Annotated in this window: 423 protein-coding genes and 34 pseudogenes (1 of these 457 running past the window's edge); 231 read left to right on the top strand and 226 right to left on the bottom strand. The window is 62.3% G+C overall.

Features of this window, described 5'->3' with window-relative positions; genetic code table 11:
• The 3 genes in view from rbsC to rbsD are tightly spaced (each overlapping or abutting the next) and all read right to left on the bottom strand, a layout consistent with a single transcriptional unit that may run on beyond the window.
• Positions 1–501, bottom strand: the 5' portion of a protein-coding gene (gene rbsC, locus CU110_RS07665; protein WP_084208619.1) for a ribose ABC transporter permease. 477 nt of this gene lie to the left of the window's left edge; only the first 501 of its 978 coding nucleotides appear in the window; its start codon is at positions 499–501; its stop codon lies beyond the left edge, outside the window.
• The gene (locus tag CU110_RS07670; protein WP_127735301.1) at positions 501–2,075 is read right to left on the bottom strand and encodes a sugar ABC transporter ATP-binding protein; all 1,575 of its coding nucleotides are present in this window, start codon (positions 2,073–2,075) and stop codon (positions 501–503) included. Before CU110_RS07670 ends, rbsC begins: the two co-directional genes overlap by 1 nt.
• Entirely contained in the window at positions 2,075–2,494 is a 420-nt protein-coding gene (gene rbsD, locus CU110_RS07675; protein WP_084208620.1) for a D-ribose pyranase, read from the bottom strand. The genes CU110_RS07670 and rbsD overlap by 1 nt, the downstream gene beginning before the upstream one ends.
• 153 nt (positions 2,495–2,647) lie before the next feature.
• Here rbsD and fliD point away from each other — a divergent pair, with 153 nt between their 5' ends.
• From fliD to flhA, 14 genes and pseudogenes are all read left to right on the top strand, one after another.
• Positions 2,648–4,060, top strand: a complete 1,413-nt coding sequence (gene fliD, locus CU110_RS07680; protein WP_276317919.1) for a flagellar filament capping protein FliD — start codon at positions 2,648–2,650, stop codon at positions 4,058–4,060.
• A gap of 32 nt (positions 4,061–4,092) precedes the next feature.
• Entirely contained in the window at positions 4,093–4,494 is a 402-nt protein-coding gene (fliS, locus tag CU110_RS07685; RefSeq protein WP_077376165.1) for a flagellar export chaperone FliS, read from the top strand.
• Positions 4,491–4,868 (top strand): flagellar protein FliT, encoded by a 378-nt coding sequence (locus CU110_RS07690; RefSeq protein ID WP_127735308.1) that lies wholly within the window; start codon positions 4,491–4,493, stop codon positions 4,866–4,868. Before fliS ends, CU110_RS07690 begins: the two co-directional genes overlap by 4 nt.
• A 46-nt stretch (positions 4,869–4,914) precedes the next feature.
• Entirely contained in the window at positions 4,915–5,490 is a 576-nt protein-coding gene (gene flhC, locus CU110_RS07695) for a flagellar transcriptional regulator FlhC (protein ID WP_127735311.1), read from the top strand.
• Between the two features lie 27 nt (positions 5,491–5,517).
• The gene (gene motA / locus CU110_RS07700) at positions 5,518–6,387 is read left to right on the top strand and encodes a flagellar motor stator protein MotA (protein WP_077376180.1); all 870 of its coding nucleotides are present in this window, start codon (positions 5,518–5,520) and stop codon (positions 6,385–6,387) included.
• A 1-nt stretch (position 6,388) separates the two neighbouring features.
• Positions 6,389–7,306: a flagellar motor protein MotB gene (motB, locus tag CU110_RS07705; protein ID WP_164850311.1), complete on the top strand. Its 918-nt coding sequence runs from the start codon at positions 6,389–6,391 to the stop codon at positions 7,304–7,306.
• Positions 7,293–8,951, top strand: a complete 1,659-nt coding sequence (locus CU110_RS07710; RefSeq protein ID WP_127735317.1) for a chemotaxis protein CheW — start codon at positions 7,293–7,295, stop codon at positions 8,949–8,951. The genes motB and CU110_RS07710 overlap by 14 nt, the downstream gene beginning before the upstream one ends.
• Entirely contained in the window at positions 8,884–9,444 is a 561-nt protein-coding gene (locus tag CU110_RS07715; protein ID WP_127735319.1) for a chemotaxis protein CheW, read from the top strand. The genes CU110_RS07710 and CU110_RS07715 overlap by 68 nt, the downstream gene beginning before the upstream one ends.
• Positions 9,423–10,988, top strand: a complete 1,566-nt coding sequence (locus CU110_RS07720; RefSeq protein WP_127735322.1) for a PAS domain-containing methyl-accepting chemotaxis protein — start codon at positions 9,423–9,425, stop codon at positions 10,986–10,988. The genes CU110_RS07715 and CU110_RS07720 overlap by 22 nt, the downstream gene beginning before the upstream one ends.
• Positions 10,985–11,725: pseudogene (locus tag CU110_RS16830) on the top strand (CheR family methyltransferase); the annotation flags it as partial. The gene CU110_RS07720 and the pseudogene CU110_RS16830, both read left to right, overlap by 4 nt.
• 114 nt (positions 11,726–11,839) lie before the next feature.
• A pseudogene (locus tag CU110_RS16120) lies at positions 11,840–12,807 on the top strand (chemotaxis response regulator protein-glutamate methylesterase).
• A 20-nt stretch (positions 12,808–12,827) separates the two neighbouring features.
• Positions 12,828–13,217 carry a chemotaxis response regulator CheY gene (cheY, locus tag CU110_RS07730; protein WP_077376199.1) on the top strand — a complete coding sequence of 130 codons (390 nt, stop codon included), beginning with the start codon at positions 12,828–12,830 and terminating at the stop codon, positions 13,215–13,217.
• A 14-nt stretch (positions 13,218–13,231) separates the two neighbouring features.
• Positions 13,232–14,878 (top strand): flagellar biosynthesis protein FlhB, encoded by a 1,647-nt coding sequence (flhB, locus tag CU110_RS07735; RefSeq protein WP_127735325.1) that lies wholly within the window; start codon positions 13,232–13,234, stop codon positions 14,876–14,878.
• The gene (gene flhA / locus CU110_RS07740; protein ID WP_077376204.1) at positions 14,875–16,971 is read left to right on the top strand and encodes a flagellar biosynthesis protein FlhA; all 2,097 of its coding nucleotides are present in this window, start codon (positions 14,875–14,877) and stop codon (positions 16,969–16,971) included. The genes flhB and flhA overlap by 4 nt, the downstream gene beginning before the upstream one ends.
• Here flhA and CU110_RS07745 read toward each other — a convergent pair whose 3' ends face one another.
• From CU110_RS07745 to flgA, 3 genes are read right to left on the bottom strand one after another with little or no spacing between them, the layout of a single operon-like run.
• A complete protein-coding gene (locus tag CU110_RS07745) occupies positions 16,972–17,445 on the bottom strand; it encodes a flagellar protein FlgN (RefSeq protein ID WP_084208630.1) in 474 nt (157 codons plus the stop codon).
• Positions 17,442–17,624 (bottom strand): flagellar biosynthesis anti-sigma factor FlgM, encoded by a 183-nt coding sequence (gene flgM, locus CU110_RS07750; protein ID WP_164850312.1) that lies wholly within the window; start codon positions 17,622–17,624, stop codon positions 17,442–17,444. Before flgM ends, CU110_RS07745 begins: the two co-directional genes overlap by 4 nt.
• Entirely contained in the window at positions 17,621–18,160 is a 540-nt protein-coding gene (flgA, locus tag CU110_RS07755; protein ID WP_164850313.1) for a flagellar basal body P-ring formation chaperone FlgA, read from the bottom strand. The genes flgM and flgA overlap by 4 nt, the downstream gene beginning before the upstream one ends.
• 150 nt (positions 18,161–18,310) lie before the next feature.
• On the opposite strand from flgA, the gene flgB reads away from it, so the two are divergent.
• From flgB to flgL, 13 genes are all read left to right on the top strand, one after another.
• The gene (gene flgB / locus CU110_RS07760; protein WP_346427115.1) at positions 18,311–18,709 is read left to right on the top strand and encodes a flagellar basal body rod protein FlgB; all 399 of its coding nucleotides are present in this window, start codon (positions 18,311–18,313) and stop codon (positions 18,707–18,709) included.
• Complete coding sequence (locus CU110_RS16840) at positions 18,709–18,927, top strand: flagellar basal body protein (RefSeq protein ID WP_240665313.1); 219 nt, start codon at positions 18,709–18,711, stop codon at positions 18,925–18,927. The genes flgB and CU110_RS16840 overlap by 1 nt, the downstream gene beginning before the upstream one ends.
• Positions 18,894–19,124 carry a flagellar basal body rod C-terminal domain-containing protein gene (locus CU110_RS16845; protein ID WP_240665314.1) on the top strand — a complete coding sequence of 77 codons (231 nt, stop codon included), beginning with the start codon at positions 18,894–18,896 and terminating at the stop codon, positions 19,122–19,124. The genes CU110_RS16840 and CU110_RS16845 overlap by 34 nt, the downstream gene beginning before the upstream one ends.
• The gene (locus CU110_RS07770) at positions 19,121–19,774 is read left to right on the top strand and encodes a flagellar hook assembly protein FlgD (protein ID WP_127735334.1); all 654 of its coding nucleotides are present in this window, start codon (positions 19,121–19,123) and stop codon (positions 19,772–19,774) included. Before CU110_RS16845 ends, CU110_RS07770 begins: the two co-directional genes overlap by 4 nt.
• A 129-nt stretch (positions 19,775–19,903) precedes the next feature.
• Positions 19,904–20,713 (top strand): flagellar hook-basal body complex protein, encoded by an 810-nt coding sequence (locus CU110_RS07775; protein ID WP_276317848.1) that lies wholly within the window; start codon positions 19,904–19,906, stop codon positions 20,711–20,713.
• Positions 20,634–21,107, top strand: a complete 474-nt coding sequence (locus CU110_RS17615) for a flagellar hook-basal body complex protein (protein ID WP_276317849.1) — start codon at positions 20,634–20,636, stop codon at positions 21,105–21,107. Before CU110_RS07775 ends, CU110_RS17615 begins: the two co-directional genes overlap by 80 nt.
• Positions 21,108–21,123: 16 nt before the next feature.
• The gene (locus CU110_RS07780; protein ID WP_346427116.1) at positions 21,124–21,936 is read left to right on the top strand and encodes a flagellar basal body rod protein FlgF; all 813 of its coding nucleotides are present in this window, start codon (positions 21,124–21,126) and stop codon (positions 21,934–21,936) included.
• Between the two features lie 29 nt (positions 21,937–21,965).
• Complete coding sequence (gene flgG / locus CU110_RS07785; protein WP_077376232.1) at positions 21,966–22,748, top strand: flagellar basal-body rod protein FlgG; 783 nt, start codon at positions 21,966–21,968, stop codon at positions 22,746–22,748.
• Positions 22,749–22,789: 41 nt separating this feature from the next.
• The gene (locus CU110_RS07790) at positions 22,790–23,428 is read left to right on the top strand and encodes a flagellar basal body L-ring protein FlgH (RefSeq protein ID WP_127736814.1); all 639 of its coding nucleotides are present in this window, start codon (positions 22,790–22,792) and stop codon (positions 23,426–23,428) included.
• Positions 23,428–24,513: a flagellar basal body P-ring protein FlgI gene (locus CU110_RS07795; protein ID WP_127735337.1), complete on the top strand. Its 1,086-nt coding sequence runs from the start codon at positions 23,428–23,430 to the stop codon at positions 24,511–24,513. Before CU110_RS07790 ends, CU110_RS07795 begins: the two co-directional genes overlap by 1 nt.
• A complete protein-coding gene (flgJ, locus tag CU110_RS07800; RefSeq protein WP_127735340.1) occupies positions 24,513–25,550 on the top strand; it encodes a flagellar assembly peptidoglycan hydrolase FlgJ in 1,038 nt (345 codons plus the stop codon). The genes CU110_RS07795 and flgJ overlap by 1 nt, the downstream gene beginning before the upstream one ends.
• Entirely contained in the window at positions 25,444–27,087 is a 1,644-nt protein-coding gene (flgK, locus tag CU110_RS07805) for a flagellar hook-associated protein FlgK (RefSeq protein ID WP_084208638.1), read from the top strand. The genes flgJ and flgK overlap by 107 nt, the downstream gene beginning before the upstream one ends.
• A 10-nt stretch (positions 27,088–27,097) precedes the next feature.
• Positions 27,098–28,438 carry a flagellar hook-associated protein FlgL gene (flgL, locus tag CU110_RS07810; protein WP_127735344.1) on the top strand — a complete coding sequence of 447 codons (1,341 nt, stop codon included), beginning with the start codon at positions 27,098–27,100 and terminating at the stop codon, positions 28,436–28,438.
• Here flgL and fliR read toward each other — a convergent pair.
• The 11 genes and pseudogenes from fliR to fliF all read right to left on the bottom strand — a co-directional run.
• Positions 28,398–29,021, bottom strand: a pseudogene (gene fliR, locus CU110_RS16850) (flagellar biosynthetic protein FliR); the annotation flags it as partial. The gene flgL and the pseudogene fliR sit on opposite strands and share 41 nt — an antisense overlap.
• Positions 29,022–29,036: 15 nt before the next feature.
• Entirely contained in the window at positions 29,037–29,306 is a 270-nt protein-coding gene (gene fliQ, locus CU110_RS07820) for a flagellar biosynthesis protein FliQ (protein ID WP_077376253.1), read from the bottom strand.
• Positions 29,307–29,308: 2 nt separating this feature from the next.
• The gene (gene fliP, locus CU110_RS07825) at positions 29,309–30,046 is read right to left on the bottom strand and encodes a flagellar type III secretion system pore protein FliP (RefSeq protein ID WP_127735350.1); all 738 of its coding nucleotides are present in this window, start codon (positions 30,044–30,046) and stop codon (positions 29,309–29,311) included.
• Positions 30,018–30,278 (bottom strand): annotated as a pseudogene (fliN, locus tag CU110_RS07830) (flagellar motor switch protein FliN); the annotation flags it as partial. The gene fliP and the pseudogene fliN, both read right to left, overlap by 29 nt.
• Positions 30,279–30,352: 74 nt before the next feature.
• A complete protein-coding gene (gene fliM / locus CU110_RS07835) occupies positions 30,353–31,363 on the bottom strand; it encodes a flagellar motor switch protein FliM (RefSeq protein WP_084208644.1) in 1,011 nt (336 codons plus the stop codon).
• 6 nt (positions 31,364–31,369) lie between these two features.
• A complete protein-coding gene (locus CU110_RS07840; protein WP_127735353.1) occupies positions 31,370–31,777 on the bottom strand; it encodes a flagellar hook-length control protein FliK in 408 nt (135 codons plus the stop codon).
• A 56-nt stretch (positions 31,778–31,833) separates the two neighbouring features.
• Positions 31,834–32,283, bottom strand: a complete 450-nt coding sequence (gene fliJ, locus CU110_RS07845; protein WP_127735356.1) for a flagellar export protein FliJ — start codon at positions 32,281–32,283, stop codon at positions 31,834–31,836.
• A 3-nt stretch (positions 32,284–32,286) separates the two neighbouring features.
• Positions 32,287–33,645: a flagellar protein export ATPase FliI gene (gene fliI, locus CU110_RS07850; RefSeq protein ID WP_084208648.1), complete on the bottom strand. Its 1,359-nt coding sequence runs from the start codon at positions 33,643–33,645 to the stop codon at positions 32,287–32,289.
• Positions 33,642–34,043: a FliH/SctL family protein gene (locus tag CU110_RS07855; protein WP_127735359.1), complete on the bottom strand. Its 402-nt coding sequence runs from the start codon at positions 34,041–34,043 to the stop codon at positions 33,642–33,644. The genes fliI and CU110_RS07855 overlap by 4 nt, the downstream gene beginning before the upstream one ends.
• A 135-nt stretch (positions 34,044–34,178) precedes the next feature.
• A complete protein-coding gene (fliG, locus tag CU110_RS07860) occupies positions 34,179–35,177 on the bottom strand; it encodes a flagellar motor switch protein FliG (protein ID WP_084208650.1) in 999 nt (332 codons plus the stop codon).
• Between the two features lie 242 nt (positions 35,178–35,419).
• A pseudogene (fliF, locus tag CU110_RS07865) lies at positions 35,420–36,646 on the bottom strand (flagellar basal-body MS-ring/collar protein FliF); the annotation flags it as partial.
• A 239-nt stretch (positions 36,647–36,885) separates the two neighbouring features.
• On the opposite strand from fliF, the gene fliE reads away from it, so the two are divergent.
• Positions 36,886–37,092 (top strand): flagellar hook-basal body complex protein FliE, encoded by a 207-nt coding sequence (fliE, locus tag CU110_RS07870; protein WP_127735365.1) that lies wholly within the window; start codon positions 36,886–36,888, stop codon positions 37,090–37,092.
• Between the two features lie 156 nt (positions 37,093–37,248).
• Here the strand turns inward: fliE and CU110_RS07875 are convergent.
• A pseudogene (locus tag CU110_RS07875) lies at positions 37,249–37,996 on the bottom strand (flagellin).
• Between the two features lie 379 nt (positions 37,997–38,375).
• Between CU110_RS07875 and CU110_RS07880 the strand changes: the two are divergent.
• On the top strand, positions 38,376–39,125 hold the full coding sequence (locus tag CU110_RS07880) for an RNA polymerase sigma factor FliA (RefSeq protein WP_127735368.1): 750 nt from the start codon (positions 38,376–38,378) through the stop codon (positions 39,123–39,125).
• 83 nt (positions 39,126–39,208) lie between these two features.
• On the opposite strand, the gene CU110_RS07885 is transcribed toward CU110_RS07880, so the two are convergent.
• On the bottom strand, positions 39,209–40,810 hold the full coding sequence (locus CU110_RS07885) for an MFS transporter (protein ID WP_084208655.1): 1,602 nt from the start codon (positions 40,808–40,810) through the stop codon (positions 39,209–39,211).
• Between the two features lie 674 nt (positions 40,811–41,484).
• On the opposite strand from CU110_RS07885, the gene CU110_RS07890 reads away from it, so the two are divergent.
• The 6 genes and pseudogenes from CU110_RS07890 to CU110_RS17625 all read left to right on the top strand — a co-directional run bounded on the left by CU110_RS07890 (position 41,485) and on the right by CU110_RS17625 (position 47,423).
• Positions 41,485–42,474 carry a DctP family TRAP transporter solute-binding subunit gene (locus tag CU110_RS07890; protein ID WP_127735371.1) on the top strand — a complete coding sequence of 330 codons (990 nt, stop codon included), beginning with the start codon at positions 41,485–41,487 and terminating at the stop codon, positions 42,472–42,474.
• 224 nt (positions 42,475–42,698) lie between these two features.
• Complete coding sequence (locus CU110_RS07895) at positions 42,699–43,199, top strand: TRAP transporter small permease (protein ID WP_240499516.1); 501 nt, start codon at positions 42,699–42,701, stop codon at positions 43,197–43,199.
• Positions 43,189–44,484 (top strand): TRAP transporter large permease, encoded by a 1,296-nt coding sequence (locus tag CU110_RS07900; protein WP_084208657.1) that lies wholly within the window; start codon positions 43,189–43,191, stop codon positions 44,482–44,484. Before CU110_RS07895 ends, CU110_RS07900 begins: the two co-directional genes overlap by 11 nt.
• Before the next feature lie 20 nt (positions 44,485–44,504).
• Complete coding sequence (locus tag CU110_RS07905; RefSeq protein WP_103751440.1) at positions 44,505–44,690, top strand: DUF1656 domain-containing protein; 186 nt, start codon at positions 44,505–44,507, stop codon at positions 44,688–44,690.
• A gap of 119 nt (positions 44,691–44,809) precedes the next feature.
• Positions 44,810–46,366 (top strand): annotated as a pseudogene (locus tag CU110_RS17620) (efflux RND transporter periplasmic adaptor subunit); the annotation flags it as partial.
• 97 nt (positions 46,367–46,463) lie between these two features.
• Positions 46,464–47,423, top strand: coding sequence for an FUSC family protein (locus tag CU110_RS17625; RefSeq protein ID WP_164850315.1), 960 nt, complete (start codon positions 46,464–46,466; stop codon positions 47,421–47,423).
• Here CU110_RS17625 and CU110_RS07920 read toward each other — a convergent pair.
• The 10 genes from CU110_RS07920 to CU110_RS07960 all read right to left on the bottom strand — a co-directional run bounded on the left by CU110_RS07920 (position 47,383) and on the right by CU110_RS07960 (position 58,794).
• A complete protein-coding gene (locus CU110_RS07920; RefSeq protein ID WP_084208659.1) occupies positions 47,383–48,768 on the bottom strand; it encodes a GntP family permease in 1,386 nt (461 codons plus the stop codon). The genes CU110_RS17625 and CU110_RS07920 overlap by 41 nt on opposite strands.
• A 30-nt stretch (positions 48,769–48,798) precedes the next feature.
• Positions 48,799–49,494, bottom strand: coding sequence for a beta-galactosidase trimerization domain-containing protein (locus CU110_RS16855; RefSeq protein WP_240665552.1), 696 nt, complete (start codon positions 49,492–49,494; stop codon positions 48,799–48,801).
• Positions 49,388–50,716, bottom strand: coding sequence for a beta-galactosidase (locus CU110_RS07925; protein ID WP_205694013.1), 1,329 nt, complete (start codon positions 50,714–50,716; stop codon positions 49,388–49,390). Before CU110_RS07925 ends, CU110_RS16855 begins: the two co-directional genes overlap by 107 nt.
• Positions 50,717–50,721: 5 nt before the next feature.
• Positions 50,722–52,959: an alpha-galactosidase gene (locus CU110_RS07930; protein ID WP_127735380.1), complete on the bottom strand. Its 2,238-nt coding sequence runs from the start codon at positions 52,957–52,959 to the stop codon at positions 50,722–50,724.
• Between the two features lie 44 nt (positions 52,960–53,003).
• Entirely contained in the window at positions 53,004–53,960 is a 957-nt protein-coding gene (locus CU110_RS07935; protein ID WP_084208662.1) for an SMP-30/gluconolactonase/LRE family protein, read from the bottom strand.
• A 40-nt stretch (positions 53,961–54,000) separates the two neighbouring features.
• On the bottom strand, positions 54,001–54,615 hold the full coding sequence (locus tag CU110_RS07940; protein ID WP_084208663.1) for a 2-dehydro-3-deoxy-6-phosphogalactonate aldolase: 615 nt from the start codon (positions 54,613–54,615) through the stop codon (positions 54,001–54,003).
• Complete coding sequence (locus CU110_RS07945; protein WP_164850316.1) at positions 54,612–55,442, bottom strand: 2-dehydro-3-deoxygalactonokinase; 831 nt, start codon at positions 55,440–55,442, stop codon at positions 54,612–54,614. Before CU110_RS07945 ends, CU110_RS07940 begins: the two co-directional genes overlap by 4 nt.
• On the bottom strand, positions 55,439–56,236 hold the full coding sequence (locus CU110_RS07950; protein ID WP_084208665.1) for an SDR family oxidoreductase: 798 nt from the start codon (positions 56,234–56,236) through the stop codon (positions 55,439–55,441). Before CU110_RS07950 ends, CU110_RS07945 begins: the two co-directional genes overlap by 4 nt.
• A 96-nt stretch (positions 56,237–56,332) precedes the next feature.
• Positions 56,333–57,481, bottom strand: a complete 1,149-nt coding sequence (gene dgoD / locus CU110_RS07955; RefSeq protein WP_077376333.1) for a galactonate dehydratase — start codon at positions 57,479–57,481, stop codon at positions 56,333–56,335.
• Positions 57,478–58,794, bottom strand: a complete 1,317-nt coding sequence (locus tag CU110_RS07960; protein ID WP_164850317.1) for an FCD domain-containing protein — start codon at positions 58,792–58,794, stop codon at positions 57,478–57,480. The genes dgoD and CU110_RS07960 overlap by 4 nt, the downstream gene beginning before the upstream one ends.
• Before the next feature lie 45 nt (positions 58,795–58,839).
• Here CU110_RS07960 and CU110_RS07965 point away from each other — a divergent pair, with 45 nt between their 5' ends.
• Positions 58,840–59,013, top strand: coding sequence for a DUF2970 domain-containing protein (locus CU110_RS07965; protein ID WP_077376348.1), 174 nt, complete (start codon positions 58,840–58,842; stop codon positions 59,011–59,013).
• A 3-nt stretch (positions 59,014–59,016) separates the two neighbouring features.
• Here CU110_RS07965 and CU110_RS07970 read toward each other — a convergent pair whose 3' ends face one another.
• The 6 genes and pseudogenes from CU110_RS07970 to metH form a co-directional block, all read right to left on the bottom strand.
• A complete protein-coding gene (locus CU110_RS07970; RefSeq protein ID WP_084208669.1) occupies positions 59,017–59,571 on the bottom strand; it encodes a DUF934 domain-containing protein in 555 nt (184 codons plus the stop codon).
• Positions 59,564–61,216: a nitrite/sulfite reductase gene (locus CU110_RS07975; RefSeq protein ID WP_077376353.1), complete on the bottom strand. Its 1,653-nt coding sequence runs from the start codon at positions 61,214–61,216 to the stop codon at positions 59,564–59,566. The genes CU110_RS07970 and CU110_RS07975 overlap by 8 nt, the downstream gene beginning before the upstream one ends.
• Positions 61,217–61,372: 156 nt before the next feature.
• On the bottom strand, positions 61,373–63,481 hold the full coding sequence (locus CU110_RS07980) for a GGDEF domain-containing phosphodiesterase (protein ID WP_127735393.1): 2,109 nt from the start codon (positions 63,479–63,481) through the stop codon (positions 61,373–61,375).
• Entirely contained in the window at positions 63,409–64,626 is a 1,218-nt protein-coding gene (locus tag CU110_RS07985) for an ABC transporter substrate-binding protein (protein ID WP_127735396.1), read from the bottom strand. Before CU110_RS07985 ends, CU110_RS07980 begins: the two co-directional genes overlap by 73 nt.
• Positions 64,520–65,848, bottom strand: a complete 1,329-nt coding sequence (locus tag CU110_RS16125) for an MATE family efflux transporter (RefSeq protein WP_084209709.1) — start codon at positions 65,846–65,848, stop codon at positions 64,520–64,522. The genes CU110_RS07985 and CU110_RS16125 overlap by 107 nt, the downstream gene beginning before the upstream one ends.
• 18 nt (positions 65,849–65,866) lie before the next feature.
• A pseudogene (gene metH, locus CU110_RS07990) lies at positions 65,867–69,580 on the bottom strand (methionine synthase); the annotation flags it as partial.
• Between the two features lie 378 nt (positions 69,581–69,958).
• On the opposite strand from metH, the gene nfuA reads away from it, so the two are divergent.
• The 6 genes and pseudogenes from nfuA to CU110_RS08015 all read left to right on the top strand — a co-directional run bounded on the left by nfuA (position 69,959) and on the right by CU110_RS08015 (position 74,927).
• The gene (nfuA, locus tag CU110_RS07995; protein ID WP_077376371.1) at positions 69,959–70,549 is read left to right on the top strand and encodes a Fe-S biogenesis protein NfuA; all 591 of its coding nucleotides are present in this window, start codon (positions 69,959–69,961) and stop codon (positions 70,547–70,549) included.
• 23 nt (positions 70,550–70,572) lie between these two features.
• On the top strand, positions 70,573–71,952 hold the full coding sequence (locus tag CU110_RS08000; protein WP_127735401.1) for a diguanylate cyclase: 1,380 nt from the start codon (positions 70,573–70,575) through the stop codon (positions 71,950–71,952).
• Positions 71,953–72,013: 61 nt separating this feature from the next.
• On the top strand, positions 72,014–72,571 hold the full coding sequence (gene ectA / locus CU110_RS08005) for a diaminobutyrate acetyltransferase (protein WP_077376377.1): 558 nt from the start codon (positions 72,014–72,016) through the stop codon (positions 72,569–72,571).
• Between the two features lie 77 nt (positions 72,572–72,648).
• Positions 72,649–73,905 (top strand): annotated as a pseudogene (gene ectB, locus CU110_RS08010) (diaminobutyrate--2-oxoglutarate transaminase); the annotation flags it as partial.
• A complete protein-coding gene (locus CU110_RS16860; RefSeq protein ID WP_065392486.1) occupies positions 73,906–74,298 on the top strand; it encodes an ectoine synthase in 393 nt (130 codons plus the stop codon). It begins immediately after the preceding pseudogene.
• 41 nt (positions 74,299–74,339) lie between these two features.
• Positions 74,340–74,927 (top strand): GAF domain-containing protein, encoded by a 588-nt coding sequence (locus CU110_RS08015; RefSeq protein WP_127735408.1) that lies wholly within the window; start codon positions 74,340–74,342, stop codon positions 74,925–74,927.
• On the opposite strand, the gene CU110_RS08020 is transcribed toward CU110_RS08015, so the two are convergent.
• Positions 74,906–75,382, bottom strand: coding sequence for a DUF3833 domain-containing protein (locus CU110_RS08020; RefSeq protein WP_127735411.1), 477 nt, complete (start codon positions 75,380–75,382; stop codon positions 74,906–74,908). The two genes, CU110_RS08015 and CU110_RS08020, sit on opposite strands and share 22 nt — an antisense overlap.
• Here CU110_RS08020 and CU110_RS08025 point away from each other — a divergent pair.
• Together CU110_RS08025 and CU110_RS08030 are read left to right on the top strand one after the other, a co-directional pair.
• Positions 75,381–76,943: an inactive transglutaminase family protein gene (locus tag CU110_RS08025; RefSeq protein WP_077376389.1), complete on the top strand. Its 1,563-nt coding sequence runs from the start codon at positions 75,381–75,383 to the stop codon at positions 76,941–76,943. The genes CU110_RS08020 and CU110_RS08025 overlap by 2 nt on opposite strands.
• 1 nt (position 76,944) lies before the next feature.
• Positions 76,945–77,961, top strand: coding sequence for an alpha-L-glutamate ligase-like protein (locus CU110_RS08030; protein WP_240499519.1), 1,017 nt, complete (start codon positions 76,945–76,947; stop codon positions 77,959–77,961).
• Between the two features lie 3 nt (positions 77,962–77,964).
• Here CU110_RS08030 and CU110_RS08035 read toward each other — a convergent pair whose 3' ends face one another.
• Positions 77,965–78,561 (bottom strand): DUF1826 domain-containing protein, encoded by a 597-nt coding sequence (locus tag CU110_RS08035; protein WP_127735414.1) that lies wholly within the window; start codon positions 78,559–78,561, stop codon positions 77,965–77,967.
• A gap of 52 nt (positions 78,562–78,613) precedes the next feature.
• Between CU110_RS08035 and CU110_RS08040 the strand changes: the two genes are divergently transcribed.
• From CU110_RS08040 to CU110_RS08085, 10 genes are all read left to right on the top strand, one after another.
• Complete coding sequence (locus CU110_RS08040; protein ID WP_084208678.1) at positions 78,614–79,081, top strand: Fur family transcriptional regulator; 468 nt, start codon at positions 78,614–78,616, stop codon at positions 79,079–79,081.
• Positions 79,082–79,140: 59 nt separating this feature from the next.
• Positions 79,141–80,478: a dihydroorotase gene (locus tag CU110_RS08045; RefSeq protein ID WP_077376398.1), complete on the top strand. Its 1,338-nt coding sequence runs from the start codon at positions 79,141–79,143 to the stop codon at positions 80,476–80,478.
• A 77-nt stretch (positions 80,479–80,555) separates the two neighbouring features.
• Positions 80,556–81,032: a zinc ABC transporter substrate-binding protein gene (locus CU110_RS17630; RefSeq protein ID WP_127735417.1), complete on the top strand. Its 477-nt coding sequence runs from the start codon at positions 80,556–80,558 to the stop codon at positions 81,030–81,032.
• The gene (locus tag CU110_RS08055) at positions 81,019–81,552 is read left to right on the top strand and encodes a zinc ABC transporter substrate-binding protein (protein ID WP_164850319.1); all 534 of its coding nucleotides are present in this window, start codon (positions 81,019–81,021) and stop codon (positions 81,550–81,552) included. Before CU110_RS17630 ends, CU110_RS08055 begins: the two co-directional genes overlap by 14 nt.
• Positions 81,553–81,665: 113 nt before the next feature.
• Positions 81,666–82,496 carry a metal ABC transporter ATP-binding protein gene (locus CU110_RS08060; protein WP_077376403.1) on the top strand — a complete coding sequence of 277 codons (831 nt, stop codon included), beginning with the start codon at positions 81,666–81,668 and terminating at the stop codon, positions 82,494–82,496.
• A gap of 78 nt (positions 82,497–82,574) precedes the next feature.
• Positions 82,575–83,399, top strand: a complete 825-nt coding sequence (locus tag CU110_RS08065; protein WP_077376406.1) for a metal ABC transporter permease — start codon at positions 82,575–82,577, stop codon at positions 83,397–83,399.
• A 44-nt stretch (positions 83,400–83,443) separates the two neighbouring features.
• Complete coding sequence (hisI, locus tag CU110_RS08070) at positions 83,444–83,899, top strand: phosphoribosyl-AMP cyclohydrolase (RefSeq protein ID WP_084208680.1); 456 nt, start codon at positions 83,444–83,446, stop codon at positions 83,897–83,899.
• A 34-nt stretch (positions 83,900–83,933) separates the two neighbouring features.
• Positions 83,934–84,167: a membrane protein insertion efficiency factor YidD gene (gene yidD / locus CU110_RS08075; RefSeq protein WP_205694014.1), complete on the top strand. Its 234-nt coding sequence runs from the start codon at positions 83,934–83,936 to the stop codon at positions 84,165–84,167.
• An 86-nt stretch (positions 84,168–84,253) separates the two neighbouring features.
• Entirely contained in the window at positions 84,254–84,655 is a 402-nt protein-coding gene (locus CU110_RS08080; RefSeq protein WP_084209711.1) for an MbcA/ParS/Xre antitoxin family protein, read from the top strand.
• Entirely contained in the window at positions 84,652–85,392 is a 741-nt protein-coding gene (locus CU110_RS08085) for an RES family NAD+ phosphorylase (protein ID WP_240665316.1), read from the top strand. Before CU110_RS08080 ends, CU110_RS08085 begins: the two co-directional genes overlap by 4 nt.
• On the opposite strand, the gene CU110_RS08090 is transcribed toward CU110_RS08085, so the two are convergent.
• Positions 85,359–85,727 carry a SufE family protein gene (locus CU110_RS08090; protein ID WP_240665317.1) on the bottom strand — a complete coding sequence of 123 codons (369 nt, stop codon included), beginning with the start codon at positions 85,725–85,727 and terminating at the stop codon, positions 85,359–85,361. The genes CU110_RS08085 and CU110_RS08090 overlap by 34 nt on opposite strands.
• Entirely contained in the window at positions 85,654–87,006 is a 1,353-nt protein-coding gene (locus CU110_RS08095; protein ID WP_240665318.1) for a site-specific integrase, read from the bottom strand. Before CU110_RS08095 ends, CU110_RS08090 begins: the two co-directional genes overlap by 74 nt.
• Here CU110_RS08095 and CU110_RS08100 point away from each other — a divergent pair.
• The gene (locus CU110_RS08100; RefSeq protein ID WP_084208682.1) at positions 87,005–87,970 is read left to right on the top strand and encodes a DNA-binding protein; all 966 of its coding nucleotides are present in this window, start codon (positions 87,005–87,007) and stop codon (positions 87,968–87,970) included. The genes CU110_RS08095 and CU110_RS08100 overlap by 2 nt on opposite strands.
• An 11-nt stretch (positions 87,971–87,981) precedes the next feature.
• On the opposite strand, the gene CU110_RS08105 is transcribed toward CU110_RS08100, so the two are convergent.
• The 4 genes from CU110_RS08105 to gorA form a co-directional block, all read right to left on the bottom strand.
• The gene (locus tag CU110_RS08105) at positions 87,982–89,382 is read right to left on the bottom strand and encodes a PhoH family protein (protein WP_127735426.1); all 1,401 of its coding nucleotides are present in this window, start codon (positions 89,380–89,382) and stop codon (positions 87,982–87,984) included.
• Between the two features lie 77 nt (positions 89,383–89,459).
• The gene (locus CU110_RS08110) at positions 89,460–91,967 is read right to left on the bottom strand and encodes a TRAP transporter permease (RefSeq protein WP_240665319.1); all 2,508 of its coding nucleotides are present in this window, start codon (positions 91,965–91,967) and stop codon (positions 89,460–89,462) included.
• A 193-nt stretch (positions 91,968–92,160) separates the two neighbouring features.
• Positions 92,161–93,150, bottom strand: coding sequence for a TAXI family TRAP transporter solute-binding subunit (locus CU110_RS08115; RefSeq protein WP_103751429.1), 990 nt, complete (start codon positions 93,148–93,150; stop codon positions 92,161–92,163).
• Positions 93,151–93,208: 58 nt separating this feature from the next.
• Complete coding sequence (gorA, locus tag CU110_RS08120; RefSeq protein ID WP_240499522.1) at positions 93,209–94,597, bottom strand: glutathione-disulfide reductase; 1,389 nt, start codon at positions 94,595–94,597, stop codon at positions 93,209–93,211.
• An 87-nt stretch (positions 94,598–94,684) separates the two neighbouring features.
• Here gorA and can point away from each other — a divergent pair.
• The 10 genes and pseudogenes from can to CU110_RS08170 all read left to right on the top strand — a co-directional run.
• Positions 94,685–95,314: pseudogene (gene can / locus CU110_RS08125) on the top strand (carbonate dehydratase); the annotation flags it as partial.
• 124 nt (positions 95,315–95,438) lie between these two features.
• On the top strand, positions 95,439–96,956 hold the full coding sequence (locus CU110_RS08130) for an ABC transporter substrate-binding protein (protein ID WP_240665320.1): 1,518 nt from the start codon (positions 95,439–95,441) through the stop codon (positions 96,954–96,956).
• Positions 96,957–97,280: 324 nt separating this feature from the next.
• Positions 97,281–98,327, top strand: a complete 1,047-nt coding sequence (locus CU110_RS08135; protein WP_077376432.1) for an ABC transporter permease — start codon at positions 97,281–97,283, stop codon at positions 98,325–98,327.
• A complete protein-coding gene (locus tag CU110_RS08140) occupies positions 98,324–99,304 on the top strand; it encodes an ABC transporter permease (RefSeq protein ID WP_077376435.1) in 981 nt (326 codons plus the stop codon). The genes CU110_RS08135 and CU110_RS08140 overlap by 4 nt, the downstream gene beginning before the upstream one ends.
• A 20-nt stretch (positions 99,305–99,324) precedes the next feature.
• Entirely contained in the window at positions 99,325–100,404 is a 1,080-nt protein-coding gene (locus CU110_RS08145) for an ABC transporter ATP-binding protein (protein WP_127735432.1), read from the top strand.
• Positions 100,319–101,356, top strand: coding sequence for an oligopeptide/dipeptide ABC transporter ATP-binding protein (locus CU110_RS08150; RefSeq protein ID WP_127735434.1), 1,038 nt, complete (start codon positions 100,319–100,321; stop codon positions 101,354–101,356). Before CU110_RS08145 ends, CU110_RS08150 begins: the two co-directional genes overlap by 86 nt.
• A gap of 108 nt (positions 101,357–101,464) precedes the next feature.
• On the top strand, positions 101,465–102,355 hold the full coding sequence (locus CU110_RS08155; protein WP_127735437.1) for a LysR family transcriptional regulator: 891 nt from the start codon (positions 101,465–101,467) through the stop codon (positions 102,353–102,355).
• Positions 102,333–103,697, top strand: a complete 1,365-nt coding sequence (gene pepQ / locus CU110_RS08160; RefSeq protein ID WP_084208687.1) for a Xaa-Pro dipeptidase — start codon at positions 102,333–102,335, stop codon at positions 103,695–103,697. The genes CU110_RS08155 and pepQ overlap by 23 nt, the downstream gene beginning before the upstream one ends.
• 5 nt (positions 103,698–103,702) lie before the next feature.
• Positions 103,703–104,686, top strand: a pseudogene (locus tag CU110_RS08165) (hydrolase); the annotation flags it as partial.
• A 25-nt stretch (positions 104,687–104,711) separates the two neighbouring features.
• A complete protein-coding gene (locus CU110_RS08170) occupies positions 104,712–105,878 on the top strand; it encodes a dicarboxylate/amino acid:cation symporter (protein WP_084208688.1) in 1,167 nt (388 codons plus the stop codon).
• Positions 105,879–105,920: 42 nt separating this feature from the next.
• On the opposite strand, the gene msrA is transcribed toward CU110_RS08170, so the two are convergent.
• On the bottom strand, positions 105,921–106,559 hold the full coding sequence (gene msrA / locus CU110_RS08175; protein ID WP_084208689.1) for a peptide-methionine (S)-S-oxide reductase MsrA: 639 nt from the start codon (positions 106,557–106,559) through the stop codon (positions 105,921–105,923).
• 49 nt (positions 106,560–106,608) lie between these two features.
• On the opposite strand from msrA, the gene CU110_RS08180 reads away from it, so the two are divergent.
• On the top strand, positions 106,609–107,085 hold the full coding sequence (locus tag CU110_RS08180) for a YchJ family metal-binding protein (RefSeq protein ID WP_084209716.1): 477 nt from the start codon (positions 106,609–106,611) through the stop codon (positions 107,083–107,085).
• Positions 107,086–107,152: 67 nt separating this feature from the next.
• Here CU110_RS08180 and CU110_RS08185 read toward each other — a convergent pair whose 3' ends face one another.
• Genes CU110_RS08185 through CU110_RS16870 form a run of 3 tightly spaced genes read right to left on the bottom strand, consistent with a single transcriptional unit; the run spans position 107,153 to position 113,227 of the window.
• Positions 107,153–111,322, bottom strand: coding sequence for a translocation/assembly module TamB domain-containing protein (locus CU110_RS08185; protein WP_164850320.1), 4,170 nt, complete (start codon positions 111,320–111,322; stop codon positions 107,153–107,155).
• A 17-nt stretch (positions 111,323–111,339) separates the two neighbouring features.
• Positions 111,340–112,296: an autotransporter assembly complex family protein gene (locus tag CU110_RS16865; RefSeq protein WP_240665554.1), complete on the bottom strand. Its 957-nt coding sequence runs from the start codon at positions 112,294–112,296 to the stop codon at positions 111,340–111,342.
• Positions 112,178–113,227: a POTRA domain-containing protein gene (locus CU110_RS16870; protein ID WP_240665321.1), complete on the bottom strand. Its 1,050-nt coding sequence runs from the start codon at positions 113,225–113,227 to the stop codon at positions 112,178–112,180. The genes CU110_RS16865 and CU110_RS16870 overlap by 119 nt, the downstream gene beginning before the upstream one ends.
• A gap of 89 nt (positions 113,228–113,316) precedes the next feature.
• Between CU110_RS16870 and CU110_RS08195 the strand changes: the two genes are divergently transcribed.
• Both CU110_RS08195 and CU110_RS08200 read left to right on the top strand, forming a co-directional pair.
• The gene (locus CU110_RS08195) at positions 113,317–113,886 is read left to right on the top strand and encodes a Fe-Mn family superoxide dismutase (RefSeq protein ID WP_127735446.1); all 570 of its coding nucleotides are present in this window, start codon (positions 113,317–113,319) and stop codon (positions 113,884–113,886) included.
• A complete protein-coding gene (locus CU110_RS08200; protein ID WP_084209718.1) occupies positions 113,849–114,937 on the top strand; it encodes an alcohol dehydrogenase family protein in 1,089 nt (362 codons plus the stop codon). Before CU110_RS08195 ends, CU110_RS08200 begins: the two co-directional genes overlap by 38 nt.
• A 3-nt stretch (positions 114,938–114,940) precedes the next feature.
• Here CU110_RS08200 and CU110_RS08205 read toward each other — a convergent pair whose 3' ends face one another.
• Genes CU110_RS08205 through mtnA form a run of 3 tightly spaced genes read right to left on the bottom strand, consistent with a single transcriptional unit; the run spans position 114,941 to position 118,186 of the window.
• The gene (locus CU110_RS08205) at positions 114,941–116,227 is read right to left on the bottom strand and encodes a nucleotide sugar dehydrogenase (RefSeq protein ID WP_084208692.1); all 1,287 of its coding nucleotides are present in this window, start codon (positions 116,225–116,227) and stop codon (positions 114,941–114,943) included.
• Between the two features lie 3 nt (positions 116,228–116,230).
• On the bottom strand, positions 116,231–117,115 hold the full coding sequence (gene galU, locus CU110_RS08210) for a UTP--glucose-1-phosphate uridylyltransferase GalU (RefSeq protein ID WP_077376470.1): 885 nt from the start codon (positions 117,113–117,115) through the stop codon (positions 116,231–116,233).
• 42 nt (positions 117,116–117,157) lie between these two features.
• Positions 117,158–118,186 (bottom strand): S-methyl-5-thioribose-1-phosphate isomerase, encoded by a 1,029-nt coding sequence (gene mtnA, locus CU110_RS08215; protein ID WP_127735449.1) that lies wholly within the window; start codon positions 118,184–118,186, stop codon positions 117,158–117,160.
• A 179-nt stretch (positions 118,187–118,365) separates the two neighbouring features.
• On the opposite strand from mtnA, the gene ubiG reads away from it, so the two are divergent.
• Complete coding sequence (ubiG, locus tag CU110_RS08220; RefSeq protein WP_103751442.1) at positions 118,366–119,082, top strand: bifunctional 2-polyprenyl-6-hydroxyphenol methylase/3-demethylubiquinol 3-O-methyltransferase UbiG; 717 nt, start codon at positions 118,366–118,368, stop codon at positions 119,080–119,082.
• Positions 119,079–119,765 carry an HAD-IA family hydrolase gene (locus CU110_RS08225; RefSeq protein WP_084208694.1) on the top strand — a complete coding sequence of 229 codons (687 nt, stop codon included), beginning with the start codon at positions 119,079–119,081 and terminating at the stop codon, positions 119,763–119,765. The genes ubiG and CU110_RS08225 overlap by 4 nt, the downstream gene beginning before the upstream one ends.
• Positions 119,766–119,773: 8 nt before the next feature.
• Here CU110_RS08225 and CU110_RS08230 read toward each other — a convergent pair whose 3' ends face one another.
• The 15 genes and pseudogenes from CU110_RS08230 to CU110_RS08295 all read right to left on the bottom strand — a co-directional run bounded on the left by CU110_RS08230 (position 119,774) and on the right by CU110_RS08295 (position 130,946).
• Positions 119,774–120,538, bottom strand: a complete 765-nt coding sequence (locus CU110_RS08230; RefSeq protein WP_077376482.1) for a YciK family oxidoreductase — start codon at positions 120,536–120,538, stop codon at positions 119,774–119,776.
• 24 nt (positions 120,539–120,562) lie between these two features.
• Entirely contained in the window at positions 120,563–121,021 is a 459-nt protein-coding gene (gene ybgF / locus CU110_RS16875) for a tol-pal system protein YbgF (RefSeq protein ID WP_240665322.1), read from the bottom strand.
• Positions 120,969–121,346 (bottom strand): YbgF trimerization domain-containing protein, encoded by a 378-nt coding sequence (locus CU110_RS16880; RefSeq protein ID WP_240665323.1) that lies wholly within the window; start codon positions 121,344–121,346, stop codon positions 120,969–120,971. Before CU110_RS16880 ends, ybgF begins: the two co-directional genes overlap by 53 nt.
• Positions 121,347–121,484: 138 nt before the next feature.
• Entirely contained in the window at positions 121,485–121,994 is a 510-nt protein-coding gene (gene pal, locus CU110_RS08240) for a peptidoglycan-associated lipoprotein Pal (RefSeq protein WP_065392600.1), read from the bottom strand.
• A 70-nt stretch (positions 121,995–122,064) separates the two neighbouring features.
• Complete coding sequence (gene tolB, locus CU110_RS08245; protein WP_077376488.1) at positions 122,065–123,357, bottom strand: Tol-Pal system beta propeller repeat protein TolB; 1,293 nt, start codon at positions 123,355–123,357, stop codon at positions 122,065–122,067.
• A pseudogene (tolA, locus tag CU110_RS16885) lies at positions 123,354–123,929 on the bottom strand (cell envelope integrity protein TolA); the annotation flags it as partial. The pseudogene tolA (CU110_RS16885) and the gene tolB, both read right to left, overlap by 4 nt.
• Positions 123,892–124,560, bottom strand: a complete 669-nt coding sequence (gene tolA, locus CU110_RS16890; RefSeq protein ID WP_127735456.1) for a cell envelope integrity protein TolA — start codon at positions 124,558–124,560, stop codon at positions 123,892–123,894. The gene tolA (CU110_RS16890) and the pseudogene tolA (CU110_RS16885), both read right to left, overlap by 38 nt.
• A 3-nt stretch (positions 124,561–124,563) precedes the next feature.
• Entirely contained in the window at positions 124,564–125,010 is a 447-nt protein-coding gene (gene tolR, locus CU110_RS08260) for a protein TolR (RefSeq protein ID WP_077376494.1), read from the bottom strand.
• A gap of 14 nt (positions 125,011–125,024) precedes the next feature.
• The gene (gene tolQ / locus CU110_RS08265) at positions 125,025–125,702 is read right to left on the bottom strand and encodes a protein TolQ (RefSeq protein ID WP_077377369.1); all 678 of its coding nucleotides are present in this window, start codon (positions 125,700–125,702) and stop codon (positions 125,025–125,027) included.
• A gap of 27 nt (positions 125,703–125,729) precedes the next feature.
• The gene (ybgC, locus tag CU110_RS08270) at positions 125,730–126,179 is read right to left on the bottom strand and encodes a tol-pal system-associated acyl-CoA thioesterase (protein WP_240499523.1); all 450 of its coding nucleotides are present in this window, start codon (positions 126,177–126,179) and stop codon (positions 125,730–125,732) included.
• On the bottom strand, positions 126,176–127,219 hold the full coding sequence (gene ruvB, locus CU110_RS08275) for a Holliday junction branch migration DNA helicase RuvB (RefSeq protein ID WP_077376500.1): 1,044 nt from the start codon (positions 127,217–127,219) through the stop codon (positions 126,176–126,178). Before ruvB ends, ybgC begins: the two co-directional genes overlap by 4 nt.
• 184 nt (positions 127,220–127,403) lie before the next feature.
• Positions 127,404–128,045 (bottom strand): Holliday junction branch migration protein RuvA, encoded by a 642-nt coding sequence (gene ruvA, locus CU110_RS08280; protein ID WP_127735459.1) that lies wholly within the window; start codon positions 128,043–128,045, stop codon positions 127,404–127,406.
• Positions 128,046–128,155: 110 nt separating this feature from the next.
• On the bottom strand, positions 128,156–128,734 hold the full coding sequence (ruvC, locus tag CU110_RS08285; RefSeq protein WP_084208696.1) for a crossover junction endodeoxyribonuclease RuvC: 579 nt from the start codon (positions 128,732–128,734) through the stop codon (positions 128,156–128,158).
• A gap of 122 nt (positions 128,735–128,856) precedes the next feature.
• A complete protein-coding gene (gene aspS, locus CU110_RS08290; protein WP_084208697.1) occupies positions 128,857–130,644 on the bottom strand; it encodes an aspartate--tRNA ligase in 1,788 nt (595 codons plus the stop codon).
• A gap of 77 nt (positions 130,645–130,721) precedes the next feature.
• The gene (locus tag CU110_RS08295; RefSeq protein ID WP_084208698.1) at positions 130,722–130,946 is read right to left on the bottom strand and encodes a zinc ribbon domain-containing protein; all 225 of its coding nucleotides are present in this window, start codon (positions 130,944–130,946) and stop codon (positions 130,722–130,724) included.
• A gap of 176 nt (positions 130,947–131,122) precedes the next feature.
• Between CU110_RS08295 and CU110_RS17945 the strand changes: the two genes are divergently transcribed.
• Positions 131,123–132,787: an NAD(P)-dependent oxidoreductase gene (locus CU110_RS17945; protein WP_346427190.1), complete on the top strand. Its 1,665-nt coding sequence runs from the start codon at positions 131,123–131,125 to the stop codon at positions 132,785–132,787.
• Positions 132,788–133,250: 463 nt separating this feature from the next.
• Here the strand turns inward: CU110_RS17945 and CU110_RS08305 are convergent, their stop codons facing one another.
• A complete protein-coding gene (locus CU110_RS08305) occupies positions 133,251–133,574 on the bottom strand; it encodes a hypothetical protein (RefSeq protein WP_127735465.1) in 324 nt (107 codons plus the stop codon).
• Positions 133,575–133,744: 170 nt separating this feature from the next.
• Here CU110_RS08305 and CU110_RS08310 point away from each other — a divergent pair, with 170 nt between their 5' ends.
• The 3 genes and pseudogenes from CU110_RS08310 to CU110_RS08320 form a co-directional block, all read left to right on the top strand.
• Complete coding sequence (locus CU110_RS08310) at positions 133,745–134,665, top strand: ribokinase (protein WP_084208701.1); 921 nt, start codon at positions 133,745–133,747, stop codon at positions 134,663–134,665.
• A gap of 12 nt (positions 134,666–134,677) precedes the next feature.
• Entirely contained in the window at positions 134,678–135,631 is a 954-nt protein-coding gene (locus CU110_RS08315; RefSeq protein ID WP_084208702.1) for a nucleoside hydrolase, read from the top strand.
• A 6-nt stretch (positions 135,632–135,637) separates the two neighbouring features.
• Positions 135,638–136,711 (top strand): annotated as a pseudogene (locus CU110_RS08320) (bifunctional nicotinamide-nucleotide adenylyltransferase/Nudix hydroxylase); the annotation flags it as partial.
• Between the two features lie 8 nt (positions 136,712–136,719).
• Here the strand turns inward: CU110_RS08320 and CU110_RS08325 are convergent.
• Positions 136,720–137,652, bottom strand: a complete 933-nt coding sequence (locus tag CU110_RS08325) for a LysR substrate-binding domain-containing protein (RefSeq protein WP_077377372.1) — start codon at positions 137,650–137,652, stop codon at positions 136,720–136,722.
• 206 nt (positions 137,653–137,858) lie between these two features.
• Here CU110_RS08325 and CU110_RS08330 point away from each other — a divergent pair, with 206 nt between their 5' ends.
• Positions 137,859–139,313, top strand: coding sequence for an aspartate ammonia-lyase (locus CU110_RS08330; RefSeq protein ID WP_077377375.1), 1,455 nt, complete (start codon positions 137,859–137,861; stop codon positions 139,311–139,313).
• Between the two features lie 7 nt (positions 139,314–139,320).
• Here the strand turns inward: CU110_RS08330 and CU110_RS08335 are convergent.
• The 4 genes and pseudogenes from CU110_RS08335 to CU110_RS08350 all read right to left on the bottom strand — a co-directional run.
• Positions 139,321–141,150 (bottom strand): annotated as a pseudogene (locus CU110_RS08335) (phosphotransferase); the annotation flags it as partial.
• A gap of 28 nt (positions 141,151–141,178) precedes the next feature.
• Positions 141,179–142,458 (bottom strand): annotated as a pseudogene (locus CU110_RS08340) (2-oxo acid dehydrogenase subunit E2).
• A gap of 18 nt (positions 142,459–142,476) precedes the next feature.
• A complete protein-coding gene (locus CU110_RS08345) occupies positions 142,477–143,445 on the bottom strand; it encodes an alpha-ketoacid dehydrogenase subunit beta (protein WP_084209720.1) in 969 nt (322 codons plus the stop codon).
• Complete coding sequence (locus tag CU110_RS08350; RefSeq protein WP_127736823.1) at positions 143,442–144,545, bottom strand: thiamine pyrophosphate-dependent dehydrogenase E1 component subunit alpha; 1,104 nt, start codon at positions 144,543–144,545, stop codon at positions 143,442–143,444. Before CU110_RS08350 ends, CU110_RS08345 begins: the two co-directional genes overlap by 4 nt.
• 48 nt (positions 144,546–144,593) lie before the next feature.
• Between CU110_RS08350 and CU110_RS08355 the strand changes: the two genes are divergently transcribed.
• Positions 144,594–145,901 (top strand): dicarboxylate/amino acid:cation symporter, encoded by a 1,308-nt coding sequence (locus CU110_RS08355; protein WP_127735471.1) that lies wholly within the window; start codon positions 144,594–144,596, stop codon positions 145,899–145,901.
• Here CU110_RS08355 and CU110_RS08360 read toward each other — a convergent pair.
• The 3 genes and pseudogenes from CU110_RS08360 to betT form a co-directional block, all read right to left on the bottom strand.
• Positions 145,825–147,477 (bottom strand): annotated as a pseudogene (locus tag CU110_RS08360) (AMP-binding protein); the annotation flags it as partial. The gene CU110_RS08355 and the pseudogene CU110_RS08360 overlap by 77 nt on opposite strands.
• A 484-nt stretch (positions 147,478–147,961) precedes the next feature.
• Positions 147,962–149,695: a BCCT family transporter gene (locus tag CU110_RS08365; protein WP_084208709.1), complete on the bottom strand. Its 1,734-nt coding sequence runs from the start codon at positions 149,693–149,695 to the stop codon at positions 147,962–147,964.
• Positions 149,696–150,103: 408 nt separating this feature from the next.
• Positions 150,104–152,089, bottom strand: coding sequence for a choline BCCT transporter BetT (gene betT / locus CU110_RS08370; RefSeq protein ID WP_127735474.1), 1,986 nt, complete (start codon positions 152,087–152,089; stop codon positions 150,104–150,106).
• A 112-nt stretch (positions 152,090–152,201) separates the two neighbouring features.
• Here betT and CU110_RS08375 point away from each other — a divergent pair, with 112 nt between their 5' ends.
• Positions 152,202–152,633, top strand: coding sequence for a hypothetical protein (locus CU110_RS08375; protein WP_205694015.1), 432 nt, complete (start codon positions 152,202–152,204; stop codon positions 152,631–152,633).
• A gap of 1 nt (position 152,634) precedes the next feature.
• Here CU110_RS08375 and smrA read toward each other — a convergent pair whose 3' ends face one another.
• From smrA to CU110_RS08405, 6 genes are all read right to left on the bottom strand, one after another.
• Entirely contained in the window at positions 152,635–153,276 is a 642-nt protein-coding gene (smrA, locus tag CU110_RS08380; protein WP_308483181.1) for a DNA endonuclease SmrA, read from the bottom strand.
• Positions 153,277–153,412: 136 nt separating this feature from the next.
• On the bottom strand, positions 153,413–154,489 hold the full coding sequence (locus tag CU110_RS08385) for an extracellular solute-binding protein (protein WP_205632690.1): 1,077 nt from the start codon (positions 154,487–154,489) through the stop codon (positions 153,413–153,415).
• Position 154,490: 1 nt separating this feature from the next.
• Positions 154,491–155,273, bottom strand: a complete 783-nt coding sequence (gene potC / locus CU110_RS08390; RefSeq protein WP_077376552.1) for a spermidine/putrescine ABC transporter permease PotC — start codon at positions 155,271–155,273, stop codon at positions 154,491–154,493.
• Complete coding sequence (potB, locus tag CU110_RS08395; RefSeq protein ID WP_084208711.1) at positions 155,270–156,151, bottom strand: spermidine/putrescine ABC transporter permease PotB; 882 nt, start codon at positions 156,149–156,151, stop codon at positions 155,270–155,272. Before potB ends, potC begins: the two co-directional genes overlap by 4 nt.
• Positions 156,148–157,275: a spermidine/putrescine ABC transporter ATP-binding protein PotA gene (potA, locus tag CU110_RS08400; protein ID WP_084208712.1), complete on the bottom strand. Its 1,128-nt coding sequence runs from the start codon at positions 157,273–157,275 to the stop codon at positions 156,148–156,150. The genes potB and potA overlap by 4 nt, the downstream gene beginning before the upstream one ends.
• A 10-nt stretch (positions 157,276–157,285) precedes the next feature.
• Positions 157,286–158,590, bottom strand: coding sequence for a YihY family inner membrane protein (locus CU110_RS08405; protein WP_205694016.1), 1,305 nt, complete (start codon positions 158,588–158,590; stop codon positions 157,286–157,288).
• 56 nt (positions 158,591–158,646) lie between these two features.
• Between CU110_RS08405 and wrbA the strand changes: the two genes are divergently transcribed.
• From wrbA to CU110_RS08440, 7 genes and pseudogenes are all read left to right on the top strand, one after another.
• Entirely contained in the window at positions 158,647–159,246 is a 600-nt protein-coding gene (wrbA, locus tag CU110_RS08410) for an NAD(P)H:quinone oxidoreductase (protein ID WP_240665325.1), read from the top strand.
• 21 nt (positions 159,247–159,267) lie between these two features.
• Entirely contained in the window at positions 159,268–159,654 is a 387-nt protein-coding gene (locus CU110_RS08415; RefSeq protein WP_240665326.1) for a DUF2069 domain-containing protein, read from the top strand.
• A gap of 43 nt (positions 159,655–159,697) precedes the next feature.
• Positions 159,698–160,117: pseudogene (locus tag CU110_RS16895) on the top strand (AzlC family ABC transporter permease); the annotation flags it as partial.
• A gap of 169 nt (positions 160,118–160,286) precedes the next feature.
• Positions 160,287–160,652: an AzlD domain-containing protein gene (locus CU110_RS08425; protein ID WP_127735477.1), complete on the top strand. Its 366-nt coding sequence runs from the start codon at positions 160,287–160,289 to the stop codon at positions 160,650–160,652.
• A 72-nt stretch (positions 160,653–160,724) separates the two neighbouring features.
• On the top strand, positions 160,725–161,375 hold the full coding sequence (gene pdxH / locus CU110_RS08430) for a pyridoxamine 5'-phosphate oxidase (protein WP_084208715.1): 651 nt from the start codon (positions 160,725–160,727) through the stop codon (positions 161,373–161,375).
• 9 nt (positions 161,376–161,384) lie between these two features.
• Positions 161,385–161,966 (top strand): hypothetical protein, encoded by a 582-nt coding sequence (locus CU110_RS08435; protein WP_127735480.1) that lies wholly within the window; start codon positions 161,385–161,387, stop codon positions 161,964–161,966.
• Positions 161,923–162,594, top strand: coding sequence for a pseudouridine synthase (locus tag CU110_RS08440; RefSeq protein ID WP_084208716.1), 672 nt, complete (start codon positions 161,923–161,925; stop codon positions 162,592–162,594). Before CU110_RS08435 ends, CU110_RS08440 begins: the two co-directional genes overlap by 44 nt.
• A gap of 2 nt (positions 162,595–162,596) precedes the next feature.
• On the opposite strand, the gene CU110_RS08445 is transcribed toward CU110_RS08440, so the two are convergent.
• The 6 genes and pseudogenes from CU110_RS08445 to CU110_RS16910 form a co-directional block, all read right to left on the bottom strand.
• Positions 162,597–163,430 carry a glycine betaine ABC transporter substrate-binding protein gene (locus CU110_RS08445; RefSeq protein ID WP_127736831.1) on the bottom strand — a complete coding sequence of 278 codons (834 nt, stop codon included), beginning with the start codon at positions 163,428–163,430 and terminating at the stop codon, positions 162,597–162,599.
• 132 nt (positions 163,431–163,562) lie between these two features.
• Positions 163,563–164,420, bottom strand: coding sequence for a proline/glycine betaine ABC transporter permease (locus CU110_RS08450; RefSeq protein WP_084208717.1), 858 nt, complete (start codon positions 164,418–164,420; stop codon positions 163,563–163,565).
• Positions 164,417–165,452, bottom strand: a pseudogene (locus CU110_RS08455) (ATP-binding cassette domain-containing protein). The gene CU110_RS08450 and the pseudogene CU110_RS08455 overlap by 4 nt, the downstream one beginning before the upstream one ends.
• A gap of 34 nt (positions 165,453–165,486) precedes the next feature.
• Complete coding sequence (locus tag CU110_RS16900; protein ID WP_240665327.1) at positions 165,487–166,551, bottom strand: GNAT family N-acetyltransferase; 1,065 nt, start codon at positions 166,549–166,551, stop codon at positions 165,487–165,489.
• A complete protein-coding gene (locus CU110_RS16905) occupies positions 166,527–167,837 on the bottom strand; it encodes a hypothetical protein (RefSeq protein ID WP_240665328.1) in 1,311 nt (436 codons plus the stop codon). The genes CU110_RS16900 and CU110_RS16905 overlap by 25 nt, the downstream gene beginning before the upstream one ends.
• The gene (locus CU110_RS16910) at positions 167,819–168,292 is read right to left on the bottom strand and encodes a CoA-binding protein (RefSeq protein ID WP_240665329.1); all 474 of its coding nucleotides are present in this window, start codon (positions 168,290–168,292) and stop codon (positions 167,819–167,821) included. Before CU110_RS16910 ends, CU110_RS16905 begins: the two co-directional genes overlap by 19 nt.
• An 85-nt stretch (positions 168,293–168,377) precedes the next feature.
• Here CU110_RS16910 and CU110_RS16135 point away from each other — a divergent pair.
• Positions 168,378–169,298: pseudogene (locus CU110_RS16135) on the top strand (histone deacetylase family protein); the annotation flags it as partial.
• Between the two features lie 3 nt (positions 169,299–169,301).
• Positions 169,302–169,967 carry an XRE family transcriptional regulator gene (locus CU110_RS16140; protein ID WP_205694101.1) on the top strand — a complete coding sequence of 222 codons (666 nt, stop codon included), beginning with the start codon at positions 169,302–169,304 and terminating at the stop codon, positions 169,965–169,967.
• Here CU110_RS16140 and CU110_RS08470 read toward each other — a convergent pair.
• Both CU110_RS08470 and CU110_RS08475 read right to left on the bottom strand, forming a co-directional pair.
• Positions 169,933–170,799, bottom strand: a complete 867-nt coding sequence (locus tag CU110_RS08470; RefSeq protein WP_240665330.1) for a helix-turn-helix transcriptional regulator — start codon at positions 170,797–170,799, stop codon at positions 169,933–169,935. The genes CU110_RS16140 and CU110_RS08470 overlap by 35 nt on opposite strands.
• A 23-nt stretch (positions 170,800–170,822) precedes the next feature.
• Entirely contained in the window at positions 170,823–171,683 is an 861-nt protein-coding gene (locus CU110_RS08475; RefSeq protein ID WP_127735487.1) for a formate dehydrogenase accessory sulfurtransferase FdhD, read from the bottom strand.
• Between the two features lie 126 nt (positions 171,684–171,809).
• Between CU110_RS08475 and CU110_RS16145 the strand changes: the two genes are divergently transcribed.
• The 16 genes and pseudogenes from CU110_RS16145 (at position 171,810) to CU110_RS08555 (ending at position 184,398) form a co-directional block, all read left to right on the top strand.
• Positions 171,810–172,307, top strand: coding sequence for a 4Fe-4S dicluster domain-containing protein (locus tag CU110_RS16145; protein WP_276317921.1), 498 nt, complete (start codon positions 171,810–171,812; stop codon positions 172,305–172,307).
• Positions 172,304–172,954 (top strand): 4Fe-4S dicluster domain-containing protein, encoded by a 651-nt coding sequence (locus CU110_RS08485; RefSeq protein ID WP_127735493.1) that lies wholly within the window; start codon positions 172,304–172,306, stop codon positions 172,952–172,954. The genes CU110_RS16145 and CU110_RS08485 overlap by 4 nt, the downstream gene beginning before the upstream one ends.
• Before the next feature lie 4 nt (positions 172,955–172,958).
• Positions 172,959–173,570: a molecular chaperone TorD family protein gene (locus CU110_RS08490; RefSeq protein WP_127735496.1), complete on the top strand. Its 612-nt coding sequence runs from the start codon at positions 172,959–172,961 to the stop codon at positions 173,568–173,570.
• A complete protein-coding gene (locus CU110_RS08495; protein ID WP_084208726.1) occupies positions 173,561–176,407 on the top strand; it encodes a molybdopterin-dependent oxidoreductase in 2,847 nt (948 codons plus the stop codon). Before CU110_RS08490 ends, CU110_RS08495 begins: the two co-directional genes overlap by 10 nt.
• An 88-nt stretch (positions 176,408–176,495) precedes the next feature.
• On the top strand, positions 176,496–177,155 hold the full coding sequence (gene fdh3B / locus CU110_RS08500) for a formate dehydrogenase FDH3 subunit beta (RefSeq protein WP_084208727.1): 660 nt from the start codon (positions 176,496–176,498) through the stop codon (positions 177,153–177,155).
• Between the two features lie 51 nt (positions 177,156–177,206).
• Positions 177,207–178,211, top strand: a complete 1,005-nt coding sequence (locus CU110_RS08505; RefSeq protein WP_240499745.1) for a formate dehydrogenase subunit gamma — start codon at positions 177,207–177,209, stop codon at positions 178,209–178,211.
• 79 nt (positions 178,212–178,290) lie between these two features.
• Positions 178,291–178,635, top strand: coding sequence for a DUF1244 domain-containing protein (locus CU110_RS08510; protein ID WP_084208728.1), 345 nt, complete (start codon positions 178,291–178,293; stop codon positions 178,633–178,635).
• Between the two features lie 2 nt (positions 178,636–178,637).
• A complete protein-coding gene (gene moaB / locus CU110_RS08515) occupies positions 178,638–179,168 on the top strand; it encodes a molybdenum cofactor biosynthesis protein B (protein WP_084208729.1) in 531 nt (176 codons plus the stop codon).
• A complete protein-coding gene (gene glp / locus CU110_RS08520; RefSeq protein ID WP_127735499.1) occupies positions 179,158–180,432 on the top strand; it encodes a gephyrin-like molybdotransferase Glp in 1,275 nt (424 codons plus the stop codon). The genes moaB and glp overlap by 11 nt, the downstream gene beginning before the upstream one ends.
• A 134-nt stretch (positions 180,433–180,566) precedes the next feature.
• Positions 180,567–181,175, top strand: a pseudogene (locus tag CU110_RS08525) (carbonic anhydrase family protein); the annotation flags it as partial.
• Positions 181,176–181,263: 88 nt separating this feature from the next.
• Entirely contained in the window at positions 181,264–181,671 is a 408-nt protein-coding gene (locus tag CU110_RS15770; protein ID WP_164850322.1) for a hypothetical protein, read from the top strand.
• A gap of 59 nt (positions 181,672–181,730) precedes the next feature.
• Positions 181,731–182,120, top strand: coding sequence for an Ig-like domain-containing protein (locus CU110_RS08535; protein ID WP_127735505.1), 390 nt, complete (start codon positions 181,731–181,733; stop codon positions 182,118–182,120).
• Entirely contained in the window at positions 182,117–182,353 is a 237-nt protein-coding gene (locus CU110_RS08540; RefSeq protein ID WP_127735508.1) for an Ig-like domain-containing protein, read from the top strand. Before CU110_RS08535 ends, CU110_RS08540 begins: the two co-directional genes overlap by 4 nt.
• A gap of 362 nt (positions 182,354–182,715) precedes the next feature.
• Complete coding sequence (locus CU110_RS16915; protein WP_127735511.1) at positions 182,716–183,438, top strand: Ig-like domain-containing protein; 723 nt, start codon at positions 182,716–182,718, stop codon at positions 183,436–183,438.
• Positions 183,371–183,727: an Ig-like domain-containing protein gene (locus tag CU110_RS08550; protein WP_127735514.1), complete on the top strand. Its 357-nt coding sequence runs from the start codon at positions 183,371–183,373 to the stop codon at positions 183,725–183,727. Before CU110_RS16915 ends, CU110_RS08550 begins: the two co-directional genes overlap by 68 nt.
• Positions 183,724–184,398 carry an Ig-like domain-containing protein gene (locus CU110_RS08555; protein ID WP_164850325.1) on the top strand — a complete coding sequence of 225 codons (675 nt, stop codon included), beginning with the start codon at positions 183,724–183,726 and terminating at the stop codon, positions 184,396–184,398. The genes CU110_RS08550 and CU110_RS08555 overlap by 4 nt, the downstream gene beginning before the upstream one ends.
• A gap of 276 nt (positions 184,399–184,674) precedes the next feature.
• Here CU110_RS08555 and CU110_RS16920 read toward each other — a convergent pair whose 3' ends face one another.
• Positions 184,675–184,947 carry a hypothetical protein gene (locus tag CU110_RS16920; protein ID WP_127735520.1) on the bottom strand — a complete coding sequence of 91 codons (273 nt, stop codon included), beginning with the start codon at positions 184,945–184,947 and terminating at the stop codon, positions 184,675–184,677.
• Between the two features lie 11 nt (positions 184,948–184,958).
• Complete coding sequence (locus tag CU110_RS16925; protein ID WP_127735523.1) at positions 184,959–185,150, bottom strand: hypothetical protein; 192 nt, start codon at positions 185,148–185,150, stop codon at positions 184,959–184,961.
• Between CU110_RS16925 and CU110_RS16930 the strand changes: the two genes are divergently transcribed.
• The 9 genes from CU110_RS16930 (at position 185,137) to CU110_RS08605 (ending at position 193,223) form a co-directional block, all read left to right on the top strand.
• A complete protein-coding gene (locus CU110_RS16930) occupies positions 185,137–185,427 on the top strand; it encodes a hypothetical protein (RefSeq protein WP_127735526.1) in 291 nt (96 codons plus the stop codon). The genes CU110_RS16925 and CU110_RS16930 overlap by 14 nt on opposite strands.
• Positions 185,428–185,892: 465 nt before the next feature.
• A complete protein-coding gene (locus tag CU110_RS15785) occupies positions 185,893–186,051 on the top strand; it encodes a hypothetical protein (protein WP_164850327.1) in 159 nt (52 codons plus the stop codon).
• 38 nt (positions 186,052–186,089) lie between these two features.
• Positions 186,090–186,566 (top strand): hypothetical protein, encoded by a 477-nt coding sequence (locus CU110_RS08575; protein ID WP_127735529.1) that lies wholly within the window; start codon positions 186,090–186,092, stop codon positions 186,564–186,566.
• 334 nt (positions 186,567–186,900) lie between these two features.
• A complete protein-coding gene (locus CU110_RS08580) occupies positions 186,901–187,524 on the top strand; it encodes a hypothetical protein (protein WP_127735532.1) in 624 nt (207 codons plus the stop codon).
• A complete protein-coding gene (locus CU110_RS17635) occupies positions 187,481–188,356 on the top strand; it encodes a calcium-binding protein (RefSeq protein WP_127735535.1) in 876 nt (291 codons plus the stop codon). The genes CU110_RS08580 and CU110_RS17635 overlap by 44 nt, the downstream gene beginning before the upstream one ends.
• Before the next feature lie 41 nt (positions 188,357–188,397).
• A complete protein-coding gene (locus CU110_RS08590) occupies positions 188,398–189,798 on the top strand; it encodes a TolC family protein (protein WP_164850328.1) in 1,401 nt (466 codons plus the stop codon).
• Entirely contained in the window at positions 189,795–190,148 is a 354-nt protein-coding gene (locus CU110_RS08595) for a hypothetical protein (protein WP_127735538.1), read from the top strand. Before CU110_RS08590 ends, CU110_RS08595 begins: the two co-directional genes overlap by 4 nt.
• Positions 190,090–192,039, top strand: coding sequence for a type I secretion system permease/ATPase (locus tag CU110_RS08600; RefSeq protein WP_127735541.1), 1,950 nt, complete (start codon positions 190,090–190,092; stop codon positions 192,037–192,039). Before CU110_RS08595 ends, CU110_RS08600 begins: the two co-directional genes overlap by 59 nt.
• Entirely contained in the window at positions 192,036–193,223 is a 1,188-nt protein-coding gene (locus CU110_RS08605) for an HlyD family efflux transporter periplasmic adaptor subunit (RefSeq protein ID WP_084208736.1), read from the top strand. The genes CU110_RS08600 and CU110_RS08605 overlap by 4 nt, the downstream gene beginning before the upstream one ends.
• 15 nt (positions 193,224–193,238) lie before the next feature.
• Here the strand turns inward: CU110_RS08605 and CU110_RS08610 are convergent, their stop codons facing one another.
• A complete protein-coding gene (locus CU110_RS08610; RefSeq protein ID WP_127735543.1) occupies positions 193,239–193,886 on the bottom strand; it encodes an ACP phosphodiesterase in 648 nt (215 codons plus the stop codon).
• A 70-nt stretch (positions 193,887–193,956) separates the two neighbouring features.
• Between CU110_RS08610 and selD the strand changes: the two genes are divergently transcribed.
• The gene (gene selD / locus CU110_RS08615; RefSeq protein WP_205632691.1) at positions 193,957–196,356 is read left to right on the top strand and encodes a selenide, water dikinase SelD; all 2,400 of its coding nucleotides are present in this window, start codon (positions 193,957–193,959) and stop codon (positions 196,354–196,356) included.
• Positions 196,357–196,376: 20 nt separating this feature from the next.
• Here the strand turns inward: selD and CU110_RS08620 are convergent, their stop codons facing one another.
• Positions 196,377–197,099 carry a DUF3581 family protein gene (locus CU110_RS08620; RefSeq protein ID WP_084208738.1) on the bottom strand — a complete coding sequence of 241 codons (723 nt, stop codon included), beginning with the start codon at positions 197,097–197,099 and terminating at the stop codon, positions 196,377–196,379.
• 291 nt (positions 197,100–197,390) lie between these two features.
• On the opposite strand from CU110_RS08620, the gene CU110_RS08625 reads away from it, so the two are divergent.
• Genes CU110_RS08625 through puuE form a run of 5 tightly spaced genes read left to right on the top strand, consistent with a single transcriptional unit; the run spans position 197,391 to position 202,864 of the window.
• The gene (locus CU110_RS08625; protein WP_240665331.1) at positions 197,391–199,142 is read left to right on the top strand and encodes a VRR-NUC domain-containing protein; all 1,752 of its coding nucleotides are present in this window, start codon (positions 197,391–197,393) and stop codon (positions 199,140–199,142) included.
• Positions 199,139–200,590 (top strand): DEAD/DEAH box helicase, encoded by a 1,452-nt coding sequence (locus CU110_RS08630; RefSeq protein WP_127735549.1) that lies wholly within the window; start codon positions 199,139–199,141, stop codon positions 200,588–200,590. The genes CU110_RS08625 and CU110_RS08630 overlap by 4 nt, the downstream gene beginning before the upstream one ends.
• On the top strand, positions 200,520–201,704 hold the full coding sequence (locus CU110_RS17640; RefSeq protein WP_276317853.1) for a helicase C-terminal domain-containing protein: 1,185 nt from the start codon (positions 200,520–200,522) through the stop codon (positions 201,702–201,704). Before CU110_RS08630 ends, CU110_RS17640 begins: the two co-directional genes overlap by 71 nt.
• A gap of 37 nt (positions 201,705–201,741) precedes the next feature.
• Positions 201,742–201,867, top strand: coding sequence for a helicase C-terminal domain-containing protein (locus CU110_RS17645; RefSeq protein ID WP_164850329.1), 126 nt, complete (start codon positions 201,742–201,744; stop codon positions 201,865–201,867).
• A 43-nt stretch (positions 201,868–201,910) separates the two neighbouring features.
• Positions 201,911–202,864 (top strand): allantoinase PuuE, encoded by a 954-nt coding sequence (gene puuE / locus CU110_RS08645; protein ID WP_084208740.1) that lies wholly within the window; start codon positions 201,911–201,913, stop codon positions 202,862–202,864.
• Positions 202,865–202,870: 6 nt separating this feature from the next.
• Here puuE and CU110_RS08650 read toward each other — a convergent pair whose 3' ends face one another.
• The 7 genes from CU110_RS08650 to CU110_RS08680 form a co-directional block, all read right to left on the bottom strand.
• Positions 202,871–204,121, bottom strand: coding sequence for an amidase family protein (locus tag CU110_RS08650; RefSeq protein ID WP_276317854.1), 1,251 nt, complete (start codon positions 204,119–204,121; stop codon positions 202,871–202,873).
• Complete coding sequence (locus tag CU110_RS08655) at positions 204,118–204,846, bottom strand: amino acid ABC transporter ATP-binding protein (RefSeq protein WP_084209726.1); 729 nt, start codon at positions 204,844–204,846, stop codon at positions 204,118–204,120. Before CU110_RS08655 ends, CU110_RS08650 begins: the two co-directional genes overlap by 4 nt.
• 101 nt (positions 204,847–204,947) lie before the next feature.
• The gene (locus CU110_RS08660) at positions 204,948–205,601 is read right to left on the bottom strand and encodes an amino acid ABC transporter permease (protein WP_077376658.1); all 654 of its coding nucleotides are present in this window, start codon (positions 205,599–205,601) and stop codon (positions 204,948–204,950) included.
• Complete coding sequence (locus CU110_RS08665; RefSeq protein ID WP_084208742.1) at positions 205,598–206,323, bottom strand: amino acid ABC transporter permease; 726 nt, start codon at positions 206,321–206,323, stop codon at positions 205,598–205,600. The genes CU110_RS08660 and CU110_RS08665 overlap by 4 nt, the downstream gene beginning before the upstream one ends.
• Before the next feature lie 47 nt (positions 206,324–206,370).
• Positions 206,371–207,225: a transporter substrate-binding domain-containing protein gene (locus tag CU110_RS08670; protein WP_077376664.1), complete on the bottom strand. Its 855-nt coding sequence runs from the start codon at positions 207,223–207,225 to the stop codon at positions 206,371–206,373.
• An 81-nt stretch (positions 207,226–207,306) separates the two neighbouring features.
• A complete protein-coding gene (locus tag CU110_RS08675; protein WP_205694017.1) occupies positions 207,307–208,404 on the bottom strand; it encodes a MurR/RpiR family transcriptional regulator in 1,098 nt (365 codons plus the stop codon).
• 68 nt (positions 208,405–208,472) lie between these two features.
• Positions 208,473–209,219 carry a TetR family transcriptional regulator C-terminal domain-containing protein gene (locus CU110_RS08680; protein ID WP_127735560.1) on the bottom strand — a complete coding sequence of 249 codons (747 nt, stop codon included), beginning with the start codon at positions 209,217–209,219 and terminating at the stop codon, positions 208,473–208,475.
• 143 nt (positions 209,220–209,362) lie between these two features.
• Here CU110_RS08680 and CU110_RS16950 point away from each other — a divergent pair, with 143 nt between their 5' ends.
• From CU110_RS16950 to CU110_RS08725, 10 genes are all read left to right on the top strand, one after another.
• Positions 209,363–209,986: a 2Fe-2S iron-sulfur cluster-binding protein gene (locus tag CU110_RS16950; protein ID WP_240665332.1), complete on the top strand. Its 624-nt coding sequence runs from the start codon at positions 209,363–209,365 to the stop codon at positions 209,984–209,986.
• On the top strand, positions 209,956–210,849 hold the full coding sequence (locus CU110_RS16955) for an FAD binding domain-containing protein (RefSeq protein WP_240665555.1): 894 nt from the start codon (positions 209,956–209,958) through the stop codon (positions 210,847–210,849). Before CU110_RS16950 ends, CU110_RS16955 begins: the two co-directional genes overlap by 31 nt.
• Positions 210,827–213,241 carry a xanthine dehydrogenase molybdopterin binding subunit gene (gene xdhB, locus CU110_RS08690; RefSeq protein ID WP_084208746.1) on the top strand — a complete coding sequence of 805 codons (2,415 nt, stop codon included), beginning with the start codon at positions 210,827–210,829 and terminating at the stop codon, positions 213,239–213,241. Before CU110_RS16955 ends, xdhB begins: the two co-directional genes overlap by 23 nt.
• A gap of 24 nt (positions 213,242–213,265) precedes the next feature.
• Positions 213,266–214,150: a xanthine dehydrogenase accessory protein XdhC gene (xdhC, locus tag CU110_RS08695; RefSeq protein ID WP_164850331.1), complete on the top strand. Its 885-nt coding sequence runs from the start codon at positions 213,266–213,268 to the stop codon at positions 214,148–214,150.
• A 36-nt stretch (positions 214,151–214,186) separates the two neighbouring features.
• Positions 214,187–215,704: a guanine deaminase gene (guaD, locus tag CU110_RS08700; RefSeq protein ID WP_240665333.1), complete on the top strand. Its 1,518-nt coding sequence runs from the start codon at positions 214,187–214,189 to the stop codon at positions 215,702–215,704.
• Entirely contained in the window at positions 215,701–216,360 is a 660-nt protein-coding gene (gene nfsB, locus CU110_RS08705) for an oxygen-insensitive NAD(P)H nitroreductase (RefSeq protein ID WP_084208748.1), read from the top strand. The genes guaD and nfsB overlap by 4 nt, the downstream gene beginning before the upstream one ends.
• Before the next feature lie 26 nt (positions 216,361–216,386).
• Positions 216,387–216,695, top strand: a complete 309-nt coding sequence (locus CU110_RS08710) for a putative quinol monooxygenase (protein WP_084208749.1) — start codon at positions 216,387–216,389, stop codon at positions 216,693–216,695.
• A 14-nt stretch (positions 216,696–216,709) separates the two neighbouring features.
• A complete protein-coding gene (locus CU110_RS08715; RefSeq protein WP_077376686.1) occupies positions 216,710–218,140 on the top strand; it encodes a solute carrier family 23 protein in 1,431 nt (476 codons plus the stop codon).
• Positions 218,141–218,348: 208 nt separating this feature from the next.
• Positions 218,349–220,025, top strand: a complete 1,677-nt coding sequence (gene ushA / locus CU110_RS08720) for a bifunctional UDP-sugar hydrolase/5'-nucleotidase UshA (protein ID WP_240665334.1) — start codon at positions 218,349–218,351, stop codon at positions 220,023–220,025.
• A 1-nt stretch (position 220,026) separates the two neighbouring features.
• A complete protein-coding gene (locus CU110_RS08725; RefSeq protein ID WP_084208752.1) occupies positions 220,027–220,479 on the top strand; it encodes an Lrp/AsnC family transcriptional regulator in 453 nt (150 codons plus the stop codon).
• A gap of 20 nt (positions 220,480–220,499) precedes the next feature.
• Here CU110_RS08725 and CU110_RS08730 read toward each other — a convergent pair whose 3' ends face one another.
• Positions 220,500–221,402 carry a hypothetical protein gene (locus tag CU110_RS08730; RefSeq protein WP_127735567.1) on the bottom strand — a complete coding sequence of 301 codons (903 nt, stop codon included), beginning with the start codon at positions 221,400–221,402 and terminating at the stop codon, positions 220,500–220,502.
• A 563-nt stretch (positions 221,403–221,965) separates the two neighbouring features.
• Between CU110_RS08730 and dctP (CU110_RS08735) the strand changes: the two genes are divergently transcribed.
• The 4 genes from dctP (CU110_RS08735) (at position 221,966) to CU110_RS08750 (ending at position 227,704) form a co-directional block, all read left to right on the top strand.
• On the top strand, positions 221,966–223,057 hold the full coding sequence (gene dctP, locus CU110_RS08735) for a TRAP transporter substrate-binding protein DctP (RefSeq protein WP_077376697.1): 1,092 nt from the start codon (positions 221,966–221,968) through the stop codon (positions 223,055–223,057).
• A gap of 71 nt (positions 223,058–223,128) precedes the next feature.
• A complete protein-coding gene (locus tag CU110_RS08740) occupies positions 223,129–224,946 on the top strand; it encodes a TRAP transporter large permease subunit (RefSeq protein ID WP_127735572.1) in 1,818 nt (605 codons plus the stop codon).
• 132 nt (positions 224,947–225,078) lie between these two features.
• Positions 225,079–225,918 (top strand): sulfite exporter TauE/SafE family protein, encoded by an 840-nt coding sequence (locus CU110_RS08745; protein ID WP_054556070.1) that lies wholly within the window; start codon positions 225,079–225,081, stop codon positions 225,916–225,918.
• Between the two features lie 79 nt (positions 225,919–225,997).
• Positions 225,998–227,704 (top strand): gamma-glutamyltransferase family protein, encoded by a 1,707-nt coding sequence (locus CU110_RS08750; RefSeq protein WP_127735575.1) that lies wholly within the window; start codon positions 225,998–226,000, stop codon positions 227,702–227,704.
• A gap of 208 nt (positions 227,705–227,912) precedes the next feature.
• Here CU110_RS08750 and CU110_RS08755 read toward each other — a convergent pair.
• Positions 227,913–228,332 (bottom strand): annotated as a pseudogene (locus CU110_RS08755) (NAD(P)H-dependent oxidoreductase); the annotation flags it as partial.
• 91 nt (positions 228,333–228,423) lie between these two features.
• Between CU110_RS08755 and CU110_RS08760 the strand changes: the two are divergent.
• The 4 genes from CU110_RS08760 to CU110_RS08775 are packed head-to-tail and all read left to right on the top strand — an operon-like array spanning position 228,424 to position 230,622.
• A complete protein-coding gene (locus CU110_RS08760; protein WP_127735578.1) occupies positions 228,424–229,527 on the top strand; it encodes a tetratricopeptide repeat protein in 1,104 nt (367 codons plus the stop codon).
• A gap of 25 nt (positions 229,528–229,552) precedes the next feature.
• Entirely contained in the window at positions 229,553–229,795 is a 243-nt protein-coding gene (locus CU110_RS08765; RefSeq protein WP_127735580.1) for a hypothetical protein, read from the top strand.
• Entirely contained in the window at positions 229,767–230,267 is a 501-nt protein-coding gene (gene sodN / locus CU110_RS08770) for a superoxide dismutase, Ni (protein WP_084208759.1), read from the top strand. Before CU110_RS08765 ends, sodN begins: the two co-directional genes overlap by 29 nt.
• A gap of 28 nt (positions 230,268–230,295) precedes the next feature.
• The gene (locus CU110_RS08775) at positions 230,296–230,622 is read left to right on the top strand and encodes a S24/S26 family peptidase (RefSeq protein WP_084208760.1); all 327 of its coding nucleotides are present in this window, start codon (positions 230,296–230,298) and stop codon (positions 230,620–230,622) included.
• A 13-nt stretch (positions 230,623–230,635) separates the two neighbouring features.
• Here the strand turns inward: CU110_RS08775 and CU110_RS08780 are convergent, their stop codons facing one another.
• Positions 230,636–232,732 (bottom strand): NADH:flavin oxidoreductase, encoded by a 2,097-nt coding sequence (locus CU110_RS08780; protein WP_084208761.1) that lies wholly within the window; start codon positions 232,730–232,732, stop codon positions 230,636–230,638.
• 47 nt (positions 232,733–232,779) lie between these two features.
• Between CU110_RS08780 and CU110_RS08785 the strand changes: the two genes are divergently transcribed.
• Complete coding sequence (locus CU110_RS08785) at positions 232,780–233,424, top strand: TetR/AcrR family transcriptional regulator (protein ID WP_084208762.1); 645 nt, start codon at positions 232,780–232,782, stop codon at positions 233,422–233,424.
• Here CU110_RS08785 and CU110_RS08790 read toward each other — a convergent pair.
• Genes CU110_RS08790 through uraH form a run of 3 tightly spaced genes read right to left on the bottom strand, consistent with a single transcriptional unit; the run spans position 233,412 to position 237,016 of the window.
• Positions 233,412–235,379 carry a Cache 3/Cache 2 fusion domain-containing protein gene (locus CU110_RS08790; RefSeq protein WP_127735583.1) on the bottom strand — a complete coding sequence of 656 codons (1,968 nt, stop codon included), beginning with the start codon at positions 235,377–235,379 and terminating at the stop codon, positions 233,412–233,414. The two genes, CU110_RS08785 and CU110_RS08790, sit on opposite strands and share 13 nt — an antisense overlap.
• A gap of 23 nt (positions 235,380–235,402) precedes the next feature.
• The gene (locus CU110_RS08795) at positions 235,403–236,650 is read right to left on the bottom strand and encodes a urate hydroxylase PuuD (protein WP_084208764.1); all 1,248 of its coding nucleotides are present in this window, start codon (positions 236,648–236,650) and stop codon (positions 235,403–235,405) included.
• Between the two features lie 9 nt (positions 236,651–236,659).
• Positions 236,660–237,016 carry a hydroxyisourate hydrolase gene (gene uraH, locus CU110_RS08800; RefSeq protein ID WP_077377409.1) on the bottom strand — a complete coding sequence of 119 codons (357 nt, stop codon included), beginning with the start codon at positions 237,014–237,016 and terminating at the stop codon, positions 236,660–236,662.
• A gap of 37 nt (positions 237,017–237,053) precedes the next feature.
• On the opposite strand from uraH, the gene uraD reads away from it, so the two are divergent.
• The gene (gene uraD / locus CU110_RS08805) at positions 237,054–237,587 is read left to right on the top strand and encodes a 2-oxo-4-hydroxy-4-carboxy-5-ureidoimidazoline decarboxylase (RefSeq protein WP_205632695.1); all 534 of its coding nucleotides are present in this window, start codon (positions 237,054–237,056) and stop codon (positions 237,585–237,587) included.
• Positions 237,588–237,612: 25 nt separating this feature from the next.
• Here the strand turns inward: uraD and CU110_RS08810 are convergent, their stop codons facing one another.
• Complete coding sequence (locus tag CU110_RS08810; RefSeq protein WP_127735586.1) at positions 237,613–239,937, bottom strand: hydantoinase/carbamoylase family amidase; 2,325 nt, start codon at positions 239,935–239,937, stop codon at positions 237,613–237,615.
• Between the two features lie 276 nt (positions 239,938–240,213).
• On the opposite strand from CU110_RS08810, the pseudogene CU110_RS08815 reads away from it, so the two are divergent.
• Positions 240,214–240,858: pseudogene (locus CU110_RS08815) on the top strand (inositol monophosphatase family protein); the annotation flags it as partial.
• A gap of 45 nt (positions 240,859–240,903) precedes the next feature.
• On the opposite strand, the gene CU110_RS08820 reads toward CU110_RS08815, so the two are convergent.
• The 3 genes from CU110_RS08820 to CU110_RS08830 are packed head-to-tail and all read right to left on the bottom strand — an operon-like array spanning position 240,904 to position 243,893.
• Positions 240,904–241,725 (bottom strand): ParA family protein, encoded by an 822-nt coding sequence (locus CU110_RS08820; RefSeq protein WP_127735589.1) that lies wholly within the window; start codon positions 241,723–241,725, stop codon positions 240,904–240,906.
• 3 nt (positions 241,726–241,728) lie between these two features.
• A complete protein-coding gene (locus CU110_RS08825; RefSeq protein ID WP_077376751.1) occupies positions 241,729–242,394 on the bottom strand; it encodes a 7-cyano-7-deazaguanine/7-aminomethyl-7-deazaguanine transporter in 666 nt (221 codons plus the stop codon).
• A 47-nt stretch (positions 242,395–242,441) separates the two neighbouring features.
• Positions 242,442–243,893 (bottom strand): sodium:alanine symporter family protein, encoded by a 1,452-nt coding sequence (locus CU110_RS08830; RefSeq protein WP_077376754.1) that lies wholly within the window; start codon positions 243,891–243,893, stop codon positions 242,442–242,444.
• A 414-nt stretch (positions 243,894–244,307) separates the two neighbouring features.
• On the opposite strand from CU110_RS08830, the gene CU110_RS08835 reads away from it, so the two are divergent.
• The gene (locus CU110_RS08835) at positions 244,308–245,909 is read left to right on the top strand and encodes a Na+/H+ antiporter NhaC family protein (RefSeq protein WP_084208769.1); all 1,602 of its coding nucleotides are present in this window, start codon (positions 244,308–244,310) and stop codon (positions 245,907–245,909) included.
• 13 nt (positions 245,910–245,922) lie between these two features.
• Here the strand turns inward: CU110_RS08835 and CU110_RS08840 are convergent, their stop codons facing one another.
• Positions 245,923–247,893: an AMP-binding protein gene (locus CU110_RS08840; protein ID WP_084208770.1), complete on the bottom strand. Its 1,971-nt coding sequence runs from the start codon at positions 247,891–247,893 to the stop codon at positions 245,923–245,925.
• Between the two features lie 138 nt (positions 247,894–248,031).
• Between CU110_RS08840 and CU110_RS08845 the strand changes: the two genes are divergently transcribed.
• Positions 248,032–248,346: a metalloregulator ArsR/SmtB family transcription factor gene (locus CU110_RS08845; protein WP_077376763.1), complete on the top strand. Its 315-nt coding sequence runs from the start codon at positions 248,032–248,034 to the stop codon at positions 248,344–248,346.
• A gap of 46 nt (positions 248,347–248,392) precedes the next feature.
• Here CU110_RS08845 and sohB read toward each other — a convergent pair whose 3' ends face one another.
• Both sohB and CU110_RS17950 read right to left on the bottom strand, forming a co-directional pair.
• Positions 248,393–249,142 carry a protease SohB gene (gene sohB, locus CU110_RS08850; RefSeq protein ID WP_346427117.1) on the bottom strand — a complete coding sequence of 250 codons (750 nt, stop codon included), beginning with the start codon at positions 249,140–249,142 and terminating at the stop codon, positions 248,393–248,395.
• Complete coding sequence (locus CU110_RS17950) at positions 249,061–249,450, bottom strand: hypothetical protein (protein WP_127735595.1); 390 nt, start codon at positions 249,448–249,450, stop codon at positions 249,061–249,063. Before CU110_RS17950 ends, sohB begins: the two co-directional genes overlap by 82 nt.
• 51 nt (positions 249,451–249,501) lie before the next feature.
• On the opposite strand from CU110_RS17950, the gene CU110_RS08860 reads away from it, so the two are divergent.
• Positions 249,502–249,819: an SCP2 sterol-binding domain-containing protein gene (locus CU110_RS08860; protein WP_077376768.1), complete on the top strand. Its 318-nt coding sequence runs from the start codon at positions 249,502–249,504 to the stop codon at positions 249,817–249,819.
• Here the strand turns inward: CU110_RS08860 and nudC are convergent, their stop codons facing one another.
• The 4 genes and pseudogenes from nudC to CU110_RS17650 form a co-directional block, all read right to left on the bottom strand.
• Positions 249,820–250,593: an NAD(+) diphosphatase gene (nudC, locus tag CU110_RS08865; RefSeq protein WP_077376771.1), complete on the bottom strand. Its 774-nt coding sequence runs from the start codon at positions 250,591–250,593 to the stop codon at positions 249,820–249,822.
• Positions 250,593–251,330 carry a DNA polymerase III subunit epsilon gene (gene dnaQ / locus CU110_RS08870; protein ID WP_127735598.1) on the bottom strand — a complete coding sequence of 246 codons (738 nt, stop codon included), beginning with the start codon at positions 251,328–251,330 and terminating at the stop codon, positions 250,593–250,595. The genes nudC and dnaQ overlap by 1 nt, the downstream gene beginning before the upstream one ends.
• 25 nt (positions 251,331–251,355) lie before the next feature.
• Complete coding sequence (rnhA, locus tag CU110_RS08875) at positions 251,356–251,799, bottom strand: ribonuclease HI (protein WP_127735601.1); 444 nt, start codon at positions 251,797–251,799, stop codon at positions 251,356–251,358.
• Positions 251,800–252,169: 370 nt separating this feature from the next.
• Positions 252,170–252,505: pseudogene (locus CU110_RS17650) on the bottom strand (methyltransferase domain-containing protein); the annotation flags it as partial.
• 184 nt (positions 252,506–252,689) lie between these two features.
• Between CU110_RS17650 and gloB the strand changes: the two are divergent.
• The 8 genes and pseudogenes from gloB (at position 252,690) to CU110_RS08915 (ending at position 264,631) form a co-directional block, all read left to right on the top strand.
• A complete protein-coding gene (gloB, locus tag CU110_RS08885) occupies positions 252,690–253,478 on the top strand; it encodes a hydroxyacylglutathione hydrolase (protein ID WP_084208773.1) in 789 nt (262 codons plus the stop codon).
• 180 nt (positions 253,479–253,658) lie between these two features.
• Positions 253,659–255,725, top strand: a pseudogene (locus CU110_RS16155) (ABC transporter substrate-binding protein); the annotation flags it as partial.
• A 297-nt stretch (positions 255,726–256,022) separates the two neighbouring features.
• Complete coding sequence (locus CU110_RS16160) at positions 256,023–257,111, top strand: microcin C ABC transporter permease YejB (RefSeq protein WP_084208776.1); 1,089 nt, start codon at positions 256,023–256,025, stop codon at positions 257,109–257,111.
• A 1-nt stretch (position 257,112) separates the two neighbouring features.
• Entirely contained in the window at positions 257,113–258,243 is a 1,131-nt protein-coding gene (locus CU110_RS08895; protein WP_127735610.1) for an ABC transporter permease, read from the top strand.
• A gap of 6 nt (positions 258,244–258,249) precedes the next feature.
• Positions 258,250–259,839 (top strand): dipeptide ABC transporter ATP-binding protein, encoded by a 1,590-nt coding sequence (locus tag CU110_RS08900; protein WP_127735613.1) that lies wholly within the window; start codon positions 258,250–258,252, stop codon positions 259,837–259,839.
• 35 nt (positions 259,840–259,874) lie between these two features.
• Positions 259,875–261,086 carry an imelysin family protein gene (locus CU110_RS08905; protein ID WP_127735616.1) on the top strand — a complete coding sequence of 404 codons (1,212 nt, stop codon included), beginning with the start codon at positions 259,875–259,877 and terminating at the stop codon, positions 261,084–261,086.
• Positions 261,087–261,138: 52 nt separating this feature from the next.
• Positions 261,139–263,427: a di-heme oxidoredictase family protein gene (locus tag CU110_RS16970; RefSeq protein ID WP_240665335.1), complete on the top strand. Its 2,289-nt coding sequence runs from the start codon at positions 261,139–261,141 to the stop codon at positions 263,425–263,427.
• Between the two features lie 16 nt (positions 263,428–263,443).
• On the top strand, positions 263,444–264,631 hold the full coding sequence (locus tag CU110_RS08915) for a DUF1513 domain-containing protein (protein WP_164850333.1): 1,188 nt from the start codon (positions 263,444–263,446) through the stop codon (positions 264,629–264,631).
• A gap of 4 nt (positions 264,632–264,635) precedes the next feature.
• Here the strand turns inward: CU110_RS08915 and CU110_RS08920 are convergent, their stop codons facing one another.
• Positions 264,636–267,038 (bottom strand): DNA polymerase II, encoded by a 2,403-nt coding sequence (locus tag CU110_RS08920; RefSeq protein ID WP_127735619.1) that lies wholly within the window; start codon positions 267,036–267,038, stop codon positions 264,636–264,638.
• 200 nt (positions 267,039–267,238) lie between these two features.
• On the opposite strand from CU110_RS08920, the gene CU110_RS08925 reads away from it, so the two are divergent.
• The 5 genes from CU110_RS08925 (at position 267,239) to copD (ending at position 273,295) form a co-directional block, all read left to right on the top strand.
• Positions 267,239–268,630, top strand: coding sequence for a diguanylate cyclase (locus CU110_RS08925; RefSeq protein ID WP_084208784.1), 1,392 nt, complete (start codon positions 267,239–267,241; stop codon positions 268,628–268,630).
• Positions 268,631–268,633: 3 nt separating this feature from the next.
• Positions 268,634–269,749 carry a GlxA family transcriptional regulator gene (locus CU110_RS08930; RefSeq protein WP_240665336.1) on the top strand — a complete coding sequence of 372 codons (1,116 nt, stop codon included), beginning with the start codon at positions 268,634–268,636 and terminating at the stop codon, positions 269,747–269,749.
• A 17-nt stretch (positions 269,750–269,766) separates the two neighbouring features.
• Positions 269,767–271,881, top strand: coding sequence for a TSUP family transporter (locus CU110_RS17955; protein WP_346427118.1), 2,115 nt, complete (start codon positions 269,767–269,769; stop codon positions 271,879–271,881).
• Positions 271,882–272,048: 167 nt separating this feature from the next.
• Positions 272,049–272,414 carry a copper homeostasis periplasmic binding protein CopC gene (gene copC / locus CU110_RS08945; protein WP_084208789.1) on the top strand — a complete coding sequence of 122 codons (366 nt, stop codon included), beginning with the start codon at positions 272,049–272,051 and terminating at the stop codon, positions 272,412–272,414.
• Positions 272,348–273,295: a copper homeostasis membrane protein CopD gene (copD, locus tag CU110_RS08950; protein WP_084208790.1), complete on the top strand. Its 948-nt coding sequence runs from the start codon at positions 272,348–272,350 to the stop codon at positions 273,293–273,295. Before copC ends, copD begins: the two co-directional genes overlap by 67 nt.
• Before the next feature lie 179 nt (positions 273,296–273,474).
• Here copD and CU110_RS08955 read toward each other — a convergent pair whose 3' ends face one another.
• Entirely contained in the window at positions 273,475–274,941 is a 1,467-nt protein-coding gene (locus CU110_RS08955; protein WP_084208791.1) for an aldehyde dehydrogenase family protein, read from the bottom strand.
• A 136-nt stretch (positions 274,942–275,077) separates the two neighbouring features.
• On the opposite strand from CU110_RS08955, the gene CU110_RS08960 reads away from it, so the two are divergent.
• Positions 275,078–275,290 (top strand): DUF3820 family protein, encoded by a 213-nt coding sequence (locus CU110_RS08960; protein ID WP_052384432.1) that lies wholly within the window; start codon positions 275,078–275,080, stop codon positions 275,288–275,290.
• Here the strand turns inward: CU110_RS08960 and CU110_RS08965 are convergent.
• Together CU110_RS08965 and CU110_RS08970 are read right to left on the bottom strand one after the other, a co-directional pair.
• Entirely contained in the window at positions 275,245–276,348 is a 1,104-nt protein-coding gene (locus tag CU110_RS08965; protein WP_127735625.1) for an NAD-dependent epimerase/dehydratase family protein, read from the bottom strand. The two genes, CU110_RS08960 and CU110_RS08965, sit on opposite strands and share 46 nt — an antisense overlap.
• Positions 276,349–276,364: 16 nt before the next feature.
• A complete protein-coding gene (locus CU110_RS08970; RefSeq protein WP_077376856.1) occupies positions 276,365–276,748 on the bottom strand; it encodes a hypothetical protein in 384 nt (127 codons plus the stop codon).
• A 145-nt stretch (positions 276,749–276,893) separates the two neighbouring features.
• On the opposite strand from CU110_RS08970, the gene CU110_RS08975 reads away from it, so the two are divergent.
• The 6 genes from CU110_RS08975 to CU110_RS16165 all read left to right on the top strand — a co-directional run bounded on the left by CU110_RS08975 (position 276,894) and on the right by CU110_RS16165 (position 281,576).
• A complete protein-coding gene (locus CU110_RS08975; protein ID WP_084208793.1) occupies positions 276,894–277,298 on the top strand; it encodes a helix-turn-helix transcriptional regulator in 405 nt (134 codons plus the stop codon).
• Entirely contained in the window at positions 277,291–277,722 is a 432-nt protein-coding gene (arsC, locus tag CU110_RS08980) for an arsenate reductase (glutaredoxin) (protein WP_084208794.1), read from the top strand. The genes CU110_RS08975 and arsC overlap by 8 nt, the downstream gene beginning before the upstream one ends.
• Before the next feature lie 74 nt (positions 277,723–277,796).
• Positions 277,797–278,531, top strand: coding sequence for an arsenical resistance protein ArsH (arsH, locus tag CU110_RS08985; RefSeq protein ID WP_127735627.1), 735 nt, complete (start codon positions 277,797–277,799; stop codon positions 278,529–278,531).
• 61 nt (positions 278,532–278,592) lie between these two features.
• Positions 278,593–279,906, top strand: coding sequence for an arsenic transporter (locus CU110_RS08990; RefSeq protein WP_084208795.1), 1,314 nt, complete (start codon positions 278,593–278,595; stop codon positions 279,904–279,906).
• An 11-nt stretch (positions 279,907–279,917) separates the two neighbouring features.
• Positions 279,918–280,787 carry a DUF1989 domain-containing protein gene (locus CU110_RS08995; protein WP_084208796.1) on the top strand — a complete coding sequence of 290 codons (870 nt, stop codon included), beginning with the start codon at positions 279,918–279,920 and terminating at the stop codon, positions 280,785–280,787.
• Positions 280,788–281,273: 486 nt separating this feature from the next.
• Positions 281,274–281,576, top strand: coding sequence for a hypothetical protein (locus CU110_RS16165; protein WP_205694018.1), 303 nt, complete (start codon positions 281,274–281,276; stop codon positions 281,574–281,576).
• Positions 281,577–281,690: 114 nt separating this feature from the next.
• Here CU110_RS16165 and CU110_RS09005 read toward each other — a convergent pair whose 3' ends face one another.
• A complete protein-coding gene (locus CU110_RS09005; RefSeq protein WP_084209735.1) occupies positions 281,691–283,769 on the bottom strand; it encodes a TonB-dependent siderophore receptor in 2,079 nt (692 codons plus the stop codon).
• Positions 283,770–283,902: 133 nt separating this feature from the next.
• Here CU110_RS09005 and CU110_RS09010 point away from each other — a divergent pair, with 133 nt between their 5' ends.
• Complete coding sequence (locus tag CU110_RS09010; RefSeq protein WP_084208799.1) at positions 283,903–284,424, top strand: TetR/AcrR family transcriptional regulator; 522 nt, start codon at positions 283,903–283,905, stop codon at positions 284,422–284,424.
• Positions 284,425–284,498: 74 nt separating this feature from the next.
• Positions 284,499–285,485: an alcohol dehydrogenase family protein gene (locus CU110_RS09015; RefSeq protein WP_240499533.1), complete on the top strand. Its 987-nt coding sequence runs from the start codon at positions 284,499–284,501 to the stop codon at positions 285,483–285,485.
• Between the two features lie 75 nt (positions 285,486–285,560).
• Here the strand turns inward: CU110_RS09015 and yghU are convergent, their stop codons facing one another.
• A complete protein-coding gene (yghU, locus tag CU110_RS09020) occupies positions 285,561–286,424 on the bottom strand; it encodes a glutathione-dependent disulfide-bond oxidoreductase (protein ID WP_084208800.1) in 864 nt (287 codons plus the stop codon).
• 385 nt (positions 286,425–286,809) lie between these two features.
• On the opposite strand from yghU, the gene CU110_RS09025 reads away from it, so the two are divergent.
• The 3 genes from CU110_RS09025 to CU110_RS09035 all read left to right on the top strand — a co-directional run bounded on the left by CU110_RS09025 (position 286,810) and on the right by CU110_RS09035 (position 288,600).
• Entirely contained in the window at positions 286,810–287,379 is a 570-nt protein-coding gene (locus CU110_RS09025) for a manganese efflux pump MntP family protein (protein ID WP_084208801.1), read from the top strand.
• Positions 287,380–287,395: 16 nt separating this feature from the next.
• Complete coding sequence (locus CU110_RS09030; RefSeq protein ID WP_077376894.1) at positions 287,396–287,935, top strand: redoxin domain-containing protein; 540 nt, start codon at positions 287,396–287,398, stop codon at positions 287,933–287,935.
• 215 nt (positions 287,936–288,150) lie between these two features.
• Positions 288,151–288,600, top strand: coding sequence for a DUF3455 domain-containing protein (locus CU110_RS09035; RefSeq protein WP_240499534.1), 450 nt, complete (start codon positions 288,151–288,153; stop codon positions 288,598–288,600).
• A 203-nt stretch (positions 288,601–288,803) separates the two neighbouring features.
• Here the strand turns inward: CU110_RS09035 and CU110_RS16975 are convergent, their stop codons facing one another.
• Positions 288,804–290,471, bottom strand: a complete 1,668-nt coding sequence (locus tag CU110_RS16975; protein WP_240665337.1) for an XRE family transcriptional regulator — start codon at positions 290,469–290,471, stop codon at positions 288,804–288,806.
• A gap of 145 nt (positions 290,472–290,616) precedes the next feature.
• Here CU110_RS16975 and rhtA point away from each other — a divergent pair, with 145 nt between their 5' ends.
• Positions 290,617–291,564 carry a threonine/homoserine exporter RhtA gene (rhtA, locus tag CU110_RS09050; RefSeq protein ID WP_127735630.1) on the top strand — a complete coding sequence of 316 codons (948 nt, stop codon included), beginning with the start codon at positions 290,617–290,619 and terminating at the stop codon, positions 291,562–291,564.
• Positions 291,561–292,100, top strand: a complete 540-nt coding sequence (locus CU110_RS09055) for a TspO/MBR family protein (RefSeq protein ID WP_077376912.1) — start codon at positions 291,561–291,563, stop codon at positions 292,098–292,100. Before rhtA ends, CU110_RS09055 begins: the two co-directional genes overlap by 4 nt.
• Before the next feature lie 17 nt (positions 292,101–292,117).
• Here CU110_RS09055 and CU110_RS09060 read toward each other — a convergent pair whose 3' ends face one another.
• From CU110_RS09060 to CU110_RS09075, 4 genes are read right to left on the bottom strand one after another with little or no spacing between them, the layout of a single operon-like run.
• On the bottom strand, positions 292,118–293,635 hold the full coding sequence (locus tag CU110_RS09060; RefSeq protein ID WP_240499535.1) for an ATP-binding cassette domain-containing protein: 1,518 nt from the start codon (positions 293,633–293,635) through the stop codon (positions 292,118–292,120).
• Positions 293,632–294,549 carry an ABC transporter permease subunit gene (locus tag CU110_RS09065; protein ID WP_084208805.1) on the bottom strand — a complete coding sequence of 306 codons (918 nt, stop codon included), beginning with the start codon at positions 294,547–294,549 and terminating at the stop codon, positions 293,632–293,634. Before CU110_RS09065 ends, CU110_RS09060 begins: the two co-directional genes overlap by 4 nt.
• Positions 294,546–295,472 (bottom strand): ABC transporter permease, encoded by a 927-nt coding sequence (locus CU110_RS09070; protein ID WP_084208806.1) that lies wholly within the window; start codon positions 295,470–295,472, stop codon positions 294,546–294,548. Before CU110_RS09070 ends, CU110_RS09065 begins: the two co-directional genes overlap by 4 nt.
• Positions 295,469–296,860: an ABC transporter substrate-binding protein gene (locus CU110_RS09075; RefSeq protein ID WP_164850335.1), complete on the bottom strand. Its 1,392-nt coding sequence runs from the start codon at positions 296,858–296,860 to the stop codon at positions 295,469–295,471. Before CU110_RS09075 ends, CU110_RS09070 begins: the two co-directional genes overlap by 4 nt.
• A gap of 93 nt (positions 296,861–296,953) precedes the next feature.
• Between CU110_RS09075 and CU110_RS09080 the strand changes: the two genes are divergently transcribed.
• Entirely contained in the window at positions 296,954–297,289 is a 336-nt protein-coding gene (locus tag CU110_RS09080; protein WP_127735636.1) for a GNAT family N-acetyltransferase, read from the top strand.
• Here CU110_RS09080 and CU110_RS09085 read toward each other — a convergent pair.
• Positions 297,262–298,104 (bottom strand): alpha/beta hydrolase, encoded by an 843-nt coding sequence (locus tag CU110_RS09085; RefSeq protein ID WP_240499536.1) that lies wholly within the window; start codon positions 298,102–298,104, stop codon positions 297,262–297,264. The genes CU110_RS09080 and CU110_RS09085 overlap by 28 nt on opposite strands.
• A 177-nt stretch (positions 298,105–298,281) precedes the next feature.
• On the opposite strand from CU110_RS09085, the gene CU110_RS09090 reads away from it, so the two are divergent.
• Entirely contained in the window at positions 298,282–298,587 is a 306-nt protein-coding gene (locus tag CU110_RS09090; protein WP_084208808.1) for a hypothetical protein, read from the top strand.
• 75 nt (positions 298,588–298,662) lie between these two features.
• Here the strand turns inward: CU110_RS09090 and CU110_RS09095 are convergent, their stop codons facing one another.
• Together CU110_RS09095 and CU110_RS16980 are read right to left on the bottom strand one after the other, a co-directional pair.
• The gene (locus tag CU110_RS09095) at positions 298,663–300,627 is read right to left on the bottom strand and encodes a bifunctional 2',3'-cyclic-nucleotide 2'-phosphodiesterase/3'-nucleotidase (RefSeq protein ID WP_084208809.1); all 1,965 of its coding nucleotides are present in this window, start codon (positions 300,625–300,627) and stop codon (positions 298,663–298,665) included.
• Positions 300,628–300,768: 141 nt separating this feature from the next.
• Positions 300,769–301,365, bottom strand: coding sequence for an MFS transporter (locus tag CU110_RS16980; RefSeq protein WP_240665338.1), 597 nt, complete (start codon positions 301,363–301,365; stop codon positions 300,769–300,771).
• A gap of 822 nt (positions 301,366–302,187) precedes the next feature.
• On the opposite strand from CU110_RS16980, the gene CU110_RS17960 reads away from it, so the two are divergent.
• Positions 302,188–303,207: a TIGR02450 family Trp-rich protein gene (locus tag CU110_RS17960; RefSeq protein WP_164850336.1), complete on the top strand. Its 1,020-nt coding sequence runs from the start codon at positions 302,188–302,190 to the stop codon at positions 303,205–303,207.
• A gap of 61 nt (positions 303,208–303,268) precedes the next feature.
• Here CU110_RS17960 and CU110_RS09110 read toward each other — a convergent pair whose 3' ends face one another.
• The 6 genes from CU110_RS09110 to bla form a co-directional block, all read right to left on the bottom strand.
• Complete coding sequence (locus CU110_RS09110; protein WP_084208811.1) at positions 303,269–304,453, bottom strand: pyridoxal phosphate-dependent aminotransferase; 1,185 nt, start codon at positions 304,451–304,453, stop codon at positions 303,269–303,271.
• 2 nt (positions 304,454–304,455) lie between these two features.
• Positions 304,456–305,130, bottom strand: coding sequence for a TetR family transcriptional regulator C-terminal domain-containing protein (locus tag CU110_RS09115; protein ID WP_084208812.1), 675 nt, complete (start codon positions 305,128–305,130; stop codon positions 304,456–304,458).
• Positions 305,131–305,147: 17 nt separating this feature from the next.
• Entirely contained in the window at positions 305,148–305,897 is a 750-nt protein-coding gene (locus tag CU110_RS09120; RefSeq protein WP_205632697.1) for a class II aldolase/adducin family protein, read from the bottom strand.
• Between the two features lie 109 nt (positions 305,898–306,006).
• Positions 306,007–306,963, bottom strand: a complete 957-nt coding sequence (locus CU110_RS09125) for an NAD(P)-dependent oxidoreductase (protein WP_084208813.1) — start codon at positions 306,961–306,963, stop codon at positions 306,007–306,009.
• 202 nt (positions 306,964–307,165) lie between these two features.
• A complete protein-coding gene (locus CU110_RS09130; protein WP_084208814.1) occupies positions 307,166–308,272 on the bottom strand; it encodes an NADH:flavin oxidoreductase/NADH oxidase in 1,107 nt (368 codons plus the stop codon).
• On the bottom strand, positions 308,157–309,098 hold the full coding sequence (gene bla, locus CU110_RS09135; RefSeq protein WP_240665339.1) for a class A beta-lactamase: 942 nt from the start codon (positions 309,096–309,098) through the stop codon (positions 308,157–308,159). Before bla ends, CU110_RS09130 begins: the two co-directional genes overlap by 116 nt.
• Here bla and CU110_RS09140 point away from each other — a divergent pair.
• Positions 309,097–310,335: an alpha-hydroxy acid oxidase gene (locus tag CU110_RS09140; protein WP_127735642.1), complete on the top strand. Its 1,239-nt coding sequence runs from the start codon at positions 309,097–309,099 to the stop codon at positions 310,333–310,335. The two genes, bla and CU110_RS09140, sit on opposite strands and share 2 nt — an antisense overlap.
• Here the strand turns inward: CU110_RS09140 and CU110_RS09145 are convergent.
• A complete protein-coding gene (locus CU110_RS09145) occupies positions 310,242–311,666 on the bottom strand; it encodes an FAD-dependent oxidoreductase (protein WP_127735645.1) in 1,425 nt (474 codons plus the stop codon). The genes CU110_RS09140 and CU110_RS09145 overlap by 94 nt on opposite strands.
• 230 nt (positions 311,667–311,896) lie before the next feature.
• Here CU110_RS09145 and CU110_RS09150 point away from each other — a divergent pair, with 230 nt between their 5' ends.
• Genes CU110_RS09150 through CU110_RS17970 form a run of 3 tightly spaced genes read left to right on the top strand, consistent with a single transcriptional unit; the run spans position 311,897 to position 313,817 of the window.
• Positions 311,897–312,712, top strand: coding sequence for an FCD domain-containing protein (locus CU110_RS09150; protein WP_127735648.1), 816 nt, complete (start codon positions 311,897–311,899; stop codon positions 312,710–312,712).
• Positions 312,685–313,266, top strand: a complete 582-nt coding sequence (locus CU110_RS17965) for a M20/M25/M40 family metallo-hydrolase (RefSeq protein WP_346427119.1) — start codon at positions 312,685–312,687, stop codon at positions 313,264–313,266. The genes CU110_RS09150 and CU110_RS17965 overlap by 28 nt, the downstream gene beginning before the upstream one ends.
• The gene (locus CU110_RS17970; RefSeq protein ID WP_346427120.1) at positions 313,185–313,817 is read left to right on the top strand and encodes a M20/M25/M40 family metallo-hydrolase; all 633 of its coding nucleotides are present in this window, start codon (positions 313,185–313,187) and stop codon (positions 313,815–313,817) included. Before CU110_RS17965 ends, CU110_RS17970 begins: the two co-directional genes overlap by 82 nt.
• Here CU110_RS17970 and CU110_RS09160 read toward each other — a convergent pair.
• The 7 genes from CU110_RS09160 to CU110_RS09190 all read right to left on the bottom strand — a co-directional run bounded on the left by CU110_RS09160 (position 313,783) and on the right by CU110_RS09190 (position 319,953).
• Positions 313,783–314,547, bottom strand: a complete 765-nt coding sequence (locus CU110_RS09160; RefSeq protein ID WP_240665340.1) for a M15 family metallopeptidase — start codon at positions 314,545–314,547, stop codon at positions 313,783–313,785. The genes CU110_RS17970 and CU110_RS09160 overlap by 35 nt on opposite strands.
• A 72-nt stretch (positions 314,548–314,619) precedes the next feature.
• A complete protein-coding gene (locus tag CU110_RS09165; protein WP_084208820.1) occupies positions 314,620–315,897 on the bottom strand; it encodes a TRAP transporter large permease in 1,278 nt (425 codons plus the stop codon).
• Complete coding sequence (locus CU110_RS09170; protein WP_240499539.1) at positions 315,894–316,469, bottom strand: TRAP transporter small permease; 576 nt, start codon at positions 316,467–316,469, stop codon at positions 315,894–315,896. The genes CU110_RS09165 and CU110_RS09170 overlap by 4 nt, the downstream gene beginning before the upstream one ends.
• A gap of 54 nt (positions 316,470–316,523) precedes the next feature.
• Entirely contained in the window at positions 316,524–317,552 is a 1,029-nt protein-coding gene (gene dctP, locus CU110_RS09175) for a TRAP transporter substrate-binding protein DctP (protein WP_077377013.1), read from the bottom strand.
• Between the two features lie 166 nt (positions 317,553–317,718).
• Positions 317,719–318,594 (bottom strand): MBL fold metallo-hydrolase, encoded by an 876-nt coding sequence (locus tag CU110_RS09180; protein WP_084208822.1) that lies wholly within the window; start codon positions 318,592–318,594, stop codon positions 317,719–317,721.
• Positions 318,595–318,683: 89 nt separating this feature from the next.
• On the bottom strand, positions 318,684–319,613 hold the full coding sequence (locus tag CU110_RS09185) for a LysR family transcriptional regulator (protein ID WP_084208823.1): 930 nt from the start codon (positions 319,611–319,613) through the stop codon (positions 318,684–318,686).
• Between the two features lie 154 nt (positions 319,614–319,767).
• Positions 319,768–319,953 (bottom strand): hypothetical protein, encoded by a 186-nt coding sequence (locus tag CU110_RS09190; RefSeq protein WP_084208824.1) that lies wholly within the window; start codon positions 319,951–319,953, stop codon positions 319,768–319,770.
• A gap of 138 nt (positions 319,954–320,091) precedes the next feature.
• Here CU110_RS09190 and CU110_RS09195 point away from each other — a divergent pair, with 138 nt between their 5' ends.
• The 7 genes from CU110_RS09195 to CU110_RS09225 all read left to right on the top strand — a co-directional run bounded on the left by CU110_RS09195 (position 320,092) and on the right by CU110_RS09225 (position 327,249).
• On the top strand, positions 320,092–320,994 hold the full coding sequence (locus CU110_RS09195) for a LysR family transcriptional regulator (RefSeq protein ID WP_084208825.1): 903 nt from the start codon (positions 320,092–320,094) through the stop codon (positions 320,992–320,994).
• A gap of 132 nt (positions 320,995–321,126) precedes the next feature.
• Positions 321,127–321,927, top strand: coding sequence for a putative hydro-lyase (locus tag CU110_RS09200; protein ID WP_084208826.1), 801 nt, complete (start codon positions 321,127–321,129; stop codon positions 321,925–321,927).
• A 61-nt stretch (positions 321,928–321,988) separates the two neighbouring features.
• Positions 321,989–323,035 (top strand): TRAP transporter substrate-binding protein, encoded by a 1,047-nt coding sequence (locus tag CU110_RS09205; protein ID WP_127735654.1) that lies wholly within the window; start codon positions 321,989–321,991, stop codon positions 323,033–323,035.
• Positions 323,036–323,240: 205 nt separating this feature from the next.
• A complete protein-coding gene (locus tag CU110_RS09210) occupies positions 323,241–323,846 on the top strand; it encodes a TRAP transporter small permease (protein ID WP_054555982.1) in 606 nt (201 codons plus the stop codon).
• A complete protein-coding gene (locus CU110_RS09215; protein ID WP_077377031.1) occupies positions 323,846–325,126 on the top strand; it encodes a TRAP transporter large permease in 1,281 nt (426 codons plus the stop codon). Before CU110_RS09210 ends, CU110_RS09215 begins: the two co-directional genes overlap by 1 nt.
• Positions 325,127–325,202: 76 nt before the next feature.
• Positions 325,203–325,886 (top strand): DUF2848 domain-containing protein, encoded by a 684-nt coding sequence (locus CU110_RS09220; RefSeq protein ID WP_127735657.1) that lies wholly within the window; start codon positions 325,203–325,205, stop codon positions 325,884–325,886.
• 40 nt (positions 325,887–325,926) lie between these two features.
• Complete coding sequence (locus CU110_RS09225; RefSeq protein ID WP_127735660.1) at positions 325,927–327,249, top strand: amidase; 1,323 nt, start codon at positions 325,927–325,929, stop codon at positions 327,247–327,249.
• Between the two features lie 82 nt (positions 327,250–327,331).
• On the opposite strand, the gene CU110_RS09230 is transcribed toward CU110_RS09225, so the two are convergent.
• From CU110_RS09230 to CU110_RS09245, 3 genes are all read right to left on the bottom strand, one after another.
• Entirely contained in the window at positions 327,332–328,345 is a 1,014-nt protein-coding gene (locus tag CU110_RS09230; RefSeq protein ID WP_084208831.1) for a zinc-binding alcohol dehydrogenase family protein, read from the bottom strand.
• Positions 328,346–328,553: 208 nt separating this feature from the next.
• Positions 328,554–329,744 carry an L-dopachrome tautomerase-related protein gene (locus CU110_RS09235; RefSeq protein WP_084208832.1) on the bottom strand — a complete coding sequence of 397 codons (1,191 nt, stop codon included), beginning with the start codon at positions 329,742–329,744 and terminating at the stop codon, positions 328,554–328,556.
• Between the two features lie 256 nt (positions 329,745–330,000).
• Entirely contained in the window at positions 330,001–330,291 is a 291-nt protein-coding gene (locus CU110_RS09245) for a putative quinol monooxygenase (protein ID WP_024952318.1), read from the bottom strand.
• Between the two features lie 122 nt (positions 330,292–330,413).
• Between CU110_RS09245 and CU110_RS09250 the strand changes: the two genes are divergently transcribed.
• The 8 genes from CU110_RS09250 to CU110_RS09285 all read left to right on the top strand — a co-directional run bounded on the left by CU110_RS09250 (position 330,414) and on the right by CU110_RS09285 (position 340,173).
• Positions 330,414–331,478: a LysR family transcriptional regulator gene (locus CU110_RS09250; RefSeq protein ID WP_127735667.1), complete on the top strand. Its 1,065-nt coding sequence runs from the start codon at positions 330,414–330,416 to the stop codon at positions 331,476–331,478.
• Between the two features lie 368 nt (positions 331,479–331,846).
• Positions 331,847–332,725 (top strand): formyltetrahydrofolate deformylase, encoded by an 879-nt coding sequence (gene purU / locus CU110_RS09255; protein ID WP_077377058.1) that lies wholly within the window; start codon positions 331,847–331,849, stop codon positions 332,723–332,725.
• A 119-nt stretch (positions 332,726–332,844) separates the two neighbouring features.
• A complete protein-coding gene (gene folD / locus CU110_RS09260) occupies positions 332,845–333,792 on the top strand; it encodes a bifunctional methylenetetrahydrofolate dehydrogenase/methenyltetrahydrofolate cyclohydrolase FolD (RefSeq protein WP_084208836.1) in 948 nt (315 codons plus the stop codon).
• A 38-nt stretch (positions 333,793–333,830) separates the two neighbouring features.
• On the top strand, positions 333,831–335,072 hold the full coding sequence (locus tag CU110_RS09265) for an FAD-dependent oxidoreductase (protein WP_084208837.1): 1,242 nt from the start codon (positions 333,831–333,833) through the stop codon (positions 335,070–335,072).
• A gap of 103 nt (positions 335,073–335,175) precedes the next feature.
• On the top strand, positions 335,176–335,487 hold the full coding sequence (locus CU110_RS09270; RefSeq protein ID WP_054555966.1) for a sarcosine oxidase subunit delta: 312 nt from the start codon (positions 335,176–335,178) through the stop codon (positions 335,485–335,487).
• Positions 335,484–338,492: a 2Fe-2S iron-sulfur cluster-binding protein gene (locus CU110_RS09275; RefSeq protein WP_240499540.1), complete on the top strand. Its 3,009-nt coding sequence runs from the start codon at positions 335,484–335,486 to the stop codon at positions 338,490–338,492. Before CU110_RS09270 ends, CU110_RS09275 begins: the two co-directional genes overlap by 4 nt.
• Position 338,493: 1 nt before the next feature.
• Positions 338,494–339,189 (top strand): sarcosine oxidase, encoded by a 696-nt coding sequence (locus tag CU110_RS09280; RefSeq protein ID WP_205632698.1) that lies wholly within the window; start codon positions 338,494–338,496, stop codon positions 339,187–339,189.
• Positions 339,190–339,330: 141 nt separating this feature from the next.
• Positions 339,331–340,173, top strand: coding sequence for an IclR family transcriptional regulator (locus tag CU110_RS09285; RefSeq protein ID WP_084208839.1), 843 nt, complete (start codon positions 339,331–339,333; stop codon positions 340,171–340,173).
• 147 nt (positions 340,174–340,320) lie between these two features.
• Here the strand turns inward: CU110_RS09285 and amt are convergent, their stop codons facing one another.
• From amt to glnT, 8 genes are all read right to left on the bottom strand, one after another.
• On the bottom strand, positions 340,321–341,667 hold the full coding sequence (gene amt, locus CU110_RS09290; RefSeq protein ID WP_205632699.1) for an ammonium transporter: 1,347 nt from the start codon (positions 341,665–341,667) through the stop codon (positions 340,321–340,323).
• A 38-nt stretch (positions 341,668–341,705) separates the two neighbouring features.
• Positions 341,706–342,800, bottom strand: coding sequence for a DUF3445 domain-containing protein (locus tag CU110_RS09295; RefSeq protein WP_127735670.1), 1,095 nt, complete (start codon positions 342,798–342,800; stop codon positions 341,706–341,708).
• Between the two features lie 39 nt (positions 342,801–342,839).
• The gene (locus CU110_RS09300; RefSeq protein ID WP_084208842.1) at positions 342,840–343,784 is read right to left on the bottom strand and encodes a PDR/VanB family oxidoreductase; all 945 of its coding nucleotides are present in this window, start codon (positions 343,782–343,784) and stop codon (positions 342,840–342,842) included.
• Positions 343,769–344,455, bottom strand: a complete 687-nt coding sequence (locus CU110_RS09305) for a dimethylamine monooxygenase subunit DmmA family protein (protein WP_084208843.1) — start codon at positions 344,453–344,455, stop codon at positions 343,769–343,771. The genes CU110_RS09300 and CU110_RS09305 overlap by 16 nt, the downstream gene beginning before the upstream one ends.
• A gap of 601 nt (positions 344,456–345,056) precedes the next feature.
• Entirely contained in the window at positions 345,057–346,397 is a 1,341-nt protein-coding gene (locus CU110_RS09310) for an FMN-binding glutamate synthase family protein (protein WP_084208844.1), read from the bottom strand.
• 14 nt (positions 346,398–346,411) lie between these two features.
• Positions 346,412–347,098 carry a protein glxC gene (locus tag CU110_RS09315; RefSeq protein WP_240499541.1) on the bottom strand — a complete coding sequence of 229 codons (687 nt, stop codon included), beginning with the start codon at positions 347,096–347,098 and terminating at the stop codon, positions 346,412–346,414.
• Positions 347,098–348,015: a glutamine amidotransferase family protein gene (locus CU110_RS09320; protein WP_084208845.1), complete on the bottom strand. Its 918-nt coding sequence runs from the start codon at positions 348,013–348,015 to the stop codon at positions 347,098–347,100. Before CU110_RS09320 ends, CU110_RS09315 begins: the two co-directional genes overlap by 1 nt.
• 117 nt (positions 348,016–348,132) lie before the next feature.
• Positions 348,133–349,467, bottom strand: coding sequence for a type III glutamate--ammonia ligase (gene glnT, locus CU110_RS09325; RefSeq protein ID WP_084208846.1), 1,335 nt, complete (start codon positions 349,465–349,467; stop codon positions 348,133–348,135).
• Between the two features lie 686 nt (positions 349,468–350,153).
• Here glnT and CU110_RS09330 point away from each other — a divergent pair.
• Complete coding sequence (locus CU110_RS09330; RefSeq protein ID WP_084208848.1) at positions 350,154–351,299, top strand: aminomethyltransferase family protein; 1,146 nt, start codon at positions 350,154–350,156, stop codon at positions 351,297–351,299.
• A 320-nt stretch (positions 351,300–351,619) separates the two neighbouring features.
• Positions 351,620–352,267: pseudogene (locus CU110_RS09335) on the top strand (XRE family transcriptional regulator); the annotation flags it as partial.
• Here CU110_RS09335 and CU110_RS09340 read toward each other — a convergent pair.
• Entirely contained in the window at positions 352,196–353,296 is a 1,101-nt protein-coding gene (locus tag CU110_RS09340; protein ID WP_346427121.1) for a LysR family transcriptional regulator, read from the bottom strand. The pseudogene CU110_RS09335 and the gene CU110_RS09340 sit on opposite strands and share 72 nt — an antisense overlap.
• Positions 353,297–353,446: 150 nt before the next feature.
• On the opposite strand from CU110_RS09340, the gene CU110_RS09345 reads away from it, so the two are divergent.
• The 4 genes and pseudogenes from CU110_RS09345 to CU110_RS09360 all read left to right on the top strand — a co-directional run bounded on the left by CU110_RS09345 (position 353,447) and on the right by CU110_RS09360 (position 358,602).
• Positions 353,447–354,796 carry an aspartate aminotransferase family protein gene (locus tag CU110_RS09345; protein WP_084208851.1) on the top strand — a complete coding sequence of 450 codons (1,350 nt, stop codon included), beginning with the start codon at positions 353,447–353,449 and terminating at the stop codon, positions 354,794–354,796.
• Positions 354,797–354,915: 119 nt separating this feature from the next.
• Positions 354,916–356,363: pseudogene (locus CU110_RS09350) on the top strand (CoA-acylating methylmalonate-semialdehyde dehydrogenase).
• Positions 356,364–356,589: 226 nt separating this feature from the next.
• Entirely contained in the window at positions 356,590–356,901 is a 312-nt protein-coding gene (locus CU110_RS09355; protein ID WP_164850337.1) for a putative quinol monooxygenase, read from the top strand.
• A gap of 30 nt (positions 356,902–356,931) precedes the next feature.
• A complete protein-coding gene (locus tag CU110_RS09360; RefSeq protein ID WP_127735673.1) occupies positions 356,932–358,602 on the top strand; it encodes a sodium:solute symporter family protein in 1,671 nt (556 codons plus the stop codon).
• On the opposite strand, the gene CU110_RS09365 is transcribed toward CU110_RS09360, so the two are convergent.
• Positions 358,554–359,363 carry an SDR family NAD(P)-dependent oxidoreductase gene (locus CU110_RS09365; protein ID WP_127735676.1) on the bottom strand — a complete coding sequence of 270 codons (810 nt, stop codon included), beginning with the start codon at positions 359,361–359,363 and terminating at the stop codon, positions 358,554–358,556. The genes CU110_RS09360 and CU110_RS09365 overlap by 49 nt on opposite strands.
• Positions 359,364–359,497: 134 nt before the next feature.
• Positions 359,498–360,484 carry a zinc-dependent alcohol dehydrogenase family protein gene (locus CU110_RS09370; protein WP_084208855.1) on the bottom strand — a complete coding sequence of 329 codons (987 nt, stop codon included), beginning with the start codon at positions 360,482–360,484 and terminating at the stop codon, positions 359,498–359,500.
• A gap of 25 nt (positions 360,485–360,509) precedes the next feature.
• Here CU110_RS09370 and CU110_RS09375 point away from each other — a divergent pair, with 25 nt between their 5' ends.
• Positions 360,510–361,412: a LysR family transcriptional regulator gene (locus CU110_RS09375; protein WP_084208856.1), complete on the top strand. Its 903-nt coding sequence runs from the start codon at positions 360,510–360,512 to the stop codon at positions 361,410–361,412.
• On the opposite strand, the gene CU110_RS09380 is transcribed toward CU110_RS09375, so the two are convergent.
• Positions 361,388–361,486: a LysR family transcriptional regulator gene (locus tag CU110_RS09380; protein WP_127735679.1), complete on the bottom strand. Its 99-nt coding sequence runs from the start codon at positions 361,484–361,486 to the stop codon at positions 361,388–361,390. The genes CU110_RS09375 and CU110_RS09380 overlap by 25 nt on opposite strands.
• A gap of 38 nt (positions 361,487–361,524) precedes the next feature.
• Here CU110_RS09380 and CU110_RS09385 point away from each other — a divergent pair, with 38 nt between their 5' ends.
• Together CU110_RS09385 and CU110_RS09390 are read left to right on the top strand one after the other, a co-directional pair.
• Positions 361,525–362,025 (top strand): YeeE/YedE family protein, encoded by a 501-nt coding sequence (locus CU110_RS09385; RefSeq protein WP_333781921.1) that lies wholly within the window; start codon positions 361,525–361,527, stop codon positions 362,023–362,025.
• Positions 362,022–362,435: a DUF6691 family protein gene (locus CU110_RS09390; RefSeq protein ID WP_084208857.1), complete on the top strand. Its 414-nt coding sequence runs from the start codon at positions 362,022–362,024 to the stop codon at positions 362,433–362,435. Before CU110_RS09385 ends, CU110_RS09390 begins: the two co-directional genes overlap by 4 nt.
• Positions 362,436–362,730: 295 nt before the next feature.
• Here CU110_RS09390 and CU110_RS09395 read toward each other — a convergent pair whose 3' ends face one another.
• Positions 362,731–363,078 (bottom strand): hypothetical protein, encoded by a 348-nt coding sequence (locus CU110_RS09395; RefSeq protein WP_077377123.1) that lies wholly within the window; start codon positions 363,076–363,078, stop codon positions 362,731–362,733.
• A 77-nt stretch (positions 363,079–363,155) separates the two neighbouring features.
• Positions 363,156–363,317 (bottom strand): hypothetical protein, encoded by a 162-nt coding sequence (locus tag CU110_RS15795; protein WP_164850338.1) that lies wholly within the window; start codon positions 363,315–363,317, stop codon positions 363,156–363,158.
• Positions 363,318–363,369: 52 nt separating this feature from the next.
• On the opposite strand from CU110_RS15795, the gene CU110_RS09400 reads away from it, so the two are divergent.
• A complete protein-coding gene (locus CU110_RS09400; RefSeq protein ID WP_127735682.1) occupies positions 363,370–363,558 on the top strand; it encodes a hypothetical protein in 189 nt (62 codons plus the stop codon).
• Positions 363,559–363,674: 116 nt separating this feature from the next.
• Here the strand turns inward: CU110_RS09400 and CU110_RS09405 are convergent, their stop codons facing one another.
• The 8 genes and pseudogenes from CU110_RS09405 to CU110_RS09440 all read right to left on the bottom strand — a co-directional run.
• The gene (locus CU110_RS09405; protein WP_127735685.1) at positions 363,675–363,905 is read right to left on the bottom strand and encodes a hypothetical protein; all 231 of its coding nucleotides are present in this window, start codon (positions 363,903–363,905) and stop codon (positions 363,675–363,677) included.
• 10 nt (positions 363,906–363,915) lie between these two features.
• On the bottom strand, positions 363,916–364,164 hold the full coding sequence (locus CU110_RS09410) for a hypothetical protein (RefSeq protein ID WP_127735688.1): 249 nt from the start codon (positions 364,162–364,164) through the stop codon (positions 363,916–363,918).
• A gap of 17 nt (positions 364,165–364,181) precedes the next feature.
• Positions 364,182–364,676, bottom strand: coding sequence for a hypothetical protein (locus CU110_RS09415; RefSeq protein WP_127735691.1), 495 nt, complete (start codon positions 364,674–364,676; stop codon positions 364,182–364,184).
• A 572-nt stretch (positions 364,677–365,248) separates the two neighbouring features.
• Positions 365,249–366,343, bottom strand: coding sequence for an ADP-ribosylglycohydrolase family protein (locus tag CU110_RS09420; protein WP_084208861.1), 1,095 nt, complete (start codon positions 366,341–366,343; stop codon positions 365,249–365,251).
• Positions 366,344–366,533: 190 nt separating this feature from the next.
• Positions 366,534–367,574 carry an Ldh family oxidoreductase gene (locus CU110_RS09425; protein WP_240499542.1) on the bottom strand — a complete coding sequence of 347 codons (1,041 nt, stop codon included), beginning with the start codon at positions 367,572–367,574 and terminating at the stop codon, positions 366,534–366,536.
• Positions 367,575–367,605: 31 nt separating this feature from the next.
• Positions 367,606–368,934 carry a TRAP transporter large permease subunit gene (locus tag CU110_RS09430; RefSeq protein ID WP_084208862.1) on the bottom strand — a complete coding sequence of 443 codons (1,329 nt, stop codon included), beginning with the start codon at positions 368,932–368,934 and terminating at the stop codon, positions 367,606–367,608.
• On the bottom strand, positions 368,931–369,446 hold the full coding sequence (locus CU110_RS09435; RefSeq protein ID WP_084208863.1) for a TRAP transporter small permease subunit: 516 nt from the start codon (positions 369,444–369,446) through the stop codon (positions 368,931–368,933). The genes CU110_RS09430 and CU110_RS09435 overlap by 4 nt, the downstream gene beginning before the upstream one ends.
• A 15-nt stretch (positions 369,447–369,461) precedes the next feature.
• Positions 369,462–370,379 (bottom strand): annotated as a pseudogene (locus tag CU110_RS09440) (C4-dicarboxylate ABC transporter substrate-binding protein); the annotation flags it as partial.
• 62 nt (positions 370,380–370,441) lie between these two features.
• Here CU110_RS09440 and CU110_RS09445 point away from each other — a divergent pair.
• Positions 370,442–371,050, top strand: coding sequence for an XRE family transcriptional regulator (locus CU110_RS09445; RefSeq protein ID WP_164850339.1), 609 nt, complete (start codon positions 370,442–370,444; stop codon positions 371,048–371,050).
• An 11-nt stretch (positions 371,051–371,061) separates the two neighbouring features.
• On the opposite strand, the gene CU110_RS09450 is transcribed toward CU110_RS09445, so the two are convergent.
• Complete coding sequence (locus CU110_RS09450; RefSeq protein WP_127735699.1) at positions 371,062–371,439, bottom strand: RcnB family protein; 378 nt, start codon at positions 371,437–371,439, stop codon at positions 371,062–371,064.
• Positions 371,440–372,039: 600 nt separating this feature from the next.
• On the opposite strand from CU110_RS09450, the gene CU110_RS09455 reads away from it, so the two are divergent.
• Both CU110_RS09455 and CU110_RS09460 read left to right on the top strand, forming a co-directional pair.
• Entirely contained in the window at positions 372,040–373,758 is a 1,719-nt protein-coding gene (locus CU110_RS09455; RefSeq protein WP_240665342.1) for a hypothetical protein, read from the top strand.
• A gap of 147 nt (positions 373,759–373,905) precedes the next feature.
• The gene (locus CU110_RS09460) at positions 373,906–375,387 is read left to right on the top strand and encodes a mannitol dehydrogenase family protein (RefSeq protein ID WP_084208868.1); all 1,482 of its coding nucleotides are present in this window, start codon (positions 373,906–373,908) and stop codon (positions 375,385–375,387) included.
• A gap of 67 nt (positions 375,388–375,454) precedes the next feature.
• Here CU110_RS09460 and CU110_RS09465 read toward each other — a convergent pair whose 3' ends face one another.
• The 30 genes and pseudogenes from CU110_RS09465 to CU110_RS17975 form a co-directional block, all read right to left on the bottom strand.
• Positions 375,455–376,351: a drug/metabolite transporter gene (locus CU110_RS09465; RefSeq protein WP_084208869.1), complete on the bottom strand. Its 897-nt coding sequence runs from the start codon at positions 376,349–376,351 to the stop codon at positions 375,455–375,457.
• Between the two features lie 37 nt (positions 376,352–376,388).
• Complete coding sequence (locus tag CU110_RS09470) at positions 376,389–376,667, bottom strand: PAAR domain-containing protein (protein ID WP_077377206.1); 279 nt, start codon at positions 376,665–376,667, stop codon at positions 376,389–376,391.
• Positions 376,627–376,842, bottom strand: a complete 216-nt coding sequence (locus CU110_RS17660) for a DUF2345 domain-containing protein (protein WP_346427191.1) — start codon at positions 376,840–376,842, stop codon at positions 376,627–376,629. The genes CU110_RS09470 and CU110_RS17660 overlap by 41 nt, the downstream gene beginning before the upstream one ends.
• Before the next feature lie 65 nt (positions 376,843–376,907).
• Positions 376,908–377,198 carry a DUF2345 domain-containing protein gene (locus tag CU110_RS17665; RefSeq protein ID WP_276317856.1) on the bottom strand — a complete coding sequence of 97 codons (291 nt, stop codon included), beginning with the start codon at positions 377,196–377,198 and terminating at the stop codon, positions 376,908–376,910.
• Positions 377,155–377,280 (bottom strand): hypothetical protein, encoded by a 126-nt coding sequence (locus tag CU110_RS17670; protein ID WP_276317857.1) that lies wholly within the window; start codon positions 377,278–377,280, stop codon positions 377,155–377,157. Before CU110_RS17670 ends, CU110_RS17665 begins: the two co-directional genes overlap by 44 nt.
• Complete coding sequence (tssI, locus tag CU110_RS17675) at positions 377,277–378,545, bottom strand: type VI secretion system tip protein TssI/VgrG (protein ID WP_276317858.1); 1,269 nt, start codon at positions 378,543–378,545, stop codon at positions 377,277–377,279. The genes CU110_RS17670 and tssI (CU110_RS17675) overlap by 4 nt, the downstream gene beginning before the upstream one ends.
• Complete coding sequence (locus tag CU110_RS17680) at positions 378,536–379,210, bottom strand: phage late control D family protein (RefSeq protein WP_276317859.1); 675 nt, start codon at positions 379,208–379,210, stop codon at positions 378,536–378,538. The genes tssI (CU110_RS17675) and CU110_RS17680 overlap by 10 nt, the downstream gene beginning before the upstream one ends.
• 194 nt (positions 379,211–379,404) lie before the next feature.
• The gene (locus CU110_RS09480) at positions 379,405–380,562 is read right to left on the bottom strand and encodes a hypothetical protein (RefSeq protein ID WP_084208876.1); all 1,158 of its coding nucleotides are present in this window, start codon (positions 380,560–380,562) and stop codon (positions 379,405–379,407) included.
• On the bottom strand, positions 380,562–381,674 hold the full coding sequence (gene tssA / locus CU110_RS09485; RefSeq protein ID WP_084208877.1) for a type VI secretion system protein TssA: 1,113 nt from the start codon (positions 381,672–381,674) through the stop codon (positions 380,562–380,564). Before tssA ends, CU110_RS09480 begins: the two co-directional genes overlap by 1 nt.
• Positions 381,675–382,048: 374 nt before the next feature.
• The gene (locus CU110_RS09490) at positions 382,049–382,594 is read right to left on the bottom strand and encodes a type VI secretion system tube protein Hcp (RefSeq protein WP_084208878.1); all 546 of its coding nucleotides are present in this window, start codon (positions 382,592–382,594) and stop codon (positions 382,049–382,051) included.
• 229 nt (positions 382,595–382,823) lie between these two features.
• Positions 382,824–385,316: a type VI secretion system membrane subunit TssM gene (gene tssM / locus CU110_RS09495; RefSeq protein ID WP_084208879.1), complete on the bottom strand. Its 2,493-nt coding sequence runs from the start codon at positions 385,314–385,316 to the stop codon at positions 382,824–382,826.
• Between the two features lie 523 nt (positions 385,317–385,839).
• Positions 385,840–386,226 (bottom strand): annotated as a pseudogene (gene tagF, locus CU110_RS17015) (type VI secretion system-associated protein TagF); the annotation flags it as partial.
• 4 nt (positions 386,227–386,230) lie between these two features.
• Positions 386,231–390,265 carry a type VI secretion protein IcmF/TssM N-terminal domain-containing protein gene (locus CU110_RS09505; RefSeq protein WP_164850340.1) on the bottom strand — a complete coding sequence of 1,345 codons (4,035 nt, stop codon included), beginning with the start codon at positions 390,263–390,265 and terminating at the stop codon, positions 386,231–386,233.
• Between the two features lie 11 nt (positions 390,266–390,276).
• A complete protein-coding gene (icmH, locus tag CU110_RS09510; protein WP_127735705.1) occupies positions 390,277–391,005 on the bottom strand; it encodes a type IVB secretion system protein IcmH/DotU in 729 nt (242 codons plus the stop codon).
• Positions 391,002–392,345, bottom strand: a complete 1,344-nt coding sequence (gene tssK, locus CU110_RS09515; RefSeq protein WP_084208883.1) for a type VI secretion system baseplate subunit TssK — start codon at positions 392,343–392,345, stop codon at positions 391,002–391,004. Before tssK ends, icmH begins: the two co-directional genes overlap by 4 nt.
• Before the next feature lie 72 nt (positions 392,346–392,417).
• Positions 392,418–393,026, bottom strand: a complete 609-nt coding sequence (tssJ, locus tag CU110_RS09520; protein ID WP_164850341.1) for a type VI secretion system lipoprotein TssJ — start codon at positions 393,024–393,026, stop codon at positions 392,418–392,420.
• 10 nt (positions 393,027–393,036) lie between these two features.
• Positions 393,037–395,700, bottom strand: coding sequence for a type VI secretion system ATPase TssH (gene tssH, locus CU110_RS09525; RefSeq protein WP_127735708.1), 2,664 nt, complete (start codon positions 395,698–395,700; stop codon positions 393,037–393,039).
• Positions 395,697–396,134 (bottom strand): type VI secretion system baseplate subunit TssG, encoded by a 438-nt coding sequence (gene tssG / locus CU110_RS17685; RefSeq protein ID WP_205694116.1) that lies wholly within the window; start codon positions 396,132–396,134, stop codon positions 395,697–395,699. The genes tssH and tssG (CU110_RS17685) overlap by 4 nt, the downstream gene beginning before the upstream one ends.
• Positions 396,103–396,786: a type VI secretion system baseplate subunit TssG gene (gene tssG, locus CU110_RS17690; protein WP_205694019.1), complete on the bottom strand. Its 684-nt coding sequence runs from the start codon at positions 396,784–396,786 to the stop codon at positions 396,103–396,105. The genes tssG (CU110_RS17685) and tssG (CU110_RS17690) overlap by 32 nt, the downstream gene beginning before the upstream one ends.
• Positions 396,750–398,585 carry a type VI secretion system baseplate subunit TssF gene (tssF, locus tag CU110_RS09535; protein ID WP_084208887.1) on the bottom strand — a complete coding sequence of 612 codons (1,836 nt, stop codon included), beginning with the start codon at positions 398,583–398,585 and terminating at the stop codon, positions 396,750–396,752. The genes tssG (CU110_RS17690) and tssF overlap by 37 nt, the downstream gene beginning before the upstream one ends.
• The gene (gene tssE / locus CU110_RS09540; RefSeq protein ID WP_233593521.1) at positions 398,585–399,073 is read right to left on the bottom strand and encodes a type VI secretion system baseplate subunit TssE; all 489 of its coding nucleotides are present in this window, start codon (positions 399,071–399,073) and stop codon (positions 398,585–398,587) included. The genes tssF and tssE overlap by 1 nt, the downstream gene beginning before the upstream one ends.
• Positions 399,074–399,189: 116 nt before the next feature.
• Complete coding sequence (gene tssC / locus CU110_RS09545; protein ID WP_077377255.1) at positions 399,190–400,689, bottom strand: type VI secretion system contractile sheath large subunit; 1,500 nt, start codon at positions 400,687–400,689, stop codon at positions 399,190–399,192.
• 15 nt (positions 400,690–400,704) lie between these two features.
• On the bottom strand, positions 400,705–401,232 hold the full coding sequence (tssB, locus tag CU110_RS09550) for a type VI secretion system contractile sheath small subunit (RefSeq protein WP_077377258.1): 528 nt from the start codon (positions 401,230–401,232) through the stop codon (positions 400,705–400,707).
• Positions 401,233–401,290: 58 nt separating this feature from the next.
• Positions 401,291–402,040, bottom strand: coding sequence for a hypothetical protein (locus tag CU110_RS09555; RefSeq protein WP_084208888.1), 750 nt, complete (start codon positions 402,038–402,040; stop codon positions 401,291–401,293).
• 46 nt (positions 402,041–402,086) lie between these two features.
• Positions 402,087–402,521: a copper resistance protein NlpE N-terminal domain-containing protein gene (locus tag CU110_RS09560; protein ID WP_127735711.1), complete on the bottom strand. Its 435-nt coding sequence runs from the start codon at positions 402,519–402,521 to the stop codon at positions 402,087–402,089.
• 237 nt (positions 402,522–402,758) lie between these two features.
• On the bottom strand, positions 402,759–402,914 hold the full coding sequence (locus tag CU110_RS17025; protein WP_127735714.1) for a DUF2345 domain-containing protein: 156 nt from the start codon (positions 402,912–402,914) through the stop codon (positions 402,759–402,761).
• 374 nt (positions 402,915–403,288) lie between these two features.
• Complete coding sequence (locus tag CU110_RS17035; protein ID WP_164850343.1) at positions 403,289–403,489, bottom strand: hypothetical protein; 201 nt, start codon at positions 403,487–403,489, stop codon at positions 403,289–403,291.
• The gene (gene tssI / locus CU110_RS17040) at positions 403,479–404,618 is read right to left on the bottom strand and encodes a type VI secretion system tip protein TssI/VgrG (protein WP_127735720.1); all 1,140 of its coding nucleotides are present in this window, start codon (positions 404,616–404,618) and stop codon (positions 403,479–403,481) included. Before tssI (CU110_RS17040) ends, CU110_RS17035 begins: the two co-directional genes overlap by 11 nt.
• 28 nt (positions 404,619–404,646) lie before the next feature.
• Positions 404,647–404,700, bottom strand: a pseudogene (locus tag CU110_RS17045) (hypothetical protein); the annotation flags it as partial.
• Between the two features lie 115 nt (positions 404,701–404,815).
• Positions 404,816–405,130, bottom strand: a pseudogene (locus tag CU110_RS17975) (contractile injection system protein, VgrG/Pvc8 family); the annotation flags it as partial.
• A gap of 273 nt (positions 405,131–405,403) precedes the next feature.
• Between CU110_RS17975 and aldA the strand changes: the two are divergent.
• The 4 genes from aldA to CU110_RS09605 all read left to right on the top strand — a co-directional run bounded on the left by aldA (position 405,404) and on the right by CU110_RS09605 (position 410,809).
• Positions 405,404–406,828 carry an aldehyde dehydrogenase gene (gene aldA / locus CU110_RS09590; RefSeq protein ID WP_084208894.1) on the top strand — a complete coding sequence of 475 codons (1,425 nt, stop codon included), beginning with the start codon at positions 405,404–405,406 and terminating at the stop codon, positions 406,826–406,828.
• Positions 406,829–407,000: 172 nt separating this feature from the next.
• On the top strand, positions 407,001–408,236 hold the full coding sequence (locus tag CU110_RS09595; RefSeq protein WP_084208895.1) for a mandelate racemase/muconate lactonizing enzyme family protein: 1,236 nt from the start codon (positions 407,001–407,003) through the stop codon (positions 408,234–408,236).
• Between the two features lie 5 nt (positions 408,237–408,241).
• Complete coding sequence (locus CU110_RS09600) at positions 408,242–409,870, top strand: GMC family oxidoreductase N-terminal domain-containing protein (RefSeq protein WP_084208896.1); 1,629 nt, start codon at positions 408,242–408,244, stop codon at positions 409,868–409,870.
• Positions 409,871–410,050: 180 nt separating this feature from the next.
• Positions 410,051–410,809, top strand: a complete 759-nt coding sequence (locus CU110_RS09605) for an IclR family transcriptional regulator (protein ID WP_054555863.1) — start codon at positions 410,051–410,053, stop codon at positions 410,807–410,809.
• Between the two features lie 307 nt (positions 410,810–411,116).
• Here the strand turns inward: CU110_RS09605 and CU110_RS09610 are convergent, their stop codons facing one another.
• The 4 genes and pseudogenes from CU110_RS09610 to CU110_RS09625 form a co-directional block, all read right to left on the bottom strand.
• Entirely contained in the window at positions 411,117–412,550 is a 1,434-nt protein-coding gene (locus tag CU110_RS09610) for an aldehyde dehydrogenase family protein (protein ID WP_084208897.1), read from the bottom strand.
• A 108-nt stretch (positions 412,551–412,658) separates the two neighbouring features.
• On the bottom strand, positions 412,659–413,618 hold the full coding sequence (locus tag CU110_RS09615; RefSeq protein WP_084208898.1) for an NAD(P)-dependent oxidoreductase: 960 nt from the start codon (positions 413,616–413,618) through the stop codon (positions 412,659–412,661).
• 266 nt (positions 413,619–413,884) lie between these two features.
• The gene (locus CU110_RS09620) at positions 413,885–414,763 is read right to left on the bottom strand and encodes a LysR substrate-binding domain-containing protein (protein ID WP_240665343.1); all 879 of its coding nucleotides are present in this window, start codon (positions 414,761–414,763) and stop codon (positions 413,885–413,887) included.
• Positions 414,764–414,824: 61 nt separating this feature from the next.
• Positions 414,825–415,034 (bottom strand): annotated as a pseudogene (locus CU110_RS09625) (hypothetical protein); the annotation flags it as partial.
• A 19-nt stretch (positions 415,035–415,053) separates the two neighbouring features.
• Here CU110_RS09625 and CU110_RS09630 point away from each other — a divergent pair.
• The 6 genes from CU110_RS09630 (at position 415,054) to CU110_RS17715 (ending at position 418,473) form a co-directional block, all read left to right on the top strand.
• Positions 415,054–415,446, top strand: a complete 393-nt coding sequence (locus tag CU110_RS09630; RefSeq protein ID WP_127735726.1) for a BCCT family transporter — start codon at positions 415,054–415,056, stop codon at positions 415,444–415,446.
• Positions 415,416–415,913: a BCCT family transporter gene (locus CU110_RS17980; RefSeq protein WP_127735729.1), complete on the top strand. Its 498-nt coding sequence runs from the start codon at positions 415,416–415,418 to the stop codon at positions 415,911–415,913. Before CU110_RS09630 ends, CU110_RS17980 begins: the two co-directional genes overlap by 31 nt.
• Before the next feature lie 22 nt (positions 415,914–415,935).
• Complete coding sequence (locus tag CU110_RS09640) at positions 415,936–416,604, top strand: BCCT family transporter (RefSeq protein ID WP_240665557.1); 669 nt, start codon at positions 415,936–415,938, stop codon at positions 416,602–416,604.
• 233 nt (positions 416,605–416,837) lie between these two features.
• Complete coding sequence (locus tag CU110_RS17705) at positions 416,838–417,092, top strand: BCCT family transporter (protein WP_205694020.1); 255 nt, start codon at positions 416,838–416,840, stop codon at positions 417,090–417,092.
• Positions 417,093–417,145: 53 nt separating this feature from the next.
• Complete coding sequence (locus tag CU110_RS17710) at positions 417,146–417,886, top strand: BCCT family transporter (protein WP_276317860.1); 741 nt, start codon at positions 417,146–417,148, stop codon at positions 417,884–417,886.
• Positions 417,790–418,473 (top strand): BCCT family transporter, encoded by a 684-nt coding sequence (locus CU110_RS17715; protein WP_276317924.1) that lies wholly within the window; start codon positions 417,790–417,792, stop codon positions 418,471–418,473. Before CU110_RS17710 ends, CU110_RS17715 begins: the two co-directional genes overlap by 97 nt.
• Before the next feature lie 4 nt (positions 418,474–418,477).
• On the opposite strand, the gene iolG is transcribed toward CU110_RS17715, so the two are convergent.
• From iolG to CU110_RS09715, 17 genes are all read right to left on the bottom strand, one after another.
• Entirely contained in the window at positions 418,478–419,473 is a 996-nt protein-coding gene (iolG, locus tag CU110_RS09650; RefSeq protein WP_084208912.1) for an inositol 2-dehydrogenase, read from the bottom strand.
• Positions 419,412–419,867: a VOC family protein gene (locus CU110_RS09655; protein ID WP_205694023.1), complete on the bottom strand. Its 456-nt coding sequence runs from the start codon at positions 419,865–419,867 to the stop codon at positions 419,412–419,414. Before CU110_RS09655 ends, iolG begins: the two co-directional genes overlap by 62 nt.
• A 183-nt stretch (positions 419,868–420,050) precedes the next feature.
• Positions 420,051–420,341 (bottom strand): MFS transporter, encoded by a 291-nt coding sequence (locus CU110_RS16205; protein ID WP_240665344.1) that lies wholly within the window; start codon positions 420,339–420,341, stop codon positions 420,051–420,053.
• An 81-nt stretch (positions 420,342–420,422) separates the two neighbouring features.
• Positions 420,423–420,959 carry an MFS transporter gene (locus CU110_RS16215; RefSeq protein ID WP_205694026.1) on the bottom strand — a complete coding sequence of 179 codons (537 nt, stop codon included), beginning with the start codon at positions 420,957–420,959 and terminating at the stop codon, positions 420,423–420,425.
• Positions 420,859–421,089: a hypothetical protein gene (locus tag CU110_RS16220; RefSeq protein ID WP_205694117.1), complete on the bottom strand. Its 231-nt coding sequence runs from the start codon at positions 421,087–421,089 to the stop codon at positions 420,859–420,861. The genes CU110_RS16215 and CU110_RS16220 overlap by 101 nt, the downstream gene beginning before the upstream one ends.
• Before the next feature lie 145 nt (positions 421,090–421,234).
• Positions 421,235–421,450: an MFS transporter gene (locus CU110_RS16225; RefSeq protein WP_205694027.1), complete on the bottom strand. Its 216-nt coding sequence runs from the start codon at positions 421,448–421,450 to the stop codon at positions 421,235–421,237.
• A gap of 286 nt (positions 421,451–421,736) precedes the next feature.
• Positions 421,737–422,645 (bottom strand): TIM barrel protein, encoded by a 909-nt coding sequence (locus tag CU110_RS09665; protein WP_084208922.1) that lies wholly within the window; start codon positions 422,643–422,645, stop codon positions 421,737–421,739.
• 26 nt (positions 422,646–422,671) lie between these two features.
• The gene (locus tag CU110_RS09670) at positions 422,672–423,874 is read right to left on the bottom strand and encodes a Gfo/Idh/MocA family oxidoreductase (RefSeq protein ID WP_084208923.1); all 1,203 of its coding nucleotides are present in this window, start codon (positions 423,872–423,874) and stop codon (positions 422,672–422,674) included.
• A 99-nt stretch (positions 423,875–423,973) separates the two neighbouring features.
• A complete protein-coding gene (iolD, locus tag CU110_RS09675) occupies positions 423,974–425,824 on the bottom strand; it encodes a 3D-(3,5/4)-trihydroxycyclohexane-1,2-dione acylhydrolase (decyclizing) (protein ID WP_084208924.1) in 1,851 nt (616 codons plus the stop codon).
• 234 nt (positions 425,825–426,058) lie between these two features.
• On the bottom strand, positions 426,059–426,823 hold the full coding sequence (locus tag CU110_RS09680; protein WP_084208925.1) for an SDR family oxidoreductase: 765 nt from the start codon (positions 426,821–426,823) through the stop codon (positions 426,059–426,061).
• A gap of 22 nt (positions 426,824–426,845) precedes the next feature.
• Entirely contained in the window at positions 426,846–427,628 is a 783-nt protein-coding gene (locus tag CU110_RS09685) for an aldolase/citrate lyase family protein (RefSeq protein ID WP_084208926.1), read from the bottom strand.
• Between the two features lie 53 nt (positions 427,629–427,681).
• Positions 427,682–428,638: an SMP-30/gluconolactonase/LRE family protein gene (locus CU110_RS09690; RefSeq protein ID WP_164850344.1), complete on the bottom strand. Its 957-nt coding sequence runs from the start codon at positions 428,636–428,638 to the stop codon at positions 427,682–427,684.
• 119 nt (positions 428,639–428,757) lie between these two features.
• Positions 428,758–430,485 (bottom strand): L-arabinonate dehydratase, encoded by a 1,728-nt coding sequence (gene araD / locus CU110_RS09695; RefSeq protein WP_084208928.1) that lies wholly within the window; start codon positions 430,483–430,485, stop codon positions 428,758–428,760.
• A 130-nt stretch (positions 430,486–430,615) separates the two neighbouring features.
• Entirely contained in the window at positions 430,616–431,770 is a 1,155-nt protein-coding gene (locus CU110_RS09700) for a Gfo/Idh/MocA family oxidoreductase (protein WP_240665345.1), read from the bottom strand.
• Positions 431,771–431,894: 124 nt separating this feature from the next.
• On the bottom strand, positions 431,895–432,926 hold the full coding sequence (locus CU110_RS09705) for a LacI family DNA-binding transcriptional regulator (protein WP_084208930.1): 1,032 nt from the start codon (positions 432,924–432,926) through the stop codon (positions 431,895–431,897).
• Positions 432,927–433,602: 676 nt separating this feature from the next.
• On the bottom strand, positions 433,603–433,797 hold the full coding sequence (locus CU110_RS09710) for a CsbD family protein (protein ID WP_054555838.1): 195 nt from the start codon (positions 433,795–433,797) through the stop codon (positions 433,603–433,605).
• Between the two features lie 582 nt (positions 433,798–434,379).
• The gene (locus tag CU110_RS09715) at positions 434,380–435,921 is read right to left on the bottom strand and encodes a carbohydrate porin (protein WP_084208931.1); all 1,542 of its coding nucleotides are present in this window, start codon (positions 435,919–435,921) and stop codon (positions 434,380–434,382) included.
• Positions 435,922–436,294: 373 nt separating this feature from the next.
• Here CU110_RS09715 and CU110_RS09720 point away from each other — a divergent pair, with 373 nt between their 5' ends.
• The 13 genes and pseudogenes from CU110_RS09720 to CU110_RS09765 all read left to right on the top strand — a co-directional run bounded on the left by CU110_RS09720 (position 436,295) and on the right by CU110_RS09765 (position 450,062).
• Entirely contained in the window at positions 436,295–437,563 is a 1,269-nt protein-coding gene (locus CU110_RS09720) for an ABC transporter substrate-binding protein (RefSeq protein WP_084208932.1), read from the top strand.
• Between the two features lie 15 nt (positions 437,564–437,578).
• Complete coding sequence (locus CU110_RS09725) at positions 437,579–438,553, top strand: sugar ABC transporter permease (protein ID WP_084208933.1); 975 nt, start codon at positions 437,579–437,581, stop codon at positions 438,551–438,553.
• 11 nt (positions 438,554–438,564) lie between these two features.
• Positions 438,565–439,407, top strand: coding sequence for a carbohydrate ABC transporter permease (locus CU110_RS09730; protein WP_084208934.1), 843 nt, complete (start codon positions 438,565–438,567; stop codon positions 439,405–439,407).
• A gap of 26 nt (positions 439,408–439,433) precedes the next feature.
• A pseudogene (locus tag CU110_RS17720) lies at positions 439,434–439,715 on the top strand (alpha-amylase family glycosyl hydrolase); the annotation flags it as partial.
• Positions 439,716–439,800: 85 nt separating this feature from the next.
• Positions 439,801–441,081: an alpha-amylase family glycosyl hydrolase gene (locus CU110_RS17725; RefSeq protein ID WP_276317861.1), complete on the top strand. Its 1,281-nt coding sequence runs from the start codon at positions 439,801–439,803 to the stop codon at positions 441,079–441,081.
• A 45-nt stretch (positions 441,082–441,126) separates the two neighbouring features.
• On the top strand, positions 441,127–442,233 hold the full coding sequence (ugpC, locus tag CU110_RS09740; RefSeq protein WP_084208935.1) for a sn-glycerol-3-phosphate ABC transporter ATP-binding protein UgpC: 1,107 nt from the start codon (positions 441,127–441,129) through the stop codon (positions 442,231–442,233).
• A 151-nt stretch (positions 442,234–442,384) separates the two neighbouring features.
• Positions 442,385–442,693, top strand: a pseudogene (locus CU110_RS17730) (alpha-amylase family glycosyl hydrolase); the annotation flags it as partial.
• Between the two features lie 76 nt (positions 442,694–442,769).
• Positions 442,770–443,486, top strand: a pseudogene (locus CU110_RS09745) (alpha-amylase family glycosyl hydrolase); the annotation flags it as partial.
• 141 nt (positions 443,487–443,627) lie between these two features.
• A complete protein-coding gene (locus tag CU110_RS17065) occupies positions 443,628–444,044 on the top strand; it encodes a DUF3459 domain-containing protein (protein ID WP_240665559.1) in 417 nt (138 codons plus the stop codon).
• 41 nt (positions 444,045–444,085) lie between these two features.
• Complete coding sequence (locus CU110_RS09750) at positions 444,086–445,756, top strand: alpha-amylase family glycosyl hydrolase (protein WP_084208937.1); 1,671 nt, start codon at positions 444,086–444,088, stop codon at positions 445,754–445,756.
• Between the two features lie 92 nt (positions 445,757–445,848).
• On the top strand, positions 445,849–447,153 hold the full coding sequence (locus CU110_RS09755; RefSeq protein WP_240499546.1) for an ABC transporter substrate-binding protein: 1,305 nt from the start codon (positions 445,849–445,851) through the stop codon (positions 447,151–447,153).
• 39 nt (positions 447,154–447,192) lie between these two features.
• Positions 447,193–449,043: an alpha-amylase family glycosyl hydrolase gene (locus CU110_RS09760; RefSeq protein WP_127735737.1), complete on the top strand. Its 1,851-nt coding sequence runs from the start codon at positions 447,193–447,195 to the stop codon at positions 449,041–449,043.
• The gene (locus CU110_RS09765; RefSeq protein WP_205632702.1) at positions 449,007–450,062 is read left to right on the top strand and encodes a LacI family DNA-binding transcriptional regulator; all 1,056 of its coding nucleotides are present in this window, start codon (positions 449,007–449,009) and stop codon (positions 450,060–450,062) included. Before CU110_RS09760 ends, CU110_RS09765 begins: the two co-directional genes overlap by 37 nt.
• 65 nt (positions 450,063–450,127) lie before the next feature.
• On the opposite strand, the gene CU110_RS09770 is transcribed toward CU110_RS09765, so the two are convergent.
• Entirely contained in the window at positions 450,128–451,021 is an 894-nt protein-coding gene (locus CU110_RS09770; protein WP_200906743.1) for a LysR substrate-binding domain-containing protein, read from the bottom strand.
• A gap of 170 nt (positions 451,022–451,191) precedes the next feature.
• Here CU110_RS09770 and CU110_RS09775 point away from each other — a divergent pair, with 170 nt between their 5' ends.
• From CU110_RS09775 to CU110_RS09785, 3 genes are all read left to right on the top strand, one after another.
• Positions 451,192–451,932 carry a class II aldolase/adducin family protein gene (locus tag CU110_RS09775; RefSeq protein WP_084208940.1) on the top strand — a complete coding sequence of 247 codons (741 nt, stop codon included), beginning with the start codon at positions 451,192–451,194 and terminating at the stop codon, positions 451,930–451,932.
• A gap of 159 nt (positions 451,933–452,091) precedes the next feature.
• A complete protein-coding gene (locus tag CU110_RS09780; RefSeq protein ID WP_084208941.1) occupies positions 452,092–453,471 on the top strand; it encodes a YjiH family protein in 1,380 nt (459 codons plus the stop codon).
• Positions 453,472–453,561: 90 nt separating this feature from the next.
• Positions 453,562–455,307, top strand: coding sequence for an amidohydrolase (locus CU110_RS09785; RefSeq protein WP_205632703.1), 1,746 nt, complete (start codon positions 453,562–453,564; stop codon positions 455,305–455,307).
• Between the two features lie 210 nt (positions 455,308–455,517).
• On the opposite strand, the gene CU110_RS17070 is transcribed toward CU110_RS09785, so the two are convergent.
• Positions 455,518–455,871, bottom strand: coding sequence for a hypothetical protein (locus tag CU110_RS17070; RefSeq protein WP_240665346.1), 354 nt, complete (start codon positions 455,869–455,871; stop codon positions 455,518–455,520).
• Between the two features lie 590 nt (positions 455,872–456,461).
• Between CU110_RS17070 and CU110_RS17075 the strand changes: the two genes are divergently transcribed.
• A complete protein-coding gene (locus tag CU110_RS17075; RefSeq protein WP_084208943.1) occupies positions 456,462–457,454 on the top strand; it encodes a nucleoid-associated protein in 993 nt (330 codons plus the stop codon).
• Position 457,455: 1 nt separating this feature from the next.
• Here CU110_RS17075 and CU110_RS17080 read toward each other — a convergent pair whose 3' ends face one another.
• The 3 genes from CU110_RS17080 to CU110_RS09810 are packed head-to-tail and all read right to left on the bottom strand — an operon-like array spanning position 457,456 to position 460,772.
• Positions 457,456–458,121 carry an NERD domain-containing protein gene (locus tag CU110_RS17080; RefSeq protein WP_127735740.1) on the bottom strand — a complete coding sequence of 222 codons (666 nt, stop codon included), beginning with the start codon at positions 458,119–458,121 and terminating at the stop codon, positions 457,456–457,458.
• A complete protein-coding gene (gene egtB, locus CU110_RS09805) occupies positions 458,090–459,763 on the bottom strand; it encodes an ergothioneine biosynthesis protein EgtB (RefSeq protein WP_127735742.1) in 1,674 nt (557 codons plus the stop codon). The genes CU110_RS17080 and egtB overlap by 32 nt, the downstream gene beginning before the upstream one ends.
• Positions 459,764–459,776: 13 nt before the next feature.
• The gene (locus CU110_RS09810) at positions 459,777–460,772 is read right to left on the bottom strand and encodes an ion transporter (RefSeq protein ID WP_084208954.1); all 996 of its coding nucleotides are present in this window, start codon (positions 460,770–460,772) and stop codon (positions 459,777–459,779) included.
• Positions 460,773–460,814: 42 nt separating this feature from the next.
• Here CU110_RS09810 and CU110_RS09815 point away from each other — a divergent pair, with 42 nt between their 5' ends.
• Complete coding sequence (locus CU110_RS09815; RefSeq protein WP_240499549.1) at positions 460,815–461,288, top strand: META domain-containing protein; 474 nt, start codon at positions 460,815–460,817, stop codon at positions 461,286–461,288.
• Positions 461,289–461,373 lie beyond the last annotated feature (85 nt).

Here is a 461,373-nt window from a genome sequence, read left to right on the forward strand (position 1 = left end):
CAGGTTCCAGAAGCTGTCGGCGGCTTCACTGACGCCGATGGAGACCGGGCGACCATCGGTGTAGACCAGCGTCGCGCCGCGCAGCACCGTCATCGCCACCAGGGTGACGATGAAGGCCTGGATGCGTCCGAAGGCGACGAACAGACCCGAGACTGCGCCCAGTGCGGCACCGGCGATGATGGTGCCGGGCACGCTCAGCCACGGTGACAGGCCGGCGGCGGTCATCGAGGCGGCGAAGGCGCCGGTCAGTGCCAGTACCGCACCCACTGACAGGTCGATACCGGCGGTGAGAATGACGAAGGTCACGCCCATGGCGATGATGGCGTTGATGCTGGTCTGGCGCAGCACGTTGAGCAGGTTGTCGGCAGACAGGAAGTTGTCGGACAGGCCGGCGCTGACGGCGATCAACAGTGCCAGCGCGATCAGTGCCTTGTTGTCGACCAGCAGGCGCATGATGTCGAGTCGACGGTCGCCGGCGGCGGAGGAAGTGGGAGTGGACATCAGTTCGGCATCTCGTGGCGGGAATCAGAAGACGTGTGTGGAGGGGTCGCTCGGGTGGCGCCAGTGCTGGCACTCAGCGGGCTCTCGAGACCGGAGGCGGCTGTCATGATCGCTTCCTGGGTGGCGTTCTCGCGGCTGAATTCACCGGAAATCCGGCCATCGGCCACCACGAGAATGCGATCCGCCAGACCCAGCAGCTCGGGCATCTCGGAGGAGATCAGCAGGATGCACTTGCCCTGACGCTTGAGCTCGTTGATCAGCAGGTAGATCTCGCGCTTGGCGCCGACATCGACGCCGCGGGTCGGCTCATCGAGAATCACCAGCTCCGGTGCCGGCATTAGTGCCTTGGCCAGCGACACCTTCTGCTGATTGCCACCGGACAGCGTATCGACCGCCTGGGCGGTATCGCTGATCTTGATCTGCATGCTCTTGACGAACTGCTCGACCGCGGCGGCTTCCTCGCCGTGACGAATGCGCCCCAGCGCACCACAGAAGTTCGGCAGGGCACTGAGAGACATGTTGCTGGCCACCGAGTGCGCCAGAATAAGTCCTGACTGCTTGCGATCTTCCGGCACATAGACCAGGCCTGCCGCCAGTGCCGCGGCCGGCGAGGGGAACTGCCCGGACTGTCCGTTGAAGGTCACGCTTCCCGCCGCGATGCGGGTATCACCGCACAGCGCGCGCGCAAGCTCGGTGCGTCCTGCGCCCATCAGGCCGCCGAAGCCGAGCACCTCACCGCGCCGCGCCGAGAAGCTGATGCCATTGACGCCCGGCGCGTGAAGCTCCTTCACCTCCAGCATCACCTCGCCATCGGGGCTGGCGGGCGTATAGGGATAGCGCTCGGCCAGTTCACGGCCGACCATCAGGCGAATCAAGCCATCCTCGTCCAGTTCCGCCGTCGGCCCCTGATGGATCATCTGACCATCACGCAGCACGGCGACTTCATCGCACATGCTGAAGATCTCGTTGAGACGATGGGTGATCAGCACCAGTGAGCGTCCCTCACCGCGCAGCTCCGCGACCACCTCGGCCAGGATGTCCGTCTCGATGTCCGTCAGGGCATCGGTGGGCTCATCCATGATGATGATCTCGGCGTCAAGCGACAGGGCGCGCGCGATCTCCACCATCTGCTGCTGACCGATGCTCAGTTCACTGACGGCGGTGCGTGAATCCAGTGTCTGGCGCAGGCGATCCAGCAGTTGGCGGGCATCGGCATGCAGGCGCTTCCAGTCGACGGTGCCAAGCGCAGTGCGTGGTTCACGCCCGAGGAATATGTTCTCGCCGGCGGACAGGCCCGGCACCAGATTGAGTTCCTGGTGAATGATGGCGATGCGACTGTCCATGGCCTGGCGTGGGGTGGTGAAGATGACTTCCTCATCGCGAAGCCACAGGGTGCCGGCGTCATAGCGATACACGCCGGAGAGAATCTTCATCAGCGTCGACTTGCCTGCGCCGTTCTCGCCAGCCAGCGCATGCACGCGGCCGGCGCGCAGCGTCAGGTCGACGCCCTTGAGCACGCTGACCCCGGAAAAGCCCTTGTCGATGCCGCGCAATGCCATCAGCACGCGCGGCATCAAAAGGGAACTCCGCAATGCAGGATCAGATTGGCGTAGGGCGTGCACTCACCGGTGCGCACGATCACGCTGGCCCTGGGGAGTTCGGCCTTGAAGGCCTCGTGCTCGATCACATGGCGCTCAAGCGGCTTGGCGTCACGCTGCTCCAGTGAGGCCAGGCGGGTCGAGAGCGCGTCGTGAAGCTCCGGGCTCTTGAGAGCCAGCTCGCTGGCATGGGTCACGGCTTCGATGCACAGCTCTGCAAGCAGGGCGTCGAGCACCGGCAGCATGGCCGGCAGCCCGGGAATGACCGCCAGATCCACACAGGGGATATCGGCGGGAATCGGCAGGCCGGCATCGGCGATCACCAGGGTCTGGGTATGGCCGAGGCGAGCGATGTGCCCGCTGAGCGGCGCGTTGAGTAGGCCTTGTCGTTTCACGTCTCAGTCCTTGAATGAGGCAGGGGCGAGTCGATCCAGTCATTTACCTGACGGGTTCACCATGGGCGACAGTATGACGCGCAAACGTTTGCGGCGCGGTAGGCGAAACGTCGTAGCCTCTGTAGAGCGACTACTTTTTTGTAGTCGCTGGGGATAGGGTCGGGGCTTGACCTCAATGGCCTGCTGAGTGACCTGGAGAGCGCCGAGCGCCAGAAGCTCACGCCGATTGCCAACAAGCAGGCCAGCTACGAGGCGGAGCTGTCGGCCTGGGGGACGATCCAGAGTCGTCTGGAGTCGCTGGACACGGCGGCAGCGTCCCTGGCTGATCCCGATATCTATGCCGGCATGACGACCACCGCCAGTGGCAGTGGCGTCAGTGCCAGCGCCACCAATATCGCGGAGCCGGGCAGCTATTCGGTCTCGGTCTCCCAGCTGGCGCAGGCGCAGAGCCTGGCGACCGGGGGTCAGACCCATCGCGATGAGGCCATCGGGAGCGGGACGGCCACCACGCTGACGCTCTCGCTTGGAAGTCTCGGCAGTGACGATGGCTATGTGGCGGACGCCGAGCGCACCGCCGAGATCGTGATCGACTCCAGCAACAACAGTCTGGAAGGCATCCGAGATGCCATCAATGCGGCAGGGCTTGAGGTCAGCGCCTCCATCGTCAACGACGGCTCTGACTCGCCGTATCGTCTGGTGCTGACCTCCCGGGAGACCGGCAAGGACTCCGTCATCAGCCTGTCGACCAGCGGTGAAGAGCCGGCGCTGGAGGACCTGCTTGGCTTCGACCCCGCCGCGCCATCCGCGAGTCAGGTCGAGCAGGTGGTGGAGCCGCTGGATGCCAGCTTCAGTGTCAATGGCATCGCCATGCACAGCACCTCCAATGAGATCGACGATGCCGTGGATGGCCTCAGCCTCGTCTTGAGCGACGTGACCACGACACCGAGCACGGTGACGGTGGCCGAGAACCCGGAAAAGGCGAGTTCGGCATTGCAGGCCTTCGTCACCGCTTACAACGAATTGCAGAAGACCATCGACAACTACACCGCCTTCAATGCCGATGAAGGCACGGCGGGCGAGTTGCTGGGCGATTCGACGCTGCGAACCATCGAGAGCCGGCTCACCTCGGCGCTGAATTTCACCAGTGAGGGGGACTTCTATGCGCTGTCCTCGCTGGGAGTCACTCGCACGGACGATGGCAAGCTTGAGTTCGACAGCGCCATGATCGATGAGGCGGATGCCACGCAGCTGGCCGCCATGTCCGGCTTCTTCATCTCGGACAGCGAAGCGGGAAGCGTGGGCTTCGCAAGTCAGATGGCTGGCCTGCTGGATCAGGTGGTCGGCGATGACGGTACCCTCGAGAACACGACCGAAAGCATCGAAAGCTCGCTGGAAAGTCTCGAGAGTCAGTACGAGCAGACCGAGACCACCATTGACGCCACCATCGAGCGCTACCGGGAACAGTTCACGGCACTGGACATTCTGGTCGCCAATCTGACCTCGACCAGCGATTACCTGACGGGACAGCTGGAAACTCTGGAAAACAGCTGGAACCTGACCGACTAGCCGGACGCTATGAACAAAGGAAGACAAACGTCATGAGTCGCTATCGTGGGGCCAATGCCTACGCCCGTGTCGGCGTGGAATCCGGAGTCCTGTCTGCCAGTCCCCACCAGCTGATCGTGATGCTGTTCGAGGGAGCTGATCGCACCTTGGCCGCGGCCCGTCTGCAGATGGAGGCAGGCGATATCGTGGCCAAGGGACAATCTCTGACCAAGGCCATCAACATCATCACCGATGGGTTGCGTGCCTGTCTGGATCACGAGCAGGGAGCCGACGTCGCCGCCAACCTGGATCGTATGTATGACTACATTGCCCGCTTGCTGCTCCAGGCCAATCTGTCCAACAGTGTGGAGAAGCTGGATGAAGCGCGCCGCCTGCTCAGCGAGCTGGGCGAGGCCTGGCGTCAGATCGCGGCTCACGACAAGGGACAGTCATGATCATGGAAATCGATGCGCCATCAGTGGATGAAGCGTCCGCTCTATGCGATGCGCTCTTCACTCAGATGTCCAACATGCTGGTGGCAGCGCGCGCAGGAGACTGGCCGGGTGTCATACAGGGTCAGACGCGCTATATCGAGCAGATGCAATCGCTGCGCATGCCGGATTCCGGCAGCGCGGAGGCTCGTGAGTATCTTGAGCGTCAGCTGAAGGGGCTGACGAGCATGGAGGCGGAGCTGACGACGCTGCTCAATGCGCGCAAGGCGCAGTTGCAGGAAGTGCTTGGCGATGTGGGGACTCGGCGCAAGCTGGCGCGCAGTTACGGACAGGGCGCGACCAGGATTTCGGTGCCATGCACACGGCCATGTTGTTGAATGCACGTCAGGCGGGCTCGGTCACCCGCCTGGGCGGTGCTGGACAATGAGTCAGAAGAGTCTGGTGGATGAATTGCAGCAGCTGCAGCTGGCGGTCGAATTGATCGAGCTGGGGGCTCGTCTGCAGGTGCTCGAGACAGAGACGGAAATCAGTCGTGCGCGTCTGGTGAAGCTGTACAAGGAGGTGCGCGGCGTCTCCCCGCCCAAGGGCATGCTGCCGTTTTCCACGGATTGGTTCATGACCTGGCAGCCCAACCTGCACGCGTCCCTCTTCCATGGCTTCTATCGTCGCCTGCGCTCCCAGGGTGTGCCGCGCATGGATGCCTTCGTCAAGGCGTATCGCTTCTACCTCGAGCACGTGGGGGAGGAGGAGCCGGTACTGGCGCTGACCCGCGCCTGGACACTGGTGCGCTTCTTCGAGAGTGAACTGCTGGACCTGGCGACCTGCCAGACCTGTACCGGCCACTTCGTGATTCATGCCCATACCCCCTCGCATGATTACGTGTGCGGTATCTGCCAGCCGCCTTCCCGTGCCGGGAAGACAGCGGCGCGTCGCAAGGCTCGGGATTCCCACATGACCCTCAAGACCTCCCACGTGCGGCCGATAACCGTTGAGACGTGAGGTCGATCGCATGCCAAGGGGGTGGTTGTGTTGCTTTTCATAGGTTATCTGGTGGTGATCGGGTCGACCCTAGGTGGGTATCTGATGGTGGGGGGGCATCTGGCGGTGCTGATGCAGCCCGCTGAGCTGTTGATCATCTTCGGCTCGGCGGTAGGTGCCTTCCTGGCGGGCAACAATGGCAAGGCCATCAAGGCGACCGGCAAGGCGTTCTCCAGACTCAAGCGAACGCGCGGTTACAACAAGTCGTTGTACATGGAAGTCATCAGCCTGCTGTATCTGCTGCTTTCCAAGTCGCGCCAGCAGGGCATGCTGGCCATCGAGCAGGATATCGACAATCCCCAGGAGAGTGCGCTGTTCGCGGAGTATCCGCGCGTGCTGTCGGACCCGATTCTGATGAACTTCATCACGGATTATCTGCGCTTGATGGTCAGCGGCAACATGGACCCCTTCGAGTTGGAATCCCTGATGGAGCATGAGATCGAGACCTTCAAGCACGAGACCGAGATCCCGGTCCATTCGTTGTCTGCGGTGGCGGACGGACTGCCTGCCTTCGGGATCGTGGCTGCCGTCATGGGGGTCGTGCATGCGCTGGCCTCCGCGGATCAGGGCGCTGCTCAGCTTGGCGTCCTGATCGCCAATGCCATGGTCGGCACCTTCCTGGGGATTCTGCTGGCCTATGGGTTCGTGACGCCGGTGGCCAACAAGATCCAGCACGAAGTGCATGAGGCCGTGAAGATGATGCAGTGCATCCGCGTCATCCTGATGGCCTCGCTCAATGGCTATGCGCCGCAGATTTCCGTCGAGTTTGGCCGCAAGGCGCTGTTCACCGCCGAACGCCCCAGCTTCAATGAGCTGGAAGAACATGTTCGCGACATCAAGAACAAGGGAGCCGGCTGACATGCGCAGACCGATCGTCATCAAGCGACCCAAGATCGTGAAGGGCCATCACGGCGGCGGCTGGAAGATTGCCTACGCCGACTTCATGACGGCGATGATGGCCTTCTTCCTGGTGATGTGGGTGATCTCGAATGCCTCTGATGAAGACCTCAGGGAAATCTCCGACTACTTCGGTGCGCCGCTGGAAATCTCGCTGCTGGGCGGTGATCGCAACTCCGCCTCCAGCAGTGCCATTCCCGGTGGGGGATTCATGGCCGAGGAAGTCCAGGGGGAGAAGGGCGCGGATGTCTCGCGCATGCAGCGTCAGGCACTGGCGGAAGAGGCGCGTTTCGCGGATATCCGTGACGAGATCGACAGCATCATGTCGCAGCAGATGCGTGAAGACCCATCGCTTGCTGAGCTGCGCGAGCAGCTGCAGATCGAGCTGACCGCGGAAGGCCTGCGTATCCAGATCACGGACAGTGATCAGCATCCGATGTTTGCCCTCGGCAGCAAGCAGCCCTCGGCACAGCTTTCCCAACTGCTGTCCCTGCTGGCGCCGATTCTGGCGCGCCTGCCCAATCACCTGAGCATCACCGGACACACCGACAATCGTCCCTTTGTCGGTGAGGGAGGCTATGGCAACTGGGAGCTGTCCACTGATCGTGCCAATGTCGCGCGCCGAGTGCTGGTCGCGCATGGGCTGGCGGTCGATCGCATCGTGCGTGTCGTCGGAATGGGGTCACGCATCAGTCTGGACAGCCAGGACCCGCAGGCCGCCGTGAACCGACGCATCAGCCTGATGGTGCTCAGTCACACCGCCTATCGCGAAATCACTGACAGCAACGGGGTCAATCCGCGCCCGGCAGAGAACATCGATAGCCTCAGGGCGCGCCTCGAACAGCTGGCAAGTCCCGAGAGCGCACATGGACATCAGTGAATTTTACGACACCTTCTTCGAGGAGGCGCGGGAGCTGCTGGCGGAGATGGAAAAGCAGCTGCTGGCGCTGGATGTCGAGACCCCGGATGCCGAGCAGCTCAATGCGATCTTTCGTGCTGCCCACTCCATCAAGGGCGGCGCTGCGACCTTCGGTTTCAGCGTATTGCAAGAGACGACCCATCATCTCGAGAACCTGCTTGACCATGCGCGCCGTGGAGAACTTGTGCTGCGGGCAGCGCATATCGATCGCTTCCTGGAGACCAAGGACATGCTGGAAGATCAACTGGAAGCGTATCGCAATGCGCAGACGCCAGATCCGGAGGCCTATGCGCACATCGTCAGTGTGCTCAAGCAACTGGCCGAGGAGGGACGGCGTGCCACGGATGTCCCGCAGGAGCACGGGTCGATTCGGGTGGGGGTCGACAAGGTGGATACCATCATCAATCTGGTGGGCGAGCTGATCATCACGCAGTCGATGCTCGAACAGACAGCCTGCGCCAGCTCGCCACTGGATCACGCGGCGCTGGTCAGTGGCATCAGCCAGCTGCAACGCAATGCGCGTGATCTGCAGGAGGCGGTCATGTCCGTGCGCATGATGCCGATGGATTATGTCTTCTCGCGTTTCCCGCGGCTGATCCGTGACCTTGCCGGACGACTCGGCAAGCAGGTCGAGCTGGTCAGTCATGGCCATGACACCGAGCTGGACAAGAGTCTGATCGAGCGGATCATCGACCCGCTGACCCATCTGGTGCGCAACAGTCTCGATCATGGCATTGAATTGCCTGACGTTCGCCAGGCTCAGGGCAAGTCCGCCCAAGGTACCCTGACGCTATCGGCGCGCCACCAGGGCGGCAACATCGTCATCGAGGTCATGGACGATGGCGCCGGGCTGGATCGCGCGCGCATTCTGGCCAAGGCACGCAGCCACGGGATGGCGGTGGATGACGGCTTGAGCGATGACGAGGTCTGGCAGCTGATCTTCGCGCCGGGCTTCTCCACCGCACAGCAGGTCAGTGATGTCTCCGGGCGGGGCGTGGGGATGGATGTGGTCAAGCGCAACATCCAGGCGATGGGTGGGCATGTCGAGCTTGCGTCGCGCAAGGGCAGCGGCACCACGACGCGGATCGTGCTCCCGCTGACGTTGGCGATTCTGGAAGGCATGGCCATTCGCGCCGGCGAGGAGATCTATATTCTGCCGCTGTCCGCGGTGGTGGAATCCCTGCAGCCGACGAGTGACATGCTGTTCAGCATGGTGGGAAGTGACCGGCTGCTCAAGGTGCGCGAAGAGTATCTCGGCCTGGTGGCCTTGTATGAGGTTTTCGACGTGCCGGGTGCCAGAACACGGCCTGAAGAGGGCATCGTGGTCGTGGTGCAAGGCAAGGGTCGCCAATATGCCTTGCTGGTCGATGAGCTGATCGGGCAGCAACAGGTCGTGGTCAAGAATCTGGAGAAGAACTATCGCAAGGTGCCTGGCGTGTCCTCGGCGACCATTCTGGGAGATGGGCGTGTGTCCCTGATCCTGGATGTCCATGACCTGCATCGGCTCGTGACGCCATCGTCACTGACAGGATATCAGCATGACGAGCACACGGTTTTCGAGCACCCAGCACTCAGATGTCGGTCTGGCGCAGGATCACGCCAGTAGCGCCAGTGACGGCGGCCAGTATCTGGTGTTCAGCCTTGGCGAGGAGCATTACGCCGTCGATATCCTCAAGGTCCAGGAGATCCGCGGTTACGAGAATGTCACGCGTATCGCCAATGCGCCGGCCTTCATCAAGGGCGTGACCAATCTGCGTGGTGTCATCGTACCGATCGTCGATCTGCGTCTGAAATTCAATCTCGGGGCAGCCGAGTACACCGCACAGACTGTCGTGATCGTGATCAACCTCGGGGCGCGTGTGGTGGGCATCGTCGTGGATGGTGTCTCGGACGTGATCAGCCTCGCGGCAGACCAGCTGCTGCCGCCGCCTGAATTCGGAGCACGCCTGAAAAGTGACTTCCTTGCAGGGCTGGCGACGGTCAATGAACACATGCTGTTGATCATGGACATCGAACGCATGATGACCAGCGAGGAAATGGCCTTGATGGACCCTGAGGCCGAGGGCAATGAAGGGACATGCGAAACAATCAGCCGGTGACTGCCAGGGAATATCCCATTGGCGAGCATGATTATCTGATTTCCAGAACGGATCTTCAGGGGCGAATTACCTACGCCAACTCGGTGTTCATCGAGGTCAGTGGTTTCACGCGCGATGAGTTGATCGGCGCGCCGCACAATCTGGTGCGGCACCCGCAAATGCCCGAGGCGGCCTTCGAGAATCTCTGGTCCACCCTGAAGAGTGGCAAGAACTGGCAGGGGCTGGTCAAGAACCGACGCAAGGATGGCGACTTCTATTGGGTGGATGCCTGCGTCACGCCGTTGATGGAAAACGGCGAGGTGATGGGGTTTGCCTCGGTACGGGTCAAGGCCAGCCGTGAGCAGATCGAGCGTGCCGAGCGTGTCTATCGGGCCATGGAGGCGGGTGAGGGTGGCTATCGCCTGTTGCGCGGACAGATCATCAGCACCGGTGTGTCGGGCATCTTCCGGCGATTTGCACGGTGGCGACTGGCACGCCGTATCGCGTCACTGGTGTTGCTGCCGGTCGGGGCGAGCCTCGTGTTGGGCATTTCAGCGCTGGAACTGCTGGAATCGAGTCAGCTGGGGGTTCATACCTATCAGCGCCTGGTACGCCCTCTGAGACGCACGCTGGATTTCGCACGCCAGGTGGCGGCCGGCAACCTATCCCAATCGATGGTGCTGGAGGGCAGTGATGAGGTGGCACGGCTGGTCCAGTCACTGGACAGCATGCGCAAGTCGCTGGTGGGGATCGTCAGTGAGGTCAATGCCGGGATCAGTATCGTGCGACCGGCCGCGACGGATATCAGCCACGGCAATCAGGATTTCTCGTCCCGCGTCGAACAGCAGGCCGCTTCGCTTGAGGAAACGGCTGCCAGCATGGAGCAGATGACCGGCACGGTCCGCCAGAACGCCGACAATGCCAGCCAGGCATCGCGTCTGGCCGACCAGACCACCCGTGCCTCCCGCGAGGGGGACGAGGCGATGCAGGCCGTGGTCGAACGCATGCAAGGCATCACCGCCACTTCGCGGCAGATGGCTGACATCATCAAGGTCATCGATTCGATCGCCTTCCAGACCAACCTGCTGGCACTCAATGCCTCGGTGGAAGCGGCGAGAGCCGGAGAACATGGGCGCGGATTCGCCGTCGTGGCCGGTGAGGTGCGCAACCTTGCCTCACGCAGTGCCGAGGCGGCTCGTCAGATCAAGTCGCTGATCGACACGACTCAACGCGAGATTCATGCAGGCGGCACCCGTGTCGATGAGGCACGTGCCACCATGGTGGACATCGTGGCGGGCATTTCGCGCGTCAATGATCTGATCGCCGAAATCTCCGCGGCCTCGCGGGAACAATCCGGCGGGATCGAGCAGATCAACATGGCCATCAACGAGATGGAGCAGGCGACACAGCAGAACGCCCAGCGCGTTCAGAGCAGCGCCCATCTCGCGCAGGACCTGGAGGGCTCGGTGGCCGGGCTGTCGCATGCCGTCAACGTGTTTCGCTTCGGTGGCGAAGGGCCTGAGCGCGTGCCAGCGCGCTCGCCCTTGCGCGTGATCTGGAGATGACGGAAGACGATTTTGCCCGGATCGCGCGTCTGATCTATCAGCGAGCGGGCATCGTGCTGGCGCGTCACAAGCGCGAGATGGTCTACAGCCGGCTGTCTCGCCGTCTGCGGCTGCATGGGCTCACCCGTTTCAGCGATTATCTGGCGATGCTGGAAGGCGGTCGCGCGTCCGGAGCCAAGGATGAATGGCCAGCCTTCATCAACGCGCTGACGACCAATCTCACCGCCTTTTTCCGCGAGCCTCATCACTTCACCCTGCTGAGTCATTTCCTCGAGCAACGCCTGCAGGCGCGAGGGGGCAAGTTGCGCATCTGGTGTGCGGCGGCCTCCACGGGCGAAGAGCCCTATTCGATCGCGATGGTACTGCGTGAGGTGCTCGGCGCTGCGGCGGACCAGGTGGAGCTGATCGCCACGGATATCGACACCGATGCCCTCAACGAGGCCGAAGCCGGGGTCTATCCCCTCGAGCGCATCGCCAAGCTGGGGGATGAGCGCTGCAAGCGCTTCTTGCTGCGCGGCAGCGGTCGCCGAGAGGGGCTGGTCCGAGTCAAACCCGAGATTCGACGTCTGGTGCGTTATCGCCAGCTGAATCTGCTTGATGCTCAGTGGGGGCTGGGCAATGGATTTGACGCGATCTTCTGTCGCAACGTCATGATCTATTTCGACAAGGCGACGCAATCGCGCCTGCTGGATCGCTTTGCCTTGATGCTCAAGCCGGATGGACTGCTGTTCGCCGGCCATTCCGAGAACTTCTCCTGGCTCAATGACGCCTTCACGCTGCGCGGCCAGACCGTCTATACCCTGTCGATTCGTGTGCTGTGTGTCGACGATTCCGCACTGATCCGCGAGCTGATGAGCGAGATCATCAATGCGCAGCCAGACATGGAGGTGATCGCCAGTGCGCCGGACCCGCTGGTGGCCAGAGACCTGATCAAGCGTCACGACCCGGATGTCCTGACCCTGGATGTGGAAATGCCGCGCATGGACGGTCTCGAGTTTCTGGAGCGCCTGATGCGCCTGCGGCCGATGCCGGTCGTGATGGTCTCGTCGCTGACCGAACGCGGTGGCGAAATCACCCTGCGTGCCCTGGAGCTCGGAGCCGTGGATTTCGTGTCCAAGCCGCGCCTGGGGATTCGGGGTGGCATGCTGGAATATGCCGATGTGATCGCCGACAAGATTCGTGCCGCAGCCCAGGCTCGGGTCCGCCCCATGGTCGTCCGCTGCTTTCAAGCGAGAAGCTGATCGTGCTGGGTGCCTCGACGGGCGGCACCGAGGCCATCCGTGCCGTGCTGGAACCGCTGCCCGCCGATGCACCGGCGGTTCTGATCACTCAGCACATGCCGCCGGGGTTCACGCGTTCCTTTGCCCAGCGCCTCGATGGCCTCTGCCGCATTGCCGTCAAGGAGGCGGAGCACGGAGAGCGCGTGCTGCCCGGGCATGCCTACATCGCCCCCGGTGATTCCCATATGACGCTCGCGCGCAGTGGCGCCAACTATGTGATCGCGCTGGATCAGCGTCCGCCGGTCAATCGTCATCGTCCTTCGGTGGACGTGCTGTTCGAGTCGGTGGCACGGGTAGCCGGACGCAATGCGCAGGGCGTGATACTCACGGGCATGGGCCGTGATGGCGCTCAAGGACTGCTGCTGATGCGTCAGGCAGGGGCACATACCCTCGCGCAGGATGAGCAGAGTTGCGTGGTCTACGGCATGCCTCGTGAGGCAGATGCGCTGGGTGCGGCGGAGGTGGTGCTGCCTCTGACGCGAATCAGTGCCCACCTCCTGGCCCAGACCCAGCTTTCGGGGCGCTCGCAGCGTGTCTGAGCCAGAGAGTCTGACCACTGATGGCTGACACATCCCTGCGTATTCTCGTCGTCGACGATTTTCCCACCATGCGTCGCATCGTGCGCAATCTGCTCAAGGAGCTGGGGTTCACCAATGTAGAGGAAGCCGAAGATGGTCAGCAGGCGCTGGAAGCCTTGCGCCAGGGAAGCTATGGGCTGGTGATCTCGGATTGGAACATGCCGAATCTGGATGGCCTGCAGATGCTCAGGCAGATCCGCGCCAGTGAGGCATTGGCCAGCTTGCCCGTGCTGATGGTGACGGCAGAAGCCAAGAAGGAAAACATCATCGCTGCCGCCCAGGCGGGGGCCAGTGGTTATGTGGTCAAGCCGTTCACGGCAGCGGTGCTGGAAGAGAAACTGGCCAAGGTCTTCGAGAAGCACGGCCTCTAGACGACTGTGCCCGCATGTTGCGTGACAACATGCGGGAATTGGGTCTGGACCGTGAGATAGAACGTGCGGCGGAGGCCATCCCCGATGCACGGGATCGCCTCAATTACGTGGCCAGCACCACGGAAAAGGCCGCGGATCGTGCGCTGAACGCCTGCGAACGTGCCCAGCCACTGCAGGATGCCCTGGCGAGTCATGCCCAGGGGCTGAGCTCTCGCTGGGATGCCTGGTATGCGCAACCCGTGGCGCTGGATCAAGCGCGCGAGCTGGTGGTGGATACCCGCGCCTATCTGTCTGCGGTCCCCGAGCAGGCTGCGGCCACCAATGCGCAATTGCTCGAGATCATGATGGCTCAGGACTTTCAGGATCTGACCGGGCAGGTGATCAAGCGCATGATGGACGTGATTCAACAGATCGAACAGCAGCTGCTGCAGCTGTTGATCGACAACTCTCCCGAGGCGCATGCCCGTACGGCAGTGGAGCGGCAGGTGTCCGACGAGCAGAGCAGTGACGACAAGACGGAAGAGGCGACACCTCACCGTCTGCAGAAGGCCCGCGAGGAAGGGCAGGTGCCACGCTCGCGCGAGCTGGCGACCTTCCTGTTGCTGGGCGGTGGCGCCGGCGCGTTGTGGCTGTATGCCGGTGTGCTGGGCGATACCCTGGAGCGCATCCTGGGCCAGGCTTTCGGTTTCGATCGCACGCTGGCACTGGATAGTCGCGTCATGCTCGCCAATGCCTTGATGCTGGGGCAGGAGGCCTTGATCGCCCTGTTGCCGTTGTTTGCGTTGCTGGTCATGCTGGCGCTTGTCGGGCCTATTCTGCTGGGTGGCTGGATGTTCTCCACCAAGTCGCTGGCTCCCTCGCTTGGCAAACTCAATCCGATCAAGGGCATCGGGCGGATGTTCTCGAGTCAGGCCCTGGCCGAACTGGCCAAGACGATTGCCAAGTCGCTGCTGGTCGGTGGGGTGGTGGTGCTGTATCTGCATGCGCAGCGCCAGGAGTTGATGGCCTTGATGCTGATGCCGCTGGACAACGCGTTGGCGGATGCCTTGACGCTCGTGGCGCGATGCACGGCGCTGGCGGTCGTGATGCTGATCGTGCCGACCCTGATGGACGTCCCCTATCAGCTATGGAGTCATGCCAAGAAGCTGCGCATGAGTCTCGAAGAGATCAAGCGTGAGCACAAGGAGACGGATGGCGACCCTCAGGTCAAGGCGCGCATTCGTCAGCAGCAGCAGGCAATGGCGCGGGCACGCATGATGACGGAGGTGCCGCGAGCGGACGTCATCGTCACCAATCCGACCCATTTCGCGGTGGCGTTGGTCTATCGCGAGTCGGACATGCGCGCGCCACGCGTGGTGGCCAAGGGACGTGATCAGGTAGCGCTGCGCATTCGCGAGCTCGGGGAGGCGCATGCCGTGCCGGTCCTGAATGCTCCGCCATTGGCGCGTGCCCTGCATGTCCACGTCGAGCTCGAGCAGGAAATCCCCCTTGCCCTCTATCAGGTGATCGCCGAGGTGCTCGCCTGGGCCATGCGCTTGAAGCGCGCCCGAGACCACGGGGGGCTTCGGCCGCGTGATCCCGAGGGCCTCGAGGTGCCGCAGGACCTGCAGGTCCCGCCAGAGGCGCAAGCGTCTTCACCGCCAGACGAGCCGTTTGCATGAATGCTCTCTTGTCATTGCTGGATCGCATGGGTCTCGGCACGCCAGGTCAGATGAAGGTGCTGGCGGGGCCCATGCTGATCATGATGATCCTCTCGATGATGGTGCTGCCGCTGGCGCCCTTCATTCTGGATCTGCTGTTCACCTTCAACATCGCGCTGTCGATCATGATCCTGATGGTCAGCATGTTCGCTCAGAAGCCGCTGGATTTCTCGGCATTTCCCGCCGTGCTGCTGTTCTCGACCCTGTTGCGGCTCTCGCTCAACGTGGCCTCGACACGCGTCGTGCTGCTTGAGGGACACAACGGCGGAGACGCTGCCGGCAAGGTCATCGAAGCCTTCGGACAGTTCCTGGTCGGCGGCAACTTTGCCGTGGGGCTGGTGGTGTTCTCGATTCTGGTGATCATCAACTTCATGGTCATCACCAAGGGCGCGGGGCGTATCGCCGAGGTCGGCGCGCGCTTCACGCTGGATGCGATGCCCGGCAAGCAGATGGCGATCGATGCCGATCTCAATGCCGGCCTCATCGGTGAGGACCAGGCGCGTGAGCGGCGTCGCGAAGTGGCCGAGGAATCCGACTTCTTCGGTTCGATGGACGGCGCGAGCAAGTTCGTGCGCGGTGATGCCGTGGCGGGGCTCGTGATCATGGTGGTCAACATCATCGGTGGCTTGATCATCGGTGTCGGCCAGCATGGGCTGAGCATGGATGAGGCAGCCCGCACTTACACGCTGCTGACCATCGGTGATGGTCTGGTGGCCCAGATTCCCTCGCTGGTGATCTCCACCGCGGCCGGGGTCATGGTCTCGCGGGTCAACACCAATGAGGATGTTGGCCAGCAGATGATCGGCCAGCTGTTCATGAGTTCTCAGGTACTGTGGCTGGCAGCCGGTGTGATGGGGCTGTTGGGGCTGGTTCCCGGCATGCCCAATCTGGTGTTCATCTTCTTCACCGTGATGCTGGGAGCGCTGGCCTGGTGGGCTGGGCGACGTGAACGCCAGGAAGGCGAGGCATCAGCGCAGGAGCAGGCGCCTGCGCCAGCCGCGGCGGTTCAGGAGGTCAGTGAGGCCAGCTGGGATGATGTGCGGCTGGTGGAGCCGCTGGCGATGGAAGTCGGCCATCGGCTGATCGCCATGGTGGATGTGCGCCAGGGCGGTGAGCTGCTGTCGCGCATCAAGGGAGTGCGTCGCAAGTACGCCCAGGATATCGGTTTCCTGCCGCCGGTGGTGCATATCCGCGACAACCTCGAACTTGGGCCGAATCACTATGTCATCAGCCTCAAGGGCGCCGAGGTCGGCCGGGGCGAGGCGTATCCGGGGCGTTGGCTGGCGATCAATCCCGGCAAGGTCTCGGGCAAGTTGCCGGGCGTGGCCACCACCGAGCCGGCCTTCGGGTTGGCTGCGGTCTGGATCGAGCCGGACACCCGAGAGCAGGCCCAGGTCTACGGCTATACCGTGGTGGATACCGCCACGGTGATCACCACGCACCTCAATCATCTGATGTCACGCCATGCCTCGCAGCTGCTGGGCCGCAGTGAAGTCAGCAAGTTGCTGGAAAAGCTCGGGCCGCAGGACGGGGGGCTGGTGGAGGAAGTCGTGCCGGCGCTGGTCAGCCAGGGCACCTTGCAGCGCATTCTGCACACCCTGCTCGATGAGGAGGTGTCCATTCGCGATCTGCGCAGCATTCTGGAGGCACTGGCCGAGCACGCACCCCGCACCCAGGACCCGGCAGAGCTGACGGCCATGGTGCGGGTGGCGCTGGGACGTGCGATTACCCAGTACTGGTTCGGCGCGGAACGTGTGCTGCGGGTGATCGGTCTCGAGGCTCAGCTGGAACAGGTGTTGATGCAGGCGCTGGGCAACGGCAACGCCCTGGAGCCCGGACTTGCCGATACGCTGATGCAACATGCCGAGAGTGCCGTGACGGCTCAGGATGCGCAGGGAGATCCCTGCGTGCTGGTGGTGGGGCATTCCCTGCGCCCGCTGCTCTCGCGGTTCCTGCGTCGACGTTTCAAGCATCTGGCAGTGCTGTCTCAGGCGGAAATCCCCGACGACAGAGAGTTGCGCGTCACGCGGATGATCGGCGGGCGTGCCGCCTGATCACGCCGAGACGTTCAGCCGTGCAGGCGCAGCGCCGGGGCGGCCATCGGCACCATAGTGACCGGGTGCCCGCTCATGCAGGCTGTCGAGAATCCGACTGTGCAGCGCCATGCGCTGGCGGATCAGATCCCCGCTCAGGCGATTGCGCGCCTGGGCGCGGCGAGTGAGGGTGACCAGTTGCCACCACGTTTGCGCCAGCAGCGGCTGTCCGGCCAGTGCCGTCTGCAGTTCCAGCGGGTCATTGGAGAGACCTGACTGCGCAAGCCAGTCACGTCGGCGAGTTTCCAGCGCCTCAAGTCGGCCGGCGTTGGCCAGCTTGGCCTGGCGTATCTCATCCAGTGCGCTGGTCTGGGGCTGGCGTTGTCCCAACAGTCGCTGTTCCTGCTCCAGCAGGGCGATGAAGTGCTTCAGCTCATGCTCGAGGCCATGAAAGATCGCCTCGAGCTCAAGGGGGGAAGCGGTCGTGAGGGTCATGCGTCACCCTCGAAGGCGTCGATCAGACCCTGAGCGATGCGATCGACATCGATCTTGATGCTGCCATCGGCGATGGCCTGCTTGAGGCTGTCCACGCGTGCCTGGTCGATATCCTGTCCGGCATCGATGCTGCTGCTCGACAACTCGACCTGGGTGGAGTCGCCGGGGGGTGACGTCAAGGGGCGACCAGACGCTGACCGATCACTCGAGCGCGCACCCAGTGGCCGGGCGAAAGCTCGATGCGGATGCGGTCATCCAGCGCACCGGACTCCAGAGCCCGCGCACTGCGCTGCATGCTGAAGCCCTTGCCATCCACCTGATAGGTCAGCGTATCCCCGAAGTTCACCAGCGGGATGGCTTGCACACTACTGTCGCGGATGACGTCCCCCGCTCGCAAGCGGCGGCGTGTGGAAAATCCTGCCAGTTGCCCGGCTTGCGCGAAACCCTCGCCGCGCAGCTTGCCAAGTGCCGTCAGCCGCGGGCGCAGCATCTGTGCGGTCAGGGGGGTTCCGCTTGCCAGTGCTCGGGCGGCGCTCATGCGCCAGTCAAAGCGTTCCAGGCGCAGACTCAGCAGGTGTTGTTGGCCATCGGGACATGCCAGTTGCAGGCGCTTGAGGCCCGGTGACAGGCGGTCATGGCCATCTGGATAGGCGCTGAGCGTCGCCGGCATGCAGTCAGCCAGGCGTGCCGGAAGACGTCGAACTTCCAGTTGCACGCCCGGCTTGTCGGGCGGGCGATTGTATGACGCCCACCGATCGGGCATTACCAGAAATAGCCCCGATAAAGGGGCTTGTTCCTACCTTCATCCTCGCGCCGGCTGACTATTCTCATTCCTGCTTCCATGTTTGATCGACTTGATGCCCTCATGAGTTTTCATCAGCAGGCGCTGGGCCTGCGCGCCGAGCGTCAGCAGGTGCTGGCGAGCAATATCGCCAATGCCGATACCCCGGGCTATCAGGCGCGGGATTTTGACTTTTCCTCGGCGCTCGCCAAGGCGACGTCCGCCAGCGCGGGCGCGCCTGCGGCCCTTTCCCTGGCTACGCCGCGGGCCGGGCATCAGGCGGCGCAGGGAGCCGCAACGCTGGCCGGCGTCGAGCTCATGTACCGGGTGCCCACCCAGCCGAGTCTGGATGGCAATACCGTGGACATGGACGTCGAGCGCGTCAGTTTCGCCGACAACAGCCTGCATTACGAAGCCAGTCTTGAGCTGCTGACCGGCAAGATCCAGGGCCTGCGTCTGGCCATGCAATCGGAGAACAGCTGATGCCTGATTTCAGTCTCTTCCATGTCGCTGGTTCCGCGATGGCGGCGCAATCCCAGCGACTCAATGCCATCGCCAGCAACATGGCGAATGCCGACAGCGTCGCCGGGCCCGACGGCAAGCCCTATCAGGCCCGCCAGGTGGTCTTTGAATATGCACCGCTTGCCCGTCAGGCCAATGCGCCGGCATGGGCGGTGTTCAGGTCAGCTCGGTGGCGTTGAGTGATGCGCCGGCACGCAAGGAATATCGTCCTGATCACCCGCTGGCGGACGAGCAGGGCTACGTCAGTTTCTCCAACGTGGACCCGATCGCCGAGATGGTCGACATGATCGCCGCCTCCAAATCCTATGAAGCCAACGTCGAGGTCTTCAATACCTCCAAGTCGTTGCTGCGCAAGACACTGACGCTGGGTGAGTGAGCCCCACCACCCCCTCGAGCGCGGCTGCCAGCGCCGTGTCTGCCAGCGGCACCGAGGAGCTCAATGATCAGTTCATGACGTTGCTGGTGGCACAGATGCAGAACCAGGACCCGATGGACCCGGTCTCGAATTCCGATCTCACGGCACAGTTGGCTCAGATCAGCACGGTCAGCGGGATCGAGGAGCTCAACACGACCCTGGAGAGCATCACCACCCAGATTTCCAGCAGCGAGGCCCTGCAGGCCGCCAGCCTGATCGACAAGGGCGTGCTGGTCGCTGGCGATGCCGTGCTGGTGGGCAATGCCACCTCCACGCCCTTCGGGATCGAGCTTGAAGGAGCGGTGGATGATGCCAGGGTCGAGGTGCTCGCCGCGGATGGCAGCGTGGTCAAGACCTTCGAACTCGGGGCGCTGGACGCCGGCATCCATGGCTTCGTCTGGGATGGTCTGCTGGAGGATGGCAGTCAGGCCGGGGATGGCGCCTACCAGCTGGCGGTGAGTGCCGAGCGTGGCGGTGAGCCCTACAGCGACTTGCAGACACTGAGTTATGGCGTGGTCAGTGGCGTCAATCAATCCGAGAGCGGGGCTCAGCTGGACCTTGGTCCGCAGCTTGGGGTGGTGGAACTTGCGGCCGTGCGTCAGGTGCTCTGAGCTCATGCGCCGGCGCGGGAGGCGAGTCGTTGAGCCCTCGACACGCGCCGCTGGAAAGAGGCTGCGGCCACCCCGAGTATCACGATGCTGCTCGGGATCTCATTCACATAGCGAGACAAGGGACAGATCATGGCGTTTTCACAGGCATTGAGCGGCTTGAGTGCTGCCGCGACCAATCTGGATGTGATCGGCAACAACATCGCCAACTCGGAAACGGTGGGCTTCAAGTCATCCGAGACCCAGTTCGCGGACCTCTACGCCAGCTCTCAGGCGGCGGGTATCGGGGTGCAGGTCGCCACCATTTCCCAGGATTTCTCGACAGGGTCCCTGGAAACCACCGGGCGTGATCTGGACCTGGCGATCTCCGGAGAAGGCTTTTTGCGCTTTGCCGACAGTACCGGTCAGGTCGTCTATTCGCGCAATGGCCAGCTCAACATCGATGCCGACGGTTTCATCGTCAATGCACAGGGCGCTCAGTTGACGGGCTATGCGGGCGAGCGAGTCACCGGGGAGCCGGTCGTGCTGCAGGTGCCGACGGCGCCGCTGGCCGCCAGCGCCACCCAGGACAATCTGGCCAACAGCATCTTCGGCGCGCAGGTTTCCATCAATCTGGACGCCGAGGCCGAGGCCGCCTCCACCACCTTCGATCCCATGGACCCCGCCAGTTATGACTACGCCTCGGCGATGACGGTGTATGACAGCCTGGGCGGCGAGCATGTGGTGACCTCCTTCTATACCAAGACCGGCAACAACACCTGGGATGTCCAGCATGTGATGGATTTCGCGGGCAAGTCGGCCGACTACCAGTCACAGGTGAATGCCGGCAGCACGGCGCCGACGGGATTACACCCCCACGGCCATGACCTATGCCCTCTCCAATGGGGCGCAGGATCTGAACTTCAGCATCGATCTCTCCGGCAGCACCCAGTACGCCAATGACTATGAAGTCACCTCGCTGTCCCAGAATGGCTATACCTCGGGCAGCCTGGTGGGGGTGTCCTTCGAGGATGATGGCCGGGTCATCGGCAGCTATTCCAACGAGCTCAAGCAGACGCTGGGTACCATCGCGCTGGCCAATTTCGCCAATGATCAGGGGCTGAGGCCCAATGGCGACAATGGTTGGCTGGCGACGGCGGAATCCGGTGAGCCGCTGGTGGGCGTGCCGGGGGAGGGTGTCTTCGGCGATGTCGTGTCCGGCGCGGTGGAAGCCTCCAATGTCGATCTGACCACGGAGCTGGTGGATCTGATCGTCGCTCAGCGCAATTACCAGTCCAATGCCCAGACCATCCAGGTCCAGGATGAAGTCCAGCAGACCGTGATCAACCTGCGTTGATCCGCGCTGAAGGGTGATGTGTCGCGACACGGTGTGGTGGCGGCACCTGGCCACTGACCTGATGGACAGGATGCTCTACACCGCCATGAGCGGTGCCCAGCGAAGTCTGGCGGCGCAGGATGTCGCCGGGCATAACCTGGCCAATGTCTCCACCACGGGCTTTCGCGAGATGCTGACCCTGTCACGCGCCGTGGATGTCCAGGGCGAGGGCCTGCCGACGCGGGTGTCCAGCCAGCTGACCACCTCTGGGGCCTCCATGGCACAGGGCACGATCCAGTCCACCGGACGTGCGCTGGATGTCGCCCTCGACGGCCCGGGGATGCTGGTCGTGCAGGGCGCGGATGGCGAGGAACGCTACACCCGCAACGGCGCCCTGCAGATCGACGCCGACGGCATGCTGACATCGGGTGGCTTGCCGGTGATGGGCGATGGCGGGCCGATCGCGCTGCCGCTCAATGCCATCGTTCACATCGCCGCGGATGGTGGCGTGAGCGCTCGTTCGGCGGCGGATGCACCGGACACCATGGTGCTGCAGGCACAGCTCAAGCTGGTCAACCCCGAGAGCGTGCCCGGTGGGCTGCCGCTGGAGCGTGGGGCGGACGGCTATTTTCGCCAGCCGCTGACCGCCGAGGGGGTGCCGGCCGCGCCATTGGTGGCGGACCCCGAGGTGCGTGTCGTCTCGGGAGCGCTGGAAGGCAGCAATGTCTCGGCGACCGACGCCATGGTCGCCATGATCAACAATGCCCGCGGTTTCGAGATGCAGATGAAAGGCATCGAGACCGCGGAGCGCATGGCCGAGCGGGGCAATAGCCTGCTCGGTCTCGACTGACACCGAAGCCTGATTGCGGAGCCCATCAGATGATTCGTGCCCTATGGACGGCCAAGAGCGGCCTTGAAGCTCAGCAGATGCAGATGGACGTGACCGCCAACAATCTGGCCAACGTCTCGACCAATGGTTTCAAGCGTTCGCGCGCGGTATTTGAAGACCTGCTCTATCAGAATCTTCGCCAACCGGGCGCGGCTTCATCCGCCACCACGGAGCTGCCCTCGGGCCTGCAGGTGGGGACAGGGGTGCGAACCGTGGCCACCGAGCGCCTGCATATCCAGGGCAATCTGGAACAGACGGAAAATTCCAAGGACGTCGCCATCAACGGGCAGGGCTTCTTTGCGGTGATGCTGCCGGATGGTACCAGCGCCTATACCCGCGATGGGTCCTTCCAGCTCGACAGTACTGGCCAGCTGGTGACGGCCAGTGGCTATCCGCTGGACCCGGCGATCGTCATCCCGGCCAATGCGCTGAGCGTGGATATCGCCTCGGATGGCGTGGTCAGTGTCACCCAGCCGGGCGCGACCAACAGTACCGAAGTCGGGCAGCTGCAGCTTTCCACCTTCATCAATCCTGCTGGCCTCTTCAGTCGTGGGGAGAATCTCTATTCCGAGACGGACGCCTCTGGGCCGCGCAGCGACAGCGTGCCCGGCTTCAATGGGGCTGGCACGCTCTATCAAGGCTTCGTCGAGACCTCCAACGTCAACGTGGTGGAAGAGATGGTGGGCATGATCCAGAACCAGCGTGCCTACGAGATCAACTCCAAGGCCGTGACCACCACCGATCAGATGCTCGAGCGTCTGGTCCAGATGTAAGGGTCCTGGCATGTCGCTTTCGCGTGATCTTGCTGGGCGCGATGCTGCTGGGGGCTGGCTGCGCCTATGTCCCAAGCGAGCCGCTGGTGGACACCACGCCGCTGGAATCCACGCTGCAGCCGCGTCCCCAGCCAATGGCCAATGGCGCCATCTTCCAGCCGCTTTATGGCAATCAGCCGCTGTTCGAGGACCGACGCCCGCGTGCCATCGGCGACATCATCACCATTCTGCTGGATGAGAACGTCAGTGCCAGCAAGAGCTCGGCCAGCAACGCGAGTCGCGATGGCAGCGTCGGCTTCTCGCTGAGCGCCATTCCCGACTTCATGACTGGCTTGCTGGATGGTACCGATGCCGATATCGAGGGCGACAACGACTTCACCGGCAGCGGTGGCTCGAATGCCAACAACAGTTTCACCGGCACCATCACCGTGACGGTCAGTCAGGTGCAGCCCAACGGCAATCTCGAGGTGCGTGGCGAGAAGCGCATCGCGATCAATCAGGGCACCGAGTCGATCCGCTTTTCAGGGGTCGTGAACCCGCGCACGATTTCCTCGGCCAATACCGTGCAGTCCACCCAGGTGGCCAGCGCACGCATCGAATACGTGGGCGACGGCTATATCAATGAGGCCCAGAACATGGGCTGGATGCAGCGCTTCTTCCTGAATCTGGCACCGTTCTGATGCTGCTGACCGGCCTGCTGTTCTCCCTGGAGTCGGTGCAGGCCGACCGCATCAAGGATCTCGCGCAGGTACGTGGCGTTCGCGACAACCCGTTGGTCGGCTATGGCCTGGTCGTGGGACTCGATGGCAGTGGTGACCAGACCACCCAGGCCCCCTTCACCGGGCAGAGTCTGACCAACATGCTCTCCCAGCTGGGGGTGACGGTTCCGTCGGGCACCAACATGCAGCTCAAGAACGTGGCTGCGGTGATGGTGACCGCCAGCCTGCCGGCCTTCGCCAGTTCCGGTCAGCCCATCGATGTCGTGGTGTCCTCGCTTGGCAATGCCAAGAGCCTGCGTGGCGGCACCTTGCTGCTGACGCCGCTCAAGGGGGTGGACGGCCAGGTCTACGCGCTGGCGCAGGGCAATCTGATCATCGGGGGCGCCGGGGCCCAGGCGGGTGGCTCAAGCGTTCAGGTCAATCAGCTCACGGCAGGGCGCATTCCTGGCGGGGCGACGGTGGAGCGCGGTGTGCCCACCCGACTCGGCGATGAGAATGGCGTGATTCATCTGGATCTGTTCGAGGGCGATTTCAATCATGCCCAGAACGTCGCCACTGCGATCAATCGACACTTCGGTGGCTCGCTGGCCTCGCCGTTGAGCAATCGGGACATCGTGATTCAGGCGCCACGCGACATCAGCCAGCGGGTCGGTTTCATCGCCGGGCTGGAAAATATCGAGGTGTCACTGGGCGTGCCGCGTGCACGTGTGGTGGTCAATGCCCGTACCGGCTCGGTGGTGATGAATTCCGAGGTGCGCCTGGCGCGTGCCGCCGTCACCCACGGCAACCTCTCGGTGGTGATCGATGCCAATCCCGTCATCAGCCAGCCCAATCCGTTGGCGGGTGGGCAGACGGCCGTGGTCAACGACCCCGATATCAGCGTGAACCAGCAGGGCGGTGCGCTGCGCATGGTCGAGGGGACGGCCAGCCTTGCCGAGGTGGTCGACGCTCTCAATGCCCTGGGGGCCACCCCGCAGGATCTGGTCTCGATTCTCGAGGCGCTCAAGGCAGCCGGCGCGCTGCGTGCTGATCTCGAGGTGATCTGATGGGGCTGTCCACGAGCAATGCCGGCGTGGATGCCGGGCGTCTGGCCTTCGATACCCAGGGACTTGCGAGTCTCAAGGGGGCGGCCACGAGTGGCGGAGAGCGGCAACAGCAGGCTCTTGAGGAGAGCGCCCGTCAATTTGAAGCCTTGATGCTCAACATGATGCTCAAGCAGATGCGCTCGGCGACCGAAAGCTCAGCGCTGACCGGCTCCCAGCAGCAGGAGATGATGACCGCGATGCTGGATCAGCAGCTCTCACAGCAGCTGGCCAGTGTCGGGGAGGGGGTGGGGCTTTCGCGGATCCTGATTCAGCAACTGTCCTCCCGGGCAGGCACGGCTGATGTGTCGATGCTCAACGCGCACCAGCGTCAGCAACCCGACAACGTCCAGCGGTTCGTGGCGGAGTTTGCGCCAGCGGCGCGCGCAGCCAGTCGTGAAAGCGGCTTGCCGGCTGAGTTGATCCTGGCGCAGGCCGCACTCGAGACCGGCTGGGGCGAGCGACGCATCCACACCGAGGACGGCCAGGACAGCCACAACCTGTTCGGGATCAAGGCCGGCAGTGGCTGGCAGGGGGACAGCACCACGGTACTGACCACGGAATATCGTGAGGGACGTCGGCTGCAGCTGGAAGACAGCTTCCGGGTCTATCCGGATCAGGCCAGTGCGCTGCGTGACCACGCCGCGTTGCTGAGCGGGGCCGAGCGCTATGCCCATGTCACCCGGTCACCGGATGCGCAAAGCGCCGCGCGTGCCCTGCAGTCGGCAGGCTATGCCACCGACCCTCACTATGCCGACAAGCTGATCTCGATCATGCAACGTGTCGGCCCGCTGGATGCCAGCGGTGATCGCGAGCTTTCATCGCCTCGCCTGGCGTCACGTGACGTGCTGCCCATCTTCCTACTGTCTTCTTCATTCGCTTCAGGTAAACGTCATGGCCAGCAGCATGTTGAGTATCGGTGTCAGTGGTCTGCAGGCCGCCCAGACCGCGCTTGCCACCAACAGCAACAACATCGCCAACGTCTATACGCCGGGTTATAGCCGCGAGACGGTGGAACTGAGTGGCGGGCCGGGGGCCAGCCCGGTCTCTGGCGTCAGCGTGTCTTCCATCAGTCGCCAGACGGATGCGTATCTCTCGGCGCAGCTGGATTCGGCGCTGAGCGCCAGCGCGGCGCTGGAAACCCGTGAGGCCAATCTCAGCCAGATCGACAATCTGCTGGCGGATGAAGAGGCTGGCTTGGCGCCTCTGATGCAGCAGTTCTTCGCTGCCATCGAGGGTGTCGCCAGCCAGCCGGGCGACCCTGCCGCCCGCGAGAGCATGTTGGGCACGGCGGAGAGCCTGGCCGGGCAACTCAATGCCTTCGCGGGGTATCTCGATGAGATGGATGCCGGTGTCAATGCGCGAATCGGCGATGTGGTCGGCGACATCAACAACGCCACCACCCAGATCGCCTCGCTGAACGAGCAGATTTCCATGACGCGTGCGCGCACCGGAGAAGAGCCGCTGGGGCTGCTGGATCAGCGTGATCAGGCGGTCACCGAGTTGCAATCGCTGGTGGGTGTCGACGTGCAGGAGCAGGGCGGGCGCTTGAGCATCAGCCTTGGCAACGGTCAGCTGCTGGTCAATGGCAGCGACAGCCATGATCTTGTCGCGGTGGTGGACCCTCAGGATGCCAGTCGGGTGGTGGTCAATTACAGCGCGGCCCCGGGAATGCCGATGAGTCTCGAAGAGGGCCAGCTTGAGGGCGGCACGCTGGGCGGGTTGCTGGGATTTCGTGAGGAGAGTCTGGCGCCGGCCCAGAATCAGTTGGGGCAACTGGCGGCGGGTCTGGCATTGGCCTTCAATGCCCAGCATGGCGACGGGATCGATGCCAATGGTGACGCCGGCGGCGACTTCTTCACGCTCGGCACGCCGGAGGTCCTGCCCGCCAGCGGCAACACCCTCGATGCAGCACTTGAGGTCGAGTTCGCCCCTGCGACCCTGAAGGAGGGTGAGGACTTCTACAGTGTCGCCCTGACCGGTGATGACTATCGCCTGAGCCTGGAGGGCGGGGAATACCGGCTCGAGAATCTGGGCAATGGCACAGTGGAGAGTCTGAGTCCGGACAGCGAAGGCCTGATGCAACATGAGGGTCTGATCCTCTCGGCCACCAACATGGCGGACGGTGACAGCTTCACCATCCAGCCGACACGCCAGATTGCGCCGACGTTTGGGGTCGCGATCAATGACGGCGCTGACATCGCGGCGGGCGAGAGCAGCGGCAGCCTCGACAACCGCAATATCCTGGCGTTGCAGCAGTTGCAGAGCAGCGACGCGCTGGGCAGTGCCGGCAGCTTCAATGACCAATACGCCTCGCTGGTCAGCCAGGTCGGTAATCAGACTCGGCTGGTGCAGGTCAATCTGGAGGCGCAACAGAGCCTGACCGAGCAGCTGACGGCCGCCGAGCAGTCGGTGTCAGGGGTCAACCTCGATGAGGAAGCCGCGGACCTGATTCGCTATCAGCAGTTCTACCAGGCCAACGCTCAGGTCATCCAGACCGCGGCGACGGTGCTGGATACCCTCCTGAACATCCGCTAACGAGGTCGTGATGCGCATCAGTACCCAAACCCTCTATGCCCAGGGCGTCAATTCGATGCTGGAGCAGCAGGCCGCGTTCTCGAAGGTGTCCGAGCAGCTCGCCAGCGGCAAGCGCGTGGTCAATCCCTCGGATGACCCCAGTGCCGCCAGTCAGGCAGTGACGATCTCGCAGGCACAGGCCGTCAATGAGCAGTTCGCGGACAGTCGGACCACGGCGCGCAACACCTTGTCCCTCGAGGAAAGTACGCTCAATCAGGTCACCGATACCATCACGCGTGTCCAGAGCCTGATCGTCCAGGCAGGCAATGGCACCCTCAGTGACAGCGATCGCGACGCGCTGGCCACCGAGATCGAAGGCAGCCGTGACGTGCTGCTGGGGCTGGCCAACAGCACCGATGGCAATGGCAACTATCTGTTCGGTGGCCTGCAGGGGGATACGGCGCCCTTCGCTGAGGACGGCACCTATCGCGGAGATGACCAGCAGCGCCAGCAGCGCGTCGACAGCTCGCGCCTGATGGAGGTCAATCACACCGGCAGCCAGATCTTCGCTGGCGTGGCATCCGGCAGCCAGTCGTTGGCGATCCAGACCAGCAGCCGCGAGTCGTCATTGCCGATCACCTTCAAGGGGCCGGAGCTGATCGATTCGAGCGCGCGTGTCGATGGCGCTTCCTACACCATCGACATCGATGCGACTGGCGTCACGATCACCGATGCCGACGGTGCGGATGTCACGATGCTGGATGGTGATGGCGACCCGCTGGCATCACCGGTGGCGTTCCGCGATGGCATGACGCTTGCGTTCAATGGCCTTTCGATGACGCTGTCCGGTGATGAGCAACAGGTGCTTGAGGCTCAGGCGTCCGGCAAGGCAACGCAGCTGGTGGTCGAGGAGGGAGAGGCCAGCGCCGAGGTCTTCGCCAATCTGGACAGCCTCATCACGGCACTGGCGACGCCCATCGAGACCGACGAGGATCAAGCCGCGTTCGACAATGCCATCGCGAGCGCCAGTCGCCAGTTCCGCAACAGTCTCGACAACGTGCTGACCGTACGCGCCGATGTCGGCACCAAGCTCAATGAACTGGACGCTCTCGATCTCATCGGTGATGACCGCGAAATCAATTATGCCGCCACACGCTCTGACCTGATCGACCTGGATTACAATGCCGCGATCTCTGATTATTCACTGGCTCAGGTCGGGCTGCAGGCCTCCCAGCAGGCCTTTTCCGAGATCTCCCCAGCCCTGCATGTACGGCCTGCAGGGCGCTCAACGCCTGACGGAACAGCAGCGACAGCCAATCCGTCATGCCGGGCATCATCAGCCACAGCATGGCGATGCCCAGCAGCAGGGTGAGCGGAAAGCCGATGGAGAAGACGGATAGCTGCGGCGCCGAGCGGTTCAGTACGCCCATGGCCAGATTGATGGCCAGCAGCGATGCCACCAGTGGCAATGCCAGCAGCAGGCCTGCGCTGAACAGGCTGGCGCTCCAGAGCAGCAGGTTTTCCAGTCCCGGTGACCCCAGCCTAGCGAGATCCAGCGGGATGTCATGAAAATGTCCCACTAGAATTTCCAGCACCAGCAGATGGCCGTTGAAGGCCAGAAACAGCAGCATCGCGAGCATGCCCAGCAGACGCGACAGCACCTGGGTGTTGGTGCCGGTGTCCTCGGAGAAGAAGCTGGCGAAGGCCAGCCCCATCTGCAGACCGATGAATTCCCCCGCCGCCTCGACGATGGCGAAGGTGATGCGCATCACCAGACCCAGTGCCATGCCGACCGCCATCTGCAGTGCCAGTTGCCACACGGCCACCAGCCCCAGCATGTCCGGTGCCGGTGGGCTGTCGATCAATGGCGCGATGATCACGGCCAGGCCGAACGCCATCAGCAGTCGCACCGGGGTCGGCAGACTCCGGTGCCCGAAGATCGGCGCGATCAGCATGAAGCCTGACAGGGCCTAGCCGATCAACTGCGGAAAGCCCGTGAAGACGCTGCGCGTGAAGTCGAGCAGCGTCTCCAGAAGCCAGGGGCCCGCCGCGACCAGCACCGCGAAGACGCCGAGAATCTTGGGGATGAAGGACAGTGTCATCTCGTTGATCTGCGTGGCGGCCTGGAACAGGCTGACCACGAGCCCGATCACCAGCGCGCTGGCCAGCAGCGGGCTTGCCACCAGTAGCGTGATGTACATGGCATGTGAGGCCAGACTGGTGATGACGTCAGGTGTCATGCTCAGTAGAAACTGTCGGCCAGTGACCCCAGCAAAAGCTGCCAGCCATCGACCAGCACGAACAGCATCAGCTTGAAGGGCAGCGAGATGGTGGCAGGCGGTACCATCATCATCCCCAGCGCCATCAGGACGCTGGCCACCACCAGGTCGATGATCAGGAAGGGCACGAACAGCGTGAAGCCGATCTGGAAGGCCGTCTTCAGTTCGCTGGTCACGAAGGCCGGCAACAGGACACGCCAAGGCACCTCCTGTGGTCCCTGTATCTCATCGAGTTCTGCCAGGCGCGCGAACAGCGCGATGTCAGGCTCACGCACCTGGCCGAGCATGAACTCCCGCAGCGGCACGCCGCCGCGTTCGATGGCTTCCTGAAGGCCGATCTGCTGGCTGTCGTAAGGCTGCCAGGCCTCGTCATGGATGCGCTCGATGACGGGCGACATGATGAAGAAGGTCAGAAACAGCGCGATGCCGACCAGAACCTGATTGGGGGGAGCCGACTGGGTACCGATGGCCGTGCGCAGCAGCCCCAGCACGATGATGATGCGAGTGAAGGCGCTCATCATCAGCAGTGCCGCCGGCAACATCGCCAGCCCGCTCAACAGGATCAATGTCTGGACATTGAGCGACCACTGCTCGCCACCGTTGGGCAATGGCTGGCTGGTCAGCCCCGTCAGGACATCGGCGTGGGTCGGCAGACTGGTCACAGAGACAGCCTCAGCGGTTGAGCTTCTGTACCCGCTCATTGGGAGTGATGATTTCCGTGATGCGGATACCGTACTTGTCCTCGACCACGACGACCTCGCCCTGGGCGATCAGATAACCATTGATCAGGATGTCCATCGGCTCACCGGCCAGGCCATCCAGCTCGATCACCGAGCCCTGGGAAAGCTCCAGCAGCTGCTTGATGGTCAATCGGGTGCGTCCGAGCTCCACGGTCATCTTGACCGGGATGTCCATGATCATGTCCAGCTCACGCGGCCTCGTCTCCCCTCCAGAGCCATCCAGCGGCTGGAAGATGTCGCGACGGGTGCTCTTCGGGCGAATTGGGCTCACTCATCGCCGGTGTCCTCGTATGCGGAATTGATCGGGTGATTGATGATGCGGCTCACGCGCAGGGCACGATGCCCGTTGGCGCTGCCAAAACCGGCTTCCAGGACTGGCACGCCATTGACGTAGGCATTGACGGTGCCCGGGCGTTCGATGGGCAGGACGTCACCAACCGCCAGTTCCGCCAGTGCCCCGAGCGTCGTTTCCAGCGTGCAGAAATCGGCATGCAGCTCGACATCGGTGGCGCGGACTTCCTGCCGCAGTCGCTCGCTCCACTGGCTGTCGCCCTCGGCGGTCGTCTCCTGCAGCGGGCTGGATAGCAGCTCACGATGGGGTTCGATCATCGAGTAGGGCAGGCAGATCTGGAAGTCACTGCTGTGATTGCCCACCTCGAGATGGAAGCCGGTGCAGACCACGATCTCGTTGGGGGAGCTGGTGATATTGGCGAACTTGACCTGCATCTCGCTGCGCAGGTACTCAAGCTCTGCCGGAAACACTCCCGACCAGGCGTCCTGATAGGCAGTGAGGGCCAATCTCATCAGGCGCTGGATGACACGTTGTTCCGTGCGGGTGAATTCACGGCCTTCGGACTTGGTCACGAAGCGGCCATCACCACCGAACAGGCTGTCGACCACCATGAAGACGAGACTGGGCGGGAAGACCAGCATCGAGGTGCCGCGCAGGGGCTTCATGGTGAACAGATTGATGTTGGTGGGCACCGGCACGTTGCGCGAGAACTCGTTGTAGCTGAGAAACTGCACCGGCCCTGGCGTGATGTCGGCTCCGCGCCGAATCAGATTGAACAGTCCCATGCGGAACTGGCGGCTGAAGCGTGAATTGATGATGTCCAGCGCATGCAGACGGTCCCGGATCACGCGGTGCTGGCGTGCGGGGTCAAAAGGGCGGATACGCTCCTTCTCGGGGGCCTTGGCAGCCTCCGAGCCGTGCTCTCCATTGACACCGGAGAGCAGCGCGTCGATTTCATCCTGGGATAGCAGGTCGTCTTGAGCCATGGAGGATTACTGCACGATGAAGTCGTTGTAGAGCACGCCGGTGATGGCCAGTGGCTGGCCCCCTTCGCTGTAGGGACGAGACAGCTCGTCACGCAGCGTGGTCTGGAGCGCCAGCTTGCCGGACTGGCTGGTCAGCTCTTGCGGGTTCTGGCCTGACAGCAACAGCAACATCCGGCTCTTGAGCTCAGGCTCGTCCTCGCCACTGATGGTGACCTCTGACAGCGCATGACCCTGCGCATCCAGCGCCTGACGCAGGTCCGCCAGGGACGCTTCCACCGCGGCACGCACCTGCTGATGCGCGGCGACGAAGTGCGCGCTGGTCGTCTGCTCGCCAAGGCTCAGGTGAATGCTGAGCCTGCCGAGATCCGCCGGGTTGAGCGTCAGCTCCGCCTGGGGCGTTCGGCTCAGTTGCATGCGCACCACCTGGTCGCTCAGGGACTGCTGCCAGGCTTGGCTGCCGACACTGGGGGTCAGAGGCTGGCGTGGCGCCGCCAGGCCTGCATGGCCATCTCGTCACTGCGACGTTGCTCGCTTGCCCGAACTTCGCGACTGGTCTCCAGGGCGGCGCGTTCCGCCAAGCCCTGCCAGGCCGCGTGGGTGCGCTGCTCGCTGACCAGCCGTTGATGCCGGGCGGTCGTCTGCGACGTCTCCATCGCGACGCGCTGGCGGCACTGCGCAATGGCATTGTCCAGCGAGGCGATGAAGGTCTGGAAATTCTGCCAGCTGGCCGGGTCCAGACCCTGGGCCAGGCGCTGCTGCATCTGCTGGCGATAATCGAGTCGATACTGTTCCAGCGTCGCCAGCTGGCTGGCGGCGGAGTCCTGGCGCTGACGCTGCTGATTCAGCTGGCGTGCGGCACCATCACGGCGGCGTTCGCTCAACCGGGTCAAGGTGTCAAAGCGTGAAGTGGATAGGGTCATGCGTCACTGCTGGGCCAGCAGCTGTTCCAGCATGTCAGTACTATCGGCAAGGCTGGCGCGTTGTGAAGTGGCCTGTTGCAGGAAATGCCCCATGGGCTCATGCAGGCGCACTGCGTTGTCCAGGGTCTTGTCGCTGCCCGGCTGGTAGGCCCCGATGGCGATGAGGTCCTGATTGCGCTGATAACTCGAGTACAGCTGCTTGAAGCGGCGGGCTCTGGTCAGCTGGCGCTCCGGCGCCACCGCGGACATCGCGCGGCTGATGGAGGCCTCGATATCGATGGCCGGGTAGTGCCCGCTCTCCGCGATGCGCCGCGACAGCACGATATGACCATCGAGAATCGCGCGGGCACTGTCCGCGATCGGGTCCTGCTGATCATCGCCTTCGGTGAGAACGGTATAGAAGGCGGTGATGGACCCGCCGCCACGCCGGCCGTTGCCCGTGCGTTCCACCAGTGCCGGCAGCTTGGCGAACACGGAAGGGGGATAGCCCTTGGTGGCCGGTGGCTCACCGATGGCCAGGGCAATCTCGCGCTGCGCCATGGCGTAACGGGTCAGCGAATCCATGATCAGCAGCACGTCCCGGCCTTGATCGCGCAGGGATTCGGCGATGCGTGTCGCGTAGCTGGCTCCCTTTAGTCGATGCAGGGGGGTCATGTCAGCAGGGGTCGCGACCACCACCGCACGCTTGAGACCTTCTTCGCCGAGCGTGTGCTCGATGAATTCCTGCACCTCGCGACCGCGCTCACCGATCAGGCCGACCACGATGACATCGGCATTGGTGAAGCGGGCCATCATCCCCAGCAGTACGCTCTTGCCGACCCCTGAGCCGGCAAACAGCCCCATACGCTGCCCGCGGCCAACGCTGAGCAGGGCATTGATGGCGCGAATCCCCACGTCCAGCGGCGTGTCGATGGGGGCGCGTTCGAGGGGATTGAGCGGCTGTCCCTCCAGGGGCGCATGACTGACGTCTTCCAGCGGCCCCAATCCATCCAGCGGTCGGCCGACGCCGTCCACGACACGCCCCAGCAGAGCGTCACCGACCGGATAGCGACGTTCGCCGACATTGCCATGCCCCAGGGGAATGACCTTGGCACCCGGCGCCACGCCACTGAGCGGGTCGATGGGCATCAGGTAGAGGGTCTGGTCGGCGAAGCCCACCACCTCGGCTTCTGCCGGCGCCATGCCCGGCCCCAGTTCGATCAGGCAGCTGGCACCTACCGGCAGCCGCAGGCCGACGGCTTCGAGTACCAGACCGGTGGCACGCACCAGTCGCCCGGTGGTGAGCTGGGGTTCCAGCGTCTCGACGCGCTGACGGATGGCCTGCATGGCGCTGCGCCATTGCTGAGAGGCAGAATCGCTCATGCGCGTTGGCGCAGCTGGCGTGACAGCAGTGCCAGTCGGCTTTCCAGACTGGCATCGTGACAGCCGCTGTCCGCCTCGGCACGACAGCCACCGACGCTGAGGCTGGTATCCGACAGACATTGCCAGCCCAGGCGGGCAAGTTCGGCGCCTATCGCCTGCTCGACCCGCGGCAGATCCGCCGGATTCAGATAGAGGCGAGGGCGCCCGAGCAGCGGTGGATCCGCGGCCAGCAGGCTGCGGACGCTCTCGACGACATGCTCGGGGTGCGCGCGGAACGCCTCTCTGGCCAGATGCCGACCGACACTGACGGCGAGGGCCGCCAGCTCATCGCCGATCTGCTCCTCGAGGCAGGTCAATGACTGTTGCAGGTGATGGACAAGCGGCGTGACCTGAGCCATCTGCTCGGCCAGCGCCTGTCGAGCGGTTTTGTCCTGCTGCTCGGCCTTCTCCTGCGCTTGCTGGCGTGCGCGCTCCAGCCCGGCTTGATAGCCGGCCGCTTCACCGGCGGCGTAGCCTGCTTCATGGGCGGCCTGTTAGACATAGGCGTCGCCACTCGAATTGATCACGATCTCGCCGCTGTCTGCCAGGCGACGGACGGTCTGCAGGATGCTCTTCTGCTCGCCCTCGACCTGGGTGACACGCACCGGGCCCCGCGCTTCCATGTCGTCCTTGAGCATCTCCGCGGCACGCTGCGACATGTTCTGCAGGAATTTCTGCAGTACCGCGTCGCCAGAGCCCTTGAGAGCGATCACCAGGGTGTCGTTGTCCACTTCCTTGAGCAGCAGCTGAATGGAGCGGTCCTCGAGATCGACCAGATTCTCGAACACGAACATCTCATCCACGATCTTCTGCGCCAGGGCTTCATCGTGGTGGCGTACCGCTTCCAGAGCCTGCTCTTCATGCTGGCCGGGCATCAGGTTGAGAATCTCCGCCGCCGTACGGATACCGCCCATCTTGCTGCGCTTGAGGTTCTGGCCATCGAGCATGTTGGCCAGTACTTCGGTCAATTCCTGCAGGGCTGCCGGCTGGACGCCATTGAAGGTGGCAATCCTGAGCAGCACGTCGTTGCGCAGGGCTTCCGCGAACTGTTCGAGAATCTGTGAGGCCTGATGGCGCTCCAGATGCACCATGATGGTGGCGATGATCTGCGGATGCTCATCGCGGATCATCTCGGCGGCCAATGCCGGCTCCAGCAGATTGAGCGACTCGATGCCGTTGCTCTTGCCGGAACTTTCCAGAATGTCCTCGAGCAGGGAGCTGGCGCGATCCTGACCCAGCGCCTTGACCAGCACCGCGCGGATATGGTCGCTGGAGAGCATGTTGACCGCGCTGAACTGCTCACTGTCAGCATGGAAATCCTCGAGGGTCTTGGCCATCTGCTGATGGGACACCTGAGGCATGTGGGTCATGGTGGTGCTCAGTTTCTGGATCTCCTCGGTGGAGAGAAACTTGAAGACCTCGGCCGCGCTGTCTTCATCGAGGCTCATCAGCAGCGCGGCGCTGCGTTCCAGGTTGGACAGGGACTTACTCATGGTGACTCATCCAGTTCTTGAGAATCATGGCGACCAGGCGAGGGTCCTCACGGGCCATGTCACGGGCATCCTTGAGATTCTGCTGGTAAGTGCTGGGCCCCGCCGGTTGCCCGATGGTCTGGTAGTCACTCTGCGGGCGTAGCAGAGGTGTCAGCAGCGGCCGCAGCAGCTTGCGATACAGAACCCAGGCGACGATCAGGATGATCAGGTAGCGGCCAAGTTCGATGGCCAGCGCCTGGAGTTCAGGGTTCTGCCACCATTGCCATCACGAAGGGCGCATTGATCACGCTGAGGCTGTCGCCGCGCTGCTCGCTGTAGCCCATGGCCTGACGTACCAATGCCTTGATCTGCTCAAGCGCTTCGCTATCCAGCGGGCGGGAGGTGACATTGCCGTTGGCATCCGTCACGCCTCGGTGATTGACGACCACCGCCACCGACAGCTTTTCCAGTCGCCCCAGTCGCTCACGGGTATGACGCACGACCTTGTCCAGCTCGTAGTTGGTGATCGAGCTGTGCTGATAGTTGCCATCCGCGGTATTGATGGGCGAGGCGGCGGTACCCGGCGGCGTATTGGACAGCGCCCCGGGAATGCCGCCGATCATCGCCATGTCACCCGCGCCGGCATTGTTGAGCTGTGCACTGCGCACGGCGGCAGTGCCGGGGGTCTGATTGGGGCTGTAGTGTTCTTCCGTCTGCTCGGAATGCGAGAAGTCCAGCTGGGCGCTGACTTCGGCACGGAAGTTGTCGCGTCCCAGAATCGGGGTCAGCAATACGTTGATGCGCGACTGGTAGCGTTGCTCCAGCGCCTGGGCATATTCCAGGGCGCTGCCATCGAGATTGAGCGTATCGCCGGCCGGGCGCGACAGCGGCTCGCCATTCTGGTCCACGACGGTGATGTCCTCGCTCACCAGGCCCTGCACGCTGCCTGCCACCAGATGCTGGATGGCCTGGATCTGGCGATCCTTGAGCTGTTGACCCCGATGCAGCTCGACCACCACGGAGGCTGTCGCCGGGCGTCGCTCACGCACGAAGACGGATTCCTCGGGCAGGGCGAGATGCACGCGCGCGCTGGCGACGGGTTCGAGACTTGCGATGGTGCGTGACAGCTCCCCCGACAGGGCGCGCTGATAATTGACGTGCTCGGTGAACTGGCTGATGCCGAAGGCCTGGGTGTCCATCAGCTCGAATCCGGTGCCGCCCTGACTCGGAAGGCCTTGCTGTGCCATGGACAGGCGCAGGCGATAGACCTGGTCTGCCGGCACTTCCAGGGTCGCGCCCTGATCACTGAGACGATAGGGCACGCCGGCCTGCTCGAGCTGCGTGACGATCTCGCCACCTTCATCGGCAGGCAGATCGCGGTACAGCACGCTCCACTGTGGTTGGGTACCCCATAGCAGCAGCGCCACGATGACGGCCACGCAGAACGCCGCCGCCATGATCAAGGGCAGGCGTGGCAGTGACGCCAGACGGGTCTTGAGGTCATTGACCCTCTTGTCGCACGGTGCCCATTATCGAAGCTGTCGGGGTAACCAATCAGACGAATAGCGTGTCAAAAAGCGGGTATTAGCGACTTTCAGCTCTGCGTTTGGCTGATAGGCTGAGCTCCACTGAAAGCGGCAGACGAATGGCGCGCGTTGAGACAGGAGAGGCGGGATGGCAATCGAATCAGTTGGCGCGAGCGTGACGTCCGCGCTGGGGTTTTGCCGGCATGCTCAAGGACTCGCTGTCGCGCGTCAGCCAGTCTCAGCAGGTCGCGGCGGGGCAGGCCAAGGCCTTCGAGCTGGGCAGTCCTGATGTCAGCCTCGATCAGGTCATGGTGGCAGGTCAGAAGGCCTCACTGGAATTCGAGATGACCGTGCAGGTACGCAACAAGTTGCTGAGTGCCTACAAGGAAATCATGAATATGGCGGTGTGATTCCTGTCCGCATTCCAATGAAAAAGGGCAGACGCGATGCGTCTGCCCTTTTTTGTTGAAATGCAAGAGCACTATCAAAATGATCAATATTATCCGCCAGCAACCGGCCTGCCACTCTTGCTGAGTGACAGGCCTCTGCAGCACGCAAGCCATAAATCAGCCAAGCAGTGACAGCACGTTCTGCGGCACCTGGTTGGCCTGGGTCAGCATGGAAGTCCCCGCCTGCTGCAGAATCTGTGCAGTGGTCATGCTGGAGACTTCTTCCGCGTAATCGGCATCCTGAATACGTGACTGGGCAGAGGCCAGGTTGGTTTCAGTCGTCGCCAGGTTGGTGATGGCAGAATCGAAACGGTTCTGCACGGCACCGAGGTCGGAACGCTGGCTGTCGATTTGCTTGAGAGCAGCATCGATTTTCTGTTTGTTTCAGATCAATTGTAATTTTTTCGCCGTCATTGGCACCTACCTGAATTTCAAGACCTTGGTCTGCGGCAAGTACGTCAATACCATTGAAGCTTGTCTGCTCGGAGATACGATCAATCTCCTCAAGGCGCATGGTGATTTCATCTTGGATGGAGCTCAGGTCATCGGCATTGTTGGTGCCGTTCTGTGCCTGGACAGTCAGCTCACGGACTCGCTGCAGGTTATCGTTGACCTGATTCAAAGCACCTTCAGCGGTCTGGGCGACAGAGATGCCGTCGTTGGCGTTACGCTGTGCCTGGGACAGGCCGGTGATCTGGGAGTCCATGCGGTTGGCGATGGCCTGGCCGGCGGCGTCATCCTTGGCGCTGTTGATGCGCAGGCCGGAAGACAGACGTTCCATGGAGGTGTTCAGGGCGTTCTGGGACTGATTCAGGTTCTGCTGAGTCACCATGGAGAGGGTGTTGGTATTGATCACTGAAGCCATGTGTCACTTCCTGTCGTAATGGGGAGATAGATGGCGTGTCGCCAGTAACGACTCCTGTGCCGTTGCTTCAGTTATCGTCGCGGCGCGACAGAACTTTAGAAATTTTTTGCGGCCTTTTGATGTTGCTCGATCCGGCTGAGTTTCTGGCTCTGCCCGCGTGTCTCGTCTTCCCTTTCTGTCTCTTCCTGTCTGCCTTGGTTTCCGCCTCCCCGAGACGGACTTGCGACGTAAGGCAGGAAAGCCGTCGCTGAGGGTAGCTATTCGAGCGAATGGTTTGTGGCAGGGGCGCGACAATACGCTGGGAACAGGAGTCCCGAGGATGGGGGCATGACCCTGAGTCAAACCACCCCGAGGGATGCAAGCGAGGACCAGGACGCCGATGTATACCGCCAATGGGCGCATGGCCCAGCAGGATATCTACACCGAATATCAGCCGCTGGTGCGCCGCATCGCGCTGCAGTTGCAGGTGCGCTTGCCAGCGAGTGTCGATCTCGAGGATCTGATTCAGGCTGGCATGTTGGGGCTGTGTGAATGCGTGGGCCGCTATGAGCAGGGCCACGGCGCCAGCTTTGCCACCTATGCCAGTCAGCGCATCCGGGGTGCGATGCTCGATGAGCTGCGCTCGCGAGACTGGTTGCCACGCAGTGTGCGTCGGGCCGGGCGCGAGCTTGAGAGCGTGATCCAGCAGCTGGAGCAGAGCCTGGGTTATCCGCCCGAGGAGACCCAGATCGCCTCTGCCATGGGGCTTGAGCTAGAAGATTACCGACGCCTGCTGCTGGATACCAACAACGGCATGGTGATGTCGCTGGACGAGATGCTGGATGAGGATGGCGCCGCACCGGGCGGAATCTCCACTCCCTACGTGCCCTCGCCCTTCGCATTGCCCCACGAGGCGCTGGAGGAGGCCGATACTCGCCGAGCACTCACCGAGGCCATCGGACGGCTTCCGGAGCGCGAGAAGCTGTTGATGGCGCTTTATTATCAGGAGAATCTCAATCTCAAGGAGATTGGCGCGGTGCTCGATGTCACCGAGTCGCGGGTTTCCCAGTTGCACTCCCAGGCCGTGCGCCGTCTGCAGGGTGTGTTGGCGCCGCATCTGGTGGCGCGGGCGGGCAAGCGTCGTCGCTGAGCCTTTATCGTTATGAGCCTTCTTCGTTTCCCTGGTCTTTATCCCCCCTCCTATTTTCAATTTCGGCATGCCGTCAGGCGTGATCAGTAGCTCTCGCGCTCCGGCTCCGACCTGACGCGGCGCTCCTCTTCGCTGAGGTGCTGGGCCTGCTCATCGATATGGCCATCCAGATGCCAGTCGTCTTCCATGCCGGTGACGCGGTCGTTCATCACGCCTTCCTCGTTGTCGACCTGCTGCACGACGCCTCCTTCTGTTTCAGAGGCCGCTTCCTGTTGCTGGGCAGCGAGTTCTTCCTCGCTAGGCTCCGGCTCAGGTTCGGCATCGAAGTCGAATTCCAGCTGACCGGTCTCGGGCTCGGTGATGGCTTCCTCGACCCAGGCGGCACTCAGCGGACTGGTGGTGGAGGGCGCCACCACATAGTGACCGGGGTGATCGCCATCCTCGGCATCCAGCACCTGACGCGGCTTGCTGGTGACACTGGCGGCGAGAATCACGATCAGCACGTGGATGGCGGTCAGGGTATAGAGGAAGCCGACGGCCCCGAAGCGCTCCATCAGCAGGCCCGCGGTGAGCGGGCCAAGAATCGCGCCCGCGCCATGCATCAGTACCAGCGTGCCGCTGGCGGAGATGATCTGTGGCGTGGTCAGCAGGTTGTTGGCCGCCGCCAGGAACAGCGAGTACTGGGTCAGGATCAGCCCGCCGAGCCCCGCCCCCAGCAGCGCCATGGTCAGCATGCTGCCACCACTGAACGGCACGCCGCCGATGGACAGCGCGATCGCCCCGACACTACAGCCCAGAATCACCTTCTTGGCCGAGAGCTTGTCGGAGAGCTTGCCCAGCGGCCATTGCAGCAGGGCGGCCCCCAGAATGAAGGCGCCCATGAACCAGGAGACTTCCTGCACCGGCAGGCCGGCGCGGTCGGCATACACCGCGCCCATGCCGAAGACGGTGCCGTTGGCGATGCCGGTGGCGAAGCCGCCCAGGGTGCCCAGCGGTGCCAGACGCAGCAGACGAACGATCCCCATGGCCTCCGGCTGCGCGCCTTCCGGTTGCGGTGAGGCGGACAGCAGCATCGGCACCAGCGCCAAGGACATGATCACCGAGACCAGGATGAACAGCAGATAGGTATTCGGGTTGGCGACGTTGAGCAGCAGCTGGCCACCGCCCATGCCCAGATAGGTGATCACCATGTAGATGGCCAGCAGCCGGCCACGCATCTGGTTGGTCGCCTGGCTGTTGAGCCAGCTCTCCGCCACCACGTAGAGACCGGCGAAAGCGAAACCGGTGATGAAGCGCATCGCGATCCACACCTCGGGCACCACATAGAGCGCATGGATCAGGATACACACCGAGGTGATGGAGGCCAGCGCCGCGAAGGTACGCACATGGCCGACCCGACGCAGCTTGCGCGGCGCAAGCGTCGAGCCCAGCAGGAAGCCGGCGAAGTAGGCCGACATGATGATGCCCGTCATGGTGTTGCTGAAGCCTTCCGAGGAGGCACGAATCCCCAACAGACTGCCCTGCAGTCCGTTGGCCAGCATCAGCATCCCCATTCCCAGCAGCAGCGACCACAGAACGACCGCCGCGCCCAGACTGCTGGTCGGCTGCAGTCGCTTGGGCGGCGTGTCGAGCGGCTCGGTCTCGAAGGTGGGAGTGGGTATGGCTTCCTGCTGGGGGTGCGGCATGGAAGGGGCCTCATCGGTCAAGGTCGGTACCGTTTGAGCGGTGCCGACGAGATGTCAGGTACGACACTTGCGTGCGTGGTGATGGTCAGTCGTGGTTGGTCCTTGCGGGAACGGCGCTCAGTCTACCGACCGAATCCGCAGTCTGCGACCCGTGGCGCGCCATTGCGTGGATGAAAGGCGACAGATCTGGAAATTTGTCGCAATGATGTAATGGGCTGGATAAGTATACAGTGCTCCGTGAAATCCTGACCTCGAAGGGGCTGGGGACACGCTGGCGTTGTAAAAGGCACGGCATCAAGCAAAGTGAAATATCCTGAAACTCCCTGTTGGCGGGGCCTGCACCCAGGTTGGCCCTCTTGAATCGCTGGATACACTCCTTGGCAACACACGTTGATGACACCACATGGTCGAGCGTTTCGTACGCAAAAAGTCTCGGAAAACCCGAGGGGTGGATGCATATACAGTGATGGGGAATGGAGCGAGATAGCATGTGAGCGTCGAAAAAGCACCGATCTGTCGCATGGTCGAATGGTCAGCGACCAAAGTAGATGCGAATCTGCCCGAGGACACACTCAACAACATCATAATCAAGAGGTTATTCATGACCCTGACCGCCGCACTCGCCAACGCTGATTCCGCCTCCGCGTGTTGCCGCCCCGAGTCGCGCTGCCCTGATGGCTGGCGTGCTTGGCCTGGCTCTGCTGTCACCGCTGATGGCGAGTGATGCCGAGGCGCGCGAGCTGTCCGTCTCCACCGTGCTGTCGGATGCCTTCCCTTGGGGGCAGGCGGCCGAGAAGTGGTCGGAACTGGTAGAGGAGCGCTCCGGTGGCGAGCTTACCCTGCGTGTCTATCCGAATGCCCAGCTGGTGGCGGGAGACCAGACCAAGGAATTCTCGGCCATGCGTCAGGGGCTGATCGATCTCGCGGTGGGCTCGACCATCAACTGGTCGCCCCAGGTGCCGGAGCTCAACCTGTTCTCGCTGCCGTTCCTGATGCCGGACCACGCCGCCATCGATGCGCTGACTCAGGGTGAGTCGGGCAAGCAGGTCTTCGCCGCCATCGAGTCCAAGGGCATCATGCCGCTGGCGTGGGGCGAGAATGGCTTCCGTGAGGTGTCCAATTCCTCGAAATCAATCACCACGCCGGACGACTTGAAGGGCCTGAAGATTCGTGTGGTGGGCTCGCCGCTGTTTCAGGACACCTTCACCGCGCTGGGCGCCAACCCGACCCAGATGAGCTGGGCGGATGCCAAGCCGGCGCTGACCACCGGTGCGGTGGATGGTCAGGAGAACCCGCTGTCGGTGTTCGATGTGGCACGGATCGATCAGGTCGGCCAGACCCATCTGACCCTCTGGCACTATATGGCGGACCCGTTGATCTTCGCCGCCAACCAGCGTGTCTGGAAGTCGCTCAGCGAACAGGAGCGCACTCTGCTGACCGAGACCGCCAGGGAAGCGGGTGCCTGGGAGATCGCCATGAGTCGTGAAGGCAATGCCCAGCGGCTGGCGGATATCGAGGCGCGCGGCGTGAATGTCGTCAAGCTCGATGACGATGCGATGCAGGCCTTCCGCGATGCTACCCAGTCGGTCTACGAAAGCTGGACACCGAAGATCGGTGAGGCGCTGGTCGAGACGGCACGTGCCGAGGTCGAGGCCTCGCGCTGAGTCTGGTCATGATCGCCGCTGCTCACGGAGCAGATGACATCGGGAATAATGCGGTCTGTGCGCGTTATTGAGTGAAGAACCACGCCGGGGCCTGACAGCCTCGGCGTTCGTGTGGATCGCGTGTCATGTCGCAAAAGTCGCAACAACCGTCTCAACAAGCCTCACATCAAACCCAAACCGGCACCAGCGGAGCGCCTGCTCCCACGGACAGGCCACCGCCACGCGTGCGGCCGGAATCCTGGCTGGCGGCGTTGGCGCTGGGCCTGATCGGCATCATCAGTCTGGCCAACGTGGTGGTGCGTTACGCCACCGATGCCTCCTTTGCCTTCACCGAGGAATTCTCGGTCTTCCTGCTGGTGTTGCTGACGCTGGCGGGCGCCTCGGTGGCGATTCGCCGTCAGGCACATATTCGTATCGCGCTGCTGGAAGACGTGCTGCCGTTGCCGCTGTGGCGACTGGTGGTGGTATTGCAGACCTTGGCGGTGCTGGTCGTGCTTGGACTGGTGGTGTGGTTTGGCGGCACCTTCGCGCTGGAGGAGTATCAGTGGGAATCGCTGTCACCGGGACTGGGCCTGCCCAACTGGTGGTATGTAATCTGGCTGCCGCTACTGGGTGTGGCGATGGCCTGGCGCCAGCTGCAGCAGTGTGTTGATCGCTTGAAGCAAGGACCTGATTCGCGGCAAGTGGATCGCGACCAGCGCAAGGAGTCAGATCATGAGTCCTGATCTCTGGTTGCTCGCAAGCTTTGCCGCGCTGTTGATACTCGGCGTGCCGGTGGCCTTCGCGCTGGGGCTGTCGGGTGCGGTGGGAATCGTCGCGGGGCTGCCGGTGAGCATGCTGGCCACCTTGGGGACCAATACCTACAACAGCATTGCCAAGTATCCGCTGATCGCCATTCCATTGTTCATCCTGACGGGGCTGGTGTTCGAGCGTGCCGGAGTGGCGGCGCGGCTGGTGCGCTTTGCCCAGGCGTTGATCGGGCCGCGTCACGGTGGCCTCGCGCTGGTGGCAGTGCTGGTGTGTCTGATCATGGGCGGCATGAGTGGTTCCGGCCCGGCAGATGCCGCCGCGGTGGCGATGGTGATGATTCCCAGCATGACACGGGCGGGCTACCCCAAGGCGTTCTCGGCGACGCTGATTGCGGCCTCGGCCTCCACGGCGATCCTGATCCCGCCCTCCATCGCGTTGATCCTCTATTCCATCGTGGTGCCGGGGGTGGATCTGCGCGCGCTGTTTGCCGCAGGGCTGATTCCGGGCTTGCTGGTGGGTGTGGCCTTGCTGGTACCGGCCTGGGTGCTGTCGCGGCGCTATCGCTGGGAAGATCCGACTCAGGTGGAACGTATCGCGCTGGGTCCGGCGTTCCGCTCAGCGATTCCGGCGCTGCTGGCACCGGTGATCATCCTCGGCGGGCTGCGCTCAGGCCTCTTCACGCCCACGGAAGCGGCGGTGGTGGCGGCTGCCTACGGGCTGTGTGTCGGGCTCTTCATCACCCGTGAGCTCAAGCTCTCCCAGGTGTGGGAACTGCTCAGGGAAGCAGCGGTGATCTCGGGGGTGGTGATGCTGATCATCGCGCTGGCGGGCATATTCGCCTGGGCCGGCACCATGCTGGGTACCTTCCGCCATCTCGCCGAGTGGTTGATCACGCTGTCCGATAGCGGCACGGTGCTGCTGATTCTGGTGATGGTGGCGGTACTGATCGCCGGGATGCTGCTGGATGCGGTCTCCATCTACCTGATCCTGATGCCGGTGCTGATTCCGGTGATGCAGCACTTCGGGTGGCATCCGGTATGGTTCGGGATTCTGCTGGCCATGAACATCGCGATCGGCCAGTTCACGCCGCCGGTGGCCGTCAATCTGATGGTGACCAGCAGCGTGGCCGGTGTCCGACTCGAGAAGACCGTCGGATGGGCGATGGTCTTTGTCGTGGCGATGCTCGCGGCCCTGGCAGTGGTGATGCTGTTCCCGGAACTGGCGCTATGGCTGCCGCGCATCCTCGGTTATGCCGTGTAGGTTTCAATGCACTGCACGAGATGGTGGTGGGAGAATTCCTGATCAGCCCCATGCTGGTCTATGCGCTGGCGGCGCTGGTGATCGCCGGGTTGATTCGCTCGTTGCTGCACCGGGTGCTTGCCAATCATGAGCTATGGTTCGAGGCCTGGTTCGACATCTCGCTCTTCATCATCTGTCTGACGGGAATCGTCGCACTGGTGACCTGACGTCAACTCTTCAAGGAAACTGCATGAGCAAGTCTCGACAGAAAGTCGTGAAATGGGTCATTACCCTGTGTCTGGTGGCCGTGGCGGTCTGGTGTGCCATCTGGCTGTGGAAGACCTACATGTACAGTCCCTGGACGCGGGATGCTCGCGTGCGTGCCGAGGTGATCACGCTGAGCCCTGACGTGTCCGGCTGGGTGAGTGAGCTCAACGTGGCGGACACCACTCGCGTCAAGCAGGGCGACGTGATTCTGCAGATCGACCAGGCCCGCTATGCGGCGGCGCTGGCTCAGGCCAAGGCGAGTCTGGCCAGTGCCAAGGCCACCTTGCGGCTCAAGGAGCATGAAGCCAATCGACGCAGTCGCCTGACCAACCGGGCGATCAGTGAAGAGGAGCGTGACAGTGCTCGCCTCGAGGCCGAGGTGGCTCGCGCCGATGTGCAACAGGCCGAGGCGGCGCTTCAATCCGCGCAACTGGATCTTGACCGTACCCAGCTGACCGCTCCGGCGGATGGCAGCATCCTCAACATGCACCTGACACAGGGCAACTATGTGACGGCGGGTACTTCGGTCATGGCGTTGATCAAGGATGACTCCTTCTATCTCAGCGCCTATTTCCAGGAGACCAAGCTGCAGCATGTGCGCAAGGGAGATCCGGTTCAGATCACGCTGATGAGCGGCAACAAGGACTTCAAGGGCCGTGTCGTGGGAATCGGTGAGGGGATCGCCGATGACAATACCGCGACCAATGCCCAGCAGCTGCCGCAGGTGAGTGCGACCTTCAGCTGGGTACGCCTGGCACAGCGCATTCCGGTGAGAGTGGAGTTCGATGATATCGAGGCGGTACGGGCGTCCGGGGTCAATCTGGCGGCAGGCATGACGGCGAGTGTCCGGCTGCTCAGTGTGTCTCCGGCACTCGCGGCGTTTCTCAGACCCTCTTCCTTTGCCCTGAAGTTCGCCTTCAAGGGTGTCCTTGCCATGTCACTGGCACTCTATGCGGCCTTCTATTTTGATCTGGATCGCCCGTACTGGGCGCTGATCTCGGCGGCCTTTCTGCAGATACGCCCGATGTCGGGGATGGTGGTCGAGAAGGGCATCTGCCAGATCGCCGGCACCGTGGCGGGTGTCGGTGTCGCCGTCGTGATCATGGGGCTGTTTGCCCAGGCGCCGGAACTGGCACTGGGCAGTGTCACCTTGTGGATCGGCCTGTGCATCTACGGGGCTTCGCTCACCCACAACAACCTCTCCTATGGCTGCGTGATGGGGGCGGTGGCCTGCATGATCATCGTGGTGCTGACGTCCTCGGCGCCCGGCAACTTCTTCTCGGTGGCGCTGGCTCGCCTCAGTGAGTTGAGTCTCGGTGCACTGTGCGCCGTGCTGGTCAGTGCGCTGGTCTGGCCGATACGTGTGCGAGACCATCTGGGGCAGCTGGCGGATACCGCCGTCAACGCCACCTTCCGTTATATGGCGCTGGCCTTCTCGGACCCCTCCCAGGATGACCTGAGCGCCGAGCAACGGCATGCCGAGGAGAATCGCGAACGTCAGGCGATGCTCGAACAGATGATGACCGGCCTTGGGGCGCTCAACAATCTCGAGATCGATGCCCACTCCGCGCGGTATGAGGGGCCTCAGGGCAAGGGGCGTATCCGCGGTGTCCATCTGCTGACTCGGCGGAGCATGCGCCTCTATGCCACCCTCAAGGCACTGCATCAGCTGCGTCACCCGGAATTCTTCCTGCCAGCAACCGGAGCGCTTCAGTCAACCGACACAGGACCTGATGCAGCGACTCGGCAGCGCCTTCCAGAGCATGGCCGACAACCAGGGGATCGGGCAGGCACGCGCCACCTTGAAGGAGCTGCGCGGAGAATGTCTGAGAATCTCACGCGGTCAGCGCAATCTGTCTGCCCTCGAGGCACGGCTGCTCTATAGTCTGCGGGAAGTGCTGGGCCATGCGCTGGTGATGCTTCAGGCGCGTGAGGTCATCAATCATCCCGGTCGTCATCAATTGCGCCAGCCCAGTCTGAGCTGGCATCGCGATCACGGACGAGCGGCGACCAATGCGCTGCGTGCCATGCTGATCTTCGGGACTACCTCCATCTTCTGGCTGGCGACGGCCTGGGACAATGGGGCGGTGGCCATGCTGCTGGGCACGTTGTTCTCCGGTATCTTCGCCAGTCGCGATGACCCCGCCCCCATCATTCCCATGGTGCTCAAAGGCCTGCTGTTCGCCGTTCCCAGTGTGCTGTTGTTCGGCAATGTCCTGTTGAGTCAGGCCCAGCATTTCGTGCCGTTCATTCTGATCTTCAGTGTTCCGTTGTTCATCGGCCTGATGGGGTCCGTGGTGCCGGTGCTGGCGGGGATCTGTCTGCCGTTCGTGGTGTTCAATATCCTGCTGGTGATGCCCGACAACGGCATGACCTTCGATGTGGCCTATACCCTCAACCGGAGTCTGGCGGCCGGGATCGGCCTGATCGTGACCATTCTCGGGTTTCGCCTGATCCCGGTACCCGGGGCCGGCTGGGACAAACGCCAGCTGATCCAGACAACGGCAAGTGATATCCGGGAGCTGGCCGAACGCCCCGCTCAGCAGGTGGACAGCTGGTTCGGGGGACGCATGGGGGATCGCCTGCTGCGTCTTGCCCGCCATGAGCAAAGCCGTCAACAGGAACAGCAGTCACGTCAGGGCGGTGTCGTGGTCAGAAGCTGCCGAACAGGCTGCCCAGCGTCACGACACTGATCAGAGCCAGCATCGGGAACGCCACGGTCATCATGAACATCTGTCCGTAGGACTGGCGGTGAGTCAGCTTGCAGATGGCCAGCAGCGTGATGACTGCACCTGAGTGCGGTAGCGTATCCATGCTGCCAGCCGCCAGTGCCGCCACACGGTGCATCAATTCAGGGTCTATCCCGGCATTGACGGCCATCTCCATGTAGGTCGAGCCCAGTGTCGAGAGCGCGATGCTCATGCCGCCCGAGGAGGAGCCGGTAATCCCTGCCAGCACGTTGACCGCCACGGCCTCGGAGATCAGCGGATTGCCGGGGTAGAGCCCCAGTACTGCCTCCTTGACCAGTGCAAAGCCGGCCAGGCTTGCGATCACGGCGCCATAACCGACCTCCGAGGCGGTGTTGAAGACGGGCAGCATGGCACCGAAACAGCCATTGTTGACCGTCGTCTTCAAGTCAGCCCACTGCTTCCAGCGAGTCACCACCAGCCAGAGTGACGCACAGCTCAGCGCGATCAATATCGACCACATGCCGGTGGCGCCGGCAGGGTCCAGCTCCGGGAAGGCATCATTGAGATAGGAGAAGTCGATGCGCGGGAAGACAAGGTAGGTGAGCAGGGCATTGAGTCCGATCACCAGTATCAGCGGGATCACCGCTGACAGCATGCTCATGCGTGCCACCGGTGTATCGTCATTCAATGCCTCATTGTCATGCTTGCCGTAGCCTTCGCCCTGCGCCTGAGCTTTCGTGGCTCTGCCCTTCAGCCACCAGGTGCCCAGCCCCAGCATGATCAGACCGGCGATGATGCCAAGTCCGGGAGCCGCGAAGCTGTTGGTCTGGAAATAGGGAATCGGAATCGCGTTCTGGATCGCCGGGGTACCGGGCAGGGCGGTCATCGTGAAGGTGAAGGAGCCCAGCGCCAGTGCCGCGGGCAGCAGTCGCTTGGGTGTCGAGGTACGCCGGAAGAGCTGGGCCCCGATGGGATAGACGGCGAAAGCCACCACGAACAGCGAGACGCCACCGTAGGTCAGCAGGGCGCAGGCCAACACGACGGTGAGGATCACATGGCGGGTTCCGAGGCGCTTTACCAGCCCCTCGGAAATCGCGTGGGCTGCCCCGGAATCCGCCATCAACTGGCCAAACAGGGCACCGAGAATGAACAGCGGAAAGAACTTGGCCAGGTAGCCGCCCAGCTGGCTCATGAAGGTGACGGTATAGCTGGGCAGCAGGGCGCCTGCATCACCTGAAAGCACGACGGCAAGAGCCGCCATCACAGGTGCCAGCAACAGAACGGTGATACCGCGGTAGGCCAGGAACATCAACAGTCCCAGCGATATCAGAATGGCAAGAATGCTCATGAAGGGGACATCTCGTGGTTGGCGTTGTAGTCATGGTGTGCCGTCTGCCAATGACGCACGGTAGAGTTTGTCTGACAAGAGGACAATGCGGCTTAAGTGGCAGCGCGAATAATTGAAGGCAAACACCAGATTGCCTCTGCAGCGCAGGCGCACACCCTCCGGCAGGGCGGTGGTAAGGATGGCTGCCTTGCGACATTCCTCGACCAGCACGGCCATGAGGGTATCTTCTTCAAGCCAGGCGGTCAGATAGCTGACCCCTGCGCGCTCCGTGAGAGCCGCTTCTCCATCATCGAAACGAGTCACGACCCTTGCCGTGGTACGCGTGCTGTCGAGCAGGTCTCGCCAGCGCAACGCGTGGCCATGATGACCATTGGCCGTGGTGACGCCTGGGCAGGCACCGGGGCGCAGACCATCGACCCGATCGACCGTGACGCCGGCCAGCTCGCCGAGGGCGCCCGGTGCCAGTTGATCGGGTATCTGGAAGTCTGGCGTGCGTGAGCCGGAGCGTGCGCCGATCACGATACGGCTGCCGCTGTCACGTGCAGCGCTCAGGCGTGCCGCAAGCGCATCGTCGGCAATCACCTGACAGGGCAGCACGACGAGAGGATAGCCACTGACATCATCTCGAGAGGAGACGATGTCGATGTCCAGACCCAGCCGGCGAAGGGCGCTGTACCAGCTCAGATGCAGTTCCAGCGCATCGAAGTCCTCGGCATGCGGTTGAATCTGGCAGGCCCAGATCGAGGCATAGTCGAACATCAAGGCCACGGGGGCCTGTTCGGGCCAGTTCATCGCGGACCTGCAACAGCTCCGGCCAGGCCGAGGCCGGTGAACCATCCGGACGCAACAGACCCGCATGCATCTGTTCCTGCGCGAAGGGGGCCTGACGCCAACGGAAATAGGAGACGACTTCCGCGCCGTGGGCAAAGGCCTCATGGCTCCAGAGGCGAACCATGCCGGGCAGTGGGGCGGCATTGCTGATGGCCCAGTTGACCGGACCCGGCTGTTGCTCCATGACCCACCAGCGCCCCTTGCACATGGCGCGATAGAGGTCGTGGTGGAAACCGGCGAAATCAGGGTGGCCCTGTTGGCGATAGAACGCCTTGGTGGCTTCGGGATGGGCACCACGCTCCAGAAAGCCCAACGGGTAGCTATCCCAGCTGGCGATGTCCAGGTCTTGGGCGACGTCAAAGTGGTCAAACTCCGTGAACAGGCCCATGAAGTTGTGCACGATATCGACGTTCACGCCGCTGTCTCGCAGCGTCTGGACCTGAAGCCGGTTGTACTCGACCACCATGTCGGAGCAGAAGCGACGATAATCCAGCACGATCGCCGGGTGTGGCTCGGTGACGGTGCCGACCGGCGCCTCGACCTGCGAGAAGGTGGTCACTTCCAGGCTCCAGAACACCGCGCCCCATGCCTCATTGAGCGCTTCGACACTGCCGTAGCGTTGTTCCAGCCACTCAGGGAAGCCTGCGCGCGCCGCCCGGGAGTAGCTGAGGATGGTGTCGTGACAGCCGTATTCGTTGTCGGTCTGCCACGCCATGATCGCCGGATGAGTGGCGTAGCGCTCCGCCATCAGGCGCACGATACGCTCGCTCTGCGTGCGATAGACGGGCGAGGAGAAGCAGTAATGACGACGTGAGCCATATCCCCGCACCTGGCCATGCTCATCGACGGCCAGTATCTCGGGATGGGCATCCACCAGCCATTTCGGGGGCGTGGCCGTCGGGGTTCCCATCACGATCTTGAGACCGGCGCGGGCAAGCACCTCAACGGCCTCGTCGAGCCACTCGACACGAAGCTCTCCGGAGCGCGGCTCCAGCCGACTCCAGGCGAACTCGCCTATGCGCACCACGCGAATGCCGGCCTCGAACATGTCACGGGCATCCTGCGCCCAGCGCTCACGCGGCCAGTGTTCCGGGTAATAACAGACGCCGAGTTGCATACAGGTCATCCTTGAATCGGTGAAGTGATAGCCGGAGTCAGGTGGATCAGGATCGCCTGTTCCGGGTCGAGCACCGGCAGGGCAAGCCCGGTACGCATCAGCATCTCGCCACTGGCGACGACGGGCTCCCCCGAGAGCTGGGCCTGCACCCAGGCCGGCAGCTGCTTCATGCGGCGTTCGGGATGTTCCGGCAGTTCCAGCAGCTCGAGTCGATAATGCTGCTCGGCGATGAGCCCTGCCAGCGGCTGTGGCGCAGGTACGGCGTGTCGTGGCATGGCCAGCTGGCTGATGCAGTAAATCGCCTCTTCACCGTCCTGGCTGACCACGCCATGTGCATGCTGGCCGTCATCCAGGCAGTCCAGACGCCAGCTCACGCCGCCATGCAACAGACCGCGCAATGCCTTGTAGCGCTCGATCCAGACGCGCAGCTCCCCACGCTCGCGTGGCGCGAGCTGGCTGACGTCCAGTTCAAGGCCCAGGTGACCGAACAGGGCCGTGGAGGCACGGAAGGCAAGGGAAGTACGCCGCGACGTGGTGTGTGCATGCTCCGGCCCGATATGGGCCCCGAGCAGCTCCGGCGGCAGGAAGCGACTGGCACCGCGCTGGATGTGCGTTCGCTCATGCGGGTCGTTGCAGTCCGAGGTCCAGACGCGATGGGTGTGGCGCAGAATGCCGTGGTCGGTACGGGCGCCCCCCGAGGCGCAGCTCTCGATTTCCACCTCAGGGTGCGCCTGGCGCAGACGTGCGAGCAGCGCATAGAGCGCTTGTACCTGAGCATGCGCTGCAGGCATGCCGCGTCGCTCGCCGGACTGGGTCGCGGCGTGGGTGAGGTCGCGATTCATGTCCCACTTGAGATAGCGGATCGGGTAGTCGCTGAGCAGGGCATCCAGTCGCGCAAACAGATAGTCAGTGACGTCAGGGCGTGTGAGATCCAGCACGCATTGATACCGCCCCAGTGGCTGCTCACGGCCTTCCAGCGCCAGTATCCAGTCGGGATGCGTGCGAAAGAGCGCGCTGTCAGGATTGACCATCTCGGGTTCCACCCACAGACCGAATTCCATGCCCTGGGCATGGACGGACGCGATCAATGGCCCCAGTCCCTCGGGGTATTTGCCCTGATCCAGGTACCAATCGCCCAGCGCTGCTCGCTCACCATCGCGGCCCACGAACCAGCCATCGTCGAGCACGAAGCGTTCCGCGCCGACGTCGCCGGCAGCGGTGACCAGCTCCTCCAGACGCTCGGCGTCGTGATCGAAATAGAGGGCCTCCCAGGTGTTGACGTGGACCGGGCGAGGCTTGTTCGGCGTCGGCCAGTCAAGTCGTGCGCGCAAGGTACGATGCATGCGCTGACTGGCGCCATTGATGCCCGTATCCGACCACGCCATGACGACTTCCGGCGTGGTGACGCTGGCACCGGCGGCCAGTACCTGCTCACCGGGCAACAGCAGTGCGCCCAGCTGCAGTTGCGTGCTGCCATCGAACTGGCGCTCCACCAGCAGTCGATGGTTGCCGCTCCAGGCCAGGTGCGCGCTGATGACCTCCCCGGACTGCTCACTGAAGCCCTCGGTGCCCACGATGAGGGAGGGCACGCGCTGGTGAGAGCTGCGCCCGCGCCGATTCTCGAGCGTGAAGGTGCCTTCACTCAGGGCGTGGCGTGTCTCGGTGAACTCCTGGACCCAACGGCCACCGAAGCTCAGGCACTGTTCGAAGCGGTTCGGCAGTGGCAGGCAGCATGCCGCCAGCCACTCGAGACGATAGTCGGCCGTACCAGGATTGCGCAGGGTGGTGGACTGACGCAGCACCCCCTCGATGGTGAGCGTGAGTGACAGCAGAACTTCCAGCTCGCTCGTGGCATCCGCCAGTGTCAGCTGGGCATGCGCGCCCAGTGAATCGGTCGAGCACGCCACCTCACTCAGTCGCATGTCGGTGAGCCAGTCACGTCCATCACGGTCACCGATCAAGGCCGGATAGCCCGCAAAGCCAAGCCCGGCATCATTGAACAAGGTATTGGGCGGCAGCTGATCGAGGCTTGCCTGGGGCGTGGCAGCAGCGCTCATCAGGCGGTGCTGGGCTGGCGTGACCGGGGCGATGCGCCCCAGGTGGGCCAGCCTGATCAGGCCATCGGCGAGATCCAGCTGTAGCTGGATGCCGTCGGCGCTCAGGCTCAGCCATTGCTGTTGGGGGGACCAGGTCGCGTCGGGCGCTGCCGAAGGTCGGGTGGATGGGGCGTCTGCGGTCATCATGAGAGGTCCAGAAATAAAGAAGAATCAGAGACGGAATGGCAGTGTCAGCTCAGCACCAGCGGCGCTTCTGCCAGTCCCTTGAAGCCGTGTGCTGACAGGTCCAGCGCGAAGAGATCACCATCACCCGCCGCATGATCCGGCGTGGCCATGCCCTCATGCGCCGTGGTGATATACAGCGTGCTCAGCCCCTCACCACCGAACAGCGGGCACGAGGGCTGGCTGACCGGCAGGGCCACATGGGCGATTTCCTTGCCGTCATGATCCAGCCTTGCCACGCGGCCGGCCCCCCAGAGCGCAATCCACATATGGCCGTCGGCGTCGATCACGGCGCCATCCGGGCCACCGCCACAATCGCGCAGGTCGGCCCAGACTTCGGGGGCGTCGTATTCACCTGCCGACCCTTCACGTGCTGACCCTTCACCTGCTGATTTGAGTGGCCAGCCATCGGCGTCCAGCGGCCAGCGCATCACCTGACCGGTAACGGTGTCGGTGAAATAGGCGAAGCGGCCATCCGGCGAGAAACACAGCGCATTGGGAATGGTCAGCCCATCCATGAGCTTGCAAAGCTTGCCGCGGTGCAGGCGGTAGAGACTGCCAGCTCCGGTCTCGGCGTTGCAGCCCATGCTCGAGAGCCACAGACTGCCGTGGGTATCCACTCGAGTATCATTGCTGCGTGTCGCGGGCATGGCGTCCGCCTCGAAGGACATGACATCCTCCACGGCGCCTGTCTCGGGGTTCCAGCGTGACAGCATGCCTTCCCCGACCAGCAGGTAGTCGCCTTCAAGGGTGACCGCCGCATAGGAGGTGCGGCGCGCAAGCTGAGTGATGACGTGATCACTGCCATCCGCGGCCGCGTGATGCAGCTCGCCGGCGAGGATGTTCAGCCAGCGCACCCGCGCAGGCAGGGTGGTTGTCGCGGGTGTCCAGCCGGGGCCTTCTCCCAGCTCGCAGTGGCTGGCCACGAGGCGCTCAGCCGTGCCCAGGCAGGTCGATCGTGTCATCCGTTACTCCTCGTGAATCCTGTGGGAGAGCCACCGGGGCTCAGTCGGCGGCGGTCCAGGCGGAGACCAGCTTGCGTGCTCGTTCACCGACGTCAAAAGCCGTCAGACCCGGCGTGTAGATGGCCGTTCCCAGACCTGCACCATGGACACCCGCCGCACGCCATTGCGCGAAGTTGTCACTGCCGATGCCCCCGACGGCATACAGCTCGGTGCCTTTGGGCAGCACGGCCAGCATCGCTTTCATGTTGACGATACCGACCTGGGTCGCCGGAAAGAGCTTGAGACCTGAGGCGCCGGCGGCGAGGGCCGCGAAGGCCTCCGTCGGCGTGACGATGCCTGGCATGGACACCATCTCGAGGCGGCGGCTCTCGCGAATGACCTCGACATCGGCATTGGGCGACACGATCAGCCGACCACCGACGCCGTGCACGTCCCGCACCTGCTCCGGCGTCAGGACGGTGCCGGCACCGATGAGGATCTGGCCGTCATGGGCCGTCGCACAGTGCTTGACCAGCGCCGCGATGCTGACCAGCGGCTGGGGCGAATTGAGCGGAACCTCGATACGGGTGATGCCCGCCGCGATGATCTCGTCGGCAATCGCGATGATTTCCTGCGGCGTGACGCCGCGCAGAATGGCAACCAGGGGAAGGCTCATGGAAGTCTCCAGGTGGCACCGGCCAGCTCAAGGCCCAGCACCAGACCGGAAAGCCGCGCACCCAGCAAGGCTGCGCGCGAGGCCTCATCATCGAGGCGTTCATCGAGCAAATCCCGCGCACGGATGCCGAACAGCGCCGCCGTCATGCGCGCCGGTTCCGCCATGGCCGCATCGATGCCTGCCAGAAATGCCTGACGCTGTGGCTCATCGGCAAGATCCCCTCCCGCCACGGAGTGCTTGAGGACCGAATCCTGACTGAGCAGCTTGTAGAGTTCACCGCTCATGAAGGTGGTGAAGCCCGTGATCGACCCGTTCTCGAGCTGTGCCCACTTCGCGTGGGTGCCGGGCAGGCAGACGGCTCCGCTATAGCCCGGCTGAGCGGCGACCAGACCCGCCAGCTGTGTCTCCTCGCCGCGCATGACATCAAAGGCCGGCTGGTGCTGACACAGCCCCGGCACGATGGTGACGGCGATACGTCTGTCGCGCGTTGCCACATGGGTCAGCTGCTCTGCCAGGCCAGACAGGACATCGATGGCAGGGGCTTGCTCACCCGGGACCGGAAGGTAGGCCGCTTCCACCCAGCCCTGGCGTGCGCCCGCCATGCCGCAGATCAACACCGGCATGCTTGAGTTGGAGTCCTCGGGCAGCCAGTCATTGATCACCACCCGCAGGACATCCTCGAATTCATCGCTCGCCAGACCCAGCATGCCGCGGGCACTGCTTGCCTGGGCGATGATCCGATCCTGATCATCCAGCGCCCAGGCACGCAGATTGCTGGAGCCCCAATCCACGGCGATCCAGGCGGGGAGGGCATGGACGGCGCTCACACTCGACCTCCATCCACGACCATCGGTTGGCCGGTCATCATGCGTGAGGCGGTGGAGGCCAGGAACAGACAAGGATTGATCATGTCCTCGACCGGAATCGCTTCCTTGAGGCACTGCTGGTCGATGCACTCGTTCAAGTCCTTGTCATTGACCCACAGCTCGCGCTGACGCTCCGTCATTACCCAGCCCGGAATCAGACAGTTGACGCGAATGGCGTCTGGCCCCAGTTCACGCGCCAGGGCCTTGGTAAGCCCCATGATGCCGGCCTTGGCGGTGACGTAGGTGGGATAGCCCCCCAGCCCCAGCATGTAGCTGTTGGAAGACAGGTTGATGATGGCGCCGCCTCCCAGTGCCCGCATGTCAGCCGCGACCGCCTGAGCGGTGAAGAACTGGGGACGCAGGTTGGTGGCGATGGATTCATCCCACTGCTCCACCGTCCATTCCTCCAGCGTATGGCGAGTGTCACGGGCCGCATTGTTGACCAGAACGCCTATCGGCCCATGGACCTCGCGCGCCTGTGCAACAGCCGCCTGCAATGCCTCGATATCCTGGATGTCGCAGCGGATGAACAGGGGGCGATTGGCGTATCGGGCCTCCATGGCGTCACAGAATTCGCTGGCATCGGACAACCCGACGAAGGCGACCTTGGCACCCTGCGCCAGGAAGCCTTCGGTCAATGCGGCACCGATACCCGAGCCTCCGCCGGTGATGAAGACACTGGCACCCGCCAGGTCCGGGTAGCGAAAGTCCGCGAAGGCGGGGAGTTCAGTATGGAGTGATGTGGTACGGGTCATGATGAGTCCCTTCTGCAGCGTGACAGACTCTCGACAGAGAGCCTGTCCTGGCATGGCGTCTGTGTTGTCAGTGTGTACGTTGCGGCTTGCTCGGCATTACCACTCAGCGACGGAGCCGTCTTCGTGGGTCCAGACCGGGTTGCGCCAGCGATGCCCGACCTTGGCACGTTCCTCGACGAAGGCTTCGTCGATCTCGACCCCGAGCCCCGGGCCCTGGGGAATGGCGCAGAATCCGTCCTTGATCGCCAGCGCGTCCTTGTCGACCAGGTAATCCAGGACGTCGTTGTCCTTGTTGTAGTGGATGCCCATGCTCTGTTCCTGGATGAAGGCGTTGTGACACACCGCATCCAGCTGCAGGGAAGCCGCCAGCGTCAGCGGGCCCAGCGGACAGTGCGGTGCCAGGGCCACGTCATAGGCCGAGGCCAGCGTCGCGATCTTGAAGCCTTCACTGATGCCGCCGCAGTGGGAGAGATCCGGCTGGATGATGTCGACCATGCCGTCCGCCAGCAGGTCACGGAACTGGAAGCGGGTGTGCAGGCGCTCGCCGGTGGCGATGGGCGTCGCGATGCCCTCGGCGATATGCTTGAGCGCGGGCAGGTGCTCAGGTGCCACCGGCTCCTCGATGAACATCGGGTGGAACTGCTCCAGTTCCCGCAGCAGCGCCTTGGCCATCGGGCGGTGCACGCGGCCATGGAAGTCGATGCCGATCCCCACGTCCGGGCCGACCGCATCACGCGCTTCGGCGACACGCGCCACGGCGTCATCGATCTTCTTGTGGGAATCGACGATCTGCATCTCCGGCGTGCCGTTCATCTTGAAGGCCGTGAAGCCCTGGTCGACCAGCGCCTTGGCACCTGCGCCGACCTCTGACGGGCGATCGCCGCCCGTCCAGGCGTACATCCGCATCTTGTCGCGCACCGGGCCGCCGAGCAGCTGATGCACGGGCACTCCCAGATCACGGCCCTTCAGGTCCCACAGGGCCTGGTCGATGCCGGCGATCGCGGACATCAGGATAGGGCCGCCGCGATAGAACCCTGCGCGGTACATGACGTTCCACAGGTGCTCGATGTTGCGCGGGTCCTGGCCGACCAGATAATCCGACAGCTCGTGGACCGCGGCTTCCACCGTGGCGGCGCGCCCTTCGATGACCGGTTCCCCCCAGCCATAGCAGCCCTCATCGGTCTCGATCTTGAGGAACAACCAGCGTGGCGGAACTTGCCAGGTCTTGAGTCGAGTGATTTTCATGTCGAGAAGCGCGGCGTCTCGAGGCGCGGGTGATCAAGGCCGAATCCGAGATCGCGCGCAGCCGTTTCCAGCACGCGCTCGGCACAGGTACGCGCCATGTCCGGTTGACGCAGGCGGATGGCTTCCATCACGGCGCGATGTCGCTCGAGACTGGCACGGTGATGGGCCTGGTCGTGCTGTTGTGCCGCCTGCTGGGAGGACTCGATCAACTGGCTGATGGAAGGGCGCAGCAAGCTACCCAGCTGGGCCCACACCAGGTTGTGGGTGGCGCGGTAGATGGCCTCGTGGAACGCCACGTCAAATTCGCTGTGAGCTGCCTGCTGCTCGTCATTGGCGGTCGCGACCATTCCCTCGAAGGCGCGCTCCAGCCTTGCGAGGTCCTGGGCGTTGGCCTTGGTCGCCGCCAGGGCGCTGACATAGGGCTCGACGGACAGCCGGAAGGCGTAGATCTCACGCATCAGGGCAGGGTTGATGCCTTCCAGTCCGCTGATCCAGTCGCTCATCAGTGGATCCAGCAGTTGCCATTCGCTCATCGGCCGCACCAGGGTGCCACGGCCGGCAGTGCGCTCCAGCAACCCGGCCCCCACCAGTTGGGCCAGTGCATTGCGCAGCCGGTTACGGCTGGCATCGAAGCGCTTGCAGAGGTCCATTTCACGCGGGAAGTTGTCGTCTGGCTCGAACTTGCCGGCCAGAATTTCACGCGCCAGGCAGGCAGCGATGGCTTCCATGCTGAGCCTGTCCTCACCGCGCTGCTCAAGCTCGTTTTCCAGACGCCCCATGCGTTGGCGCATCTGACGCTGACGGGTGCGGGATTGCCGGAAGAGGGCATGACCGATGGCCAGGAACAGCAGCAGGCAGGCACCGAGGGTCAGCAGGAGATGCCAGCGCTCCAGACGACTTTTCTCCTGCATGATGTCCGCGTGGGCTGTCAGGGCCGCATTGTTGATGTCGCCCATGTAGACCCCACTGGCCACGATCCATTGGAAGGGTGGATACAGCGCGGCATAGGTCGTCTTGTCTTCTTCAGGCCCCCCACGGGAGCGGGGGAAGCGGTAATCGAAGAAGATGCCACTTCCCTGCAGGACACCCTCGAGTTCGGTCTTGTAAGGCTGGCGTCCACTGCTGTCCCGATGCTCGGTGGAGAGCAGCGTGCCTTCGGTGCCGGGCAAGAGCGGGTGAATCAGGCGACGGGCGTAGCCGGGGCCGCCCGTCGGATCCAGAATTTCATTGATCCAGACATAGCGACTCTCTCCCTTGTCCAGGCTGGCATGCAGGGATTGACGAAGCTCGTTGGCGACCAGGAATGCCACCATCTGCGGGTCGATATGAATCAGGGTCCAGATGGCTGGGAGGTGCTCATGATCAACGAAGTCAAATCCGTGCTTGCTGCATTCATCGGCGTTCAGAAGGAAGCCAACCGCAAACGTGACTTCGAGCATGGTCATGCGCTGGACTTTCTGGTGGTAGGACTGGTGATGGCTGCTCTGTTGGTCGGGGGCATGGCATTGCTGGCCACGGTGATGGCGGCGTGAGGGTTACCAGCGACGAGAGAACAGCGGACTCGTCTGATCGATACCTGTCTGGTAACTCACGCTGAAGATGGACAGCGCGTACAAGGCATCTTCCACATACTGGTCCGAGCGCAGCTGGAAGGCGTCGATGCCACAGCGGCTCATGTAATGCAGCTGATCGACCAGCACATCGCCAATGGCGCGAATTTCGCCCTGGAAGCCATACCGCTCTCGCATCAGGCGGGCGAGGGTATAGCCACGCCCATCATTGAAGTTGGGGAAATCGACTGCCAGCAGCGGTGCAGTGGCAAGTGCTTCTCCCAGCTCCGGTGTCAGCTCGGTATCGCTGGCAAGCCAGGGGCCAAGCTGGTCAGACCCTTCACCTGCGTCAACCAGCGCCTGCCAGTGTGCCAGAGGCAGCAGGGCAGGTTGCTGGTAGCTTGGCAGGTTACCGTCTTCATCAAGGCGCACGACCTGCCAGGCGTCCTCGGGGACCAGCTGGTTCTGACGGATGACTCCGCCTTGACGCTGATCAGTCAATTCACGTGCTGACGTCATTTCCGCTGTCACCTCAGGCATAGACCCGCTCCTTGAACGGCTTCATGCCGATGCGGTGGTAAGTATCGACGAAGACCTCATCTTCCAGTCGCTGCTCGACATATACCTGCAACACCTTGTCGATGACGTTCGGCATGTCCTCGGCATTGAACGACGGGCCGAGAATCTTGCCGATGGTCGCGTTGTCATCACTGCGGCCGCCAAGCGAGACCTGATAGAACTCCTGGCCTTTCTTGTCGACACCGAGAATGCCGATGTTGCCGACGTGGTGGTGGCCGCAGGCGTTCATGCAACCGGAGATGTTCAGATCCAGCGGGCCGAGGTCATACAGGAAATCGAGGTCTTCAAAGCGATCCTGCAGTGCCTGGGCGATCGGGATCGACTTGGCATTGGCCAGTGAGCAGAAGTCACCGCCAGGGCAGCAGATCATGTCGGCCAGGGTGCCAACGGTCGGATTGGCCATGCCCAGCGCGTCCAGCGCCTTCCAGAGATTCTCGAGCTGATCGACCGGCACATCTGACAGCACCAGGTTCTGCTCGTGCGTCACACGCAGTTCACCGAAACCGTACTCTTCCGCGAGGTCGGCCACGGCGTCCATCTGATCAGCGGTGACATCGCCCGGCGCGAGTTCACGGCGCTTGAGCGACAAGGTGACGGCCTTGTAACCCGGGACCTTGTGGCCGACGACATTGTTGGTCACGAAACGGGCAAAGGCCCGATTCTCGCTACGCAGTGTCTCGTAGGCCGCAATCGCGTCCTCGCCGACGGCACGACGCGCCGGTTCCGGGAAGTACTCGGTCGCCTTGGCAACCGCCGAGTCTGTCAGTGTCTCGGGGCCATCCTTCAAGTGTGCCCATTCTTCCTCGACACGACGGCGGAACTCCTCGATGCCCAATGCCTTGACCAGGATCTTGATGCGCGCCTTGTACTTGTTGTCACGACGGCCCCACTGGTTGTAGACGCGGACGATGGCGTCAAGATAGGTCAGCAGGTGCTGCCAATCGAGATCTTCCCGCACGACATCGCCGACCATCGGGGTACGACCGAGGCCGCCACCTGCCAGCACGGTCGCCTTGACGCGACCATCCTCGCCACGTGTCAGGCGCAGGCCGATATCGTGGACCTGGATCGCGGCACGGTCCGCGCTGGCGCCGGTGACGGCAATCTTGAACTTGCGCGGCAGATAGGCGAACTCCGGGTGCAGGGTGGACCACTGACGAATCAGCTCACACCAGGGACGCGGATCCACCGTCTCGTCTTGCGCGATACCGGCGAACTGATCCGTGGTGGTATTGCGGATGCAGTTGCCGCTGGTCTGGATCGCATGCATCTCGACCTGGGCCAGCTCGGCGAGGATCGCCGGGACATCTTCAAGCTTCGGCCAGTTGAGCTGCAGATTCTGACGCGTGGTGAAGTGACCATAGGCACGGTCATAGCGACGGCTGATGGCAGCCAGTGAGCGCAACTGTGCAGCGCTCAGCATGCCGTAGGGAATGGCGATACGCAGCATCGGTGCGTGACGCTGAATGTAGAGGCCGTTCTGCAGGCGCAGGGGACGAAATTCTTCCTCACCCAGGCGGCCGGCCAGATAGCGGTCCATCTGGTCCTTGAACTGAGCTACCCGCTCGTCGACCAGGGTCTGGTCGTAAGTGTCATACCGATACATGTCAGGGGTGTCCTGCGGTCGGGCATCAGGTGGGCGACCACTGATGCGAGTCTTGTTGATGCTGCGGTCACCTTACTCCCTATCTTTTATTCTTTAAAAGAATAAATAATCATACTTTTCGATGATAGGGTTATGAAGAAGATGCCATGAGTGTGCCTACGGCAAGAACGAAAGAAAAGGCCAGAGGCTGCAATATGCGCGTCTGGCCCTGCGGGCATTGAAGGCCTGCAGGGGCATCGGACGCGCGAAGTGATACCCCTGGAAGGCGCGCACTCCCATGGCCCTGAAGATCTCTGCCTGACCCCGTGCCTCGATTCCCTCCACGACGACCTGCATGCCAAGCGAATGCCCCATGTCGACGATGATGCGTGCAAGCTCCCTGTCTCGCCGGCTTGTCTGTACGTTCATCACGAACGAGCGGTCGATCTTCAAGGTGCCGAAGGGCAGGTTGTGAAGATAGGAAAGGCATGAAAAGCCAGTACCGAAGTCATCCAATGACAGATTCACGCCCAGCTTACGAATCGCCTCCAGCTGAAAGCGCAGGCTGTCCTCATTGTCGAGCATCAGATTTTCGGTCACTTCGATGATCAGCTGCCGAGGACGTATCGGATGGCGTTCGATCAATGATTCGAGCTTGTGCAGCAGGCCCTGATCCCTGAACTGCATGACAGAGGCATTGACGGACAGGTAACGAGTCTCGATACCTTGCTTTTGCCATTCACTCAAGATGACGGCCGCTTCTTCCAGTACCCAGTTTCCGATATCGATGATCTGCCCCGTCTTCTCCGCTGCCGCAATGAATTCATTGGGCGCAATCAAGCCAAGGTCTGGGTGATGGATACGCACCAGTGCCTCCGCCCCCAGCAATGATGGTGCATCGAGATCAGGACTTTGCGCCTGGAAGATGGGCTGCAGGTAAAGGCAGAGCCAACCTCTGGTCAGGGCCTCGCGAATCAGACGCTCCTTGAGGAACAATGGCTCACCGTCCTCCAGAGCGCTGTCGCGTACACAGAGTCGGTACTGGTTGCCTCCCTTGTGCTTGATATCCATGACAGTGCGCTCGAGCAGGCGCATCAGACGACTGGGCGTCTCATCATCCTGGCGAACTTCAAGCCCTGCCTTGCTCAGGCTGAGATTGATGGGCTCCCCCGCCTTGAGAAGCGGCGTCGAGAAGGCCAGTTCAATCCGACGCGCCAGGGCGCGCAATTCGCTTGTGTCACAGGTCATGACGAATTCATCTCCGCCGGAGCGACCCATCCAGGCTGGAGTGCAACTCTTCAGACGTTCTCCTGCTTCCTTGAGCAGGATGTCGCCGTCGACAGGGCCGAGGTGGTGATTGATGCTGTGAAAACGATCGATGTTGACCAGCAGCAGTCCGAAGGGAGCCCCGCCATTGATGAGTGTCTGAAGGTGTGAGTTCAGGGCCAGACGATTCGGCAGCTGTGTCAGCGGGTCGATCAGCTCATGCTCCAGCAATCGCTTCTGGGTCCGCTTCAATTCGGTAACGTCCGACAACAGCATCATGGTGCCGCGTTCGCTGTCATTGGTGGCCGACGGGATGACCACCTGTACCTGCCGGTCCTCTTCGTAGAGGCATTTGAGGGTCATCACCTGGTTCTCGCACGCGTCCCCCTTGCGAAGCGCCGAGCTGATGCGATCGATACAATGAGTATTCTGGCCGATGATCAAGGTATCGAAGGGCGATCCCACCAGTTGCTCTCGCTTCCACCCCGTTACCTCGAGCATCCTCTGGCTGACATCCAGCACCGTACCGTGAGCATCAATCACCAGGAGCAGTGCAGGGGTGTCGCGATAGAAATGCTGATAGCGCTCTTCGTTGTCACGCAGCGCCTCCATCATGATGAAGATGCGCTCGCCCAGGCTATTCAGCTGTGCAATGACCTTGTTGATCTCTCTTGAGCGCGTGAGCGGGATCCTGCGAAATGCCGTCTGCGGATTCTCCAGCTGACGCATGCTGGCGATCGCCCGGTTGAGAGGGTTCATCACGTAGCGTTTCAATTGCCAGGAAACGATCAGCAGAACGCAGATGATGATCGAGAGTGCGATAACGAACAGCAGCGCTCCTCCCTGGTATTGCTTGGCAAGCAAGGGAGCATTGGTGCTTTCCATCTCCAGTCGCCCCACGACCTGCGTCACGAGAGAATTGCGATAGACCAGCTCCTGGGAATGTATCATCGGGTCCAGGGCGTCGCCCGGCTTGGTGATCTCCTCGACGAGAGTGCCCTCATGGTTGTAGTAGCGCACTGCATCATCTGCTCCAACACTGCCATCGGATCAAACGCGTAGTCGTCTTCCATTGTCTGCAATCTGAAGCGCGTGAAGTCCACCGTTTCCCAGTCCGGCTGGATCAGCAACGGGCCGTAGATATCGACATTTCCCTGATGGATGGGGCTCATCGGGAAGTGCACGGTTCTGGGGGCCCAGTGGGTGTCATCAGCGTGGTCTCTCAACATCACCATCGCCCAGGCTCCCGCCATGAAATGCCCGCCATCTGACATCACCATGCGCTTGTCCATCACCATGGCGATGCCCTCGGGCGACCAGTTGAGACCCGCGATCAGCACATCCTTGCCCGGCTGCATGCCACTGGCTTCAACCGCTCGGACGGCACCTTCCGCCATGGCGTCGTTTGCCGCCCAGATGAGGGTATTGTGCAATCCCGAGCGTTCGGCCCATTGGAGATAGTGATGCGTGAGCCGCTCAGCATCCGGAAGGTTCCAGCGTGCCTCGAGAATGCGCGTCATCTTGACGACATCATGCTCAGCAAAGCCATTCAACATCCCGGCATTGCGAGCGATGGAGGCTGGCGTTCTGGTATCGCCGATCAAGGCGAGCCCGTGGCGCGTTTCACCGGGCGGATAGATACGCGCTGCGTCAATCAATTCGCTGGCCATCCTTCTCCCGGCGCCATGGTTGTCGGGAATGACGCTGGCGATCCAGGAGGGGTGGACACTGCCCGGGACGCCATGAGTTGTCTGCTCCTCCGGGGTCAAGCCGTTCAACAGCATCACGATATGTGATGAGCCGCCATCTGCCAGAGGCAGGAGGTCGGAAGCGGCCTGCTCCTCATTGACCAGCACGAGATAGTCCGGGGATGTTGCACGCGCCAGGGCCGCGCTTGCCAATCGTTTCATGAGGATGGGATTTCGCTCGGCATATACGACTTCCAGCGAGACATTCAGGTCTCGAGCTGCTGCCTGCATCGTCGCCGTGACCATGTTCCAGAATCGTTCCCCAGGCAGCCCCGGATTGACGAAGACGGCGGTCAGATTTCGCCCGGGCTCAGAGCCGCAGCAACTGCCACTCTCTGCGTTGCCAGATGGCACTGAAGACAAGAGAGTTGAAGATTCGATACCCGAGCTGAGTGCACCAGATGGCCAGCAATCCACCCTCCAGATGCACCCCGAACCACCAGGCAAGCGGGAGGAAGAGCAGCCATTGGATGGCCAGGGTGGCGGTCATGACCGTGCGATTGGCACCAGCCCCGAGCAACGCCTGAGCCAGCACGATGGCCGCGCAGTCCATGATGATCATCACGGCGGTCAGCTGTAACGGGAGCTTGCCCAGCGCGATCAACTCCGGGCGATGCAGGAAGAGGCCCAGCACGCTTTCCGGTGCCGCCCAGAGCGGCAATCCCAGCAGCATGAGGCAAGGCAGGGCGATGCGCACCGTATCCCATCCCCAACGATGGGCATCTTCATGGTGATCGCGCCCCAACGCCTGACCCACCAGACTCATGGCCGCCAGCCCCAGACCGACTCCTGGCAGAATGAGCAGCAGGGAGAGATTGACCAGCACATGACCCACCGCCACGCTGGCCGCGTCGATCCTACCCAGAATCCAGAACAACACGGCATAGCCCGCCGCAAACCACAGCTGTTGGAAGGAATGGGGCACCGCCAGCTTGAGCAGCGTCAGGTAGTGTCTCAGTGGCGGCCAGGCATGCAGTACGCCATGTTGTCTGCGCTCTCCCAGGGTCGCCTGCACCCACAGGCCCAATGCCACGAAGAGGGACAGTGTCGTACCGGCACCTGCACCATCGGCCCCCATCCTGGGGGCGCCATAGAGTCCATGGATCAAGATGATGCTCAACACCACATTGATTAGCTGGGTGATCAACATGATACGCAGATAGATACCGGTGCGCTGAAGTCCATTCCAGAATCCGCGGAAGCAGAATGCCATGGCGACGGGCACGATGCCGGCGACGCGCCATTGGAAGTAAGAGGTGGCCGTTGCGTGGACCTCAGGCTGGTCATTGATCAGACGAAGCAAGGTGTCTGCCCAGTGATGGCAGGCCAACATCACGGGAATGCCCACCGACAATGCCAATATCAGTCCGGCATTCAGCCCTTCGCCGCAACGTTCGGGGGCAGATTCTCCCAGCCGTCGAGAGGTCTGGGCCTGCACGGCGGATGACAGCCCGAAGATCAAGGCCGTGACCATGAACATGGCATAGCCCCCGACCCCGACTCCGGCCAGCGCCGTCTCACCAAGCTGTCCTACCAGGGCGGCATCGATCAGATTGAGAAGGCTCTGCGAGAGCATGCCACCGATGATGGGCAGTGCCAGCTTCAGAATTCTCAGGCTGCGTTGGCGTTCAGGCAACATCACGCACGCCCCGTTGTCCGGATCGTAGCTCAGTACCGGTGACAACCAGCGCTCCATTTCGGCGAGTGGCATGCGCTTGCGCTCCGCCAATGACAGCACCTGGTCCCGGGTGATCTTGCCGGTGGAGAAGTACTTCGACTCAGGATGGGCGAAGTACCAGCCGGAAACGGCGGCGGCAGGCCACATGGCGAAGCTCTCGGTCAGCACCATGCCGGCATGCGTCTCCGGTTCGAGCATGCGGAACAGCGTGGCCTTCTCGGTGTGGTCCGGACAGGCCGGGTAGCCGGGCGCCGGGCGTATGCCCCGATACCGCTCGGCGATCAGTGCCTCGTTGTCGAGCACTTCTTCGGCGTCATATCCCCAGAACTCCTTGCGGACACGTTCGTGCAGGCGCTCGGCAAAGGCTTCGGCGAGACGATCCGCCAACGCCTTGACCATGATGGCGTTGTAGTCATCGCCAGCCTCCTCGTACTGTCTGGCCAATTCATCCGCCCCATGCCCGGTGGTGACGGCGAAGCCACCGATCCAGTCCGGCTTGCCACTGTCTCGGGGAGCGATGAAATCGGCGAGGCTGTGACAGACGCCGTCGCGGTTCTTGGTCATCTGCTGACGGATGTGGTGGAGATGCTCGATGACCTGAGTACGCGACTCATCGGCATAGACCTCCAGGGTATCGTCGTCGACACAGTTGGCTGGCCAGAAACCGATGACCCCACGTGCGGTCAGCACCTTCTCATCGATCAACTTGCGCAGCATTTCTCTGGCATCGGCGAACAGGGCACGCGCGGCGTCTCCGACCACCTCATCCTGCAGGATCTTCGGATACTTGCCTGACAGCTGCCAGCTCATGAAGAAGGGCGTCCAGTCGATACGCTCGACCAGTTCGTTGAGATCATACCCATCGAAGACCTTGAGGCCCGTGAAACTTGGCGCCGGCGGCGTGTAATTCTCCCAGTCAGGCTGGAAGCGGCGCTTGCGCGCCTGGGCATAGTCAAGGTCCGCAGCCTTCGGGCGTCGTTTGGCATTGCGTTCACGCACCACGGCATACTCGCTGCGCACCTGATCGACGAAGTCGGGCTTGAGCTCGGGTGACAGCAGACGAGACGCCACGCCCACGGCGCGCGACGCATCGGTGACATAGATGACCGGATGCTCGTACTGTGGCTCGATCTTGACCGCCGTGTGCGCCTTGGAGGTGGTGGCGCCCCCGATCAGCAACGGCAACTGCATGCCCCGACGCTGCATTTCCCTGGCGACGCTGACCATCTCGTCCAGTGATGGCGTGATCAGGCCCGAAAGCCCGATGATATCGGCCTTCTCGTCGATGGCGGTCTGCAGGATCTTTTCGGCGGGTACCATCACGCCAAGATCGATCACCTCATAGTTGTTGCACTGAAGCACCACGCCGACGATGTTCTTGCCGATGTCGTGGACATCGCCCTTGACGGTGGCCATGACGATCTTGCCCTTGGCCTGGGTGTCTCCGGACTTTTCTGCCTCGATGAAGGGGATCAGGTGGGCAACCGCCTGTTTCATGACCCGTGCGGACTTCACCACCTGGGGCAGGAACATCTTGCCGGCACCGAACAGGTCACCGACGACATTCATGCCATCCATCAAGGGGCCTTCAATGACCTCGATGGGGCGCGCCGCCTGGACCCGCGCCTCTTCGGTATCTTCCTCGATATGCGTGGTGATGCCCTTGACCAGCGCGTGCTCGATACGCTTGTTGATTGGCCAGCTGCGCCACTCGAGATCTTCCTTCTTCTCGCCAGTACTGCCATCACCCTTGTACTTGTCGGCAATGTCGAGCAGACGCTCGGTACTGTCATCACGACGATTGAGCACCACATCCTCGACGGCCTCACGCAACTCATCGGGTAGATCATCGTAGAGCGCCAACTGGCCGGCGTTGACGATGCCCATGCTCAAACCCGCCTGGATGGCGTGATAGAGGAATACCGAGTGGATCGCTTCACGCACCGGGTTGTTGCCGCGAAACGAGAAGGACACGTTGGAGACACCACCGGAGATCATCGCATGCGGCAAGTTGGCATGGATCCAGCGCGTGGCCTCGATGAAATCGACACCGTAGTTATTGTGCTCCTCGATGCCGGTGGCGATGGCGAAGATGTTGGGGTCAAAGATGATGTCCTCGGCCGGGAAGCCGATATCTTCGACCAGCAATCGGTAGGCGCGCTCGCAGATCTCGATCTTGCGCTCATAGGTGTCGGCCTGTCCGACATCATCGAATGCCATGACCACCACGGCCGCGCCATGGCGTCGACAGATCTGCGCCTGGTGACGGAAGCTTTCCTCGCCTTCCTTGAGCGAGATGGAATTGACCACCGCCTTGCCCTGGATGCACTTGAGCCCCGCCTCGATGATGTCCCACTTGGAGGAGTCGACCATGATCGGCACCCGCGAGATATCCGGCTCCGAGGCGATCAGGTTCAGAAAGCGCACCATGGCCTCCTGTGACTCCAGCATGCCTTCATCCATGTTGACGTCGATGACCTGCGCGCCGCTCTCGACCTGCTCGAGGGCGACTTCCAGCGCGGTGGTGTAATCCTCTTCCTTGATCAGGCGACGGAAGCGCGCGGAGCCGGTGACGTTGGTACGCTCACCGACATTGACGAACAACGAGTCCGGCTGGATGTTGAAGGGCTCAAGCCCCGACAGGCGGCAAGCTCTGGCGATCTCGGGCACCTTGCGGGGCGCGCATTGATCCACCACACCCTTGATCGCGCGGATATGTTCCGGCGTGGAGCCACAGCAGCCACCGATGATGTTGAGCAGACCCTCCGAGGCGAAGGTTCGGATGATCTCGGCCATCTCGTCCGGGGTCTGGTCGTACTCGCCGAATTCATTGGGCAGGCCCGCGTTGGGATGCGCAGACACGAAGGTATCGGCCTTCTCGGACAGCTCACGCAGATAGGGGCGCAGCTCCTCGGCGCCGAGAGCACAGTTGAGGCCGATGCTCAGCGGGCGAGCGTGGCGTACCGAGTTCCAGAAGGCTTCGGTGGTCTGGCCGGACAGCGTGCGTCCCGAGGCATCGGTGATGGTACCGGAGATCATCACCGGCAGGCGCGGGTGACCCTCGTCGAACAGCTCCTCCAGGGCGTAGATCGCCGCCTTGGCATTGAGCGTGTCGAAGATGGTCTCGATCAGGATCAGGTCCGCGCCGCCCTCGAAGAGCGCCAGCGCAGCTTCGCGATAGTTGTCGCGCAGGATATCGAAGGTGACGTTGCGCTTGGCGGGGTCGTTAACGTCGGGGGAGATGGAGCAGGTGCGGCTGGTCGGGCCGAGCACCCCGGCGACGAAGCGCGGGATGCCGGTCTCGGCGGCCACGTCATCGGCTGCCTTGCGCGCCAGTCGCGCCGATTCGAGATTGATCTCGTACACCAACGCCTGCATGCCGTAATCGGACTGCGACAACTGGGTCGCATTGAAGGTGTTGGTCTCGACGATATCGGCGCCGGCCTCGAAATAGGCGCGGTGGATCGCTTCGACGATATCCGGGCGTGTCAGGGCCAGCAGGTCGTTGTTGCCCTTGATGTCACTGGGCCAGTCGGCGAAGCGTTCACCGCGGAAGTCTTCCTCTTCCAGCCCATAGCTCTGCAACATGGTGCCCATGCCACCATCGAGGATCAGGATACGCTCCTGCAGCGCCTGTCTCAGCGCGTCAGACAGGGGCAGGGAATAGGGAACAGGGGGGTGGGCTTGCGCCATGACGGACTCCAGCGTACGTGACTTGTCGCGTTGTTTCCCGGACGTGTGACTCTGTTTGCCAAGCAAGGACTTTGCCAGGCAAGAGGACTTTGCCAGGCAAGCCACACGCCACAGGCGCGAACTCATTGCTATTGGGAAGCTCTGGTGAAGGAGCCGCTCGCGGCATCCTCGCCTTGCCAGATGTGGCTATCGTATCAGACCTCAGAATCGTCACGATGAGCATGATTCATGCGCAACATGAGTGCTTTAGGAAAGCCCACCCGGGAGTGGCCGCGCCCATGGCGCCAAACCCGAGTGATTTGCTCAGGATTGCGAGTGCAGCAGGATTTCCTTAACATGGAGCCATTAGTCACCTGACATCAAGAGAGTCTCTGCGCCATGAGTGAGAGCATCCAGATTACCGATAGCGCCCAGGAGTATCTTGCCGAGCTGCTCGAGAAGCAGAACGTGGAAGGCATCGGCGTGCGCATCTTCATCACCCAGCCGGGCACTCCGTATGCCGAGACGTGTCTTGCCTACTGCCGCCCGGGAGAAGAAGAGCCGACGGACGAGATTCTGGATCTTCCGAAGCTGAAGGTCTATCTCGACACCCACAGCGTTCCGTTCCTGGAAGAGGCGACGGTCGACTTCAATGCGGATCGCATGGGCGGCCAGCTCACCATCAAGGCACCGAATGCCAAGATGCCCAAGGTCAATGCAGACAGCCCGCTGGAAGATCGCATCAATTACATCCTCTACAGCGAGATCAATCCGGGCCTGGCGGCACACGGTGGTGAGATCAAGCTGATGCAGCTGACCGACGACCAGGTTGCCGTGCTTCAGTTCGGCGGCGGGTGCCAAGGGTGCTCGGCCGTTGACCTGACGCTCAAGGATGGCGTGGAGAAGACGCTTCTGGAACGCATCCCCGAGCTCGCCGGCATTCGTGACGTGACCGATCACACCGATACGACCAATGCCTATTACAACTGATCGAGATCGACCGACAGGTCGTCGTGGATGACTATCTGGCCGTGTCCGGGCTGGACACCCTGCGCAGCGTCGCCATACGTGAATCCCGTGACAATGCCAATCCGCTGGAAGATGGCATGGGCAAGGCGCGCCTGGTCGCCAACCTGCGTCGGGACATGGGGTACGGCGAGATGATCCACCACTTCAAGAACTATGTTCTGCGCGGGGACGCCATCTATGGACAGCAAGCCGCCCAGGACATCCAGTCGCTGCGTGAGACGCTTGCGGCCTACCGCGAGATGGGCATGAACGTGGCAGAGCAGCGTGCGATCCGCGATATCGCCAGTGTCATTCAGGCTTACAGCGAGCGCCTGCTGACGATCAGTCATCTACATGATGAGCAGCCCGGCATGTCAGCCAGTGAGCTTGACGCCCGCGTCAAGGTCGACGACGCCCCAGCGATCGAGGGCCTTGCGGTCCTGGATCATCAAAGCGATCAACGCGTCGCCGCCACTTCGGCGGCGGTCGGCAAGACGCTCAAGCTGCTGGCGACGCTGGCCCCTATCGTCAATGGCCTGGCGCTGATCATGATCGCCGTGCTGATCGGGCTTTCCATGTGGCTGTTCGCTCGCTATGTGCTCAAGCCGATTCGCCGCCTCACGCAGACGATGAACACTCTGGCCAATGATGATGTCAGCGTGGTGATCGACAGTACTCAGCACACCAATGAAGTCGGCCAGATGGCGCGTGCGTTGCAGAAGTTCAAGTACAACATCATCGAGAGCAACAACTACAAGAAACGCATCACTCAGCTGGCAATGCATGATTCCCTGACAGGCCTGCCCAATCGTCAGCATTTCTATGAGAGAAGCGAGCAGTGGCTGGCTGATGTCAATGAAGAGGGCGGTCAGATGGCCTGTCTGATGCTGGACATCGACAAGTTCAAGCCCATCAATGACACTTATGGTCACGCGGCTGGTGACGTCGCTCTCAAGGTGATCGCGGAAAGGCTCAACCAGGTGGTGCGCAAGGACGACTTCGTCGCACGTCTGGGCGGCGATGAATTCGTGGTACTGGTCCACAATGCCGATATCCAGGCAAATCTGGGGCGCCATGGTGAACTTGCCCAGCTGGCACAGCGCATCATCGATTCATTGGGCAAGCCTTTCCTCTATGAAGACCACAAGCTGGAAGTGGGGTGCAGCATCGGTATCGCGATCGCGCCGCAACACGGCAATCAACGTGAAGCGCTGACTCACAATGCCGATATGGCGCTATATGCTGCCAAGAATGAAGGCCGCAACTGCGCCATCCAGTTCAGTCGCCACGATGAACTCGGGCAGATCGTGGCGTCCTCCTCCAGGGATAATTTCCCGTTATGTATGAGCGCTTCGCAAATAAACTATGGTTTGCAAGACTCATAACGGTTTGTTATGGTTTATAGCGAATTCGCCAACTGCGAAATAATCTATGAAAACCATGACAATGACTTCCACGATTCAGGGCCTTGCCCACCACACCCATGATGCCGTGATCAACCGCGCCACGACGCCGCTGTTCATCCGTCAGCCGACCACTGATGACGGCTGGGGCATCTATGAGCTGGTCAAGGCATGCCCGCCGCTGGACCTCAATTCAGGGTATTCGTACGTTCTGCTGGCAACCCAGTTCCGTGACAGCTGCGCCGTGGCGACGGATGAAGAGGGTGAGGTGGTCGGCTTCGTCTCGGGCTACACCCGCAATGATGCCCCGCAGACCTTCTTCCTGTGGCAGATCGCCGTCGGTGAGAAAGCCCGCGGGACTGGCCTGGCACGTCGTCTGATCGAAGCCGTGATGAAGCGCCCGGAGATGGCCCATGTGCGCCACCTCGAAACCACCATCACACCTGACAACGAAGCGTCCTGGGCACTCTTCACGCGTCTGTCCGAGCGCTGGCAGGTCCCCCTGCATTCGCGTGAGTATTTCTCCTCGGATCAGTTGGGCGGCGTGCACCTCGCGGAGAACCTGGTACGTATCGGTCCGTTCCTGCCGAGCGATATCTGAGGGGTCAGTGTCATTCGTTGAATCGTCTTTACATTCTGGTATGGCCCATGGCCATCCATCACCAGGGAGGTGACAGCATGAATACGCAGATACTCGAACAGATGGAATCCGAGGTACGCACTTATTCTCGTTCTTTCCCGACCGTCTTCACCAAGGCGCAGAATGCCCACCTGTTCACCGAGGATGGCAAGCGCTACATCGATTTCCTGGCCGGCGCGGGCGTGCTCAACTACGGGCACAACCACCCGGTGCTCAAGAAGGCATTGATCGATTACATCAGCAGCGATGGCATCATCCACGGTCTCGACATGTGGACTTCCGCCAAGCGCGACTTCCTGGAAGCTCTGGAAGAAGTGATCCTCAAGCCGCGTGGTCTGGACTACAAGGTCCACTTCCCGGGGCCGACCGGTACCAATGCCGTCGAAGCCGCCATCCGTCTGGCGCGCAAGGTCTCGGGCCGTCATAACATCGTGTCGTTCACCAACGGCTTCCATGGCGTCACCATGGGTGCTCTGGCCACGACAGGCAACGCCAAGTTCCGTGATGCAGCGGGTCTGCCAGCCCAGGGCGCACAGTTCGTGCCCTATGATGGTTACATGGGCGAGGGTGTCGACACTGTCGCGTATCTCGACAAGCTGCTGAAGGACTCCTCCAGTGGTCTTGACCGCCCGGCAGCCGTACTGGTCGAGACCGTACAAGGCGAGGGTGGCATCAACCCGGCCTCCATCGAATGGCTGCAGCGTCTGGATGCCCTGTGCAAGGAGCACAAGATCCTGCTGATCATCGACGATATCCAGGCGGGTTGTGGTCGTACCGGCAAGTTCTTCAGTTTCGAGCATGCCGACATCGTTCCGGACATCGTCTGCAACTCCAAGTCACTGTCGGCCTCTGGCGTGCCGTTCGCGATGGTGATGATGCGTCCGGAGCTGGATGAGTGGAAGCCGAGTCAGTACAACGGCACCTTCCGTGGCCATGCACTGGCCTTCGTGACCGGCGCCGCCGCACTGCGCCACTTCTGGAGCGACAACAAGTTCGAGCGCGACATCCAGCGCAAGGGCCGTATCGTCGAGGAGCGCTTCCAGAAGATTGCCGCCAAGGCGCGTGAAAACGGCTTCGCGGCGCACGAGAAAGGTCGTGGCTTGATGCGCGGTATCGATGTGGCGTCAGGTGAACTGGCAGATGCCATCACCTCACGTTGTTTCGAGCAGGGCCTGATCATCGAGACCAGCGGTCACTCCGGGCAGGTCGTCAAATGCCTGTGTCCGCTGACCATCCGTGATGAAGACCTGCTGGAAGCCCTCGACATCATCGAGGAAAATGCGGCAGCCGTCCTGATGATCGTTCGCAATCTCGAGGAAGCCCGCAAGACGGATCGTCTGGTCAAGGCCGAGAACGGCAACTGGGACAGCACTCGTCTGCTGCTCGACGAAGATGGTGGCAAGTGCTCCTTCCATATCACCCGTATCTTCGAAGGTACCGAGACCCATATCCACTACAAGCACCACTATGAAGTCGTGTATTGCATGGAAGGTGAGGGCGAGGTGGAGACACTGGCGGATGGCAAGGTCTGGCCGATCAAGCCGGGTGACGTCTATATCCTCAATGAACATGACGACCACCTGCTGCGTGCTACCAAGACCATGCATCTGGCATGTGTCTTCACGCCGGGTCTGACCGGCAAGGAAGTCCACCGTGAAGATGGCTCCTACGCACCTGCCGAAGCCTGAATCCGCGTCACGCCATTGCGGCAGGTGGGCGTCCCGGGTTCATGCCAGCAGCCCCTCATCCTCGCGAACAGGAGCGAATCGATAGCCTGCACGCGCTTCACGTACTGGATAGTGAGCATGAAAAGCGTTATGACGACCTGACGCGCCTGGTCGCGGATATCTTCGATGTCCCCATCTGTCTCGTGTCACTGGTGGACGAGAATCGCCAATGGTTCAAGGCCCACTGCGGTATCGATGCACGTGAAACGGGGCGTGACCTGGCCTTCTGCGCCCACGCTCTCCATGAAGAGCGCTACCTCGTCGTTAACGACGCGAGCAAGGATGAACGCTTTCATGACAATCCCCTGGTCACCGGCCCGCCATATCTCCGATTCTATGCCGGCGCCTTGCTGCGAGACAGTTCAGGATTGCCATTGGGCACCTTGTGCCTCATCGATCACACACCACGTGAGCTGAGTGCGCCTCAACTCGAAAGGCTGGGACGCTGTGCCATGCTGGTCGAAAACGAGCTGATCCAGCGCGACAGCCTCCTGACGGAACGAACGCGTGCCACGCTTCAGGCCAGCATTGACCCCATTACCGGCTACAGCACACGACGACGTTATCTTCAGTCACAGGGACAGCGCTGAAAGGCGAGGGTGATGGTGGCAAGCTCGATGCCCAGTTTGCGCATCGAGGTGCGATTCAACACGCGTCCGTCTGGCTGCAGATACATCCAGTCATCCATGTTGAACTCCCAGACACTGCCATCGATGGGAACCTGCAGGACATATTGCATGCGAAAGGCATGGCCATTGCTGGCTGCCGTGGCTTCTCCGGTCACGTCAGCTGCCGTGCCGCGCCACTGACGGTCACCCGTCGGGACGAAGGTCCATTGTCGATGCTGCGTCTCGCCATCGCTGTAGCGAAAGTTCTCGTCGAGGGTCAATCGTCCATCCTGCCTGGTGCCCTGTAGGTCCACTACGAAGCGTCGAGTCACTTCACCGGAGCGATCCTGAACCATTCCCCAGCCTCGTGTGTGCCCGAGGAAGTACTCGTCGATTCTGAACTCGGGTCCGGAACCGGCATACTCAAGGACTCCCATGTCGCGTTTCTCCTTTTACCTGCTGGTCGGCCTGCTGATGCTGATTGGCGTGGGCCTGACCGCCTACCGCCATATTTCCTTCGATGTGCCCTGGGTGCCGGGTGCACAACAGAAAGTCTGGGATATCGAGGCCCAGGTCGCCTTCACGGCAACGGGCGGTCCGGTCAAGGCATCGTTGGCGCTTCCGGAAAATCAGAAAGGCTATAGCGTCCTGACCGAGAACACGGCCTCCTCCGGCTTCGGGTTGTCGTACCTCGATGATCTGCCGGGCCGTCGTGCTGAATGGTCGATCCGTGAGGCCGCTGGCTCCCAGCTGCTGTATTACACCGTGACCATGCTGGAGTCCGACAACGCGACGCCTGCTGCCATCAAGCGCCTGCCGGCGCCTCAGGAAGTGTCATGGGAGCGTCCCTATGATACGGCTGCCGCTCAGGTGATCGAGCAGGCGCGCACCCGCAGCGCCGACTCCTTCACCTTCGCCCGTGAACTGATCAAGCAGTTCGACAATCAGCGTCAGGGTGAGAACGCGCGTCTGCTGCTGACCCAGTTCCAGCGTCCGGTGCTGATGCTGCGTCTGCTCAATGAAGCGGGCGTGAGCGCACGCCTGGTCAGTGGCTTGAGCCTGGAAGACGGACGCCGTCGCCAGAACGTGAGCTCCTGGCTGCAGGTCTTCGCCGAGACACCTGACAGCAATCAGGCTGTCGAGATCGACTCCCCTGAGGGTGAGAAGCTCAACACTGACTGGGTGCTGATCAACCCCGAGACCGGCAAGCAAGGTGAGCCTGACAACCTGCTGCTGTGGGAAGGCCGCGGTGCCCCGATGCTGGAAGTGGAAGGTGGCGTCAATTCCCGTGTCAGCTTCTCGATGATTCGCCACAACGAACCGGCCGCCGTCGCGGTTCGCAACAAGCTGGCCAATGACGAGCTGCTCAACTTCTCGATCCACTCACTGCCGCTGGAAGAGCAGGCCCTGTTCAAGACCATTCTGCTGATCCCGATCGGCGCACTGGTCGTCGTGCTGCTGCGAGTGCTCGTGGGCCTGAAGACTTCCGGTACCTTCATGCCGGTGTTGATCGCCCTCGCCTTCATCCAGACCAGCCTGATCACGGGCTTGATCGGTTTCCTGCTCATCGTCGCCACCGGGCTCGTGATTCGCAGCTACCTTTCGCGGCTCAACCTGTTGCTTGTCGCCAGGGTCTCGGTGGTGATCATCACGGTGATCGCGATCATCTCGATCTTCTCGGTACTCGCCTATCGCTTCGGCCTCAATGCCGGCCTGACCATCACCTTCTTCCCGATGATCATCCTGTCCTGGACCGTCGAGCGCATGTCGATCCTCTGGGAAGAGGAAGGCCCCAAGGAAGTCCTCAAGCAAGGTGGCGGTAGCCTTCTGACCGCCGTGCTGGCCTATCTGGCGATGAACAATCCGTGGGTGCGCCACCTGACCTTCAACTTCCTGGGTCTGCAGCTGGTGCTGATGGCCTTCATCCTGCTGCTGGGCAATTACACCGGCTATCGTCTGCTGGAATTGCGTCGCTTCAAGCCGCTGACGGAGGATTGAGATGCTCGCGTCATGGATGAATCGCTGGTCGCGCAACTGGACCACACCGGGCGCCCTGCGTGCCCGGGGGGTTGTCGGCATGAATCGCCGCAACATCGGCTATATCTCGAAGTACAACGACCGCCGCCTCTACCCGCTGGTGGATGACAAGCTGCAGACCAAGCTGCTGTGTCAGAAGTACGGTCTGGCCTCGCCGGAGATGATCGGCAAGGTCGCCAGCCAGTTCGAGGTCGAGCGGGTCGTCGACATGGTGCGCGATCACGCAGGTTTCGTGATCAAGCCGGCCAAGGGCTCTGGCGGCAAGGGGATCCTCGTCATCGAGCACCATGATGGCGAAGAGTATGTGAAGCCCAGCGGCGCGCGCATCACGCGTGCCGACATGGAGCGCCACGTCTCCAACATCCTGTCAGGACTTTATTCGCTGGGCGGCTCACCGGATGTGGCGCTGGTCGAAGGCTTGATTTCCTTCGATCAGGCCTTCGCCGAGTTCACCTATGAAGGCGTTCCCGACATTCGGGTCATCGTCTTCAAGGGCTATCCCGTGATGGCGATGATGCGCCTGTCGACGGCGGCCTCGGATGGCAAGGCCAACCTCCACCAGGGGGCAGTCGGTGTCGGGCTGGATATCGGGTCAGGCTGGGCCGTGCGCGGCGTGCAGTATGATCGCCCGCAGTTCGCCCACCCCGATACGGGACATGACATCTTCTCGCTCAAGGTACCCCAGTGGGACACCCTGCTCGAACTGGCCTCGGGGTGTTACGAGATGACGGGGCTGGGCTATCTGGGCACGGACATGGTGCTTGACCGGCGCCATGGCCCGATGCTGCTCGAGCTCAATGCCCGACCGGGCCTCGCCATCCAGATGGCCAATGGTGAAGGACTGCGCAAGCGTCTCGAGCTGATCGAGCGTCAACCCGATGGCGTGCCTGTCGCGGAACGGGTAGCCTTCGCCCGCAAGCACTTCGCACGCAGCAAGGAAGACGTGGCCAACGTCGGAATGGCCCCCATTCCTGAATGATGCTCAACCGGGGTCCATGCTCAGCATCAGACGGCTACCGGTCGGCACGACTGGCGAGCGATGGATCAGGCCATGCCCCTCATTGCCGGGCCAGCATTCTCCCTTGAGCAAGGCCAGGCTTCCCGGGCGCAGCTCCCGGATCTGTTCCGGGTCCCGACAGATGTCCCGGTGTCCGACAACGCCATGCCCCAGAGCCAGGCGATCGGCGGCCTGCTCCGGCAACCATTGCGTTCCGGGGCCCTCATAGGTCGTCACCAACCGGACCGGAATGCGATCCACATGAAAGCGTGGGCACATGGCGCTCTGGGTCATTTCCAGCCGCATGCCGATATCCTGCACGTCGAACAGCTCGCCGATGGCCTCTCCCAGCACATAGATATCCTCTATCAGCGCAGCCCCGGCATCCGGTGCGGGAAGGTAGCGCTCCAGCGCCTCACGCAGGTCATTGATAGGCCCGCGCCAGCGCATGCGCAGCGGGTAGGCACCCGAGGACTGAGCCTTGACCGCCATTTTCAATGCCGCATCGATGCGGCGCTGCATCACGGCCAGCGTCACCTCCGGGCGAAAGATCTCCCCGAGATCCAGCGCCTGCTCGCCGATGTGCCAGTGTGGTGTTCTCGATCCTCAGAATTCCCGACACCCAGGATTCTTCATGCCCGAGCAACTTTCGCTGATCGACCAGGCTGAACGCCAATGCCTGAAGCGTGGCGTGCGTTTCACCCCGATCCGGCGACGTGTGCTGGAATTGATCGCCAACAGTCATGGCGCACTCAAGGCATACGACCTTTTGGATCAGCTTGCCAAGGAACACGGTGCCGCCCGCCCGCCCACGATCTATCGCGCGCTGGATTTCCTGATCGAACAAGGCCTCGTCCATCGCATCGAATCGCTCAATGCCTTCCTTGCCTGCCACTGTCCCGAGCATCAGCACGGCTTCCAGCTGCTGATCTGTCGTGGTTGCGGGAGAGTCGAGGAGATGCACGACGATGATCTTGGCACTCGCCTTCTCGCCAGTGCAGATCGCCATGGTTTCACGATCGAACGCCAGACTGTCGAACTTGAGGGGCGTTGCCAGAAATGCGCCTCTCAGGTCGCTGACATGGTAGAAACCGCTCAGTGAATGGCGCTTGCGAGCGCTTTTGATACGATATAACATTTGCTTCCCACGGAGGACGTCACATGCTGGACATCCGCATTTCGCAGGCACAGGTCGTCAATGAAGGCACCATTTCCACTCTGGATGTGGGCATCAAGGACGGGCGTATCCATGCCATCGGCAGTGATCTCTCACATCTGGACGCGCGTGAAGTGATCGATGCTGCCGGCCGCCATCTGCTGCCGGGCATGATTGATGATCAGGTGCATTTCCGTGAGCCCGGCCTGACCGCCAAGGGCAATATCGCCACCGAGTCGGCCGCCGCCGTCGCCGGGGGCATCACGACCTTCTTCGACATGCCCAACGTCAAGCCGGCAACCCTGGACAGCGATGCGCTGGAGGCCAAGTTTGCCGTGGCGGCGGGTCGTGCGCATGCCAACCACGCCTTCTATCTGGGTGCCAGCAACGACAACCTGGAAGCGATCAAGACGCTGGATCCGAATCAGACCTGCGGCATCAAGATCTTCATGGGTGCCTCGACCGGCAACATGCTGGTCGATGATCCGGAGATTCTCGAAGGTATCTTCAAGCATGCTCCGACGCCCATCGTCACGCATTGCGAAGACACTCCGATGATTCTGGAGAACGAGGCGCGCTGGCGTGAGCGTTTCGGGGAAGACGTGCCCTTCTCCGAGCACGGTCTGATCCGTTCTCGCGAGGCCTGCATCAAGAGCTCACGCCTGGCGATCGACCTGGCCACTCGCAACGGAACCCAGCTGCATGTCCTGCACCTGACCACCGCTGAAGAGATGGCGCTGTTCAAGCCGGGCCCGATGGCTGGCAAGCAGATCACCGCAGAGGTCTGCGCGCATCACCTGTGGTTCAGCGATGCCGATTACGACACGCGTGGCAGCCTGATCAAGTGCAACCCGGCCGTGAAGACCGCCGAAGACCGTGCCGCCCTGCGTGCCGCCGTGATGGATGGTCGCATCGACATCATTGCCACTGACCACGCGCCGCATACCTGGGAAGAGAAGCAGAACCCCTACTTCAAGGCGCCTTCCGGTCTGCCGCTGGTGCAGCATGCCCTGCTGTCACTGCTGGATCAGGTTCAGGACGGCATCTATGACCTGGAAACCCTGGTGCAGAAGACCAGCCACAACGTCGCGGATCGCTTCTCCATCGTCGATCGCGGCTATATCCGTGAAGGTGCGTTCGCGGATCTCGTGCTGGTCGACCTGAATGGCGAGACCAGCGTCACCCGTGACAACGTGCTCTACAAGTGTGGCTGGAGCCCCTTCGATGGCGTGACCTTCAAGGCACGCATCGATGCGACCTTCGTCAATGGCGTGAAAGCCTATGACGGCAAGACCGTCAACCCGGTGGCCAACGGCCAGCGTCTCTCGTTCAACCGCGGCTGATGGCGGTCCTGGCGTGTCGATCTTCGGCACGCCTTGCCCGCATCATGCCGTGATCACTATCAGAAGGAAGTGGTGTCATGAGTATGCATGCGGGCTCTCCCCTGGCCTCTCGCCAAGTGTTCTGCGAAAAGCTGCTGTCCCGGATCCAGCGCACGCTGGGTTCGCGGGCTGCGCGTAGCCTGCCGTTGAGCGTGCTGGGTGCGCTTGCCGTTCTGGCGGCCCCCAACGCGCAAGCCGAAGACAGTGCGCCACTGCATGTCGCCGTCAGCGTGCCGCCTATCGAGTGGATGGTCGATCAGCTGGCCGGGGATCATGTCGAGATCACGACGCTGGTCAAACCGGGCAACAGCCCGCACACCTATGATCCGACCCCTCGCCAGGTGGCCGAGTTGTCGACGGTTCCCCTCTATCTCGCCATCGGCGTACCCTTCGAGCAGGTCTGGTTGCCGCGTCTCGAGAAGAACAATGCCGAGATGCAGGTCGTGCATCTGGAAGAGGGTCTCAACACGCGCCATTTCGGCAGTGAAGACGCTCATCATCATGATCACGCATGATGAGCATGAAGACCTCGGCGAAGCCGACCCTCATCTCTGGCTGGATCCGCAGCGAATGCAGACCGTCGTCGAGCGCACTGCCAAGGTATTGGAAGCCCAGCTGCCTGAACATGCCGGTGAAATCGATGCCAATGAGCAGCGGCTGCTCAAGACCCTGAATGCGCTGGACACGCAGATCGCGCAGGCGCTGGCACCTTACAAGGGTCGCAACTTCCTGATCTTCCACCCCAGCTTCGGCTACTTCGCGGATCGCTACTCACTCGCGCAGCATGCCATTGAAGTCAGTGGTCGTGAGCCTACACCACGCGAGATGGCCACTCTGGTCACGCGTGCCAAGGATGAGAACATCGGCACCATCTTCGTCTCGGGACAATTCTCCCAGACGGCCGCCAAGCGCATCGCCAGCTCGCTGGATGCCGAAGTCGCCGTGCTGGACCCGTTGGCCGAGGACTATCTCGAGAATCTAAAGCGTGCCACCGAAGCACTGAAAGCAGGCTTCGAGCGGACCGACAGTCAGTAATTTCTGGCCAGGGTATTGCGCATGCGGCATGATCTTGCACAATGCTCTGCCCCATAAAAAAGTCAGACGGGCGCTCACGCGCCCGTCTGCGTTGCAAAGAGGTACCTCTCGTCATGGCCAGCCCCATCTCCGTCGCGCGCCGGCGCCCGGACAGCCATCCGGATGCACCAGCCACCGGGCGCAGTGTCGGTCCGGTATTTCGCCCGGTACCGGCGGATGCGCCGGATGCCATCGATATTCGCGGCGTGACCTTTCGCTATGGTGAGCAGGTCATTCTCGACGATGTCGACTTCCAGGTCGGCGCCCGCGAGATCGTGGGGCTGATCGGCCCCAATGGAGGCGGCAAGAGCACCTTGCTCAAGCTGGTGCTTGGCCTTCACAAACCGGCAGCTGGGTGTGTCCGCGTGCTGGGGCGCACTCCCCAATCTGCCGCACGCCATATCGGCTATGTGCCACAGTTCGCCAATTTCGTGAAGCGCTTCCCGATCCGCGTGGAAGACGTCGTGCTGATGGGACGCCAGGGACGCAAGCGTCAATGGGGCCCCTGGCCACGCGCGGATCGTGAGGCGATCGGTGCGGTGCTGGAGGAAGTCGGTATCGGTCATCTGCGCCGTCGGCATATCGATGCCCTCTCCGGCGGTCAGCTGCAGCGTGTCCTGATAGCCCGGGCACTGGCGGCCGAGCCGCAATTGCTGTTGCTGGATGAGCCCACCGCGAGCGTCGACAGCGATGGTGAGCGTTCATTGTTCGAGCTGTTCAATCGGCTGGCCAATCGCATGAGCGTCGTGGTGATCAGTCATGATCTCGGCTTCATCAGTGATTATGTCGATCGGGTGGCCTGCCTCAACCGCAAGATGATCGTCCATGACACCGAGACGCTGACCGCCGAATCGATCGAGCGGCTCTACGGTGAACACGTCCAGATGATTCATCACCATCATTGATACGGTGGCCCGTGACAGGCTGCCTGGCGGGTTTCATTTCTTTCACGGCGCCTGCCCCGCGCTCTAGGCTTACAACACATGAATTTCATCACCGCCCTGGGCAGCCAGGACTTTCTTCAGAACGCCCTCTTCGCCGGCCTGTTGGCAAGCCTCGCGGCGGGCCTGGTCGGCCCCTATGTCGTGGTACGCCGCATCGGCTATCTGGCAGGCGGCATCGCCCACACGGTGCTTGCCGGCATGGGGATCGCCTACTTCATGGGGGCCAGCCCGCTCGTCGGTGCGTTCATCAGTGCCATCCTCGCGGCATTGCTGATCGGCTATATCAGCCTCAAGGGGTTTGACCAGGAAGACACCGTCATCGGTGCGCTGTGGGCCATCGGCATGGCCACCGGCATCCTCTTCATCAGTCAGACACCGGGCTACAAGGTCGATCTGATGAGCTATCTGTTCGGCAATCTGCTGCTGGTGCCCGCGGACGCCATCGGCACCCTGGCCTGGATGGTGGGTGGGCTGGCACTGGTGCTGCTGGTCGTGCACCGTCCACTGACGGCCGTGATCTTCGATGAAGAGTTCGCTCGCCTGCGAGGAGTGCCGGTCAAGACGCTCTATCTGCTGTTGCTGGTGCTGGTCGCCATTACCGTGGTGCTGTTGCTGCAGGCCGTCGGGCTGATCATGGTGCTGGCATTGCTGTCACTGCCAGCCGCGCTGGCCGGCCATCATGCGCGCTCACTGGGCATGATGATCGTGATCGCGAGTCTGGCGGCCATGGCCTTCACCACCGGTGGTCTGGCGCTTTCCTGGCAGTTCGATCTGCCTGCCGGTGCCACCATCGTACTGGTGGCGGGGATCGCCTATCTGGTCTCGCTGATCTGGCGTAGCGCCCGTGGCGGTCTGCGCCGCTGAGTCGCGGCTTGTTACACTGACTTCGATACAGCTTCTGCAAGGATATGGATTCAATGGCACAGGATGGACTGCTCAAGTCGCTGGAAAATGCACAGGTCGGCGAAAAGGTCGCGCTGGACACCCTGATGGCTGCCCTGCCGTGGAATGGCGACGGGTTGATTCCTGCCATCGCCCAGCAGCATGACAGCGGCGAGATACTGATGATGGCGTGGATGAATGCCGAGGCGTTGCGCGAGACGCTGACCACGGGACGCGTGTGCTACTTCTCGCGCTCGCGCAGCAAGCTGTGGCGCAAGGGCGAAAGCTCCGGTCAGCAGCAGCATCTGGTCAGCACCCACCTTGACTGCGACGGTGACACCCTGCTGGTCAAGGTCGATCAGACCGGCCCTGCCTGCCATACCGGACGCAAGAGCTGCTTCTACTGGCGCCTTGACGCCGAAGGCGCAGAGATCACCGATGCACCGATCATTGATCCCGACACGCTGTATGGCAACGCCTGATCGCGGCTCGCTGTCGCGCGCTATGACGGCTGGCATGACGCGCCTGCTCACCGGCCTGCTGCGCGGCTATCAGCTGGTGCTCAGCCCGCTGCTGGGGCCGCGTTGTCGCTTCTATCCCAGCTGCTCCAGTTATGGCCTCGAGGCCATCAAGGTGCATGGGCCGCTCAAGGGGTGCTGGCTGACAGCCAGACGCCTGTCACGCTGCCATCCCCTCGGTGGCCCCGGAGGAGTGGACCCCGTGCCGCCACGCAAGGATCCTGCGAGCTGATTTACGCATGTGAAGTGAAGTCGTGATATACTTCACATGTGAAAGGCGTCATGTGCGATGCCATCGTCAGTCAGCAGGAGAGCACCATGCCCACCGCAACCGCCATCGATCGTGTGTCCCCGACCAGCCCCAGCGCGGGTCGCGTTGCCCTCAAGTCTTTCTTCAACATCATGGAGAAATGGCAATGCAGCGCTGCCGATCAACGCGTGCTGCTCGGCGGCATCGGCACCACCACCTATCACAAGTACCGCAAGCTGCCGGAAGTCCGCCTGCCCAATGACACCCTGGAGCGTATCTCCTACGTGATGGGGATTCACAAGGCGTTGCGCATCCTGTTCAGCAACACGCCTGAAATGGCCCATGAATGGGTGCGCCGCCCCAATCGTGCCGCTCCCTTCAATGGACAGAGCGCGCTCGACTACATGCTGGCCGGGCAGGTGGTGTCACTGGCCGACACCCGTCGTTATCTCGACGGAGTGCGTGGATGAGCATGAGCGCCCTGCCCCAACCTGCCCTGACACTGCCGGACTGGCAGAACGCCTGGCGCGTCATCTCCAGCGCCTTCCCGCCCATCTCGGTGTTCGAGGATATTCTCGAGCCTGATGAGCTGGAGATGGCGTTTGCCATCGAGGCGCTGACCAATGATCGTCTGCGCGAGGAGGCCGGCGAGCTGAACCGTGTCGCACCCGAGGATCGCATCAGCGGGCCGGGCTCCACACCGGTGATGGCGGCCTTCACGCACATCGGCCGCGCATCACGTTTCACCGATGGCAGCTTCGGTGTCTACTACTGCGCCAGTAGCCTGGACACCGCCATCAGCGAAACCCGCTTTCACATGGCACGCTTTCTGGCCGATACCGCGCAACCCAGCCAGGAAATGACGATGCGCAGTTACGTCAATCGCGTGACGCAACCCTTGCACGACATTCGCCAGGGATACGCCGAGCTATGCCAGCCGGACACGGCCAGCTACCCGGCCGGCCAGGCTTTCGCGGCAAAGATGAGAGATACCGGCAGCCATGGTCTGCTCTACCCCAGCGTCCGCCATGCCAAGGTTGAGCCCGATGCCGAATGCGCGGCCATCCTGCGTCCACCGGCGGTCAGCATCCCCATTCAGGGCCCCCACCTGCGCTACGTCTGGGATGGTCAGCAACAGGCCATGACGCATGTGCTGGAGGTCAAGGAGCACCGTCAGGCGTTGGCGTGCAGCTCGGCAACACCGTAGATGCGCTTGAGCATTGCATGCAGACCATTGGAGCGTGTCGGCGACAGGTGCTTGTCGAGGCCAAGCTCAGCGAGGAAGGTCGGCTGAGTGGCGACGATTTCCTGCGGCGTCCGGTCGTTGTAGATGCGCAGCACCACGGCGATCAGGCCTGCCACGATGGCCGCATCCGAGGTGGCCTGGAAGTGCAGACGCTGCTCGCTGCCTTCACCACGTACGTCAGGATGAATCCAGACGTTGGACTGGCAGCCGTCGATCTTGGTCTCAGGCCCCTTCAACTCTTCCGGGTATTCCGGCAGCGCCTTGCCCATGTCGATGATGTACTGATAGCGGTCCATCCAATTGTCGAAGAAGCTGAATTCCTCGACCAGTTCCGCCTGCGCTTGTTGCGCGTCGCTCATGCTGACTCCCGATGATGTCACTGAAGAGTGTCTGAAAATATGCTGTCGTCGTCGCCAGCGAGTGCCTTGCCATCTGCTGCTGCCACTCGCCGTCTTCGGCATGCAGGTAGCGAGAGGTGGTATCCAGCCGTGAGTGTCTGGCGGAGCGAGACAGGAAACGCAGCTCTACCCCGGCCTGTGCCTGATGGGTAATGGCGGTGTGACGCAGCCAGTGCGGGCTTGCCTGGTCGAGCGTGCGTGCCATCAGCTCGCTGGCGTCGCCGGGGCGCTCCGTTCGCTGGCGCATGTCGTGGGCGGCCTGGGTAAACGTCTGCTTGATCAACCGGTAGAGCTGATTGTCGCCCAGAGGGGTCGTGCCATCCAACCGCGCGAGCAGGGGCAGTGACTCATCAGCGGGCAGTGCCTGCGGCAAGTCACTCAGTCCACGCAGGCGTCGCCAGCGCACCAGGGCCTCGAGCATCGGGGGCGGCAGCGGGATCTCGGCCAGCTTGGCGCCCTTGCCTATCACTCGCCACCACCACTGTCCTTCCCGCTTGATGATATCCCCCATTATCGCGGCGGCCATCTCGGCGATACGCGGCGCCATCAGGTAGGCAAACGCGAACAGAAACCGCTGGCGCTCCGCGATGAATCGCTCCCGCGACACCTCGCGCTCGAGAGAGGCGCTGCCGGCTGTCGGTACGTGACAACGCACCGCATCACAGCGCGCCTCGATACGCCCCCACAACCAATCCCATAGCGGACGCTCCAGATAGCGCTCGATGCGCAGCGTGCGATTGTCCATGCGCCGCTTGTCGCGCATCAGCCGGAAAGGATTGCGCGCCAGATAGCCGGCCTCGATCAACCAGGCATAAAGCCCCTGCAGGATCACCAGACTCTGCCGGCGGCTGGCCGGAGCCAGCGGCCCGCGAAAGGGTCGCCACTCGGGGTGCCTGCGGGCACGCACACTGCCAACCCAGACCTCCGCTGGCTGAGGATTGGCCAGAAAGGCCTCGAAGTGCTCGAGCCGCTCACGATCCAGACTTGCCAGGGCGGCGCCTCTCCCCTGCTCACCTTCCGCCCTTAGCCACAGAAGCAGACGCTCTGCTTCCTTGCGATAGGCGCGCAGGGTCTGCGGGCTGTGGCGATATTCATTGAGCCACGCCGCCACGGCCTCAATGTCCGTCTGCGCCTTGATGAGTGGCATCAACTTCAGAATACGGACGGAGATTCCCATGGCGCGCATTGGCGTCCAGTACGAGGATGTACAACGAGCGATAGAATCCTTGATGGCACGTGGTGAAGCGCCCAGCGTGCAGAAGATTCGGGAAGTGCTGGGGACCGGCAGCTTCACCACCATCAGCGATCATCTGCGCGAATGGCGCCAACGTCGCGCCGAGAAACGTGATGAGCCTCTGACCCAGGCGATGCCGGATAGTCTGACGGAGACACTGGCCACGGTATGGAGTGAAGCCCAGTCTCTGGCCAACGAGAGCCTGGCGCACTATCGGCAGGAAGCTGACCGCCAGGCCGAGGCAGCCCGTGAGGCCGAGGCACAGTCACAGCGGCGCGCAGAGGATGCGGAGCAGCGGCTCAGTGCACTCACGGAGCAACTGGCGGGAGTACAGGCGCGTCTCGAGGAGCGCGTGCAGACACTGGCGACCTTGACCAGTGAGCGCGAACAATGGCAGCAATTGCAGGAGAAGCTCGAGAAGCGCCTGACGCTTGCCCAGGAAGATGTCACCGCACTCGAGCGGACACGCGAGCATGACCATGAGCGCCATCAGCAGCTGGTGCAGCAACAGGAAAGCGAATTCAAGGAGCGCCTGGCGCAGGAAGAGTCTCGTCACGAGGCCAGTGAGACGCGCCTGATGAAGCTGCTCGATGATGCGCGCCTGGAGAAGCAGGAGCTGGACAAGCAGCATCGCCGCCGCCACGAGCAGCTCGAGAAGCGCGTGGAACGCCTGGATGCCCAGACGGCGGAGCAGCGGAAGTTGCTTCAGGAAGAGGAACGTCGTCGCTTCGAGGAAACCACGCTACGACAGCAGCGCGATGTGGAGCTAAAGGATCTGCGCTCTCAGCTGGAGCAGTCCATGGCGGAACAATCTCGTCTGGAGGCACAGCTGAGCCAGATCACGCATGAAAACAAGTTGCTCAAGGAGCGCCTGGCCTTCGCGCCGCTTCCTCCCTTTGTGTGTTGATGTCGAGAAATCTACAGCAGTTCTTCCGCCACCAGTGCCAGACGCGAACGCTCGACACACTTGAGCGTGACGTGACCGGCATGCGGCCAATTGGCGAAGCGTTGCACTGCCACCGCGAGACCACAGGTATTGGCCGTCAGATAGGGCGTATCGATCTGCCCGACATTGCCCAGCAGCACGACCTTGGTGTTGGCACCAGCCCGGGTCAACAGCCCTTTCAATTGTTTCGGTGTCAGGTTCTGGGCCTCATCGATGATCAGGAAGGTGTCGCTGAGGGTTCGCCCCCGCATGAAGGACGGCGAGCGAATCTGGACACGGTTGCCAATCCAGGCACGGGTGGCCTCCTCGTTCCACGCGCTGGTGCCCTCGCCTTCCTTGCGCAGCAGATTGTCCATGTTGTCGTGGAAGGCGCCCATCCACGGCGACATCTTCTCTTCCTCGGTCCCGGGGAGAAAGCCGATCTCTTCCCCCATGGCGATCGGCGCGCGCGTGAAGATGATACGTTCGAAGCGTTTCTTCTCCAGAGTCTGCTCAAATGCCGCCGCCAGGGTCATGTAGGTCTTGCCTGTCCCGGCACTCCCGGCAATCGAGACCATGTCGACGCTCTCATCCATCAACAGATTGAGCGCGAAATTCTGGCGACTGTCATGGGCATTGACGCCCCAGGCGCTACGCTCGTTGCGGAAATCCTGCAATACCTCAAGGCAGGCGTGATCATTGTCCAGCTCGCGCACGATGGCCTCGAAGCTGGCCACACGATCACAATCCGCGATCAACATTCCCGGATACCAGTCCTTGGGCATCTGGCCGGCGAGGGTGTAGAAGGTGCGATGATTCTCGCGACTGACGGTGACATCCACCTGCAGGTCATCCCATACGCCCTGACCGTCAGGCCCAGCCTCGTGATAGAGCTTCACGCCCTCGATCATGGCATCGCTGTCACTGAAGGCGCGATCCGTCAGATAGTCCTCGACGGCCATACCCAGTGCCGCTGCCTTGATGCGCAGATTGATGTCCTTGGTCACCAGGATGACGGATGCATCCTGACTGCGCGCCGCGAGACTGCGTGTCTCGGCAAGAATGCGGTTGTCGGCGCTTGCCTCGCTCTGATCGATGCTACCGGAGAGAAAATGAAGATTGCCGGCGCCATTCAACGAGCCCGGCAGTGGAATACCGCGCAGAATCTCCTGTAGTGTGATGTCGGCGGTGAGATCAGACAGGGTGCGACTGATCTGGCGAGCAGTGTGGGCAATTTCCTTGTGGCCATTCTTGTGCTTGTCCAGCTCCTCCAGCACCGTCATCGGAATGACGACATCGTGCTCGTCAAACTGGAAGATGGCGGAGGGGTCGTGTATCAGCACGTTGGTATCGAGGACGTACAGACGACGGGACTGCTTCTCGACTCTTACCATTGGCGACATGCCTTCCGTTGGGGTGTGCCCTTTGAAGCTATCACGCTGAATATGTCGAGGATGTTTCAACCGAAGCATCAGGCAGTGACGCTTTCGCGACGGCGACGGCGCACCTGCAACCAGCCGATCAACCACAACAGCACGATGGCTGGCAGCATCGCGATTTCCTTCGGCGGACGTTCAGCGGTCTGCTGGATGCCATCGATGGTGAAATCGAAATCGATACCGGCCTGCTGTGCCACGCTACCGTATTCCACCATGCTGACCAGCACCTGCTTGTCGCTGATATCCAGCGTCAGACCGACATCGCTCAGGCGCGCTTCGCCACTGTCGGCATCCGACACCGGCAGCAGCACGGTCTTGGAGACCTCATCGCCATCCAGATTGATGCCTGACACATGAATCGGCAGCTTGCTGTCGACCGGTGCCTCCTCCATCAGGGTCTCGATCTGCTGCGGAGCCGCCATGATGACTGGCGGATAGACCATGTCCCACCAATAGCCCGGACGGAACAACGTGAAGGTGATCAGCAGAAGACCGATGGTCTCGTACCAGCGGGTACGCGTCAGCCAATAACCTTGCGTGGCCGCCGCGAAGACCAGCATCGCCGCGACCGCCGAGGCGATGGTGATCGCCAGATGCCAGTAGCTATCGATGTTCATCAGCAACAGGTTGGTGTTGAAGATGAACATGAAGGGCAGGATCGCGGTGCGGATGTCATAGGTGAAGCCCTGGATACCGGTCTTGATCGGGTCTGACTTGGCGATGGCCGCCGCCGCGAAGGCGGCCAGACCCACCGGTGGCGTGTCATCTGCCAGTATCCCGAAGTAGAACACGAACAGGTGCACGGCGATCAGCGGCACGATCAGGCCGTTCTCGGCGCCCAGATTGACGATGACCGGCGCCATCAGCGTGGAGACCACGATGTAGTTGGCCGTGGTGGGAAGCCCCATGCCCAGAATCAGACTGATCACGGCAGTGAAGATCAGGATCAGCATCAGGTTGCCTGCCGAGATGAACTCGACGAATGCCGTCATCTTGAGCCCGAGCCCGGTCAGAGTCACGGTACCGACCACGATACCGGCCGCCGCCGTGGCGACACCGATCCCGATCATGTTCTTGGCACCGATGACCAGACCATGGAACAGGTCCTCACCGCCACGCTGGGTTGCCCCCCCCAGGTTGCCTTCCTTGCGGAAGATCGCGACCAATGGGCGTTGGGTCACGGTGATGAAGATCATGAACAGCACCGCCCAGAAGGCGGAAAGCCCCGGCGACATGCGCTCGACGGTCAGACACCATACCAGCACCACGACCGGCAGCAGGAAATAGAGACCGACCTTGACCGTCGGGCCCACCGGCGGCAATTCATCGATGTCCCCTTCCTCCAGCGGAGGGAAGCAGGCGGAATAGGCGATCAGGCCGACATAGGACGCCAGCAGCAGCGGCAGCACGATATAGACCGCACCATCACCCGCCAGACCCTTGATCCAGCCGATACCGTAATAGACCACCAGCGTGAGCACGCCCATGCCGATGAAGACGGTCAGGAAGGTCAGCATCGAAGCCATCAGGCTGGTCTTGTGCGTCCGCTTGAGGCCTTCCATGCCGGCCTTGCACGCTTCCAGGTGCACGATGTAGATCAGCGCGATATAGGAGATCAGTGCAGGCAACAAGGCATGCTTGATGACATCCAGATAGGGGATGCCGACATATTCCACCATCAGGAAGGCGGCAGCGCCCATGATCGGAGGTGTCAGCTGGCCGTTGGTGGAGGCTGCCACCTCGACGGCGCCTGCCTTGGTGCCAGGGAAGCCGACCTTCTTCATCAACGGGATGGTGAAGGTCCCGGTGGTCACGACGTTGGCGATGGAAGAGCCGGAAATGATCCCCGACAGGCCAGACGCCACCACGGCAGCCTTGGCTGGTCCGCCACGCATGTGACCGAGCATCGAGAAGGCCATGCGGATGAAGTAGTTGCCGGCACCGGCGCGTTCAAGCAAGGCGCCGAACAGCACGAACAGGAAGACGAAGTCGGTGGAGACACCCAGCGCGACACCGAAGACCCCTTCCGTGGTCAGCCACTGATGCCCGAGAAGCTTGTTGAGACTGGCCCCGGCATGCGCGATGACATCGGGCATGTAGGCGCCAAACAGACTGTAGAGCAGGAAGACGGTGGCGACGACCGCAAGCGGCGGCCCGAGCGCGCGACGGGTCGCCTCCAGCAGCAACAGGAGGCCGATGCCCGAGAACACGAGGTCCGTCGTGGTATAGGCACCCGCTCGTCGCGCCAGTTCGTCACTGAAGATGAGCACGTAGGCCACGCCTGCCACGGCGAATATCGCCAACGCCCAGTCATACAGAGGAATACGATTGGCGGGCGCGCCCTTGTAAGCGGGATAGGCCACGAACGCCAGCGAGATGGCGAAGCAGAGATGGACGGCTCGCGCGGTGTCGGAGTTCAGCAGCGACAAGGGCGAGGCGTGATAGAGCTGGAAAAGAGACCAGGCAAGCGGGATCAACCACATGAAATGGCGCCCCACGAAGCCTTCCGGATGACGCCCGCCGACCTCCGATTCGAGCATCTTCTGCACTTCTGCATCATGATCCGTCTCGGCGCCAGGCGCAGAGGACGGCGGTGAAGATTGAGTTTTGGTCATTTTTTATGATCCGATCTGCACAGCCACATGCTTATCAAGCAGGTTACATCTTCAGTATGTCCGGCCTGACGGATGTTTCCATTAATTGGCTGAATCAGGACGAAGCGAGTCAACCGCATCACTCGCTCAGCAGGCCCGCTTCCTTGTAGTACTGCTTGGCGCCATCGTGCAGCGGAGCTGTCAGCGATGCACTGACCATCTCTTCCTTGTTCAGCACCTGGAAGGCCGGGTGCAGACGCTGGAACTGATCGAAGTTGTCGAACACGGCCTTGACCACCTCGTAGGCGACACGATCTTCCACTTCGGTGCTGGACACGATGGTGGCGCGCACCCCGAAGGTGGTGACGTCGTCGTCGTTACCGCGATACATGCCGCCCGGGATGGTGGCGACCGAGAAGTACGGCTTCTCGTCGACCAGCTTGGTGACCGCGTCGCCGGTGACGTTGACCAGAGTCGCGTCACAGGTGGTGGTGGCTTCCTTGATGGAACCGGACGGGTGACCCACGACATAGACGTAGCCGTCGATCTTGTTGTCGCACAGCGCGGAGGACATCTCAGAAGCCTTGAGCTCGGATGCCACCGAGTAGACGCTGGTGTCCTTGTCCTGGGAAGACAGCAGGGTGTCGATGGTGGAGCGCTGACCGGAACCCGGGTTGCCGATGTTCATGCGCTTGCCTTCCAGCTGATCGAACTCGGTCACGCCACTGTCCTTGCGGGCAACGACGGTGAACGGTTCCGGGTGCAGGGAGAACAGGGAGCGCAGTTCCTTGTTGGGGCCGAAGTCCGCGAAGTCACCCTCGCCTTCATAGGCGTTGTAGTGGGCATCTGACTGAGCGACGCCCATGTCCAGCTCACCGGTACGAATGCTGTTCAGGTTGTAGCCTGAACCACCCGTGGACTCGACGCTGCAACGAATGCCGTGTTCCGCCTTGCCACGATTCACGAGGCGGCAGATGGCACCACCGGCCGGATAGTAGACGCCGGTGACACCGCCGGTGCCGATGGTCACGAAGGTCTGCTCCGCGGCGCTGGCGCCACCGGAGATCCCCATCAGGCCAAGACCTGCGGTCGCGACCGCCGCTGTCAACGACTTCTTGATCATGGTCATCTTGAAACTCCCTTTGCTGGCTTGTTATTGGTGTTGCCGTCTTGCATCCCGTGGGGCGTCAAGTGCGGGTCACGCTGCGCATGGTCACGAATTCTTCGGCAGCGGTCGGGTGGATACCGACCGTCAGGTCGAAGTCGGTCTTGGTCAAGCCAGCACGTACGGCAATGCCGATGCCCTGCATGATCTCGCCTGCCTCATCCCCCACCATGTGGACGCCGACGACCTTGTCGGTTGCATCATCGACGATCAGCTTCATCAGACTGCGCTCGTCACTGCCGGACAGCGTGTGCTTCATCGGGCGGAAATCGGCGGTGTAGACACGGATGCTGTCGAACTTCTCGCGCGCCGCTTCCTCGCTGAGGCCGACGGTGCCGATGTTGGGGTGACAGAACACCGCCGTCGCGATGGTGTCGTAATCCAGGCCACCGACCACGCCATCACCGAAGTGTGCGCGAACCAGATGCATGGCCTCTTCCAGCGCAACCGGCGTGAGTTCCGGCCCGCCGGTGATGTCACCGAGTGCCAGGATGGAAGGCGTGGTGGTCTCGAAGCGCTCATTGACGCGCACGGTACCGTCGGCATTCAGCTCGACATCGACATTCTCGAGCCCGAGACCATCGATGTTCGGCTTGCGACCGGTCGCGGCGAGAATGCAGTCGACTTCCAGCACCTGGCCATCGCTGAGGCTGACCTGATAGACATCGCCCTGCTTGTCGATGGACTGCACGGTGGTGTTGAAGTGCAGGTTGACGCCCTTCTTGACCATCTCGTCACGCGTGAAGGCACGCACTTCATCGTCAAAGCCCCGCAGGAACAGCTCGCCGCGATAGCTCAGATGCGCCTCGGCTCCCAGGCCATTGAAGATGCTGGCGAACTCGACGGCGATGTAGCCGCCGCCAATGACGAAGAAGCGCTTGGGGAACTGCTCGAGATCGAAGATGCGGTTGGAGTCCAGCGCATGCTCACGGCCCGGGAAGTCCGGCAGGAAAGGCCAGCCACCGGTGGCCACCAGAATCTTCGCGGCGGTATAGCGCTTGCCGTTGACTTCGACGGTGTTGGCATCGGCGATCGTGGCACGGCCGTCGATCAGCGTGGTGCCGGAGTTGTTGAGCATGTTGCGGTAGATGCCGTTCAGGCGCGTGATCTCGGCGGTCTTGCGATCTCGCAGAGTGGCCCAGTCAAACCGGGGAGCCTCGCCGATGTTCCAACCGAAACCTGCGCTGTCCTTGAAGGAATCATGGTAGTGAGCCGCATAGGAGTAGAGCTTCTTCGGCACGCAACCCACGTTGACGCAGGTGCCGCCGAGATAGCGATCTTCCGCGACGGCAACGCGTGCACCGGTGGCTGCGGCAGTACGCGCTGCACGCACACCGCCGGAACCGGCGCCAATGACGAACAGGTCGAAGTCAAACTGGCCTGTCACAGGCTGTTGGGTCTGATCGGACACGGGAATCTCCTTGATGAATTGGCCACATGGTATCAGGAGTCATGCATCTTCCCCTGCCCCGTCATCCTGATAAGTGGTCCCCTCGCCATGAGCAATATTGAAAAGCTGTTGGAGCAGAACAAGGTCTGGGCCGAGTCCATGACCGAGCGTGATCCTGACTTCTTCAAGCGACTCTCCGACCAGCAGAATCCGGACTATCTGTGGATCGGCTGTTCCGACTCACGCGTCCCCGCCAACCAGATCATCGATCTCCCGCCGGGTGAAGTCTTCGTTCACCGCAACGTCGCCAACCTGATTCACTACAACGACATGAATGCGTTGTCAGTGATCCAGTACGCCGTGGATGTCCTCAAGGTCGAGCACATCATGATCGTCGGCCATTACGGTTGTGGTGGTGTACGCGCTGCCATCACCGGCGGGGACAACGGCATGGTGGACTACTGGCTGCACAGTCTGCGCGAGCTCTACAACCTGCATCACGCCGAGCTCAAGGACTTGCCGCTGGACGAACAGGTCGACCGCATGTGTGAGCTGAATGCGCGTTCTCAGGTACAGAACCTGGCGCGCACCAAGATCCTCCAGCGTGCCTGGGAGCGCGGTCAGAATCTGCAGATCCATGGTTGGGTCTATGGCCTCTCGGATGGTCGCGTCAACAACCTGGAGTGCACCATCAGCGGTCTCTCCCAGGTGCCGAACCTCTATCGGGTTGATCGCCTGACGCCTGCCACAAGAACAACCAAACATCACAAGCAAAGGGAAGCTCATGACCCGTCAGAATGCCTTCCAGTCCCTCTTCCAAAAGAAGACCCTGTGCGCGCTGATCGGCAGCGCGACATTGGCCATGGCGACACCAGCCCTGGCCGAAGATGTCACCTTGCGCATGGCCTACGACGCAGACCCGGTCACGCTCGATATCCACGAGCAACTCTCCGGCGGCACTCTGCAGCTGTCGCACATGGTCTATGACCCGCTGATTCGCTGGAACAAGGACCTGGGCTTCGATGGCCGTCTGGCCAAGAGCTGGGAGCGTGTCGATGACAACACCATGCGCTTCCATCTGCGCGAAGGCGTCAAGTTCCATTCCGGCAATGACTTCTCCGCCAAGGATGTGGTCTGGACCATCGAGCGCCTCAAGAAGAGTGCTGACTTCAAGGCCATCTTCGCACCGTTCACTGACGTCAAGGCAGTGGATGACTACACCGTGGATCTGGTAACCGACAAGCCCTTCCCGCTGGTGCTGAATGCCGCGACCTACATCTTCCCGATGGACAGCAAGTTCTATTCCGGCGAGACCGAAGACGGCAAGGCCAAGGATGAGATCGCCAAGGCCGCCAACACCTTCGCCTCACGCAACGAGTCCGGTACCGGCCCCTACAAGGTCACTGACCGTCAGCAGGGCGTGAAGATCAGCTTCGAACGCTTCGAGGATTACTGGGATACCGAATCCCCGGGCAATGTCGACGACATCGTGCTGACGCCGATCAAGGAAAACGCCACCCGTGTCGCGGCGCTGCTCTCCGGCGACATGGACTTCATCGCGCCGGTACCGCCGACCGATCTGGAACGCATCCGCAAGCAGGATGGCGTGCACCTGGTCGAGATGGGCGGCACCCGCATCATCACCTTCCAGATGAACCAGGAACGTGTCGAAGCCTTCAAGGACAAGCGTGTCCGTCAGGCGGTCAACTACGCCATCAATCAGGAAGGCATCGCCCAGAAGCTGATGAAGGGCTTCGCGACCCCCGCCGCCCAGATGTCGCCGGATGGCTATCAGGGCCACAATCCTGAGCTGACACCGCGCTATGACGTGGCCAAGGCCAAGGAGCTGATGAAGGAAGCCGGTTACGAGGATGGCTTCGAGATCAGCATGATGGCGCCCAACAACCGCTATGTGAACGACGCCAAGATCGCTCAGGCCGTCGCCTCGATGCTGGCCAAGATCAACATTACGGTAGATCTCAAGACCCTGCCCAAGGCCCAGTACTGGCCGGAATATGATGCACGTGCGGCCGACATGATGATGATCGGCTGGCACTCGGATACCGAAGACAGCGCCAACTTCTTCGAATTCCTGACCTTCTGCCCGGATGCCGACAGCGGTGTCGGTCAGTACAATTCCGGCAACTACTGCAACCCGGACGTCGACAAGATGGTCACCGAGGCCAACCTGGAGACCGACACCGAGAAGCGCGCCAAGATGTTGCAGGCTGCCGAGAAAGCCGTCTACGACGATGCCGGCTTCGTGCCGCTGCACTGGCAGAACCTTGCCTGGGGCGCGCGTGATGGCGTCAACATCGAGCCGGTCCTCAACGTGATGAACTTCCCGTACCTGGGTGATCTGGTCATCGACCAGGACTGATCCCACGCCGTGAGTGAGTGACAGGCACTGAACCGTCTTGCATCGTCCAGTGTCATGTTCCTGGCCACGCACCCCTCGCGACAGGCAAGTCAGGCAACCGGAGATAGGCAACGTGAGCTCTCTGGTTGCCCTGCTTGGCTGAAGGCGACGACTTACCCCCGCCTGTTCCTTCCCCTTGGTCATCGCCTCTCGGTGATGGGTTGGGGAGCCTGTGCCCGATGACAGGCCAGCGACAGGCGGGACTCCTGACACCCAGCGCGATTGGCCAGCCAGACCAGGCCGCCGCGCGCGAGACCGTGATGTTCACGAGGAAGGTGGCGATCCATGATTGCCTTTCTGATCAAACGCCTGATGCACGCCGTACTGGTCATGTTCGTGATCAGCATCATCAGCTTCGCCATTCAGGACAACCTGGGCGACCCGCTGCGCGAGATGACCGGCCAGGCCGTGTCAGAAGCCCAGCGTGAAGTCATGCGCGATGAAATGGGGCTCAACGACCCCTTCATCACCCAATATCTGCGTTTTGCCGGCAATGCCCTGCAAGGGGATCTCGGCACCTCGTATTTCTACAAGCAGCCAGCGACCGAGGTGATTCTCAAGCACCTGCCCGCCACGCTGGAACTGGTGATGGCCTCGAGCCTGATCATCATCCTGCTCTCTGCCCCCATCGGCGTGTTCGCGGCGATCCGCCCACGCAACTGGCTGTCACGCCTGTTCATGGGCACCTCGATCATCGGGATCTCGGTGCCGGTGTTCCTGACCGCCATCGTGTTGATCCAGCTGTTCGCGATCGGCGTCACGGTGGACTGGTTCCCCGGTGATACCCCCTGGGGCAGTGTGCTGAACGGCATGCTCTCCACCGATGGCGGCATGCCTTCCTACGGGCGGGGTGAGCTGGTCCATGTGGCAGGCCCCTGGTCCAGCGGCTTCTTCACCGCCGATGGCCTCTGGCATCTGGTACTGCCGGCCATCTCGCTGGCCTCGATCATGCTGCCGCTGTTCATCCGCCTGATTCGCGCCGAGATGATGGAGGTCCTGCAGTCGGACTACATCAAGTTCGCACGTGCCAAGGGGATCGGCCTCAAGCGCATCTACTTCCTGCACGCACTGAAGAACACCATGCTGCCGGTGATCACCGTCGGCGGCGTGCAGATCGGCACCATGGTGGCCTACACCATCCTGACCGAGACCGTCTTCCAGTGGCCGGGCATGGGCCTGATGTTCCTCGAGGCCATCACCCGCTCCGACATTCCGCTGATCGTGGCCTACCTGATGATGGTCGGCGTGATCTTCGTGATCACCAATACGCTCGTCGACCTGATCTACGGTCTGGTCAACCCCACCGTCAAGCTTGCGGGGAAATCGGCATGAGCCATTCCACTTCCGAGACCCATACGCCCGTCACTCCGAAGACCAGCTCCATCGCGGTTCCCGGACGCTGGCAGCGCTTCCGTGAGTCCTATCTGGTCTACAGCTTCAAGCGTGACTGGATGGCCCAGGCCTGCCTGCTGGTCTTCATCGCCATGGTGCTCGGGGCCTTTCTCGCCCCGTGGATCGCCCCGGCGGACCCCTATGACCTGGCCACCATCGACATCATGAACTCGGAGCTTCCGCCGGCGTGGATGGCGGGTGGTGATCCGGCCTTCCTGCTGGGCACCGATGCCCAGGGGCGAGATCTGCTCTCCACCATTCTGTACGGCACGCGCGTGTCGCTGCTGATCGGCTTCGGTGCCGTGATTCTGCAGGCGTTGCTCGGCGTGACCTTCGGGCTGCTGGCGGGCTATCTGGGGGGACGTGTCGATGCCTTCCTGATGCGCATGGCCGATATCCAGCTGTCGTTCTCGACCCTGATGGTGGCCATCGTGGTGGGTGCCATCATCAAGGCGACCTTCGGTGGCGCCGCCTTCTCGGACTATGCGCTGATCCTGCTGATCCTGATCATCGGGCTGGCGGAATGGCCCCAGTATGCGCGTACCGTCAGGGCGTCCGTGCTGGCGGAGAAGAGCAAGGAATATGTCGATGCCGCACGGGTGATGGGCTTCCGCTCCCGCCGCATCATGTTCCGCCATATTCTGCCCAATACCCTGTCGCCGATCTTCGTCATCTCCACCGTGCAGATCGCCAACGCGATCATCTCGGAGGCGGCGCTGTCCTTCCTCGGCCTCGGCATGCCGGAAACCCAGCCGTCACTGGGCTCACTGATCAAATCCGGCTTCGACTATCTGCAGTCAGGCAGCTGGTGGATCACGCTGATTCCCGGTGGCGTGCTGATTCTGCTGGTACTGGTGATCAATCTGCTGGGCGACTGGCTGCGTGACGTGATGAACCCCCGCCTCTACAAGGGCTGAAGCCGCGAGGAATCAAGACAATGGCATTACTTGAAGTCAACCACCTCGATGTCCGCTTCGCCATGCGAGGCGGCGAGGTCCGCGCCCTGCGCGACGTCAGTTTCACGCTGGAACGTGGCGAACGCCTGGGCATCGTGGGCGAGTCGGGGGCCGGCAAGTCGGTCGCCGCCTTCACCATCCTGAATCTGATCGCCAAGCCCGGCTACATCGCCGGCGGCGAGATCAAATTCGATGGCGAAGTGCTCAACACCATGAAGCCCAAGGCGATGCAATCGATTCGCGGCAATCGCATCTCGATGATCTTCCAGGACCCGATGATGACGCTGAATCCGGTGCTGACCATCGGCGAACAGATGATCGAGTGCTTGAAGGCGCACCGCCGCATCTCCAGCAAGGATGCGCGTGCCATCGCCCTGCACAAGCTCAATCAGGTCTTCATTCCCTCACCGGAAAAGCGTCTTGATCAGTACCCGCATGAGCTGTCCGGTGGCATGCGTCAGCGCATCATCATCGCCATCGCGTTGCTGCTGGACCCGGACATCATCGTCGCCGATGAGCCGACCACCGCACTGGATGTGACCATCCAGGCCGAGATCATGGAGCTGCTGTTGCTGCTGTGCGAGAAGCACAATGTCGGGCTGATCCTGATCACCCACGACCTGGGTGTCGTCAGCCAGGTGACCCAGCGCACCCTGGTGATGTATGCCGGCCGCGTGATCGAGCAGGGCCCGACCCGCGAGATCATCAATGATGCTCAGCCCCCCTATACCCAGGGGCTGATCAACGCCCTGCCCCAGATGGCCACGCCCGGTAGTCGCCTGAATCAGATTCGCGGCTCGATGCCCACGCTGACCAAGATTCCGGCTGGCTGCGCCTTCAATCCGCGCTGTGATTTCGCGGCGGATGTCTGTCATGAGCAGGTGCCCGCCTTCGTGGCATCCGGCAATTGCAAGGTGGCCTGCCACATGGTGCAGGCGATGGTGAAAGGAGAGTCGTGGACCCCGATCGTCACCGATGCCCGCCAGCGGGACAAGTGCCGCGCTCGGCGACACCCTGGTCGAGATCCGCGATCTCGAGAAACGTTTCTCGCTGTCCGGTGACTTCCTCGAACAGCTGACCTTCGAGAAGGGACGCCTGCGGCGCAAGCAGGAGTACGTGCATGCCATCAATGGCGTCACTCTCGACGTCAAGCGGGGCGAGGCGTTGTGTGTCGTCGGCGAGTCCGGCTGTGGCAAGTCGACGGTCGCACGTACCGTGATGGGGCTGCTCAAGCCCAGTGGCGGGGAGATACGGTTCGACGGGACACGTATCGATGACATGGCACCCAGGGACCTGCTGCCCTATCGCCGTCGCATGCAGATGATCTTCCAGAACCCCTATGCGTCGCTCAATCCCCGCATGACCATCCAGCAGACGCTGGAGGAGCCGCTGCGCTTCCACCAGCCGACACTGAAGGATGGTGAGATCCGCGACAAGATCGAGGAAGTGATGCGCTCGGTGGGGATCGACCCGGATTGGGGCAAGCGCTATGCCCACGAGTTCTCCGGTGGCCAGCGCCAGCGCATCTCGATTGCCCGCGCACTGGCGGTGGACCCCGAGTTCATCGTCGCCGATGAGCCGATCTCGGCACTGGATGTCTCGATTCAGGCTCAGGTGCTCAATCTGATGATGGATGCGCAGGAACAGCGGGATCTGACCTACCTGTTCATCACCCATGATCTTGCCGTGGTAGAGCACTTCGGGACACGTGTCGCCGTGATGTACCTGGGGACCCTGTGTGAGCTGGCGGACACTCGCTCGTTGTTCGCTCGCCCCAGACATCCCTACACCCAGGCACTGATGTCGGCGATACCGCGCCTGCATGATGACAAGCCCAATCACATCCGCCTGGAGGGTGAGGTGCCGACCCCGGTGAATCTGCCATCGGGCTGCGTCTTCCATGGCCGCTGCCCGCATGCCAATGAACGCTGCCGTCGGGAGATCCCGCGCTTGATCGCCATCGAGGGTGGTCAGGTGGCCTGCCATGCCGTCGAGGAAGGCAGAATCGACTGAGGCGCCATTGACCTCCCCGCAAGATACCCTGGTGTGACACGTCCGCAGAGATGTGCGCCCGACCTCCTGACATGGCCTGTTGACAGGCCGACGAGGCACACCGAATCCATGGAAATACGCTGGCTCGAAGACTTCATCGTTCTGGCTCAGACCCGTCACTTTTCACGGGCAGCCGATGCACAGAATGTCTCTCAGCCCACCTTTTCTCGCCGTATCAAACTGCTGGAAGAGGAGATGGGCACCACATTGATCAATCGCCAGACCTTGCCACTGTCACTCACCCCTGCCGGGGATGAGTTTCTCCAGCTGTGCGAGCAGATTACCGAGCGGGTACGCATCACGCGTGAACGTCTGCAGGACATGGCCCAGCAGCAGGCCAGCAAGATCTCGCTCGGTGCGCCGCAATCGCTGGTATCACATTTCCTGCCCGAATGGCTGGATCAGCACCAGCTGCGGGAGCAGGTGTTTCCCTATCTGCGTGCGACGGGCTGGCTGGCGGCGGATTACTTTCATGGTCTGGATCGCGGCGAGTGTGATCTGGCCATGTGTTACTGGCCTCAGGCACGTGTGGACCTCGGCTTTGAGCTGGACAGTTATCAATACCTGGTAGTCGGTGAGGAGTGCTTCATTCCGCTATGCGCGCCCCAGGCGGATGGCAGCCCGCTTCACCCCCTGCCGGGCACGCGTCGCAATCCCTTGCCGTTCATCAGCCCTCACCCCCGCGCCGTCATCGCGACCTCATTGACGGCTCACCTGGCTCAGGTGCCCGTCCAGGCACACCTGGTGACCATGAACGAGAACATCCAGGCAGCCAACATCAAGGCACTGGTGCTGCAGGGCTACGGCATCGGCTGGTTGCCACAGCGTCTGGCGGCCGCGGAGATGGCCAGCGGGCAGCTGGTGCGCGCCGGAGATGAACGCTGGGATCTGCCACTGCATATTCGACTCTATCGCCCGCGAGAGCCAAGGAAGACAGATGTTCGAACCTCGCCTGAATGACCCCGCACTGACCCATGCCGAGGCACATCGCGCGCATCTGGCGGCGCTGCAGGCGCGCTATGAGCTTGCCATGCAACAGCATGATCTGGACGCCATCGTGCTGCATAGCGGCAAGCCGAAACGGCATTTCGCCGATGACCAGGATGCCAGCTTCAAGTCCCATGCTCACTTCCTTCACTGGGTGCCGATGGCAGGCCTGAGCGATAGCTGGCTGCTGGTTCGTCCGGGTGAGCGTCCAACGCTCTATCTGTATGCCCCTGATGATTTCTGGCACCTGTCGCCCACATTGCCGACACCTGACATCGCCCCCTGGGCTGCGTGCTTCGAGATCGTGCATCTGCGCAAGCCGACACTGCCGGAGCGTCCCGAGGGCCGCGTGGCGCTGGTGGGTGAGATCGCCGAGCTTCAGCCGGAGGTGGTCAGCGAGCTTGAGGCGCTGCCCAATCCGCTCGGGCTTGTCCGTCAGCTGGACGAGGGGCGCGTCTGCAAGAGCGAATTCGAGATCGCCTGTCTGAGAGAGGCCAGCCTGCGCGCTGCCCGTGGCCACCTGGCTGCCCGGCGGACCTTCATGGAGGGCGGTGCGGAACTCGATATCCAGCTGGCATATCTCGGCGCGTCCCGCCAACGCGAATCCGATGTGCCCTACGGCAATATCGTCGGCCTCAACGAACATGCCGCGGTACTGCATTACCAGCACTATGGCCTGAAGACGCCTGATTCCCGCCGCAGCCTGCTGGTGGATGCCGGTGCCAGCGTGCACGGCTATGCCTCCGATATCACCCGCAGCTGGGCGGGTGATGACGCGCTGCCCCTTTACCGCTCACTCATCGAGGGCGTGGAGGCACTCCAGAAGCGCCTGATCGCCAGACTGGCGCCCGGGGTCGATTACGTCGAGCTTCACCTGGAAATGCATCGTGAGCTGGGGGAGCTGCTGCGTGAACTGGGCGTGGTTTCCCTGCCTGCCGAGGAGCAGGTCGCACAAGGCATCACCGCCGCCTTCTGTCCGCATGGTCTCGGGCACCTGCTGGGACTTCAGGTGCATGATGTCGCGGGTCGAATTCCGGATCACACCAGCGGTGAGGTGCGTCACCCTCCGGAAGGTCACCCGATGCTGCGCCTGACCCGCGTACTCGAGACTGGCATGGCCATCACCATCGAGCCGGGGTGCTACATCATTCCCATGCTTCTCGAGCCACTGCGCAGCGATGCACGGGGCAAGGCGATCAACTGGTCACTGGTAGACGCCCTGGCGCCTCATGGCGGTGTCAGAATCGAGGACAATCTGGTCATCACCGCCGATGGCGCCGAGAACCTGACGCGCAGCCCCGACACCGGATTGTGAGCAGCATGCCTCATTCGATCTTCACCTCCGAGTTCCGGCCCGCTCTGGGGTTGCGCAATCGCCATGTCCAGACCTTGCTGCCCCGCCTGCTGCCTCGCGCCCCGCTGTCTCGCCGCACCGAGATACTCAACCTGCCGGACGGTGATTTCGTCGAGCTATCCTGGGTGACCAGTGATGGCAACAGCCGTCGCGAACGGGAAGTTGAACTGTCCGATGACGCCCCGCTGTTCGTGCTGTTCCATGGCCTGGAAGGCAATCTGGAGTCACCCTACGCTCGGGATCTGCTCAATGCGGCAGCGCGTCTGGGGTGGCGGCCCGTGCTGATGCATTTCCGGGGGTGCGGGCAATCGCCCAACCGACTGCCGCGGGCCTACCACAGTGGTGACACGGCGGATGCCTACTGGGTTCTGGGGGAGATGGGCAGGCGTTACCCTCATGCCCTCAAGGTGGCCTGTGGCGTATCTCTCGGGGCCAACATGCTGCTCAAGCTGGTGGCGGAACAAGGCGGAGATGGGCTGGACCTCGCCGGGGCGATCGCGATCAGCGCACCACTGGATCTCGCGGCAAGCTCCGACGTGCTGAATCAGGGCAGCTCGCGACTCTATCAGCGACATCTGCTCAAGAGCATGAAAGCCAAGGTGGCCGCCAAGCTGGCCAACGGGCCGCTGCCCATCTCCATCGGTGCGCACCAGCTGACGCAGTTGAACAGCTTCTGGGCCTATGACAACGAAGTCACGGCGCCCTTGCATGGGTTTTCCTCGGCCAGTGACTACTACTCCCGCGCCTCGGCCGGCCGGCTGTTGCGAGACATCGAGCTACCGACCCTGATATTGCAGTCGCTGGACGATCCCTTCATGCCTCGTGATCTGTTCTCGCGCTTCCCGCAGCCCTCTGAAGCGGTGCGGATCGAGTTGAGCGAACGCGGCGGGCATGTCGGCTTCATCGAGTGGCGGCGCGGTCGCCTGTCGTCCTGGCTGGCACGCAGAATCACGCGCCAGCTCTATTGGTCTGATAATGAACCTCATTTTTCGTCTGGTACTCGGCATCGTCGCCGGTGTACTGCTGGGTCAGTGGGCCCCGGACATCCTCGTGCGCAGCCTGCTCACCTTCAAGGTGCTGTTCGGCGAGCTGCTGGAGTATGCCATCCCGTTGATCATCCTGTTCTTCATCATGAGCGGCATCGCACGTCTCGAGCGCTCCTCCGGGCGGCTGCTGGCACTGACCATGGTGCTGGCATATGCCTCTACCACGCTGGCCGGATTGATGTCGGCGGTGGTGGGTCTCGAACTGGTGCCACATATCGTGAGCCACACCCAGATGCCCGCCAGTCACCCGATGGTGCTCCAACCTTATTTCGCGCTGGACATCCCCCCCTTGACCGATATCAGCACCGCACTGGTCACGGCTTTCCTGTTCGGGATCGGTATCTCCGCCACCGGCCATGATGGCCTGCGCAATCTTGCCGACGGTGGTCGTGACATCGTCGAGCGCTTCATCGCCAAGGCACTGATACCGGCACTGCCCTTCTATATCGCCGGACTCTTCTGCGAGATGACCATCGCCGGCACGGTGGCCAACACGCTGAAAAGCTTCGGCATGATCCTGATTCTCGCGCTGACCCTGCACTGGCTGTGGCTGAGTCTTCTCTACCTCGCCAGTGGCATGAGTACCGGCCGTGCACCGCTGGTGGCGCTACGCAACATGTTGCCGGCCTACTTCACTGCCGCCGGCACCATGTCATCCGCCGCGACGATCCCCGTGACCGTGCGCCAGACGCGTCTGAATCATATCTCGCCCTCGGTCTCGAGCTTTGCCATTCCGCTGCTTGCCACGATCCACATGTGTGGCAGCGCCATCACGCTGACCATCTGCGCCATCGGTGTCATCCTGGTGACACCGGCATTGCCACAGCCCGACCTGATGTCGTTGTTGCCGTTCATTGCCGCACTCGGGGTTACCATCATCGCCGCGCCGGGCTCGCCTGGCGGCGCCGCGATGACATCGGTCGGAGTGCTCCAGAGTCTGCTGGGGTTCGATGCTGCCGCCGTCGGCCTGATGATGGCGCTCTATCTGGCGCAGGACAGCTTCGGCACGGCCTGCAATGTGGCGGGTGACGGCGCGCTGGTACAGTGGATCGATCGCTTCGCCGAAGCCGAACAGGATCGCCAGCGGTATCGCTGAAGCCGATCAGGGCAGACCGTACATGCGCTCGCCGCCCGCCAGCTAGCCGATCGGGCAGCTGATCCCCGTGCCCTTCAGGCCACAATAGCCGCCCGGATTCTTGGCAAGATACTGCTGATGGAAATCTTCCGCGTAATAGAATGTCTCGAGCGGAGCGATCTCGGTGGTGATCCGTCCAAGACCGGACTGATTGAGCGCCTGCTGATAATCCGCCAGGCTCTTCTCGACGATCTCACGCTGCGCGTCATCGACGTAGTAGATCGCACTGCGATACTGGCTGCCGATGTCATTGCCCTGACGCATGCCTTGCGTCGGATCGTGCGCTTCGAAGCTGGCACGCAGGATCTCCGGCAGACCGATGACCGTCGGATCGAACACCACACGTACCACTTCGGTGTGTCCGGTCTTGCCGGTACAGGTCTCCTCGTAGGTCGGGTTCGGCGTATGGCCGCCAGCATACCCGACGGCCGTCACCACGACGCCCGGCAGCTGCCAGAACAGACGCTCCGCGCCCCAGAAACATCCCAGTCCCAGCACGATCTCCTCACATCCCTGGGGATAGGGAGGTACAATCGAGCGCCCATTGACGTGATGGGTACCCATTATCTGCAGCGGCTGTTCGCGCCCCGGCAAGGCATCTTCTGCCGAGGGAATGGCCTGCTTGTCTTGCGTCTTCCACATGGCGGACTCTCTCCTGTGTCGCGTCGTGCAATCGTGTATAGGTTCAATGATGTCATCTCTGCCCCCCAAGATCTGCCCCTGCCAGCCCAACACCGCTGAGGCACGACGCTACGTCGATTGCTGTCAGCCGATTCATGCGGACATCACCCGCGCCGAACGCCCTGAGCAATTGATGCGCGCCCGCTACAGTGCCTTCTGCCTCGCGCTGAGCGACTTCCTCATCGACAGCTGGGACGCGGCACATTGCCCAGCACGCGCCGACCTGGAAGGTGCTGGCCCGCAATGGCTGGCGTTGGAGATTCTGGACAGCGGACAAGATGCCGATACCGGCATGGTACGCTTTCACGCCACCTTCTTCGAGCAGGGAAAGTTCCAACGATTGCAGGAACTTAGCCGATTTCATCATGATGGCCATCACTGGCGTTATGTCGACGGTGATGCCGAGTGGCAGACATTGACGCCAGGGCGCAACAGCCTGTGTCCCTGTGGCAGCGGCAAGAAGATCAAGCGTTGCTGCACGGCATGACGCTGACCGTCCCCCACCGACGCTATCGATGGGGGCTGAATCTGTGGCAATCAATTGGCCTGGCGTGTCATCTGTCCTTGCCGACTCTGGGCGCCAGCTCACTGCGACCCAATGAGAAGCTGTAGAGCAGATCCACGGCCTGCGCCGTACCGGACACCGCTTCGGCATACAGATTGCGGAACAGCTTGTAGCGCAGCGTCAGCTCCGCGATCGGCGAGAACAGCCCGACGCCGTAACTGAGCTTCAGATCCGGGGCGATATAGCCGCTGACCACCACCTGGCTGTCATCCCCGCTACCGGAACTGTCCAGACTCAGATCCCTCACGCCGAAGGTTTCCCCGATCTGTCCGACCACCTGGCCACTTTGCGCCAGCGACATGCCGATCAAGGCGGACGTGACCGCACTGTCACTGCTGGTATCACTGTCCAGGCCTTCGCCGCGCAGCAGATAGCTCAGTGCCGACGACTCATCCATCGTCGGGTCCGAGAAGATCTCGATGCTGGGTGAGGAGGCAAGCCCCGTCACACGCACCCCTGCGGTCACGTCGTCCTCGGTGTTGTCAGGATCACGTATCGCCTCGATATTCAGACGCGGACTCGAGGGCGGACCGGCCAGCAATACCTGCCCCTTGCTGATCTGCAGGTCCTGCCCGAAGCTCTTGTAGGTCCCGTCGACGAGATTGACCTCACCGAAGACCTGCACACCGCCCTTGGACTGGCGCACATCGAGATCGCCTCTGAGCCTGGTCTTGAGCCCCATCGCCTCCAGGCGAGCATCTGGCCCGATATGGATGCCGATCCTCACATCCAGCGCCATGCCGGCCTCATTGAGCGCCTTGGCGGTATCGCTGCCATCCGCCAGCTCAGCCGGGTTGGAGCTGTCCTCATCACTGGGACGCTCGATGATGATGGTGTCACTGGAGGGTGACACGGCAGACGGCGGCACCTGGTCCACTTCGATGCGTGTCCACGGCACATTGACGTCACCTCGCAGTTTGAGCAGCGTGGGGCTGGCATCGATCTCGAGATCCGGTGCGACACGCATGCGCCCGATCCCGGCGATATTGAGCTCGAGCGGATTCTTCGCACCGTCGAGATTCAATGCCGCCGTCCAGTCATCCAGGGTCGGCCAGGCCGCCTCGCCATCGATACCCCAGCGCGCATCATTGCCCACCAGATACCCTTCGATATCGGCACTGTTGCCATCGAAGTCGACGGTGAACTGGGCATCCGACAGCGACACCGGCAGCCCTTCACCCTGTACCTTGACGCCGGTCAGCGCGATCGGGCCGGTCAACGACGGCAGGCTCAGATTGCCGCCGACCTTGACGTCACCCGCCAGCTTGCCCTCCAGCTGAGTCATGCCCGCCACCAGCGGACGATACGGAGAGAGGTCGATATCGCGGATGGCCAGCGAGCCATCCAGCTGACCTGCGCCCGCCGGGTCGAGGACCGACACGGTGAGCCCGATGCCGCCAGCACTGTCGAGGCGAATCTGGGTGTCGAGATCAGCCTTCTCGGGCGTGGCCTCCAACGCCAGTTGCAAGGTGGTTTCCGGCAGCGACCAGGCATTGCCATCGGCGTCTTCCCCGGCCAGTGTCAACTTGCCTGCCAGCTCCGCGTCCGCATTCCAGCGTTGGCCACCCTGCTTCCAGCTTGCCGTGATCTTGCCGCCCGTGGCACCGCCGATGGTCCAGCTCTCCGGCATGGCGCTCTGGGCCATGTCCAGGGGAATCCCCTCGAGCGTCACCACGGCCTGGCCGTCATTGCCCGCACTCAAGGGCTCGGCGACACAGATCTGCCCCCCCTGTTCCCGACTCAGACAGAACGGCTGCACCAGCACGGTGCCCTTGGCGAGATTGGCATCGAAGCGTGCCGGCGTGTCGAAGTTGAAGTCCCCGAAGTCGGTATTCGCCGTCAGCGGAGACAGCGCACCGCGATAATGCTCACGCGCCTTGTCGAGCCCGCCCTTGAGGGTCAGTCCCAGACGTGACAATGGCATCTCGCCGGCCATCTCGGTATCGAACTGCAAGGTGTGGTCGCTCAGGAAGCCCCCCAGCGTCAGCGCGACCGTCGCGATCTGCTGTCCGCCAGCCCGAACGCCGTCGGCGTTGAGGGCGATATCCAGTGCCGGGTCATCCACACCACGCTTGCGGGCATCGACCCCGGCAGACAGCGCCATGTCAGAGATACGATTCTCCCCGATCTGCAGGCGTCGTCCCGTGAAGTTGCTCGCCAGTCGCGGCTTGTCGAGGGTGCCCGTGGCATCGATCTTGCCCTTGAGCTCACCCGCGACATCCGGCATCAGGGTCGAGAGCGCCGGGAAATCGATATTGGCGGCAAGCGTGATGGTCTTGGCAATCTTGCCGTTGGCGCTCAGGCGGTTCTGCCCCTGGCGCAGCTCCAGCGCGTCGACGTTCCACTGCATGTCGGCATTGCCTGAAAGCTTGCCGGTCAGCGTGAGCGGCCGCTCGAGCAAGGTGCCATGGATATCCAGCTTGCTGACATCGACGGCCCACGGGCCTTGCAGTGGCTGATGGAAGCTGGCCGCGAGATTGCCGCTCAGCTCACCGCGCACGGCTTTCTGCCCTCCACCGGTCGGGGCCGGCAGCAGATCCTCGGGATGCAGCTTGTCGAGCGCCAGCTGGGCCACGACCCGGAGTCCTTCCTTCCACTGGATCTCACCGCGGGTCGTCGCGGAGCCACGCTTGAGCGCGATCTTGAGCGGCTGCCAACGGTAATGCTCGAGATCGCCGTCGCCTGCCAATGACACGGTGGCACGCGGAATGTCACGGCCCTCGATGATGGCATCCAGCGTGGTCGTATAGCCTGACAGTGAGCCCTTGGCGACCAGTGCCAGATTCTCGACGAGATAGTCAGGCGTGAAGGAGGCAGACTGGCTCTTGGCGATGTGCTTGGCTGCGTTGTCCTGATGCGCAGTCTGGGCCTCTTTCTGAGGCGCAAGAGCAGCATCACCCGCTGCGTCATTGGCGGCGGCAAAGGGCCAGGTGATCCGTTTGGCGCTCAGACGCGCCTCGAAGGGCAGATCACTGTCCAGCACATCCGCGCTGGCCACAAGCTCGGCGGCCAGTGGTCCGTCGGCCTTGAGAGAGGCCTCAAGATCCGCCAGCGAGCCCTCAAGCGACAGGCGGAGCCTTTCATGACGCACGGGGTCGATCAGGGTCTCGGCATTGAGCGTGGCGCTCAGGGGATACTCGTCCTTGAGCGTGACCTGCGCCACGAGATCGGCATTCACGTCACGCGAGTCGACCTCGAGACGCGAGAGCGTGATGTCATGCCCTTCCGCCTTGAGCGCCAGCGACAGACGGCTGACCTCATACGGGCTCGGCCCTTTGAGCGCAAAGTCTTCAATGGCCAGATCAGGGACCTCGATGGTCAGCGGAATATAGACCTCCGGCAAGGCGATGCGCCCGGCCTGCGCTGTCTCATCTGAGGTCTTGTCTGCAGTCTTGCCAGCCGGCTCTGCGGCATCATCCGTGATGGCCTTGTTCGAGATGGCCCTGGCGGCGGTCTCGGCTTGTGGCGCCACCCTCTGAGCGTTGACCACTGCGCTCGCCGCTTGCTGCGCCTCAGGCGTGATGCTCACCCCCTCGAGACTCACAGTGTCAGACGTCGCTTGAGCCGCGACGGCATCAGCCGGAATGAAACGACTGGTGATCAGGCGTGTCTCGCCCAGCGTCAGCGTACTCACCGATAGCGCGGCCGAGGTATGGAAGTGATCGAAGGTGACGCGACTGCCATCCGCCAGCGCCAGGGCGAAGTCATCAATGGCGACCTTGCGCACCTCGATGGGAATCGGCACCACGATGGGCACGTTGAGACTCTCACCGCTCTCTGGCTCAGGCTCCTCGCTGGCACCGCTATCACTCAGGGTGATGGCGAGCCCGCTGGACTCAAGCGACTCGAGACACAGCTTGCCCTGGAGCAGACAGTCCTCGCCCCAGGCCAGCGACAGGGAGTCGGCAGTGACGGCCAGTCCCGGCAGGTCCAGCGAGACGTCCTTGAGCGACAGCGCTTCCAGCGGTGAACCTGAGGCCTGCGAATAATCGATGAAGCCACGTGAGCGTGCCTGATCGAGCACGAGCCCTGTGCCCCACGGGGACAACACGCCCCCGACCAGCAGCATCGTCAGCCCGATCAGGAACACGAGCAGCCATATCAGCAACCGGATGACCAGGCCGCCCCGACGTACATAGGGATTAGACAATTCCAACATCTCCATATCTTTTCTGATCAGAACTCCGGCCCGATCGAGAAGTGAATGCGATAATCGTTGTCATCGTCATCGAAGGGATGGGCGATATCGAGGCGAATCGGGCCCACCGGGGAGATCCAGCGAATCCCCATGCCCGCCGCCGTCTTGAGCTCCAGGGCATCCCAGCCATCGAAGGCGTTGCCAGCGTCATAGAAGGCCGCGCCCCACCAGTCACCGGTCAGGCGGTAGTCATATTCCAGACTGCTGGTCAGCAGGGAACTCCCGCCTTCATCATCCCCGTCATCATCTTCCGGCGAGAGGCTCTCGTAGGAGTAACCGCGAACACTGCTGTCGCCGCCAGCATAGAAGCGCTTGGAGTTGGGCATGCCGTGGAAGTTATCGGTGTCGAGGTTACCGATACCGGCACGCGCCACGAAACGGTGATTGTTGCCGATGGAGCGAATCCAGTTGGTATCGAACTGGGTCCACACGAAGTTTTCATCAGATCCCCAGATCTGATTGCCGTACTCTACCGTCAGCTTCTGACGATCCCCCCACATGGGGAAGGCCTTGGGACGAGTTCGTGTCCGCGTCCAGCTGACCCCCGGATACAGCAGAAACACCTGACCAGTATCTGAGGCGATGGTGAAGTCGTCATAGCTCGCGCCCAGGTAAATCTTCTGCTGCCAGCCATTGTCGAATTTCCACTCACGCCCGAAACGCACTGTCGTTTCATTGCTGGTCTCATCATCGTCGTCGACGATGGCCACCCCGTACTCCAGCACATAGCTGTCCTTGAGCGGGTCAGCCAAGGGCATGCGGTATTCACCCTCGAAGGTCTGCTCCGGTGAGGAGAGGAACAGGCTGTTGGTCATGCTATGGCCATAGCGATTGACCCACGGCATCTCCCAGCTGAACTGCAGGCGTGGCCCGACATCCGTGGCGTAACCGATGCCCGTCTCGAACTTGTGGCGGTCGGCGGGAATCAGGCTGATGTCCACGGGAATGATGGGACCGTTGGCCGTCTTGACCGCCGCCTCCAGCGCATCGCCAGTCAGTACCGGCGTGTCGCTGCCGGAGGCTCTTGACGTTGCGCGTCTTGATCTTGCTGTCAGGGCTGGTGGTCTTGAGTTCAGCGCCCGGATTGAGCTGTGGCTTGATGGCGGCCGAGCGGAACCAGCCTGCCTCACTCAGCCGCTGGTTGAACTGGGTCAGCTTGCCGGCTTCGTAATAATCCCCCGTCTGGAACGGCTGCATGGCCTTGACGCGATCCAGCTCTATCTGGCTGTTGAGATAGGTGATATCGCCGAAGCGGTAACGCTGACCGCTCTGCATGACCAGATAGATACGTGCCGAGTGCAACCAGGGGCGCACCTCGATGCGCTGCTGGGAGAAGGAGGTATCGAAATAGCCGCGCTCGAGACTGAGCGACGCCAGAGTCGACTTGAGGCTGTCGTAGCGAGAGTGACGCAGCACATCGCCTTCCTCGAGGTTGGCATCGGCCAGCGCCTTCTTCATGACCTTGTCGCGCGCGGCGTCGCCCTCGAGTCGCAGCTCCAGTGTCTCGATGGTGACCGGCTCACCGGCATCCACCGTCACCACCACATCATCGCCCCCCAGCAACCCCTTCTCGGGATAGCGGAGAGTGATCTGAGCGTCGTAGTAACCGAAGGCCTGCAGCGCTTCCTGGATGCGCCGGATGATCTCGTCCTCGTAGCGCTCGGCCGGGACATCCTCCTCCAACGTCAGCCCCGCCAGATAATTGACCACGTTGGTGGCAGCGGCGCCTTTCAGCCCTTTCACCGCGGCATCCAGCGCCAATGCCTGTGGTGCCAGCAGCAGGCCGGTGCACAGGACCAGCGGCTCCCGCCAGCAGGTCCCGGCGGCGTTGGCCTGCAGGAACACGAGTGCTATAGTGCAAAGCACTGCGACTCTCGCAGCCTCTGGCTTCGTAGCTATCTGGATTCACAAGGTTTTTCACGCTAATTGCACATTTGAAAAGGAGCTTATCCCCCATGGCATTTGAACTCCCGGCACTGCCGTACGAAAAGAACGCACTCGAGCCGACCATCTCCGCCGAGACCCTTGAGTACCATTACGGCAAGCATCACCAGGCCTACGTCACCAAGCTCAACAGCATGGTCGAAGGCACTGCGGACGCAGAGAAGTCTCTGGAAGACATCATCCAGAGCGCTCAGGGCGGCCTGTTCAACCAGGCAGCTCAGGTGTGGAACCACACCTTCTACTGGCACTGCCTGTCTCCGAACGGTGGTGGCGAGCCGACAGGCCCGCTGGCAGATGCCATCGTGGCCAAGTGGGGCTCCGTCGCTGACTTCAAGGAAGCCTTCAACACTTCCGCTGCCGGCAACTTCGGTTCCGGTTGGACCTGGCTGGTCAAGAACGCTCAGGGCGAGCTGGAAATCGTCAACACTGACGACGCAGACACCCCGATCGCCAAGGCAGGCCAGACCCCGCTGCTGACCGTCGACGTCTGGGAACACGCCTACTACGTCGACTACCGCAACGACCTCCTCGTTACCCGACACCATGCTCGCCATCGTGACCACCGGCCACGGCGGCTATGAACGCCTCGAGGCGCAAGAACGGCCTGTCCCTGTGCCAGACAAGGGGGAAGTGCTGATCAAGGTACTGGCGGCTGGCATGAACAATACCGAGATCAATACGCGCCTTGGCTGGTATTCCTCCAGCATCACCACGGCCACGAACCAGGCCAGCAGCCAGCACGACACCTCGGCTGGCGAGACGACAATCGACAAGCCGGTCCCGCCTGAAGGTGGCTGGAAGGGCGAGACGCCCTTCCCCCTGATCCAGGGAACCGACTGCTGTGGTGAAGTGGTCGCGCTCGGCGAAGGTGCCGACACAGCGCTGCTCGGCAAGCGCGTACTGGTGCGGGCCTGCATGCGCAGTGCAGGCTGGGAGTCACTGGAAAACGAATGGATGGGCTCTGACTTCGATGGCGCCTTCGCGCAATTCGTCAGTATCCGGGCCAGTGACGTCTTCCCGGTTGAATGTGACTGGAGCGACGTGGAACTGGGCTCACTGCCCTGCGCCTATGGCACAGCGGAGAACATGCTGGAACAGGCCGAGCTCACATCCGGCGAACGTGTACTGGTCACCGGCGCGTCGGGCGGCGTCGGCTCCGCCACCCTGCAACTGGCCAAGCGACGTGGCGCCATCGTCTATGCTGTGGCAGGCGCTTCCAAGCATGAGGCCCTGCGAACGCTGGGGGTCGACAGACTGTTTGATCGCCATGCGGACCTGGTCGCCGAACTCGGGCATGAATCCGTCGATCTGGTGGTCGACAATGTCGCCGGCGATGACTTCCCGGTGATGCTCAAGCTGTTGTCACGTGGAGGCCGGCTGGTGACCACCGGCGCCATCGCCGGGCCCATGGTCACCCTGGACCTGCGTGATCTGTACCTCAAGAATCTCCGCCTGCTGGGCACCACCGCCTGGTGCAAGGCGACCTTCCCCAATCTCGTGCGCTACGTGGAGCGCGGGGAGATTCGCCCCTTGATCGCGGCGAGCTTCCCGCTGAAGGATATCGCCAAGGCCCAGAAGGCCTTCCTCGAGAAGACCCATGTCGGCAAGTTCGTGCTTGAGCCCTGGGCCTGATGATCACGGCGTCGCGCGACGCCCGATGCCTCGGTAGGTCAGCCCCTGGCTGGCCACGTAGCTGGGGTCATAGATATTGCGACCGTCCAGCACCAGCTTCGCGCCCAGCTCACGCTTGAGACGCTGCCAGTCTGGATTCCAGTAACACTTCCATTCGGTGACCAGCATCAGGGCGTCCGCCCCTTCGAGGGCGTCGTACATGTTGCCATCGACCAGCTCCAGCAAGGGGTGAGCGCCACAGGCCTCGCCCAACGCGGACAGCGCCGCCGGATCATGCACACGAACGCGCACGCCCTGAGCCCACAACGCCTCGAGCAGCGTCAACACCGGCGCATGGTCGATACGCGCCGTGCCCGGTTTGAACGCCGCCCCCCAGATGGCGATGGTGCGACCGCGCAGCTCGCCATCGAAGTGCTGCCACAGCTTGCGGAACAGAGTCTCCTTCTTGGCCTCGTTGATGTCGAGAACATGCTCGAGCAGCAGCGATTCACGTCCGGTCTCATGCTGGACATCGGCCAGACGCATCAGGTCGCGCGAGAAGTTGGGACCACCGAAGCCACAGCCCGGATACAGATAGCCGAAGCCGATGCGCGGGTCGGCGCCCATGCCCTGGCGCACGTACTCGACGTCCACCTCGAGGGAATCCGCAAGCCCGGCGACTTCGTTCATGTAACTGATCCGGGTCGCCAACATGCCATTGATGGCCAGCTTGGTCAGCTCGGCGGCGCGGCGCGGCATGATCTGGAAGACATCTTCCCGACGATTGAAGGCGCGCAGAAGCTCCTGGACGCGACGTGTCGCGACCTCGGACTCGCTGCCCAGCAACCAGCGCGCGGGGCGCTCGAAGGTCGCCAGTGAGCGCCCCTCTTCCAGCATGTCCGGCAAGGCCACCGCATATTGATCATCCCGCGACAGCAGCGCCTCGAAACGCTCGGTGGTCCCGACAGGGAAGGTCGAATTGTTGACCAGCACCGTCGGCTCCGCGAGTGTCGAGACGACCTGCTCGATACGCGCCAGAGCACCCTCACGTTGATCCGGCGAGACGGCCACCCAGTGCACATCGATGCGACGCAGTGAACCAAGCCCCTTCACCAGCGTCAGATCGCCACGTTCGACGTGGCGGTCCAGCCGCTCTCGCAGGCCCGGCTCACTGTTCAGCCAGTCGACCCGGTCCAGTGACTCCCAGTCCATGTCTTCATGCGGCCACCACCAGACATTGTGGCCGACACTCGCCAAGGCGGCACTGGCCGTGGCAGCCGCCAGTTCGCTTCCGTGCACCAGCACCTGCATGGCTCATTTCTCCTGATAGCGGGTCATCAGCTCGCGGAAGCCTTCCCCGAATTTCGGGTGACGCTTGGCGAAGGAAATGGTGGCTTCCAGATAGCCCAGCTGATGGCCGCAGTCATAGGTATCACCGGCCATGCGATAGGCGGCGACCGCCTTGTCATCGCGCAGGGTATCGATGGCATCGGTCAGCTGGATCTCGCCACCGGCACCCGGCGGGGTATTCTCGAGCAACTCGAAGATACGACCCGGCAGCAGGTAACGGCCGATCACCGCCAGAGTGGAGGGTTCGGTGCCCGGAGCCGGCTTCTCGACCATCCCGCTGATCATCGCGGACTTGCCCGCTTCCGGCGTCTCGCCATCGATGGCGACGATACCGTACTTGTAGGCCATCTCCTGAGGCACGTTCTCGACCATGATCTGGGCGGCATTGGTGGCTTCATAGGCCTCCATCATCCGCGCCAGGTCATTCTTCTCGAGACCTTCGCCGTCGACCAGCACGTCCGGCAACATCACCAGGAAAGGCTCGTCTCCGACGATTGGCTTGGCACACAGCACCGCATGGCCCAGACCCAGCGGTTCCGGCTGACGCACGCTGATGATCTTGACGTCATCCGGAATGATGTGACGAAGTTCCTCGAGCAGCTCGAACTTGCCCTTGGCTTCCAGAGTCGTCTCGAGCTCGAAGTGCTTGTCGAAGTGGTTCTCGATGGCATTCTTGCTGGAATGGGTGACCAGGACGATTTCCTTGATACCCGCCGCAACCGCTTCTTCCACCACATACTGGATCACCGGCTTGTCGACGATGGTGATCATTTCCTTGGGGATGGCCTTGGAGGCCGGCAGGCAACGAGTTCCGAGACCTGCAACAGGCAATACAGCCTTGCGTATCATGAAGCGTCTTCCTTGTGTCTATGTCGTGGCAGATCGTGACGATCAGCGACGCTGGGCGCGCCCCAACAGGGCGCCCACACTGTCGCTATCGGGCGACTCTACCACACCATGCTCGGTGACGATGGCATCAATATACTCATGCGGTGTGACATCGAAGACCGGATTGAAGACCTCGATCTCATCGGGAGCGATCCTGCGATTTCCTGCCTGACGCAGCTCATCGGCATCGCGAGTCTCGATGGGGATGGCGGCCCCACTGTCCAGACTGGCATCGAAGGTGGCAAGGGGCGCCACCACCATCACCTTGACGCCGTGGGCACGCGCCTGGACCGCCAGGGAGAAGGTGCCGATCTTGTTGGCCGTGTCGCCATTGGCCGCGATGCGGTCCGCACCGACGATCAACCAGCGCACATCGCCATCGCCGTCCCTGGATTGCATGATCAGCGAGGCGGCACCCTCCACGGCCAGTCGGGCGGGAATCTTTTCCTGCACCAGTTCCCAGGCGGTCAGTCGAGCCCCCTGCCACCAGGGGCGTGTCTCGTTGACATGGACGCGGCTGATCAGCCCCTGAGCATACGCCGTGCGAATCACGCCCAGGGCGGTACCGTGCCCCCCAGTCGCCAGCGCACCGGTATTGCAGTGGGTCATCACCTCACAGTGGGGGGTGTCGGCCGTCAGGGACGCGGCAATCACCTGCGCACCGAATTCCGCCATGCGCAGATTGTCCTCGAGATCCTGCTCATGAATGCGCACGGCTTCCCGCAACAGTGCCTCGTGGGGGGCAAGCTCACGCATGGCGTGCGCAGCGATCACCGTACGCATGCGATCCAGCGCCCAGAACAGATTGACCGCCGTCGGCCGAGAAGCCGCCAGAACCTCGCAGGCCGCTTCCAGACGCGCCCCCCATGCCCCGCCCTCATGTGCGGCGCGAACCGCCTCCAGTGCCACACCATAGGCGGCCGCGATGCCGATGGCCGGTGCACCACGCACTACCATGTCGGCAATGGCGCGAGCCACGCCGTCTGCATCCCGCAGTTCGATCTCTCGGGTCTCGCCGCAAGTTCCCGTCATGACGAGTTTTTTGCAGTTACCGCTGACCCGCGACGACAGGCGGATTAGAATGGAGGAATCGTGCCCGAGGGTGACGCGTCTGTACAGGGGCGTGCATGCTTGCGATGCACTTCCGTAACGGTAAGGATCCGATCATGAGCCATAGCGACGCCAAGCAAGATTCCACTGCCCCGGATCATCTGGGCAACGTCGATGCCAGCGAAATCGCCAAATTCTCCGCGCTCGCCAGCCGCTGGTGGGACCGCGACAGCGAGTTCAAGCCACTCCACGACATCAACCCGCTGCGCGTCGATTACATCGACACCCATGCCGGACTGGCGGGCAAGCGAGTCATTGATGTCGGCTGTGGCGGCGGCATCCTGTCCGAGGCCATGGCTCACCGTGGCGCCACCGTGACCGGGATCGACATGGGTGAAGCCCCGCTGTCAGTGGCACGCCTGCATCAGCTGGAATCCGGTGTGGAAGTCGATTATCGCCAGACCACCGCGGAAGCTGCCGCCGAGGAAATGGCGGGACAATTCGATGTCGTGACCTGTCTCGAGATGCTCGAGCATGTTCCTGACCCTTCCTCGGTGATCAACGCCTGCGCGCGACTGGTCAAGCCGGGAGGCAAGGTGTTCTTCTCGACCATCAATCGCAATCCCAAGGCGTACGCCTTCGCGATCATCGGTGCCGAATACCTGCTGCAGATGCTGCCACGCGGCACGCATGAGTACCGCAAGTTCATCCGCCCGGCTGAGCTTGGCCGCTGGACGCGTGAGGCGGGCCTCAAGATGGAGGGTTCCACCGGCATGACCTACAACCCGCTGACCCGGAAATATCGCCTCAACACCGCCGACCTCAGCGTCAACTATCTGATGCATACGCGCCGCCCGACGGAAGACGAACTCGCATGAGTCTGCCGGCCGCACTGCCCCGTCCCGCTGCGCTGATCTTCGATCTCGATGGCACCCTGGTGGACACTGCGCCGGACCTGGCGCGTGCGACCAACGAGCTGCGTAGCCATCATGCCTTGCCGGAACTGAGCTATGAGGTGATTCGCGCCGAGGTCTCGCATGGCGGAAGCGCCCTGGTGAGACTGGCGCTGGGTCACGACATCGATCATCCCTCGCATGCCGAGGAGCGTACACGCCTGCTGGACTTCTATGCCCGTGATGTCGCGGCCCACAGCGAGCTGTTCCCGGGCTATGACGCCCTGATCGAGATCTGTCAGCGCAACGGCCTGCCCTGGGGGATCGTGACCAACAAGCCGCGTCAGTTCGCCGAGCCGCTGATCGAGTCCCTGGCGCTCACACCGGGCTGTCTGCTGTGCGCCGATGACCTGCCCGTCAAGAAGCCCCATCCTGAGCCATTGTGGGAGGCGGCCCGCCTCCTCGGCGTCGAACCGTCACGATGCTGGTATCTCGGGGATCATGATCGCGACATGCAGGCGGCGCGCGCGGCGGGCATGCTGGCGGTCGCCGTGCGCTATGGCTACGTCCGCGACGGGGATGATGTGGACGCCTGGCCTGCCGATGTGTGGTTCGACACCTCGGAAGAAGTCATCAATGCCGCTCTGCGCGCAGCGGAACTGCGCTGACGCGGCGCTCACGTCCTGGGCGGCTGGGCATCGAACATCTCGCCGGTGCGGCCACGACTCTCCGGACCGATCAGCCACAGGTAGCTTGGCATGATGTCGGCTGGCGTACGCAAGGTATCCGGGTCTTCCGCCGGGAAGGCCGACTTGCGCATCGACGTTCGAGTCCCACCGGGATTGAGGGTATTCACGCGGACCTGACTGGTATTCTCGAGTTCCTGTGCCAAGAGCTGTGAAAAGCCTTCGGTGGCGAACTTCGAGACACTGTAGGCCCCCCAGAAAGCACGCCCCTTGCGGCCGACGCTGGAACTCGTCAGCACCACGGACGCATCCCGAGACGCTTTCAGCAGTGGCAGCAGCGCCTGCAACATCCAGATAGGCCCATTGATGTTGACCTGCATGACCTGCTCCCACAACGCCGGATCATACTGCTCGAACGGGGTGATCTTGCCCAGCAGACTGGCATTGTGCAGCACCCCATCGAGTCGCCCGAATTCCTTGTCGAGCGTTTCCGCCATCTGCTGGTAATCCTTGAGCGTGGCCCCTTCGAAGTTCAGCGGGTAGATCGCTGGCTGAGGAGCCCCCAATGCTTCGATCTCGTCATAGACTTCCTCGAGCTTGGCAATGGTGCGCCCCAGCAAGATGACGGTCGCGCCATGCCTGGCATAGTCAATGGCTGCTTCACGACCGATGCCCGAGCCTGCACCAGTCACGAGAATGATTCGCCCTTTCAGCAGATCCGCTGGTGCCTGATAATCGATCTTGCATTCCGCCATGAGGATATCCCGTCCTGAACGCTGTCATGCGCCAGAGGCGAGGAAATCCTTGGCCATTCCGCCGGCCTTGCTGTCGGGGTACTGGCGAACCAGTTCCTCGAGCAGCTTGCGACTTTCCTGCGCCTTGCCCTGCCGCGCCTTGACGAGTCCCAGCTTGTACATCGCATCCGGCACCTTGCTGGATTGCGAGAACTCACTGATGACAGTATCAAAGGCCTGGGCAGAAGCATCCAGTTGATTCTTCGCGGAATACAATTCCCCCAACCAATAATGGGCATTGGCCGCGAGATTGGAATCCCCGTGATCCACCACAAAGGATTCAAAGGCATCGATCGCTCCGTCGAAATCACGCGACTGCACCTTGGCAAAGGCGTTCTCGTAATCCTTCTGGGCATCTCCTCCACTGGAGGCATTGGCGCTGCTGGCATTGCTACCCGCACCAGCTACCCGCACCACCACTGACCGCGGCTGCGGTCTGCGCATCGACCTCCTGACCGTTCTCACCGGCTGGACTTGTTCCCGAAACACGTTGCTCCAGGTCCAGGTACCGTTGCTGCGACATCTCGGTGAGTCGCTTGAACTGATATTCCAGTTCATCGACACGCCCGCGCAGCCGCGCAATTTCCTGGGCCTGCTCATCAAGCTGGTTGAGAAGGGTCAGGGTGCCGCCACCACTCAAGCGAGTGTTGGCCTGCTGATAAAGCGAGTTGGACTGTACGGTAAGGTCTTCCACTGCGGGTGCGGCTGCAACTGACAACGGAAGCGCCAGGGCTCCCACACCGCACAACCATTTCAGGCTGTCTTTCATGCTGTCGGCTCCGCCGAATCATCATGTTGCCGTGCGAGAAGGCCCGAGCCTCAAGGTTGCCCTTGCGACTCAGGCCTGCTCAACACAAGTTTCAAGCGTCTCTGTTATCCCGCAGGGACCTCAGAGAGATTGCCGAACTCAGTAGTCGAAGACCACACGACGGTTCTTGGCATAGGAAGATTCGCCGTGACCTTGAACGGCCGGACGCTCTTCACCGTAGGAGACGATCTCGATCTGGGACGGAGACACACCCTGAACAGTCAGGAAGCGTGCGACAGACTTGGCACGACGCTCGCCCAGACCCAGGTTGTATTCACGAGTACCGCGCTCATCAGCGTGGCCTTCCAGAACGACGTTGGCGCTGGTGTTGGCCTTCAGGTACTGGGCGTGGCCCATCAGGACGCTTTCGAATTCAGGACGGATGGTGTCCTTGTCGAATGCGAAGTAGATGGTACGCACGTCAGGCATGGAAGCGTTGCTCATCTGGTTGCCGTTGGTGTTGGCACCAGAGTTCATGCCGGCAGTGTTGGCACCGCTGTTGGCTGAATCCATGTCGCCGTCCTGGGCGCCACCGCTGCTGGAACAACCGGCCATGACGCTCAGGGACAGGGCAACCAACAGACCTTTTGCATACGGGGTGAACTGCATTGTAAAACTCCTTGCTCTAATGAAAACGAATGCCAAGCCTTTCTTTGTGACTCGGATGCATTCTAGTGGTTTAGTTCAGGAACGGCGACCACGCAGGTTCACGCACTTCGCCTTGTGGTGACGGCAGGGAAAATTGTGCTCTTCCGTCTGCCGAGACCTCGCCCAGGACCCCACGGGTTCCTTGCTGAGTGGCATATATCACCATAGTGCCATTCGGTGCAACACTTGGAGATTCATCCCACTGAGTATCCGTGAGGGATGTCACTCGACCACTCTTCAGATCCTGCTTGGCAACCTGATAACCATTGCCCGAGCGATTGATCATGAACAGGGTTTCCCCATCGGGCGACACACGCCCACGGGAATTGTAGTTTCCGGTAAACGTCACGCGTTCAGTACCACCGGAAAGATCAAGACGATAGATCTGCGGCGAGCCGGCACGATCAGACGTGAAGACCATGCCACTGCCATCCGGCAGCCAGTCCGGCTCGGTATCGATCGCAGGATTGTTGGTCAGACGTTGGAATTTGCGTGACGCGATATCCATCACATAAATCTCGGGCTGACCATCCTTTGACAATGCCATCGCCAACTTGCGGCCATCCGGAGACCAGGCCGGAGCACCATTGATGCCACGGAAACCGGTCAGTTTGGCACGACGACCACTTCCCAGCTCCTGAACATAAATCGCAGGCCGTTCTGATTCGAAACTCACGTACGCCAGTTTCTTTCCATCCGGCGACCATGCAGGAGACATGATCGGTTCATCGGATGCAAGAATCTCCTGACTACCATGGCCATCCGAGTCGGCAACATACAGTGCGAAACGAATGTTGTCACCCACGCCATTGGCGGTAATGTAGGCGATTTTTGTCGAGAAAGCACCGCGAATTCCAGTGATTTCCTCAAATATTTCATCACTCATGTAATGGGCGCGCGAACGCAACTGGCCATCACTGCCCGTGATGACTTCTCCCAGCATGCGCTTGTTCCCGAGCACATCCATCAGCTCGTATTGAATGCTGTAGCCACCGCTGCTCGCATTCTTGACCTGCCCGACCACCAGATAGCTGGCGCCGAGGCGCTTCCAGTCATTGACGAAGACATCCTGGGTAGTCCCCGGCAGCGCGATCAGGTTGTCACGCTTGATCGGCTCGAATTGGCCGCTGCGCGCCAGATCATCCGAGATGATACGGGCCAGATCCTGAGGGAGACTTCCCCCCGTCAGGTTCTCGAACGGCACCACGGCGATCGGCGTCGCGCTGTCATTGCCCTTGGTGATCTCGATGGTCAGGTCCGCTCGCGCCATGCTGGTCACGACCAGCATGGCGGCTGCCATCATCCATGTAGTCACTCGTCTCATCGGCCCAGGTCCTCTGGATTGAAGTACAGATTGAAGTTGCGGAACTGGCTCTTGGCTGAAGCCGGCAGGTCCTGCATCTCGGTAAACGGTGCTGCTTTCTGTATCGCCTGAATCGCGGAACGATCAAAGGCGGCATTGCCACTGCTCTTGCTGACCGCAGCCGAAACAAGTTCCCCTGTCGGCAGCAATGAGACGCGCAGCGTCACCGTCATGCCGGGTACGGTACCTGAAGGCCGATTCCAGTTCTGCCCGACATACTTCTTGAGCAGACTCTCAAAGCCATTGGCCGCCTGTGCGGCCTGCTTGGCGCCACTGATGGCGTCACTTTCGCTGTCGATCAGACTATCCAGTGACCCGGCAGATGCCTGTGCTGCCTTCTCGGCAAGCGCCTTCTGGCGCGCGGCCTCCGCGGCTGCCTTCTTGCGAGCCTCTTCCGCTGCCTTTTCCTTGGCCGCCTTTTCCTTCGCTGCTTTCTCGGCGGCTGCCTTGGCTGCCTTTTCCTTTTCAGCCTGCGCCTTGGCCTTGGCCGCCTTTTCAGCCTCTTTCAGCCTCTGCCTTGGCCTTCGCGGCTTTTTCCGCCTCGGCTTTCTTGCGCGCTTCCTCGGCTGCCTTTTCCTTGGCGGCCTTCTCCGCTTCCGCCTTGGCCTTGGCCGCCTTTTCGGCTTCCGCCTTCTTCAAGGCGTCTGCCTTGGCCTGTTTTTCAGCTTCAGCCTTCTTGCGCTCAAGCGCAATCGCCTTGGCTTCTTCCGCCCGACGCGCTGCATCTGCCTTGGCCTTGTCTGCCGCCTCGGCAGCCGCTTTCTGCTCCGCCTTCAACTGCTCAGCCGCCTTGGCCTGTGCCGCCTTCTCCTGCTCGGCAGTCTTGGCCTGCTCTGCCTTGAGCTGCGCGGCTTTCGCGCGCGCAGCACTCTTCTGCTGTTCTGCAGCGCGCTCCGCTTCCCGGGAGGCCTCCTCCTTGGCGCTCTGACGCTCATCGGCCTCTTCGGCGGCATCCCGCGCCTTGCTGGCCTTGGCCTGCTGGGGCTGATTGGTCGTCGTTTCGGTGCTGACCAGCGTCGCGTTGACGATGGTCGTGCTGCTCTGATCCGGCTCGGACTCAGGCCAGCTCACCAGGGTCAGTACCAGGATGACCACATGCAGACCCACGGCCAGCACGACGGGTAATCCATAGCCTGCCCGCTTTTCGATTTCCGGCTGACTCATCCATCAGCCCTCGTTCGGCGGTTCTGAAATCAGCCCGACATTGGGAACGCCCGCCCCCTGAAGAGTGCTCATCAGCCCCATCACATCACCATATGGCGCTGTCTTGGCGCCTTTGACCAGCACGGGTGTCTTGGGCTTTTCCGACACGATGGCGGCCACCTTGCTGCCCAGGTCATCCAGGGCGACGGGAGTCCGCTTGTCCTGATCAGAGCCCAGATCGATGTAGTAGTTGCCGCTGTCATCCAGCGAGACGATCAGCGGTGTCACGTCATCAGGATTGTCGATGGGCTTGGAGGTGACCTTGGGCAGTTCGACCTGTACCCCCTGGGTCATCATCGGCGCGGTGATCATGAAGATGACCAGCAGCACCAGCATGACATCGATGAAGGGCACCACATTGATTTCAGAGGACAGCTTGCGCTTGTGCCCCCGGCTGTAAGGTCCTTTCATGCTCGACTCTCCTTTCAGGCGTCGTTGCTGCCACGGCCGTGCAGATTGCGATGCAGAATGGAGTGAAGCTCTTCGGCGAAGTCTTCATAACGGCCCAGCAGCTGATCGGCACGGCTGGCCAGACGGTTATAGAAGATGACTGCCGGAATCGCGGCAAAAAGCCCCATGGCGGTAGCGACCAGCGCTTCTGCAATCCAGGGAGCGACAGTGGTCAGAGTGGCCTGCTGTGCAGTCCCCAGTGCCTGGAAAGAGCCCATGATGCCCCACACCGTCCCGAACAGACCCACATAGGGGCTTACGGAGCTGACGGTGGCCAGGAACGGAAGATGGATATTGAGACGTTCTTCCTCGCGTGACAGCGTGACACGCATGCTGCGCTGAACGCCGTCCATCACCGCATCGGCATTGCTGGACTTGGGCTTGAGACGACTGTACTCACGAAAGCCTGCACGGAAGACGCCTGCAGCACCCGGCGTCGCCTCTTCTTCACTGGGCAATTCACGGTAGAGGTGATTGAGATCCACTCCGGACCAGAAACGCTTTTCAAAGGCGGTATACGCCTGTTTCGCTCGTGACAATGCCATCCCCCGCTGGAAGATCACTACCCAGGAGGCGATGGAAGCCGCCAACAGCAGCAACATGACGGATTGCACCACCAGGCTGGCATTCGCGAACAGCGAAATGATCGACATCGAATCTTCCACGGAAATCCCTCTTTCTCAGACCTCAAGAGCGCTCAGCAATTCCACGGGCCATCGACGCGGACGCAATGTGCTGGCATCGACACAGGCAATCACCACCTCGGCATCACTCAACATCACCCCGTCCTTCATCACCTGTTGATGAAAGACAAGGCGCGCGCCACGCAACTCACCTGCCGTTGCCGTGACCTGAAGCAGATCATCCAGTCTCGCAGGACGATGATAGCGACTGGCCACACTGTGCACGACAAGCTGGATACCGCGCTCCAGAAGTGTCTGCTGGGAATAGCCACGTGCGCGCAGCCATTCACTGCGTGCGCGCTCCATGAAGCGCAGGTAATTGACGTAATAGACGATGCCACCCGCATCGGTATCCTCGATATAGACCCGCACCGCATGATGAAAATCGCCCGTCTGCCCAGTCAACGTTTCCTCGCCGGGTCTGGATGTCTGCAGAGACGACATCATGCGTCCTCCTGCCCACCCGGCGTCAGACGCGCCTGGGTCTCACGCGGTGTGATGCCGAAATGCTGATAGGCGGAACTGGTCACCACGCGCCCACGCGCCGTTCGCATCATGAAGCCCTGCTGAATCAGATAGGGCTCCAGCACATCTTCGATGGTATCGCGCTCCTCGCCGATGGCGGCCGCCAGCGAATCCACACCGACGGGCCCGCCATCGAACTTCTCGATCATCGACAGCAGCAACCGGCGATCCATATGATCCAGCCCGTGGCTATCCACATTGAGCATGTTGAGCGCCTTGTCCGCGACATCCAGCGTCAGACGGCCATCGCCGCGCACCTCGGTAAAGTCACGCACCCGCCGCAGCAGCCGATTGGCGATACGCGGCGTCCCTCGCGAGCGTCGTGCGATCTCGCGCGCGCCATCCATCTCCACTTCCATGCCTGACAGCTTCGCACTGCGCGAGACGATACCGGTCAGCGACTCGATATCGTAGAACTCGAGGCGCTGAACGATGCCGAAGCGATCTCGCAGGGGCGCGGTCAACAGACCAGCCCGGGTCGTCGCCCCCACCAGAGTGAATCGTGGCAGTTCCAGCTTGATCGAGCGGGCAGCCGGGCCCTCCCCGATCATGATATCCAGCTGATAATCTTCCATCGCCGGATACAGCACTTCCTCGACCGCCGGTGACAGGCGATGGATCTCGTCGATGAACAGTACATCGCCTTCCTGGAGATTCGTCAGCATGGCGGCCAGGTCACCTGCCCGCTCCAGAACCGGTCCGGACGTCGACTTGATGTCCACGCTCATCTCACTGGCAATGATGTGTGCCAGAGTGGTCTTGCCAAGTCCCGGGGGCCCGAATACCAGGGTGTGATCCAGGCTATCGCCACGACCGCGAGCGGCACTGATGAAGATTTCCATCTGCTCGCGCACGATCGGCTGACCGATATACTCATTCAGCGTTCGCGGCCGATTGGCGCGATCGATCCGTTCTTCCGGATCATGCGTGGCCGCGGAGATCAGTCGATCCGACTCCATCATGATGCTTGCTCAACTCCTGATGACTCATGCTGCAGACATGAATCATGTGGCGAGAGGTGGTCTGACCGAGGCAGTGAAATGATCTTGCGCCAATGCAATCAAGCGCGCACTTTCTACCCCAGTCGCCGGCCATTCCCTAGTCAATAAATCCAATCAGATCGTGCCTATTCTGTCATTCACGCTATCAGGCACGAGACACGTGCGCTAGCTGGCAGCTGGCCATCTTGCGGGCCAACGCCGCCTTGATGAGGGCTTCCGTGGAGGCACCTGTCTCGAGTCCCGAGAGCATCTTGGCCGCCTCGACCGGCTTGTAGCCCAGCGCGACCAGAGCGGCTTCGGCGTCGGCCAGGGGATGGGTAACCGGCGGCTGTGGCTGCGAAGCGCGCGCCATTTCCGACAGACCATCGTCCTGCGGAATCGTCCAATGCTTGAGCCGGTCGCGCATCTCGATGATCAGGCGGTCCGCCGTCTTCTTGCCGACGCCGGGCAAGCGAGTCAGTGCCCGACTGTCTTCGTCGTGCACGCAGCGAATGAAATCGGCCTGCTCCATTCCCGAGAGAATCGCCAGCGCCAGGCGCGGCCCGACCCCGGAAATCTTGATCAATTCCCGGAACAGACGACGCTCCGGCTCCTTGCCGAAGCCATAGAGCAACTGGGCGTCTTCACGCACGACCAGATGGGTGAACAGCTGACAGTCCTCCCCGACAGCCGGCAGACCCAGCAAGGTATTCATGGAGGCTTCAAGTTCATAGCCCACACCCTGTACATCGAGTACCAGATGAGGCGGCTGCTTTTCGAGCAAACGCCCGGTCAGACGTCCAATCATGTTTCGGGCACGGGTTGTTGCGATGCGGGCAAGCCTACCAAAGATAACGTGCAGGCGGCATGTCCGAGTGTCACGACGATTTTGTCGCATGAATCTGACAGTCAGACACCTCATTTGCCCGGCTCAAAGTCACGCCAGCTACTGCTGCGTCGTGCGCGGGTACTCTTGCGCCCTGCACCCGCCCCCAGGCCCAACGCCTCCAGCTGCGCGCCGCTCGGGGTCAGTCGCATGCGTGCAAAGCAATGTGTCAGCGCGATGGCCAGAGCATCCGCGGCATCCGCCTGAGGCGTTGCAGACAGCTTGAGCGTATGGGTCACCATATGCTGGACCTGGGCCTTGTCTGCTGCACCGGACCCCGTGACAGCCTGCTTGATCTGTCGCGGCCCATACTCTGATACCGGCAGGCCGTGGTTCGCCGCACACACGATGGCTGCCCCACGTGCCTGACCGAGCTTGAGCGCGGAGTCGGCATTCTTGGACATGAAGACCTGCTCGATGGCGAACTCCGCCGGGCGATGCATGGCAATCACTTCACTGATACCGGCGTAGATCTGCGCCAACCGCTGGTCGAGGCTGACCTGGGACATGCGGATGCAGCCACTGTCCACATAGCGGGGCTGAGCCGCCGAGACGTCCAGTACGCCGTAACCGGTCAGGCGTGACCCCGGATCAATGCCAAGAATGATCATGCCACCGCCTCGCGTCTCACACTCATTGCCTCTCCATCCCTGTCGTCTTTCGTGCTTACTGTGTATATAACCAGCCACAATGCCACAAAAAAGGCGGTGCGACACTGTCATTGCCTGCTGGATCAGGCCTGACCGCCTTCCTCTTCAACCTTGACCTTCTGACGCAGACGGATGTTCAGCTCCTTGAGCTGCTCACCGCTGACTTCCCCCGGGGCGTCGGTCATCATGCAGCCAGCGCTCTGGGTCTTCGGGAAGGCGATGACTTCACGAATGGTCTTGGCGCCGGTCATCAGCATGACCAGACGGTCGAGACCGAAGGCCAGACCACCATGGGGCGGCGCGCCGAACTTGAGCGCGTCGAGCAGGAAGCCGAACTTCTCTTCCGCTTCCTCTTCGCCGATGCCCAGCACTTCGAACACGGTACGCTGCATGCCCTGGTCGTGGATACGGATGGAACCGCCACCCAGCTCAGTGCCGTTGATGACCATGTCATAGGCGCGAGACAGTGCCGCTTCCGGATCGGCCTTGAGTTCTTCCGGGGTGCAGGACGGCGCGGTGAACGGGTGGTGCAGCGCGCTCAGGCGGCCGTTGGCATCGGCTTCGAACATCGGGAAGTCGACGACCCACAGCGGTGCCCATTCGCGGGTGTAGAGGTTGAGGTCTTCGCCCAGCTTGACGCGCAGCGCACCGATGGCCTCGGCCACGATGTTGGACTTGTCGGCACCGAAGAACACGATGTCGCCATCGACGGCGCCACAGCGGTCCAGCACGTCATCCACGACGTCTTCCATGAACTTGACGATCGGCGACTGCAGACCCTCGATGCCCTTGGCACGCTCGTTGACCTTGATCCACGCCAGGCCCTTAGCACCGTAGATGCCGACGAACTTGGTGTAGGCGTCGATTTCCTTGCGTGACAGGCTGGCACCGCCCGGCACACGCAGCGCGGCGACACGGCCCTTGTCATCCTTGGCCGGGCCGGAGAAGACCTTGAAGTCTACACCGCTCATCAGGTCATCGACATCGACCAGCTCCAGCGGGATACGCAGGTCCGGCTTGTCGGAACCGAAGCGCTGCATGGCTTCGGAATACGGCATGGTCGGGAAGTCGCCCAGCTCGACATCCAGCACTTCCTTGTAGAGACCACGGATCATGGTCTCGGTCATGCCCATGATGTCCTTCTCGTCGACGAAGCTGGCCTCGAGGTCGATCTGGGTGAATTCCGGCTGACGATCGGCGCGCAGATCCTCGTCACGGAAGCACTTGGCGATCTGGTAGTAACGATCGACACCGGCGACCATCAACAGCTGCTTAAACAGCTGCGGAGACTGCGGCAGCGCGAAGAAGCTGCCGGCATAGGTGCGGCTCGGCACCAGATAGTCACGTGCCCCTTCCGGCGTGGCACGCGTGAGAATCGGGGTTTCGATGTCGAGGAAGCCCAGGGCTTCCAGCTGGGCACGCACGCTGTGGGTGATGCGTGAACGCAGGCGCAGCTTGTCGATCATGTCCGGACGACGCAGGTCGACATAACGATACTTGAGGCGAACTTCCTCACCGACCTTGTTGTGGTCGTCCAGCTGGAACGGCGGCGTCTGTGCGGTGTTGAGCACTTCGACATCCTTGGCCAGCACTTCGATCATGCCTGTCGGCATGTTCGGGTTCTGGGTGCCTTCCGGGCGCATGCGAATACGGCCCTTGATGCGCAGGACGTACTCGCTGCGCGCCTTGTCGGCAGTGGCGAAGGCATCGACGGTGTCCGGATCGACGACGATCTGGGCGATACCGTCACGGTCGCGCATGTCGAGGAAGATGACGCCACCGTGGTCGCGACGGCGGTGCACCCACCCGCACAGAGTGACATCCTGATCGATCAGGGTCTCGTTCAGTTTGCCGCAATAGTGGCTGCGCATGTTGATTCCTTGTTGCTCAAATTCGTGATCGACGCACTGGTGCGCGTCTGTCTCAGAGGGCCTGACGACTGGAGATGTCAGGACGAGCTATCGCCACCTCCGGCCAGATTCTTCTTGCTGCCGGACTTGAAATCCGTTTCGTACCAGCCACTGCCCGCCAGACGGAAACCGGCGGCGGATACCAGCTTTTCCAGCTGGCCCGTCTTGCATTCCGGACATTCCGTCAGCGGCGCGGCGCTGATCTTCTGCAACTTGTCCATCCGATGGCCACAGGCCTTGCAGTGGTATTCATAGATCGGCATGGTTTTTTCTTGCATCAGACGTGCCGGAGACATCAATATGAGTGACATCTCAAGCACAGCTTCGGAACGCGTACAATAAGGCCAGTTGAACGTCTTTCAAGTCAAAGCGAAAGGGCCACATTATAGCGTGCTCGGCCCCTTGCGGGGCAACACCCCCGCAGGCCGTGATGCTCGACATGGCATCACTTGGCGACGGCCTTGACTTCAGCCGCCTGAAGGACCGGGTCAATGGGCTTGTCTGCCATGATGCCACGTTGCCCGAGCAGGTCGTGGAGCGTCTGGAGGGTGCCGAAATCGTGCTGGTCAACAAGGTACGCCTGGAGGCGCAGCATCTGGAGGCCCTGCCGACATTGAAGCTGATCGCCGTCATGGCCACCGGCACCAACAACATCGACATGGAAGCGGCAAGGGCGCAAGGCATACGCGTCATGAACGTCGCGGCCTATGGCACCGCCTCTGTCGCACAGCACACCTGGATGTTGATGCTGGCACTGGCCGGACAACTGCCTGGCTACCAGGGAGATGTCGCGAGCGGTGAATGGCAGCGCAGCAATACCTTCTGCCTGATGGGCCGCCCCACCCTGCAACTGGCCGGCAAGCATCTGGTGATCGTCGGCAAGGGAGAGCTGGGGACTGCCGTGGGCAGGTTGGCAGAGGCGTTCGACATGCGCGTCACCTTCGCCGCGCGCCCGGGCAGTGAGTCGACGTCTCAACGACCGAGCCTGAAACACCTCCTGCCTGAAGCGGACGTCATCAGCCTGCACTGCCCACTGACGCCTGAGACACACCATCTGATCGACGAGCAGGCCCTGGCGTTGCTGAAGCCCGGTGCCCTGCTCATCAACTGTGCACGCGGTGGCATCATCGATGAAGAGGCTGCACTTGCCGCCTTGAAGCGTGGGCACCTCGGTGGACTGGCCGTCGACAGCCTGCCGGAGGAACCGCCCCGGGAAGGCCATGCCCTGCTGACAGCGCTGGCCCATGCTTTCGATGTGCCGCAGATCCTCCTCTCCCGGGGCGCGCATGCGGTACTGACATTCGAAGGTATCGCCGAAGGTGGTGAACACGCGGTGACGCAGGACATGCACGGCTTCCAGGTCATCAGGATGGATCAGCCGATCAAAGTCCAGCTCGCGCATCACCAGCGGCTCACGCCCTGTCGCTCCCAGCATCCGCCACAGATTGGGGTGAATGTGGATGATGCGCCCGGGAATATCCATCTCCCACAGACTGTCGCCACTGGCTTCCAGGGAGTCGAGCAAGCGCCGCTCACTGGCCTGGAGTTCCTGCTGGGTCTGGCGCAGACGTCGGTACATCTCTTCCGCCGTATGATGGGCATCATCCAGCTCGACGATACCGCATTGCCCAGGAGACTCGATCTCCGCCCCCATGCCGATACGATGCAGGCGATCCCTGAGCTCTGCCAGCGGCACGGACAGATGGCGACTGATGTGGTGGGTGCGCCAGCTCATCAGCAGGAAGAAGCTCAGATAGAAGAGAATCAGTCCGCCCACCAGCGCCATGCCGACCAGTTGAAAATTGCGCCCGATCTCGGCGGTACGCGAGAAGACGGCCGACTCCTCCACCATGCTCAACATGATCCAGTCATTGCTGCTCAGACGCTCCCAGGCCACCTTGAAGGGCTCACCATTCACCAAGACGCTTGCAGAGCCACGACGCTGCCCGAGGATCTGCTCGGACAGGGTGGCGAAGACGGGATGCCTGGACAGCTCCATCTGCGCCGGCCGCAGCACGTCCTCCTCCTGGAGAATGCTGACGTCCGGCTGCTCGACCGGTGCCAGAGAGAGCAAAGATTCGCCCCTCGACGGCACCGCCAGTGAGCGCCCCTTGGCATCGTAGAGCATCGCGAAGCCGCTCCAGGGCAGTTCCATGGCCAGAATCTGGTTGACGATGACATCCAGGGTCATGTCGATGCCTACCACACCGAGAAATTCGTCACCGTCGTAAAAAGGCGTGACGGCAGACGTCATCCAGCCATTGGCGGCGGGGTCCTGATAGAGATCCGTCCAGACGGTGTGGCGCTCGGGATTCATGGCCGGTGCGGCCAGGTAGAAGAAGGAGAAGTCTCGGCAATCGTGATCGGGGGGCAACAACTCGACGAGATCCACATAGGGATAGATTCGCACATAGCAGTTCGCCAGCGTCACGAAGGTCTGGATGACCGCGGGATGGGTCGAGACGATATTGCGCATCAGGGGGTCCATGGCCGTCATTCGCAATGCCAGTGGCACATCGATCTCGATATCAGGCAGCACGGCATGGAAGCCACTGGCCTGATCCCCTTCATCCCTCTGGCTGGCCCAGCCGCCACTGCGCTCGAATCCATGCCGAGCCGCTTGCCTGTGCCGCCATACCGGTGGAGAGATCCTGCATATGTTCCAGCTGACGATTGAGGCTCTTGGCCTCGCGCAGCATGGCCAGATTCAACTCACTGCTCGACTGCGCCTGAAGGTAATTCAGATTGGCATCACGTATCTCGTCGTTGGACAGGAAATACACCGCTACCAGCGCCGTCTCTACCAGCAGCAACGGGATCATGGTACTGGTAAACAGCGCGCGCCAGACCCATTTCTTGATGGTGATGGGGGTACGTTGAATTCCCGGCATTGGCGGATTTCCTGATTCCTCCATAAGTGAATCGAGTATGCGCCTTCTCTTGCCTATACGTGGACTTCGCGCTTCAACGCTCAAACATGTCCAAAAGGTCAGACCTTGGTGTCAGGACTGCGGACAGGCGGCCAAGGCTTTGCTAGGATGCTCGACCCCAAGGAGGCTGCATGCTTTACAACTACGGTTCCATCAATATCGATCACGTCTACCGGGTCCCTCATCTGGTTCGCCCCGGTGAAACTCTGGCGAGTCACTCCTTCCGTCAGGTATTGGGCGGCAAGGGGGCCAACCAGTCCCTCGCTCTGGCACGCGCAGGCGGAGATGTTACCCACTGGGGACGTCTCGGCAATGCCGACCGCTGGGCACTTGAGCCATTGGAGAGCGCCGGTGTCATCACGTCTCAGGTCGAACTGAGCGCCAGCGCCAGCGGTCACGCCATCATTCAGGTGGATGATCACGCCGAGAACAGCATCATCCTTTACCCTGGTGCCAATCATGGCTTCACCGACGAACACCTCTCCGAGCTGTTCTCCGGAGTCACCCAGGGCGATTGGCTGCTGCTTCAGAACGAGTGCAATGCGCTTGGCAAGGTCATCGAGATGGCGCATGCCAAGGGCATGAAGATCGCCTTCAACCCGGCGCCGATGGGTGCTGAAGTGCTGGATCTCCCGCTGGAGCATTGCCAGGTGCTGTTCTTGAACCGTGGCGAAGCGGCGCAACTGGTCGAGCTGGAAGAAAGCGCACCGGTCGACACGCTGCTCAATGCCCTGCATGAGCGCCTGCCCGCCACCGAGGTGGTGCTGACTCTGGGCAGCGAGGGCGTCTGCTATCAGCTGGGCGAGCAGCGCATCCAGCTGCCTGCCCATCGCGTGAAGGCGGTGGATACCACCGCTGCCGGCGATACCTTCATCGGCTATTACCTGGCCAGCCAGATCGATGGCATGAACATCGAAGACAGTCTGCGTCGCGCCAGCACGGCCTCCGCACTCTGTGTCAGTCGTGAAGGCGCCGCTCCCAGCATTCCGGGCAGCAGCGATGTCGCTGACGCCCTGGCGGAGTGGCCCCCCCTGGACGCATTGAGCAACTGACAAGAGGACATCATGAAGACTCCCATCATCTTTGATACCGACCCGGGCGTTGATGACGCCCAGGCCATCGCCATCTGCCTGGCACATCCGGACATCGAATTCCTCGGCATGACGACCACCTTTGGCAACGTCACCATCGAGACCGCCACGTCCAATGCGTTGTTGCTGGGAGAGCTGACGGGCCAGAATATCCCGGTCGCACAGGGTGCTGCCCAACCGCTGGTCAAGGACAAGTTCCCCGCACCGGCGCACATCCACGGCGCCAACGGCCTTGGCAACATGGATATCCCGGAGCCCGAGGGCAAGGCGCTGCCCATCAGTGCACCGCAGTTCATCGTCGAGCAGGTCAATGCGCGTCCGGGCGAGATCACCCTCGTCGCGGTAGGCCCGCTGGGCAACCTGGCAACCGCCCTGCAACTGGACCCGAGCATCATCACCAAGGTCAAGCAGGTGGTCGTGATGGGTGGCTCCATCCGTGAAGGCGGCAACGTCTCCCCGGTGGCGGAAGCCAATATCTTCAACGACCCGCATGCCGCCTCCAAGGTGCTCACGGCAGGCTGGCCGCTGACCATGGTCGGCCTGGATGCCACTCACCGCTGCGTGCTGTCCCCGGCACATGTCGAGCGCATCCGTGTCGCGCAAGGTGCCCTGGGCGAGGTGCTGTCCGGCAGCTATCAGTTCTACAAGGCCTTCTACCAGGAAGCCCGTGGCATCGATGGCTGCTGTCCGCACGACAGCTGTGCCCTGGCCTGGCTGATGAAGCCGGAGATGTTCACCGTCGAGCGTGGCCACCTGAGCGTCGAAGTCGAAGGGCTGGCGGAAGGCCAGACCCTGTTCGCGCCGCAAGGACGCGAGTTCCTCGGCAATCAATGGTCCCAGACACCGTTGGTCGACGTCTGCGTCAATGCCAACGGTGAGCAGGTCGTCGAGTGGATCACCGACGTGCTGACCGCCAAGGCTTCCTGAGCCCAGTATGACTGTCTCGTCTTCATCGGCCGCTTCCAACCCGTTCACCATGGTCATGTCGCGATCATGGAAGAGGCCCTGCGTCGTGCACGCCAGGTCATCGTCCTGGTGGGGTCCGCCTGGCAGGCGCGTTCCTTGCGCAACCCTTTCACCTTCGATGAACGCACCCGCATGATTCGCAGCTGTTTCGGGGAGGATGCCAATGCCCGACTGGAAATCGTGCCGCTGCTGGATGCTCTCTACAACGACGATGTCTGGGTGCGGGATGTGCAGCGCAAGGTGCGTGACATCGCACGCCCGCAGGCCAATCGCATGCCCCGCATCGCCTTGATCGGGGCCACCCACGGCAATGACAATGCACGCTCCAGCTATTATCTGAGTCTGTTCCCGCAGTGGGAATCCGTGGCAGGGCCTTACCACGAGGGCATGGTGGCGAGCCATATCCGCGATGTGATCTTCAGCGAGCGGGCCAGAGTCGAGGACTGGCTGGACAACGAGGGACTGGAGTTGCTGCCCGGCAGCGTCGCAGAACATCTGCGCGGCTTTCTGGAGGAAACGGCATGGCAAGGTCTGGTCGAGGAGCGTCGACTGCTCGAGCAGTATCGCGCGGCATGGAGTGACGCGCCCTATCCTCCCCTGTTCATCACGGTCAATGCGGTCGTCGTGCAATCAGGGCATATCCTGCTGACCACCCGACGCGCTGCGCCTGGCAAGGGGCTTTACGCCTTGCCCGGGGGCTTCGTCCAGTCGCAGGAGCGCCTGCTGGACGCCTGCCTGCGCGAATTGAGAGAACGCGTGCGGCTCAAGGTGCCAGAGCCCGTCCTGCGCGGCTCACTGCGTGGGCAGCGTCTGTTCGATGAGCCTCATCGCAGCTGGCGCGGTCGCACGCTGGCAGAGGCCTTCTATTTCGCACTGCGCCCGGAGCAGCAGTTACCGAAACTGCGCAGCAGTGGCAAGGACAGCGAAGAGCAGGCTCGCTGGGTGGCACTGGCAGATCTGGAGCCTGACACCTTGTTCGAAGACCACTTCTTCATCATCCAGAACTTTCTGGGCTTGCATGCGGGGCAAAGCAGTTTCTGACTCGCCTGTCAGGCCTGAAGGAAATCTCGCGGCAGATTCATCAGCTGCTTCCACAGCTTGTCGATCCCCGGCTTGTGAACCAGTGAGCAACGATAGAGACGAATCTCCAGCGGAATATCCCAGGCGTCATTGCCGGCTCTCACCAGCTTGCCACTTTCCAGCTCATCCCGGATGCAGAAGTCCGGAATCCACGCCATGCCCACTCCCTGCAACGCCATGCCCTTGAGTCCCTCCGCCATCGCCATTTCATAGACGGTGCGCAGACGAAGCCGCAATGGATCATTCTTGAGCAACATCTTCACGCTGCGCCCCAGGAACGCTCCCTGTGTATAGGAGAGCAAGGGAATCGCGTCCTGACTGGTTTCGCTCTGGCCGGTCAGCGGGAAGCGTGGTTCGCCGTTCTCCAGCGGCACGCAGACCGGCAGCATGTTGACCTTGGCCACCGAGAAGGAGGGGAATGCCTCTGCATCCAGCTGCATGCTGGCGTAAGGGTCGTAATACGCCAGCATCAGATCGCAGTTGCCCTCACGCAGGGCATGGATGGCATCGCCGACATTCATGGCGGAGAGCCGCGTCGGCAACTCCCCCAGCCCTTGCTGAAGGCGCGAGATCCACTTGGGGAAGAACGCCAGCGCCAGCGAGTGTGCCGCCGCGATGTCCAGCGTCTCGTTGGCCATCCCAAGCCCCCGTAGATGGGCCAGACATTCGGACAACTGCTCGGTCAGGTTGCGCGCGGTCACCAGGAACAACTGTCCTTCCGGCGTCAGGCTGACAGGCGTGGTCGAACGATCCACCAGCGTGGTGCCCACGGCCTGCTCCAACGCGCGAATTCGACGGCTGAAGGCTGGTTGGGTCACATGTCTGAGGCGAGCCGAGGTGGAGAAGCTGCGCGTGTTGGACAACGCGACGAAATCTTCCAGCCATTTTGTTTCCAGGTTCACCCGAACTCCCATCGATATCGATCATGCCGGAGAATCACTACCTTCGTCGTATGCATTTGACGTATACGGCAGCGGCGATAGGCATTGGTCGTCGGGGCATCCTGCTGGTTACCCTTGTCCACCTCACCGCGCTTCAAGCGCAACAGTGTACTTCAGCCAGGAGTTCCGCCCAAGTGAACAGTGCCTCGGAAACCGCTCAGAACGCCATGCCATCCTCACAGCCCGACCTCAGCCATGCAGAGCAGGAGGCATTGGCAAACGGTTTCCGCCTCGAGAAGGATCTACTGGGACGCGAGCCGGTCCCGACAGAGGCCTATTACGGTGTCCAGACCCAGCGTGCACTCAACAACTTCCATCTGTCCGGCGTGCCGCTGTCCCACTTCCCGCGTCTGGTGGAAGGCCTGGCATTGGTCAAGGCCGCTGCCGCGGAAGCCAATCACGCGCTGGGCTATCTCGAGACACGTGAGCACGATGCCATCCAGCATGCCTGTGCACGCTTGATGAATGGCGATCATCACGATCAGTTCGTGGTCGACATGATCCAGGGGGGTGCCGGTACCTCGACCAACATGAATGCCAACGAGGTGATCGCCAACCTCGGGCTGGAATATCTTGGCTATCCGAAAGGGGATTACCAGCACCTGCACCCCAACAATCACGTCAACATGGCGCAGTCCACGAATGACGCCTATCCGACGGCCATTCGTGTCGGCCTGCTGCGCAGCCACTCGATGCTGGTGGATGCGCTGAGCGAACTGGCCAATGCCTTTGCCAGCAAGGCACTGGAATTCGATGATGTCGTCAAGATGGGGCGCACCCAGCTTCAGGATGCGGTGCCGATGACGCTGGGCCAGGAATTCCGCGCCTTCGCCAACACCCTGCGCGAAGATGTCGAGCGCATCGCCAACCTCAACGAGCTGCTCAAGGAAGTCAATCTGGGGGGCACGGCGATCGGCACCGGCATCAACGCCGATCCGCGCTACAGCGCCCTGGCCATCGAGGCATTGGCACGTCGTTCCGGCATCGACTTCCGTCCGGCGTCGGACCTGGTCGAGGCGACCAGCGACATGGGGGCCTTCGTGCTGTTCCACGGCATGCTCAAGCGCCTTGCGGTCAAGCTGTCCAAGATCTGCAATGACCTGCGTCTGCTGTCTTCCGGCCCGCGCACCGGCTTCAACGAGATCAACCTGCCGCCTCAGCAGCCGGGCAGCTCGATCATGCCGGGCAAGGTCAATCCGGTGATTCCGGAAGCCGTCAACCAGGTCGCCTTTGACGTGATCGGCAACGACACCGCGCTGACCATGGCGGCGGAAGCCGGCCAGTTGCAGCTCAACGTGATGGAGCCGCTGATCGCCTACAAGCTGCTGGATTCCATCCGCCAGCTGAGCCGAGCCATGACCATGCTCAAGAATCGCTGCGTGATCGGCATCACGGCCAATCGGGATCGTTGTGCGGAGCTGGTCAACAACTCCATCGGCCTGATCACTGCCCTCAACCCCTACATCGGCTATGACAACGCGACCCGCATCGCCAAGGAAGCCCTGGTCAGCGGTCGCAGCGTATTGGAGCTGGTGCGCGAGGAAGGCCTGCTGGATGAGGCGCGCCTTGAAGCACTGCTGTCGCCGCAGGCGATGACACGGCCGCGCCAGATGAAGGATTGAAGCTGCAGCGAGGGTCACGCGGGTAGAAGCGCTCGGGCTGCGCTTCGACGTGGTCAAAGTGCTTGGTGTTCTTGTAGGGCATCTTCATGAAGCCCGACACCCCCAGTCCGGAAATCAGTGGCACGGCGGCCAGGATGACATCCAGAAGATGCGCGAAATCGGCTTCACGCCCAGGGTCGAGCAGACGGTAATAACTGTGGATCTTGAGATGATGCGGCAATGCCTCGAAGATCAGCATTCCGGTGTGATGGATCTGATTGAGTTCCGACAGCGCGTTCATGATCTGTTCCGGCAGGGCCAGAAACTCCTCGGGATCCGGGCCATCCTCGAAATAGGAGTGCACTCGTGATTCATCCTCCAGCTCCGGAACGGCGCTGACTTCATAGGGAAAGCGGAGTGAAGGCGTCCTCGGGGTCGTCGCGCTCCAGGTGCAAGGTATCACGCGCATTGAACAGACAGGCCTTGAACACACCCTGTCGATAGATGGCACGCGCCAGCGCCACCATGTTGTTGACCGCTACCACGAAGGCGGCCTTGAGCGAGGGGTCATGCAGGTGCAGCGCCGTGTCCACGAAGATGCCCTGCGGCTCCCAGCGGATCGCCAGTCCCCCGACGATCGGATACTTCCCCAGCCGGCTCACCGCGGCCAGAAAGGCTTTCTCCGTATCTCCCATGCCCTGCATGAAGTTCTTGTAATAGCGATCCAGCTGGACGTCATTGACGGCATCCAGCGCATTGCATCGATCTCGAAGGCTTCCCGCAGAAAGGATTTGCGCGAGGTATAGACGACGGTGTCGATGTCGCGGGCGGCAGGCCGCACCCAGACGGGAAGCAGAGAGGGTATCGGCGATGACGGCAGTTCCGGCATGACCAGACGAGCCATTCTCGGCATCTCGCGCAGGAAGTAGTCACCCGCCTGCATGCGCAGCATCGGGTCTTCCGCCAGCATGCCATCCAGCATGCGCGCGAACTCCCGTGGCAGTCCCAGCGAGGTTGCCGGGATGGCCCGCACGCCGAAGCGACACGACTGCCCTGACGCCAGTGCATAGAGTGTCGCGGCCACGCCTTGCTCATCGAAGCGAGGCGAGGACAGCGCGCCATTGAGCTGTTCCTCGCCGATGAAGTAGACATCGCCCAGTCGCGCGTTGGTCTGCTGCAGATCATCCGACATCAGCTGCATCACATTGGTCGTGAGGTATTGCATGTGCTCGTCGAGTTGCGCGAAGACGGCACTGCCCCAGTCGATCAATGCTACCTGCTCACGCTCGGCATCGAAGACCAGGTTGGACGGTTTGATATCCCCGTGCACCACCGCGGGCGTGTCGGGGCTTGCGGATGACCCACGCAGCGACTTGAGAATCCCGGCAAGCTGACTGGCGACCCTGATCACCAGACGCGGTGACATGCGGCCATGCTTGAGCGAGTACTCCTCGAGATTGATGCCCGGCGCGCGCTCCATGACCAGTATCGACTGGCGGCGAACGCGCTGGTAACTGATCAGGCGCGGAATCAACGGATGCGCGACCTGGTCGAGCATGAAGGCCTCTTCCTCCAGACGGTCCTGCAACGCCTGAGGCAAGGTGACCCGCGTGAACTTGAAGACGTGCTCCTCTCGAATGGCCGTGCCTTCACCAGGGCGCCACCCGGCAAACACGAAGCCATAAGCCCCCTTGCCCACCAGATGGATTTCGCGATAGCCCAGCCCCTCGAGCTGGGCAATGCACAGTGCCACCCAGTCCTTGAGCTTCTTGGCATCATGATGCGAGAGCAGGTAGATGGACTGCTCTTCCGGGATATAGAACTGTTGCAGGCGCTCATGAGCGCGCGTGTCACTCATGGACAAGCGCCTCCCTCATCGAACCCCGTCATGCCAGCGACAGCAGCATCTCATCGGGATGCTCCAGATAGTGCTTCCACAGATTGCTGAAGCGAGCGATGGTACCGCCATCGATGATGCGGTGATCCCCGGCCCAGGTGATCGTCATGATGTCGCGCGCGCAGACATTGCCATCGACATCGAAGCGCGGCAGCCGCTGAGTACGACCGAGGGCCACGATGGCGACCTCGGGCTGATTGATGATCGGGGCCGCATAGGTGCCGCCCAGAGCACCGATGTTGGAGATCGACAGCGTGCCACCCTTGAGATCCGCCTGCGGGACACGACCATTGCGTGCCGCCTCGGTCAGTCTGGCCACCTCACGCGCGATCTCGAGGATGCTCAGGCGTTCGACGCCCTTGACGTTGGGCACCATCAGGCCGGCGGCACCATCGACAGCCATGCCGATATTGCAGCTTGCGTGATAGAGCACCTGGCTTTCATCGTCACTGAGACGTGCATTGAGAATCGGCTCTTCGAGCACCGCCAATGCCATCGCCTTCATGATGAAGGGCATCAGCGTCAGGCGAGTCCCCTCCTTGTCGGCCCGTGACTTGAGACGCGCACGCAGCGCGAGCAGCTCCGTCACATCGAGCTCATCACCGTAATGGAAATGGGGGATCTGGGTGCTGGATTGCACCATGCGTCGGGCCATGACGGCCGCCACGCCCTTGAGGGGGACCTGCCTGGCTTCCAGCCGCGCTGCACGTGGCTCGTTCGGCCGTGTCATCGCTGTCAGGCACATAAGCGTACAAGGGGGTATGGACACGGGCGTTCTCCCCCTGAGCGTAATGGAAGCGCACGATTCGCCCGGGCTCGGAGGCCGTGATCTCGACCAGCGCCTTGTCTGTCATCACATCGACGATCGTCTGGTCTTCCTCGACCTTATCACCCTCGGCCACATGCCAGGTGACCACCTCACATTCGACGATGCCTTCGCCGATGTCCGGGAGGATGAAATCACGCGAACGTCGTTCACTGACAGCCTCTCCAGCGGTCTGATCCGCGCTGTCGGCGCCCAGCGCCTTCGCTCCGGACGTCATCCACCGCAAACAGCGGTGCATGCACCCGGGCAATCTCGCCCTCCCGACAATACAGACGAACCACGGTACCTGCGTGAGGCGCGGGAATTTCCACCAATGCCTTGTCCGTCATTACCTCGGCGACCGCCTGATCTTCCTCGATCACATCGCCTTCCTTGATCAACCACTTGACCAGCTCGCACTCGACGATCCCCTCGCCGATATCGGGCAGGATGAAATCATTCATGGCACACGTCACTCCCTGTCAGTAATTCAGGCTCTGCTTGATGGCTTCGTATATCTTGAGCTCGTCCGGCAGATGCTCCTTCTCGAGCACCAGCGGGAACGGTGTGTCCAAACCGGTGACACGACGTATGGGCGCTTCCAGATACAGGAAGCAACGCTCTTGCACGGTTGCCGCTATCTCGCTGGCGAAACCTCCCGTCAGCGGTGCTTCATGACTGACCACCAGGCGACCCGTCTTGAGCACGGATTGGCATACGGTCTCGAAATCCCAGGGCAGAATGCTGCGCAGGTCGATCACCTCGCAGTCGATACCATCCTGTTCGGCCAATGCGGCCGCCTTCTCGATGACCTCCATCTGGGCTCCCCAGCCCAGAAGCGTGATGTCGCGGCCTTCACGGATGACCTCGGCGACGCCCAGCGGCAGCTCATAATCCGCTTCCGGCACCTCGCCCACGGAAGCGCGATAGAGACGCTTGGGTTCCATGAACAGCACGGGATTGGGGTCACGGATCGCCGCCAGCAGCAGGCCTTTCGCCTGATGGGGGTTGCGCGGAATCACGATCTTGAGCCCGGGGGTATGCGCAAAATAGGCTTCAGGTGACTGGGAGTGGTAGAGCCCGCCGGCAATGCCCCCGCCATAGGGGGTTCGAATGGTCAGCCCGCCGACATTGAAGAGATCCCCGGAGCGGTAACGGAACTTGGCCGCCTCGTTCACGATCTGGTCGAACGCCGGGAAGATGTAGTCGGCGAACTGGATCTCGGCGACCGGGGTCGAGCCCTGCGCCGCCAGTCCATTGGCGAAGCCGATGATGCCCTGTTCCGTCAAGGGCGTATTGAAGCAACGCTCACGGCCGTACTTGTCCTGCAGATGACTGGTGGCACGGAAGACACCGCCGAATACGCCGACGTCCTCACCGAACAGCACCACCTGTGGGTTGGCCGCCATCGCGATGTCCAGCGCGTTGTTGATGGCCTGCAGCATGTTCATCTGCTTCTTGCCTGAGCTCGCGCCGGCTGGTCTCCCTGCTGACGCTGCTGATGGGCCTTGCGGCTCTGCTCGATCTCATCGGCACTAAACCCCATGCTGCTGGCCCCCTTGGGATAGGCATGCGGGTATTTGCGGATATGCTGCTTGAGGTCTTCCATCTGCGCTTCCAGCAAAGGGGGCGGCGTGTCATAGACATCAGTGATCAGGCTCTCCAGCGGAGGCGGAGCCAGTTTCTCGGCGCGCTTCATCGACTCGAGCACCTCTCGGCGCAATTGATCGCCGGTAGCCTTCTCCTCCTCCTCGCTCCACCAGCCCTGGGCCTCAAGCCAGTGTCGCATGCGCAGGATGGGGTCCTTGTCGCGCCAGATGGCCTCTTCCTTCTTGCTGCGATAGCCCGAGGGGTCATCAGAGGAGGAATGCGCGGCCAGGCGATAGGTCATCGCCTCGATCAATACCGGCTGATTCGTCTCGACGGCGATCTTGCGCGCCGCCTGGGTGGCTTCGTAGACGGCAATCACATCGTTGCCATCCACGCGGATGCACTGCATGTGATAACCGAAGGCGCGCGGCGCGATGCCATCTGCGGCGAATTGCTCGCAGGACGGTGTGGAAATCGCGTAACCATTGTTGCGGCACAGGAAGATGCACGGCACACGATGTACCGATGCCATGTTGAGGGCCGCGTGGAAATCCCCTTCCGACGCGGCACCCTCTCCGAAGATGGTAATGGTGCATTGCCCCTTGCCCGCCAGCTTCTGACCATAGGCGTAGCCGGTCGCCTGAGGAATCTGGGTCGCCAGCGGCGATGAGATGGTCATGTAGTTCAGATCACGCGAGCCGTAGTGGATCGGCATCTGGCGTCCCTTGCCGTAGTCGCGTTCATTGCCGAACATCTGATTCATGAATTCGTCACAGCTGAACCCACGCCACGCCAATGCGCCCTGCTCGCGATACTGGGCCATGATCATGTCGTCATCCTGCAGCGCGGCCGCACTGCCGATCACCGTGGCTTCCTCACCCGTGCATTGCATATAGAAGCTCAGGCGCCCCTGACGCTGGGCAGCCAGCATGCGCTCATCCAATACCCGGATGAACAGCATGGTGTGATAGATCCTGAGCGCTTTCTCGCGCGTGATAAGGACAACCACATGAGTGACACTTCACGTCCCAATCTCTGGCGCCGCCTGCCGCTATGGCAGAAGATCCTCGGTGGCCTGGCGCTGGGTATCCTTGCCGGCGCCCTCATGGGTGAGAACGCCAGTGTCTTCAAGCCGCTGGGCGATATCTTCATCAATGCCATCAAGATGCTGATCGTACCTCTGGTATTCAGCACCCTCGTCGTCGGTATCACCTCGATGCGTGACCCTCAGAAGATGGGGCGCATCGGTGGCAAGACCATCGCGCTTTACCTGCTGACCACGGCCTTCGCGATTGCCATCGGCATGCTGGCGTCTGCCATCTTCCAGCCGGGTGCCGGTTTCGAATTCAGCTTCGACAAGGCCATGGAAACCAAGGAAGCACCGTCTCTGGTGCAGATCCTGGTGGATCTGGTGCCCAGCAACCCCATTGATGCGCTTGCCAATGGCAACATCATGCAGATCATCGTCTTCGCCATCGGGATCGGCGTCTCGCTGATCATGATCGGCGACAAGGGCGAACCGGTCGTGCGTGTCTTCGACAGCTTCGCGGAAGTGATGTACAAGCTGACCGAGTTCGTGATGGCCTTCGCCCCGTTCGGGGTCTTCGGCCTGATGGCGCATGTCTCCGGCAACTACGGCATGGATGTGCTGCTGCCGCTGGCCAAGGTCATCGCCGTGGCGTATCTGGCGAGCATCGTGCATGTGCTGGTGGTCTACTCCGGCCTGTTGGCGACACTGGGCAAGCTGAACCCGATGCGCTACCTGCGTGGCATCGTCGATGCGCTGGTCGTGGCGTTCTCCTCGGCCTCAAGCTCCGGCACCCTGCCGATCTCGATTCGCTGTGCCCAGAAGAATCTGGGCGTCTCGGAAGGCGTATCTGGCTTCGTACTGCCGGTAGGCGCCACCATCAACATGGACGGTACCGCCATCTATCAGGGTGTCGTGGCGCTGTTCATCGCGCAGATGACCGGGATCGAGCTGTCGGTGATGGATTACGGCATGATCGTGCTGACCGGTACCCTGGCCTCCATCGGCACGGCGGGCGTTCCCGGTGCCGGGCTGATCATGCTCTCCATCGTGCTCAGCCAGGTGGGTCTGCCGCTGGAAGCGATCGCCGTGATCGCCGGCATCGACCGCATCCTCGACATGGCGCGCACCACCGTCAACGTCGCGGGCGACCTGATGGTCACCACCCTCGTCGGCAAGTCCGAGAAGGAACTGGATCTGGAGATCTACAACGCGCCGCATCCGGCGGGGAATCGCGCAGCTCGCGCCTCAGCACCTTGCCGACATTGGTCTTGGGCAGGTCATCGATGAACACCACATGGCGTGGCACCTTGTAGCTGGCCAGCTCCTTGCGCGACCACTCTCTCAGCGCATCCGCCTCAAGCTCCGCACCGTCCTTGAGTACCACATATAGCTTGATGGCTTCCCCGCTACGTTCATCAAGAACCGATACCGCAGCGGCCTCCAGGACATCCGGATGTCGCACGATCACGTCCTCGACCTCGTTGGGATAGACGTTGAAGCCGGAGACGATGATCATGTCCTTCTTGCGATCGACGATGCGCATATAGCCATCGTCCTGGAAGACCGCGATGTCACCGGTGCGCAGGAAGCCATCGGCAGTGAAGCTATCCTTGGTCGCCTGCTCACGCTGCCAATATCCCTTCATCACCTGCGGCCCCTTCACGCACAGCTCACCGGGCTCTCCCATCGCGACAAGCTCGCCCTCTTCATCGTAGAGACGCACCTCCGTCGAGGGCATCGGACACCCGATGGTGCCCAGCTGGATGGCATCCAACGGATTGAACGACACGATCGGCGAGGTCTCGGTCATGCCGTAGCCTTCGGAGATATCACTGCCGGTGACCCGCTTCCACTCTTCAGCCGCCTTGCGCGTCAGCGCCACGCCTCCCGAGGTGGTGATCTTGAGCTTAGAGAAATCCAGTGCCTGGAAGCCGGGATTGTTGCACAACGCCACGAACAAGGTGTTGAGCCCCACGAACATGGTGAAGTCATGCTTTTGCAGCGTCTTCACGAAGCCCGGAATGTCCCGCGGATTGGGAATCAGCAGTGAATGGTTGCCCTCGCTGAGCATGCAGGCCAGATGAATGGTGAAGGCATAGATGTGATAGAGCGGCAGAGGTGCCACCAGCGTCTCATTCCCGGCCGAGAGCCCCTGGGTCAGCGCCATCTTGCCCTGCAGCATGTTGGCCAGCAGGTTGCGATGCGTGAGCATCGCCCCCTTGGCGACGCCTGTGGTGCCTCCGGTGTATTGCAGGACGGCGACATCATCGAGTGCCAGTGTCGGCCGCTCCCAACGCTCGGCCTTGCCCTGCGAGATGGCCTGACGCAGCGGGATGGCATCCGGCAAGCGATAACTCGGCACCAGCTTCTTGACGTGCTTGACCACGGCATTGATCAACAGGCGCTTGAGCGGTGGATGCATGTCGCCCAGTTCGCAGACCAGCACGTACTCAAGGCTGGTACGCTCGCGTACCCGCTCCACCTTGTCGGCCATGTTGGCCAGCACCACCAGCGCCCGTGCACCGGAGTCATTGAACTGATGCTCCATCTCGCGCTCGGTATACAGCGGATTGGTATTGACTAGCACCAGCCCCGCACGAATGACGGCGAAGGCCACCACCGGGAACATCAAGGTATTGGGCAACTGGATGGCGACCCGATCGCCCGGCTTGAGATCGGTCTCGTGCTGGAACCAGTCCGCCAGCTGGCGACTGGAAGTTTCGAGCTCTTCAAAGCTCATGGTGCGATCCATGCAAGTGAAGGCCGGCCGCTGGGCGTGGGTGCGACAGGCGTTCTCGAACATGTCCATCAGGGAATCAAGGCCGGTGAAGTCCACTTCCCGCGAGGAGCGCAGGCACGACATGCCGCTCGTGTCGCCTGTCGTTGGCTGTGCTCTCGAAGCATCGGGCGAGGCATCTACCACGTGGGAAAGATCTGTAGTCATCTAGTTGTTAGTGGACTTGCCTGGCTCATCGGGTCGAGCCGCTAGGGGATCATGCATGGCGTTGCTCCTTGAACAGTACGTGGGGCGCTCGGCGTCACTGCCCCCGCTACCTTGTTGTTGTATGACGTTGTTGTAAGACGTCGTCGCGCGACTACGTCGTAAGACATCGTGGTGAGTTGCGTGGTGAGGCGCTGCTGGGGCTCCGTCGGGTGGGTGTCAGCCTGTGGGCTCTTTACTTTCGACAGCATAGCCGCAAACCCATGCTGCGCGCCGTTGGCGGAATCGATGGACCTGCCAGCATTGGAACATACGTACGTTTGATATTGCCTTGCGACCTTGGTGACATGCGCAGGCTGGCTCTGGAGCAGGGAAACAGCCCTGAGCCCAAGGAGGAACAGGCAACTCAAGAGAGGTCGCGGACCTCGTTCTCGATCATCTTGCGGATATGCTCTTCGTTCTCGATCATCGATTCGCCGTCCTCGCGCAGCGATTTCAACAACCCGATCATCATGGCGATCAACACGAAGGTGAACGGCAAGGCGCCGGCGATCGAGGCAGCCTGCAGGGACTTGAGCGCCTGATCTCCCCCCAGCAACAGCAGGATCAAGGTCACGGCGCCCAGCATCATGCCCCAGATGATGCGTTGCTGAACCGGAGGACGACGACCGAAGGCCAACAGGCGTCCCAGCACCAGGGTGCCGGAATCCGCAGACGTGACGAAGAAGATGATCACCACGACCAGCGCCGCCACCTTGGCTACGGTCGCGGCGTTGCCGGGTGTGAGCACCTCGAACGAGTGGTAGAGGGTTCCGGCGTAGTCCCAGTTGGTGACCGCAGCCGTATAGATGCCCATGTCGGCCCCGTACAGGGACTGATAGATGCCCGCCGAGCCGATGACGCCAAACCAGACCAGCGCCACGATGGAGGGGATCACCATCACCCCGAGAATGAATTCACGGATAGTTCGGCCGCGCGAGATGCGGGCAATGAACATGCCGACGAAACCGGCCCAGGCGATCCACCAGCCCCAGTAGAAGATGGTCCAGCCGCCCTGCCAGATGCGCTCATCCGGCGTGCGCGCCGTCCACAGTGTCATCGAGACGCCTTCGGTGAGGTAATCCCCGAGCGCGGTGATGGAGCTCGCGATCAGATAGTTGGCATCGCTCACCAGCAGGAAGTAGGCAAGGATGCCGAGGCATACCCAGGTATTGAAGGTGGAAAGCAGCTTGATGCCACGTGCCACGCCGCTGGTCGCTGACAGAGTGGCGATGGCGCTGATCAGCAGGATGGAGACCACGGTCACCATGCGCGACTTCTCTTCGATGAGACCCAGTGACATCAGGCCGGAGCCGATCTGCTCGACGCCCAGGCCGAGCGTGGTGGCGATGCCGAAAATGGTGCCGAACACGGTCAGGATGTCGACGGTATGTCCGATGGGCCCGTAGATACGGTTGCCGATCAGCGGATAGAGGGCCGAGCGCATCGAGAGCGGCAGGCCCTTGCGAAAGGCGAAATAGGCCAGTGACAGTCCGACGATGGCATACATGGCCCAGGCGATCGTCCCCCAGTGGAAGACGGTGAGCTTGATGCCACCGGCCGCCGCTTCCGCGACGCGGCTGTCAGGCACCGGGAAGCCTTCGTCCCCCGGCATGAGCCCACTCGCCAAGGCTGCCTGCTTGGCCTCGAAGAAGACGGCGACGGCCGCCTTGATGTCAGCACTCAGAAACGGATTGCCCCCGCTCCAGTCACTCGCGAAATGGATCATGGGCTCGGACATCGAGAAGAACAGCATGCCCGCGCCGGTACCGCAGCCGAACAGCATCGAGAACCAGGCAAAATTGCTGAACTCCGGACGTTCATCGTCACGCCCCAGCCGGATCTTGCCGACACGCGAACACATCACGTAAAGACAGACCACGAAGGTCGAGAACATGACCAGCACGTAGTACCAGCCCAGGGTGCTCTCTATCCAGGATTTGATACCCAGAAACTGATCGCTGGCCGTCTTGCCCAACAGAATCGCATAGAGAATGAAAAACACGGTCATGGTGATCGCGGTGATACCGAGCGTCGAGTTGAGTCCCTTCAGGACACCTCGCTGCTCGATCAGTGCATCCAGTTCCTTTCCTTTCAGCATGTTTCTACCTCGTGACGGACTTTTATTATCGTTGTTCATGACACCGGTATCGTGGTTCATGACAGCGGTATCGTTGTTCATGACACCGGTATCGTGGTTCATGACAGCGGATACTGGGGCTCAGGGAACCTCAGGCGTCATGGGGACATTGCGGGCAGATCGCGTTCACCTTCGGTCAGTCATGGGCGAGAACCCTGGCAGGAGACACCACCACGGCATGTCATCTGGCCCCCGCCGGTATGCGACTTTGTGGGGAGAATCCATGCTAGAGGGCCCCCGCTCGCGAGACAAATAAGATCTCGACGTCGTCTGGATAAGCAGAGCTAATGCCTGAGCTGAGAAGACGAGGCCTCAGGTCACGGCGTCTCTCGACAGATGCACTATCCAGTCCGGCTCATCCGGTCCGTCTCATCCAGACAGACAAAAGCCCCCGCCGGCAGACTGGGTCAGGCGCAGCTGGTGCAGGTAGTGCATATGGCGCTCGTACTGTTCGAGCAGATCATTGATCACCTGGTCCTTGCTGTAGCCCATCAGATCATAGGACTGGCCGCCTTCCTTGAGGAAGACCTCGGCACGACAGTAATCCTCTTCATCGCCTTCGTCTTCCTGATCCAGATTGAGGTCCGGACGCAGGTGGGAGCGAATGCGCACGCCGTAGATGAAGTCATCTTCCTCGCCATGGCGCGCATTGAAGTAGACGCGATCACGACTGATGGTGACTTCCACCTCCAGCCCCTGACCACGCAGCTCTTCCGCCAGCTCCTGCATGCCCTGCGCGACGGTACCGCGCAGGAACCCCCGCACCATGGCGCGCGTCGGGAAGCTCATCAGGTGCTGGGCACGCTTGCGCCAGTTGCCCTTCTCGCCCATCGGGGTCGCCGCTGCCGTGTTGACGGACAGTGAACGCCGCTTGACGGACTCGAGATTGAGCTGGCGCAGCAGCCCGAAGATCGACGCCAGCAGGATCATCCCGAACGGCAAGGCAGTGGCGATGGTGGCCGTCTGCAGTGCGCCCAGCCCACCGGCCAGCATCAGGACGATCGCCAGAATGCCCACCGCGAAGGCCCAGTAGATACGCTGCCAGGTCGGGGTATCTTCCCGCCCGCCGGAGGCCAGCATGTCGACCACCATCGAGCCGGAATCCGCGGATGTCACGAAGAACACGATGACCATCACCAGCGCGATCACCGAGGTGATGGACGCCAGCGGCAGCTGCTCGAGGAAGGTGAACAGGGCCAGCGAATAGTTGTCGTTGACGGTATCGACCAGCGCCGTGACGTTCTGCTCCATGATCATCGAGATGGCCGTGTTGCCGAAGATGGTCATCCACAAAAGGGTGAAGCCGGCCGGCACGAACAGCACGCCGATCACGAATTCCCGGATGGTACGACCGCGCGAGACACGCGCGATGAACATGCCGACGAACGGAGACCAGGACATCCACCAACCCCAGTACAGCAGCGTCCAGCCACCGATCCAGTCGTTGGGCTCATAGGCATAGAGTTCGAAGGTCTTGCCGACGATATCGGCCATGTAGAAACCGGAATTCTGCACGAAGGCCTTGAGCAGGAAGGCGGTCGGCCCGAGCAGCAACACGAACAGCAACAGCACGACGGCAAGCCCGAGATTGACCTCGGACAGGATGCGGATGCCCTTGTCGAGCCCGGTCACCACCGAGATGGTCGCAAGGCCGGTGATCACGACGATGATCGCCACCTGGGTCCAGTCATTGTTGGGCATGCCGGTCAGGTGCGAGAGCCCGGCGTTGACCTGTGCCACGCCGTAGCCCAGCGTGGTGGCAACCCCGCAGACGGTGCCGACGATGGCGAAGATGTCCACCGCATGGCCGATCGGCCCATGGATACGCTCACCAATCAGCGGATACAGCGCGCTGCGCAACGTCAGCGGCAGTTCATGGCGATAACTGAAGTAGGCCAGAATCAGCGCGACGATGGCATAGATGGACCAGGCGTGAAGCCCCCAGTGGAAGAAGGTCAGCTTCATCGCTTCGCGCGCGGTCTCCACCTCTTCAGGGGTACCGGTCGGCGGATTCAGGAAATGCATCACCGGTTCGGCGACACCGAAGAACATCAGTCCGATGCCCATGCCAGCCGAGAACAACATCGCGAACCAGGTGACGTTGCTGTAGTCCGGCAGCGAGTGATCCGGACCAAGACGAATCTCGCCGTGGCGCGAGAAACCGACATAGATCACGGAAATGAGAACGATCGCGACACACAGGATATAGAACCAGCTGACGGTATTGGTGATCCAATGCTGGACCGAGTCAAATACCGACATGGCCGTGTCCGAGAACACTGCCGTGAAGATCACCAATAGCAGGATGATGGCGTTGGCGCAGAAGAAGACTGGCGGATTGACCTTGGCAAACAGGCCTGAACGAGACTCCTTGCCGGGCTCTCCGCCACCCTCGCGCTGTCACTTGCCCTGTTGACTGCCCTGCCGGCCGCTTCGGCAATGGCCGGTCCGGGGCACCCACGACTGGATGGCCCGGGGCCCGGATATCTTCATCGGGCATGGTGGCCCTGGGCCGCTGGTACGCTGGGCCCCGGGCGGCCCCGGCCACGGGCATGGACTGCCGGCAGGCGCTCGCGGCATCTGGGTTGGCGCCACTCTCTACTACCTGGCGGCGGGCACCTATTACCTCTGGGAGGCCAGCCAGCAACAGTACCTGCCAGTCCAGGCCCCTGCTCCGGCGACACTCTCCGCCCCCGCGGTGGATGTCATCGCATATCCCTCCAAGGGGCAGAGCCAGGACCAGCAGGCCAGGGATCGCTACGAGTGCCATCGCTGGGCCAATCAGGAAAGTGGCGCGGATGCCAATTCCGCCGCCCCGCCGGTGACCGCTGGCAATGCCGACACCTATCGTCGCGCATTGAGTGCCTGCTTCAGCGGACGCGGCTACAGCGTGCAATAAGTCAGCCGCGACGCTTCTGGTGGCGCTCGCGGTTGTTGTCACGCGCCGCACGGGATTTGCGCAACATCACCAGCGTTGCCCCCAGGCCACCATGACGCTGCGGAGCACTGCTCCAGGCTTGCACCTCCGGCATCTGTTGCAGCCAATGCACCAGGTAGGAGCGAATCAAGGCAGCATGCGATTCACCATCACGCCCCTTGCCATGGATCACCAGCAGCGAGCGCAATTCACTGCCCCAGGCATCCTGAATGAAGCGATGGACCTCTCGACGACACTCGATCAAGGGCCGACGCATCAGATTGAGCTGTGCCTCCGGGGGGTAGCCGCCCTGACGCAGACGGTCCAGCACGCCCACCTGAATGCCATCACGCCGATACTCGACCGGATCATGCGGCGACAGATGCTCCACGTAACTGTCTGACAACCCATCCAGCTCATTGCCCAGCGCCTTCTGGGCCTCTTCCCGACGGGCCAGCTGTGCTTCGCTCGGTGCCCTGGGCCCCGTGGCCACATCCGCGCGATCCTTGCCACGCGTCAGAGGAGCAACACCTTGCATCTCACGACTGAACAGCGCATCCGCTTCATCAGGGGTGATCTCGCGCGAATGCGCTGCCGACATCATTGCAGGGGAAAAACGTGACATGGCACCCTCCAGTCTTCACCAGGACGTGGCAATCACAAACGACGACGCCCCGAGACAGAGAATGCCTCGAGGCGTCAGCCAAGCTCAAGCGTCCATGCCAAATTCGTGCGTCCACACGTCTGGCGTCACGACGGGATCAGTGACCCGTCTTGAGCTGTTCCCAGTACTTCTGATAGATCGACAGCGCATCGCCGACATCGGTCTGGAACTCGCCACGTGCGAGATCCTGCTGCGTCGGGAAGACCACCGGATTGTCACGCACCTCGGGGTCCATCATCTCCTTGGCGGCAAGGCTCGGCGTGGTGTAACCCACGTATTCGCTGATCTCCTTGCTGACTTGCGGGCTGATCAGATAATCGATGAACTGATAGGCCGCATCGACGTGACGCGCATTGGACGGGATGGCCATGGTGTCCATCCACAGTATGATGCCTTCCTCGGGATAGACGTAATTCACCGGTACGCCTTCCTCATTGGCCTGGTAGACCTCACCGTTCCAGATCAGACCGGCATCGACCTCGCCCTGCATGAACGGCACACGCGCCGCATCGGAGTTGAAGGCGCGAACATTGGGCATCAACTCGGTCAGCTTCTCGTACGCCGCCTTGATCTCGTCCGGGTCCGTGGTATTGCCGCTGTAGCCCAGGCTTGCCAGCGCGACATGGAAGACCTCGCGCATGTCATTGGAGAGCAGCAACTTGTCACGATACTTGTCATCCCACAGATCGTTCCAGCTGGTCAGCGCGCCCTCTTCGACATAGTCAGGGTTGTAACCGATCCCGGCGCTGCCCCACATGTAAGGCACGCTATATTGATTGCCCTTGTCGAAGTCGCGGTCGACCAGGTTGGGATCGAGATCCTTGAAATGGCTGAGCTTGCTGACATCCAGCTTCTGCAGCAGATTCTCGCGCGCCATCTTGTCGATGTAATACGTCGACGGGAAGACGAGATCGTAGCTGTTGTCGCTGTCCAGCAGCTTCAGCTTGGCGTACATCGCTTCGTTGGAATCGAAGGTGGAATAGATGACATCGATACCGGTCTGTTCTTCAAAGCGCTCGATGACCTCATCGGGCATGTACTCCGTCCAGTTGTAGACGTAGAGCACCTTGTCGCTGTCATCCGCGGCCAGAACGGGGGCGGATGTCGCCACGGATGCCAGGCTGACGGCAGCCATCAGGCCAGCGGCGCGCAGCGGGAAACGGGAACCTTGCATGTTATTTTTTCTCCTTGATCAACCACTGGGAAATCACCAGCAGACAGAGTGACAATCCAAGCAGCAGAGTTGCCAGTGCATTCACTTCAGGCTTGAGCCCCAGGCGCACCATGGAATAGATACGCAGCGGCAGAACTTCAAAGGTCGGACCGGTGACGAAGGTCGAGATCACGACATCGTCCAATGACAGGGTAAAACTGAGCAGCCAACCCGAGGCTATCGCCGGCATCAACGCTGGCACCAGCACATGCCAGACGGCTCGTGCTTCGCTGGCCCCCAGATCACGTGCGGCCTCCAGCAATTGCGGATTGATCCCCGACAGGCGCGAATACACCGTGATCACCACGAAGGGCAGACAGAAGGTGGCATGAGAGACCAGCAACGAGAGGTAGCCCAGCTGGATGCCCAAGGCGATGAACAGCGCCAGAAACGCGATCGCCATCACGATGTCCGGCATCATCATCACGGTAAACAGCATGCCGTTGAGCAGCGGCTTCCCCCGGAAGCGATAACGGTACAGCGCCGTGGCGGTCAGGGTGCCGATCAGCGTGGCGAGAGTCGCCGCCGTCACGCCCAGCCACAGGGTATTGAGCGCAGCATCCATCAGATTGGCGTTGCCCAGCAGCTTGTCGTACCAGCGCAGACTGAAGCCACCCCAGAGGAACGGATTGCGCGAATCATTGAAGGAAATCCCGATCAACACCAGGATCGGCACATACAGCAGCGTGAAGATCAGCGTCATGTAGCAACGACTGAACACGCGCAGGGGGCGGCTCAGGCTCATAGTGTCACCTCCCGCTTGAAGAGCTTCACGCTGCGGTAATACGCAAGCAGCAGGAAGGCCATCACCAGTGTCAGCATCACGCTGATGGCCGCCCCGAAGGACCAGTTGTTGGCTTCCAGGAACTGACCCTTGATGATGTTGCCGATCAAGGGATGACGCGAGCCACCCAGCAGATCCGACACATAGAACATGCCCATCGCCGGCAGGAACACCAGCAGCACGCCGGCGATGATGCCGGGCATGGTCAGCGGCAACACCACATGACGGAAGGTGGCCAGACCATTGGCGCCGAGATCGCGTGCCGCCTCCAGGGTCGGACGGCTGAGCTGCTCGAACACCGCGTAAAGCGGAAGAATCATGAAGGGCAACAGCATGTAGACCAGCCCGATGATCACCGCCTCCTCGGTATACAGAAGCCGCAGGGGAGTATCGATCAGCCCCAGAGTCATCAGCACATCATTGAGCAGCCCACGGGTCGCGATCAGCGTGCGCAGGGCATAGATGCGAATCAGCGAGTTGGTCCAGAACGGGATGATCACCAGCAGCAGCAGCAGCGGCTGCATCCGGGGGCTGGCACGCGAGATCATCCAGGCGAGCGGATACCCGAGCACCAGGCAGATCAGGGTCGTGACCAGGCCGATCCACAGCGAATGGCCAAACACTCCCAGATAGACTGGACTGATCATCTGGCCGTAATTGGTCAGCAAGCCCTGCCAGAGCGTGGCAGGCGAGATGTCGCCACTCAGTAGCTGCCCACTGCCCTCGGGCATCAGGCTGACCAGTACCACCAGCAAGGTGGGCGCCAGTACCAGCACGATCAGCCAGCCCCAGATGATGGTCAGCGTGGCCGTCTTGAAGGGATTGCGCACCACACTCACGTCCCCGCCTCCACGGGGGCATCATCCGGCAGGATGATTTCCCAGTCCGGCACCCAGCTGACCTTGACGCGCTCACCGAGGCGATAATCGAAGTCCGGATCATCCTCATCGAAGAACTCGCTGGCCAGCAGCTGCTGGCCACTGTCGAGCTCCAGCACCGTATCCAGCGTCATGCCCTTGTAGTTGCGCTCGATGACACGGGCCGCGAAGCCTTCGCTGTCCTCGGCGGACTTGAGTCGCATGTCCTCCGGGCGCAGCAGCACCTGCACCGCCTCGCCACCCAGGTATTCGCGGCCGTGGCTGCTCAGCTCCAGCGACTTTCCCAGCACCTCGACATGGATGCGCCCCGGCGTTGTCGAAGGCCGCTCGACGCGTGCCGCCAGCTGATTGATCTCGCCGACGAAGCGCGCCACGAACAACGTGCTCGGCGACTCATAGACTTCACGCGGCGTGCCGATCTGCTCGATCCCCCCTTCCCGCATCACGACCACACGATCGGACATGGAGAGCGCTTCCTCCTGATCGTGGGTGACGAAGACGAAGGTGATGCCCAGACGGCGCTGAAGACGCTTCAGTTCATTCTGCATCTGCTTGCGCAGCTTGTAGTCCAATGCCGAGAGCGGCTCATCCAGCAGCAGGACACGCGGGCGCTTGATGACGGCGCGGGCAATGGCGACACGTTGCTGCTGGCCACCGGAGAGCTGGTCCGGACGACGGTCGGACAGATGCGCCAGTTGCACCATTTCCAGCGCTTCCCGCACACGCTCGTGGATCTCGGCCTTGGGCACCTTCTCCATGCGCAACCCGAAGGCCACGTTGTCGTAAAGATTCATGTGCGGAAACAGCGCATAACTCTGGAAGACGGTATTGACCGGACGCAGGTGCGCAGGCGTGTGCTGCAATGCCGCGTTCTCGAGCGTGATGGTACCCGCATCAGGGTCCTCGAAGCCTGCGATCAAGCGCAGTACGGTCGTCTTGCCACACCCTGAGGGGCCTAGCAGGGTCACGAACTCACCATCCTTCAAATCCAGATCCAGGCTGTCGAGCACCTTGCGCTCGCCAAACGTCTTGGTGATGGAGCGCAACTTGACCAGTGGGGTCGTCTCAGGAGCAGAGCTATTCATCGGCAGGGGGTCACCTCCAGCGGGAAACGCGCGCGTCTCCCTGATACATGAAATGGCGCGCCGGAAATGACGCGCCACACTGTCGAGTCACCTCACCGACACTGGGCAGAACCTCCACTAGCCCACAGTCCATGCGTTCCTTCTCGGCCTGACGCGCCTGAGCCAACGCTTCTCGCAAGGGCTCCAGACGAGGGTGCGGCGCTTCGCCGGCCTCGCCTGCCGGCAGATCCCAGGGCAGCGCTCGCGCCAGCTCCCAGAGCGTATAGTGATTGAGATCACGTCCCAGCACCCACTGACCATCCTGGGTCTGGCTGGCGATGTTCTCCTCAATCAAGGGCTTGAGTACACGACGATAGCGGCTGCCCAACACCTCGGTCAGGCTGTCATCCGAGAGCGGCTCGCCCCGTTCATGCGCATCCTTGAGCAGCATCACGGCCCCCAGGGTCTGCCAGAACGGTGGCCAGCGATGCCAGTCAGCGTTGGAGCGCTCCCCCATCCAGGCCGCCACTTCCGCCCCAAGCAACACGATGCACCAGGACAGGAAGACCCACAGCAGGAACAGTGGCACTGCCGCGAAGGCACCATAGATGGCCTGATAGGACGGGAACTGCGTGACGTAGAACGAGAACCCGGCCTTGGCCAGTTCCAGTGCCAGAGCTGTCGTCACCGCTCCCACGGCCGCATCGCGCAGGCGCACCTTGCAATTGGGTACCGCGGCATAGATGAAGGTGAAGGCCACCGCGCTCAACAATGGTGGCAACAGGCGCAGCAATACCGCCTTGCCGCCCAGCATCGAGGCCGCTGAATCGAAGAACGACAGCGAAGTCAGATAGGAAGACAGCAGGAAACCAGACCCCAGCATCAGCGGCCCGAGTGTCAGTACCGCCCAGTACATCAGAAAGCTCGACAGCCCCTTGCGCCCTTCCGGTACCTGCCAGATGGCATTGAACGCCCCTTCGATGGTGATCATCATCAACACCGAGGTGACGAACAGAAAGATGAGGCCCACGGAGGTCAGATTGCGAGCCTGGCCCGAGAACTCATTGAGGTACTCAAGCACCGTCTCGCCGGTGGAGGGCAGGAACTGGGCAAAGACGGTGGTCTGCAGTTGCTGCCCGACACCGTCAAAGCTCGGGATGACGGCGAACATCGAATAGATCACCGTCATCAGAGGCACCACCGCGAACAGGGTGGTATAGGTCAAGGCGGAGGCAGTCTTCTTGCCATCGTGATAGTTGAAACGTGAGACCAGCTTGAGGACGACCCCGATGGCAGGCGTCATCCGCTTGAGTTGTGGCAGTTGTGGCATTCTCATGCGCCCCTCTACAATGCATCCCTGATTCCAGTACGTCCCCCGATACGACACCCTATGTGCTCGTGCTTTATTACTCGCGTCACGGTGCGACCCAGACCCTGGCGGAGCAGATCGTCGCTGGCATCGAGTCCATTCCGGGAATCCAGGCCCGCCTGCGCCGTGTCCCCGAAGTCTCGACGACCTGCGAGCAGACCACGCCGGAAATCCCCGACAGCGGTGCCATGTATGCCACCCTCGATGACCTGCGTCAGTGTGCAGGCCTGGCACTTGGCAGCCCGACCCGTTTCGGCAACATGGCCGCTCCGCTGAAGTACTTCCTCGACTCCACCAGCGAGCTGTGGATGAACGGGGCACTGATCGACAAGCCCGCCACCGCCTTCAGTGCCTCAAGCTCACTGCATGGCGGTCAGGAAACCACCTTGATGACCATGCTGGTGCCTCTTCTTCACCACGGCATGGTCTATGCGGGTGTGCCCTACAGTGCCACTGAATTGCTGGAAACCACCCAGGGCGGCACGCCCTATGGCACCACCCATGTCAGCGGCAAGCGCGGTGACAATGACGTGAACGACCATGAGAGACGCCTGGCCGTCGCACAAGGCAAGCGCATTGCGCGTCTGGCCCTCGCCATGCAACCCCTCAGGGAGAACCGATAGATGCGCGCCTGGCTTGAACGAATGGAACGCGAACAAGGCCTCGACACCCTCGAGGCCAAGAGCCGCCGCGGCGTGATCGTGAGCTTCGCGGCCCTGGCCGTCATCCTGCTGGTAGGTGGCATCCAGTTGATGGCCCAGAGTGACAATACCGGCCTGGTGCCGTTGTTGATTCGCCTGCTGCCCATTGCCCTTTTCCTGCCCGCCGTGCTGACTCGTCGCGCCCGCGGCCACGTCTGGCTGGCCTTCGTCAGTCTGCTCTATCTCATGCAGGGCGTGATGCTGGCCAGCGTACCCGGCCATGGGGTGATCGGCATACTGGAGGCGCTGGCGGCACTTGGCCTGTTCCTCGCCAGCATGGCGTATGCTCGCTTTCGCTCGCGCAATCTGAAGCGTCAGCCTCAGTCGTGATCGCCAGGCGTGGCGTGAGGCGCTGCGTCAGACGCTACCGGTGATGTTCGGCTATATCCCGCTGGGAGCCGCCTTCGGGGTGCTGTTCACCCAGTTGCCCCTGAGCCCCTGGCTGGGACTCTTGATGTCGGTGATCATCCTGGCGGGTGCCGGGCAGTTCCTGGCAGTCGCTCTGCTGGGCGCTGGAGCGGGTGTCACGGAGGTGGCCGTCGCCACCCTGCTGCTCAACTCACGCCACCTGTTCTATGGCCTGTCATTGCTGGAGCGTTTCCGCGAGGCCGGAATCGCCAAGCTCTATCTCATCTTCGGTCTCACCGACGAGACCTACTCGCTGCTATCCAGCCTGCCGCGCAGCGGTGAGCGGGATGACAAGGCCGCCAGGCGCAATGATCAGCGTCTGATGCTGCGCATTACGGCGCTCAACCAGCTGTGGTGGGTATTGGGGACCGCACTGGGACTGGCGGCCGGCCAGCTTACCTTCGACAGCAGCGGCATCGAATTTGCCCTCACTGCCTTGTTCGTCGTGCTCGGCATCGAGCAATGGTACGCATTGCGGGAACGCTGGCCCTTCCTGCTGGGCCTGGTGATCACCCTGGCGGGGCTATGGGTGCTGCCCCAAGACCAACTACACGATGACAACGACCCAGGCACTGCTGCTGATCGGCGTGGCCGCGCTGGCGACCTTCGCAACACGCGTGACCCCCTTCCTGTTTCTCTCACGCCATTCCGCACATCCCTTGATCCTGCACATGGGTCGCTATCTGCCGGCCATCGTGATGGTCGTGCTGATCATCGTGTCCCTGTCTGCCATGTCGTTGCCCGGCCGCAGCGAGCTCTGGCGCGACTGGCTGATGCAGGCCGAAGGGGCCGGCATGCTGATATCCGCCGCCTGCGTGGCCGGCCTTCACCTCTGGCGACGCAATGCGCTGCTCTCCATCGCCGTCGGTACCGGTCTTTACATGGCGTGGGTACAGCTCGGCCCCATGGCACAGGCCTGAGGCCCTTGCGATCTGGCGCTCGACGGTACACAGTCCTTACATTACATGAGCAATTCATCAAGGGAGCCCACCATGAATCGCGATATCGCTGACGTGCGCAGAACCTACTCCGGTGATGGCCTGAATCTTGACAACACCCCGGCCGAACCCTTCGAGCAGTTTCAGGAATGGCTGACCAGCGCACTCTCCGCCGATGACAACGATGCCAATGTGATGACGTTGTCCACCGTGGACAGCCAGGGCAAGCCGCACGCGCGCATCGTGCTGCTCAAGGGATACGACGCGCAAGGGTTCATCTTCTATACCAACTATCAGAGCCACAAGGGCAGCGAACTGGCCAATATGCCGCATGCGGCCTTGACGTTCTGGTGGCCTGCCATGGAGCGCCAGGTCCGTATCGAGGGTCGCGTGGAGAAGGTCTCGGACGCCACCTCGGACCACTACTTCGCCTCCCGTCCCAAGGAAAGCCAGCTGGGCGCCTGGGTCTCGCAGCAGAGCGTCGAGATTCCGGATCGCGACTGGCTCAGCGAGAGACAGGGTCGCTTCGAGAAGGTCTATGCCGACAGTGATGTCCCGCGCCCTGAGCACTGGGGTGGCTATCGCGTGGTGCCCGAGATGATCGAGTTCTGGCAGGGCCAGCCATCACGCCTGCACGACCGGGTCCGTTATCAGCGTCTGGATACCGAAGACAATGAGTGGCACAAGGTGATGCTCGCACCGTGAGGAGGCCACATGGCCTGGGACGACAGTGCAACACCCAAGGTGGCTCGTCAGACGCTGGTAGATCGCCTGCTGGCAAGCTACACACCTTCCGATCACCATGGCATCTCGCTGGTGGATCACGCCGTGGTCGGCAATGTGCTCTACACCGTGCTGGAGCATCCCCATGGTCATACCTTCATTCGCCAGCATCTGATGCAGGCTCCCCGACAGGGTGACCCCAGCCGCTGGGAATACCATATCCGGGATGAAGGCACGCCAGATATTCCGCTGCAATGCCCACCGGCACTCCTGGCGCAGTCCACTGCCCCCGGTGAGATTGCCGCCCAGTGGCGAGAGGCGACCCGCGCCGCGCGTGAGGATGTCGCGGCGCGCAAGCGCAAGATCAAGAAGCTCAGGAAAGGCGAGCGCCTTGCGGCACTGGATGGCAGCGAGGTGATCTTCGTGCGGGCTTTCACCGCCAGCCTGTTCATCGGGCGAGCTCCCGACGATACCGAGGAGGAGGAATACGAGTATCACTGGGAAGACATCGCGTCATCTGTGAGACCCCATGCAGCCACAAGCCGACCCGTTCATCGTTCCGCCCTGTCGTGAGACCTACAAGGTGCTTTACGCGGATGAGGACATCCTGCTGATCCACAAGCCTAGTGGTCTGCTGAGCCTGTCGGGCAAGCATCCGCTCAATCTGGACTCGCTGCACCATCGGCTGGTCAAGGAATACCCGACCGCCAAGCTGCTGCACCGTCTGGATCTCGGCACATCAGGCATCATGCTGGTGGCACTCAACAAGCCGGCCAACGGCAACCTGACGCGCCAGTTCCAGGCCCGGACCATCGACAAGTCCTACCGCGCGATGCTGCTGGGACACGTCGAGCAGGACAGTGGACGGATCTCGCTGCCGATTGCCAAGGACGTGGATCAGTTCCCGTTGCAGAAGATCTGCCATGAGACAGGCAAGACCGCCATCAGTGACTATCGCGTGCTTGAGCGGCTCGAGGCCCCCAGGCGTACCCGGGTCGAATTCACGCCCGTCTCCGGGCGCACCCACCAGCTGCGCATCCACAGTCAGCAGTTGGGCCACCCCATCCTGGGCTGCGATCTGTATGCCAGTGATGAAGCCTTCTTCATGGCCGAGCGCCTGATGCTGCATGCCGAGATGATCGCCTTCGATCACCCGGTCAGCGGCGAGCGCATGCAAGTCCGCAGCCCCTGCCCCTTTTGAGCTTACTGAGCCGTTGCCGGCAGCCACTCATTGACGATATCCGGATGGCTTTCCACCCACGCCTTGGCCGTCTCGTAGGGGTCTGCATCATCTTCCTGGTTGTTGAGCATCACCTCGCCCATGTCCGCCGGGGTCCAGGCGAAGTTGTCCAGGATCGCGTAGACCTCCGGCATGTCCTCCTTGAGCCCCTTGCGTGCCAGGGTATGGATCTCCTCGGCACCGCCATAGACACCCTTCGGATCCTCCAGGTACTTGAGGTCCCAGCGCGCGAACATCCAATGGGGGGTCCAGCCGGTCACCACGATATCCCGCTCGCCCTTGATGGCATTGCTCAGTGCTGCGGTCATGGTCGCACCGCTACCGGTCGTGAGGTCGATATCCTCGAGATCGTAATCCTCGAGCACCTGCTCGGTGAGTCGGGTCAGGCCGGCGCCTGGCTCGATACCGACGATACGCTCATCAATCTCGTCGGCATGCGAGGTGATGTCCTCGATGGACTCGAGCTTGCTGTACGCCGGGACCACCAGGCCAAGCTTGGTGCCCTCGAGGTTGACTCCCAGGTCCTCGACCTTGGGCCCGACCTTGGCCATGTAGTCTTCATGGGTCGTGGGGAGCCACGCACCGACCATGCCATCAGCATCACCAAAGGCGACCGCCTGGAACATCGCGGCGGCGGACAGCGCCTTGAGCTCGACGTTGTAGCCCTGGGCTTCCAGCACCGCTTTCACGACATTGGTGGAGGCGACCTCGGAGGACCACTCGACATACGCCAGGGTGACATCTCCCTTGTCACCTGCCGCATGAGCCGCGCTGACACCGACCACCGAGGATGACATGGCGGCCCCCAGCAACAGTGCCTTGGCGGTGATGGTCACTTGGCGGTGATGGTCAGATGGCTACGTGAAGTACCTTGCTTATTCATCAACTTCCCCTTTATTTGAATCTACTTATTTCTTAGGTGAGTCACCTCAGGAGCGCGACTTCTTTTCCTTGCTCAAGGTCTGGGTCAGGCGGTCAAGCAGCATGGCCAGGATCACCACCGCGATACCCGCTTCGAACCCATCTCCGGGACGCAGACGCTGGATCGCCTTCCAGACCTCGTTGCCCAGACCATCGGCGCCGATCATGGCCGCGATGACGACCATCGACAGGGCCAGCATGATGGTCTGGTTGATGCCCGCCATCACCGTCGGCAGCGACAGGGGCAGCTGCAGCTTGAAGAGCTTCTGGCGACGGGTGGACCCGAAGGCATCTGCGGCCTCGATCAGCTCCTTGGGCACCTGACGAATCCCCAGGGTAGTGAAACGGATCGCCGGCGGCATCGAGAAGATGACCGTAGCGAAGATCGCCGAGACTGACCCGATACCGAAGAAGGGAATGGCCGGGATCAGATAGACGAAGGCCGGCATCGTCTGCATGAAATCCAGAACCGGCATGATGACCCGATAGAAGCGATCCGACAGCGCCGCCAGAATGCCCAGGGGGATGGCGATGACCACGGCCACCAGCGTCGCGATGACCACCAGGGTGAGCGATTCGATCATCGGATCCCACAGATCCAGATTCCAGATGAGGCCGAGGCCCAGGATGGAACCGATCGCCAGGCGAGTTCCCGCCAGCCGCCAGCACAACAGCGCGACCAGTGCGATCAAGGCCCACTGAGGCATCCACATCAGGGCGTCATTGAGCGCACCGATGCCGGTCTCGGTGAACTTGGAAATGGCGCGGGTCACGCTGGAATAATTGTTGGTCAGATAATCCAGCCCTGCCTCGATCCAGTCACCCAGCTCTATCTTCGGAATGGTGAAACCTGTCGATTCACTCATGCATGCGCCTCCCCTGCTTCGGCCAGCTCAGCCAGTACGGATCCCTTGACCACGACTCCCATCAAGCGCGATTGCTCATCCACGACTGCCAGCGGGTGGTGATGGCCGGCAAACATCGCGAACAGGTTGTGCAAGGGCTCATCAGGCGAGACCCGACAGCAATCGGAGTGGATCAGACTGGAGAGATCCGTGAGGTTCTCACGCACCGCACGCTCGGCATCTTCTGCCGTCACGATTCCCAGAACGGTACGGTCGCGGCGCACCACGAAGAGACTGTCCAGGCCGTTTTCTCCCATCTTGCGCAATGCCGTACGGGGGCCATCATCGTCTCGCGCAGTGGCACGGACATCCGTCATGGCGGACTGGGCGGTCAGAATCCGCGACATGTCCACGCCTTCGACGAAGCGCGCGACATAATCGTCAGCGGGCTCGGTGAGAATGGTCTCGGGAGTGCCGATCTGGACGATTTCACCATCCTTGAGCAGGATGATGCGATCACCGATGGACAGGGCTTCATCCAGATCGTGGGTGATGAAGATAGGCATCCTCCCACCCGTCCAGTCCTACCTGCTTGAGTGCGTCACGCCCGCGCTGGAAACAGACTTCCTTCGCCTCGCCGCGCACTTCAAGGCCGTACTCGGCATTCTGTTGAACCGTACGATGAGGGAAGAGCGCAAAGTTCTGGAAGACCATCGAGAAGTGCTTGCGACGACAGCGCAGCAGCGATTTCTCATCCAGCTTGGCCACGTCCTGACCGTCGATCAGGATCTCGCCTTCTGTCGGGTCGATCAGACGATTGAGACAACGGATCAAGGTGGACTTCCCGGAGCCGGACAGCCCCATGATGACCAGCAGCTCACCTTCCATCACATCGAAATCGACATTGGACAGGCCCAGTGTCTGGCCGGTCTTTTCCAGAATTTCAGGACGTTTGAGTCCCTGGTCACGCAGAGTGAGCGCCTTGTCAGGCTGGTTACCGAACACCTTGCTCAGGTTGCGCACCCGGATCTTCACATCGCGAGTGTCAGTCATTGGCTTTCCTGTTGTGAGTGCACAGGGAAGCGCATCAGGCCTTGGATTCAAGCCTCAGGCGTTGCCAATCACTGGTGGGCTCATTGAGTCGGATACTCGCATCGATGACCTGTTCCTCCATGTTGTAACGACAGGTGAACCCCAGATGCTTCATCAGTGCACGCATCGGGTGATTGTCCATCATGATCTTGCCTACCATCTCGAGAGTGCCCAGCGAGCGGCAATAGCGCAGCATCTTTTCCATCAACAGTCGCCCGATCCCCTCACCTTGCAGGTCATCACGAATGATCACCGAGAACTCCGTGCGAATGTTGTCAGGGTCATTCCAGACCCGCACCACTCCCAGCATTTCACGACGTGAGCCGCCCTCCTCCTGCTCACTGACTTCACGCTCGGCGATGAATGCCATCTGGCGGTCATAATTGATCTGGGCCAGCAGCGCCAGATCGCGTTGCGTCAGGGAAGCCTTGTGATGGAAATAACGGAAACGAATGCTTTCCTCGGACAATCTGGCATGGAAAGCGGTGATCAATGGCGCATCCTCTGCACGAATCGGCCGCACTTCCACCTCGGTGCCATCCTCAAGCCGCACCCACTCCCGCAGCTCTTCCGGGTACGGCATGATGGCGAAGCGCGCGGGCTTGCCCAGATCCAGCGTGAAATCCACCGCGACGGCCTCATCACGATTGAGCAGCAACGGATTGATCTCCAGCCCCCGAATGTCAGGCAAATCCGATGCCAACTGCGACAATTTGATCAACAAGGTACACAGGCGCGCGATATCCCGCTCGGGGTCCGGCGAGTGCTCCTCGATCAGACGCGAGGCATGACTGCGCGAGATGAGCTCGCGTGCCAGCGTCATGTTGAGAGGTGGCAAGGCAACCTGGCGGTCTACCAGCACGTTGACCTTGTAGCCCCCCAGCCCGAAGACCACCACCGGCCCGAACTCCTCGTCACGCGTGATGCCCGCACTCAATTGCAGCGAATGCTTGCCGCGGCGCATCGGCTGCAGGCAGAACTCATGGATGCGGGTGCGTTCGCTGCCGCTGCGTCCCCGCTCGTCATCACGCTCGCTCACCTTGCTGGTGATGCGACGCATGGCCAGGGCGATGTCTTCCGGGCCATTGAGATCCTGGACCACGCCAGAAGACAGACGCTGCGGGAAGCGGCGATAACGGAAGGGCTGGCTGTTGTGCTCGTGGACCACCCGCAAGGCGAAGGGCCCCCAATGGCCTGCGCGGCTTCGGCGGCATCAGACACATAATGACTGGCAGCTGTCGCGATGCCATAGGTCTCCAGTACCTGAGCCGTTTCAGAATGGGTCAGCCATTCACGACCGGCACGCCGAGCGCTGTGCACCAGATCATGTGCTCGGGCGCGAATCTCGGCGCTGGTGGTGAAGGACAGGCTCGGCGGGGTCTGCTGCAACAGGGACTGCACCCGCTGGTAATCCACCATCTGCAGGAAGGCCTTGACGCCCTTTTCGGGTGAGAGATAGGTCGGGATACCCGCAGCGTGGCAGGCATGACGTGCCGCCAGCGCCTGCTCGAGCCCCATCCAGCTGGTCAGCAGATTGCGCCGGAACTGCTTGCGATGCGTGATCAGGGCCTCGGCCGTGTCCTTGGATGGTGCAAGTCTTGTCGGCGCATGCACGACGAGCACCGCATCGACTCCCTGATCATTGGCCACGATGTTGACTGCGGCAACGAAGTCTTCGGGCGTGGCATTGCCCCCCAGATCCACCGGATTGCGACCGGGCAGGCTGACATCCAGCTGATCCTTGAGCAGCGCATCCCGACTCTCCTTGCTCAGCTCGGCAAGCTTGCCGCCTCCCGCCATCAGCTTGTCGATCGCCAACAGGGCCGGCCCGAGACCATTGGAGACGATCGCCAGCCGATCGCCCCGCAGCGGTTTCATGCGGTTGAGCGTCTCGAGGGCATCGAACATGTCCTCGCTGTCATTGACGCGTACCACCCCAGCTCGCGCCAGCGCGACGTCCACGATCTGGTCGCGATTGGGGATGCCGGGGGTGACGTGAGTCCCGAACAGGTCGGCCTCGGGCGTGCGACCGCTCTTGATCGCCAATACCAGTCGGTTGCGAGAGGCCTCGCGCAGCGCAGTCATGAAGTGCATCGAGTCATGGATGCGCTCGAGATGCAGCAAGAGCGCCTGGGCATGCCCATATTGATTCAGGTAATCAATCAGGTCAGGCAACATCACGTCGACGCTGTCTCCCAGCGTCACCAGATGGGAGAAGCCGATACCGCGCCCCGCTGCCCAGTCGATCATGGCATTGCCCAGCATCCCCGACTGCCCCAGATAGGCGACCTTGCCCTTGGCGACAGGCTGACCACTGAAGGAGGCATTCAGATTCCGATTGGGCACGCAGACCCCCATGCACTCCGGGCCCAGCAGACGTATACCACTGCCACGTGCCGCCTTGAGCAGACGGCTGTTGAGACTCTCCTGATCCGGATGGATGCGCAGTCCGTCACGCGGGCCAGGGAGCTTGCCGGCGACGGTGCCACTCCTCCGGAGATCAACAGCGCGGCCTTCACGCCGCGACGCCCCAGCTTCTCGACGATGCGCGGCAAGGTCTCGGCAGGCGAGCACAGGATGGCGAGGTCCGGCATCGTGTCCAGCTCACTGATCCGGCGCACACAGGGCACTCCATGCACCGTGTCATAGCCCTTGGGATTCACCACGACAAGCGTGCCCTTGAACCCGCCTTCCAGCAGGTTTCTCAGCACCTGGCCGCCCAGTGAGTGTGTCTTTTCCGAGGCCCCGATCACCGCGATACTGGTGGGCTCGAAGAAATTGCGCAGAAATCGCATCCCCATGGAGGTGTCCTGTCAGCCGGTGCGCATCCAATGCGCGATGCCACCAGCATGCCGCGAAAGTGAGTGCCTGAACAGGCACATGCCGATGATCACCTCTTATATCTCTCATAGCGACTGTGGCAATCATTTCATGGGTCCGACACATCCCGAGAGCCCATTGCGCCTGCAGGCCATCCAGCGTCAGCTGGCATTGAGCGGCGTGATTCAGCATGTCCAGCAATACGATGCACGCCCTGCCACGCTGGAACAGCTGGCAAGAGTCCATCCGATGCGCCACCTGCAGGCTCTCGACAAGTGCCCGCCCCAGGCAGGTCAGCTGCTGGCGCTCAGCGAGGACACCGTGATGTGTGCAGATAGCCTGGTGGCGGCACGTCTCGCGGCAGGGGCCGTCGTGCGTGGGGTCGACCAGGTGATGCGCAATCAGGCAGACAACGTCTTCTGTGCCGTGCGCCCACCGGGCCATCATGCCGAACGCGCGGATGCCATGGGCTTCTGCTTCTACAACAACGTGGCAGTAGGCGCGCTGCATGCCCGCCAGCAGTACGGCGTCAGACGCATCGCCATCCTCGATTTCGATGTTCATCAGGGCAACGGCACGGTAGATATCTTCAAGCATGACCCCGACACGCTGGTCTGCTCATCGTTCCAGAACGCCATGTACCCCTGGCGCTATCTCGAGAGCCGCTGGGAGCACATTCACAATACCCCGCTGGCAGAAGGCTGTGGTTCGCTGGACTTTCGCCATGCCATCGAAGCGCAATGGCTGAAGAAGCTTGATGATTTCAAGCCGGAGCTGATCCTGATCTCGGCAGGCTTCGACGCGCATCGTGAGGATCCGATGGCCGAACTGTGTCTCGAGGACGACGACTATTACTGGATCACGCGCCTGGCGATGGACGTGGCCAGGCGCCATTGTCAGGGACGTGTCGTCTCGGTACTGGAAGGCGGCTACTGCCTGGAAGCGTTGGCACGCAGCACTGAGGCCCATGTCAAGGCACTGGCGGGTCCCATGAGTACACCGACTGACAAGGATGCCGCGGTCCGGATCGCTTCCGGCCGCAAGGCCTTCGTTGAGCCCCTCAAGCTTGGAGAGAGGGTCAAGCAGATCCGTCTCGCCAATCATTGGACCCTCGAGGACGTCAGCCAGCGTACCGGGCTTGCACGCTCTACGCTGTCCAAGATCGAGAATGAACAGATATCCCCCACCTTCACCGCCGTCCAGAAGTTGATCAATGGTCTCAATATCGACCTTCCTCAACTGCTGAGTCCTCCCAAGCGACAGAGCGGCACGCTGGGCCGACGTGATCTGACGCGCCTCGGTGAAGGCAAGAGCCACCCGACCCCGACCTATGAACATGAGCTGCTTTCCTGGCAGCTGGCTCAGAAACGCATGATTCCCTTCAAGACCCGGGTGCGCGCTCGCAGCTTCGAGGAGTTTCCCGACTGGGTGCGCCACGACGGCGAGGAATTCCTGATGGTGCTAGAGGGCAGCATTCTACTGTATTCCGAGTTCTATGAACCCTTGCCTCTCGGAGATGGAGACAGCATCTATTTCGACTCCGACATGGGCCATGCTCTGGTTTCCACCAGCGAAGACGATGCCGTAGTGCTGTCGGTCTGCACGCGCAACGACGCCGATCTCAGTCATGTTGGGCGGCGTCGCCTCGCCAGATGAGCTGACCACATTCACGCAGGTCATACCCTCCCAACGACTGTGCCAGCTGGATGCCATTGGGCGTGGACAGATAGTCCAGCAGGCCCTGGAAGAGGTCGCGGAAATAGACGTTGCGTGGCACGACCAGATCAAAGGCCTCTTCACAGACCGGCACGAATCCGAGACCGAATTCATTCGCGGCGGATAACGTCCCCGGCCCGACATCCACCTCCCCGCGCGCGACGAGTGATGCGACCTCTCGCTCCGAGTAGGCGATGGCGAGGGTGTTGAGCTGCTCCGGGCGCATCTGATGGCCGGACAGCCACTCCTGCAGGAAGCGCTGCGAACCGGCCCCCTCCTGACGCACTACCCAGCGCCGTTGAGACCCGAACAGACCACCGGGATTGATCGGCAGGTGGCGATCTTCCTGACGAATGATCAGCCCCTGGGTGCGCCGGGCCAGCCGGACCAATACCCACTGACGATAACCATCGTGCCCGCGGATCAAGGCCGGATGGCGAAGCGATGCTTCCTCGGCACGCCCCCAGTGGATGGCACAGACATCGGCTCGCCCCTGACTCAACAGATCCAGCCCCAGGCGTGTCCCGGTGACACTCATGCCATAGAAGGCACTGCCATCGTGCTGCTGGTTGAGTCGCATCGTCAGCGCTGCCAGCAAGGGGTCATCGCTACCGGTGATCATCAAGCGATCCGCCAGCACCCCATGATGGCTGGACTCCAGAATCCATTGCTCGACCAGACGCCGCGGGAAAAGCCATTTTCCGGTGACCTTGGTGGCCGGCATGGTGCCCTCACTGGCCAGCTGATAGATCTTCTTTTCATTGAGGTGCAACAGTCGTGCGACCTCATGGACCGTCAGAAAGGGGTTGTCATGTCACCGGCACGCAGTGGAGGGATGGCGTCCAGTACCATCCGACCGGCAGGGTCCACCACCTGGAAGTGGCTGCCCTTGGCACGTGCGATCAACAGCACCCCGAAGCGGCTTGCCAGCTCAACGCCCTTCTGGGTCACCCCGGAGCGTGAGACCAGCACCGAAATGCCCGCCTGCGCCACCTTGAGCACCATCTCCGAGGTCAGACGCCCCGTGGTGTAGAAGATATTGGCACCCCGGTAATCCGTCTCGTCCTCGCGCACGGGCGAGAGCCAGTTCAGTCCTGCCAGGGTATCGACGGCATTGTGGCGACCGACATCCTCGATGAATGCCAGCACCTCATCATCCCGGCACAGCGCACAGCCATGTACCGCCCCCGCCTTGCGGTAGGTGGCATTGTGGGCCGCGAGAGATGCCAGCAGCTGATACAGCACACTCTGCTGAAAGGGGCGATCATCAAGCGCCTCCAGCGTCTGACGCTCCAGCAGATTGCCAAAGACGGTTCCCTGGCCGCAGCCGGTAGTGACGGTACGCTTGCTCAGTCGCTGCTCGATATCCTTAGGTAGATGGCGCGTCACCACCGAGGCGCTTTCCACCTCCCAGTCCACTTGCAGCGCCTCCAGGTCTTCGATATCTCCCAACAGGCCCTGATTGCGCAGATAGCCCGCCACCAGCGCCTCAGGCTCGGCCCCCAGCGTCATCAGAGTGACGATCTCACGCTTGTTGAGGTAGATCGTCAGCGCGCGCTCGGCGGCGATCGACTGCGTCTGGCGCTGGCCTCGCTCATCCATCACGACGATGTCCAGCGTGGTGGGCAATCGAGCATTGCTGATGACCGGAGGCATGGAGGTTTTCATGGCGTCGGGCTGATCCATTGGGCGACAGAATTCGCCGGTCTGGTCGGCAGCTTCGACAAGCCCAATTACGTCAACGTCAATCTCGACATCTGTGCTCATTCAAGTGCGGGCAGCATCGGGTGTACACGTTGTCTTTCCTCCTGCAGCGCCGATGCCATCTTCTCCGCGGCGGGACGCCGCAACGCGCATATCGAGATCGACCCGTACCTCTGCCATGGTGCCGCCAGTTGCGTGAGTGCCTGCCCGACCGGTGCGCTGAGCTTTACCCAGCCGCCACTCGAACAGCGTCTCGAACAGATCCAGCGTCTGCTTGAGCGCTATCAGGATGCAGGGGGCACGCAGCCGATACTGCGCTACCGCCTCGAGTCTGCCAGTGACCGCCACTCGCCGTTGGCACCTGAGGATCAGGAACGCTGCCTGGACATCGCACTGGATGAAATCAGCGCCACCGGGCACGACGAGTGGCTGGCCGCGTTGGCGCTGGGCGCCACCCAGGTCATCGTCGAACTGCCTCGGACACTGCCTGCCGGTCAGCACCAGCAACTCGAGCAGGAACAGCGTCTGTGCAATGCGTTGCTGGAGAGCATGCAACTGGCCAGGCCTCGCCCATGACGCTCGTCAGTCCGCTCTGCCTCGCGCTGGCGCCCGGTGCCGATCGCGAAGAGGACGGCCAGCCGGGCCTGCCGATCGCGCGTGACTGGCTGTTGGGTCAGCCGGATGCCCGACCCGGCAAGCGTGAGCGCCTGAATCGTGTACTGGATCACCTGGCCACGCTGGCCGCCGCTGACCTGGCGCAGACCGCCATCGAGGTACCTGCCGGCGCGCCCTTCGGCGCGATTCAGGTCGAAAGCGATGGCTGCACCCTTTGTCAGGCCTGTGTCGCGGTCTGCCCGACCAGCGCACTGTCCGCCAACCGCACCTCTCCGGCACTGTCCTTCACCGAGGGAGATTGCGTGCAATGTGGCCTGTGCGAGCAGTCATGCCCCGAGAGCGTCATCACTCTGACGCCGGGCTTTTCCGCACAACCAGAGGTGCGCCGTGAACCGCGCCTGCTCAAGCAGGACACGCCGTTCCCCTGCATCAGCTGCGGCACCCCGTTCGGCTCCACCGCCACCATCACGGCGATGCAGACCAAGCTGGCCTCCCACGCCTATTTCCAGGGTGACGGTGCGCTGCGCCTCAAGATGTGCAGCGATTGCCGCGTGAAGGATATCTGGCACGAAATGGCCCGCAATCCCGATGCTCAACTCAAGGTCTGAGTCCATGCCTTCATCGCTGATCAGCCACAGTGCCGAGCAACAGGCACTGCGGGCCGATCTCTACCGCCTGCTGGCTCGTCTGCTGCGGGCAGCGCCCGATCAGCCACTCATCGACTTCCTGGCGGCGCTGGAGCCTGAGGCCATCACCATGCCCGGCGCGGATCAGCAGCAACTGCCCAGGGCGCTGGCCTCGCTGTCTCTATCGGCGCGCGTCAGTGACCCTCGACGACTGGAGGATGAGTATTTCCAGGCACTGGTCGGGGTCGTGCAGGGCGAAGTGGTGCCGTATGCCAGCTGGTACCTGACCGGCTCATTGATGGAAATGCCGCTGGTGGCACTGCGCCATGATCTCAAGCGCCTCGGTTTCGAGCGCGAAGCCGACGTTCGCGAGCCGGAGGACCACCTGGGGGCTCTGTGCGAGGTCATGGCCATGCTGATCGAGGAGCTGCCCGGCGAACAGGTCAACTTCTTCCGTCAGCATCTGGCGAACTGGGGTGAGCGTTGCTGTGCCGACCTTGCGCGCCGCAAGAGTCCTTTCTATGCCGCGGTTGGCTATCTTGGCCAGGCATTTCTGGCAGCCGAACGACGCAATCTCGGAGAGATGTCATGCGACTGACCCCCACCCCCTCCAGCACGGAGAGTACGGGACTCGGCATCAACCGCCGCCAGTTCCTGAAGCGCAGCGGTGTTGCGACCGGCGGCCTTGCCGCGGCCAGCTTCATGGCCACCCCGATGATGAAGCGTGCCGAGGCCAAGACGGAAGTCTCACAGGCACCTGTCGAGACCAAGCGCACGATCTGTTCCCACTGCTCCGTGGGCTGTGGCGTCTATGCCGAAGTCCAGGAAGGCGTCTGGACCAAGCAGGAACCCGCCTTCGATCACCCCTTCAACCGCGGCGCGCATTGTGCCAAGGGCGCCTCGCTGCGTGAGCATGGTCACTCTGATCGTCGTCTGAAGTATCCGATGAAGCTCGAAGGCGGCAAGTGGAAGAAGCTGTCCTGGGAGCAGGCCATCGAGGAAGTCGGCAACAAGGTACTGGAGCTGACCGAGCAGCATGGCCCGGACAGCATCTACTGGCTCGGCTCGGCCAAGTTCAGTAATGAACAGGCCTACCTGATGCGCAAGTTCGCAGCGCTGTTCGGCACCAACAATGTCGATCACCAGGCGCGTATCTGCCACTCCACCACCGTCGCCGGCGTCGCCAACACCTGGGGCTATGGCGCGATGACCAACTCGTTCAACGACATGCACAATTGTCGTTCGATCCTGTTCATCGGCTCCAACCCCTCCGAAGCCCACCCGGTGGCGATGCAACACATCCTGCTGGCCAAGGAGCGCTCCAACGCCGAGATCATCGTCGTCGATCCGCGCTTCACCCGCACGGCAGCGAAAGCCAACAAGTACGTTCGCCTGCGTCCAGGCACCGATGTTGCCTACATCTGGGGACTGCTGTGGCACATCTTCGAGAACGGCTGGGAAGATGAGGCCTACATCCAGCAGCGCGTCTACGGCATGGACGAGGTACGCGCGGAAGTCGCCAACTTCCCGCCCGACGTGGTCGAGCGCATCACCGGTGTCGGTGAAGCCGACATGCTCGACGTCGCACGTCGACTGTCCCAGAACCGTCCGGGAAGTGTCGTGTGGTGCATGGGTGGCACGCAGCACACCACCGGCAACAACAATACCCGCGCCTACTGCATTCTGGAGCTGGCACTGGGCAACATCGGCAAGTCCGGTGGCGGCGCCAACATCTTCCGGGGTCACGACAACGTTCAGGGCGCCACGGATCTGGGCCTGATGTCCCACTCCCTGCCAGGTTACTACGGCCTCTCCGAAGGGGCGTGGAAGCATTGGGCCAAGGTATGGAACGTCGACTTCGACTGGATCCAGAACCGCTACGACCAGACCGAGTACCACGACGGCAAGCCGATGCACACCAACGGCATCACCGTCTCGCGCTGGGTCGATGGCGTGCTCGAGGACCCGGATCGCATCTCCCAGCGCACCGCGCTCAAGGCGATGTTCTACTGGGGGCATGCCGTCAACTCCCAGACCCGTGGACCCGAGATGAAGAAGGCCATGGCCAAGCTGGACATGATGGTGGTGGTCGACCCCTACCCGACCATCGCCGCCGTCATGCACGACCGCACCGATGGCGTCTACCTGTTGCCGGCCGCGACCCAGTTCGAGACCACCGGCAGCGTGACCAACTCCAGTCGCTCCCTGCAGTGGCGTGATCAGGTCATCGAACCGATGTTCGATTCCAAGCCGGATCACGAGATCATGTACCTGCTGTCCCGCAAGCTGGGCTTTGCCGACGAGCTGTTCCGCAACATCAAGGTCGAGGGCAGCGTGCCGGTGGTCGAGGACATCACCCGCGAATTCAATGCCGGGATGTGGACCGTTGGCTATACCGCCCAGAGTCCCGAGCGCCTGAAGGCACATCAGAAGAACTGGCATACCTTCGACTTCGAGACACTCAAGGCACGGGGTGGTCCGGCAAATGGCGACTTCTACGGTCTGCCATGGCCGTGCTGGGGAACGCCGGAGATGGGCCATCCGGGCTCGCCCATCCTGTATGACACCTCCAAGACGGTAGCCGAAGGCGGTGGCAACTTCCGCGCCCGTTACGGCGTGGAACACAACGGCACCAATATCCTGGCCGAGGGCTCCTGGTCAAAGGGCGCCGAGATCGAGGATGGCTATCCGGAGTTCACCGACAAGCTGCTCAAGCAGCTGGGCTGGTGGGACGACCTGACGGCCGAGGAAAAGCAGGCGGCGGAAGGCAAGAACTGGAAGACCGATCTTTCCGGTGGCATCCAGCGCGTGTGCATCAAGCATGGCTGCATGCCGTACGGCAACGCCAAGGCACGTGCCCTGGTGTGGACCTTCCCGGACCCGATCCCCAAGCACCGCGAGCCGCTGTATACCGCGCGCCGTGACCTGGTGAAGGACTATCCGACCTGGCCGGATTCCGAATCCATCTATCGCTTGCCGACGCTCTACGCCTCCATTCAGGAGAAGGACGTCAGCGCCAAATACCCGATCACCCTGACCTCGGGCCGCCTGGTGGAATACGAAGGGGGTGGCGAAGAGACACGCTCCATCCCGTGGCTGGCCGAGCTGCAGCAGGAGATGTTCGTCGAGATCAATCCGGCGCTGGCCAATGACCAGGACATCAAGGATGGCGACATGGTATGGGTCGAGGGTGCCGAAGGCGGCCGCGTGAAGGTCAAGGCGCTGGTCACCGAACGAGTCGGGCCGGACGTGGTCTTCATGCCCTTCCACTTCGGGGGCCACTACGAGGGCGAGTCCCTGGAGTCACGCTACCCGGAAGGCACGGTGCCCTACGTGCTGGGTGAGTCCGCCAACACCGCGACGACCTATGGCTATGACCCCGTGACCCTGATGCAGGAAACCAAGGTCACGCTGTGCCGAGTCAGCCTCGCCTGAAGCGCGTCCCGACCATGACTGTCGATGATCAGAAATATCCGGCCTGTCGTCTGAACCACTCGACGACGGGCCGTGAAGGAGAAGCAAGATGGCCCAGATGAAATTCCTGTGTGATGCAGAACGCTGCATCGAGTGCAATGGCTGCGTGACGGCCTGCAAGAACGCCAACGAGACGGAATGGGGCATTCAGCGTCGCCGTGTCGTGACCCTGGATGACGGCAAGCCGAGCGAAGTCTCCATCTCGGTGGCCTGCATGCATTGTGATGACGCGCCCTGCATGGCGGTCTGCCCCACCGACTGCTTCTACAAGACCGATGACGGCATCGTCCTGCACGACAAGGATATCTGCATCGGTTGCGGGTACTGCCTGTATGCCTGCCCGTTCGGCGCGCCACAGTTCCCGCAGCAAGGTGCCTTCGGCGAGCGCGGCAAGATGGACAAGTGCACCTTCTGTGCCGGCGGCCCGGCCGAGAGCCCGGAAGAAGAGTTCGAGAAGTACGGTGCCAACCGCATCAGCGAAGGCAAGCTGCCGCTGTGTGCCGAGATGTGCTCCACCAAGGCCCTGCTGGCCGGTGACGCCGAGACCGTCTCCGACATCTTCCGTCAGCGCGTGGTCTATCGTGGCCATGAAGACGGCGCCTGGTCGCCGGTCGACAAGGCCAGCCACCCGGAAACCTCGGCCAACCTGACCACCAGCAGCGTTCAGCAGGCGGATCACCTGGCCTACGACGCAGCCCGCAAGGGGTAAGGAGGCGACATGCGCGCGCACTTCACAGCTTCACGGTTGACCGTCGTCGCCATGTTCCTGTGTCTGATGCTGGCCAGCCTCTGGCTGGCCCCTCAGGCGCTGGCCGCGAATCCGGACGGCGAGATCGGTCAGGCGGTCGGTACGGTGAATGCCGACACCTGGCGGCAGGTGAAAGATGGAGAAAATTCCATCGACAGTCGCCATGACTCCAACTACAGCCTGATCAACCAGAGCGGCGAGACCTGGCGACAGATCCGCAACCGCTGGATCTCACCGGGTGGCCTGATCGCTCTGGGCGGTATGCTGGCCGTGCTGGCGATCTTCTATCTGCTGGTGGGGCGCAACGATCTGGACCACCCCCGCTCAGGCAAGTTGATGCTGCGCTGGACGGCACTGGAACGTGCCATGCACTGGACACTGGCCACACTGTTCCTCACGTTGGCCATCACCGGCATCAATCTGTTGTGGGGCAAGTTCGTGTTCCGCAATGTCTTCGGGGATGTGTTCTGGGCCAACATGATCATGGCGACCAAGGTGATCCACAACTATGTGGGGCCATTGTTCTCGATCATGCTGATTCTGGTGCTGGCCAAGTGGCTGAAGCTCAACCTTCCCAAGAAGCATGACCTTGAGTGGTTCCGCCAGGGTGGCGGCATGATGAAGGGCAAGCACCCGGATGCCGGCTTCGCCAATGGCGGGGAAAAGGCTTGGTACTGGATTCTGGCGACAGTCGGTCTAGTGGTGATTGCCAGCGGGCTGGTGCTCGACTTCCCGATATTCGGTCAGACCCGTGACAACATGCAGTGGGCCAATGTCTTCCACGGCGTTGCCTCATTGATGCTGATCGCGGTGTCCTTCGGCCACATCTACATCGGTACCGCCGGCACGGAAGGTGCCTTCGAGGGCATGAAGACCGGTTACGTCGATGAAACCTGGGCCAAGCAACACCACAATCTGTGGTATGACGAGGTCAAGCAGGCCGAGGCGGCGGACCCGGCATCAGACCCCGCCACGGCACCTGACGACAGCCTGGCGCGTCAGCAACGCCCGAATTAGTCCGAGGCCAGACATCCGCTGGATGAGTGATGATTCGCCCGGTCAGGTTCGCCATGCCGGGCGTTCTCTGGAGATTTCCATGAGCGACCCGACCCCCAAGACCGTCCAGGACCTGAACCAGCTGGACGAGCAGACCCGCACCGAGCTGGAAGCGGCCGCTTTCCGCCGTCTGCTCAAGCACCTGGATGACAACAAGGATGTCCAGAACATCGATCTGATGATCCTCGCCGACTTCTGCCGCAACTGCCTGTCCAAGTGGCTGATGGCCGCCGGCGAGGAACGCGGCGTGAGCTTCGATTATGACGCGGCGCGCGAGCACGTCTACGGCATGCCCTATTCCGAGTGGAAGACACATCACCAGGCCAAGGCGACCCCTGAGCAACTCGCAGCGCTCGAGGCACGTCAACAAGGCAAGAAGGACTGATCATGAGCGGCAATGACGAACAGATCGGCCTCACCATCGCGGTATTGACCGTCTCCGACACGCGCACCGAGGAAACTGATCGCTCCGGTGACGCCCTGGTCGAGAGCCTGACGGCAGCCGGCCATACGCTGCATGAAAAACGTATCGTCCCCGATGACATCTATCAGTTGCGCGCCGTGGTCAGCGAGTGGATCGCGGACCCGGCCGTGCAGGTCATCCTGACCACCGGCGGCACAGGCTTCACCGGACGTGATTCCACACCGGAAGCCATCCGCGTGCTGCTCGACAAGGAAATCCAGGGCTTCGGCGAGCTGTTCCGTCAGCTTTCCCATCAGGAAGTCGGCAGCTCCACGATCCAGAGCCGCTGTCTGGGCGGCCTGGCCAATCGTACCGTGGTGTTCTGCCTGCCCGGCTCTACCGGGGCCTGCAGAACAGCCTGGAACGGCATCCTCAAGGAGCAGCTGGACAGCCGTCATCGTCCCTGCAACTTCGCCAATCTGGTGATCCCGGAGCGCGGAACCCATGCCCACTGACTCCTGCGGCTGCGATAGCGTGCCGGTTGGCGCCAAGGGCCTGGCCCCTCTTTCCAGTGCCTTGTCCGCATTGCGCGAATGCTGTCCGGTAATGCCGGTAGAGCAAGTCCCTGTCAGCAAGGCCGCGGGGCGTGTCCTCGCTGAGGATATCTACGCCGAACTGGACGTTCCTCCTGCCGACAACTCACAGATGGATGGCTACTGTGCAAGAGTAGCGGATATCGGTGATGGCGCCTGGCTGCCAATCAGCCAGCGCATCGCGGCAGGCCAGCCCACCTCGGCACTCGCCTCGGCAAGTTGTGCACGGCTGTTCACCGGGGCGGAAATCCCCGAAGGCGCCGACGTTGTGGTCATGCAGGAAGAAGTGACACTGCGTGAGAACGAAAATGGCACCACGGAAGCGTGGCTGCCCGGCCCACGGATTCCCGGCGACAATATCCGCCGACAGGGACGCGACGTCACTCGTGGCACTCGGCTGATCGCCGCCGGCACTCGCCTGGATGCCGCGATGCTTGGCCTGCTCTGTGGTCAAGGGCTCAGCTACGTATCGGTACGACACAAGGTACGCGTTGCCCTGTTTGCAACTGGCGATGAACTGATCGAACCCGGCCAGCCGCTCGAACCGGGGCAGATCTACAACTCCAATCGCGTGATGCTCAGCCAGATGCTCAGCGACTTCGGGGCTGACGTGGTGCTGGCGCCACTCAATGTGGCCGATACCTTCGAGGCCACCCGTGACGCTCTCGCGACAGCGGCAGAACAGGCCGACTTGATCGTCACCTGTGGCGGGGTCAGCGTCGGGGAGGAAGATCACGTCCGCCCTGCCATCGAGGCGCTTGGCAGCCTGGATCTCTGGCGCCTGGCCATCAAACCGGGCAAGCCACTGGCGCTGGGGCGCATCCTCAACACGCAAGGCGACTCGGTGCGTGTGGTGGGGCTACCTGGCAACCCGGTGTCGAGCTGGGTCGGTGGCTGGCTATTTCTTCGCCCCATGCTGGGCGAAATGCTCGAGTGTGACGCACTGCGGGCCTTGAGAAGCCTCCGGGTACGTTCCGCCTTCTCGGCCAACACTGCCATCCGTCAGGACCATCTGCGTGTCACGCTGACGCCAGCCGATGATGGCCAGCTTGAGGCTCACGCCTTCCCGGACCAGAACTCAGCCGTGCTCTCCTCATGCGTCGGCGCTGAGGCATTGGCCGTGATCCCTCCCCACGCACAGATAAGCCCCGGCGACAGTGTGGAGTGTCTATGGCTGGAGAGTTGACTGACGCTGGAATGCGACAACCGAGTGACCCTCCAGCGTCATCTTGACCTTCCCTCTGAGTCCGGCACACTGACTGCTTTTATTCGTCAGCGTTCTGGCCGAGTGAGTCGGGCGACAGCGCCAATGGACCGGAACACTGGGGAGACCTCACCCCCGGCTACGCGGAATGCGCCAGTGGTGCCCGGCAATCACCGATCGACATCGACAGTCAGTCACGCCCTCTGGAGGAAACAGGGCCGAAGCTCGACTACCACTCGCCGCTGCTCGTCACTCGGGACACGGGGCACACCTTGCAGATCGAAGGGGCCAGCGGAAACACGATGACACTGGATGGCACCCCCTACACTCTGTCACAGGTGCATCTGCATGTGCCCTCGGAACACGCGATCGATGGCAAGCGCGCTGCCATGGAAATCCATCTGGTGCACACCACTCCAGAAGGCAAGTTGGCAGTGCTGGCCGTGTTGGTCGAGGAAGGACATGACAATCTGGCGCTCAGCCGTCTGTTGAGCCGTCTTCCACAGCGAGGACTCTCCGAGACTCTGACAAGCGGACTGTCTGCCAACCTGCTGCTGCCACGCGAGCATGCTGGCTGGCAATACTCCGGCTCGCTGACCACTCCGCCATGTTCTGAACCCGTCACCTGGTTTGTGATGAAATCACCGATCGAAGCCTCTCGGTCACAGATCGATGCCTACCTGGAGTGGCAAGGAGGGGAGAATTCTCGCCCTCTCCAACGCTGAGCGAGCCCGGTGCCACTATCGAAGTCATCAATGCATCCGGTGAGATCGTGGGCACCGCGACGGCTGATGCCGATGGCAACTTTATCGGTTGAGCTGGATCCGCTGCAGGAAGCCAGGCACCGAACTGAGCGCCACTGCTACCGATGCCGCTGGCAACGAAAGTGCTGTCTCCGACACCCTGCTGGTGCCGGAAGATGCCGACGTCACCGCACCGAACACGCCGACCATCGCCTCTGCCACCGACGACGTGGAAGCCGTAACCGGCACCCTTGCCGATGGCGACAGCACCAATGATGCGACGCCAACCCTGACCGGCAGCGCCGAAGCCGGCAGCACCGTCACGATCACCCACAACGGTGAAGTGATCGCTACTGTCCACGGCAGATACCAATGGCAGCTGGACCTACACGCCCAGACGACCGCGCTTGACCGAGGGCGATCAGACCTTCAGCGTCACCGCCACCGATGCCGCGGGCAACGAAAGTGCGGCGTCTAGCGAGTTCACGCTGACCGTCGATACCACCGCACCGGGTGCACCGACGCTGATCGAGTCCGATGGCACCACTGTCTCCGGCACGGCCGAGGCTGGCAGCGATGATCGTCATCACCAACAGCGATGCCGAAGCCGGCAGCACCGTCACGATTACCCACAACGGTGAGGAAATCGCGACAGTCACCGCCGATGCCAATGGCAGCTGGACCTACACGCCCGACGACCGCGCTTTGACCGAGGGCGATCAGACCTTCAGCGTCACCGCCACCGATGCCGCAGGCAACGTGAGTGCACCGTCTGCCGACTTCACGCTCACCGTCGACACCACCGCGCCGGATGCACCGGTCCTGACTGAAACCGATGGTGAAACCGCCAATGGACACCAGGCACCGAATTCGCCGATGGCGAGCACGTCTTCAGCGTCACCGCGACTGATGAAGCCGGCAACGTGAGCGCGCCGTCTGGCGAGTTCACGCTGACGGTTGATACCACTGCGCCGGATGCGCCGATTCTGTCCGAGACCGATGGCGAGACCGCCAACGGCAGCACCGTCAATGGCAGCGCCGAGGCCGGGGGGACCGTCGAGATTACCGATGTCGATGGCGTTGTGCTTGGCACCGGCACCGTTGCCGATGACGGCACCTTCAGCATCACGCTGTCTCCAAAGCAGGAAGCCAGGCACTGAGCTGACGGCTACCGTCACCGATGCCGCAGGCAACGAAAGTGCTGTCTCCGACACCCTGGTGGTGCCGGAAGATGCCGACGTCACCGCACCGAATGCGCCGACCATCGCATCTGCCACGGATGATGTGGCGGCCGTAACCGGCACCCTCGCCGATGGCGACAGCACCAACGACGCCACCCCGACCCTGACCAGCAGCGCCGACTGGCCGAGACCGATGGCGAAACCGCCAATGGCAGCACGGTCAACGGCAGCGGACGTGGAAGCCGATACCGGCGCCCTCGCCGATGGCGACAGCACCAATGATGCGACCCCGACCCTGACCGGCAGCGCCGAAGCCGGCAGCACCGTGACCCTCACCCACAATGGTGAAGAGATCGGCACCACCACCGCCGACAGTAACGGCACCTGGAGCTTCACGCCCGACGACCGATTTCGCCGATGGCGAGCACGTCTTCAGCGTCACCGCCACCGATGCTGCGGGCAACGAAAGTGCACCGTCTGCCGACTTCACGCTCACCGTCGACACCGTCGCGCCAGATGCACCAGTGCTGGCCGAGACCGATGGCGAAACCGCCAATGGCAGTACGGTCAATGGCAGCGCCGAAGCCGGGGGGACCGTCGAGATCACCGATGTCGATGGCGTTGTGCTTGGCACCGGCACTGTTGCCGACACTGACGGCAACTTCTCGGTCGAGCTATCACGCTGTCTCCTGTCTCCAAAGCAGGATGCTGGCACCGAGCTGACGGCTACCGTCACTGATGCTGCAGGCAATGAAAGCGCAGCCTCTGCCGCATTGACCGTGCCGGAAGATGCCGACGTCACCGCGCCGAATGCGCCGACCATCGCATCTGCCACCGATGACGTGGAAGCCGATACCGGCGCCCTCGCCGATGGCGACAGCACCAATGATGCGACCCCGACCCTGACCGGCAGCGCCGAAGCCGGCAGCACCGTGACCCTCACCCACAATGGTGAAGAGATCGCGACACCACGTCTACCGCCGACAGTAACGGCACGTGGAGCTTCACACCAGGCGACAGCGCTTCGCCGATGGCGAACACGTCTTCAGTGTTACCGCGACTGATGCCGCCGCCAACGAAAGTGCACCGTCTGCCGACTTCACGCTCACCGTCGACACCACCGCGCCAGATGCACCAGTGCTGGCCGATACCGATGGCGAAACCGCCAATGGCAGTACGGTCAATGGCAGTGCCGAAGCCGGTGGCACCGTCGAGATCACCAACGGTGATGGTCAGGACCTGCTGGGCTCTGGCACCGTCGCGGATGACGGCACCTTCAGCATCACGCTGTCGCCGAAGCAGGATGCTGGCACCGACGCTGACCGCCACTGTCACCGATGCTGCTGGCAATGACAGCAGTGCTGTCTGCACCGACACACTGGTGGATGCCGGAAGATGCCGACGTCACCGCCCCGAACACGCCGACCATCGCATCTGCCACCGATGACGTGGAAGCCGTCACAGGCGCCCTCGCCTCGGGCGACAGCACCAATGATGCGACCCCGACCCTGACCGGCAGCGCCGAAGCCGGCAGCACCGTGACCCTCACCCACAATGGTGAAGAGATCGGCACCACCACCGCCGACAGTAACGGCACGTGGAGCTTCACACCAGGCGACAGCGCTTCGCCGATGGCGAACACGTCTTCAGTGTTACCGCGACTGATGCCGCCGCCAACGAAAGTGCACCGTCTGCCGACTTCACGCTCACCGTCGACACCACCGCGCCGGATGCACCAGTGCTGGCCGAGACCGATGGCACCACCGTCGCGGGCACCGGCGAAGCCGGCACCGACGATCGAGATCACCAATACTGCTGGCGACGTCCTGGGCTCTGCTGAGGTCGACACCGATGGCAACTTCTCGGTCGCGCTGTCTCCCACCGTCACCGGCACCGGTGAAGCCGGTACCACGGTCGAGATCACCAATGCTGCTGGCGACGTCCTGGGCTCTGCTGAGGTCGACACCGATGGCAACTTTCTCGGTCGCGCTGTCTCCCGAGCAGGATGCCAGGCACCGAGCTGACCGCCACTGTCACCGATGCCGCAGGCAACGAAAGTGCTGTCTCCGACACCCTGGTGGTGCCGGAAGATGCCGACGTTACCGCCCCGAACGCGCCGACCATCGCCTCCGCCACGGATAATGTGGAAGCCGTGACCGGCTCCCTCGCCGATGGCGACAGCACCAATGATGCGACTCCGACGCTGACCGGTAGTGCCGAGATTGGCAGCACCGTCACCCTCACCCACAACGGTGAAGAGATCGGCACCGCTACCGCCGACAGCAACGGCACGTGGAGCTTCACACCGGCGACTGACTTCGACCGATGGCGAACACGTCTTCAGCGTCACCGCCACCGATGCCGCGGGCAACGAAAGTGCACCGTCTGCCGACTTCACGCTCACCGTCGATGCCACCACCGCGGCCTGAAGTTCCGAGCCTTGCGCTCACCGCCGACACCAACGTCGCGGACGATGGCATCACCAGCAATGGGGAAGTCACCGTCAGCGATCTGGAAGCCGACGCCAGCTGGGAATACACCACCGACGGCGGCACCACCTGGGTCGATGGCACGGGGGCTACCTTCACTCTCGCCGCAGGCAGTCTATGCCGATGGCACGGTGCAGATCCGTCAGACCGATGTCGCCGGCAACGTCAGCGACGCCGTGAACCTGGGCGCCGTCACCGTCGATGCCACCATCGCGGCACCGAGCCTTGCGCTCACCGCCGACACCAACGTCGCGGACGACGGCATCACCAGCAATGGTGAAGGTCACCGTCAGTGGTCTCGAGACCGATGCCACCTGGGAAGTCTCCCTCGACGGCGGCACCACTTGGGATGCTCGCACTGGCACCACCTTCACGCTGGACGAAGGCAGCTATGCCGATGGCACGGTGCAGATCCGTCAGACCGATGTCGCGGGCAACGTCAGCGACGCCGTGAACCTGGGCGCCGTGACCGTGGATACCACCGACCCGACGGGCAGCATCGCCTTCGTCGATGGTGACGATGCCCTCCTCAATCTGGCAGTGACATCAGCGCCGTCGATCTGACTGGCAGCATCGAGGCCGGCCTCGACAGCAGCAATGTCGTGATCACCATCACTGACAGCGCCGATCCGGCCAACGAGATCACCGTCGCTGCACCGACTGACATCTACGATCGACGGTGCCGGCAATCTGTCCGTAACCGGTCTCGGTGACCTGAGCACCGAAACTCTCCGGGCTCACCGAAGGCGCCCTCACCGTCTCGATGACCGTGACCGATGTAGCGGGCAGTATCGTTCGAGACCGACTGGCACCACCACCAGTGATCTCACGGCGCCTGAAGTCCCGAGCCTTGCGCTCACCGCCGACACCAACGTCGCGGACGACGGCATCACCAACAATGGCGAGGTCACCGTCAGTGGTCTCGAGACCGATGCCAGCTGGGAAGTCTCCCTCGACGGCGGCACCACCTGGGATGCCCGCACTGGCACCACCTTCACCCTGGACGAAGGTGTCTACGCCGATGGCGTTGTGCAGATCCGTCAGACCGATCTCGCCGGCAACGTCAGCGACGCCGTGAACCTGGGCGCCGTGACCGTGGATACCACCGACCCGACGGGCAGCATCGCCTTCGTCGATGGTGGCAATGGCCTTCTCAATCTGGCAGTGACATCAGCGCCGTCGATCTGACTGGCAGCATCGAGGCCGGCCTCGACAGCAGCAATGTCGTGATCACCATCACAGACAGCTCTGCCCTCACAGCAGGCACCCTCGCCGTCTCGATGACCGTCACCGATGTAGCGGGCAATACGTTCGAGACCGACGGCACCACCACCAGTGATCTCACGGTGCCTGAAATCCCGAACCTTGCGCTCACCGCCGACACCAACGTCGCGGACGACGGCATCACCAGCAATGGTGAGGTCACCGTCAGTGGTCTCGAGACCGATGCCACCTGGGAAGTCTCCCTCGACGGCGGCACCACCTGGGATGCTCGCACTGGCACCACCTTCACCCTGGACGAAGGTATCTACGCCGATGGCGTTGTGCAGATCCGTCAGACCGATGTCGCGGGCAACGTCAGTGACGCCGTGAACCTGGGCGCCGTTACCGTGGATACCACCGACCCGACGGGCAGCATCGCCTTCGTCGATGGTGACGATGCCCTCCTCAATCTGGCAGTGACATCAGCGCCGTCGATCTGACTGGCAGCATCGAGGCCGGCCTCGACAGCAGCAATGTCGTGATCACCATCACTGACAGCGCCGATCCGGCCAACGAGATCACCGTCGCTGCACCGACTGACATCTACGATCGACGGTGCCGGCAATCTGTCCGTAACCGGTCTCGGTACCTGAGCACCGAAACTGTCCGGGCTCACCGAAGGCGCCCTCACCGTCTCGATGACCGTCACCGATGTAGCGGGCAATATCGTTCGAGACCGACTGGCACCACCACCAGTGATCTCACCGACGCCTGAAATCCCGAGCCTTGCGCTCACCGCCGACACCAACGTCGCGGACGACGGCATCACCAGCAATGGTGAAGGTCACCGTCAGTGGTCTCGAGACCGATGCCACCTGGGAAGTCTCCCTCGACGGCGGCACCACCTGGAATGCTGGCACTGGCACCACCTTCACGCTGGACGCAGGGTGTCTACGCCGATGGCGTTGTGCAGATCCGTCAGACCGATCTCGCGGGCAACGTCAGCGACGCCGTGAACCTGGGCACCGTCACCGTGGATACCACCGACCCGACGGGCAGCATCGCGCCAATCAGATCATCAAGCTTGAAGGTGTGGACATCACATCCTCCGAAACATTGTCCGATAGTGACATCATTGATGCGCTGATCACTGATGATCAACTGCTGATTGGTACTGAGGTCAATGAAACGGATGTCAGCGTCACGGTCGTGGATGGTGATGGTGATACGGCAACTGGGGATATCACCTTCATTGGCGAGGAAAGCCTTGATAGCATCGAGAACACAGCGCCCGAAGTTACTGGCGACAGTACTAAGCTATTGGGCCTGGTTGGCCTGGATGCATTGGGAGTGATCGACTTCTCCGAAAACGAGGTATTCATCACTGATAATGAAAGTAATCTGACATCGGTCGTTGTTTCTGGTATCAGGTGCAACCCTGACCATCACTGCCAGTGATGATGGTGTCATGGACAACCTAGCGGTCAATGAACTTCTTTCTACGTTGACCTTGAATGATGGGGTTGTATTGAATGCAAGCTTGCTGAATGCAATCAGTGTCACGGCGACCGATATCTATGATGCCAGTACAACGTTGAGACTTGATTCGCTTGCTGATGTGAGTGTGCTTGATGGTAATGACTACCTGTTCTCCGGCGATGGCGATGACAATCTCATTGACGAAAGTGGACTGGATGTTGATGTACAACTCTATGGCTATGCAGGCGCAGATGCTCTCACCGGCGGAAGCGGCAATGATCTAATTCGTGGTGGTGATGGCATCGATGTCGTCAATGGAGGCGATGGCAATGACATCCTATTTGGTGGTAATGGAGATGACACACTAATCGGCGGAGCTGGCAGCAATATCTTCGATGGCGGTGATGGCGATGACACCCTCGTGACCTCCACCCTCACCTTTGAAGTCGATGGCGGCGTAGGCACCGATACACTGAGCTTCGACAATACTGGGGAAAGCATTGATCTTACGTCGCTGCTGGATGCGGATGCTTCCGTGAATACTGCCGTCAATATCGAGGTGTTGGATATCTCCGCCAGCAGCGATTCGGCCACCACGCTGACATTGGATGAAGATACGGTATTGAACCTCACGGATGACGATAACGAGCTGTATATCGATGGTGATGAGGGCGATAGCGTGGAAGCGGCTGGGGCAACATCTTCCGCGACAACGACCGACCTCAACGGCACCACCTATGATACTTATCAACTGGGTGACGCAACGCTCTATATCGACCAGGACGTTACCGTGAATACCAATAACGGCTAGTCCCGACTTCAGGGATCACCCTGGGGCCAAGGAGTGACATGATGCCCACCCTATTTCGTTGTCCGTCCGCCATCGGACAGGCAACAACTCTGCGCATACGAATGAAGAGGCTTTCCATCGCCGTCTGTGTCGTCTCAGCCGGTCTGGCGAGTTCGCTACCGGCCAGTGCTCAGACGACACGTGATCTCGCCGAAGTTTTGAGCGATGTGCTCAGGCATGATCCTCGCATCGATGCCGCCCAGGCCAATGTCCGGGCCGCAGGGACAGATATCGAGATTGCCGAGGATGGCTACTGGCCACGTCTGGAAAGCAGCGTCGGCACCGAGGACAATTTCACGGAAGGCGGGTATCGCATCACGCTGAGCCAGATGCTCTATGACTGGGGTCAGGTGGAAGCCGAGGTCGAACAACGCAGGGCCGAGCGGGATGTCGAGCGTGACACCCTGGATCAGACCCGCATGGAAATCGCCCAGGAGGCGATCACCGCCTATATCGATCTCGGGGCCAACCGCGCCATGATGCGCCGCGTACGTGATTACATCGAGAAGCTCGAAAGCCTCGAGACGCTGGCCAATGATCGCACCTTCTCGGGCTATGGTGACCGGGTCGAGCTGGACCGAGCCGCCGTCGACCTTGCCAGTGCGCGTGAATGGCTGGCACGCCTTCAGGGCGATGCTGATACCGCCCGACAGGAACTCGAGATTCTCAGTGGACGCCCCTTCCAGGGCGTGACCTTGAGCGCCCCGAAGCCACTGCCGATCGTGGCGGACCTGGCCCGCGACCCTGCCACTACCGATGCCGCCATCACCAACGCGCCGGCCTATCGCAGTCATGTCAGCCAGCAGAATGCCGCGCGCCACGCCTTGAGCCTGAGCCAGGCCGAGCGCTGGCCGGAATTGCGACTGGAGGCGACAAGCTCACGTTATGAGTCGAACGACGACATGGTCAGCGACTCCAGTATCGGCCTGCGTATCGAGGCCCCGGTCTTCCAAGGCCTGACGCCGTTGCGCCAGCCTGAAGCGGACCGCGCACGCCTGACCGCCGCCCAGTTCGAGACCGCCTCCACGGCCCGTGAGCTGCGCCGCCAGATCCAGCGACTGTCTGCCAGTCAGCCAGCGGTCGAGGCACGCATCAAGGCGCTGGATCAGCAGGCACGCAGCGGGGAGCGCCTGCGCAGCAGCTATCGGGACCAGTTCATCACCGGCTCACGCAATATCGAGGATCTGCTGACCATCGAAAGCGAGATCTTCGCGGCGCGTCGTCAGATGATCGAGCTCAACACCCAGCTGCTCACCGATCAATATGACCTCGCGACCCAGCTGGGTGCCCTGCCGCTGGTCTCTTCGCCCTATCGGGCCGAAGCCGCTGTCACCCCGCCAGAGACGGCGCACATCTCGCTGCCCCACTCTCATCCCCATGCCAGCCAGGGAGTCAGCCCATGAGCGCCCCACAGACCACCGCCCCCTCGGCCACGGCGACATCGCAACCCGACCCTTTGCTGGAGAGCGTTCGACAGTTGCTGCGCCTGCAGGGCCACGGCATCGACCTCGAACGCCTGCGCCATGGCATGCCACTGACCAAGGGGCAGCTCGCGCCACAGGATCTGGAGCAGGCCCTGTCACGCCAGGGCATTGCCGCACGTCTGAGTCAGGCTCCCCTCGACGAGATTCCTGCCAGCCTGATGCCCTGCGTCGTGCTGCTGGAAGACGGCAGCAGCCGCGTCCTGCTGGCCCATGAGACGTCGCATCAGTGGCCTGAGTCGAGCGACGAGCGACACCCCGGCAGACGGTGATACGGAAGCAGCCCCCAGCGGTCCCGCCTATCAGTTGCTCGACCCGCTGTCCGGGGGAGAGTACTGGCAGCCACAGGCCGAGCTGAACGCCGCATACGCCGGCATCGCGCTGTTCGCACATGGCGAGATCTCGCTGGATCGCGCAGAAGGTTACAGCCAGACCCGGCAGGGTCATTGGCTGACATCACGACTCAAGTCCCATTGGCGAGTCTTCGCCGAAGTCGCACTGTCCTCGTCGCTTGCTGCACTGCTGGCCGTGGCCACGGCCCTGTTCGCGATGCAGGTCTATGACCGAGTGGTGCCGACCGGTGCCGTCGATACGCTGTGGGCGCTGGGTATCGGCGTGATTCTCGCCATCGCGCTGGAAGCGCTGTTGCGCGCACTGCGGGCGCAATTGATCGAGAACTCAGGCAAGAAAATCGATCTCGAGCTCAACGATCACATCTTCCGCCACGCCGTGCAGATGCGCCTGGCCTCGAAGCCGCGCTCCACCGGCGCGATGACCAGCCAGATTCGAGACTTCGATGCCATCCGCGAATTCTTCACCGCCTCGACCCTCGGGGCCTGTGGTGATCTGCCCTTCGCCCTGCTGTTCCTGGGCCTGATCGCCCTGCTGGGCGGCCCGGTGGTCTGGGTACCGGTGGCCGCCATCGTGTTGATGCTGATTCCCGTGCTGCTGGCGCAACCCTGGCTGTCACGCCTGTCCCGTGAGGGCATGCGCGAATCCGCGGTCAAGAATGGCGTATTGCTCGAGACCCTCGACAACCTCGAGAACCTCAAGGCCTGTCGCGCCGAAGGCCATGCCAGTCGCCAATGGCAGCGCCTGACCTCCGAGCAGACCCACCGTGGCGTCACCTTCCGCCATGCCGTCGCCTGGCTGACCAGCTGGGGCACCGGCATGCAGCAGCTGGCCTACGTCGGCGTCATCATTGCCGGTGTCTATCTGATCATGGCCGGCGAGTTGAGCGTCGGCGCCCTGATCGCCTGCTCGATCCTGTCGTCGCGCGCCATCGGCCCGACCCTGCAGATCAGCGCGCTGCTGAGTCGCTGGCAGCACGTCAAGGTGGCCAAGGAAGGCATGGACGCGCTGATGGAGACCGATATCGAGCGACCCGGTGATCGCCGCTTCGCGCGACTCGCCCAGGCTCGCGGTCACTATCATGCCGAGAATCTGCATTGGCGCTATGACGAGGAAGCGCCGGAGGCTCTGGCACTGGATCGCCTGAGCATCGCGCCCGGTGAACACATCGCGCTGCTGGGGGGCAATGGCGCCGGCAAGAGCACCCTGCTGCGACTGCTGGCCGGCTATTTCACGCCTACCAGCGGTGAACTGACCCTCGATCACCTCGCCCTGAGTCAGATCGACCCTGCCGACCGCCAGCGCGCCATCGGCTACCTGCCACAGGACATCAGTCTGTTCAGCGGCACCCTGCGCGACAATCTGTGCATCGACGGACGGGATGTCAGCGACATGCGCCTGCTGGAGGTCCTCGAGATGACCGGTCTGGGCGACTTCGTGCGTCGTCATCCGCTGGGGCTGGACATGATGCTGCATGATCGCCACAGCCTGTCCGGCGGCCAACGTCAGAGCCTCGGTCTTGCCCGCCTGGTCCTGCAGGACCCGGTCGTGGTGCTGCTGGATGAACCCACGGCCTCGCTGGATCAGGCCACCGAGCAGCACGTCATCAAGACACTTGGCCCGTGGCTTGCCGGCCGCACCCTGGTACTCGCCACCCACCGCAAGTCGCTGCTCAGCTGGGTCGAGCGCGCGCTGGTACTGCGCCATGGCAAGCGCGTCATGGATGGCCCGCTGGATCAGATCATGGCCAGACAATCCGCCGGCAAGACACCGGCCACCTCCTCATCCCGCCAGCGCCAGGAGGCCTCATGAGCCAGCGTTTTGACCCCGAACTCATCAAACGTGAGCTGGGCGCCCCGGACCAGAGACTGGAAAGCCACTGGTCACGCCCGCTGCTGTGGGCCAGCCTGCTGGTGATAGCGCTCTTCGTGGCGTGGTCCAGCTGGGCCGAAGTCAATGAAGTGGCCCGCGGTGAAGCCAAGGTAGTCCCCTCCTCGCGCCAGCAGACCATCCAGAGCCTGGAGGGCGGCATTCTCGACGAGATCATGGTTCGGGAGGGGGAAATCGTCGAGGCCGGTCAGCTGCTGGCCGCCATCGATGAAACCCGCTTCCGCTCGGCCTACATGGAATCGCTGAGCCAGGCCCAGGCGCTGAGGGCGACCATCGGACGTCTGGAAGCCGAGGTACTGGACAAGGCCAGCATCGAGTTTCCGGAGGAGGTGCGTGACAACGAGGCGCTGACGGCCACCGAGCGTGAGCTGTTCACGGCGCGGCGCAAGAAGCGTGACAGCGCCTTGAATGCGGTCAGCAAGGAGATCACTGCGGCCCAGCGTCAGCTCGCGGTGATCCGCCCGCTGGTCAAGCGACGTGCCGTGGGCGAGATGGAGATGCTCAAGCTGGATCGCGAGATCGCCGAACTCAAGGGCCGTCAGGCCGAGATCCGCAATACCTATCTGCAGGATGCCTACGCCGAGCTTGCCGACAAGAAGTCCGAACTGGCGACACTGGAAGAGACTACCGTGCAGCGGCGTGATCAGCTGGATCGCACCCGGCTGCTCTCGCCGGTGCGTGGCGTGGTCAACAACATCGCCATCACCACGCGTGGCGGCGTCATCCCGCCCGGCGAGGAGATCATGCAGATCACCCCGCTGGAGGACACCCTGGTGTTCGAGACGCGCATCCGCCCGCAGGATGTCGCCTTCATCGCCCCGGGCATGCCGGCCACGATTCGCATCAGCGCCTACGACTATGCGGTCTACGGCACGCTGGAGGGCAAGGTGGAGCGCATCAGCTCTGACACCCTGGAAGAGGAAACGCCGCGGGGTGAGGAAAGCTACTATCGCGTGCTGGTCAGCAGCGAGACCGCGGCGCTTGAGCACAATGGCGAGACGCTGCCGATCAAGCCGGGCATGGTCGCCACGGTGGACATCGAGACCGGCGAGCGCAGCGTGCTCTCGTATCTCCTGAGGCCCTTCACGCGTCTGGAGCTGCGCTGAGCGCAAGCCTGATCATCAGATAACGGACGTCTGGCGCAATGCCAGCATGTCCGGCCACAACCGCGCGAAGCTGTCCTCAAGCATCGCGCGGTTATCCGCCAGCCACGGCGTCATGTCCGCCAGCGGATTGGCGCCTGCTTCCATATCCCCCACCTTGTGCCTACGCCTTCCGCTTCGCGTATCACTTTGCTGGCGAGGATCACTTGTCTGGCGTAACCGGCGTCTGGCCGTCATGCGCTCGCCGATGCTGGCAATGGTCGAGAGCGTGAACTCCAGCTCCTGATAGCGCCTGAGCGCATCGCGCACCTGAATCCACTCGATGAGGCTCGTCAGGCGTGACGGCACCTCCTCACGCGCCAACAGGCGATAGAGGCGCTCGATATCGTCATCGTGCATCTCACCAGCCAGCAGGTGATCCCACATCATGTCAAAGGCGATGCCGGCCACACGACGTGACGCGGGCGGTACCTGAGTCAACAGCCAGCGAGTTTCGGGATGGGCATCGATCACCGCATCACAGCGGCGATGGAAACGGATGCCGGCTTCTATCTCAGGCGACCAGCCACTCAGGTCACTGCCGCGCACGCCGTCGGCAATCAGGTTGCCAAACAGGAAGTTATCGCTGCCCGCCAGACTCAGGTGCGCATGACCAAGAAAGTTCAAGTTGCTAGACTCCTGATATCATTACCCATTATTCAATATCCCCGTCCTCTTCTGACTATCGAGACCTCTGATGCCATCTGCGTCCATGCCTGCCAAGGCGCCCATCGTGCGCGATATCGTCCTGATCGGCGGGGGACATAGCCATGTTGGCGTGTTGATGCGTTTCGCCATGCAGCCTGAGCCTGGCGTACGCCTCACCGTCATCTGTCGCGACACCGACACGCCCTACTCCGGCATGCTACCCGGTTACGTGGCGGGGCATTACACCTTTGATGATGTGCATATCGACCTGCGTCGGCTGTGTCAGTTCGCCGGCGCACGCTTCTATCGGGATCAGGTGATCGATATCGACCGCGGCCAGCGCCGCGTGATCTGCGCCGAGCGCCCGGCGGTGGACTATGACCTGCTGTCGATCAATATCGGCTCCACGCCTCGCCTGTCCCACATCGACGGTATCGGTGATCCCGAAGCGGCTGATGCCCCCGTGGTGGCGGTCAAACCGATCAGCACCTTCCAGCAACGCTGGCTGAGACTGCTTGAGCGCGCCAAAAGCGCCGAGCGGCCTCTCGACATCGTGCTGGTCGGCGGCGGTGCCGGCGGGGTCGAGCTGCTGCTGGCCATCCAGCAGCGCCTCGCCGCCGAGTTGCCCGCTGCGCTCGCGCCGAACCTGACGCTGATCACCCGCGGACAGCGCCTGTTGCCGACGCATTCTCCTGAGGTCAGCGCTGCACTCGCCACCACCTTGCATGAACGCGGTATCCAGGTGCATTTCGGTGAGGAGATCACCGCTGTTGAATCGTCCACGACGTCATCCCAGCGCCAGCTGATCAGTGCCAGCGGCAGTCGCCATCCGGCCGACGAGGCCATCTGGGTGACACGCGCCGGAGGGGCACGTTGGCTTGAGAAGACAGGACTGAGCCTGGATGAGGATGGCTTTCTCAAGGTGCGCGATACCCTGCAGACGCTCGAGGATGATGCCATCTTCGCCGCGGGCGATATCGCGCATCAGGTCAATCATCCGCGTGAAAAGGCCGGCGTCTTCGCCGTACGCCAGTCACGGCCGCTGGCTGACAACCTGCGACGCGCCGTGCGCGGAGAGTCACTACATCCCTATATTCCGCAGTCCCGCTGGCTGGCCCTGATCAGCACCGGGGATCGTGATGCCATTGCTTCACGCGGCAATCTGGGGCTGGTGTCGCCGTGGCTGCGTCCGTGGCTGTGGCGCTGGAAGGACCATATCGACCGCCAGTTCATGGCACGCTTCAATGAACTGCCCAGGATGCAGGACGTCGCGGATACCGGCGGCCTTGCCGGGTTGCAACAGCGCATCAGCGCTGCCTGGCAGGCGCTCAAGGGCGGCGATGGCAGGCTCCACCCGCGCCTGACCGCCGAGCTGGATGAGCAGGAAGCGCATCAGGCCCTGTCCGCGCTGGCGATGCGCTGCGGCGGCTGTGGCGCCAAGGTCGGTGCCAGCGTGCTGTCGCGAGCGTTGCAGAGCCTTGCCCCGCGCGAGAACGCGGACGTGCTGGTCGGGCTGCATGCCCCGGATGATGCCGCCATCGTGCGAGTGCCCGAGGGTCAGGCACTGGTACACAGCGTCGACTTCTTCCGCGCCTTCATCGATGACCCTTACCTGTTCGGGCGCATCGCTGCCAATCACGCCCTGGGGGATCTCTACGCCATGGGCGCTACGCCCCACACCGCCACCGCCGTCGCCACGGTGCCGCAGGGGATCGAGCGCAAGGTCGAACCGCTGGTGCGCGAGCTGATGCAAGGCGCCACCGAGGTGCTCAACGAGGCAGGCTGTACGCTGGTCGGCGGACATACCGGCGAGGGTCAGGAGCTGGCGCTGGGCTTCGCCCTCAATGGCCTGGTGGTGGAGAATCTGGCCGGCGTCACCTGCAAAGGCGGCATGCAGCCAGGCGAGGTACTGATCCTCACCAAGGCCATCGGCACCGGCACCCTGCTGGCAGCGCACGCACGCCTGGAAGCGCGAGGCCGCTGGATCGACGCCGCACTGGACAGCATGCAGCAATCCAGTCAGCAGGCGGCAAATATCCTGCGCGCCCATCAGGCGAGCGCCTCCACCGATGTCACCGGCTTCGGCCTGCTCGGCCATCTGGTGGAGATGACCCGCGCCAGCGGCGTGGATGCCGAACTCGAGATCGACGCCCTGCCGATACTGGACGGCGCCGAGGACTGCGTCGCCCGCGGGGTGGTCAGCTCACTGCAACCGGCCAACCTGCGTCTCAAGCGGGCCCTGAAGGATCAGGCCGGCGTCATTGATCACCCGCGCTATCCGCTGCTGTTCGATCCACAGACCGCCGGCGGCCTGCTGGCCAGTGTGCCTCTCGATCAGGCCGAGTCCTGTGCTGCCGCGCTCAAGGCCGCCGGCTATCACGCCAGCGCCGTCATCGGGCGCATCCTGCCACAGGGTGATGCGCTGGCGCCGATCAGCATCAAGCGCTGAACGCGGCGAGACCGGCCGGCTCAGGCTTCGGCTTCGCGCTTGAGCGCCTCGAAGGACTCAACGAAGGCATCCATCGTCTCGGCACAGTAATCCCGCAGCCCGCTGACGACCAGCTTCTTGGAGCCACTGCCGATGCACTGCTCGCCATCATGGATGCCGAATTCGAGCAGGGTATCGCCACGCTTGCCGTTGACCTCAAGCGAGGAGCGCACGAAGTCGAGATGCAGATCGGCGATATCGAGCCGTTCGAAACAGAAGCCCATGCTGTCATAGATCACCAGCGGGCGTGCCGGATTGAACATCACCCCCTTCTCCAGCATCAGCGGCTGCAGGAAGTGCGGGAAGTTGCGCCCGGAGAAGGCGATATACTGGCGAGTGAAATTGGCGACCACTTCCTCGTCATGCGTGGTATCACCGCTGCGCTCGACCGTCAGATAGACCTTGCCGGCTTCATCGCGCACCAGCAGGGACATGCCATTCTCGTCGGGTTCTTCCAGCGCTTCGAAGATCAAGGGCACATCATTGCCGACCATGCCGCAGAAACGGATGGTCATGCACTGTGAAAGGCCGAATTTCGCCAGCAACAGGGAGAACAGCAGGTCGCCGGGCACACAGAAGCGTCGCGCATCCGGGTCATGAATGGGGTTGTAATCCCCCGCCATCTGCTTGGCGAAGCGACTGGCCTGCTCGGCGGTGATCCGCACGCGGCCATCTTCGACCCGGTGAAACTGATCAAGAAACATGGACTGCCTTCCTGCCCTGCTTGAATGATGATCGATGGCCCGTCCTGAACCATCGCGGAAATGCCTCCGAGGGGAGGAATCAAGGGTGACACGCTTTCACGCCTGTCCAGCAGACGTGCCATGAGGCTGCCATGACACGTAGATCACGGGATTTTACCACTTGCTGACAGGCAGATGGTGACTCGTGACAGGCTTTGCAAGAGTTTGCAGCCCGACAGATGGCCATATACTGTATATAACCCCATGCTTTCGGGCAAACCGCTGCACTGCCCGCCACTTCGACAGGTCGCCATGCAAGCCGCTCCCCTCGACAATCCGCGCTACTACCTGGCCAACTTCGATACCCTGCTCGATTGGGTCTGCCAGTGCCACGCCGATCTGCTGACAGAGACAGAGCGTGCCACGGTGGATGCCATCACGCGTCTGCCGGACGCCTCGCGGGCCCTGCTGGTCCGCCTGCTGATGCGCAAGGGCGATCATTTCGAGGTCACGCAGCTGCATTATGCCGAAATCGGTGACATCGAGGCCGCAAGCCAGCCTCTGATCACACCGATCGCCGACAGTGCCACGCCTGATGGGCTGTGCCGCCTGAACGCTGACCTGAGCCTGGAGGAAATGCTGTCACTTGTGACACTGCCGCGCTTGAAGGACGCCTTCCCCGAGCTGCCAAGAAGCACGCCCAAACGCCGGATGCCGGATGCCCTCAGCGAGCTGCTGGTAGATACCACGCCACGGTCACTGCCCGAGTGGCTGAATGACCCCACCGCCAACACGCTGAGTGTTGGGCTTGGTGAGCTGTCGCGACGCCTGAGCCTGATGTTCTTCGGCAACCTGCGCCAGACTCTGTCGGACTTCGTGCTCAGTGAACTGGGCCTGCTGCGCTGCGAGGCGGTCGCGCTTTCCCCAGACTCGCGCGCCTTCACCCAGCGCTGGGAGGTGGATCGTTATCTGGCCCTGGAGCAGCTGCGTGAGGACTGGCAGGCGGCCAGGGAGCGTCTGAATCGTGAGACGAATCGCGCCAATGCCTGGCTGGCACAGCGACGTGACCGGCTGCGTTTCTCGCTGGCGCGCGATGCCGAGCGTCAGGGCTGGCATCACGCAGCCGCACTGCAGTACGCCTGCCTCGAGAACTCCGCCTACGCGCCGCGTGCCATGCCGCGCCGAGTGAGAGCGCTGGAGCTTTCCGGCGATATCAGCGCAGCCCACGCACTTGCCTGCGAGCGTCTGGCGCGTGCTGACATCACGCTGGACGAACAGCTGGCACTTGAGCGCGCCCTGCCTCGCCTGTGCCGTGGCCTTGGCTTGCCCGCGCCCAGACGCGCCAAGGCGCCGGCCACGCCGCAGATCACCCTTACGGTGCCGGACCTTGCCACCTCGGCCGCCGCCGGCATCCATGGGGTCGAGCGCGCGGCCGCCCATGCACTGGCCACGCCCGAGGCACCGGTCTTCTATGTCGAGAATGGTCTGCTCCCCGCGCTCTTCACCCTGTTGTGCTGGGACGTGCTGTTCGCGCCCCTGCCGGGAGCCTTCTTCCACGCCTTTCATACCGGTCCGGCGGACCTCTACCGCCCTGACTTCGTCAACCGTCGCCAGGCCGCTTTCGAGGACTGCTTCGCGCGCCTGTCCGATGGCCGCTACCGAGAGACGATTCGTGAGCGTCATCAGCAGAAACAGGGTATTCAAGCGCCCTTCGTGCATTGGCCGCTGTTGAGCGAGGAGCTGCTGTCCCACGCACTGGACTGCATCCCCCCGGCACATCTGGAGGCCTGCTTCCGACACCTGCTGGCCAATCCCCGCGAGCATCGCGCTGGCCTGCCGGACCTGATCCAGTTCTTCCCCGAGAACAGCCGCGAACGTTACCGGATGATCGAGGTCAAGGCACCCACCGACCGCCTGCAGGACAACCAGCGCCAGTGGCTGGCCCTGTTCGCCCGCCATGCGATTCCGGCGCTGGAGTGCCGTGTCGAATGGCAGACCGTAAACGCCTCTGATGCATCCTCCGAGGACGAGGCCACGGCACGCAAGGCACCGACTGCGCGATGATCACCGCCGACACCTCAAGCAACGCGCCCGAGCGTTACAGAATCGCGGTACGCGAGCTGTGCGCCTTCGCCGCACGCGAGGGCGATCTGGATCTGCGCTTCACGCCCTCGCCCACCGCTCAACAGGGCATTCGCGGCCATCAGCGCATCGTGCGTCGGCGCGGCAAGGACTACGAAAGCGAGATATCGCTCTCCGGCTGCATCGGCAATCTCGAGATTCGCGGCCGCGCCGATGGCTATGATCCCAGGCGCAACTGTCTCGAGGAGATCAAGACCCACCGTGGTGACCTGTCCCGTCAGCCCGCGAATCACCGCGCCCTGCACTGGGCCCAGGCGCGTGTCTACGGTGCCCTGATGTGCCGCAGTCGCGATCTCGAGGGCATCACGTTGGCGCTGGTGTATCTGGATATCGCCACGGACGCACCCGGGGCTTCACAGGATGAACAACGCCTGGAAGCCTGGTGGAGCCGCGAGGCGCTGGAAGCGGAGCTTGCACGTCTGGCCGCACGCTTCAGCGAGTTCGCCGCCAATGAACTGGCGCATCGCCGCGCCCGTGACAGCGCCCTTGGCGCGCTTGCCTTCCCCTGGCCTGCCTGGCGCCCCGGTCAACGCCAGCTGGCCGAGCATGCCTACAAGGCGGTGATGACCGGACGCGAGCTGCTGGCCGAGGCGCCGACCGGCACCGGCAAGACGCTGGCGACGCTGTATCCTGCGCTGCGTGCAATGCCCAGAAACGGCACGGACAGACTCTTCTACCTCACCGCCCGTACCCCGGGCCGGGCCTTGGCGCTGGACGCGCTGACCACCCTGGTGCCAGAGGTGGTCGAGAACGCGGAATCACCGGACACGCCTGCCGCAGCGCTGCGCATTCTGGAACTCGGCGCGCGCAGCAAGACCTGTGAGCACCCGACCCTCGCCTGTCATGGTGAGTCCTGCCCGCTGGCGCGCGGCTTCCATGATCGCCTGCCTGCGGCACGCTCTGCCGCGCTTGCCGACCACCAGCCACTGACGCTGGCGACGACACGCCGACACGCCCTGGCCCATGAGATCTGCCCCTATTTCCTCGCCCAGGAGCTCTCGCGCTGGGCGGATGTGGTCATCGGGGATCACAACCACTACTTCGACAGTCATGCGCTGCTGTTCGCTCTGACCCAGGCCAATGACTGGCGCTCCGTGGTGCTCGTCGATGAAAGCCACAACCTCATCGAACGCGCCCGCGGCATGTACAGCACCGAACTCGATGCCCGACAGTTCCACTTCCTGCTCAAGCAGTTGAGTCGCACGGGCCATCCGGCCCCGCTGCGCTCGGCCTCCCGCGCGCTGGCCCGGCAGTGGCGAGCGCTGGAGCAGCTCGGGCCGGCGCCTTGCGCTGGAGACGTTGCCCGGCGACTTCCTCAAGGCGCTGACGCAATGGACGGGCGCGATGGGCGACTGGTTGGCGGAACCTGACAAGGCCGCAACCCCTCCTGCGGCCAGACAACAGGCAGCGCGAGCAACGGCCACACAAGCCCCCGAACAGCTGGGCCTGATCGCGAGCGATGCCGTTCCCCTGGCCTCAAGCACCACAAGCACCACCCCATCAGACTCCAGTCCGAGATCCACCGCGGCCAGCCGTCGCGTGGAGCCTGACGGCGAGATGATGGAGGCCTATTTCGCGGCGCTGACGCTCACGCGACTCGCGGAAGGCTTTGGCGATCACTCGCTGTTCGAGGTCGAACTCGCCGCCATGAATCCGGCGCGTCAGGCAACGCTCACCAGCGATTCAAGCTCACGCTCCGGCGCAGCATCGGCTGCAGGAGCAGAAGCAGGAGCAGCAGCAGCATCGGCTGCAGGAGCAGAAGCAGGAGCAGCAGCCCGGCCTCGCAAGCCCCGAGGGCGAAGCGTGCGCCAGATACAGCCGCGACTGCGCTGCGTCAGCCCGGCGCCGTGGCTGGCCCCCCGCCTGCGCGCCAGCCACGCCACCCTATTGTTCTCGGCCACGCTCAATCCACCGGCCTATCATCACCGCCTGCTGGGACTGGCGGACAATGCAGTCTGGTTGAGTGTCGAGTCGCCGTTCAGGGCGACGCAGGTGCAGGTCAGTCGCCATCGGCTCTCGACCCGCCTGCGGGATCGCGAGGCCTCCTGCCGGCCCATCGCCGAGCTGATGGCACGCCAATACCAACAGCGCCCGGGCAACTATCTGGCATTCTTCTCGAGCTTCGCCTATCTCGAACAGGTCGCCAGCACCCTGCAACAGCTGACGCCGGAGATTCCCCAATGGCGCCAGACCCGTGCCATGACGGAAGCGGAGCGCACCACCTTCATTCAGCGCTTCACCCCCGACGGCCAGGGCATCGGTTTCGCGGTGCTGGGCGGTGCCTTCGGCGAAGGGATCGATCTCCCGGGGTCGCGTCTGATCGGGGCCTTCATCGCCACCCTGGGGCTTGCCGGCTTCAGCCCGGAGAATGAAGCGCTCAAGCAACGTCTGGCGCTGTGGCTGGAAAGCGATGCAAGGCGGCGTGTCGAACGACATTCGACAGACGGCGACGCTGCCCCCTGTCATCCAGCCCTTGAGGGCTGACGACTGCACCTATCTGTACCCCGGGCTCACCAGAGTGGTGCAAGCCGCAGGCCGCGTGATTCGCAGCGAGCAGGATCAGGGCGTGATCCACCTGATCGATGACCGCTTCCTGCGCCCGGAAGTCGCACGACTGCTGCCGCGCTGGTGGACGCCGACAGACTGACGCGAGTCCCCTTTTCGCTCCCCGGTCGCAAGGAAGCCGAACGATGCCAGACAACGACACCGCCCTGTGGGGCAACGACTATCCGCGTGATCTGATCGGTTATGGTGCCAATCCCCCCCATGCCAACTGGCCGGGTGGTGCCAGGATCGCGGTGCAGTTCGTGCTCAACTATGAGGAAGGCGGCGAGAACTGCCTGCTGCACGGTGACAGCGAGAGCGAGAAGTTTCTCTCCGAGATCATCGGTGCCGAGGCCTACCCCGCGCGGCACATGAGCATGGAGTCGATCTACGAATATGGCTCGCGCAGTGGCGTGTGGCGGATTCTTGATGAATTCAAGCGCCGGGAGTTGCCGCTGACGGTCTTCGGTGTCGGCATGGCGCTGGCGCGGCATCCGGACCTGGTCGCGCGTTTCCTGGAGGATGGCCACGAGATCGCCAGTCACGGCTGGCGCTGGATTCATTACCAGCACATGGATGAAGCCCATGAGCGCGCCCATCTGGAACGCGCGGTGGAAAGCTATCGCGAACTGGTCGGTCACGCACCACAGGGTTGGTACACCGGACGCGACAGCCCCAACACCCGCCGACTGGTGGTGGAGCACGGCGGCTTCACCTACGACAGCGATTACTACGGCGATGACCTGCCGCTATGGATGGAGGTGACCACCGCCAATGGCGAGCAGGTGCCGCATCTCGTCGTCCCCTACACCCTGGACACCAATGACATGCGCTTCGCCAGCGCCCAGGGCTTCAACAATGGCGAAGATTTCTTCCAGTACCTGCGTGACGCCTTCGACGTGCTCTACGCCGAGGGCGACACGGCACCCAAGATGCTCTCCATCGGGTTGCACTGTCGGATCGCCGGACGACCGGGACGCTTCGCGGCGCTGAAACGCTTCCTCGATTACGTCCAGTCCCACGACAGGGTATGGATCACCCGTCGCATCGATATCGCCGAGCACTGGCAGCGCGAGCATCCCTATACCCCCGCCAGCTGACGCTGGTCAGTTTTCCAACATGCAGGCCAATGCCAGCAGGCTCTCATCACGACCCGGCAGGCCCAGCAATGAGACGCCCCAGGGCGGTGGTGCAGCCTCCTCCGGCAGGCGCGCTGCGTCATCGGTCAGCCACGGCAGACTCAATTGCGGTGCGCCATTCAAGCCGGCCAGTGCGGTGAGTCCCATCAGCCGGTGACGATAGACCTCCATCTCCTCGAGGCTTGCGCCCAGCAGCGGTGAAGCGCCCGGCGTGGTGGGCAGCACGAACACCGCCTCGCTGGTGGCCTCGGCCTGGGCATGGGCAGCCGCACTGCCATCGTCGCAGGCACTCTCGCCGCCCTCATGACTGGCTGCCAGCTGCTGGCGGTACCAGCGGCGGACGGTGTCTGCCTTGGCTTCTGCTGCCTGCTCGTCGGCATCACTCAGGGTCATGCACCATTTGAGGCGCGCCGCGATATCCGGATTCAGCTGCGGCCAGCGAGAGTCGGGGCCCTGCTCCGGCGTACTCAACCATGCCTGGTGCGTACGACGAATCTCGCAGCCCTGCAGAATCCGAAAGGCCTCACTGGCCCTCGCCATGAAGGCCTGGCTCAACATTCGCCGCTCGCAGCGAAAACCGAGTGATTCAAGACGACGCGCCAGCGGCCCCAGCAGTCGCTGATAAGGCCCCGCCGCCAGCCCTTCCGGCACCAGCAGGATGAGTCTTGCCGGCAAACGAGTCGCTGTCGTTGGCGGCATCAACACCTCACTGACCTGCGTCAGCGTCGCGAGATCCTGCGTCATCCAGCCGATGGTATCGAAGCGCGGCGCCAGCGGCTTGAGGCCTGACATCTCAATGCGGCCATGGGTCGGCCGCAGCCCGAAGAGCCCACAGTAGCTGGACGGCACGCGGATGGAGCCACCGGTATCGGTTCCCAGCCCGATCTCCGCCTCACCGCGCGCCACCGCTACTGCAGAGCCTACGCTTGAGCCGCCCGGCAACCTCAGCGGCGCACGCGGGTTCTGCGGCGTGCCACAATGGGCATTGGTGCCATTGAGGCTGTAGGCCAGCTCATCGGTAGTGGTGCGCGCCCGATAATCGGCCCCCGCCTTCTGAAGCGCCAACACGCTGGGCGCCGTCCCCCGCTCGATGGGAGCGCTCGCCAGCAGGTCAGGATTGCCCTGTCCGGTGCGCTCGCCCTTGATCGCGAACAGATCCTTCACCACCAGTCGCTTACCCTCAAGAGACCCCTCTCCCTTCGGCCCCGGTGTGATCACAGCACCGCGCCAAGAAACTGGCGCAGCTCTTCCGTGGCTGGATTGGCAAACAGCGTCGCGGGGTCGCCTGATTCATGCACACGCCCCTGGTGCATGAAGATCACGCGGTCACCCACATCGCGGGCGAAATTCATCTCGTGGGTCACCAGAATCAACGTCATGCCCTCACGCTTGAGCTGCTCCAACACCTTGAGCACATCGCCGACCAGCTCCGGGTCCAGCGCCGAGGTAATCTCGTCACACAGCAACACCTTGGGATGCATCGCCAGGGCGCGCGCGATCGCCACCCGCTGCTGCTGGCCACCGGAGAGCTGGCTCGGCCAGGCATCGAATTTCTCCCCCAGCCCGACCTTGGCCAGCATCTCGCGGGCCTCGCGCTCCGCGACATCCCGTGCAACGCCCTTGACCAGCATCGGCGCCAGCATCACGTTCTCGCCGACGCGCTTGTGGGGGAACAGATTGAAGCTCTGGAACACCATGCCGACATTCTGCGCCAGAGCGGCGGCGTCCATCTCGCTACCGTCCAGCAGATTGCCGGCGACGTGGATGCTACCGCCGTCATGTTGTTCCAGCTGGTTGATACAGCGCAGCAAGGTGCTCTTGCCGGAGCCGCTGCGACCGATGATCGAGACCACCTCGCCCGGGCGCACTTCAAGATCGATGCCCTTGAGCACCGTCAGATCGCCGAAGGACTTGGTGAGCGCCGACAGGCTGACCAGCGGCACCTTTGCCTTCTCGGAGACGGCAGCACTCTCGGTGACTCTCGGAGACGGCAGCACTCTCGGTGACCGAGGAATCGGATGAGACGGTGTCCAGCGGGGAAACTTCAGCGAGCAGTGACATTGAGACGTGCCTCCAGGTGGCGAGCCAGCCGCGAGAGCGGATAGCACATGGCGAAATACAGCAACGCGACCAGCGCAAAGACGGTGAAGGGTTCCAGGGTGGCGTTGTTGAGCATGGTGCCGGCCTTGGTCAGTTCGACGAAGCCGATCACCGAGGCAAGCGCGGTGCCCTTGATGATCTGCACCGAGAAGCCGACGGTCGGTGCGATGGCCATGCGCAGCGCCTGCGGCAGGATGATGTGACGCATGGTCTTCAGATAACCGAGCCCCAGCACTCGCGCCCCTTCCCACTGCCCCTTGGGCACCGCCTCGACACAGCCACGCCAGATGTCGTGCAGGAAGGCACTGCTGAACAGCGTCAGCGCGACCGCCGCCGCCGTCCAGGCCGAGACATCCAGCCCGAAGACCGCCACGCCGAAGAAGGCCAGAAACAGCTGCATCAACAGCGGCGTGCCCTGAAACAGCTCCGTGTAGAGGCGACAGAAGAGCGCCGCCCCCGGCCAGCGGGTCAGGCGCAGAAAGGTCAGCGCCAGCCCCACCAGACTGCCGCCGATGAAGGCGATCAGAGACAGCGCCAGCGTCCAGCGCGCCGCCAGCAGCAGGTTGCGCAGGATGTCCCACAGCGTGAAGTCGATCATGAGTGGGCCTCTCTCAGCACATGGGAAGACAGACGGCGGCGCGGGGCTGGCGTCAGGTGGCGAAAGCCGAACAGACGACGCCCGATGCGGTTGAGCAAGGCGCGCATCGCGATGGCCAGCAGCAGGTACATGCCTGCCGTCACCACGTAGCTTTCAAAGCTCAGGAAGGTACGTGACTGGATGAAGTTGGCCGCGAAGGTCAGGTCCGCCACGCTGATCTGGGAGACCACGGCGGAGCCCAGCATCACGATCACGCACTGGCTGGTCAGCGCCGGATACATGCGTTCCAGCGCCGGCATCAGCACCACATGGCGATAGCGCTGCCAGGGCGTGAGACCCAGCGCACGCCCGGCCTCCCACTGGCCGCGACCGGTGGCATCGACACCGGCACGCAGAATCTCGCTGCTGTAGGCCGCCAGGTTGAGTGTCATCGCGATCACCGCGGCCATCTCGGCGCTGAGTGACAGCCCCAGCGCCGGCAGGCCGAAGAAGATGAAGAACAGCTGGACGATGAAGGGCGTGTTGCGCAGCAGCTCCACCAGCATGCCCAGCAGCCGGCTGAAGACGCTGCTCGGCGCACGATGGCGCTGCCAGACACACATCACCGCACCGAGTATCCCCAGCGTGGTGGTCAGAATGGTCAACCAGACCGTCGTCATCAGCCCGGCCAGCAGGTCGGGCAGATACGGCAGCAGGCGCGAGAAATCCGGGAGATAGTTCATCGATCAAGCCTCACGGGAAAAGGGAGTCAGGCGTGCGACAGCTCGATTCAGGCATCCAGTGACGGCAGCGGCGCCTTGAACCAGGTTTCGGAGAGCGCGTTGAGCGTGCCGTCCTCGATCCCCTGGGCGATCAGCTCGTTCACGCGCGCCTTGAGCGCCGGCGTGTCATGCCGCATGCCCACATAGCAGGGAGAGTTCTTGAGCGGCAGTACACTGACCGGCACGCGGGAGGGATTGCGTTCGGCGATGGCGGCGGTGACCAGGTTGCCGGTGGCGATCATCTCGACCTGCCCCGACAGGAAGGCTGACAAGGTCGTGTTGTTGTCTTCGAAGCGCTTCACGGTGGTCGATTCCGGCACCACCTTGCTGAGCTCCATGTCTTCCACCGAGCCACGTGTCACGCCGATGGTCTTCTCGCTCAGCCCCTGGGCGGAGTCCACCTCACTGCCCTTCTCACCGAACACGCCGAGGAAGAACGGTGCATAGGCATCGGAGAAATCGATCGCCTTCTCACGCTCCGGATTCTTGCCCAGACTCGAGATCACCAGATCGACCTTGCGGGTCTGCAGGTAAGGGATGCGATTGGCCGAAGTGACCGGCACCAGCTCCAGCTTCACGTTCATCTCATCCGCCAGATAACGCGCCATGTCGATATCGTAGCCGCGTGGTTCAAGGTCCGGCCCGACTGAGCCGAACGGCGGGAAATCCTGTGGTACGGCCACCTTCAGCACTCCGCTGTCGGTGATATCGCTCAGCGCATCCGCACGGGCCGTCAGGGCCGTGGCGGCCAGCGTGCCCCAGACGGCCAGCAGAATCCCCTTGCGCAACCAGTTGCCAAGACGTTGCGTGCTGCCTGTGCGTGATGCGTGCTTGAAGGCCTTGCTCTCGTGACGCTTGCTCATCGGTCGACTCCGGTGTCTGTCAATTCCGAGCGCTGAGGAGATCAAATCCTGACCAATGAAACAAGTGATTCCCTTATCCATCTAGCCGTCTCCCAGCTCCTCGAGTGACTCGAAGGTGTCCGTCACCCGGCGAATCTGGCTGCGACCAGCGACGAGGTCGTCATGCAGCAGGCGTGTGGCCAGCAAGTTGATCTGGCTCATGGCGGCGGCATAGCTGTCGAAGGCGCTGACACTGTCCAGCGGGCAGCGCAGCACATGCTCGATACCGGCAGGGATCTCGCTCAGGCTGTCATCGCAAACCAGCAGTACCGTGCAGGGAGCCTGGCCCAGCCACCCCAGCAGGCGTGCCAGCCCCTGCGGGCGCCGGCGCATGGCGAATATCACCACGGCGTCATTGGCGCTCAGCCGCGCGACCTCCTCCCCGAGTGACTGGCCCGGCTGGGGCAGGACCGCCACCTGCCCTCTCAATTGCAGAAGTTGCTGGCGCAGATGCAGTGCCAGCGGATAGGCGTTGCGAAAGCCGATGATCTGCAAGCGTTCGGCATTGGCCAGGGTGCGGCCCAGCGCTTCCATGTCGAGCATGTCCAGCGCCGCCAGTGCCTGACGCAGGTTGCGACACTCCTGCTCATAGTGGCGCTGATGGTGGTCTGGCGTGGGCGTGCTCGAGACGACAGGCACGCCCGCATGACGCAGGCTGCGCGCCTGATCACGTGCCTCCCGGAAGTCCTGATAGCCGAGGCGGCGAAACAGGCGACTGACGGTAGCCTTGGAGACATGTGTCAGCCGTGAGAGCTCGGCGGCATTGTAGAGCGCCAGCTCATCCTGATGCGCGAGCAGAAAACGCGCGATACGCTGCTCGTTGGGGGTCAATCGCTCAAGGTGGTGAGTCAGGCGCTGATGCAGGCTCTGGCCTGCCGGACTACATGCCGGCGAGCGCCTGGCGCTCGAGCGGGGCGCCATCCAGTCACTGGCCGACAGTGACAACGCGCTGCTGGCAAGCCTGGAAACCCAGCTGCCACGTCGCAGCCTCCTGTGGACCTCACGCGGCATCCTGGAAGTCGGCCGTGGCTGGCGCTGGCAGACCTCCCCCGCCAGCCCCAAGGCGCCCTGGCTGGACGCCGTGCACCACAGCTGGCCAAGCCATGCGCCACGCTGGCTGCTCAAGGCGCCGGTGGTCATCGTGTGTGCGGATGCCCTGCCGATTGCCAACCGCACCCGACATCAACGTGATCTTGCCAGACTCTGGCTCACTGCCGATGCCGCACTGATCTATCTGGCGCAGGACGCCCGCGATGGCTGGCAGATGCATCAGCATTGTGACGCGGACAGAGACCATCACACAGCGTGCTGGCCACGAAGTCCGCCAGCTGTTCCCAGTCCTCATCCGTGCGCGGCGCACCGCCCAGCTGGTCGATCTGGGCGGCGAAGTCCGCGTAGTGCTGCGTGGTGGACCAGATCAGATAGATGACCCACATCGGCTCCGCCTCGCGCAGCTTGCCAGCTGCCATCCACGCCTTCATCACCTCGCAGCGCGCCTGGACCCACTGGCGCAACTCTCCACTGAGATAGTCACGCAGAAACGGCGCGCCGCTGATCACCTCCGCCGCGAACAGGCGCGATGCCTGTGGGGCCTGGCGTGCCAGCTTGAGCTTGACGCGCACCAGCGCCTCCAGCACCTCGCGCGGGTCATCATCGGCCGTGATGTCCTCAAGTGACGCATTCCAGCGCGTCAGCGTCTGCTCCAGCAGATGCACATAGAGCTTTTCCTTGGAACCGAAGTAATACAGCAGATTGGCCTTGGGCAACTCGGCCACGTCCGCGATCTGCTTGAGTGTGCTGCCACGATAGCCGTGACAGGCAAAGACACACTCGGCAGCTTCCATGATTCGACTTTCCGCCTGCTCACGGGGAGAGCTGGTCGGTGTCGGACTGAATTCCGCACTTCGGGAACGACGAACTTCGGCATACAGGGAAGAAGGAGAATCTGCAGGCATCAGCATCACTCATCAAATAAAATACCACACCATGGGCTGACCATTTGGTCAGATTCTTGCTGGAAATACAACATGAGCTGTTACATTGACAGCCATACGCCTGAAGGCACCACAATGACAAGACGACCTGACGGGATGCCTGCATGATCGACTTCACCTTGAACGGACACGCGCATCAGCTGCCCGCGCCTGCACCGGGAACGACAACGCTTGAAGCCCTTCGCACCTCTCTGGGGCATACTGGCACCAAGGAAGGCTGCGCGTCCGGTGACTGCGGCGCCTGCACGATTGCCTTGCAGGTGCCGGGCCAGCCCATGACGACGGTCAATGCCTGCCTGATGCCCGCCCACCAGCTGCAGGATTGCGAGTTGATCACCATCGAGGGACTGGCGAACGAGACCGCCACCTCCTCGCTCTCCCCGGTGCAGCAAGCGCTGGTGACGACCCACGCCAGCCAATGTGGCTTCTGTACCCCGGGCATCGCCATGAGCCTGGCGGTGCTGCACGCCGATCATCAGCTGCGCACCGCAGAGGGCGAGAGTCTCGATGCCGCGCGGCGCGATCAGATGATCGACCATGCGCTGGGCGGCAATCTGTGCCGCTGCACAGGCTATCGACCGATACGCGAGGCTGCCCATCGCCTGCTGCAGGGAGAATTCGGGCCGGCCACCCTGCTGTCATCCGGCCAGGCTCAAGCACCTTCCATCGTCCCACCCGTCTCGAAGATCTGCTGGCGCTGCGCGCCGCACATCCCGAGGCGCCCTTGATCGCGGGGGGCACGGATCTGATGCTCGAATACACGCAACGCCTGCGTGACTTCCCGGCACTGATCGATACCACGTGTGTCGCGGCCCTTGGCACCATCGAGGAAGGGGAACACGCCGGCCAGGCAGGCTGGTGGATCGGCGCTGCGGTGACCTACCGCCAGCTGATGCCACTGCTGCGTGAACATTATCCCGAGGGCGCGGACCTGCTCACTCGCCTGGGCAGTGAACAGATCCGCAATCGTGGCACGCTGGGCGGCAACATCGGCAACGCCTCACCCATCGGGGACATGCCGCCGCTGTTGATCGCGCTGGAGGCCTATCTCCAGCTGATGAGTGTCGATGGGGAGCGCATCCTCAAGCTTGAGGACTTCTTCCTCGACTACAAGCGCACCCAATTGATGCCGGACGAGATCATCCATTCCCTCTTCCTGCCGCGGCCGGTGCACAATCAGCGGCTGGCGGTCCACAAGCTTTCCAAACGGCGAGATGATGACATCTCCACGCTGCTGGGGGTCTTCGCCTGGCGGCGCGATGCCAGTGGCCATGCTCAGCACTGGCGAGTCGCCTTCGGCGGCATGGCCGGCATTCCGGCACGTGCACCGCATCTCGAGGCACTCCTGAGCCGTGAAACGCTGGAATCGCTCACGCCCGCCCAGCTCGACACCCTCACTCGCCACAGGATCGAGCAGGCCATCCAGGCCGATTTCTCGCCTCTCTCGGACGTGCGTGGCTCCCGCGAGTATCGTCTGCTGGCCGCCAGCCATCTGGTCCCCCGAGTGGCGCAGCGAATCCACAATGAACGTCACGCGACTGCCCCCCTCATGCCACTGGAGAGCCTCGATGCGTACCTTGCACAGTCTTGAGTCCGACCCCAGTGCCACTCCGGCCACGAACGCTTCGCCGTCACATCAGCATGAGAGCGCCGAGCGTCACGTCAGTGGCACGGCACGCTACGTCGACGACCTGCCACTCCCCGCAGGCACGCTGCACCTGGCCATCGGCATGAGCGAGGTCGCGCATGCCACTCTGGATTCCCTGACACTCGAGGCGGTGCGGGCCGCCCCCGGCGTCGTCTGTGTGCTCAGCGCTTCAGACATCCCCGGCCACCGCGATGTCGGCCCGGTCTTCCCCGGCGACCCGCTGCTGGTCAGTGATCGCATCAGTCATCATGGTCAGGCGCTGTTCGTGGTTGCCGCCGAGAGCGAGCGGGCGGCGCGTCAGGCGGCGCGACTGGCCAAGGTGGCGGTGACCCCCTTGCCACTGACGCTTGATCCCTGCCAGGCCGCCAGTCGCGGTGATCTGGTGCGCCCGACCCATACCCAGGCACGTCTGGCCAACGGCCGGGCAGCGACACGCGAAAGCGTCAGCGAACGACTTGCCAGATCCGCCTGGCAATTGGACGGCGAGCTTGAGAGCGGTGGACAGGAACACTTCTATCTGGAGAGCCAGGCAGCGCTGGCCTTGCCGGGTGAAGACGACGAGATGCTGGTGCACAGCTCGTCCCAGCACCCCAGTGAAGTCCAGAAGCTGATCGCCGAGGTGCTGGGCGTGCCCTTCCATGCCATCACGGTGGAAACCCGTCGCATGGGAGGCGGCTTCGGCGGCAAGGAAACCCAGGCCGCGCCGGTGGCATGTCTGGCAGCCCTGGTGGCGCGTCGTACGGGGCGGGCCGCCAGACTGCGACTGCCCCGCAATGACGACATGCGCCTGACCGGCAAGCGCCATCCCTTCCATCACCGCTACCAGTTCGGTGTCGATGACAGCGGGCGCATCGACACCGCCATCATCGAGCTGACCGGCGACTGCGGCCACTCGCCGGATCTGTCGGATGCCATCGTCGATCGCGCCATGTTCCATGCCGACAACGCCTATTACCTCGGCAATGCCCATGTGCGCGGTATCCGTGCCCGCACCAACGTGGCGTCCAACACCGCCTTCCGCGGCTTTGGTGGTCCGCAGGGCATGCTCGCCATCGAGGCGGCCATGGAGGATATCGCAAGGCGTCTGGGGCGCGACCCGCTGGAGATCCGCAAGCGCAACCTCTACTGCGAAGGCCGTGAGACCACGCATTATGGCCAGCACGTCAATCAGTACCCACTGCTCACCACGCTGATCGACCAGCTCGAGGCGCAGGGCGACTACTGGGCGCGTCGTGCCGAGATTCGCGCCTTCAATGCCGCCAATCCGGTGGTGAAGAAGGGGCTGGCGCTGACGCCGGTGAAATTCGGCATCTCCTTTACCGCCAAGCACCTCAATCAGGCCGGCGCCCTGGTGCATGTCTATACCGATGGCAGCGTGCAGGTGAATCATGGCGGCACCGAGATGGGCCAGGGCCTGCACACCAAGATCACTCAGGTCGCGGCCCGTGAGCTGGGCCTGAGCGTGGACAGGGTGCGCATCACCGCCACGCGCACCGACAAGGTACCCAACACCTCACCGACCGCGGCAAGTTCGGGAGCGGACCTCAACGGCATGGCCACACGTGATGCCTGCCTGCGCCTCAAGGCGCGCCTGCTCGACTTCGCCGCCGAACATCTCGCCCAGCCACGCACCAGCCTGAGCCTCGACAATGGCGAACTGCATGGCCCGAGCGGCGTACTGATGACATGGGGGGAGCTGATCCAGGCGGCGTATCTGGAACGCATCTCGCTCTCCGAGAAGGGCTTCTATGCCACCCCGGACATCCACTACGACCGCGAAAGTGGCACCGGACACCCCTTCTACTACTACGCCTTCGGCGCGGCGCTGTGTGAAGTGGTCGTCGATACCTTGAGCGGCGAATACCGACTGGAAAGCGCCGAGATCCTGCACGATGTGGGAGATTCGCTCAATCCGGCCATCGACATCGGTCAGATAGAAGGCGGCTTCGTGCAGGGCATGGGCTGGCTGACGACGGAGGAACTCAAGTGGAACGAGGAGGGTCGCCTGCTGACCGATGGCCCGGCCACCTACAAGATACCCGCCATCAGCGACGTACCCGACGGCGCGATCACGGTACGCCTGCTGGAAGGACATCCCAACTCGGCCGCCAGCATCTATCGCTCCAAGGCGGTGGGTGAGCCCCCCTTCATGCTCGCCATCAGCGTGTGGGCGGCGCTGCGCGATGCGCTGGCCTCGTTGACCGACTACCGCCGCGCAGTGCGCCTGGATACCCCGGCCACGCCGGAACGCGTGATGCTGGCGGCGCGCGAACAGCGTGACTGGCAGGAGCAGCACGCCACTGCCGGCGCAGAGCCAACGCAGGTGCCGTCATGAGTGCAATCAAGAGGGCAATCAAGAGTGCCGAAGAGTGCCGCGACCAGCCGCTGGTATCAGGCGCTCGCCGAGGCACAGGCAGCGCTGACGGCCCATGCCCTGGCCACCGTGGTGACGGTGGCGGGCTCCGCCCCGCGAGGTGCCGGCAGCAAGATGCTGATCACCCCGGATACGCTGCACGACAGCCTCGGCGGCGGTCGGCTGGAGCAGCTGGTGGTAGAGCGCGCTCGAGCGATGCTGGCGCAGGGACAGTCGGGCTGTCATCTCGAGGAGATCGCGCTGGGCCAGCATGCTCAACAATGCTGTGGTGGCCACGTGCAGGTGTTGATCGAGCTGTACCCGGCGCTTGCGCCACGGCTGACCCTGTTCGGCGCCGGCCATGTCGGTCAGGCCATCGTCCACCTGCTGGCGCCGCTGGACTGGCAGATCGACTGGCGGGATTCACGCGCCGAGCAGCTCGAGTCCGCCACGATTCCTGCGGGCAGTGAGGGCCGTGTGCAGCGCCAGACATTCAATATCCTGACGGACCTGCCGCTCTCGAAAGCGGCGCCGGCCTCCGACTCGCTGCCAGTGAGGGCGGGCAGTCATGTGCTGGTATTGACCCATGATCATGTCGAGGACCAGGCGCTGGTGGCGGCTCTTGCACCGCGTGATGACCTGGCCTCGCTGGGGCTGATCGGCTCCAGCAGCAAGTGGGCGCGCTTTCGCCAGCGCCTGCGCGGCGATCTCGACGAGCACGAGGTCGCCCGCATTCGCTGCCCGATCGGTGTGCCGGGGATTCCGGGCAAACGCCCCGAGGAGATCGCGATCGCGGTGGTGGCCGAACTGCTTCAGTTGCAGGCCATCATTGGACGGCAATGGCCTGACGCGCAAGGGTGCCCGCCAGCTGCGCGCCCGCCTTGCCCCTGACGCGATGCACCAGACAGAACCGACACGGAAGGCCGAATGATGACTGACCAAGACACCCCGCTATCTGTGGCCTGCCACCTGGATGACCGCCGACTGACGGCGGCGCTGCGCTCGGCCGCAAAGGCGCCAGAAAGCGTCAGCCTGTTGCGTGGCGCCCTGCTGCACTTCCTGGATGAGCCTCTGGACGACCCGCAAGGAACGCTTGCGTCAGGCGAGCGGGACCCCGCCATCGAGTACTACGCGGATGCCCTGCTGGTGATGCACGCCGGCCATGTGGTCGCCGTGGGGGATCACCACTCGCTTGCCCGGCATGATGCCGTGAGTGAACTGATGCGCCTGAGCCCGCCGCACAGCGTCACCGGTCTGATGATGCCAGGCTTCATCGATACCCACGTGCACTTCCCGCAGCTGGATATCATCGCAAGCTATGGTCACTGCCTGATCGACTGGCTGAATACCTACACCTTCCCCGCCGAGCAGCGCTTTGCCGACCCCGCGCACGCCGCCGAGGTCGCCGAGATCTTCCTTGATGAGCTGCTGCGTCATGGCTCCACCAGTGCCCAGGTGTTTGCCACCTCGCATGCCAGCAGTGCCGATGCCCTGTTCCGGGCCGCGCGGAGCCGCGACATGCGTGTGCATGCCGGTCGCGTGATGATGGATCGCAATGCGCCGCCGGCACTGCTCGATTCAGGCGTCACCGCGCTCAAGGACGATGAGCGGCTGATCGCGGACTGGCACGGGCGTGATCGCCTCGGCTATGTGCTGACCCCGCGCTTCGCCCCGACCTCGACGCCTGAGCAACTCAAGGCCGCCGGTCAACTGCTCAAGTGCCAGCCGGACCTGCACCTGCAGACCCATCTGGCCGAGAACCTCGATGAAGTGAAGTGGGTGGCGGAACTGTTCCCCGAGGCTCGGGATTATCTGGCGGTCTATGAGGATGTTGGCCTGAGTCACGAGCGCACCACCTTCGCCCACGGCATCCACCTGGACGATGGCATGCGCCAGCGCATCGCGGATCGTGGCGCCAGCATCGCCTTCTGTCCGACCTCCAACCTGTTCCTCGGCAGCGGGCTGTTCGATCGCGCCAGCGCCCGCCATCAGGGGATCAACATCAGCATCGCCACCGATGTCGGCGGTGGCTCCAGCCTGTGTCAGCTGGAGAGCCTCAAGGCTGCCTATCAGGTCGGTCAGTTGCACGGTGCGGTCGCCCATGATGTGGCGGGGCTTGCGTCACGTGCCAACCAGCCACTGACGCCCTGGCAGGGCTTCTATCAATTGACGCTGGGCAATGCGCGCGCCATGCGGCTGGAGGACAAGGTCGGCAACCTGCGTCCGGGGATGGAGGCGGACGTGATCGTGCTCGACCCCACGGCGACTCACTTGCTGGCGCGGCGTACCCGCTGGGGACAGCCACAGCAGGTACCGCTGGGGGAGGTGCTGTTCGCCCTGATGATGCTCGGGGATGACCGCGCGATTCGCGAGGTACATGTGGCGGGCCGCTGCCGCAAACGGCACGGCATGCTGCTGAGTGCATTACGAGGTCCGTCATCATGACTCCCACTGCCATCATGCAACGTCGTTATTCCACCAAGGCCTTCGATCCGGCGCGCAAGATCAGCGCCGCAGACTGGCAGGAACTGGAAAACGTGATGCGCCTGAGCGCTTCCAGCGTCAATTCCCAACCGTGGCACTTCCTGGTGCTGGAGTCTGACGATGCCAAGCAGCGCTTCGCACGCGCCGGTACAGATGACAAGTACGCCTTCAACTCGCCGAAGATCACCAATGCGTCTCACGTCGTGCTGTTCTGCACCCGCACTACCCTGGACGACAACTACCTGAAACATCTGCTGGATACCGAAGCCTCTGATGGTCGCTTCAAGAAGGATGACGAGTTCAGCGCCATGATGGACGGCGCGCGTCGTCTGTTCATCGACCTGCATCGTCATGATCTCAAGGACATGCAGCACTGGATGGACAAGCAGGTTTACCTCAATTACGGCAGCCTGCTGTATGCCGCCTCCAGCCTGAACATCGACACCGTGCCGCTGGAAGGCATCGACCCGGTGGCGCTGGACGCCGAATTCGGGCTGCGCGAGAAAGGCTTCAACGCCCTGGTCGCCGTGAGCCTTGGCTATCGCGCCGCTGACGACTTCAATGCGGAACTGCCCAAGTCCCGTCTGCCGGCAGACGAACTCTTCACTCGCCTGTAAGTTTCGTTCACGAAAGGATTCATGCCATGTCTCTCAAGCTTATCGCGACTCTGACCTTCCCCGCCGACCAGCAGGAAAAGGCCCGTGACATTCTCGCCGACCTGGTCGAGAAGAGTCAGTCCGACAAGGGCTGTCTGCAATATGAACTCTTCGCGGTAGACAAGCAGGTCGAGGAAGGCGAGCCGGTACCGGAAGGCGACTTCGTGGTACTGGAGGAATGGTGGGATGAAGAAGCGCTGGAAGCCCACGTGGCATCCGAGCACTTCCAGGGCTTCCTGGGGGCCTTCGCGGAAGGCGAGATCGGCCTCAAGATCCAGCGTCTGCTGACAGTCTGAACAAGGAGCGTCCCATGACCCAAGCTTCCTCCCAGCACAAGGGGATCGACGAGCCACTGCTCGGCCTCGAGAGCTGCCCCTCCGTTCCCATCTCGGCGCTCGCCGGGGCCCAGCATCTGCTGGCCAGTCTGGCGGGCATCATTGCACCGACATTGATCATCACCAGTGCGCTATCGCTCGGTGCCTATACCGCCAGTCTGCTGTCGATGGCGCTGGTGGTCTCCGGGATCGCCACCTGGATTCAATCCCAGCGCCTGGGGCCATTCGGCTCGGGGCTGTTGAGCATCCAGGGCACCAGCTTCAGCTTCGTATCAGCCTTGATCACCGCCGGCCTGATCGCGCGCAGCCAGAATGCCAGTGACGAACAGGTGCTGGCGGTACTGTTCGGCACCTGTCTGGCCGGCAGCCTGATCGAGATGGCATTGGGCACGGTGCTGCCATGGCTCAAGCGCGTCATCACACCGGTGGTGACGGGCGTAGTGGTGATGCTGATCGGGTTGAGTCTGATCGAGGTCGGCATGACGGATATCGGTGGCGGCTTCGGTGCCGCGGACTTCGGCGCCCCCGCCAATCTGGCGCTGGCCGGCTGCGTGCTGATCACGGTACTGGCCTGTCAGGTCTCGCGTCACCCGTGGCTGAGAATCGCCTCCATCTTCATCGGCATGGCCGTCGGCTGCATCATCGCGGCGCTGGGCGGCATGTACGATGCGCCACAACTGGCGGATGCCGCACTGATTGCTCTGCCGCACCCGGCGACGCTGAATACCGGCTTCGACTTCTCGCTGGCCGCCTTCCTGCCGGTGGCCTTCATCTTCATTATCACCGCCATCGAGACCGTCGGCGATCTCACCGGCAGCGCACGCGCCTCGGGGCTTGCCGTGGATGACGACACGCATCAGAAGCGTCTGCGCGGCGGTGTGCTCGGGGATGGCCTGAATTCCGCACTCGGTGCGCTGGCCGGCACCTTCCCCAACACCACCTTCAGTCAGAACACCGGCGTGATCCAGCTGACCGGTATCGCCAGCCGCCATGTGGGCCGCTACGTGGCGGGCTTCCTGCTGTTGCTGGGCCTGTCGCCCTTCATCGCCACCCTGCTCACGCAGATGCCGCGCCCGGTGCTCGGTGCCACCACCACGCTGATGTTCGCGCTGATCGCCGTCTCCGGCATCCGCATCCTGATGGCGCAGCCCATCGGGCGTCGCGAGATGATGATCATCGCGCTGGCCCTGGGGCTTGGTCTGGGCGTCGGCATGGTACCGGATGTGCTGAACGCGATTCCGGGGGCCTTCGCCGATGCCTTGCGCTCGCCGATCACCATGGGCGGCCTGACTGCCATCCTCGCCGAGTTGCTGCTGCCGAAGATGGAAGATGCCGAGGTGTTCAATCCCAAAGCGAGTGAGCGTGAGTCCACCGACAGCATCAGCGCGGAGCAGGAACACGCCTGAGCCGCAGGCGCCGCAATGAGACATGAAAGAACCGGCGCATCATTGGCCGGTTTTTTCATGTCGGTCGCTTTCTCATCAATAGTCTTGCAATCGCCACCCTGACAATCAGCACTTTGAGGCTGGAAGGCGCCATAGCGCCTCGGAGCCAGACACAAGGAACGTATCGCTCATGCTGAACACTCGACTCACCTCATCAAACGCGCCGGGCTTGCGCACATCCCCCCGCTCGCGCCTGGCGCTGAAGACCCTGCTGGGGGCTGCATTGCTGAGCACGCTCAGCGCCTGCGCCAGCCATCAGGACCATGAATGGCAGGCAGACACGTCCTATCACCTGACGGTGCTGCACACCAATGATCATCACGGTCGCTTCTGGCGCAGCAGCGATGGCGAATACGGCATGTCGGCGCGCAAGACGCTGGTCGACCGTATCCGCGCCGAAGTGGAATCCGAGGGTGGCAGCGTGCTGCTGCTGTCCGGCGGAGACATCAATACCGGCGTGCCGGAGTCCGATCTGCAGCAGGCCGAACCTGACTTCAAGGGCATGAACCGCATCGGCTATGACGCCATGGCGGTGGGCAATCATGAATTCGACAACCCGCTGGACGTGCTGCTCAAGCAGCGCGACTGGGCCGATTTCCCGATGCTGGCCGCCAACATCTACGACAAGGCCACCGGCGAGCGTCTGTTCGCGCCCTACAGGATCTTCGATGAAGACGGCGTCCATATCGCGGTGATCGGCCTGACCACCGAAGACACCGTGCGCATCGGCAATCCCGAGTACTTCAGCAATCTCGAGTTTCGCGATCCCAAGGAAGAGGCACGCAAGGTCATCGAGCAACTGAACGAGCATGAGCAGCCGGACCTGATCTTCGCCGTCACCCACATGGGGCATTATCAGAATGCCGAGCATGGCATCAACGCGCCGGGCGACGTCGCGCTTGCGCGCTACCTGCCCACCGGTGCGCTGGACATGATCGTCGGAGGGCACTCCCAGGAGCCGGTGTGCATGGAGGGCGTCAACCGGATGGCGGACTTTGCGCCCGGCGATGATTGCCAGCCGGACCGTCAGAACGGTACCTACATCGTGCAGGCACACGAGTGGGGCAAGTACGTGGGGCGTGCCGATTACGAGTTCCGCAATGGCGAGCTGACCATGCTCAACTATCAGTTGATCCCGGTGAACCTCAAGAAGACCGTCGAAGTGAACGGCGAGCGTCACAAGGTGCTGGTCAAGGAGGAAATCGCCGAGGACAGTGAGCTGCTCGAGTTCCTGCGCCCCTATCAGGAGAAGGGCCAGGCGCAGCTCAATGTCACCGTCGCGCAGAGCAACGGCAAGCTGGAGGGGGATCGCGACGTGGTGCGCTTTGCCCAGACCAATCTGGGCCGCCTGATCGCCACCGCCGCCATGCAGGCCGGCAAGGCAGACTTCGGCGTGATGAACTCAGGTGGCGTGCGCGCCTCATTGCCTGAAGGAGAGATCACCTACAAGGATGTGCTGACCGTACTGCCCTTCGGCAACACCGTGGGGGTCGTCAGCATGTCGGGCAGCGAGGTGCTCGACTACCTCAATGCCGTGGCGACCCAGCCGGTGGACTCCGGCGCCTATGCCCAGTTTGCCGGTATCAGCATGCAGGTCGACCGGGCCGAGGGCAGCGTCTCTGACGTGATGATCCAGGGCCAGCCACTGGACATGAGCGCGCAATATCGCTTCAGCGTTCCAAGCTTCAATGCCGCCGGCGGGGATGGCTATCCGAAGGTCACTGATCTGCCGGGCTACCTGGATACCGGCTTCGTCGATGCCGATGTGCTCAAGGCCTATCTGGCCCAGCAGAGCCCGATCGATGTCTCGGCGTACGCGCCCCAGGGCGAGATTGTCTATCAATAACATGAACCTCAACCGCACCGACAGCGAACTGCTCAACCTGTTGATCAAGGACGGTCGCATGTCCTACGCCGATATCGCCCGCAAGCTGGGCATCTCGCGTGCCCACGCCCGTACGCGAGTCCAGGCATTGGTCGAGAGCGGCGTGATCGAGCAGTTCACCGCCGTCATCAACCCGGACAAGCTCGGCAAGGGTATCTCCACCTTCGTGGACCTGACCGTCGCACCCAGCGCCATCGAGCGTATCGCCGAGGAGCTTTCCGCCTGTGTCGAGGTGGTCAGCCTCTACATCATGAGCGACCTGAAAAGCCTGCACATCCACACCCTCACTGACAGCTACGAAGCCTTCGACAGCTTCGTGCGCGAACATATCTTCAATCGTGACGAGATACTCTCCGTCGACTGCAAGTCGCTGATGACACGCGTGAAGCACCGTCGTGGTGGCGCACGGCTATAAGCACGCGCCGGGGTCGCGAATCAATGCATGCGACCCAACCCACGCAGCAAGCGCATGGTGACCCACAGAAAGCCCAGCGGGAACAGCACCGTCTGGGTGATGAACAGCATGGTGAGATCGATCACCTTGTCGGTCATGGCATCAAAGCCCTCGGTGACACTGGTGATCGGCCCGCCGACCCAGCCTTCCATGCTGCCCTTGAACTGCTGCCACCAGCTGCGCTCTTCGTGCTCGCCTCCCACCTGCTTGTCCGCCACTTCCGCCAGCTGCTGCTGCGTCACGCTCAGCTGCGCCATCTGCGCATCTCGGCTGTCATCGAGAAAGGCCTGGCCTGCCACACCACTGGCCAGCGCGACACTGAGCACGGCAAAGCGCAGCGCGATGCCCCATAGCGCCAGGCGCACGAGTGCCTGCTGCCACCAGAGCAGGCCGAACACCGCCAGCAGGCAGGCCACGGTGGTCATGCTCTTGATGATCACGGAACCGGAGATGCCCAGCAGCAATTTCTGCAGCGCCAATGAGCCGGTCGCCGCGAACATCACCCACGAGAAGCGCTCGATCATGTCATTGGCGGGGTCCAGCGCCTCCCCGGGCGAGACCTGAAATACCTGCAGGTCGATGGTCGAGGACTGCAGCACCGAGATGGTCGCGTTCAGGCCCTTGGCGATGGCGAAGGCACTGAAGGCCTGCCCCAGGGTGGCATCGATGACATCGCGTGCCCACTGCTGGGGCAGCTCCCACCAGGCAAGCACTGCCATTACCAGCAGGATGGCGATCAGGAAGGCGCGGGGTATTCGCGCGTCAGTGGGTGCGCCGGGGGCGGCAGGCAGGCGCACGCCAGCATGTCTCGCGAAAGGCGTGGAGGAGACGGCAGACGTGGCCGGCGTGGGAGAAGCGGAATCGTCAGAATCATGAGGTGACATGCAAGGCTCCAACAGGGCAAATCCGCATGATGCCACCGGGCTTGCTGACTGTCGTCTGCACCGCGATGACTCAAGCGCACCGTAATGCGGCAAGCATGACAATTGGTCATCACCACCCCACATTCGCGAGCCAGATGTCACCTTCCGTGATGCTATCGATGAACAAATGCCGCGATTGGCGTGATCTTCTGACATTTGTCAGGCACTGAACTCCGCACATCAGCGGCTCCACGGTCTCACATGTGCAACTCCGGAGACGCATGCGCGCATTCTCAACGGAAAACAGCGCCCTAATCTTGCACGTAGTTCATTGAAATAATTGGGAAAATTTCTCATGCGGCGAAATGGCACACGGCTTGCAGAGTCATCCCCGTAGCGCGATGACAAATGACAGCCTCAAAACTGACAAATGAAAGACATCGCTACTCAAGAGCATGCAGAAACACCGACACAACAAGATCGCTGACCTCGATGTCAGCACGCCGTACAGGCTCCCCTTGCCGCATCCGCACATCCACCGCCGCAGGGGCACTACTGGTCATCCGTCCGCAGGAGAACCTCCCATGACATTCGATCGTCGCAAGTTCCTGGGTGCCGCTCTGGCAACCTCAACCGCTGGACTCGTGATGGGTGCGCCCGCCATCGTGCGCGCGGAATCCAGCAAGACCTATCAATGGAAGATGACCAATGCCTACGGCCCGGGATCGCCCTTCTATGTCGAGGGCCCCGGTAGCCCGACCGACTTCTGCCGCAAGGTGGAAGCCATGTCGGGCGGGCGCATGAAGATCCAGCACTTTGCGGCCGGTGAGCTGATTCCGGCACTGGAAGGCTTCAATGCCGTCGCCAGTGGCGTGGTGGAGATGAACGCCGGCAATGCCTATTTCTGGGCCGGCAAGATTCCCGCTGCCCAGTACTTCACTACCGTCCCCTTCGGCATGAATACCCAGGGCATGAATGCCTGGCTGTATCACGGTGGCGGCCTGGAGCTATGGCATGAGCTGTACGCCCCCAAGGGACTGATCGCCTTCCCGATGGGCAATACCGGCGTGCAGATGACCGGCTGGTTCCGCAAGCCGATCAACACGGTGGAGGACTTGAAAGGCCTGAAGATGCGTATCCCGGGGCTTGCCGGCAAGGTCTATGCCGAGCTGGGCGTCGCCGTGCGCCTGTTGCCGGGCGGCGAAATATTCCCGGCGCTGGAGCGCGGTGTCATCGATGCCGCCGAATTCGTCGGCCCCTATCAGGACCGCCGTCTGGGGCTTCAGAAGGCTGCCAAGTACTACTACACCACCGGCTGGCACGAGCCGACCAACGTGACCGAGCTGATGATCAACAAGGCCGCCTGGGAGAGTCTGCCGGAAGACCTGCAGGCCATCGTCAAGGCCGCCGCTCAGGCGTGCAATGTCGAGAGCCAGGCCTGGTGTGAGTCGGTGAACGCCGAAGCGCTCAATGATCTGGTGGAAAACGAGGGCGTCACCGCTCAGCCGTTGCCCGATTCCGTGGTGGCGCGCCTGAAGGAAGTCACCGAGAAGACGCTGACCGACATGGCGGCCGCCGATCCAGACACCGCACGTGTGCACGAGTCGTTCATGGCCTTCCGCGATCAACACAAGGAATGGGCCGCCGTCAGCGAGAAGACCTTCCTGGCACTCTGACGGCTGACATCTCCCTGCTCCCCCTGTCTACGCCACGGCCTGTCCCGTCGTGGCGTTCGTGAGGTCATGTCATGCTGCATGTCATCCACTGTCTCGAGGGCATCATCGAGCGGCTGGGCATCATTGCCCGTTACTCGCTGTTGGCACTCGTGGTGCTGGTCGCCAGTAACGTGCTGTTGCGTTACTTCTTCAGCATCAGTCCCGTGCCACTCCAGGAATTCGAGTGGCATCTGATTTCCCCCATCGCGCTGCTGGGCATTTCCTATGCCCTCAAGCATCGCGCCGACGTTCGCGTCGATGTCTTCTATGATCGATTTTCCCCCAAGGGGCGTGCGCTGGTGGATCTGCTCGGCGCCCTGATGACCATCGCCATCGGCACGGCCATTGCCTGGCTCGGCCTGAGCTATACCGAGCAGTCGTATCAGCTGATGGAAGGCTCACCCGACCCCGGCGGCCTGCCCTATCGCTACCTGCTCAAGGCCTTCATCCCCATCGGTTTCGCCGCGCTTGCCCTGCAGGGCGTGGCGGATTGCCTGCGCGCCTTGCTGCAAGGTGCCTTCATGAGTCCGAATGAGTGGATTGCCCTCAGCATGATCGGCGGCTTCCTGATCCTGATGCTGATCGGGATTCCGGTCGCGATCTCATTGGCGGTGGCCGGTTTCGTGGCGGGTCTGGCGGGCTTCGGCCCGCTGCTGTTCAGCCTGATGCCGGCACGTCTCTATGGTGTGGTCACCAATTACACGTTGCTGGCGATACCGCTGTTCGTGTTCATGGGGGTCATGCTCGAGAAATCGCGGGTCGCCGAGGACATGCTCGAGACCATCGGGCGCGCCATGGGCGGCGTCAACGGCGGCATGGGCATCGCGATCATTCTGGTCGGCGTGCTGATGGGCGCCTCCACCGGGATCGTCGGTGCGACTGTGGTCACCGTCGGCATGCTGACATTGCCGACCCTGCTGCGCCGCGGCTATCACCCGGGCGTGGCCTCGGCCACCATCTGCGCCTCCGGCACCCTGGGGCAGATCATTCCGCCGAGCCTCGTGTTGATCCTGCTGTCGGAGATTCTCGGCGAATCCGTCGGTACCCTGTTCGCCGCGGCCTTCGTGCCGGGCCTGGCGATCGCGGTCATCTACATCGTCTACCTGCTGGTGCTGGGCTGGTGGAAGCCGGAACTCGTCCCGGCCATTCCAAAAGAGGAGCGCGCCGCCGCTGGCGGCATGAAGGAATTGCTGAGGGATCTGGCGCGCAGCGTGATTCCGCCGCTGATGCTGGTCTTCGCGGTACTGGGCTCAATTCTGGGTGGCGTGGCCGCCCCCACCGAGGCGGCCTCGATGGGCGCACTGGGCAGTCTCGTGATCGCACTGCTGGCGCGGCGCCTCGATTTCCCGATGCTCAAGGCTTGCCTGCACTCGACCCTGACCATCACCGCCATGGTCTATTTCATCCTGTTGTGCGCGCAGCCGTTCTCACTGGCCTTCCGCGGCCTTGGCGGCGAGAACATGGTGCATGACCTGTTCAATCTGCTGCCGGGGGGAGAACTGGGCGCTCTCATCTTCCTGATGGTGATACTGTTCGTGCTCGGCTTTTTCCTGGAGTGGATCGAGATCAGCTATATCGCACTGCCGATGTTCCTGCCGGTCTTCATCGGCTATGGCACCGACATGGTATGGCTGGGCGTACTGGTGGCGATGAATCTGCAGATGTCATTCCTGACGCCTCCCTTCGGCTGGGCATTGTTCTTCCTCAAGGGGGTCGCGCCACCGGAAGTCACGACACGCCACCTGTATCTCGGCGTACTCCCCTTCGTGGGACTGCAGGCCATGGCCGTCGTGCTGCTGTTCTGCTTCCCGGGTCTTGCCACCTGGCTGCCGGACGCCATCGGCTGGTAACCCGGTCACCCCCTCGGAGACAGCGCGAGAGAAAGCGCTCCAGGGAGATGCCTCGACTGCCGATGTCGTCTGTCGGCAACTTTCACCAGCAATGAATGACCCCGCGCCATACGGGTACTACAAGGAAACACCATGGAACTGTTCTCAGCCTATCCACTGCACTGGATTCTCGGTCTGATCGCCGCACTCATCGTCACCGGCATGATTGCCGGCGTGATGGCCGGCTTGCTGGGGGTCGGCGGCGGTATCGTCATCGTGCCCGTGCTCTTTCACCTCTTCAGCCTGCTGGGTGTCGATGAGGCGGTCCGCATGCACCAGGCGGTCGGCACCTCGCTTGCGACCATCATTCCCACCTCGATCATGTCGGCCAGGGCCCACTACGCCAAGGGCAATCTTGACCCGGCGATACTCAAGCGTCTGCTGCCGGGCGTGATCATCGGCGTCATCATCGGCGGCCTGCTGTCCAACCTGTTCAGCGGCGCGGTCCTGATGGGGCTGTTCGCCACCGTCGCCTTCCTCGTGGCGCTCAACATGTTCCGTCGTCAGTCCACAGTGCTGGGCACTGGCCTGCCGGGCCCGCTGGGCAGTGGTGCGCTGGGTACCTTCATCGGTGGCGTCTCGACCCTGATGGGCATCGGCGGCGGCACCCTGAGCGTGCCGACCCTCAGCACCCTCGGCACTCCGATGCACCTGGCCGTGGGCACGGGCGCAGCGCTCGGGCTGGTGATCAGCCTGCCGGGCACCGCCAGCTTCCTGCTCAATGGCATCGGGGAGCCGAACCTGCTGCCGGGCTCCATCGGCTACGTCAATCTGCTCGGTTTCGCCGCCATCGTGCCTGCGACCATGCTGTGTGCGCCGATCGGTGCCAAGCTGGCCCATGCGATGGATGCCGCCAAGCTCAAGAAGGTCTTCGCCATCTTCCTGATGTTCACGGCACTGCGCATGTTCTACGACCTGTTCACCGGCAGCTGATCTCCGCCCTCAGCGCAATGACAACGGCGCAATAGCAACGGCGCAATAACAACAACGACATTCACAGGAGCAAGACGCCATGATGCATACCCGACGAGGATTCGGCGGGGCCTGCGCTGCCCCCCATCATCTGGCAGCAGAGGCCGGCCGTGACATCCTGCGTGACGGCGGCAATGCCATCGAGGCGATGGTCGCGATGGCCGCGACCATCGCCGTGGTCTATCCGCACATGAATGGTATCGGCGGTGATGGCTTCTGGCTGATCAAGCGACCCGGTCTCGCCCCCATCGCGATCGATGCCTGTGGGCCGGCCGCGGCGCTGGCCAGCCGAGAGTTCTACGCCGCGCAAGGCTACGGTGTGGCCGATGACGAGACAGGCGCTCCCCTGGTGAATGGCGACAGCATCCCCACCCGTGGGCCGCTGTCCGCCTTGACGGTGGCCGGTACCATCGGCGGCTGGCAGGAGGCACTGGCCTTCTCGGCAGACACCTCCGACGCCGAGCGCGCGCCATTGCCCCTCGCGACGCTGTTGCGCCAGGCCATCCGCCATGCCAATGACGGGGTCGCGGTCAGCGCCAGCCAGCAAGCCTTGAGCGAGAAGCACCTGGCCGTGCTGTCACGGCAACCCGGGTTTGCGCAGCGCTATCTGGGTCAGAGCGAGTCAGGGGAGCCGATGGCGCTCGAGGAAGGCGCCCGCCTGCGTCAGCCGGCGCTTGCCATGACCCTCGCCCGCCTGGCGGATGCCGGGCTGGACGATTTCTACCGAGGCGAGCTGGCGGCGCACATGGCGCAGGAACTGCAGTCCGCCGGCAGTCCGCTGCGCCTGGAGGACCTCAACGGCTATCGCGCCCAACGCGTCACGCCGCTCAAGGTGCGTCTGCGCGACAGTGAGGTATACAACCTGCCCGCCCCGACCCAGGGTCTGGCGACATTGATGATTCTGGGGCTTTACGATGAATTGAGCGCCAGGCACGGCATCAGCGAAGCGGAGGGCAATACACCGCGTCACCTGCATGCGCTGATCGAGGCCACCAAACGCGCCTTCCTGGTGCGCGACAGCCTGATCACCTCTCCGGAATGCCTCGAGGGCGGGCTGAGCGGTGAAAGCGGCATCGCGACGCAACAGGTACATCTTTCACAGGATGCCCTGACTCAGCAGGCGGCAATGATCGACATGCAGGCCGCCTTGGAATGGCCCCACGAGCCCGCCGAGGGCGACACCATCTGGATGGGCGCCACAGACAGCGAGGGCACTACCGTCAGCTTCATCCAGAGCGTCTACTGGGAGTTCGGCAGTGGCATGGTACTGCCCAGCAGTGGCGTGATGTGGCAGAACCGCGGGCTGGCGTTCGATCTGGCGCCCGCCAGACTGCGCAGCCTGGCGCCGGGCCGCAAGCCCTTCCACACCCTCAATCCCTCACTGGCGTGTTTCGATGATGGCCGTGTGATGGCCTTCGGCACCATGGGCGGTGAAGGCCAGCCGCAGACTCAGGCCGCAGTCTTCACGCGCATCGCCCGCCACGGCATGTCATTGCAGGCCGCGATCAGTGCTCCACGCTGGCTGCTGGGCCGCACCTGGGGCGATGTCAGCACCAGCCTCAAGCTCGAATCGCGCCTTGAGGGTGACGTGGCGGAGGCACTCAGGGAGCTGGGGCATGAAGTAGAGGTGCTGGAAGACGCCTACAGCGATACGCTGGGTCACGCCGGCGCGGTGATGCGTCACCCGGATGGACAGGTCGAGGCCGCACATGACCCACGCAGCGATGGTGGCGCGGCGCTGACCTGAAAGGCGCGTTGCGCTGCGAGGGGCTGCGCGTGAAGGCGCCGGGGCGTTTTTCACCCTCTTCACTCTCGTGATAGCGCTTGGCCGCATTCGCCCACCAGGCAAGTTGTTCGAAGGCCCGCTCGAGATAGCCGCTCCATTTCTGGGCATCTTGAGTCTCGGTGTAGCTGCCGTCCTCATCGAGCACGTCCTGGGCCCGGGGCACGTGGATCATCGCCGAGACCGGCAGGCAGCCCAGCTCCGAGAGGAAGGTGCGCATGTTGACCGCCGCCCGCACGCCACCCCACTGTCCTGCGGAATAGGTCGCGATCACCGACGGCTTGTAGGAGTAGAGCGAGCTGCCGAAGTGATTCAGGAGATTGGCCAACGCCGGACTCATGGAATGGTTGTACTCGGGGCTGACCATCACATAGCCATCCGCCGACTCTATTTCCTGGGCGAGATTGAGCAAGTCCTGCGGGGCATTGCGTTGTGCATAGGAAAACAGCGGCTTGAAGGGGGCCGAGAGATCGTAATCCAGAGGGTCGATCAACACCGCTTCATGACCACTTTCCTCAAGCTTGGCCATGCAACATCTGGCGACCCGCTCTCCCAGACGTGCGGGGGATGGGGGGTCATGGCGACGCAACAAACATGCACTAAAACTAATAAAGTGCTAGCTTTACCATCCCACAAGCATGAGATATCTCATCCACCTCAGGAAACGAGGAGTCAGCAAGGGAATGAAAGACAGTCACGACGTCGCCGTCATCACGCAGTTCACCTCTTCTTTCACGCATCAGACCCATCGAGAGACGGTGTCATTCTTCGGTCGTCGCCATCCACTTTTCCAGCAGGTCCTCAAGCTGCGTGACCAACACCATGGTGTCGCCAAGGCATATCTCAAGAAGCACACGGACCACGATGACGTGATCGACAGCAACAGTCAGCATATCTGCCTGATGGACACACAGCACGATACCTTGCTGGGCAGCATTCGCATCACACCTGGCGGTCTCGAGTCGCGCACCCTCTTTGACGACAGTGATGTCGTTTCCATCCCAGAAGGTGCCATCTATGAATTCAGCCGTCTGGTAATGGCCCCGGAGGCCAAACGTTTCGCCCATGGCAATCTGTTGATGGCTGCAGCGGCACGCCATGTGAAATCCAGAAATGGTGATGGGATTCTGGCGTTGTGCAAGCGCGCCAACATGAAGATCTTCAAGCGCTTCGGTCTGTTGCCGCTTCACGATGCCACGCTAAGGACAGACAAGCATCTGGGAGAGCTCTACATGGTCTACGCCAGCATGGAGACCATCATGCACACGGCCAGACAGCGCTATGCCTCAGCCCCGACAGCGCCCCTGACACCTGAATGTCCGACACCCTCTGCCTCACCCGACGACACCCGGTCACAGGAGGTCCTCATGGACCAATGGAAGCGTGAAACCCACTCAGGCAATGCGTTGTTCGAACAGGGCGACTACGTCATGGCAGAGCAGCACTATCTCAGTGCCTGCCACCTGGCAGACATCTTTCTGATGCCCGGTGCAGACCCGGAAGGCGGCGTCGCGGCGCTGGTGGTGAGCTATCAGAACCTGGCGGAGCTCTATCGCGCCCAAGGGCAGCACCCGCAGGCGATGAGCGCCCTGCAGGCTGCCCATGCCCGCCTCTCCCATGCGCTTTCCGCCCCGGGCCTGTGCCATGCCCACCAGCAAGCCTTGCTGCGCGGCAGTGGCCAGGTGCGAATGGACATCATGAATACCGTGCAATGGCTGGGCGTCTCTCGTCAGCGGACTTATCGGCCAACCCCCGCGCGTCATGCGGCGACGCGGGTCCATCACTGATCCTCACCCCCACAGGAGATATGGCATGAAGAAACCCCTCATCGCGAGTGGACTGCTGTTGTTGACCGCCGCCAATACGGCACTGGCCCACCCGGGACATGACCACAGTGACTGGAGCAGCCCCCTCGTTCACACCCTGTTCTATGGCGCCATCGCAGCCGTCATCGGAACCGCATTCTTTTTGTCATTCGTCAGTCGCGTCACAAACGTCACAACACTCAGCAAAAGGAGGATTGAACATGCTTCATGCCCTGCTCCGCACCGTTGACCGACTGGTCTCACTCCCTGCGGCCTCCGCGCACTGTGATATTCCCTGCAAGATCTATGACCCGTCCGCTGCGCAGATCGCCGCACTCAGCGTGATCCGCTTCATGGACCTGATCAATGAGCTGGGCCAGAAGGACAGCCTGACGCTGGCAGACCAGGCCTTGCTCGCCCGTCTGGTGGAGCAGAAGGAAAGCCACGTCGAGAAAGCCAAGCATGAGATCCGCATCATCTGGGGCGACTACATCAAGCAGCCGCAGCGTGACGCCTATCCGGACATCGATGCACTGGTCCACAGCATCATGCTGGCCGGCTCTGCCTGCAAACAGGGCATCGAGCGGGACAAGGGGGAAAAGCTGCTGACCCTCATCAATGAATTCGCCGCGGCGTTCTGGGATACCAAGGGACTCACCACCTTTACCGCCATCTGCCCGTATCCGCCGTCTGAAACTGTCGTCTATCCGAAGCTGGATTGAGGCAACGACATGACGCGCCAAAGAACTGATGAAGAGTGAATTGATCAAGCGTGAACGGATGCCCATCGGGCTCTATCGCATCAATGGACTCAGCATGTCTCCCGGCCTTGCGCCGGGAGATTATGTCGTCACGCTGAAACGCTGGAGATCGCGCTATCGCGTCGGGGATATCGTGGTGGCACAGCACCCCCACTTCGGCCGCATCATCAAGCGCATCCGTGAGATACAACCAGACGGCATGCTATGGCTGGAAGGTACCCATCCGGACAGTGCCTCGACTGAAAAGATGGGCTTGCTGTCTTGTCGGCGAGTCAAAGGGCGAGTGATCCACACCTTCTCTCAAGACAATACGTGAGCCTTTCTCACCCTCACACAACCTTCATCAGCCTCAGCGCGTCATAGATTGCTGCGTGGGTATTGCGGGTCGCGACGGCATCGCCGATGCGGTAGAGCTGGAACTTGCCGTCTGCTGAGCGCTCGGTGTGCTCTGGACTTGGGCCGTCTGCAGGCTGGGCGAGTCCTTCGATCAAGGCGTCATAGTCCACTGCCCCGCCATTGCGCGAGTGGGGTTTGAGTTCGAAGTAGAGATCTTCCATCGGGCGGGCGCCGTAGTTGACGACTACCTGATCGACGATTCGCTGATCCGCGTAGGCACCGGTGCCCTTGCCCTGTGCTACGGCGTCATCCAGATAATCACTGCCGATATGGGCGATCAACTGGCCCTCCTCACCGCGCGAGACACCGCCGAGGCGATAGGTCGGCGTGAAGGTGACGGCGAGACGTTGCAGACTGCGCATGTAAGGCACCAGGTTCATGGCCATGATTTCTGGCGCGAAGGTGCGATCTGGCGTCATCATCTCGAGCCTGGCTCCGGTGTTGGCGATCATCTCGGCGGCCTGGAGTGCGGCGTGGTCTCCCGCATCATCAAACAGCAGCACGTTGCGGCCAGGCGTGACATGGCCGGAGAGAATGTCCCAGCTGGAGACGACCAGCTCACTGCCGACCTGCGGCATGTCTTCCTCGGGGTAGCCGCCCGTGGCGACGATGACCACATCCGGCTGCTCCGCCAGCACGTCATCGGCCTCGGCGAAGACGTTGTAGCGAATCTCGACGCCCAGCGCCTCGCAGCGACTGATGCGCCAATCGATGATGCCGATCATCTCGCGACGCCGCTCGCTCTGCGCGGTCAGGCGAATCTGGCCACCGGGTTGATCCGCCGCTTCCAGCACCACCACCTGATGGCCGCGCTCACCGGCGACACGTGCCGCCTCAAGCCCTGCCGGTCCCGCCCCGATGATCACCACCTTCCTGGCGACCTCGGCCGGTGCGATGTCATGCGGCTGCTCCAGTTCACGCCCGGTGGCGGCGTTGTGGATGCAGTAGGCCGATCCGCCCTGATAGATGCGATCGAGACAATAGTTGGCCCCGACACAGGGGCGAATATCCTCTTCCTTGCCGGCCAACAGCTTGCGCACGATATGCGGGTCCGCCATGTGGGCACGCGTCATGCCGACCATGTCGACCTTGCCGGTGGCGATGGCATGGCGCGCGGTGGCGATGTCCTGAATCTTGGCACCATGGAAGGTCGGGAAATCCATCGCCTCACGAATCTGTCCCGCGAAGTCCAGATGCGGCGCACTGGCCATGCCCTGGATCGGGATGACATCGGTGAGCCCAGCATCAGTATCGATATGGCCACGTACCACATTGAGAAAATCGATCTGTCCGCTATCGCGCAGCAGACGCGAGACCGCAAGGCCATCACTGGCATCCAGACCGCCACTCAGGCATTCATCCCCGGTGTAGCGCACCCCGACGATGAACTCGTTGCCCACCCGGGCACGAATCGCGCTCAACACTTCCATGGTGAAGCGCAGTCGATTCTCGAGACTGCCGCCATAGGGCCCCTCCAGGGTGTTGGTCAGTGGTGACCAGAACTGATCCATCAGATGCCCGTAGGCCTGCAGCTCGATACCATCAAGACCCGCCGCTTTCATGCGTTCTGCGGCGTCCGCATAGTCCTGGATCAGGCGCCTGATGTCCCAGTCCTCGACCCGCTTGGGAAAGGCGCGATGAGCCGCCTCGCGACGATGCGACGCCGACACGGCAGGTAGCCAGTCGGCCTTGTCCCAACGCGTACGACGCCCCAGGTGGGTGAGCTGGATCATCACTGCGGTACCGTGCTCATGGCAGGCATCGGTCAGCTCGCTCAGCCAGGGCACCACCTCATCACGCCAGGCGAGAATATTGTTGAACACCGGCGGACTATCTCGGGCGACCGAGGCGGAGCCTGCTGTCATGGTCAAGGCGATACCGGCGCGCGCACGCTCCTCGTGATAGGCGCGATAACGTGCCTTGGGCATGCCATCTTCGGGATAGGCGGGCTCGTGGGAGGTCATCATCAAGCGATTCTTGAGGGTGAGGTGCTTGAGCGTGAACGGTGTGAGCAGCGGATCCTGAGCCATGCGGCCTCCTGAATGTCAGGTCATGAGAGCCCCTTCAGGAGCCCACCATGTCAGAGACCACCGCCACACGACCCGAGAGTGCGAGCGTCAGAACGGAAGGACGTGGCAAGGCCGAGGATTGGCTGGAGGCCGCCTATCAGCAGCTGTTGCTCGGTGGCGTGGACTCGGTACGCGTTCTGACGCTGGCCAAGACATTGGGGCTGTCTCGCACTAGCTTCTACTGGAGCTTCAAGGACCGCGATGCCCTGCTCGCCGCCTTGCTCGCCCGTTGGGATGCCCACAATACCGCCAGGCTGATCGGGCGCTGCGAGCAATACGCCGCCACGGTGGTGGAGGCCATGCTCAATGTCTTCGATTGCTGGCTGGATGAGTCGCTGTTCGACTCTCGCTTTGAGCTGGCGATCCGCAACTGGGGCTTGCAGAACGAGGACGTTGCCGCCGTCGTCGACCAGGCGGATCAGACACGCATTCAGGCACTGACCGCGATGCTGATGCGTCATGGCCAGTCCGAATCCCAGGCCGATGTCCGAGCGCGCACCATCTACCTGACCCAGATCGGCTACCTCTCGATGCGCACCCGGGAAAGCGTCGCGGAGCGCATCGGGCGCGTCGCTGACTATGTGGAAATCTTCGTGGGTGAACCCTGCCAGCCACATGAACTGGCGCGCTTCGCGGCGCGTCATCCAGGCTGAAGGTGCCCGCCAGCCACCTTGAAGCCTGACATCAACGACTCCAGCGACTGTGCCTGAGCACTCATGCTGCGCGCCGCGCCACTGACCTGATTGACCAAGGTGGTGTTCTGCTGGGTCATCGCATCCAGCTCGCTGACCGCCGTATTCACCTGACCGACCCCGGCACTCTGCTCACGGGCACCGGCGCTGATCTCGGCGATCATGTCGTTGACACGCTCGACGCTCGACAGAATCTCGGCCATCGCATGACTGGCGTCCTTCACCTGTGCCACACCCTGCTGCGTGTGGGAGATGGACTCATCGATCAGACCGCGAATCTCACGAGAGGCATCGCTGGAGCGTGTCGCCAGCGTTCGCACTTCCTGGGCCACCACCGCAAAGCCACGCCCATGCTCGCCGGCCCGCGCAGCCTCCACCGACGCATTGAGCGCCAGGATATTGGTCTGGAAGGCGATGCCGTCGATCAGGCTGATGATCTCGTTGATGCGTTCGGCAGAGCGATTGATGTCTTCCATGCTCGCCTGCGCCCTGTTCATGTCCTCGTTGCCACGGCGCGCCTGTTCCGAGGTCGAGTTGACCAGCTGGCTGGCCTGCTGAGCGGAATCGGCACTGTGCTGCACGGTCGTGGTGATCTCCTCCATCGAGGCGGAGGTTTCCTGCAGACTCGACGCCGACTGCTCGGTGCGGGCCGACAGCTCCTCGTTGCCCTGGGCGATCTCCCCGGCGGCCTGATTGACGGCAACGGTGGTCGTCCGGACCTGACCGACCACGCGGCTCAGGTCCTCACCGATACTGTTCATGGCGTCCGTCAGCTTGCCGATCTCGTCCTGACGCTGGCTCGTGATGCGCTGGGAAAGATCCCCACGCGCCAGTGCCTGAGCCAGTTTGACCAGGGCATCGAGCGGGCGACTGATCAAGCGACGCTCAAGGAAATAGAGTATGGCGGCCACCGAGAGCGCCAGCAGCAACGCCAGGCCGAAGACCTGATTGCGAAGACGGGTGATGCCAGCGGTCACCTCGTCCTTGTCGATGGTGGTGGCCACGACCCAGTTCCATGCCGGGTAGTGCTGGAAGCGAGTGATGCGTGAGCTGTCCTCGCCTGCCAGGTGATATTCAAACTGGCCACTATCGGCGGCAAACAGCGGCGCCATGGCCGACCGGCCCGCCTCATCCTTGAAGTCCGTCAATGAACGGCCCTGCCACGGCCCCTCGGTCAATACCTGCCCACGTTGCTCAGCCGCCGTGCTGGCCACCAGACTGAAATCCTTGTCATGCAACTGGATGCTGGTGATGGTGGCGTAGAGCTCATCGATCTGCGCTCCGATATCCACTCCGATGAAGGAGGCTCCGATGACGTTGTCATTGAAGTCGGTGATCGGGCGATAGCGGGTCATGTAGTGATGGCCGGCGAGATAGAGCATGCCGGTATAGGGCTGGCCGGCATTCAGCGCTTCCTTGACCCCACCACTCAGCGTCAGCCCGAGCAGGCTCGAGCCATCCTCGGTCTTGAGCGTGGTGGCGATGCGCACGAAATCATCACCATCGCGCACGAAGAAACTGACCGGGGCTCCGGTGCGCTTGGCAAAATCGGCCAGATAGCCGGATTGATCATTGAGCATGAAACCGGCATTGAGCAGCGCCGGTGCATCTCGCTGACCGATCGGCAGGCGGCGAGTCTCTATCCGCGTGAAATTGTCCGGGATGGTGGCCAGGAAGGCATTGAGCATGCGCGTCACGCTGGCCTGCATGGTGGTATCGAACAGTTCGATGGTATTGGTGATCTGTTGCTGCTGCTGGGCAAGGGCACGCTCCGTGCCCTCTTCCACCTGATGCTTGCTGGCGGTGGAGAACACCAGTCCCAGCACGATGAAGGCCACCATCATCAACCCCAGCACCAGCAAGGCCAACTTGCTGCCGACGCTGGCGCGGGCCAGTCGCCTTCTTGTTGTCATCATTGCGCGCGATTCCGATCCCTCTCTCAGCGTGTCGCCTGCCACCAGTCGTCCAGCATCTGACGCTCGGCATCGGTCATCTGGGTCATGTTGGCCAGCGGCATGCTCTTGTCGACCACCGTGCGCTGGTGGATGCGCAGTGCCTGACGCTGGATGTCCTCCCAGCCATTGAAGGCGACCCCTGCCGCCGGCGCGGTAAGCCCGATCAGCGTCGGCGAATCACTGTGACAGCCGGCGCAGCGTTGCTCGACGATATGGTGGACCTTCTCGCGCAGAGCCTCATTCTCGCCCATCACCGCATTGTCAGCGGTGTTGCTGGCCGCCACGGACGGTGAAGACGCGGCGCTTTCGGCCGTTGCCGGAACGGGCTGAGCGCGTGGTGCACACAGCACGATCACGCCGATCAGCGCCGCTACGGCTCCCACCGGCACCCAACGTCGCTTGACACCCTTGTGGTGATCCACCGTGGCGATGCGAATCAGCCCCCCCGTCACCAGCAGCAGCAGGATGACGCCGAGACGATAGTCATTGGCGTACAGGAGCGGGTAATGGTTGCTGATCATCATCAGGACCGCCGGCAGCGTGATGAAGGTGTTGTGCACCGAGCGCTGCTTGGCGCGCTGACCGTGGATCGGGTCCGGGGTCTCGCCACGCTGCGCGGCGGCAAGCAGCGCCTTCTGACCCGGGATGATCACGTTGAAGACATTGCCCGCCATGATGCTGCCCATCAGCGCGCCCATCAGCAGGAAGGCAGCACGCCCGGAGAACAGCTCTGTCGCGAACCAGGCCGCCAGCGTCAGCCAGACACCGACCGCGACGAACAGCGCCGCAGCGCTGCGCTTGAGGGGGCTGCGACACAGCGCCTCGTAGCCCAGCCAGCCTGCGAGGAGCAGTCCCAGTGCGCTACCGACGGCCATGCTGCCGCTCATCTCGAACACGCGCGGATCAATCAGATAGGCCTGCGGCTGCAGCAGGTAGATCAGCGTGAACAGCCCCATCCCGGACAGCCAGGTGACGTAGGCCTCCCACTTGAACCAGTGGATCTCGCTGGGCAGCGTCTCACTGACGCCGTCATGGCGAAACAGATGGTAGAGGCCACCGCCGTGCACTGCCCAGAGCTCGCCCCCCGGACGACCATCGAGGGCATGACGGGCAGGCTGGCGGCGATTGTCGAACCAGATGAAGAAGAACGAGGCGCCAATCCAGGCGATACCCGCCATGACATGCAGCCAACGTGTCAGCAGCATTGCCCAATCGAGGAGATATGCGCTCATGCCGGCTCCTTAGCTGCCGCGGTAGACGCTGTAGGCCCACGGAGTGACCAGCAGCGGAATGTGATAGTGGCCGTTGGCCTCCAGCGTGAACTCGACCGGCACCCGCCCGAGCATGCCCTTGCCCACCGGACGCCCGGCAAAGTAGTCCCCTATCTGGAACGTCAGGCGGTAGACGCCGGAGTGATCGTCGTCACTCGATGGTGCGTTCTCCAGCAATGGCGCCTCGACACGGCCATCCTGATTGGTGATGCTTCGGGCAATCTGCTGGAAGTTGCCCTGCGCATCCTGGCGCTCCAGGAGAATGGTGACGCCACTGGCGGCGATGCCTTCAGCCTGGTTGAGCACATGCGTGGTAAGTCTGGGCACGGTCATTTCCTCTCTTTTCTTCTCTGGAGCAAGGCACATGCCAATCGAAACCCCGATGGAATATCTGGCAATGCTGGACACCCTCAACGCCCTGCCACCAGAAGCGCTTGCTCGTCGCTTGAGCGGCCTCTATGAGCACTCCGACTGGGTAGTGGAACGCGCCGCTGCAGAGCGCCCCTTTGCCAGTACCGAAGCCCTGCTGAGCGCCTGTGCCGAGGCGGTACGCCGAGCAAGCGAGACCGAGCGCCGCCAGTTGATCGACGCCCACCCGGAATTGGCGGCCGGCAAGCTTGAGAGTCTGACGCCCGCCTCTCAAGGCGAACAGCGTGGCGCGGGGCTGGACCAGCTCGATGACGCCACCCGCGAACGCTTCCTCAAGGCCAACGCCGACTATCAGGCCCGTCACGGAATCCCCTTCATCATCTGCGTGAAGGGCCATAGCGCCTCAAGCATCCTCGCCGAACTGGAACGACGTCTGCCGCAATCCACCGAGACGGAATTTCAGGAAGCCCTGAATCAGATCGATGCCATTGCCGCAGTGCGACTGCCGGGCCTGCTGGAAGCGAGCTAGGCAGCCGCCTTCTGGCCGCCGATGATCAACACGAATATCTGGCGGCCACTGCCTCGATGCTGGCAATCAAGGCCGCCAGTGCTCTGGCGACATCCGCCTCCGTCACCGCCTCCGCAGGGTGGTGACTGATCCCCCGCTCACAGCGCAGGAACAGCATGCCCACCGGGCACAGATGACTCACCGCCATGGCGTCATGGCCGGCACCGCTGGGCAGCCGGAAAGGCGCCTGTCCGGTGGCGGCGATACCGAGATCCACTGCCTGCATCAACCCTTCATCACAGGCGACGGCATTCGCGGCGTGGGTCTGCTCGCAACGGAAGGTGACGCCGCGACGCTCGGCGATCTGATGGGCCTGTTGCAGCAGCTCCTCCAGCGCCCGGTCACGTTGTGCATCGTCCAGGGCACGGATATCCAGACTCAACGCCGCGGCGCCGGGAATGACATTCACCGCACCGGGACGCAACTCGCAACAGCCCACGGTGGCCACCAGTGAGTGATCCGGCATGTCAGCGCGCTTGCCTGTCTGGACCTCACGCGCCAGGGTCTCGACGGCCAGAGTCCACTCTGCCGCGGCACACAGCGCATCCTGACGCAGTGCCATCGGTGTGGTGCCGGCATGGCCGGCCTGACCGGCGAAGTTGACGGCAAAACGACGCGCGCCAGCGATACCCGTCACGGTACCCAGTGCCAGATTCTCGGCTTCCAGCACCGGCCCCTGCTCGATGTGCACTTCCAGATAGCCCAGCGGCGGAGTCGCTTGCAGGCTGGCACTGGCCGCCGATTGCCCCGAGAGCCCGAAGGCGGTCAGCGCCTCCCCCAGGCTGATACCCTCCTCATCTTCCAGAAGCTCCCATCCCGGTTGCCAGCTGCCCGCGATGGCATGGCTGCCGAGCAGGGTCGCGCCGAAGCGCGTGCCTTCCTCATCGCCAAAGCCGACCACCTCGAGCGCAAACGGCAAGCCGGCACCCTCCCGTTCAGCACGCTGCTGGAAGTGGGTCAGCGCCGCGACGCCCAGAAGCACGCCCAGAATCCCGTCATAACGACCGGCGTCCGGTACGCTGTCCAGATGGGAGCCGATCACCAGCCGCGGCGCCTCGCTCTCGCTGGCCGGCTGGTCCTGATGCTCTTGGTAAAAGTCCAGCGCCGCGCCGACACCACCGCCGGCGACACACTGGACGCCACCGCGTCGCAGAGTCTGCTCCAGCGCCGCCAGCGTGGTGAGTACCGTATCGCGACGCGCGTTGTAGCCCATCACACCGAGGCGCCAGACCTTGCCGTGCAGCGGCCCGAAGCTGGTGCCTATCTCGATGCCGAAATCCTCCAGCATGCTGCGACGCAGCCCCTCGCCATCCAGGCCATCCGGAATCCTCACCGCGCTGACGTTGTTCATGCGATGCGCCTGGTCACCGAACAGCGCAAGCCCCAGCCCCTTGAGTCCCTCGACCATCGCCTGACCGTGCAACGCATGTCGCGCGATGGCGTTGTCCATGCCCTCGTTGACCAGCAGTCGCGCACACTCGCGCGCGCCATACAGCATGCTGGTGGCCTCCGTGTGGTGATTGAGGCGCAGCGCTCCCCAGTAATCGAGCACCATGGAAAGATCGAAATAGTTGGAGCGAATACGCGCGCCCGGCTCCGCCAGTCGATCGCCCCCACTGCTGATCCCGGCCTCGACGTGCCGACGTGCATGCACCACCTCCACCGCACGCGGCGACAGCGTCAGCGGCGAACTGCCAGACGGACCGGCGAGACATTTCTGCAGGCCAGCGGTGACGGCGTCCAGCCCCCACTCGTCCGTCTTGAGCGGATTGCCCGCCAGCGAGGCCGTGGCATCGCTGTAGAAGAGCACGCCTTCACGGCGACAGATGGCACCGATCTCCTCGAGCGGTTGGCACATGGTGGTCGAGGTATCGCCCTGTACCAGCGCGAGAAGCGTTGGCTGCACCTCGCGAATGGCGGCTTCGATCTGCTCGGGACGAAAGACCTCGCCCCACTCACATTCCAGCGTGTGCACCTGGGCACCGCAGCGCTCGGCAATCTCGCGCAGCAGATGACCGAAACGGCCGAAGATCGGCACCAGTACACGCTCCCCCGGCCGGATCAACGAGACCAGCACCGCCTCGATCCCGGCCCGTGATGTGCCATCGATCAACAGGGTCGCCGCGTTCCGGGTCTCGAAGACGCCGCGATAGAGCTGCATCGTCTCGTTCATGTAATGCGTCATCGCGGGGTCGTACTGGCCGATCAATGGCGCTGACAGCGCACGCAACACACGTGGGTCCGCGTTGATCGGGCCCGGGCCCATCAGGAGGCGCTGCGGGGGATGAATCTGGTCAGGGATCGGTGTCACGTTCGCTCCTTGTGCTTCAGGGCATTGAATGCGGGAAGGTTCGGCGGCTTGCCGAACGCCATGACCAGACTACTGCAACAAGTGCGCCAGAAATCAAAAAATGAAACGGATGTTGAATCTCGAGGCTGAACTCACCACATGAGTCTGTTATACAGGAGGTCACCGGAGGGATGAGCGTCAACTCATCTGACCTGATCATCGCTGCTGGAGAGCCACATGACGCTGGAACAACGCCTGGAACGTGCAACGCAATTGGCCAGAGACGCGGGAGAACGCATGGTGAAAGCGCGCGAGGAGCAAGGGTTCGCGCACCACTACAAGAAAGGCGATGAGCTGGTCACGGACATCGATGTGGCGATCGACACCTTCCTTGCCGAGGCGCTCGAGGCCGAATTCCCTGAAGATGCACGCCTGACCGAGGAGCTATCGCCCGAGCGCGACGTCATCGGCACCAAGGGAGGCCTGTGGGTGATCGACCCCATCGACGGCACCGTCAACTTTGCTCACGGGCTGCGCCATGTGGCCGTCTCCATCGCCTGGTGCGAGCGTGGCAAGATCCAGATGGGGGTGGTCCACGCGCCCTTCCTCGGCGAGACCTTCACCGCCATTCGCGGCAAGGGAGCCTGGATGAATGGCGAGAGCATCACGGTCAGCGAGACCGAAGACATGAGCCGCGCACTGGTCGCGACCGGCTTCCCCTATAACCGGGACAGCCGTCCTCCCCTGCTCAAACGTCTCTCCGCCATGTTGCTGGTGTGTCAGGATGTCCGACGCAACGGCAGTGCCGCGCTGGATCTTTGCGATGTCGCCTGCGGCCGCCTGGATGCCTACTATGAGAGCGTCTCTCCCTGGGACTTTGCGGCGGGCCTGCTGATTGCCCGCGAAGCCGGCGCACGTACCGGTCACCTCTATCGTTGCCCGGACGGCATCCCCGAGGAGCTGTATGGCGAGAATATCGTGGTAGCCTCACCGGCCCTGCATGCACCGCTCAAGCGCCTGCTGGAAGATGCCGATGCCAGTTCCGGCCTGCCCGGGCTCTGCCGGCTCCTTGAGCAGCCCGAGGCGCTGGCCGACTTCCTTCCACAACTCTCGGTAGCTTGCCGCCGGAGCACTGTTGCGCGAGAAGACCGGCACCGGCTTGCGCTCGATTCCCATGCGCTCGACGATGCTGGAGTAAGGAATATGCCCACTGAGCTGCAGCGGATGGTCCTGCTTGAGGGACTCCATCACATCCTTGTGCAAGGTCTTGCGACGATCGACCAGCGTGAAGAATGGCCAGACAGGCACATCGAGATCGATCTCGGCCAGATAGGCATTGAGCTGCTCCAGCGTGCGCAGTGACAACACCGTCGGAATCATCGGGACCAGCAACGTATCAGCGGCCGCGAAGACCTGCTCGGAGAGAGTCGAGATACTCGGGGGGCAATCCAGGATGACGAGGTCGTAATCGTCACGCACCGGCTTCAATACCTTGCGCAGGCGAGAGCGCTTCTCTTCCTCGAGAATGTGATCGAGATTGCGATAGGAGAACTCGGCCGGCAGGACATCCAGATTGCGATAGTCGGTCGCCCGGATCACGCGTGACAGGTCCTGCTTGCCGCTGATCAGCTTCTCGACGCCGCCCTTGAGCTTGGGCTTGGTCCGCACATAGAAAGTCGCTGCGGCTTGAGGGTCCAGATCCCACAACAGCACTCTGAGACCACTGTTGGCAGCGACATACGCGAGGTTGATGGCAGAAGCCGTCTTGCCGACACCGCCCTTGATGCTGTACACCGCCGCGATTTTCATTGCTCAGGCGCCTTCACGCCCGGCGATGAAGCCTCTCGCCAGCAGTTGACGCGTCAACCAGCCAAGCAACAGACCGTACATCGGGAGGAAGAGCAGCAGCGAAATGATCAACTTGATGGCGTAGTCCACCCAGGCGATCTCGACCCAATGCGCCGCCATGAAGACGTCCGGGCCATTGCGAAATGCCACCGAAAAGAAGGCGAAGGTATCGGCGAGATTGCCGAAGAGCGTCGATGCCATGGGCGCGACCCACCAGTGAGCATTGCGACGCAGACGATCAAAGACCTGAATATCCAACAGCTGGCCGATCACATAGGCGATGAAGCTCGCCAGCGCAATGCGTGCCACGACCAGATTGAACTCGCCCAACGCCTCGATCCCGGCAAGGCTGCCGCCATGGAAGATCACCGAGATCATGTAGCTGACCAGCAATGCCGGCAGCATGACCAGCGCGATGATGCGGCGAGCATGTACCTTGCCGAACAGCCGGACGGTCAGGTCAGTGGCCAGGAAGATGAACGGGAAGCTGAAGGCACCCCAGGTGGTATGGAAGCCGAACAGTGTCATCGGCAACTGCACCAGGTAGTTGCTGGCCGTGATGATCAGGATATGAAACAGGGACAGTGCGACGAGCGCACGACGCGATTGACTCGCGGTGAGGAGGAGCATCTGAGGTCCTTTTTGGTTCCAGGCCAACAGCAGGGGTGAGGGAACCCTCATTTCTTCCAGATGGCGGGGTCGACCTTGCCCTTGAGCTCCGGGAACTTCTCGGGGTCGAAGGTCGGCTCCTGACCGGCCTTGTGCTGACGGTCGTAGTCCTTGAAGATCCGGAAGGCCAGCGGCGACAGCAGCAGGATGGCGATCAGGTTGATCAGCGCCATCGCCCCCATCGACAGGTCAGCGAAGTTCCAGATGTTCTTGAGACTGGCGACTGCGCCCAGCATCACCATGCCCAGCACCGCAAAGCGATAGATCATGATGACCGGCTTGGCGTTCTTCTTGCCCGAGATGTACTCGATGTTGGACTCGCCATAGGAGTAGTTCGCCACCAGCGAGGTGAAGGCGAACAGCAGAATGGCGATCGCCACGAAGCCACCCCCCCAGCTGCCGACCTGCGAGGTCAACGCCGCCTGGGTGATCTGGATACCATCATTGCCGCCATCGTTGCCCAGCGTGCCGCTCATGATGATGATGGCAGCGGTTGCGGTGCAGATGACCAGAGTATCGATGAAGACGCCCAGCATCTGGACGAAGCCCTGGGAGGCCGGGTGCCGGGTGGTCGCCATCGCCGCGGCATTCGGCGCAGAGCCCATGCCGGCTTCATTGGAGAACAGACCGCGCTTGATGCCGTTCATCATCGCCTGCGCGATGGTGTAGCCCAGTGCACCACCTGCTGCCTGCTCAAGACCGAAGGCGCTGCGGAAGATGGTGCCCAGTGCCGCCGGAAGCTCGGTGATGTTGATCGCCACGACGAAGATGGCCAGCAGCAGATAGAGCAGCGCCATGATCGGCACGATCAGCTCGGCGGTCCGCGTGATGCGCTTCATGCCACCGAAGATGATCGGCACCATCACCACGACCAGAATCACGCCCATGATCCACGGCGGCACGCTGAAGGCCTGCTCCATGGCCAGCGCGATGGAGTTGGACTGCACGGAGTTGAAGGCCAGACCGAAGGCGATGATCAGACACACGGAGAACAGGATCGCCATCCAGCGCTGCCCCAGGCCCTTCTCGATGTAGTAGGCCGGGCCACCACGGAAGGTATTGTCATCGTGTGACACCTTGTAGGCCTGGGCCAGGGTGGACTCGATGAAACTGGTGGACATGCCCACCAGTGCCGTCATCCACATCCAGAAGATGGCACCCGGGCCACCCAAGGAAATCGCCACGGCGACACCGGCCAGGTTACCGGTACCGACACGTGCCGCCAGGGAGGTGGCCAGCGCCTGGAAGGAGGAGATCCCGCCTTCGCTACCCTGACGTGAGGTGGCCAGCAGTTTCCACATGTGCCCGAAGTAGCGGAACTGGATGCCCTTGGTCATGACCGTGAAGAAAAGACCCGCTCCGATGAGCAGGTAGATCAATACGCTGCCCCACAGCAGGCCATTGCCTGCATCGATCAACGCCAGAATCGGCGCTGGAATGATGGACGTTGTTTCCGACATGTCGGTCTCGCTTTGGCGGGTTTTTGATCTTGTCGACGCTGCCAGGCGGCGTGAAAAGCCATGGCCTTCCTGCCGCTGGCAGCGAGCAACCACTACGAAAGGGTTGCTCGACATGCTTTGGTGAGCGCCATTCTTCATATCCGACACGGATTAGCAAGAAGAGCATACTGAACATTGGCGTTTCACAGCGGGATTCTAGTGGGGAACCGGCGAAATGTCGGTCTTTTTCACTGCATCCTAGACTTTAGATGCACAAGGCAATGTTTCGCTGTCTGGTCCTCTCGGGCATAATGCGCCCCCTTCCTGCGCCACATCAGGACGGTGCTCTTCCCTGACGCCCACGCACCCTAACAGCCATTACGGCACCCGGCAGCGCGCATTGTCCCGGCGCCTGCCTTTGAAAACAGGTGATACATGGAACTGACCAGCTACGCGGCGTCCCCGCTTTCGCTGCTCGCCCCGATCATAGCCATCGGTCTCGCAATACTGACACGTCGCGTCATGCTCTCCCTTGGGCTGGGTATTGTCTCTGGCGCTCTGCTGCTGAATGATTTCTCACCGCTCACCACGCTGGATTATCTCTGGCGCCAGCTGGTCGCGGTCTTCGTCGAGCTGCCGGACAGCGGTCAACTGGCCGATGTCACGCTCAACAGCTGGAATGTCTATATCCTGCTGTTTCTGCTCGCTCTCGGAGCGATGGTCGGTGTCATCACTCTGGCCGGCGGCACGCGCGCCTTCGGCAACTGGGCGCGTGAACGGGTCACTACCCGTCGCGGCTCGCAGCTGATGACCGTCCTGCTGGGAGTCTTCATCTTCATCGATGACTACTTCAACAGCCTGGCGGTCGGCAACATCTGCCGCCCCCTGACGGATCGCCAGGGCCTGTCGCGGGCTCGTCTGGCCTATCTGATCGACTCCACCGCCGCACCGGTATGCGTGCTGACCCCCATCTCCAGCTGGGGCGCCTACATCATCAGCTTGATCGCTGGAATCCTGGCCACGCACCACATCACCGATGTCAGCCCCTTCGGTGCCTTCCTGGAGCTTTCCGCGCTCAACTATTACGCGATTGCGGCGCTGGTGCTGGTGATCGCCTCGGCCTGGTTCGACATCAACTTCGGTGCCATGCGCCGACATGCCATCGCCGCGCGTGATGGCGAGCTGTTTGACGCCAGCCGTGGCAATCCTCCCGGCAACACCCATGTCGAAGAGTCGGAACGTGGCCGCCCCGTGGATCTGCTGATTCCGATCATCGTGCTGGTGATCGCCACCTTCTTCATGATCGTGCAGACCGGCGCCAGTGCGCTGGCCGCCAAGGGCGAGGCATTCGGCCTGGTGCGTGCCTTCGAGCTGACCGATGTCGCAGGATCGCTGATCATCGGCGGTGCCATCGGCCTGCTCGCCGCCGTGATGATGCTGCTGCGTCACCGCATGGGCACTGGCCGCAGCATCGGTGCCATCGTCCAGGGCGCGCGCTCGATGCTGCCGGCCGTCTATATCCTGGTGTTCGCCTGGATGCTGACCGGCATCATCGGCTCACTCGGCACGGGCGAATACCTGGCGACGCTGGTGGATGGCGTGGTCTCCCCCACCTGGCTTCCGATGTTGCTGTTCGTGCTGTCCGGTCTGATGGCCTTCGCCACCGGCACCAGCTGGGGCACCTTTGGCATCATGCTGCCGATCGCCGGAGACATGGCGGCAGCCACCGAGATCGCGATGATGCTGCCGATGATGGGTGCCGTACTGGCGGGCTCGGTCTTCGGTGACCACTGCTCACCGATTTCCGACACCACCATCCTGTCCTCGACGGGCGCGAGCTGCCATCACATCGATCACGTCATGACCCAGTTGCCCTACGCGCTGCTGGGCGCCTGCATCTCGTTGCTGGCGTACCTGGTGATGGGCCTGACCGACAGCACGCTGTTCGGCTGGCTGAGTCTGGCAGGGCTGCTGGTCGTCAGCATCGCCTGGCTTGCCCGTCGGGAACGCGCCAACCCCGTGGTCGCACGCACCTGATGGACTGATCGCTTCAAGCACTGCGCGCCTGCCCGGCCAGACCGACGCCTGCATCGCTCAATGCCTCACGCACATCCTCCAGACTCGCCGGGTCATCGATGGTCGAGGGAATCTGGTACTGCTCTCCCGCAGCGATCTGACGGATCATCTTGCGCAGAATCTTGCCGGAGCGTGTCTTGGGCAGCCGCTCGACGATCAGTACGTCCTTGAGCGAGGCGATCGCCCCTATCTCATCGCGCACACGCTGCGCCAGCGCCTGACGAAGAGCAGATTCGTCACCGCGCCAGGCATCCTTGATGATCACCAGTCCCAGCGGCATCTCGCCCTTGAGCGAATCCTCGATGCCGATCACCGCACATTCCGCCACTGCCTCGTGTGAGCCGAGGACCTGTTCCATTTCCCCGGTGGACAGGCGATGCCCTGCCACATTGATGACGTCATCGATGCGCCCCATCACGAAGAGGTAGCCGTCCTCGTCAAGATAGCCGCCGTCTCCCGTCAGATAGTAGCCGGGGTACGCCGCCAGGTAGGCGGCGTGGAAACGCGCGGGATTGTGATAGAGCCCCGTGAGACACCCGGGCGGCAGCGGCTGCTGAATGACCACGTTGCCCTGCACTCCGGGTTCGACCTCGTCTCCCAGGCCATCGAGCACCTGCACATTGAAACCGGGCAACGGCCAGGTCGCACTGCCCGCGCGTGCCTCGACCGGCGCTCGGGGACCACTCCCCTGCCGAGTGATCATGTCGAGACCGAGCAGATTTCCCGCGACCGGCCAGCCGGTTTCCGTCTGCCACCAGTGATCCACGATCGGCACTGGCAGCAGGTCATTCAACCAATGATAGGTGGGAGGATCGAGTCGCTCCCCCGCCAGGAACAGGCTGCGCAGACTGGACAGGTCACGCCCGGCCATCAGGCTGGCGTCGGGGTCTTCCTTCTTGATGGCTCTGAAGGCGGTCGGTGCCGTGAAGAAGCAGTTGATCCGATACTCCTCGATCAAGCGCCAGAAGGCTCCGGCATCCGGCGTCCTGACCGGCTTGCCTTCATACATGACCGTCGAGGCTCCCACCAGCAACGGGCCATAGACGATATAGGAATGCCCCACGACCCAGCCGATATCGGAGGCTGCCATGAAGGTGTCCCCCGGGCGGGTCCCGTAGAGAATTTCCATGGAGTAATGCAGTGCCACGGCGTAGCCGGCGTGATCGCGCACCACACCCTTGGGCGTCCCGGTGGTGCCTGAGGTATAGAGGATATAGAGCGGCTCGCTTCCCAGCATGCTGACCGCTTCCGTGGCCTGGGCATGCGCCAGACATTCCTGCCAATCGTGGTCTCGCGGCCCCAGGGTGGCTAGTTGCTGCTCACGCTGCAGGATCAGGCAGGCCTCTGGCGTATGCGTCGCAAGTTCGATCGCCTCATCCAGCCACGGCTTGTAGGGAATGACACGGTCGACCTCGATGCCACAGGAGGCCGACAGGATGACCTTGGGCGTCGCATCATCGATCCGTACGGCCAGCTCCTTGGGGGAGAATCCTCCGAAGACCACGGAATGCACCGCCCCCAGGCGTGCGCAGGCCAGCATCGCCATCGCGGCCTCCGCCACCATCGGCATGTAGATGATCACGCGATCACCCTTCTCGACCCCCTTGTCACGCAGGGCACCCGCCAGCCTGGCCACTTCGTCGCGAAGCTCTCGATAGGTGTACTGGCACTTGCTGTCAGTGACGGGAGAGTCCCAGTAGAGCGCCACCTGATCCCCGCGGCCATTGGCCACGTGATGATCCAGCGCGGCATGACAGATATTCATCTCGCCATCAATGAACCAACGGGCGTGCTCCTGGGCATCCCAAGCCAGGATGGTCGCTGGATCACGGAACCAGACGATGCGCCTGGCCTGCTCAGCCCAGAAGTCCTCTGGCGCTTGATTGGCACGCGAGACAAGTGATTCGTAGTGCTCGCGTGCGGATCGCTTGGCGGTCTCAGGCATGGCTTACCTCGTAAAAGTCCACCCCTGATCAGGCCACCCTCGATGATTTATCGTTTAATATTGCCTTGGACGTAGCACGCGGAGTTATTGATGATTCACTAAAACAAGGATACTTCATCAACCGCGAGGAAACCCGCCATGCCTGCGCAAGATGATGTCATCACGTTACACCAGGCAGGTGATCGCGTGATCGAGGAAGCCACTGCCCTGTTGAAGGCGATGGGCAACGAAAATCGCTTGCGAATTCTCTGCCTGCTCAGTGAAAGCGAAATGTCGGTCAGTGAACTGAATTCACGTCTCGAACTTTCCCAGTCAGCCCTGTCGCAGCATCTGGCCATTCTGCGTCGCGAAGGCATGGTGCGGACTCGCCGGGCGTCACAGACCATCTACTACTCACTGCTGGGCCCCAACGCTGCAGGCGTGATCCGCACGCTTCAACAACTCTATCGCTGAAAAAGGGCGCCAGTCGAAGACTGACGCCCTTGAGGGAAGCCATCGCTCAGTGCTGCTGCCAGCGTGACTCGACATTGCGCTCCAGCACGCGGTCAAGCACACGATCCAGACTCAGCGTCACCCCCTTCCCGAATCGATCCATCATGCGACGCGGCTTTTCGAGACTGACTTCGAATATCTTGAGATCCTGCTTGAGATAGCCGGCCAGCAGCGCCTGACTTGTGCCCACCTCATCGATCAGACCGATCGCGATCGCCTCGCTGCCATACCAGATGTCCCCTTGTGACACGGCTTCCACATCCAGTTGCGGACGACGGTTACCGACGTGCTGCTTGAACAGGTCATGGGTGCGGGCCAGGTCAGACAGGAACTTTTCACGCCCTTCTTCCGTATTCTCCCCCAGCATCGTCAGCGTTCGCTTGTAACGCCCAGCCGTCAGGATCTCCACATCGACATCGTGCTTCTTGAGAAGACGGTGCACATTGGGCACCTGTGCCACGACGCCGATGGACCCTATCACGGCAAACGGCGCCGCCACGACGTGATCAGCGGCACACGCCATCATGTACCCGCCACTCGCGGCCACCTTGTCGACGGTAATCGTCAGACGCGCGCCTGCCGCACGCAGACGATCCAGCTGTGCGGCGGCCAGACCGTAGGCGTGCACCAGGCCACCACCAGATTCCAGTCGCAGTACCACTTCATCCTTGTCGGTCAGCACGCCTTCCAGCGCGGTGACTTGCTCGGCGAGGCTTTCCACTCCCGTCGCCTTGATATCGCCGACGAAGTCGAGCACGAACACCCGACGCCCTTGCGCTTCGCCTTGGCCTTGAGCGCCTTCTTGAGAGACTTGGCCTCCTGCTTCTCCTTCTTGGCACGTGCCTTGGCATTGGCGGTGCGCTCGGCATCTTCCAACCCGGCCTGTCCCAATTCCCGCTGGAGGTGCTGCATGCGCTCATGCCAGGGGCGAATCTTGAGGCGAGCCTCGCGCTCACCACTGTCCCCGTGACGGGCACGCACGATCATGAGGATGATCGCCCCAATGGCCACCACCACCGTGACTGCCTCGGCGAGAAAGAGGCCATATTCCGATAACCATTGCATGCACTTGCTCCTGAACTTTCCCAGCCTTCACCATTGAAAAGGAATATTGCCATGGCAGACGCCAACGCCGTCATCGAGATGCTGAAAAGTCGCTTCAACCCGGACGCCGCCAAGGGCATGAACGACGTCTTCCAGTTCAACATCACCGACAGTGATGACTACTACATGGTCGTCAAGGATGGCACCCTGGACGTGGGCGAAGGGGAGCACGACGATCCGTCCGTCACGCTGTCCACTGACAGCGATACCCTCAAGGGCGTGATGAAGGGCGAAGTCGACGGCATGCAGGCCTTCATGACGGGCCGCCTGAAAGCGACCGGCAACATCATGCTGGCCACCAAGCTGACCTCTCTCTTCCCGAACAAGTGATCAGCGGCCGCTGGCCACCGAGCGCAGGAAGTTGTCGATCAAGGCATGCGAGATCGAGAACTTCGGCGGCAAGCCAGGCAAGGATTCAGGTGTGAACCACTGGGCATCCTCTATCTCATGGCCATCAATAGCGATCTCCCCGCCCGCATATTCGGCGTAGTATCCCAACATGAAGGAGTGGGGAAATGGCCAGGATTGGCTCTGGAAGTAACTCACGCGCCCGACCTCGACACCCACTTCTTCCAGGACCTCGCGCCTCACCGCTTCCTCGGCGCTTTCCCCGGCTTCGATGAAGCCGGCCAGGGTCGAGTACATGCCGGGCCCGAAACGCGGACTGCGTGCCAGCAGCAACTCACGCCCACGCGTGATCAGCGTGATGATGCAGGGCGAGATTCGCGGATAGCTGCGATGCTGGCAGCCGGTACAGTGCATCGCGAACTCATGTTCCAGACGTTTCATTCGCTTGCCACAACGTCCACAGAAACGATGGTCCCGCGCCCACTTGAGCACCTGCAGGGCACTTGAGAGCAGCGGGAACTGCTCTCTGGGCAGTGAATGCAACCATTGCCGAGCGCCTGGCCACTCGGAAGACCCATTCTCGCCAAGCACGGCGATCGGCGCCCCCTGCCACTCTCCCAGTGCAATCGCGCCGGATGGCCAGTCGCATGGCGGTTGAATGATGCCGCCATCGGGCGCCGGGGCGACCCCGTCGCGCCCGATGCGAATCAGGTACCCCTGACGCTGGTTCACTCGTGACAGATCACGTATCAGCATCAGACAGCGCCTCCCGGGTTGCCTCTGCCGTCAAGGCTGTCTGTCTTGGCACGAATTTCCTCGCACCAGGCAGCATGGCGCTCAAGCTCCAGCGCCGAGAGCCCGGGCGTGACCAGACGCGGGCGGTCCGCCCGAAGGCGACGCACCCCGACAATGCCGCCCTCTCCCTCATCACCATCGTCTATGTCGTCCAGCCCGAGCGCCGTCTGCCCGCCGGTCATCGCCAGATAGACGTCGCCGAGGATCTCCGCATCCAGCAAGGCACCGTGCAGCACGCGGTGCCCATTGTCGATATCGTAGCGCTTGCACAGCGCATCCAGGTTGTTGCGCTGACCGGGGTGCTTCTCACGGGCGAGCTTCAGGGTATCGAGGATCGCGCAGTGTTCCGCCACCGGCCCCAGCGGCTGGCTACGCCGTGGATTGATCAGGCCGAATTCATGATCAATGAAGCCGACGTCAAAGGGCGCGTTGTGAATGACGAGCTGGGCGCCCTTGATGAACTCCCAGAAGGCATCCGCCACGTCCGCGAAGACCGGCTCATTGGCGACCCGTTCATCGGTGATGCCGTGGACGCCGATCGCCTCTTCATCGATCAATCGCTCCGGATTGATGTACTGGTGATAAGTGCGCCCCGTCAAACGGCGATTGATCATCTCCACCGCACCGATCTCGATCAGACGGTGGCCTTCCTTCGGGTCGATACCGGTCGTTTCGGTATCGAGAATAATCTGACGCATCTCAGACCTCTTGGTGAACGGGTGCTCAACGGCGTGACTGCATCTCATCGATCGCTTCATTGGCAAGGCTATCGGCACGTTCATTGCCTTCGTCGCCACTGTGGCCCTTGACCCAGCGCCACTCGATATCATGACGCTGACTCTGTTCCAGCAACGCCTTCCACAGCGCCTCATTCTTGACCGGATGCTTGGCAGCCGTCTTCCAGCCGCGCTTGACCCAGCCATGGACCCACTTGGTGATGCCATTCTTGACGTATTCGGAGTCCGTCCACAGCACCACGTCACAGCGCCGGGTCAACGCCTTCAGGGCCTCGATGGCGGCCATCAGCTCCATGCGATTGTTGGTGGTGTCCTGTTCGCTGCCCTTGAGTTCCTTGCGATGCTTGCCACTGACGAGAATGGCTCCCCACCCTCCCGGGCCGGGATTTCCCCGGCAGGCACCATCGGTATGGATGACCACCCGAGTCATGATTGTCGCGTGAATGCAGGCGGGTCACCTGCCCGATGGCGACACCGGGAATCGCCACGCGTGAGCGCTTGGCATTCAGAGGCTGCACGTACCCGACATTGCGACGGGCCCGTATCAGCATCAGGCTGCCCAGAGGCAGGTTGTAACGGCGTCCCATCCGTTCGAGCCAACCATGGCGCAGGCGCAAGCCAGGCAGATGAAATCCCGCGTAGTCGATACGCTCGATCTCGAAGTCCACGAAGGCCAACCAGTCCCTGAGCGCCGCCGGGGTGCGCCAGCTGCCTTCCCAGGGAGTGATGTGCCGCCGCCGGGGGTCGAGGCGCAGCAGACCCTCCCCGGACATCGGCTGCCAGGCGACGATGATCAGACAACCGCTGGAGCGCAGGACACGCGCCGCTTCGCGCAAGAGGCGATGGGGTTCCGGCGCGACCTCCAGCAGATGATGGATCATCACCATGTCCATGCTTTCATCTGGCAGGGCCAGCTGAGTGAGCGGGCAGATGAGGGTCGATGGCGACTGGGCCAGGGCGGGCTCCGGCGCCCAATGGATGGCATGCCGGATGGGAGACAAGGAGAGCAGGTCATTGTCTCCCGGCCCCAGACACAGACTGTGGAAGCCGAAGCAACGCTCGAACAGCGGCGTCAACATCTCGCGCTCGGCGATGAGAATGTCCTTGCCGTCCGCCCCTTCAAGAAAGGCGCGCATCGCTCGCACGTGGGCGCCCAGCAGCCGCGCGTGCTGTCGGCGACGCGCTTCCGGGGTGAGTTGCGCAGCGGAATCCGCCCCGCGTGAGGCGCAAGCAAGATGTCACACACTTCTACATTCTCACACCACAAGAGGTTTGACACTTACCCGCTTGCTCGGCAGGCTTCAAGAGTACCTGACCACCATGATGAGCGTTACGCCCATAGCGGCCTTTCAGGACAACTATATCTGGCTGATCCAGAGCGACGACAGCGACACGGTTGCCGTCGTCGATCCGGGTGATGCCACACCGGTGATCGAGGTTCTGGAAACCCGCGGCCTGACTCTGGACACGATTCTGATCACTCACCACCATCAGGATCACACCGGCGGCCTCCCCGAGCTGATCAAGCGCTACCGCCCTCGCGTGGTCGGCCCGCACAACCCGGCCATCGAGGGAATCGATGTGCGTGTCGCCGATGGTGACAGCGTGCGCGTGCAGGGACGCTTGTTCGATGTCCTGGAAGTGCCCGGCCACACACTGGACCACATCGCGTTCGTGAGTGCCGGCATGCCGGGGCTGCTGTTCTGCGGGGACACCCTCTTCAGTGCGGGCTGTGGCCGTCTGTTCGAAGGCACACCAGAGCAGATGCACCAGTCACTCACGCGCCTGACATCACTCCCTGAAGACACCCTCGTCTTCCCGGCTCACGAGTACACCCTGGCCAACCTGGCATTTTCCCGCGCGGCGGAGCCTGACAACACGCAACGCGATCAGGTGATCGCCGAGTGTGAGCGCGCCCGCGAGACCGGCCGCCCGACCCTCCCGAGTCGCATCGCGCGTGAAAGACAGATCAACCCCTTCCTGCGCAGTGATGACCCCACCTTGCAACAACGCTTGCTCCAGCAAGGACGCCTCACTGCCTCAGAGGGCCAGCCCCTCACGTCACTGGCAGCCTTCACGGCACTGCGCCAGTGGAAGGACAGCTTCTAGACCCGCTGACCGCGCGCCCCCATCCGACGCAGGCTCGCCAAAGAGTACTCCGTCAATGCATCAGCAAGACCTCCGTACCGACGACACCTGCCGCTGATGGCGACCCCTGCCAACGCAAGCTCCCGGGCGCTCGACGACCTGACACCCACCAGCGTGCATCAGAGCGCTCCTCTGAATTTCATGCAAGCCATCGATGCGGTGCCCGCGCGCTACGATGATGTGTGGGAGCGCCTGCGTGCCGGCTATCAGCTGCAGCAGGACACCGGACGCCCTCGAGTACGCAAATGGATCGACTGGTATGAAGAGCACCCGGAGCACGTGGAGCGTATCGCCGAACAGGCTCGCCCCTGGCTGCGTTACGTGACGCGTCGCACCGAGGCGCGCGGCCTTCCAGCCGAACTTGCCCTGCTGCCTTTCATCGAGAGTGCCTATGATCCGGATGCCGCCCACCCCGGCGGCGCCACCGGCATGTGGCAGTTCATGCCCCAGACCGGCGATGCCATGGGCCTGACCCGCAACCGCTGGTACGACGGCCGCAAGGACGTCCTGATGGCCACCGATGCCGCATTGGATTATCTGCAGTCCCAGGGCGAACGCTGGTACGACGGAGACTGGGAGCTTGCGCTGGCCGCCTACAACGCCGGCGCCGGCACCGTGAACCGCGCGCGCCGACGTACCGGCTCAGGGGATGAGGATTACTGGAACATCAAGCTGCCCAGCGAGACCATGGAGTACGTGCCCAAGCTGCTGGCGCTGGCTGCGGTGATCCGTGAACCCGAAGAGTACGGCCTGGCCCCCCTGGACGTGCCGACCGTGCACGGACTGGCCATCTATGGCGAACCGGCACATCCGGCAGGCTTCACGCACTTCCCCTACGTGAATCCTGATGCCCCCATCGGCGGACGCATGACTCGCGCCGCCATCGGCAGCTTCGACTCCACCAACCCCTTCATCCTCAAGGGCAACTCGGTGGCAGGGCTCAATTATTTCGGCGGGTTGATCTATGACACCCTGCTCACCCAGTCTGCCGATGAACCCTTCACTGAATATGGCCTGCTGGCCAGCGGGATCCGACTGGCAGAAGACCGCAGTGCCATCGAGTTCGATATCGATCCCCGCGCACGCTTTCATGATGGGGAACCCGTCACCGCCGAGGATGTCGTCTTCACCTATCGTCTGCTGATGAAGGATGGCCTGCCCTTCTTCAAGAGCTACTACCACGATGTCACTCGCGTCAGCCTGATCGACACCGATACCGTTCGCTTTGACATGGCCCCCGACGCCGCCCGCGAGCTGCCCTTGATCATCGGTCAGCTGCCGGTACTGCCCGAGCATTACTGGAAGACACGTGATTTCACCCGCGCCACGCTGGAACTGCCGCTTGGCTCAGGGCCGTACCGCATGGCCTCGCTGGATGCCGGACGCCAGGTACGCTATGAGCGTGTCGCGGATTACTGGGGCAAGGACCTGCCCGTCAACAAGGGGCGCCATAACATCCAGACACTGGTCTATGACTATTACCGCGACCAGAGCGTGTCGCTGGAGGCCTTCAAGGCCGGCAGCATTGACCTGCATGTGGAGAGCAGCGCCAAGAACTGGGCGACGGCCTATGACACGCCTGCGCTCAGAGACGGGCGTCTGAAGAAGCTGGAGGTGCCGGACAGCAATCCTGCCGGCATGCAGGGCTTCGTGCTCAATGAACGCCGCGCGCGCTTCCAGGACCCGCGGGTACGCGAAGCCCTGGCACTGGTCTTCGATTTCGACTGGGTCAACCGCAATCTCTTCTACGGCGCCTACCAGCAGACCCACAGCTATTTCGAGAATTCGGACATGGCCGCGAATGGCCTGCCTGAAGGACGGGAACTGGCCCTGCTTGAGCCGTTCCAGGACCAGTTGCCCGCCGCCGTCTTCCGCGACCCGCTGCCCATCGATGAGCCCACGGAACTGCGCCCGCGGCTGCGCAAGGCACTCAACCTGCTTCGGGACGCTGGCTATCGCGTCGCGGATGGCCAGCTGGTCAATCATGAGACGGGCAAGCCGCTGACACTGGAAGTCCTCAACTACGACACCCAGTTCGAACGGGTCATCCAGCCGTGGATTCGCAATCTGGCACGCATCGGCATCCAGGCGCGTATCCGCACCGTCGACGTCAACCAGTACATCAATCGTCGGCGAAGCTTCGATTTCGATGTCGTGGTCGGCAGTTACCCCCAGTCCAACAGTCCCGGCAGCGAACAGCGCGAGTACTGGACGAGTGATTACGCCGATGTCGCCGGCTCGCGCAACCTGATCGGCCTGAAGAGTCCGGTCATCGATGCACTCACCGATGCCCTGATCCAGGCCCAGACCCGCGAAGACCTGCTGAGCGCCACACGAGCACTGGATCGCGTGCTGCGCTGGGGCTTCCATGTCGTGCCGCAGTGGCATCTCGCGGCGACTCGCATCGCGCTGTGGGACAAGTTCGGCTATCCGCAGCCGTTCCCGGAGTATCTGCTGAGCCTGGACAGCTGGTGGATCGTCCCCGGACACGCAGGGAGATTGCTCTTGGGTGCCTATATTCTGCGCCGAGTCCTGTTGATGATTCCGACACTGCTTGGAATCCTGTTGCTGAATTTCCTGATCGTCCAGGCGGCTCCCGGCGGGCCCATCGAGCAGCTGATGTCGCGTCTTGACGGCCTCAGCGCCGGGGCCAGCACACGGCTGAACAGTGGGGGTGGCGATGGCGTCACCAGCGGCTCCGGCACCAGTTCCACCTATCGCGGAGCCTCGGGAGTCGACCCGGCCCTGATCGCCGAGCTGGAGCAGCAATTCGGCTTCGACAAGCCCGCCTGGGAGCGCTTCCGCGACATGGTGGTCGACTACGCGCAGTTCGATTTCGGCGACAGCTTCTTCCGCGACCGCCCGGTGATCGACCTGATGCTGGAGCGACTCCCCGTCTCGATTTCCCTGGGCCTGTGGACGACGCTGCTGGTCTATCTGGTGTCGATTCCACTGGGCATTCGCAAGGCACTGGTGCATGGCTCACGCTTCGATGTCTGGACCTCGGGTGTCGTCATCGTAGGCTACGCGATTCCGGGCTTCCTGTTCGCGATCCTGTTGATCGTGGTGTTCGCCGGCGGCAGCTATCTCGACTGGTTCCCGCTCAGGGGGCTGACCTCCCCGGATTTCGAGGAGCTCTCGACGCTTGGCAAGGTCCTCGATTATTTCCATCACATCGCCCTTCCCGTGCTGGCCTCCGCCATCGGCAGCTTCGCCACCCTGACGATGCTGACCAAGAACAGCTTCTTGGACGAGATCCACAAGCAGTACGTGCTGACGGCACGCGCCAAGGGGGCCAGCGAGAACCGCATTCTCTACGGACATGTCTTCCGCAACGCCATGCTGATCATCATCGCGGGGCTGCCGGCGGCGCTGGTCGGCATCTTCTTCACCGGCTCGCTGCTGATCGAGGTCATCTTCTCTCTCGATGGCCTGGGCCTGCTGGGCTTCGAGGCGGTACTGCAGCGCGACTATCCGCTGATCTTCGGCACCCTGTACCTGTACACCCTGATTGGCCTGATCCTGAAACTGGTATCAGACCTGATGTATGTGTGGATCGACCCGCGCATCGACTTCGCGACCCGGGAGGCTTGAGATGCGTCACGACACACCCCTTCAGCGTCACGACACACCCCTTCAAGGGGAGACCAACGTCGTCCAGGACGTGCCGGAACGCCTGCACCGCTCGCGCCTGTCGCCCATCACGCGGCGGCGTATCACGGCGTTTCGTGACAACCGGCGCGCCTGGTGGTCACTGCTGATCTTCGGCGTGCTGTTCATTCTGTCGCTCGGGGCGGAACTGATCGCCAATGACCGCCCACTGCTGGTCTCCTATCAGGACGAGCTCTACCTGCCGATGCTCAAGGAGTATCCGGAAACGACCTTCGGCGGCTTCCTGCCGACCGCCACGGATTATCGCGATCCCTATGTGATCGACGCCATCGCGGCGCAGGGCTTCATGCTCAACACCCTGATCCCGTATTCCTATGACACCCTGGATCTCAACCTGGGGTCTCCCGCGCCTTCGGCTCCCAATGCCCGTCATTGGCTGGGCACGGATGACCAGGGACGGGACGTGCTGGCGCGCGTGATCTACGGCTTCCGCCTGTCGGTCCTCTTCGCTCTGGTGCTGACCGCCGGTTCCATCGTGCTGGGCGTGCTGATCGGTGGCGTTCAGGGCTATTTCGGCGGCAAGGTCGATCTGATCGGGCAGCGCTTGATCGAGATCTGGTCTGGACTGCCGGTGCTGTTCCTGTTGATCATCCTGGCCAGCATCGTGGAACCCAATCTCTGGTGGCTGACCGGCATCATGCTGCTGTTCTCGTGGCTGGGGATCGTCGATATCGTGCGCGCCGAATTCCTGCGTGCGCGAAATCTGGAGTATGTGCGCGCGGCCCGCGCCATGGGCCTGCCCTCACGTCTCATCATGTGGCGTCATGTACTGCCCAATGCGATGGTCGCCACCCTGACCTTCATCCCCTTCCTGTTCACGGGTGCCATCACGACCCTGACCGCGCTGGACTTCCTGGGCTTCGGGTTGCCGGCAGGCTCCCCGTCGCTGGGCGAACTGGTCGCGCAGGGCAAGAACAATCTCCAGGCCCCCTGGCTTGGCATGACGGCATTTCTCAGTCTCGGCATCATGCTGACCCTGCTGGTCTTCATCGGTGAAGGGCTGCGCGATGCCTTCGACCCACGTCATATCAGTGCCCGGGAGCAGGACGCATGAGTCAGCGTGCTGCGGCTGGACGATCTCTGCATCCGCTTTGGCAAGACACCTGTCGTCAGGCATCTGTCGCTGGACGTGAAACGCGGCGAATGTCTGGCCATCGTCGGCGAATCCGGCTCGGGCAAGTCAGTGAGCCTGCTGGCAAGTCTCGGCCTGCTGCCGGGGCATGCCCATGTCACCGGCACGCGGGAGTTCACCACGCTCGAGGGAGAGAGGCTGGATCTGTCAGCCCTGACGAGCCGCCAATGGCAACGCGTGCGCGGCAACCGGATCGGCTTCGTGTTCCAGGAACCGATGACATCCCTCAACCCCCTGGCCCGAGTCGGCGACCAGATCAGCGAGAGCCTGCGGCTGCATCAGGGCCTGCGTGGCCATGCGGCACGCCAGCGAGTGATCGAGCTGCTCAAGCAGGTTCAGCTGCCTCGCCCGGAAGAACTCCTCGAGGCCTGGCCGCATCAGCTCTCTGGCGGTCAGCGCCAACGCGTGATGATCGCCATGGCGATGGCCAATCAGCCGCCTTTGATGATCGCCGACGAGCCCACCACGGCGCTGGACGTCACGGTGCAGCAGGACATCCTCGCTCTGCTCGACAGGCTGCGGCGAGACCAGGGCATGGCCATGATCCTGATCAGCCATGACCTCAATCTGGTCCGCCGCCATGCAGACCGCGTCATCGTGATGCGGGAAGGCGAATGCATCGAGCAAGGGCCGGTGTCAGAGGTCTTCGATTCTCCCAGCCACCCGTATACCCGCGAACTGCTGGCCGCCGAGCCTGAAGGGGTGGCCGCGCCACTCGACCCTGAGGATGCGGGCACGCCCGTTCTGGAAGCACGTGATCTGGAGGTGCGCTTCTCGCGTCCTCGCAAGCTGTTCCAGAAACGTCCAGCGGATTTCATCGCGCTTCAGCCGCTGGATCTGACCCTCGCGCGCGGGGAGACGCTCGGGATCGTGGGCGAGTCGGGCTCCGGCAAGACCACCCTCGCCCTGGCGCTGTTGAAGCTGCAGGCCGCACGCGGTGAGATTCGTCTGGAGAATGCCCGTATCGATACGCTGGATCGCAACGCCCTGCGTCACAAGCGACGCCAGATGCAGATCGTCTTCCAGGACCCCTATGGCTCGCTCTCACCGCGCATGCCCGTCACGGACATCATCAGTGAAGGCCTGCGCTTTCATCAGCCTGAGCTCTCAGAGGACGAGGTACGCCAGCGCGTGACGCAGGTCATGCGCGAGGTCGAGCTGCCTGCCGAGTGCGCCGATCGCTATCCTCACGAGTTCTCCGGCGGGCAACGCCAACGCATCTCGCTGGCCCGCGCCCTGATTCTCGAACCTCACCTGCTGGTGCTGGATGAACCCACCTCGGCGCTGGATCGCAGCGTCCAGAAGCAACTCATCGCTCTGCTGCGCGATCTGCAGGCGCGTCATGGCCTCAGCTACCTGTTCATCAGTCATGATCTGGCCGTGGTGAGGGCTCTGGCCCACCGCGTGATGGTGTTGCGCGAAGGCAAGCTGGTGGAGAGCGGAACGACTGCCGAGGTACTGGGCAATCCGAGGGAGGACTACACGCGGGCCCTGATCCAGGCGGCAGGACTGACGTGACATCTGGACGATTGCAAATAATAAAGGTTCTCAATATGATTCCGTCAGAGGTGGGCCTGAGCGCTGAAGCCGTCGTTGACCAGTACGCCAACGTGGCCCATGCCACCTACAGCGATGCCCTGGCCAGCGCCAATGCCCTGCGCGCCGCCAACGCCGCGCTGATCGAAGCTCCATCCGAGGCGACGCTTGCCGAGGCTCGCACTGCCTGGAAACAGGCGCGCGTGGCGTACCAGCAGAGTGAAGTCTTCCGCTTCGGCAATGCCATCGTCGATGACTGGGAAGGTCAGCTGAATGCCTGGCCGCTGGATGAAGGCCTGATCGACTACGTCGAAGGCGACGGCTATCAGGCGGAACTGGGCAACCCGGGCGCCAGCGCCAACATCATCGCCAACGACAGTGTGCAGATCGGTGCCGACAAGATCGACACTACCGAGATCACCCCGGAGCTGCTGGCCTCCCTGAACGAGCTGGGCGGATTCGAGGCCAACGTGGCCAGCGGCTACCACGCCATCGAATTCCTGCTCTGGGGCCAGGACATGCATGGCTTCGAGCCTGGCGCAGGCGAACGTCCGGCGTCGGACTATGCCAAGGGAGAGGACTGCACCGGCGGCAACTGTGACCGCCGTGGCGCCTACCTGCTGGCGGCCAACGACCTGCTGATCAATGACCTGGAATACATGGTCGGCCAGTGGGCACAGGGCGACAAGGACAACTATCGCGCCGAGCTGACCTCCCTGCCGGCCGGTGAAGGCCTCGAGAAGATGCTGTTCGGCATGGGCTCCCTGTCACTGGGCGAGCTGGCCGGTGAGCGCATGAAGGTCGCGCTGGAAGCCAATTCCTTCGAGGACGAGCACGACTGCTTCTCCGACAACACCCACTACTCGCACTTCTACAATGCCAAGGGCATCCAGAACGTCTATGAAGGCACGTACGTGACGCTGGATGGCCGTACCTTCGAAGGCCCGTCATTGCACGCACTCGTCGCCCAGAATGACCCGAAGCTGGCCGAGAAGATGCACGAGGCGCTGGACACCACCATGGGCCAGCTGCAGGTGATGGTGGATACGGCAGACGCCGAAGACGGCATGAAGTTTGATCAGATGATCGCCCCGGGCAATGCCGAGGGTGCCGAGATCATCAATGCCAGCATCGAAGACCTGGTCGCGCAGACGCGCCTGATCGAAGAGATTGCCAACGACGTCGGCATCAGCGGACTGAAGGCCGATACCGCAGATCACGAATTCTAGGCACTCACCCGAGATTGCCAGGCCGCTGACCGTCAGCGCCTATCTGGCCGCATTGCCACTGCAGGACACCGCGAAGAGTGGTGGCGAGGGCAGCGTGCGCAAGCACGATACCAATGCCTATTCCCTGCCGGCCAAGAACCTGAGCTTCGATCAACGTCTGTCCTTCAGCGTCGGCAACAGCTTCTTCAAGAGCCCATGGGTGATCGCGCCCGCCAGCACCACCGCTCGCGATGGCCTCGGTCCGCTGTTCAACACCAATGCCTGCCAGAACTGCCACGTCAAGGATGGACGCGGCAGTCTGCCGGCCGAGGGCGACCCCTCGGTGGGCCTCTTCCTGCGCCTGGGCATGCCGGACAGCCACGAGGACAGCTGGAGCGATGAGGAGCGTGAATTCCGCCGCATCGCTGGAGTGATGCCGCACCCCGTCTATGGCACTCAGCTGCAGAATGCCGCGGTGCCCGGTATCGAGCGCGAAGGCCGCATGCAGGTCGTCCATGAAGAGATGCCCGTCCCGTTGGCGGATGGAGAGGTCGTTCTGCTGCGCAAACCGCGCTATTCCCTGGTCGAGGCTGGCTTCGGCGACCCTGGCCCCATTGCACTCTCACCGCGCCTTGCCCCGGGCATGGTAGGCCTCGGGCTGCTCGAGGCGGTCAGCGAGGAGACCTTGCTCGAGTGGGCCGACCCGCAGGATGCGGATGGCGATGGCATCAGCGGTCGCGCCAATACCGTCTGGTCACTGACCGAGCAGCACGAGGTCATGGGGCGTTTTGGCTGGAAGGCCGGCCAACCCGACGTTCGCCAGCAAAGCGCCAAGGCGTTCGCCGGCGACATGGGCCTGACATCGAATCTGGTCAGCTCCACCGATTGCACGCCGGTCCAGAAATGCGCAGACCTGCCCAACGGGGGCACCATCGAGGTGGAAGACAACGTCATGGACAATGTGGCGTTCTATTCGCGCAATCTCGCCGTGCCGACACGACGTGACCTCGATGACCCGACGGTGCGCGAAGGCGAGCAACTGTTCCGGGAGCTTGAATGCGCCAGCTGCCACCGACCACGCCTGACGACCGCGTCTGGTGGTGTGGCCGCCCAACTGGCTGACCAGACGATCTGGCCCTACAGCGACATGCTGCTGCATGACATGGGCGATGGCCTGTCAGATGATCGCCGCGAATTCGAGGCGACCGGCAATGAGTGGCGCACGCCGCCACTCTGGGGGATCGGCCTGGCGCAGACGGTCAATCCCGCGACGGGCTTCCTGCATGATGGACGCGCCCGCACCCTGCTTGAAGCCGTGCTCTGGCATGGCGGGGAAGCCAGGGCCAGTCGAGACGCCAACACCACCAGCGCGGACGCCGTCAGCCAGTTTGCCGCTGACACTTTGAGCGAAGCCCACCAGCAGCTCGCCAACCGCCTGACGCAGCTCTCGCAGCACAGCCAGGCGTTCTGCTCCGCCGAGGGTAACGTGACGCTCGAGACGCTCAAGGAGGATTGGCGCAGCGCCATGCTGGGTCTGAATCAGGTCAACTGGGTCGAGATGGGCCCCATCCTGCAGAATTCTCGCCAATGGCAGCTGTATTTCTGGCCGGACAAGAAGGACCTGGTGTCAGGCAAGACACGTGCCCTGCTCGCTGGCGATGCCCCGATCACGGCCGATGGCCTGGCGGAGCAATCCATCGTCATGCAGGGGCTGGGCAGTGTGGAATTTCAACTGTTCGATGCCCGCTATGCCGACTCGCCCCTCACCGCCAACACGCGGCGGTGTGAGCTGATGACGGCCGACACCGCCTACGCCGCCAGCACCGGCAAGACGCTGCTCGAAGAGTGGCAGCAGTTCGCGCCACACCTGGCCGATGGCACTGGCGCCTTCAGCGATCCACGTGACGCCGTGCTTTCCCTGGTACGCGCGATGACCGTGCAGCTTGAGGCCATCAAGGACCGCAAGCTGCGCCGCCCGATCGGGCTCGACAACGGCGGCACGGCCAACCCCTACGCGGCAGAGTCCTGGCGTGGCGGCATGGGGCTTGCCAACATCGGGGCGACGCTTGCGATGATGGAGACGCTCTGGCTCGGCAATGACGAGGTCGCAGGCATTCAGGGCTACCTGAATCAGCAGGTCGACCCGCGCATGGTGGCCTCCACCACCGGAGACTTTGCCGATGCGCGTGACGCCTTCGCCGCCCTGCCGGCGGATCTTGCTGGCATGTTGCGCGACGACCCGCGCAATGGCGATCTGCAGCAGGCCATGATCCACCTCGAGACCCTGCAGGCAGGCTTTGCCGATACCCTCAACCCGGCACTCGGGCTGTCTCTAGGCTTCAACAGTACCGATGGCGATTGATTCGGGAGTGAAGCACGTGAACAAAGCAGGACATGGCATGCTGGATACCCATCCAACGGAGGCACGTCAGCGCCGGCGACTGCTCAAGGCATTGGCCTGCACCCCGCTGCTGGGGTTACCCGGCGGCGCGGCACTGGCCGGTGGCAACAATGCCGCCAGTGCTCGAGGCCATGTGCCAGCCGGGGTGGCCATCTCGGCCTGTGACGATGACACGGGGCAGCACTTTGCCAGCTGTACCAGTTACCAGGGACAGGAACGCTGGCGTCAGCCCATCAAGGAACGCGCCCATGGCGCCACCCGCCATCCTCACAAGCCCTGGGCACTGATCTTCGCCCGGCGCCCCGGCACCGAAATCAATGTCTTCCACCTCGAGACCGGTGAGCGGATCACGCGCATCGAAGCCGCGCCGGACCGCCACTTCTATGGGCATGGCGTGTTCAGCCCGGATGGCGGTCTGCTCTACACCACCGAGAACGCCATCACCTCCGGGGAAGGCCGTATCGGGATCTACGACATGCATCGCGATTTCGCGCGACTTGGCGAGTTCGCCAGTGGCGGGATCGGCCCACATGAGATCCGTCTGCATCCGGACGGTCGGCAGCTGATCATCGCCAATGGCGGAATTCTCACGCGCCCGGAGACCGGTCGCGTGAAGCTCAATCTGGAGTCGATGCAGTCCAATCTGACGCTGCTGGATCGCGTCTCGGGCGAGATTCACTGGCAAGGCGAACCATCGCATCATCAGCTGTCATTGCGTCATCTGGATGTCAGCCGCGATGGCACCATCGTCGCGGGGTATCAGTATCAGGGACCTGCCTCGGACCATCACCCCCTGGTGGTGATGAAACGCCCCGCCAGCGAGACCTTGCAGGAATTGCCGCTACCGCTGGAATACGTCCCTCAGTTCAAGCAGTACATCGCGAGCATCGCCATCGCCCCCGAGGGCCACCTGGCGGTGGCCACTGCCCCCAGGGGCAACCTGATCACGCTGTGGAACCTCGAGACCGGCGAGCTTGAGACGACACTGGACTTCGCCGACTGTGCGGGGGCGCTGGCAGTACCGGCCACTCAGGAGACTCCCGCGGGGTTCGTGGTCAGCAATGGTCGCGGAGAATGGCTGCTGATCGATGAGGACGGGCTGCCGGCGCTGGGGCCGGTGCGCCTGGCCAATACCCACTGGGACAACCATCTGGCGTTGATGTAGACGGTCACCATAGCGTCATCTGGCGATCCAGCAGACGATCGAAATCATCCTTCACGAACGGAAGAATGCCATCGGCAACGGGCTTGAGCTGACGACTCAGATAATGCTCCACATCGATGGGAGAGCGCAGGTACTCGACAGGCTCCGGCCCGGCAGTGGTCATCACGTAGCGAATCCAGCCGCCACGCTGGTAACGCAACGGCAGGCCGCGCCTACGATTCTCGTCATCCGCCAGACGCGCTGCCCGCACATGCGGGGGCACGTTGCGCTGATAGTCATCCAGACGTCGCCGCAGGCGCTTGCGATAGATCAGCGCATCCACGTCAGAGTGGCTGTCAGTCCCTTGAGCATGGCGCTGCAGAGACTCCTGCACGTAGCGCTTGAGATACTCCTGGTAGGGGCTTCCCTCGAAGATGCGGCGATAGAGGCCTTGCTGGAATACCTTGGCCAGCGGCGTCCAGTCGGAGCGCACGGACTCGAGCCCCTTGAACACCAGCTCGCTCTCACCTCCCTCCCCCATCTGCCGGAGGCCTGCATAGCGCTTCTTGCTGCCCTCCTCTGCTCCCCGGATGGTGGGCATCAGAAAACGCTGATAATGGGTCTCGAACTGGAGCTCCAGAGCACTGTCGAGCCCCAGACTGTCCTTGAGATGCCGCTGCCACCAGGCGGTGACGTGGGCGGCCAGTTCACGGCCGATCTCACCGGCCTCCTCCTCCGTGTGCGCCTCGCCAAGCCAGACGAAGGTGGAGTCGGTGTCACCGTAGATCACGGTGTAGCCGCGCGCTTCGATCAACGCCACCGTCTGCTGGATGATCTGATGGCCACGCCGTGTGATCGAGGAGGCCAGACGCGGGTCGAAGAATCGGCAACCGCGTGAGCCCAGCACGCCATAGAAGGCGTTCATGATGATCTTGAGCGCTTGCGTCAGCGGCACATCGCCTGCCGCCCGGGCGGCGTCCCGCGCCTGCCATATCTCCGCGACGATGGCGGGCAGACAATGCTTGTCACGCGAGAACCGCGCACCGAGAAACCCCGGGACGCTTTGGCCCAACGACACATCCTCCGACTCATGCAACCCTTCGATGAGCCCCAGCGGGTCGATCAGGAAGGTCCGGATGATGGAGGGATACAGGCTCTTGAAATCCAGCACCAGCACCGAGTCGTAGAGTCCGGGCAGGGAGTCCATCACGAAGCCGCCGGGACTGTCCTCCCCCACCACATCTCCCAGATTGGGCGCGACCTTGCCGAGTCGATGCAGGCGCGGCAGATAAAGGTGGGTGAAGGCCGCCACCGAGCCACCGCTGCGGTCGGCCTCAAGTCCGGTGACACTGGCCCGCGCCAGCAGAAATTCCATCAGCCGCGTCCGCTCGAAGATACGCGTGACCAGCTCGCAATCCTTGAGGTTGTAGCGCGCCAGCGACGGTTTGTCCTCGGCGAACATGCGCAGGATCTCGTCCAGACGGGAATAGGGATCATCGATGGCCTTGCCTTCCTGCAACAGCTCACGCGAGACATTCTCGAGGCTGAACGACTCGAAATGCCAGAATGCCGACTTGAGCGCCTCGATGCCGTCCACCACCCACCGGCCGGGAATCTCGGCGAAATAGTGCTCCGCCTGACGCGAATGCGCTCGCCACTGCATCGTGCTGCCATCGCGCCCCAGGCGCAGAGGCAGATTCTCGGCCTCCGAGAGCCGCACCAACATGCGCAGATCGAACTGGATGACATTCCAGCCGATGATGACGTCCGGATCGTGGCGTGCCACCCAGTCGATCAGGCACTGCAGCAATTCACGCCGGCTGTCCCGATACTCGAGCCCGAAATCGCATCGGGCAGTCGTCTCACCGTTCGCCGGGCCCAGCATGTAGACCTGACGCTGGCCGCAGCCTTCAAGCGCGATGGAATACAGATTGCCCCGGGCATCGGTCTCGATGTCCAGCGATGCCCAACGCAGGGGGGGACGGTAGCCGTCAAGCGGCATGAGGCGTGCATTGTGCAGACTGCCATCGGCGTGACGCTCACCACGCGCCGTGACGCCCGCCGTGATGAAGCGCTCCATCAGATAGCGATCAGGCGGACGGACATCCGCCTCATAGACGTCGACACCGATCGCTTTCAAACGACGTGCCAGCTGCCCCAACGTGCGGTATTCGCGACAGTAAAGCCCCACCACCGGTCGATGATGAAAGTCTTCCAGTGCCAACGGGCGCAACTCGGCCCCGGGCTGGAAGCGGACCAGAGTCTGCGCCAGCACCTGCTGTTCAGCTGGCAGGAAAGCGACCACCTCCTGGGGCTGAGTCTGGACTCGCATCCCGCCATCCTCGGTACGAATCCAGACGCTGATCACGACACCTTCCGGCGTATCCCGCCAGTGTCGCGTCATCACGAAGCCCTGACTCGAGGTCATCCTGGCGAGTGGACGGTTGGGGGGAACCTGACGATACGGCCTCTGGCACTGCAATACCCTTACGTTGAATATACGAATGCCGAGCGGGATGAGATCAAGACGCGACTGCATCCCCATACGTTAAGATGAATTCAGTAACGTGCAACAGCCGTCGCGACGCCCCCTCCCAAGATACCGGCACGACTCAAGGAGCATGCGTCATGCAACGCTTTGAGATGATTCAAACCCTGCTGGGCCAGATGCTTGGCCAGATCGACGATATCATCTTGCTTGCGGATGATCAGCGACACATCACCTACATGAACGACAGCGCGGTAAAGGCATTCGGCTATCCGCGTGACGTGCTGATCGGCCAGCAGACACGCATACTGTATGCCTCCAACGATGAATTCGAGCGCCAGGGCACGAGACAATTCCGAACCGATGCCCTGCCCCCCAGGGAGGGGCGGGTCATTCGCTATCGACGTCAGGATGGCAGCTTCTTCTATGGCGAGACACTCGGCGGCCCCATCAAGGACCCGTCCAGCGACAACACCTTCATGTTCGGCCTGATCCGCGATGTCTCTCGTCGCGTGACAGCAGAGCACACCCTGCACCGACTCCACGCCATCACCTCTTCTCGCCAGCTGTCCTTCAATGATCGCATTGATGAACTCCTGAAACTGGGATGTGCCCACTTTGGCCTGCCCATCGGTATCTTCAGCCGCATCACGGATGGTGATTACGTCGTCCAGCGTGCCTGCCATCCGGAAGACCTGCTGGCACCGGGACTGAGTTTCTCTCTCAGCGATACCTACTGTGATCACGTCTACAAGGCCGATAGCGTACAAGCCTTCCACCATGTGGCAAGCAGCGAGATCAGAAACCATCCCTGCTACTCCAACTTCAATCTGGAAGCCTACATCGGCGCGCCGGTGATCGTGGATGGAGAACGCTACGGTACCTTCAACTTCTCGAGCCCCGATCCGGTGAAACCCTTCACTTCGCAGGATATCGAGCTGGTGCGTCTCATCGCACTGTGGGCCGGACATGAAGTCGCGCGTGCCAATGACATCAATGCTCTGAAGGAAGCCCATCAGGCGCTCGAGAAGGTCGCGATCACTGACCCGCTGACCGGCCTTTACAACCGACGTCATGCTCAGAAAGTGCTGGAGGAGAGCATCACCGCGCTGTCGACTTCCCAGGTCGACCAACCATTGTGCGTCGCATTGCTGGACTTCGATCACTTCAAGAAGATCAACGACAACTACGGCCATGACGCCGGTGACCTTGCCTTGCAGCAGCTGGGTGTCCTCGCCGAGGACATTCTGCTGCCCGGGGATACTCTCGCCCGCTGGGGAGGTGAGGAATTTCTGGCCATCCTGCCCAATTCACTGCTCAGCGACTCTGCCACACGCATCAATACGCTGCGTCAGCGCATGAAGGACAGTGTCGTGGAGCACGCTGGACAACGCCTGCCACTGTCATTGAGCATCGGACTTACCTGTCTTGCACCCAGCGAGCGTGCCACGCGCGAGCAGCTCATCGCTCGCGCGGACGAGGCCATGTACGCCGCCAAGGAAGATGGGCGGAACTGCCTCAGAATGGTGTGACTCATGTCATCACACGACTCCCATGCCTCCTCTCCTGATTCCCGCAGCGCCGTCGGCCTGGCGGAAGATGGCGTTCTGTCAGCGCAGCCCACCGGCATCGCGCCCCTGACGGCAGCGCTCGCCTCGCCGACTCAGCACGAGCGCCACCAACTGGGCATCTTCCTGCTGCCGGGCTTCGCGATGGTCGCGCTGTTCTCGATGATCGAACCGCTGCGCATCGCCAATCGCCTGCGCGGGACACGCCTGTATCAGTGGACACTCGCCAGTCAGGATGGCGCACCGGTCAAGGCCTCCAACGGCATGGTCCTGCCGGTGGACACGGCACGTGACGAGCTCCCCTCGGTGGACAAGCTGGTCGTATGTACCAGCTTTGCCCCGGAAGCCTATCTGGAAGATCGCACTCTCCAATGGCTTGAGCAGCGCTCCCGCAGCGGCTGCCAGCTCGGGGGCGTGGACACCGGCTGCTTCGTGCTGGCACGTGCAGGCCTGCTGACGGGCAAGACGGTCACATTGCACTGGGAGAGCCTGCCGGAATTCACCCAACGCTTCGATGAGGTGGATGCCGTGGAGTCTCTCTATGAAATCAGTGATGACGGTTTCTTCTGCGCCGGAGGCAGCGCCCCGCTGGACATGAGTCTGGAGCTGATCCGCCGCCAGCATGGCCAGACGCTCTATCAGGCGGTACGCGAACAGTTGATTCTCGATCAGGGACGACTGCCCGCCAGCCGGCAGCGCGGCCTCAGTCAACAATCGGCAGACCTGGCAGATCCGCTGCTCAGACGTGCCATCACGCGCATGGAAAACACCCTGGAGGCGCCACTCAGCATCGAGGCACTGGCCGAGGAGCTCGGGCTCTCATGGCGTCAGCTGGAGCGGCGCTTCCAGCAAGGGCTGGGATGCACGCCTCAGGCCTATCAGGGAGAACGTCGCCTGCTGCATGCGCGCACTCTGCTTCATGACACCCGCCACGGCATCACCGATATCGCCCTGGCCTGCGGATTCACATCGCACTCGAGCTTCACCCGCGCCTTTCGTCGCCGCTTCGGGATCACCCCGACACAGGCACGACGCCAGCCACCGCGTCCGATGTCGAATTGGGCACAGATGGTGTCGAATTGAGCACAGAAGACACCTACATGGACTGCCATTCTGTCGGGGAACTGATCACCCGACAGAAGGAAGGACTCTCCATGGCGCTCCCGATGACACCCGACTACGACAGCTGGCCGATTGACGAGACTCTCGTGAAGGTCACCCACGAAGCGCGCTATCTCAGCGTGAGCTGGAGCGACGGACGCGTCAGTCGTTTCCACAGTGTCTGGTTGCGCGAGAACGCCGCGGATGACACCACCATCAATCCAGCGACACGCGAACGCATACTGGATCTCTCCCAGCTGCCAGCATGGCCGGAGATCGCCAAGGCCAGCATCGATGAGGACGGTGCGCTCAGCGTGCTGTTCACGCCGGAAGACCGCCGCCTGCGCTTCCACCCGGGCTTCCTGCGTGCCAATGATTACGACAACCAGAGTGTCTTGCCGCCAGAACTGCCGCCGCTTGCTCTCTGGCATGGTGAACAGCTGGAACAGCCCCCGACCATCGACGCCGCCCGCCTGGCCAGTGCCGAGCATGGCAGCCAGCAGGAGTCCGAGATCCTCAATCCGGCCCTGCACGAGCTGCTCGGCAAGGGACTGGTGCGTCTGCGTAATCTGCCGGCGGAGTCCGGCGCCCTGGAGAAGGTCGCCGAGCGCATCGGCTCGATCCGCACCACCAACTTCGGTCACCTCTTCAATGTCCGCGCGATCCAGAACCCGGACTCCAACGCCTACACCTCCATCGCGCTGCCACCGCATGTAGACTTGCCGACCCGGGAATACCAGCCGGGCCTGCAGTGTCTGCATTGCATCGAGAACAGCGTGGAAGGCGGCATGGCGGTGATGATGGATGGCTTCGCCATCGCCACGGCACTGAAGGAAGAACACCCAGAGGCCTATGAGACCCTCATCACGGTGCACTGGCGTTACGCCAATACCTCGCGCAATACCGATCACGTCTGGCATTCACCAATGATCGTGCTGGGCCAGGCGGGAGAGCTGCTGGAAGTGCGGATCGCCGACTTCCTGCGGGGCCCGATGATGGCACCGTTCGAGCAGACCGAAATCGCCTACGACGCCCTGATGACACTGCAGCGCATGCTGCGTGAGCCGCGCTCCGCCCTGCGCTTCACCTACGCGCCAGGTGACCTTGTCATCTTCGACAATCGCCGCCTGCTGCACGCCCGCGATGCCTTCGAAGGCGACAGCGGCAGCCGCTGGCTGCAGGGCTGCTACCTGGAGCGTGACGAGGTGCGCTCTCGCTACCGCATGCTCAAGCGTGCCGAGCGCGCGGAGCGGGTCGAGGCAACCCCATTCCCTCTCTTTATTGGCTATCTGCACAGGATGCCCGCAATGCCCGCCAATTCCGCCGATATTCCCTACCTCGCAAGCCTGCTTGACGGCCTCGCGCAGTATTTCCCGCTCTCGCTGCCCATCGTCATCGCGTTGATCCTGCTGGCTGCTGCCACCTCCGCGCTGTCTGCGGCTGTCGGGGTCGGCGGTGGAACGTTGCTGATCATGATCATGGCGCAGTTGATGCCTGCTACCGCCTTGATTCCGGTGCATGGCATGGTGCAGCTGGGTTCCAACGGCGGGCGCATGGCGATGACCTGGCGCCATATCGACATGCGCCGGCTGCTGGCCTTTCTGCCGGGTGTGGCGCTGGGTGCGCTGGTCGCGGCCTGGGTGTTGATCCGCTTGCCTGAGGGGGTGCTGGAGCTTTCCATCGCGCTGTTCGTGCTGTTCACCTGCTGGGGGCCGCCGCTGCCCAAGCGGGCATTGAGCCGCACAGGCACCTTGATCGCCGGTGCCATCACGACGTTTCTTTCGAGTCTGATCGGGGCCAGCGGCCCACTGGTCGCGAGCTTCATCAAGCAAGGCGGCGGCGAGCGTCACACCAAGGTGGCGACCTTCGCGGCCTGCATGGTCGCGCAGCACCTCACCAAGGCCTTCATCTTCGGCATGGCAGGGTTTCTCTTCCATGAGTGGTTGCCCCTGATCGTGCTGATGATCGGTGCGGGCCTGATCGGTACCCGCCTCGGACTGCGTTTTCTGGATCGTGTCTCAAACCGGCACTTCGATGGCCTGTTCAAATGGGCGCTGTCATTGCTGGCACTCAGGCTTGCCTGGCTGGGTAGCGTCTCTCTGATCAGTCATTGATCCGCCACCAGGCGGAACTCGGGGTGCGACATTATTGCGGGGGACACCACAGTGCTGGCTGAGGTAACGTGCCCCTTCTGCAAGTGCATACCTCTGGCCAGAGGGTGTGAATCCCCATGGCTGGACCATGCACAAGTCAACGCGACCGAAGTCCAGAGGACATCAAGATGACGCATGCAAAACATTGGCTCACCACACTCGTCGCTGGCAGCCTGCTGTTCAGTGGCCAGGCATTCGCTCACGCCCATGTCAGCAGTGCCAATCCCGCGGACGGCGCCAGAATCGCCTCGCCGACTAGCATCAGCCTCACCTTCAGCGAAGGGCTGGAGTTGCCCTTCAGTGGCCTGGGTCTCAGCAGAGTCGATGGCAACCCCGTCTCCCTGGGGGATGCCACTCTCGACAATGGCGGCAAGACGTTGAACGCTCCGGTCAGCAAGACGCTCGAGGCAGGAAAATATGCCGTCAAATGGCATGTGCTTTCCACCGATGGTCACAAGACCGAAGGCCAGTATCAGTTCACCGTCACGCCGTGATCGGCCCCGATAACGCCCTTGCCGCGAGCCGCTTCGTCCTTGACGGAGCGGTCGTGTTCCTTTGGGGCGTCAGCGGATTCCTGCTGACATCGTCGTCGCGCGAGCTGCGCCTCTGGCTTGAGGAGCGCTGGTCGGGGGCCTTGCGCCTGGCACTGGCATTGGCCGTGATCGCCACTGCCTTCCAACTGCCACTCCAGACTGCCATCATCGGGGCTGGCTGGGGAGATCTCTCCAATGTCTCCCTGGCATGGAGCGTCATGACCCAGACGACCTCGGGGCTTGCCTGGGCAGGCAAGGCAGGCATCCTGTCGATGGCACTGCTGGCGCTGATGGTGATTCCCGCACATCGCCTGGTGGTCCTGGCGCTTGCGAGCATGGCAATGTTGGCAAGCCTTGCGTTCTCCGGTCACGCCGCCATGCACGGTGGCTGGCTGGGAGGTATTCACCGCGCCAATCAATGGCTGCACCTACTCAGTGGTGGCTTCTGGATCGGGGCGTTGTTCCCGGTGGTGTCCACCCTGCGTGCATTGCATGCCGAAACTTTGTGCCAAGCCGCCAGAGCTGCCTTGATACGCTTCTCCCGCATGGGCCACCTCGCGGTCGCTCTGGTGGTCGTGACGGGGGCCCTCAATACCGGGCTGATTCTCGGGACACCCTCGCTGGACTGGTCGCACCCTTATCAAGGACTGCTGGCCATCAAGATCGGGCTGGTGCTCAGCATGGTCAGTATCGCCCTCTTCAATCGCTATTGGCTTGTGCCGAAGCTTTCCGGCCAGGGTGGCACCACACGAGCCCTTGAGTGGATGACGCGACTGGAAGTGATGTTGGCGGCGCTGGTACTGGGGCTGGTCGTGACGCTTTCCGCCCTCGATCCCTACTGATGATCGCAGCTTGCGTCTCTGTCCTCTCTACAGCGCCGCCCTTGCTGTCAAGATCCCTAGGCCTTCTTGCCTGCATCATCACCATGACGTGTCTGCATTACTCACCATCAAAAACGCCCCGCTCAGCCAGCAGGCTGAGCGGGGCGTTGTTTGTCATGCGCAACTACAGATAAGAGGGATCAGAACGGATACTGACGTGGCTCGACCTGCAGACTGACCCATTGATCGGTGGTAAATTCCTCCAGCACCCAGTCGCCATTGAAGCGCCCAAGGCCTGAATTCTTCTCGCCGCCGAAGGGCGCGCGTGGATCATCATTCACCGGCATGTCATTGACGTGCACCATGCCCGCCTCGACCTGACGCGCGAAGCGCTCGCCGCGTGCGATATCCGCGGTGAAGACCGAGGCCGAGAGGCCATATTCGGTGCCATTGGCAAGTTCCAGCGCATGCGCTTCATCACGGGCTTTCTGGATGCCGACCACCGGGCCGAAGATCTCGTTCTGCGCCAGGCTCATGTCATTGGTGACATCGGTGAACACATGGGGCGGCACCAGCTGACCCTGCGCCTCGCCCTCAAGCATCACCTTGGCGCCCTCGCCCTTGGCCGTCTCGATCATCTCGAGCAATCCATCACGCTGCTTGGCATTGATGATCGGCCCGATGACGGTATCGTCCTGGGCGGGGTTGCCGACCTTCAGCTCACGGGCACGCGCCACGAAGCGATCGACGAAGGCGTCATGGACCGACGCATCGACGATGATGCGGTTGATGGCCATGCAGATCTGCCCCTGATGCAGGAACTTGCCGACCAGCGCGGCGTCCACCGCCTGCTCGATGTTCGCATCGTCAAGCACCACGAAGGGGCTGTTGCCGCCCAGCTCCAGGGCAACCTGCTTGAGGTGATCGCCACCGACGGCGCGACTGCCGATGCCCTTGCCCACCTGAGTGGAGCCGGTGAAGGAGATCAGCCGCGGTACCTCGTGATCCACGAAGGCATCGCCGATCTCGCTGCCGGCACCGACCACCACGCTCAGGACACCGGCAGGCAGCCCCGCCTCCTCGAATAGCCTGGCCAGCAGCAGGCCGCCGGTCAGCGGGGTATCACTGGCCGGCTTGATGACGACGCTGTTGCCAAGTGCCAGTGCCGGCGCCAGGGAACGCTGGGTCAGATGCAGCGGGAAATTCCACGGACTGATGATGCCGATGACCCCCAGCGGCTTGCGGAAGACGCGGCTCTCCTTGCCCGGTACCTGAGCCTCCATCACCATCCCGGCCACGCGATTGGCCATCGCGGCAGACTCCAGCGTGATCGCACGGGCCGCCGCCAGTTCCGCCTGAGCCTTGAGGCGGGTACTGCCCGACTCACGAATCAACCAGCCGAGCAACTCTTCGCGTCGCTCGTCCATCAGCTCCACCACCTTTTGCATCACGCCAGCGCGCTCGCTTGCCGGTGTCAGAGCCCAGTCAGGCTGGACATCACGCGCCCTGCGATAGCTGGCATCGAGATCCTCGGCATTGGCCATGGGAATCGAGAGCAGCGAGCTCTGATCGAAGGGATCCACCACCTCAAGCGTCCTGCCGGCTCGGCCGTTACGCCATTCTCCGGCGAGGGGTAGCTGCTCGAGATTCTGATAGTCGCGGGACATGAGTCACTCCGTGTCATGAGTATGATCAGAACATGGCGGTGCCGGAGCAAAACCCAACCGTTGCATCACAGCTGTGCCAGAATGGCACCTGCAACTGACCAGACCGTCCTTAACCGAGTGGAATGAGAGTCACTGGATGAGCCCCGAAGACCTGCAGAAACTGACGACCCGCCAGATGCCCTATGGCAAGTACGCCGGACGCTTGATTGCCGACCTGCCCGGCGATTACCTGGGTTGGTTTGCGCGCAAGGGATTCCCGCAAGGCGAGATAGGTCGCTTGCTGGCACTGATGCACGAGATAGATCACAACGGGTTGAATGCCCTGCTGGAGCCGTTGCGACGTCGCTGATCGAACATGTCGTGCAGCGTCGTCTCGAGGGGCCGGTAGATCAGCCCCAACTGCTCACGGCTGCGGGTATTGTCGAACACGAAGGCATGCCCCACGTTGCGTGAGACGATCTTGCGGGTCACCGCCCTGTTGGCCAGCGGACCCGCCAGCCACACCAGCCATCTGGGCAGCTGGCGAGTGGGAATCGCATATTGCGGGCCGGCGTGATGACTCAACAGGCGCCCCAGCGCAATGAAGCTTGAGGAGTGCCCGGCGACCAGATGACGCCCGGTGGCCGTGGGTAAAAATCCCGCCGCCAGATGCGCCTCGGCGACATCCCGCACATCCACCACGCCCATGCCGTAATCCGGTGCGCCTATCCTGAGCGTGCCGTCACAGAGCTGCGTCATCAGGCTGAAGGATTCGCCGTGCGTGTCATCGCTGATCGCGGGGCCGAGCACCAGCGAGGGATTGATCACCACCAGCCGCCAGCGCGACTGCTGCTCGGCAATCTGCCAGGCGGCCTGTTCCGCCAGCGTCTTGGAGTGGGAGTAGGCCTGGTGTGTCAGCGAGGCCGTGGTGTTCCAGACACTCTCGTCGAAACAGCCGCGCGACGTATCCAGCGCATCGGCATTGTCACTGTAGATGGCAGCACAACTGCTGGTCAGCACCACGCGTTCGACACTGCTCTGACGATTGGCTTCCTGGAGCACGTTGCGAGTTCCCTCCACTGCTGGCCGCACCAGGTCTCGCTCGGGATCCTCGACACTGACGACGAAGGGCGAGGCGGTGTGAAAGACCACCGCACACCCCGCCATCGCCTCGGCGTAAGAGCCCTGCTCGAGCAGATCACTGGCGAAGACGCGCAGCTTGCCCGACATGCTGTCTTCCAGTGCCTTGAGTGCCGCCAGACGCTCGGTGTTACCTGGATCACGCACAGCGGCATGCACTGTCAGGCCCTCCTGCAGCAAGCGACGGATCAGCTGTCCCGCCACATACCCCGTCGCTCCTGTCACCAGAACGGGTTGCGACCTGTCCAGATGAGCCAATGCGGCTAGCGTATTGTCATTGAGCGGCATGGAGAAGCCTCAGGGATCAAGCGGACAGCTTGACGAACCAGGTCCACAGGCCACCGAGAATCAGCGACTCGGCAGCAAAGCGGAACAGATGACGCATGTCGATGCCATCCAGCATCAACCCCATCAGGCGTGCCGTCATGATGCCGGCGATACCCGCCACGGCGAGTGTCACCAGCACCGGCAACACTCCCAGACCGATCGGCGGATACATCAGCAGGTACCCTACCGCGATGACCCAGCCCCAGCGGATCCGACGAGAGATCGCCGCGCCCGTTTGTCTGGGCACGGTCAAGGGCGTGTCATCCGGGCCCTTGAAGCGATTGACCAGCTCCGGCACTGCCGCAAGCAGCACACCCGCCGCCAGCACGAAGCCCCCCAGAATCTGCAATACCATCATCATCGTGCCATCTTCCCTTGTCCGGTAATCAATGGCGCACATGCTACCAAGACTGTGCGGGCTTTGCCTGACCTTCCCATATGCGGCACGCTGATCTATCATCGCACCATCGTCATTTCGACAAGTCTCGACATATGGACAAGATGATATGAATGATACTGACAGCCTGCCCGACCCGCAGGCCACGCTGGACACCTTCGCGGCGCTATCCCAGGCCACGCGTCTGGATACGTTTCGCCTTCTGGTACGCCATGAGCCAGAGGGACTACCGGCCGGCGAGATCGCCCGTCGTCTCGAGGTGCCGCACAACACGCTCTCGACCCATCTGGGCGTGTTGAGTCGCGCGGGGCTGATCCACTCCCAGCGCGAAGGCCGTTCGTTGATCTACCGCGCCAACCTCGAGCACATGCTCGCCACCGTGCAGTTTCTGGTACGCGACTGCTGCGCGGGCTCCTCGGTGGTCTGCGATCCGTTGCTGGCCTCGCTCACCCTGCCCAGCTGCGGTGACGCCCACACTCCCGGTACGTTGCAGGAGCCCGGAAACGATGACTGAATCCACTCGCTCTTCCCACACGATCACGATCTACCACAACCCGGCCTGCGGCACGTCACGCAATGTGCTGGCCATGCTCAAGGCTTCCGGTGAGACACCGGAGGTCATCGAGTATCTGGTCACCCCCCCGACGCGCGAGACGCTGGAGTCGCTGATTGCCGCCATGGGCGGTGGACCGCGCCCGCTGCTGCGCCGCAAGGGTACGCCGTATGACGATCTCAATCTGGATGACCCTTCCCTGAGCGATGCCGAGCTGATCGACGCCATGATGGCCCACCCGATCCTGATCAATCGCCCCATCGTGGTCACGCCCGCAGCCACGCGCCTGTGCCGCCCGTCGGAGACGGTACTGGAGCTTCTGGACAATCCGGTCGCGCACTACACCAAGGAAGACGGCGACGTCGTCCACGCCCCAAGGACTTGACCCATGAACGCACACACTTCCACCCACTCTCACCTGCCGACAGGCGACACCATGACAGACGGACAGGCGACACCATGACAGACGCGATGAAAGCGGCATTGGCCGATCTGCCCAATATCGACGCCGAACACTGGCGCCCGCTGGAGATCGACCGTCTGGTCGGCCCCGGTGCGCCGCGTCATGCACCGCGCATTCTGGTGCTGTACGGCTCCCTGCGTGAGCGTTCCTTCTCGCGCTTTGCCGCCGAGGAAGCGGCGCGCCTGTTGACCGCATTCGGCGCGGAAGTCCGCCTTTACTCGCCGGCGGGCCTGCCGCTGCCGGATGACTGCGATGCCGATCACCCCAAGGTGCAGGAGCTGCGCGAGCTGGCTCAGTGGTCCGAGGGCATGCTCTGGGCCAGCCCTGAACGTCATGGCGCGATGACCTCGATCATGAAGGCGCAGATCGACTGGATTCCGCTGTCACTGGGCGGCGTACGTCCTACCCAGGGCAAGACGCTGGCCATCCTTCAGGTCAGCGGCGGCAGCCAGAGCTTCAACAGCGTCAACCAGATGCGCATTCTGGGGCGCTGGATGCGCATGCTGACCATCCCCAACCAGTCATCCGTGCCCAAGGCCTTCAATGAATTCGATGAAAACGGCCGCATGCGCATGTCACCGCTGTATCTGCGCATCGTCGATGTCTGTGAAGAGCTGATGAAGTTCACCTGGATGAACCGCGAGCGCAGTGACTATCTGACCGAGCGCTATTCCGAGCGTGTCGAGAGTGCCGAAGAAGTCTCGAAACGCGTCAATCAGAGCACGATCTGACGCTGTCCGTCTTCGCACACGTCGTGCTTCTCTTGCTCTTCCCCCTCGACAAGGAGACGTCATGCTTGCCTTGGCAATCTTCGTCATCACGCTGGCACTGGTGATCTGGCAACCACGCGGTCTGGGCATCGGCACCAGTGCACTGGGCGGCGCCGTGATCGCACTGGTCTGCGGCGTGGTCACGCTACCGGACGTACTGGTGGTGTGGGACATCGTCTGGGACGCCACCTTCACCTTCGTGGCGCTGATCATCATCTCGCTGATTCTCGATGAAGCGGGCTTCTTCAGCTGGGCGGCACTGCATGTCGCACGCTGGGGCGGCGGCAATGGGCGCAGGCTGTTCCCGCTCATCGTGCTGCTAGGCGCGGTGATCGCGGCCTTCTTCGCCAATGATGGCGCGGCCCTTTTGCTGACACCGATCGTGATCGCGATTCTGGTACGCCTGGAATTCTCGGCGGCGGCCTCGCTGGCCTTCATCATCGCCACCGGGTTCGTGGCGGATTCCACCAGCCTGCCGCTGGTGATCTCGAATCTCGTCAACATCGTCAGTGCCAACTACTTCGATATCTCCTTCACGCATTACGCCGCGGTGATGGTACCGGTGGATCTGATCGCACTGGCCGCCACGCTGATCGTGCTGTGGCTGATGTTCCGCAAGGAACTACCGTCACACTATGCGCTGGAGAAACTCGAGGCACCGTCGAGCGCCATCAAGGACCCCCAGGTCTTCCGCGCGGCCTTCCCGCTGCTGGGGGTGCTGCTGGTGTCCTACTTCGTGACCGCGCCCTTGGGCATTCCGCTCGCCGTCGTCACCGGCAGCGCCGCGCTGGTTCTGCTGGCCATTGCCGGCCGCTGGCTGGGCAGCGGTGATGCCGTGATCGAACTCGGCCCGGTGCTGCGCGGCGCGCCGTGGCAGATCGTGCTGTTCTCGGTGGGCATGTATCTGGTGGTCTACGGGCTGGGCAATGCCGGCCTGACCGACCACGCCAGTGACATTCTCGCCTGGCTTGCCAGCCAAGGCAGTCTGGTCGCGACCCTCGGCACCGGTGTGCTGGCTGCCGTCACCGCCTCGGTGATGAACAACATGCCGGCCACGCTGATCGGCGCGCTGGCCATCGACCACCTCACCGCGCAGCAGGTCAGCGACGCGACGCGTGAGCTGATGGTCTACGCCAACGTGATCGGCAATGACCTGGGGCCCAAGTTCACCCCGATCGGCAGTCTCGCCACACTGCTGTGGCTGCATGTGCTCGATCAGAAAGGCCATCACATCAGTTGGGGGCAGTACATCAAGGTCGGTCTGGTGCTGACCCCGCCGGTGCTGATCGCCACCCTGCTCGGCCTGTGGGCCTGGCTTGGCGTGCTCAATGGCTGAGGAGTCCTGTCATGAGTGATGTACCTGCCGCCTATCAAGCCAGCAAGGGATCGATTCTGGACGTCGATCGCGACTTCTACGACAGCCTCACCGAAAGCAAGGCCGAGCGCACACTGGTCGCGACCCATACCGTGCCGCTGCGCGATGGCCTGGCATGGGAAGTGCCGGCGGGCCACGTGCTGCGCATCAAGATCACCGAAGGCTCACAGGTCGGTGATTTCAACATGTGGAATCTGCACAATCCGCGTGAACGCATGTGGGCGTCTCGCACCCGCCAGCTGCAGCGTGCGCATGTCAGCACCTATGATCGCCTGTGGTCCACACTGCCCTACCTGCGCCCGATGGCGACCATCATCGATGACACCCTCGCCGACTATGGTGTCGATGCAGAAGGCGGTCGCGTGCATGACCTGCTGGGCACGCGCTGCGACCCCTACGTCAATCGCCTGCTGACCGGCGAGGACTTCGATCACCACTGCCACTCCAATCTGGTCCGCGCGGTGGAGCCCTGGGGCCTGACCGAATTCGATATCCACGATGTGCTCAACATCTTCCAGTGCACCGGCCTCAACAACGAAGACAAGTACTTCATGAAGGCCTGCCCGGCTCGCAAGGGCGATTACCTGGAGTTCTTTGCCGAGACGGACCTGCTGTGCGCGATGTCCTGCTGCCCGGGTGGCGATCTGTCTGTGGACCTGTGGGGCCCTGATGCGCGTGACCCGCTCGAGACCTGCAACCCGCTGGGTGTCGAGATCTACCAGCTGGAAGGCGACGTTCTCGCAGGCTGGGAGTCGCCCAAGATCGCGGCTTACGCCGGCAACCACGGCCGCCAGCACCCCGCCACCGATTGGGCCGCCATCAAGCGTGAGCGCTGCTGTTGATGCAAACCAGGTGACCAGATGTTCGATCAGACGCATGGTACGCAGCGGACGATGGCGCTCACGATGGTAGATCAATGACAACGGCACATCCGCCGGCTGCCAATCCTGCAGGATTTCCTTGAGCTCTCCGCTTGCGATGGCGTCATCACAGTAGAGTCTGGGCACGCGAATGATGCCGTTGCCGGCCAGGGCACCACTGACCAGCACATGCCCGTTGCGACACTGCAACTGGGCACTGATATCCACCTGTGTCTCGCTTTTCGGGTCTTGTCGGGCGCAAAAGCTCCAGCGCGCGACCGAGCCCACCAGGCAGCGGTGAGCCTGCAGGCCACCGGGAGTTTGCGGTGAGCCATGCCGCGAAAGATAGTCAGGACTCGCCACGACCACATAGGACAGAGTCGCCAGCGGACGGGCAATGAAATCGGCATCCTCGAGTGCACCCATGCGCAGGGCGATATCGAAGTCATCGCGAATCAGATTCACGCGATGACTGCTGAAATCCAGTTCGATCTCGACCTCCGGCCAGGCCTGCATGAAGGCGTGAACGGCTGGCCCCAGCAGACGCTCGCCGATTGGGCCCCCGACACTGTTGAGCCGAATCCGACCGCGCATGGCGTTACGCTCTTCACGCACCAGCGTCACGATCTGCGCCATGTCGCCCAGCGCACTACGACATTGCGCGTGGAGAAGATGACCACTCTCGGTGAGCCGCAACGAGCGAGTGGAACGCTGCATCAAAGTAACGCCCAGCAGCTTCTCCAGCGCGGTGACCTGCTTGGACACCTGTGAACGCGATACGCCCAACGTCTCGGCGGCCCGGGTGAAACTGCCGTGATCCGCTGTCATGACAAAGGCACGGATATCGGCAAGGGGAAGCGAGTCGAGCATGTGAAGCTCGCGGTGTTACCAGCCCACGCTGGCCGACAGGGTAATTTCCATCGGATCGCCCACCAGTACGCGCGTGTCACCGCCACTGCCGTAGTAATAGGCGGTATCGAACAGATTCTTCGCATTCAGCTTGAATTCGGTGTCCGGACCGAAGAAGTCATGACGCCAGCCGACGAAGGCATCCGCCACGGTGTAGGCATCCATCGAGAAGCTGTTGTCGTCATCGCCTTCACGCTCACCGACGTAGCGCACGCCACCGCCGACACGCCACTCGCCGTAGGACGGATCAATCGCCAGATCATGTGCCAGATAGAGGCTAGCCGCGTTGAGCGCCGCGTTCGGCAGACGATTGCCCTCGGTGCCTTCGGTATCCTCGAGTACTTCGGTATCGGTGTAGGCATAGCTGAACAGCAAGGAAGTACGATCCGTCAGGGCGCCTTCGAGGCTGAATTCCAGGCCTTGCGAGCCGGCTTCACCGATGGTGCGAGTCACCCCATTGTCAGTGACTGCGACGTTCTCCTTGCGGATCTGGTAGAGCGCCACAGACGTCGCCAGACGCGGATTCCACTGACGCTTGTAGCCGATCTCGTAGCCCTTGCCGAGCTCAGGGTCGAGGCTCTCGCCGCTGTCACTGTCGCTGCCGTTGGGCACGAAGGATTCGCTGTAGCTGATGTAGGCAGAGCTGGCATCGTCGATGCGATACAGCAGGTTCGCGGAGGGCAGGAACAGGTCATCGCTGTAATCGGGGTCAGACACGAAGTCCTCGCCCTGCCCGCTCTGCTGATCAAACCAGGTGTAGCGCCCGCCAAGGCCCAGAATCCACTTGTCACTCAGATACCAGCGGTCGCTGACATAGACCCCGATGGCATGACTCTCGTCGAGACGATTGCTGCGCGAGGTGTTGATGTCGTCGGAGGTCACCTGGGCCAGCTGGCCGTGATTCACGTCGGTGACGGTGGAGACCGTGACGGAGTCGCCGAAATAGCGCTCATCTAGATAGTCGCGGGTGGTCTCGTAATCGGCACCGATGACCAGCTGGTGACGCTGCCCCGCTATCTCGACATCACCCATGGCGTCCAGCGCCGTGTAGTGCTCGCTGCGTTCATAGCCCTGGTTCTCTTCGGCGCGCACGGTCACATCACCGCTGTCGCTGACATTCGTGACGTTGGCGCGCGCATCGCTGTACTGACGACGCGTCCAGCCGTAGGTCAGCTTCATGTCCCAGTTGTCGGTGACTTCCTGCTTCCACCAGGCATTGACGGACTCGTCATGGCCATAGACGCGGTTCCAGGATTCATCGAAACGCGTGCCACGCGTGACGTTGGCGGCACTGCCGTTGTAGAAGACGGTGCCACGATCGATATCCAGCTCGTAGTCCTGATACTCGTAGCTGATCTGGGCGCTGCTGTGCTCGCCCTCCCAACGCAAGGACGGGGCGATGGTGGTGCGGCGGTCATTGCCGTACTCGCGCCAGGAGTCCTCATCCTCATGCGAGAGGATGAAGCGATAGGCCAGGCCGGTATCCTCGATGGGACCGGTAGTGTCCAGGGTGGTATTGCCACCGCCGAAGGAGCTGACTTCGCCACTGATCTCGGTGTGCGTCTCGTACTGCGGACGCTTGGTGACCATGTTGATCACGCCGCCGGGGTTCTGTTGCCCCTGGAAAAGCGATGACGGCCCCTTGAGGACCTCGACGCGGTCCACCGTCGCCGTGGTGTAGGTACGGCGCGGCTGACGGATGCCATCGATCAGCATCGAGCCATCGCTGTTGCTGCCGAAGCCTCGCTTGACGAAGCCATCCTCGGTGCCCCCCAGCGTATTGCCCAGCTGAATGCCAGCCACCGGCTGCAGCGACTCTTCCAGGTCATCGAGATTGAAGTCGTGCATGACCTGCCGGGTCACCACATTGATGGTGCGGGCCTGCTCGAGAAACTCCACCGACTGCTTGTTGGCAAGGCTTGAGGCCTCTGCACGGTAACTGCCCGGCGCCACTTCCGATTCCCGCTGGCCGGTGACCACCATCACCGAGCTTGCGACTGCCGAGGCGTCCTGTGCCGACTCACCTGCCGCCAGTGTGGTACTCGGCAATGCCATGAGGCTGAAGACCAGACAGGAAAATGGCCCCTTGCTCTTGCTGACGGTGCTCATTGACACAGGGAGAATGAACGCTCTACCCTGCAGAGGTAGAACAAACGCTCTCCCTGAAAACTTCGACGATGGTCCTTCCATGATTCAGCACGACATCGCCGCTCGCCTGGAAGCCCTCTTCAGTCAGCGTGGCTTCGCAGAACCCAGCGTGTCAGAGCTCAAGGCTGCCTCTGGCGTGAGCCTACGCACCCTCTACCGACATTTTCCTTCCAAGGAAAGCATGGTGATCGGGGCCTTGCAGCATCGCCATGAGCGCTACCTCGCCTTTCTTGAGGACGAGGTGCCCAGCGATGGCGCCGCTGCGCTCAGTCATCTTTACCGACGACTGGGCCACTGGATGAAGCACGAAGCCCCCAATGGCTGCATGTCGATCAATGCGTTGGCGGCCTTTCCTGACAACCGTGACGTCACTGATGCCGTCACCCGACACAAGCGGGAAACCCTCCATTGGCTTGGCACGCGCAGTCGCCGGGAAGATCTCGCCAACGAATTGTTCCTGATTCATGAAGGGGCATCCTCGGCCTGGCTGGTACTGGGCGACACAGCGATCGAAGCGGCACTTTCCACCACCCTCACCCTCCTGGGAAAACCTCGCAAATGAGCGCTGAATCCACACGCCATGACACCATGCACGGTATCTATCTGACCGGCCACGGCGGCCCGGTGGTGCTGTAAGTGCGCGACGACATCCCCCGTCCGGTTCCCGGCCCGCGCGACGTACTGGTGCGCGTCGGGGCTGCTGGCGTCAACAACACCGACATCAACACACGCCTGGCGTGGTACTCCAAGGGCGATGGCGAGGCCGAGGATGCCAGCTGGTCCGGTCAACCGATCCATTTCCCGCGCATCCAGGGCGCCGATATCTGCGGCGAGATCGTCGCGGTCGGGTCAGACGTCAGTCCAGCGCGTATCGGTGAGCGTGTGCTGATAGAGCCCTGTCTGCAGGAGCACGATGGCAAGCCATTGGCTTCGGCCTGGTATATCGGTGCTGAGTGCGATGGCGGCTTCGCCGAATACACCAAGGTGGCAGCACGCCATGCACACCCCATCAAGAGCGCACTGAGCGATGTGGAACTGGCCTCATTCCCATGTTCCTACTCCACCGCCGAGAACCTGCTGACACGCACGCAGCTTGCCAAGGGGGAACGCGTGTTGATCACCGGCGCCTCAGGGGGCGTCGGCTCTGCAGCCGTTCAGCTCGCCAAGGCACGTGGTGCTCATGTGATCGCCATCACCAGCGCTGCCAAGGCAGAGTCGCTGCGCAAGCTGGGGGCCGATGACATCGTATTGCGTGATCAGGTCGTGGCGGACGTGCTCGACGGTCATGGGGTCGACGTGGTGGTGGATCTGGTAGGCGGCCCGCAATGGCCGCAGCTGCTGGATGTCCTGAAGCACAAGGGCCGTTACGCCGTGGCAGGTGCCATCGGTGGCGAGATCGTGGAGCTCGACCTGCGCACGCTCTATCTCAAGGACTTGAGCTTCTTCGGCTGCACCGTGCTGGAACCGGAAGTCTTCCCCAATCTCGTGCGCCATATCGAGCAAGGCAACATCAAGCCACTGGTCGCCGAGACCTTCGCACTGGCCGACATCGCCACTGCCCAGGCCGTTTTCCAGCAGAAAGGTCATGTGGGCAAGGTCGTGCTCAAGGTTTGCCAGGACTGAGTCAGTTTCCTCAGGGACTGATGGCCAGAATGCAAAAGGGCTACCCGATGGGTAGCCCTTATTGTGTCTTGAGGGTCAGTCGGCGCGCTTGTCTTCGGTATTGGTGTCGAAGTCACTCGCCGAGTGGCGTTCGATCAGCTGCTCATGCGGCTCCCCCCAGAAACGATTGACCATGCGACCACGCTTGACCGCAGGACGCTCGGCAATCGACTTGGCCCAGCGCTGCACATGGGGGTAGTCCTGCACGGAAAGGAACTCGGCAGCGTCATAGAGCTTGCCTTCGACAAGCGCGCCATACCAGGCATAGATGGCGATATCCGCGATGCTGTATTCGTCACCGGCGATATAGGCGTTGTCGGCCAGCTGACGATCCAGCACGTCCAGTTGACGCTTGGTCTCCATCGCGAAACGGTTGATCGGATACTCCATCTTCTCCGGGGCGTAGGCATAGAAGTGGCCAAAGCCTCCACCCAGATACGGCGCGGAGCCCATCTGCCAGAACAGCCAGTTCATGACCTCGACCCGCTTGGCCGGCTCCTTGGGGATGAGCGCGCCGAACTTGTCCGCAAGATGCAGCAGGATGGAACCGGACTCGAAGACACGCACAGGCGTGTCGCCACTTCTATCCATCAGCGCGGGAATCTTCGAATTGGGATTGATCGCGACGAAGTCACTGCCGAACTGATCGCCATCACCGATGCGGATCGGCCAGGCATCATATTCCGCACCGGAATGTCCGAGCGCCAGCAGCTCCTCGAACATGATGGTGGCCTTCACACCGTTCGGTGTCGCCATGGAGTAGAGCTGGAAGGGATGCTCCCCGACCGGCAGCTCCTGGTCATGCGTCGGTCCGGCGATCGGCCGATTGGTGCTGGCAAACTTGCCGCCACTTTCACTTTCCCATGTCCAGACCTTGGGTGGCTGATAGCTGTCGCTCATACCCTTGACTCCTTGGCATTCTGTTGAAGCTTCAAGACTGAAGCTTCAAGACTGCGATGGCGTCAGAAACGTCGGTGTTGTGGCGCTCTGACTCGGTAGCCCAGTTATGACGGTCAGGCGCTTGTGACACAAGGGGATGAAACGACGAAAGTTTGTTGCTAACATGCCACCAGTTTTTGGGGAGTAGCCCGCTCTCGTTACCCAACGAGAGTCTCGGTTGTCAACATGGTCGGCAGGCATTGCCGTGGCACCGAGGACCCACCTATCCAGATCATGCCCATGATCGGTCAGGACAAGGTTCGGCGAGACCAATGACAGTCAGACGCTTCCGGCCGGTGGTGTCTCGCTGTTATTGACTCGTAACCGGCCTGGAACTTCCTGACACATGCCTTTGCTATCGACATTCCTGCTCGCCTTTTCCATGTCCTGCGACGCCTTCGCTGCTGCCTTGTGCAAGGGTGCGGCCATTCGACGGCCGTCCCTGAAAGATGCCCTGCGCATCGGCCTCATCTTTGGCGTCATCGAAGCCATCACCCCCATGATCGGGTGGCTGATCGGTCGCTCATTGGCCGTCTACGTCGAACAGTGGGACCACTGGATCGCCTTCGCTCTGCTGTTGCTGCTCGGTCTCCACATGATTCATGAGGGGCTCTCCAAGGACGAGGAAGATGAGGATTGCAGCACGCCGCAATCGTTGCCCCGCCTGATGCTGACTGGCCTTTCCACCAGCATCGATGCCATGGCCGTCGGTGCCGGGCTTGCCTTTGCTGGCGTGAATATCATCACCACTGCGCTGGCGATCGGCACCGCCACCTTCGTGATGGCCACCAGCGGTGTGATGCTCGGGGGCGTATTGGGCAAGATGGTCGGCAAGCGCGCGGAAATCATCGGTGGCCTGGTGTTGATCGGCATCGGCACGACCATCCTGCTGGAACACACCGGCTATCTTGGCTAAAGGGGAGCCAGATTGCATGTATACACGCAAGCTTCATCCAGGTAGTGAATTTCCGGCCATCCAGGTCCAGCGCCACGATGGCGAAACCCTGACGCTCGGCAAGCCCCAGGGCGAGCATGATTGGCAACTGGTGGTCGTCTATCGCGGCAAGCATTGCCCGATCTGCACCAAGTTCCTCAACAAGCTGACGGAATATCGTGAGCGCTTCAGCGCACAAGGCGTGGATCTCGTCGCCGTCTCTGCCGACAGCCAGCAGCAGCTGAACGAGCACCTCGAATCTCTGGATCTCAATTTCCCGATTGCCGGTGGCCTGACGGTAGAGCAGATGGAAACGCTGGGGCTGTTCATCTCCACGCCACGCAGCGAGAAGGAAACCGATCACGATTTCCCGGAGCCGGCCTTCTTCATCGTCAATGGCGAAGGCAAGGTCCAGATCGAAGAAGTCGCCAATGCGCCCTTCGTACGTCCTGACCTGGACACGCTCATCGGGGGTATCGAGTTCATCCGCAAGCCGGACAACCACTACCCGATTCGCGGCACCCGCGATTACGGCTGAACCTTTCAGGGTTCAGGTCGAGAAAGCACGAAAAAATCTTGATCCCGTGACATCCAGACGGGAAAGGCCAGCGTTATGAGCAGTGCAAGGGAGACAACGACACACCTGCAACCGCTAGCTGAACCTTATCTGTCTACGGAGTCGTCAAGATGAAAACAATCGCCTGTATCTCTGGTATTTTCGCTGCCCTCGCATTGAGCCCGATGGCTCAAGCCATGGAAGTTCCCGAAAGCGTCACGGTGCCGAAAGGCAATGACGTCGCCATGGAAACCGTTGGCGTCGGCAAGATCAAATGGGCCTGTGAAGCAAAGGATGATGGCACCATGGGCTGGGTCTTCAAGGGTCCGGATGCCGCGCTGAATGATGCTGATGGCAAGCAGGTCGGCAAATACTATGGTCCGCCCGCCACCTGGGAATCCATGGATGGCTCCAAGATCACCGGCACACAGCTGGCGGTAGAGCCCAACGGCAAGGGCAATATTCCGCTGCAGCTGGTCGAGGCCAATCCGGCCGAAGGTGAAGGGCATATGCAGGGCGTCACCTATGTGCAGCGCCTCAATACCCAGGGCGGTGCCGCTCCTGACATGGCCTGTGATGATGCCCACAAGGACAAGGTCGAAATCGTGATGTACCAGGCCGATTATCTGTTCTACAAGGCCATGTAATCTTGAGCCAGAGATAAAGAAGATTCACCACTCGATGTCGTGTGACAGAGCGCATTGACACAGGGAAGGTGAGATCATGAAAAGCCCCGACATGCAGAAGCATGTCGGGGCTTTGTCGTCATCAATCCCGACAGGAGATGGATGATTCCGGCTGAATTTATTCTCCCGGGCAGTGAGAAAGCTTCTGAGCCGGCGAGCTGCCGTCAGACCAGCGCCAGCATCGTATAGGGCGCTTCACAGGAATGGCGCTCGTCGCGTTCATCCACACTGCCCAGCTCGTGGTTGCGATCATTGTCATAGACCACGAAGAGCCGTTCGCGATCCAGTACCGCAAGCCCTTCTGCCTTGTGCTCGAACTCCAGCACACGGCCATCCTCATGCGTCACCAGCGTCGGAGGTTTCCCGGCGTGGAAGTCCGCCAGCGACAGCACCCACAGATATCCCCCGATCACCTCCTCACTGCCCTGCTCGGTCTCGAAGCTGGTCACCAGATAGAGGCGTGCGTGATAGGGGTCATATTCCAGGCTAGAAAGACCACACTCGTGATCCACGCCGTCATACTCGGCCGGGTCGAAGGCATAGACGTCGTGAAGCTCCTCAATGAACTCGATGTTGTCGCTGTCGGTCATGGCATAACGCGCCCCGATGACCCGACGCACATACGCGAAATCATCATGCGAATTGCCTTGTTCCCGCACCCCGAACAGGATCAGACCATCGCCCCTGTCACTCGGCACGACCGCCAGACCTTCGATCTTGTAGTACGGCTGGCCAATGGCCGCTTCCAGCTTCTGACGAAATTCCAGTGAGCCCTCGACCCCATCACGTGGGTCCGGGTCGACCACCTGTACCTTGTCGGGTTCGCCCAGCGGCCAGATCAACAGGTGGTTGTAGGCATTCAGGGCATGGCTCTCGCTGTCGATGCGATCAAACCCGGTAGTCGCCAACATGTGACGCCCATCGGTGGTCAGCGCGAAGTCTTCATACTTGACCGCCTGACGAATCAGCGGGGTGGTCAGATACTCAAGCTGGCTATCATCCGGCCCGCTGGAATCCAACGGCAATGAAAAGACGGCTGAACGCCCCTCGCCCGGAATCGGTTTGTCACTCGCCATCAACAACCGCTCACCGTCATAGGCCACGGCGGAAATCTCGGCATTCACCAGCTTGCCATCCTCATCCTTCAAGCCTGCCGGAAAACAATGGATCGTGCCCTGTTGCGTGATACGTACCTTCGCCATCCGTTGCTCCTCGAAACGAAACATCATGACAATGGGACAGGCCATGCAGGATTGAGTTCGGGGCGACACATTGCGAATGAAGCGCAGCATGTCAGTGCCGGTGTTGCGGTAGGCATAAGCCTGGTCACTGGGATAGACATGAAAATCGCCGGCGCGAATGACGATGTCCTCGCGTTCCAGCGTCAATGTCAGCTCTCCCTGGGTGACCACCAGCATCTCGTGCCAGCCGGCATCATCCGGGGCGGAGTCGTAACGCTCACCGGGGGCCAGAGTCCAGCTCCATAACTCGACTTCCTGTGTGGCCGGCTTGCTGGCCAGCAGTACGGCTCGGCTCTCTGGTGCCTTCCCGACCCAGGCCACCTCATTGATACGTGCCGAATCCTCGCTTTCCGGCGGCTGCACCAGCGCGTAGAAGAGCACCCCGAGCGCCTCGGCGAGCTTGTCGAGCGTGCCGAGGCTCACATTGACGTCACCCTTCTCGATGTTCACCAGCATCCGCCGACTGATCTCAGCCTGATCCGCGAGTGCCTGCTGGCTCAGCTCGGCCGCCAGCCGCAGGCGGCGGACGTTGGCCGCGACGTGAACCAGTACATCAGGTCTCTGATTTTCGTTGTGCAATATAATGCGCATCCGTACAATCTTGCCGACGACGAGGAAGTGGGGGCATAACGCCCGGCCCGCCTCCTCCCTTGCTACCTCATTGTCCACGAATCATGCCGCATGTGTTGCTGACTGACCATGCCCATCACCCACTGGATCACTCAAGGAGACCCCCATGTCCGTTGCTGTCGCAGCCTCCTCTTCTCGTCTGTGGCCCGTCGCCATGCTGCTGGTCGCCATGTGCTCGATCCAGAGCGGTGCTTCGCTGGCCACTTCCCTGTTCCCGATGATCGGCGCGGCGGGCGCGACGGCGATTCGTCTGATCATCGCCTCCGTTCTGCTGCTGGCCATTCTGCGCCCATGGCGCAAGGCAGTGACACGCAAGGCCTGGAAGTCCATCACCCTCTATGGCGTGGCGCTGGGCGTGATGAACCTGCTGTTCTACCAGGCCCTCAAGACGGTGCCGCTGGGTATCGCCGTGGCACTCGAATTCACCGGCCCGCTGGCCGTGGCATTGTTGAGCTCGCGTCGTTGGCTCGACCTGGGCTGGGTCGCGCTGGCCATCATCGGACTGGTACTGCTGTTGTTGCTGGGTGAGGACACCGCCGCGCCGATCGATCCCGCCGGAGCCGCCTTCGCCCTCGGCGCCGGCGTGTGCTGGGCGCTCTACATCCTGTTCGGCCAGAAGGCCGGGGCAGGCAACGGTACTCAGAGTGCTGCGTTGGGCATCACGATCGCGGCGGTGGTGGTCGCACCCATCGGCGTGATGGAGGCGGGCAGCGCCATGTTCTCACTCGAGATATTGCCGCTGGCCTTGGCCGTCGCCGTGCTCTCGACCGCCCTGCCCTATACGCTCGAGATGATCGCTCTACCGCGCCTGCCCACCCATACCTTCGGCACCCTGATGAGTCTGGAGCCGGCCGTGGCGGCGCTGTCCGGGCTACTGTTCCTCGGCCAGACACTGGGCCTACTTCAATGGCTTGCCATTGGACTGGTGATCACCGCCTCGGTTGGCACGACGCTGACCGGTCGCCGCACGGACGTCTTCGACGCCCTCATGGCCCAGCGTGGTATATCGTTCTTTCCTTCATCACGTCCCATGAAAGCAGGAGGCAGCCGATGACCTTGCAGCGTTCACCGTCCTCACCCCCCACCGCCCTGCGCGCCACCGTGCAGATGGGAATCTGGTTCGGGCTGAGCTTTCTCACTGCCGCCATCGGTGCACTGGCTTCGGTAGATGCCAAGGCCTTCTACGCAAGCCTCACCCAGCCGGCATGGGCACCTCCGGCAGGCGCCTTCGGACCAGTCTGGACGGCGCTCTTCGTGATGATGGCACTCGCCGCCTGGCGGGTCGCGCGCGACGGTCTGCATGCCAGCAACGGTTTCCGCTCGCGCCATCGTCTGGCGCTCGGACTCTTCGTGGTGCAACTGATCGTCAATGCCCTGTGGAGCTGGCTGTTCTTTGCTTGGCATCTCGGTCAGGCGGCCTTCATCGATGTGCTGGTGCTGTGGACGCTGATCGCCATCACCATGTTCACTTTCTGGCGCATCAATCGCTTCGCCGGGCTGTTGATGCTGCCCTATCTGGCATGGGTGACGCTGGCCAGTGCGCTGACCTGGTCCGTCTGGCAAGCCAATCCCGCCTTGCTGGGGAGCTGAGCGGCTCTGATGAGTGATCAGAGCTGCTGACGCGCCTTCAAGCGACCTTCCTCCACCACCAGCACGCGATCCGCGACCTTGCGCAGCAGCGCCGCATCATGACTGACCAGCACCAGCGCCGTACCCTGCTCCCGCACCATCTTCACCATGCAGGCGATCACCTCCTGCTGGACCAGCGGATCGAGGCGTGAGGTCGGCTCATCGGCGAACACGAAGCGCGGCTTGATCAGCATCAGACGCAACAGCGCGAAACGCTGCAGCTCGCCACCCGAGACCTGTCCCGGCAGACGCGAGAGCAATTCCGGCGCCAGGCTCAGTTGCGCCATCAGCTGCGCAAGCTGGCTGTCATCGAGACGATGGCGTGCACTGAGATCCTTCAGCAGGCGGCCCAGTGTCCGGCGTGGCGGGAAGGTCGCCACGGGGTCCTGATAGAGCTTCTGATACTCAAGCATCTCGGCGCTGCGCACCACTTTCCCTGAATACGGAGCCAGCAGGCCGAGCAGCGCATCCCCCAGCGATGACTTGCCGCAACCTGACGCGCCCTGGATGCCGATGATCTCACCGCCCTTCACGCTGAGCTCCACGTCACGCAGCAGCGAGGTGCCCCCGCGCGCGATGGTCAGATTCTCGGCGCGGAGGATGGTATCGCCTGCCGCCTTGCCATCACGGCTTGCACTGTCCGCTGCCGGCTTGAAGGCGGCCTCCGGCCAGGCCTGCGGCGCGGCATTCACCAGGCGCTGGGTATAGGCATGTGTCGGCGCGGCCAGCACGTCACGCGTCGCGCCCTGCTCGATCACTTCGCCCTTGCGTACCACCATCAGGCGGCCGCCGATCTGGTGCGCCAGCGCCATGTCATGGGTGATGACCATCAAGCCGGCACGCGGTGTCTCGGCCAGTGACTTGAGCAGCAGCTCGCCGATCTCGCTGACGCGGGCGGCGTCCAGCCCCTTGGTCGGCTCGTCGGCGATCAACAGCGGCGCGCCGCCGGCGCGGGCGGCCGCGAAGGCCACACGTTGCGCCATGCCGCCGGACAGCTTGCCCGGCAACTGCTCGCTGGCGGCAGCGACGCCGAGCTGCTCCAGGTCACTGCGCGCGGCCCCATGAGAGGCCTGCGCCGAACGCCTCGCGACCAGACGATATGCCTCACTGACCTGACGAATCACCTTCATCAGCGGGTCCAGCGCCAGCCAGGGCTCCTGGGGCAATACCGCCAGGCGGCGACCCCAGAGCGGGCGACGATTCTCTGGCGTGTGCAGAGGATATTGCTCGCCGTCGAGCCACAGGCTGCCGGAGGCCACAAGCTCCGGAGGCAGCGTGCCCAGCAGGGCCTGAGCCAGCAGACTCTTGCCGGACCCCGTCTCACCGATCACCACTAGTGGCTCGCCCGCCTTGAGCGCAAGCGAGACAGGCGCCAGCAGCGCCGTCTGCGCGCCCTGAACCCGCACGCTCACGTCCTCGGCGCTAAGCACCGCATCATCCGTCGTTACCCCATGCTGCGAATGAGAGGCAGGCGTGGTCATTGTCGCGACATTCATGGGCGCGCTCCTTCGAGGGTGTCTGCGGCGGTTGACGTTCTGGCCTTGCTGCCGGACATCAGCAACAGCCCCAGCAACAGCAGGAAGGTGACCAGCACCGGCGTCAGCAGCGCGAACGGCGCTTCACGCCAATACGGCAACAGCTCGACCATCATGGTGCCCAGCTCCGGCGTAGGCTCCGGAATGCCGACGTGCACGAAACCCAGCGCGGCAATCGCCATCAGGGCGTTGGCCATGCCGAAGGCCATCGCCGTCATCATCACGGGCGCCATTTCCGGCCACAGGTGATGACGAAAACGGTACCAGGCCCCGAAGCCCAGCAGACGGCTGGCCTCGACGCCGGGACTCGCCAGCACGCTGCGACCGGTGGCACGTGCCAGGCGGAAGAATTCCACCCACAGCACCAGCGACAGGCCCAACCACAATGCCAGCGGCGTCGACGGCAGGATGACGCTGACCATCAGCACCAGCAGCAGCCCCGGCAATGCCAGCAGGCTATCTGCCACCAGGCTCAACAGGCGCTCGGCCCAGCCACCGCGTCCCGCGGCCAGCAGGCCCAGCGAGATGCCTGAAAACGCCGCCAGAATCACCGCCCCCGCAGCGATGGACAGCGACAGCCCGAGCGCCGCCACCAGGCGGTGATACAGGGAGCGCCCAAGGTGGTCATAACCCAGCGGGGCGCTGGTGATCACCTCACCGGCGTCAGAGACACCGACGGCATCCGCGCCCTGCAGCGCACGATAGAGATGCTGCTCCAGCGGGTCCCCCGGTATCACCAGATTGCCCAGCAGAGCCAGCAGCACGAGGCTCGCGACAATCGCGGCCCCGATCACCCGGCGCAATGGCCAGTCAAGACGTGGGCGACGCACGGCGTCCACGCGCTGCGGCGCAAGCCCTTCCACCACCTGATTCATTTCACACCCCGTGGGTCCAGTTGGCGACCCAGCAGATCGACCAGCAGATTGATCACGACAAAACCGACGCCCAGCACCAGGGCGGTGCCCTGCACCATCGGCACATCGCGCGAGAAGATGGCGTGCACCAGCGCATGGCCGATACCCGGCCAGCCGAAGATGCTCTCGATCACCACCACCCCTTCCACCAGGGTCACGAACTGCAGCCCCAGATAGGTCACCAGCGGCAAGGCCACATGGCGCAGGCCGTGACGCCAGAAGGTCTGGGCGTTGCTGAGGCCCTTCCAGCGTGCGAAATCATGGAAGGCTGTCTGGGTGACGGCGGCCATGGCATCGCGTGCCAGGCGTGCCGATACCGCTGCCAGCCCGAGCGCCAGCGTCATCGCCGGCAGAATGAAGTGCTGCGGCTCACCGTGACCGGCGGCCGGCAGCAGCCCCATCTCCACCGAGATCAGCAGGATCAGCACCAGTGCCAGCAAGAACTGCGGCGTGGCGCGCAGCAGACTGCAGACGGCCAGCAGGCTTCGGTCCAGCCAGCCACCGGCACGCAGACCGGCCAGCAGCCCCAGCGGCGGGCCGATCAACAGCGAGATGCCCAATGCCGCGCCGGCGAGCGACAGGGAGTTGCCTAGCTGATGACGAATCTCCACCCACACCGATTCCCCGGAAATCAGCGAGGTGCCCAGCTCCAGGCGCAGGATATCGCCCAGCCAGTAAAGGAAGTGCAAGCCGCCCTGTGCCTCGAGACCCAGTTCGGCGCGTACCGAGGCCGCAGCGGCCGCATCCAGCGCGTCATAACCATAACGACCGGCCGCGATACGCCAGGCGGCATCGCCGGGCAAACTCTGCATCATCAGATAGCTGGTGCCGCCGACCATCAGCACCACCATCAATAGCTGCAACAGACGTGAAGGGAGATTCATGGTGCCCACCGCAATTCTGAAAGGCCGAAACTACGCTCCCAGGGGTCTACCTGAGCGCGTTGCAGTCGATGAGAGATCGCCAGGTTCTGGTAGTACCAGGCGATGGGGATCACGGGTAATGCCTGCTGGATCACGCCACTGGCCTGCGCTCGCGGGTCCTGCCCTTCAGGCGTGGGCTCGTAGCCCTCGCGTGCCATGCGCTCAAGCTCTGCGGTGAAGTCTGCATCGAACCAGCCCATCGCGCCCCAGTCGCCACCGGGGGCCTCAGGCGTTCCCGCGTAATCGCTCAGCACATTGCCGATGGGGTCCGGCACCATGGCCAGATTGCGCGCGAACAGGGCCATGTCGAGGCTGCCGTCATGATGGCCGGCCGGAATCGCCGAGAAGTTGGTGATATCGAGGCGTGTCTGGATGCCGATGGCGTGGAACTGACGCTCCAGCACCGTGGCCACCAGTGGCAGCTCCGGACGGTCCGAGAAGGTGATCAAGCTGATCGCGAGGCGCTGACCGTCCTTTTGACGAACGCCATCCTCGCCGACGGTCCAGCCAGCGGCGTCCAGCAATGCACGCGCTTCAAAGACATCCTGATGCAGCTCGGGCAGCGCGGGGTCATGCCAGCCTTCCACCATCGGCGGGAACAGCTGGCTGGCCCCGCGCGGATAGCGCAGCACGACCTGCGCGATGGCGGTGCGATCGATCGCCAGGCTCAAGGCACGCCGCACATCCGGGTCCTGGAAGGCCGGATGATTGGCGTTGACCTTCAACAGCATCGTGCGCGGCGTCGCGGCCGCCGCCAGGGTCACGCGCGGCGACTTAGAGAGACGCTGACGACTGGCGGGGTCCAGCCCATAGGTGAAGTCGGCATCTCCGCTCTCGGCGATCAATGCCCTGCCCTCGGCGCGACTGACCGCCTGATAGCGCGCCTGACGCACCTCGGGCTGCTCGCCCCAATAGTCCTCGAAGGCGGTGACTTCCAGGCTCAGCGGCGGCGTCATGCGCAGCATGCGATAGGGGCCGGTGCCGATGACCTGCTGAGCGGTGCCTGACTCATCGAAGGACGCCGGTGCCAGAATCTGCTGTCGATAATCGGCCAGATAGGCGGGCAACGCGGCGAAGGGCTCGCTGAGGGCAATCACCAGCGTATGGTCATCTGCGGCGACGATCCGCTCGATTGGCACTGACTTCAAGATGCCCGGCTTGGCACGGGCGATCTCGAGACTCTGACGCGCGACTTCGGCATCCAGACGGCTGCCATCATGGAACTGCACGCCGGAGCGCAGCGTGAAGCGCCACTCCAGGCCATCATCCGAGACCTTCCAAACGGTCGCCAACCCCGGCTGTAGCTCTCCCGTGGCATCCACCTCGACCAATGTCTCGACGACCTGCATGCGCTGGAAAAGGATACCGCTGAGCAGCGGGTCCGCCCCCTTGATGTCAAAGGGCGCAACGATCTCCAGACGACGCGAAGAATCGGAAGGATCATGGATGATCTCAGCATTTCCCCCATCTACGACACACCTGCCAACCGCTACCTGAATGCAGCGGCGCAACGGCTGAGTTGTGGCAACATGCTCGCGACCTACAAGCGTCATGGTTTCCATTGGGATGCAGAGCAATTCGAGGAAAAATGGCAGGACAACAAGAACTTCGCCGTGCGCCTCAATGGCGAATGGATCGGCTTCATCAGCCTCAAGTCGCTGAAAGACATGGTGTATCTGCGTGACCTGCAGCTGGTGGCCCAGTGGCAGGGACGCGGTATCGGCTCCACCTGTCTGAGCTGGTTGATCTCTCAGCGCGCCAGGAAATTCAAGATATAGCGCACGGTTTCTTCGGGCTTCTCGTCAGTGACCCAGTGACCGGCGTCCTTCACCCAGATCAGCTCGGCACCCGGGATGGCATCTGTGAGCATCGGGGCGTAATCCGGCTTCTGGAAGTTGTCCTTGTCGCCCCACAGCACCAGAGTCTTGATCTCGATATTCTTGAGCTCACCGGCAATGGCCTGGGTGTATTCCTTGTTGAGACGACGCATGTTGCGGAAGAAGGCTGCCTTGCCTTGCTCGCTGTTCCACTGGGACACGTAGCGCTCGACCATCTCTTCGGTCGCCACCGCCGGATCATGCACACCACTGGGCATGAAGCCGCGCATGGTGCTGATGAATTCCTCGACGCTGGTGGCTTCCTCGACGCCCGGCTCCAGCAGCTGCTTGAACTCCGGAATCGGCCAGGAATCGAAGCATACGCTGTCGATCAGCACCTGGCGACGAACGCGCTCGGGGTGGTTGACCGCCATCAGCTGACCGATACCCCCACCGATATCATGCGAGACGACATCCGCACTTGCCACACCCAACGCATCCATCAGCTTGATGAAGATGCGTGTCTGGGCATTGATGGAAACATCAGCATCCACCGGCATGTCCGACTCGCCATAGTTGAGCATGTCCGGGGCGATGACACGGTAATGTCTGGCCAATTCCGGCATCACATCGCGCCACATCAGCTTGTTGGTCGGAATGCCGTGAATCAACAACAGCGGCTGACCTTCCCCCATTTCCTTGTAGGCAATGCGGTGACCTTCGATCATCGCATAACGGGTTTCCAGGGCTTCCATTGTCACGTTGTCGTGGCTCATTGCTGACCTCCTTGCTTGCTCGATTCTCAATCACGGCCTCGGCGATCTCGATTGCCGAACCTTGTGCGCCGTGAACGTGGTGTCACCTTACGGATTCCTGAGCGATCACTCAAGCACGATTTTGATTGATTGCTCAAAATACGTTTCAATAGCCGCAATCTTCAAAGGGAAAGCCCAATGGCCCGTGTCATCAACCGTAGTCTGCTCGATCTTCGCCGCCTGACCATCAATCTGGTGACCTACCCCGAGGGCCACAGCGTGATGCGTCATAACGACCCGATGGGTAGCGGCAGCTACTACAAGCTCAATATCGTGCTCAAGAAACCCCGTCAGGGCGGTGTCTTCGAGACCGATGGCAGCCTATTTCGCCTCGCGGACCGCGTGGTGCTGTTTCGCCCCGACCTTCACGAACACAGCGTCAGCCGCATCGAGCGCGGCAAACGTGTGCTGCTGAGCATCGCCTTGCATGCGCCCTGGCGCTGATCCGCAGTGAGACTGGCGTTTTTTCCCACCTGAATCCAGGCCAATAACTACGTGCTCAACAATGAGCTACCTCGGCTATTTCATCCGGTCCAGCCCGACGCGATAGCGGGCAAAGCCCATCTCGTCCTGATCCACCAGCGTCATAGGATAGACCGCCTGGGCATCGATGAACTGCTGCGCATCCTCGCCGGGGGCGGTGGTGAAGCGAATGTCCAGCGGGGTGTCCGTGTCGATCGCGGCCAGCCGCCAGTTGTGATCCGCCGCAGGGTCCACCGCGCCCTGCTGCTGCGTCTGGCGCGAGATGTACTGGGCCAGAATGCTGCGATTTTCATCCGGTGACGCGAAAGCGACATGCGACTCTCCGGTGCCGGGGAAGTCCTCGCCGTAGGCGCGATAGTTGTTGGTCGCGAGCAGGAAGACATCGTCGTCCTTGACCGGCTCATCCTGGTAGGTGAGCCCCTGGATACGGTGGGCATCGGCGTCGATCAGCGCACAATTGCCGTCGTAACGCGCCGGCTGCGTGACATCCACCCGATAGTCGACGCCGTCGATCACGTCGAAGTTGTAGCTGCGGAACCCTTCCCAGTTGATCAGGGGCTGGGGCGTGGCGAGATCCGGGTCAATGCGATGGAACTGGCCGGCGCTGCACTCGAGCCATTCCCGCACTTCCTTGCCGGTGACCTTGAGCGCCACCAGCGTATTCGGATAGAGATAGAGGTCGGCGGCATTGCGGAAGCTCAGCTCGCCGGCCTCCATCTCGGTGAACTGGGTCGGGTCATTGTGACGGCCACCGACCTTGAACGGCGCGGCCGCCGAGAGAATCGGCAAGCCTTCCAGATCCGGGTCGCCTTCGACGAAGCGTTTAACGTAATCAGCCTGGGCACGATTGACGATCTGGATCGTCGGGTCGTCCTGCACCAGCGCCAGATAGCTCTTCATCGCCGCACTGGCGCGGCCGATGCTGCGATTGACGTACTCCCGCGTGGCGTCGTGCTCATGCTCGACCAACGCCGCCAGTTCGGCATCTTCCCCCACCTGCGCCTCGCCACCCACCTGAATCGGGCGTGCCTCTGTCTGGCCACTTACCACCCGCCACTGGCCCGAGTCATTGCTCAGTTCGAGATCCATCACGCCCACATGGCTGCCCCAATGCCCCGGCATCATCGCCGGCACCCCATTGAGGGTGCCCTTGGCGATATCGGCCCCCGGCACCTCAGCAAATTCCTCGCTGGGGAAGACCGCATGGGCATGCCCGAAGGCGATGCCATCGATGCCTTCCACCTGCGAAAGGTAATACACCGAATTCTCGGCCATCACCCGGTAAGGGTCAGTCGAGATGCCGGAGTGTGGGATGGCGATCACCACATCCGCGCCCGCCCGGCGCATCTCGGGCACCCAGCGCCTGGCGCTCTCGGTGATGTCCTCGGCCGTCAGGCGGCCCTTGAGGTGCTTGCGGTCCCAGGTCAACACCTGCGGCGGCGCGAAGCCGATATAGCCGACCTTCAACGTCTGAGCGTTGCCCTCACTGTCGGTGAAGGCATGGGGGGTGATCTGATACGGCGTGAAGTACGGCTCGCCGGTCGTGGCATCCAGCAGGTTGGCGTTCACATAGGGGAACTGCGCGCCGGAAAGCGCCCGTTCGAGATACTCGAGCCCGTAATTGAACTCATGATTGCCGATGTTGCCGACATCGTAATCCAGCTGATTCATGACCTTGTAGGCCGGGAAGACATCACCCTCCTCGAGACCCTCCGCCGCCATGTAATCGCCCATCGGGCTGCCCTGGATGAGGTCGCCATTGTCGAGCAGTACGCTGTTGACCACCTCGGAACGCGCCTGCTTGATCAGGCTCGCCGTACGCACCAGGCCGATGCGCACGGTGGGACGATCCTTGTAATAGTCGTAATCCATCACGTTGGCGTGGATGTCGGTGGTCTCGATCACCCGCAGTGACAGCGTCGCGGCATTGGCTGGCTGAGCGATCATCACGACACCCCCAATGCTGGCCAGACCGAGGATGGCTGCCCGCAGGCGACGCATTGCACGCGGACGCCGGGTGTCCCCCGCAGCCTCTTTGGTACCAGAGGCCGGCTGACCTTTTCTTCCGGATGATGCATTCGCCATCTCTCACTTCCTTGTCATGGGGGGATGTTCCTGTGGCCCTTCAGGGGCATCGCTCCATTATTCAGATGCCGACGCCTCAGGCAACTGGCGGTCCCTGCCCGCCAGCCAGCCGATCCCCGCCATCAGCACACTGAGGGAGGCACACACCATCAATGCCAGCTGCCAGTCACCCTGCCGATCGTAGAGCGCGCCGATCAACGGCGGCCCCATGGCCGCGAGCAGATAGCCCAGGGTCTGCGCCATGCTCGACAGCGACGCCGATTGCATGGCATCGCGCGCTCTGAGCCCCATGAACGACAGGGCGAGAATGAAGCTGGCCCCGGACCCCGCACCGAGCAGCAAGACCCACACCAGCGCCCACCCCGGCATCAGCCACAGCCCGATGAACCCTGCCAGCGACATGCAAGGCGTCGCGAAGGCGATCAGGCGTTGATCCTTCAGGCGCGGCATCAGGGGCACCAGAATCAATCCCGGCAAGGCCGAAGCCAGCTGCAGCAGACCATGCAGCGAGCCCGCCTTTTCCGGCGAGAAGCCATTGTCCGCCAGCATGCTCGGCAGCCAGCTGTTGACGGTATAGAACAGCAGCGAATTGATCCCCATGAACAGCGTCACCTGCCAGGCCAGTGGCGAGTGCCACACGGCTGCCTGACGCACCGGCCGCGCGGCACCCTTCTCGGCCCTTCTCGGCTCCTTCCGCTTCCTTCACCGCCGTCGGTAGGGAGCGATGCGACAACTGTGGCCACCACACCACCATCGTCACCACTGGCAGGATGACCACGATGAGCATCGCGAACTGCCAGCCATCCGCACTGTCCTGCGCCAGCGGCACCATCACCGCCGAGGCGATGGCGGCCATGATGCCCATGGTCAGCACATAGCAGGAGGTCAGCAGCGCGATGTGTCGGGGAAAGCTGCGTTTGACCAGACTGGGCAACAGCACATTGCCCACCGCGATGCCCGCCCCGATCAAGGCGATCCCCACATAGAGCGACAGCGTGTTGCCCTGCACCCGCAGCACGATGCCGGCGGCGATCGCCAGCAAGGCAAGGAAGACACTGCGCTCAAGCCCCACATGCCGTGCAAGACGGGGTACCCAGGGGGACACCACGACGAACGCCAACAGCGGCAGAATCATCAGCAACCCTGCCGACGTGGCATTGAAGCCCAGCGCCACCTGCAGACGCTCAAGCAACGGCGCGATACTGGTAAAGGGCGCACGCAGATTCATGGCAATCATCAGGATGCCGGCGATCAACACGGCAGGATGGCTCAATCGCCGAACAGGAGAAGAGTGGCAGAGTTCAGTCATGAGACGCTCGCAGCGAACTTGGAACGGACAGATAGCGGGACGACACATCAGAGGTGAATTCCCGCGCAGATTAACGATAGCGTAATCGCCAATATCGCTGCAGAATTGAGCCATCATGACATCAGATACCTGAAATCAGACAATCTGCGAGCCGACATGTCAGCCACGTGCCCTTCTCCAACAGCGTCTGCGAACATGACCCGGACATCTACGAGATTCCGGCCAGCGCCCTGCATGTGGATACCGGTCAGCAGGTGATGGAAGTCCCGATCCACCAGCATCGCAAGGGACAGCTGGTCATCGCCCTGCATGGCGTCGTGACCAGCCGCGTGCCGGAAGGGCTGTGGATGGTGCCACCGCACAGCGGCGTCTGGATTCCCGGCAACCTGCCCCACAGCAACCACCTGACCCGTGGCGGCCGCGTGTGCCACCTGTTCATCGAGCCCGGAGCGCTCGAGATGCCGAGCCACAGCTGTACGCTGTCGATCTCGCCCCTGCTGCGCGAGCTGGTGCTGCGTCTGGCGGAGCTGCCCCAGCCATATCCTGAACAAGGGCCGACAGCGCGGCTGGTCGATGTCCTGCTGGAAGAACTGGCCTGCATGCCCAGCGAACGTCTGCATCTGCCCTTGCCTGAAGATCCGCGGCTGACCCGCATCAGCGATGCCCTGATCAAGACACCGGATGATCGGCGTACCCTGGCCGAGTGGGCGAGCGAACTGGCGATGAGCGAACGCACCCTCGCCCGCCTGATCCAGCGCGACACCGGCCTGAGCTTCAGCCGCTGGCGCCAGCAACTCCACCTGGTGGTGGCGATCCGCCTGCTGGCCGAGGGCATGAGCGTGCAGCGCGTCTCGGAAGACGTCGGTTATCAGTCCGTCAACGCCTTCATCAGCATGTTCAAGAAGCTGCTCGGCACCACGCCTGCCCGCTACCTGCAGGAGCGCGAGCAACGCCGCTCGGGCAGTGGCATGAACCGCATCAACCCCGAAAAGCTGTTGCAGAGCAAATGGACCGCCGTGACACCCAGGAATCGTGAGCGACATTTCATCGTCACGCGCGTGATTCGTGATGATCAGGATGAGCATGTGGTCGAGGTCGTGTTGCAGGCGGTGCTGACACATCGCGATCACGTGCTGGGCTGGCGTGAGCTGAAGCAGGACGATGTCTGGCAGATGGGCTGGAAATGATTTCCTGAAATGAGCATCGCTGAACGCACAAACGCCGCTCATGAGCGGCGTTTGTGCGTCCTCAAACGATGACTTCCCCTTCCAGCTGATCACACAGTGTCGCCATGCGCTGCACGGCTTTCAGCAGGGTGTCATCCGGCACGGTGAGGGCAACACGTACCAGTGGCCTTCCGCAGTCGCCGAAGACACTGCCGGGCATTACCGCGACCTGCTGCCGTTCCAGCAGCCGCCAGGCGAACTGCTCACCGTCCAGGCCGGTGCGTGAGACATCGACCATCAGGAACATGCCGCCCTGGGGCAGGCTGGAGGACAGCTGCGGGATAGCCGCCAGCGCCTTATGGACCAGGCGCGCGCGGCGCCCGAGTGCCTCGCGCAGTCGCTCGGTGGTATCGAAATCCCCGCGCAGCGCGGCCTCGGTCATGTCGGCGATGAAGGGCTGATTGCCGAACAGCATGGTCTCGGAGACAGGCAACAGCCGGCGGCAGAATTCCGCTGAGCCGATGGCCCAGCCACTGCGAAAGCCGGTGGCGGCATGGCTCTTGGAGATGGAGGACACCACCACGGTGCGCTCACGCAGTGCCTCGATCTCCAGCGGCGAGACGAATTCGCCCGCGAAGATCAGCGCTTCATAGACCTCATCGCAGACGATCCACAGATCATGCTCGCGACACAGCTCACCGATGCGCTCGAGCGTCGCACGGTCCATCACCGCACCCGTCGGATTGTGCGGCGTATTGAGCAGCAATACGCGACTCTGCGGCGTGATGGCCGCGGCCAGATCTTCCGGCTGCAACACGAAGCCATGCTCCATGCGCAGCGGTACCGGCTGCAGGTCACCGCCGGCACCCCGGATCACGCCCTCATAGGTGGCGTAATAGGGGTCGCCGGTCAGCACGCCGGCCCCCTCCTCCACCAGCGCCAGCATCACCGCGAACAGCGCCGTCTGAGTGCCGGGGAAACACAGCACGTTGTCTGCGCTGATCTCGGGCATGCGCGCTGCGTAGCGCTCGGCCAGGGCCGCGACCAGCCCCGGCTCGCCACGGCCATCGGAGTAGCGGGTACGCCCGGCGCGCAGCGCCTCGACACAGCGCTCGACCAGCGCCGGGTGTGTGGCGATATCCGGTTCTCCGATGGTCAGCTCGATGATCGGTTCTCCCGCCAGAATTCGCTGACGAGCGGCACTGTGGACGGCCCATTTGTCACCGCCCAGATCGCTCAATCGTTCGGTGATGGTGGCGTAGCGCATGCTCAACTCCTGTGAGGTGGGGGTGTTGTTGTCATCTCGACATGCTCAAGCAAGGTGCCGTGAGGCAGGCGCAGGATGCCCTCTGCCGCTCGCATGGCGATCCCGGGCAATCGCTCGACGGCATAGAGGCCATGTTCCAGCCCACCTTCCAGCCACAGACCATCGATCAAGCCATTGAGGGCGATCGCCTGTTCCTCACAGATGGCGTCATCAGCGGGCAGATCATTGGCGCTCAGAACGGGTTGGATCAGTAACCGCAGCAGATCGAGAAACTCACGATAGGTTTCCTGATGGACCGCCGAGTAGGTGGCATCGTGACGTACCCGACCAATGAAGGTCGCCCACAGGGAGACCTTGTGGGCGGCCAGATTGGGCTGGGTGAGACTCGCCGCGATGAAGCGTGCCAGACGACACGCCGAGGATTCATCACTGACCGGGCTGGCATCGGCGATATCGGAGGTCAGCTGGCCCATCATGTAGGCATAGGCGGCTCGCACCATGTCATCCTTGGTGCCGAAGTGGTGGCGAATCAGCCCGGGTGAGACACCGGCCGCCTCCGCCACGCGGCGCACGCTGGCGCCGGCCAGACCATGCTGCGCGACACAGCTCAGCGTGGCTTCCAGCAGGTCGCGCCGACGCTGATCCTGGGAAAGGCGCTGGAACACCTTGCGACTCATCTGGGCCCCTCTCCTTCTTATCGACGATAGTCACTGCCAAGGCTCTCCAGCAGACGCAGGTGGGAATCCCATTCCAGTGCCAGATCGCCATCCTCATGGATGGCCATGTCGTACTGGCCGACCACATGCGCACAGATCTCGGGCGAGAGACGGCGCACCGGCTGGCCCATGGACAGGGTCGCGACCTGAATCTCGCAGCTGCGCTCGAGATAGAACATGTTGTTGAACATCTCGGCGGCAGAGGCACCCGTGGTCAGCAGGCCATGATTGCGCAGGATCAGCGCCGGATTGTCGCCAAGGCTTGCCACGATGCGTTCGCGCTCATCCAGATCCAGCGCGATGCCTTCGTAGTCGTGGTAGGAGACGCGACCATGGAACTGCAGGGCGATCTGATTCAGCGGCAGCAGTCCTTCTTCCAGGCTCGATACCGCCACGCCGGCGCGCGTATGGGTATGCATGATCCAGCTGGCAGAGTGGCTTGCCGCATGAATCGCCGAGTGAATGGTGAAGCCGGCTGGATTGACCCGCGCGGCGCTGTCATCGACCTTCTCGCCGTTGACGTCGATCTTGACCAGCGAGGATGCGGTGATCTCCTCCCAGCGCCAACCATAGGGATTGATCAGGAAGTGCCCTTCCTCACCCGGCACTCGCGCCGTGATGTGGGTATAGATCAGGTCGGTCATGCGGTAGTGCGCCGCCAACCGATAGCAGGCTGCCAGATCAAGGCGTGCCTGCCATTCCGCGTCACTCATGGTTGATGCCTGCATGTCGCTGTCTCCTGTGATCAAGATGTCGCTGTCTGGGGTCGAGAAAGGCTCCGCAGAGCCCTGAAAAGCCTTGACGCCTCCACCTTCCGGTCCTCAATAGACCAGGGCCTCAATAGCCGCGCTGGCGATCCACGCCCAACGTGAGCGGCAGGCCATCGCGCAACTCGCGCGCCGTGGCCACCACCTGCTCGGCGACCACCTCGGGGAGCGAGTCACTGGCGACATGCGGCGTGATGCGCAGGCGCGCGTCCTGCCACCAGCGATGATTGGACGCCAATGGCTCCTCGCGGAAGACGTCCAGCGTCGCGCCCGCCAGCTGACCGGACGCCAGTGCCGCATCGAGATCGGCTTCCACCAGGTGCTCGCCGCGGCCGATCTGCACAAGCCAGGCCCCCGGCCGCAGCTGGGCGAACAGGGTCGCATTCAGCACATTCTCGGTGACCGGAGTCAGCGGCAGGATGTTGATCAGGTAATCCGCCCCCTGAGCCGCGGCCATCACCGCATTGTCGCCCGTCAGATAGCACACGCCTTGCACTGGTGCGACAGGTTCACTGCGACAGGCGACCGTCACCGAGAATCCCAGTGCCGACAGCGAAGTGACCACCGCGCGCCCCATGCTGCCGTGGCCCAGCACCGCCACCTGCGCCCTCTCGGGCGCACGCATCGGCAAGGGCTGCCACTCACGGCGAGTGGCATTGTCTGCCATGACGGCAAACTCGCGCTCTTGATGCAGCACTTCATGCGCGGCAAACCCGGCCATCAGAAATGCCTGATGCGGATCTCGTACCCGTGCGACCTGAACCTCATCTGACAGCCCCGGATGACTGAGCAGAGCATCCACCCCCGCCGCGATCGACATGGCAAGCATGAGATTGGGGTACGGCGTGAAGGCGTCTTCTCCCGGCTGCCAGCAGATGGCGAACGCGACCTCCGTGGGGTCTTCGATCTCCTGCGGGTTCTGCAGCACGACATCCTCGCCCAGCTGGCGCAGCGCCTCACCGTAGAGGCTGTCCAGGTCCAGGGATTCACTCAGGTAGACACCCAGAATCGGGGCTTGGCTTGGCATTGGCTCTCCTTGTGTCACGACTGGCAGCGAATGGGTTACGGTGGATTTTCCGTCACTATTGCACACTCGTATAATTACTGCCAACCGTCCTGTGCTCCCCCGTGCCTTCATCGCCCTGCTGGCGCGCAAACAAGAACGCCCGCGATCATCGAGCAAGGGCTCATGAACGCGGGCGTCAGTCATCGATGTCCTTTCACGGACTTCAGTCCTGCTGATTCTCCAGCAATGACTTCAGACCATGCGGCTGGCAACGCAGATACTGGGGCGAGACCTTGACGGTATCTCCCAGCGCGGCGGCCGCATGCCAGGGCCAGCGCGGGTCGTAGAGGATGCCACGCGCCAGGGCGATGGCATCGGCACGCTCTGTCACCAGCAGGTCTTCCGCCTGCTGTGGCTCGGTGATCAAGCCCACCGCGATGACGGGCATGACCACCTGCGCCTTCAGGGCCTCGGCGTGCGGCACCTGATAGTTGGGTTCCACCGGAATCTGCTGCTGCTCGCTGAGCCCGCCGCTTGAGACATGCAGATAGTGGCAGCCACGGCGGTCAAGCGCCTTGGCGAGTTCGATGCTCTGTGCGAGATCCCAGCCACCCTCGACCCAGTCCGTCGCGCTGATCCGGATGCCCAGCATGACCTCGTCAGGAATCGCGGCGCGAACGGCGTCGAACACCTCAAGCGTCAGCCGCATGCGATTCTCCAGTGAACCGCCATAGTCGTCCTCGCGCTGATTGCTCAACGGTGACAGGAATTGATGCAGCAGATAACCATGCGCCGCGTGCAGCTCGATCCCGTCGAGACCGATCTCGACGGCACGCCGGGCCGCTTCCACGAAGGCGTCGATGGTCTGGGCGATCTGCTCGGCGCTCATCGCCTCGGGAAGCGGCCCCCCTTCACTGAAGGGAATCGCGCTGGGTGCCAGAGTCTGCCAGCCGTTGGGTTGTCCCGGGGTAATGGCAGTTCCGCCCTCCCAGGGCTTCTCGCATGAGGCCTTGCGGCCCGCGTGACCGATCTGCACGGCCAACGGCATCGGCGAATAACGACGGATACGCTCGACGACACCTTGCATCGCATCACGCGTTGCCTCGTCAAAGAGCCCCACATCGCCATGGGTGATACGCCCTTCGGGGGAGACGGCACTGGCCTCGAAGATCAGCAGGCCGGCACCTGACTGGGCCAGATTGCCGAGATGCTGGTCATGCCAGGCTTGCATCCGGCCATCCTGGGCGGAGTACTGGCACATCGGTGCAATGATGATGCGATTGTCCAGCGTGAGCGGGCCGAGCTTCAGCGGGGAAAACAGTGTGGACATGGATATCCTCCAGACACGTGCAGGCTTCGATGGCCAGTACCTCGGACACCAGCAGACGCCCGACATCGGCAATCGCGGCGTCACGCACCGCACGCTCGGCCTCGCTCTCGGTCAGATAGACCGCCACGATCAACGGGGCGTGATTCGGCGGCCAGATGATGGCGATATCATTGTTGGTGCCATGCCCCCCGCCCCCGGTCTTGTCAGCGATCTGCCAGTCATCCGGCAAGGCGGCACGCAGCTTGTCACTTCCCGTGGTATTGGCCAGCATCCAGCCCTGCAACGTGAGACGCGACGCCTCGCTCAGCGCCTCCCCCAGCAGCAGCCGCTGAAGGGTGGACGCCATCGCGTCAGGAGTGGTGGTATCACGGGGATCTCCCGGAGTGGCCTCATTGAGCGCCGTTTCACGACGATCCAGACGTGTGATGTCATCCTTCAGAGTCCGCAGATAATTCGTCAGCCCGACAGGCCCACCGATGGCATCGAGAATCAGATTGCCGGCGGTATTGTCGCTGGTGGTGATGGTGGCCCGGCACAACGCCGCCAGTGTCATGCCATCGCCCTCCACCTGACGTTCGGTGACGGGGGAATAGGTCACGAGATCCGCCGGGCGAATCTCCACCTTGCGTGACAGCGACTCCTGACGGGCATCCACCCGCGAGAGCAGATTGCCGCATGCCAGCACCTTGAAGGTGCTGCTCATGGGGAAACGCTCATCACCCCGCCAGCTGACACGTCTGCCATTGGCAGTATCCAGTACCGTCACACCAAGGCGCGCGCCGACCCGCTGCTCTATTTCCTGCTCTCCTTGGATGGAGTTCTGCATGACCATCACCTGCATCAATGATCTGCAACGCCTGGCGAAACGCCGTGTGCCGAAGATGTTCTACGACTATGCCGACTCCGGCTCATGGACGGAAACCACCTATCGCGCCAACGAGGCTGATTTTGCCGCCATCGGACTGCGTCAACGGGTGATGGTCGACATGGACAATCGCACCCTGCGCACGCAGATGCTGGGAGAGGATGTGGCCATGCCGGTGGCGATCGCGCCCACTGGCCTCACCGGCATGCAGCATGCCGATGGCGAGATGCTGGCCGCGCGCGCGGCGAGTGACTTCGGCGTGCCCTTCACGCTCTCGACCATGAGCATCTGCTCCATCGAGGATGTCGCATCCGTCAGCACACGCCCCTTCTGGTTCCAGCTCTACGTGATGCGCGACAAGGATTACATCGGACGGCTGATCGATCGCGCCAAGGCGGCGGAATGTTCCGCGCTGGTGCTCACCGCTGACCTGCAGATCATCGGCCAGCGCCACAAGGACCTGATCAATGGCCTGAGTGTCCCTCCTCGTCCCACCGTGGCCACCGCGCTCAATCTGGCGACCAAGTGGCGCTGGTGCGCCGGCATGCTGAAGACGAAGCGCCACAGCTTCGGCAACATCGCCGGTCACGTGAAGGACGCCGACAACCTCAGTTCCCTGTCGAAATGGACCGCCAGTCAGTTCGACCCCAGCCTGAGCTGGGATGACATCAAATGGATCAAGGATCGCTGGGGCGGCAAGTTGATCATCAAGGGCATCATGGAGCCGGAGGATGCCGAGATGGCCGTTCAGGCAGGCGCCGATGCCGTGATCGTCTCCAACCACGGTGGACGTCAGCTCGATGGTGCGGCCTCTTCCATCTCCGCTCTGCCGGACATTCTCGCGGCGGTCGGCGACAGGACAGAGGTCCACATGGATGGCGGGATTCGCTCTGGCCAGGATGTGCTCAAGGCGGTGGCGATGGGCGCCAAGGGCGTCTATCTGGGACGCGCCTTCCTGTATGGACTCGGCGCCATGGGCGAGCAAGGCGTGACGAAGACCCTGGAGATCATCCACAAGGAGCTCGACACGACGCTGGCCCTGTGCGGACTGCGGGATATCCATGACGTGGACACGCGTATTCTCAGGCCCGGCACCTATCCGCCTCAATGCACCTTGAGTCGCGGTCCCATGGCATGGCGCAGAACGTCACTGACCACCTCGGCTGAGCCCTTGAGCGGCCCCAGCAGCAGGAACTGATGCTGACGCTGCAGTCCTTGGTAGGCCGCGCGTGCAAAGCGCCCTCTCACCTGCAGATCCTCATGCCCATCGTTGCCTTGTGCATGGCTCAGCTTGCCGCTGAGCTTGCCACCGAGCTCACCGACGCTGCCCGCCCTGGCCAGTGACAACAGCGTGCCGCGATCCTTGAACTCGAAGACCTGAGCCGCCTCGCCCTGCTGGCGACGCGGCAGTTCTTCCGCCAGGAACTCGGCCTGTTCGCTGGCCACCTGTGCCGTGGGTGGCAAGGGTGCCTCATCGATGCAGGCACAGTCGCCCAGCGCGAAGATGGCTTCCTGCTCAAGGCATTGCAGTCCGGGCGTCACCTTCCATTGACGCTTCTTGTTGCTGGCCAGACCTTCGATCTCCTCGACGATGGCAGGCCCCACACGCCCCGCCGCCCAGACCACCAGGTCTGCCTCGCGTGTCACGGACTCGTCACCTTCGCTGATCTCGACGCTGCCGGGTGACACCTTGGCGACCTGACGAGACAGTTCGATATTGATGCCCTGTGCCTCGAGTCGCTGATGGATCGCCTCGCGCAGTTCCTCGGAGACCCCCGGCATGAAGGTCTCGGTGGCCTCAAGGATCGTGATCTCGACCCGCGAGTCCTTCGGCGCAGGCGCATCATGTCTGCCACGCGCTTCATGCAGATACGCCGCGAGCTCGACACCGGTGGCACCGGAGCCGACGATCACCACCTGATACGGCCGCCCCGGAGACTCTTGAGCGCTACCCTTGCCACCTGCCTCCTGAGCGACGTCCTGGGTGGCTGACGCGCCTGAATCCCCTGTCGGTGCTGTTTCCATCGCCACATGATTGGCCAGCAAGCCACGCGAGAAGCGCTCGGCAATACGTTCGGCGTCTTCCGGCGAGTCAAGCAGACAGGCATGCTCCAGCACGCCCTCGACGCCCATGTCAGGCGTCACCCCTCCCAGGGCCAGTACCAGCTGGCGATAACCTCTGACGCGGGCCGGCACCTCAGCGGTCGAATCATCTTCCCTGCCCGGTATGGCCGCAAGGGTGATCTGGCGTTGTTCAGGGTCCACGCCTTCGAGGGTGCCGCACTCGAAGCGAAATCCCCACTGCTCCGCCAGACCGGCATACCCCAACTCATCGACCTGACGCCGTCCGAGGCCCGCCGCGATCTCATGCAGGCGCGGCTTCCACACGTGACTGGTGTCGCGATCGATCAGCAACACGTTCTTGTGGCCTGCCTTGGCCAGGCGGACCGCCAGTTCCAGTCCGCCGGCACCGCCACCGACGATGACGATATCGGCGTCACGCGTTCGCTGAGAGTCATGCGTTTCCATAGGGCCTCCTTTCGCGGGGTCGAATAGAGAAACCTTATGTCAGACCAGGCGCTTTTCAAGACTGCCACCCGGAACTTCGCCAATGCGCAGCCTTTGATGCGACGCGTCATGTCCTTGATCGAATTCGCGACGCTCACGTTCGCATTGCGGGTTTGACAGCGCTCAAGTCCGCGACTAAAGCTTATTTATACGAATAAATATGAATGACTCGCCTCCGCTCAGGACATCGCATGCCGACATCGCCTCCACCACTGATCACGTCACGCACCAGCAATGGCTCTGGCGCTCCCCCCAAACGCCAGAAACTGGCCGAGCTGATCAGCGATGATCTGAGGCGCAGCATCGTGCGTGACGGGTTGCGTGAAGGTGACCGGCTACCCAACGAGAAGGCGCTGATGGCGCAATACGGCTGCGCCAAGGGCACGCTGCGTGAAGCCCTCAAGATTCTGGAAGTCGAAGGCTTGATCACGCTGAAGACGGGCCCCAATGGCGGCGCCGTGCTGAATGCGCCGAGCATGGAGCCCACCAGTCGCATGCTGAGAAGCTTCCTGCACTTCAAGACGCTCAATGGCGCCCAGGTCTATCAGCTGCGCCGGCTGCTGGAAGTCGAGATGGCGGTATCGGTGGTGGGCCTGCTCAGCGAAGAGGATCTGGTCGCGCTCGAGCACAATGTCAGTGACTGCAGTTGCCATCAGCCACAGGACGAGGACCAGCGTCGCCAGCGTTTTCTGGAAATCGAGTTCCATCAGGTACTGGCGCGTGCCTGCCCCAACCCGCTGCTCAGTTTCATGTGCCAGTTCCTCAACGACATGCTGCACGAGCTTGTCGTCATCAAGAAGGCCTATCTCCCGGAGCGCAAGCAGTTCGATGCCGCCAATCAGCATTACCACACCGGGCTGATCACGGCGTTCCGCCAGCAGGATCACGAACAGGTCCGTCAGCTCATGACGGAGCACATGCAGGATGCCGAGCACCATATGACGGCACTCGAGAAGGAAATCGATGACCAGCTGCCCAGATGGATACCTCCCCCGTCAGCACCCTGAGCGAGCTGCGCACCGACAGTGATCGCCTGTGGCAATCCCTGATGACCCTGGCCGAGCTGGGCGCCACGCCCAAGGGCGGCGTCAACCGCCAGGCGTTGACCGAACTGGACCGCCAGGCGCGCGATCTCTTCATCGAGTGGTGCAAGGCCGAAGGCTGCACGATCCGTATCGATGCCATCGGCAACATCTTCGCACGACGTGCCGGCACCGACCCGGACGTACCGGCGGTGATGACCGGCAGCCACATCGATACCCAGCCCACGGGCGGCAAGTTCGATGGCTGCTTCGGGGTGATGGCAGGACTGGAAGTGCTGCGCAGCCTCAATCAGCACGACATCAAGACCCGCTGCCCGGTGGAGGTGGTGGTCTGGACCAACGAGGAAGGCTGTCGCTTTGCGCCCTGCATGATGGGGTCCGGCGTGCATCGGCCTCTGAAGCTGGCTAGACGAGGCGACGGCGCGCTGACACGGCTATGGCCGGGTCGCAATGCGCCTTTCGAGCAATCGAGCAGGGCCCGATCCTGGAAGATGAAGAGACCACCATCGGCGTGGTGATGGGCGCGCTGGGCCAGCGCTGGTTCGATCTGTCGCTGACCGGTCAGGAAGCCCATGCGGGCCCCACGCCCATGTCGCTGCGCCAGGACGCCATGCTCGGCGCGGCCGAGATCACCGTCGCCGTCAACCGCATCGCCATAGAGCATGCACCGCACGGTCGCGGCACCGTGGGCGTGATGCAGGTCCATCCGGGCTCTCGCAACGTCATCCCGGGTCAGGTCAACATGACCATCGACCTGCGCTCGCTGGAGCCCGACTCCCTCACCGCGATGGTCGCCGAACTCAAGGAAGTCGTCGAAGCCGTCAGCCAACGTCACCGCCTGGCCTTCGAGCTCACCCCTACCGCCGACTTCGTCCCCGAGCACTTCGCCGACAACTGCGTGAACGCGGTGCGCAATGCCGCCAGCCAGCTCGGCTACTCGCATCTCGACATCGTCAGCGGTGCCGGTCACGACGCCATCTTCATGGGCCGTATCGCTCCCGCCGGCATGATCTTCGTCCCCTGCGAAGGCGGCATCAGCCACAACGAGATCGAGAATGCCGCCGACTAGCCGGCCAACGTGCTTCGCATGCTACGCCGTCGTCAGCGAGCAGAGACCGCTTCCAGAGACTCTCGATACTGTCCATCTCCGCCGGACCGAAGAGTGCCTCGGGCTCGCCCCGGTACCAGGCCCAGAGCTGATCCCCGAAGTCGAAGTGCCACCATTCGCTGGGCAGGTTGGTGAAACCAGCCTGGGTCATGACGTGATAGAGCAGCCGCCGGTTGTCGCGTGCCTCAGCCTGGGGCGTGTCTGCGCCAGGCGGATGACGTTCGAAATAGTCCGCGTGGGACTCAGGTGTCGCCTCATCGAACAGCGTCCCCATCTCGAGCAGCAAGCCATCGGCATCGCAGATCGTGACATCCACGGCACCGCCTGTGAGGTGCGGGCTCGGCGCGTCAGGATCACGGCTGGGCAAGGAGACGAATTCCCGCGTACGCGCCAGCAGCTGGGCCTCGCAAAGCGAGGGGTCATGCGTCTTGAGCGACTGATACAGCGTCTCGAACAGATACTGCTGTACCCGCCAGGGTCGCCAGCCATCCATCACCACCAGCGACAGCCCTTCCGGCAAGGCGCGTGCGGCCTGCAGCAGGCGCTGATACACCGCACGCCGCACCAGACATTCATTGACCGCCCCGGGTATGCCGAGGCGTGCGTAGGCGGGATAGACCTTCAGGCATGACGGCCCGAGGCTGGTCGGCACCAGAGTACTGTCACAGCCCTTCACGGGAATGCAGGTCACCTGCGACCAATCCGGCTCGTCATGACTCGGGATGGCAGGAGGCGTAAAAGTCAGTGATGACGTCATGAGGTGTTATCCAGACAGGGTCGGCAACCACAGAGTTAAGGGCGGGAAGACGATCAGCATCAGCAGTACCGCGACCGCCACCAGCACGAAGGGCCAGATGGTGCGAAACAGTGAGGTGATCTCGAGCTTGCTGACCGCGGCGGCCACGAAGACGCAGGCCCCCATCGGCGGCGTGATCAGCGCGATGGTGATATTGAGCGTGATGATGACACCCAGATGCACGGGGTCGATGCCGGCGGCCATGGCCACGGGCACGAAGATCGGTGTCAGCAGCATCAGCGCCGAGACCTCTTCCATGAACATGCCGGTGACGAAGGTGATGGCACTGAGCAGCAACAGGATCAGGATCGGGCTGTCGATGTAGGGCGTCAGCAGGGCCACGAACTGATTGGGCACCTGGGCATAGGACAGCAGCCAGCTGACGATGGACGACACCGCCATGATCACGAAGATGGCACTGGTCAGACGCGCCGTATCCTTGATGGCACCCCATACCTCGACAAGCTTGAGCGGCCCCTGACACAACCCGCAGAGCAGCACGTAAGCGACGATCAAGGCGCCGGATTCCGTCGGGGTCACGATGCCCAGCACGATACCGGAGACGATGATCACCGGTGCCACCAGTGCCGGCAGCGCGCCGATGATTGCCGAGAACACTTCACTGCGTGCCGGTGCCTGACCGCGCGCCTGCAGGCCATGCCGACGCGCATACCAGGCATTCATCGCCATGAACGCCACCGCCAATACCAGTCCGGGCACGACCCCGGCCAGAAACAGGCTGCCCACGGAGGTATTGGTCAGCGAGGCGTAGAGGATCATGAAGATGCTGGGCGGAATGATCGGCCCGATCAACGAGCTGCCTGCGGTCAGGCCTGCGGCGAAGGACGTCGAATAGCCCTCCTTGCGCATCGCGGGCACCAGCAACGAGCCGAGTGCGGAGGTATCGGCGACCGCCGAGCCATTGACGCCGGCGAAGAAGACGCTGGAGACGACGTTCACGTGGCCCATGCCACCGCGAAGATGCCCGACCATCAGCCGCGCCAGGCGCATCAGGCGCTCGGTCAGACCACTGATGTTCATCAGGTTGCCGGCAAGGATGAACAGCGGAATCGCCATCAGCGAGAAAGCATTGATGCCACCGAAGAACTGCTGTGGTCCGAGACGTTCCAGCATCGAGATATCGATGAACAGAAAGCCGGTCACGGCGGTGGCGAGCAGGGAGAGAAACAGCGGCAGGCCCAGCAGGACGTGCACCACGAAGATGGCCAGCATTGCCCAGATCATGTGCGCGGCCCTCCTGTCCTGTCATCATGCGCCGGAAGGTCGGCGGCCTCCTCGTCCGGTGCGATCTCCAGGGTCTGGGATCTCAGCGGCCGTGGGCCATGCAGCAGCACCTGGGCCGTGATCAACGCGAAACCGATCGGCATCGACAGCATCGGCACGCTGCGGCTGATGCCCAGCCCCATGGTGCGGAACATGCTCGCCGACATGGCGTAGTGCCAGGTCATCCAGGTCGCGCCCGTCATCAATACGAGCGTCAGCCACCATTGGTAATGGATCAGCCCCCTGGCCATGCGCGGAGGCAGGCGCCGTTCCAGCAGCGCCACGCGCATGTGTGCCCCTTCTGCCCAGACGACGCCGATCGCCAGCATGACACTGGCGATGATGAGATAGCGGGTCAGCTCATCGACCCAGATGGGCGCGCCGCCCAGTACATAGCGCATCACCACGCCGTAGAGCATGATCAGCACCGTGGAAGCCAGCAGCATCGCCGCGAGCGCCAGCGTCACGCGGCCACAGGCATGCAGCAGGCCTTCCCTGAAAGAAGACAGTCGTGAAGGAGTCATGGAAGTCATTTACCGCAATCCACCAGAAAGGAGGGAGAATCAGAGCCCCGATGCCCGGACCCCTCATGAAGAGAGACCGGCATCCTTCATCGCGGTATCGATCAGCTCTGGTGCGATGTCCTGACTCTTGAGCCACTCGAGGTAGGCCGGCTGGCCCTTGCTGCGAAACGCCTCGAGGTCTGCCTCGCTCGGGCGGATCACTTGCATGCCCTGCTCTTCAAGCAAGGCGATGCGTGACTCGACCTGGCTCTGGTTGTCCTGACGGGCCTGAGCATTGGCTTCCTTGACTGATTCGAGCAGTGCGGTGCGCTCTTCATCAGACAGGCTCTCGAGCAGCTGACCATTGGCGACCAGGAACTGATCCGAGTATTGGATGTTGGCCAGCGTCAGGTACTTCTGCACTTCCTGCAGACTGCCCAGCAGGATGTACATAGGCGGGTTCATCTGACCATCCGCCACCCCGGTGCGCAGCGCCATGTAGACTTCCGTCCACGGAATCGGCGTACCCGAGGCGCCGAAGGCCTCATAGAGCGCTACCTGGCTCGGGTCCATCGCGCGGAAGCGAAGCCCCTCGAAGTCATCGGGGCTGGTGATCGGACGCTTGTCGTTGGTGAACGCCAGAAAGCCCCCCTCCTCCACGACGGCCAGAATCTCGGCGCCATTGGTGCGCTCACTGAACAGTTGCTGCACCTGCTGCCAGTACTGACCTTCATCGAAGAAACGACGCGCCTCATCAAAGCCGTCGAACATGAACGGCGTGGCGCTGACATAGACTTCCGGCACGATGGGGGCCATGCCCGCGAAGGAGGCGATGTTCAGGCTCGGTGCGCTGATGACCTGCTCCATGCGTTCCTGCTCCTCTCCCAACATGCTGTTGGGGTAGAGCTTGAGCTCCAGCTCACCATCGGTCTTCTCTTCCACCAGCGTCTTCAGGTTGCTGGCAAAGACGTGCACGGCATTCTTGTCGGCATCCGGTGCGCCGTTGTAGCTGAGATTGATGGTCTGGGCCTGCACGCTGGCCGCCAGCAGGCTGAGCGCCAGAGTGGAACCGGTAAGCGTCTTGCGCAGCAGAGATGTCTTGGACAAGGACATGTGGATTCCCTTTTGTTTTTGTAGATATCGGTGGTATGCGGCGGGAGAAACGCCGTCCCTGACGTACCCAGAGACCAGGATGGCCCCGAAAACCGGAGTTTTCGGGGCCATTTCAACGACACGGCGAGGCCGTGCTGAACGAGGCTCTGAACGAGGCGCTACATCGTCAGTGGGTATGCTCACCCTTGAGATCACTGCGCCAGCCCATGCCGGACTCTTCCATCAGGCGCTCATGCACGCCCTCGATGTTGAGACCGACCCACTCCTCATACTGAGCCAGATCCCTGTACTCGGAGAGATCGACCTCCTGCTGGATCTGCTCCAGTGACTTGCCGGCGAGAATGCCCTCCGTCACTTGGGAATACAGTGACTCCAGATAGGTCAGGTAGCGTTCGACATCGGCGTGATCACCGGTCTCGGCATGCCCGCCAACGAAGGTATCGAAGTCATATTCCAGCACTTCACGCGTCGAGTTGATCATGCCCTGGATGTCATAGCTCCAGAGCTTCTGCCACGGCATGCGTCCGATGACGATCCAGTCCACCACGAACATCGTGGCGTGGTCCTTGAAGTACATGCTGATCGACCCGCGCCCGTCATTCGGGCCGTGATAGCGCAGCTGGACTTCCTTGCCGCCCAGTCGCAAGGTCATTTCATCCTCGAAGACGAGATCCGGCGGTACGGCCTTCGCCCGGGTGCTGGCGATATCCTGAGCTGCCAGCCGGTGCGCGATGAAGGTGGTATCCGGCGTGTCGAAGACCTCGCCGCCATAGATGTGATCACTGTGGTTGTGGCTATACACCACATAGCGAACCGGAGTGTCGAAGCGCTGCTTGATCTCGTTGTTCAACCAGCTCGCTGCGGCGTGATTCATCGGGTCCGTCACCAGCGCGCCCTGATCGGTGATCATGAACACGGAGCGATGGCGATCATCGATGAAGCGATAGAGCCCCTCTCCGAGAGGTTCTATCTCATAGGCCTGGGCCTGCAGACTGAAAGGAAGCGCTGCCAGCGCCAGTAGTGTCTTGAGGGGGCTCAGCATCGGAGGAAATCCTCGCATCAGGTGTTGTTGTCGTGAGATATCACTATGCCCAGACTCTGATACGAGAAGCCGTCAAGACTGGATGCCGGTCACTTGCCGAGCAGTCGCGGCGCATCTGCGGTGAAGAACCGCAATCCCTGCTGCAGGTGGGTAAGGCAGGCCTCGACGGCCACCGTCATCTCACGCCCGCGCCGCGTACACATCTGCGCGCGGGTCTGTGCCAAGGCCGGATGCTGCATCGGCAGCAGGCAGATATCGCCACGCCGCAACTCCTCCACCACGCTGAGCTCGGGCATGAAGGTGACACCGATCCCTGATCTCACGAAGTTCTTGAGCACCGAGACAGAATTGGTGCGCAATTGCGCGCGCAGCGAGACCCGCTCCTGCTGCGCCGCCTGATTCACCATCTGGCGCATGCCGGTGCACTCGTCGATCAATGCCAGTGGCCAATCCGCCACCTTTGCGAGCGTCAATGGCTTGCCGATCTCGAGCAGCGGATGTGCCGCCGGCACGATCAGATCCAACGGCTGACAGGTCTCCACATGACAGCAGAGAATCGGGTCTACCGGCGGGGCGTAGAGAAGCGCGATATCCACCTCGAAGTCGCGCAACAGCTCGGTCGCCTCATTCACCCCCGCCATGCGCACCACCACCTCGATGCCAGGATGGCGGGCCATGAAGCTCTGCAAGGGCAGCGAGATCAGATCGGCGATGAAGCCCTCGCCCACCGCGATTCGCACTTCACCGCTACGCAGCCCCTGCAGGGCACTCAGCTGCGAGAGCGCTGCGGCCTCCGCCGCCTGCTGACGATGGAAATGATCCAGCAGCAACACCCCGGCCTGGGTCGCACGCATGCCCGTCTCGCTGCGCTCGCACAGCGCGACACCCACCTCTTCTTCCAGCTGCTTGATCTGGCGGCTGACGGCGGAAGGGTCGAGATTCAGGTGCCGTGCCGCACGGCGCAGTGAGCCGCGACGGATGATTTCATTCAGCGCCGTCAGCGCCTTGGGATTGAGCATGGAATACGGTACCCGCCAGCAGCAGTGGAGGAAGAGGCAAGACTCGGATCACTCAGGATATCCTTGCAGATCAAGCGACTCCAGAGGCCCATATCAGGAAGCGAGCGACAACGAAAAAGGAGCCGCATGAGCGGCTCCTTGTGGTTCGACGTGATCAGCAGTTGCCTTTCTTGGCCTGCCCCGGCGGACAGAAGCTGCCACCTCCACGCTTGTGATCATGATGTCCATCACCGATCTCGATGATGGGTTCGGCATCGATCCGCGCCGGTGTATAACTGCACCCCGCCATGACAAGGGCACTCAGCATCACAAGGCTGACAACTCGCACGCTAGACTGCATCATCATTTCCTTTCTTGAAAATACACATTTCTCGATGCTTCACATCGTACCGGAATGCACGCCATCGAGAACGCAATTTCTCAACGAATGGTAATGTGAGCCCCAAGCTTGCGGCATCAATCACGACAGGATCTGGCCATGTTCGATTTCAAGGAAGTGGAAGCCTTCGTGTGGATCACCCGCCTGGGGTCGTTCCGACTGGCTGCCCAGCATCTGCATCTGACCCAGCCGTCGATTTCCGAACGTATCAACAAGCTGGAAACCACCCTGGAAACCCGCCTGCTGGAGCGCACTCGCCGACCGGTACAGCCCACTCTCAAGGGGCGCGAATTCTATCGTCACGCCGAGGCGCTGCTGGAAGCGCGCCAGAAAGCACTGTCCATGATGGCATTGAGCACGCCCTTCCAGGGCGTGTTGCGACTGGGCGTCGTGGAGACCGTGGCGCATAGCTGGCTGCCCGGCTTTCTGGCCGAACTGGCGCGCCGCTACCCGGATCTCACCCTGGAACTGGAGGTCGACAGCTCCCCGGGGCTTGCCGCCATGCTCACCGCCGGCGATATCGATCTCGCCTTCCTGATGGGGCCGGTCACGGCGGAGAACGTGCTCAACCGCTTTCTGTGCAACTACACGATGGGCTTCGTGACCAGCCCGTCTCTTGGCTTCACCGAAGACAACTTCTCCTTGCGACGCCTGAATGCTCTGCCGCTGATCTCGTTTGCCCGCAACAGCCGGCCGCACCATGAACTTGGCTCGCTGCTGCATCAGATGGGACTCGATGACGTGAAGCTGCATTGCTCAAGCTCCTTGTGGACCATCGTGCGCATGACCTTGGATGGCCTGGGCGTCGGCGCCATCCCGCCGCGCATCGTCGCCGAGGAAATCCGCCAGGGCACCCTGCTCAGCCTGCCCTGCGACCTCCCCGAACTGACCTTCACCGCCTCCTGGCCGACCCATATGGAAAGCGCCCTCGCCGAAGGGGTCTGCGAGCTTGCCATCGAGATCGCCCGCCAGGATCAGGAGGCGCATTCACGCCTGTCCTGAGCATCGCTGTCTGCCACACACCACATGAAAGGAATTTCCGATGGCTTGACTCGATAAAAATCGATTGGATTTATCCGGGCGTGCTTCTTATGGTGAAGACAGACAACAACAACTTCACAAGAAGCCCCCACGATGCCCCAGACACTTCTCAGTGCCGCGTCGTCCCCCCGCGAGGCGCGCGAGCAGATCCGCAGCGGTCATTGGGCCAGCCACACCAGCGGTATCGCTGCAGGCTTTGCCCAGACCAACCTGATCATCCTGCCAGCCGAGGCTGCCGGCGAATTCCTGCAATTCTGCCAGGCCAATCCCAAGGCCTGCCCGTTGCTGGATGTCACGGCCGTCGGTTCTCCCGCCCCGACAGGGCTCGGTGAGAACATCGACCTGCGCCACGACCTGCCCGCCTATCACATCTACCGTCACGGCAAGCTTGAAGAAACGCGCACGGATATCGCCGCCCTGTGGCAGGACGATTTCGTGGCGTTTTCCATCGGCTGCTCGTTCTCGTTTGAAGAGGCGCTGCTCAACGAAGGCGTCGAGGTTCGCCATGCGCGCCTGAAGCGCAACGTGCCGATGTATCGCACCAACATTCCGCTGATCAGTGCCGGTCGTTTCCACGGCAACCTGGTGGTGTCCCTGCGCTCGATGTCGGCGGCGCATGCCATTCGCGCGATCCAGATCACCACCGACATGCCCCGCGTCCACGGCGCGCCCGTCCATCTGGGTGACCCCGCCTTGATCGGCATTTCCGATATCAACACCCCTGATTTCGGCGATGCACCTACGCTTGAGACAGGCGACCTGCCGGTGTTCTGGGCCTGTGGCGTCACGCCGCAACTGGCACTGGAGAATGCGCGCCTGCCGTTGGCCATCGCACACAGTCCGGGCCACATGCTGATCACCGATATCCCCAATCATCGCCTCAAATACGGATGACCAGACAAGACCGTCAGATTCTTTCGATAACACCAGATGCACAACAACAATGGTGACTCCCATGAAGACACGTTTTGCCCTCTCCGCCCTTGGTCTCGCGCTCGCCGCTGCCGGTAGCGCCAATGCTGCCGACACCCTCAACGTGGTAGGCAGCTGGAGCAGTCTGGAGCTCAACCGTCAGTTCGAGAAGCCCTTCTGGAGCGAGACGCTGCCAGCTGCCAGCAGCGGTGAACTCAGCACCCAGGTGACCACCTTCGACCAGATGGGCATCCCCGGCTCCGACGTCTATCGCTACCTGGGCGATGGCGTCTTCGATGTCGGCATGACCGTGGCGGATTACACCGTGTCGGACGCGCCGGAACTCGAAGGTCTGGATCTGCCGATGATGGCCCCGACGGCCGAGGAGGCCCAGAAGGTGGCCGAAGCCTTCCGCCCACTGGCCGAATCCGCCATGAACAAGCGCTTCAACAGCCATGTGCTGGCGATCGTGCCGTATCCGGCCCAGGTGCTGTTCTGCAATACCCCGATCGAAGGGCTCGATGGTCTGAAGGACAAGAAGGTACGTGCCAGCGGCCGCTCCACCGGTGAGTTCATCGAGGCGCTGGGCGCGCAGAGCCTCAACATCGCCTTCAACGAGGTGCCGGGCTCCCTGGAACGTGGCGTGATCGACTGCGCCGTCACCGGTTCGCTCTCCGGCTACAGCGCCGGCTGGCACGAAGTCTCCAGCCACCTGATGCCGCTGCCGCTGGGCGGCTGGGATTACGTGATCACCGCCATCAATCAGGACAAGTGGCAGAGCCTGAGCGCTGATAGCCAGACGCTGATCCAGCAACAGGTGGACAGCGAGTTCACCGCGCCGGTGTGGGAAAACGCGCGTGGCGAGACCGCGCGTGGCGTGGCCTGTCTGACCGGCGAAGGCGATTGCCCGCTGGGCAAGAGTGCCGACATGACGCTGGTCGACTTCAGCGATGACGACGCCAAACGTGCTCGTGCGGCGCTCGAAGACACCGTCCTGCCTGCTTGGGCCGCGCGTGTCGATGCCGAGACGCGCAAGACCTGGAACGAGAGCGTCGGCAAGGTCGTCGGCCTGACCGCTAGCGCGGAGTGATCCAACGGCACCTGCTCACCGAAGCCTGTTCGCCAGCAGGTGCCTATTAGCCCCGCCCTGTCCCGACGTGGCAGACATGTTCCCCAGAGACGTAGCGCTGAACGACTCGCGCCTGTGTATTCAAGCGCAAGCTTTCAAAAGCAGTTCAAAAGCAGGCTTTCTCGAGAAAGCGGCCTTCGTTCAGCGCCCCAGCAGGACCCGACTCATGAACTCCTTCCTTCACGCACTCGATGTCCTCGTGTCACTGACACGCGCGATATCACGCCACGCCGCACGCCTGATGGGCCTGTTGCTGCTGGCCGTCGTGGTCTTCATCGGCGCCGAAATCCTGATGCGCCAACTGTTCAATCATCCGCTGCCCGGCGTGCACGAATATGCCGGGTATGTGCTGGCGATGCTCTCGGCGTGGGGCCTTTCCCACACCCTGATGGAGCGCGCCCACATCCGTATCGATGTCGTGCACGGCAAGCTGCCGGCCTTCTCGCGCCACACCCTGGATATCCTCGCGATGCTGGCGCTGAACCTGGTGGCCTGGGTGATTCTGATCAATGCCTGGCCGGTGCTCGGCAAGTCGTTGAGCAACGGCTCCACCGCCAACACCCCGCTGGCGACACCGCTGTGGATTCCGCAGCTGCTGTGGCTGTCCGGTTATGCCTGGTTCGCGATCACCACCAGCGTGCTGGGACTGCGCGTTCTCGTTGCCGCCTGTCTGCGTGATACCACCACGCTCGAGACACTGGCCGGCCCCGATCACGGAGAAAGCGAAGGGGCTCTGGCCCAGGCTGCCTCCACGACCAAGGAGACTCGCTGATGTTGGGCTTTCTTTCGGTGGGTATCCTCACCCTGCTGCTGGCCGGCATTCCCGTTGCGGTCACCCTCTTCCTGCTCGCCTTCGGGATCGACCAGTTCTATTCCTTCTTCCCGCTGACCAAGGCGCTGGGCCAGAACCTGTGGTCTGCCGCGGACTCCTTCCTGCTGATCGCGATTCCGTTGTTCGTGCTGATGGGCGAGATCATCGTGCGCGCCGGCATCGCCGAGAAGGCCTACCGCGCCATGGACCACTGGCTGTCGTGGCTGCCGGGCGGCCTGCTGCACGCCAACATCACCACCTCGGCACTGTTCTCGGCGACCTCCGGCTCCTCGGTAGCCACAGCGGCGACGGTCTCGACCGTGGCGCTCCCCCAGGGCAAGAAGCTCGGCTACGACCCCAAGCTGTTCTGCGGCAGCATCGCCGCGGGCGGCACCCTCGGCATCCTGATCCCGCCGTCGATCAACCTGATCGTCTATGGCTTCCTGACCGAGACCTCCATCCCGAAGCTGTTCATGGCCGGCCTGGTTCCGGGCCTCGGCCTGGCGGCGCTGTTCATGCTGGCCTCGCTGCTGCTGTGTGTCTGGAAGCCATCACTGGGCGGCCCGCGCAAGAGCGCGAGCTGGAGCACCCGCCTCAAGAGCCTGTCGTTCCTGCTGCCGCTGCTGGTGCTGTTCATCGTCATCGTCGGCTCCATCTATCTGGGCTGGGCGACGCCCACCGAAGCCGCCGCCATCGGCGTGCTGGCCTCACTGGGCCTCGCCGCCATCAACCGCTCGCTGAACCTGTCGATGATCAGCCGCGCGCTGGACGGCACCGTCAAGACCACCTCGATGATCCTGTTCATCATCATGGCGGCCTCCTTCCTCAACTTCGCGCTGGCCTCCTCCGGCATGGTCCAGCAGGTCACCGGCCTGCTCGAAGCCTATGACCTGGGTCCCTTCGCGCTGCTGATGGCGGTGATCGCGCTGTTCATCGTGCTCGGCTTCTTCATCGAGACCCTGTCGCTGATGGTCATCACCATTCCCATCGTCACCCCGCTGATCGTCGCGGCCGGTTACGACAAGGTGTGGTTCGGCATCGTGATGATCCTGTTCGTCGAGCTGGCGCTGATCACCCCGCCAGTCGGCTTGAATCTCTACATCGTGCAGGCCTCACGGCGTGGCGAAGCCTTCGCGGACGTCATCATCGGCACCCTGCCGTATCTGGGCGCGATGCTGGTGATGGCAGCGCTGCTGGTGGCCTTCCCGCAGATCGCGCTGTGGCTGCCTTCGGCGCTGTAAAGCCGCTTTTGTGTGGCACCTGCTGGCACGCCGGCAGGTGTCATTGGCGCCACACCGTTCATTCAAGAATTTTTCCATGCTGACCTTTACCCATGACAACGGCGAATTCACCCTTGATATCCAGCGCGTCGCGATTGCCGGCTGGGCCGGACGCGACCAGGCGGGCGTGCAGCACCATATCGACGAGCTCAAGCTGCTGGGTGTGGCACCGCCCTCCCAGACTCCGCTGTTCTACCGCGTGAGCCGCGAGACCCTGACCCAGGCCTCTCAGGTCGCGATGCTCGGCGGCGAGGGCTCCGGTGAGGTCGAGACCTGTCTGGTCAGCGACGCCGAGGGCACCCTTTGGGTGACGATTGCCTCGGATCACACCGACCGCAAGCTCGAAGCCGTCGGCGTCGCCGAATCCAAGCAGCTGTGCGCCAAGCCGATTGCCCGCCATGCCTGGAAGCTCAGTGAGGTCATCGACCACTGGGACAGCCTCGAGATCGAAAGCGAGATCGAGGACGCCGGCAAGACCGTGCGCTACCAGCAGGGCACCCTCGCCGAGCTGCTGCCGGTCGCCACCCTGATGGAGCGCCTGCCCGCCGCCATCGCCAAGGATAGCCGCCTGGCCCCAAACAGCGTGCTGCTGTGCGGTACCGTGCCGGCGATCGGTGGCATCCGCCCCAGCCCGAGCTTTACCATGCGCCTGATCGACCCGCAGACGGGTCGTCGCATCGAGCACCGTTACGAGGTGGGAGGTGGGCATGAGGTGAGCTGAGACGCGTGAATTCTGGGCGCGCTCGCCCCGCCAGCGTACGTTGACGCAGCTGCTGGCCGCCTATCAGGCAGGCAGTTTCGGTCCCGAGCAGACTGCCACGGTGCTTGCCGAGCGCCATCAGGCCCTGGGCGAGACCGCCAGCCACAGCATCATCAGCCGCGATGATGCTGGCATGAGCGCGCAGGCAGCGGCCCAGCAGCAACTCAAGGCAGCTGCGACGTCGTTGCCGCTGGGAGGGGTCCCTGTCTCGATCAAGGATCTCTTCGATGAGGCCGGCATGACGACTCTGGCAGGCTCTCGCGCACTGGCAGAGAGTCACCCAGCCGACCAGGACGCTCCGGCGCTGAGCCGCCTGAAAGCCGCCGGCATCCTGCATGCCGGCCGCACCAGCATGAGCGAGTTCGCGTTTTCTGGCCTGGGCCTCAACCCGCACGTCGGCACGCCGCCCAACCCCTTCGATGGCGAGCGCATCACCGGCGGTTCGACCTCCGGCGGGGCGGCCTCCGTCGCCTTCGGGCTGGCTGCGGCGACCCTGGGCAGCGATACCGGCGGCTCGCTGCGGATTCCGGCGGCCTTCTGTGGGCTGACGGGCTTCAAGCCGTCACAGGCCAGCGTGCCGGGAGATGGCGCCTTCCCGCTGTCACCGAGCCTGGACTGCATCGGCCCCATCGCGCCCAGCGTTGCCTGCTGTCGCACGCTGTGGGAAGTCCTGAGCGGTGAGGTCGCTGACCCGACACCCCTTACCCGCCCGCTGACGCTGCTGGTGCCGGAGAGCGAGCTGGTCAGTGAAGTGGACGCCGATGTAGCCGCCGACTTCGCCGCCCTGCTGGAACGACTCGAGGGGCTGGGTGTTCGCCTCCAGCGTGCGCCGGTCGAGGCCATCGAGGCCGCTTACGCCATCAATCAGCGCGGCGGCCTGGTCATTCCGGAAGCGGCCGCCGTGCATCACGAACTGCTGGCTGCCCATGAAGATCAGTATGATCCGCTGATCGCCGAACGCCTGAATGGCGGGCGTGACATCACGGCCAGCGAGTATCTGGCACGCCTGTGGCCGCGCACCGCCATCCAGCAACGCTTCGCTCAGCAGGTGCAGGATGTCGATGCGGTGCTGATGCCGACCGTGGCCATGCGCGCCCCGCGTCGTGACCTGCTGGAGCAGGATGGCGCGCTGTTTGCCCAGCTCAACAAGCGTGCGCTGCGCAACACCAGCGTCTTCAACTATCTGGATGCCAGCTCGATCTCGATTCCCGCGCCGGCACCACAGAACGAGGAACCGCTGGGCCTGATGCTGTCACGCCCTCAGGGTCAGGATGTGGCGCTGCTGCGCGTCGCCCAGGCGCTGGAGACACTGCTGGCCCGATGATGCTGTCCCGGCTGACTGCAAGGCGTGCGACCGGTTGCCCGGCCGCACGCCTTTCACGTCACCGCCTCAGCAGTGGGTTCGATCAGAAGCCTTCAAGCACGATCTTGCCCCTGGCCTTGCCGCTTTCCAGCAAGGCATGTGCGCGCTTGAGATTTTCGGCATTGATGGTGCCGAAGGTCTCCGTTGCCGTGGAGGTGATCTTGCCAGTGTCCAGCAGACCCGCCACCTTGGTGAGGATCTCGCCCTGACGCGCGATATCAGCGGTGGTGAACAGTGAGCGAGTGAACATCAGCTCCCAGTGGATGGACACGGCCTTGCCCTTGAACGGCACCACATCGAGGGTCTGCGGATCATCGATCATGCCGAAACGCCCCTGCGGCGCGATCAACTCAGCCACTTGCGGTGCGTAGTGCTCGGAGAAATTGGTCGAGAACACGAAGGCCGGTGCACCGATGCCCAATGCCTCGATCTGCGCCGGCAACGGCTGGCTGTGGTCGATGACGTGATGCGCGCCCAGCGACGTGACCCACGCTTGGGTTTCTGGACGTGACGCGGTGGCAATGATGGTCAGATCCGTCAGTGCGCGCAGCAGCTGGATGGTGATGGAGCCCACGCCACCGGCCCCGCCGATGATCAGGATGGCACGTGCAGCGCCGGGTACCGGCTCGGTGACACGCAGGCGATCGAAGAGCATCTCGAAGCCGGTCAGCGTGGTCAGCGGCAGCGCAGCCGCCTCATGGACCTCAACGGACCTGGGCGCATGACCGACGATGCGCTCATCCACCAGATGGAATTCGCTGTTGGTGCCGGCGCGGGTGATATCGCCGGCATACCAGACCTTGTCACCTGCGGCGAAGGAAGTGACCTTGTCACCGACGGCGACGACTTCCCCTACGGCGTCCCAGCCGATGACGGCAGCTTCGCCTGCGGCCGGCTCGCGGCTCTCGCGGATCTTGTAGTCCACCGGGTTGACCGAGACAGCGGCAACCTTGACCAGCAGGTCGTGACCGGTCGCGACCGGTGTGTCCAATTCGATATCGACCAGGGCATCATCACGATCGATGGAACCGGCAGCGAAGTAACCAATGGCTTTCATCAAAGTCTCTCCTGAAGATCATGTCAGTCACGGCAGCGCTGAATGGCTTTGCCATGAAGCGATGACACCATGCTAACTCCATGGGCTGAGCGTAAAAACGACCCATATCCGCAAAGTTAATCCGGATAAAGCGGATAATGAGCAGCGAGTTTGCGGGTTGCCTCCAGGGAGACGCCAGCGGGTCGTCGGCTACAGAGGCGAGAGGCGGTCAGTTGGCGGGTGTCAGCTTGAGCAGGTAGTAAGGCTTGTCGCTGCCATCGACACCCTGATTGAGCGCCGGGTGAGCATTCAGCTGATTGGTGGTGAGGTAGAGGCTGCCATCGGGCGCGAAGGCGAAGCCATCCGGCCAGCGCAGACGCTCGTCATCCTGGGCGATCACCGACATGCCCTCCGGCGATGAGAAGGTCAGTGCATTGTGCTCCGCGTCACCGGCGATGATGCCGCCGCGCTTGGCATCGAAGATGAAGCCATCATTGGGGCGCTTGGCGGCGTAAGGCGTGATGGCGCGAGCCAGTTCCGCCTGCGTGGCAGTGTCATCGGCCAGCTCAGCCGCTGGCAGGCGATAGATCTCACTGCCGTTCACGCCACCGAAATAGACGACGTCATCTTCCGGATCGAAGGCGATGGCGTTCAAGCCCAGGTACCAGGGCTTCGGCTCGCCACTCTGCTCTCCCTCGCCATCACCATCGCCCTTGGCCGCCATCAGACGCCCATTGATGACCATGTCATGCGCCACCGGCATCAGCCTTTCATCGCTCTGCAGCACACGGCGCGTCTTGCCACTGGCGATATCCACCACCACGAAGGCCGGTTTCATGTGGGAGGCGGGGGCAGTGAAGGTCATGTCCGCGATATAGATCTTGCCGCGCCTTTCATCGATGACGAAATCCTGCAGGAAGGAGATCGGCAGCACGCTGTCTCCCCCAAGCGGGATCACCTTCTTGAGCGAATCACTGCGGGTATCCCAGCCCACCAGCTTGGGCGCACTGTCCTGACTGCCCATGTCGAGCATCCATACCACGCCCTGACGGTCGGAATGTACGCCGATGATTGACGCGATGCCGACCTCGCCTTCTGCCGGGCCATCGGCCCAATCCAGGGTCGGGAATGGCACACGCTTGCCGTCCTGGGTGATCTCGACCACGCGCAGTGCCGGAGCATCGAGTGGCTGCTGGGACATGATCAGGCGGCCTTCCGGCGTGAAGGTGATGTTGCCGGGGCGGGTGTCCGAATACTCGGCAAAGGTACTGAGGGTCGCGTGGCTCCAGGCACTGGCTGCGGCGCTCTGGTGGTTGTCGGCGGAGGCTTCAGCCGTTGTGGCATCAGCCTGCACGGCAGAGGCAGCGCTGACGCCCAGCGAGGCGATGAAGATGGCAGTCTTGAGGCGAGAAAAACGCATGGGGACTCCTAGCCCGCCGGTTGGCGCTGTGCGCCGGGCCGGCAGGATCGATGAAGATGAGGTAGAGAGACTGGACGATGACGTGGTCATCGCCCGGGGGTTGTAGAGATTCAGGCGTGACGAATCAGGGACGAATCAGGCGAATCAGGCACGGCGACGCAGTTCATCTTCCAGTTCACTGAGACGCGGATTGCCGATGTAGAGCTGGGAGAGATCCTTGAGCGCCGCGGCGCCGATGAGCTGGCGAGCCCACACCTCAGGCGAAAGCCGTCATCTCTTGCAAGGTGAACTCAGTGACCGCGCCTTCTGTCGCTGCCACGTACTCTTCCAGATGCGGTGCCTGCATGTGCTGCTGCCACAGCTCACGCGAGACCCAGTTCTCGTGAAAGGTGAAATGTGCCGGATTCTCGTTGTTCTGATGCAGGGTGTAAGTGAGACAGCCTTCTTCAGCGCGGGTGATCGGCACCAGCTTGAGAAGCGCCGCCTTGACCTTCTCGATCTGGTCCGGCTTGGCGTGGATATTGGCGATGATGGTCAACTGGGACATGGAAGGAACTCCGTGATGTGTCAGGAAGGCTTGAGTTGCTCAAGCGATGTGATCATCCTAGTCACAAGCCTTGTCCGTATAAACATCACCTTTTCGCAAAGATAATTCGGAAAAACCGCACAATGCTACTGGACAACATCGCGCTGTTTCTGACCATCGTCGAGAAAGGCAGCCTGACCGCCGCGGGGCGCGAGACGGGACTGTCGCCGACGACGGTATCGGAGCGTCTGGCTTCACTTGAGGCGCACTACGGGGTGGTGCTGCTCAACCGCACCACACGTGCCATCAGCCTGACCGAAGAGGGCCGCACGCTGAGGGAAGAAGCCCGTGGTCTGCTCGACAGTGTCTCGGAGCTTGAGACCCGCATCCGCCTGGGCGCCCAGACACTCACCGGTCGAATTCGCATCAGCGCACCGAGCGATCTGGGTCGCAACGCCCTGTCACGCGCCATCACCGAATTTCAGCGTCAGCACCCCACCATCGAGATAGAGCTGCTGCTGTCGGACAGTTACATCGATATCGTCAGTCAGGGGATCGATCTTGCGCTGCGTTTCGGCACCATCATGGACAGCACGCTGCGCGTGCGTCATCTGGGCCAGAAACGCCGCCTGCTGTGTGCCTCTCCCGCCTATCTGGCGCAGCACCCCGCACCGCTGACGCCGGCCGATCTCAAGCAACACAACTGTCTGGTGATGCGCTTTGGCAAGAGCCTCGACAATGAATGGCACTTCGGCAACCACAAGGTGCCACAGATCGTCACCGTCAGCGGCAATCGCATCGCCAATGATGGGGAGCTGGTGCGTCAATGGTGTCTGGAAGGGTTTGGTATCGCCCTGAAATCGGAAGTCGACGTGGCGGATGACTTGCGCGAGGGTCGCCTCGTGGAGCTGCTGCCGGAGCACGCTGCTCCGCCCTCACCGCTTCAGCTACTGTTCCCGCCCGCCCGCGCTCAACCACGCCGCGTGCAGGCCTTCGCCCAGCATCTGGTCGAGACCTTACTGGGACTTGGCAGCGTGGCCATCATCAGCCGGGTTGCCGGCCATCGCTACGCTGGAACCGGCCATGCTGGCCACCATCAGTGCCGCGATCGTCAATGTGCGCATCGTGTCTACCTCATTGTCTTGCAGGAATACCGGCTCAAGAGGTCACACCTCAAGGCATACAATGAGTGCACACTAACGTGTTGATATTGCAGCCAGCAATTGCCCAACCGGGATATGACGATTCCTTTCACGTTGCTCGCAGGCTGTAGCCAACTCGAGACGAGCGTGTCTCATCAGGCACCTGTCCCACCCTCGCCCGCCTCATGGCTTTACCCTGCTCCGCGATCCCCCAAAGCGGTAAAAATTCATCAGTGAATCATTGTCTTCATTTCATGGACACTAACACCGGTCGACGCGTCGATCAGGCTTGACCCAGCGCCAGAAAAACATTGTTATTTACTTGAGAAGAAAATTAAGTCACTGACAGGAAATAACCGAATCGAAACCACGTCAGTGAATGAGATTCTTCATATCACAATAACAATGCCTTTCTGCCGACATCGGAGCCCAGAATGCCTCACGCGACCTGCACCTCAGACGATCACTTCATCCTCACCATCAGCTGCCCGGCGACGTCCGGCATCGTGGCGGCCATCACCACCTTCCTGACCACTCACGAGTGCTACATCAGTGAGCTGGCGCAGTACGATGATGAGGACAAGGGGCAGTTCTTCCTGCGCGCACGCTTCCGTTTCAACACGGGCATCGAAGGCGATATCGAGCGTATGCGTCAGGCCTTTGAAGATGTGGCGGCGCCCTTCGAGATGCAGTGGCAGATCCACGGTGGCAAGGACAAGATGCCGGTGCTGATCATGGTCTCCAAGTTCGACCATTGCCTGGATGATCTGCTCTACCACTATCGCAAGGGTGAGCTGGACATGCAGATCACCGCGGTCGTCTCCAACCACCTGGACCTGCGCCCGATGGTCGAGCGCGAAGGCATCCGCTTCGTCTACCTGCCGATCACCAAGGACACCAAGGCGCGCCAGGAAGCGGCCTTGATGGACATCGTCGAGGAAACCGGCACTCAGCTGGTGGTACTGGCGCGCTACATGCAGATTCTCTCCGATGAGCTGTGCCAGAAGCTGGCCGGGCGCGCCATCAACATCCACCACTCCTTCCTGCCGGGCTTCAAGGGCGCCAAGCCCTACCACCAGGCACACGCCCGCGGGGTCAAGCTGATCGGTGCCACCGCCCACTACGTCACGGCAGACCTCGACGAAGGGCCGATCATCGATCAGGCCGTACAGCGGGTCGAGCACAACTTCGCCCCGGATGACCTGGTCGCCGCCGGCCGCAATACCGAGACCCAGGCGCTGACCAATGCCGTGCGCTATCACATCGAACACCGCGTCTTCCTCGCCAATGATCGCACCGTGATTTTCAAGTAAGGCGTCAAATAAGTCTTCAAACAAGGCGTCAAATAAGTCTTCAAGCAAGGCGTCACAAAAGCCTTCAAGACAGACCACGCGTGAATCATCGGCCGTCACCCAAGGGAGGAAGCGCAGTCATGAATACCCAAGCGACACCCACCGCGATCGCGGACGAGACACTCGCACAGCCCACCGCCGCCGTGATCGATGGCAAGGCCGCCTCGGCGCGACTGCTGGAGGAAGTCACGGCAGAGGTTGCAAGCCTCGCGCAGCAAGGCGTGATACCGGGGCTTGCCGTCGTGCTGGTCGGCGAAGACCCGGCAAGTCAGGTGTATGTGCGCAACAAGCTCAAGCGTACCGTCGAGTGTGGCATGCAGTCCTTCGAGCACATCCTGCCCAGCGAGACCCGCGAGGCCGAGCTGCTGGCGCTGGTAGCGAAGCTCAATGCCGACGCTGATGTGCACGGCATTCTCGTCCAGCTGCCGCTGCCGTCGCATATCCAGGAAGACGCGGTGCTGGAGGCCATCGACCCTGCCAAGGACGTCGACGGCTTCCATCGCATGAACGTCGGCGCACTGGTGCAGGGGGCCGATGCCCTGGCGCCCTGCACCCCCATCGGCTGCATGCGCCTGCTGCGTGACACCTTTGCCGAGCGCGGTGGTGATCTTTCTGGCCTGCATGCGGTGATCATCGGACGCTCCAACATCGTCGGCAAGCCGATGGCCAGCCTGCTGCTGGCCGCCAACTGCAGCGTCACCCAGCTGCACTCACGCAGCCAGAATCCCGCCGAACTCTGCCGCCAGGCCGATATCGTGGTGGCCGCGGTCGGGCGCCCGAACATGATCGGCGCCGACTGGATCAAGCCCGGCGCCGTGGTCATCGATGTGGGCATCAATCGCATCGCGCAGTCCGCCGAGCAAAGCCCCACCGGCAAGGCGCGCACGCGACTGGTCGGGGATGTGGACTTCGCTGCGGTCAGCAAGATCGCGGGTGCCATCACGCCTGTCCCGGGGGGCGTCGGCCCGATGACCATCGCCTGCCTGCTTGCCAACACCCTGACTGCCGCGCGTCGCCAGTCGGCCTGAACCACTAGAGGTACGCCTGCGCGTACCGGGAGTGAATGATGCCCTTTTCTCTGCTCAAGTACGGCCTGTCCTCCGAGTATCCGGCCGAAGTCGACCTCCCACCGCCCACGGAGCTGAAGTCCCGCTACGACGTGGTCATCATCGGCGGCGGCGGACACGGCCTGGCCACCGCCTACTATCTGGCCAAGTATCACGGCATCACCAATATCGCCGTGCTGGAAAAGGCCTACCTGGGCAGCGGCAACACCGCGCGCAACACCGCGGTGATTCGCTCCAACTATCTGACCCCGGAAGGCGTGCGCTTCTACAGCGAATCGGTGCGCATGTTCCAGGGACTGTCCAACGAGTTCGACTACAACATCATGTACTCGGAACGCGGCCAACTGACCCTAGCGCATACCGACTCCACCGTGCGGGCCTTCCGCCAGCGCGCCGAGGTCAACACCCACTTCGGTGGGCGCACCGAGATGCTGGATCGCCAGCAGATCCGCGAGCTGGTACCGAGCCTGAACCTGGACCCCGGCCACCTGCCCGTCATGGCGGGCCTGTGGCATATCGATGGTGCCACTGCGCGGCACGATGCCGTCGCCTGGGGATACGCCAAGGAGGCCGCCAAGCGCGGTGTCGAGATCCACCAGCTCACCGAGGTGCAGGACCTCGTGGTCGAAGGCGGCAAGATCCGCGCGGTGAAGACCAATCGCGGCACCGTGCAATGTGGCTGCGTGGTGCAGGCGGTGGCCGGGCACAGCTCAGTGCTCGCCAGTAAGGCCGGCTTCACCATGCCCATCATCAGCTACCCGCTGCAGGCGATGGTCACCCAACCGTTCAAGCCGTTTCTCGATCCGCTGGTCAGCTCCTCGGCCCTGCACTGCTACGTGCAGCAGACCAGCCGTGGCGAGGTGGTGTTCGGCGGTGGCTCCGACCCCTACCCGCTCTACAACACCCGCTCGACGCTGGACCTCAAGGAGAGCCTGATCGCCGCGGCGCTGGAGATGTTCCCCTTCCTGTCCCAGGCCCGCCTGATGCGCCAATGGGCAGGCACAACCGACATGACCCCGGACTACAGCCCGATCATGGGCGAGAGCCCCGTCGAGAATTATTACCTGGACGCCGGCTGGGGCACCTGGGGCTTCAAGGCGACGCCGATCTGCGGCAAGACCATGGCCGAACTGGTCGCCTCCGGCGGCAAGACCCCGGACCTGATCGCCCCCTTCGCGCTGGAACGCTTCGCGCGCTTCCGTCAGGTCAACGAGATGGGCGCGACTGCCGCCAGCCACTGATGCCTCGCGAGCTCGCGACGGCTCGACCTACAAGGCTCGATGACTGCCCGGGAATGCGCACCCCACGCTGGATGTACAAGAACAACGGTCAAGGATTTCCGCGATGAAGATCATGCCCTGCCCACTCAATGGGCCCCGAAATATCAGCGAATTCGTGTATGGCGGCGAGCTTGCCGACATGCCAGACCCCGATACCTGCAGTGATCGCGAGTGGGCCGACTACGTCTTCTTCAGCGACAACACCGCCGGTGTCGTCACCGAATGGTGGATGCACGCCGCCTCCAGCTACTGGTTTCTCGCCGAGCGTCACACCGTGACCGACGAGATCCTGCGCACCTTCGATCCCTCCGAGCGCTTCACCCAGCGCGTGGAGTTTCCACTGCACACCACGGATAGCTCGGGAGAACGCGCATGAACGCCAGAGTCCCCATGACCCGAGGCGCACGTCTGCCGGCCCCGCTGGGCCGACTGATCGACCGTGACACGCCGGTGACCTTCAGCTTCGATGGTGTGAGCTACCAGGGCTTTGCCGGCGACACCATCGCCAGCGCCCTGGCCGCCAATGGCCGCTGGCTGCTGTCGCGCTCCTTCAAGTATCACCGCCCGCGCGGCGCCCTGACCTTTGCCGGCCAGGATGCCAACACCCTGGTGCAATTGCCAGATGAGCCCAACGTGCTGGGCGATGAGCGCCAGATCAGCAGCGGCTTGCAGGTCACTGCTCAGAACGTGAATGGCAGCCTGGACAATGACCGCGACATGCGTCTGGGCAAGTTCTCGAAGTTCATGCCGGTCGGCTTCTATTACCGCGCCTTCTACAAGCCCAAGGGCGTCTGGAAGTACTGGGAACCGTTGATTCGCCGCAAGGCCGGTCTGGGCACGCTGAATCTGGACGTGCGCGGCGACTACCACGACAAGGCCTATCTGTTTCATGACGTGGTGGTGGTCGGCGCAGGCCCGGCTGGCATGGCCGCGGCGCTGGCAGCCGCTGACGGTGGCGCCAGCGTGCTGCTGGTCGAACAGGGCCGTCTGCTCGGCGGCGCCTTGACCTATGCGCGCTTCGACGCCGAAGGCCTTGAGGCCAACCAGACACTGCAGACGCTGAGCGCGGCCGTCACGGCGCATCCGCGCATCGACGTGATGACCGAGGCGACCTGCAATGCCTGGTTTACTGACAACTATCTGCCAGTGATTCGCGGCAAGCGCCTCTACAAGGTGCGCGCCAAGGAATGCATTCTCGCCAGCGGCGCCTTCGATCAACCGGTGGTATTTCGCAACAACGACCTGCCGGGCATCATGCTCGCCAGCGCTGCCCAGCGCCTGATGCAGCACTACGGTGTGCGTCCGGGCAAGCAGGGCGTGGTGATCACCGGCAGCGATGATGGCTATCTGGCAGCACTCGACCTGATGGAGCACGGCGTCAACATCGTCGCCCTGCTCGACATGCGCGTCCAGCCCGATGAGGCAAGCCTTGCCGATGCGGTGCGCCACTGCGGCATCGCCCTGAAGCTCGAGCACGCCATCTTCGAGGCGCAGGCGGAGAAGTCGCTGCATCACGTCACGGGCGTCGAGGTACGCAAGATCATCGCGCGCGGCGAACTGGCCACCGAGGGAGAGGTGATCCCCTGTGATCTGGTCTGCATGACGGCGGGCTACATGCCGGTCTACCAGCTGGCCTGTCAGGCGGGCGCCAAGCTCTCCTATCTGGATGACGATGCGCGTTTCAGCCTCAGCGGCCTGCCGAAACATTTGCACATGGCAGGCTCCGCCAATGGCCTCTATCACCTCAAGGACGTGATCGCCGATGGTCAGCGTGCCGCGAGCGCCGCCCTGAACGGGCTTGCCGCGGCAGGCAAGGTCGTGGATGCCACGCTTGAGGCGAATGAGCCTGCGGCCGTCACGCCGTCACGCCCCTTCCGTCAGCATGGCTGGCCGCTGTTCGCGCACCCCAAGGGCAAGGAGTTCGTCGATCTGGATGAAGACCTGCAGATTCGCGACATCCTCAATGCCACCCGCCATGGCTATCGCGACATCCAGCTGGTCAAGCGCTTCTCGACACTGGGCATGGGTCCGTCCCAGGGCCGTCACTCGGCACTGCCGGCCGCGCGTCTGGTCGCCGAAGCCACACAGCGCAGCGTCAGCGAGACCGGCGTGACCACCGCGCGCCCGCCCTTCGTGGCCGAACCGCTGCCGCTGCTGGCCGGTCGCAGCTTCGACCCCTACCGCCAGACACCGATGCATCAGCGCCATCTAGCTCTCGGTGCCAACATGATGCCGGCCGGCCACTGGGCGCGCCCGGCCTTCTATGGCCGCCCGGAGCAGCGCAATGACGCCATGCAGACCGAGGCGCTGGCCGTGCGCAACGGCGTGGGCCTGATCGATGTCTCGACCCTCGGTGGCATCGAGCTGCGCGGGCCGGATGCCGCCGAGCTGCTCAACCGCCTCTACACCTTCGCCTTCCTCAAGCAGCCGGTGGGTCGCACACGTTACGCCACCATGGCCAACGAGCAAGGCGTGATCATCGACGATGGCGTCTCGTGCCGCCTCGGTGAGGAACACTTCTATGTCACCGCCACCACCAGCGGCGTGGACCGTGTCTACCAGCAGATGCTGAAGTGGAATGCCCAGTGGCGACTCGATGTCGATATCACCAACGTCACCGCCGCTTACTGCGCCGTCAATCTGGCCGGGCCCAAGGCCCGCGAGGTGCTGAGCAAGGTGTGTCGCGACATCGACCTGAGCCCCCAGGCCTTCCCCTATCTGGAGCTGCGCACCGGCCATCTCGAGACCGAATTGCTGGGCACGCAGGGCAGGATTCCCGCCCGCCTGCTGCGGGTCGGCTTCGTCGGTGAACTGGGCTACGAGATCCACGTGCCGAGCCGTTTCGGCGAAGCGCTGTGGGACCTGCTGATGCTGGCAGGCGAGCAGGCCGACATCCGCCCCTTCGGCGTCGAGGCCCAGCGTCTGCTGCGTCTCGAGAAAGGTCACATCATCATCGGTCAGGATACCGATGGCATGAGCCATCCCGGCGAGATCGGCCTTGAGTGGGCAGTCAGCCACAAGAAGCCCTTCTGTGTCGGCCGTCGTGCGATCGAGATTCTTGCCGCCCAGCCCCAGACCCGCAAGCTGGTCGGCTTCATGCTGCCCAAGGACAGCCCGCAACCGCTGGAAGGTCAGCTGGTGCTCAGCGGCGGGGAACAGAGCGCCGACGCCGCCAAGCCCGGTGGCGATATCACCGGCAACGTGACCTCGTGTGAATACAGCGCGACGCTGGGTGCCATCATCGGCCTGGCCTACGCCGGAATCGACAGCAGTACGCCCGGCAGCAAGATCACCATCCGCACCCAGGGCGACGTACTGGTCCAGGCCGAGGTCGTGGCACTGCCCTTCTTTGATCCCAAGTCTGCCCGCCAGGAGCTGTGAAATGACGACATCAATGACGGACCACCTGGATGGCGCCACGGCGTTGGCGCGCTGTGCATTGCCGGCAAGCCTCACTGGCGCGTCGACAACCGACGCATCAAGTGACATGGCGACGGCCATCAGCCACTGCGCGCTCGCCGACATGAGCGCCTTGGGACGCGCAGGTCTTCGCGGCCGCGAGGCCGCCGACTGGCTGGGCGCGCTGGGCTTCACGGTGCCGGATACGCCCAATACGGCAAGGCTCCAGACGGATGGCAGCTGGCTGGTCAGGCTGTCAGTGGGTGAGTTTCTGCAACTGACGCCGACCATCACCCCCGATGCGGGCGTGGCCGAGCTGCCGCTCATCGCGCAGGCGGATGACGCACTGGCCCAGGGCAGGCGCGTGCATTCCCTGCCACGGCGGGATTCCCACGCCTGGTTCAGCCTGAGTGGCACCAGCGTACCGACGCTGATGGCCAAGCTGTGCGGGGTGGACCTGCGCAGTGAGGCCTTCCCGCCCGGGAGCGTCGCGCAGACGTCAGTGGCACGCACCAACGCGATCATCGTCAACGTGGGAAGCCATCAGTGCCCCTGCTTCCACCTGCTGTTCGACATCGCCTCCAGCCACTATCAGTGGGGCGTCATGCTCGATGCCATGCGCGAATACTCGGGGCAGACCGTGACAGCCGCTGCCCTACTGGCCCATCATCACGGCTAGCGATTGCGACGCAACCTTGGCATCCGCTCGCGCATGCCTCTCACGTTGTCACCCGCTCCCCGTCGTCGTCTGAGTTCCAGGCAGCGACGGGGAGACTGCGTTTCACCTACGGCTCGCCATACGCAGCAAAAGGAACCAGGTATGCCCGATTCCCACGCCTCGCTCCCTTCCGGGCAGGATGTCGTGACCGATGACCCATCGCTCTCGACCGCGCCTGCTCGCGAGAATGATTACACCGTGCCGGCACTGTTTCGCGGGCTGAGAATCCTCGAGATGTTCAGCAGCAGGCGCAAGGTGCTGACCACCAATGACTTCGCCGAGGAACTGGGCACCACCAATTCGGCCATCTATCGTATCGTCATCACCCTCACCGACATGGGCTATCTCAAGAAGATCGCTCGCAACACCTATGAACTGGGGCCACAGGTCATCTCGCTGGGCTTCAGCTATCTGGCCAGTCGTGACCTGGTCGAGGTAGTGGCACCCCACCTGGACACCCTGCGCGACCAGACCACCATGTCGTGCCACCTGAGCGTTCGTGAGGGCACGGATGCCATCTATCTCTACCGCGCCTTCGCCGCACAGCGCATGTCGGTCAACATCCCCATCGGTTCCCGTCTGCCGTGTCATGTCAGCGCCATGGGGCGCATCCTGCTCACGGTGCTGGGCGAGGATGAACTGCAGCAGCTCTACCGCCAGATCCGCCTGGATGACTACCCACCGCCGGCGCCCCAGAACCTGCCGGCATTGAAGGATGCCATCGAGGAGGCTCGCCGCCAGGGATGGGTGGAAAGTCGTTCCGACTACGCCACCGCCATCGCCACGGGACTGTACGACCACACCGGCCATCTGGTGGGCGCCATCAATATCTCGGGCCCCGATGCGATGATGGCCGACGAGCGCCGGCGTCTGCTGTTGCGCGGCGCGCTGATGGACTGCGCCCGCCATATCAATCATGAGCTGGGTGGCCTGCACCGCCGCTGACCCCTTGCCCACCCTTTCCCCTTCCGCTCCCCCTGGAACACGAGAAGGCCCGCCAATTGGCGGGCCTTCTCGTATCACACGCTGACAGGACTCACCTCACTCGGGGGACTCACCTCACTCGGGGAATCCAGCACTTGGGGGGCAGACTCAACGCGCCGCCCCCTTGAGCACCGCAGCCGGAACTGCAGCGCTCGCCTTGCCGGCATGCCCGGACGCAGTGCTTTCTCCCTGTGACGGGGAGGACATGTTCACGAATTCCGGGTAGGCCCCCATGCCACATTCGTGCATGTCCATGCCTTCCAGTTCCTCTTCCTCGCTGACACGCAGGCCACCACAGACCTTCTTGATCACCAGCAGCGCCACCAAGCTTGCGCCGAACATCCAGGCGAAGATGATCAGCGTGCCCAGGATCTGGGTACCGAACGCGGCGTCCGGATTGGAGAACAGCACTGCCATGATGCCCCACAGGCCGGCGGAGCCGTGTACGGAGATGGCACCGACCGGGTCATCGATCTTGAGACGGTCCAGTCCCACCACCGACAGCACCACGATGATGCCGCCTACCGCACCGACCAGCACCGCAAGGCCGGCAGACGGCAGCAACGGCTCGGCGGTGATCGAGACCAGACCGGCCAGCGCGCCATTCATCACCATCGTCATGTCAGTCTTGCCGAACATGGCGCGTGACAGCAGTGCCGCGGCCACCATGCCCGCAGAGGCCGCGGCATTGGTGTTGACGAAGATACGCGCCACGCTGTTGGCATCATCGAGACTGGCGATCTTGAGCATCGAGCCGCCATTGAAGCCGAACCAGCCCATCCACAGGATGAACATGCCCAGCATGGCGATCGGCAGATTGGCACCCGGAATGGCACGTACCTTGCCGTCCACGCCGTAGCGCCCCTTACGCGGACCGACCAGCAGCACCGCCGCCAATGCCGCCGCCGCGCCCGCCATGTGCACGACCACCGAGCCTGCGAAGTCCTGATAGCCCATCGCATCCAGGAAACCGCCGCCCCACTTCCAGTAGCCTTCCACCGGATAGATGACCGCGACCATCACCACCGCGAAGATCAGAAACGGCCACAGGCGCATGCGTTCCGCCACGGCCCCCGAGACGATGGACATGGTCGCGGCGGCAAACACCGCCTGGAAGATGAAGTCCGCCATGCTGGAGTAATAGGCCGCCCCTTCGCCAGCACTGATGTCGCTGAGGGTATTGTCAGCGCCGAGCATGAACGACAGCCCCGGAATCACGCTGCTGATGGCGTTGTCACCGGGATACATCACGTTGTAGCCCACCACCAGGAACACCAGACAGGCGATGCCATAGAGCAGCGCATTCTTGGTCAGGATCTCGACGGTATTCTTGGAGCGCACCAGCCCGGATTCCAGCATCGCGAAGCCGCAGGCCATGAACATGACCAGCGCGGTACACATCAGGAAGTAGAACGTATCCAGCGCGTAGCTGAGTTGCAGCACATCGATATTCACCAGCGTTTCCCCTTTGTTGTTATTCGCAAGCGCTTTCGTCAGCGGCTTGCGATCCATTCCCTATCACGCCCTCGGCGCCGAGAGCGGTTTGCCGAGAGCGCATTGGCCTTGGCCGCAACGCTTGCCTCGCGGGCTTCCAGCCACTCGAGCACGCTGGGCAGATAGCGCGTCAGCCCCTTGTAGTCGATCAGCTCCGCCGGCAGGGTCTTGAGCACCTTCAGCAGACGCGTCTGCCAGACCGGGTTGGTACACAGGTCCTCGAGGCTGATCAGATAGGTGCGGATACCGAAGAACAGCGCATGACTGCGCGGCATGCGCACCAGCGTCTGCAGCTCGACGCGCAGATGCACATCACGACCGGCGTTTTCGGCGGTGATGGTGGTGCGATCACTGCCCCACTCGGCATAGGTCTCCGGGGAGCTGTCCATGCGCGGATGGATGGTCATGGTCCAGTTGAGGCGTCGCACCGGCCCGCCGACCTGGATGGCGCACAGGTATTTGAGCGCGCGATCGAACACGCCCATCTCATGCGCCAGCGGCACCGGACCATGCCACTGCTTGAAGCTCATGCCGGCATCGAAGGCCAGTGACCAGTCCGCCGGACAGGTGATCATGCCGGCGTCCATGAAGAGGTCACCGTCGCGCTGGTCGAGCAGCGCGATATCGCCCTGCATCTGCCGGCCGATATAGTCCAGTGGCGGCAGTGGCAGGCTGGCGTCATCGCCCATGCGGAAGCTCTGTTCCAGCTCCAGCAGATGGTTGCGCCACACGCAGTCATCGCCGTCGCGCTCGAAACTGAAGGCCTCGGGATAGTCCCGGGCGTAGTGCGTCATCACGAATTCCAGGAAGTCCCAGGCTGCCGGCTGCATGTGTGGCATCACCAGGCAGCGTCTGGGGTCCTTGGCCAGCACCCGCTCACGCTCGGCGATCTCGCTCAGATAATGCTCATCGATATCCAGCATGTGCTCGGTGATGGAACCCGGCTTGCCCGGCAAGACATGTGGCTCGATATTGACCGAGTAACGGTACTCATCTTCCGGGAACGGGAAGGGAAAACGCTGGATGGCGTAGTCGGAATTCTTGAAGGTGAACTGACCATGGAACGCCTGGTCATCTCGCGGGGAAAATTGCATGTTCCTGCTCCTTGGGGGTCCATCTCGCGAAAGACGGTTTCAGAGATCCAGCACCAGCCGCTGGCTGCGTGCCCGGGAAACGCAGGGCATCACGCAGCGCTGACTGGCCCGCTCCTGTTCATCGAGGAAGGCGTCACGGTGTTCCGCCTCCCCCTCCAGCATCTCGACCCGACACTGTCCGCAGACCCCGCCGCGACACAGGCTCGTCACCTCGACACCGCTGCGCTCCAGCGCTTCCAGCAGGGATTCCTGGGCACCGACCGCCACTTCCACGCCGCTGCCACGCGCCACGGCCATGAAGGGAGTCCCCGGCTCCGGGGCGGCAAAGACCTCGTGATGGATGCGCGCGAGACTCCAGTGCAACTCGCGCGCCGCGTCCTTCACGGCATCGATCATGGCCTGCGGGCCGCAGAGGTAGACGTGCGTGCCGGCGGGCTGACGCGCCAGCAGGGCCTTGAGATTCGGACGCTCGAGACGGTGCTGGGTGATGTTGCCACTCGCCAGATAGGGCGCGGCCTCCGGGAAGCGGGCGACGTCGAGGTCCTGGCTGCGCAGGTGCAGCTCCCAGCTGGCGCCACGCCTCTCCAGTTCCGGCAGGTAGGAGAGAAACGGCGTGATGCCGATGCCGCCTGCCAGCATCAGGTGATGGCGCGCCTGCCAGTGCGGCAGAAAGAGGTTGGCCGGCGGGCTGAGCTCCAGCTCGTCGCCGACCTTGACGCGGGAATGGATGGCTTCGGAGCCGCCACGCGAGACCGGCTGACGACGCACCGCGATGCAGTACTGCGAGGGATCATCCGGCGGGCTGATCAATGAGTAGGCGTTGCGACACACCCGCCCTTCTCCTGGAATGCCCAGCACCACATGACTGCCCGGCGAGAACGGCGTGAAGGGGGAAGCCTCATCGGCAGGCACCAGAGTGAGACGGCGCACGCTGCTGCTGAGCTGATCGACCGCGGCGACCCGCGCCTTCATGAAGCGAGACATGGTGCCACCTCCTCCTGTGGGGGGATCTCTCCCGGGGCTTCCGCATCGATTCGCACGCCCATGTAGGCACCGAGGCGCTTGGAAAAATGATCACGCACTTCCAGCATCAAGCCGCAGCCATCGCAGGCCGCCGGCGAGTGGATGACATGCTCACTGACCTGCTGACAGTGCACGCAGAACACATGCCGCCCCAGGGCAGCGACCGGCAGCATCACCATGTCATCCAGCAACAGCCCCTGCAGCTGAGCCAGATTGGCGACCTGCCACACGAAATGCTCACTGCCGATGATGACCAGACACCCCGCCGCGCCTACCTCGCCGATGGCACCCGCCAGCGCATCGCAGGCCAGGGGGCGATCATCGACGTCGTACCAGCGATGCAGGCGGGCGCTGTCGGCGGGCCCCGTGGGCAACGCCTCTGTTGCCGGAGCGGATTGCACGGCGCCTCCCACCTCGCGGCTACCGAGCTGCCCCAGCAGCGTACTGATCAGCTGACAATGCATCTGCAGTTGCTGACGGGCGTTGCCCGCCGCCTCTCCAGTGCCTGGCAGGCTCTCGGGAGACTGGCATGCCACCAGATAGCGTTGGGCATCGGGCAGCGCCTCGATGCGTGGATAGTGTTGCCGACTTCGAATCCCGGCAGTGACAGAGGATGATTGCGGGCTTTTCATGACACGACCCTGCTCTGAGAAATTGTCCTTGTTGTAATGCCGCCGTCTTGACGATGACGCGCATCCGACTACCACTCCATTTCTTGAGCATATTTCGTGCCATTGACGGCAAAATCATTCCCCAATATACCCGGCAAAATCGTCTGAAAACCCCACTTCACATATGAACAATCAATAGAGGAACTCACGCACCAAAACAGAGCGCAAAACTCGTGAATAACGGCTTTTATTCACCATTATTGCCCTGATCCAATCTCACCTCATAAGCCAATCGCTACGCCTGACATATTTCTCATTCAATATCTTCAAGATGCTGAAAGAATGGAAAAACTTTATCCTGGGAGAATCATGACCTCACGATCCACACGACACTACATGCTCTCCAAAGGGTGAGGCGCTTTGATAACTCAATATCGTCAGGTCATATTTTTCTACATCAACCGGAGCAGAGTTCTTGTCATTGCGACATTTTGCCTGGACAACATTGCGGCGAGCTTGCTGACAAAAGGCTTCGCAGCTTTGCCATGACAATCATGCGCAATGGCAGCCATGCACGATCGCTCTCATGCGCAATGGCACACGCACGATAGAGATCGTGCCATCAGTATCCGCCCTGCCCCGGCACCCAGTTGGTGCCCGCCAGAGGCACCCGGGCCATGGCCGCGGCTTCCACGTTCAGGGCGACCAGATCTTCCGGTTCCAGGTGGTGCAGGTGCGATTTGCCACAGGCACGTGCCAGGGTCTGGGCTTCCAGCGTCAGCACGCGCAGGTAGTTGGCCAGACGCTTGCCGGCTGCGATCGGGTCCAGTCGCTGGCTCAGCTCCGGGTCCTGGGTGGAGATACCGGCCGGACACTTGCCATCCTGGAAGTCGTCATAGAAACCGGCGGCGGACCCCAGCTTCTGATACTCATCGGCATAGCGCGGATGGTTGTCGCCCAGCGCAATCAAGGCGGCAGTACCGATGGCCACGGCATCGGCACCCAGCGCGATCGCCTTGGCCACATCGGCGCCATTGCGAATCCCACCGGAGACGATCAGCTGCACCTCACGGTGCAGGCCCATCTCCTGCAGTGCCTGAGTGGCCTGGGGGATGGCGGCCATGGTCGGGATACCGACGTGTTCGATGAAGACATCCTGGGTGGCGGCGGTGCCGCCCTGCATGCCATCCAGCACGATGACATCCGCGCCCGCCTTCACCGCCAGCTTGACGTCATAGTAGGTGCGGGTCGCGCCGATCTTGACGTAGATCGGCACCTGCCAGTCGGTGATCTCACGCAGTTCGGCAATCTTGATCGCCAGGTCATCCGGGCCGGTCCAGTCCGGGTGGCGACAGGCGCTGCGCTGGTCAATGCCCTGCGGCAGCGTACGCATGCCCGCGACCCGCTCGGAAATCTTCTGGCCCAGCAGCATGCCGCCACCGCCGGGCTTGGCGCCCTGGCCGAGCACGACTTCAATTGCGTCGGCCTTGCGCAGGTCGTCCGGGTTCATGCCATAACGTGACGGCAGATACTGATAGACGAGGCGCGAGGACTGGCCGCGCTCCTCCGGGGTCATGCCGCCATCGCCGGTAGTGGTGGAGGTGCCGATTTCCGAGGCACCACGCCCCAGCGCTTCCTTGGCCTGGGCGGACAGGGCACCGAAGCTCATGCCGGCGATGGTCACCGGCGTGCTGATCACGACCGGCTTCTTGGCATGGCGCGTGCCGAGCACGACTTCGGTCTCGCACTTCTCGCGATAGCCTTCCAGCGGATAGCGCGACATGCTGGCGCCGAGGAACAGCAGGTCATCGAAATGCGGCACCTTGCGCTTGGCGCCCCAGCCACGGATATCGTAGATTCCCGTCTCCGCCGCGCGCTGGATCTCATGGATGACATCGCGGCCGAAGGTGGCGGATTCCCGCAGTGCCGGGTTGTAAGGCTGTGTTTGAGTTTCGTCAGTCATGTTGGGCATCCTGATCAGTAGGCTGAGGCGTTGTCGACCTTGAAGTGATAGAGCTGACGCGCAGATCCATAACGCGTGAAGCTGGCCGGGTCTTCATCGATTCCGGCACTCGCCAGCAACTCCGCCAGTTCTTCCAGGTGCTCGGCACGCATGTCCTTGGCGATGCAGTCCGCGCCCAGCGATGCGACCGTGCCCTTCACGTAGAGTCGCGCTTCATAGAGCGAATCGCCGAGTCCTTCGCCGGCGTCGCCGCAGACCACCATGCGCCCCGCCTGGCCCATGAAGGCACTCATGGCCCCGATGTTGCCCTTGACGACGATATCCACGCCCTTCATCGAGATGCCGCAGCGCGCCGAGGCGTTGCCTTCGATGATCAGCAGGCCGCCGTGGGCGGTCGCGCCCGCGGACTGGGAAGCATCGCCCTTGACCCGCACGCAGCCGGACATCATGTTTTCCGCCACCCCGACCCCGGTGTTGCCGTGGATGGTGACGCTGGCCTTCTGATTCATGCCCGCACAGTAGTAGCCCGCGTGGCCATCGATATCGACACTGATAGCGTCATTGATGCCGCAGGCGATGTTGTGGGCGCCGTCGGAATTGACCACTCGCCACTCACGCGCGTCCTTCAGGGTGTCGGCATCGTGCAAGGCCTGGTTCAATTCGCGCAGCCCATCAACGGCCAGATCGTGAGTCTTCATCATTACGCGGCCTCCGAACGGGCGGTGTCTTTTTCCCACAGATACAGGCGGCCGGGTTCCGGCTCCCACACGCGGGCATCCTTGATGCCCGGCAGACTGGCCAGGGCGCGGTATTCCGAGGCCATGGCCACGTAATCATCGGTCTCGGCGATCACGGCAGGCTTGCAGGCGATCGGGTCACGCACCACGGCGAAGCCATCACGGGTGCCAATGGTGAAGGTGAAGAAGCCATCAAGGTCCTTCAGGGCGCCGGTGATCGCGGCTTCCAGGCTGTCGCCCTGCTCCAGACGCCAGGTCAGGTAGCCAGCGGCGACTTCGGAATCGTTGTCGGTCTCGAAGCTGATGCCCTCACGCTTGAGCTTGGTGCGCAGCCAGTTGTGGTTGGACAGCGAGCCATTGTGGACCAGGCACAGATCACGCCCGGTGGAGAACGGGTGGCTGCCCTGCAGGGTCACGGCGCTTTCGGTCGCCATGCGGGTATGGCCGATGATGTGGCTGCCCTGCATGCCCTTGAGGCCATAGAGGCTGGCGATATGGGCCGGCAGGCCCACTGCCTTGAGGATTTCGATGCTCTGCCCCACGCTCAATACGCGAATCTGCGGGGCACTGTCGGCAAGCCAGCTACGCACGGCGCTCTCTTCCCCGGCGATCTTGAATACCGCGACACTGGCATTGCTGAACCAGTCCGCCACCGTGCCGACCTGCTCGCCCAGGCCCTTGGCGATCGCCTCCCAATCCTCATCGACACCATCGCTTTGCAGCGTCAGCTTGATGCCAGCGTCAAATTCGTCGCCATAGATGGCGAAGCCAGCGCTGTCCGGGCCGCGATCGGTCATCGCGATCAACATCGGCTCGAACAGCTCCCCCAGGCGCGATTCCAGCGCCGGGTTCTTGAGATAAAGCCCTACGATTCCACACATGGTGATGTCCTCTCACGGGCAGGAGGCGTCTCCTGCCTGGTGTCTTGAGCGTGGTGGTGACAGTGGCGACCCTCGTCTGACATGATCCGCGAGGTCCGCGAGCGCCGCCGGATGAGATCAGAAGAATTCGGCGTAGCGCTGGACTTCCCAAGCACTGACGTGCGCGTTGTAATCCCGCCATTCCTCGCGCTTGAGGCGCATGAACTCGGCGCAGATCCCCTCGCCCAGGCTCTCGCGCAGAATGCTGTCCGCCTCGAGCGCATCGATGGCCAGGGCCAGATTCTGCGGCAGCGTCTCGATGCCCTTCTCGGCGCATTCGCTCGGGGTCAGCGAGTAGAGATTGATGTTGTGGGGCGTGCCCGGGTCCAGCTTGCGCGCCACGCCATCCAGCCCCGCCGCGATGATGGCGGCGTGCACGAGATAGGGGTTGCAGCCGGCGTCCGGCAGGCGGAACTCGAGGCGACCGTAGGGCACGCGCACCATGGCCGAGCGGTTGTTGTCCCCGTAGGCGACGAAGACCGGCGCCCAGGTCGCGCCGCTGGTGCTGCCACCCCCGACCAGACGCTTGTAGGAATTGACGGTCGGCGCGGCAAAGGCACACAGCGCCGGGGCATGCGCCAGCAGACCGCCGAGGAAGTGATACGCCAGCGGCGACAGGCCCATGCCCTGGGAATCGGAGTCATCGCCAAACAGATTGCGGCCGGTGTCATCACACACGGACAGGTGGAAGTGCATGCCGTTGCCCGGGCGGTCCGCCAGCGGCTTGGGCATGAAGGAGCACACCATGCCCAGGTCATTGGCGATCTCGCCGGCAGCCATGCGCACGAAGGTGAAGCGGTCTGCCGAGGTCAGCGCATCGCTGTAGGTGTAGTTGATCTCGAACTGGCCATTGGCGTCCTCGTGATCGATCTGATAGACGTCGAAGTCCACCGCCTGCAGCGATTCGACCAGACGCTCGAGGAATTCACGCGAACGTGACAGGCCCTTGTAGTCGTAGCAGGGCTTGGCGAGGGTATCGCTCTCATCCACCGGCAACAGCTCACCCGCTTCCCCCCGGCGGAACAGTGAGAATTCCGGCTCCAGCCCGCTATTGAGTGTCCAGCCCTTCTCCTTCATGCGCTCCAGCTGCTTGAGCAGTACCACACGGCTGTCGTTGGCGAACGGTTGCCCATTGACGTAGCCATCACAGGCCATGCGCGCATAGCCCGGCTGCCACGGCACCAGGCACAGCGAGTCCAGATCGCCACGCGCCATGAAGTCCGGCCCCTCCGGCGACATGCCGAGACCACTGACGGCGAAGCCGGCAAAGCCGGCGCCCTTCTCGACCACATCCATCAGGCAATTGGCCGGCACGGACTTGGTCTTGGCAGCGCCATGAATATCCACGAACTGCGCCAGCAAGTAGCGAATATCGTGATCCTTGATGAACTGTTGCGCCTTTTCGGGTGACATCTGGGTTTCCTCTGAGAGCGGACCGGGTTCCATCTCCCTCGACACTGTCTGCCACCCCGGGAAACCTGACCCCTTGTGGTGACACGCCACGCCAAGATAGCGGATGAAACGAGTTTTTGTGATTCCTGCTGGTCAACTTTATTTCCCTCAAAGAAAAGCATGCAGCATGCCATTTCGCCAGCTGCCGCCCAGAACTTTTCATCAACCTCATGTTTTGCATGGGAATTTATTTTCCGAGCTCGTTTTACCCCACATAAAACGCCAGGTGATCCTGAGTGAAATCCTGCCCGTTTCTCGAAATAGGCATCATTTCGGTGCCCAAAGCCCCCTCTTCGCACCAGCATGACGCAAAGCGCTGATATTCACGCCCGAATTCGTGCTGCCAATCAGCGCCTGACCCGCTCAAGGATTGCCGTGTCCATGGCCTTTGACGGAATTGGCAAGCCCCTTGCTTAACCATGAGGAATGTTTCTTTCCTTTCAAGAATCGACACTCATGCGATCAGGCAAGGCAAGCAGCAGGCACAAGTCCTTGTGAAGCGCCTGAAGAGGCGCCTGAAGAGGCAACAGAACAACAACACCTCCTGCGGCGAATGCGCGTCTTGCGCGCCATCTCCGCCAGCACCAGCAGGACTACGGCACCACCCACTTACGCTAGGCAGCACGACTCACAGGAGAAAGGGACGCATGGCGAATTCATGGCGCATCTCGGCATTGGCCGAACAACACCGCAAGCTGGGCGCGGAGCTGGAAGACTGGAATGGCATGGGCACTGCCTGGAATTACGCCGTCTCGGACACGGCCGATGACCACGAGACCATCCGCACCCGCGCCGGTCTGATGGATGTCTCGGGGCTCAAGAAGATCCACTGCAACGGCCCGCACGCTCAGGCCGTGCTGGATTACGTCACCACGCGGGACATGTCCAAGCTGTATCCGGGCAAATCGGTGTACGCCAGCGTCTTGAATGAGGCCGGCAAGTTCGTCGACGACTGCATCGTCTATTGCCTGGCGCCGAACTCCTATCTCGTGGTGCACGGCACGGGCACCGCGAATGAAATGCTGGCCAAGAGTGCCCTGGGGCGTGCCGTCAGCCTGACCTTCGATGACGACATGCATGACATGTCACTGCAGGGGCCGGTCGCGGTGGATTTCCTTGAGCGTCACGTGCCGGGCATCCGTGAGCTGCGTTACTTCCACCATCTGCAGACCCAGCTGTTCGGCTACCACGTGATGATCTCGCGCACCGGCTACACCGGCGAGCGGGGCTACGAGATCTTCTGCAAGGCCAAGGACGCTCCCTCTCTGTGGGAACAGATTCTCGAAGATGGCGCCGACATGGGCATCAAGCCGTGCAGCTTCGGCACCCTTGACTGGCTGCGGGTCGAGAGCCACCTGCTGTTCTACCCGGCGGACAATTCCGAAACCTACCCGTATCCCGACCAGCCGGTGGGCGACACCCTGTGGGAGCTGGGCCTGGACTTCACCGTCTCACCGGGCAAGACCGAATTCCGTGGCGCCAGCGAACACTTCGCGCTGCAGGGCAAGGAGCGCGTCAAGGTCTATGGCGTGCTGTTGGACTCGAAAGACGTCGCCCAGATCGGTGACAAGATCTACGCCGACGGCAAGTGCGTCGGTGTCATCACCCAGGGCATGTACTCGCGCCTGAGCGATCGCTCCATGGCGCTGGCACGTCTCGAACCCGGCTATGCCGAGCATGGCACCCCGCTGACCCTCAAGACCGGCACTGACGGCGAGACCAGCCTCTCGGCCATCAGTCATTCCCTGCCCTTCGATGACCCGGAAAAGGCCAAGCGACTGGCGCGCGGCTGATCGCGCGCCACAACCTCGAGGCAATAGCCAAAGCCTCGAGGCAATAGCGCAAAGCGCCCGAGGCTGAACAGCGCGAAATCTGCGACGCATGCTCGGCATAGCGTCGAGGAGACCTGAGAGGCCTCACTCGGCATGGCGTCGAGCTGAGGCCTGCTTGCATCACCGAGGACTGGCCACCAACGTGGATGAGGGGTGGCGGTAAACTTGATAATCTCACCCGATATCCGCACGCGGGTGACGCGCAATGACTCCCACAAGGACGCGTTTCTTGTCCCGCCTGCTCATCCCTATCGCATCCCCCTCCGCCACAGGAGTTATCCATGCCGCGAGAATCCTCCCATTCCTCCGACACACCTCAACCGACAGCCCACGAAGCGCGAACGAAAGCGACTGAGACGAAAACCGCGTCGCTGACCGCAGAACCTGCCGCGCAGTCCGAGGTGAAAGAGACCATCACCGCGGCAGCCGACGAGACGCGCCTGGGACTTGAGCAGCACATTGCGCGCGCGCTCAAGCAGCAGCGAGTCTCGCAGGGCTACAAGATTTCCGATGTCTCGCGTATCGCCGGTGTCAGTCAGGGCATGATCAGCAAGGTGGAGAACGCCCAGGTGTCCACCAGCCTCGATACCCTCAACAAGCTGTGCAATGCCTTGAGTCTGCCGATCTCGAAGCTGTTCAGCGATTACGATGTCAATGGGCGTGGTGCCCAGCACATCAAGGCCGGGCAAGGCATGCAGGTGGTACGCACCGGCACGGAAGTCGGCCATGCCTATCAACTGTTGAGCTACAAGCAGGGCCCCAAGAAGCGCTACGAACCCTTCCTGATCACCATGGATGATGCCAGCGAAGTCTTCCCCAACTTCTGCCATGCCGGACATGAATTCATCTACCTGCTGTCAGGACATCTCACCTATCGCCACGGTGACAAGTTCTATGAGATGGGCCCCGGCGACAGCCTGGCCTTCGATGCCGGCGTTCCGCATGGCCCCGAGAAGTTGAACGAGGTCCCGATTCAGCTGCTGTCGATCATTCACTACGACGACAAGTGTCGGTGTCACCTGGCGCAGGGCGTCCAGCTCGGTCAGATAACGCTCCAGCACCAGGTTGGGCGCGCGGCTCTTGCGCGTGATGGCGCTGTAATAGGTGACATAGGAGTTGGCCACCGGGCTGAGCGCCTGCATCTGGCCATCGCGCACCCAGCGCTCGGCATAGTGGGTGGGCAGATAGCCGAGATAACGCCCGGAGAGCACCAGAAAGGCGATGCCCTCGCGGTCGGTCGCCGAGGCGGATGCCCTGAGTGGCTCATGCAGCGCCTTGATCGTGGGCGTCTGCGCGTAGGCAGGCAGCACGGCATCATGCTGGCGTATTTCCTCCTGCCCCACCGGACGACCGCGCGCGCGAGTGTCGCCTTCCCGGGGCTCGCGAAACAGCACATGACCCCGCGCGCAGTAAAGGCAGGAGGTTTCCTCGTAGAGCGAGCGATACTCGAGTCCCGGCAGCGTCTTGAGCGTCGGGATCACGCCGGTATGCAATCGCCCATCCAGTACGGCGCGCTCGATCTCATTGGGCGGGATCATGCGGATGTTGATCTTCACTTCCGGGCCGTGCTTCTTGAGCGCGCTCAGGGCGTGAGTGATGTGCATCTCCGGCATGGTGACCAGGTTGTCGGTGATGCCGATGTTCAGCTCGCCCTTGAGCCAGGCGTGCAGTCCGTTGATGCGCGTGCGAAAGCCTTCCGCCGCTGCCAGCATCTGCATCGCGGCTTCATGGACGTCTCTTCCCTCATTGGTGAGCGCGAAACCACTGCGACCCCGCTGGCAGAGCTTGAGGCCAAGCCGCGTCTCCAGGTCACTCATCGCCATGCTGATGGCGGAGCGACTGATGTTGAGCTCGATCTCGGCCGCCGAGAAGCCGCCGCATTCCACCACCTTGCGAAAGATGCGCAGCAAGCGCAGATCGGCATCGCCAAGCTGTCCTCTCATGCCGTCCTTGCGCATGGTCTGCCCTCCTGAGTTCCACGACATGGAAAGTTAAGTAAATGCTTTCCTGAAGATAAAGACAACGGCATTTATCTTATCAAAAGGGCTTTCTAATCTAGCCAGACAGGAGCCGAGATCCAACAACAACAGCACTCTTCGGGAGACATCATGACCGCCTTCGACACATCCCCTTCCGCCCAGGCAGGATTGAGCAAGGAACAACTTGACGCCTACTGGATGCCCTACACGGCCAATCGGCAGTTCAAGCAGGACCCACGCATCATCACCAAGGCGCAGGGTGCCTACTTCACGGATTCCCGGGGACGCCAGATATTCGATGGCCTGTCGGGTCTCTGGACCTGCGGTGCCGGCCATTGCCGCCCGGAGATCGCCGAAGCGGTCAGCGCACAGCTGCGCGAGCTGGATTACGCGCCATCCTTCCAGTACGGCCACCCCAAGGCCTTCGAGCTGGCACATCGCATCACGGGACTGATGCCCGAGGGGCTGGATCACGTCTTCTTCACCGGCTCAGGTTCCGAAAGCGCCGATACCTCACTGAAGATCGCGCGCGCCTACTGGCGCAAGAAAGGCAAGCCGACCAAGACCAAGCTGATCGGTCGCAGCAAGGGCTATCACGGCGTCAACTTCGGGGGCTTCAGCGTCGGCGGCATCGGCGCCAACCGCACGCTCTATGGCCAGGGGGTCGATGCCGACCATCTACCGCATACCCTGCTCAAGGAAAATGTCTTCACCCCCGGCATGCCCCAGACCGGTTCCGAGCGCGCCGATGAGCTGCTGGAGCTGATCGCGCTGCATGATGCCTCCAACATCGCGGCCGTCATCGTCGAGCCGATGGCAGGCTCCGCCGGCGTGCTGCCGCCGCCTGTGGGCTATCTCAAGCGACTGCGCGAGCTGTGTGACCAGCACGATATCCTGTTGATCTTCGATGAGGTCATCACCGGCTTCGGGCGCATGGGCGCCATGAGCGGCGCCGAGGAATTCGGTGTCACACCGGACATCCTCAATGTCGCCAAGCAGCTTACCAATGGCGCAGTGCCGATGGGTGCAGTGGTCGTCAAGGGCGATATCTACCAGACCTTCATGGACAACGGCGGCGCCGATTACATGATGGAGATTCCCCACGGCTACACCTACTCCGGTCACCCGGTGGCGTGTGCCGCGGCACTGGCGGCCCTCGACGTGCTCGAGAATGACCAGCTCATCCCCCGTGTCCGTGAACTGAGCCCGGTCTTCGAGAAGAAGCTGCACGAGCTCAAGGGCACTCGCTACATCAGTGACATCCGCAACTACGGCCTGGCCGGTGCTCTGCAGGTCGAGGCCTATCCCGGCGAGCCGGCGCGGCGTCCCTACGAGATCGCCATGCATTGCTGGAAGGCCGGCTTCTATGTGCGTTACGGCGGCGACACCATCCAGCTGGGCCTGCCGTTCATCACCGAGCACGATGAACTGGACCGTCTGATCAATGCCCTGGGCGATGCCTTCGCCGCACAGGACTGATGATCGACGCTTAAGACTGACAATCACGTTCAGGGCTGACAATCACGTTCGGACTGGCGATCGACGCCAGCCCCATCACTGCCCTTTTTCTTGCAAGTCATTTCATGGAGCCCACAACAATGAAAACGCTCGGTCACCTCATCAACGGCAACCTCGATCACAGCGAAGGCCGTACCCAGGACATCTTCAATCCCTCCACCGGTGAGGTCGGCGGTCAGGTGCGCCTGGCCAGCAAGGCGACCGTCGAGGAAGCCATCGCGGCCGCCGCCGCCGCCTTCCCGGAATGGCGCAACACGCCGCCGATCAAGCGCGCCCGAGTGATGTTCCGCTTCAAGCAGCTGCTGGAAGAGCACGCCGACGAGATCGCCCGCCTGATCGGCCAGGAACACGGCAAGATCTGTCACGATGCGCTGGGGGAACTCCAGCGCGGCATCGAGAATGTCGAATATGCCTGCAGCGCCCCGGAACTGCTCAAGGGTGAGCACAGCCGCAATACCGGCCCGGGCATCGACTCCTGGAGCGAATTCCAGCCACTGGGCGTCGTTGCCGGCATCACGCCGTTCAACTTCCCGGCCATGGTGCCGCTGTGGATGTACCCGATGGCGATCGCCTGCGGCAACACCTTCGTCCTCAAGCCCTCCGAGCGCGACCCGACCTCCACGCTGTTCATCGCCGAGCTGCTGATGGAGGCTGGCCTGCCGGCCGGCGTCATGAATGTCGTCAATGGCGACAAGGAAGCCGTCGATACGCTGCTGGATGACCCGCGCATCCAGGCGGTCAGCTTCGTGGGCTCCACGCCGATCGCCGAGTACATCTACAGCCGCGCCGCCGCCAACGGCAAGCGCTGTCAGGCCCTCGGTGGCGCCAAGAACCACGCCATCGTGATGCCGGACGCCGACATGGAATACGTGGCCAACTCACTGAATGGCGCCGCCTTCGGCTCCTCCGGTGAGCGCTGCATGGCGCTGTCCGTCGCGGTGGCCGTGGGCGATGACGCCGCCGACAAGCTGATCGCGCAGATGAAGCAGCAGATGGAAGGCCTTAAGGTCGGTATCTACAGCGACAAGGGCAATGATTTCGGCCCGCTGATCACCGCGGCGCATCGCGACAAGGTGGTGGGCTACATCGATAGCGCCGAGCAGCAAGGCGCAAAGGTGGTGGTCGATGGCCGCAATCCGCAGGTCGAAGGCGGCGAGAACGGCTTCTTCGTCGGCGGCACCCTGATCGATGGCGTCACCCCGGAGTCGTGCGCGCCGATTCGATGGAAGCCGCCATGCGGCTGATCAATGATCACGAATACGGCAACGGCACCTGCATCTATACCCGAGATGGCGAAGCCGCTCGCTACTTCAGTGATCACATCCAGGTCGGCATGGTCGGCATCAATGTGCCGCTGCCGGTGCCGGTCGCCTATCACAGCTTCGGTGGCTGGAAGCGCTCGCTGTTCGGCGATCTGTCCGCCTACGGCCCGGACGCGGTGCGCTTCTATACCCGCCGCAAGACCATCACCCAGCGCTGGCCTTCCGCCGGTCTGCGTGAAGGCGCCCAGTTCGCCTTCCCGTCCTGATCGATCGCCTTCCCGGCCTGATCCCTCACGATCACGGATCATTGCCTGGTGACAACTGCGCCGGACAGCCCTGCTGTCCGGCGCTTTGGTGTGCGCATCACGCGAGATCATGCCGGCAGTCAGCCGCCGCCCCTTGCAGTGGCCAGAAACGACTCCACATAGTCAGGACATCTCATCACGAGAATCCCTGCCACAACTGCGGTCAACACCGTCACAAGGAGCCAGGATGATCTGGGTAATCGCCACCATTACCGCCAAGGAAGGTCACGTTCAGGATGTCTTCAATGAACTATGCGCCGTCGCGCCCACCGTGCGCGAGGAAGATGGCTGCCACGCCTACCACCCGTGCCTGGACTCCGAGCGCGCCGCCGACAAGGACAACGACCCACGCCCCGACACCATCACCGTGGTAGAAGCCTGGGAATCCCACGATGCGCTGCAGGCCCACCGTGAGACCGAACATATGCAGCGCTTCCGCGACAACGCCGGTGACTGGATCGCCGATGGCGATATCCGCATCCTGAGCCCGGCGGGCTGAGTGTTCTGTCATCCATTGGAGGCTCCGTACTTGAACAACGACTCTCTCTATCAATTCTCGACCATTACCGTTCTTCTCCTGCTGATCGCCTTCTATGGCGGTACCTACCTGATCACTCTCACCATTCGCAAGAAAAAGGAAGATGCTGACGAGTTCATGGTGTCCAACCACCGTGTCGGCTTCGGCATGGGCGCCGCCAGCATGACCGCCACCTGGATCTGGGCCGCCTCCTTCTATGCCGCTGCCACCTCCGGCTATACCTATGGCGTGTCAGGCCCGATCCACTATGGATTCTGGGGCGCGCTGATGATCCTGTTCATCTATCCCTTCGGCCGCCGCTTCCGCAAGCTGGCCCCCAACGCCCATACGCTGGGCGAGCTGATCCATGCACGCCACGGTTCGAGCAGCCAGCTGATTCTGGCCTTCTCCAACGTGCTGGGCAGCATCATCAGCCTGATGGTCAACTTCACGGCCGCCGGTGCGCTTGTCTCGGTGCTGTCGCCGCTGTCCTTCCAGACAGGCGTCATCCTGGCGGGGGTCGGAGTGCTCTGCTATACGCTCTGGTCGGGCTTCCGCGCCTCGGTATTGACGGATTTCGCCCAGCTGGTGGCACTGATGGCCATCGCCATCGTCATCATTCCGGCCGTGTTCTTTGCCATGGGTGGCCCTTCGGAGCTGGTGGAAGGGCTCAAGCATGTCACGCCGCAACAGGCCGACTTCTTCTCGACTGATGCCATCCTCAATCAGGGGGCGCCCTTCTTCGTGGCCGTGCTGGCGTATGCCATCGGCAATCAGACGATTTCCCAGCGCCTGTTCGCGGTCAATGAAGATCACATCAAGCCGACCTTCATCACGGCTACCGTCGGCTACGGTGCCATCGTGATCGGTCTGGGGATGATCGGTCTGATGGCGCTGACCCTCGGGGTCGAGCCGCTCAATGGCGACATGAACAACCTGATTCCGCAGATGGTGTCGGAGTACCTGCCGCCCTTCTTCATCGCCCTGTTCTTCATCCTGGTGATCGGCTCGCTGTCCTCCACCGCTGACTCCGATCTCTCGGCACTCTCGGCGATCATGATGGCAGACGTCTACGGCAAGAACATCGCCCGTGGCAAGGCCGACCCTCGCCGCATGTTGCTGGTCGGTCGTCTGACGATGATCATCGCCACCGTGCTGGGGATCGTCTTCGCCAGCTTCTCCCTGGATATTCTGGTGATGCTGGTCTTCGTCGGCGCACTCTGGGGCGCCATCGTCTTCCCGGTGATCGCCAGCTGCTTCTGGGATCGCATCACCAATCTGGCCTTCACCAGTTCCGTCCTGGTCGCCATGGTGGTGTTCTGCATGGCACGCTTCGAGTGGGTGCCGCTGGAGGGTATCAGTGGGCTGATCTTCGAGCTGCTCGCCAGCATCGGCGGCGGCGTCATCATCGGCCTGATGGTCTTCGGCTTCCTCGGTCGCATCGCCGGACTGGTCGCCGGCGTGCTGGCCATGCTGGCCATGGTCATCTTCGCGACCGGCGAACTGCGTGACTACACCGTGCTGCTGGCCTCGCTCACGGCCTACGGCACCAGCACCCTGGTCTGCGTGATCATGAGTCTCGCCAGCCGCCAGCCGCGCTTTGACTTCACCACCATCACCGACAAGGTCGGCCATTACGACGAGTCCCTGTCAAGCATTCTCTCCATCGTCGCGACCACTTGACGGCACAGCGCATCATCGAGTGCGTCGGCGTGCGGCGGTGCGAAACGCTGGGCGTCGTTGTCGAAGTACTGACTATTGGCGCCGGCGAATTCCTCATCCAGTGCCGCACGTACCAGGATATCGGCACCGATGCCAAGATCCTTGCCCGGTACGCCGAAGCCTTCCTTGACCATCTTGCTGGCCAGCAGAGAGCCCGGGTTGACCGCGATCAGGATAGGCCCCTGACCTTCCCAGTCCTGGGCAAGCATGCGGGTCCACATGGTGATCGCGAGCTTGCTCTGGGCATAGGCCGCGTAGTGGTCGTTGAACGCGACCTCGCCGGTCAGGGCCTTCACGTCCACGGGGGATTGAGCCGCCGAGGACAGATTGACGACCCGCCCGGCCGGACGCAGTGCCGGCGCCAGTTTCTGGGTGAGCAGATAGGGAGCAAGGGTATTGACCACGAAGCGCAGGTCGAGACCGTCCGCCGTCACGACCTTGGGTGCCTGGAAGACACCGGCATTGTTGATCAGGACATCCAGACTGGCATTGGCCGCCAGCACATCGCTTGCCAGTGAGTCGATGGCGACCAGGTCGGACAGGTCGGCCACGAAACCGGCGACACGCTCAGCCCCTGCCAGCGTCGCAAGTTCGGCGACGACACCATTGACCTTCTGCTCGCTACGCCCGTGGATCAGCACGCGATGGCCGCGCTCCAGCAGGGCCTTGGCCGTGACCAGGCCGATGCCATCGGTGGAACCGGTGATAAGAATGGTTTTCATGCGCTCTCTCCTTGATATGTCCCACGACGCTTGAGACGCGAACGACAGGGTGTGCCGTATGGCCACACCCTGTCGTTTGTCTGTGCCAGCGCAGTGTCAGGATGATCCTGCCAATGTGGCTTTCGGTCACGGTATCAGACCTCGACGATGACCTTGCCGGTTGCCTGACCGCTGCCCAGCCGCGCGTGGGCCTGGCCCACTTCCGCGAGCGGGAAGACCTGATCATCGATGATCGGCTTGAGTGCGCCGGCATCGGCGATACGCGCCATGTCGGCCAGAATCTCGTGGTGCTCCTGACGACGGAAGTCATGCAGCATCGGGATCAGCATGAAGACGACATGCAGTGACAGGCCCTTGAAGTGCGCGGTGGTCAGATCGATGTCCATGAAGGACACGGTCGTCGAGACATGGCCATTGAGCGCGGCAGCCTCGAAGGAGGTCGGCAGGTTGGCGCCGCCGACGGAGTCGAACACGATGTCGAAGCCCTTGCCGTCGGTGAGCCTGGCCACATAGTCGGCGACCTGCTCATTGCGGTAATTGATGGCACTGGCCCCCAGGCCTTCGACCAGCGTCTCGTGCTCATCACGACCGACGGTAGAGGCGACATCGGCACCGAAGTGACGGGCCAGCTGGATGGCGATGTGACCCACACCCCCCGCACCACCGTGAACCAGCACCTTCTGACCGGCCTGGATGTTGGCGCGCTTGAGGCCTTCATAGGCCGTGATGCCGACCAGCGGCAGCGCCGCGGCTTCCACCATGCTCAGGGACTTCGGCTTGTGGGCGATCAGGCGAACATCGGCGGCGATGTACTCGGCCAGCGTACCCGGCAGGTCGGCCAGGCCACCAGCACAGCCATAGACTTCATCCCCGATGGCGTAGCCTTCGACGTCCTCGCCCACGGCTTCGACAGTACCGGCGAAGTCCATGCCCAGCAGCGCCGGCAGTGCCGGAGACAGCGGAAGCTCTGCGCCCATCTCGCGAATCATGGTGTCGACGGTATTGATGCTGGTGGCGGCGATGCGCACCAGTACCTGACCTGCCGCCGCTTGGGGCTTGGCGATTTCCGCCGCTTCGAACACTTCGGGACCACCGAATGACGTCACCAGCATCGCTTTCATGAGTCTGACTCCTGCGTGAATGTTCATGAATCTTGAGCACCTGAAGCTGTTCGTCCGTCTCGCCGCCGTGAACAGCATCAGTCAGGCCGGCGAGGACCTGGGACTGTCGCCCGCCGTCGCCAGCTCTCACCTGCGCAAGCTCGAGGACAGTCTGGGGGTACGCCTGTTGCATCGCACCACGCGTCATGTGGCACTGAGCGAAGAAGGTCGCGCCTTTCTCCCCCACGCAGAAGAGGTGCTGGCCAGTGCCGAGGCGGCGCGGGCTGCCGTCGGTGCCGGCACCACCACCCCCACCGGCACCTTGCGCATCACGGCATCGGCCTCCTTCGGACGCATGCATCTGATCCCCGGGCTGGCCGGCTTTCTGGCACGCTACCCGGACCTCGAGCTGGATCTGCGCCTGACGGATACCATCGTCGATCTGGTGGAAGGCGGCTTCGACATCGCGATCCGCAACTCCGCTCTCAAGGATTCGAGTCTGATCGCGCGGCGCCTGGCCCCGGACAAGCGTATCCTGTGTGCTTCTCCGCAATACCTGCAGCGCCATGGCACTCCAACCCGCCCTGCGGAACTGAAACACCATGAATGCCTGACGCTGATCGGGATGGATCAATGGAGTTTCCAGCACGAGAATCGCGTCGAGGTGATACGCATCAAGGGCCGCATACGGACCGACAATGGCGAAGCGGTGCGCGATGCCTGCGCCGCGGGCCTGGGCATCACCCTCTCCTCGACCTGGAGTCTCTATCGTCATCTGGCGAGGGGCGAGCTGGTGGAAGTGCTGCCCGAGACACCGCTGGTCAACGAGACCGGTATCTGGGCGATCTATTCAAGCTCCCGACAACTGGCCCCCAAGATCCGGGCGTTTCTGGACTACTTCTCCGAGTACTTCGGTAGCCCGCCTTACTGGGACTTCCCCCAGTCCTGAGGCGCAGCCGCATTGAAGCTCTGATGCTCCGCCACCTTGAGGAAGGTGCGCAGTCGTTGGGTCAGTTCGTTCATGGCTCTCCCGGTTGGCGCTCGCCAGGCACGAGCATATCATCGTCGCAACGCAGGATGACCGCGACACGAGGACGAACCACATGGACATGATGAGCAGCATGAAAGGACTCGCCGGCGGCGTTCTGATCGGTCTTTCGGCAGTGATGCTGATGGCCTTTCTGGGACGTATCGCCGGTATCAGTGGCATCACGCGGGGCGCGCTGCTGGAATCAGGCCCGGACCGCCGCTGGCGTATCGCCTTCGTGCTCGGGTTGATCAGCGGCCCGCTGCTCCTTGTGCTGTTCAATCTTGACTGGGGCAATGTGGCCGAGGGCACGGATGCGCTGATCGGCGATCCCGCCAGCGGGGTGCTGAGCATGATGTTCGCCGGCCTGCTGGTGGGCCTGGGAACAGGCATCGGCGGCGGCTGCACCAGTGGCCACGGCGTCTGCGGCATCGCGCGTCTCTCCCCGCGCTCGCTGGTGGCCACGGGGGTGTTCGTGGCCATCGCCATGCTGACGGTCTTCGTGACCCGACATCTGCTGGGAGAGTCACCATGAAAGCTGTCACCGGCTTCATTACCGGGCTGGTCTTCAGCCTCGGCCTGACACTCAGCGGCATGACCGACCCCGCGCGTGTCGTCGGCTTTCTCGACGTGGCCGGAGACTGGGACCCCACGCTGATCTTCGTGCTTGGCGGGGCGGTCATCACCACCTTCCTCGGTTATCGCCTCGCCTGGCGACGCAGCACTCCCCTGTTGGGTGAGCGATTCCAACTGCCTACACGCCGCGATATCGATGGTCGCCTGCTGCTCGGCGCGGCCCTGTTCGGTACCGGCTGGGGCCTGAGCGGATACTGCCCCGGGCCTGCCATCGTCTCCAGCAGCGCCATGAGTCTGCCATTGGCGGGTTTTCTACTGACGATGCTACTGGGCTGGTGGCTGGCCACGCGCCTGACTCGCGCTCACTGATCCGACAAAAAAAAGCCCGCCAATGGCGGGCAGGGAATGTCGGGACAGGACATTCAGGACAGGAAAGCGTTTGAGCAAGGGTTCTGCCATTGACGACGAGTGCGGTCTTGCGTTCGGGTCAAAACACTTGCTCAAGCGTTCTTCTCTCTCACGAGTTGTTCTCTGGAGCACTGACCATCAGGAGACAACGTGATGGTCAGTGGGTCCATTCAGCAACTGACAGAGGTAGGTCGATGGCATATCGGCGTCCTTGGCTGTCTTGCAGAGTCGGGGACTATTGCGTTGCCGCGAGCGGTTACGCGCTCTCGTTCAAGGCATGTTCGACGCGTGTGGCAGAGACACTCTTGCCGGCATCGTTGACGTAATCCGCCGAATCGCTTGCCAGTGCACGGGTGGTGCCCTGGATGCCGGCGTTGCTGATGGATGTCTGGACGCGGCTGGCAGCGACACTCATGCCGGTTTTCACGACATCATCATGATGCAGTGTGGCTTGCTGAGTGACCGGCTGTGCCTGACCCATGATCACGCGATCACTGAGGGTGGCACGTACGCGGGCATCGGCTTCGCTGTCATTGGCAGAGGCCACGCCAGTGGCGGCAACGGACAATGCGGCAATGGCGAATAGAGACTTGAGAGATTGCATGGGGGTTCTCCTATTGAAAAAGGTCATGTCAGTACAGACACCTGGCCTGCAAGCGTCTGACGCAGACATCGGGCGTCTCAGACGTTGACGTCGCTCACGGCGTGACGAACACGGGTGCCGGCAACGCTATCGCCTGAATCATTGGCGACATCGAATTCCTGCAGGTGGATGGAGCGGTCATGGCCACGGATCTCGTCGTCACCGGAGGCAATCTGGAAACGGCCTGCAGAAGTGCTCATGCCGGTTTCCGCGAAGGTCGCCTGAGCCTGTCGGTGCCTGCTGAGCGGCACCATGGATGACGACGTCTTCACTGACGTTGTGCTGGACACGCTGGGCGGCCGGGCTGTCATCCGCCGCAAAGGTGGCGGTGCTGACGGTGGCGAGAGCGGCGGCGGCGATCAGGGTCTTGAGAGTGTTCATGATGATTTCCTCGATGAAGATGATGTGATGATCAGGCCTGGAAATGCAGGCCAGGGATGACGGTCAATCAGACGTTGCTGTCGCTCAGGGCGTGCTGAACGCGGGTAGCGGCGACACTCTTGCCAGCGTCATTGTCGAAGGCCTGTTCACGGCTGGCGGTAGCGCTGCCGTGCCCTTCAATGGACGACTGGGTCAGGGCGGTCTCGACACGACCTGCCGCGACGCTCTTGCCGGTTTCCGCGAAGGTGGCCTGAGCCTGTCGGGGCCTGCTGGGCGGTGCCGACGACGACGTCCTGGCTGACGGACTGCTGGACACGCTGGGCAGCCGGGCTGTCATCCGCCGCGAAGGTGGCGGTGCTGACGGTGGCGAGAGCGGCGGCGGCGATCAGGGTCTTGAGAGTGTTCATGATGATTTCCTCAGACGTTGCTGTCGCTCAGGGCGTGCTGAACGCGGGTCGCGGCGACGCTCTTGCCAGCGTCATTGTCGAAGGCCTGTTCACGACTGGCGGTAGCGCTGCCTTGCCCTTCAATGGACGACTGGGTCAGGGCGGTCTCGACACGACCTGCCGCGACGCTCTTGCCGGTTTCCGCGAAGGTGGCCTGAGCCTGTCGGGGCCTGCTGGGCGGTGCCGACGACGACGTCCTGGCTGACGGACTGCTGGACACGCTGGGCAGCCGGGCTGTCATCCGCCGCGAAGGTGGCGGTGCTGACGGTGGCGAGAGCGGCGGCGGTCTCGACACGACCTGCCGCGACGCTCTTGCCGGTTTCCGCGAAGGTGGCCTGAGCCTGTCGGGGCCTGCTGGGCGGTGCCGACGACGACGTCCTGGCTGACGGACTGCTGGACACGCTGGGCAGCCGGGCTGTCATCCGCCGCGAAGGTGGCGGTGCTGACGGTGGCGAGAGCGGCGGCGGCGATCAGGGTCTTGAGAGTGTTCATGATGATTTCCTCGACTGGGTCAGGGCGGTCTCGACACGACCTGCCGCGACGCTCTTGCCGGTTTCCGCGAAGGTGGCCTGAGCCTGTCGGGGCCTGCTGGGCGGTGCCGACGACGACGTCCTGGCTGACGGACTGCTGGACACGCTGGGCGGCCGGGCTGTCATCCGCCGCGAAGGTGGCGGTGCTGACGGTGGCGAGAGCGGCGGCGGCGATCAGAGTCTTGAGATTCAGAGTTTTCATTGGGTTTTCCTTTCTATGTCCTGGGCAATATTGCCCTTGTGATGTCGTATGCAGTCTTGGCTGCATCCGTCTAGCTTGTTAACAGACTAATGATTATTGCGCTATCACACTAGCCGTGCTGCTGGCAGCTCACTGTTTCCATCAAAGAACCAGATTGCGTTGCCTGGGCATTGCCCTGCCCCTGAGGAGTGTTGGTGAACCTCAAGAGGTACAACCTTCAATCCTCTTCTGCATCACTTCTGTACAATCTTGAAGGTGCGGACATCCCATGATCGAGAGCGGATCAGATGCTTGGCACTGTCCAGGACACTGCCGTATGACGTTTAAACTTTGGTCGCAATCATCAGAAAGGCATTCATCAGCAACTTGTCCTCTTACCCTGCTGAAACCCTCACCGTTGTGCTTGATGAGTATTACGCTTGAGCAAACGGGTTGGATGCATGCCATCTTCAAAAAAGTCGCAGGCGTCTTGACAGATGCCTGCCGTCGACCAGATCCAGACTGCCGTTTCGTGCAATGTGGAGTGAGCGCATTGTGGACGAATCCCGCATCGGCACATATCCCCCCGTATCTCAATAGCCCGGGTATTTCTCCCAGACCCACCGCTCGTCCTTGCCACCCCCGTCGGTATAGAGCTCCCAGCGAGCGCAATCGTGCAGGTCCTGGGCGACCTCGCCGATGACCTCTCGCAGTTCAAGCGGCTCCAGCCAATCAGCAGGTATCGCCTCTTCTCCCCATTGCGCCCCGAGCAGGTTGCCCGTGATGGCCCCCGTGGAATCCGAATCCCCATCATGATTGACCGCGATCTGGATCGCGGAGCGGAAATCCCGCGCGGTGAGCGCGCAATACACGGACATCGCCAGGGCCTCTTCCGCGATCCATCCCAACCCCAGCATCACGACAGCCACCTGCGGCGCAGTGTCGGACTCGGCAAGCTCGCAGGCTTGCTTCAGGGCCTGCATGGTCTCTTCGCAGCCTGATTTGCGCTCGAGAATGCGCATGGCGTGCGCAAGTGCCTGTGCCATCGAGTCACCCGCCACCAGGCATTGGGTCATCACCGCCAGCACCCCGCCCGTCAGCTGACCGGTCACGTGGCCATGGGTCAGCGCGCAGACCTCTTCCCCGAGCGCGAAGCACATCTCATGGGAGGCTCCCATCACATGCGCGAACAAGCCGACGGGGGCCACGCGCATCACACCCCCACAGCCCTTGCTGTCGTTCTGCGCGGTGTCACTGTAGGTGCGCACATGCTTGAGCGCGGACAGACACGTCATGCCCGGGGCGCGGCGCGAATGCAGTGCCGGCTGCTTGATCAACCAGCCACTGTCCAGCCATTCCTGTTCCGTTGCCTTTTGCGTGCGTTCCCCTTGGGTGTACAGCCAACGTTCATAGGCACTGTTGACCAGGCTACCTTGCGTCGTGATGCCTCTCAGACAGCCGCGCACGTGGCTACGCAACAGACCCTCGGCGGTAAACAGTGTCATCTGCGTATCATCGGTAATCCGCCCCAGCCCGCCATAGGCCGGTGCGTAATCGCGTATTCCTTCACTTCCGAAGCGCGCCTGGATCTCCTCGTGCGACAGGAACTCCACTGCCGCCCCCAGCGCATCTCCCACCGCACCACCCAACAGGCAACCCCGAAACCGCGATGTCGTCTCAAGCGTCATGTCCCTTTCCCCTTCAATGGCCATCAAGATGGCATCAACGACCCTCAACACGGCTTACGCTAGCAGCAACGGCACCTTTGCGGAAAAACGCCCACATCCGGTGGTGCACATAATCAGGCAGAACTGGATGGGCGCCCAGTAACGGTGAGCACTGTCAGCGATGACTCGGCTGCTCGGCGCAGGCAAATTCTCAGGAGGCAAGCTCGAGAATGTCATCATACAGCGCCCGGGAGAGTGTGACGCCCTCCTCCAGATGCTTCTGGCGAGCCTGATAGCGACGCTCGGAGGAAAGACGCGCGCCCTGCTGCTTGACCAGGTCGAACAGCCGTTCAGAGCGCAGCATGTGCTGCTGGGGGCTGCCCCCCGTGAGACGCGCCGGGTCCATCGCGATGATCATCTCCCCATGATACGGCAGGCTGCCCTTGCCTTGATCATGCTCGCTGGATTCGATACTGAGCATGTCACCGATCAGCGGCCCTGCGATCAACTCGATCATGATCGCCAGCGCAGAGCCCTTGTGCTCACCGAACGGCAGCATCGCGCCATGATCCAGCACCTCGGCCGGGTCACGGGACGGCGCACCGTCTCGATCAACCCCCCAGCCCAGCGGGATCTCATCGCCTTGACGACGATGCAGCTCGATATCGCCACGTGCGATGGCACTGGTCGCGAAGTCGAACACGTAGGGATTGCCATCCCCGCGCGGCCAGCCGAAGGCAATGGGGTTGGTGCCCAGCAGGGGCTGGCTGCCGCCATGAGGCGCCATGTACGACTGGGTCGGGTTGCAGGCGATGGCTACCAGTCCTTCACGGGTCAGGCGCTCGATCTCGACCCACAATGCCGTGCCATGCACGCAATGGTTGATGGCCAGAATGGCAATCCCATTGGCTCTCGCCTTGCTGAGCAGCTCAGGCACGCCCTGCTGGAAGGCCAGCGACGAGAAGCCACCCTTGGCATCCACCTTGACGATGGAGGGCGCCGTATCCTCGACCACCGGCACGGCGTCCGGCACCACTCCTCCATTGTTCAGCGTGGCCACGAACCCCATCAGGCGATAGAGCCCATGGGATCGACAGCCATCCATCTCGGCCGCGACCAGCGCATCACTCATGGCCTCGACATTCGATTCGCTGAAGCCATGGCGTGTCAGCACCTTGTGGCATAGCGAGGTGAGCGCCTCTCGATCGAGATTGATGTCCATTTCAGTATCTTCGTGCTTTGCATCACTCATGCGAACGCGTTCCTTTTCGATAAGGCGACCATCATTTCCAGGACGGCCCGCTGATGGCATCAGGCAACCACAGCGCAAGCCCCGGGAATGTGAGAATCAACGCCAGTACCACCAGCTGCAGGACGATGAAAGGCACGACCCCCTTGTACATGTGCTTGAGCGTCACTTCGGCAGGCGTGATGGCGCGTAGATAGAAGATGGAGGGGGCAAGCGGCGGGGTCAGATAGCTCGTCTGCATCACGATGAGGAAGGCCACGCAGAACCAGATCTCATCAAACCCGAGCAGACCGATGACCGGCATGGCCACGGGGATGACGATCAGCACCACCGAGATCATGTCGAGCACGAAACCGGCCAGGAAGGCGATCAGCAGGATGGCACCGAGAATGAACCATGGGCTCATGCCGGTATCCAGCAGCAGCGACTGAACGGTCGCCATGCCACCGGAGGCGAAGAAGACACCGGCGAACATGTTGCCACCCAGCACGATGAGCAGAATCATGGCGGTGATGTTGAGCGTGCGTATCGCGGCATTCCACAGGATGGACAGCGTGAGATTGCGATAGCCCAGTGCCAGCAAGACGGAGCCTAGCGCACCACAGGCTGCCGCTTCCGTCGGCGTGGCGATGCCCATCAGAATCGTGCCCAACACCACCATGATCAGACTCATGGTCGGCAGCAACGCACTCAGGGTGATGGTGAGCAGCTTGCCCCAGCCCGGATGTTGCTCATCTTCTTTGAGTCGCGGCGCAAGCGCAGGCTTCAGCGCGCAGACCACGACGATATAGACGAGGAACAACAGCGCCATCAGAAGCCCCGGAATCAACAGACCACTGAACAGTGACCCGACGGAGACACCCGCGACAGGCCCGAGAATGACCACGGTAATGGAAGGCGGAATCGCCGTGCCCAATGAGCCACTGGCGCAGATGGTGCCGGAGATGAGTGACTTGTCATACTGATGCTTGAGCATGACCGGCACTGCCAGCATACCGATCACTGCCTCGGTCGCCCCGACGACGCCGCTGGCAGCCGCGAAGATGGTCCCCATGATGACCGCACCGACGCCCAGCCCACCGGGCAACCGGCGCGTCCACAGATGGATGGCACCGAAAAGCCGCTCGGCGATGCCGGAATTCTCGAGCATCGCGCCCATGAAGATGAACAGCGGCACGGCCGCCAGAATGGAGTTGGACGCCGTGTCTTCGATCTTGGTCAACAACTGATAGGCCGCAGCATCACCGAACTGGGCGACGCCGAAGACCGTCGCGACGACGATCATCGAAAACGCGATAGGGAAGCCGAGCACGATCAGCGCGATGAGGGCCGGGAACATGATCAGGGCAAGGAAATCGCTCATGAGGACACCTCCGCGCCATGATCATGACCCAGCAACGTGCTCCAGAGTTTGAACATCTCCGCGATCACCTGCAGCGTCAGATAGACAAAGCCCAGCCACCACACCCCGAAGACCGGCCAGATCACCGGATTCCAGGCCGAGCGACCAGAGCGCTCATTGCTGGAGAAGGCCTCGATCGCATAGAACGAAAGCTCCCAGACCAGCCAGCCCAGTACGGGGAGCAATACGCCATAACAGGCCAGATGCACCCCGGCTTTCAGACGTGGCGAAAAGTTCTGACTCAACACATCCACACTGACGTGCTGGCCCACGCGAAGTGCATTCGCCATGCCAAACATGAAGATGGCGCCCATCACCATGTAGCTGACCTCGAACGCCCACAGGGTGGGCCTTCCCAGCACATAGCGACTGAAGACCTCATAGACCAGCGCAAGCACCAGCGGCAGTATCAGGACAGCCCCCAGATACCCCGCCCAACGGGTTTGACGCTCAATGGCATCGACTATTTTCATGACAACCTACCGGGGTCAGCGCCCCATTTCCCCGATCGGCAGACGGTAATCCTGCCAGGTGGTCATGCTGTCCTTGAAGGCGCGTTGTGACTCGAGCACGCGCGCGAACCACTCGTTCTCACCCGCCTTCTCATCTTCCCAGGCACGTGTCTCTTCGTAGATGGCATCGATGAAGGATTGATCCAGCTGCACGATCTCATTGGGCCCCTCTTCCAGCTCCTTGAAGGCCTTGAGGTCGGCATAGGAGCTGTCGAGCCAGGATTCGAACACGCTCAACTTGCCGGCAAGACGCAACTGACTCTGCTGGGCTTCGCTCAGGCCATCCCAGGCATCGACATTCACTTCGCACTCGAGGATGCCACCGGACTGGTGGACGCCGGGCAGGATGACGTACTGCGCCACGTCCTGGAAGCCGGTCGGCTTGTTGAGCTCCGGGCTGCCCCACTCCGCGGCATCGATGACGCCACGATCCAGCGCCGTGTAGATGTCACTGCCTGCCATCACCACGGTAGAGGCCCCCAGGCGCGAGGCGATTTCCGCCCAGGCACCGGATGTTCTCAGTCTCAGTCCCTGGAAGTCTTCCAGCGTCTGTACCTTCTTGCTTGAGTGCAGGAATATCTCGGTGCCCAGGGTGGAGCACGGGAAGGCCACGACTCCGAAGACTTCACGACGGAACGCTTCATAGAGCTCGACACCGCCACCCTCGTACATCCACAACATGAACTCTTCCGGCGTCAGGCCACTGGAGTGCCCAGCCAACAGCGCCGCCGTCGGGTCCGTCCCGTAGTCATAGTTGATGTAGTTGTGGCTGACCTGCGCGACACCGGACTTCACGGTATTGGTCACGCGCAGCGCGCCACCCAGCGTACCGCCCGGGAACACCTGAATGCTCACGTCACCATTGGTCAGCTCATTGGCATAATCGGCAAACGTCTTGGCATCTCGCTCAAGCCAGGGGCCGCCCCCCGCAGACGATCACGATGGAGCACGCTGACATGACATCTCACCAGGAAACGCCGATCGCTCTGAAGCACAGAGAACGCAAGGCAGGCGCCATTGGTGACAACCTCAAGGCGCTACGCAAGGAGAAGGGACTGACCATCGCGGCCGTGGCCAGCGCGTCAGGAATCTCGGCGGCCAGCGTGTCGAGAATCGAGAATGGACGCATCTCACCGACCTTCGAGGCGATCGTGAATCTCGCCAAGGGCCTGAAGGTGGATGTCAGCGAGCTGTTCTATCACACGGAAGACACGTCATTTCGGGGGTGGCTCGCCTTGACGCGAGCGCAGGAGGGAGACGTCATCGAGACGCCCAACTACCGGTATCGGCCGCTTTGCAACAACGTGGCGTCCAAGGAGTACATGGTATTGGAAACCACCGTGCTCAATCGCAGTCTCGAGGAATTCGGCGGCCTGCAGAAACACTCCGGCCAGGAACAGATCATCGTGACCAGCGGCGAGGTGACCGTCTGGACCGAGCTTTACGACCCCATCCAGCTCAAGGTCGGCGATAGCCTGGCCTTTGACAGCACCCTCGGACACGCCATCACCTACAACGGCGACACCCCGGCGACCATGACCTGGGTATGCAGCGCCTACGCCTGAAGCCACTGCCATCAGCGATTGAGGATGATCGCAGTGATCGCGCCCCCGGCAACGGCCGCCAGGACATAGCGCCCATCAATGTTCAACCAGCGATGTCCGCGCGGCGGCTTGGACAGGTGACGGTGATGCCAGTCCTTTACCCAATAACGCTGATCGGAATAATAGTGACGCGGCAGGTGGTCGCCACGACGCCAATGATGATCACGGCGCGCCTCGCGCTTGATGCGTTGGGTTTGCTTGTGGTGTTTCTTGTAGTGCTTCTTGTGATGATGCTTGTCGTGATGACCATGTCCATGGCCATGACCACGATCATGCGGCCCGGCCTGCGCCAGGGGAGCGCCCATCAGGGAAACGATCATCATCAGAATGGTCAGTGTGCGTGTTCGCATGGCTGGCCTCCTCGCAGTGCCCCGCCGCCCTGTCGGCGCCGGGTGTCAATAAGGGCATTTCCTGATTAGGAAACAGTGTTGCATAACCTTATCGACATCCCGAGGAGGCCGCAAGATGTCTCAATTTTCACGATCTTTGTCGTTATTTCGTGCATATTCCGTCGCCTGGCACCGAAGTTGATGTCGCTTCTACCCAACACCCGGCAGGTTTCGCCAGGACACCAGGTTTCCATCGCCGGACAGAGCGTGAGAACGGAAAAATCCACTTTGCTGAATCGTGTCATTGAACACCGACATCTCCCCGTAACCTCACGTTTCATGCGGCCTTCAGCCCCTTCGAGACCAGAATCTCCGAGATCACCCGGGGACATAGCCCAAAGTTCAAGCACGCGGGCTTTGCGTTTTGATGACCATTCATCGATCATTTGCACCACACCTGAGTCATTTGATCGATAAAAGACGATCTACCCCTGTCATCGCCGATAGGAACGCCAAGGCGGCTGCGTGACACCTCGGGTAGGAGCAGCAAGACAAGCCGTAAAAAAACAGGAGCCAATCATGGCCAGTACTGCGCCAGATTTGGATCGGCAGATCGCCCATATGGACGACGAGCTACTGCCGGTACCACGTCACAAACTGCACCGGTGGCCGCACTTTGCCGGTCTCTATGCCGCCGAGCACGTTGCCGCGACCGAGTTCGTCATCGGTGCCACCTTCGTGGCACTCGGTGCCGGTATCTGGGATATCCTGCTGGGCCTGCTGATCGGTAATGGTCTGGCGGTACTCAGTTTCTGGTTGATCACCACACCGATCGCCATCGAGACTCGCCTCAGCCTCTTCACCTATCTCCACCGCATCGCCGGTGATTCGATGTCACGGCTGTACAACTGGGCCAACGTGATCATATTCACCGCCATCTCGGCGGCCATGATCACCGTCTCCGCCACGGCGGTCAGGCTGTTGTTCGACATACCCGCCCAGACCCAGGCCTACCCCACCAGCTTCGAGTTCATCCTGCTGGCGCTGGCCGTTGCCGCCATCGTGGTACTGGTTGCCGTCTATGGCTTCAATGCTCTGACGGAATTTGCCAGCATCTGCGCTCCCTGGCTGATGCTGATGTTCACCGTCGGCGGCCTGGTGCTGCTGCCGGAACTGGCCGAGTCCGTCACCGGCAACACCAGCCTGGACAGTTTCTCGAGTTTCATTGATGTCGCAGGCAGTACCGTCTTCACCGGGATCAATTCCCAGGGCGAGGCAGGCATCGGTATCTGGGAAGTCATCGGCTTCTCCTGGGCGGCCAACACCTTCTCCCACTTCGGTCTGATCGACATGGCGCTGCTGCGTTATGCCAAGCGCATGCGCTCCGGCCTTGCGACCAGCACCGGCATGATGTTCGGTCACTACGTCGCCTGGATCTCCGCCGGTCTGATGGGCGCCGCTACCGCTGCCGTCGCGGGTATCAGCATCGATGTGCTGGAGCCGGGTGAAGTGGCACTGCACGCCCTTGGCGCCGCCGGCTTCGTGATCGTGGTCGTCGCAGGCTGGACCACCGCCAACGCCAACCTGTATCGCGCGGGCCTTGCCGCACAGTCAGCCATGCCGAACCTGTCGCGCAACAAGGCGACGCTGGCCGTGGGTATCTGCGTTGCGGTACTCAGCTGCTTCCCGTTCGTCTATCGCAGCATGCTGCCGCTGCTGACCTACGCCGGTCTGGTACTGGTGCCGGTCGGCGGGATCATCTTCGCTGAGCATCACCTGTTTCCGAAACTCGGCTTCAGCCGTTACTGGGCGCGCTACAAGGGGGTGAAGCACAACACACCGGCGCTGGCGACCTGGGCGCTGTCTCTGATCTTCGGCTTCGGTCTCGAGATGGTCGACGTGATCCCGTTCTATTATCTGTTCCTGCCGACCTGGTTCGTCTCCATCATTCTCTACACCCTGATGGCCAAGTCCGCCGGCGCCGCTGAGTCCTATCCGGAAGCGGAAGCCACCGAAAAGCACTTCCAGGAGCGAGTCGATGCCTTCCACGCCAAGCAGGCCGACACGACCAATCATGCCCCGGTCAAGGATACGTCAGGTCTGACCAAGGTCATCCGAGCCATCTGGATGGTGATCGGTCTCGTCATTCCCCTGGTGCTGGCGCTGCGCGTACTGTTCGGCAGCCCGGACCTGGCAAGCTACGAAGCGAACCGCGAGCTGTTCTATGACGTGACCATCTGGTCGACGATCATCTACTTCATCTTCGCGTACTGGGAACTGCAGCGCAGCAAGGCGCTGTTCAACAAGCAGTCCCCGAAGCAAGCGGCCACCGCTGGCTGAGTCGGCAGGGGACACGCAAGTCCCCTGCCTGGTCCGCGGCGAAGGTAGCCTGACTCACGAGGGCAACCTTCGCCGCTGGCCGTTACGACCTACCCTTTCTTTACCCATCTTGACCCGACCGCGATATGCGGCAGGAGACCTCCCCCCATGACTCGTCTCTCCAATGCCAGTCTGACTCAGCTGGACGCCAAGGTTGCCACCCCGAACTATGATCGTGCGGCGGTCAGCGCCGGCATCGTTCACTTCGGCGTGGGCGGCTTCCATCGTGCACACCAGGCCATGTACCTCGACGAGCTGATGAACCAGGGCAAGGCACTGGACTGGGGCATCGTCGGTGTCGGCGTGATGCCGGGCGATCGCCGCATGCAGGAAGCCCTGTCCTCTCAGGACCACCTCTACACCGTCGTGCTCAAGCACCCGGACGGCAACTACGAGCCGCGCGTGGTGGGCTCCATCATCGATTATCGCTTTGCCCCGGACTCCCCGGATGCCGTGATCGAGCTGATGGCCGACCCGGCGATCCGCATCGTCTCGCTGACCGTCACCGAAGGTGGCTACAACTTCCACCCGGTCAGCGGCGAATTCAATCTCGAGAACGCCGACGTCCAGCACGACCTGGCCAACCCGGGTGAGGCCAAGACCAGCTTTGGCCTGATCACCGAAGCCCTGGCACGTCGTCGCGAGCGCGGCGTCGCCCCGTTCACCGTGATGTCCTGTGACAACATCGAAGGCAACGGCAACGTCGCTCACAAGATGTTCACCGCCTACGCGCGTGCACGCGATGCCGAACTGGCCGCCTGGATCGAAGCCGAAGTGCCCTTCCCCAACTCCATGGTCGACCGCATCACGCCGGTGACCACCCCGGATGACATCGAAGAGCTGTCCTCACGCTTCGGCGTGGAAGACGCCTGGCCGGTGGTCTGCGAGCCCTTCACCCAGTGGGTGCTGGAAGACCACTTCGCCAATGGCCGCCCGGCCTTTGAAGATGCCGGCGTGCAGCCGGTGGAAGACGTCGAGCCCTATGAGCTGATGAAGCTGCGTCTGCTCAACGCCGGCCACCAGGCACTGTGCTACTTCGGCTATCTGGCCGGCTATCGCTACGCCCACGAAGCCTGCAACGACCCGCTGATCGTCGACTTCCTGCTCGGCTACATGAACGAGGAAGCTCGCCCGACGCTGGCCCAGCTGCCGGGTATCGATCTCGATGCCCACTGCCAGACGCTGATCGAGCGTTTCGCCAACCCGGAAGTCAAGGACACCCTCGCGCGCCTGTGCGCCGAGACCTCCGACCGCATTCCGAAGTTCCTGATCCCGGTGGCCCACGCACAGCTCAAGACCGACGGCGAACTGCGTCGTACCGCGGCTGTCGTGGCCAGCTGGGCACGTTATGCCGAAGGCGTCGACGAACAAGGCGAGACCATCGACGTGGTCGACCCGCTGAAGGACGAGCTGATGGAACGCGCCAGCCGTCAGCGCGAAGAGCCGACCGCCTTCCTGGACAACCGTGAACTGTTCGGTGATCTGGTCGATCAGCCGCGCTTCCGCGATGCCTACCTCAAGGCCCTGAAGAGCCTGCACGACAACGGTGCCCGCGCCACGCTGGAAATGCTGGTGGCAGACGCCAAGTAAGCTTCACGAAAAGCGAGACAGGCCACCGCCTGTCTCGCTTTTTTTGTGCCTCATGCCACGCCTTTCCTCACACCAGCGCGACGGTCCACAACCCTGCCAGCATGACGCCGATGCCGACCCACTTGACCATGGCCGCACGCTCGCGCAACCAGACCACGCCGAGCACCACCCCAAGCGGGATCGACAACTGACGCATGGCGACCACAAGGCTGACCTCTTCCGTCAGCGTCATGGCGATCAATACCAGCCCATAGGTCGCCATCACCATCACGCCGGTCAGCAACATGCTGCCCCGCTCGCCCCGCCACAGCATCGGCAGGCGACGACGCTCAGTCGGCAACAGCATCACCAGAGGTGCGCCCCAGGCGACCGTCATCATGGCCTGCAACACCAGAAAGACAGCGCCTGCAGACGTGGGCGAATAGCCGACACTCAGCATGATGTCGAGCGCCTGCTTGTCGATCAGCGAATAGCCGGTGGTCCCCAGCGCTGCCAGCAACGCGAACCCCAGCGCGGGGGTCAGATAGGTTCTCGCTCGCAAGCCCTGCGGACTGCTCAAGGGCAACATGAGCGCACCGAGCACGATCAGCCCCATGCCGGTGAAATCCGACACTGTCAGCGCCTGGCTATCCAGCAGGCTCAAGGAGACCAGCGGCACCAGCACTACGGGCAAGGCACGCGCGATGGGATATAGCACACTGACCTCGCCGCGCGCATACGCCCAGGCGAGCCCGCCCATGTAGAGCGCCTGACACAGCCCCGTGGCCACCAGCCAACCCCAGAACTCATCCGGCAGCTCGTTGAACGCCGGCCCCAGTGCCAGCAACGGTGCAAAGATCAACGCCCCACTGCCCATGGCCAGCATGAAGAAAGCCAGCGAAGGCGCTCGGCCCTTGCCCAGCAGATTCCAGCCGGCATGCAGACAGACCGAGACCAGGATGAGCCCCAAAGCCAATGAACTCATGAGACACGCATTGCGTTCCACGAACACCTCAACGCCCTTATCCCAGGCCGTGCTTGCCACTCGCTGCAGAAATCAACGCCGCCCCACATGCCGTATGGCAGCCGTGAAACGCTACCGGCTTGCCATTCAAGCTGATGGTGGGATGCCCCTCGATGATACTGCAGGTGCTGTGGCCATCCTTGGGGCACGTCACCATGTCCCCCACCACTGCCACCGGCTTGCCCTCCAGCAGATAGTTAGACTGGGCAGACACCACCTTGCCACCATGAGTGGTGCTATCTCCGAGTACGATAACGCCATCGCCGGAACTGAACATCGCAGATGGCTTCTGGCATTTGAGGCAATGCAGCCTCCAGACTCGCAGGGCCTGCAAAGCTATGCTGTGCGCCTTTGACATCGACCTTGCCCGGCCCGTGCACTTCGATGTTGCCGCCACTCAGACGGATATAGCCGCCACCGCTGGTGAGCAGAATCTCGTTCTTGGCCTGGATGGGTAACGGTGTCGCTCTCGGTGGAGGTGATGGTCATGTCCTTCTCGGAGGTCAGTTCCATCGCATCACTCTGCGCCTGCATTTCCACCTTGCCGCGTGCCAGTAAAGAGCTTGATGCCGGCACGTTGCACGAACAACGAGAACTTTTCGGAGAGCGAGGCGATCAGGCTGCGGCCGGTGGCCAGGTTGATGTCTTCGCCGCTGGTGATGCTGAGTGACTTGCCCTGCGCCAGATGGGTGGATTCCGGCGTACTCAGCGCGATGCCTGCCGGTGAGCTGACATGCAGCCAGGGGGCGTCGAGCCGTGCGGCTTCACCACGCCCGCCCGCGCTGGCGCTCTGCGGCGGAACTGCCATCGAAGTTGGTGCCGCTGTCTGCCGCACCGTAACGCCCCTGGGCATCTTCACTGGCCTGCTTGAGGTTGCATGCGCGACTCAAGCGCTTCTGCGTTGTGGCTGGTGGCACTCTCGCTGAGCGTATTGGAGAGCTGATAGGCGCTGGCCAATTGTTGCTGAGCGGGCGTGAGATCGAGTTGTTCGCCACTGGCGGCGATCTGCCCCCAGCTGGTCAGCAGCAGGCCGCTGATGCGCGCGGATGGCGCCATAGGCGTCCGAGCGCAGCTCGAAGCCGGTACCACGGAAGCTGCCGCGTGTGTTGCCCTGCTGATGGATCAGATAGCCCAGATTGAGCTGGGATTTCTCGTGCTCCGAATTCAGGCGCACGCGCTCCTGATCCGTCGCATCATCGAAGACCAGCTCGTTGTACTTGTTGCCGCGGTAGGTCTTGCTCTTGAGGCCGGAGAGCAGGCCATTGGAGTGCCATTGCGGGGTCTGATCACCGTTGTAGACCCGCCCGGTGATCAACGGGCGATCGGCATCGCCTTCGAGGAAATCGACGATGACTTCCTGGCCGATACGCGGCACGAACACACTGCCCCAGCCGGCACCGGCGTTGGGCTGCGCGACACGTAGCCAGCAGCTGGCGTCAGCGGCACCCTTCTCGCTGCGGTCCCAGTGGAACTGCACGCGCACGCGGTTGAGCGAGTCGGTGTGGATCTCTTCGTTCTCGGGGCCGACGACAATCGCCGTCTGCGGGCCACCCAAATTGGGCCGCGGATGATCGAGAGATGGACGGTACGGCTGACTGAGGCGCTGGGATTCGAAGTCGATTAGATACTGGCCGGTGCCGACATCGGCATAGTCGTCCTGAGCGCATTCACTCTCAAGACCATGTGCCTTGCGTGCCTCGGCCATGCGCGCCTGCAGGCTGCCCGGCAGCGCCTTGAGGTGCGCGGAGACCGGCAGTGCATTCTCGGCACAGACGGTCAGGCCCAGCACGAGGAATTCGCGCTCACTCGAGTCGCCGTCTTCATGGCGGGCGTGCTGACTGAGTTCGAACCAGCGGCCGACCTTCAACTGGCGGGTACCCCCAGCGCCGTAGAAACGCTTGGCGCGGGATTCATGGGCCTCGAGGCGATTGACGGTCAGGCGTTCGCCGCGCGAGTGATCGTCGAAATAGTACTCGCCGGGATAGTCGTAGACTTCCTGCTCGCTGAGGTTGCCCTGATCGCTACGCGTGTCCTGGCCGGAGCGTTTCTCCAGGCCCGGCAGCTTGTAATCAAAGGTGCCGAGGCTGACACGCGTCGGTTGCTGCTGACGGCGACCGCTCCACTGGGTGATGGAGTCTTCCAGTCTCAGTGGCATCCTGTCGGTGAAAGCGGACGGTGGAAGCGAATCACCTGCGGCTCGACCGGTGCGCAGGTCGCGACATCATCGGTGATGACGAGGCGGTGGCCATTGAAGTCGCTGTCGTCAGAGGCGTGTTCGAAGTAATAGAACAGCCCTTCCTGCTCCATCAGGCGATTCACGAACTGGAAGTCGCTCTCGCGATATTGGACGCAGTAGCTGCGCGCCGGATACTCGCGACGCAGGTCCAGCCGCCAGCCACCCTGAGCTTCGCCCTGCGCGATGGCGTGGTTCGAGAACACCGCCTCGATGACCTCGACGGCGGTGAGGTCCTGGAAGATACGGCTGTCGCGACCGAGCTTGAGCATCGAGAGCCACGGCACCAGCATCAACTGGTAATAGAAGACGCCGCCGTCCTCACCGAGCAGTGCGGCCGACTCGACCAGCCCCGAGAGCTTGCGGTAACTGCCATCGGCCTGACGCACCGAGAGCGCTGCCGGCTGTGCCATCAGGGTCTTGAGCTCGATATCACCGTTCTGGGAGATGCAGTCGAGGGTATAGGCGAAGGGACGCGACATGCGCTCTTCCCCCACCAGGCGATGCGGAATGAAGTCCGCGCCGCTCATCTCAAGCGTGAGCAGGCGCTCGTTCTGATCCAGTGAAATCTCGAACGACTCCAGCAAGGCTATCCAGCCAGGAATTCTCTGCCATCCTTAACATCCTCACGGTGCGCGCGCTTCTTCGCTCGGCAAGCGAGTGCATCGGCTTGTTCAGTTCGGGTCATGCGTCTCAAGACGCAGCGATGTGCAACATAGGACGAGCACAGTCAACACAGGACGAGCACAGTCAGCACAGGGCAAATGCAGCGCCGTCAGCGCTAACCGGCAAAGGGCGTGAGTGCCAGTACCTGAGTCTGAGTATCGTTTCGCAGCGATACGACCAGGGCGCTGTCGTTGTCTTCCAGTTCCGCGATCGCCAGCACCAGCGCCAACGCCAGCCAGGCATCTCCCGGCCAGCCGCAGAAGCTGTCGAGCGTGGTGCCATCCTCGATCATGTCCAGTCCCGGCCAGCGATTCATCAGGCTGGTGCCGGCTTCCACCGCGCGACCAGGCAGCCCGAGGCTATCAATCACCAGACGCATGGGCTCGAACGGCTCGCGGGTAGAGGCATGCTCGTCATTTTCCGCCTGCACGGGCCACTGGCGCTCGATCAGCTGCATCAGCGGTGCCGGCGAGCGGCGCAGCTCGCGGCTACCCCGCGCCGCATGGGTCAGCGTTGCCGCCAGCGGCACCTGCCAGCCCTGCAAGGGAGCCGGTGAGTCAGGCGCGAGGCGCTCGAAGAGCAGCGCCGCGACAGCCTCACCGGGAAACAGACCGCTCGGGCGAGAGGCATACGCCAGCTGACCGCGTCGCGACAGTTCCGAGACGCTGCTGTCGAACAACAGCGAGTCGACGCTGAGCCAGATGACATGCGGCATGCCACCCGACGCTTCAGCGGCCAGCAGTTCATGCAAGTCCTGCTCGGCCACCGCGCGATGCGTGACGCTGCCCAGCGCGTCGGCGAAGGGCGTGGCCGCCACCGTCTCGCGCAGACGTGCGATAAACCCCTCCACCAGGCTGGCATGACGAATCGGCGCACTCAGCACGATATCGAAGGGCGCGCCCTCCGGCAGCGCTTCCAGCATCAACAGCGCGTCGATGATCAGGGCCTGGATCAAGGTCTCGAGCCGCTGATGGCGGCGATCGAGACGTGCCACCTGCTCGCCGGAGGCAGGCGATGCGCCCGCCTGCCCCAGCGCGATTTCGTGTACCAGCAGGCCATAGCCATCCGGGCCACGCAGGGTCGCGGAGATCTCGGCCGCCGCCGATGACGGCAGCTGCCCCTTGGCCACCGCCCCTGCAGAGGTCAGCGCCACGCCATCCAGCAGACACAGGGTGTCAGTGCGGTAGTCGCTGCGCACCTTGGTGACCGGCGCCTCGGGCTCTGCCGGGCGCACCTGCTGCAGGCGGTCATAGATCGAGCTCTTGAACATCATCAGTGATCATCACGCCGCTGAGTGCCCAGGGTTTCACGGATGCCGTCCACGACATGTTCCTCGCGGATGACATCACGCAGCCATTCCTCCAGCGGCATGCGGCCCCAGCGCACGGCGCGTTCGACCAGATACGGCACCGGACTGTGCGGCTCGCTGCCCTTGAAGTACTGGGCGACGCCATTGAGCATGTCGAAGGCTTCCTCGCGGGTCTGCGGCGTGGTGCGCAGTGCCGCCGGCGCCATGCCCGCCTGAGCGGATGGCGTGACACTCGCATCCCCAGTGGAGGCATCGCCACTTGCGGCGTCCGTCACTTCTGCATCGCTCTCGGCGGATGCCTGGGCCTCATCGTCCAGGCTGACCCCGCGCTCGCCCAGCAGTCGCTCGATCAACTGGGTGCAATCCGCCAGACCACGCTGCAGCTGGCTGAAGGTCGGCGCGCTCACCCCCAGCTGCGCATTGAGCTGCGCCACCAGACCGGCCAGCGCCTGCTGGCACTTGACGATCTGCTGGTGACGCTCGCGGAAGGTCGCCGTCTCGGTCAGCACCACGGAACGCTGGAAGATATCGGCGTTGATCTTGCCATCCGCCAGCGCGCTTTCCATGGCATCCACGTCGGTACGCGCCAGGTTCTCGACCTGACGCGACTCCTCATAGCGGTCGAGCCCGTAGAGCTGCCCTTCCACCAGCGGCAAGGTGCCGATCATGCCGGCGAGGGTGTCATCCAGCCAGGTCAGACGGGCGACACGCTCTTCATCACCTTCCTCGAGCGTCGGGTAAAGCGTCTCCCAGTACTGCTCACACAGCGCCGTCATCAGCTCCAGCCCCCAGGCCAGACCCATGAAATGATCCCGGTGCGCCAGGCCTTCGCAGAGCCAGCCCGCCAGCGACAGGTCCTTGCTCTGCTCGGCCAAACCGTCGGCAGTCAACGAGATGACGGCATTCCAGTCGGACTTCTTGAGATCGGCCTGCCATTCGCCCTGACTGAGGTAGGCCGGGTCTGCGCGACGCGCTTCCTTGATCTCGTCAAAGAGCAGCGAAAAGCCCAGGTCCTCTCCTGTCCCATGAGCGCCGATTGGCGCGAGCAGTTCGTCGCGGTCCCATTCGTCGGCCATCTTGTCTCTCCTGAATCACGTGTTGATCGCGTTGCGAGGCAACGCCTGCGAAATCACTGTGGCGCAGTGCTGTTGTGTCAGAGCCAGTTAGCACAGCGCTATTGGTATAGAGCTATTGGCACAGACCCTGTTGGCAAAGAGCTGTTGGCACAGAACTGACAGCACAATGATTTCGCAGGCGCTCATCGAAGCAAACGGGGATGCACAAGGGGAAAACAGACATGCCGGGAGAGCCTATCGCTCCCCCGGCATGCCTTCTACCCGGACGTGATATCCCCTGAAGACGAGCTCACGCCAGCACGCTGGCCAAGCCCCGGGATGCCACTCTCCTGTTCATGGACGGCGACTCACGCCGCCGCGCCATGAGCCGATACTCAGGAGTAGACGCGGTTGCGCGTGCGATCCCAACCACCGGTGATGTTGCCGCCACCCTGGCCATCGCTGCGCTTCTGCTGGGTGTAGGTGACCTTGATACGTGCGAAGTTCAGCTTGATCTCTTCAGACGGCAGATCGTGACGCGCGTCGTGCACGGAATCGGTCGCACCGCCACCGCCGGCCTGGGAGAAGGACGCCATGCCTTCCAGGTCCACGGAAGACACGATGACTTCCTCAAGCTTCACTTCCATGTAACGCACCTGCTCGCCACCGGCACGGTGAACCTGCAGGGTGATTTCCTTGATGTGCTGGCCGCGGCAGCACGCTTCGAACAGCTTCGGAGAAGCCTTGTCGATGAACTTCTTGATCGCGAACTCGCTCAGGTTGACGCGCTCGGCAGACGCACCACCGGCGGAGCTGGCAGTCGCGGAAGTCGCCTGGCTGGCGCCGAATTCGAAGCTCAGCAGCTCGATCCAGTCCTTGTGGTTGGTATCCAGACTCTCGCCCGGGATGCCGTCGATCTTGAGGTAGGCGTCAAAAGCCATGGTAAAACTCCATTTCCGTCATGTGATGGGTAGGCATCACGGGTAGCAGCCCTCCCTGGCTGCCACCTGCAACGCGTGTTCGGACACGCTACCGCCAGGAGATGCCATCCAGGCACCCCCACTGCGTATGTCCATGCTTCTCCGCTCTCGTGCGCCGGGCCTGCCTTCAGGCCTGTCATCCAAGAGCTCGACTCCTCCGTGAGTCGGCAAAATGAATCCGGTTGGGCGCTCAGTTCAGTGCACGCACTTCAATCTCGACACGACGATTGGGGGCCAGACAGGCGATTCTCTCCGCTCGTGACATCTGGCCATCGCACTTGACCAGCGGACGATCGCTGCCGGCCCCTTCCGCACCGATCAGCTCACCCGGCAGCCCCTTGCCCACCAGATAGGTGCGCACGGTCTCGGCACGTTGCAGCGAGAGCTGGCGATTGACCACGGCCGAGCCGATCGGGTCGGCGTGGCCGGTGATGGTGATGCGGCCCAGATTCGGCGTGTTGGAAAGCCGCTCGGCGATGGCATTCAGCTGACGCTGCCCCTCGCCCTGCAGGCCCGAGTAATCCGCACGCCCGAAGGCGAACAGGGTGTCGGATTCCAGCGTGATGGTCTCGACGGTGCTCAGGGAGCGGTCCAGCAGGCCATCGATGTAGTTGCGACTGGATGACACCAGGAAGGTGTTGTCTTCCAGACGCGGCACGTCCGGGCGCACGACCTGCTCGGCATAGAAGTTGACCTGACGGCTGGCATATTCCAGATCACGACTGTCGCGCGGCACATCCTCCCCCTGGGTGATGGCCGGATACCAGTAGACCGGCATCTCGCTACGCAGCCAGTCCGGCTCGATGTCCTCGCGCGGCGTGCGCGACAGGGACAGGTAGGTCTTCAGGGTGTTGTTGCCGAAGTCCGCCAGCGCCTGGGCCGAGTTGTCACGCGGCTGGGCGTGGTCCTCGACTCCCGGGACATGGATATCCGTCTCGCGCGGCCCGTCCTCGCGGTCATGCACGCTGATGGTCGGCAGCATGAACAGCGACTGGTTGAGGTTGCTGGCGATCGGCACCAGCATCGTCTGACGCAGTTGACCGAAATAGACATCGCGCAGCTCAGGTTCCAGCGTCTCGCCTTCATAGAGCCCGAAACCGAGCGACCAAGGCACGCCATGCTCGTGATGGCGAGCATCGTAGCGGGCCGCGCTGTCACGCAGGGCATCCAGCGTCGCCCACTGGGCATAGGCATCGGGCTCGCCGGCGTCTTCCTCGTAGGCGTCATCCAGGGCCTGATCCAGCGCCCCGAGCTCGCGGGTGTTGGCGGTGAAGGACACCGCCCACGCCAGACACATCGCTCCGGCAAGTGCCAGCGCCAGCCACACCCAGCGCAGCTGACGCCGACGCTGCAGGTTGGCGCCGCCATACAGGCCGACCAGATGCTGATCCGGCAGCAATACCCGCGAGAACAGCCCCGAGACGAACAGCGGCTTGCCATCCTGATGGCCCGGCGCATGACGCTCGGTGACGGCAAAGCGTGACGCCACGTTACGCCCATGGGCTGCCGTGCTGGCCTGCCCCTCGGAGAGCGCACTGGTGAAGTAGAACCCGCGCAGCAGCGGCGCTGCCTGATAGGGATTGACCTTGAGCAGCTCGGTGACGAAATCGGTCAGATGCGGTGCCAGCGCTTCAAGCTCTCGCGGGAATTCCACCGCCGCCGGGGCCTCGCGGGTGCGCACGATGTCACCCTCGATCAGACAGCGCTCCCCGGTACCCGCGCAGCGTGCCACCAGGCGAGTCATCGCCTCACTGAACCGTGTACGCCAATCCGCCTCGGCATAGCCCTGGTGCGGGAAGCTCATGCCCAGCACTTCATCGCGCTGCGCCGGTGCCAGCTGGGCATGGAACTCGCGAAAGCCGGGAATGTGGTCACTCTTGGTGAACACCAGATAGATGGGCAGCGCGGCGCCCAGACGCTCGTAGCTTTCCTGGATACGCTCGCGCAGCTGATGGGCCAGTGCCTCGACGTCATGGCGGTTCTGGAGCACCTCATCGATGCTGACCGCGACGATCAACCCATTGAGCGGCTGACGCGGACGATAGCGACGCAGCATGTCGAGGAAGGCACGCCACTTGCCGACTTCCTCCTCGGAGCTGACATAACGCCCCGCGGTATCCAGCAGCACGGCCTCACTGCTGAAGAACCAGTCACAGTGACGGGTGCCACCGATGCCCGCGACACGTGCGCTTTCCCGCTCCGCGAAGGGGAAATCGAGTCCGGAGCGCGACACCAGCGTGCTCTTACCCACCGCAGGCTGACCGATCACCAGATACCAGGGCAGCGTATAGAGCAGATCACCCTGACGGGTGAACCAGCCACCGCGTTTCTCGCTGGCACTCTTGCGCATGCGATCCAGCGCGGCCAGCAGGCGCTCGCGCAGCAGGCTGACTTCCTCGCGGTCCTGGGGCGCGGCGCTGAGCACGGCGTCATCGGCGTTCTGGATCAACAGCGACTCGACATCCTTGCGCTCTCCCACCCCGCGATAGAGCAGCAGCAGATACAGGGCAGAGGCCACCAGAAACGCCAGAATGCCGACCAGCAGACTGTCCAGTGACGAGAAGCCGAGTCCGACACCGGCGCCCCAGACCACGAAGATGCCAAGGAAGAACAGCACGCCCAGCCAATACGGGCGGTACTTGAGGAGGTAGTACTTGAGAACGTGAAGCTTGAACTTGTTCATGTCGGTGCCGATTCATCCTTGGGTATGTCGCCGAATACCGTGTCGTCACTGCCCGCCCTTGTCCCCTGCGGCCCCGCAGGCGCCAGGGCCCGAGCACCTCGAAGGCGGAGCCCGCCAGAATGCGCAGTGCGTCATGATCGTCACGCGTGAAGCGCATCAATGTCGGGCGCATGAAGTCATCGACGATCACGCTGATCTGCCCCGGCGCGCCATTGTCATGCTCCAGCCAGTGCAGCCACAGGTCCGCCGCGGGACGCTTCAGCGCGCGCTCCGGCGGCAGTGGCAATGCCGCCTGCCCCCGGGTGTCATCGCGTGCGCCCCCTGTCGCCAGCTGCCGGCGCAATGCCTGCATGTCCTGCGTCAGTCGCTGGGCGCTCACGTCGGGGAAGCCACTGGCCAGCGCCCGCGTGAGGTCCCCGTAGCGCACGTCTTCCAGAAAGCGCGCGAACAGACGCCGATGCAGCTTGAGATCGGAATCATCCAGCGGGCGTAGCGCCTCGATTCCCGTGAGCAGACGCTCCTGTGCCTTCAGGGGGTCTGCGCAATGCATCACATCGCGCAGCAACTCCCGCACCTGCCCGGCGAAGGTCTCGCCGAGGGTATGCACCCCGACACTGCCCTCCACCACCGGCGAGACGGCCAGCCGCTGGAAGACCAGCAGCGGGTAGCGTCGCCCGGAGGCGTCCTGCGAGGGCGACATGGCGCCCATCAACCAGGCTCCGCTGCTGGCGCGGTAGTGAAAGAAGCACAGCGGCAAGGCATCGAAACGTGCCTGCCAGTCTTCGTCGCGCTCGGCCATGCGATTCAGCGCCCGCTGCCACCAGCCATCCAGTTCCCGGATGTCCTTGTGGCCCGCGTGATGGGCGATGAAGTCAGCGCTGCCGGGCAGCTTGCCGAAGAAGCCGATCATGCGGTCATCTCCCGGCGACCGAGGGCATGGACAGGTTGCGCACCTGCTTGAGGTCCGTCAGTTTCACGCCACCGAAGTTGCGCGCCTCGAAGCTCACCGGGCCCACCGGGGTGTACCAGGTGAAGCGCTGACGGGCGGTATCCAGGTCTGTCACGTCCGCGGATTCGATCAGTTTCAACAGACTCCAGCGATTGGGGAAGTTGAAGACGGTGATGCGGCGGCCGTCCCGTGTCACCACCTCCAGTCGGGCGCCGGAGACTTCCGGATCACCCGGCCAGACGAAGCGCTGCCAGTGCTGACGACCATTGCGATAGGTCTGCTGCTGACCGTCCAGCGTCAGCTCGATCGAGATCAGCCGGGAGGAAGGCCGGATCATGATCTCGAAGCCGTTCTCCACATCCGCCAGACTCTCCAGCACCCGGCCCACTGCCGTGCCCTTGGTGATGGTGGCGGTGATCTTGGGGTCCACCAGCGGCGTACCGTCCTGCTCACCCTCTTCCAGGTTGCCGACTTCTTCATTGTCGAAGCGGGTCAGCAGACCGCTATCGGGGTCGATGAACTGACGCAGGTCACGCACCGAGGTCTCGTTGGCGGAATCGCTGACCGGATAGCGGCCACTGACCATGCGATGCCAGGGTGAGACGACCTGCTCGCCCCAGGCGGCGGCCAGCTGTGACGCCACCGGTCCCTGCAGACTGGCCACGGAGTAATCGATGGGCGCACGGAACAGACGCTGCAGCGACTGCACCAGCGGTTCCTGCGAGGTATCGACATTGGCGGCGACATAGTCACGCGCCGCCGAGATCTCATTGGGCTTGCCGCCGATCATCTCCGCCAGCAGCTGCTTGGTACGCTTGCCGACATCGCCACGCTCCAGTCCGTCGAGGCGTACCTTGAGCTGACGCAGGCGCAGCTGGTAGCGGTTCATGACCGAGGCATCGCCATCCTGCCCCTCATCCTGGGCAAACAGGCTGGCGACCGGCGCGAAGTGGTCCGCCAGCTTCCCGTCGTGCACGTGCGGCAGTCCCTGCAATGCGCCGGTACGCTGTGCCAGCTGACTGCCATCCTCCTCGACCCACGCCAGCGCCTGATCCCACAGGCCCGCCGACTCGGCCGCCGGGGCCGGTGCGTCACCCTCGGCTTCGCGTGGCTGGGGCGTCTTGCGGGCCTCGGCATCGCGGCTGTCCCAGCGGGTGTTGTCATCCACCACGGCCAGCAGTGTCTTGAGCGGTGAGCGCTGATAGTCGCTGAAGCGCGCCAGACGCTGACGCGAGAGCGCCAGACCTTCGAAGCGACGCACGCCGACATCGGCCAGGAAGCGCTCCCAGGCCTCGGCATAGTCACGTTTGTAATGCGCCAGAATCGCCTCGGCGAATTCGGTCTTGCCCTGCTCGGCATCCGGGTTCTCGTCTTCCAGCACCCAATCATGCTCCACCGGCAGGTCAGAACTCAGCGTCTTGAGCAACTCGGGACGCACGAACTCGTCCCACACGCGACGCGTGAAGAAGGCCGGCACGGATTCGCCGGCGTACAGCAAGCCACGGGCGCCCTCTTCGGGCAGCATCACCGAGAGCGTCATCGACGGGAAACGGGCTTCGGCCGCCAGACGCAGACGCAGGTATTCCCGCTCCGCCGGCGAGTTGTCGAGCAGGAAGGCCTTGAGGTCACGGCGGGAACGCGCGACGCGGTCCTCATCCCGCACCAGGGCAGGTGCCTTGCCCTGCGCCAGATATTCGCTGTAGAGCGCGACATTGTCGGCGATGCGTTGATCTCCCCCCGGCACACGGCGGTGACTGTCCGCCAGCTGATGCCAGGCGCGCGGCAGGGCTTCGCGCACGAAGGCGACGTCCGGATGTTCCGCAGGCTCACTCAGGATCAGATACAGCTTGAGCGCATCGTAGGCATCGATCAGCCCGGCGACCTGCTCCGGCGTCAGCTGGTTGAGCACTTCACTGGAGAAGGCCGGACCGCCCGGCATGCCGCCGTCCGGGCTGCCCCCCTCACCCGCCACGGTGCCATCGCCGCCCAGTCCCGCGGACGAGCCACGGAAATTCTCGGCCTTGTCACGCAGCGCATCACGTCCCTGCTGTCGGGTGCTCCAGTAGGCGTCATTGACGCCGCCGCGCAGGCGGTAATCCGCCTCGCCCTTGAGCTGACTGGCCAGTTCGCCCGGTGAGCGCGGCACGCTGCCCAGCGTCGGGCGCTCGGTGAGACGCTGACGCAGGCGTTCGCCGCTCGAGGTCAGCAGTGACTTGCCATCGGCGACCAATGTCCGCGAGGCATCGCCCCCGGATCCAGCGCCCTCACCGACGTCCTCGCCACGGGTGCGCCGCGAAGCGGACTCGGAGACGATGCCCAGCGAGACCGCCAGACGCCCGACCGCCCGCAGGCGAGCGTCGAGATCTTCCGCCAGCGGTGCCAGAATCTGCTGCTTGAGGGTCGCGAAGTACTGTGCTTCAAGCGTCGCGCTCAGACGCTCTCCGCCATCCAGTCCCATGTGCTGATACCAGGGCAGACCGCCCTCTTCGCGGGCCTGACGCACACGCGACAGCTCAGCGTGGAGCAGGTCGAGCTGCACGCTGGGGGTCACGGCGCCATCAAGCGATGTCAGCTGCGCATCGACGGCCTCGAGACTGGTGCGACTCTGGTAATAGGCGTTGCCGAGCAGGCCCAGCGTCACCGCACCTGCCACCCCACCTACGCCGATCAACAGCGGGTTCAGGGAACGCCGCTGACCATCGCGCGCGTAGTGACGCACCAGGTTGCGGTCCGGAATCATCACGTCACGGAAGACACCGCCGACGAAATAGGGGCGATCACTGACCGTCGCCGTCGCCGTCGCTGAGGCTGGCGTCGCCGCCTGGGTGCCCGCCGGTTCCTTGAGCGCAAAGCCCTGACGGACCTGCTCATCGAGAATCGCCGGCATCGCACTGCCGTCCTGCAGCGCACTAGTGAAATAGACGCCACGCGTCAGCGGCCCGCGGGCACTGTTGCGACGCAGATCGAAGGGCTCCAGGAAGTCGGCCAGCAGGCCTTCCATCTCGGCGATGTATTCCGGGAAGTGCAAAAGCTCGCTGTCCGCCTGCTGGCCACGCTCACGCAGGGCGGCTTCCACATGACCACGCAGCCCCGCCACCATCTTGGGGAAATGCCGGGAGAAGGCTGCCACGACACCCTCGCGACGCGCCTCGGCCACCGAGAACGTCATGCCCCACGGCGCATGGCGGGCATCGCTGTCCAGCGTATTGAACGCGGCGGTGAAGCCCGGCAGCTGGTCGGCCTTGGTGAACATCAGATAGACCGGCGGCGAGGCATCCAGCGCATCGCGGAAGTCATTGATGCGCTCGATCAGCTGGCGTGCCAGCGCATGATTCTCGTCACGCGGCGCATGCAGCAGTGCCGGCAGATCCACCACCACCACCAGGCCATTGATGGGCGCACTCCGCCGACGGCGTGCCAGCAGACGCAGGAAGTCGGCGAAGGCACGCGCCGGCTGCTCTTCGGCCACATAACGCCCGGCGGTGTCGATCATCAGGGCGTCGTTGCCGAAGTACCAGTCGCAGTACTGGGTGCCGGAATCCCCGCCCAGCCCCGCCACGCTGGAGCTCAGGCCGGAGCGTGTCAGCAGCGAGGTCTTGCCGGAGGACGACAGACCCAGCACCAGATACCAGGGCAGATCGCTGAGCGAGGCACTGCCACCCTTGTGCAGACCACGCTGGGCACGCAGCATGCGCAGCGCCGACTTGAGACGCTCACGCAGCACTTCGTAATCGCCGGCTTCGGTGGCGGCATCCGCAGCTTCGCGGTCCACTTCCAGCTGGACGAGGTCTTCCAGATCCCGCTCGGCGCGCACCTTGCGATACTTGCGCAGCACGATGGCCAGCAGCCACACCGCGGTCAGCAGCGCCACGGCGATGGCCAGGCGTTCCAGCGAGCCACCCAGACGTGGCACCCACCAGACGCACAGCACGACACCGGCCAGCCACAGTAGTGACGACGCCAACCAGAAACTCTTGAGGAACCCCAGCACCCGTTTCATTCCGTCACGCCTCATGTCGTTGCGAACAGGGACGACAGTCGCTCGATGAGCGCCGTGACCTGAGTATCCAGCAGGTTGTCGAGCACCAGATAGACCGCCCCGCAGCACAGCGCGATCACCAGCAGATAGACCCAGACCGGAATTTCATAACGCAGCAGCTGACCGACCTGGTCCGGCAATTGCCAGCCCGGTGCCAGCACGTCGGATGTCTGACGGTAGCGCGCGATGTCCTGGCCCAGCGTGCTGGCCACGTAGCGCAGCTGATCACGGTGTTCGAGGCGGAACTTGCCCTCGAAGCCCAGCGCCAGACACAGGTGATAGATCTCCAGCACATCCAGGTTGGCCTTGACGTCGGTGCGCAGTGCCTCGAGACGCTCGAAGAAGCCCTCACCCGCCAGATGCACGCCGAAGTAGGTGTACTGCAGCGGATGCAGCTCCAGATGCTGGCGAATGTTGCTGGCACCGGCCCCCAGCACGCTTTCATCGAGGAAGGCGCACAGCGCGTACTGGGCGTCACGCACCTGATCCATGCTGTAACCGACCGCCAGCGCCTGGGCTTCCAGCTCGCGGAAGTAGTCGGCGACCCGGGTCAGGAACTCATCGACGTTGCGCGCTTCACTGCCGCGACGAATCATCAGGATCAGCGAGAAGAAATCCTGGGACAGCGTGCGCAGACGCGTGTCCGCCGGAACCGATGCGCCGGCCGTGTCGCTCGGCTGGGTTGCCGTGGTCTGGGTCATTTCAGCACCGCCATCAATTCAATCTTGAGGTTGTGGAAACCGCCGGGCACGTAGAAGGCGATGGCCTGCGCGGCCATCATGCGTTCATACATGCGGCCCTGGGGTTCCAGCGCGAAATAGTGGTTATCGAGGCGCGAGGGAATCGCGGTGGGCAGACGCGAGGCGTGTACCAGCGAGCCGCCGGGCATGGCGCTGTTGACCACCACCTCGATGTCATCCGGCGAGCCGACCTTGAAGGCACGCGGCACCAGCTCCAGCAACTTGGCGCCGGGCATGTCGGCATGCACGCTGATGTAGAAGTCGGCGTCCACCAGACGCGCATCGTGCAGATGGGCGATGTAGTAGGACGGCTTGGTCTGTTCCAGCGCGATGGGGATGTACTGGTTGGGCACCACGGTATCCAGCAGCTCGCGCGCCATGGTTTCCAGCGTCGTCAATGACTGGACCGGGTCTTCATGGCGGTACGGCGGCAGGTCACTCAGGCGGTAATCCATCGAGAAGGTCATCAGGCTGGCGACCAGATCCGACAGGAAGGTGTAGAGCTTCTCGGGATGATGCTGCGGGTGTTGCAGCAGATGCGCCAGCGCCGGGTAGGCACGGTTGACCGTATGCAGCAGCCAGAACAGCGCCACGTCGCTTGAGCCGAATTCCGCGACCTGATCGGCGCGCTCGCGGCGACGTCCGGACAGCGTCTCGTGCTTGGCCTGCAGCATGCCGGCCAGGCGCTGGCCCATGGCCATCAGCGTCTCGCTGCTCGAGAGGTGAAGCGCAGGCGGCACGAAGCGCGGCGAGACCGAGAAGCCACCGGCGGCATTGCGCGTCAGCACGGCCAGCGGACAATGCGTGCTGCCCTCCAGGTCATCGCCTTCCAGCAACAGACGCACATTGAGTTCCAGCAGGCTCAGCTCGTTCTCGCCATCGCCGTCCAGCAGGTCCGGCAGGGAATCGAAGCGCTGACGAAAGCGACGACGGGCACCGCGCTGCTGCTCATCTTCCTGCACATTGCCGGCGTAGGGTTGTACCAGGCTCAGCGCAGCATGCACCTTGATCTCGCTGTGACCGGCCAGCTCTCCCAGGTCACGCGCCCGCGGCAGGCTATCGTGCTGGGGAGCATCGAACAGCGTGCCATCCGGGAAGACCAGTTTGAGGCGACTCAGTTGCAGGCGGCCCTGGGCCAGCGCGCTTTCATCGATCTCAAGCTGCTGTACGCCAAAGGCGAAGGGCCCGCTGCGCGTGCTGGCCTCGCCGAGCTGCCACTGGTGATACTCGTCCTGATACTGGAAGTGCTGGGGCAGCAGGAACATGCCCTCGGACCACCTCACGCGATTATGCTTGCTCACGAATCCATCCTTTATAAAGTCCGTCCGGTGTCGCCAGTGACGTGCCGCCCGTCAGGCGGAATGGCTCACGCCTCATGGCGGTGTCGTCGTTGCCAGCAGGTCTTCGCTGTCGGGCGCCACCGTGATGTAGTGATCGGCCAGCGTCAGTTCGACGCCGTCCGGTGAGGTGAACAGGCCGTCCTTGCGCATCGCATCGGCATCGAACAGCACGCGCCAGCGCGCGTCCGGGGTCTGGCGGAAATAGGCCGCGACCGCCACGTACCGCGCGCCCGGCTTCAGCGGCGCCTCATCGACGACATGCCCGCCCGGCACCATCACCACTTCGCGGGTATCCAGCAGGGAGTCGCCCAGTACCTTGTCGGCGTGATCCCAGAGGCCATCGGGCGAGGCGCTGGTAAAGGCCTCACTCGCATCCAGTTGATAGATGCGCACCACCACCGACAGTGACGCCTCATCGACATCCGGATTGAGCGAGTCATCGGCATCGAGGGTGAAGGCGACCGTCTCGTCCTGACGGAACAGGATGTCCCCCACCGTGCCATCCATCTGCTGGCCAAGACGGCTGCCGACCCCGCAGCCGCCGAGCAGCAGGCTGGCGCACAACATGACGGGCAGCCAATGGCGCGGACGCAGAGACGTGGTGCGCCGCTCAGCCTTCACGTGATATCCCCGGAATGACATGTGGGCTTCCTCACTGCATCTCGTAGGTGAACTGGCCGGCGTCATCCAGCGCGATGCTGACATCGCCCACCGGCTGCTGATCGGCCATGCGTTCCAGCACCCACTCCACCAGCGGCGGCATCAGCGAGCCACTCAGCAGGTGATCGATGCTGCGCGCACCGCTGTCGGTCTGGGTACAGCGCTCGGCGATATGCGTCGCCAGCGACGGGGCGAAGCTCAGGTGGGCGCCGTGGTTGCGCGTGAAGCGTTCCGCCAGACGCGACAGCTTGAGGTCGACGATGCGCGCCAGGATGTCGCTGTGGACCGGGTAGTACGGCACGACCTTGAGGCGGCCGAGGAAGGCCGGCTTGAAGACGCCATTGAGGGTGTCGCGCAGCTCCTCGACCAGCGCTTCCGGTGCCGGCGGGGTCGCCACGCCCAGGCAGCGGTTCATGATCTCGTCGGTGCCGACGTTGGAGGTCAGCAGGATGACGCAGTTGCGGAAGTCGATCTCGCGCCCTTCGCCATCCTCCATCACGCCCTTGTCGAACACCTGGAAGAAGACTTCCAGCACGTCCGGATGCGCCTTCTCGACCTCATCGAGCAGCACCACGCTATACGGCTTGCGACGCACGGCCTCGGTCAGCACACCGCCCTCCCCGTAACCGACATAGCCGGGCGGCGAGCCTTTCAGCGAGGAGACGGTGTGGGCTTCCTGGTACTCGGACATGTTGATGGTGATGAGATTGCGCTCACCGCCGTACAGGCTGTCGGCGAGGGCCAGCGCGGTTTCGGTCTTGCCGACCCCGCTCGGGCCGAGCAGCATGAAGACACCGATCGGCTTGTTCGGGTCTTCGAGCCTGGCGCGCGACAGGCTGATGCGCTGGCCGATCTCTTCCAGTGCGTGGTCCTGCCCGAGCACGCGCTCGCCCAACAGCGCCGGCAGACGACGCACGGTGTCAATCTCGTCACGCTGCATCTTGCCCAGCGGAATGCCGGTCCAGGCAGCGACGACTTCGCCGATGGCATTGCCATCGACACAGGCATGCACCAGCGGCGCCTCGCCACCGGCGGCTCCCAGCACCTCACGCGCGGCACGCAGCTCGGCCAAGGCAGCGTCACGGGCAGCGTCACGCCCGGTGGCATCATCGGATTCGTTGGCCGCGCTCAGGGCGGCATCAGCCTTGAGCACCGCCTCGACGGCCTCACGCTGACGTGTCCAGTCAGCTTCCAGCGCCGTCACCTGCGCGGTAATGGCCAGCACTTCGCTGTCAATCTCGTCCAGACGCGGGGCATGGCGGTCATCGCCGCGCTCGTGCTCGCGAGCCAGTGCCGCACGTTCAGCCTCGAGATCGCGCAGGCGCTGACGGGCATCTTCCAGCGGTGCCGGCGTGGTCTGCTGGCCCAGCGCGACACGCGCACAGGCGGTATCCAGCACGCTGACCGCCTTGTCCGGCAGCTGACGGCCGGTGATATAGCGGCTGGAGAGACGCACCGCCTGCACGATGGCGTCATCGAGAATCTCGACCTTGTGGTGATCGCGCATGCGCGTCGCCAGCCCGCGCAGCATGTCGATGGCCTGCGGCTCGGCCGGCTCCTCGACCTTGATCACCTGGAAGCGACGCGCCAGGGCGGCGTCCTTCTCGAAGTACTTCTTGTACTCGGCCCAGGTGGTGGCGGCGATGGTGCGCAGCTCGCCACGCGCCAGCGCCGGCTTGAGCAGGTTGGCGGCATCGTTCTGGCCCGCCTGACCGCCACTGCCGATCAGGGTGTGGGCTTCATCGATGAACAGAATGATCGGGTGCAGGCTGCGCTTCACTTCCTCGATCACGTCCTTGAGGCGCTGCTCGAATTCGCCCTTCACGCTGGCGCCGGCCTGCAGCAGGCCGAGATCCAGGGTGCGCAGCTCGACACGTGCCAGCGGCGCAGGCACTTCCCCGGCGACGATCTTCTGTGCCAGCCCTTCGACCACGGCGGTCTTGCCGACCCCCGCCTCACCGGTGAGGATCGGGTTGTTCTGACGACGACGCGTCAGGATGTCGATCATCTGGCGCACTTCGTCATCGCGCCCCAGAATCGGGTCGATGTTGCCGGCGCGCGCACTGGCGGTCAGATCGATGGTGTATTGATCCAGCGCCGGGGTCTTGTGACTGCCCGGGCGTCCAGCGCCACCACCCTCACCTGCCGTCTGCCCGCCGCTGCTCGCGGCTGACGGCGTCGGCTGCGAGAGCTCGGCCTCGGGACTTGCGGCCAAGAGGCTGGTGAAATGCAGGCGCAGGTCTGCGGCATCGATACGCGCCAGCGGAGTGTCGTGACGTGGCGCCAGTTCCGGGTCTTCCAGCAGGGCCAGCAGCAGGTGCCCGCTGCGGATATGCGCGACTTCGTGGTCGATGGAGGCGATCAACCAGGCCTTCTCGATCAGCCGCGTGATATGCGGCGACAGTGCCGGCGTCGCGGTGCTGCCCGTCTTCAGACGCTCCAGCGAGCGGTCCAGCTGATCGGCGAGTTGATCCAGCCCCAGCGAGTAGTGACGCATGATGCGCAGCAGGTCGTTGTCGTCACCGTCCAGCAGCTTGATCAGCAGATGCTCGACATCGACTTCATACTGGCGCTTGGCCAGGCACAGGCCAGCGGCCTCTTCCATGGCACCGCGGCTGACATCATTGAGCTTGGCGAATAGCGTCTTGAGACTCACGGGGTCACTCCATCGAAGGGAATTCGTAGCAGCACACTTCCCGAGGTGCTGCGGGGTGTCTGGCCCAGCCAGCCGAGGCGGCCCAGCGAGATGCCACCGGCTCCTCCCAGGCGGGCCGGCGGCACTTCACTGGGCTCGAGCTGCAGTTCCAGCTCGAAATCGAGCTCCGGCCCGACATAGAAACGGATCAGTTCCGTCATGCGCAGATGGTCCTCACCGCCGGGCAGAAAGCGGCGGAAGTCCGCCAGGCGCAAGGGGCCGACCGCGATACGCACGCAGGACTGGTAATCCCAGGCGCGCTTGCCGGCCACGGCGCTCTGTCCCAGCCGGGCATTGGCCTGCCCCAGGCGCGTCAATTCCGGCTCGCTGATGTCGAGCCAACGCCCCTGGAAGGGCTTCACCTCACACGGCACGCCGAAGAAGCTGCCCAGCAAGGTGGTCAGGTTCTGCTGATTGCGGGGCCGCTGACCGAGCAGCCCCGTCCTGATTGCCGAGCCCCCGGCTGGGTGCCGCGTTGTCGCGATTCTCGTCGACAAGGGCATCGTCCCCCGCGAACAGCAGCTGCGCGGAGCGCCCGGAGACACCGCTGAGCGCGAGCAGCTGGCGCTCGAAGTCCGTCTCGCCGCGACGCTCATACTCGATGTGGAAGCGATACTTCTGCCACGCCTGATAGAACAGCGCCGTCATGCGGTGCGAGAACAGATCGAAGAAGGCATGAGCCCCGTCATCGCGCAGCTGCACGTGGCGGTCGATCAACGTCTCGGTGTACGGACGCGGCAGGACACCGGACGGGCCCACCAGCCCCATGAAGGTGACCTGCACCTGGGTCAGCGGCTGGTCGGTCGGAGAGCGCGATGTCTCGCTCTCGAACACGAGGTCACTCACTTCACTGGCCGGGAAGTTCAGCGACAGCTGGCTGCGAAAGCGCAGCGGGTCCTCGTGGGGACGCAGCTCGGGTTCGAGGCGTCCGGCACGGCTGTAGTGCAGCCGGAGCAATCGCACCAGCTGAAAGAAGCTGAACCGGTAAGGCTCAGCGCGCGCCTGGTCGATCAGACCAGGGGCTGAGTGCCGGTTCTGGCGGGCCATGTCACGACGTCCTTTTCGCGCTGGCGGCTGCGCAATGTCAGCCGAGTGAAACTGTTGAGCGAGCAGTACTGCCCGAAGAAGTGATCCAGCACCATGCCGAACACGAAGATGCCGCTGCCGATGAACTCCTGTTCATCCAGCTCCAGCGTGATGCCGGTACCGCGCACGAAGGCCGGGCGAGGATGCCCGATCCGTGTCATCGCCGGTGCGCTCTGGATGCTGGCGATGCCGTTGATCTGGCGACGCGTGGCCTCGAGATCGCGATAGTTGTAGAGCGAGAGCATTTCCAGCAGCACATCGCGGCCACGCTCCACCAATGAGAGATGGTTGAGCGAGAGATGCGAGATCAGGCGCCAGATGACGCCCTTGCCCATCGGCGGCCGCGCCGAGGGCGTGGGCTTGCGCAGGCAGCGGATGGCCTTGACCACCTGCTCGCGCGGCAGCGTGAAGTCACCGCGCGGATGGCCGAAGCTCAGTCGCTGCGGCAGGTCACGATTGCTGCAGGTCAGCTTGAGGCTAAGCACGTCACTGGTGGCGTCGATGGCATTGAGCTCACGATCCGCCAGGCGCAGCAGCAGCTCGGTGCCGGCATCCCGCTCACGGGCGGACGGCACCCGCCGCGACAGCCAGTAGCTGGTCTCGCGTGACGGCGCACTGCCCTGCGGCTCGAAGAACGGCGGGCAATAGCGCACGTGATCGCGCTCGGCAGTCTTCTGTACGCGCGTGACGCGGTCGATCGAGATCACCTCGGCGCCGTGCGGATTGCGCACATCGGCCACCACCGGATATTCCGCCTGGGTATGGGTGAGCAGGATCGGCTCGGCCTGACGCTCGAACAGGTTGATCACCGGCGTGCAGCCGAGGCGGAAATGATTGCGCCCCAGACTCTGGGACAGCCGCGACAGACGCTCGTCCAGCGCATAGTCCGCGAAGTGGAAGTGCAGCTCGAAACGCGTGCCGCTGGCGCGTGCCAGCAGACGTGTCAGCCCTTCGACATCGAAGAACATGAACTTGTCGGGGAAGGTGAAGTACTCGTGCAGCAGGCGATAGCCGAGGAAGGAGCGCTCGGGGTAATCGATCAATCCTTCCTCGGGCGCGAACCCGACCGGCGTGAGCGAATCCGTCGGCAGCGCGACTTCTCGGCGCTGGCCGCCCTCATCGAAGCTGACGCTCAGGCGGGTCAGATTGTTGAACAGCAGTTCGTACATCGGGTGCATCAAGGCACCCTCGCCGTCCAGGAACAGGCGCAGGCGGTCGATCCCGAAGCTGCCCACCGACTGGTCGTTCAAGGCCTCGAAGGCCAGATCCAGCCGCGCGACGCTGTCCTTGTCGCGGCCATTGAAGGCCGAGCGTTCCAGCAGCGAGAAGCCGGCGCTTTCCACGCGCAGCGGCCACACATCCACCGGATAGCAGGTACGGAACCGGCAGGCCACGCCTTCCACCGGACGCGAGAACATCTCGGTGTGCCGCGCGACCTGATAGCGCCCGGTCAGCGAGGTCTGCTCACCGGGGTCGAGCTGTGCGATCGACAGCGAAGGCGTCGGTCGCAGGTAATGGGGGTAGAGCACATCGAGGAAGGCCTCGACGATTTCCGGCAGATCATCATCCAGCTTCTTGTGAACCCGTGCCGACAGGAACGCGAAGGACTCGACCAGACGCTCGGTGTGCGGGTCTTCGCAGTGGTCGCCTTCCAATTGCAGTCTTGCGGCAATCTTGGGGTACTCACGTGCGAACTCCCGGCCCAGAAAGCGCAGGTGCGAGATCTCTTGTTCGTAATAAGGCAGCAGTTCATCAAGCATCAGGAAAGGTTCTGCACTTTGTATTGCTGAGTGTCGGCATGCAGCACGGCATCGAAGGCCACTTGCCGCGTTGCATCCTTGAGGACGAGGAGCGTCTCGACGCGAAAGCGCAGGAGTCGATCCTGACCATCCTGGTCAAGCAGCTTGACCTGCACGTTGCGAAAGCGACGGTCATTGCTTTCGATGGCGTACTCCAGCTGACGCTGGATCAAGCGGCGGTCTTCACTGCTGTGCAGGCCTCGGCCGAGAAAGTCCGGCAGACCGAAGCCCAGCACCGTGCCGCGCAACCCGGGAAAGTCATTCAAGCGCCCTCCCAGCAATTCGCTGCGCGTGTTCACCAGAATCTCGAGGTCACGCACGATGGTGCGCTTGTACTCGTCGAGACTGACGAAGCGTTGCTCCTCCGCGGCCTCTCCCTGATGCGGTGCATCGTCCTGCAACCGATCCCACAAGGTGGGAATGAGGCGGCGGGTGCCATTCATGCGCATGTCGCCTCCTTCATGGCGATAAGCCGCACCGTCAGGCCGGCGTTGGCCAGTCTGACGATGCGGGCGTGCAGGACACGCAGGGAAAAGAGCGAGGGGTCTTCAGTGACGAGATGTCATCAGCTGCGAGTGGACTGCGGCAGCTCTGCGACCAGGCGCAGTGAGGCGGTCAGTTCATCCAGCTGGTAGTGCGGCCGCAGGAAGGTCACGGCCTTGAAGACACCCGGCTTGCCCGGGACTTCCGCGACTTCGACACGTGCTTCACGCAGCGGGAACTGCGCCTTGGCTTCCTGGCTGGCGTTGTCGTCCAGCAGCACGTACTGGGACAGCCAGTCGTTCAGGTAGCGCTCGACACTGGTGCGCGAGGCGAAGCTGCCGACCTTGTCACGCATGATCGCCTTCATGTAATGCGCGATGCGTGAGGTGGCGAAGATGTACTGCATCTGCGAGGACAGCCGCGCGTTGGCGTTGGCCACGTCGGTGTTGTACGTCTTCTGCTTCTGGGCGGACTGGGTGCCGAAGAAGGCGGCGTAGTCCGTGCCCTTGCAGTGCACCAGCGGGATGAAGCCCAGGTCTGCCAGCTCCTTCTCGCGACGGTCGGTCACGGCGATCTCGGTCGGGCACTTCAGCGCCACTTCACCATCGTCGGTCTGGAAGGTGTGGGTCGGCAGGTTCTCGACCAGGCCGCCGCCCTCGACACCGCGAATGGCGACACACCAGCCATAGTTGGCGAAGGCGTCAGTCACGCGGGAGCCCATGGCGTACGCCGCGTTCATCCACAGGTACTTGTTGTGCTCACGGCCATCGACGTTCTCGACGAAGTTGAATTCCTCGACCGGCGTGGTGTCCGGGCCATACGGCAGACGTCCCAGCACGTGCGGCAACGTCAGGCCGACATAGCGCGCATCTTCGGAGTTGCGGAAAGACTTCCACTTGGCGTATTCGACGGTGTCGAAGATCTTGGACAGATCACGCGGACCGCTCATCTCGGTGAAGGAGTCCCAGCCGAACAGCTCCGGAGACGCCGCGGAGATGAAGGGTGCGTGCGCCGAGGCGGCCACGTGGGAGATCTGCTCCAGCAGATAGATGTCTTCCGGACTGCGCGAGAATTCGTAATCGCCGACCAGCATGCCGAACGGCGCGCCACCGAAGGTGCCGTACTCTTCTTCGTAGACCTTCTTGAACAGCGCGCTCTGATCGAATTCCGGCGCCGATTTCAGGTCACGCACCAATTCCTTCTTGGTGGCGTTGAGCATCTGGATCTTCATGTTGCTGCCGGTCTCGGTCTGATCAACCAGATAGCGCAGACCGCGCCAGGAGGATTCCAGCTTCTGGAACTCACTGGCGTGCATGACTTCGTTCATCTGCTCGGAGAGCATCGCGTCGATCTCGGCGATACGCGCATCCAGCACGGCGATGAGGTCCTTGCTGGGCATGACTTCGCCATCCAGCACCTGGGCGACCAGCTCTTCGATCAGGTCGCGCGCACGGGTGCGCTCGGTCTCGGAGCGCGCCACGCGGCTCTCGGAGATGATGCTGTCGAGCAAGGAAGACTGCGGCGCGAAGACGGTATCCTGTGCCTGCGGTGCCACTGCTGATTCACTACGATTGTCACTCATGGTCTGACTCCGCAATCAGTTGTCGTCTTTGCGCACGGCTTGCTCGCGACCGAACTCGTCGCCCAGCGTCTTGAGCTTCTCGCTGTTCTGGAGCACGTCCATCAGCAGCTCTTCCAGCTTGTCGTTGCCGCCCATCTTGTTGCGCAGATCGGCGAGCTTGTTGCGCACGTCCAGAAGCTTGCGCAGCGGCTCGACCTGCTTGACGACATTCTGCGGCTCGAAGTCTTCCAGCGAGTTGAAGTTCAGCTCGACCGGCAGCTGGGTACCATCCTTGCTCAGCGTGTTGTCGACGCGATAGGCAAGGCGCGGCTTCAAGCCCTTGAGGACGCCGTTGAAGTTGTCGCGATCGATGGCGACGAACTTGCGGTCCTTGAGCTTGGGCGGCGGGCTGAGCGGGTTGCCGGTGTAGTCACCGACGGCACCGACCACAAACGGCAGTTCCTTCTGCTCCTGGCTGTCACCGATCTCGACGTCGTAGGTGATCTGGACGCGTGGTGCGCGAATGCGTCCCAGCTTGTGTTGTGTGCTATCCCTCTCCGCCATGGGGCATTTCCTTATGTGCAGTTGTGAAGTGGTTGCGCGAAGCAAAAATGGGGGCCACTCAGACAGCGGCGATCGCCCTGAGCAGCCGCTGCTTGACGGCGTCATCCATCGACTCGATGTCCGCGACATCGATCAGTTCTTCAAAGGTGTCATTGCCGGCGATTTCGGTGCTGCGCAGGATGGTGTCCTGCTCCGGCAGGTGCGAGGTGATGGGAGACCCCACCACGCAGAACGGCATGCTGCCGAACTCGCCGAGCTTCTCGAAACTGACCGGGAAGCGCAGCCCCAGCAACAGTCGCCCGAGGCCCGGGGCACGATTGACGCAATAGAACAGCATCAGATAGTGCACCACGTAGCGCAGCAGCTCGGCGGTGCTGCGATTGGGGTCCTTGATGATGTGACGGAAGCGTTGCAGCGAGAAGCCATCGAAACCCACCACCCAGCGGGTCGGGCTGGTGACGCGAATCACCTTGCCAGTGGACTCGAGACGTACATCATATTCATGCGGATAGAGACGCGGGGCCGTGCTCAGAAGCTCCAGCGGCACATCCAGCTCCTGCAGCAAGCGGAAAGGCTCGGCATTGGCCGTGGAGTCATAGAGGGCGGTAAATTCCTTGAAGGCATGCTGTGCCTCACGGCCGCTACCGCGCGGTGCCCCTTGCAGGTATTCGCCAAAGATCATCTGCGGGCGAATCAAGGCCCCCAGGGTCGTCAGATAATCCGAGGCGTTCTCATACAACAGGTCACTGACCACACGCGTCTGCTTGCGCTGTCGAATGAAGGCTTCAATGTCAAAGGACGAATCCATGTCAGATACTCTCCGTGCGCAGGTCCTGCGCAACGCGTGGTGAACCTCAGCCAAGCGGCTCGGCACGGGTGAACTCGTAATCGCTGTCAGCGCCCTTCTGCCCCATCAACTCCAGGGTATCGCCGCCCTCCTGCATCTTCAGGTTCAAGGGCGTATCCCGCTCCAGACGCAGATAGGTAGTGCTGTCAGAGGTCTCGGCCTCGAAGTCGCCCCACTGGGTGGTCACGAAGTCTCCACCCACGGCATCTACATGCGCTTCCTGCAGGAAGAACGCCGTGGGCTCGCCACTTTCGGGATCACGATGCAGGGTCAGATCCGCACGGATGAGGCGGCAATCCTGGCAGGGAAGCGTGCCGACGAAACGCTCGATGGGCGGGGGGACATAATCAGTGGGCCCCTGCTCCGGTGTCGAGCTGCACCCAGCCAGCAATGACAGCAATGATTCGCCGCGCAGTGAGGGCTCGACACCAGTTCTTGACATCAATCTGCTTCCCTGTCAGATAAATCAAGTGTGTTGCATACTCCTGCCACCTTCAGATGAAAGTGCCCGAAAAGGATAAATGGAAGGCGTCCGACGGCAGGCATTCAAAGCGTCAAGCACAGGCTCAACGTCTATCGTGTTTTAGTATATTTATTCTATCGCACACGCGAATATGGAAACATATTGCAGTTGCAGATTCCAGCAAGAAACGCAATCCCGCTATCGTTTAAGCATCGATTAATCGCGTTGTTGCCGCAGGCTCGTCGGCCCACCGAAGCTGTGCTGCGCGCCTTTGACATCAATCTTGCCAGGCGCGTGGAGTTCGATATTGCCGTCCTTGAGGCGGACGTAGGCACCACCACAGGTGAGCAGAATCTCGTTCTTGGCCGGCATTGATATCGATGTCGTTCTCGGTGGAGGTGATGGTGACGTCCTTTTCCGCCGTCAGGTCCATCGCATCGCTTTGCGCCTGAACTTCGACCTTGCCGCTTGCCGGCAAACAGCTTGATGCCGGAGCGCTGTACGAACAGCGAAAACTTCTCGACCACGGCAGCCTACCAGACTGCGCCCGGTGGCCAGATTGATATCTTCGCCACTGGTGACGCTGAGCGAGCGGCCCTGTGCCAGGTGCGTCGATTCCGGCGTACTGGTGGCGATGCCGGCGGGCGATGTGAGATGCAGCCAGGGCGCATTCAGGCGCGCTGCCTGCCCTCGCCCGCCATTGGTGGCGCTCTGCGGCTGAGCTACCGTCGAAGCGGCTACCGCTGTCATCGGCGCCATAGGTGCCTTGGGTATCGTCGCTGGCCTGCTTGAGTCTGCGTGCGCCCCGCGAGCGCCTCGGCGTTGTGGCTGGTGGCGCTGTCGCTGAGCGTATTGGCCAGCTGATAGGCGCTGGCGAGCTGCTGATGCGCAGGAGAGAGATCCAGCTGCTCGCCACTGGCCGCAATCTGCCCCCAGCTACTGAGCATCAGGCCGCTGTTGCGCGCGGATGGCGCCATAGGCGTCCGAGCGCAGCTCGAAGCCGGTGCCACGGAAACTGCCCCGTGTGTTGCCCTGCTGGTGGATCAGATAGCCGAGATTGAGCTGGGATTTCTCGTGCTCCGAGTTCAGGCGCACACGCTCCTGATCGGTGGCGTCATCGAACACCAGCTCGTTGTACTTGTTGCCGCGGTAGGTCTTGCTCTTGAGGCCGGAGAGCAGGCCATTGGAGTGCCATTGCGGGGTCTGGTCGCCGTTGTAGACGCGTCCGGTGATCAGCGGTCGATCCACGTCGCCTTCCAGGAAGTCGACGATGACCTCCTGACCGATACGCGGCACGAACACGCTACCCCAGCCAGCACCGGCGTTGGGTTGCGCGACACGCAGCCAGCAGCTGGCGTCAGCCGCGCCCTTCTCGCTGCGGTCCCAGTGGAACTGGACGCGCACGCGGTTGAGCGAATCGGTGTGGATCTCTTCATTCTCGGGGCCGACGACAATCGCGGTCTGCGGGCCACCCAGATTGGGGCGCGGATGATCGAGAGACGGGCGGTACGGCTGACTGAGACGCTGGGATTCGAAGTCAATCAGATACTGACCGGTGCCGACATCGGCGTAGTCTTCGTGAGCGCTTTCACTCTCGAGGCCATGCGCCTGGCGCGCCTCGGCCATGCGCGCCTGCAGGCTGCCCGGCAGCGCCTTGAGGTGCGCGGAGACCGGCAGCGCATTCTCGGCACAAACGGTCAGGCCCAGCACGAGGAATTCACGCTCACTCGAGTCGCCGTCTTCATGGCGGGCGTGCTGGCTGAGTTCGAACCAGCGGCCGACCTTCAACTGGCGGGTACCCCCGGCGCCGTAGAAGCGCTTGGCGCGGGATTCATGGGCCTCGAGGCGATTGACGGTCAGGCGTTCGCCGCGCGAGTGATCGTCGAAATAGTACTCGCCGGGGTAGTCGTAGACTTCCTGCTCGCTGAGATTGCCCTGATCGCTACGCGTGTCCTGACCGGAGCGTTTCTCCAGACCCGGCTGCTTGTAATCGAAGGTGCCGAGGCTGACACGCGTCGGTTGCTGCTGACGGCGACCGCTCCACTGGGTGATGGAGTCCTCCAGACTCGGTAGCATCGGTGATGACGAGGCGGTGACCATTGAAGTCGCTGTCGACAGAGGCGTGTTCGAAGTAATAGAACAGCCCTTCCTGCTCCATCAGGCGATTGACGAACTGGAAGTCGCTTTCGCGATACTGCACGCAGTAGCTGCGCGCTGTCACGACCTAGCTTGAGCATCGAAAGCCACGGCACCAGCGTCAATTGGTAATAGAAGACGCCACCGTCCTCACCCAGCAGTGCGGCCGACTCGACCAGCCCCGAAAGCTCGCGGTAGCTGCCATCGGCCTGACGCACCGAGAGCGCCGCCGGCTGGGCCATCAGGGTCTTGAGCTCGATATCACCGTTCTGGGAGATGCAGTCGAGGGTATAGGCGAAGGGACGCGACATACGCTCTTCCCCCACCAGGCGATGCGGAATGAAGTCCGCGCCGCTCATCTCAAGCGTGAGCAGGCGCTCGTTCTGGCTCAGTGAGACATCAAACGACGACAGCAAGGCGTCGAGTACCCATGAATCTGACATGTTCTGCATCCCTGGCAATTGACGTAGACGATGGCCTGAGGTCACTGGCCCGTCCCTGGCTCTCGATCAGGTGGCACAGCATATAGGAATGCTCTCATTTAGTTAATGACTGAACAGAGTGAACACTTACGCTGAAAGCGCGTTAATTCCAGCGAAAGATGCGCCATGAAGGGCCAGAAAGAGGAATTCCATATAAGGAATTTAACTTCCGTATGTGAAAAACAGTTTGACAGTCTTGGCACCGCTTCATAGCCTGTAAGCCAAATTCAGGAGGAGTGATGCATGCGCACTGACAAGAACTTCATCAACAACGAATTCATCGCCTCTTCCCAGGGCGAGATGATTTCGGTCTACAACCCGGCCACTGAAGCACTGGTAGGTCAGGTGCAGGCAGCAACCACTGACGAAGCGCTTGAAGCGGTGAGCATTGCGGCCAAGGCTCAAAAGGACTGGCGTGCCAAGACCAGCACCGAGCGTGCCGGCTACATGCACAAGCTTGCCGAGGCCCTGATGGCGCGCAAGGATGCCATCGGCCAGGCATTGGCAGATGAGTCGGGCAAGAGCCTGGAAGACGCCACCAATGAAGCCGTCTACGCCGCCGACATCACGCGCTACCACGCTGAGTGGGCACGTCGTATCGAGGGCGAGATCGTCCCCAGCGACACTCCCAATGAAAGCCTGCTGCTGCAGCGCGAGCCCATCGGCGTCGTGGCCTGCCTGATTCCGTTCAACTACCCGGTGTTCACCCTGCTGCGCAAGATCGCCCCGGCGCTGATCACCGGCAATACCGTGGTCGTGCGTCCGAGCAACAACACCCCGACCTCCGCCTTCGAGATCGCCAAGGCGATCCAGGATGCCGGCATTCCGGCAGGCATCGTCAACATCCTGGCGATGGACCACGGCACCGCGGAAGCCGTCTGCACACACCCCAAGGTGGGCATGATCACCCTGACCGGCAGCGTCGGCGCCGGTCGCAAGGTGCTGGAATATTCCCAGGTCAACATCGCCAAGTCCTCGTTGGAACTGGGCGGCAAGTCACCGGCCATCGTCGAGCCGGATGCCGATCTGGCCAAGGCAGCGGCACAGATCGCGGCCTCTACCCTCACCAACTGTGGCCAGCTGTGCACCGCCATCGAGCGTGTCTATGTGCACGAATCCGTCTATGACGATTTCGTCGCCCAGCTGAAGCAGCAGATGGAAGGCGTCAAGTTCGGCAACCGACTGGACGATGCCAGCCTGATGGGGCCGCTGATCAACGAGAATTCGCGCCTCAACATCCATCAGATGGTGGAACGCGCTATCGATGACGGCGCCACTCTGGAAATCGGCGGCTATATCCCCGAGGGCAAGGGTCACTTCTACCCGCCGACCCTGCTGACCGGTTGCCGTCAGGACATGGAGATCGTGCAGGAAGAGATCTTCGGTCCGGTGCTGCCAGTGCTGACCTATCGCGATATCGATGAAGCCCTGGAGCTGGCCAACGATCACCAGTTCGGCCTGGCCTCCGTGGTCTTCACCGAGAACTATCGCACTGCCATGAAGGTCGCCAACAACATCGAAGCCGGCGAGCTCTACATCAACCGCACCCCAGCGGACCCCTACCAGGGCTACCACGCCGGCTGGAAGCGCTCTGGTCTGGGCGGTGATGATGGCAAGCACGGCATGCTCGACTACACCCAGACCCGTCTGGTCGTGATGAACTACTGATCACGCCATTCCGTCTTGCCTGTCACGCCTCCGGGGAGCCCTCTCCTCGGAGGCGCTGACGCCCTACCCCATTTCTTTCCGGAAGCGCGCTGTTGGCGTCGAATGACGGCATGCCAGGCAGTGCGCTCCCACACCATCCTGCTAGCCAGTGACCACTGAAAGGCCTGCCACCATGAAAGTTGTCAGTTGCGAGACACACATCGTCGCCACTCCGCCGCCCCACGTCGGCGGCATGTACTGGATCTTCGTCCAGCTACGTACCGCTTGCGGCATTGAAGGGGTCGGTGAAGTCTATGCCGCCACCTTCCATCCGGAAGTCATGAGCAAGGCGATCGCCGATGTCTTCTCACGTTATCTGGAAGGCAAGAACCCGCATCATATTGAACGCCTGTACCGCGAAGCCTTCTCCAGTGGCTTCACCCAACGCCCTGATCTCACCATGATGGGCGTGCTGAGTGGTCTTGAGATGGCCTGCTGGGACATCGTCGGCAAGGCGGCTGGCCTGCCGGTCTATGAACTGATCGGTGGCAAGGTCCACGACAAGCTGCGTTCCTACACCTACCTGTACCCCAAGGATGCACGCGGCAACTACGACTATGACAACGTCGAGCTGGCCGTCGAGTGCGCACTGGAGAACAAGGAAAAGGGCTTCACCGCATTGAAGTTCGATCCGGCTGGCCCCTACACAGCCTACTCCGGTCAGATGCTGTCTCTGGAAGGCATGGACAAGAGCGCCACCTTCTGCCGCCGCATCCGCGAAGCAGTCGGCAACAGCTGTGATCTGTTGTTCGGCACCCACGGCCAGATGACACCGGCATCTGCCATTCGTCTCGCCAGGTATCTCGAGCCCTATGACCCGCTGTGGCTGGAAGAGCCGGTACCACCGGGACAGAGCGAAGCCATGGCGCGCGTGGCAGACCACACCTCCATTCCGGTCGCGACCGGTGAGCGCCTGACCACCAAGTACGAATTCCACGATGTGCTCAAGAACAACGCGGCCTCCATCCTGCAGATGAACCTGGGGCGCGTCGGCGGCATTCTGGAAGGCAAGAAGATCGCGGCGCTGGCAGAAGTCTATTACGCCCAGATCGCACCGCATCTCTACAACGGCCCGGTCGGCGCCGCGGCCAGCATCCAGCTGGCGACCGCCACGCCCAACTTCCTGATTCAGGAAAGCATCGGCACCTGGGATGGCTTCCACGCCGATGTGCTCAAGGAGAAGATCGAGTGGCGTGATGGCTACATCATCCCCTCCACCAAGCCGGGCCTGGGGGTCGAGCTGGACATGGACGTGGTCAAGGCCAGTTCGCCTTACACCGGCCGGACACTGCACCTGAGCATGGACCCGCGTCCCTATGACGTGAAGGAACAGTCCAGCACCGACTGGAAGCGCAAGCCGGAGGCGTAACGCCGATGCAATACGATTTCATCATTGTCGGTGCCGGGTCGGCGGGGTGCATCCTCGCCAACCGGCTGAGCGCCAACGGTCGCCACAAGGTGTTGCTGCTGGAGGCCGGCGGCAAGGACACCTCGCCCTGGATCAAGGTGCCGGTCGGGTTCGCCAAGACCTACTACAACCCGGCCTACAACTACATGTATTACAGCAAGGAAGAAGCCGCGATGGGGGGGCGCAAGATCTATACCCCCCGTGGCAAGGTGCAGGGTGGCTCCGGTTCCATCAATGCGATGATCTATGTCCGGGGCCAGGCCTCGGACTTCGATGACTGGGCGCGCGCCGGCAACGAGGGCTGGTCCTATCGCGAGGTACTGCCCTACTTCAAGCGTCTTGAATGCCACCCGGGAGGCGATACCGAGTATCGCTCCGGCCAGGGCCTGATCGGCATCACGCCACTCAAACATGGCGCGCACCCGATCTGTCAGTCGTGGCTGGAAGGTGCCCGCGAGCTGGGGTACACGCTCAATGATGATTTCAATGGCGAACACTTCGAGGGGGCTGGCATCTATGAGGCCAACATCCGCAAGGGACAGCGGGATTCCAGCAATACCGCCTACCTGAAGCCGGCGCTGTCACGCGGCAACCTCACGCTCAAGCATATCTGTCGGGTGGAGCGCGTGATGCTGGAAGAGACGCCCGATGGCGGCAAGCGCGCCATGGGTGTCGCCTACCGGCGTGATGACGAAGTCATCGAGGTGACCGCGCGTCGCGAAGTCATTCTCTGCGCTGGCGCCGTAGATTCACCGAAGCTGCTGCAGCTTTCGGGGATCGGCGGGCGTGAGGCGCTGGCCACGCATGGTATCCAGACACAGGTAGACCTGCCGGCCGTCGGTCAGAATCTGCAGGACCACCTGTGCGCCAGCTACTACTACCGCGCCAATCGCACCACACTGAATGATGACTTCGCGTCCTTCTGGGGCCAGGCCAAGGCGGGACTGCAGTACCTGATCAACCGCAGCGGGCCGCTGGGCATGAGCGTGAATCAGGCCGGAGGATTCTTCCGGGGCAGCGAGGCGGAGTCAGAGCCGAACATCCAGCTCTACTTCAATCCGATGTCCTACCAGATTCCCAACGACCCGAGAGCCAAGCTGACACCGGAGCCGTATTCCGGCTTCCTGCTGGCCTTCAATTCCTGCCGACCGACCAGCCGTGGCAGCATTTCACTGTCCTCGGCAGACCCGGCAGACCCGGCGACGATCTGCCCCAACTACCTCAGTACCCAGAAGGACATCGATGAGGTGATCCAGGGCAGTCGTCTGGTGCGCAAGCTGATGGGCGCGCCCGCTCTCAAGGCCATCACCGAGTGCGAGGTCGCCCCGGCCGAGACGGTCCACGATGAGGACAGCATGCTTGCGTACTTCCGCTCTCAGGGTGGCTCCATCTACCACCTGTGCGGTTCCTGCGCGATGGGGCCGGACAAGGCGAACGCCGTGGTCGACAGCCGGCTGAAGGTACATGGTGTGGCGGGGCTGCGGGTCATCGATGCCGCCATCTTCCCCAATATCACTTCCGGCAACCTGAATGCGCCGGTGATGATGGTGGCGGAAAAAGGCGCGGATCTGGTGCTGGCCGACCACGCAGACTGACCCGGCGGATAGCCGCCAACCCCACGAACGGCCCATGGGTCTGGTACCCTATGGGCCGTTCCCCTTTCCACGGATGGGAGATGCAGCCCGAGGCATCGCCCTTCCGTCGTCACAGTGTCACAGCCTTCGGTCAGAAACCGCCTGTGACCGAGATTCGCGTTTCGGAGTGACCCCGCGTTCATGAATCACGAGAAGACCAAAGCCCCTGCCGTCGACCACAGTGTCATGATTCTGGATCTGCTTGCGGCAGCCTCCTACCCGCTGACGCTCTCGGAAATCTGTGAGTCCACCGGCATCTCGCCCGCTACCGGTCACCGCGTGATCAATTCCCTGCTGCACCATCAGCTGGTCGCTCACGATCCCGGTCGCAAGAAGTCCTATTGCATCGGCTCGCGCATCTTCCAGATCTCCTCGACGATCTACAACAAGCAGAGCCTGATCCCGGTCTTCTACCCCATCGCGGAGATTCTCAAGAACGAGATTCACCGCTCGATCTTCCTGTGCATCCCCATCGGGGACCAGGTGGTGGTGATCTCGAAGGTCGATGCCTCCGGCAGTGGCAGCTACAACCTCTATATCGGCAAGACCATGACCCAGCACGCCTGCGCCGCCGGCAAGGCGATTCTTGCCATGCGCCCCGAGAGCTCGCGTCAGCTGTACCTGGAGGCTGCCACACGTATCACGCCCGAACTGGCCGAACGCCGTGACGAGATGGATGCCGAGCTTGAGCGTGCGCAACGCCTCGGGTATGCCGTATCCAGTGGCGATGCCGAGGGACAATTGAGCTGTATCGCCGCGCCTGTACTGAACATGCGCAATGAGCCCATCGCCGCCATCAGCGCCGTCATCAGCCAGGACTGGCTGAATCCGCAGCAGGCACGCGCCTACTCCAAGCATCTGGTCCAGGCGGCGCGCCAGCTGTCCTCGCGCATCATCTGAGGCCGAAAACGTTGCCTGGCGAGCCCGCCATGCTGCACCGCACAAAGTCTTGCCACTATATATAGGTATTTTCAGCGCCCAATATATAGGTATTTTTCAGCACCCAGCGATCTGACAGACGCGATGGGCGTTGCTCTGATAGCGAAACGCGGCGGCGACAGCCGACAAGTACCTTGAGGGCGCCTTTTGTCGATGGCGCGAATGGTCGATGGCGCGAATGCAAGATACCCGTGATTCACGGGGCCACTCTGGCCTCACGAATCACGGGTATCTTGCGTGGCATCACGGCGGCGCGGCCCGCCTTCTGTCAGGCAATGGCCGGCGCCCCGAGCAGTGCCTTGACCTCGACATATTCCGCCAGGCCTTCGTCACCCCATTCGCGGCCGTTGCCGGAACGCTTGTAACCACCGAAGGGGGCATCGAAGGAGAACTCTGCCCCTTGCAGATAGCATTGTCCTGCCTGCATGCAGCGGGCGATGGGCAATGCTGCCTCGGCGTCACGCGCATAGACCGCAGATGACAGGCCATAGACGCTGTCATTGGCGATGGCGATCCCCTGCTTCACGTCGTCGTAGGGCAGGATGCACAACACCGGCCCGAAGATCTCCTCACGGGCGATCTCCATTTCATTGCTGACATTGGTGAAGATGGTCGGACGCACATAGCAGCCCTTCTCAAGCCCTTCGGGCGGCTCGACGCCACCGAGCGCCAGTTCGACACCGTCATCGATGGCACGCTGCACCAGATGCAGGACACGTTCGCGCTGACGCTCGGAGACCAGCGGCCCCATGGTGGTCGCCGGGTCGTTCGGGTCACCCACCACCTGCTCATTGGCGATCTCGACCGCCAGGCGGGTCGCCTCTTCCAGTCGCGAACGCGGCACCAGCAAGCGAGTGAAGGCGTCGCAGGTCTGGCCGGTGTTGGCCATGATGTTCTCGACATTCAAGCGCACGGCCGCGGCCAGGTCGGCATCTTCGGTCACCAGCAGCGGCGACTTGCCGCCCAGTTCCTGACAGACCCGCTTGACGGTGGGCGCGGCACTCTCGGCGACCTTGCTACCGGCAATGGTCGAGCCAGTGAAGGACACCATATCCACTTGCGGATGGCCGGACATCACCGGACCGATCTCGCTGCCCTCGCCCGTCACCACATTGAAGACCCCTGCAGGCAGACCGACCTTCTCGAAGATCTCGGCCATGATGAAGTCCTGCAGCGGAGTCTGCTCCGCCGGCTTGGCGATCACGGTGCAGCCTGCCGCCAGCGCCGGGGCCAGCTTGCCGATCAACTGATGCAGCGGATAGTTCCACGGATTGATCAGCGAGCAGACGCCGATGGGCTCGCGCATCAGGGTCACATCGCCCTTGCGCTCGTCCTCTTCCATCTGGAAGGCGCGTTCGGCGTAGTACCGCATTCCCTCGATGGGGCCTTCCACGTGCAGCGCGCCGGCCAGTTGTACCGGGCAACCCATGGTGAGCACCTGGACGTCGCGCAGCTCATCGAAGCGACGCTGCATCTCATCCGCTGCCGCCATCAGGATATCGTGGCGTTCCTGCGCGGATGTCGTGGCCCAGGCAGGCAGCGCCTGACGTGCTGCCATGATGGCAGCCTCCACATCCTGCTCACCGGCGCGCGGCACACTGGCGCACAGCTCGCCGGTGGCCGGATTGATGACCTCCATGCGCTCGCGCCCGAAGGGTGTCTGCCAGTGGCCATTGATGTAGAAGTTGTCGTGATGTTGCATGCCAGACCTCTCGTTGCTGGTGGGAGATAACACTCTCCCTGAGGGTGAGTCTCAAACGCAAATGCCCCGGAGGCCATTCGCACGGCACCCCGGGGCAGTCTTCACGGCTCAGCTGCGGCCGGTAACGCCGACCTCGTAGCCGACTTCTTCCGGCTCGTCATCGGTCAGCTCTGCCGGGAAGCCGGTGCCGAGCACACGGACATCGGCGGCTTCCTCGAGACGACGGATGATGTTGGATGACCACTCACGCGGGCCGAAGCGTTCCTGACCATCGCGGAAGATGTCCATCAGCATCGGGGAGATTTCCAGCGGCACGTCCAGGTTCCTGGCCAGGGTGTCGAACAGGCCGACATCCTTGAGCACCAGATCCATGGTGAAGCTGATGTTGCGGCTTCCGTTCAGGATGACCTGGGACTCGGTCTCGTGGACGAAGGAGTTGCCCGAGGAAATCTTGATCGCCTCGTAGGTGGTATTCATGTCCATGCCGGCCTTCTTGCAGACGGTCAGGGCTTCGGCGACGGCGCACAGGTTGGCGGTGGCCAGGTAGTTGGTCATCACCTTGAGCACCGAGGCGGTGCCCAGTTCCCCGGTGTGCAGGACACGGCGACCCAGGTTGGTCAGCACCGGCAGCACCTGCTCGAAGGAATCGCGGTCACCGCCGACGAAGATGGAGATGTTGCCGGTGGCGGCGCGGTGGCAGCCGCCAGAGACCGGGGCTTCCAGTGCCTTGGCACCGGTGGCCAGCACCTTGTCGGCGATGCGACGCAGTTCGCCGTCATCGGTGGTACTCATCTCGAGCCAGATCTTGCCTTTGCACAGACCGGCAATGATGCCGTCATCGCTTTCCATCACGGCGCTGCAGGCAGCCGGAGACGGCAGGCAGGTGATGACCATGTCGTTGGCTTCGGCGAGTTCCTTGGAAGAATCCGCCCACTTGGCACCCTGCGCGAGGAAAGGCTTGGCGGCTTCCGGGTCAAGGTCACGCACGGTGACGTCATGCCCATTGCGCAGCAGGCTACCTGCCAGCTTGCCACCCACGTTACCGAGACCGATGAATCCGACTTTCATGTGCTGCCCTCTCTGCTGTCTGCCTGCTGGCTGTCCGGTGTACTGCACAGGGCCGCTCGGGACGGAGGGAAATCCTGTCCGGTGTGGCCCATGTCATCTTGAGGCTCACCCTACTGGCCGACCTGCCTGCCAACAATTCATAAGAATTTGGCGATTGGTAACAATTTTTGTGAGCCCGCCCAGACCCCGCGCCTCCGCACAGCGATCGGAAACAAGAACGCCACCCGAAGGTGGCGTTGTCACGTAACCGCTCTCGCTCTGGCGGATCAGGTAGGCACGCTGCGACTCTGCGACGCCAGCCAGCCAAGGAGGGTCGCGACGCGCGGATCCCGCTCCAGCTCGCGGTGACAGACAGCACCCCATTCACCGCGCCCGGTCGTCACCTGCCCGGTCGGGTTGATGAGTCGACCGTTCGCCAGGTCATCGTCGGCAAAGGGCCCGTTGACCAATGCCACGCCCTCCCCCCGCGCCGCCATCTCCAGGGCGACGGCCAGGGTGTCGACCACGATGCAATTGCGGGTAGGACAAGGGCCTAGCGACAATGCCTCGAAGTAACTCTCCCAATTCCAGCCCTCGGTGTAGACCCCGATCAACGGCAGCGTCTTCAAGGCATCCGCGGGGACCGGGCGTGCATCGTCGCCCAGCAGCTGGGGGCTGCAGACCGGAAAGAGGCGTGACTCGAACAACGGCTGCCAGTGGAGGTGATCCGCCAGCGGCGCATCGCGGAACACGATACCGACATCGGCATTGGCCTCATCGAACTCCCAGCCGAGACTGCACGTCATCAGCTTGAGCTCGACTTCAGGATGCATGGCCTGGAAATGCGACAAGCGAGGTGCCAACCAGCGAATCGAGGTCGTCACATAGACCTGAATCGTCAGCGGCTGGGCATGCTGCATCTGGCGCAGGGACTCGGCGCCTTGCACCAGACCCGCCAGCGCTTCACGCACCACCGGATAGAAACGCTCGCCAGCCGCCGTCAGCACCACATGACGGCCTTCACGGGCAAACAGTTTCACCTCCAGACTCTCTTCGAGACGCTGAATCTGGTTGGCGATGGCCGGATGCGTCAGGTTCAGCTCCTCGGCAGCCGCGCGGAGACTCAGCAGACGCGCAGCCGCTTCAAATCCTTTCAGCGAACTCAAGGGCGGCAGTTTCTGCAGTGGCAGAGGGGTTGGCATAGACGACACTCACGAAAGGCGAAAGGTCTCCCCGGATCACTTCGCCCACGGCAGCGTAATGCTCATCGTTGGGGGTGCGGATGCCGGGACAATACTCGAACTGACCACCGCTCTCGGGCTGTTGGGTCATCATGGTGACGATGAATTCGTTGGTGTCGTAGTGCCAGGGTTGCTCGGTGCCCTCTGGCAGCACGTTGAGCACGAGCCCGGCAAAGGGGTCGGCATACTCGTACAACAAGAACGAGGAAACTCACATGTTCGGAGCATCCGTGCGTCCACTGGTCTTCTGGCCACCTTTCATTCTGCTGTTCGCCTCCGTATTGGCGAGCTTGATCGATCTGGACAGCTTTCTGGCTGTCACCACCAATCTCAACAACCAGGTACTCAGCAAGTTAGGCTGGTTGTTTTCCATCACGGCGCTCAGCATGGTGGTGGCCTGCCTCATCCTATTTCGCCTGGGCACCGATCGGCGGGAAGCAGCTGTGCGCGTGGTTCTCCATCACTTGCACCACTGGCGTGGCTTGTTCTGGCACGCAGAGCCGCTTATCACTCCGCCTCGCTGGTGGCCTCCGAGCCCGTTCTTCGACCATGTTCCTGCACTGGTCGTTCACGCCCTATGCCGATCTATCACCGTCCCTGCGCCTTGATCTTTGCCCTGATGCATTACAACCTCGGGGAAAACAAGCCCTTCTCGCTCGGCACCCTGTTCGTGCCGCTGCTGGGAGACCGACTGATCGGTCGCAAGGGACGTGTGCTCGATGCACTCGCGCTCTTCGCCCTGGTCTGTGGCATGGCGTCGTCCCTCGGCACAGGGGCCATGACCCTGGCAGGCGGCATCGACCGCTTCCTCGGCACTGGCTCGGGTCCGCTGATGCTGGGCATCGTCACCCTCGCGATCGTGGACTGTGTTTCACCGCTTCAGCGGCCAGTGGTCTGCAGAAGGGCATCGCACGCCTGTCCGCCATCAACGCCAAGGCCTTCTTCGCCTTTCTCATCTTCGTGTTCGCCTTGCGGTCCGACGCTGACCATCCTCGGCTACGGCACGGAAGCGGCTGGCGAGTACTTCACCAACTTCATGCAGCAAGAATCTGTTCACCGGGGCCTTCGACAATGATCCCTGGCCACAGAGCTGGACCATCTTCTACTGGGCCAACTGGATGGCATGGGCACCGATTTCCGCCCTGTTCCTGGGCAAGATCTCGCGGGGCTATACCGTGCGGCAGTTCATGCTGATCAACATGGTGGCGCCCTCGCTCTTCTCGATCATCTATGTCGCGGTGTTCAGCAAGCACCACGATCAAGCTGGATATGGAAAGTGGCGGCGCCCTGTATGGCATCCTCTCGATGATTCCGGCGCGGGCTCGGTGATCTACGCACTCTTCGATGAGCTACCGATGAGCTCTCTGGTGGGGGGGATCTTCCTGGTCATCGCCTTCCTGTCCTTCGTGACAGCGGCCGACTCCAATACCGACGCCATCAGCCAACTCTGCAGCTCGGATAGCCAGGAGGCTCTGGCAGGCAACGAAAGCGAAGACCGCAGCAAGGGGCGACTGATGATGAAGATCATCTGGGGCTCGACCATCGGCGCCGTCGCCTGGATCATGACCTCCTTCGTCGGCATCGACGGCATCAAGATGCTCTCCAATCTCGGCGGCGTGCCGGCGCTGTTCATCGTCATCGGCGCGACTGCCTCGTTGATTCGACTGGTCTCCATCGGTACCGCCAAGATCGGCCTCGAGCACACGCCGTCACGCAGTTATTCGGCAGAAGCCCATCAGCGTTGGCAATCTTCCCAGTCCAGCTGAGCCAACTCGAGATGGCGTGATACTGCAGTCCTCAAGAGAAAACCACGACACCCCCGGGCCGAGAGGCGACGGGGGTGTCGTGGTTTTTTTTTGACAGAACTTTCCGCAAATCCTGCCAGCGCATTACATGAACGCGCGCGTATATACGCCGTTGATGAGCGAATCTCAACGCTGACAAAACAGAAATTTATGAGTTAGCATCCGCATCCTCATAAGAAATTATAGGAATGCGCATGTTTGGTTCATCCGTCCGCCCACTCGTCTTCTGGCCACCGTTCATCCTGCTGATGGTTGCGGTGGCCGCGAGCCTCATCAATCTTGAAGGATTCCTCGCGACCACCACCACCCTGAATGACTGGGTGCTCGACAAGTTCGGTTGGCTGTTCTCGATCACGGCGCTTGCCATGGTGGTAACGTGCCTGGTGACATACCTTTCACCATTGGGACGCACGCGAATCGGCGGAGAAAATGCCAGTCGCGACTTCTGACGCCATGGCGCTGGTTCTCCATCACGCTGTGTACCACCCTGGCCGTTGGCATCATGTTCTGGTCAACCGCAGAACCGCTCTATCATCTGCATACTCCGCCAGGTTCACTGGATGTGGCTGCCAATACGCCTGAGGCTGCCAGATTCGCACTATCGACCATGTTCCTTCACTGGTCATTCACGCCGTATGCCATCTATACCGTCCCCGCCTTGCTGTTTGCCCTGATGCATTACAACCTGGGAAAACCCTTCTCTCTGGGGACGCTTTTCGTGCCATTGATCGGTGACAGGCTGATCGGTCGCAAGGGGCGTGCGCTGGATGCATTGGCGTTGTTTGCGCTGGTCTGCGGCATGGCATCTTCGCTGGGAACCGGTGCCATGACGCTTGCCGGCGGCCTGGATCGCTTCCTGGGCACCGGTACCGGCACCGATGATGCTGGGTCTGGTGACTCTGGCCATCGTGGCCTGTCTTTCACCGCTTCCGCGGCCAGCGGTCTGCAGAAAGGCATCGCGCGTCTGTCCGCCATCAATGCCAAGGCCTTCTTCGTCTTCATGGCCTTTGTCTTCGCTGTGTGGCCCGACCCAGACCATTCTCGGCTACGGCACGGAAGCGGCTGGCGAGTATTTCAACAATTTCATGCAGCAAAAGCCTGTTCACCGGTGCCTTTGATGGTGATCCGTGGCCGAAGAGCTGGAGCATCTTCTACTGGGCCAACTGGATGGCATGGGCACCGATTTCCGCCCTGTTCCTCGGCAAGATCTCCCGTGGCTATACCGTGCGTCAGTTCATGCTGATCAACCTGGTCGCACCGGCCCTGTTCTCGATTACCTATGTCAGTGTCTTCAGCAAGCTCCACCATCGAATTCGATATGCAGAGCGGCGGCGCGCTGTATGCAATTGTCTGAATGATTCAGGTGCCGGTTCCGTCATCTATGCCCTGTTCGATGAGCTTCCGATGAGCGGCCTGGTCGGCATCGTCTTCCTGATCATCGCCTTCCTGTCCTTCGTGACGGCGGCTGACTCCAATACCGAAGCGATCAGTCAGCTGTGCAGCACCGACAGTCAGGCTGCCATGGCCGGCAACGACAGCGATGAAAATACCAATGACCGCCTGCTCATGAAGATCATCTGGGGCTGCACCATCGGTGCCGTCGCCTGGATCATGACCGCATTCGTCGGGATCGATGGCATCAAGATGCTCTCCAACCTCGGCGGTGTCCCGGCGCTGTTCATCGTGATTGTCGCGACAGCCTCCCTGCTGCGCCTGGTGTCGATCGGTACCGCCAAGATCGGTCTCGAGCACACGCCTTCCCGCAGTTACTCCCCGGAGGCCCACCAACGCTGGGAGAGCACACGCAAATCGTCGGCAACCTCGCAGTAGACGCTCAACGAATCTCACTGAGCAGTACCCGGCGCCCTTCGCGATAGGAAATCGACGCCGCTTCGGCCAGTTCAAGCGCGGCGAGTCCATCCTGCGCGCCGGCCAGCGGGGCACGACCTTCTTGCCAGGCAGTGACGAAATCTCCCACTTCACGCACATAGGCCTGCGCGTAACGCTCGAGGAAGAACCACTGTGGACGCTCTTCCACCACACCTTCCACGCCGGTGAAGCGCAGGCGCGTATCCGTCTCGTTGCGCGCCTCCAGCATGCCCTGGCTGCCAAAGACCTCGATCCGCTGGTCATAGCCGTAACAGGCACGACGCGAGTTGCTGATGGAGACCAACTTGCCGGAAGCACTCTTCAGATTGATGAGTGCGCTATCCAGATCTCCCGCTTCACCGATGGCTGGATCCACGAGGCAGCTGCCACTGACCGTCACCTCCGTGACCGGCTCGCCCAGCAGCCAGACCGCCATGTCCAGATCATGAATGCTCATGTCACGGAAGAGTCCTCCCGAAGCTGCCACATATTCTGCGGGCGGCGGCTCTGGATCACGGCTGGTGATGGTGATCATCTCGAGTTCGCCGATTCGTCCCGCTTCCAGCGCCTGCTTGAGCGCCGAGAACTGAGGGTCATGGCGACGATTGAACCCCAGAGCACAGGTCACGGGGTGCTCCGCCAGCACACCAAGACAGTGACGCGTTCGCGCAAGATCCAGATCGATCGGCTTCTCGCAAAGTACCGCCTTGCCCGCACGGGCCGCACGCTCAAGGAAGTCACAGTGAGTCGGAGTGGAGGAGGCGATCAGAACGCCATCAATCTCCGCTGACGCGAAGATGTCCTCCGCCGTCATCACCGGCACACCATATTCCGCAGCGAGTGAATTGGCAGCCTCCGGGAAGGCATCACTGACACATGCCAGTTGCGCCAGGGGGTGATCAGAGATGGCGCGAGCGTGAACACGGCCGATGCGACCGGCGCCCAGCAGAGCGATTTTCATGTGAAGCGTCCTGCCCCACGAATCCGGCCTCATCTCGAATCCCTACTCGATTACCATCCGGGTCATGCAGATGGATCGTCCTCCCCCAGGGCGTCTCTTCGATCTCGGCCTCGATCCCCCATGCCCTGACCTCCGCCAAGGCCTGTTCGATGTCGCTGACATTGAAGCGCAGCTTGGCGCTACCTTGCTCGGGACTCTTGCCTCCCTCAATCGCCCTTCCGCCCTGCTCGATCATCAAATATCCGTCTCCATAGGCCAGGCAGGTCAGCCTGAAACCGCCATCTTCCTTGCTGAAAAGAGGCGGCAGTTCAAAAAGGCCCTGGTAGAACGCGACACACTCATCGAACCGCTCTGTATTCAATATCAGGCCATACCGTGCGACGTTATGCTTCATCCCTGTGTCCTCTGGAGTGTCCTCTGGAAGCAGCTCGGGGTCTCTTGAGCATGCCACCGATGACAAGGCAGGGCGATGTCGCTTTCACAAGAATACGCTCCCGCCGGCGCATGAAGATTGCCAGCGGGAGCGTCGCGCAACAGAGTGATGGCAAGCCTTGAGCGCTGCTGTTTTACTCCGTTGTCAGCGGCAAGCCTTGACGCGCCAACCGGCGACGACGCTTGCTGAGACGAGTCCCGGTGATGCCTTCTCAAGCTCTTCCAGGGTCTTGCCCTTGGTTTCCGGCACGTACCGCAGCACGATCAGCAGACTGAGGAAGGTCAGCACCGCATAGAGCCAGAAGCTGAAACCGCCACCGACCAACTCATTGAGGAAGTCGCTCTGGCGCATCATCGGGAAGGTCTGGGTGACGATGAAGCCCGAGCAGCCACTGTGCGGCGACGGCCAGTGACATGGCGCGTGCGCGGATGGCATTGGGGAATATCTCGGAGACCAGTGTCCAGCAGACACAGCCCCAGGAGATGGCAAACGAGACGACATAGACGATCAGGGCGATCAAGGCGCTGATAGCCCGGTTCGCCATCTCGCCCGATCACGACACCCAGTGAAGGTCATGCCGACGATGCTGCCAAGGCTGCCGGCGATCAGCAGCGGACGGCGCCCGACCTTGTCGATCAGCAGCATGCCCAGCAGGTTACCGGCGACGAAGGTGACGCCCATGATGGAAGTCTGCAGCAAGGCGTCTTCATTGCTGGATGTCACCGTCGACAGGACATCAGGCGCGTAATACATCACCACATTGATGCCAGTCAGCTGTTGGGCGGCGGCGATGAAGACACCCAGTATGGCCACCAGCCCCAACATTCCCTTGGTGACGCAGAGACGCGTGGCGTTTGTCTCTCGTTGTGTCTGGATAGGATTTCTGGATGCTCGCCCAGGGTGCGCTCGATGGCATCGGCGTGATAGAAGCGCGCTCAGTACCCGCCGCGCATCATCCAGACGTCCTTTCAACACCAGCCAGCGCGGGGATTCCGGTACGAAGGGAATCAGTACCGCGAACAGGATCGAGATGATGGCTTCCGATCCCAGCATCCAGCGCCAGCCATGATTCAGGATCCAGTGTCTCGGCCATGCCCTTGGCGATGAAGTAGTTCACGAAGAACACCACCATCTGGCCAAACACCACGGATTGCTGGAACAGGCTGACGGTGCGCCCACGCATGTAGCCCGGTGGACATCTCGGAGATGTACATCGGTGCCATGACGCTGGCCATCCCGACCGCCAGTCCCCCCGAGAATCCGCCACCAGATATAGGCATCGAAGGCAGCCCGCCATGGCCAGAGCCCAACGCGGAGAGCCGTGAACATCACGGCTGACAGCATGAACACGGCCTTGCGTCGGCCGAATAGGCGATGGACAGGCGACCGGCGATGAGGGCGCCACCGATGCAGCCGATGACCACCGAGGAGACCGCCCAGCCCTTCTCTGCGGCGGACAGGTCGAAATATTCTGCGATCGGCCCGATGGCCCCGGAGATGACCCCCGTGTCATAACCGAACAACAGGCCGCCCAGGGCAGCCACCAGAATGATCTTGATCAGAAAGACGAGCTGGGTTGGCGTGAGACGCTCTTGTGCAAGTGATGTGGGTGAGTTGGCTGAGCTGAAGAGGCAGCGGTTTCGCGGCCAGGGTGTGAAGTGGGCATGACGACCTCTCGTGATCGATTGTTATAGTATTACGAGAACTGCTGAGGCAGATGTGGCTCGTGCATTCATGGCCCGTGACGGACCACGCTGGCGAGACAAGTCATTGCGGTACCTTCCATGCCCTGCCGTCTTCTGGCGTGATGACGGCAGGGCTTATTGCGGATCAGGCTTCGGCCAGCCCTTTCTCCAGTATGCTGCGTTCGATGAATTCGCGGCTTTCGCGGGCGTTTTCCAGCGCGCTGTTGTCCTTGGTCGGGTCCACGTCCTGCTCGACGGTGATCCAGCCTTGATAGCCGATGGAATCCAGGCTCTCGCGGACCGCGTCAAAGTCCACACAGCCCTGTCCCAGCGGGCAGAACACGCCCTGGCCGATGGCGGTATAGAAGTCGATGCCATCCTTAACCACGCTTTCGAGTACTGGCGCCTGAATATCCTTGAAGTGGATATAGGCCACACGCTCACCGTAGGTTCGGATCAGTTCTGCCGGATCGATCCCGGCGTAGGTGCAGTGCCCGGTATCGATGCACAGCTTGACCAGATCAGCATCCAGCTCAGCCATCGCACGGTCCACTTCATCGCGATACTCAATGTAGGTGCCGGCATGCGGATGCAGCACCGGTGTGACCGCATATTCCTGACAGATTTCCGCCACCTGACGGATAGTGACCATCATCTCGCTCCACTGCGCATCATCGAGACGGGTCGCGGTTTCCTGCTGGCCGGCTTCATCGGTACGTGGCGAGCTGACATGGTCGATGATGACCATGTAGTTGCCCTGCTGAGGCTTGAGCACTTCACAGGTCGCGCGGGTGTAATCCAGGATTTCCTGACGGCGTGACGCATCGTGCAGATGCTTGAAGATGGTACCGGCGATCAGCTCGAGCCCTCGACTATCCAACGCGGACGCCAGTGTGGCCTGCTCGGTCGGCAGGTAATTGAGCGGGCCAAGCTCCGTCGCCTTGAAACCGGCGCCGGCGATTTCGTCAAGCACGGTCTGCCAACTGGGATTGGCGGGGTTGTCGGCAAACTCGATACCCCAGGAACACGGTGCATTGGAAAGCTTGATGTGCATGATGATGTCCTTCTTCTGCAGTCAGATCAGAACGCGACCCAGCGATTCTCGTTGTCAGAGGATTCCACACAGCACTCCAGCAACCGTACGCCTTCGATGCCTGCATCGATATTCGGGAACCATAGAGACTCCAGCTCCTGCTCCGACAGGCCAAGGTGTTGAGTGCCTGCGCCGTTACGGCGTGCTTCAGCGCCCTGCATGGCGAGGGCATAACGGTGATAGACATTGGCCCAGGATTCGAAGAAGCCTTCCGCGTGGCCGCCGCCGATGCGATTGCTGTTCACGGCGTTGTCGCCCTCGGCCAGATAGCCCATGCCACGTTCCAGAATCCGTACCGGTTCACCCTGGACCTCGTAGCGCAGCTGGTTGGGATATTCATCCCACCATTCGATACTGGCCTTCTCTCCCACTACACGAATCTTCTGCTGATGCATGGATCCCGCATTCACCGCACTGGCCCACAGTGACCCCACCGCGCCGTTCTGGTACTGGAGCAACACCTGGGCGTTGTCTTCCAGCGGCGCCCGCGAGGCCACGAAGCTTTGGCGGTGGCACATCAGGCGTTCGACCTTGAGTCCGGTGATGAACTGGCCGGCATAGAAGATGTGCGTCCCGAGATCCCCCAGCACATAAGTCGGCCCGGAAACGGCAGGACTGGTGCGCCACTTGGCGCCGCTGCTGACCTGTTCGACCGGCTGGCTATGGAAGCCATGGGCAAATTGCATGTTGACCATGCGCACCTGCCCCAGCTCACCGGACTGCACCATGGCACGTGCCTGATGCAACATCTGATAGCCGCTGTAGCCATACATGACACCGAAGACCAGACCGCGCGCCTGTGCTTCAGCCTTGAGCTCCTCAGCCTCGGCAACCGTGAAGGTCACCGGCTTTTCACAGATCACATGCAGGCCAGCCTTGAGCGCCGCCAGGCTGATGGCATGGTGAGTACTGTTGGGTGTGGCGATGCTGACGGCCTGAATGCCATCGTCGCGGGCAGCTTCGGCCTCGAAGAGGCTGGCGTAATCCGGGTAGCAACGCTCTGGATCGAGCCCCAGGTTGGTGCCGAATTCACGACCGCGTTCCGCGTCGAGATCGAAGGCACCGGCGACCAGCTGGAACAAGTTGTCACGATGGGCAGCAGCACGATGGGCGTGGCCGATTTCACTGCCACGGCCACCACCGACCATGGCCCAGCGCAGCGGCGCAAGATTGTGTTCTTCATTGAACATCAGAGATTCTCCTGGCAAATGCATGGGTGCTGATAATTGGCGCTGTCATTGCAGAGGTGTTCATGAGGCCCGTTGCTGCGTGCGCCAGGCCTCCCAGAATCAAAGCCCGCGGCGCTGATGGATACGGCCGGCATTCATGGCGGCCACCTGCGCTTCATCCACGTCCTCGCGGACGACTTCCGGTAGCCCCACATCCCACCAGCAGTCACAGGAAGACCACTTGGTGGAATCGATATCCACCACGATGACGTAGGTGCGTGGGCTCTCCTTGGCGCGCTGGTAAGCGGCCCGGAAATCACTGATGTCACTCAGGTGCTCACCGAAGGCACCTTGCGACTGGGCATGCTGGAGGAAGTCGACGCGTACCAGCTCGTCGGCCTGGCTACGACAATCGGCCAGCATGTTGTTGAAGGAGGGGTTGCCGCTGTTGTTCTGCAGCTTGTTGATGACCGCAAACCCGGCGTTGTCACAGACGACAACGATCATCTTGTGGCCTGTCAGTACCGAGCTGTAGATATCGGAATTCATCATCATGTAGGAGCCGTCGCCGACCAGGACCACGACCTCGTTGTCGGGGTTGGCGATCTTGGCACCCCAGCCACCGGCCACTTCGTAGCCCATGCAGGAGAAGCCGAACTCGATGTCGAACTTGCCGAGCTGCTTGCTCTGCCAGTTCATGTTCAGTTCTGCCGGCAGGCCACCGGCGGCCGTCAGCACGGTATCACCGGGCTCCTGCACCGCATTGACGCTGGCAATGACCTGGGCGTAGGACGCCATCTGCCCCGCGACGATCTCCCCGCGGTTGGCGCACAGGGATTTCCACTCGGTGACTTCAGCCTGGCCCTTTTCCAGCCAGCGCTGATCGGCCTGCCATTCACCCAACCCTGAATCAAGACGCACCAGCGTGTGACGAGCATCGCCGATGACCGCCATGGCGCGATGCTTGATGGCATCCATATGCGCCACGTTGACGGATACGATCTTCACCGCCGGATTGCGAAATACCGACCAGGACCCGGTGGTGAAGTCCTGCAGACGTGTGCCGATGGCCACCAGCACATCACATTCCGCTGCCATGGCATTGGCGGAATTCGAGCCAGTCACGCCGATGGGGCCCATATTGCAGGGGTGAGATTGCAGCAGGGAAGAACGCCCTGCGATGGTCTCGACCACCGGGATATTGCGACGCTGAGCAAACTCCGCCAGCAACTGATTGGCTTCGGAATAATGCACACCACCGCCAGCGATGATCAGTGGCTTCTCGGCCTTTTCCAGCAGAGAAATAGCCGCTTCAATCGAGCGTGTGTCAGCTTCCGGGCGACGAATATGGTGAATGCATTCTTCGAAGAGCGCCTCTGGATAGTCATAAGCCACGCCCTGGATATCCTGAGGCAATGAAATCATGACCGGGCCGCAATTGGCGGGATCCGTCAGGGTCGCGATCGCAGTCGGCAAGGACTGCATGAGCTGTGCGGGGTGAGTGATGCGATCCCAAAAACGAGTGACGGGCTTGAAGGCATCATTGACGCTCAGGCTGGGCTGATGGGCATGCTCGACCTGTTGCAGCACCGGGTCTGGCAGGCGCGAGACATGCGCATCGCCGGCAAACATCAGCAACGGCAGTCGGTTGGTATGCGCGATACCTGCCGCCGTGATCATGTTGGTGGCACCCGGCCCGATGGAGGTGCTCGCGATCCCGATCCGCTGACGCTTGTTGGCCTTGGCGTAGGCAACGGCAGCAACCGCCATGGATTGCTCATTCTGGCCGCGCCAGATCGGGATGGTGTCCTGGATGTTGTGAAGCTGTTGCCCCAGGCAGGTCACATTGCCGTGACCGAAGATGGCGAACCCGCAACCGAACAAGGTCTCGACTTTACCGTCGATGTCGATCTTCTGCGCCGCCAGATATCTGGCGATGGCTTCGGAGACGGTCAATTTTATCGTTTTCATTCCTCTCTCCCGACGAGCATATGGCGTTGTTTTATTGTGTGCATTCAGGTCGAAAAATCGGCACCTGAAGCTCAGTGATCATGACGCAGGAAAATGATGGTCAGCGCTGAATTCTTCACCGTTCGAAAAGACACTAGCAGTGCCTGAAAACGTTTTCATCCAAATTTCAAAAAAAAGGCCTCGCCTTGGATCAAAGTTCAATAAGGCCAATCATGCATGATTGAAGTGGCCTATCTAGACCAGCCCACCATCCACGATATAGGTCTGCGCGGTGATCATCCGGCTATCATCCGCGGCCAGGAACAGCACCATCCGTGCGACGTCCTCCGGCTGCACACGTTGATGCAGACTCTGATTTTCCAGCACCTGGCGCTCAAGCTCCGGGTCCCACCACAAGGCTTTCTGGCGCTCGGTGATGACCCATCCCGGCAAGACCGTATTGACGCGAATTCCGGCGTCTCCCATGTCACGCGACAGCGTCCGCGTCAGGCCGATGGTAGCGGCCTTGGCGCTCGAGTAGCCTGTGATATCACGCGAACGCCGCAAGAAACTGGGAGAGCTGAAGTTGATGATCGACCCGCCGCCCGCTGCCTGCATGCCAGCAAACACCGCCTGGCTTGCGAAGACCACATGTCGCAGATTGGTGGCCTGCAGGTTGTCCCATGTCTCGACATCCAACTCCGACAAAGGCACACGCGTATCCCGAGCCGCATTGTTGATCAGTACTTCAATCGTCCCGAACTCATCAGCGGCAGTACAGATCACAGCACGAAGCTGTGTAATATCGGTCACGTCACAATGCTGATAGCGTACCTTCCCACCTGTGCCTGAGAGCTGCTCCGCCAGCGCTTCGCCTGCCGCATCATCGATATCGACGAAGCTCACACAGGCCTGTTGCTTGCAGAAATGCTCGACCAGCGTGGCGCCAATGCCACTCGCGCCCCCACTGATGAAGACATGTCGCCCCTCAAGACTCGGATAACGTGCAAATTGACTCATGTTGCCTCTCCTCTCCTATCGATCAATACCCTTCGCGGTGATCCGTCTCGCGCTCCATGGCACTCAACAACTCGCGGGCCCCTGCCATCAGCAGACGAGTATCTGACCCGACGGTGACGAGGTCACAGCCACGTGCCAGCATTCGCTTCGCATGCGCAGCCCCCCCATTGTGGATACCGACGATCTTGTCATGCAGACGAGCCCGCTCGATGAGCTGACCGATCAAGTCATCCATCGGGCCATCCCCGTGATCGAACCCCGGAGCATGGCCATGAGAGAGCGCCAGATCCGCGGGACCGATATAGAGGCCATCCAGCCCCTCGACAGCGAGAATTTCTTCGAGGTTCGCCACGCCTTCGCGGGTCTCGATCATGCCCAGCACCAGCATCTCGTCGTTGGCATGCTTCGCATAATCCGCACCGCCATACAGCATGGCGCGATGAGGGCCGAAGCTGCGCATCCCCAGCGGGGGATAACGACAGGCAGCCACCAGTGCCCGGGCGTCTTCCGCGTTGTTGATCAAGGGAGCAATCACTCCATAGGCACCGGCATCCAGCACCTTCATGATCAAACCGGATTCCAGGCTCGGCACTCGCACCAGCGGAACGGTGTCAGTGGTGGAGATAGCCGTCAGCATCGGCAACAGATCGCTGTAATCGATCACCCCGTGCTGCAGGTCGATGGTCAGGCTGTCCCAGCCCTGATGGGCCATGATCTCTGCCGAAAAGGCACACGGCATGGAGAGCCAGCCATTCACGACGCCCTCCTTTCGGGCAATGCGTTGCTTGAGGCGATTGAGGCGCATGGGGTCTCCCTCTGGAGTTCATCAATGGTGGAAGTCACAAGGGACAGGTCACGTCACTCGTGAGGCTCACGAATCGTGACCCGGGAGGGTGAGCGTTCCCCACTCGGCATGTCGGGGGATGCTGGAGAGCGAGAGGCAAAGGCGGCGACTGGGACGCCCGGCACCTCAACCTCCAGGGCGAACACGCTGCCGGACAAGGGGGCCGCGGCCAGCGCCTCAGGGCTCATGCCCTTGCGCAAGGTGGTCACGTAAAGCGTTGTCATGTCGGCCCCGCCGAAGCACGGCATGGTCGGGCCGGGACATGGCAGGTGGACCTGGCGCGCCAGACGTCCCTCGGCATCCCAATAATTGAGCACTCCGCCAAAGACGCCTGCACTCCAGTAACCTCCCGCCATATCCATCGCTCCGCCATCGGGGCGGCCGTGCAGTGCAGGCTGGGTCTCGGCGAATACCCGCGGTGTGCCCATGACACCACTTCCCGGGCAGTAGTCCGCAACATGGATGGTGTCGCGTCGCGTATCCGCAAAAAGCATGCGCCGTCCATCAGCGCTCCAGGCCAGGCCATTGGCGACGATGAGACCTGACTGCAGCCGTTGGGTCTGTCCAGTGGGAGCGACATCATAAAAATGCCCCAGCGGCCGTGAACGACTCGCCTCATCCATGGTGCCGATCACGAAGTGTCCATTCGGCGCGACCTTGCCATCATTGAAGCGCGTGCCAGCCAACGGCTCTCCGGGTGGGCAGGCCAGGAACTCCAGTGCACCAGACGCGAAATCGAGCAGATGGATTCCCGAGCGCATGGCAACGATCAGACGCCCATCGGCACAGCGCCCGAAGGCACCCAAGGTCTCTGGCAGCACGCGACGCTCTCGCTTGCCATCGCTCAGGCAGTAGCGCTCGATCGCCGGGGCATAAAGGTCTGCCCAGAACAGGCTGTTGCCACTGGCATCCCAGACCGGGGATTCGCCCAGTTCCGCCCGGGCCTCTATCAGCAGTTCGATTTCCGCCATTTCCTGGACTCCCGTCGACGATGGCCATGGCACCTGCGTGGGCACCTGCGTGCGCGCACGCCTCCCATACCTCTGCTCCGATACCCTCGACCTCATCTCCCTGCTTCACGCAGCGACGCTCAATAGATATCGGGTTCAGGGGTACTGCCAGGCGCGCCATTGGCAAAGTCGAAGTCACAGCCTTCATCCGCCTGGGTGACATGTGCCTTGTAGAGAGAGGCATAGCCGTGAGGGTGCCGATCCCTGGGCGGCTGCCAATCCGCCAGTCGGCGCTGGATCTCCTCTTCGTCGACCATCAGGTCCAGCCGACGATTGGGGACATCGACCGCGATGATGTCACCGGTCTGAACGATGGCCAGCGGCCCGCCGACGGCGGCTTCCGGCGCCACATGCAGAATGCAGCTGCCATAGCTGGTGCCGCTCATGCGCGAGTCGGAGATCCGCAGCATGTCACGCACGCCTTGTTTCAGCAGCTTGGCCGGAATCGGCATCATGCCCCATTCCGGCATGCCGGGGCCGCCCACCGGCCCGCCATTCTTGAGCACGATGATGCTGTCGGCCGTGACCGGGAGGTCCTCATCATCGATGCGTGCCTTGAGGTCGGCGATGTTCTCGAACACATAGGCAGGCCCTTGATGGACATGCAGGCGAGGGTCCGCCGCGGTCGGCTTGATGATGGCGCCCTTCGGCGCCAGGCTGCCGGTCAGCACGGCAGTCCCTCCCGAGGCATTGACCGGACTGTCCAGCGGGAGAATGACTTCCGGGCGCCAGACCTTGGCACCCTCGATGTTGTCGCCCAGGGTACGGCCGGTCACGGTCATGGCGGAGAGTTTCAGCTCACTGCCGATGTTCGTCATCAAGGCCGGAAGCCCCCCGGCATAGAAGAAGTCTTCCATCAGATATTCGCCGGAAGGCTTGAGGTTCAGCACCAGCGGCACACGACGCGATATCTCGTTGAAGCGCTCCATCGGCAGCGTGATTCCGAGACGCCGCGCCATGGCCACGATGTGGATGATGGCGTTGGTCGAGCCCCCGATCGCCATGTCGACGGCAATCGCGTTATCAAAGGATGCCTCGCTCATGACATCGGTCGGCTTGAGATCTTCCCAGACCATTTCCACCGCTCGCTTGCCGCTGGCGTAGCACATGCGGTTGTGATTGGCGTCCACCGCGGGAATGCTCGAGGCCCCCGGCAAGCTCATGCCCAGCGATTCCCCGATCGACATCAGCGTTGCCGCCGTGCCCATGGTCATGCAGGTGCCCGGAGAGCGGGCAATACCGTTCTCGATCTCGTTCCAGTCACTCTGACTGACGTTGCCGATACGCCGTTCATCCCAGTACTTCCAGACATCCGTACCGCTCCCCAATACCTGACCACGGTAATTGCCACGCAGCATGGCGCCGGCCGGCACATAGATGGTCGGCAGATTCATGGAGATCGCGCCCATGAGTACGCCCGGCGTAGTCTTGTCACACCCGCCCATGACCACGGCACCATCCACGGGGTAGCTGCGCAGCAGTTCCTCGACTTCCATGGCCAGCATGTTGCGATACATCATGGCGCTGGGCTTCATCAATTGCTCACCCAGTGACATGGCAGGCAATTCGACAGCAAAGCCCCCCGCCGCCGTGATGCCACGCTTGATATCCTTGACCCGCTCAGGGAAGTGGGAATGGCAGGTATTGAGGTCATTCCAGGTATTGATGATCGCGATCACCGGCTTGCCGACGAACTCCTCTCCCCAATAGCCCATCTGCTTGACGCGGGAGCGATGCCCGAAAGAGCGCAGATCATCCTGCTTGAACCAGCGATTACTGCGCAGATCGTCGACCCCTTTCCTGTTCATCCCGTACTCCTTGCAACGTGATTGACCGAACAATGGCGTAGCAGAACCCGCACCGGCTGCCGCGAGGGCGACCCGTCATTGCGTCATTCCTGAATGAAGTGGCGTTGGCTATCTCAATGGAACCATCGAATCAGCGCGCCAATTGACTGTCCCGCCGCGAGGGCAGAGACACCCAGTCACCATTGCGCCGACTTGAGTCGAGCGCGGTGGCAGCGAATTCGACACCGCGGACCCCGCTACGGATGTCGGGATACCAGAGGGCAAGGGGATCGACAGGGATGCCCTGCTGGCTGGCCGTGATGTCTTCATGAAGATCGCTGTACAGCGAGGAAAAGGCTTCGCGATACCCCTCGGGATGTCCAAAGGCCACTCGCGAGATACGCGTGGAGGCATCATGCAGGCCGGCCGCCCCCTTGGAGAGCAGTAAAGGGGCGCCATCGAGCCGTCGGAACAGGAGCTGATTGGGGGTTTCCTGGTGCCACTCAAGGCCGCCGAGACTGCCGAAGATCCGGAAGCTCAGGCCATGTTCTGCGCCGGCCGCCGCCTGGGTAATCCACATCAGCCCGCGGGCGCCATTGGCATAGCGCAACAGTACGTTGGCGTTATCGTGCGCTTCGCGTCCGGCCACGCTGGCGGTCACGTCGGCACTCAACTCACTTGTCTCAAGTCCGGAAACATACTCGAGCATATGGAAGGCGTGGGTCGCGATGTCATTGAGAATCATCGATTCTCCCGCGATGGCCGGATCCATGTGCCAGTCATGCCCCGCCTTCTCGGCATCCGTCAGGCTCGCCAGATGCCCCTGGACGTAGTCACATTGCAGCTGACGAATCTCGCCCAGTTCCCCGTTCTCGATCATGGCGCGTGCCTGACGCACCATCGGATAGCCGGTATAGCCATAGGCCATGCAGAAGCGCAGCCCTGCCCGCTCGGCGATCGCTTCAAGCTCTTTCGCCTGAGCCGGATCATTGACCAGCGGCTTTTCACAGACGACATGAAAGCCCAGCTCCAGAGCCAATCTGGCCAGGGCGAAGTGACTGTCGTTGGGCGTGAGAATGGCGATGACCTCAGCCCCATCTTCGCGAGCGGCTTCCTCGCGCAGCAGTGACTCACCATCGCCGTAACCACGTGCGATGTTGAGTTGCTCCGCCTGCTGGCGTGCGCGCTCAGGATTTGAGGACAGTGCCCCTGCCACGACGCGGTACCGCCCATCCATCTGTGCCGCTGCACGATGGACCTGACCGATGAAGGACTGGACACCGCCCCCTATCATCCCCAGACGCAATATCTGTGGAGTCCTTGGCGTCGGTGCGCGGCATACCGAGCAGCCTAGCGCAGCCAAACCGGCTTTGAAAATGTTTTCAAAGCCATTTAGACCAAGGGACGAGACGGGAGAAAAAGAGTGGGTCTCAGCCGACGTGCTGGGTCGTGCCGCGCTGGGTGATATGACATGGCATGATGATACGGTCTGGCGCTGTATCCCCTTGCTTGATGCGCACGAACAACAACGACACCGTCTTGTTGACCATTTCCGTGAAGGGCTGGCAAATCGTCGTCAGATCATAGGATTTGCTTGAGGCAAAGCGGATGTCATCCACCCCGACGATGCCGATATCCTGCGGAATCCGGTGAGAGAATTCGTGGCGAATCGCATCCATGCCACCACAGGCCATGATGTCATCGAAGTAGAAGATACTGTCAGGAATGACCTCGGCGGCAGCGAGCAACTCACAGGTCGCTTCATATCCTGCGTCGTAGCTGTGACGGTGCCCCTCGCCCACGCCATGCAGCGTGAGTCCGCGCTGCTCCAGGCGCTCGATGAAACCACGCTTTCTGTCCAGCGTGGCCTGTTCCTTGGTCGATGCCCCCACATAGGCCAGGCGACGATAGCCATGATCAATGAGATGATCCGCTGCCATTCGGCCCATCTCGACGTCGTCACAGGTGACGACGCTTGCACCGGAATCTTCGCCATCACGCCCAAAGATCGCGACCGGCGTGTTCTGCCTGGCACAGGCTTCGACCAGCTCAGGAGGGACAGAGGCCGACGTGACGATCAGTGCATCGACGTGATACTCCATCACCAACGAGACGGCTTCCGAAATGCTTTTCTCGGTGTTCACGTTGATCAGCAACGTATGGCAGTTGTGTCGTTGTATGGCCGCCGAAAACTCGCTGAGAATCGCCAGATAGACCGGATTCTCGAAATTCGTCACGAGAATGCCGATCAAGCTGGACTGTGACTTGATGCCTCTCGCCAACCGATTCGGCTTGTATCCCAGGCGCTCTGCTACCGCCAGAATACGACGGCGCATCTCGGGTGAACTGCTCCCTTCCGGATTCATGGCACGCGAGACTGCCGCTATCGAGACATTGGCCTCTCTGGCCACATCCGTGATGGTGACGCGCTTGGTGGCAGGTGCGCTGTCGGTTTTTTTCATGCTCTCTCCCTAACGAGGCTCAATGCCCAATATCTCATCAAGGCATTCCACCCCACATTGGATAATCATTGGCCGACCATATCGCGGATCACGCAAGCATGCAGCAGGCACATGATGAAGGATACAGCCGTATCACGTTGGCTTTGACGTGTGCCACCAGAGAGTCAATATCCTCCTTTCGATAACACGACCCTGGCGACTATCTCTAGCAGCATGAGTGCTCAGGACCACAGTAGAACTGACGCAACAGACGATGCATCGGTTACTGAAGCCTCGTCGTGGTACACCCGGACGATGACCTTGGATACGACTTGGAGGTCGCCGATCACGAAGATATTGCAAAGGGCTTTGGCAGTAGATGTATTGCTATGCCCCCTATAGCCCCACTTGGCAATGGGCCAATGAGCACATCAATGGCTTGGCACGGCAGTACTTCTCCAGGGAGCAGTCTCCAAGAATGTCAGTACAGCTGAGCTACGCAAGATGCGTCGAGAAACCGAATGACCATTCCCGACAACGCCTCCGCTGTCGAATAGCCATCCCAGGTATTCTCGAGAAAATATTTTAAAACCCTGCATGCCATGCGTGCTGCTCTTGTTGTTGGAGCTCAGACACAAAAAACCGATGCCTGCAAAATGCAAGCATCGGTAACATAAAATATATATATTAAAAAACTTCACGAATCGGACAGTTTATCCCATTCTTTTTCAGCATCTTCTTTCTTCATGCCATAACGCTCTTGAACTTTCCCGACAAAGTGCTCCTTGCGACCTGCAATTTCGTCGACATCTTCATCAGTAAGCTCTCCCCAACCTTCGCGAACCTTACCTTTGAGTTGCTTCCACTTACCTTCGGCGATATCGCTATTCATGGCAGCCTCCTAAATAAAACAGATAATGCGACAAATAAAAATCAACCAATGACCCGTCACATGCTGTGATTGAGCCTCATGGCAGGCCACGAATATAAGCTAGCACAGATATTAGTGCTCAACAACAGCCCTACCGCTTCAACTCATTGATGGCGCTGCCATTGACTTGAAATGAAATGTAGCGCGAGCCAGCAAATCCGATACAACATCATCGGCAAAAAGTTCCCTAAAACTTTCCGAGACATAACGCTATTCTCTAGCCTTCAAAAACCAACATAAAAAGGTGCCGGATGATCTATTTTTGCAACGAATCTATCCTTTATTAGCCTCTCGTAAACGCATCAAGTAATTCATACAGAAAAGGCTTCATGGTTATCAAGCTGTATAAGCAAGGGACAACGACACCGAAAATTCATGCCGACTCCTTGGGCAGCTCCTTCCAGCATTACGGAGAAAAGATCTCGCTGGTCAGCTTGGGGATCAGCGTCTCAACCATACAGCGATGGCGTTACAAAAAACCCGCGGCTAACCGCGGGCAAGATCGAAACACTGGCAGGCGATGACTGGCTTGGCATCCTGTTCCTAGAACCATACCTCGCTCTGGACGCCGAAGGCCCATTCACCTCCCGTGAAACCTGCACTCCCGAGCGCATCTTCATCCGAGAAGTCATTGAGCTCCTCATCCCAGTCACTCCAGGACGCGAACAGGCGGATTTCCGGACGTTTCCAGAAGCCACCGACTTCAGGCTTGAAGGTCGGCGCGATGGTGAATTTTCGATAGCTCCCTTCCACGGCAGTGCCTGAGGCACCGGGATCCAGGTCCATCCATTGATAGCTGAGTTCGTATTGCATCTCGAAATTCGCCGTCAGCTCATTGGCCAGACGCGCATTGAACGTCGCCCAGGAGTATTCGTCGCCTTCGGCATAACGGTCTTCACTGACTTCCGCCAGCACGGCCGGTGCCAGACGCCACTTGGGCGCGAGATAGGTCGTGCCATACAGACCGAGTCGAGTCGAGGTCGCATCATCTGTCAGATTCCCGTCACCCCCGATGACCTTCGTCTCCGCGCCAAGCCCTCGGCCATGCAGCACGGCGGCCTTGAAGCTGCCGTCGGCGAGACCAAAGAAGCTGTCGCCATGATAGGCCAGCATGGTATGGAACCCGGAATCCGCGGCTGTGGCGCCCGTGTCCATGGCGCGCTCTTCGTTGTCTGCGGCAGACAATGCACTGACCATCCACTGCCAGTTGCCGACGTAGTTGTTCATCGTGAAGGTCAGGTTGTCGGTATCGCCGCCAGTGTCGGAATCCTCGGTCGGATATTCACTGTAACTGCGTCCGTAGACCGAGAAGTTGGCTTTCCAATCATCGGTGAGCTGGACGTCGTAGATACCCGCGCCGGTGCCGGCAAGGAAGATGAAGTCACTGTCGAGCCAGTGGATGTCGAAGTTGTCCCGATCGAAGCGCTTGCCGGCCCAGATGGCGGAATTCTCGAAGGCGCCAGTGAAGCTCGGCAGATCGCTCAATTCCACGTAGACCTGTCGTACGTTCAGGCTGGACTCGTCCGAGGTCCAGTCGTTGCTGGTCTCCACCCCGTCGGCAATCATGGTGCGGTAGTGCGCCTTTGCCCCGTTGTCGTAGCGCGTCTTGTAGTTGAGCACCGTCTCGACATAGGTATCGGGCTCATTCCCCAGCCGCCCGACCGCTCCCCCCACCGACCCCGCCGGGGTGAGATAGGGGCCGCCGTCAATGCTCTTGCCCCCTTCCCCGATCAGGAGACCTGAGCGGGCATAGGCATTGAAGGAGAAACCTTCCTCGCCACTGGCCTGACGCTCCACGGCGGCCAGACGCTCTTCGAGGTCCTCGGTCTGCGCGGTCACGCGCGCGGGTTGATCAGTCTCATTCGTTCGGCGCTGAACGGCCATCGCCTGCTCTGCCTCGGCGGCGCGACGCTCAGCCGCTCTGGCCCGCTGTTCGGCGTCATTGATGCGCTGCTCCAGCTCTGCGAGCCGCGCCTCGATGTCGCCCGTGCTGTCGGCAATGGCGAGACCACTGGTACTCATGATGGCAATGGCAACAGCCATGGCCAGAGGGGCCTTGAGCGGGCGCTGGGGGGAAGTAGTCATGTTGGAGAGAGCCTTTGTTGTTGTTGACGAATCACTCGCTTGGCGATGATCAGCGAAGTGGCGCCGCTGTCATTGGCGTTGTCGTAGGCGCCATACTCACTTAATCGTTTAAGACCCTAGTGGCAATCTGGCCTCTCAGACACACGACCTATGTCGAAATTCGACCAAAGGGGAGCGATCACCGCGTAAAACTCCCATTTCTGGCGACATATCAGCGACAGCAAGACCAAAGTTCAGGTTGCGGATATCGACGCCAATCGCTTGACTGTGATCACGCCTTAATCGTTTAAGAAGCACCATCGGACAACCTCAGGATTCTCCCCCGCCAGATGGCCGATGAATGCCCAACAACAACAAGTGACGAGGATTTGCCATGCAACGCAAGACACTGATCGCCTCAAGCGTCGCCCTGCTGGGAGTGGCCACCACCGCCCCCGCCATGGCCGCGGACCTGACCATCTCCTGCGGCGCGGTCGGGGCCGAGCTGGAACTCTGTGAACAGGGCGTCGCGGCCTGGGAGGAAAAGACCGGCCATGACGTCGACATCGTTTCCACGCCCAATTCCTCGACGGAACGCCTCTCGCTCTACCAGCAGATTCTGTCGGCCCAGTCCGGGGATATCGACGTCCTGCAGATCGATGTGGTCTGGCCGGGGCTGCTCGCCAATCACCTGCTTGATCTGCACCAGACGCTCGGCGAAAAGGCGGCGCAGGGCCACTTCGCGACCATCGTCGACAACAACACGGTGGATGGCCGCCTGGTGGCCATGCCCTGGTTCACGGATGCCGGGGTGCTCTACTACCGCAAGGACCTGCTAGAGAAGTACGGGTTCGCACCTCCCGAGACATGGCAGGAATTGACAGAGACCGCCACGCAGATCCAGGCGAAGGAGCGTGAGGCCGGCAGCGAGAAGATGTGGGGGTACGTCTTCCAGGGACGTGCCTATGAGGGCCTGACCTGCAACGCCCTGGAGTGGGTCGCCAGCAATGACGGCGGCGCCATTGTCGATGCCGATGGCGAGATCACCATCGACAACCCCAACACGGCCTCGGCACTCGACCTGGCCGCCAGCTGGATCGGCGAGATCACCCCGCAGGGCGCACTCAATTATTCCGAGGAAGAAGCCCGCGGCATCTTCCAGTCCGGCAACGCCGTCTTCATGCGCAACTGGCCCTACGCCTGGTCGCTGACCCAGAGCGATGACAGCAAGGTGGCCGGCAAGGTCGGGGTGGTCAAGCTGCCCCATGGCGCCGAGGGCGAGAGTGCCGCGGCGCTGGGCGGCTGGAACCTGGCGGTCTCGAAGTACAGCGAGAATCCCGAGCTCGCCTCTCAGCTGGTGGCCTTCCTCACCGGTGAACCCGAGCAGAAACGCCGAGCCATCCAGGCCGCCTACAACCCGACCCTCACAGCGCTGTATCAGGACGAGGAGGTGCTCACCGCCGTGCCCTTCTTCGGCACGCTCTACGACACCTTCACCAATGCCGTGGCCCGTCCGTCAGCCGTCACCGGAGACAACTACGGCCAGGTGAGCAATGCCTTCTTCAACGCGACCCATAGCGTGCTGAGCGGCGAGCAGAGCGGTGCCCAGGCGGTTGCCCAGCTCAAGAGCGAACTGTCACGCATCAAACGTCGTCGCTGGTAACCCGGGAGGTTTCGCATGACAACCACGCTCAATGAGTCAGTGCCGACGGGCTCGCCCTCGGCCAGGACTCGCAAACGCGGCACCAAGGTCAGACGCCAGCGGGTACGCGCGGCCTGGACCTATCTCGCCCCGATGCTGGTCGCACTGGCGCTGGTGGCCGGCTGGCCCCTGCTGAGAACCTTCTATCTCAGCCTGACCGATGCCTCGCTCTCGGACACGACCGGTGCCGCCTTCATCGGCTTCGAGAACTATCTCGTGAAGGACGACGGCGTCTGGTACGGCCTGCTGGCTGACCCGGTGTGGTGGAACTCCGTCTGGAACACCGTCTATTTCAGCGTCATCTCGGTATCGCTGGAAGTCGTCTTCGGCATCATCGTGGCGCTGCTCCTGAATGCCGAATTCAAGGGACGCATGCTGGTCCGGGCCGCGGTACTGATTCCCTGGGCCATCCCGACCATCGTCTCCGCCAAGATGTGGGCCTGGATGCTCAATGACCAGTTCGGAATCATCAACCACATGTTGATGGGGCTGGGGCTGATCGATGCGCCCCTGGCCTGGACAGCGGATGCCGATCTGTCGATGTGGGCCGTGATCATGGTCGATGTCTGGAAGACCATCCCCTTCGTGGCACTGCTGGTACTCGCCGCGCTGCAGATGCTGCCCAGGGACTGCTATGAAGCCGCCGAGGTCGATGGCATCCACCCGGTGAAGGTGTTCTTCCGTGTCACCCTGCCATTGATCACCCCGGCTCTACTGGTCGCCGTGATCTTCCGTCTTCTCGATGCACTGCGCGTCTTCGACGTCATCTATGTGCTGACCTCCAACTCGTCGAGCACCATGACCATGTCCATCTACGCCCGCCAGCAACTGGTGGAGTTCCAGGACGTGGGCTACGGCAGTGCCGCCTCCACGATGCTGTTCCTGATCATCGCGCTGGCCGTCGTGGTCTACCTCTACCTTGGCCGCCGCCAACTGGGAGTGGAGAAATGAATCAGACTCCGATGAACCGCTACCAGCTGACCCGACTCGCCAAGCATGTCGGCAAATGGGCCTTGATCGCCATCATCATCGTCTACGCCGTGTTCCCCTTCTATTACGCGGTGATCACCTCACTGAAACCGTCCAGTGAGCTGTTCGAGGTCAACTACTGGCTGACCTCGCTGGACTTCAGCAACTATGCCCAGATCTTTGCGCAGAAGAGCTTCCTGCAGGCGATCGGCAACTCGATCCTGATCGCCTTGAGCGTCGTGTTGATCGCGCTGCTGCTGGGCATCACCGCCTCCTATGCGCTGGGACGCGTGCGCTTTCGCGGCCGCTCCACCGTGATGCTGATCATCCTCGGGGTCTCGATGTTCCCTCAGGTCGCAGTGCTCTCCGGGCTCTTCGAGGTGATTCGCAGCCTGAATCTCTACAACAACCCCGGTGGCCTGATTCTCAGTTACACCATCTTCACGCTGCCCTTCACCGTCTGGGTACTGACGACCTTCATGCGTCAGCTGCCCATGGAACTGGAAGAGGCCGCGATCATGGACGGCGCCACGCCGTGGGAGACCATCACCAAGGTCTTCCTGCCCCTGATGTGGCCGGCCATGGCCACCACCGGGTTGCTCGCCTTCATCGCGGCCTGGAACGAGTTCCTGTTCGCCTTGACCTTCACGCTGACCGACAGCGAACGCACCGTGCCGGTCGCCATCGCCCTGATCTCCGGCGGCAGCCAGCATGAGCTCCCCTGGGGCCCGATCATGGCCGCCTCCGTCACCGTCACCATACCGCTGGTCATCCTGGTGATGATCTTCCAGCGCCGCATCGTCTCCGGCCTGACCGCCGGCGCCGTCAAAGGATAATCGTCATGTCATTGCTCGAAGCCCAAATGCAGACCTCCTCCAGCTGGTGGCGCGGTGGCGTCATCTACCAGATCTACCCGCGCAGCTTCCTGGACAGCAACGGCGATGGCATCGGCGATCTGCCGGGCATCACCGCCAGACTCGATTACGTGGCATCGCTGGACGTGGATGGCATCTGGCTGTCGCCCTTCTTCACCTCCCCGATGCTCGACTTCGGGTATGACATCAGCGACTACCGGGATGTCGACCCGATGTTCGGCACCCTGGAGGACTTCAAGACCGTCTGCTGGAGCGCAGCCCATTCCCTGGGCCTGAAGGTCATGATCGACCAGGTGATCAGCCACACCTCCGACCAGCACCCCTGGTTCCAGCAAAGCCGTCAGGACCGCACCAATGACAAGCGCCGACTGGTTCGTGTGGGCAGACCCCAAGCCCGACGGCACGCCGCCCAACAACTGGCTGTCGATCTTCGGCGGCTCGGCCTGGACCTTCGATTCACGTCGCCAGCAGTATTACCTGCACAACTTCCTGACCGAGCCAGCCCGACGTGAACTTCCACCACCCAGAAGCCCTGACAGGCACATGCTCGACAACATGCGCTTCTGGCTTGAGTTGGGTGTGGATGGCTTCCGCCTGGATACCGTCAACTTCTACTTCCATGATCAGGCCCTGCGCGACAACCCGCCGGTGCCGGCGGGCGAGGCCAAGACACTGGGCGCGCCGGATTCCAACCCCTATACCTGGCAGCGACACGTCTATGACCTGAGTCGTCCGGAAAACCTCGACTTCCTGAAAGCGCTGCGCGCCCTGATGGATGAATACCCGGGCACCACCACGGTGGGCGAAATCGGTGATGACAAGCCGCTGGAGCGCATGGCGGAGTACACCGCCGGGGGCGACAAGCTGCACATGGCCTACGGGTTTGATCTGCTCAATGCGCCGCACTCTGCAGGCTATCTCCGCGAAGTCATCGAGCGCTTCCAGCGTCTGGCCGGCGATGCCTGGCCATGCTGGGCGCTGTCGAACCACGACGTCGTGCGCAGCGCCACACGCTGGGGTGCCGACGAAGACCCGGTGGCCTACCCCAAGGTCGCTCTGGCCATGGTGCTGTCACTGCGCGGCAGCGTCTGCCTCTACCAGGGTGAGGAGCTGGGCCTGCCGGAAGCCGACGTGCCCTTCGAGCGCATTCAGGACCCCTACGGCAAGGTGCTGTGGCCGGAATTCAAGGGCCGCGACGGTTGCCGGACCCCCATGCCCTGGCGTCAGACGGACCAGGGGGACTTCTCGAGTGTCGAGCCCTGGCTGCCGGTCGATGAACGCCACCTCCCCCTGGCCGTGGCCAATCAGGAAGACGACGCCAACTCGGTCTTGCATGCCACCCGCGCCCTGCTGAATTTCCGCCGTCAGCATCCGGTATTGCGTGAGGGGGACATTCAGCTGGTGGACGTGGGGGACGAGCTGCTGGGCTTCCTGCGCGAGCATGACGGCAAGCGCATGCTGTGCCTCTTCAATCTCACGGGCGCTGAACAGGTCACCGCACTGCCGCAAGCCTACGCCGGCAGCGCGCGTCTGCTCGAAGGCGCAGGCTTTACTGCCGAGCTGGACACGGCCCAGTCCCAGGCAGCGCGGCTGGTGCTTCCCGCCTATCAGGCTGCCTTCCTGGCACTCGACTAACCTTCTTTCGAAAGCCGGTGCCGAGCACCGGCTGGGAGTCGCAAGATGACAAGCGTAACCCTCTCCAAGATCAACAAGACCTTCGGCAGCACGCACATCATCAAGGATCTGGATCTCAAGATCGGCAGCGGCGAATTCGTGGTCTTCGTCGGGCCGTCAGGCTGTGGCAAGTCGACCCTGTTGCGCCTGATCGCCGGACTGGAATCGATCACCGACGGTGAGATGCATATCGCCGGCGATCTGGTCAATGACCTTCCCCCGCGTGAGCGTGGCGTGGGCATGGTCTTCCAGTCCTATGCCCTCTACCCGCACATGACGGTGTACGAGAACATGGCCTTCGGCCTCAAGCTTGCCAAGACCGACAAGGAAAGCGTCGAACAACGCGTGATGGAAACGGCGCGCATCCTTCAGCTCGAGGAGTTGCTGCACCGCAAACCCAAGGCGCTTTCCGGCGGCCAGCGACAGCGCGTTGCCATGGGGCGCGCCATGGCGCGTGAGCCGAAGATCCTGTTGTTCGATGAGCCGCTCTCCAACCTGGATGCCTCGCTGCGAGTCCAGATGCGCAATGAGATCGCCCGCCTGCACCACCGCCTGGGCTCCACCATGGTCTACGTCACCCACGACCAGGTCGAAGCCATGACCCTGGCCGACAAGATCGTGGTACTGCGTGATGGGCGCATCGAACAGGTCGGTAGCCCCCAGACGCTCTATCAGGCCCCGGCGACCCGCTTCGTGGCCGGCTTCATCGGCTCCCCGACCATGAACTTCCTGCCGGCAGAGCTGGTGCGGAGCGAGGGCAATGGCTGTCGCATCACGACAGCCGGGATCGGCGAGCTGGAGCTGCCTCGCGACGCCGGCGACGAACGCACCGGCAGCCGTCTGACGCTGGGGATTCGTCCCGAACACCTCTGCCTGGAAGAGGCCTGCGGCGACAACGCCTTCGAGATCGTCAACGTCGAGTACCTGGGCAACGAAGTCTACGTCTATCTCGACCCGAAAGACGGCGTCAGCCTGCTGATCCACCGCAGCGAAGCTCCCAGTCAGTGGAAGATCGGCCAGCGCGTCGCACTGGTGCCGGACCTGGAGCACGTGCATCTGTTCGACAATCAGGATCGCGCGCTGAGCCTGACCCGGCAACGCCAGGCAGCCTGACGTTCAGGCCCTGTTCTGCAGGGCTTTTTCTCGAGGGCCTGGCAGCCAGGACTGAGTATCCAGCGCCTGCTCACGGCGCCTCAGGCCAACCGCTTCATTCTCCGCAAGGACCGCACGGGCGGGAGCCATGGCTCCCGCCCAGGAGACTCGCATGTCCACGATTCGAGACACCCAGGTGTCAGCCCACGACTGGTGGCGCGGCGCCGTCATCTATCAGATCTACCCGCGCAGCTTTCAGGACAGCAATGGCGATGGCATCGGTGATCTGCCGGGCATCCTCGAGCGCCTGGATTACATCGCCTCGCTGAATGTCGATGCGATCTGGCTATCTCCCTTCTTTACCTCCCCCATGAAGGACTTCGGCTATGACATAAGCGACTATCGCGATGTCGACCCGATGTTCGGCACCCTGGAGGACGTCAAGACCGTCTGGTCGAGCGCAGCGCATGCGCGCGGCCTGAAAGTCATCATCGACCAGGTACTCTCACACACCTCCGACGCCCACCCGTGGTTCGAGGAAAGCCGCCAGAGCCGCGATAACCACTCGCGCCGACTGGTATGTCTGGGCAGACCCCAGGCCCGATGGCGCGCCGCCCACCAACTGGCAATCGGTCTTCGGGGGTTCCGCCTGGCAATGGGATTCACGTCGCCGCTGCCAGTACTACCTGCACAACTTCCTGACCGAGCAAGCCGGATCTCAACTTCCACCACCCTGAGGTCGTGACAGGCACATTGTTGAAGAAGTGCGCTTCTGGCTGGAGCGGGGGGTGGATGGTTTCCGACTGGATGCCATCAATTTCTGCACACATGGTGAGCTGAAGGATAACCCGCCACGACGTGAGATCGTCGAAGGCTTCATTGGCGTGCGTCCGGACAACCCCTACGGCTATCAGCAACATCTCCATGACAAGACCCAGCCGGAGAATCTCGCCGTTCTCGAACGGTTACGACGTCTGCTCGATGAATACCCCGGCACCACCAGCGTCGGCGAGATCGGCGACGATGACTCCTTGCGCGTGATGGCCGAGTACACCCAGGGCGACCAGCGGCTGCACATGGCCTATTCCTTCGATCTGCTGACCGAGAACGCCTCGCCTGAGCATCTCCAGGCCACCGTACGCTCGATGGAAGCGCAGATCGGGGACGGCTGGCCGTGCTGGGCACTGGGAAACCACGACGTCACACGCCTGGCAACGCGCTGGGACGCCGATGCCTCCCCGGCGCGCCTGCGCCTCTATCTCGCCTTTCTGCTGACCCAGCGCGGCAGCGTCTGTCTGTATCAGGGCGAAGAACTGGGGTTGAGTGAGGCCCAGCTGCGTCATGACCAGCTGGTGGACCCCGCCGGCATCACCTTCTGGCCACGCTACAAGGGGCGCGATGGCTGTCGGACCCCCATGCCGTGGCAGGCCGGTGAGTCACATGCTGGCTTCTCTCGCGTATCCCCCTGGTTGCCGGTCCCCGACGCCCATCATGCCTTGGCCGTCGACCATCAGGACAACGATCCGGCATCGCTGTTGAATGCCAGCCGAGACCTGCTTGCCTTCCGCCGCCGACACCCCGCCCTGATCCGAGGGGATATCCACTACCACTCGCTGCATGAAGAAGTCATCTGCTTCACGCGTCACTCAGGCGGCGAGTCGTTGCTGATCGCGCTCAACTTCTCTGCTCAGGCCCTGACTCTGGAGACCGCCTGGCGAGCGGAAGCCCTCGAGGATGCCCCCGGCATGATCAATGGTCACTGGCAGGCCGGCCGCCTGATGCTGCCGCCCCACGGCATTGCCATTGCGCGCTGTGTTGGCGAGGCGCACTGAATCTCCCTCTTGCCGATCACACGACTCACACGGAGGTCACGATGACCCTGTCTCAACTCGATCCTAGCGCACGTCTCGACTGGTGGCGTGGTGCCACGATCTATCAGATCTATCCCCGCAGTTTCATGGATGCCAACGGCGACGGCATCGGCGATCTGGCCGGCATCATCGAGCGCCTGCCCCATGTGGCCAGTCTCGGCGTGGATGCCATCTGGCTGTCGCCCTTCTTTACCTCGCCGATGAAGGATTTCGGCTATGACGTCGCGGACTATCGGGATGTCGACCCGATGTTCGGCCACCTGGACGATTTCAAGCGGCTGGTCTCGCAAGCCCATCAGCTGGGAGTGCGCGTGATCATCGACCAGGTGCTGTCTCACAGCTCCGATCAACACGTCTGGTTCCATCAAAGCCGCAAGGACCGTCACAACGCCAAGGCCGACTGGTATGTCTGGGCTGACCCGCTCCCCGATGGCAACCCGCCCAACAACTGGATGGCGGCCTTCAGCGGTCGCGCCTGGACCTTCGATGCCAAGCGCCGCCAGTACTATCTGCACAACTTCCTGGCCAGTCAGCCGGATCTGAATTTCCATCATCCCGAGGTGCGCCAGGCGCAGCTGGACAACCTGCGTTTCTGGCTGGATCTGGGGGTGGATGGCTTCCGGTTCGACGTCGTCAATTACTACTTCCATGACCGCGCCTTGACCGACAATCCCGCAATGCCACGCGAAGGCGTCAACCCGGGCAACCCGCAGAGCTACCAGCGGATGCTGCACAATATCGAGCAACCCGAGAATCTGGCGTATCTGGAGCGCATCCGTAACCTGCTCAATGAGTACCCGGGCACCACCAGTGTCGGCGAGATCGCCGGCAATGACCCTCTCCCGACCATGGCCGCCTATACCGCCGGCCAACGCCGCCTGCACATGGCCTACACCTTTGACCTGCTCAACAGTGATGGCAATGCCCGCGCGCTGTACGACGTGCTGACGCGCTTTGCCGAGCAAGGGGAAGACACCTGGCCTTGCTGGGCGCTGTCCAATCATGACGTGGAACGCAGTGCGACCAGCTGGGGAGAGTCGCGTGCCCTGCTCGCCCTGACGGTGCTGTGTTCGCTGCGTGGCAGCCTGTGCCTGTATCAAGGCGAGGAACTTGGCCTCCCCGAGGCGGAGCTGGCCTTCGAGGATCTGCAGGACCCCTTCGGCATCAACCTGTGGCCCGAGATCAAGGGCCGCGATGGCTGCCGCACGCCGATGGTCTGGGATGACAGCCCGGACGGTGGGTTCAGTCGTCGCGCGACGAAGTCCGGAGTCGAGGCTGAGGCCACCCCCTGGCTACCGGTCTCCCCACGACAGTTGCCATTGTCGGTGGCGCAGCAGGAAAGGCGTGATGACAGCTTCCTGTCACGAGCGCGTCGCCTGCTGCGCTATCGCGGTACGAGCCAGGTGCTGCGCGAGGGCGATCAGACCCTGATTGCGCCCGAGCGGCTGCCTGACGACGTCTTCGCCAGCGTGCGTCAGCAAGGCGCGCAACGCCTGCTGTGTCTGGCTCACCTCGGGGCAGGCGACACGCCGAGCGTGATCGACCCGAGCCAACTCGCGCCAGACATCACCACCTGGACCGCCATCGAGATCGCCGGTGTCACGGCGACACACACCTCTCACCACCCCCTGTCGCTGATGCCAGGCAGCGCCATGTGGCTCGCCCTCAACTGACGCCTGGCGGATTCGATGATTCACGGGATGCTCGTCGGATGACGGTCATCCCGGACGCCGCAACAACAATCACAATAATGGAGTCGCACGCCATGCCTTCTGTTATCAGCACCCCACGCCACCGGATGCTCACGACCCTCAAGGGTAGCGCCGGTGCCCTGCTGTTGAGCGGGGCCTCATTGACGGCACCACTCGCACTGGCCACCGAGGTCACGATTGCCTGTGGCCCCGGTGGAGATTCCGACATGTGCCCGGAACTCGCCCAGCAATGGGCCGAGCAGTCCGGCAATCGCGTCAATGTGATCTCCACTCCCAACGACACCACCGAGAAGCTCTCGCTGTATCAGCAGCTGCTCAGCAGCGGCTCCAGCGACATCGATGTGCTGATCGTCGACATGGCGTGGCCGGGGCTGCTGGACGATCACCTGGTCGACCTTTCCCGCTACCTGCCCGACGACGCCACCGAGGGCTTCTTCCCCGCGCTGATCGACAACGGCACCGTGGAGGGCCGTCTGGTAGCCATGCCCTGGTACACCGACGCAGGCGTGCTCTATTACCGCAAGGACCTGCTGGAGAAATACGACCAGCAAGTGCCGGAGACCTGGCAGCAACTCACCGAGACGGCGCGCACGATCCAGGCGGCCGAACGCGACGCCGGCAATGCCGATTTCTGGGGATACAGCTTCCAGGGACGCGCCTATGAGGGGCTGACCTGCAACGCACTCGAGTGGGTCGCGAGTCAGGGCGGCGGCACCCTGGTGGATGATGCCGGAGAGGTCACCATCGACAACTCGCACGCCGCGCAGGCACTCGATCTTGCCGCCTCCTGGATCGGCAGCATCGCCCCGGAAGGCGCGCTGAATCATACCGAGGAGGAGTCACGCGGGCTGTTCCAGTCGGGCAATGCGCTGTTCCTGCGCAACTGGCCCTATGTCTGGAAGCTCAGCCAGGCCGAGGGCAGTCCGGTGGCCGGCAAGGTCGGCATGGCGCCCCTCCCCCATGGCTCACAGGGCGAATCCCGCGCGACCCTGGGCGGCTGGAATCTTGCAGTATCACGCTACTCGGAGCACCCGCAGGCCGCAGCGGAGCTGGTCGCCTATATCACCGCTGCCCCGCAGCAGAAGGCCCATGCCATGAAGATGGGACGCAACCCCACCATCGAACACCTCTATCAGGATGACGAGGTGCTGGCGAGCAATCCCTCGATGGGTGAGCTCTATGAAGCGCTCCGGACCGGCGTCGCGCGTCCAGCCTCGGTGACGGGTGACGCCTACGCTCGCGTCTCCAATGCCTTCTTCAACCGCACCCACCGTGTGCTTTCCGGCGAGGAGACGGGCACCCAGGCGGTGGAAGCGCTAGGCAAGGAGCTTGAGCGCATCGGCCGCCGGGGCTGGTAACACCACCGTCCCCGCCGCATCGACGACAAGGAACGTGCAATGACGCCTACCCAACTTCATCGCCATGCCGCACACGACTGGTGGCGTGGTGCAACGCTCTATCAGATCTATCCGCGTAGCTTCATGGACGCCAATGGCGACGGTGTCGGCGATATCGCCGGCATCATCCAACGCCTGGACTACCTCGCGACCCTGGGGGTGGACGCGATCTGGATCTCCCCCATCTTCACCTCGCCCATGCAAGACTTCGGGTATGACGTCTCGGACTACCGTGACATCGATCCCCTGTTCGGCACTCTGGAGGATTTCACGCGCCTCATCGCCCGCGCACATGAGCTCGGACTGGCCGTCATCATTGATCAGGTGCTGTCACACAGCTCCGATCAGCATGTGTGGTTCCGGGAAAGTCGCCAGTCCCGGGACAATGCCAAGGCTGACTGGTACGTCTGGGCTGACCCACGTCCGGATGGCAGCGCGCCCAACAACTGGCTAGCCGCCTTTGGTGGGCCGGCCTGGACCTTCGATTCGCGGCGTTGCCAGTACTATCTGCACAACTTCCTCGCCAGCCAGCCGGACCTCAACTTCCATCATCCCGAGGTGCGTCAGGCACAGCTCGACAATCTGCGTTTCTGGCTGGAACTGGGCGTCGACGGATTCCGCTTCGACACCGCCAACTTCTACTTTCATGATCGGGCGCTGACAGACAATCCGCCGTCATCGGACGACTATCGTAGCCGCGGGCATCCCCGCAGCTATCAGCTGCTGAAGCACAATGCGGATCAGCCGGAGAATCTCGACTATCTGGAAGAGATTCGTGCCCTGCTGGAGGAGTACCCGGGCGCCACCAGTGTCGGCGAGGTCGGGGGCAGCGACCCGCTCCCCGCCATGGCAGCCTACACCGCGGGTCAGCACCGCCTGCACATGGCCTACACCTTCGACCTGCTCAACAGCACGGGAGATGCCATGGCATTGCACGCCGTTCTGGCACGCTTTGCCGACCATGGCGATGACGCCTGGCCGTGCTGGGCGCTGTCCAATCATGATGTTCCGCGCAGCGCCAGTCGCTGGGGGAGCGCACGCGCCCTGCTGGCACTGACGGTCCTCTGCTCATTGCGTGGCAGCCTCTGTCTCTACCAGGGCGAAGAGCTTGGATTCGAGGAAGCGGAGTTGAGCTACGCCGAGCTGCAGGACCCCTTCGGAATCGCGCTCTGGCCCGAGGTAAAGGGACGCGATGGTTGTCGCACGCCCATGGTGTGGGAGCCTCATCGCCATGGTGGCTTCTGCGCCGACTCCCTGTCGCCCTGGCTCCCCGTCCATGTTCCACATCAGTCACAGGCGGTCTCGTTGCAACAAGAGGCGCCCGAGAGTCTGCTGAATCACGTTCGCCAACTGCTGAGACTGCGTGGCGAAAACACGCTGCTCAAGACGGGGCAACAGACGCTCATCTCCCCGTCCGTGTTGCCCAAGGATGTCTTTGGTGTGATACGTCACGACCGTCATCAGCGGATGATGTGCCTGGCCAACCTGGGACACCAATCAGGCCACAAATCAGGCCACGACAACTCTCCCGTCATGCTCGATCTGACAGCCCTGCTGGGCTCGCGAACGCTGCATGGCCAGTGTCATGACCCGATAGAGATCGTCTCATTGCCCGGTATGGCCACGCCTATCCTTGAGGCAGGGCAATTGAGACTGTCGCCGGGGATGGCAGCCTGGCTGGTCGTGCCAGCCGATGCGTCGAGAGACCAGGATGGGTACCGCCTCCATCACTTTCTGGGCATTTCTGGTACGTGGCGATATGCTATCTCTGCACTTAATCGTTCAAGCTTTTCATCTTCAGGAACCCGACGCCTGTGTCATCGCCTCGCCGTATCACTCTCAAGGAGCTAGCCGCAGAACTGGGCGTCTCCACCGCCAGTGTCTCCAACGCCTTCAACCGCCCCGACCAGCTCTCGCCTGCATTGCGCGAGCGGATTCTCGAGGAGGCCAGACGGCTGGGCTATCGTGGTCCGGACGCCAAGGCGCGAAGCCTGCGTACGGGGCGCTCACGGATCATCGCCGTGGTACTCGCGGAGACATTGACCTACAGCCTCAAGGACGCGGTCGCCAGCGAGCTGTTATCGGGCATCGCCGAAGTGCTGGACGCCCACGGCCATACCCTGCTGCTGCTCTCGGGTCGCCAGGATGCCTCTCAGGTGCCGGGGTCTTCCAGCATTGCCGATGGCTTCATCGTCTACGGGCTGATGGCCAGCATGGCGCTGGTGGAAGAACTCCAGAGCGCGGGTCACAAGCCCATCGTGGCGGTCGACTTCGATCTGGGCGACCACCCCGCCATCCACGTGGATGATGAGCCCGCCTGCTACGCCATCGCGCAACATGCCCTGAAGACACCCGCCAGTCGCATCGGCATCGTCAACCTGCGCCTGACCGAAACAGCCTGCAACGGCCGCATCACCGAGGCCCACGCGCTGCTCCCGGCGGGTCGAACCATCACCCGCTCGCGACTGGCGGGTTTTCATCGTGCGCTGGCTGAGCGGGATATCTCCCCCGATTCTGTGACGATGTGGAACATCGAGGAAAACACCTACGAGATCTGCGCGCCGGTGCTGGCAGAGATTCTGGATCTTCCGCCCAATGAACGGCCAGACCTCCTGCTATGCATGTCCGACCGTATCGCGTTGACCGCCGTGACCCTGGCGGAACAACGTGGCATCCGGATTCCCGAAGACCTGCGTATCACCGGCTTTGATGGTATCGAGGAAGGGCAATATCGCTCACCTCGCCTGACCACGGTCCAGCAGGACAGTACCGAGAAAGGCCGCCTTGCCGCGCGAATGATTCTGGGGCTGGAACCCGCCTCGCCTCGCCTGCTCACGACTCGGCTGATCCAGGGTGAAACCTGTCCGTGAGGAAGGAACCATTGGCAATCCTATGATGTACACCTCACCAGGCAGTCCTCTGATAGTCGCCTATATCAAGACTCCCAGGACAACAACCAATCCGCAAAGCGACTGACTTTGGGGTCATGCTGCCCTGAGGGCACAACTACGTAATAACCACCGCACCTCAAGGGTGAGGTGCTTGCGACCACCAGCCGCCCCTCAGCAAGTTCTGGAGTCACGAAATAGCGCGGCAATATGGCTATCCCAAGCCCATGTAAAGCCGCTTCAAGAACAAACTGGAAGTGCTCCAACCGCTGCCCTGGTAATGCATTGCACTCTCTGATCGATAGCCCCGCTGCTTCCAACCACAACTGAGTGGAAGACTTCATCAAAGGTGAATGCGCCACATGATGGAGAATCGGGTAACGCAGAATATCCTGCCGCTCAATGACAGGACCTTTTTCAGTCAGCAAGTCCGGTGTACACACAGCAAGTAGCTCACTGGACATGAGAAAACGTGCATCAAATCCTGGCCATTCACCCTCTCCAAAAAGGATGCCGACATCATAGCCTTCATGACTGTCATACAGCCGGCGCAGATCATTCATGATCTCGAGCTCAATCTCGGGATTGAGTACTGCATAGGACTTGAGTTTTGGCAATAACCAGCGAGAGGTAAACGAAGGTTCGGCTCCGATACGCAGATGACCAACGTGACTGGTGCGTACATGATGAGTCGCTGTTTCAAGACTCTCCAACAACGGCGATATCTCATGCACATAGGCTTGCCCCAACTCATTGAGCGTCAGCCGCTGTCGAGAACGCGTTACCAGCGGGCAGCCCAGAAACTCCTCCAGATTCTTGATCTGGCGACTCACGGCACTCTGGGTAAGATTCAACTCTTCAGCGGCTCTTGTGACGCTGGAAAAGCGTGCGAAAGCGACGATGCACCGAAGAGATATCATGCTGGGGAGCTGTCGTTGCATGGTAGGTCATGACTTTTTGGAATGAACTTCTGAAGAATAAATCGATATTCGCTCTCTCACAAGCAACCTAGGATGCATGCAAGGCCAGCCTGCCACAGGACGAGCACTCCCTTATCCCGTGTCCTGAGCCGCACCGCTGTCTTATGCCTTCCCGTCCGAGAGTGCGCCACATGCCAAAACCCGCGATTGAAGAGACCTTGAGAGCCGATCTGGCCGCCGCCTATCGCCTGCTTGAGCGAAACGGCTGGAGCGATCAAGTTTTCACTCATATATCTGTACGCCTGCCAGGTGAGACACCGGCTTTCCTGATCAATGCCTATGGCTTGCTGCCAGAAGAGATTACCGCCTCCAATCTGGTCACTATCGGTATTGATGGGCAGAAACTGAATAGTGATGATCCTGAGGTAAATCCTGCGGGCTTCACGATTCACAGTGCCATCCACATGCATCGTCATGATGCCGTATGCGTCATGCATACTCATACTTTGGCTGGCATGGCAGTCGCGGCATTGGAAGAGGGTCTTCTTCCTCTGAATCAAACCAACATGGCCTTCTACAATCGCGTGGCCTATTACGACTACGAAGGCATTCCACTCGATCTTGAAGTCCGTAATCGCATCGTGGCAGCACTCGGTAATCGACAATGCGCCATTCTGCGCAATCACGGACTGCTGACCACCGGCCGCAGTGTCGCTGAGGCTTACTTCAACATGTTCTACCTCAATAAGGCCTGCGAGATTCAGCTTGAGGCGATGAAGATGGGTCGCCCTCTCATCATGCCTTCACAACAAGAGTGTGAATTCACTGCTCAGCAGTTCGAGAACCCTCGCTACCACGCAGAAAGCGTGGCATTGACCTGGGCTGCGGAACTACGGCGTCTGGACAGAGAAGCGCCCGACTTCCGTCTCTAGAACGGCACGCCGTTTCCGGATGAACACGGCAGACATACTCGCGCTGGACACATCCGCCCTGGCACGAGCTGCCTGCACGATGACATTGTAAAAGCACAGATTGATGATTCACGACAACCATCAACTCATCATTACAACTATAAAAAAGGTACGCGTCCCATGACCGACCGCCCGACTCCCGTCGCCTCAGAAGTCCCTCAATCTCGCTACAGCACGAAACAGCTGCTCAAATGCTTGATCCCCACTCTTCTCGGCGTTTTGCTTTTCTTTACGCCCATCAGTGTTGATGGTCGGACGACGATCATGATCGCGTTCGTCATCGACTACATCAATGATGTACTCAAACCCTTCATGGTGACGGCAACAGCCGCGGTCGCCATCATTCCTAGTCTGATCACTCTGGCCGTCACCTTCAGTCCATTACGCCACCGCAAGGGACGCTTGATCACACTATTCAATCCCGGCATGGGCTGGACCATCGTACGCGTCATCGGCGCCTTGTTGATGACGATGGTCTATTTCGAGGTAGGGCCCGAGTGGGTATGGAGCCGCAATACCGGCGGCGTAATGCTCTATGATGTTGGCCCAGTCGTCCTGGCCATCTACTTCCTGTCAGCACTGCTATTACCTCTGCTGACTGACTACGGACTAATGGAGTTCGCCGGCACCTTGTGCAGCCGCATGTTCGAGCGTCTCTTCGGCCTGCCGGGGAGAGCAGCAGTGGACTGCCTCGCCTCTTGGCTGTCAGCCTCCAGCGTGGGCATCATCCTTACGACTCAGCAGTACCGTCAGGGGTTTTACAACAGTCGTGAGGCGTGCACGATCGCAACCAACTTCTCGATCGTCTCGATTGCGTATTCTTACTTGCTGCTCAAGCTGATCGGCCTCGAGGAGATGTTCATTCAATGGTACATCGCCGTTGCCATCACCGGCGTCCTGTGCGCCATCATTGTGCCCAAGCTGCCACCGCTACGTAACAAATTGCCGGTCTACCATCCCGCAGTCGGCAAGCAGCTCAAGACAGACCGTCGTCCTGGAGAAGGTGTACTGGCCCTTGGTCTACGCCGCGCCGTCGAACGTGCCGAGCAAGCCAACTCTCCCACAGAACAGCTCAAGCAAGGGCTTCAGATCAGCGCAGATGTGGCCTTCTCCATCTATCCGGCCATGATGTTGGTGGGATGTGTCGGATTGGCACTGATCGAGTTCACCCAGTTATTCCAGGTGCTATCACTGCCATTGGTGCCCTATCTGGAGTTATTGCGTCTTCCTGAGGCTGCTCAGGCAGCGCCCGCGCTACTCGCCGGCATCGTCGACAGCATCATGCCTTCCATTCTGGGTGCTGGAATCGAAAGCGAAGTGACACGCTTCGTGATGGCGGGGGTCGCCGTCACTCAAATCATCTTCTTTACCGAAGCTGCCATCATCCTGGTCAGAGCTGACATTGGGCTCACATTACGTGATCTGGTCATGATCTATGCCCTGCGAGTGCTGATCTCGCTGCCTATCCTCGCCCTGCTGGGACATTGGATGATCGGCTGATGAACGGGCGTGTATCCCATAGTGATGCACGCTCGTGCCTCGCTCTTCTCTCGTGCTGTGCCTTCTCCTTTAGATTATGAGCTCATGATAATGATTACCTCCAGCACCCTGTCGACACCTTCTTTTATAGCGGCCTCCTCACCGACAGAGACCGCCGATATCGTATTGATCAATGCCAACATCCATACCGTGGACGACAATACTCCCTGGGCGGAAGCCGTCGCGATTCGCAGTGGTCGCTTCATGGCCGTCGGTAATGAAGACGATGTGACACCATTCATTGGAGACCATACCAAGGTCATCGACCTTGAAGGTCGTTTCGTGATGCCCGGTCTTTATGACATGCATACTCACCCCGACCTGGCGCTGGCACCCGGCTATGCCGACTATCTGAATATCGGCCTTGAGGATCCCACCCCGGAGGAGGTCAAGCAGGCAATACTCGACTACGCCGACAGTCATCCGGGCGATGGCTGGATCTACGGCCAATATTTCGTGCGCTATACCTTCAAGCAGGCTGGGTTGGTCGCTGATCGTGACTGGCTGGACAGCTTCATGCCTGATCGCCCCGTGGCCATTCTTGATCGCTCATGGGGCTGCATGATGGTCAACTCGCGCGCGCTGGCGCTGGCAAACATTACCGCTGAGACTCAGGACCCACGTCATGGCTATATCGAGCGAGACTCCATTACCCATGAACCTTCCGGCATTCTGGTCGATGGTGCCTACGCCATCATCCACGCCACCATGCCACCAACACCGCAGCATGCGCTGACACGTGCCTATCGAGAGGGGCTGCATTTCCAGAGTGGACATGGCGTGGTGGGCACCAAGTACGTGCACGTCTGCGAACACCGCCTGAATGCACTTCGCAGTCTCGATCAAGATGGCAAGCTTTCCGTCCGAGTAGAAGCAGCCATCAGCTGGCAGGATGATATCTTCCCGGTCAAACGGCGCTGGGAGCTACTGGCAGGAGAGCGTCATTACTATCGGAGCAATCGCCTGAATGCCAATGCAGTGAAGTTTCACTTCGATGGTACTCATGAATCACGATCGTCCTATCTATCAACTCCCTGGCCAGGCGAGAAGAACTGGAGAGGACACCTGAATCTCACGCCAGAGCATATCGTCGACATGGTGGTCGACATGGATCGCAAAGGGATTCGTGTCATCGCGCACTGCACCGGTGATGGAGCTTCCGATATCTTCCTGGATGCCGTCGCTCAGGCAAGAGCACGCAATGGCAATAATGGCGTGCGTCATCAATGTGCCCATAGCACAACGCTACTGGACACCAACCTTGCACGCTTCAAGGCACTGGATGTCACTGCCGAATTCTCGCCCGTGGGATGGTTCCCCTCCTCCTTCGCGAATGCTCGCGCTGTCTTCGGCGAAGAACGCATGCAGCGTGCCTACAACTTCAAGGGCGTCATTGAGGCCGGCGGCAATGCCGTGATGGGGACAGACTGGCCAGTCTCCAGCCTGAACCCGTGGATCGGGTTCGAGGCCATGATTACCCGTCAAAACCCCTATGGTGAAGAAGAGGGTCACTTCTTTGGCCAGCCCATCTCTCTTGAACAAGCCATTCGTGTCATGACGATCAACGGCGCATGGTGCATGGGTATCGAGCAACACGCCGGATCAATCTCCATCGGCAAGTCTGCCGATCTCATCGTGCTGGACCGTGACCTCTTCGATATCACCATCAAGGGAAATCTGCATGCCACACAAGTGGAGCTGACTCTGCTGGAAGGAGAAGTGACCTGGGATCGTCTGGGAGCCTTCACGGATACCGATATGGCTGCTACCTGGCAGGAACCACTGCCCGCCTTCTGACACCCGACTTCCTGACCACGAGCCAAGCGAAGCGGCTTGGCTCAATAATGAGAAGAAACTCCCATGACACAACAGCACAGCATTCCCGTCACGCTGGTCGCAGGCTTTCTCGGTGCGGGCAAGACGACGCTGCTCAATCATCTACTCAACAGTGACCATGGTCGCCGCATGGCCGTGATGGTGAATGATTTCGGGGCTATCAACATTGATTCACAGTTGATCGTCAGCCAGACCCAGACCACCGTCAGTCTGGCGAATGGATGTATTTGCTGCACGGTGGAGGGCGACCTGATCGCGCAACTTTCCACGCTGTTGGCAGACCCACAGACACGTCCCGAGCATCTGGTCATCGAAGCCAGCGGTGTCTCGAATCCGGTCAAGATCGCCAACACCTTGCGCTATCCTCAGTTTCGTCAGTCGCTCCATATCGATGGCATTCTGACGGTAGTCGATGCTGCTCAATTTGATGATCTGGATAGTAATATGACACGGCTGGCCACCGAACAGCTCGATGCCGCAGATATCATCATACTCAATAAAACCGACCTGCTCACACCGGATCAACGCACTGCACTCAAGTCACGCTGGCTATATCCAAACGCACGCGTGATAGAAAGTGAACATGGGGTGGTTCCGCTGGCGTTATTGCTCGGCGTCGAAAGAAAGACCACTGCTGAACCTGTCAGTCCTGATGGCCATCACGCCCCGGCACCGACGCCATCCACGACGACCTTCGAGACGTTCAAGACAGTACCTCACCAACACGATAGCCTGTTCGACACATGGAGCTGGCAAAGCGACATCCCGCTGAACCTGAAGGCTCTCCGCAACGTGATGGCCAGCCTCCCTGCCGCCATCTATCGTGCCAAGGGAATTTGTCATGTCGCGGAAGCTCGCGACCAGAGGTGCATTCTTCATCTTGTAGGAACGCGTTGCGAGATCACGCCTGCGGGGCCATGGAATGGAGCAACGCCAAGCACTCAATTGATCATGATTGGAAAGCGCGGCGTTATCGACGCCAATACCTTGAGGACGCTCCTTGAGGCATGTCATGACGAGGTAGAGACGACTTCCCGGATGCCTATTGCCCTACCGCTGCCGAATCGTGGCAGGTATCATCCCCAGCCCGTTCATCGCAGCCGAGGGAGGTTCCCATGCCGATCCTGCACAGCATCATTCACCGTATCGACAAGGGCAACAGCGAGACGCCGGCCCAGCTGGTGCCTGCCGCCACGACCCTGGCGGCATCCGATGCACTGGAGGATCTGGTGTCCGGGCTCAATGATGCCTACCACGGCAAGGCCAAGAACTGGGGCCGTTTCAATGAAGACGCGCCTGCTGCCTTCCCCACGGAACTGGCGGCCTTCCTCGCAGGTGATAGCGATTTCGCGAGCCTGACCCAGACGCTTGCCAGTCGTCTCATGCCGCTGATCGATGACAACCTCCCGACAGGCGGCCATCTGCTGGTGGTGGATCACCAACAGGGCGAGACGCGTCATCTGTTCATGGCGTTGCTGCACCATCGTGATGGCTTCGCGATCGACGAGACCCTTGCGGTGACGCCTGCCCGCCAGCTCAACCTGACCCAGATGTCATTGGCCGCGCGACTGGATATCAGTCAGTGGCAAGGCAGCTCGACCTCTCACCCCTATCTGTCCTGGGCACGTGATCGCGGACGCACCAAGCTCGCCGAGGCCTTCGCCGAAACGCTGGGCGCGCAGGAGCAGCGGGATGCCGGCCAGGAAACCCGCACCCTGCTCAAGGCGTTCAGCGACTATGTCGAGAAGGAAGACATGGCCGAGGAAGCCAGCCGGCAGAAGACCGACACCCTGGTCGATTACGCCACCGACCAGGCCAAGCTCGGCGAGCCGATCACGCTGGACCAGCTGTCTGAGCTGATCGATGAGGAGCACCCGCAGGCCTTCTACGACCACATTCGCAACAGCGACTATGGGCTGTCACCGGAAATCCCGCCGGACAAGAAGACGCTCAACCAGTTCAAGCGTTTCACCGGGCGCGCCGCGGGCGTCTCGATCAGCTTTGACTCGCACCTGCTGGGTGACTCAGTGGAATACGATGAGGCCAGCGATCGTCTGATCATCAAACAGGTCCCGACCGGCCTGCGCGATCAGCTCAAGCAGCGCTGAATCACAACGCCTGAGTGACACGACATTGGGGGAAGGTCGAGCAACCCAGAAACTGCTGGCCCTGCTTCGGGCCAGACTTGACCACGCGAACCACCATTGCACTGCCGCATTTCGGGCACTGACGTGTCGCCGGGGACTCATTGCGCTGCTTGAGATGCTTCACATGAGCGCGATGCGTCGCCAAGGTCGGTGCCAGGCGCCCCGTCAACAATGCCTCGTGCATGGCCTCGACCTGTGACTCGCTGAAGACGGGCGTCGCGAAAGAGCGGATATACAACACGAAGCCAGTGCCACGCGTCACATTGGGCGGCATCTCGGTCTTCAGGACCGCGCTACCCACGAAGATGATCACCGAATGCAGGTACTCGGAAGGCACGCCGAGCGTCGCCTCCAGCGCCTTGAGGTGCTTGTAGTTCTGGCGCAACGGGTTCTGGAAACTGAAGGAACGGCGATGAAGCTTCTGTGTCCAGCGCGCCTGCTTCTCGCTGCCGAAGATCCACCCTTTCATGTGCTTGGTTTCCAGCACGAAGCACCCATACGGCGAGAGCAGGACGTGATCGATCTGAGTGGTGCCGTCCGGCGTCTTGAGGGTGACATTGTGCACGGCACGATAGACATGCTTATCCAGACGGCGATCACTCCACCTGCAACGTGACCTTGTCGCCATCAAACGCCAGCCGCCCGGCGATCGCCTGCATCTCCTCGATGGGGTGATCGTAGCTCCAGGCGATGTCGGAAAGATCCGGCAGCGAGTAATAGGTACTGTCGCCCTTGAAGGGGCAATGGGTGACGGTGTGAGAGACCGAGAGCTTCGCCATCGCCACATCGCCGCGCGGCAGGTAGCGCCGCGGCGGATAGCCCTTCTCGCGCAATTCCAGTGCGTTGCCGGTGTCGGCGATCACGCTATCGTCGACAAGAACACGCACACGCCTGGAAAGCGGGTGCAAGGTAATACGCGGTTCAGAGTGATCAGCCATCGGCATTCCTTTGCTGGTTGGCGGATCCCTGGCGAGACGGAAGCCGGAGAATGCCCAGCGCGCCTCGGGCGGAAAGAAGTTGCGATAGGTCGCGCGGATGTGGTCTGCCGGCGTGGCACAACAGCCTCCGCGCAACACCATCTGACCGGACATGAACTTGCCGTTGTACTCCCCCAGGCTGCCCGGCAGCTTGCGAAAGCCCGGATACGGACGATAGGCGCTGCCCGTCCACTCCCAGACATCGCCGAACATCTGACCCGGCATGCCGTCGGCTTTCGCGGCGGCGACTGGTTGCAGATGATCCTGATCGACGAAGTTACCCGTCAGGGGGACATCCTGAGCCACGGTCTCCCACTCGGCTTCGGTCGGTAGGCGAGCCCCCGCCCACTGCGCATAGGCATCGGCCTCGAAGAAGCTGACATGGCAGACCGGCGCGCTCAGATCCACCGGCACCAGGCCGCCCAGGGTGTAGTGATGCCAGACGCCATCGCGTTCGACCCAATAAAGCGGCGCCCGCCAACCTTCCGCCTTGACCGTCGCCCAGCCATCCGCCAGCCAGTGCTCGGGGTTGGCATAGCCGCCTGCCTGCATGAACGCAAGAAACTCGCCGTTGGTCACCGGTCGATCCGCCATCTGGAACGCTTCAACGAACTGACGGTGACGGCCCATCTCGTTGTCGTAGGCGAAGCCGCCTCTAGAGGCATCATGGCCGATCTCGCGAATCCCGGCAGGATAATCCAGCCAGCCCAGCGGCGGCACCTCCTGCTCAGGTGTCGGTGCCAAGCCTGGCGCCAAATCATCCCGATAGGCCGGGCACAGCGGGTTCTGCGCCAGGATGTGCTTGATATCCATCAACAGCAGCTCCTGATGCTGCTGCTCATGCGGCAGACCCAGCTCCAGACGGCGCAGAATCTCCGGCAGATGTTCCTCAGGCGGATTCTCCAGCAAGGCCTGCATGGCCTTATCGACGTGTGCGCGATAGCAATAGACATCGTCGACGGTCGGGCGCGAGATTGCGCCACGCTCGGCGCGCGGGAACGGCACGCCATGGGTCTCGTAGTAGGAGTTGAAGAGGTGATCGTAGGCGGGATCGAGCGTCTGATAGCCGGGCTGAAACGGCTTCAGGATGAAGGCCTCGAAGAACCAGCTGACATGGGCGATGTGCCACTTGGGCGGGCTGACATCCGCCATGCTCTGCACCATGTAGTCTTCCTTGTGCAGCGGCGCACAGATCGCCTCGGTAGCAGCTCGCACTCGCTGGTAGGTACGTAGCCACGCCTTCGTCTGCTCGAGGTCGTGAGTGTCGCTCAAGGGTTGCGGTGCATATGACATCGAGACGTCCTTTTCACTCGTATTTCTTCTGCCAGCTCTTCACGGCGATGCGCTCCTTGAGCAACTCCAGCATGTCGATCAGCACCTGCTCGGTGATCTGCTCAGTCCTCGGGTCAGTGCGCGCCCAGGCATCGAAACCACTCTCTGCCAGATGCCCCACCAGCGCCGAGAACTCCTTGGAGCGCAGGCCGACCAGCGCCTCATCGACAAGGTGACAGGCCAGATCCGACAGCGAGCTTTCCAGCCCTTTCGTCAGCTGGGTGCCCATGGGCAGGCGCGAGACACGCTGGAGCTCCGGGCTCTCGGCAAGGGTGCGACTGACCAGCCCCCGCACATAGCGCAGGGTATCGTCGCGATTGTGGGTATAGATATCCCCTGCCATGGTCTCGAGTCGCAGGCTGATCTCCTGGATCAAGGCCTGCTTACGAGGCTCCACGACACGCTCGATCACAGAGGACGAGAGGTCATCGCTGTCGCGCAACTGCTGCTGCACGTTATCGAGCATGCGCAGGGAGATACGGTCCGTCAGCTCCTCCAGCAGGATGTCGAGATACTTGGCCGCCACTCCGTAGAGGTACCAGCGGCGAACATCGATCATGCCGAGGCGTTGCAGACGGAACAGCAGCGAGATCACACGCAACACACGCAACAGACGGAAGCCGCTCAGCGGGATACACCCCAGCACGTCATACCAGTGCATGAAGGGATAGAAGAACCAGCGGTGGTAGCGCCGCTCCGCGATAGCCACTGCCCACCCCGCCAGCACATCCAGCAGGAAGACGGCGACGAACGCCAGGTCGATGGAGAGGAAGTTGGCATGGATGTTCTGCTCATAGGCCGCATGCAACCCGGGTGTCACGGCCGCGAAGGCCGTGTTCAGCGGTGGAATCAGGAAGAGGCTGTCGAACAGCAGCAATGCCAGATTGGCGATGACGAGCACGATGATGAACAGATCCCACCACAGATGTATCCGCTCCCTGGCGGACGAGGTCGTGCGAGTGGCTGGCATGACAACTCCTGACGTATTTTCGTCCTGGAGGGAGACACCCGGATGAAACCGACTCAAGGGATGACATACGCCGCCGTGATGAGTGCAGCACTCACTCTGGGCGGCTGCGCAGGCGCTCAATCCTCTGACGACAATCACGCGGTCGATGAGCCGCTGGAGAACACTTACTGGAAGCTGGTGACACTAGATGAGCAGCCCACCCCCGTGGTGGATGGCAAGCGTGAAGCCCATTTCGTCCTGCACTCCCAGGACTCTCAGACCCAATCCTCGCGAATGGCCGGCTCCACCGGCTGCAATCGCCTGATGGGGGAATACCACCACGACGAGCACGAACTCAGCTTCGATCGTCTGGCCATCACGCGCATGGCATGCCCCGGTGAGGCTGGAGCACTCGAACGCACTTTCCTCGCGACACTCAATGATGTGTCGGGCTGGCAGATAGACGGCAAGACATTGACGCTGCTGGATGAACAAGGGGTATCGCGTGCCCGCCTGGAAGCCGTTCACCTTTACTGACTCCTATCGCCGGCCGCTTAGTGCAGGGTGAAGTTGGGCTGAATACTCTGCGCAACAGACCAGACACCACAACGCCGCCTCCCAT

This window comes from Cobetia sp. ICG0124 (assembly GCF_004006355.1).
Classification (GTDB): domain Bacteria; phylum Pseudomonadota; class Gammaproteobacteria; order Pseudomonadales; family Halomonadaceae; genus Cobetia; species Cobetia marina.

Coding starts and splice junctions, on each gene's coding strand:
- CU110_RS07670 (WP_127735301.1), bottom strand. CDS start 2,075: ATGCCGCGCGTGCTGATGGCATTGCGCGGCATCGACAAGGGCTTTTCC.
- fliS (WP_077376165.1), top strand. CDS start 4,093: ATGAGTCGCTATCGTGGGGCCAATGCCTACGCCCGTGTCGGCGTGGAA.
- CU110_RS07690 (WP_127735308.1), top strand. CDS start 4,491: ATGATCATGGAAATCGATGCGCCATCAGTGGATGAAGCGTCCGCTCTA.
- flhC (WP_127735311.1), top strand. CDS start 4,915: ATGAGTCAGAAGAGTCTGGTGGATGAATTGCAGCAGCTGCAGCTGGCG.
- motB (WP_164850311.1), top strand. CDS start 6,389: ATGCGCAGACCGATCGTCATCAAGCGACCCAAGATCGTGAAGGGCCAT.
- CU110_RS07710 (WP_127735317.1), top strand. CDS start 7,293: ATGGACATCAGTGAATTTTACGACACCTTCTTCGAGGAGGCGCGGGAG.
- CU110_RS07715 (WP_127735319.1), top strand. CDS start 8,884: ATGACGAGCACACGGTTTTCGAGCACCCAGCACTCAGATGTCGGTCTG.
- CU110_RS07720 (WP_127735322.1), top strand. CDS start 9,423: ATGCGAAACAATCAGCCGGTGACTGCCAGGGAATATCCCATTGGCGAG.
- cheY (WP_077376199.1), top strand. CDS start 12,828: ATGGCTGACACATCCCTGCGTATTCTCGTCGTCGACGATTTTCCCACC.
- flhB (WP_127735325.1), top strand. CDS start 13,232: ATGTTGCGTGACAACATGCGGGAATTGGGTCTGGACCGTGAGATAGAA.
- flhA (WP_077376204.1), top strand. CDS start 14,875: ATGAATGCTCTCTTGTCATTGCTGGATCGCATGGGTCTCGGCACGCCA.
- CU110_RS07745 (WP_084208630.1), bottom strand. CDS start 17,445: ATGACCCTCACGACCGCTTCCCCCCTTGAGCTCGAGGCGATCTTTCAT.
- flgB (WP_346427115.1), top strand. CDS start 18,311: ATGAGTTTTCATCAGCAGGCGCTGGGCCTGCGCGCCGAGCGTCAGCAG.
- CU110_RS16840 (WP_240665313.1), top strand. CDS start 18,709: ATGCCTGATTTCAGTCTCTTCCATGTCGCTGGTTCCGCGATGGCGGCG.
- CU110_RS16845 (WP_240665314.1), top strand. CDS start 18,894: ATGGGCGGTGTTCAGGTCAGCTCGGTGGCGTTGAGTGATGCGCCGGCA.
- CU110_RS07775 (WP_276317848.1), top strand. CDS start 19,904: ATGGCGTTTTCACAGGCATTGAGCGGCTTGAGTGCTGCCGCGACCAAT.
- CU110_RS17615 (WP_276317849.1), top strand. CDS start 20,634: ATGACCTATGCCCTCTCCAATGGGGCGCAGGATCTGAACTTCAGCATC.
- CU110_RS07780 (WP_346427116.1), top strand. CDS start 21,124: ATGTGTCGCGACACGGTGTGGTGGCGGCACCTGGCCACTGACCTGATG.
- flgG (WP_077376232.1), top strand. CDS start 21,966: ATGATTCGTGCCCTATGGACGGCCAAGAGCGGCCTTGAAGCTCAGCAG.
- CU110_RS07790 (WP_127736814.1), top strand. CDS start 22,790: ATGCTGCTGGGGGCTGGCTGCGCCTATGTCCCAAGCGAGCCGCTGGTG.
- CU110_RS07795 (WP_127735337.1), top strand. CDS start 23,428: ATGCTGCTGACCGGCCTGCTGTTCTCCCTGGAGTCGGTGCAGGCCGAC.
- flgJ (WP_127735340.1), top strand. CDS start 24,513: ATGGGGCTGTCCACGAGCAATGCCGGCGTGGATGCCGGGCGTCTGGCC.
- flgK (WP_084208638.1), top strand. CDS start 25,444: ATGGCCAGCAGCATGTTGAGTATCGGTGTCAGTGGTCTGCAGGCCGCC.
- flgL (WP_127735344.1), top strand. CDS start 27,098: ATGCGCATCAGTACCCAAACCCTCTATGCCCAGGGCGTCAATTCGATG.
- fliQ (WP_077376253.1), bottom strand. CDS start 29,306: ATGACACCTGACGTCATCACCAGTCTGGCCTCACATGCCATGTACATC.
- fliP (WP_127735350.1), bottom strand. CDS start 30,046: ATGAGCGGGTACAGAAGCTCAACCGCTGAGGCTGTCTCTGTGACCAGT.
- fliM (WP_084208644.1), bottom strand. CDS start 31,363: ATGGCTCAAGACGACCTGCTATCCCAGGATGAAATCGACGCGCTGCTC.
- CU110_RS07840 (WP_127735353.1), bottom strand. CDS start 31,777: ATGCAACTGAGCCGAACGCCCCAGGCGGAGCTGACGCTCAACCCGGCG.
- fliJ (WP_127735356.1), bottom strand. CDS start 32,283: ATGACCCTATCCACTTCACGCTTTGACACCTTGACCCGGTTGAGCGAA.
- fliI (WP_084208648.1), bottom strand. CDS start 33,645: ATGAGCGATTCTGCCTCTCAGCAATGGCGCAGCGCCATGCAGGCCATC.
- CU110_RS07855 (WP_127735359.1), bottom strand. CDS start 34,043: ATGGCTCAGGTCACGCCGCTTGTCCATCACCTGCAACAGTCATTGACC.
- fliG (WP_084208650.1), bottom strand. CDS start 35,177: ATGAGTAAGTCCCTGTCCAACCTGGAACGCAGCGCCGCGCTGCTGATG.
- fliE (WP_127735365.1), top strand. CDS start 36,886: ATGCTCAAGGACTCGCTGTCGCGCGTCAGCCAGTCTCAGCAGGTCGCG.
- CU110_RS07880 (WP_127735368.1), top strand. CDS start 38,376: ATGTATACCGCCAATGGGCGCATGGCCCAGCAGGATATCTACACCGAA.
- CU110_RS07885 (WP_084208655.1), bottom strand. CDS start 40,810: ATGCCGCACCCCCAGCAGGAAGCCATACCCACTCCCACCTTCGAGACC.
- CU110_RS07890 (WP_127735371.1), top strand. CDS start 41,485: ATGGCTGGCGTGCTTGGCCTGGCTCTGCTGTCACCGCTGATGGCGAGT.
- CU110_RS07900 (WP_084208657.1), top strand. CDS start 43,189: ATGAGTCCTGATCTCTGGTTGCTCGCAAGCTTTGCCGCGCTGTTGATA.
- CU110_RS07905 (WP_103751440.1), top strand. CDS start 44,505: ATGGTGGTGGGAGAATTCCTGATCAGCCCCATGCTGGTCTATGCGCTG.
- CU110_RS17625 (WP_164850315.1), top strand. CDS start 46,464: ATGCAGCGACTCGGCAGCGCCTTCCAGAGCATGGCCGACAACCAGGGG.
- CU110_RS07920 (WP_084208659.1), bottom strand. CDS start 48,768: ATGAGCATTCTTGCCATTCTGATATCGCTGGGACTGTTGATGTTCCTG.
- CU110_RS07925 (WP_205694013.1), bottom strand. CDS start 50,716: ATGCAACTCGGCGTCTGTTATTACCCGGAACACTGGCCGCGTGAGCGC.
- CU110_RS07930 (WP_127735380.1), bottom strand. CDS start 52,959: ATGATGACCGCAGACGCCCCATCCACCCGACCTTCGGCAGCGCCCGAC.
- CU110_RS07935 (WP_084208662.1), bottom strand. CDS start 53,960: ATGACACGATCGACCTGCCTGGGCACGGCTGAGCGCCTCGTGGCCAGC.
- CU110_RS07940 (WP_084208663.1), bottom strand. CDS start 54,615: ATGAGCCTTCCCCTGGTTGCCATTCTGCGCGGCGTCACGCCGCAGGAA.
- CU110_RS07950 (WP_084208665.1), bottom strand. CDS start 56,236: ATGACCCGTACCACATCACTCCATACTGAACTCCCCGCCTTCGCGGAC.
- dgoD (WP_077376333.1), bottom strand. CDS start 57,481: ATGAAAATCACTCGACTCAAGACCTGGCAAGTTCCGCCACGCTGGTTG.
- CU110_RS07960 (WP_164850317.1), bottom strand. CDS start 58,794: ATGGTGGCATTCCTGGTCGCCAACGAGCTTCGTCAATCCCTGCATGCC.
- CU110_RS07965 (WP_077376348.1), top strand. CDS start 58,840: ATGATCAACGAAGTCAAATCCGTGCTTGCTGCATTCATCGGCGTTCAG.
- CU110_RS07970 (WP_084208669.1), bottom strand. CDS start 59,571: ATGCCTGAGGTGACAGCGGAAATGACGTCAGCACGTGAATTGACTGAT.
- CU110_RS07975 (WP_077376353.1), bottom strand. CDS start 61,216: ATGTATCGGTATGACACTTACGACCAGACCCTGGTCGACGAGCGGGTA.
- CU110_RS16125 (WP_084209709.1), bottom strand. CDS start 65,848: ATGTTGCCTGAACGCCAACGCAGCCTGAGAATTCTGAAGCTGGCACTG.
- nfuA (WP_077376371.1), top strand. CDS start 69,959: ATGAGTGAGAGCATCCAGATTACCGATAGCGCCCAGGAGTATCTTGCC.
- ectA (WP_077376377.1), top strand. CDS start 72,014: ATGACTTCCACGATTCAGGGCCTTGCCCACCACACCCATGATGCCGTG.
- CU110_RS16860 (WP_065392486.1), top strand. CDS start 73,906: ATGATCGTTCGCAATCTCGAGGAAGCCCGCAAGACGGATCGTCTGGTC.
- CU110_RS08015 (WP_127735408.1), top strand. CDS start 74,340: ATGCCAGCAGCCCCTCATCCTCGCGAACAGGAGCGAATCGATAGCCTG.
- CU110_RS08025 (WP_077376389.1), top strand. CDS start 75,381: ATGTCGCGTTTCTCCTTTTACCTGCTGGTCGGCCTGCTGATGCTGATT.
- CU110_RS08020 (WP_127735411.1), bottom strand. CDS start 75,382: ATGGGAGTCCTTGAGTATGCCGGTTCCGGACCCGAGTTCAGAATCGAC.
- CU110_RS08030 (WP_240499519.1), top strand. CDS start 76,945: ATGCTCGCGTCATGGATGAATCGCTGGTCGCGCAACTGGACCACACCG.
- CU110_RS08040 (WP_084208678.1), top strand. CDS start 78,614: ATGCCCGAGCAACTTTCGCTGATCGACCAGGCTGAACGCCAATGCCTG.
- CU110_RS08045 (WP_077376398.1), top strand. CDS start 79,141: ATGCTGGACATCCGCATTTCGCAGGCACAGGTCGTCAATGAAGGCACC.
- CU110_RS17630 (WP_127735417.1), top strand. CDS start 80,556: ATGAGTATGCATGCGGGCTCTCCCCTGGCCTCTCGCCAAGTGTTCTGC.
- CU110_RS08055 (WP_164850319.1), top strand. CDS start 81,019: ATGATCACGCATGATGAGCATGAAGACCTCGGCGAAGCCGACCCTCAT.
- CU110_RS08060 (WP_077376403.1), top strand. CDS start 81,666: ATGGCCAGCCCCATCTCCGTCGCGCGCCGGCGCCCGGACAGCCATCCG.
- CU110_RS08065 (WP_077376406.1), top strand. CDS start 82,575: ATGAATTTCATCACCGCCCTGGGCAGCCAGGACTTTCTTCAGAACGCC.
- hisI (WP_084208680.1), top strand. CDS start 83,444: ATGGATTCAATGGCACAGGATGGACTGCTCAAGTCGCTGGAAAATGCA.
- yidD (WP_205694014.1), top strand. CDS start 83,934: ATGACGCGCCTGCTCACCGGCCTGCTGCGCGGCTATCAGCTGGTGCTC.
- CU110_RS08080 (WP_084209711.1), top strand. CDS start 84,254: ATGCCCACCGCAACCGCCATCGATCGTGTGTCCCCGACCAGCCCCAGC.
- CU110_RS08085 (WP_240665316.1), top strand. CDS start 84,652: ATGAGCATGAGCGCCCTGCCCCAACCTGCCCTGACACTGCCGGACTGG.
- CU110_RS08090 (WP_240665317.1), bottom strand. CDS start 85,727: ATGGACCGCTATCAGTACATCATCGACATGGGCAAGGCGCTGCCGGAA.
- CU110_RS08100 (WP_084208682.1), top strand. CDS start 87,005: ATGGCGCGCATTGGCGTCCAGTACGAGGATGTACAACGAGCGATAGAA.
- CU110_RS08095 (WP_240665318.1), bottom strand. CDS start 87,006: ATGGGAATCTCCGTCCGTATTCTGAAGTTGATGCCACTCATCAAGGCG.
- CU110_RS08105 (WP_127735426.1), bottom strand. CDS start 89,382: ATGGTAAGAGTCGAGAAGCAGTCCCGTCGTCTGTACGTCCTCGATACC.
- CU110_RS08110 (WP_240665319.1), bottom strand. CDS start 91,967: ATGCTCGAATCGGAGGTCGGCGGGCGTCATCCGGAAGGCTTCGTGGGG.
- CU110_RS08115 (WP_103751429.1), bottom strand. CDS start 93,150: ATGACCATGATCAAGAAGTCGTTGACAGCGGCGGTCGCGACCGCAGGT.
- CU110_RS08130 (WP_240665320.1), top strand. CDS start 95,439: ATGGCGACACCAGCCCTGGCCGAAGATGTCACCTTGCGCATGGCCTAC.
- CU110_RS08135 (WP_077376432.1), top strand. CDS start 97,281: ATGATTGCCTTTCTGATCAAACGCCTGATGCACGCCGTACTGGTCATG.
- CU110_RS08140 (WP_077376435.1), top strand. CDS start 98,324: ATGAGCCATTCCACTTCCGAGACCCATACGCCCGTCACTCCGAAGACC.
- CU110_RS08145 (WP_127735432.1), top strand. CDS start 99,325: ATGGCATTACTTGAAGTCAACCACCTCGATGTCCGCTTCGCCATGCGA.
- CU110_RS08150 (WP_127735434.1), top strand. CDS start 100,319: ATGCCCGCCAGCGGGACAAGTGCCGCGCTCGGCGACACCCTGGTCGAG.
- CU110_RS08155 (WP_127735437.1), top strand. CDS start 101,465: ATGGAAATACGCTGGCTCGAAGACTTCATCGTTCTGGCTCAGACCCGT.
- pepQ (WP_084208687.1), top strand. CDS start 102,333: ATGTTCGAACCTCGCCTGAATGACCCCGCACTGACCCATGCCGAGGCA.
- CU110_RS08170 (WP_084208688.1), top strand. CDS start 104,712: ATGAACCTCATTTTTCGTCTGGTACTCGGCATCGTCGCCGGTGTACTG.
- msrA (WP_084208689.1), bottom strand. CDS start 106,559: ATGTGGAAGACGCAAGACAAGCAGGCCATTCCCTCGGCAGAAGATGCC.
- CU110_RS08180 (WP_084209716.1), top strand. CDS start 106,609: ATGTCATCTCTGCCCCCCAAGATCTGCCCCTGCCAGCCCAACACCGCT.
- CU110_RS08185 (WP_164850320.1), bottom strand. CDS start 111,322: ATGTTGGAATTGTCTAATCCCTATGTACGTCGGGGCGGCCTGGTCATC.
- CU110_RS08195 (WP_127735446.1), top strand. CDS start 113,317: ATGGCATTTGAACTCCCGGCACTGCCGTACGAAAAGAACGCACTCGAG.
- CU110_RS08200 (WP_084209718.1), top strand. CDS start 113,849: ATGCTCGCCATCGTGACCACCGGCCACGGCGGCTATGAACGCCTCGAG.
- CU110_RS08205 (WP_084208692.1), bottom strand. CDS start 116,227: ATGCAGGTGCTGGTGCACGGAAGCGAACTGGCGGCTGCCACGGCCAGT.
- galU (WP_077376470.1), bottom strand. CDS start 117,115: ATGATACGCAAGGCTGTATTGCCTGTTGCAGGTCTCGGAACTCGTTGC.
- mtnA (WP_127735449.1), bottom strand. CDS start 118,186: ATGACGGGAACTTGCGGCGAGACCCGAGAGATCGAACTGCGGGATGCA.
- CU110_RS08225 (WP_084208694.1), top strand. CDS start 119,079: ATGAGTCTGCCGGCCGCACTGCCCCGTCCCGCTGCGCTGATCTTCGAT.
- CU110_RS08230 (WP_077376482.1), bottom strand. CDS start 120,538: ATGGCGGAATGCAAGATCGATTATCAGGCACCAGCGGATCTGCTGAAA.
- ybgF (WP_240665322.1), bottom strand. CDS start 121,021: ATGCGCAGACCGCAGCCGCGGTCAGTGGTGGTGCGGGTAGCTGGTGCG.
- CU110_RS16880 (WP_240665323.1), bottom strand. CDS start 121,346: ATGAAAGACAGCCTGAAATGGTTGTGCGGTGTGGGAGCCCTGGCGCTT.
- pal (WP_065392600.1), bottom strand. CDS start 121,994: ATGCAGTTCACCCCGTATGCAAAAGGTCTGTTGGTTGCCCTGTCCCTG.
- tolB (WP_077376488.1), bottom strand. CDS start 123,357: ATGAGACGAGTGACTACATGGATGATGGCAGCCGCCATGCTGGTCGTG.
- tolA (WP_127735456.1), bottom strand. CDS start 124,560: ATGAGTCAGCCGGAAATCGAAAAGCGGGCAGGCTATGGATTACCCGTC.
- tolR (WP_077376494.1), bottom strand. CDS start 125,010: ATGAAAGGACCTTACAGCCGGGGGCACAAGCGCAAGCTGTCCTCTGAA.
- tolQ (WP_077377369.1), bottom strand. CDS start 125,702: ATGTCGATCATTTCGCTGTTCGCGAATGCCAGCCTGGTGGTGCAATCC.
- ybgC (WP_240499523.1), bottom strand. CDS start 126,179: ATGATGTCGTCTCTGCAGACATCCAGACCCGGCGAGGAAACGTTGACT.
- ruvB (WP_077376500.1), bottom strand. CDS start 127,219: ATGATGGAGTCGGATCGACTGATCTCCGCGGCCACGCATGATCCGGAA.
- ruvA (WP_127735459.1), bottom strand. CDS start 128,045: ATGATTGGACGTCTGACCGGGCGTTTGCTCGAAAAGCAGCCGCCTCAT.
- ruvC (WP_084208696.1), bottom strand. CDS start 128,734: ATGATCATTCTTGGCATTGATCCGGGGTCACGCCTGACCGGTTACGGC.
- aspS (WP_084208697.1), bottom strand. CDS start 130,644: ATGCGCAGCCACTATTGCGGCAAACTGAACGAGACCCTGATCGATCAG.
- CU110_RS08295 (WP_084208698.1), bottom strand. CDS start 130,946: ATGCCGATCTATGAATACCACTGCAAGGCCTGTGGCCATCGGATGGAC.
- CU110_RS17945 (WP_346427190.1), top strand. CDS start 131,123: ATGGCATCACTTGGCGACGGCCTTGACTTCAGCCGCCTGAAGGACCGG.
- CU110_RS08305 (WP_127735465.1), bottom strand. CDS start 133,574: ATGCCGGGAATTCAACGTACCCCCATCACCATCAAGAAATGGGTCTGG.
- CU110_RS08310 (WP_084208701.1), top strand. CDS start 133,745: ATGCTTTACAACTACGGTTCCATCAATATCGATCACGTCTACCGGGTC.
- CU110_RS08315 (WP_084208702.1), top strand. CDS start 134,678: ATGAAGACTCCCATCATCTTTGATACCGACCCGGGCGTTGATGACGCC.
- CU110_RS08330 (WP_077377375.1), top strand. CDS start 137,859: ATGCCATCCTCACAGCCCGACCTCAGCCATGCAGAGCAGGAGGCATTG.
- CU110_RS08345 (WP_084209720.1), bottom strand. CDS start 143,445: ATGAACATGCTGCAGGCCATCAACAACGCGCTGGACATCGCGATGGCG.
- CU110_RS08350 (WP_127736823.1), bottom strand. CDS start 144,545: ATGCTGTTCATCCGGGTATTGGATGAGCGCATGCTGGCTGCCCAGCGT.
- CU110_RS08355 (WP_127735471.1), top strand. CDS start 144,594: ATGAGTGACACTTCACGTCCCAATCTCTGGCGCCGCCTGCCGCTATGG.
- CU110_RS08365 (WP_084208709.1), bottom strand. CDS start 149,695: ATGCTGAAAGGAAAGGAACTGGATGCACTGATCGAGCAGCGAGGTGTC.
- CU110_RS08375 (WP_205694015.1), top strand. CDS start 152,202: ATGGCCCGGGGCCCGGATATCTTCATCGGGCATGGTGGCCCTGGGCCG.
- smrA (WP_308483181.1), bottom strand. CDS start 153,276: ATGTCACGTTTTTCCCCTGCAATGATGTCGGCAGCGCATTCGCGCGAG.
- CU110_RS08385 (WP_205632690.1), bottom strand. CDS start 154,489: ATGCAAGGTTCCCGTTTCCCGCTGCGCGCCGCTGGCCTGATGGCTGCC.
- potC (WP_077376552.1), bottom strand. CDS start 155,273: ATGAGCCTGAGCCGCCCCCTGCGCGTGTTCAGTCGTTGCTACATGACG.
- potA (WP_084208712.1), bottom strand. CDS start 157,275: ATGAATAGCTCTGCTCCTGAGACGACCCCACTGGTCAAGTTGCGCTCC.
- CU110_RS08405 (WP_205694016.1), bottom strand. CDS start 158,590: ATGAGAATGCCACAACTGCCACAACTCAAGCGGATGACGCCTGCCATC.
- CU110_RS08415 (WP_240665326.1), top strand. CDS start 159,268: ATGGAACGCGAACAAGGCCTCGACACCCTCGAGGCCAAGAGCCGCCGC.
- CU110_RS08425 (WP_127735477.1), top strand. CDS start 160,287: ATGACAACGACCCAGGCACTGCTGCTGATCGGCGTGGCCGCGCTGGCG.
- pdxH (WP_084208715.1), top strand. CDS start 160,725: ATGAATCGCGATATCGCTGACGTGCGCAGAACCTACTCCGGTGATGGC.
- CU110_RS08435 (WP_127735480.1), top strand. CDS start 161,385: ATGGCCTGGGACGACAGTGCAACACCCAAGGTGGCTCGTCAGACGCTG.
- CU110_RS08440 (WP_084208716.1), top strand. CDS start 161,923: ATGCAGCCACAAGCCGACCCGTTCATCGTTCCGCCCTGTCGTGAGACC.
- CU110_RS08445 (WP_127736831.1), bottom strand. CDS start 163,430: ATGTCATCCTCGGTGGTCGGTGTCAGCGCGGCTCATGCGGCAGGTGAC.
- CU110_RS08450 (WP_084208717.1), bottom strand. CDS start 164,420: ATGAGTGAATCGACAGGTTTCACCATTCCGAAGATAGAGCTGGGTGAC.
- CU110_RS16900 (WP_240665327.1), bottom strand. CDS start 166,551: ATGCGTCGCATCACCAGCAAGGTGAGCGAGCGTGATGACGAGCGGGGA.
- CU110_RS16910 (WP_240665329.1), bottom strand. CDS start 168,292: ATGGGGATGCGATTTCTGCGCAATTTCTTCGAGCCCACCAGTATCGCG.
- CU110_RS16140 (WP_205694101.1), top strand. CDS start 169,302: ATGAGTACACCGACTGACAAGGATGCCGCGGTCCGGATCGCTTCCGGC.
- CU110_RS08475 (WP_127735487.1), bottom strand. CDS start 171,683: ATGCCTCCGGTCATCAGCAATGCTCGATTGCCCACCACGCTGGACATC.
- CU110_RS08485 (WP_127735493.1), top strand. CDS start 172,304: ATGACGCTCGTCAGTCCGCTCTGCCTCGCGCTGGCGCCCGGTGCCGAT.
- CU110_RS08490 (WP_127735496.1), top strand. CDS start 172,959: ATGCCTTCATCGCTGATCAGCCACAGTGCCGAGCAACAGGCACTGCGG.
- CU110_RS08495 (WP_084208726.1), top strand. CDS start 173,561: ATGCGACTGACCCCCACCCCCTCCAGCACGGAGAGTACGGGACTCGGC.
- fdh3B (WP_084208727.1), top strand. CDS start 176,496: ATGGCCCAGATGAAATTCCTGTGTGATGCAGAACGCTGCATCGAGTGC.
- CU110_RS08505 (WP_240499745.1), top strand. CDS start 177,207: ATGTTCCTGTGTCTGATGCTGGCCAGCCTCTGGCTGGCCCCTCAGGCG.
- CU110_RS08510 (WP_084208728.1), top strand. CDS start 178,291: ATGAGCGACCCGACCCCCAAGACCGTCCAGGACCTGAACCAGCTGGAC.
- moaB (WP_084208729.1), top strand. CDS start 178,638: ATGAGCGGCAATGACGAACAGATCGGCCTCACCATCGCGGTATTGACC.
- glp (WP_127735499.1), top strand. CDS start 179,158: ATGCCCACTGACTCCTGCGGCTGCGATAGCGTGCCGGTTGGCGCCAAG.
- CU110_RS08535 (WP_127735505.1), top strand. CDS start 181,731: ATGGCACCACTGTCTCCGGCACGGCCGAGGCTGGCAGCGATGATCGTC.
- CU110_RS16915 (WP_127735511.1), top strand. CDS start 182,716: ATGGTGAAGAGATCGGCACCACCACCGCCGACAGTAACGGCACCTGGA.
- CU110_RS08555 (WP_164850325.1), top strand. CDS start 183,724: ATGACAGCAGTGCTGTCTGCACCGACACACTGGTGGATGCCGGAAGAT.
- CU110_RS16930 (WP_127735526.1), top strand. CDS start 185,137: ATGGTGAAGGTCACCGTCAGTGGTCTCGAGACCGATGCCACCTGGGAA.
- CU110_RS08580 (WP_127735532.1), top strand. CDS start 186,901: ATGGTGAAGGTCACCGTCAGTGGTCTCGAGACCGATGCCACCTGGGAA.
- CU110_RS08590 (WP_164850328.1), top strand. CDS start 188,398: ATGCCCACCCTATTTCGTTGTCCGTCCGCCATCGGACAGGCAACAACT.
- CU110_RS08595 (WP_127735538.1), top strand. CDS start 189,795: ATGAGCGCCCCACAGACCACCGCCCCCTCGGCCACGGCGACATCGCAA.
- CU110_RS08600 (WP_127735541.1), top strand. CDS start 190,090: ATGAGACGTCGCATCAGTGGCCTGAGTCGAGCGACGAGCGACACCCCG.
- CU110_RS08605 (WP_084208736.1), top strand. CDS start 192,036: ATGAGCCAGCGTTTTGACCCCGAACTCATCAAACGTGAGCTGGGCGCC.
- selD (WP_205632691.1), top strand. CDS start 193,957: ATGCCATCTGCGTCCATGCCTGCCAAGGCGCCCATCGTGCGCGATATC.
- CU110_RS08620 (WP_084208738.1), bottom strand. CDS start 197,099: ATGTTTCTTGATCAGTTTCACCGGGTCGAAGATGGCCGCGTGCGGATC.
- CU110_RS08625 (WP_240665331.1), top strand. CDS start 197,391: ATGCAAGCCGCTCCCCTCGACAATCCGCGCTACTACCTGGCCAACTTC.
- CU110_RS08630 (WP_127735549.1), top strand. CDS start 199,139: ATGATCACCGCCGACACCTCAAGCAACGCGCCCGAGCGTTACAGAATC.
- puuE (WP_084208740.1), top strand. CDS start 201,911: ATGCCAGACAACGACACCGCCCTGTGGGGCAACGACTATCCGCGTGAT.
- CU110_RS08660 (WP_077376658.1), bottom strand. CDS start 205,601: ATGATCGACTTCACGCTGTGGGACATCCTGCGCAACCTGCTGCTGGCG.
- CU110_RS08665 (WP_084208742.1), bottom strand. CDS start 206,323: ATGAACTATCTCCCGGATTTCTCGCGCCTGCTGCCGTATCTGCCCGAC.
- CU110_RS08670 (WP_077376664.1), bottom strand. CDS start 207,225: ATGAGCAAGCGTCACGAGAGCAAGGCCTTCAAGCACGCATCACGCACA.
- CU110_RS08675 (WP_205694017.1), bottom strand. CDS start 208,404: ATGACCACCGGCGCCTTGAGCAGCCAGCGTGGCGCATGGCTTGGCCAG.
- CU110_RS08680 (WP_127735560.1), bottom strand. CDS start 209,219: ATGCCTGCAGATTCTCCTTCTTCCCTGTATGCCGAAGTTCGTCGTTCC.
- CU110_RS16950 (WP_240665332.1), top strand. CDS start 209,363: ATGATCGACTTCACCTTGAACGGACACGCGCATCAGCTGCCCGCGCCT.
- xdhB (WP_084208746.1), top strand. CDS start 210,827: ATGCGTACCTTGCACAGTCTTGAGTCCGACCCCAGTGCCACTCCGGCC.
- guaD (WP_240665333.1), top strand. CDS start 214,187: ATGATGACTGACCAAGACACCCCGCTATCTGTGGCCTGCCACCTGGAT.
- nfsB (WP_084208748.1), top strand. CDS start 215,701: ATGACTCCCACTGCCATCATGCAACGTCGTTATTCCACCAAGGCCTTC.
- CU110_RS08710 (WP_084208749.1), top strand. CDS start 216,387: ATGTCTCTCAAGCTTATCGCGACTCTGACCTTCCCCGCCGACCAGCAG.
- CU110_RS08715 (WP_077376686.1), top strand. CDS start 216,710: ATGACCCAAGCTTCCTCCCAGCACAAGGGGATCGACGAGCCACTGCTC.
- CU110_RS08725 (WP_084208752.1), top strand. CDS start 220,027: ATGAACCTCAACCGCACCGACAGCGAACTGCTCAACCTGTTGATCAAG.
- CU110_RS08730 (WP_127735567.1), bottom strand. CDS start 221,402: ATGTCACCTCATGATTCTGACGATTCCGCTTCTCCCACGCCGGCCACG.
- dctP (WP_077376697.1), top strand. CDS start 221,966: ATGACATTCGATCGTCGCAAGTTCCTGGGTGCCGCTCTGGCAACCTCA.
- CU110_RS08740 (WP_127735572.1), top strand. CDS start 223,129: ATGCTGCATGTCATCCACTGTCTCGAGGGCATCATCGAGCGGCTGGGC.
- CU110_RS08745 (WP_054556070.1), top strand. CDS start 225,079: ATGGAACTGTTCTCAGCCTATCCACTGCACTGGATTCTCGGTCTGATC.
- CU110_RS08750 (WP_127735575.1), top strand. CDS start 225,998: ATGATGCATACCCGACGAGGATTCGGCGGGGCCTGCGCTGCCCCCCAT.
- CU110_RS08760 (WP_127735578.1), top strand. CDS start 228,424: ATGAAAGACAGTCACGACGTCGCCGTCATCACGCAGTTCACCTCTTCT.
- CU110_RS08765 (WP_127735580.1), top strand. CDS start 229,553: ATGAAGAAACCCCTCATCGCGAGTGGACTGCTGTTGTTGACCGCCGCC.
- sodN (WP_084208759.1), top strand. CDS start 229,767: ATGCTTCATGCCCTGCTCCGCACCGTTGACCGACTGGTCTCACTCCCT.
- CU110_RS08775 (WP_084208760.1), top strand. CDS start 230,296: ATGAAGAGTGAATTGATCAAGCGTGAACGGATGCCCATCGGGCTCTAT.
- CU110_RS08780 (WP_084208761.1), bottom strand. CDS start 232,732: ATGGCTCAGGATCCGCTGCTCACACCGTTCACGCTCAAGCACCTCACC.
- CU110_RS08785 (WP_084208762.1), top strand. CDS start 232,780: ATGTCAGAGACCACCGCCACACGACCCGAGAGTGCGAGCGTCAGAACG.
- CU110_RS08790 (WP_127735583.1), bottom strand. CDS start 235,379: ATGATGACAACAAGAAGGCGACTGGCCCGCGCCAGCGTCGGCAGCAAG.
- CU110_RS08795 (WP_084208764.1), bottom strand. CDS start 236,650: ATGAGCGCATATCTCCTCGATTGGGCAATGCTGCTGACACGTTGGCTG.
- uraD (WP_205632695.1), top strand. CDS start 237,054: ATGCCAATCGAAACCCCGATGGAATATCTGGCAATGCTGGACACCCTC.
- CU110_RS08820 (WP_127735589.1), bottom strand. CDS start 241,725: ATGAAAATCGCGGCGGTGTACAGCATCAAGGGCGGTGTCGGCAAGACG.
- CU110_RS08825 (WP_077376751.1), bottom strand. CDS start 242,394: ATGCTCCTCCTCACCGCGAGTCAATCGCGTCGTGCGCTCGTCGCACTG.
- CU110_RS08830 (WP_077376754.1), bottom strand. CDS start 243,893: ATGTCGGAAACAACGTCCATCATTCCAGCGCCGATTCTGGCGTTGATC.
- CU110_RS08835 (WP_084208769.1), top strand. CDS start 244,308: ATGGAACTGACCAGCTACGCGGCGTCCCCGCTTTCGCTGCTCGCCCCG.
- CU110_RS08840 (WP_084208770.1), bottom strand. CDS start 247,893: ATGCCTGAGACCGCCAAGCGATCCGCACGCGAGCACTACGAATCACTT.
- CU110_RS08845 (WP_077376763.1), top strand. CDS start 248,032: ATGCCTGCGCAAGATGATGTCATCACGTTACACCAGGCAGGTGATCGC.
- CU110_RS17950 (WP_127735595.1), bottom strand. CDS start 249,450: ATGCAATGGTTATCGGAATATGGCCTCTTTCTCGCCGAGGCAGTCACG.
- CU110_RS08860 (WP_077376768.1), top strand. CDS start 249,502: ATGGCAGACGCCAACGCCGTCATCGAGATGCTGAAAAGTCGCTTCAAC.
- nudC (WP_077376771.1), bottom strand. CDS start 250,593: ATGCTGATACGTGATCTGTCACGAGTGAACCAGCGTCAGGGGTACCTG.
- dnaQ (WP_127735598.1), bottom strand. CDS start 251,330: ATGCGTCAGATTATTCTCGATACCGAAACGACCGGTATCGACCCGAAG.
- rnhA (WP_127735601.1), bottom strand. CDS start 251,799: ATGACTCGGGTGGTCATCCATACCGATGGTGCCTGCCGGGGAAATCCC.
- gloB (WP_084208773.1), top strand. CDS start 252,690: ATGATGAGCGTTACGCCCATAGCGGCCTTTCAGGACAACTATATCTGG.
- CU110_RS08895 (WP_127735610.1), top strand. CDS start 257,113: ATGCGTCACGACACACCCCTTCAGCGTCACGACACACCCCTTCAAGGG.
- CU110_RS08905 (WP_127735616.1), top strand. CDS start 259,875: ATGATTCCGTCAGAGGTGGGCCTGAGCGCTGAAGCCGTCGTTGACCAG.
- CU110_RS08920 (WP_127735619.1), bottom strand. CDS start 267,038: ATGACCTCGAGTCAGGGCTTCGTGATGACGCGACACTGGCGGGATACG.
- CU110_RS08925 (WP_084208784.1), top strand. CDS start 267,239: ATGCAACGCTTTGAGATGATTCAAACCCTGCTGGGCCAGATGCTTGGC.
- CU110_RS08930 (WP_240665336.1), top strand. CDS start 268,634: ATGTCATCACACGACTCCCATGCCTCCTCTCCTGATTCCCGCAGCGCC.
- CU110_RS17955 (WP_346427118.1), top strand. CDS start 269,767: ATGGACTGCCATTCTGTCGGGGAACTGATCACCCGACAGAAGGAAGGA.
- copC (WP_084208789.1), top strand. CDS start 272,049: ATGACGCATGCAAAACATTGGCTCACCACACTCGTCGCTGGCAGCCTG.
- copD (WP_084208790.1), top strand. CDS start 272,348: ATGGCATGTGCTTTCCACCGATGGTCACAAGACCGAAGGCCAGTATCA.
- CU110_RS08955 (WP_084208791.1), bottom strand. CDS start 274,941: ATGTCCCGCGACTATCAGAATCTCGAGCAGCTACCCCTCGCCGGAGAA.
- CU110_RS08960 (WP_052384432.1), top strand. CDS start 275,078: ATGAGCCCCGAAGACCTGCAGAAACTGACGACCCGCCAGATGCCCTAT.
- CU110_RS08965 (WP_127735625.1), bottom strand. CDS start 276,348: ATGCCGCTCAATGACAATACGCTAGCCGCATTGGCTCATCTGGACAGG.
- CU110_RS08970 (WP_077376856.1), bottom strand. CDS start 276,748: ATGATGATGGTATTGCAGATTCTGGGGGGCTTCGTGCTGGCGGCGGGT.
- CU110_RS08975 (WP_084208793.1), top strand. CDS start 276,894: ATGAATGATACTGACAGCCTGCCCGACCCGCAGGCCACGCTGGACACC.
- arsC (WP_084208794.1), top strand. CDS start 277,291: ATGACTGAATCCACTCGCTCTTCCCACACGATCACGATCTACCACAAC.
- arsH (WP_127735627.1), top strand. CDS start 277,797: ATGACAGACGCGATGAAAGCGGCATTGGCCGATCTGCCCAATATCGAC.
- CU110_RS08990 (WP_084208795.1), top strand. CDS start 278,593: ATGCTTGCCTTGGCAATCTTCGTCATCACGCTGGCACTGGTGATCTGG.
- CU110_RS08995 (WP_084208796.1), top strand. CDS start 279,918: ATGAGTGATGTACCTGCCGCCTATCAAGCCAGCAAGGGATCGATTCTG.
- CU110_RS16165 (WP_205694018.1), top strand. CDS start 281,274: ATGACTGCTGAAATCCAGTTCGATCTCGACCTCCGGCCAGGCCTGCAT.
- CU110_RS09005 (WP_084209735.1), bottom strand. CDS start 283,769: ATGGCATTGCCGAGTACCACACTGGCGGCAGGTGAGTCGGCACAGGAC.
- CU110_RS09010 (WP_084208799.1), top strand. CDS start 283,903: ATGATTCAGCACGACATCGCCGCTCGCCTGGAAGCCCTCTTCAGTCAG.
- yghU (WP_084208800.1), bottom strand. CDS start 286,424: ATGAGCGACAGCTATCAGCCACCCAAGGTCTGGACATGGGAAAGTGAA.
- CU110_RS09025 (WP_084208801.1), top strand. CDS start 286,810: ATGCCTTTGCTATCGACATTCCTGCTCGCCTTTTCCATGTCCTGCGAC.
- CU110_RS09030 (WP_077376894.1), top strand. CDS start 287,396: ATGTATACACGCAAGCTTCATCCAGGTAGTGAATTTCCGGCCATCCAG.
- CU110_RS09035 (WP_240499534.1), top strand. CDS start 288,151: ATGGAAGTTCCCGAAAGCGTCACGGTGCCGAAAGGCAATGACGTCGCC.
- CU110_RS16975 (WP_240665337.1), bottom strand. CDS start 290,471: ATGCGCATTATATTGCACAACGAAAATCAGAGACCTGATGTACTGGTT.
- rhtA (WP_127735630.1), top strand. CDS start 290,617: ATGTCCGTTGCTGTCGCAGCCTCCTCTTCTCGTCTGTGGCCCGTCGCC.
- CU110_RS09055 (WP_077376912.1), top strand. CDS start 291,561: ATGACCTTGCAGCGTTCACCGTCCTCACCCCCCACCGCCCTGCGCGCC.
- CU110_RS09060 (WP_240499535.1), bottom strand. CDS start 293,635: ATGAATGTCGCGACAATGACCACGCCTGCCTCTCATTCGCAGCATGGG.
- CU110_RS09065 (WP_084208805.1), bottom strand. CDS start 294,549: ATGAATCAGGTGGTGGAAGGGCTTGCGCCGCAGCGCGTGGACGCCGTG.
- CU110_RS09070 (WP_084208806.1), bottom strand. CDS start 295,472: ATGAATCTCCCTTCACGTCTGTTGCAGCTATTGATGGTGGTGCTGATG.
- CU110_RS09075 (WP_164850335.1), bottom strand. CDS start 296,860: ATGCAGGTCGTCGAGACATTGGTCGAGGTGGATGCCACGGGAGAGCTA.
- CU110_RS09080 (WP_127735636.1), top strand. CDS start 296,954: ATGGATGATCTCAGCATTTCCCCCATCTACGACACACCTGCCAACCGC.
- CU110_RS09085 (WP_240499536.1), bottom strand. CDS start 298,104: ATGAGCCACGACAACGTGACAATGGAAGCCCTGGAAACCCGTTATGCG.
- CU110_RS09090 (WP_084208808.1), top strand. CDS start 298,282: ATGGCCCGTGTCATCAACCGTAGTCTGCTCGATCTTCGCCGCCTGACC.
- CU110_RS09095 (WP_084208809.1), bottom strand. CDS start 300,627: ATGCGTCGCCTGCGGGCAGCCATCCTCGGTCTGGCCAGCATTGGGGGT.
- CU110_RS09110 (WP_084208811.1), bottom strand. CDS start 304,453: ATGCGCTACGCCACCATCACCGAACGATTGAGCGATCTGGGCGGTGAC.
- CU110_RS09115 (WP_084208812.1), bottom strand. CDS start 305,130: ATGAGTCGCAAGGTGTTCCAGCGCCTTTCCCAGGATCAGCGTCGGCGC.
- CU110_RS09120 (WP_205632697.1), bottom strand. CDS start 305,897: ATGCAGGCATCAACCATGAGTGACGCGGAATGGCAGGCACGCCTTGAT.
- CU110_RS09125 (WP_084208813.1), bottom strand. CDS start 306,963: ATGCCAAGCCAAGCCCCGATTCTGGGTGTCTACCTGAGTGAATCCCTG.
- CU110_RS09130 (WP_084208814.1), bottom strand. CDS start 308,272: ATGTCCACACTGTTTTCCCCGCTGAAGCTCGGCCCGCTCACGCTGGAC.
- CU110_RS09140 (WP_127735642.1), top strand. CDS start 309,097: ATGACCATCACCTGCATCAATGATCTGCAACGCCTGGCGAAACGCCGT.
- bla (WP_240665339.1), bottom strand. CDS start 309,098: ATGCAGAACTCCATCCAAGGAGAGCAGGAAATAGAGCAGCGGGTCGGC.
- CU110_RS09145 (WP_127735645.1), bottom strand. CDS start 311,666: ATGGAAACGCATGACTCTCAGCGAACGCGTGACGCCGATATCGTCATC.
- CU110_RS09150 (WP_127735648.1), top strand. CDS start 311,897: ATGCCGACATCGCCTCCACCACTGATCACGTCACGCACCAGCAATGGC.
- CU110_RS17965 (WP_346427119.1), top strand. CDS start 312,685: ATGGATACCTCCCCCGTCAGCACCCTGAGCGAGCTGCGCACCGACAGT.
- CU110_RS17970 (WP_346427120.1), top strand. CDS start 313,185: ATGGCCGGGTCGCAATGCGCCTTTCGAGCAATCGAGCAGGGCCCGATC.
- CU110_RS09165 (WP_084208820.1), bottom strand. CDS start 315,897: ATGATCTGGGCAATGCTGGCCATCTTCGTGGTGCACGTCCTGCTGGGC.
- CU110_RS09170 (WP_240499539.1), bottom strand. CDS start 316,469: ATGACTTCCATGACTCCTTCACGACTGTCTTCTTTCAGGGAAGGCCTG.
- dctP (WP_077377013.1), bottom strand. CDS start 317,552: ATGTCCTTGTCCAAGACATCTCTGCTGCGCAAGACGCTTACCGGTTCC.
- CU110_RS09180 (WP_084208822.1), bottom strand. CDS start 318,594: ATGCTGAGCCCCCTCAAGACACTACTGGCGCTGGCAGCGCTTCCTTTC.
- CU110_RS09185 (WP_084208823.1), bottom strand. CDS start 319,613: ATGCTCAATCCCAAGGCGCTGACGGCGCTGAATGAAATCATCCGTCGC.
- CU110_RS09190 (WP_084208824.1), bottom strand. CDS start 319,953: ATGCAGTCTAGCGTGCGAGTTGTCAGCCTTGTGATGCTGAGTGCCCTT.
- CU110_RS09195 (WP_084208825.1), top strand. CDS start 320,092: ATGTTCGATTTCAAGGAAGTGGAAGCCTTCGTGTGGATCACCCGCCTG.
- CU110_RS09200 (WP_084208826.1), top strand. CDS start 321,127: ATGCCCCAGACACTTCTCAGTGCCGCGTCGTCCCCCCGCGAGGCGCGC.
- CU110_RS09205 (WP_127735654.1), top strand. CDS start 321,989: ATGAAGACACGTTTTGCCCTCTCCGCCCTTGGTCTCGCGCTCGCCGCT.
- CU110_RS09210 (WP_054555982.1), top strand. CDS start 323,241: ATGAACTCCTTCCTTCACGCACTCGATGTCCTCGTGTCACTGACACGC.
- CU110_RS09215 (WP_077377031.1), top strand. CDS start 323,846: ATGTTGGGCTTTCTTTCGGTGGGTATCCTCACCCTGCTGCTGGCCGGC.
- CU110_RS09220 (WP_127735657.1), top strand. CDS start 325,203: ATGCTGACCTTTACCCATGACAACGGCGAATTCACCCTTGATATCCAG.
- CU110_RS09230 (WP_084208831.1), bottom strand. CDS start 328,345: ATGAAAGCCATTGGTTACTTCGCTGCCGGTTCCATCGATCGTGATGAT.
- CU110_RS09235 (WP_084208832.1), bottom strand. CDS start 329,744: ATGCGTTTTTCTCGCCTCAAGACTGCCATCTTCATCGCCTCGCTGGGC.
- CU110_RS09245 (WP_024952318.1), bottom strand. CDS start 330,291: ATGTCCCAGTTGACCATCATCGCCAATATCCACGCCAAGCCGGACCAG.
- CU110_RS09250 (WP_127735667.1), top strand. CDS start 330,414: ATGCTACTGGACAACATCGCGCTGTTTCTGACCATCGTCGAGAAAGGC.
- purU (WP_077377058.1), top strand. CDS start 331,847: ATGCCTCACGCGACCTGCACCTCAGACGATCACTTCATCCTCACCATC.
- folD (WP_084208836.1), top strand. CDS start 332,845: ATGAATACCCAAGCGACACCCACCGCGATCGCGGACGAGACACTCGCA.
- CU110_RS09265 (WP_084208837.1), top strand. CDS start 333,831: ATGCCCTTTTCTCTGCTCAAGTACGGCCTGTCCTCCGAGTATCCGGCC.
- CU110_RS09270 (WP_054555966.1), top strand. CDS start 335,176: ATGAAGATCATGCCCTGCCCACTCAATGGGCCCCGAAATATCAGCGAA.
- CU110_RS09275 (WP_240499540.1), top strand. CDS start 335,484: ATGAACGCCAGAGTCCCCATGACCCGAGGCGCACGTCTGCCGGCCCCG.
- CU110_RS09280 (WP_205632698.1), top strand. CDS start 338,494: ATGACGACATCAATGACGGACCACCTGGATGGCGCCACGGCGTTGGCG.
- CU110_RS09285 (WP_084208839.1), top strand. CDS start 339,331: ATGCCCGATTCCCACGCCTCGCTCCCTTCCGGGCAGGATGTCGTGACC.
- CU110_RS09295 (WP_127735670.1), bottom strand. CDS start 342,800: ATGCAATTTTCCCCGCGAGATGACCAGGCGTTCCATGGTCAGTTCACC.
- CU110_RS09300 (WP_084208842.1), bottom strand. CDS start 343,784: ATGTCTCGCTTCATGAAGGCGCGGGTCGCCGCGGTCGATCAGCTCAGC.
- CU110_RS09305 (WP_084208843.1), bottom strand. CDS start 344,455: ATGAAAAGCCCGCAATCATCCTCTGTCACTGCCGGGATTCGAAGTCGG.
- CU110_RS09310 (WP_084208844.1), bottom strand. CDS start 346,397: ATGACTGACGAAACTCAAACACAGCCTTACAACCCGGCACTGCGGGAA.
- CU110_RS09315 (WP_240499541.1), bottom strand. CDS start 347,098: ATGATGAAGACTCACGATCTGGCCGTTGATGGGCTGCGCGAATTGAAC.
- CU110_RS09320 (WP_084208845.1), bottom strand. CDS start 348,015: ATGTGTGGAATCGTAGGGCTTTATCTCAAGAACCCGGCGCTGGAATCG.
- glnT (WP_084208846.1), bottom strand. CDS start 349,467: ATGTCACCCGAAAAGGCGCAACAGTTCATCAAGGATCACGATATTCGC.
- CU110_RS09330 (WP_084208848.1), top strand. CDS start 350,154: ATGGCGAATTCATGGCGCATCTCGGCATTGGCCGAACAACACCGCAAG.
- CU110_RS09340 (WP_346427121.1), bottom strand. CDS start 353,296: ATGCGCAAGGACGGCATGAGAGGACAGCTTGGCGATGCCGATCTGCGC.
- CU110_RS09345 (WP_084208851.1), top strand. CDS start 353,447: ATGACCGCCTTCGACACATCCCCTTCCGCCCAGGCAGGATTGAGCAAG.
- CU110_RS09355 (WP_164850337.1), top strand. CDS start 356,590: ATGATCTGGGTAATCGCCACCATTACCGCCAAGGAAGGTCACGTTCAG.
- CU110_RS09365 (WP_127735676.1), bottom strand. CDS start 359,363: ATGAAAACCATTCTTATCACCGGTTCCACCGATGGCATCGGCCTGGTC.
- CU110_RS09370 (WP_084208855.1), bottom strand. CDS start 360,484: ATGAAAGCGATGCTGGTGACGTCATTCGGTGGTCCCGAAGTGTTCGAA.
- CU110_RS09375 (WP_084208856.1), top strand. CDS start 360,510: ATGAATCTTGAGCACCTGAAGCTGTTCGTCCGTCTCGCCGCCGTGAAC.
- CU110_RS09380 (WP_127735679.1), bottom strand. CDS start 361,486: ATGAACGAACTGACCCAACGACTGCGCACCTTCCTCAAGGTGGCGGAG.
- CU110_RS09390 (WP_084208857.1), top strand. CDS start 362,022: ATGAAAGCTGTCACCGGCTTCATTACCGGGCTGGTCTTCAGCCTCGGC.
- CU110_RS09395 (WP_077377123.1), bottom strand. CDS start 363,078: ATGCAATCTCTCAAGTCTCTATTCGCCATTGCCGCATTGTCCGTTGCC.
- CU110_RS15795 (WP_164850338.1), bottom strand. CDS start 363,317: ATGAGCACTTCTGCAGGCCGTTTCCAGATTGCCTCCGGTGACGACGAG.
- CU110_RS09400 (WP_127735682.1), top strand. CDS start 363,370: ATGGATGACGACGTCTTCACTGACGTTGTGCTGGACACGCTGGGCGGC.
- CU110_RS09405 (WP_127735685.1), bottom strand. CDS start 363,905: ATGAACACTCTCAAGACCCTGATCGCCGCCGCCGCTCTCGCCACCGTC.
- CU110_RS09415 (WP_127735691.1), bottom strand. CDS start 364,676: ATGAAAACTCTGAATCTCAAGACTCTGATCGCCGCCGCCGCTCTCGCC.
- CU110_RS09420 (WP_084208861.1), bottom strand. CDS start 366,343: ATGACGCTTGAGACGACATCGCGGTTTCGGGGTTGCCTGTTGGGTGGT.
- CU110_RS09425 (WP_240499542.1), bottom strand. CDS start 367,574: ATGAGTGATGCAAAGCACGAAGATACTGAAATGGACATCAATCTCGAT.
- CU110_RS09430 (WP_084208862.1), bottom strand. CDS start 368,934: ATGAGCGATTTCCTTGCCCTGATCATGTTCCCGGCCCTCATCGCGCTG.
- CU110_RS09435 (WP_084208863.1), bottom strand. CDS start 369,446: ATGAAAATAGTCGATGCCATTGAGCGTCAAACCCGTTGGGCGGGGTAT.
- CU110_RS09445 (WP_164850339.1), top strand. CDS start 370,442: ATGACATCTCACCAGGAAACGCCGATCGCTCTGAAGCACAGAGAACGC.
- CU110_RS09450 (WP_127735699.1), bottom strand. CDS start 371,439: ATGCGAACACGCACACTGACCATTCTGATGATGATCGTTTCCCTGATG.
- CU110_RS09455 (WP_240665342.1), top strand. CDS start 372,040: ATGGACGACGAGCTACTGCCGGTACCACGTCACAAACTGCACCGGTGG.
- CU110_RS09460 (WP_084208868.1), top strand. CDS start 373,906: ATGACTCGTCTCTCCAATGCCAGTCTGACTCAGCTGGACGCCAAGGTT.
- CU110_RS09465 (WP_084208869.1), bottom strand. CDS start 376,351: ATGAGTTCATTGGCTTTGGGGCTCATCCTGGTCTCGGTCTGTCTGCAT.
- CU110_RS09470 (WP_077377206.1), bottom strand. CDS start 376,667: ATGTTCAGTTCCGGCGATGGCGTTATCGTACTCGGAGATAGCACCACT.
- CU110_RS17665 (WP_276317856.1), bottom strand. CDS start 377,198: ATGGCAGTTCCGCCGCAGAGCGCCAGCGCGGGCGGGCGTGGTGAAGCC.
- tssI (WP_276317858.1), bottom strand. CDS start 378,545: ATGCCACTGAGACTGGAAGACTCCATCACCCAGTGGAGCGGTCGCCGT.
- CU110_RS09480 (WP_084208876.1), bottom strand. CDS start 380,562: ATGATGTTCAAGAGCTCGATCTATGACCGCCTGCAGCAGGTGCGCCCG.
- tssA (WP_084208877.1), bottom strand. CDS start 381,674: ATGGCCGACGAATGGGACCGCGACGAACTGCTCGCGCCAATCGGCGCT.
- CU110_RS09490 (WP_084208878.1), bottom strand. CDS start 382,594: ATGGCTTTTGACGCCTACCTCAAGATCGACGGCATCCCGGGCGAGAGT.
- tssM (WP_084208879.1), bottom strand. CDS start 385,316: ATGAACAAGTTCAAGCTTCACGTTCTCAAGTACTACCTCCTCAAGTAC.
- CU110_RS09505 (WP_164850340.1), bottom strand. CDS start 390,265: ATGAAACGGGTGCTGGGGTTCCTCAAGAGTTTCTGGTTGGCGTCGTCA.
- icmH (WP_127735705.1), bottom strand. CDS start 391,005: ATGACCCAGACCACGGCAACCCAGCCGAGCGACACGGCCGGCGCATCG.
- tssJ (WP_164850341.1), bottom strand. CDS start 393,026: ATGTCATTCCGGGGATATCACGTGAAGGCTGAGCGGCGCACCACGTCT.
- tssG (WP_205694019.1), bottom strand. CDS start 396,786: ATGGCCCGCCAGAACCGGCACTCAGCCCCTGGTCTGATCGACCAGGCG.
- tssF (WP_084208887.1), bottom strand. CDS start 398,585: ATGCTTGATGAACTGCTGCCTTATTACGAACAAGAGATCTCGCACCTG.
- tssE (WP_233593521.1), bottom strand. CDS start 399,073: ATGCGCATGAATGGCACCCGCCGCCTCATTCCCACCTTGTGGGATCGG.
- tssC (WP_077377255.1), bottom strand. CDS start 400,689: ATGAGTGACAATCGTAGTGAATCAGCAGTGGCACCGCAGGCACAGGAT.
- tssB (WP_077377258.1), bottom strand. CDS start 401,232: ATGGCGGAGAGGGATAGCACACAACACAAGCTGGGACGCATTCGCGCA.
- CU110_RS09555 (WP_084208888.1), bottom strand. CDS start 402,040: ATGGATTCGTCCTTTGACATTGAAGCCTTCATTCGACAGCGCAAGCAG.
- CU110_RS09560 (WP_127735711.1), bottom strand. CDS start 402,521: ATGTCAAGAACTGGTGTCGAGCCCTCACTGCGCGGCGAATCATTGCTG.
- CU110_RS17025 (WP_127735714.1), bottom strand. CDS start 402,914: ATGCCGGCCAAGAACGAGATTCTGCTCACCTGTGGTGGTGCCTACGTC.
- CU110_RS17035 (WP_164850343.1), bottom strand. CDS start 403,489: ATGCTCAGTAGCTGGGGGCAGATTGCGGCCAGTGGCGAGCAGCTGGAT.
- tssI (WP_127735720.1), bottom strand. CDS start 404,618: ATGCTACCGAGTCTGGAGGACTCCATCACCCAGTGGAGCGGTCGCCGT.
- aldA (WP_084208894.1), top strand. CDS start 405,404: ATGCGCACTGACAAGAACTTCATCAACAACGAATTCATCGCCTCTTCC.
- CU110_RS09595 (WP_084208895.1), top strand. CDS start 407,001: ATGAAAGTTGTCAGTTGCGAGACACACATCGTCGCCACTCCGCCGCCC.
- CU110_RS09600 (WP_084208896.1), top strand. CDS start 408,242: ATGCAATACGATTTCATCATTGTCGGTGCCGGGTCGGCGGGGTGCATC.
- CU110_RS09605 (WP_054555863.1), top strand. CDS start 410,051: ATGAATCACGAGAAGACCAAAGCCCCTGCCGTCGACCACAGTGTCATG.
- CU110_RS09610 (WP_084208897.1), bottom strand. CDS start 412,550: ATGCAACATCACGACAACTTCTACATCAATGGCCACTGGCAGACACCC.
- CU110_RS09615 (WP_084208898.1), bottom strand. CDS start 413,618: ATGAAAGTCGGATTCATCGGTCTCGGTAACGTGGGTGGCAAGCTGGCA.
- CU110_RS09630 (WP_127735726.1), top strand. CDS start 415,054: ATGTTCGGAGCATCCGTGCGTCCACTGGTCTTCTGGCCACCTTTCATT.
- CU110_RS17980 (WP_127735729.1), top strand. CDS start 415,416: ATGCCGATCTATCACCGTCCCTGCGCCTTGATCTTTGCCCTGATGCAT.
- CU110_RS17705 (WP_205694020.1), top strand. CDS start 416,838: ATGTTTGGTTCATCCGTCCGCCCACTCGTCTTCTGGCCACCGTTCATC.
- CU110_RS17710 (WP_276317860.1), top strand. CDS start 417,146: ATGTTCTGGTCAACCGCAGAACCGCTCTATCATCTGCATACTCCGCCA.
- iolG (WP_084208912.1), bottom strand. CDS start 419,473: ATGAAAATCGCTCTGCTGGGCGCCGGTCGCATCGGCCGTGTTCACGCT.
- CU110_RS09655 (WP_205694023.1), bottom strand. CDS start 419,867: ATGAAGCATAACGTCGCACGGTATGGCCTGATATTGAATACAGAGCGG.
- CU110_RS16205 (WP_240665344.1), bottom strand. CDS start 420,341: ATGCCATCCGCGCACGCGCCATGTCACTGGCCGTCGCCGCACAGTGGC.
- CU110_RS16215 (WP_205694026.1), bottom strand. CDS start 420,959: ATGCTGGGATCGGAAGCCATCATCTCGATCCTGTTCGCGGTACTGATT.
- CU110_RS16220 (WP_205694117.1), bottom strand. CDS start 421,089: ATGCGTGGGCGCACCGTCAGCCTGTTCCAGCAATCCGTGGTGTTTGGC.
- CU110_RS09665 (WP_084208922.1), bottom strand. CDS start 422,645: ATGCACATCAAGCTTTCCAATGCACCGTGTTCCTGGGGTATCGAGTTT.
- CU110_RS09670 (WP_084208923.1), bottom strand. CDS start 423,874: ATGTTCAATGAAGAACACAATCTTGCGCCGCTGCGCTGGGCCATGGTC.
- iolD (WP_084208924.1), bottom strand. CDS start 425,824: ATGAAAACGATAAAATTGACCGTCTCCGAAGCCATCGCCAGATATCTG.
- CU110_RS09680 (WP_084208925.1), bottom strand. CDS start 426,823: ATGAGTCAATTTGCACGTTATCCGAGTCTTGAGGGGCGACATGTCTTC.
- CU110_RS09685 (WP_084208926.1), bottom strand. CDS start 427,628: ATGCGCCTCAATCGCCTCAAGCAACGCATTGCCCGAAAGGAGGGCGTC.
- CU110_RS09690 (WP_164850344.1), bottom strand. CDS start 428,638: ATGGCGGAAATCGAACTGCTGATAGAGGCCCGGGCGGAACTGGGCGAA.
- araD (WP_084208928.1), bottom strand. CDS start 430,485: ATGAACAGGAAAGGGGTCGACGATCTGCGCAGTAATCGCTGGTTCAAG.
- CU110_RS09705 (WP_084208930.1), bottom strand. CDS start 432,926: ATGAAAAAAACCGACAGCGCACCTGCCACCAAGCGCGTCACCATCACG.
- CU110_RS09710 (WP_054555838.1), bottom strand. CDS start 433,797: ATGAATAGCGATATCGCCGAAGGTAAGTGGAAGCAACTCAAAGGTAAG.
- CU110_RS09715 (WP_084208931.1), bottom strand. CDS start 435,921: ATGACTACTTCCCCCCAGCGCCCGCTCAAGGCCCCTCTGGCCATGGCT.
- CU110_RS09720 (WP_084208932.1), top strand. CDS start 436,295: ATGCAACGCAAGACACTGATCGCCTCAAGCGTCGCCCTGCTGGGAGTG.
- CU110_RS09725 (WP_084208933.1), top strand. CDS start 437,579: ATGACAACCACGCTCAATGAGTCAGTGCCGACGGGCTCGCCCTCGGCC.
- CU110_RS09730 (WP_084208934.1), top strand. CDS start 438,565: ATGAACCGCTACCAGCTGACCCGACTCGCCAAGCATGTCGGCAAATGG.
- CU110_RS17725 (WP_276317861.1), top strand. CDS start 439,801: ATGACAAGCGCCGACTGGTTCGTGTGGGCAGACCCCAAGCCCGACGGC.
- ugpC (WP_084208935.1), top strand. CDS start 441,127: ATGACAAGCGTAACCCTCTCCAAGATCAACAAGACCTTCGGCAGCACG.
- CU110_RS17065 (WP_240665559.1), top strand. CDS start 443,628: ATGCCGTGGCAGGCCGGTGAGTCACATGCTGGCTTCTCTCGCGTATCC.
- CU110_RS09750 (WP_084208937.1), top strand. CDS start 444,086: ATGACCCTGTCTCAACTCGATCCTAGCGCACGTCTCGACTGGTGGCGT.
- CU110_RS09755 (WP_240499546.1), top strand. CDS start 445,849: ATGCCTTCTGTTATCAGCACCCCACGCCACCGGATGCTCACGACCCTC.
- CU110_RS09760 (WP_127735737.1), top strand. CDS start 447,193: ATGACGCCTACCCAACTTCATCGCCATGCCGCACACGACTGGTGGCGT.
- CU110_RS09770 (WP_200906743.1), bottom strand. CDS start 451,021: ATGCAACGACAGCTCCCCAGCATGATATCTCTTCGGTGCATCGTCGCT.
- CU110_RS09775 (WP_084208940.1), top strand. CDS start 451,192: ATGCCAAAACCCGCGATTGAAGAGACCTTGAGAGCCGATCTGGCCGCC.
- CU110_RS09780 (WP_084208941.1), top strand. CDS start 452,092: ATGACCGACCGCCCGACTCCCGTCGCCTCAGAAGTCCCTCAATCTCGC.
- CU110_RS09785 (WP_205632703.1), top strand. CDS start 453,562: ATGATTACCTCCAGCACCCTGTCGACACCTTCTTTTATAGCGGCCTCC.
- CU110_RS17075 (WP_084208943.1), top strand. CDS start 456,462: ATGCCGATCCTGCACAGCATCATTCACCGTATCGACAAGGGCAACAGC.
- CU110_RS17080 (WP_127735740.1), bottom strand. CDS start 458,121: ATGGCGACAAGGTCACGTTGCAGGTGGAGTGATCGCCGTCTGGATAAG.
- egtB (WP_127735742.1), bottom strand. CDS start 459,763: ATGTCATATGCACCGCAACCCTTGAGCGACACTCACGACCTCGAGCAG.
- CU110_RS09810 (WP_084208954.1), bottom strand. CDS start 460,772: ATGCCAGCCACTCGCACGACCTCGTCCGCCAGGGAGCGGATACATCTG.
- CU110_RS09815 (WP_240499549.1), top strand. CDS start 460,815: ATGAAACCGACTCAAGGGATGACATACGCCGCCGTGATGAGTGCAGCA.